Source organism: Sphingomonas sp. AC411, from assembly GCF_979253035.1.
In genome coordinates, this window is record NZ_CEEDAQ010000001.1 from 2456086 (window position 1) to 2882500 (window position 426415).

Here is a 426415-nt window from a genome sequence, read left to right on the forward strand (position 1 = left end):
TGATCCCGAGGTCTTCCGAGATCATCTCGCCCTTGGTCAGGATCGCGATGTCCTCGAGCATCGCCTTGCGACGATCGCCGAAGCCCGGCGCCTTGACCGCTGCGACCTTCAGGCCGCCGCGCAGCTTGTTGACGACGAGCGTGGCCAGAGCCTCACCCTCGATGTCCTCGGCGATGATCAGGAGCGGACGACCCGACTGGACGACGGCTTCCAGGATCGGGAGCATCGCCTGCAGGTTCGACAGCTTCTTCTCGTGGATCAGGATGTAGGGATCCTGAAGCTCGACGGTCATCTTCTCGGGGTTGGTGATAAAGTACGGCGACAGGTAGCCGCGGTCGAACTGCATGCCCTCGACGACGTCGAGCTCGAATTCGAGACCCTTCGCTTCCTCGACGGTGATCACGCCTTCCTTGCCGACCTTCTCCATGGCTTCGGCGATCTTCTCGCCGACTTCACGGTCGCCATTGGCCGAGATGATGCCGACCTGCGCCACTTCCTTCGAACCCGAAACCGGCTTCGAGCGCGCCTTGACGTCCTCGACGACCTTGACGACGGCGAGATCGATGCCGCGCTTCAGATCCATCGGGTTCATGCCCGCTGCGACCGACTTCATGCCCTCGCGGACGATGGCCTGCGCCAGAACCGTCGCGGTGGTGGTGCCGTCACCGGCGATGTCGTTGGTCTTCGAGGCCACTTCGCGCAGCATCTGCGCACCCATGTTCTCGAACTTGTCCTTGAGCTCGATCTCCTTGGCGACGGTGACGCCGTCCTTGGTGATGCGCGGTGCGCCGAAGCTCTTGTCGATGACGACGTTGCGGCCCTTGGGGCCCAAGGTCACCTTGACCGCGTCGGCGAGGATATCGACGCCGCGGAGGATGCGCTCACGCGCGTCACGACCGAATTTCACGTCCTTGGAAGCCATGTCAGCTGCCCTTTCAGATGAGATATAGAAAAAGAAGGTTAGGCCGGGTTAGGCCAAGATCAGGTTTGAAACCGATGATCCCTGAGGTCGGTCGGGGTTAGCCGACGATCCCGAGAATGTCAGATTCCTTCATGATCAGAAGGTCTTCGCCATCGACCTTGACCTCGGTGCCCGACCATTTGCCGAACAGGATCTTGTCGCCGGCCTTGACGTCGAGCGGCGTGATCGTGCCGTTCTCGGCGCGGGTCCCGGTGCCGACGGCGACGACTTCGCCTTCCTGCGGCTTTTCCTTGGCGGTGTCGGGGATGATGATGCCGCCAGCCGTCTTCTTCGGCTTCGAGGCGCTTCACCAGCACGCGATCATGCAACGGACGAAAGTTCATGGGGTCCATGTCCTTTTGGGATTGTGACAGATTTCTGGCACTCAGGGGACCCGAGTGCCAACGGACGGCATATGTGCCTCGTGGTGCGGCATGTCAAAGGTTCCGGGGGTGAAATTTTTCGGGCGGACGTGGGTTTCGGGCGTCGTGGCTGAGGGGGTGGTGGCGACGCTACGGACCACACTGCCGTTCTCCTGCGCACGCGGGAGTCCAGGGTGACCAAGGGGGCGCTTGTGATCCTGGGCTCCTGCGTGCGCAGGAGAACAAGCCCGGCGAACCTTGCTTCTGCTCCCTTCCGCCTGCGGGAGGGGTCGGGGGAGGGCTTTGCCGAGGCGGGGCGTTTGTGGGACGCCCTCTCCTAACCCCTCCCGCAGGCGGGAGGGGAACTGCGTGCCGCTCGGGGTGGGCTTAGGGACTAGAACCACCCCTGTGTTGGCACGGTAACACAGGCCATTTACGTCGGTCCGCGCATGCTCTAGCTCTCGTCCCATGACCGATACCGCAGCGCCGTCCTACGCCCCTCCCCGTCCTACACCGACCCGACGCGGCCTCGCCGCAAATGGCGGCTGGTGCGGGGCGTGTGGAAGTTCCTCGTGGCGATCAAGGATGCGCTCGTCCTGATCGCGATGCTGTTGTTCTTCGGGCTTATTTTCGCGGCGCTCAATGCGCGGCAGAGCACCACGGCGATCAAGGACGGCGCGCTGGTGCTCGACCTCAATGGCTCGATCGTCGAGCAGCCCGAGGAGCAGGCCGCGTTCGCCGCGCTCTCGGGGCAGAACACGACTCGCCAGTTCCGCCTGCGCGACGTGGTCCGCTCGATCGACACGGCGAGAACCGATGCGCGGGTGAAGGCCGTGGTACTCGATCTCGACAGCTTCGGTGGCGCGTATCCCGCGGCGCTGGGAGAAGTCGGCGATGCGTTGGCGCGGGTGCGCGCGAGCGGCAAGCCGGTGCTCGCCTATGCGACGGCGTACACCGATGGCGGCTACCGCCTCGCGGCCAACGCCAGCGAGGTCTGGGTCAATCCGCTGGGCGGCACGATCTTCATGGGTCCGGGTGGCAACCAGCTCTATTACAAGGCCTGATCGACAAGCTCGGCGTCAACGCGCACGTCTACCGCGTCGGCCGCTACAAGTCGTTCGTCGAGCCCTACACGCGCGCCGACCAGAGCGAGGACGCCAAGGCGGCGAGCACCGCGCTGTACGGCACGCTGTTCTCGCAGTGGCGCGAGGCCGTCGCCAAGGCCCGGCCCAAGGCGCAGATCGCGCAGTTCATGAGCGCGCCCGACAAGGTCATCATCGCCGCGAACGGCAACATCGCGCAGGCCAATCTGCGCGCCGGCATCGTCGACAAGCTGGGCGACCGGACCGCGTTCGGGCGACGCGTCGCGGAGATCGCCGGGTCCGACGACAAGAAGCCGGCGGGCAATTTCAACACGATCAAATACGATGCCTGGGTGAAGGCAAACCCGCTGCCGACCGCGGGCGACGCGATCGGCGTACTGACGATCGCCGGCGAGATCGTCGACGGCGAGAGCGGCCCCGGCAAGGCGGCGGGCAAGACGATCGAGAAGGCGGTGCTCGACGGGCTCGCCAAGAAGGATCTGAAGGCCCTGGTGGTCCGCGTCGATTCACCGGGCGGATCGGTGCTGGCGTCGGAGCAGATCCGGCTCGCGATCCTCGAGGCCAAGCGGCAGAAGCTGCCGATCGTCGTGTCGATGGGTGGGCTGGCGGCCAGCGGCGGATACTGGGTGTCGACGCCCGCCGACGTGATCTTCGCCGAACCCGGCACGATCACCGGATCGATCGGCATATTCGGCGTGATCCCGACCTTCGAGAACGCGCTCGCCAAGATCGGCGTGACCAGCGACGGCGTGAAGACGACTCCGCTATCGGGCCAGCCCGATATCGTCGGCGGCACCACGCCGATGTTCGACGCGATCGCGCAGGCGGGCATCGAGAACGGCTATCGCGAGTTCATCAGCCGCGTCGCCGCGTCGCGGAAGATGACTCCGGCGCGGGTCGACGCGATCGGCCAGGGCCGCGTCTGGGATGGCGGCACCGCCCGGCAGATCGGGCTGGTCGACCGGTTCGGGACGCTCAAGGACGCGATCGATGAGGCGGCCAAGCGCGCGAAGCTCGATCCGGCGAAGGTGCACGCCGAGTATCTGGAGAAGAAGCCGGGCTTCCTCGCGACGATCGCGCAGGATTTCGGCGACAACGGTTCGGACGACGACGCAGGGGCGGCGATGCGTTCGCGCATGTCGCGGCGGATCGTCGCCAGATGCTCGCGCAGGCGGTCGGCGACATGAAGCGGCTGGCGACGTCGGGCTCGATCCAGGCGCGCTGCCTGGAGTGTGGCGGGATGGGGCCGACGACGGCGGGCATCGGCGATGCGAAGCTGCTTGACCTGTTGCTGGCGCGGATCGGCTTCTGATGGTGGCCACTTCGGGCAATGGCGGCGGGATCGTGATCCGGGCCGCGCGGCCCGAGGATGCCGCGTCGATCGCCGCGATCTATGCGCCGCACGTGCTGGTCGGGACGGTGTCGTTCGAGACCGAGGCTCCGGATGCGCGGCAGATGCGGGCGCGGATGGCGGCGTCGGACGGGCTGTACCCATGGCTGGTCGCAACGGTCGGGCCCGAAGGCGGCGTGCTGGCGTACGCCTATGCCGCGCCGTTCCACAAGCGCGAGGCGTACCGGTTCGCGTGCGAGACCACGGTATATGTCGCGGACGCGGCGCAGCGGCAGGGCGCGGGGCGGCTATTGTACGAGGCGCTGATCGATACGCTGCGGGCGCAAGGGTTTACGCAGGCGATCGGGGCGATCGCGTTGCCGAACGACTCGTCGATCAAGCTGCATGAGGCAGTCGGGTTTCGCCGCGCGGGCGTGCACCGCGAGGTCGGGTACAAGAACGGGCAGTGGATCGATGTCGGGCATTGGCAGTGCGAACTGAACGAGCCTGCGGTGCCGCCGGTCGAGCCGAAGCGGTTTGCGGATGTTGGGGTTGTGCGGGGGTAGGCGCTGGGTTTGGTTTGGCGCGGGCGATCTGATTCTTGCTGATTCTTGTACCGGACTGGTTCCTGGCTCCTGATGGCGGGTTTCCTCTCTGGCATATAAGCTGAGTCATCTAGGGCTCAGTCATCCCCGCGGAGGCGGGGATCCAGATGCTCAAAAGGTCGCGGTCATGTCGCGAGGTTTGCCCGGATGGGTTCTCGCCTGCGCGGGAATGACAGCTGCATGTTTGACGGGGATACGTGACGAACCCGTCCGGGGTGACGGAACGGTTTTGGCACCGTCTCGTATCACAAAGGTTGGATGGGATCCGGGCTGGTGCTCTGCGGGGCTAGGCGCTCCGCGAGGGCTGGCGCTCTGCTGGGGGACTGGCGCTATACGGGACTGTCTAACGCGGGCGGCACCTATTCAAGCGGCCGATGCCTAAGAGCAGCGCGGCTTCTTCTTCGCCCCTCCCTGGAAGGGAGGGGTTGGGGGTGGGTTGGTTTCCTTGTGTCTCGGCTGTGGGGACATGAGCGGGCCTACCCACCTCAGCCCCTCCCTTTCAGGGAGGGGAGCGGTTTGCGCCTTGGCGCGATCACCTTTCCTCGTAAGGTCTCCGCATCCGATGCGCGCCTGACTACCAGCGTGAACACCTACACCACCCCGGCGGAGGCCGGGGCCCAGGTGGTGAGGTTGCAGTAACGAGGCGCGGTCCGTCGTTGGCTACGTTCCCCAATTGGGCCCGGCCTCCGCCGGGGTGGTGGTTGGGGAGCCGGATTGGTCCAAAAGAGCCGTCGGCTGGAGTTAGAGAGCCCCTCCTTGTTCTCCCACGAGGGCGGGAGTCCGGTCTGAGTCCCCGTCTCCGGGGAAACAGTCGCGCCTGCTTTACGCTAGCGGCGGCCACCGTAGGAGGGCAGCGCGAGGTGGTAGCGGATCGCGGCGGCGCGCAGGGTGAAGCCCGCGCTGGCGGCGATCACCGCGGACCAGGCGTTGGGAACCCCCAGCAGGACGAGGCCGACATAGCTCGCCGCCGCCAGTGCCGCCGCGGTGACGTACAGCTCGGGGCGCATCAGGATCGAGGGTTCGCCGGCCAGCACATCGCGGATGATGCCGCCGACGCAGGCGGTCATCACCCCCATCAGCGCGGCGGGGACCGGCGGCACGCCGTAGCCGAGCGCCTTGGCCGCGCCATAGACCGCATAGGCCGCCAGCCCGACTGCGTCGAACCAGCCGAGCGCCTCCTCGCGCCACCAGCGGCCCGGCGTCGTCCAGATCAGCAGCGCCATCACCAGGCATACGCTGGCGGCGCGTGCATCGCGGATCCAGAACACCGGCGCGCCGATCAGCAGGTCGCGCACCGTGCCGCCGCCGACGCCGGTGATCAGCGCGAAGAAGACGACCGTCACGAAGGTCTGGTCGCGTTTCGCGGCGGCCAGCGCGCCCGAGGCGGCGAACACCGCGAGCCCCGCGATATCGAACCACGGCCCGGTCGCGGGCAGGACGGGCGGGATCAGCGTGTGCGGAAGCATCCCCAGCGACTTAGCGAAACATCGATGATCGGTAACCCGGCTTTTTCCATAGAGCCCGCCATGTGGTCGTCATATGGCCGATCCGGGGCATTTCCGCGCCCACCGCCCGATCGCCGCGGAACCAAACGCATCGATGAACGCGACGTTGTTTTCGGTTCATGCAACTCGCCGTATAGTCACATCGTTACACCACCAGATCAATTCACTAGGGAGTTAAACATGCGTAAGTTCATCCTGGCACTCGGCTGCAGCGCGATGGTCCTGCCGACCGTCCTGATCCCGGTTTCGGCCGCAGACGCGCGCGATCGCCGCGAGTGGCGTGGTCGTGACGGCCGCGTCTACTGCAAGAAGTCGAACGGCACGACCGGCACGATCATCGGTGGCGTCGGCGGCGCGCTGCTCGGCCGCACGGTCGACACCCGCGGCGACCGCACCGTCGGCACGCTCGGTGGCGCAGTCCTCGGTGGCCTCGCCGGCCGTGCGATCGACAAGGGCACCAGCAACAACAATCGTCGTTGCCGCTAAAAACCGCGCCGCCATTTTGCGGGTGGTGCGTTGAAGACGGGCGTCGTGGGAACCACGGCGCCTTTTTTCATGTCCCGAAAGGACCCCATCATGACCACACGCAGCGGTTCGGCAAAGTATGAAGGCCTCGGCAAGAGCGGCAAGGGCCATGTCTCGACACAGTCGGGCGTGTTGTCCGACAGCCCTTACGGCTTCAATACGCGGTTCGAGAACGAACCCGGCACCAATCCCGAGGAACTGATCGCGGCGGCGCATGCGTCGTGCTTCACGATGGCGCTGAGCTTCGCGCTCGCGGGCAAGGGCTATGAGGCAGGGACGCTCGAGACGTCGGCGAAGGTGACGCTCGACAAGGACGGCGACGGGTTCAAGATCACCAAGTCGGCGCTGACGCTGAACGCCAAGGTCGACGGCATCTCGAAGGAAGAGTTCGAGGCGATCGCCGCGGATGCCAAGGCGAACTGCCCGGTGTCGAAGGTGCTCGACGCCGAAATCACGCTGGAGCACAACCTGGCGGCATAAAGCGCCTGATCACAGGGATCTGTCGGCCGGCTGAATGCGACGTAGTTTGCGGTTCACGCAACCCCGCATTGGCCGGCCGTTCAGTACGCACATCATTTGGGAGAGAGATAATGCGTATCGCCATATTGTCGGCAGCCCTTGCCGCTACCGCGTTCAGTGCGATGCCCGTCGCTGCGCAGTCGACGATCCGGGGCGCCAATCGCGAATATAACAACGAGGTCCGCGATGCGCAGCGCGACTATCGCCGCGACGTTCGCAACGCGGATTCACGCGGTGACGTCCGCGATGCGCGCCGCGAATATCGCGAAGAGGTGCGGATGCACGGCAGGATCGCCGCGGCGACGTTCGCGACATCCGGCAGGACCGCCGGAACGACGGGCGCAACTGGCAGCAGTATCGCGGCTATGACTATAATCGCTACGAGCGAGGGCAGCGCGGGCTATTTCGCCGACCGCTATTATCGCGACGGGCGCTATTACCAGGAACGTCGCCTGGGCCGCAACGACCGCATCTATCGCGGCGGCAACGGGCGCTATTACTGCCGTCGCAACGACGGGACGACAGGGCTGATCGTCGGGGGCCTGGCCGGCGGCGCGCTCGGCAACATCATCTCGAGCGGTGGTTCGCAGTTGCTCGGCACGCTGATCGGTGCCGGCGGTGGCGCGGTGCTGGGGTCGTCGATCGACCGGGGCAACGTGCGCTGCCGTTGAGGCATAATACAATCCTCCCCGCAAGGGGAGGTGGCTGGCACTTGCCAGACGGTGGGGGAGGAACGGGTAACCGCCGTTCCGTGTCCTCCCCTCCGTCACCTGCGGTGCCACCTCCCTGGCGGGGAGGATTTAGGGATCGGAAGGGCCTGGTGGGAACGCCGGGCCCTTTCGCGTCAGATGATGCCGCCGCCGAGGCTCAGGCGGAGCGCGAAGATGATGATCAGGACGATGTTGAGGTTGCGGCCGCCGCTGCTCGACGAGAGCGCGCCGACCGCCGCGCCGACGATGCCGATCGGAATGACGAGCCAGTTCATCCAGCCGAGCAGCGGAATGAAGGCGACGAGGCCGAGCACCAGGGTGACGAGGCCGATGAGGATCGAGACGATGTTCAGCATGCAGAGAACATGGCGAGTCGCGGTGGTTCGGGCAAGACTAGCCGGATCTTACGATCCTTCCCCGCCAGGGGAGGTGTCGCCGAAGGCGACGGAGGGGCGGACACGCAACAGAGGTTTCCTTACCTCCCTCCGTCTGGCAAGCGCCAGCCACCTCCCCTGGCAGGGGAGGATCGGAAGTGAGCGGAAAAACGCTTTCTTCACCGTCTTTCGCGCATAGGATGGGGGTGATGACTTTTCCCCTGCGCTCCGCCCTTCTCCTCCCGCTCGCGCTGGCCGCCTGCAACCGGTCCTCTACCGACCAGCAGGATCTCAACAGCCTCGATGCCGAACTGACTAACGGCACGGTGCGCGATCCGGCGCTGACGTCGGCGCTGGGCGGGCAGATCATGGTCGACCCCCGGTTGACCCAATCGTCCAATACCGATGCGGTACGGCCACCGACGCGACCCGAAGGCGGCGCGGTGCCGCCCGAGGGTCCGCTGAAGGCCGATCCGGTCGACCCGAAGACGTTGCAGCGCGCGCCGGCGCCGTCGAACGACTGCCCCGAGTGCAAGACGGCGAACGGCGCGCTGACGCTGGGGACGCTGGCGGAGCGGCAGAAGACGCCGGATGCGGGCGCGTGTGCGCAGAAGATCAGCTATTCGGCGGGGTGGGCGAACCGGTTGCCGGCGGACCTGCCGCTGTATCCGGCGGCGCGGCTGACCGAGGCTGCGGGGGCGGATCGCGACGGCTGTCGCTTACGCGTGGTGAGTTTTTCGAGTGCTGCGCCGATGCAGAAGATGCTCGACTGGTATTTCACGAAGGCGCGGGCGGCGGGGTATTCGGCCGGGCACAGCACGGACGGCAGGCAGCATGTGCTGGGCGGGGTTCGGGGGAACGACGCGTATGTGGTGTATGTGACGGCGCGGGCCGGCGGCGGGAGCGATGTCGATATGGTTTCCAACGCCGGGCGGTGAGGTGTTCCGCTAGGGGCACCACCGGCGGAGGCCGGGGCCCAACTGGGAAACGTCGCTAACTGAGCGCGGTCCTTCGTTACTGCGACCTTTCCAATTGGGCCCCGGCCTTCGCCGGGGTGGTGCCGATTGGGGTGACTCCCCTCCCTCTCCATGTTTCCCCGCGAAGGCGGGAGTCCAGGCTGGGTCCCCGCCTTCGCGGGAAACAACTAGCTCGCGCGAGGGTGCATAGCCCCTCCCAACCGCACCTTCCGTTTTCGCCGATTCACGCTAGGGCGCGGGGATGCTTCCCTTCTCTACGTCATGGTCGGTGGTGCGGTCGGTTCCGGCGCGCGCTATCTGGCGGGTAGCGCGACGACCGCGCTGCTCGGGCCGGACTATCCCTTCGGGACGCTGGCGGTGAACATCGTCGGCGGGTTGCTGATGGGCGTGCTGGTCGGCGTGCTGGCGCGGAACGCCGCGTCGGAGCACTGGCGCCTGCTGCTCGCGGTCGGCGTGCTTGGGGATTCACGACCTTTTCGGCGTTCTCGCTGGAGGTCGTCACGATGATCGAACGCGGCGCATTCGGCGTCGCGTTGGGGTATGTTTTGGTGTCGGTGATCGGTTCGGTCGCCGCGTTGTTCGCGGGTCTCTCCGCAGTAGGGGCCGTCGCATGACTGCGGGCAAAAGCGATAGCGATACGGGTTTCCGCGAGTTCAACGTCGGGTTCGACGATGACGGCATCCGGCTCGACCGGTGGTTCAAGCGGCATCTGCCCGATACGAGCTACACGACGGTGGCGATGTGGGCGCGCACCGGGCAGCTGCGCGTCGACGGCGCGCGCGCGACCCCGGGCGACCGGATCGCGGCGGGCCAGATGCTGCGTGTGCCCCCGCCCGAGGCCGACAAGGCCACCGCCGACCCGGACAAGCCCAGGCGCGTCCGCGAACGCGTGATCCTGTCCGACGAGGAGACCGAGCTCGCGCAGGGCATGGTTATCCACAAGGATTTCCAGGCGTTCGTGCTGAACAAGCCGCCGGGTCTCGCGACGCAGGGCGGCACCAAGACGACCCAGCATGTCGACGGGCTGCTCGATGCGCTTCAGTACGACAACGAGGGTCGGCCGAAGCTGGTCCACCGGCTCGACAAGGATACGTCCGGTGCGTTGCTGGTGGCGCGGACGTCGCGGGCGGCAGCGTTCTTTGCGAAGGCGTTTTCGGGGCGGACCGCGCGAAAAGTCTATTGGGCGCTGGTGGTCGACGTGCCGTCGATCGAGGACGGCATGATCGAACTGCCGATCGCGAAGCAGCCGGGCACCGGTGGCGAGAAGATGCACATCGACGAAGCCGAGGGCGCACCGGCGCGGACGCGCTACCGGGTGATCGAGCGGGCGGGCAACCGCGCGGCGTGGGTCGAGCTGCAGCCGTTTACGGGGCGGACCCACCAGTTGCGCGTGCATATGGCGGCGATCGGGCATCCGATCGTCGGTGATGGCAAGTACGGCGGCGCGGCGGCGTTCCTGACCGGCGGAATCTCGCGGAAGATGCATCTGCATGCGCGGCGCATCAAGGTGGATCATCCGGATGGCGGGTCGATCGACGTGACCGCCGAGCTGCCGACGCATTTCGCGGAGAGCCTGAAGCAATTGGGCTTCGAGGAGAAGCTGGGCGACGACCTGGTGCTCGACGAGAAGACCGCGCCGACGCGCGAGCAGATGAAGTCGCGGGCGAAGGCGCACGCGAAGTCTGTTCGGAAAGAGCGTGCGGGTGAGCGGCGTGGGCGTGGGGTTGTCGAGGAGAAGAAGCCGGGCGCCAAGCCGGGTGCGCCGAAGACGGGGGGCCTCGGACGGGAGCCGGGTCGAAATTCGGCGCGCCGCGGAGTGGACCTCGGGTCGAGGGGGCCAAGCCGGCCGGGCGGGGTCATCCGGGTGGGGCCGGGAAGCCTGGGCCGCGGAGTGGGCCTGGGACCCGGTGACGCTTATCGGCTGACGCGTGCCCTCACCCTTCCCACGGCCAAGTGGCCGCGGGCCCCTTCCCTCTCCCCCGAGGGGAGAGGAGAGCCTCCGGAGGCGTCTCGGGGTAGGGACAAGGCGGGTCTGTTGGGAGCACACCCCACCTCCCGCCCCACCCCGGCGGAGGCCGGGGCCCAGTTGGGGGACGTCGCTAACGAAGGGCGGCGCTCAATCATTGCCACCTCTCCAACTGGGCGCCGGCCTTCGCCGGGGTGGGGCCGCTGGTTGGAGGTGCCCCTCGCCCCACACCGTTCCCCCGCGAAGGCGGGGGTCCAGGAGCCTGGGGCGCTATCGGTATTTAGCTGGGCTCCGCGTCCGCGGGGAACATGGGTGGTGCGGTATTGCGCTAACGCTTTGCATCTAGCTCGTAGCCCCTAGCTCACCGCCCCCCGGTTTGACGTTCCCCTTCCGCACCCCGTGATCTACGACGCCCCCATGTCTTTCCGAGAAACCCCATGATCCGTCTTGCCGTATTCGATTGCGACGGAACGCTCGTCGACAGCCAGGCTAACATCTGCGTCGCGTGCGAACGCGCGTTCGAGAGCGCTGGCCTGATTCCGCCCCGCGCGCGGAAATTCGGCGGATCGTCGGGCTCAGCCTCGTCGAGGCGATGCAGGTGTTGTTGCCCGAGGCGGACGACGCGCAGCACCGATCGCTCGCCACCGCCTACAAGAACGCGTTCCATGCGATGCGGGCGAGTGGCGAACTTGCCGACGAACCGTTGTTCGAGGGGATCGCCGAGGTCCTCGGGACGCTGGCCGACGACGGCTGGAAGCTCGGCGTGGCGACGGGCAAGTCCGATCGCGGGCTTGCGCATATCCTCGCCGCACACGGGATCACCGAACGGTTCGTGACGTTGCAGACCGCGGACCGGCATCCTTCGAAGCCCGATCCGGCGATGCTGCTGGCGGCGATCGCGGAAGCTGGCGCGAGCGCGGAGACGACGGCGATGATCGGCGATACGAGCTTCGACATGGCGATGGCGCGCGCGGCGGGTGCGCGCGCGGTCGGGGTCGCTTGGGGGTATCACGACGTGCACGAGCTTTCCGACGCGGGTGCGGACGTCGTCGCGACCGCGGTACCGGACTTGCTGCACATGGTGGCGCGGCCATGACCGAAGCGGACAAGCTGGCGCAACGGCGCTGGATGGTGCTCGTCGGGATCCGGCTGGCAGGCGTGGCCGGGGCATTGCTCGGGCTGATTCTGGTGGCGCGCGCGCATGACTTTGCACCGAAAATCCTCGGCGTGGCGATCGTATTGTCGGCGCTGGTGATGATCGGACTCGTCCCGCGCAGCCTGGCACATCGCTGGCGGACGCCTGAATGAACGGAATGGGCGAATGAAACGCTTCTGGACAGACGTTGAGATAGATGCGGACCGGGTGGTGACGCTCGACGGCAAGCCGGTGCGGACGCCCGGCGGCGGCCGCTGGCGCTGCCGACCGATGCGCTCGCCGAGGCGGTCGCGGAGGAATGGCGCGCGGTCGGCGAGACGATCGATCCGCGGACGATGCCGCTGACGGGCTTGGCGAATGCGGCGACCGATCCGATCGCGAACGATCCGGCGCACCTCGCCGCGCGGCTGGCGGCGTATGGCGAGAGCGACCTGCTGTGCTACCGCGCCGATGGCCCGCCACCGCTGGTCGAGCGGCAGGCGGCGGCGTGGGATCCGCTGCTGGCGTGGGCGCGCGGGCGGTACGACGTGACGTTCGCGGTGACGGCGGGCGTGATGCACGTCGCGCAGCCGGCGGCGACGGTCGCGCGGCTGCACGAGGCGGTGGCGGCGTATGATGATTTTCGGTTGGCGGGCTTGTCGCCGGTGGTGACGCTGACCGGGTCGCTGGTGATCGGGCTGGCGCTGATCGAGGGCGAGATCGATGCCGACGCGGCGTGGGCCGCGGCGGAATCGACGAGGACTGGTCGGTCGAGATGTGGGGCGAGGACTGGCAGGCGACTCAGTTGCGCGAATTGAAGCGCAAGGAGTTCGGGGTCGGGGTGGAGTTTCTGGGGCTGCTCTGACTTGCCCCCCTCCCTGAAAGGAGGGTTGGGGGTGGGTCGGCCTGTTGGCTGACGCTTCGATCCCCAGCAGCCGACCCACTTCGGCCCCTCCCTTTCAGGGAGGGGGGAAGTTAGCGGGTCAGGCGGCGGATGAAACCGATCAGGCCGGTCTGGCGCGAGCGTTTCAGCCTCTCCGCCGCGAGGATCGTCTTCACGCCGCGGATGCAGCTGTCAACGTCGTCGTTGACCAGCACGTAATCATAGCCGTCCCAGTGGCTGACCTCGTTCGCCGCGCGCGACATGCGGGCTTCGATCACTTCGGTCGAATCGGTGCCGCGGCTGGTGAGCCTCCGGTGGAGCTCTTCCATCGACGGCGGGAAGATGAAGACGCGGACGACGTCGCCACCGGCGATCTGAAACAGCTGTTGCGCGCCCTGCCAGTCGATGTCGAACAACACGTCCTTGCCGGCTGCCAGCATCTCCTCGACCTGCGCGCGCGGGTGCCGTAGCGGTGGTTGAAGACGTGCGCCCATTCGAGGAACTCGTCCTTCGCGACCATGTCGCGAAAGCCCTCGAGGTCGGTGAAATGGTAATCCTTGCCGTCGACTTCGCCAGGTCGCATCGACCGGGTCGTTACCGAGACCGACATCTCCAGCTCGTGTTCGTCCGCGAGCAATCGGCGCGCGATGGTCGACTTGCCGGCACCGGACGGCGAGGACAGGACGAACAGGACTCCGCGGCGACGGAAACCATGTGGGTCGGACGGAAGTGTGGGGCATGCGCGCCCTTGCCGCGGACTGCGCATGGGCGTCAACCCACCCGCAGTCCGCGCGTGTCATTCTAAGGGCGGATCAGTAGCCCGTCTTGCGCGCCTTGTTGCGGTCATAGGCCTTCTTGGCCGCGTAGCCGCCGCCGAGGATCATGCCAAGCGGGCCCATGCGGCGCATCAGGCCCATCGCCACCACGCCCTTCACTGCGCCCGAGGCGCCGCCCGAACCGTTGCGACGGCCCATCTCGCGGCCGACCAATGCGCTGATAATACGTCCGATCATGATTTCACCTCTCCGAAAACCTGGTCCTTGAGTTCCGCTGCACCGCGCAGCACTGCCCAGCCGATCGCGTAGGTCACGGCCATGGGCACGACGATCTTGAGTACGTTGGCGGTGATCGCACCGATGATCGCGCCGTCCGCGTTGCCGTCGTCGCCGCTCAGCGAGTCGATGCCTGCGCCGATCAGCGCGCCTATGGTCGTTGCGCCCACGTAATTTCTCCTGTCCGTGTGGCGGGTTAGCGCGCGAAGAGCGTTTGGGTTCCCGCGCGCTCGCGTTCTCCTGCGCACGCAGGAGTCCAGGGTCGCGGGCGGCGCGCTTGGTACTTGGGCTCCTGCGTGCGCAGGAGAACGGGAGGTTAGCGGCCGAGCATCGATCTGGGTTTTACGACTCGGTCGAAGGTTTCGACGTCGACCAGGCCGAGCGCGAGGCCGGCTTCCTTGAGCGTCAGGCCTTCGGCGTGGGCGTATTTGGCGATCTTCGCGGCGGCGTCGTAGCCGATCTCGGGGGCGAGCGCGGTGACCAGCATCAGCGAACGGTCGAGCAACTCGGCGATGCGGCCGCGGTTGGGTTCGATGCCGTCGACGCAGCGTTCCGCGAATCCTTCCATCGCGGTCGCGAGCAGGTCGATCGAGCGCAGGACGTTGGCGCCGATCAGCGGCTTGAAGACGTTGAGCTCGAGATGGCCCTGCATCCCGCCGACGGTCACCGCGACGTGATTGCCCATCACCTGGCCGGCGACCATCGTGAGCATCTCACACTGCGTCGGGTTCACCTTGCCCGGCATGATCGAGCTGCCGGGCTCGTTCGCGGGGAGGTCGATCTCGCCGAAGCCGCAGCGCGGGCCCGAGCCGAGCAGGCGGATGTCGTTGGCGATCTTGGTGAGCGCGACCGCCAGCGTATTGAGCGTGCCCGAGAGGTGGACGAGAGGATCGTTAGACGCGAGCGCTTCGAAGCTGTTCTCGGCGGGCATGAACGGGTGGCCGGTGATCTCGGACAGCGTGCGGCAGAAGTCCTCGGCGAACCCCTTGGGCGCGTTCAGGCCGGTGCCGACCGCGGTGCCGCCTTGTGCCAGCCGGTTGGTGCCGTGACTGATGCCCGGCTCGATACGGCGACCGCAGCGATAGACCTGGTTCGCGTACGCCGAGAATTCCTGGCCAAGCGTCAGCGGCGTCGCATCCTGGAGGTGGGTGCGGCCGATCTTGACGATGCCGTCCCACGCGTCGGCCTTGGCTTGCAGCGAATCCTTGCCGGTCGAGTGCCGGGAACAGCCGGCGCGTAGCGGCGAGCGAGGCGGCGATGTGGAGCGCGGTGGGGAAGCTGTCGTTGGACGACTGGCTCATGTTGACGTGGTCGTTGGGGTGGACCGGGACTTGCCGCCGCGGGTGCCGGTGAGGACTTCGTTGGCGCGGCCGGCGATGACCTCGTTGACGTTCATGTTCGACTGCGTGCCGCTGCCGGTCTGCCAGATGACGAGCGGGAACTGGTCGTCGAGCTTGCCGTCGATGACTTCCTGTGCGGCGGAGTCGATGGCTTGAGCGATTTTTTCGTCGAGGCCGTGGGCGCGGTTTACGCGGGCGGCGGCTTGTTTGACGAGGGCTAGCGCGTGGACGATCTCGATCGGCATGCGTTCGCGGCTGGCGAAGGGGAAGTTCTCGATCGAGCGTTCGGTTTGCGCGCCCCAATAAGCGGCGGCGGGGACTTCGATCGGGCCGATCGTGTCGGTTTCTGTGCGGGTGGTCATGGGGAGAGAACCTTCCGGGGCGTGCGGATCCCTCGCCCCTTTGAGGAGAGGGAGGGAGGAGCCGCAGGCGACGGAAGGGTGAGGGGCTTGAGGCTCAGGACGCGTGTCCCAACGCCCTCTCCCTTCCCACCGCAAGCGCGGCGGGCTCCTTCCCTCCCCCGTAGGGGCGAGGGAGTTTGGGTTACTTCTTCCGCTTGAAATCCACGGCTACGACGTTCGAACCGTCTTCGATCGGGACTGCAGTGGGGCCGTCGTTTTCGGCTTCGTCGTGATCGCCAAGCGAATCGTCCGCACCTTCCTGCGCCTGGAAGCGGAGTTCGAAGCTGACCGCCGGGTCCTGGAACGCGGTGATCGCCGAATAGGGGATGACCAGCTTCGAGGGGACTTGGTTGAAGCTGAGCCCGATCGAGAAGCGCTCGTCGTCGACGATCAGGTCCCAATAGCGGTTCTGCATGACAATCGTCATCTCGTCCGGAAAACGCTCGATCAGGCGCTTGGGGATGTCGACGCCGGGCGCCTGCGTCTTGAAGGTGATGTAGAAATGATGCTCGCCGGGCAGCCCGCCGGCCTCCGCGACGGAACCAGGCACGCGGCCGACGACGGCACGCAGGGCTTCTTGCACGATCTCGTCGTACGGAATCAGGCTATCGGGCAGTCCATCGGTCATTCCCCTTGGGTAGCGTCATTCGATTGGCGGTCAAGATTGCATGCGTCGTGGCGCACGTTATGGGAGGTGGCATGCGCACCGCCACGATTACCCGCTCCACCGCCGAGACGGCGATCGACGTCACCGTGAACCTCGATGGGACCGGCGTGTACGACGTCGAGACCGGGGTCGGTTTCTTCGACCACATGCTCGAGCAACCTCGCGCCACTCGCTGATCGATCTGCGCGTGCGGACCAAGGGCGACCTGCACATCGACGAGCACCACACCGTCGAGGATACCGGCATCGCGATCGGGCAGGCGTTCGCGCAGGCGCTCGGCGACAAGAGAGGCATAGTGCGGTACGGCGATGCGTTGTCGCCGATGGACGAGACGCTCACGCGGGTGGCTCTGGATATTTCCGGGCGGCCCTGGCTGGTGTGGAAGGATTTGTTCTCGCAGAAGCGCTTGGGCGGCATGGACACCGAGATGTTCGAGCATTTCTTCCACAGCTTCGCGCAGGCGGCGGGGATCACGCTGCACGTCGAGACGCTATACGGGACGAACAATCACCACATTGCCGAGGCGGCGTTCAAGGGCGTCGCGCGCGCGTTGCGGACAGCGATCGAGATCGATCCGCGCAAGGCAGATGCGATCCCGTCGACCAAGGGGATCCTCTGATGCTCTCCTCCCGCTTGCGGGAGGGGTCGGGGAGGGCCTGGCCTCGATCGTTGGACTCGCGGCTATGTCACTCCCTCCTAACCCCTCCCGCAAGCGGGAGGGGATTTGACGCTAGCCCTCATCGATTACGGCGCGGGGAACCTCCACTCGGTCGAGAACGCGCTGCGGACGGCGGGCTGTGTCGATCTGGTCGTGACCGCGGACGCAGATGTGGTCGCGAAGGCCGACCGGATCGTGTTGCCGGGTGTTGGCGCGTATGGAGCCTGCGCGGCGGCTTTGCGCGCGGTGCCGGGGATGGTCGAGGCGCTGAACCGGCGCGTGCGCGACGAGGGCACGCCGTTTCTCGGGATCTGCGTCGGCATGCAGTTGATGGCCGATGCGGGTGAAGAGATGGGGACCCATGCCGGGCTTGGCTGGATTTCGGGGCGCGTGCGGCGGTTGGAGCCAGGGACGATGGAGGCGAAGGTGCCGCATATGGGCTGGAACGACGTCGTTCCATCCATCCCGCATCGGCTGATCGAACCGGGCGAGGCGTATTTCCTGCATAGTTTCGCGTTTGAGGGCTCGGACGTGCTCGCGACGACCGACCATGCCGGCGCGGTCACCGCGGCGATCGGTCGCGACACGATGATCGGCGTGCAGTTTCATCCTGAGAAGAGCCAGCGCTACGGCCTGGCGTTGCTCGAACGATTCCTGGAGTGGCGGCCGTGAGCCTGATTATTTTCCCCGCAATCGACCTCAAGGCGGGTCAGGTGGTGCGTCTCGCCGAGGGCGATATGGACCGGGCGACGGTGTACGGCGACGATCCGGCGGCGCAGGCGATGCTGTTCGCTAGCGCTGGCGCGGAGCATCTGCATGTGGTCGATCTCGACGGCGCGTTCGCGGGGGCTTCGGTCAATGGCGACGCGGTGCGGTCGATCGTCGCGCAATTTCCGGGGCATGTGCAGCTTGGCGGCGGGATCCGGACGCGGGCCAGCGTCGAGGGCTGGTTCGATCTGGGCGTGTCCCGCGTGGTGATCGGTACGGCGGCGCTGGAGGACCCCGAGTTCGTGCGCGGCGTGGCGAAGGATTTCCCCGGCGGGATCGTCGTCGCGGTCGATGCGAAGGACGGCATGGTCGCGACCAAGGGTTGGGCGGATGTTTCGACGACGACCGCGGTCGATCTCGCGCGGCGGTTCGAGGATGCGGGGGTTGCGTCTTTGCTGTTCACCGATGTCGGGCGCGACGGGATGCTGAAGGGGTGCAACGTCGACGCTACCGTCGACCTGGCGCGGGCGGTGGATATTCCGGTGATCGCCAGCGGTGGCGTGAAGGGATCGCCGAGATTCACGTGCTGGCTTTGCATGTGCGGGACGGGGTCGAGGGCGTGATTACCGGGCGAGCGTTGTACGACGGGCGCCTCGATCTTGCGGCGGCGTTGAGTGTGGCGAAGGCAGCAGGATGATTCACGCGGAGACGCGGAGACGCGGAGATAGTGTTTTCGCGCAGAGCCGCGGAGGACGCAGAATGTCGCTTGGCGCCGCAGGCAGAGATTTGTTCACGCGAAGGCGCAAAGGCGCGAAGAGTGAGAAGGTAAGTAGGCCCGCTCTTCTGCTCACTCTTCGCGCCTTTGCGCCTTCGCGTGAATCATTCTTAGCGGCTTTGCCGCGTCTCCGCGTCTCCGCGTCTCCGCGTGAACACATTCTTCGGCACAGCGCATGACGGTTCGTGCGCGCGTCATTCCGTGTCTCGACGTGGCCGATGGGCGCGTGGTGAAGGGCGTGAACTTCGTCGAACTGCGCGATGCCGGCGATCCGGTCGAGCAGGCGCGGGCGTATGATGCGGCCGGGGCGGACGAACTGTGTTTCCTCGATATCGGGGCGAGCCATGAAGGCCGCGGGACCATCCTCGACGTCGTGCGACGGACCGCGGCGGTGTGCTTCATGCCGTTGACGGTCGGCGGCGGCGTGCGGACGGCGGACGATGCGCGCGCGCTCTTGCTCGCCGGGGCGGACAAGGTGGCGGTCAATTCGGCGGCGGTCGAGCGGCCCGAACTGGTCGCGGATATCGCCGAGCGGTTCGGCAGCCAGTGCTGTGTCGCGAGCGTCGATGCGCGGCGATCGGGTGAAGGCTGGGAAGTGTTCACGCATGGCGGCCGGCGCGCGACCGGGATCGATGCGATCGCGCATGCCTTGAAGCTCGCCGAATTGGGGGCTGGCGAGTTGCTGGTCACGTCGATGGACCGCGACGGGACTCGCAGCGGTTACGACCTCGACCTGATCCGCGCGATTTCGACCGTGTCGGCGTGCCGGTGGTCGCCAGCGGCGGGGTTGGTGGACTCGACGATCTGGTTGCGGGGATCCGTGACGGGCATGCGAGCGCGGTGCTCGCCGCGTCGATCTTTCATTTCGGGCAGGCGTCGATCGGCGACGCGCATGCGGCGCTGGCGGCGGCGGGGATTCCGGTGCGGACGCCGGTTGGCGCGGCCTGACAGGCGTGTCGGTGCTCGCCATACTCGCGGTCGAATCAGGGCATAGCGGCGTCGCGCATCCGCCGACCGGGCTGGCGATGTCGGACGTCGCGCTGTTCGTGTTCGCCGCAATCGGCGTCTGGCTGGTGCGCCGGGCTTTGCGGAAGCGGTTCATCGAGGCCCGTCGACGCAACCTTGCCGAGCGTGAAGCAACGGGTCCACCCAAGAAGGATTGACCCGCCTGCCCGGCTGCGCCAGCACGCCGCGCATGGCAGATCCCGTATTCGACCGCCTCGAAGCGACCATCCGTGCGCGCCGCGATGCGCCCGCCGACACCAGTTACACCGCCAGCCTGTTCGCCAGGGGCGACCGAAGATCGCACAGAAACTGGGCGAGGAAGCCGTCGAGACGGTGATCGCCGCGTGCTCCGGGGACGAGGCGAGCATCGTGCCGGAAGCGGCGGATCTGATGTTTCATCTCGCCGTGCTGCTGGCGGATGCGGGGCTCAGCCTCGACGATGTGCGGGCTGAACTGGAACGGCGCGAGGGGGTCGGCGGGCTGGTCGAGAAGGCGGGTCGAGCGGGCTGACTAGACCCCCTTCCGCTTGCGGGAGGGGTCGGGGAGAGGCATGACGCACACGCTCCGCCGGGATCGGGAAGGCACGCCCCTCCCTAACCCATCCCGCAAGCGGAAGGGGGATTTATGCCGATCGACGCCACCCAGCCCTATGACGACCAGAACATCTTCGCGAAGATCCTGCGCGGCGAGATTCCGTCGAAGCGGGTCTACGAGGACGATTTCGCGATCGCGTTCCACGACATCAATCCGCAGGCGCCGACGCACCTGCTCGTGATCCCCAAGGGCGCGTACGTATCCTGGGACGATTTCTCCGCGCGGGCGCCCGATGCCGAGATCGCCGGGTTCATCCGCGCAGTCGGTACCGTCGCGCGGGCAGCGGTCTCGTCGAGCCGGGCTATCGCCTGCTCGCCAATATCGGCCGGGACGGGCACCAGGAGGTGCCGCACCTGCATGTTCATGTCTTCGGCGGGCGCCCGCTCGGGCCGATGCTCGCGCAATAGCGCAGCTTTCCGCCACTAAACGATTGCACGTAATAAAATTGCCATTAGGCTCGCCGGCTTGAGCAAGGGGGCCATGTTGACCGGCCCTCGTCATCCCCGGGGGTACCGAATTGATTTTTGGTCGCGTAAAATCGCTGGACGCCATTCTGGCGACGGCGGAGAAGAAATCGCTCCACCGATCGCTGGGTGCGTTCCAGCTTACCATGCTCGGCATCGGCTGCGTGATCGGGACGGGCATCTTCGTGCTGACGTCCGCCGCCGCGCAGAAGGCGGGGCCGGGCATGATCCTGAGCTTCATCGTCGCCGGCGCGGTCTGCGTCGTCGCGGCGCTCTGCTATGCCGAGATCGCGGCGATGGCACCGGTCGCCGGCTCCGCCTACACCTATACCTATTCGGTGATGGGCGAACTGCTCGCCTGGACCGTCGGCTGGGCTCTGATCCTCGAATATGCCGTCGCCGCGAGCGCCGTGTCGGTCGGGTGGTCCGGCTATTTCTCGGGCTCGATCCTGCGAGAAACGTTCGGGATAGACCTGCCGCTATGGCTGGCCGCGGGGCCGTACGTGCCGGGCGGTTTCATCAACCTGCCCGCGGTCGTCATCTCGCTGCTCGTCACGTGGCTGCTGATGATCGGCACGACCGAAAGCGCACGCGTCAACGCGGTGCTGGTGACGATCAAGGTCGTCGCGCTGACGGCGTTCGTCGCGCTGACGCTGCCCAAGACGCATGGCGGTAATTTCGAGCCGTTCCTGCCCACCGGTATCCTCGGTAGCAACGGCCTCGGCGTGGTCGGTGCGGCGGCGACGATCTTCTTCGCCTATGTCGGCTTCGACGCGGTCTCGACCGCCGCCGAGGAAACCAAGGATCCGCAACGCAACGTGCCGATCGGCCTGATCGCGTCGCTCGGAATCTGCACCGTGTTCTACATGCTGGTCGCGGCGGGCGCGATCGGGACGATCGGTGGCCAGCCGTTGTTCGGGCCTGATGGGGTGCTCCTTCACGACCGGTTCGCCCGAACTGGCGCGTGCCTGCCTGATCCCTGCCAATGCGCAGGCTCTGGTGTGTTCGAACGAAGCGCTGGCGCACGTGCTGCGCCAGATCGGCTATGCCAATGTCGGCAACTGGATGGGCTATGCGGCCGGCCTCGCGCTGCCGTCGGTGATCCTGATCCTGATGTTCGGCCAGACCCGCATCTTCTTCGTGATGAGCCGCGATGGCCTGTTGCCGGAAGTGCTGAGCCGCGTGCATCCGAAGTGGAAGACGCCCTATATCGTGACCGCGATCACCGGGCTGTTCGTGGCGTTCGCCGCGGCGTTCCTGCCGGTCGGCCAGCTCGCCGACATCGCCAATGCGGGTACGCTGTACGCGTTCATGATGGTCGCGATCGCACTGCTGATCCTGCGCAAGCGCGAGCCGAACCGGCATCGTCCGTTCCGCACGCCGGCCGCGTGGATCGTCGCGCCGCTGACGATCGTCGGCTGCATCGGGCTGTACTTCTCGCTGCCGTACGAGGCGATGGCGGTGCTGCCGATCTGGGGCGCGGTCGGGCTCGTGATCTACTTCCTGTACGGCTACCGGAAGAGCTATCTGGGTCGCGGGATGGCCGATGGCGGCGAGCCGATCGACATGGCGCCGCCCGGCGCGCACTGAGACCGGACATGAAAGCGGCCGCGGGAGGAAACTCCCGCGGCCCTTTTTGTGCTTCCGTCATGCCGGGCTCGTTCCGGCATCCACCGTTCCGCGTACCCACAGCCCGTGAATTTGCGGGACGGTGGCCCCCGGAACAAGTCCGGGGTGACGGAGGTACGCGTCAGCCGATGTGCTTGGCGGCGAGCGCCTTCATGTCGACCATCGGGCGAGCGCCGACATGGCTGATGATCTCGGCCGCGCAGACCGCGCCGAGCTTCAGCGACGCGTGCAGGTCGTAGCCCTGCGCCTGGCCGTGGAGGAAGCCGGCCGCGAACAGGTCGCCGGCGCCGGTGGTGTCGACGACCTTGGCGATCGGCTCGGCCTTCACCTCGGCGCGATTGCCGTTCTGGAGCGCGCAGGCGCCGTGCTCGCCGCGGGTGACGACCAGGGTCGGGACCTGGGCGGAGATCTTGGCGACGGCGGCGTCGAAGTCTTCGGTCTCGGCGAGCGCGGCGAGTTCGCTCTCGTTGGCGAACAGGATGTCGATCAGTCCGTCACTGAGCAGCTGGCGGAAATCGCCGCCGTGGCGCGAGATGCAGAACACGTCGCTGAGCGTGAAGGCGACCTTCCGGCCGGCGTCACGCGCGCAATCGATCGCGGCGCGCATCGCGGCACGCGGCTCCTCGGGATCCCAGAGATAGCCTTCGAGATACAGGATCGCGCTGTCGGCGATCATCGCGGTGTCGATCGCGGTGGCGGGGAGGAACTGGCCAGCGCCGAGAAAGGTGTTCATCGTGCGCTGGCCGTCGGGCGTCACGAAGATCAGGCAGCGGCCGGTGGTCGGGTCGCCGGGACGGACCGGGGTGGCGAACTCGATGCCGATGCTGCGGACGTCGTGCGCGAAGACCTGGCCGAGCTGGTCGTCGGCGACTTGGCCGATGAACCCGCATTTGCCGCCGAGCGCGGCGATGCCGGCGACGGTGTTGGCGGCGGAGCCCCCGAGATTTCCATGCCCGGGCCCATCTTGGCGTAGAGCGCGTCGGCTTCTTCCGACGAGAACATCAGCTGCATCGAGCCCTTCGCGACGCCGATCTCGTCGATGAACGCGTCGGTGGCGGTGCTGAGGATGTCGACAATGGCATTGCCGATCGCGACGACGTCGTAAGTTGGGTTGGACAAGGCGGAACTCCGGGGATGCGGGGAAAACGCTTGCCGTAAATGGCGGGGGGATTGGTGCAACTGGTGTGGGGTGCGTGTTGGCGGAGGGGGCGTGGCCAACGCCATCAGGACCGTCGGAGTTGGAACAGGCCACCACCCCGGCGGAGGCCGGGGCCCAGGTGGAAAGGTCGTCGTAACGGAACGCCGTCCGCCGTTATTGACGTGCCCCAACTGGGCTCCGGCCTCCGCCGGGGTGGTGGCCTTGCTTGCTGGTTTCCGCGATCTACTCGGTTTTTTGGTGACGCCGGTCATGGCGGTCATGGCAGTCAAGTCTGTACAGCAGGTGTTGGTCGATCCATGCGCCCGTAGCGGCCGCGCGCCTTCTGTTCTCTCGCGAACGCGGGGGTCCAGGGTCTCGGGCAGTGTGCTTGGTTCAGCTGGGCCCCGCGTCCGCGGGGAACGGGTCATGCGTTCTTTTAGAGATCGCGCTTTCAGAAAAGCGCGCTTTAGAAATTGCCCGCACCTCCAAATCTCGGAGCTTCGTTGACCTTGCGCCGCCCCCGCGTCATCCCGTCCACATGATCCGCGCTCTCCTCCTCTCGCTCCGGCAGCTCACCGATCCGCCGGTTCTCCGCGTGTTCGTGAAGTCGATGGCGGTGACGTTGCTCGTGTTCGCCGTAGCGGGCGTCGGTGTGTGGTGGGGGACGCAGGCGGCGTTGGCGGCGTGGCTCGGCTGGGATGCGGACGGGCTGGCGGCGGCGTTCGCGCTGTTCGTCACGATCCTGGCGCTGTGGCTGCTGTTTCGCGCGGTCGCGATCGCGGTCGTCGGCGTGTTTGCGGACGAGGTGGTCGCGGCGGTCGAAGCTCGGCATTATCCCGAGGCGCTGAAGACCGCCCGCCCCGTGCCCTTCGCGCGCAGCCTCACGATGGGGCTCCGGTCGGCAGGCCGCGTGGTGCTCGTCAACCTTGCTATGTTGCCCGTCTACATCGCGCTGCTCGTCACCGGAGTCGGCACCGCGGCCGCGTTCTTCGTCGTCAATGGCTGGCTGCTCGGGCGCGATCTCGGCGACATGGTGGCGGCGCGGCACATGGACGCGGCGGCGATGCGGGGCTGGCGTGCGACGACCAAGGGCGGGCGGTTCATGCTGGGGCTTGCGAACACCGGGCTGTTCGTGGTTCCGATCCTCAACATCGCCGCGCCCGTGCTGGGGGCAGCGATGGCGACGCATTATTTCCACAGCCAATATTTCCATAAGGGCCGAGCATGACGCGATTGACCACCATAGCCGTCGCGCTGGCGCTCGGCGGCGGGCTCGCGGGTTGCGCGGCACCGGTCGCCAAGCCCGCGGTCGGGCGCCCGGCGATCCCGTATACGAGCGTCGGCCTGGAGCGCGTGCTGGGGCAGGACGCCGCCGGCCTGACCAAGCTGTTCGGCCAGCCCGACGCCGATGTCCGAGAAGGCTCGGCACGCAAGCTCCAGTTCCAGAGCGGCATCTGCGTGCTCGACGCGTATCTGTATCCCAAGGGATCGGACGCCCCCCGCGTCACCTATCTCGACGCGCGCGAACCCGACGGCAGCACGATCGACCGCGCCAGCTGCGTGGCGGCGCTGACCCGGCGCGAGGGTGGACGGTAGCGGCGGATTTCGCCCAAACCCAGACATTCACCGGCCTGCACTGCGCTTACGAGTGCAGACGTTCGTTCATCACATTTCCCGAAAGTAGCAGCACCCTAGACGGCGCCTCACTGCCTACCCATGTGGCAATATGAAAGGGGACCAACATGGTCAGTACATCCAATGATGGCATAATGTCCGAGTATCTCGTAAAGTACGGCTTGGCGAAAACGAGCGAGCGTGAGCGGCCCACGGACTTGCTAGAGACGCTTTATATCTCGGAGCGCTTTCAAGCTGGTGATGATCTTAAGACGGTCCGTGAAAATTACGATCACGGTGTATGGAACGGTGTGCCAAGTTCCGAGGTAGATCGTCGTTTAGCCGCGTTGGACGTTTTTATGATCGAGCTTGCCCGCAACCGGGCGAGGATGTGGGGCATCAACTAGGTACGAATGCACGTCCGGTAACGGGTGACAGCTACCGTTACCGGACCGAATGCTCTCCTTCCCACTACGGACAACGAATTCTTACGAGCAGTTGTTCTCGCAGAAAGTCGCAACGACGTAGATGATGAAGAGAAACGGTACGAGCAGAACGGCTAGGCAACCCCAACCGAGAGCTTTGTAAACGGCGCTGGGTGGATCGCTCCAGCGCGGCGGGTCACTGTCTTGCTCGTCAATCATGTCGTTATCATAGCTGTGGCATCAACAGGCACAACGGCAGCTTTCCTCCCCAAATCGGACGTCGCTTGGTCGTCACGCGTCTACGCGGCGCAGGTCCATTCGGTGACGACGGAGTCGTCGGCTTCTCGGGGTAGAAGGCGGCGGCGCTCGGCCTGACAGCGTAGGTCGTCGAGCCGGGCAAGTGCCCATATCGCGGCGCCTCGGACTATCGGGGCTTCGTCGGCGAGCAGCTCGACAACCGGTTCGACTAGCGCTGGATCGCCGCTGTTGCCCGCTGCGATCAGCGCGTTGCGGATCATCCGGTCGCGGCCGATGCGCTTGATGGGGGAGCCGGCGAAGACCGTGCGGAAGGTGGCGTCGTCGAGCGCGAGGATGTCGGCCAACTCGGGCGCGACCAGTTCCGCGCGGGGGTGGAAGGCCAGGTTCGCGTTGGCCGAGGCGGCGAACTTGTTCCAGGGGCAGACGGCGAGGCAGTCGTCGCAGCCGTAGATGCGGTTGCCGATCGCCGCGCGGAACTCGTGCGGGATCGGGCCGGCATGCTCGATCGTGAGGTAGGAGATGCAGCGGCGGGCGTCGAGCTGGTATGGCCGCGGGAACGCATCGGTCGGGCAGGCGGTCTGGCACGCGTCGCAACTGCCGCAGGTGTCGACGCCGCCGCGGTCCGGTTCCAAGTCCAGCGTCGTGTAGATCGCGCCGAGGAACAGCCAGCTGCCATGCTCGCGGCTGACGAGATTGGTGTGCTTGCCCTGCCAGCCCAACCCGGCGGCTTCGGCGAGCGGCTTCTCCATCACCGGCGCGGTGTCGACGAACACCTTCAGGTCGAACGGCGGCAAGTCGCGTCCCGCTTCTGCCGCCAGCCAGCGACCGAGCGCCTTCAACTGGCGTTTCACGACATCGTGATAATCCGGGCCCTGCGCATAAACCGAGATGCGCCCTACCCCGCCTTCGTCCGCCAACCGCAGGGGATCGTCCTTCGGCGCATAGCTCATACCGAGCGCGACGACGCTGCGGACTTCGGGCCAGAGGCCGGCGGGGCTTTCGCGGTGGTGCTTGCGCTCCTCCATCCAGATCATGTCGCCGTGGCGGCCGTCCGCGAGCCACTGGTGGAGCCGTTCGCCCGCCAGTGGCGCGGCGTCGGCGTGCGCGATTCCGCAGGCGGCAAAACCCACTTCGGCCGCTTTGGCCTTAAGTCGGTGTTCCAGCTTGTCTTGCGCCACGTCCGACCGCTACCACGACGTCACCCTCGGGAGGAAGATTGCGCGTGAACGATGAATGGGCGGTCACCGCGAGCGGGATCGTGAAGCGGTTCGGCGACCGGCGCGTGGTCGACGGGGTGGATATCATGGTGCCGCGCGGCTCGGTGTACGGCGTGCTCGGGCCCAATGGCGCGGGCAAGACGACGACGCTGCGCATGCTGCTTGGGATCATCGAGCCCGACGAGGGTAGCCGCACGCTGCTCGGCTACGACAATCCGCGCGATGCGAGCGACCGGGTCGGCTATCTGCCCGAGGAACGCGGGCTGTATCCGGCGATGAAGGCGCGCGAGGCGATCGCGTTCCTGGGGGCTCTGCGCGGGCTCGACTGGAAGACCGGCCGCGAGCGCGCGGTGGTGCTGATGGAGGCCGCGGGCCTTGGCCATGCGGTCGACGAGAAGATCTGGAAACTGTCGAAGGGCATGGCGCAGCTGGTGCAGTTGCTAGGCTCGGTAGTGCACCAGCCCGACCTGCTCGTGCTCGACGAGCCGTTCTCGGGGCTCGATCCGGTCAATCAGGAGCGGCTCGAGAAGCTGATCCTCGCCGAGCGCGACCGCGGCGCGACGATCCTGTTCTCGACGCATATCATGAGCCACGCCGAGCGACTCTGCGACCGGTTGGCGATCATCGCCGGCGGTAAGCGACGGTTCGAGGGGACGGTGGCGGACGCGCGCGGGATCTTACCGCAGCGGGTGCATTATACCCCGCATCGGCCCGATCCGGCGATCCGGGGTGTGCTGCCTGCGGATGCGGTGGCGGACGGGGATAGCTGGCGGTTCGAGTTGCCGAACGAGGGGATCGAGAGTTTGCTCGTGAGGCTGATCGACGCGGGGTACGGGATTTCGGGGCTGTCGATCGAGCGGCCCGGGCTCCACGAGGCATTCGTCCGGATCGTCGGCCAGCATGGCGACGTCGCGCAGGAGCAGGCAGCATGACGCGCTTCCGTCGGACGCTCCGCCAGACCTTCACGATCGCACGCCGCGACTTCATCGCTACCGTCTTCACGCCGATCTTCCTGCTGTTCCTGTTCGCGCCGGTCATCATGGGATCGTTCGGCGCGATCGGTGGGCTGGGCGCGGCGAGCGTCAGCGGCGGTGCGCAGGACAAGACGCGGATCATCGCGATCGTCCCCGCCGCGACATCGCGACCGATCGCCGAAGCCGATACGCGATTGCGCGGGATGTTCCGCGAGGACGAGGCACCGCCCGCGCTGACCACCGTCGCGCCGTTGGCCGATCCGGCGGCGCAGGCGCGCGCGGCGTTCGAGACGAAGGATATCGACGCGTCGGCGGTGATCTATGGTTCGCTCGACGCGCCGCAGATCCTGTATGGTCCGCGCGGAAAGCGCTCGGCGGATTATCTCGGATTGCTGGCGCAGACGACGCTGGCCGCGCAGAAGCTCGGCGGCACGCTGCCCGCGATCGCCGCGACCAAGACGCAGATCACGCGCTCGACCACCTCGGTCGGGGGCCAGCATCAATCCGCCTTCTTCGCGGTGTTCGGGATCTTCTTCCTGACGCTGTTCCTGTCGGGTCAGGTCGTCGGCACGATGGCCGAAGAGCGCAACAACAAGGTGATCGAGGTGCTCGCCGCCGCGGTGCCGCTCGAATCGGTGTTCTTCGGCAAGCTGATCGGGATGTTCGGCGTCGCGGTGCTGTTCGTCGCGTTCTGGGGCACCGTCGTCACGCAGATCACGACACTGATGCCGGCGGGCGCGGCGGCGGCGCTGGGCGACCTGGCGCCGGCAGTCGGCGGTCCGATGTTCGCGCTGCTGTTCGCTGCGTATTTCAGCATGGCGTATCTGCTGCTCGGGTCCGTGTTCCTCGGCGTCGGCGCGCAGGCCTCGACGATGCGCGAGATCCAGATGCTGTCGTTGCCGATCACGATCCTGCAGGTCGCGATGTTCGGGCTGTCGTCGGCGGCGGTTTCGCGGCCGGGAAGCTGGATCGCGACGGTCGCCGAGCTGTTCCCGCTGTCGTCGCCGTTCGCGATGGCCGGGCGCGCGGCGAACTCGGCCGAGCTGTGGCCGCATGTCGCGGCGCTGGCGTGGCAGGCTCTATGGGTGACGATCTTCATCACGGTCGGGGCGCGGCTGTTCCGGCGGGGGTGCTGCAATCCGGGAGTGCCCGGCCGTTCTGGCGTCGCAAGGCGAAGGCGGCGGCTTAGGTTTTGCAATCCTCCCCGCCCGGGGAGGTGGCTGGCGCTTGCCAGACGGAGGGGAGGAAAGGGTAACCTCTGTTGCGTGTCCTCCTCCGTCGCCTTCGGCGCCACCTCCCCTTGCGGGGGAGGATCTCTCGGTTACGGCCCAACCCTGTTGACATAAGTGTCAGCAAAGCCTTTCCTGTGGCAAAATACGGGAGAGAGACGATGGCGACTCTGGTGAGAGACGTGGCGCAGCACGCGGTCGATCCGCTCGATGTGAGCCGTGCCGAACTGTACCGCGACGATATGTGGCAGGCGCCTTTCAAGACGCTGCGGGCCGAGTCGCCGGTCCATTATGTCGAGCATTCCGACTATGGGCCGTACTGGTCCGTCTCGAACTACAAGGGCATCGTCGAGGTCGAATCGCTCCCCGACCTCTATTCGTCCGAAGCCGGCGGCATAACGATCGCCGATTTCGTCGCCGAGCGCGATGTCCGCATGCCGATGTTCATCGCGCGCGACCGGCCCGTGCATACCGGCCAGCGCCGCACCGTCGCGCCCGCCTTCACGCCGAGCGAGATAACGCGGATGTCGGGCGATATCCGCCGGCGGACGGCGGACATGCTCGACAGTCTGCCGTGGAACACGCGCTTCGACTGGGTCGATACCGTCGCGATCGAACTGACCACGCAGATGCTCGCGATCCTGTTCGATTTTCCGTGGGCCGATCGCCGCAAGTTGACCCTCTGGTCGGACTGGGCGGGCGACATCGAGATCGTGAAGAACGAGGAACTGCGCGCGCAGCGGCTCGCCCATATGTTCGAATGCGGTTCGTATTTCAAAGGGTTATGGGACGCGAAGATCGATAAGCCGCCGACGCCCGACCTCATCTCGATGATGATCCATTCGGACGCGATGAGTCACATGGATCACAACGAATTTATCGGTAATCTCATCCTGCTGATCGTCGGCGGCAACGACACCACGCGCAATTCGATGTCGGCGCTGGCGTATGGGCTGGACAAGTTTCCGAATCGCGGGCCAAGCTGGAAGCGGATCCTTCGCTGATCCCGAACGCGGTGAGCGAGATCCTGCGCTGGCAGACGCCGCTTGCACATATGCGGCGGACCGCGACCGCCGATGCGGAGCTGATGGGGCAGCAGATCAAGGCGGGCGACAAGCTGATCCTCTGGTATCTGTCGGCGAACCGCGACGAGAGCGTGTTCGGCGACGATGCGGATGCGCTCGTGGTGGATCGGCCGAACGCGCGGCGGCATCTGGCGTTCGGGCACGGCATCCACCGCTGCGTCGGTGCGCGGCTGGCGGAAATGCAGATCGCGATTTTGCTGGAGGAGATGGCCAAGCGGCGGATGCGGATCACCGTGGTGGACGAGCCGACGCGGGTGAGCGCGTGCTTCGTCCACGGGTATCGCACGCTGCCGGTGGAAATCAGCAAATACTGAGGATTGGCATCACCTTATCCGGTGGTTCGGCCGTACCTATATCCGAACCATGGAGACGAACATGACCCAGGACCGCCGCGCTTTTCTCACGCTTGCCGGGGCGGGTGCCGCTGGCTTTGCCTTGTGGGGTGCTCGTCGCAGCCTGCGCAGGCTGCGGAGCGATCTCGAGGTGACGCTGACCGATGCGCAGTGGCGCAAGAAGCTGTCGCCGGATGCGTATAATACGCTGCGCAAGGAGGGTACCGAGCGGCCCTATTCCAGCCCGCTGAATGGCGAGCATCGCGCGGGGATATTCTCGTGCGGCGGGTGTGGCCTGCCGAACTTCTCATCGAAGACCAAGTTCGAGAGTGGGACCGGATGGCCTAGCTTCTGGCAACCGCTTCCGAACGCCGTTCGCACGCGGGTGGATCTGACGCTGGGGATGGCGCGGACCGAGGTGCATTGCCGGCGGTGTGGCGGGCATTTGGGCCACGTGTTCGACGATGGGCCCAAGCCGACCGGGAAGCGGTACTGCATGAATGGTGATGCGCTTACGTTCAAGGCTGCTTGAGGGCGAGCGCCTCCTAGATGCGCCACTACGTATACTGCTAGGCACGTAAAACTTGTTCTCCCGCGAAGGCGGGAGTCAGACTCAGGTCTCCCGCATTCGCGGGAGAACAACAAAGTAAGCTACCCGGCGCGCTGTTTTTGCCCCGCCCCGGCGGAGGCCGGGGTCTAGTTGGGGGACGTCGCTAACAAGGGTGGCGCGCTGTTACGGCCACCTTTCCAACTGGGCCCCGGCCTTTGCCGGGGTGGTTTCTTTGGGAAGATCGAGGCGCTGAACTTTCAGGCGGCGATCAGTAGCGAAACTTTTGGACTGCTAATGTCGGAGCCGGCGGGGAATGCCGAAGCGAGCCCCGCACCCCACCCCAAAGGCAAACCTCAGTTCGCCTCGTTCACCAGCGTGAAGATGCCGCGGGGGTCGGTCGGGCCGTGCTGAATCGTTGCGAGCTGTGCGGCGTTGGCGCGCTGCGTTGCGGTGATGGTGCGGGTGGCGCTGGCCATCTGGTACGAGGGCTGCGCGTCGAGCGTGTCGCCGGCGGGCGCGTGGCCCGAATAGATGAAGCCCTTAGTCGGGTAGACCGAGGTGCCGAGGTCGCCCTGCGGACCGTACCAGACCTTAACCTTGCTCCAGTCGCCGGCGTCCGAGACGTCGATCGCGCGGACGTTGGTCTCGACGGCGCCGGGGCGCGACCAGTTGGCGTGGGTGAGGAGAACTTCGCGGTCGCTGACGACCTTCGAGACCATCGCGACATGGCCGACGCGCATCCGCGAGGTCGGCGAGAAAGCGAGGACCGAACCGGCCTTAGGGCTGTGGCCGCGCTCGTAGCGGCCAGCGGCCTGATCCCACCAGGTGTTTGCGTTGCCGCGGATTTCGATCCCCGAAACCGAGCGGGCGAACGTGACACACTGCCAGAACTGGCTGCTGCCGGTGTGGCCGTCATCAGGCCGCACGATACCACCAGCGCAAAACGCGCTGCTAACGCCTTGAAATTCATCGAGACCCCCGGCCAAAACCCGTTCGTCACAGTCTGGCTACGGGAGGTTCGATTTAATTGAAATACGCGGCGGAACCATATCCGACGAAGCGTGTTACCGCGCCGACCAACGCCCGAAACAGGGCCCCGTCAGGCTCAGTTCATCAGTTTCCAGCCGGTTATGCGGTCCACGGTGACCTGCGTGACCGCATGATAGCCCGGCCGCGCCTTGCCGTAGATGTCCATCGCCAGCTTGTGACCCCAGTCGCCCGAGTCCATCATCTGCTGGAACAGCGGCGCGACGAATTTGCGCCTCCTGCGAAGTCAGGAACTGCTCGACCGAGGCGTTGGCAGGCGCATAGTGATTGGCAAGCGCGAGTTGCAGCCAGGCGAAGCGGATCTCCGAATTGCCCGTCGTGTTCCAGCCGAACGCGTCGTCGAGCGTCTTCAGCCGCTCGGTCGGGAGTTTGCGCGGCAACTGCGTGATGAAGCGCGTGATCTCCTGCGTGGTCGCCTTGCCCGGAACCGCCGACACCGCCCCCTGCCGCGTAGGCCTTCGCCGCCGCATCGACCGCAGGGAACGCGGCGGACGTGACATGCACCGCGTTCGCCGGGATACCGGGTTGGTAGACCCACGTGTCGACGCCGATCGTCTTCGCTTCGGCCGGGGTGAGCAGCTTCGACTTGAGGTCGGCAAGGAAGCCGGCGCTGGTCTGCGGCTGGAAGGCGTGGCGGTCGAAATAGCTGCGGAGGTATGCGTCCCACCGCGCGCGGCCGACCTGCTTCTCGATCGTACGGAGGAAGGCCGCGCCCTTGTCATAGGCGATCTGCGTCATGCCGTCGTCGGGATCGCGCGATGCGTCTAGCTCGAGGTGGAGTTGCGTGTCCTTCGCGGCGGGGCCGCCGGCCTCCTTCACCGCGGCGAGCATGTCGGTCCAGGCGAGGTCGGCCTCCATGTCGGCGCGGCGCTTACCGTACAGCGCCTCCATGATCCGGTTCTCGAAATAGCTGGTGAAGCCTTCGTTGAGCCAGAAATCGTCCCACGTCGCGTTCGTCACGAGGTTGCCGGACCAGCTGTGTGCGAGTTCGTGCGCGATCAACGAGACGAGGCTGCGGTCGCCGGCGATCGCGGTCGGCGTGGCGAAGGTGAGCGTCGGGTTCTCCATGCCGCCGAACGGGAACGACGGCGGCAGGACCAGCACGTCGTAGCGGCCCCAGCGATATGGGCCGTACAGCCCTTCCGCGGCGGCGACGAATTTCTCGAGCTCGCCGAATTCATAGGCGGCCTTGGGCAGCGTCGCGGGTTCGGCCCAGATCCCGGTGCGCGGGCCGGTCGACTTGAACGCGATGTCGCCGACCGCGAGCGCGATCAGATAGGGCGCAACGGGCTTGTCCATCTTGTATGCGAAGGTGCAGCGATCGGCGGTGCAGGTTTTACCCGCCGCATCTGCGACACGGTCCCCGCTCATCACCGCGGTCAGCTGCTTGGGGACGGCGATCTTGGCTTCCCAGGTCTGGCGGATGCCGGGGAGTCCTGCGTCGGAATCCAGCTGCGGTTGAGGATCGCCTCGCCCTGGCTGAACAGGAACGGCTGTTTCTTGCCCGCGGTCTGTGCAGGGGTAAGCCATTGCAGCGCCTTCGCGTCGGGCGAGGAGGCGTAGGCGATGCGGATCTTCTTCGCGCCGTTGAGCGTGACGGTCAGCGGTGCGCCGTGGATCTTGTCGACCGCGCCGACCGAGTAGGGAGCGGCTTGCCGGCCATGTCGGTGATGTTGACGATCTTCAGGCCGTTGTCGTCGAGCACGACCTGCTTGGCGCCGGGGGCCGCGAGGATGTCGAGGGTGGCGATGCCGCGGATGACGTGGGTGTCGAAGTCGGCCGCGAGATCCAGCGCGACGTGCGTGACGCGGGCCTCGGTAGGGCGGGCATAGCTGTGCGGGTCGCGCGCGTCGGGGGTGGAGAGGATCGGCGCGATCGTCTGTGCGACGGCGGGGGATGCGAGGACGAGACCGAGGGCGGTGGCTAGTGCGGGGATGCGCATGGGAATCTCCGATGGTGCCGTTGCCCGGCAATTGGGGCGGCCAAGCCTCGGTCCTACCGTGCGGGTCCGCTTGCTGGAAGGGTAACTGTCACCGTCATGCCTCCTCCCTTTCAGGGAGGGGGAAGATTAGGTTCTCGTGGGGCTGCATCGAGGCTGGGCGCGCCGGCCAGTCTCGCCAACCGAGCCTCATGCTCCACCCGCCCGAACGGGAAACGCGAGAAGAAGAACGCAGAGACGCAGGCCAGCGCGATGTAGAGCCCCGCGTAGATCAGCGTGAGGCGATCGATCGTCCCCACCGGGACCGTGCCCGGCGTAGCCTTGGCCGGGAAGCCCGCCACTGCGAGGATCATGCCGGCGAAGAATATCCCGATCCCGCTCGTGCATTTCTGGACGAAGAACGAGCCCGCGAAGAACACGCCCTCCGACCTTCGTCCCGTCTTCGCCTCCGAATCCTCGACCACGTCCGCCATCATCGACGCGCCGAGGATGAACCCGGTCACGTTCGACGCGGTGCCGAGGATGAAGAACCCGAACAGCATCGGCAGCAGCGTGGACTCGCCGACCTCCGGAAACACGCCGAGCATGCGCAGCCAATAGGGCGAGGTGTTGAGCGCCGCCCCGCATAGCACCGCGGTCATCGCCGCCTTGGGCTTGCTGGCCGACTTTCCGAGCCGGGGCGCCGCCAGGAACGCGAGAAAGACGCCCGAAAACAATGCGATGGTCAGATACACGAAGGTCGGGCCTTTGAAGCCCCATACGTAGATATAGAGGTAATTCGACATCGCGTAGCTGATGCCCTGGATCGTGTAGGCGCAGACACCCGCCGCCATCAGGATCGCGAAGGCGCGGTTCTTCACAGTTTCGCGCAGTTCGGCGAAGGAATCGCGCAAGGTCTGGCGGGCGATCGGGGCGTTAGGGAGATGCTTGATCTCGTGGTGCGTGCCGAGCGCCGACACGAGGATCGCAACGCCGATGAGCAGCGCGCCCGCGAGCGCGAAGCCGCTGTAACCGGCGCGGTTGAGCAGACCGTTGGGGAACGCGGCGGTGGGCGCGAGGAAATATTTGTACGCGGACAGCAGCATCAGCAGACCGCCGACCCAGCCGAACAGATAGCGATACGCCATGATCCGCGTCCGCTCGTCATAGCCGGAGGTGAGCTCGGGGGTCAGCGCAACCGACGGGACCTCGTAGCAACTCACCGCAGTGCGCACGAGCACCGCCATCGCGAACAGCCAGACCAGCGTCTGCGGCTCCGACATGATCGAGGGCGGGTTCCACAGCAGCAGCCAGCCGACCATGATCGGCAGCGCGGAGGCGTACATCCAGGGATGCCGCCTGCCCCATCTGGTTCGCGTGCGATCGGAGAAGAAGCCCACCGCCGGGTCGACGAACGCATCGATCAGCAGCGCCATCATGATGACGAGGCCGACGGTGGCGGAGGGCAGCCCGACGACCTGGTTGTAGAATAGCAGCAGGAACGTGCCGAACCCGGCGTCCTTCACCCCGTAGGCGACCGCGCCGAAGCCGTAGCTCGCCATCGTGCCGTTCGAGAGGCGGCGGCCCGCGGCGGTCATTTCAGTTTGTCGAGAATTGCGAACAGCGAGGGTTGCGCAGGGTCCCAGCTCGGCCGCGTGCCGATCGTCATGCCCCCGTCGACGAGAATGTGCGTGCCGGTGATGAAGCTCGCATCGTCGCTGGCGAGGAACGCGACCGCGGCGGCGATGTCTGCACCGGTACCGGGGCGGCGGATCGGCTGCGCGTCGGCGGCGATATGCGCGATCATCGCGTCGGCTTTGGTCGTCTTGTCCTCGTCGAGTTCGAGCGTGCGCGTGAAGATGTTGGTGACGATGAAGCCGGGAACGACGGCGTTCACGCGGATCCTGTGCTGCGCGAGATCCGCGGCGGCCTGTTTGGTGAGGTGGAGAACGCCGGCCTTGGCGGTGGAATAGGCGGTCGGTGCGTAGCCGGTGCCGAGCGCGGACACCGACGAGGTGTTGACGATCGCGCCGCCGCCGCGTTTCGCCATGAGCGGAGCTGCGTAGCGGATGCCGAGCGCGACCGAGCGGAGGAGGAGCGCCTGGGTGCGGTCCCAGTCCTCGGGCGAAATCTCGCCGATCGGATCACGCGAACCGCCGGCGCCGGCGTTGTTGAACAGGATGTCGAGCCCGCCCGCGTCGTCGGCGGTCTGCATCAACGCCTCGATATCGCCGGCCTGGAGCACGTCGGTACGCTGGAAGAGGATGCGGCCACCGGATGCGTCGGCGAGCGCTTGGCCACCGGCTTCGTCGATGTCGCCGATCAGGACGGTGGCGCCTTCGTCGGCGAGTTCGGAGTGCGGTCGCCCGGCCGATACCGGACGCGCCGCCGGTCACGACGGCCCGCTTGCCTGAAAACCTCACACGCACTCTCCTGCTCTTTGGCGAGCATAGTATGGCTTCTGCACTCGTCAATGATGGCGCGTTCGAAAACGGGTTTGCGGCGGGCGGCGCTCGGCGATACCAAGCAGCCAAACATTCGGAGGATGCGTGATGGATACGACCAACCTGTTCCGGCTCGACGGCCGCGTCGCGCTGATCACCGGCGGCAGCCGCGGGATCGGCAAAATGATCGCCGCCGGCTTCATCGCGCAGGGGGCGAAGGTGTATATCTCGTCGCGGAAAGCCGATGTGTGCGAGGCGGCGGCGGCGGAGCTCGGGCCGAACTGCATCGCATTGCCGCAGGACGTCTCCACGGTCGCGGGATGCAAGGCGCTGGCGGCGCAGTTCGCAGAGCATGAGACGCAGCTCGATATCCTGGTCAACAATGCGGGGGCGGCGTGGGCGTGCCGTTCGAGGAGTTTTCGGAGGTCGGCTGGGACAAGGTCATGGACCTGAACGTCAAGTCGCCGTTCTTTCTACGCAGGCGCTGCATGCGGCGTTGAAGGCGTCGGGATCGCGCGCAAAGCCGGCGAAGGTGATCAACATCACGTCGATCGACGGCCAGCGGCTCAATCCGTGGGAGACGTACAGCTATCATGCGTCGAAATCGGCGCTGATCTATCTGACGAAGCGGATGGCGGCGCGGCTGGTGACGGATCTCGATCAACGTGACCTCGATCGCGCCGGGGGCGTTTGCTAGCGACATGAACAAGGCGGCGCGGGATCATGGGGATACGGTGGCGCAGGGATTCCGGCGAAGCGCGTCGGGGTGGACGAGGATATGGCTGGGGCTGCGATCTATCTCGCGAGCCGCGCGGGGGATTATGTGATTGGGGAGACGATCACGGTGGATGGTGGGCTGGTGCATGCGTCGTTGGGGACAAGCATCGACGCGTGAGCTGATTCCCTCGCCCCTTCGGGGAGAGGGAGGGAGCAGCCGCTTGGCTGCGGAAGGGAGAGGGGTGGTTGGGACTAGCCGTCCCGAGCCTCACTCCCCTCTCCCTTCCCACGGCAAGCGCCGCGGGCCCCTTCCCTCTCCCCGTAGGGGCGAGGGAGAATTATCGCGCTATTCCGCCTGCTGCGAGGACGGCCAGCGTTACGAGTTCGCTGGCCGTGCTCGTCATGGGGGCGACCTGGACGGGCTTTTCCATGCCGATCAGCATTGGGCCGATGACTGAGTCTCCGCCCAGTTCGCGGAGCAGTTTCGCGGATATATGCGCGGACTGGAGGCCCGGCATGATGAGGACATTCGCCGGACCGGACAGCCGCGCGAAGGGGTAGTTCGCAAGCTGCTTCGGGTTGAGCGCGACGTCCGGCGCCATCTCGCCTTCGTACTCGAACCCGACCTGCCGGCCATCGAGCACGGTCACCGCATCACGGATGTTGTCGAGCCATTCGCCCTTCGGATTGCCGAAGTTCGAATAGCTGAGGAACGCCACGCGAGGTTCGTGGCCCATCCGGCGCGCGACCGCTGCGGTCTGTTCGGCGAAGTCGGCGAGCTGCTCGGCGGTCGGGCGTTCGTTGACGGTCGTGTCGGCGATGAACACCGTGTGGCTCTGGCCCACCAGCAGGTGGATGCCGAACGGCGTCTTCCCCGCGACCGGATCGATCACGCGCCGGATCTGGCGCATCGTCTCGCCGTACGTGCGCGTGATGCCGGTGATCATCGCATCGCCCTCGCCGAGCTGAAGCAGCAGCGCGCCGAAGATGTTGCGGTCCTGGTTGACCATCCGCTCGCAATCGCGGCGCAGATAGCCACGACGCTGGAGCCGCGAATACAGGAAGTCGACCATCCGCGGCACGAGCGGCGAGACGCGGCTGTTGTGGAGTTCGAAGCTTTCCGGGTCCGTGACGCCGAGCGCACGCAACCGCTCGGGTACGTCGTCGCGGCCGACGAGGACCGGCGTGCCGTAGCCGCCCTCCTTGAAGGTGATCGCGGCGCGGAGGACGACTTCCTCCTCGCCCTCCGCGAAGATCACGCGCTTGGGGTGCGCGCGGGCGCCTTCGTAAGCCATCGACAGGACCGAGGTGGTCGGATTGAGCCGGGCCCGCAAGGAATGGCGATACGCCTCGATGTCGAGGATCGGCTTGGTCGCGACGCCCGAGGCCATTGCCGCTTTCGCTACCGCGACGGGGACGACCTCCATCAGCCGCGGATCGAAGGGGGCCGGGATGATGTACGTCGGGCCGAAGCTGTGGCTGACGCCGTACGCCGCGGCGACTTCCTCCGGCACGCGTTCGCGCGCCAACTCTGCGATCGCGTTGGCGGCGGCGATCTTCATCGCGTCGTTGATGCCGGTCGCGCGGACGTCGAGCGCACCGCGGAAGATGAATGGGAAGCCGAGGACGTTGTTGACCTGGTTCGGATAATCCGAGCGGCCGGTGGCGACGATCGCATCGGGGCGCGCGGCCATCGCGAGTTCGGGGCGGATCTCCGGCTCGGGGTTGGCCATCGCGAAGATGATCGGCGCAGGGGCCATGTCCTTGACCATCTCCGGGGTCAGCGAACCCGCCGCGGAGAGGCCGAGGAACACGTCGGCGCCGACCAGCGCCTCGGTCAAGGTGCGCGTCTCGGTGACGGCGGCATGCGCCGACTTCCACTGGTCGACGCCGTCGCGGCCCTGGTAGATCACACCCTTGCGGTCGCACAGGATGACGTTGTCGCCGCGCACGCCCATCGCCTTCACGAGTTCGGTGCAGGCGATCGCCGCGGCACCCGCGCCGTTGACGACGATCTTGACCTCGGAGAGCTTGCGCCCGGTGAGCAGGCACGCGTTGATCAGGCCGGCGGCGGTGATGATCGCGGTGCCATGCTGGTCGTCATGGAAGACCGGGATGTTCATCCGCTCGCGCAGAGCCTGCTCGATGATGAAGCATTCGGGCGCCTTGATGTCCTCGAGGTTGATGCCGCCGAAGGTCGGTTCCATCAGTTCGACCGCGTCGATGAAGCGATTCACGTCCTCGGTCTTCAGCTCGATATCGATCGCGTCGACGTCGGCGAAGCGCTTGAAGAGGACCGCCTTGCCCTCCATCACCGGCTTGCTGGCGAGCGGCCCGAGATTGCCCATGCCGAGGATCGCGGTGCCGTTCGAGATGACCGCGACGAGGTTACCCTTCGCGGTATAGTCGTAGACGGTGGCGGGATCGTCGTAGATCGCCTGCACCGGCACCGCGACGCCGGGCGAATAGGCGAGCGCGAGGTCGCGCTGCGTCGCCATCGGCTTCGACGCGATGATCTCGATCTTCCCCGGACGGCCTTCCGAATGGAAGAGCAAGGCTTCGCGTTCGGAAAATTGCAGCGTTTCGTCGGACATGGGGCCTCGCGCGGTCGTTAGGTTTGGAGGACCTTCTAGGCAGGTGGCCGGCGTTCGTCACCCCGGACACTTCGCCCTAGTGGGTGGTGCCTCAACGTCCTTCTCCCCTCGGGGAGAAGGTGGCGCGCATGCGCCGGATGAGGGGCGGTTGGGGTCCGCGCCCGAGCCTCACTCCCTCACCCTCCCACGCTGCGCGCGGGTCCCGCCCTCTCCCCCGAGGGGAGAGGGGTTTTATGGGCGGCGGCTTTTCGCTACCCGCGCTTGATGTCGCACCCCGCCCCTACCCCCATGATGACGCAGTATCTCGGCCTGAAGGCGGAGGCGCAGGATTGCCTGTTGTTCTACCGGATGGGCGATTTCTTCGAACTGTTCATGGACGATGCGCGGATCGCGGCGGGGTGCTCGATATCGCGCTGACCGCGCGCGGCGAGCATGAGGGCAAGCCGATCCCGATGTGCGGCGTGCCGGTGCATGCGGCGACGGTGTACCTGCAACGACTGATCAAGGCCGGCCACCGCGTCGCGATCGCCGAGCAGGTCGAGAGCCCGGCGGAGGCGAAGGCGCGCGGGGGCTCGAAGGCACTTGTCGCGCGGGCGATCGTGCGAGTGGTGACGGCGGGGACGCTGACCGAGGAGGCGTTGCTCGACGCGCGGTCGGACAATTGGTGCGTGGCGATTGGTGAGGCTGGCGGATCGGTGGCGATCGCTGCGGCGGATGTGTCGACCGGACGGTTCGAGATCGTCGAGGTTGCGGGCGACGCGGTCGAGGCGGAACTCGCGCGGCTCGGCGCGGCCGAGGTTGTCGCGTCGGAGGCTAGGCGAATTTGCGGACGCCGCCACCACGCTGCGACCAAAGGGCGATTTCGACAGCGGCGCAGGCGAGGCGCGGCTGAAGCGGTTGTACGGCGTCGCGACGCTCGACGGGTTCGGGCAGTTCGGCCGCGCGGGGCTCGCCGCGGCGGGAGGGCTGGTCGCGTATCTGGAGCATAATGCCAAGGGCGCGATGCCCTTCCTCCGCCCCCGCGGATCGGGCGCGCGGCGGAGACGATGGCGATCGACGCCGCTACGCGGGAGAGCCTGGAACTCACCTGCACGACCGGCGGCGTGCGGAAAGGAGTTTGCTCGATGCGGTCGACCGGACCGTGACGGGGGCCGGCGCGCGGCTGCTCGGCGCGGATCTCGGCGCGCCGTTGATGGACAAGGCGGCGATCGACGCGCGGCTCGATCTGGTGCGGTTGTTCCATGACGACCAGGCCGCGCGCGAGCGGTTGCGGTCGACGTTGCGCGCTCTGCTCGATATCGGCCGCGCGCTCGGGCGACTGGCGGCGGGGCGTGGTGGTCCGCGCGATCTGGGGCAGTTGCGCGATGGGCTCGACGGCGCGTGGAGCCTTGGCGAGCGGATGGACGCGATCGTCGATCCGCCGGTGTTGTTGCGGGATATCGCGCCAAGATTGCGCGGTCATGGCGCGCTGATCGACCTGTTGAAGCGTGCGCTGGTGCCGTCGCCGCCGATCGAGGCCTCTGATGGCGGGTACATCGCAGCGGGCTATGACGCGGCGCTCGACGACCTGCGCGATGCAGGCGCTGGCGGGCGGCGGGCGATCGCGGCGCTGGAGGCGGAGTTTCGGGCCTCGACCGGCGTCACCGCGCTGAAGATCCGGCATAATGGCGTGCTCGGCTATCATGTCGAGGTGCCGGCGCGGGCGGCCGATCCGTTGATGAAGGCAGACAGCGGCTTCACGCATCGCCAGACGCTCGCGGGCGTCGTGCGGTTCAACACGCCCGCCCTGCACGAGGTCGCGGCGAAGGTGTCGCAGTCGGGCGCGCATGCGCTAGCGGCGGAGGCGGCGCATCTGGAGGAATTGACCGCGCAGGCTCTGGCGGGGCGCGAGGCGATTGCGGCGACGGCGGATGCGCTCGCGCGGCTCGACGTCGCGGCGGGTCTCGCGGAGCGCGCGGCGGAAGGCGCCTGGACGCGGCCTTCGCTGGTCGATCACGCATGTTTCGAGATCGAGGGCGGGCGGCATCCGGTGGTCGAGGCGGCGGTCGCAAAATCGGGCGATCGGTTCGTCGCCAACGATTGCAATTTGTCAGAGAGTTCGCGGCTGTGGCTCGTAACAGGTCCGAACATGGGTGGTAAATCGACCTTCCTCCGCCAGAACGCGCTGATCGCAGTCCTCGCGCAGGCCGGGTCGTACGTGCCCGCAACCAAGGCCACCCTCGGGCTGGTCGATCGCCTGTTCAGCCGCGTCGGCGCGTCGGACAATCTCGCGCGGGGCCGGTCGACGTTCATGGTCGAGATGGTCGAGACCGCCGCGATCCTCGCGCAGGCGACGCCGCGGTCATTCGTGATCCTCGACGAGGTCGGGCGCGGTACCTCGACCTATGACGGCCTTGCGATCGCCTGGGCGGTGGTCGAGGCGATCCACGAAGACAATCGCTGTCGGTGCCTGTTCGCGACGCATTACCACGAGCTGACGCGGTTGGCGGAGCGGTGCGAGGCGCTGTCGCTGCATCATGTCCGCGCGCGCGAGTGGAAGGGGAGCTGGTGCTGCTCCACGAACTCGCCGACGGGCCGGCGGATCGGAGCTACGGGCTGGCGGTCGCGCGGCTGGCGGGGATGTCGCCGGCGACGGTGGCGCGCGCGAAGGCGGTGCTGGCGAAGCTCGAGGCCGGGCGCGCTAAGACTGGCGGGTTGGCGGCGGGGCTGGACGACCTGCCGTTGTTTGCGGCGGCTGCGCAGGTCGAGGAGGTGGCGTGCGACGTGCTGCGCGAGGATCTGGCTAAGTTGGATATCGATGCAATGAGCCCGCGCGAGGCGCTGGACGCGCTGTACCGGTTGAAGGCGCTCGCCAACGAGGGGTGATTCCGACCCTTCCCCTGCAAGGGGAGGTGGCTGGCCCTCGCCAGACGGAGGGGTGACCCGCCCTCGATAGCGCGGACACCCTCCGTCAGCCCTTCGGTCTACCACCTCCCTTGCAGGGAGGAATAGGTCCCGCGTCCTAGTATCTCACGATACGCTAATGCTAGGCGGCGGCCGGATTAGCGGAGCGCGGGCTTTGGGCGGACATCATCACGGGCACGACCATGCCAACTCACATGGCCACGGCGGCAGCCATTCGCACGGGGCCACAGCCATGCCCCGGCCTCGTTCGACCGTGCGTTCGCGATCGGGATCGGACTCAACATCGTGTTCGTCGCGGTCGAGGCTGTGGTCGGGCTGCGGATCGACTCGGTCGCGTTGCTCGCCGACGCCGGCCACAATCTGTCCGACGTGCTGGGGCTCGTCGTCGCCTGGGGCGGCACGATGCTCGCGCGCACCGCGCCGACCAAGCGCTTCACCTATGGGCTGAAGGGCTCGACGATCCTTGCCGCGCTGACCAATGCGCTGTTGTTGCTGGTCGCACTCGGCGCGATCGTGCTGGAGGCGTCACAGCGGTTCTCCGATCCGGCCCCGACCGCCGGCCTTCACCGTGTCGATGGTCGCCGGCATTGGCATCGCCGTCAACGCGATCACCGCGTGGATGTTCGCACGCGGTCGCAAGGGCGACGTCAACATCCGCGGCGCGTATCTCCACATGGCCGCCGACGCGCTCGTCTCGGCGGGTGTGGTGATCGCCGGGCTGGTGATCTGGCGGACCGGCCTCACCTGGATCGATCCGGCCGTGAGCATCATCATCGCCGTCCTCATTTTCTGGCAGACATGGGGCCTGTTGCGCGAGACCGTCGAGATGTCGCTGTCCGCCGTCCCCCGCGGGATCGAGTTCGACCATGTCGACGAAGCGCTGTGCGGTTTGCCCGGCGTCACCGAGATCCACGACCTCCACATCTGGCCGATGAGCACCACCGAACCCGTCCTGACCGCACATCTGGTAATGCCCGGCGGCCATCCCGGTGACGATTTCTTGAGTGATGCCAGGACGATGCTGCACGAGAAGTTCGGGATCGGCCACGCGACCTTGCAGGTAGAAACGGGTCACGCCAACAACTGTTCGATGGCGGACACGGCGACAGTTTGAACTTTTAGGAGAAGGCGGGGTTAAGCTGGCATAGATCAGGAGCACTTACCCATGAAGAAGCATTTCATCGCCGCCTTAATGTCGGTCGCCGTCGTCGCCCCCGCCATGATTCCCGTCGAAGCCACCGCCCAGCGCCGTGACGACCGCCGTGACGACCGCCGGGACGACAACCGACGCGTCGATCGCAACTGGCGCGGCGACAACGATCGCAACTGGGATCCGTCGCGCAGCTATCAGAACGGTAACTATCGTGAGCGCCGCCTGGGTCGCAACGATCGCATCTATCGTGGCAAGGATGGCCGCGCATACTGCAAGCGCAACGACGGCACGACCGGTCTGGTGATCGGTGCGCTCGGCGGCGGTGTGCTGGCCAACCTGATCGGTGGCGGTACGCTCGGGACGCTAGCGGGTGCCGGTGGCGGCGCGTTGCTCGGCCGGTCGGTCGACCGCGGCAACGTGAAGTGCCGCTGAGCTTCGACCGAAGCTTGAGCGAATGACGAAGCGGCGGCCGAGCGATCGGCCGCCGTTTTCGTGTTCGCCGTTTGCGTATTCAGAGCATGCCGTAGAGCAGCGTGCCGTTCAGGCCGATGATCACCGCGGCGATCACCCAGGCGAGCGTCTTCAGCCAGACCGGGCTGACCAGATCGCCCATGATCGTGCGGTCGCCGGTGAACTTGACGAGCGGTACGACGGCGAACGGGAGTTGCAGGCTGAGCACGACCTGGCTCAGCACCAGCAGCTTCGTCGCGCCCGAGTCGCCGGTCGCGCCGACGACGATCACGGCGGGGACGATCGCCAGCAACCGCGTTACCAGCCGCCGCGCCCAGACCGGCATGCGCAGGTTGAGGAAGCCCTCCATCACGATCTGGCCGGCCAGCGTGCCGGTCACCGTCGAGTTCTGCCCCGACGCCAGCAGCGCGACCGCGAACAGCACGCTCGCCGCGCCCATGCCGAGCATCGGCGCGAGCAGTTCATAGGCCTGGTCGATCTCGGCGACGTCGGTGCGCCCCGCAACGTGGAAGGTCGCGGCGGCGAGGATCAGGATCGAGGCGTTGATGAAGAAGGCCAGGCCGAGCGCGACGGTGCCGTCGATCGTCGCCATCGTGATCGCGTCGCGCTTGCCTGCTGCGTCCTTGGCGAACGCGCGGGTCTGGACGATCGACGAGTGGAGGTAGAGGTTGTGCGGCATAACGGTCGCACCGAGAATGCCGATCGCAATGTAGAGCATCGCCGGGTTGGTCACGATCTCGGTGGTCGGCACCAGCCCGCCGAGCACGCCCGCCCATTCGGGCTGCGCGAGGAACAGCTCGAAGATGAAGCAGCCGGCGATGATCACCAGCAACGCGACGACGAACGCCTCCAGCTTGCGGAAGCCGAAACGTTGCAGCGCGAGGATCAGGAACACGTCGAGCGCGGTAAGGACGACGCCGTAGACGAGCGGCAGGCCGAACAGCAGCTTCAGCGCAATCGCGGTGCCGAGCACTTCGGCGAGGTCGCAAGCGATGATCGCGATTTCGCAGAGGAACCAGAGTATGAGCGAGACCGGCTTCGAATACTGCGCGCGGCAGGCCTGGGCGAGGTCGAGCCCGGCGACGATGCCGAGGCGGGCGGACAGCGCCTGCAGGACCATCGCCATGAGGTTCGACAGCAATACGACCGAGAGCAATGTGTAGCCGAAGGCGGAGCCGCCGGCGATGTCCGTCGCCCAGTTGCCGGGGTCCATATAGCCGACCGCGACGAGATAACCCGGGCCGACGAACGCGAACAGGCGGCGCCAGAAGGATGCGCCTTCCGGGATGACGACGGTGCGGTGACTCTCGGCGAGCGAATTGGCGAAGTCGGATGCGGGGAGATTGGGGGCTGACATCGGAGGGTGCTTTGCCGGAAGGGGCGGGGTGGGACAAGGCGTGGCTGGCACGTCAGGCGCCAAATGCACTCAACCCCTATCCCGTCACCTCAGCGAAACCTGGGTATCGCGGTTGGCAGGTGTAGCTACCCCATCATCGAGATCCCAGCTTTCGCTGAATGACGGGTGGGCAGGTGTGAGAGGAAGAGCAGCCAAACTACTCCCTCCCTGAAAGGGAGGGGCTGGGGGTGGGTCGGCCCGATCGAGCCACCCCCGTGCGTTCATAGCGGACGCCGACCCACCCCCGCCCCTCCCTTCCAGGGAGGGGAGAAGGAGGTCAGATCACCTTCATGTCCGCCTGATAATGATGCCATGCGAAGATCGCAGCGGCGCCGCGGTGCGGGCGCCAGGCTTCCGCGACCTCGCGGGTGAGTTTCTCGCTCGGACGGGTTTCGTGGCCGAGGATACGCCCGATCTCGATCTGGATCGCGAGGTCGCCTGCCGGCCAGATGTCGGTACGGCCTTCCGCGAACAGCAGGTAGATTTCCGCCGACCAGCGGCCGATGCCTTTCACTCGAACCAGTGCGGCAATCGCCTCCTCGTCGTCTTCGGGCAGGTTGGTCAGGTCGAGCCGCCCGCTCGTCACCTCGTCGGCGAGGCTGCGGGCATATCCAAGCTTCTGCCGCGAAAGGCCGGCGCTGCGTAGCACCTCGTCGCTGGCGGCGGCGATCTTCACCGGGTCGCCTGCGCCGCCGACGACCGTGTCCAGCTTAGTCCAGACCGCCTTTGCCGAGGCGACGCTCACCTGCTGGCCGACGATCGTCCGCAGCAACGTTGCGAAGCCGCGCTCGCTGATGCGCGGCGCGGGTGGCCGGCATTGCCGATCGCGACTGCGAACGCGGGCTCGATCGCGCACAACGCCGCCATCGCGGTTTCGAGTTGGTCTGCGCTCAGGCCCATGTCGGGCGCCAAGACGCTTGATCGCGCGCGGCGGTAACGCCATGGATCGGCGAAAGTTTTTCGGAGGACAGCATGCCCAGCTTATCGTCGTGACGCGCGAAGGGGAAGAACGCGAGATCATGAGCGAATCCGGCCTTTCGGTGATGGAAGTCATCCGCGACGCCGGGATCGACGAGATTCTGGCGCTATGCGGCGGGTGCTGCTCGTGCGCCACCTGCCACGTCCATGTCGACCCGGACTTTGCGGGCAAACTCAAGCCGATGGGGCCGGACGAGGATGATCTGCTCGACTCGACGAGTGATCGCGACGAGTTTTCGCGCTTGTCGTGCCAGATCGAGATGACCGACGGTTTGGATGGATTGAAGGTAAAGATCGCCGCGGAGGACTGACTTCCCTCGCCCCTCCGGGGAGAGGGAGGGAGGAGCCGTAGGCGACGGAAGGGAGAGGGGCTGTTGGGATCCAAGTCCCGAGTCTCACGCCCCTCTCCCTTCCCACCGCAAGCGCGGCGGGCCCTTCCCTCTCCCCGTAGGGGCGAGGGAGTTCGGGTCACCGCGTGGTGATGGCGTACAGCGCGATTGCCGCAGCGTTCGAGACGTTGAGGCTCTCGACCTTGTCCGAGATCGGCAGCTTCGCCAGCTCGTCGCAATGTTGCTCGGTATTCTGCCGCATGCCCTCGCCCTCGGCACCGAGCACGATCGCGACACGCTGCGTGCCCATGGCCTCGCCCAGCGTCTGCGTCGCGTGGCCCGTAAGCCCGATCCGCCAGAACCCCGCCGCCGCGATCTCTTCCAAGGCGCGCGCCAGGTTGACCACCCGGATCCAAGGCACAGACTCCAACGCCCCAGACGCAGCCCGCGCGATCGTCCCCGACTCCGGCGGCGCATTGCGATCCGGCGTCACGATCCCCAGCGCATCGAACGCCGCCGCCGAGCGCAGGATCGCGCCGACGTTATGCGGATCGGTCACGCCGTCGAGGATCACCAGCGGGCGGTTGTCGTCCTTGCCGTGCTCCAGCAGATCCGCCAGCCACATGTCCTCGAGCGGCTCGACCTCGATCACCACGCCCTGGTGCGGCGCATCGCCCGGCACCAGCCGCGCCAGATCCATCGCCTCGGCATAGGTCACGGGCACGTCGGCGGGCAGGTCGAACCCGGCCAGCGCCTCGCGCGTGCCGAGGATTTTCCGCACCGTGCGCTCCGGATTGGCGAGCGCGGCGCCCACCGCGTGCTTGCCCCAAAAGCGGGGGCGGCCTGCCGGTGCCTTGCTCGGCCTGTGTCCCTTGCGTGCCATATTCGCTCTCTATCGTGTCTGTGTATGCCGCGTCCTTGTCGGCATTCGGCCTCTGCGGCAACACCGAAGCGCGAAACTTCGCAAAAGCTGCGTTGACACACCGGGCGCGCTTCGCCATTGAGCCGCCTCGCTTCAACGAGCGACGTTCGCAAGAGCGGCCTGGACAGGTGGCCGAGTGGTTAAAGGCAGCAGACTGTAAATCTGCCGGAGTTTCTCCTACGTAGGTTCGAACCCTACCCTGTCCACCACCGCCCAGCGCGGTGATGCACAAAATTCAACAGCACGAGCCCAGCAGCACGAGCAGGGCAAGTTCTTCCGATCACGGAAGGAAGTCCGCGTGACAACCGCGCATGGACGGCTAGGATCACGGCGACCGTAACGATTTCGGAAGCCGCGTGACCTCAGATCCTGCTGTTCAGCCATCCGCTCAACCACTCGCCGACTCGATCCTAGACGCGCTCGTCCACCGCATCGGCAAGGATGCGCAGGCCGCCCGTCCCCACGACTGGCTGGCGGCGACGATCCTGACGGTGCGCAACGATATCGTCGAACGCTGGATGGCGTCGACCAAGGCGGCGCACGCGGCCGGCGCCAAGCGCGTCTATTATCTCAGCCTCGAATTCCTGATCGGCCGGCTCCTGCGCGACGCGGTGACCAACCTCCAGCGCAACGACGAGGTGACGCGCGCGCTCGCCTTGCACGGCGTCGACCTCGCCGAGCTGGAGGAAATCGAGCCTGACGCGGCGCTCGGCAATGGCGGTCTCGGCCGGCTCGCCGCGTGTTTCATGGAGAGCATGGCGAGCCTCGCGTTGCCCGCCTACGGCTACGGCATCCGCTACGTGAACGGCATGTTCCGCCAGCGCATCGACGATGGCTGGCAGGTCGAGATGCCCGAGAACTGGCTCGCGCACGGCAATCCCTGGGAGTTCGAACGCCGCGAGAGCGCGTATTTCGTCGGCTTCGGCGGCGAGGTCACCGCCGCCGACAACGGCCAGGTCCACTGGAGCCCGTCCGAGGCGGTCGAGGCGACCGCGGTCGATACCCTCGTCGTCGGCTGGCGCGGCAAGCACGTCAACACGCTCCGCCTGTGGACCGCCCGCGCGTTCGATCCGATCAAGCTCGATCGCTTCAACGCCGGCGATTTCTCGGGTGCGTTGGCAGATCAGACGCGTGCCGAGACGCTTACCCGCGTCCTCTACCCGAACGACTCCACCGCCGCCGGCCAGGAACTCCGGTTGCGCCAGGAGTATTTCTTCTCGTCCGCGTCGATCCAGGACATCGTCCGGCGCCACATCCAGTATTTCGGCGACATCCGTACGCTGCCCGACAAGGCCGCGATCCAGCTCAATGACACGCACCCCGCGGTGTCGGTCGCCGAATTGATGCGGCTGCTGATCGACCATCACGAATTCGACTTCGACGAGGCGTGGAAGATTACGCGTGCCACCTTCGGCTATACCAACCACACGCTGCTGCCCGAGGCGCTCGAAAGCTGGCCGCTGCCGTTGTTCGAACGCCTGCTCCCCCGCCACATGCAGATCGTCTACGCGATCAACGCCAAGCTGTTGCGCGAAGCCCGCGGCACGGACGGAATCGACGACCGCGCGATCGCCGCGATCAGCCTGATCGACGAGGGCGGCGAGCGGCGCGTGCGGATGGCAAACCTCGCCTTTGCCGGCTCGCACAGCGTCAACGGCGTCGCCGCGCTCCATACGCAGTTGATGAAGAAGACGGTCTTCGCCGATCTCCACAGGCTCTACCCGACCCGGATCAACAACAAGACCAACGGCATCACGCCGCGCCGCTGGCTCCAGCAGTGCAACCCCGGCCTCACCGCGCTGATCCGCGGTGCGATCGGCGACGGCTTCCTGGACGATGCCGAAAAGCTCGTCGATCTGGATGTTTTCGCTGAGGATTCCGGTTTCAGGGAGCGCTTTGCGGGGGTGAAGCGTTCGAACAAGGTGGCACTGGCAAATCACATCAAGGAGAGCATGGGGCTCCGCGTCGACCCGGACGCGATGTTCGACGTGCAGATCAAGCGCATCCACGAGTATAAGCGCCAGCTGCTCAACATCATCGAGACCGTCGCGCTCTACGACCAGATCCGCAGCCATCCGGAGCGTGACTGGACGCCCCGTGTGAAGCTGTTCGCGGGGAAGGCTGCGTCGAGCTATCACAACGCGAAACTCGTCATCAAACTGGCGAACGACGTCGCGCGCCGGATCAACGCGGACCCTTCCGTCGGTGGCCTGCTCAAAGTCGCGTTCCTGCCGAACTACAATGTGTCGCTGGCGGAGAAGATCATCCCCGCCGCAGATCTCAGCGAACAGATCTCGACCGCCGGCCTCGAAGCGTCGGGTACCGGCAACATGAAGTTCGCGATGAACGGCGCGCTGACGATCGGCACGCTCGACGGTGCGAACATCGAGATCAAGGATCGCGTCGGCGACGACAACATCTTCATCTTCGGCATGACCGCGGACGAGGTCGAGGCGAAGCGCGCCAACGGATACGATCCCCGCGCGGTAATCGACGGCTCGAACGAACTTCGCCAGGCAGTGTCGGCGATCGCGTCCGGCGTGTTCTCACCCGACGACAAGACGCGCTACGCCGGGCTGATGGGTGGGCTGTACGATGGCGACTGGTTCATGCTCGCCGCCGATTTCGACAGCTATGCCACCGCTCAACGCGCCGTCGACACGCGCTGGAACGACCGCGACGCCTGGGTCGCCTCGACCGTGCGCAACGTCGCGCGCGTCGGCTGGTTCTCGTCCGATCGCACGATCCGCGAATATGCGCGGGAAATCTGGACGGTAATGTGAAGCCACCCGAAGGCGCCATCGTTGCCCTCCTCGAAGGGCGTCACGACGATCCGTTCTCGCTGCTCGGCGTCCACAGCGGCCCGACCGGCGTGTTCGCGCGCGTCTGGTTGCCCGGCGCGGACAAGGCGGAGGCGCACGCGCTCGACGGCACCGCACTCGGCACCCTTCCCCGCATCGACGATCGCGGCCTGTTCGAAGGCCCGATCGACGGTGACCCGCAGCCGGTAAAATACCATGCGGAGGCGGGCGACACCTCGTGGTGGGTCACCGACCCCTACAGCTTCGGCCCCGTGCTCGGCCCGATCGACGACCTGCTGATGGCGGAGGGCACGCACCGCCGCCTCCACGACAAGATGGGCGCGCACCTGATCGAGCACGAAGGGCGCACGGCGTCCACTTCGCGCTCTGGGCCCCCAATGCACAGCGCGTGTCGGTGGTCGGCGACTTCAATGACTGGGACGGCCGCCGCCACGCGATGCGCAAGCGCGGCGACGTCGGCGTGTGGGAGATCTTCATCCCCGACATCGCCGAATACCGCGCGTACAAGTTCGAGATCGTCGGCCCCGATGGCCAGCTGCAACCACTCAAGGCCGACCCGTTCGCATTCGCGTCCGAACTCCGCCCCGCCAACGCCTCGATCACGCGCAAGCTCGCGCACGACTGGGCCGACACCGATCACCGGAAGCATTGGTCGTCGGTCGATCCGCGCCGTGTGCCGATCAGCATCTACGAAGTTCACGCAGGCTCCTGGGACCGCGACGCCGACGGCTGGTTCCTGACCTGGGACGCGCTCGCCGACCGCCTGATCCCCTACGTAGTCGAGATGGGCTTCACGCACATCGAATTCCTGCCGATCAGCGAACACCCGTACGACCCGAGCTGGGGCTACCAGACCACCGGCCTCTACGCGCCGTCCGCGCGCTTCGGCGACGTCGATGGGTTCGCGCGGTTCGTCGACGGCGCGCACCTAGCCGGGATCGGCGTGCTGCTCGACTGGGTCCCCGCGCATTTCCCGACCGATGCGTTCGGCCTCGCGCATTTCGACGGCACCGCGCTGTACGAACACGAGGACCCGCGGCTCGGCTTCCACCCCGACTGGAACACCGCGATCTACAATTTCGGGCGTCGCGAAGTCGCGTCGTTCCTCGTCAACAACGCGCTGTTCTGGGCCGAGCGCTATCACATCGACGGGCTGCGCGTGGATGCGGTCGCGTCGATGCTGTACCGCGATTATTCGCGCAAGGCCGGCGAATGGGTTCCCAACGCCGAGGGCGGCCGCGAGAACTGGAAGCCGTCGCGTTCCTCCGCGACATGAACCGCGAGATCTACGGCCAGCACCCCGGCGTCTTCACGATCGCCGAGGAATCGACCTCCTGGCCGGGCGTCTCCGCGCCGGTCGGCGACGACGGCAAGAGCGGCGGGCTCGGGTTCGGGTTCAAGTGGAACATGGGCTTCATGCACGACACGCTCCAGTACATGGCGCGCGATCCGCTGCACCGGAAGCACCACCACGGCGAGATCAATTTCGGCCTCGTCTACGCGTTCAGCGAGAATTTCGTCCTGCCGCTCAGCCATGACGAGGTCGTCCACGGCAAGGGTTCCCTGCTCACCAAGATGCCCGGCGACGACTGGCAGCAATTCGCAAACTTGCGCGCCTATTACGCGTTCATGTGGGGTTATCCGGGCAAGAAGCTGCTTTTCATGGGGCAGGAGTTCGCGCAACGCCGGGAGTGGTCCGAGGACCGTGCGCTCGACTGGGACCTGCGCAACGCGCGCAGCCATGAAGGCATCCGCAACCTCGTCCGCGATCTCAACACCGTCTACCGCGAGAAGCCGGCGCTCCACGCCCGCGACTGCGAGGCGGAGGGGTTCGAATGGCTGATCGCCGACGACGCCGCCAATTCGGTGTTTGCCTGGCTGCGCAAGGCCCCCGGCGCAAAACCGGTCGCGATCATCGCCAACATGACGCCGATTGCGCGCGCGCCATACCGCATCCTGCTGCCGATCGATGGCCGCTGGTGCGAGATCATCAACAGCGACGCGCATGAATATTGGGGCAGCGGCCTCGGCAATCTCGGCGGCGTCGTCGCGCAGGACGGTGCGGCCTGGGTCACCTTGCCCCCGCTCGCGACGATCATGCTGGAGTTCGAAGAGTAACGCGATCTGGCAGGCATCGGAACCAGATCGGGGTTGCCGGACGTTATTAATACGACCTGATAACAGTGACTGGAGAGCGAAAATGGTAGAACGGCGAGGACAGCCTCTCGCGCGCGACGCAATGGCGTACGTGCTGGCAGGCGGCCGTGGTAGCCGTTTGATGGAACTGACCGATACGCGCGCGAAACCCGCGGTGTATTTCGGCGGCAAGGCGCGCATCATCGATTTCGCGCTGTCCAACGCGATCAATTCCGGCATCCGACGGATCGGCGTCGCGACGCAGTACAAGGCGCATTCGCTGATCCGCCACCTCCAGAGCGGCTGGAATTTCCTGCGCTCGGAACGCAACGAAAGCTTCGACATCCTGCCCGCCTCGCAGCGCATCAGCGAGTTCCAATGGTACGAGGGCACCGCCGATGCCGTGTACCAGAACATCGACATCATCGAGAGCCACGCGCCCGAATACATGGTCATTCTGGCGGGCGATCACATCTACAAGATGGATTACGAGCTGATCCTGCAACAGCATTGCGAGACCGGCGCGGACGTGACCATCGCCTGCCTCGAAGTGCCGCGGATGGAAGCGGTCGCGTTCGGCGTGATGGCGGTCGACGAGCACGACAACGTGACCGATTTCGTCGAGAAGCCCGCCGATCCGCCCGCGGTGCCCGGCAATCCGGATATCGCGCTGGCATCGATGGGGATCTACGTCTTCCACACCAAATTACTGTTCGACGAACTGCGCCGCGATGCGGAAACGCCCGGCTCCGCGCGCGATTTCGGCAAGGATATCATCCCGTACCTCGTCAAGCACGGCAAGGCGGTCGCGCATCGCTTCTCCGACAGCTGCGTGCGGTCGGGGCTCGAGGTCGAGGCCTATTGGCGCGACGTCGGCACGGTCGACGCGTATTGGGAGGCGAACATCGACCTCACCGATGTGGTGCCGAAGCTGGACCTGTACGACCGGAGCTGGCCGCTGTGGACTTATTCGGAGGTCACGCCGCCCGCGAAGTTCGTCCACGCGGACGATGGTCGTCGGGGCGAGGCGGTGTCGTCGCTGGTCTCGGGCGACTGCATCATCTCGGGCTCCTCGATCCACCGCAGCCTGATCTTCACCGGCACGCGGGCGCACAGTTATTCGGTGCTCGATCAGGCGGTGATCCTGCCGCATTGCGTAATCGGCCGCGGCGCGCGCCTGTCGAAGGTGGTGGTGGATCGCGGCGTGGAAATTCCCGACGGTTTGATCGTCGGCGAAGATGCCGAGTCGGACGCACAGCGCTTCCGGAGGACGGACAGCGGCGTGGTGCTGGTGACCAAATCCATGATCGACCGGCTGACCGCGTGATAGGCTGGGCGATACCTACCCCTCCCTGGAAGGGAGGGGATGGGGTGGGTCGGCCAATTGGCTACCGGTTCACCTGCCCCATACCGACCCACCTCGGCCCCTCCTTCCAGGAGGGGAGCGGCCGTCCCATGCCAACCGGAGCGCCACGATAATGCGCGTCCTCTCCGTCGCCTCCGAAGCCTACCCCATCATCAAGACCGGCGGTCTCGCGGACGTCGTCGGCGCGTTGCCGGCCGCGCTCGCGCCGCATGGCGTGGCGGTGACCACATTCCTCCCCGGCTACCCCGCACTCGCCGCCGTCACCAAGCGCGCGAAAGTCGTCCACCGCTACACCGACCTGCTCGGCGCCGAAGCGCGCATCCTGAAAGCAAAGATCGGCGACCACCCGCTCCTCGTCCTCGACGCCCCCGCCCTCTTCGCTCGAGGCGGAGGCCCGTACGGCGACGCGACCGGCGCGGACTGGCCCGACAATTGGCGCCGGTTCGCCGCGTTCAGCCGCGCCGCCGCCGACCTCGCCTCGGGAGTCGTCCCCGGCTACGCGTTCGACATCCTCCACGCGCACGACTGGCAGGCGGCGATGGCCCCGCCTATCTGCGCTACGCCCCCGGCCCGGCCAAGCCCGCCAGGACCGTCGTGACGATCCACAACATCGCGTTCCAGGGCCGCTACGGCTACGACATCTTCGCCGACCTCGCGCTGCCCGACATCGCCTTCGCGCTCGACGGCGTCGAATATTATGGCGGCGTCGGCTATTTGAAGGCCGGCCTCGAAGCCGCCGACGCGATCACCACCGTCAGCCCGACCTACGCCGCCGAAATCCGCCGCGCCGAATTCGGCATGGGCCTCGAAGGGCTTATCAACGACCGCGCCAGCCGCGTCACCGGGATCGTCAACGGTATCGACCCCGCCGTCTGGAACCCCGCGACCGACGCAGCCCTCCCCGCCCGCTACACCGCTCGTACGCTCGCCCGCCGCCGCATCAACAAACGCGCGATCGAGACACTGTTCGGCCTCGACACCGACGACGGTCCGCTGTTCACCGTCGTCAGCCGTCTTACCGGGCAAAAGGGCATGGACGTGCTCGCTGGCGCGCTCGACGAACTCGTCGCGCTCGGCGGCCGGCTCGCATTGCTGGGCTCCGGCGACGCGGACCTCGAGCGCGCGTTCCTCGCCGCCGCCGAACGCCACCCCGGCCGGATCGGCGTCCGCATCGGCTATGACGAACCCGTCTCGCACCTGCTGCAAGGTGGCGCCGACGCGATCCTGATCCCGTCGCGGTTCGAACCCTGCGGCCTCGACGCAACTTTACGGGCTTGCCTACGGCTGCATCCCGGTCGTCGCGCGCACCGGCGGGCTCGCCGACACTGTGATCGACGCCAACGAAGCCGCGATCGCCGCCGGCGTCGCCACCGGCGTCCAGCACGACGGTGTCACGCCGGAAGCGCTCAGCCACGCGCTGCGCCGAACGATGGCCCTCTATGCACGCCCTGATCGCTGGGCCATGTTGCAGCGCAACGCGATGCGCGCGGACTTCTCGTGGGACGAGAGCGGCCGCCGCTACGCAAACCTGTATTCGAGCCTTCTGGAGCACGCATGATCCGCACCGTTTCGACCACGCCCTACACCGACCAGAAGCCCGGCACGTCGGGCCTGCGCAAGAAGGTGAAGGTCTTCCAGCAGCCGAACTACGCCGAGAATTTCGTCCAGAGCGTGTTCGATGTGGTGGAGGACAAGGCAGGCGCGACGCTGGTCATCGGCGGAGATGGCCGCTTCCTCAACCGCGAAGTCATCCAGGTCGCGATCCGCATGGCCGCGGCGAATGGCTTCGGGCGCGTGATCGTCGGTCGCGGCGGCATCCTGTCGACGCCTGCCGCCAGCCACATGATCCGCAAGCGCGGCGCGATCGGCGGGCTCGTGCTGTCGGCCAGCCACAATCCGGGCGGCCCCGACGAGGATTTCGGGATCAAGTACAACATCGCCAATGGCGGGCCCGCGCCCGAATCCGTCACCGACGCGATCAACGCGCGGACGCTTGAGATCGATCGCTGGCTGACCGTCGATGCCGACGACATCGACATCGACAGCGACGGTGAAGTCACGGTTGGCGACATGCCCGTCGAAGTCGTCGACCCCGTCGAGGATTACGCCGCCCTCATGGAAACGCTGTTCGACTTCGACGCGATCCGCGCCGCCAAACTGACGATGGCGTTCGACGCGATGAGCGCGGTTACCGGGCCCTACGCGACCGAGATCCTCGAACGCCGTCTCGGCTTCGCGCCAGGCACGGTCCGCAACGGTGAACCCTCCTCGATTTCGGCGGCCATCACCCCGACCCCAATCTCGTCCACGCGCACGAACTCTATGAGACGATGATGGCCCCCGACGCGCCCAATTTCGGCGCGGCATCAGATGGTGACGGCGACCGCAACCTGATCATCGGCAAGCACCGCTTCGTCACCCCCTCGGACAGCCTCGCGATGCTGGCCGCGAACGCGCACCTCGCGCCGGGCTACGCAGGCGGGCTCAAGGGCATCGCCCGCTCGATGCCGACCAGCGCCGCCGCCGACCGCGTCGCCGAAGCGCTCGGCATCCCCGCCTACGAGACGCCGACCGGGTGGAAGTTCTTCGGCAATTTGCTCGACGCCGGCATGGCGACGATCTGCGGAGAGGAAAGCGCGGGCACCGGCTCGGATCACGTCCGCGAGAAGGACGGCCTGTGGGCGGTCCTCCTGTGGCTCAACATCCTCGCCGTGCGCGGCGAAAGCGTCGACGCGATCGCCCGCGATCACTGGGCGAAGTTCGGGCGCAACTATTACGCGCGCCACGATTACGAAGGAGTCGAGACCTCACGAGCCGACGCGTTGATAGCGGCCTTGCGCGCGAGCCTCGCCACTCTCCCCGGCCAGCAGTTCGGCGACCTCACCGTAGAGACCGCGGACGAGTTCGCCTATACCGACCCGACCGACGGCTCGATCAGCCGCAACCAGGGCGTCCGTATCCTGTTCGCAGGCGGCAGCCGCGTGGTGTTCCGCCTGTCGGGCACCGGCACCACCGGCGCGACGCTGCGCGTGTACCTCGAACGCTACGAACCGGTCGGCGGCGATCTCGACCGCGACACCGGCGAGATGCTCGCCAGCATCGTCGCAGCGGCGGAGTCGATCGCGGGTATCGAGCAACACACCGGCCGTAACGCACCGGACGTCGTCACCTGATGCGCCGTTACGGCCTGCTCGCGCTCTCCGCGCTGCTGGTCGCGGCATCGCCCGTGCCGCAGTCGCCTGCGCAGATGTTCGGCCCGCTGTACAAGGCGGTGCAGATGCGCGGGCTGTTTCCGGACTCGAAGACCTTCGCCGACGCGACGCCCAAGCGGCCGGCGAAGGCGATCCTCGCTGACTATGCGAAATGCCGCTGCGATGCAGAGCCTGCGCTGCGCCGGTTCGTCGCAGCGAACTTCACGATCCCGACGACGCCCGCCGCGCGGCCATCGGCCGAGCGGCTGACGCTGAAGGCGCACATCGACGCGCTGTGGCCGCAACTGACGCGCACGCAGACGAGCGTCCCCGCAGGCTCCTCCGCGCTGACCCTGCCGAAGCGCTACGTCGTCCCCGGCGGCCGTTTTCGCGAGATGTATTACTGGGACAGCTATTTCACGCTGCTCGGCGTCCAGCGCTCCGGGCGGCAGGATCTGGTCGAGGACATGATCGTCGACTTTGGCAGCCTGATCGATCGCTACGGCCATATCCCCAACGGCACGCGCACCTATTATCTCAGCCGCTCGCAACCGCCGTTCTTCTACCTGATCGCCGGCCTGTCGCGCGATCCCAGGACGCTCGCCACCCGTAACCGCCAGCTCCGCGCCGAACACGCGTTCTGGATGGCCGGCGCCGAGACGCTCAAGCCCGGCCAGCAATCGCGCCGCGCCGTCCGCCTGCCCGACGGCGCGCTGCTCAACCGCTATTGGGACGATCGCGACGATCCCCGCGACGAGAGTTATCGCGAGGACGCGGAGCTCGCCGACCGCACGCCGTCGCGTAATCGCGGAGAACTCTTCCGCGATCTGAGGGCGGCGGCGGAAAGCGGCTGGGACTTCTCGTCGCGCTGGCTGGCCGACGGCCGCACGCTCGCGACGATCCGCACCACCCGGCTCGCGCCGGTCGACCTCAACAGCCTGATGGTCGGCATGGAGCAGGCGATCGCCGCGAACTGCCGGACGCTCGGCGACACCGCGTGCGCGACGTCGTACACCGCCCAAGCGACCGCGCGCACCGCCGCGATCCGCCAGCATCTGTGGAACGGCCGGTTCTTTGCCGATTACGATCTCGACACCAACCGCGCGAACGACTTCGCCAGCGCGGCGATGGCCTTCCCGCTATTCGCCAAGGTCGCCACCCCGATCAGGCACGCGCGACCGCCACCGCACTCCGCCCGTTCGTCGGCGAAGGCGGCCTGCGCACGACGCTGATCGGCAGCGGCCAGCAATGGGACGACCCGAACGGCTGGGCACCGCTGCAATGGATCGCGATCCAGGGCCTGCGCGGCTACGGCGAAATCGCGCTTGCGGACCGGATCACCAAGGCCTGGCTCGCCTCAGTCGATCGCGAATATCAGGCGAGCGGCAAGCTGCTGGAGAAATACGACGTGGTCGAGCGCAAGCCGGGCGGTGGCGGCGAATACCCCAATCAGGACGGCTTCGGCTGGACCAACGGGGTCACGCGCGCGCTGATGGTGAATCGCCCATGACGCGCCGCCGCCGCAGCGCGCTCTACATGCCCGCGTCGAATGCGCGGGCGATCGCCAAGGCGCGAACGCTGGATTGCGACGTCGTCATCCTGGATCTGGAGGATGCGGTCGCGCCGGACGAGAAGGCCGCCGCGCGCGACCGGGTCGTCGACGCGGTACGCGAAGGCGGGTTCGGCGCGCGCGAACTCGTGGTGCGGATCAACGGCGTCGGCACACCGTGGTACGCGGACGACATCGCTGCGGTACGCGGCATAGGCGTCGACGCCGTGCTCGTGCCCAAAGTGTCGTACCAGTCCGACCTGGAGGAGATCCGCAAATCACTGGGCGAAGATGGCCCACCGATCTGGGCGATGATCGAGACCTGTGCCGCGATCCTGTCGCTCCCTGCGCTGTCGCAAGCGGCGTGGGGGTCACGGCTGACGGCGCTGATCGCCGGCACCAACGATCTCGCCAAGGAAATGCGGTGCCGCCTCGGGGCGGATCGCACCCGCTGATCCCCGCGCTCACCGCAACCGTCATGGCCGCGCGTGCAGCAGGGATCGTGGCGCTGGACGGCGTGTGCAACGCGCTCGACGACCCTGCACGGTTTGGTGCGGAGTGCGCGCAGGGCGCGATGCTGGGATTCGACGGCAAGACGTTGATCCATCCGTCGCAGATCGACGCGGCGAATGCCGGTTTCGGTCCGAGCGAGGAGGAGTTGGCGTGGGCGCGGGCGATCGTCGCGGCCTTTGCCAAGCCGGAGAATGCGGGCAAGGGCGCGATCCGGCTGGATGGCCAGATGGTCGAGCGGCTGCATCTCGCCGAGGCGGAAGCCATGCTGGCGGGCTGAGAAAGACTTTATTCCTCCCCTGCAAGGGGAGGTGGCAGTCCGCAGGACTGACGGAGGGGTATCGCGCCATCGAGAGCGTGTCACCCCTCCGTCTGGCAAGCGCCAGCCACCTCCCCTCACAGGGGAGGATCGAAGACTTGGTTAGCCGTTTGCCTTTTTCGTCAGGTCTCCCAACCCTTCTTCGCCGCCGCAGACTTCGCCGCCTCGCTACGCCCCGCCGCCTGCTTCCCACCACTCCGCGCAGACGCCTGCGTATCGGGCTTGCCCCGACCCGACCCGGACTTGTTGCCTCCGCCCGAATCCTTGTTCACCGTAGCCCAGGCCCGCGCCTCGGCCTCAGGCTCGGGAACACCCTTCGCCTCATAGCCATCCGCGATATGCGCGGCCTTGCGCTTCTGCTTGTCGGTGTACGCGTCCTTGTCGCCCTGTGGCATCGCCGCTCTCCTCGTCAGAGAGCTTCAACGCTCAGAACAACAGGTCGTTCAGCGGCCGATCCAGTCCGCCACTTCGGTAGCGACCCGGTTCGCGGCCTGATTGATCCCGGCCGCAGCCGAGGTCGCATCGATTGCCGACACCGGCACGCGCGCCTCGAAGCGGCGCTTCTCGACCGACGTCTTGCCCGCGCGCATCAGCGACGCGTCGTACGTCACGACCGCCTCGCGAGTCGTCGCATCCAGCCCGAACGACCGCAACTCGCCGCCGAGCAAACCGCCCGGGTCGCCGATCGACTGCGCCGTCGACAGCACGACCAGCCCGGTCCGCGACGAGACCGTATCCGACACCAGCCGTGCGAACAGGCGCGCCGGCGGCTCCGCCCACTGCGCATCGGTGACGTACGCGATCGAGGTCGGCGTGGCCTGCACCGGCACGCGCGCGGTTGCGAGCGACTGCGGCACGACCGGCGTCTGGATCGTGATCGACTTGGCGGTCGCCGAGTCCTGGTTCTGGCCGACCGGCACCGACGAAACGCTCGTCAGCGTCAACAGCGTGGGGGCGGTTTCGCGCCGAAGCTGATGCACCCGGCGAGTGGCAGCATCGCGATCAGGATGAGCGGTGTCTTCATGGCGTGCCTCACTTACCCTTGTAATCCGGGAGCTTCTGCTGCCCGATCAGCGAACTCGCACCCTGCTGGTCGACCTTCTCGGCGACCGACGACAATGCCGCCGCGGTCGTCCGCAGGTCGTGGACCAGACGGTTGGCCTCGGGGATGGTCGTCTTCGAGAACGCCTGCAGACCCGGCCGCGCATCGCCGATCGCGGCGTTGAGCGTTTCGGCGCTCTGCTGCGCAGACGTGATCGCCTTGTTCAGGTTCGCCATCGCCGGCTTCACGTCCTCGGACAGGACGCCGTTGGTGGTCTTGGCGAGCACGCCGAACTGCTGCGCAGCATCGCCCGCCTGCTGGATCGCGACGCGGGTCTGCGCGAGCGTCGCAGCGATCTCCGGACCACGATCGGCGAGCGCATCGGTCAGCCGGTTGGTGTTCTCGAGGATACCGGCGATCGACGCCTGGTTGCGGTCGGTCAGCAAGCCCGTAAGGCGCTCGGTCAGCGTCGACAGGCGCTCGAGCAACTGCGGTGCCGAGTTCAGGATCGCGCCGAGGCCGCCCTGCTTGGTCGGGATGACCGGCACGCCGTACGGGCAAGGCTGGCCATTGACGTCGGGGCACGAGACGGCGGGCGCGCCTTTACGCGCACCATCGAGCGAGACCTGGCTAACGCCGGTGAAGCCAACGCCCGAGATCGACGCGGTCGTGCCCTGGAGCACCGGAGTCTCGTCGTTGACGCTGATCCGGACGCGGACGAACTGCGGATCGTTCTTCCACAGCGAAATCGTCTTGACCTGTCCCGACGGCACGCCCGAGAACACGACGGCAGAGCCGCGCGCGAGCCCGTCGACCGACTGGCGGAAGAAGATGTCGTATTCCTTCTCTTCCTTGCCGCCCAGCCGCGCGATCCACACTGTGAACAGGGCCAGCAGGGCCAGCAGGATCAGCACGACGGCGCCGACTAGGACGTGGTTCGAACGGGTTTCCATCAGCGCGTCCTTGCTTCTTTCTCGGCGTATGTCGCGTCGGCGTCGTCCGGCGCGGACTGCTTGGACTGGACTTCAGTTGGGTGTCGGGCAGCTTGCTCGTCGGCGCGCTCGTGCGCTTCCTGAGTCGCGACCGCGGCACGGCCGCGGGGCCCCTTGAAATATTCCTCGATCCACGGGTGATCGAGCGCGATCAGTTCGTCGATCGTGCCGACCGCGATGACCTTCTTGTCGGCCAGCACGGCGACCCGGTCGCAGATCGCATACAGCGTATCGAGATCGTGCGTGATCAGGAACACCGTCAGCCCCAGCGTCTTCTGCAACGACTGGGTGAGCCCATCGAACGCCGCCGCACCGATCGGATCAAGCCCTGCGGTCGGCTCGTCGAGGAACAGGAGTTCCGGATCGAGCGCCAGTGCGCGGGCGAGGCCAGCGCGCTTCTTCATGCCGCCCGATAGCTCGGCGGGAAACTTGTTCGCCGCGTCCGCCGGCAGGCCGGTCATCACCACCTTGTACGACGCGATTTCCGCGAGCAGCGCGGGTGACAGGTCCGGGTAGAATTCGCGCAACGGCACTTCGACGTTCTCGGCTACGGTCAGCGTCGAGAACAGCGCGCCGCCCTGGAACAGCACGCCCCAGCGCTTGCGGATCTCGGTCGCCTCGGTCTCCTCGCGGCCGATATTGGGCTCGCCGAACACCGTGACCTCGCCGGCGACCAGGGTCTGGAGGCCGATGATCGAGCGCATCAGCACCGACTTGCCGGTGCCCGAGCCGCCGACCACGCCGAGGATCTCGCCGCGGCGGACGTCGAGGTCGAGCCCCTCGTGCACGACCGAGATCGCCGAATGCGTTCTTCAATCCCCGGACGGAGATGATGTTGTCGCTGGTATCGTCGGTGTTGCGGGGCATCAGTCCCAACCCAGCCAGGTGAAGAAGACCGCGAAGAACGCGTCGAGGACGATCACCAGGAAGATGCCCTGTACGACCGCGGAGGTGGTGCGCAGGCCGACCTGTTCGGCGTCCGATTCGACCTGCATACCCTGGAAGCAGCCGGCGATCGCGATGATCGCGCCGAAGACGGGCGCCTTGATCAGCGAGATGTAGAGATCAGTGATCGGCACGACTTCGCGGATGCGCGCGATGAAGGTGACCGGCGGAATGCCGAGCTGGACCCAGCAGAGCAGACCACCGCCGATGATCGCGATCACCGACGCGTAGAAGCCGAGCAACGGCATCATCACGATCGCGGCCAGCACGCGGGGCAGCACCAGCGCCTCCATCGGCGACACGCCGATCGTGCGCATCGCGTCGATCTCTTCGGTCAGCTTCATCGTGCCGAGCTGGGCGGCGAAGGCCGAGCCCGAGCGACCGGCGACCATGATCGCGGTCATCAACAGGCCGAGCTCGCGGATCGTCAGGCGGCCGACGAGGTTGATCGTGAACACTTCGGCACCGAACTGCCGCAACTGGACCGCGCCCTGCTGAGCGATGACCATGCCGATCAGGAAGCTCATCAGCCCGACGATGCCGAGCGCGGCGACGCCGACCACCTCGAAGCGCTGGACGACCGCGTTGAAGCGGAAGCGCTGCGGGTGACGGATGACGCTGCCGAATGCGACCGTGGTCGCGCCGAGAAACCCGAGCAGCCCGAGCATGGTCTTGCCCGACAGCACGACCGCATCGCCGATCTCGCCGAGCACGCGGCTGACCGCGCTGACCTTGGCGGGTTTGGCCGCGAGCGGCTGGTCGGAGGCGACGACCTGGTCGAACAACGCCTGGTCGTTGGCGTCGAGCCCGTCGATCGTCGCATCGTTGCGCGCGGCAAAGCGGTGGACGATCCAGGCGCCGATCGTGTCGATCCGGTCGACCCCGCTCAGGTCGACACGCTTGACCGACGACGCATCGACCGCCTCGAGCCGATCGGGCAGATTGCCGATCTTTGCGAGCGACAGATCGCCGGTAAAGCGAAGCGTGCCGGTATCGGCACCGTCCTGCTGGAAATCGGCCATCGCGCTCATCGGGGGCACCTTTGCGGCAAAGTGACTGGATCGGCAAGATGAATGCGGCGTAAGTCGCGACGATGACTATTTCTTCCCCGCCTCCTCCACCACGAACGCCACTTCGTCCGTCCGCCTCGCGATCTACGACATGGACAAGACGATCACGCACATGCCGACCTGGACGCCGTTCCTGCTCCACACCGCGAAGAAAGGCGGCGCACCCTGGCGGCTGGCGCTCGTCCCGTTCGCCGGAGTCGCCGCGCTCGGCTATGTTGGCAAGCTGATCAGCCGCGGCCGGCTCAAATATTTGATGCAGCGGATGATGCTCGGCAAGCGCATGACCCCCGCCGAAGAACGCCGGGCGGCCGAAGCCTTCGCCGACCGCGTGATGCGCGATGGCGTCTTCGCGAGCGCCCGCGCGCAGATCGAGGCAGACCGCGCCGCCGGATACCGGCTGGTGATGGCAACCGCGTCGTACCGATTCTATGTCGAGGCGATCGCGCGGCGACTAGGCTTCGGCGCGGTGATCGGCACCGAGAGCCTGCGCGACCGCGACGGCATGCTGCTCGCCGGCATCGAAGGCGAGAATTGCTACGGCCCGGCAAAACTGCGGATGATCCAGGCCTGGATGGACCGCGAAGGCATCGCCCGAGACCACGCCCACATCCGCTTCTATTCCGACCATGTTTCGGACGCCCCGACCTTCGAGTGGGCCGACGAACCCTTCGCGGTGAATGCGCATGGGCCTTTGCGGTTGCTCGCAAAGGCGAAGGGCTGGCCGATGCCGGATTGGGAGCGGTAGCTCCGTCGTGCGGCGAGTGACAGCTGCCAGAACCTACTTGATAACTATCGCCCAGTTGTGGACATTGACGCGGTACGCGATGGTAGCTGTATGGTCTCGAAACCGACAACGAAGCGCCGCAGGTGGATTTGGGTTGCTATAGCGTTTGCTGTAGCAATATCCCTGTTCTCTGCGGGTGTAATCTATGGCCGCTGGCTGATCACGAGTGGAGCTTGTGATCCGAGCGGTTGCCGATGGCCTTAGTCCGCTCCCCACCAATCCCGGACATGCCCGCAACGCGATCATAATCAGGAATGCCGTTCGCTTCGCAACGTGGCTCAAGTCGGGCATAAGGCTACCGATATGAGGGGTCGGCGCGTTGGCGGAGGGAAGGCTTAGGCGAGGTTGGGGTTGGCTGCTTCTAGCCACGCTCACGCTCTCAACCATCGGCGATGAAATCTCGCTCATAACCCTGATGCTTCGTACGGCCGGTGATCGCACACCATTCGCTGTGCCGATGCTACTGGTCGCCGGGCTGCTGCCGGGCCTGTTGGCCACACCTCTTATCGGTAGGCTCGTCGACTCCGCGATGCGGGCAAGCTGCTAGTGGCAACGGCGCTGACCAATGCCGTCATCATCGCGTGGATGGCTTGGCATCCTGATCTAACCTCTACCATCGTCGGTGCTAGTATCCTCAGCGTGGCGTTCGCCATCGGCGGGACGGCCAGTTTCGCCCTCATCCCCGTCCTAGCCGCAGGGCTGGGCATGACGCTGCCACGCGCCAATGCGGTGTTGGAGTTCGTGCGCAGTGCGGGGATGCTTGCCGGGCCGGTCGTGGGCGGCACGCTGGTGGCGTGGGGCGGGACCGGGAACGCGCTGCTGATCGATGCTGCCAGCTTCGTGCTTCTAGCCGCCGTCGTGTTGGCGAGTGGCCTTCGCCGCCCCGTTGAAGCGGACGAAGACGGCCAGGCCCGAACCCTGCTGTCCGAATATTTGCCGGTCCTGCGTGATCGTAGGATTACGATCATGATCGGCGCGCTGACGCTTGAGGTCTATGCGACCGCCATTGCCGATGTAGCATTCGTGTTTCTCGTGACCGTCACATTGGCGGCCGGCCCGACCGTGTTTGGTTTGCTGACGGCCTGCTGGGCTGGAGGATTGATGGCGGGGGCTGCTGCATCGGGAACGATGGCGATGAAGCGGCCGGCACCGATCGCCTTCGTTTCCGGGACTGTGATGGGCGGGATCATGCTCGCGATCGGTATCGGCATATCCACAACGATTGGTAGCATCGCCTTCGTGGGGATTGCGTTCGTAATCGGGGGTGCAGCGAACAGCGCCCACAACATCGCGGTCCGAACGATGCTGCAACGTGAGGCTCCGGCTAACGCGCAAGGCAAAGTCGCGGCGATCTACAGCGCCAGCACAAGCAGCGCGGGCATCCTTGGATATATGACTGGAGGCTTGTTCGCGCCGAACGGGGCGGTCGATGCCTATATCCTCGGCGGTACGCTTGGGGCTGTAGCAGGTTTGGTGGGGTGGCTGCTGTTCAGCTCTATCAAAGCCCGCCCTTCATAATCGCTGGCGGAAAGATCCCGATCATCCCTACCGCATCGGCTTTTCCAATTTCCGATTCTTTTCGGGACAGGCAGCAGCGTCAGGCGACATCGCCTAACGCCACCCGCCTTCCCAACAGCGGAAGGGCCGCTTTCCTCCCCAATCCATACATTCGATGTCGGCAAGCGTCGTCTCAACTCGATTCGTTTTCAGAGCCAACCCGTCCGGGTCTTACTTAACCCAGACAACCCCAAAAGATCGGACGATACCTGTAAAGCTGCGATTCCGCGTGCGATCTACAAGATCTTAGTCGCTACCCGTCACAGCAGCACGTCCACACTGTGGATCACCAGTCCGACCAGCCCGCCGACGATCGTCCCGTTCACCCGGATATATTGCAGGTCGCGGCCGACCGCGTTTTCCAGGCGGCTGGTGATCGTGTCGGCGTCCCAGCTGCGCACGGTTTCGGACACCAGCTTGACGATGCCGTCGCCGTAGTCCGCCGCCGCACCGACTGCCGCACGACGTACGAAGCGGTTGATCGTGCGCGACATGCGCGGATCGTGCTGCAACGTCTCACCAAGCTGGCGGAGGATGTCGCCGAGCTTGCCGGCCATCGCGCGCTCGGGATCGCGGGCGATCGCGAGAAGGGCGCCGCGCGCCTGTTCCCACAGGCCGTCGAGCCAGCGTTGCATCGCCGGGTTGTCGAGCAGGTCGTTCTTCATCGTCTCGACCCGCTCGCGCATGCGGCGGTCGTATTGGAGATCCCAGGCGAGGCGATCGAGCCCCTCCTCCGCCTTCAGCCTGAGCGGATGCTCGGGGTCCTCGGCCATCTCGGCGAGCAGCTTGTCGAAGCCGCTGATCAGCTTGTCCGCGACGGTGGTGTCGAGCCCGGTCCAGCGCAGGATCGAGCCGGCCTTGTCATGGACCATCGCGCGGACGAGGTGATCGTTTGCCGCCAAGGTTTTCGCTGCCCACCGGATCGCGCTTTCGAGCAAAGGCGCGTGGCGGCGCTCGGCGATCGCGGCCTTCAGCAATTGGCCGAGGATCGGCGAGACTTCGGTCTCGCGCAGTCGTGCGCCGATCCCGGCCTTGACCATCCCGCCGAGCCGAGCCGGATCGAGGCCTTCGAGAACCTGCGCGACCAGCTTCGACGCGCCCTGCCGGAAGCGGCCCCTGCCCCCTCGGGCGGATCGGTGAGCCAGCGGGCGATCGCCCTCGCCACGTCGAGCCGCCGCGTGCGCCGCGCGATGACGACCAGAATCAGGAAGTTCGCCCGGAGGAACTGCGCGAGCGTATCGCCGATCCGATCCTTGTTGCGCGGCACGATCGCGGTGTGGGGGATCGGCAGGCCGAGCGGATGGCGGAACAGCGCGGTGACCGCGAACCAGTCCGCCAGACCGCCGACCATCGCCGCCTCGGCAAACGCGCGGACAAACCCGAACGCCGGGTGGACGGGGACGAGCGCGCGGCTGGCGAAGAACGTGGCGGCCATGAGCACGAGCAGGCCGGTGGCGACGATCCGCATGCGGACGAGCGCCGGTGGAGGTGCTTCGCCGGCCGGGCGCATACGGGGTAAAAGCGTCATGCCCGTAACAATCCCCGGGCGCCCCGAATGTTCACGCCGCTGCGGCGGTTCGGGTGCCCGGGTGCAGAAGGGCGTGTCGTAGGTCGATCACTCGGCGGGTTGCGTGCCGTCACCCCGTTCGCCGCCGTGCCCGAGCTTGCCGGTCGCCGGCCCGAGCAGCGGCCCCGGATTGGGTCCGGCGATCTCGATCACGTCGTCGCCATTGTCACCCGGACGATAGGTGAGCAGGCGACGGCTCAGCCGCGGCCCGACATAGCGCTCGATCCCGACCGCCAGGCTGAACGCCGCGGGGATGATCAGCAGGGTCAGCAGCGTCGACAGCGCAAGACCGCCGATCACGACCGTGCCCATCGGCGCGCGCGACGACGAATCGCCGCTGAGCGACATCGCGGTCGGCACCATGCCGGCGACCATCGCGACCGTGGTCATCACGATCGGCTGGGCGCGCTTGTGCCCGGCATCGATGATCGCGGTGAACGCGTCGACGCCCTTGCTCATCTCGTCGAGCGCGAAGTCGATCAGCAGGATCGAGTTCTTGGCGACGATGCCGAGCAACATCAGAAGGCCGATATACACCGGCAGCGACAGCGGCTGTCCGGTCGCCCACAACGCGAGCAACCCGCCGAGCGGCGCGAGCAGCAACGAGCCCATGTTGACGAACGGCGGCAGCACGCGGCGGTAGAGCAGCACCAGCACCGCGAACACGAGGAAGGTGCCCGCGATCACCGCGGTGATGAAGTTGGTGATCATCTCGGCCTGCCACTTGCTCTGGCCGAGCGTGAGTTCGCTGACGCCGACCGGCAGGGCCTTCATTGCGGGCAGCGCGTGGACCTGCTTCATCGCGTCGGAGATGACGACGCCGGGCGCGAGATCGGCGCCGAGCGTGATCTGGCGCTGCTGGTTGACGCGGTCGATCTTGGTCGGGCCCGAGCCGAGGCCGATATCCGCGACGAGGTTGAGCGGCACCGAGCCGCCCGATGCGGTCGACACGGGCAGGTTCTGGATCGTCGACAGGCTGGTCCGCGCCGACTGGTCGAGCGCGACCCGGATCGGGATCTGGCGGTCGGAGAGCGAGAAGCGCGCCGAGTTCTGGTCGATATCGCCGAGCGTGGCGATCCGGATCGCCGACGACAGCGCCTGCGTGGTCACGCCGAGATTGGCGGCGAGATCGAAGCGCGGGCGGATGACGATTTCCGGGCGCTGCATTCCGCCAGAGACGCGCGGTGCCGTCAGCGACTTGAGCGAGCCCATCTCGGCGACGATCCTGTCGGCCGCCTGTTGCAGCTTGGCTGGATCGCTGCCGCCGAGGACGATCGTCACGTCACGCCCACTGCCGCCCCAGCCGGACTGCGAGCGGAACGACACGCGTGCATCGGGGATCGCGGTCATCTGTGGCGCGAGCCGGCGTTCGAAATCGACCGACTTCTCCTTGCGATCGGGGCGAAGGTTCGCGGTCACGATTCCGCTGCCGACCCGGGTGCGCGCATAGACGGTGGCGACTTCGGGTTGCTGGCTGAGGATCTCCCCGACCCGCGCGACCACCGCATCGGTCTGCGCGAGGGTGGTACCGGGCACCATCTCGATCTGCGCGGTCGAATCATCCTCGTCGCGGGTCGGCTGGAACTGCGAGGGGATGACGGTGAACATGAATAGCGTCAGCGCGAAGGCGACCACGCCCGCGCCGATCGCCCACATCCGGTGATCCATCACGCGGTTGAACATCCTCCGGACGCCGCCGCGTGCGCGCCATGCCGCCGCCTTGCGGCTGTCGAGCGTCCAGTGGAGCGTGCGGACGTACCAGTCCATGATCTTGCCCTCGCCGTGGCTGGCATGGCCGAACGACTTGAGGAAATACGCCGCGATCATCGGCGTCACGAGCCGTGCGACCGCAAGGCTCATCAGCACGGCCGCGACCACCGTCAGGCCGAAATTCTTGAAGAACTGCCCCGCGATACCCGGCATCAGCGCGACCGGCATGAACACCGCGACGATCGCCATCGTCGTCGCCAGCACGGCGAGACCGATCTCGTCGGCGGCGTCGATCGATGCCTGATAGGCGGACTTGCCCATCCGCATGTGCCGGACGATGTTCTCGATCTCGACGATCGCGTCATCGACCAGCACACCCGCGACCAGGCTGAGGGCGAGCAAAGTCATGCCGTTCAGGTCGAAGCCGAGCAGGTCCATGAACCAGAAGGCGGGGATCGCCGACAGCGGGATCGCCAGCGCGGAGATCGCGGTCGCACGCCAGTCGCGCAGGAAGATGAAGACGACGATGACGGCGAGGATCGCGCCCTCGATCATCGCGTGGATCGCGCTTTCATACTGCGCTTCGGTATATTCGGTGGTGGTGTAGCGCTGGACGAACTTGACCGACGGATTGCGCTTTTCGAGCGCGCGCAGCTTCTCGACCGCGGCATGATAGACGGTGACGTCGGACGCGCCCTTGGCCCGCTGGAAATCGAAGGTGATCGCCTGGCGCCCGTCGACCGTCGCGCGGCTGCGCTGCTCGGCGTAGAGATCGCGGACCTGCGCGATGTCGGCCAAACGCACGGTGCGACCATTGCCGACGTTGATCTGCGTCTGGCCGAGGTCGCTCGCGTCGCGCGCGTTGCCGAGCACGCGGATCGACTGTTCGGACCCGGCGATCTCGGCACGCCCGCCCGCCGCGTTCAGATTGACCTGACGCAACTGCAGATTGACCTGGCTTGCGGTCAGGCCCTGGCTCTGGAGCTTCAGCGGATCGAGGATGACGCGGATCTCGCGGCTGACGCCGCCGTTGCGGCTGATCGTCGCCATGCCGGGGATCGACAGCAATTCCTTGGTGACGGTGTCGTCGATGTACCAGGAGAGCTGTTCGACGGTCATGTCGGTGGTGATCGCCGCGAAGCTCGCGACGTCGTTGCCGCTGGTGTTCGCGCGGTACACCTGCGGCTCGAGAATGCCGTCGGGCAGATCGCTGCGGATCTGTGCGATCGCGTCGCGCACGTCGTTCACCGCGCGGTCGATCGGGGTACCGATGGTGAGCTGGATCACCGTTTCCGAATTGCCTTCGGTGACGGTCGAGTTGATCTCGTCGATGCCCTGGAGCGAGCGCACCGCCGCCTCGACGCGCTGCGTGACCTGCGTCTCCATCTCGGTCGGCGCCGCGCCGGGCTGGTTGACGACGACGATCGCGATCGGGAAGTCGATGTCGGGATCGCGGTTGACGTCCATCCGCATGAAGCTGACGACGCCCGCAAGCATCAGGGCCAGGAACAGGACGATCGGCGGAACCGGGTTGCGGATCGACCAGGCCGAGATGTTGCGGAAGTTCATGGGCTCAGCTCGCCTTCTTGGTGATCGGCTTGACCGTCTGCCCAGGGGCGAGGAAGCCACCCGCGGACTGGACGACGCGCTCCGAGCCGTCGAGGCCGCCGATGATCGTCACGCCGGCATCGGAGACCTGACCGATCTTCACGTTGCGCCGGACGATCTTGTCGCCCGGCCCGACGATATAGACGTAATTGCCCTTCTCGTCGCTCTGCAACGCGGAATCGGGAAGCAGCGGCGCCTGCGTCACGCCGCCGACGATGGTCGCCGCGGCGAACCCGCCGGGGCGCAGCGCCGGATCGTATTTGACCGCGATGCGCGCGATGCCCTGGCGCGTCTGCGGATCGATCACGGGCGAAACCTGCCACACTTCGCCGGGATAGCCCTGCGTGGTGCCGACCGGCACGACCGTCGCGCGCGCCCCGACGTGCAGCCCGGTCAGGTCCGCTTCGCTCAACTGCGCGCGCATCTCCATCTGGCCGCCCATCGCCATGCGGAACAGGACGCCTGCCGATGGCCCGACGATCTGGCCGGCCTCGACGCCACGGGTCAGCACCAGACCGGCGGCAGGGGCGCGGATATCGAGCCGCCCGTTGCGCGCACGCGCCTCGCCGAGCGTCGCCTGCGCCACCTTCACCCGCGCCGCCGCGGCATCGCGGGTCGCTGCCTTGCGCTGCAGATCGGCCTTCGAGATGAAGCCACGATCGACGAGCTGCTTGGCCCGGTCGAGTTCGGCCTGCGCGATCGTCTCGTCCGAGCGCGCGACGCTGACCGAAGCGGCGAGCGACGCCGCGGTCTCGTTCTGGACCGAGCGATCGACCGTCGCGAGCACCTGGCCCGCCGAAACCCAGGTGCCGGGTTCGACCAGCACGCGCGTGATCATTCCGCCCTCGCCCGCGACGCCGACCGGCATCTCGCGTCGTGCCGCCAGCGTACCCGTCGCCGAGATCGTCCGGTCGACCGCCTGCCGGCCCGGCACGACCACCGACACGGTCGGCAATTGCGCGCCGGGCGTCGCGGCCGCGACGTCCTTCTTGCCGGCCTTGAAGGCATAGACCGCCACCGCGATCGCCAGGACGAGAATCACGGCGATGATGACGTTGCGGCGGCGATGCGATGGCGCGCTATAGTCCGGCAACGCCAGTGGCTCTTCGCTCTCGCCACCGATCATCTTCGTCTCGTAATTCATGCGCGTCACAATCCCAATTCCGACCGGTCTTGTCTCGACCCGCTTCGCCATTCGCACGCTGTGTTATCTGAATAAGTCACCGTGCTCAAGCCCCTCGACTAGCACGAACGCGAAGACATGCTTCGAATCCGATCTATCCGCAATGATGTTCAAAGAGTTTGGGATGTTCAAAGAGTTTGGGACGTTCGAAGAGTTTGGCGACGTTCAGCTTGCGTTGACGTGCGCGGCGCCACACGCCGACATATTGCTACACGGGAGACATAGTCATGAAGATCGCAACGTTCCTTACCACGCTGGCCGGCGTCGCCGTCGCGTTGCCGGGAACTGCCGCCATCGCGCAGACCGCGCCGACCACGGTCGAGCCGATGATCCCGGCGGCGGGCACCGTGCTCGACGTGACGGCGGAGGGTCGCACGACCCGCGTGCCCGATCTCGCGACGATCCGTGCCGGCGTCGTCTCGCAATCGACGACCGCCGCAGCCGCGCTCACCGACAATGCGCAGCGTATGGCGAAGGTGCTCGCGGCGCTGAAGCGGGCGGGCGTGGCGCCGCGCGACATCGCGACGTCGTCGGTCCAGCTCGCGCCGCAATATCGCTATGCCGACAACCAGCCGCCGGTGATCACCGGATATCAGGCGACCAACACCGTCTCGATCCGCTTCCGCGACGTGGCGAAGTCCGGCGCGATCCTCGATGCGCTGGTGGCGGAGGGTGCGAACCAGATCGACGGGCCGAACCTGTCGATCGACAAGCCCGAGACCGCGCTCGACGAAGCGCGGGCCGACGCGATCGCGCAGGCCAAGCGTCGCGCGGATCTCTACGCGAAGGCAGCCGGGCTGCGGGTGTCGCGGATCGTCTCGATCGCCGAATCGGGGCAGGATACCGGCGGCTCGCCGCAGCCGATGTTCATGGCACGCGCGTCGATGGCCAAGGACAGCACGCAGATCGCACCGGGCGAGAAGGACGTGACGGTCACGGTATCGGTGCGGTTCCTGCTGAACTGACATTCAACTGCTCCCCTCCCTCAAAGGGAAGGGCTGGGGTGGGTAGGCTCGCTTATGCCGCGACCGTTCGAACACATGGGACCCGACCCACCCCTACCCCTCCCTTCCAGGGAGGGAGAAGATTTAAAGATCGTGCCCAGTCTCCACACACGAAAAAGGGCCGCCCGGTTGCCCGGGCAGCCCTTCTTTTTCGCGTGACGATGCGAAGCTTAGCGGACGCTACCGCGACGCACGAGGTTCACGATCGCGAGCAGGATGATCGCACCCAGCAGCGACACGAGGAACGACGTCAGCGTGAGCGGCTGGTTGTTGATCGAACCACCCGACAGGATCAGGCCGCCGATGAACGCGCCGACGATGCCGACGATGATGTTCAGGAAAATGCCCTGCTGCGCATCGGTGCGCATGATCATGCTAGCGATCCAGCCAATGACACCGCCGACGATCAGCCAAAGAATGAGACCCATGATATTTTCCCTCCGTTGAACCCGTATCCGGGCGATGGCGGAAAGACGAGCGAGCGGGGATTTTTGTTCCGCCCGCGTTTTGAGTTTTAGATCTCAATACTTTTGCTGGCGCTCGTACAACGACTTGTAGTGCTGGATGCGCGTGACGCGGAGCCCGGGCATGCCCGACCGATCGATCGCGCGCTGCCAACTGGCGAACTCCTCGACGGTCAGGCCATAGCGGGCGCAGACATCGTCGACGCTGAGCAAACCGCCATTCACCGCAGCGACCACTTCGGCCTTGCGACGCACCACCCACCGCGTGGTGCTGGGTGGCGGCAGCGTATCCAGCGTCAGTTGCTCACCGAGTGGTCCGATGACCTTGCCGGGACGGATTTTCTGGTTCTCGATCATTTGAAACCTCTGATCGGGGCGGGGGCCCCTATCGATACGCACACACGACACATAGTCGCAGGATTTGAAGATCGGCTGAAACGCCGCCGTAAACCGCATCTTCATTCGTCCTTCCACCGGGTTAACGCCGTTGCCATCGGGCCGTTGAACGCACCGTGAAGCGGCGCGAACAGTTTGGGATCGATCGTCGTTCGCGCGAAGCCGGCCTGTACCACCGCGGTCGGGCTCGCTGCCTGGCGGGCGGCGATACCGACGATCAGGACAGCGAGATCACCCGGTAGAACGGTGACCTCGGCGTCGCGATCGAAACGGGGAAAACTCAGGTCCAACGGGATACTCGCGAAAACTCTTGGGAGGTCCGGTATAGCGCGAGGGGTGAAGGGACCGTAAAACTCGGCGAAAGAGTTCGTGAACTTGTCGCTTTATTCCAATCGCTGGTCGCGTTTTTCCCTCATTTCGTCTTGATATACGTTAACCGGTGCATCTTTTTGCAACCGCACGCCGTCGCGCCTATGTGGCGATCATGGATCAGACCGATTTTCAGCTCGGGCCGGACACGGCCGGAAAGCGCATCGTCGTGGCGATGTCCGGCGGCGTCGACAGCTCGGTCGTCGCCGCGCTCGCACACGCCACCGGCGCCGAGACGATCGGCGTGACGTTGCAGCTCTACGATCACGGCGAGGCGATCGGTCGCGCCGGCTCGTGCTGTGCCGGGCGCGATATCCGCGATGCCCGCGCGGTGTGCGATCGACTCGGGATCGCGCACTACGTGTTCGATCACGAGACGAGCTTCCGCGAACAGGTGGTCGACAAGTTCGCCGACGAATATCTCGCCGGCCGGACGCCGATCCCGTGCGTCCAGTGCAATATGGGGCCGAAGTTCACCGATCTGTTGAAGCTCGCGCGCGATCTCGGCGCGGATTGCCTCGCGACCGGGCATTACGTCCGCCGAGTCGAGGGCGCGCACGGTGCCGAACTCCATCGCGGTGCCGATCCGGCGCGCGACCAGAGCTATTTCCTGTTCGCGACCACGCAGAGCCAGCTCGACTATCTGCGCTTTCCATTGGGCGGCCTGCCCAAGGCGCGGGTGCGCGAGATCGCGGCGGAACTCGGGCTCGGGGTTGCGGCAAAGCCGGACAGTCAGGACATCTGCTTCGTGCCCGATGGCGATTATGCGGGGCTGGTGAAGAAACTGCGGCCCGAGGCGGCGGAGACCGCGGGCGATATCGTCGATCTCGGCGGCGTGAAGCTCGGCGAGCATCGCGGGCTGATCCACTTCACCGTCGGCCAGCGTCGCGGGCTGGAGATCGGCGGCAGTCCCGAGCCGCTCTATGTCGTGCGAGTCGAGCCGGAGACGAAGCGGGTCGTGGTCGGGCCTCGTCGCGCGCTCGCGGTCGAGGCGGCTCGGATGACCGACATCAACTGGCTGGGCGGCGACTTCACCGGGCCTTTGACCGCGAAAGTGCGGTCGATGGCCAAGCCCGTCCCGGCCCGCCTGGTCGGCGACCGGGTGGTATTCGATGCGCCCGAATATGGCGTCGCGCCAGGCCAGGCGGCGGTGCTGTATGCGGGCGAGCGCGTGCTCGGCGGCGGCTGGATCGCGGAGACCGAGGCGGCACTCGTAGCCGCCTGACGCGTTGAGGCGGCATGGATATCGAAACCTTGCGTCGCCAGATGGAAGCCGCCGCCGCGGCGATGGATTTCGAGACCGCGGGCCGGTTGCGCGATCAGATCAGCGTGTTGCGCGGTGGCGGCGAGGTCGCGGACACAGCCGGGCTGACGCGGCAACAGCCGGGCGCGATGGGGCTAGGCACGAGCCAACAACGCATGACGCCGCCGCCGGGCTGGGTGAAACCAAAGAAGCCGGATCCGATGACCAAGGGGCGGAAGCGGTAGCTCTTCTTGGCCCCCTCTCTGGAAGGGAGGGGTTGGGGTGGGTCGCTCGCCAGACCAGCGCCGCGTCCGCCAATCGGCCGACCCACTCCGGCCCCTCCCTGTCAGGGAGGGGGAAGATAGAGAGCGGAATCGGACGATCGGCGCCGCCGCTCAAGGCAGCAGGAACGTGCCCTCGATCGTCGTCACGCACGCACCGCCCAACACCACGCGGTCGCCCTCGAGCCGACACGTGAGCTTCCCGCCCCGCGCACTCGCCTGATACGCGGTGAGGCTGTTCCCCAAGCTCTGCGCCCAATACGGCACCATCACCGCATGCGCCGAGCCCGTCACCGGATCCTCGTCGATCGCGTAATACGGCGTGAACACCCGGCTGACGATATCGGTCGCCGCCCCGCGCGCCGCGACGATCGCGACGATCGGGAACTTGGCCAGCGCGGCGAAATCCGGCTTCAGGTTGCGCACCACCGCCTCGTCCTCGACGATCACGAGCGCATAGCCCTTCTCGTGCCACAACGTCTCGACCGGCGCGGCGACGTTCAGTGCCGCGACGATCTCCGGGATCGCTTTCGGGCTGGGAGCCCAGGCCGGCAACTCCAGCGTGTAGCCGCTGTCCGCCCGCGCGACCTCCAGCATCCCCGCCTGCCGCGTCCGGAACCGCACCCGGTTGAGCGCGGTGTCAGACGACAGCACGAAATGCCCGCTCGCCAACGTCGCGTGGCCGCACAGCGCGACCTCCGCCCCGGGTGTGAACCAGCGCAGGTCGAAATCCACGCCCTCGTCGTCGGAGGCGACGATGAACGCGGTCTCGCTCAGGTTGTTCTCTTGCGCGATGTCCAGCAGCACATCGTCGTCGAGCCACGCGGACAGCGGCATCACCGCCGCCTGGTTGCCGCCGAACGGCGTGTCGGAAAACGCATCGATCTGCGCGAACGGTATTCTCATGCCCTGGGCCCCTTAGACGCGCTTGCCGAACCCCAAGCGGGTCAGACGCGCTTGCCAAACCAATGCGGCGTCACGTCCGCTTCGACCAGCGGATTGTCGGTGTCGACATGCCCCTCGGGATCGAGGTGGATCAGCACCTCGACCTTGGGGAAGGCGGTGCGCAAATTGCGCTCGACCGCCTCGACGATGTCGTGCGCGTTGGCGACGGTCAGGTCGCGCGCGACCTCCATGTGGAACTGCGCGAAGTCGTGGCTGCCGGAACGGCGCGTGCGGAAATCGTGGATGCCGCGGATGCCGGGCTGGCGCGCCGCCACGTCGAGGAACTGCGTGCGCAGATCCTCGGGCCATTCCTTGTCCATCAGCTGGTCGATCGCGTTCGACGACGCCTGGAACGCGCCCCAGGCCAGCCACAAAGCGATGACGATGCCGAAGATCGGATCCGCACCGCTCCACCCGACATATTGATCGAGCACGAGGGCCACGATCACCGAACCGTTGAGCAGCACGTCGGACTGGTAATGGACGTTGTCCGCCAGGATCGCAACCGAGCCGGTCTGGCGGATGATGCGGCGCTGATAGGCGAGTAGGAACACCGTCGCGACGATCGCGATCACCGACACGCCGATGCCGAACTCGGCGCCGGTGGTCGGCTGCGGATCGGCGAAGGCGAGGATCGCGCGCCAGGCGATCCCGACCGCCGAGGCGGTGATCAGCATGACCTGGAACAGCGCGGCGAGCGCCTCCGCCTTGCCGTGGCCGAAGCGGTGGTCGTGATCCGCGGGCGTCGCGGCGAGGCGCACGCCGTACAGCGTGACGAGCGACGCGAGCAGATCGAGCGCGGTATCGGCGAGCGAGCCGAGCATCGCCACCGAGCCCGTCGACCATGCCGCAAAGCCCTTCAGCAGCAGCAGGAAACACGCCATCGCGACGCTGGCGAGCGCCGCGCGGGTTGCGAGGGGTATGACCCTGCGGCGTTCGTCCTGCGTCATGGGAAGAGCAGCCCTTCGCTCCAGCCGCCGTCTTTGCGTACGAACAGCCGGCGTTCATGGAGGCGGTGTTCGCGGTCCTGCCACAGCTCGATGCGGTCGGGGGCGATCCGGTAGCCGCCCCAATGCGGCGGGCGCGGCACGTCGCCGCCCGCGAACCGCGCCTGCATCTCGGCAAACCGCTGCTCGAACGTCTCGCGCGAATCGAGCGGGCGCGACTGCTCCGACGCCCAGGCGCCAAGCTGCGAATCGCGACCGCGCGAGGCGAAATAGGCGTCCGACTCGGCATCGCTCACCAGGCTCACGGGGCCTTCGATCCGGACCTGCCGGCGCAGCGACTTCCAGTGGAAGAGCAAGGCGGCATAGCGGTTGACGGCAAGGTTGCCCGCTTTGCGACTTTCGCGGTTGGTGTAGATCACGAAACCATCGGGGCCGTGGCCTTTCAACAGCACCATCCGCACCGACGGACGGCCCTCCGCATCCGCGGTGGCGAGCGCTACCGCGTTGGAGTCGTTGATTTCTGTTTCCCGCGCCTCGGCATACCAGGCGTCGAACAGGGCGATCGGATCTTCGGACATGGCTGCGCCATAGCGAAACTTCGGCCCGAGCGAAACCGCGCGAGGGAACGACTCCGCCTCGCCGATGATTGATTACGGACTCGAATCGTTTCCGCAACGAAGGAACACCCAAGGTGGCAGCGCGCGCGTATTGGCAGGGGCAGATCCGGCTGGCCCTCGTCTCGATCCCGGTCGAGATCTATTCCGCGACCAAGTCCGGCGCGGCGGTGTCGTTCAAGCAGATCCACGAGCCGTCCGGCCAGCCGATCCATTACGACAAGGTCGTCACCGGCGTGGGCCCGGTCGATGCCGACGAGATCATGAAGGGGTACGAGGTCTCGAAGGGCGAATACGTGCTGCTGGAGCAGGACGAGATCGACGCGGTGAAGCTCGAGATCGAAGAAGACGCTGGAGCTGACGCAGTTCGTCGACGCGAGCGAGATCGACGTGCTGTATTACGAGAAGCCGTATTTCGTGGTGCCGGCGGATGACCTCGCCGAGGAAGCGTTCATCGTTTTGCGCGAGGCGTTGAAGCGCACGAAGAAGGTCGGCTTGGGCCAGCTTGCGATGCGCGGCCGCGAATATGTCGTGAGCCTGAAGCCGTGCGGGCGCGGGATGGTGCTGGAGACGCTGCGCTACGCCGACGAGGTGCACAAGGCGCAGGGCTATTTCCGCGATATTCCCGACGACAAGCCGTCGGAGGAACTGCTGGAACTGGCCGAGGCGCTGATCGGGAAGCGCAGCGGCGATTTCCATCCGCAGGAGTTCCACGATCGCTATGTCGATGCGCTGAAGGACCTGATCGAACGCAAGCGCAAGGCGAACGGGAAGAAGATCATCGAGGACAAGGACACGGGCGGGAAGACCGGCTCGAACGTGGTCGATTTGATGGCGGCGTTGAAGAAGTCGATGGAGAAGAGCGGGGGTAGTGCGGAGAAGGCACCGGCGAAGAAGGCTCCCGCCAAGCGCGCGCCGGCTAAGACTGCGGCGAAAACCCCGGCGAAGAAGCGTGCCTGAGCTCCCCTCTCTGGAAGGGAGGGGTTGGGGTGGGTCGCCCACCGTACCAGCGCCCTGCCCGCCAAGCGGCCGACCCACCCTCGGCCCCTCCCTTCCAGGGAGGGGTGAAAGATGGTCGACGATCCCCTCGCGCTCTATAATTCGAAGCGGAATTTCACGAAAACCGCCGAGCCAGCCGGCACGCTGGCCCCCGGCAACGGCAACAGCTTCATGGTCCAGAAGCACGACGCCACGCGTCTCCACTGGGACTTTCGCCTCGAAATCGATGGCGTCCTCAAAAGCTGGGCGGTCACACGCGGCCCCAGCCTCGACCCCAACGAAAAACGCCTAGCCGTCCGCACCGAGGATCACCCGCTGAGCTACGCCACGTTCGAAGGCACGATCCCCGCCGGCGAATATGGCGGCGGCACGGTGATGCTGTGGGACCGCGGCACATGGTCGCCGATCAAGGGCAAGTCGGCGAAGGATCTCGACAAGGGCCACCTCCACTTCGTCCTCGATGGCGAGCGGATGAGGGGCGAATGGTTGCTGATCCGCTTGAAGCCACGAGCGAAGGAAAAGCGCGAGAACTGGCTGTTGCGTAAAATCGACGATGCGGCCGCGGGCGGAACGGACACGCTGGTCGAGGAAGCGCTGACGAGTGTCTCGACCGGCCGCACGATGGTCGAGATCGAGGAGGGTAAATCCTCCCCGGCACGGGGAGGGGGACCAGCGAAGCTGGTGGAGGGGGCGGCCCGCAAGAGCAGCGCCAGCCGTAAAGCTCTCGCCAGTGGCAGCCCCCTCCACCACCGCGAAAGGTCGCGGCGGTCCCCCTCCCCGTGCCGGGGAGGAATTCCAGGACCTCCAACTCTGCACCCTAGTCGACGCCGTCCCCACCGGCTCCGCCTGGCTCCACGAAGTCAAATACGACGGCTACCGCGCACTGGTCTCCATCGCCAACGGCGAGGCAAAAGTCTTCACCCGAACCGGGCTCGACTGGACCGAAAAGTTCGCCGCGATCGCCGAAGCCGCCGCCAAGCTCCCGGTAAAATCCGCGCTGATCGACGGCGAAATCGTCGCATTCAAGGACGGCCACCCCGACTTTTCGACACTGAAGGACGCCATCTCCGCCGGCGGCGAAATGACGTTGTTCGCCTTCGACCTGCTCGCCCTCGACGGCGAAGACCTCACCGGCCTCTCCAACCTAGACCGCAAGGCGCGGCTCCAACCGCTGATCCCCGAGGACGAAGACCGCCTCCGCTATTCCGACCACGTCATCGGCGCAGGCGAGCAATTGTTCGAGACGATGTGCCGCGAGGGTCTGGAAGGCATCGTCTCGAAACGTGCCGACGCACCCTATGCCGGCAAGCGGACCAAGGCATGGCTCAAGGTCAAATGCACGCACCGGCAGGAGTTCGTGATCGTCGGCTGGCTGCCCTCGGACAAAAAGCGCGGGTTCAAGTCGCTGCTGCTCGGCGTCCGCGAGGGCAAGGGCTTCAGGTACGCGGGGAAGGTCGGCACCGGGTTCGACCAGGCGCTGATGGACGAAATCCGCGACAAGCTTGATGCGCTCGACCGCAAGACGCCGACGGTCGAGGCGCCCAAAACGACGGTCCGCGGCGCGAAGTGGGTGACGCCGAAACTGGTCGCGGAGGTAGCGTTTGCCGAAGTCACCCCCGACGGCGTGCTCCGCCATTCGAGCTTCATCGGTCTGCGCGAGGACAAGGCGGCGCAGGACGTCGTCGCCGAAACCCCCGCCCCGCTGCCGGACGTAGCCGAGAGTGCCGCACCGGAAACCAGCATAAAGGTCAGCAGCCGCGACCGCGTGCTCTTCGACAAGTCGGACGTCACCAAGGGCGATCTGGCCGATTATTACGTCGCCGTCTCGAGCATCATGCTGCCGTTCGCCGCCAACCGCCCGATCAGCCTCGTCCGCTGCCCCCAAGGCCGGTCGCGCGCGTGCTTCTTCCAGAAACACGACGCCGGCAGCTTCGGCGACGCGGTCCACAAGGTGCCGATCCGCGAGAAAGACGGCTCGACCGAAGACTATCTCTATGTCGACGACGCGGACGGGTTGGTCGCGTGCGTGCAGATGGGGACGATCGAGTTCCACGGCTGGGGCTCGTCGAACGCGACGCTGGAAAAGCCCGACCGCCTCGTGTTCGATCTCGATCCCGACGAGGGCCTCGACTTCGGCGATACGAAAAGGCGGCCGAGCATCTGAAGAACCAGCTCGCCGAACTCGGGCTGGTCAGCTTCCCGATGCTGTCGGGGGGCAAGGGGTGCATGTCGTTGTGCCGCTGACCCCGGAGGCGGAATGGCCGGCGGTGAAGGACTTCGCGGATCGTTTCGCGCGGGCGATGGCGGGGGCCGAGCCCGAGCGCTTCGTCGCGACGATGGCGAAGGCCAAGCGCAAGGGGCGGATCTTTATCGACTGGCTGCGCAACCAGCGCGGGGCGACCGCGGTGATGCCGTATTCGGCACGGGCGAGAGCAGGCGCGCCGGTGGCGGCACCGGTATCTTGGACGGAGCTGCGCGATATCGAGACTGCCGCGCGGTGGGGTGTGCGGGACGGGGCCGAGCTGATCGCGCGGGCCGGGTCGCGGGCGTTGGCGGGCTGGGGGTAGCGGATCAGGTGCTGCCGGATTTGTGAGCGGCCGCCCCTCCTCTCAAACGCCACCCCGGCGAAGGCCGGGGCCAGTTGGGGGACGTTGCTGACGAAGAGCAGCGCTCCGTTACGACCACCTTTCCAACCGGGCCCCGGCCTCCGCCGGGGTGGCGTTGTGGTGAAGCGGCGGTCCAACACCCTCACTGTTCCCCGCGAACGCGGGGAGCCAGGGTAACTGCACGCAGCCTTCGTGATTCCTGGCCCCCGCGTCCGCGAGGGAACAGAAGTAAGCGCGCGCTCCAAACGACAATTTATGTTGCACCGCCGCGTCGAAAGGTGAAACACCGCCGCCTGTATTCGGGGGCTTGAGGCATTGAACACGGCGGACACGGCGACGCACACCGCGCCCCTTTTCGACGCGACGGTCCATGCCGAGCGCTGGATCACCGACTATTGCGCGCGCAGCACCCGCGCCGACGTGCTCTGCCCAGCCGATGACGGTAGCGCCGACCCCGCCTGGGCGGCGATGTTCGCCGAACTCGCGACGGTCGCCTCGGACGACCTCGGCCACATTCGCGAACGCGTGCAGCGGCATGCGGTCGACATCGGCACCGGCTTCCGCATCGCCGACGAACCCGATGAGCGCCCCTGGCCCGTCTCGCCCGTCCCGCTGCTGATCGAGGCCGGCGAATGGGCCGGCATCGAACGCGGCGTGATCCAGCGCGCGACGCTGATGGAGACGGTAGTCGCCGACCTGTACGGCGAGGGCAAACTGGTCGCGGACGGCCACATCCCCGCCGCGCTCGTCACCGGCAGCCCGTTCTTCCTGCGGCCGATGGTCGGGCTCGACCCACCCGGCGGCCGGCATCTCGATTTCATCGCGATCGATCTCGGGCGCGGACCGACCGGCGAATGGCGCGTGCTGGCCGATCACCTGCGCGCGCCCGCCGGCGCCGGGTATGCGCTGGAGAACCGGATCGCCGTCAGCCGTACGCTCGGCGGGTTGCAGGATCGGCTCAACGTCCAGCGCCACGCGCCGTTCTTTGCCGCCTTCCGCGCCGGGATCGCGGCGATGTGCAAGCGGACCGATCCGCGGATCGGCCTGCTGACGCCCGGCCGGTTCAACCCGAGCTATCCTGAGCAAGCACACCTCGCACGCTATCTGGGGCTGTTGCTGGTCGAAGGCGCCGATCTCGCCGCGCTCGAGGACAAGGTGTACGTCCGCACGATCGGCGGGCTCAAGCGGATCGATGCGCTGTGGCGGCGGCTCGACCCGCGGCTGCTCGATCCGCTGGCGTTCGACACGCATTCGCAGATCGGCGTGCCCGGACTGATCGACGCGTATGCGGCCGGCAACGTCGTGCTGTCGAACGCGCCGGGCTCGGCGGTGCTGGAGGCCCCGGCGTTCTCGGCGTTCCTGCCGCAGCTTGCAAAGTCGCTGCTCGGCGAGGACCTGCTGCTCCCCAATATCGCGACGTGGTGGTGCGGGCAGGACGGCGCGCGCGCGCAGGTCGAGGCGAATTTCGACCGCCTGCTGATCGGGCCGGCGTTCCATGCGCGGCCGCTCGGCATGACCGACGGCCCGGTGGCTGGCGCCGACATCACCGGCGAAGCGCGCGCCAACCTGCTCGCGGACATGGCGCGCAGGCCGCAGGATTATGTCGGGCAGGAACTCGTGCAGCTCTCGACGATGCCGGTCGTCGTCGGCGATGCGCTCGTCCCTCGCCCCTTCACCCTGCGCGTCTTCGCAGCCCGTAACGGCGACGGCGAATGGACCGTCCTCCCCGGCGGGTTCGCGCGGATCGGCGAGCATCCCGATCCGCGGGCGGCCGTCATGGGCGAAGGTATCTGGTCGGCCGACGTCTGCATCTACGGCGCCGAGCCGGTCGCGCCCGTGTCGCTGCTGACCGCGCCCGATTCGCTCCACGTCCGCCGCAATCCGGGGACGTTGCCGAGCCGGGTGGCGGACAATTTCTACTGGCTCGGGCGCTATCTGGAGCGCGGCGAAGCGCTGCTCGGGGCGATCCGCGTGATGCTCGGCAATTCGATCGACGTCGACGGGGGTGCAGTGTTGTCGCCCACCACGGTCGGCAAGCTGGTGGGGCTGATCGTCGGCGCAGGCAGCGCGCCGCACCCGCCGTCGCTGCGCCGCGCCGACCTCACCGCGCTCGCCCGCACCGCGATGGAGGACGAGCGCTGGCAGTCGATCCTGACGCTCAACCGCCATGCGAGAGATCGGCGAAGGCTCACGCGACCGGTTGTCGGCGGACATGGTGCGGCTGCTCGAGGCGCCCTTCCCCACGCATCGCGGGATGCTGGAGCGTGCCGGGTCGCTTCAACGGCGCTACGCGGCGATCGCGGGGCTGTCGGCCGAGCATATGGGGCGGACCGCGGCGTGGCGCTTCCACGATCTCGGGCGGCGGGTGGAGCGGGCGATGGCGATGGCGCGCGCGATCCGGTTGTTCGGGATGCCGGGGGCCTCGCCGGACGATCTGTCCGTGCTGCTCGACCTGGCCGACAGCCAGATCAGTTATCGCCAGCGCTATCCGACGGGGATCGCGCGCGTGCCGGTGATCGATCTGGTCGCACTCGATCCGGGCAATCCGCGCAGCCTAGCGTTTTCGGCGGAACGGATCGCGGCGCGGTTGGCGGAATTGCCGGTGCTCAGCGACGACGAGATGGCGGAGCCGCAGCAGGCTGAAGCGACCGGATTGCAGGCGATCGTGATGACCGCGACAGCGGCGGAACTGGATGCGGAGACGCTGGGGGATATCGAGCGGCGCTTGGGGGCGGTGTCGGATGCGCTGGCGCGGCGGTATTTTCTGCAGGGTGCCGAGCCGTTGCGGACCAGTGGGCTGACGTTGGCGTGAGGCGCGACGTGAGGGTAGACCTGCAAATCCTCCCCGGCACGGGGAGGGGGACCATGCAGCGCATGGTGGAGGGGCTCTCCACCAGCGTATCGTTCGTGGCGCCTCCTCCACCACCAGCAAGCGGCTGGTGGTCCCCTCCCCGTGCCGGGGAGGATTTTCATGATCTACGATATTCGCCACGTCACGACGTTCGATTACGGCGCCAGCGTCAAGTTCGCGCGCTGCAACTTGCGGTTGAAGCCGATCGACTGGCCGGGTCAGCACCTCGATTCCTACGCGCTGTCGGTCCACCCCGCCGGCCGCACCAGTGCCGCGCGCGCCGAGGCGGGGCTGGCCAACGTCACCCGCCTGGTGGTCGACAGCCCGGTCCGCCACCTGACGATCGAGAGCCGGTCGCGGATGACGGTCGACCGACTCGTGCCGGTGCCCGACGCGAGCGATCCGACGCTTGGCGAGATCGCGGCGATGGCGCGGGTGAGCACCGACCTGTCCGCGGCGAGCCCGGCGAACTACATCTATCCCTCGCCGCTGATCCCGCTCGACCAGGCGATCGCGGACTATTGCGCGATCGATCTCGATCCTTCGCGGGGAGCGCTGGAGGCCGGGATCGCGCTTGCGCGGCGGATCCAGGAGGAGTTCGAATTCGACGCGGACGCGACGCTGGTCGATACGACGCCGCACGAGGCGTTCCTGCAACGCAAGGGCGTCTGCCAGGATTTCGCGCAGATCATGATTACGGGGCTGCGCGCGGCGGGACTGCCGGCGGCGTATGCATCGGGCTATATCCGGACGATCCCGCCCGAGGGTCAGCCGCGGCTGGTCGGGGCGGATGCGACGCATGCCTGGGTGTTGCTGTGGTGCGGGCCTCTGCGCGGCTGGGTCGGGGTCGATCCGACCAACGGGATCTGGATGGCGAGCGACCATATCGTGATGGCGGTCGGGCGGGATTACGCCGAGATCGCGCCGGTCGACGGCGTGGTGCTCGGGTCGGGCGCGCAGAACATGGATGTCAGCGTTGATGTGGCGCCGTTGGACGAATTCGCGGCAGGTTAGGATGCGTCGGCGGCTGACGTGTTCCGCACGCGCGCAATTGCGTTGCGCTGCGCACCGCCCCACATAGACGCGCAAGTAAGAATGGGGACGTAAGTGGCCGATCCGTACAAGACTCTGGGTGTAGCGCGCGACGCGACCGAAGCCGACATCAAGAAGGCGTACCGAAAGCTCGCGAAAGAGCTTCATCCCGATCGCAACAAGGACAACCCCAAGGCGTCGGAGAAGTTCAGCCAGGTCACCAACGCGTACGACCTGCTGAACGACAAGGACAAGCGTGCGCGGTTCGATCGCGGCGAGATCGATGGCGACGGCAATCCGGCCGCGCCGTTCGGGTTCGGCGGCGGCGGCGGGCGTCCGCATCCCGGCGGCTTCCGCAGCGAAGGCTATGAGAGCGGCCCCGGTGGTCCCGATATGAGCGACATCTTCGAGGGGCTGTTCGGCGGCGCGCAGCGTGGCGGCGGCGGTGGGTTCTCGGGCGGGTTCGGCCGGCGTGCGCAGCCCAAGGGCGAGAACGTCGCCTATCGCCTGCAAGTGCCGTTCGTCGAGGCCGCGACTCTGGAGCCGCAGCGTGTGACGCTGTCCGATGGCAAGACGCTCGACCTGAAGCTGCCGGCGGGCGTCGAGACCGGGACCCAGATGAAGCTTGCAGGCAAGGGCGAGCAGGGTCCAGGCGGCGCTGGCGATGCGATTCTGACGATCGAGGTCCAGCCGCACAAGTTCTTCACGCGCGATGGCGACGACGTTCGACTGGAACTCCCGATCACGCTGGCCGAGGCCGTCCTGGGCGGCTCGATCAAGGCGCCGACGGTCGACAAGCCGGTGATGCTGACGATTCCCAAGGGCACGACGTCGGGCAAGACGCTCCGCCTAAAGGGCAAGGGTTTCCACAAGAAGGGCGGCACGCGGGGCGACCAGCTCGTCACGCTGATGATCGATATTCCGGCGAGCGATGCGGCGCTGACCGCGTTCGTCGAAAGCTGGGATGGACGCGAGGCGGGGAACCCGCGGGGGTCCATGGGCGTCTGAACACCTTGTGAACGACAGTCCTCTATCGCCCGAAGCGCGAGCCCATGATCATGGTGCGGCGCGCACCCGTCTCAACCGCGGCATGGCGAAGGTCAGGCCGGGCAGTTACGCGTTCGAGGTTTTCAAACGCGCAGCCGTCGGCGTGTTCAACGACGGGTTCATCCATGCGGGGAACCTCGCCTATCTCGCGTTGATGACTGTGTTTCCGTTCTTCATCGTCGCCGCCGCGATCCTGTCGATCTTCGGGCAGAGCGTCGAGACGGTGCGCGCGGTCGAGTCATTCCTTAACGTCCTGCCGCCCAACGTCGGCGACCTGTTGCGCAAGCCGATCGCCGACGTGCTCGCCGCGCGGACCGGGTCGCTGCTTTGGCTAGGCGCGCTGGTCGGTTTGTGGACGGTCGGCAGCTTCGTCGAGACGATCCGCGACATCTTCCACCGCGCGTACGGCAACAAGGCGACCGCGCCGTTCTGGAAATCGCGGCTCGGATCGTCCGCGGTCATCGTCGGATCGGTGATCATCGCGCTGCTGTCGTTCCTTGTGCAGGGAATCCTGACCGCGGCCGAGCAGTTCATCTACCGCCTCGTACCCTTCGCGCAGGATGCCGCGGGCTGGGTCGGGCTGTCGCGGCTGATCCCCGGCCTGCTGATGTTCGGCGCGCTGTACCTGCTGTTCTATTCGGTCACCCCGTCGCGCTATCGCTATTCGAAATGCCCCAAATGGCCGGGCGCCTTGTTCACCACCGCCTGGTGGGTCAGCGCGACTGCGTTGCTGCCGGTGATCCTGTCGCGGCTCGGCGGCTACGACCTGACCTATGGCAGCCTGGCGGGCGTTGTCATCATGCTGTTGTTTTTCTACGTCATCGGGCTCGGGCTGGTATTCGGCGCCCATCTGAACGCGGCACTGGCGGAACCACCCGAAACAACGCTAGAGCAACCCGCTACGGATATGCAGGTATAGGCGGGGATGGCGTGAACGGTTTGATGGCGGGCAAGCGTGGGCTGATCATGGGCCTGGCGAACGACAAGTCGCTGGCCTGGGGGATCGCCAAGAAGCTGTCCGAGGCGGGCGCGGAGCTCGCGTTCAGCTATCAGGGCGAGACGATGGAAAAGCGCGTGCGCCCGCTCGCCGAACAGCTGGGCGTCGCGCGGCTGTTCGATTGCGACGTGTCGGACATGGGCGCGCTCGACGCGACCTTCGACAAGTTGGCGCAGGAATGGCCGACGATCGACTTCGTGGTCCACGCGATCGGCTTTTCGGACAAGAACGAGCTGCGCGGGCGGTTCGTCGATACCAGCCTCGACAATTTCCTGATGACGATGAACATCTCGGTGTATTCGTTCGTCGCGGTGGCGCAGCGCGCCGCCAGGATGATGACCGAGGGCGGCGCGATGCTGACGCTCAGCTATTACGGCGCCGAGAAGGTCATTCCGCACTATAACGTGATGGGGGTCGCCAAGGCGGCGCTCGAGACCAGCGTGCAGTATCTCGCGGTGGATCTCGGCCGCGACAACATCCGCGTGAATGCGATCTCGGCGGGCCCGATCAAGACGCTGGCCGCCAGCGGCATCGGCGATTTCCGGCTGATCCTGAAGTGGAACGAGCTGAACTCGCCGCTGAAACGCAACGTGACGATCGACGACGTCGGTGGTGCGGGGCTGTACCTGCTGAGCGACCTGGCTTCGGGCGTGACCGGCGAGACGCATCACGTCGACGCCGGCTACAACGTGATCGGCATGAAGGCCGAAGACGCCCCCGATATCGCACTGGCTTAAACCGAGAGAGACCGCGTCGACCTACCCCTCTCCCTTCAGGGGAGAGGAGGGCCCATGCGAAGCATGGGAGGGTGAGGAATGAAACGGCCACCCGGCAACGCCCCACGCGACCGTCAACGCACTGCGCGCCAAACGCCCACCGAACCGGAACACCGGCTATGGCAGACCCTGCGAAACCGTCAGCTGGGCGGCCTGAAGTTTCGTCGCCAGGTCTGGCTCGGCCCCTACATCGTCGATTTCCTCTGTGCCGAAGTCCGGTTGGTCATCGAGATCGACGGCGACACGCACGCCTCACCTGACGCACAGGACTATGACAAACGGCGAACCGCGCTAATAGAGACCGAAGGCTACCGGGTATGCCGCTTCGGGAACGATGACGTGATGACCAATATCGATGGCGTGGCTGCGACGATTGTTGCGGTCGCCAACGAACCTCACCCTCCCACCGCGTTGCGGCGGGCTCCTCCCTCTCCCCCAAGGGGAGAGGGCTTTGAGCTTCAACACTTTCGGACGGCTGTTCCGCTTTACCACCTGGGGTGAGTCGCATGGGCCTGCGCTCGGCGCAGTCGTCGATGGGTGCCCGCCGGGGATTGTGCTGAGCGAGGCCGATATCCAGCCCTGGCTCGACAAGCGTCGCCCCGGCACCTCGCGCTTTACCACGCAGCGGCGGGAGCCGGATACGGTTCGTATTCTCTCGGGGGTGTTCGACGGCAAGACCACGGGGACGCCGATCAGCCTGATGATCGAGAATGTCGACCAGCGCTCGAAGGATTATTCCGACGTCGCCAAGGCCTATCGCCCCGGCCACGCTGATTACGCCTATGACGCGAAATACGGGTTTCGCGATTTCCGCGGTGGCGGGCGATCGTCAGCGCGCGAGACGGCGGCGCGGGTCGCGGCCGGCGCGGTCGCGCGGCTCGTCATACCGCAGGTCCGCGTTCGCGCGTGGGTCGAGGCGATCGGTGGCGATGCGATCGATCCGGCCAATTTCAATGACGCGCAGATCGACCAGAACCCGTTCTTCTGCCCGGATGCCGAGGCCGCAGCGCGCTGGGAGGCCCTGATCGACACCGCGCGCAAATCCGGCTCGTCGCTCGGCGCGGTGATCGCGTGCGAGGCGACCGGCGTGCCCGCAGGCTGGGGTGCGCCGCTCTACGCCAAGCTCGATTCCGAACTCGCCTCCGCCTGCATGAGCATCAATGCGGTCAAGGGTATCGAGATCGGCGACGGGTTCGCCGCCGCCGCGCTGTCGGGCGAAGCGAATGCGGATCCGATGCGTCCGGGCGTGGATGGTCCTGAATTCCTCGCCAACCATGCGGGCGGGATCGCCGGCGGGATCGCGACCGGCCAGCCGATCCGCCTGCGTGTGGCGTTCAAGCCGACCAGTTCGATCCTCACCCCGGTCGAGACGATCAGCCCTACCGGCGAAGCCGCGACGATCGCCACCAAGGGGCGTCACGATCCCTGTGTCGGCATCCGCGGAGTCCCCGTCGTCGAGGCGATGGTGGCGCTCGTGCTGGCCGACCAGGCGTTGCTGCATCGGGGCCAGTGCGGCTGAGGACGGAACATACGCGGCGCTGAAGCGCTTGCTCTTCAATAACTTAGGAGAGTGACAATGCGTATTCTAACTTCGATCGCAGCCGCAGCCCTGATCATCCCGGGCGTGGCGATGGCCCAGACCGGCACTACCGGCTCGATGGGCGGCACGATGGGCGGCACCACGGGCGGCACGATGAGCGGCGGCACGATGGGCGGTTCGACCATGGGCGGCACGACCGGCGGTATGTCGACCGGCACTATGGATCAGGCCAATCCTTCGACGACCACGCAGTCGACCACGACGACGCGCACGCAGCGTGGCACCAAGGAACGTAGCCGTACGCGCGGCACCACGTCGGGCACGATGAACGGCACGACCCGTGGTACCGGCACGACGGGCAGCACCATGTCCGGCACGACCGGCAGCACGATGGGCGCCGACACCATGGGCGGCACCACGGGCACCACGACCGGTACGATGGGTGGAACCACCGGCGGTACCATGGGTGGCACGACCACCGGTGGGACGATGGGTTCGACCACGGGTGGAACGACCGGCACGACCACGCCGCGCTGATCCAGTCCATCTCACGTAGACGAAGAGCCGGGCGAGCGATCGCCCGGCTTTTTGCGTATCAGTCCGAGAACGGATCGCGGACGAGGATCGTGTCGGCGCGCTGCGGGCTGGTCGAGACCAGCGTCACCGGACAGCGGATCAGCTCTTCGATGCGGCGGATGTACTTGATCGCCTGTGCCGGCAGGTCGGCCCAGCTGCGTGCGCCGGCAGTCGTTTCCTGCCAGCCTTCCATCGTCTCGTAGATCGGCTCGACCAGCGCCTGGTCGGCCGCATGCGCCGGAAAATAATCGAGCGTCTCGCCGCGGAGCTTGTAGCCGGTGCAGATCGACACGGTCTCGAACCCGTCGAGCACGTCGATCTTGGTCAGCGCGATCCCGGTGATGCCACCGACCGCTGCCGCCTGCCGCACCAGCACCGCGTCGAACCAGCCGCAACGACGTTTCCGCCCAGTAACCGTCCCGAACTCATGCCCGCGGACGCCGAGGCGCTCGCCGGTCTCGTTCTCGAGCTCGGTCGGGAACGGTCCCGAGCCGACGCGCGTCGTGTACGCCTTGGCGATGCCGAGTACGAAGCCGACTGCTGATGGCCCGAGGCCGGAGCCACCGGCCGCAGCACCCGCGATGGTGTTAGACGAGGTCACGAACGGATAGGTGCCGTGGTCGACGTCGAGCAGCACGCCCTGCGCGCCCTCGAACAGGATCCGCTTGCCGGCCGAACGCGCGGCGTTGAGATCGCGCCAGACGGGCTTGGCGAACGGGAAGACGAAGCCGGCGATCTCGCGCAGTTCGGCGATCAGGCGGGCGCGATCGATCGGCGGCTCGCCGAAGCCTGCGCGGAGTGCGTCGTGATGCGCGGTGAGGCGATCGAGCTGCGGCCCGAGGTCGTCGAGGTGCGCCAGATCGCAAACGCGGATCGCGCGGCGACCGACCTTGTCCTCGTAGGCAGGTCCGATGCCGCGGCGCGTCGTGCCGATCTTGCCGGCACCGCTCGCATCCTCGCGCAGACCGTCGAGATCGCGGTGGAACGGCAGAATCAGTGCGCAGGTGTCGGCGATCCGCAACGTCTCGGGGGTCGCGATGACGCCCTGTGCACCGAGCCGGGCGATCTCGTCCTTCAGCGCCCAGGGATCGAGCACCACGCCGTTGCCGATGAACGACGGCGTGCCGCGCACGATGCCCGACGGCAACAGCGACAGCTTGTAGACGTTGTCGCCCACGACGAGGGTATGGCCGGCATTGTGCCCGCCCTGGAACCGCACGACCATGTCGGCACGCTCGGCGAGCCAGTCGACGATCTTGCCCTTGCCTTCGTCGCCCCATTGCGCGCCGATGACTGCTACGTTGGCCAAACTCTATCTCCTGAGGATTACGCGCAGCGCCTACAGCGCGCGGGGCTCGCCCGCCACCCATAGATGCGTGCAGACTTGTGCTTCGGGGTGTCGCCGGCGTCTAGTGCGGCGACCGTGACCCAGCCTTGCGCGCGCATTTGAGCGCCTTCGCTGGCTGGGGTTCCGAACGGGAGGAAGAGGCGGCGACGGTCTACGGTGACGACGCGCTCGACGAGTGCATCGGCGTAGAGCGAGAAACCGGTGGCGGCTTCCTCTGCGCCGTTCTCGTGGACCACGGTGTAGGTGCCGCCGCGGCCGAGTTCGCGGGCGCTGCCGTCGGCGAAGAGGGAGAAGCCGAGCCAGGTCTGGTATTCGAACCCATGCCGCTCGGTCGGGTCGAGCGTGAGCGCGACGCGGCCGTCGAGCGCATCGGCGATGCGGGCGAGGCCGTCGAGGCGGGAGGCGAGCGCGCCGGTGGTGTCGAAGGCGCGGAGGCGGTCCATGGCCTGTTCGAACGGCCCGGCGGCTTCGATCAGGGGAGGTAGGCCGGTGCGAGTGCGGCGACGGCGCCTGCGTCCTTCGCATCGAGGCGATCGCGCAAGGTGGCGATCTGCTCAGACGCCACGGGAAGCGGCCCCGCGGCGAGCGTCGACACCAGATCGGGCAGCGTGAAGTCGATCGAGGCGCCGGTGACGTCCGCGGCGGCGATCATGTCGACCGCGACCGCGACGAGTTCCTGGGCTGCGGCAACCGAGTCGAGGCCGATCAGCTCGCATCCGATCTGCCGGGTCTCGCGCGCCGGAGCGAGCTGCGAGGCGCGCAGTTTCAGGACGGAACCGGCGTAGCTCAGCCGCACCGGCCGCGGATGGTGACCCATCCGCGTCGCCGCGATGCGCGCGACTTGCGCGGTGATGTCGGGGCGGATCGCGAGGTGCGCTGCGACACCGGATCGACGAAGCGCACCGCATCGTGAAGGCCGCCTGCCTTCAGCCGCATCTCCAGCCCGTCGGCGAATTCGGCGAGCGGCGGATCGACGCGCTCGTAGCCGTGGAGCCGGGCTGCTTCGAGCACACGAGCCTCCAGCGCCGCTGCCGAATCGGCGAACGGGGGAGGCGGTCTCGGAAACCTTCGGGGAGGAGTGCGGTCACTGCGCATGCTCCGCAGAGAGGGCTGCCGATATGACGCACCAAACCCCGTCCATCTCGGACATGATGTCGGCGTTGCTGAACCGTATCACGCGATATCCCTGTCGTTGCAGCCAATCCGTTCGGCTTCCGTCGCGCGCTTGGTCAACATGCGTATCGCCGTCAACCTCGATGATCAGCTTCGCGTCGCGGGATGCGAAGTCGGCGACGTAGGGGCCGACGACGAGCTGCCGGGTGAATTTGGTGTTGCTTATCTGTCGACCACGGAGGTGACGCCAGAGCTTGGCCTCGGCCGGCGTAGGCTCGCGACGCATCCGCTTCGCGCGATCCAAGAGTAGGTCGTCGACCTTCACTGCTCCTGCTCCTCTCCCTCCGGGGAGAGGGTCGGGGTGAGGGGCGCCGCAAGCGATGCCCTTCCCAATGCCCCTCACCCAACCCTCTCCCCGAAGGGGAGAGGGCTTTAGAAGGAGCGTAGCAGGCTTAGAAGTTGAGGCCCATTGCGGTCTTCACGCCTGGCAGCGCGCGGACCTTCGTCAACAGGTCGGGCGTCACGGCTTCATCGACCGAGAGGAGAAGCACAGCCTCGCCGCCTGCCGAACGCCGCCCGAGATGGAACGTCCCGATGTTCACCCCGGCCTCGCCCAGCGCCGTCCCGAGACGACCGATGAAGCCCGGCGCATCCTCGTTGACGACGTACAGCATCGGCCCCGCCAGATCGGCCTCGATCTTTATCCCGAGCAGTTCGACCAGACGCGGCGCCGAATCGCCGAACAGCGTCCCCGCAACCGACCGCTCGCCGTCCTCGGTCTTGACCGACACGCGCAGCAACGTGTGGTAATCCGCTTCGCGTTCGGTACGGACTTCGCGGACTTCCAAGCCACGCTCGCGCGCCAGCACCGGCGCGTTGACCATATTGACGGTCGCGGTCTGCGTCTGGAGATAGCCGGCGAGCACCGCGCTCACGATCGGCTTCGCATTGAGCTCAGCCGCTGCGCCTTCGGTATGCACCGAAATCCGCGACACCGCGCCGGTGGTCAGCTGGCCGACCAGCGAGCCGAGCTTCTCCGCCAGCGCCATGTACGGCTTGAGCTTCGGCGCTTCCTCGGCCGACAGCGACGGCATGTTGAGCGCGTTGGTGACGCCGCCCGACATCAGGAAATCGGCCATCTGCTCGGCGACCTGGATCGCGACGTTGACCTGCGCCTCGGTCGTCGACGCGCCGAGATGCGGCGTGCTGATGAAGTTCGGCGTGCTGAACAACGGCGACGCCTTGGCGGGTTCTTCCACGAACACGTCGAGCGCTGCGCCGCCGACCTGCCCCGAATCGAGCGCCGCCTTCAGCGCGACTTCGTCGATCAGGCCGCCGCGCGCGCAGTTGATGATCCGCACGCCCTTCTTGGTCTTGGCGAGCGCCTCGGCCGAGAGGATGTTGCGTGTCTGGTCGGTCAGCGGCGTGTGCAGCGTGATGAAGTCGGCGCGCGCGAGCAGTTCGTCGAGCGTGACCTTCTCGACGCCGATCTCGATCGCACGCTCGGGCGTCAGGAACGGATCGAACGCGACGACCTTCATCTTGAGGCCGCGCGCGCGGTCGGCGACGATCGAGCCAATATTGCCCGCACCGATCAGGCCGAGCGTCTTCGAGGTAAGCTCGACGCCCATGAAGCGGTTCTTTTCCCACTTGCCGGCCTGCGTGGAAGCGTCCGCTTCCGGGAGTTGCCGGGCGAGCGCGAACATCAGCGCGATCGCGTGCTCGGCGGTGGTGATCGAGTTGCCGAACGGCGTGTTCATGACGACCACGCCCTTGGCCGACGCGGCGGGGATGTCGACGTTATCGACGCCGATCCCGGCGCGGCCGACGACCTTGAGGTTGGTCGCGTGCTCGAGGATTTCCTTGGTCACCTTCGTGGAGCTGCGGATCGCGAGGCCGTCATACGCGCCGATGATCGCGATCAGTTCGGCGGGCGTCTTGCCGGTGATCTCGTCGACCTCGACCCCGCGCTCGCGGAAGATCTGCGCCGCACGGGGATCCATTTTGTCGGAAATGAGGACTTTTGGCATGGGATTGCTCCTGGGAATTCGGGGAATTGGGGTGCCGCCTTCCGTTCCGTTCCCATCCACTCCGTCATCCCGGCGGAAGCCGGGACCCACGGTTGCGGTTCGCTTCATGAGCGAGTGCTCCGTGTCCATGGGTCCCGGCGTGCGCCGGGATGACGGAATGAGGATGGTTGTTGGAAGGAGGACGGAAAAGGCGTGGTCGCTGGTCAGCCGGCCTTGGCGGTCGCGTAGGCCCAGTCGAGCCAGGGGCCGAGCGCTTCGATATCCGCGGTGTCGACGGTCGCGCCGCACCAGATCCGCAGGCCCGGAGGCGCGTCGCGGTAGCCGGCTACGTCGTAGGCCGCGCCCGCTTTCTCCAGCGCCGCCGCCATCGCCTTGATCAGCGCCTCGTCCGCACCCTCGACCGTGAGACACACGCTGGTCTTCGACCGCGTCGCCGGGTCGATCGCGAGATGGCCGAGCCAATCCCGCTCCGCCACGATATTGTCCAAAGCCGCTGCATTCGCGTCCGAGCGCTTGATCAGCCCGTCCTCGCCAAGCGACTTCGCCCATTCGAGGCTGAAGATCGCATCCTCGACGGCCAGCATCGACGGCGTATTGATCGTCTCGCCCTTGAACACGCCCTCGGTGAGCTTGCCCTTCGAGACGAGGCGGAACACCTTCGGCAGCGGCCACGCAGGCGTATAGCTCTCCAGCCGCTCGACCGCACGCGGCCCGAGGATCAGCACGCCGTGTGCGCCCTCCCCGCCGAGCACCTTCTGCCACGAGAAGGTGGCCACATCGATCTTGGCCCAGTCGATATCGTACGCAAACACACCCGAGGTCGCATCGGCGAACGAGAGACCCTCACGGTCGTCCGGGATCCAGTCCGCATTCGGCACGCGCACGCCGCTGGTGGTGCCGTTCCAGGTGAACAGCACGTCGTTCGACCAGTCGACCGCGCCCAGATCGGGCAGCTGGCCGTAATCGGCGCGCACGACGGTCGGATCGATCTTGAGCTGCTTCACGGCATCCGTGACCCAGCCCTCGCCGAAGCTTTCCCACGCGAGCGCGGTAACCGGCTTCGCGCCCAGCATCGTCCACATCGCCATCTCGTACGCGCCGGTGTCGGAGCCGGGGACGATGCCGATGCGGTGCGTGGTCGGAAGCTTCAGCAGGTCGCGCATCAGGTCGATGCTGTACTGGAGGCGGGTCTTGCCGATCTTCGAGCGATGCGAGCGACCGAGCGAATCGGTGGCGAGCTTGTCCGCGGACCAACCAGGCGGTTTCGCGCAGGGACCGGAGCTGAAAAAGGGGCGTGCGGGCTTCGTAGCAGGCAGCGCAGGCGCACCTGTAGCGGGTGCGTAGGTCGTATTCGTCAATGTATCTCTCCTCACAGAGAGCACGCGCGGCGTTGGGACCGCGTGGCCCGTCGCCGGCCCTAGCGGCGTTCGCGGGGGTGTCAACTCTTCTCCCTGCCGTCCGCCCTGAGCGAAGTCGAAGGGTCCCGTCCCTACGGCGACCCGTCCCTGCGGCGAGATGCTTCGACTTCGCTCAGCACGAACGGAGAAAGGGTGACAATCATGGCCAAGGCGAGGATTATACGCCCATGTATCGCGTATTTTGCTCCCTTATCGTTACCCTTCTACTTGCCGCCTGTGGGCGCGCCGATCGTCCCACTGCCCCGCAACAAACCCGCCCCAACCTTTCCGTCCCGAGCAATCGGGAAACAGCGCAGTGCCTTGCCGACCTGCGCCAGCTCCACGTGTCGTTCCAGCTCCTGCCCGACCGCGAGACCGGCCCCGGTTGCGGGCTCGCCGGCACCGTCAAGCTGGTCGATATCGGCGTGCCGGTCGCCAACCTCACCGCGGTCCGGTGCGGGGCGGCACGCGCGTTCATCGGCTGGACGCGCAACGCGGTGGCGCCCGCCGCGTACCAGATGCTCGGCAGCGAACTCGCGCGGATCGACAGCATGGGGAGCTATGCCTGCCGCAACGTCGTCGGCTCAGCGCGCAATGCGAGCCGGCGCTCCGGGCACGCGATCGCCAACGCGATCGACGTCGGCGGGTTCGTGCTGAAGGACGGGCGGCGAATCACCGTGCTGAACGACTGGAACTCGCCCGATCCGCAGGTTCGGCAGTTCCTCCAGACGGTCCGCGCGTCGGCGTGCAAACGGTTCGGGACCGTGCTCAGCCCGGACTACAACGCCGCGCACCGCAATCACCTCCACCTCGAAGACGATCGCGCGGGCTTCTGCCGCTGATGTTCTCCTGCGCACGCAGGAAAACGGCAGTCTAGCCCTGCCCCCTTTCCTCTAATCGCGCCTGAATGACCGATACACGTATACCGACACGCGTTTTCCCCAACGCTAGCCAGGACGCCGAGACCGCCAAGGACTCCGTCTCCACCCCGCAGACGCAGCATCCGCATTACCGGCTCGCCTTCCAGGACATGGATTTCCTGTTGCGCGAAGACCTGCGCCCGGTGCGGTTCCAGCTCGAACTGCTGAAGACCGAACTCGTGCTCGACGAGGCGAAGATCGGCTCGACGTTCGTGTTCTATGGTTCGGCACGTATTCCCGAGCCTTCGAAGGCTCAGGCGCTGCTGAAGCTCGCAACCGACGAGAAGTCGAAGAAGATCGCCGAGCGGCTGGTCGAGAAGTCGAAATATTACGACGTCGCGCGTGAACTCGCGGCGAAGGTCAGCGTGCTGCCGCGCGACGAGCGGGGCTGGCGGCAGTTCGTGGTATGCTCGGGTGGTGGTCCGTCGATCATGGAAGCGGCGAATCGCGGTGCGGACGACGTTGGCGCCGAGTCGATCGGGCTCAACATCGTCCTGCCGCACGAGCAGGCGCCGAACCCGTACGTCACCCCGTCGCTGTCGGTACAGTTCCACTATTTCGCGCTGCGGAAGATGCACTTCCTGCTGCATGCGCGGGCGCTGGCGGCGTTTCCGGGTGGGTTCGGGACGTTCGACGAGCTGTTCGAGCTGTTGACGCTGATCCAGACGGGGAAGATCCAGCCGATCCCGGTGCTGCTGTTCGGCCGCGAATTCTGGGAGCGGGTCGTGAACTTCGATGCGCTGGTCGAGGAAGGCGTCGTCAGCGAGAAGGATCTCGGGATCTTCCGCTATGTCGAGACGGCGGACGAGGCCTGGGACGCGGTGCAGTCGTTCTATCGTGAGCGGGCCGAGCGGGAAGCCGCCGAGGGCTGACCCTTCCCGAGAGCTTACCTTCTGCTCCCTCTCCCTCCGGGGAGAGGGTCGGGGCGAGGGGCTGCCAAGCAGTGTAGCGCCCGGTACTGCCCCTCACCCCAGCCCTCTCCCCGGAGGGGAGAGGGAGTAGACGTTACTTCTCCGAGCGGGCACCCTTGCGGGCTGCTTCGGGATCGACCGACGGTGCACCCGACGCCGGCGTGCCGGTGTTGGCGATGTCGGCGGTCGGCGCACCTTCGGTGGCTGCGGCCTCCGCCGCATTCGCGGTCGCAGGCTGATCCTCCGCCGCCGCATCCTTAGCCGCCGGCGCAGCGCCCGCGGCGGGTGCCGCCGGGAGCGGCAGGTTCGAGCCCTGCTGGTTGAGATACAGGATCACGTTCGCACGGTCCTGTGCGTTGCCGAGGCCGGCGAAGGTCATCTTCGTGCCGTTGGCGAACTTGCGCGGCGACGTCAGCCACGCGTTCATCTTGTCGAAGTCCCAGGTGCCGCCGACGCCGGCCAGCGCCGCGGAGAAGGCGAATCCGCCCTTGCCCTTGGCGATCGCTTCACCCAGCGTGCCGTACAGGTTCGGGCCGACGCCGTTGGCGCCGCCCTGGTTGATGGTGTGGCAGGCCGCGCACTTCTTGAACACTTCGGCGCCCTTGGCAGCGTCGGCGGTCGGCAGCAACGAGGCGATCGGCACGTCGGCGGCGGCACCGCCAGCACCTTCCTCGACCACACCCTCGATCGCGTAGCCCATCTTCTCGGGTCGCTCGCCGTGGAACAACATCCCACCGACGATCGACAGCCCGAGCGCCGCACCACATCCTGCGAGCACCCAGCCGGCGATCGTATTGGTCCGATTGTCCATCTTGCGCATCCGCCCTGTTCTGTTTGGGACAGCCATAGAAAAGGCGGGCGCGCACCGCAAGCCGCGCTTGTATGGCGCGCTGCGGCCCTTTACCCGGCCTGCCCATGGAAAACTTCGCCGTACCCGCCCGCCCGATCGTCGCGCGGATGACCGAGGCCGCCGCCGCAGACCCCGCGCGCGCCGTCGCGTTCCAGGGTGCGCCGGGCGCCAACAGCCATGTCGCCGCGGTCGAGGCGTTCCCGGACGGCCTGCCCCTGCCCTGCTTCGATTTCTCCGACGCGATCGATGCGGTGAAGGACGGACGGGCGGACTGCGCGATCATCCCGATCGAGAATTCGCTGCATGGCCGCGTCGCCGACATCCATTTCCTGCTGCCCGAATCGGGGCTGGTAATCACCGGCGAGCATTTCCTGCCGATCCGCCATGCGCTGATGGGACCGGGTCCACGCGACGGTATCCGCCAGGCAATGAGCCACCCGCAGGCGCTCGGGCAGTGCCGGCATTGGTTGAAGGCGCACGGGATCGAGCCGGTGAGCTATCCCGACACCGCCGGGGCTGCGGCGAAGGTGGCCGAGCTCGCCGATCCTGCGATTGCCGCGCTGGCGCCGCCTGCTGCGGCCGGGCTGTACGGTTTGGAGTTGCTCGCGACCGACATCGCCGATGCGGATCACAACACGACGCGGTTCGTGGTGCTGGCGCGCGGCGGCAAGCCGCCCGCGGCACAGGAGCCGGTCGGCGGCGAATGGATGACGACGCTGATCTTCGAGGTGAAGAACGTCCCCGCGGCGCTGTACAAGGCGGTCGGCGGGTTCGCGACCAACGGGGTGAACATCACCAAGCTGGAGAGCTATCAGCGCAACGGCAGCTTCTCGGCGACCGAATTCTATGCGGACGTGGTGGGGAAGCCGGGCGACGCGAACCTCGATCATGCGCTGGAGGAACTGGGGTTCCATTCGAAGTGGCTGCGGGTGTTGGGCACCTACCGCCAGGCGCGGTCGCGGGGTGACCTTGCTGCTCCCTCCCTGAAAGGGAGGGGTTGGGGTGGGTCGGGTTCCGCACATCCCACCGTTGGGGCTAAAGCTGGCCGACCCACTCCCGGCCCCTCCCTTGCAGGGAGGGAAGAAGGTCAGTTGGCTGCGGGGAGTCTCAACCGCACGAGCAGGCCGCCGAGGTCTTCGCTCTCTTCCAGCGCGACCGTTCCCTCGTAGATTTCCGCGACGTCCCGCACGATCGCGAGGCCGAGCCCAGTCCCCGGCTTCCCCGTATCCAACCGCACGCCACGATCGAAGATACGCACCCGCTCCTCTTCCGGAATCCCCACCCCGTCGTCCTCGACCAGGAACTCGACGAAGCCCGACTGTGCGCCGACCGTCACGAACACGCTGCCACCGCCGTATTTAGCGGCGTTCTCGATCAGGTTGCCGAGCATCTCGTCGAGATCCTGCCGCTCGACATGGACCTGAAGCCCACGCGGCCCGGTGACGTCGATCCGGACATGCCGGTACAGCCGCCCGACCGCGCGCTCGACCGATTCGAGGCTCGGCCATACATCCGCCCGGCTATGTGCGGAACCGCGACGCCCGACCGCCCGGGCTCGCGCGAGGTGGTGATCGACCTGCCGGCGCATCGTCCGGGCTTCCCGGATCACCGTATCGGCGAGGTCGTCGGACTGCGCGGTGGCGGCGTTCATGATGACCGTCAGCGGCGTCTTCAGCGCATGCGCGAGGTTGCCGGCGTGACGCCGTGCCTCCTCGGCCTGGCGTTCGTTATGCTCGATCAGCGCGTTCAGTTCCTCGACCATCGGCGCGACCTCGACCGGCATCGCGCTCGACACGCGGTTCGAGTGACCGGCGCGCATCCGGGCGATCTCCTCGCGCACCCGCCGCAGCGGCCAGAGCCCGTAGAAGGTCTGGAGCGCGGCCATGATGATCAGTCCGAGACCCAGCAGTGCGAAGCTGCGGACCAGCGTGCGGCGCAAGGTGGTGATCTGCGCATCGAGCCCGTCGCGGCTCTGCGCGACCTGGAACCGCCAATGCACCTGGGAGCCGGGAATGACCGCGTCGCGCTCGACGATTCGCAGCTTTTCGTCGGGAAACTGGTTGCTGTCGTAGAAATGCGCGTTGCGGTCGTCGTGCGGGCCGCCGAATGCGAGCTTGCGATCCCACAGCGACCGCGACGGGAAATCCTCGCGCCCTTTGCCCGACACCTGCCAGTAGAGACCCGAATAGGGTTCGACGAAGCGCTGGTCGGCCGCGGCATCGCGCGAGAAGATCACTTCGCCCTCGGGTCCGATCTCGGCCGAGTTCAGCAGCGAGCGCAGGACATATTCGAGCTGGTCGTCGAAATTGCGCGTCACCGCCTGGCTCAGCACGCGGTCGAGCGCGAACCCGCCGCCGCTGAGCAGCACGACGATCCATACCGCCGCGATCAGGATCATCCGCCGCGACAGCGATCCCTTCACGGCCGCCGGCACGCGGATCGGCGTCTCTGTCAGCGGCGGCGTTTCCATCGTGGGACGATCAGGCGTCCGGATCTTCGAGGCTGTAGCCGAGGCCGCGGATCGTCGTGATCACGTCCTGGCCGAGCTTCTTGCGGATGCGCGTCACGAACACCTCGATCGTGTTCGAATCACGGTCGAAATCTTGGTCGTAGATATGCTCGATCAGCTCGGTGCGGCTGACGACCTTGCCCTTGTGGTGAAGCAGGTAGCTGAGAAGCTTGTATTCCTGCGCGGTCAGCTTGACCGGCTCGCCGGCGCGCGTGACCTTGCCGCTGCGCGTGTCGAGGCGGATGTCGCCCGCGGTCAGCTCGGACGAGGCGTTGCCGGATGCACGACGGATCAGCGCCCGCAGGCGGGCGATCAGTTCCTCGCTCTGGAACGGCTTGGCGACGTAATCGTCGGCGCCCGCATCGAGGCCGGCGACCTTGTCCGACCAGCTGTCGCGTGCGGTCAGGACCAGCACGGGCATCGTCTTGCCCTCCTTGCGCCAGCGATCGAGCACGGTCAGCCCGTCGATCTCGGGGAGGCCGAGATCGAGCACGACCGCGTCGTAATTCTCGGTCGAGCCGAGGAAATGTCCTCTTCGCCATCGACCGCCAGATCGATCGCATAGCCGGCCCCCTCCAGGGTATTCTTCAACTGCTGGCCGAGATTCGGCTCGTCCTCGACGATCAGAACGCGCATGATTATCCTCTCGATTGGGGTTTTCAGCGACCCGTGCGGCCGACGATCTGGCCGTTGCGGCCATCGACGTCGACCCAGATGACGGTTCCATCGCGCAGGAATTTCAGCGTGTAAATGGCGCTGCCCGAATCATAGTCCGAGCCGAGATACTGCGCGCCCTTCATCGTCGGGATCACGCGCGATTCTATCTCACGCAGCGAGGGGGCACCGGTCCGGCGCGCCTGCAATGCCGACATCTGATCGCTGCGACGCTGTGGAGGGTCGCCCGCCAGCATCGGTGCGGCACCCGTCAGCAAAGGCGCCGCGGCCAGGGTCGCAAGAAATAGCAACATCTTCATGGCCGTGGCATAGGGCCCCGGCATTGAACAGCCTGTGAATGATCGTGACAGGCGCGCGACAGCACGAAGCCCTGCGAGGTGTAACTTGCCTGCATCACTTCGCCCCCTACGTGGCGCGGACATGGCAGCACCAATCTTAGCATTCGAAGGCCTCGGGCTCGTCCAGGGCTCCGGCTGGCTCTTTCGCAATCTCGACATCCATATCGGCCCGCGCGACCGGCTCGCGCTGATCGGCCGCAACGGCGCCGGCAAGACGACTCTGCTCAAACTGCTCGGCGGCAGCGTGATCGCCGACGAGGGCCGCAGGGTGATCGTCCCCGGCACCCGCGTCGTGATCCTCGAACAGGAGCCCGACCTGCGCGGCTTCGCGACCCTGCGCGACTATGTGATGGCGGGCGACGATGCGCCGGTGAATTACGAGGCGGATTCGATCGCGGATCAGCTCGGCATCGACCTGTCGCGCGAGGCGGCCTCGGCTTCGGGCGGCGAGCGGCGCCGCGCGGCGATCGTCCGCGCGCTGTCGCAGGACCCCGACGTGCTGCTGCTCGACGAGCCGACCAACCATCTCGATATCGGCGCGATCGAGTGGATCGAGGAGTGGCTCAAGCGCTTCCGTGGCGCGTTCGTCGTCATCAGCCATGACCGCACCTTCCTGACCCGGCTCACCAAGCAGACCTTGTGGCTCGATCGCGGCGCGATCCGCCGGGCGGAGGTCGGTTTCGGCGGGTTCGAGGCGTGGACCGAGCAAGTCTATGCCGAGGAACAGCGCCAGGCCGAGAAGCTCGATGCGCGGCTGAAGCTGGAGGAGCATTGGCTGCTCCGCGGCGTCACCGGCCGGCGCAAGCGCAACCAGGGCCGCCTGACCAAGCTGCACGAGATGCGCGCCGAACGTGCGTCGATGATCGGACCGCAGGGATCGGCGAACCTGACGACCAGCAGCGACGACTCCAAGACGAAGGTCGTGATCGACGCCAAGAACGTCACGAAATCATATGGCGACCGCACGATCATCGGCGACCTGACGCTCCGCGTGACGCGCGGCGACCGCATCGGCATCGTCGGCCGCAACGGTGCGGGCAAGTCGACGCTGCTGAAGCTGCTCACCGGCGAAATCCAGCCCGACAGCGGCTCGATCAAGCTGGCGCAGACGCTCGACGCCGTGGTGATCGACCAGCAGCGCAGCCTGATGGCGCCCGAGAAGACGGTCCGAGACGTCGTCGTCGATGGCGGCGAATGGATCGATGTGCTCGGCGTACGCAAGCATATCCACGGCTATCTGAAGGACTTCCTGTTCGACCCGAACATGGTCGACGCGAAGATCGGCTCGCTATCGGGTGGCGAGCGGTCACGCCTGCTGCTCGCGCGTGAGTTCGCCAAGCCGTCGAACCTGCTGGTGCTCGACGAGCCGACCAACGACCTCGACCTCGAGACGCTCGACCTGTTGCAGGAGGTGATCGGCGATTACGATGGCACCGTGCTGATCGTCAGCCACGATCGCGATTTCCTCGACCGGACCGTGACGATCACGCTCGGGCTCGATGGTTCGGGCACGGTCGACGTGGTCGCCGGCGGGTATGAGGATTGGGAAAAGCGTCGCGCGTCGACGACGACCGGCAAGCGCGCCTCGAAGAAGGTCTCCGCCACCGCCCCGGTCGCGACCGCCCCCGCGCCAAGCTGACCTACAAGGACCAGCGCGATTACGAACTGCTCCCCAAGCGGATCGAGGAACTCGACGCACAGATGGCGGCGGATGCGGTCAAGCTCGCCAAGCCCGATCTGTACATGCGCGACCATGCGACGTTCGCGAAACTGACGGCAGCGATCGAGGCCGCACGCGCGGAGAAGGACGCGGCTGAGTTGCGCTGGCTCGAACTTGCGGAAATGGTCGACGGAGCCTCTTGACCTAGATTTAGCTGGACTTTTGCATCGTTGCTGAATACGGGAACCAGTGTGTGATTGCTGCGTTGCGGCAGTTCGGTTCGTTTATTCTGGAGATGTTTATGAAGCTCAAGGCCCTTACCGGCAGCGCACTCGCTGTCGCAATGATGACCACCTCGGTTGCAGCGTCGGCTGCTCCTGCTTCGACTGCTTCGACCGTCCGCGCCGGTTCGGTGACGTCGAACAACAGCGAAGCAGCTAGCGGTGGCGTGATCGCTGCTCTGATCGCTGCCGGTGTGGTCGCAATCGGCGTCATTGCTATCGTCAAGGACGATAACAACGACGACGATTCGGACAGCAACTAAGCGTTTCGGGCCGACGCGTGATGCGTCGGCCCATTCGTTTCGCGGCTAGAGCGGCTTCCCAGCCCGGCCTGCGAGATCGACGATAAACTGCCACGCCACGCGCCCCGATCGGCTGCCACGGCGTGTTGCCCACCCGATCGCATCGCTAGGCTCGAACGACAGATCGTTCGCCTTCGCATAGGCCGCGACGATCGCGATATACCCTTCCTGATCCAGTGCATGGAATCCGAGGCTGAGACCGAACCGGTCTGCCAGGGCGAGATGGTCGTCGGCTGAATCGCGGGGATTGATCGCGCTTTCCTGTTCGGCGATGTCGCGCGGTGCCAAGTGACGACGGTTCGCGGTCACCACCAGCCGGATATTGGCCGGCCTTGGTTCGGCGCCACCTTCCAACATCGATCGCAACGTCCGCGCGTCGGCGGGAACGTCGAAACCCAGATCGTCGACGAACACCACGAACGCCCGGTCGACTTGCGCCAGCGTCGCGAACAGGGTCGGCAGGGCGCTCAGATCCGACACCTCGATCAGCGCAATATCGCCACCGCGCGACGCGGTGTCCCGGTTTTCCGCCTGGACCGCCGCGACCGCGCTTTTGACCAGCGCGGACTTGCCGGTCCCACGCGCGCCCCACAGCAGCACGTCTTGCGCGGCGTAGCCCGCCGCCAGATGACGCAGGTTGGCGATGAGCGCCGCCTTCTGTCGATCGACGCCGATCAGCATGGCGAGCGGGAGCGGCGCAAAGCTGCGGACCGGCGCCAATGCGCCGTTGCGCCAGGCATAGGCCGGATGCGCTAGCGGGTCGGCGGCAGGCGGCGGTGGCGGCGACAGGCGCTCGAGGGCAGCGGCGATGCGCTCCAGGGGATCGGTCATGTCGCCGCTATTGGCGGGCGTATCCCGTCGAGACAAGCGGTCAGCGCAGCGCGGTCAGATGGCCGGCGATCGTGACGTCGCCGGGCGCGAGGCGCGATGCCTTTACCAGCAGCTGTCGCGCACCTGCGGCATCGCCGTTCGCGGCCAGCGCAACGCCGTACGCATCGGCCGCAGCCGCGCTCATAGGTGACATCGCGTACGCCGCGCGGCCGTAGCGCACCGCGATCGCGCCATCGCCGTCACCACCGTCATCGCTGCCGCCGCCTGCATAGGCCAGCGCGAGATCGGTCAGCACGCCCCCATCGCGATTGCCGACACGGCGGCGCACGCCTTCGAGCGTCTCGATCGCCGCGTCCCACGCACCCGATTCGACCTGCCAATGGCCGAGCAGGCGCTGGCCCGCCAAACTCTGCGGGTTCTGCGAAAGATACAGCGCTAGCGCGGTCGCTGCGTCCTCGGTCTGCCCGCTCCGTCCCAGCGCATCGACGAGCCGGAGCATCGTCGGCTCGTCGAACGACAGGTCCGCGGCCCGGGCATAGGCGGTAGCCGCTTCCGGATAGCGCCCTGCCGCGACCAGCGTATCGCCCAGCGCGAGCTGAGCGGCGGGCGCACCGGGACCGGCCTGCACCAATGCGCGAGCACGGGCGATCGCCCCGGCGGTGTCGCCGCTTGCGACCTGTGCGCGGATCACCCCGAGCACATAGGTCGGGTCGCCGGCCGAAGCGTCCGCGCTGGCCATGAGTGCGCCGATCGCGTCGTCGGTCGTAAAGACGGACGCCGGTGCGATCGGCCCCGCCGCCGCGCGGTCGAGGAATCGTGCCGCCATCGCCCGGTCTCCGGCGGCCTCGAACGCGCGCGCGATCAGCGTCAGCGAGTAACTGTCGGCATCGGATCGCAACCCGATCGGCCGCAGGGTATCGAGCGCACCGCGCCGATCGCCAAGCCGTAGCAACGCCGCGCCGAGCAACCGCCGGGCGACGATGTTGAGCGGCTGAATCGCAACCAGCTGACGCCAGGCCGTCGCGGCCTGTTCGAACTTACCCTGGGTATAATCGAGGCTTCCGGACAGCAGCAGCGTACCCGGCAGGCCGCCGATCCCACCGCCCGTGCGACGCAACAAGGAGCGCGCGAGATCGATCCGTCCGGCTCGCGCGGCGAGCACGGCCTGCAGATACAACGCCTGCGGACTGCCCGGCCGCGCCAGCAGCGCGCTTCGCGTCGTCGCCAGCATCTCGGCGTTGCGCCCCGCATCGCCGAGCGTCGCGGCATATTCGATCAGCGCCGGATGATAATAGGCATCCTGCCGCAACGCCGCCTCGAACCAGGGAAGCGCCGCGATCAGGCCATAGCGGCTGCGGATCACCTCGCCTTGCAGCGTCAGCGCAGCAGGTTCACGCGGTGCCAGCGCGACCGCACGCGTCGCCGCGACCGACGCGCCGCCAACATCGCCCGCGGTCAGGCGGATACGCCCAAGATCGGTCCACGCCGCCGCATCGCCAGGATTGCGCCCCAGCACAGATTGGAGGATCGCGCGCGCACCGACGCCATCGCCCTGCGACGCAAGCGCACGCGCATGGATACGGTCGCCATAATCGGCATAGCGGGGTCGCGTCGCCGTGGCCTCGTCGATCGCGCCATCGGGATCGCGCTGCAAAAGACGAGCATGCGCCTGGAGCTGATGAAGACGAGCGGCGGGCAACCCCGCGTCGATCGCCCGCGCGATCTCGGCTTCCGCCGCCAGACCGTCGCCGAGTTCGAGATAGGCGCGCGCCAGCACGGCATGCGCGATCGCCCATTTCGGTGCCGCCTTGATCGCGGCCTGCGCATTGCTCCGCGCCGCGCTGTAATTGCCGTCTTCGAGCGTCGTCAGGCTCACGGCAAGAAGGCGCCGCGCATCGGGCTGCGGTGGGCGCATCGCCAGGGCCACGCCGATCCCGACGATGACCAGGCACAGCACGCAGATCGCCAGCAGCCGCGCGCGTTCGCCCGAGATCGCCGCGGGTAATGTTAGACCCCGGGACAGCGGCCGCCGTCGCTTGCGCCGTCGCAGCATGGGATAGCGCGCGTCAGGCATGGAGGTCGTAGCTCTTCAGCAGATCGTACAGCGTCGGCCGGCTGATCCCGAGCAAGCGCGATGCGCCGGAGATATTGCCGTCCGCCCGTGCCAGCGCCTGGCGGATCGCTTTCCGGTCGGCGAGTTCGCGGGCGGCACGCAGGTTGAGCGCGGAGGCTTCCTCCGCCCTGCCATCGAGATCGAGATCGGTCGCGGTGACCAGCTTGCCGTCGGCCATGATCACCGCGCGCTTGATCCGGTTCTCCAGCTCGCGGACATTGCCCGGCCAGCCCCAGCCATCGATCGCAGCGCGCGCGTCGGGAGCAAGGCCGGTGACGACGGGGTTCATCGACGCGGCGTAGCGCGTGACGAAGTGGCGCGCGAGCAATACCGCGTCGCCGGTCCGGTCGGCCAGCGCCGGGATCCGCACGACGATCTCGGCGAGGCGGTAATACAGGTCTTCGCGGAACCGACCGTCGGCGACCATACCGTCGACATTCTGGTGGGTGGCGCAGACGATCCGTGTGTTGACCGGGATCGCTTTCCGTCCGCCGACGCGTTCGATCACGCGCTCCTGGAGGAAGCGTAGCAGCTTCACCTGGAGCGCGAGCGGCACGTCGCCGATCTCGTCGAGGAACAGCGTGCCGCCGGCGGCCTGTTCGATCTTGCCCTCGGTGGTCTTCACGGCCCCCGTGAACGCGCCCTTTTCGTGGCCGAACAGCTCGCTTTCGAGCAGGGTCTCGGGGATCGCCGCGCAGTTGATCGCGACGAAATTGCCGCGCGACCGCGGCGACGCGCCATGCAGGCCGCGCGCGAGCAGTTCCTTGCCGGTGCCGCTCGCACCAAGCAGCATCACCGAGACGTTGGCCGGTGCGACCCGCTCCAGCGTGCGTGTGACCGTCGCCATTTCGGGTGAGGCGCTGATCAGCCCGCCGAAACCGCCCGCATCGATCCGCGCGGCGAGGCGGCGGTTCTCCGCCTCCAGCGCATGGACATGAAACGCGCGGCTGACGATCAGGCCGAGCGCGTCGATATCGATCGGCTTGGCGTAGAAATCCCAGGCGCCGTCGGCGATCGCCTGCAGTGCACTCTCGCGGGCACCGTGCCCCGAGGCGACGATCACCTTGGTATCGGGCTTCATCGCGAGGATATCGCGCAGGGTGGCGAACCCTTCGGTCACGCCGTCCGGGTCGGGCGGTAACCCCAGGTCAAGTGTGACGACCGCGGGCTCATGCGCGCGGATCGCATCCAGCGCCTGTGTCCGATCGCTGGCGACAACGATCTCATACCCTTCATACGCCCAGCGAAGCTGACGCTGAAGCCCAACATCGTCCTCGACGATCAACAGGACAGGGCGGCCCTTGTCGCTCATGCCGCCGCCTCCAGCGATGCGGCGGCAGCAGCGACGGCGGGAAGCAGGATGCGGAAGCGCGTGCCCTCGCCTTCGCGGCTGACGACTTCGAGCGAGCCACCCATCGCGTGCACCAATTGTCGCGCCTCGAACGCGCCGATGCCGAACCCCGCGGGCTTCGACGACACGAACGGGCGGAAGAGCTGGTCGCGAACGAAGCCCGGCGTCATGCCGCAGCCGTGATCGATGACGTCGATCGCCACCCGGTCGCCGATCGTTTCCACCGACAGCAGGATCGGATCGTCCGCGCCGCTGGCCTCGACCGCGTTCTGGACGAGCTGGCCGAGGACCTGTTCAAGCCGGGCGGCATGTCCCAGCGCGCTGGCCGAGCCGCCGCGCGTGAGGATCGGGTGCTGGGCCCGGCGGGCAGTCGCGACGCGCGCGACGATCGCGGTCACGTCGAGCGGCTGGAGGGGCTCACCGCGGACGGGGCCGTGCTGCGAAAGGCGGGCGAGCAGCGCGTTCATGCGATCGGACGAATCCTTGAGGGTCGCGACCATGTCGACGCGGAAATCGGGGTTGTCGGCATGGCGTTCGGCGTTGCGCGCCACGAGCGTCAGCTGGCTGACGAGGTTCTTGATGTCGTGCAGGATGAACGCGAAGCGGCGGTTGAACTCGTCGAACCGCGCCGCATCCGCCAGTGCCGCATGCGCGCGATCCTCCGCGAGATAGCTTGCCGCCTGCCGCCCGGCGACCCGGAGCAGGTCGAAATCCTCCCAGTCGAGGGCGCGGTCTACCGGCGGGCGAGCCAGCACGATCGCACCGACCAGCGCGCCGCCATGGACCAGGGGGACGATCGCCCAGGCTTCGGGGCATTCCCGGAGCCACGCGGGTACGCTCGCCAAGTCTTCGGCGGATGCGGTGCCCGCGCGGACCGGGTCGAGCTCGACGATCCGGGCGTCGCGCGCGAGGTAAGCGGCAAGTGCGTCGTCATGCGGTCCATCGGCCGTGCCGAGCCAGTTCCACGTAGTGCCAAGCCCTAGCGATCTGCCATCGGCCACTAGCAACAGGCCACCTGGTGAATCGGTCAGATCGGCGATCGACTTCACAACGCGGATATCGAGCGTCTCGGCACCGACGCCCGGCTTGCCGAGCGTATCGGTAAAGCGCTGCCACTCGGCGCGGTAGTCATAGCGGTGACGGAAGAGGTGCTTGGCGATCTTCACCTTGGTCCAGGCGCGCAACCACGGCGTCGACAGCAGCGCCAACATGCTCGCGGTCGCACCGAACACGATCGCGGCCTGCACGGCGCGCGCGTGCGAGCCTGCGTAGCCGGCAGCGATGTGGCTCGCGAGCGCGGTGATGCCGGCATATAGGATCAGCGCGATTGCCGACAGCGCGCGCACCGCGATCGGCCGCGACAGCGCGAGCGTCCAGTCGCCGCTGCGATGCACGCCGACCACCAGCAGCGCGGCCGCGCCAGTCATCACGGCGCCGTTCGCGACGATCGTCAGCGAGGTCCAGCGCGCGTCGAAATAGAGCGCCCCGAGACGATCAGGTCGGCGCCCCACATTGCGGCAAGCGCCAGCAGTACGAGGCGAATGCCGCCACGCGAAGCCGGTGCCGCCTGATAGAGGTGATGGACCAGCACGAGGCTGCTGACCGCCCCCATCATCCGCAACACGGCCCGCGCGGATGCCAGTGCGGCGAGCGCGTCGGCATCCAGCCCCATCCGCTCGACGATGGCCAGCAGTGCGGCGGTCCCGGCTAATGCCATGACGACGAAATAGACCGCCCCCAGCGCATAATTGCCCGCCCGATCGCGCCGGACCAGCGCGAGCATGAAACCGAGCCACGCGATGTCACGCACGCACGCGGCGATCCGCGCCGCGACGTCGCGCGAGTCGATCCCGGCGACCGCGAGCGCCCACAGGCTGGTCGTTACCAACGCGAATACGAACGCGGCGTGCGGCCAATGCCCGCCGGGCCGCCGCAATTGCGCCAGCGCGAGCGCGCCGAACAGCAGCGCCGCGAGCGCGTGGCTCCACAGGACCAGCGTCGTGATCATGTCATGACCATCGCGACGATCATCGCGCGCCCGCCGGCCACAGCACGACGCGCAAGGTCTGCAAAAGGATCAGCATGTCGAGGAACGGCGAGTAGTTCTTCGCGTAATACAGGTCGTATTCGAGCTTGTGCCGAGCATCCTCGATCGACGCGCCATAGGGGTAGTTGATCTGCGCCCAGCCGGTGATCCCCGGCTTCACCATGTGGCGTTCGGCGTAGAAGGGCAGCTGTTGCTCGAGCTGTTCGACGAATTGCGGGCGCTCGGGACGCGGGCCAACGAAGCTCATCTCGCCCTTCAGCACGGTCCAGGTCTGCGGCAGTTCATCGATCCGCACCTTGCGGATGAACCGCCCAATCCGGGTGATCCGCGGATCGTCCTCCGCCGCCCACACCGCCGTCCCCGCAACCTCGGCGTCCTGCCGCATCGAGCGCAGCTTCAGGATATCGAAACCCTCATGGTACAGCCCGACGCGACGCTGGCGATAGAAAGCGGGGCCCTTCGACTCGAGCTTGATCGCGATCGCGGTGAGCAGGATGATCGGCAGCGTGATTGCGAGCAGAAGCCCGCTTGCGACGATGTCGAACGCGCGTTTGAACACGCTCGACAGCATCCGGCTCGACGCGAACCCATCCGAGAAGATCAGCCAGGACGGGTTGACGCTCTTCAGGTCGATGCGGCCGGTCTCGCGTTCGAGAAAGCTCGATATCTCGCTGACCTGGACACCGGTCGTGCGGACACGCAGCAGATCCTTCATCGGCAGCGCGTTGCGCCGTTCGTCGAGCGCGAGGATGACCTCGCTCGCATTCTGGTCGACGATGTGCGCCGCAAGGTTCGGGATGTCCGCCCGCGGCATGGCGTCGGGCACGACCGGGTTCGCCTCGCCCATCCATACGAAGCCGGCCACGACGAAATTGATCCCAGGCTGTCGCGACAGATCGAGAATCTGCGCGGCACGCTTGCCCGCCCCGAGGACGATGATACGGCGCTTGAACGTCTCGCCGCCGAGCGTCTTGCCGAGCAGCGCGCGCACCGTGACCAGCAACACCGTCGCGATGACCGTCGAATAGAGCAGGTTCGAGCGCCAGAAGGTCAGCGCGGGCACCAGGAAGAAGATCAGCGACAGGAACATCACGCCGAGCGCCAGCGCCACCGCCAGCCGTGCAGCGGCAAAGCGCAGCGACAGGAACGAGGCAACGCCATACGCACCGACCGCGACCAGCGACACCTGCAACGCGATCGCAAACGTCAGCAGCTGCGCGGATCCGCGTGTCGATCGGCTCGACGATCATGCCGATCTGGTGCGCGCGCACGACCCAACCGATCTCCGCCGAGACAATCAGCAGAATCAGGTCGACCAGCCCCAACAGCAGGACGGTATGCGGCACATAGTGTTTGAAAAGGCGTATCATGATCCGCTATCCCGACACATCGGTGTAAATGCTACCGACACCCGAACGCCACGTCTCGCAGCAAAACCCCAAAAAAGGCTGAACATGACGCATCCAATTGGATCATTCGACGATTGGCACGCGTGACCGCTTCGCTATAGCTCGGCGCCACCTGGAGGATTCATGACCGCACGTAAGATCGTTCCCGTTATTCTGTCAGGCGGCTCCGGCACTCGCCTTTGGCCGATGTCCCGGCCCGAGATGCCCAAGCAGATGCTGGCGCTGACGGCGAACGAGACGATGCTCCAGTTGACCGCGGGTCGCGCGCAGGGCGAACGCTATGCTGCGCCGATCGTCGTCGCCAATGCGCGCCACGCCGATCTGGTCGAGCAGCAGCTCGCCGACGCGGGCGCGACGCCGCAGGCACTGATCCTCGAGCCGGCCGGTCGCAATACCGCGCCCGCCATCGCACTGGCCGCCATCGCCGCGGGCGGCGGCGGCGACGCCTTGCTTGTCATGCCGTCCGACCATGTCATCGGCGACGTCGCCGCGTTCCATGCGGCGATCGAGGCGGCGATGCCGCTGGTCGCACAAGGCTGGCTCGTCACTTTCGGGATTGCGCCGGACTCGCCCGAGACCGGCTATGGCTGGATTCAGATCGGTGACGAGCTGAAACCAGGCGTCAACCGGGTCGCGCGGTTTGTCGAGAAGCCACCGCTCGACAAGGCGCAGTCGATGCTGGCCAGCGGCGACCACGCCTGGAACGGCGGCATCTTCCTGTTCCTCGCCGACGCCTATCTCGAGGCGCTGGCTCAGTTCGATCCGGGCATCCTGACGGCCACGCAGGAGGCAATGGACAAGGCACGAACCGAGGGCGCGCGGATATATCCCGACGCGGTCGCCTTCGCCGCCTCGCCCGACGATTCGATCGACTATGCGGTCATGGAAAAGGCCGACCGGGTCGCGGTGGTGCCGGTCGACATGGGCTGGAACGACGTCGGCAGCTGGGATGCGCTCCACGCGATCAGCGACACCGACAGCGACGGCAACGCGCATCGCAGCCACGGCGACGGTGCCGTGCTCGCGATCGATACCAGGAACTGCTTCGTCCGCAGCGACGGCGTCCGCGTTTCGCTGGTCGGGGTCGAGGATCTGATCGTGGTTGCCAGCGGCAACGACGTGTTGATCATGCCGCGCGGCCGCAGCCAGGAGGTCAAGAAGCTGATCGAGGCGATGAAGGCCACGTCGGCCGGCTGACGGCCAAGCTTAATTCGTTCGGGCGTGTCCGAGATGCGACCCGAGCCAGCGGGCCCGAGCCAGCGACTAACGTTTCTTCCGGGTCTTGGGGACCTGCGACAGACGCGTGAGCAGCGTCGGAATGTCATCCGTGATCATCGTGTCTGTCGGCGTTTGCCACGACGATCGCAGCGCTTCGCCGACGATGTGCAATCGCGTGTCTGACGCACGCCTGGGTGTCTCGTCGTGCACGGGAAAGCCTTGGTTACGTATAAGAGCCCAGCGCGTTCGTCGGGGGGCGATGACGCCGCCGGGCTCTCCCATCAAACCTATGATCACCGAACCGGTTCCGCTGCGCGCGCGGTAAATTTGGTCGCGAAAAATCGTATCCGTTCGCCTCTGGTCGTATGGATGCGCCATGGCCTAGAAAGACCAACAGTTTACGGGAGAGTTCGTCATGGATCGTCGCCAGTTCCTCGCATCGGGGAGCGTCGCCGCGCTTGCCACTACCGTGTTGCCGTCCAGCGTGTTCGCGCAGTCGACCAGCGACACCGCGCTCAATGCGGAGTTCGAGCGGATCTTCCAGAAGAGCGTCGCGCGGTCGCCCGAGCTGGCGACCTCGCTCGGCCTCGACAAGGGCCCGCTCGCCGGCCTCAAGAGCCAGCTCTCGCCGCGGACGCCCGAAAAGCGCGCACGCGACGTTGCCGAGACCAAGGCGTCGATCGCGAGCCTTGCGCGCTATGACGGCGCTGGCCTGTCGCCAGCGGCCAAGCTGAACCTCGAAGTGGTGCGCTATTCGCTGAACACGCAGATCGCCGCGCCAGAGAAATTCGGCATGGACAGCCCGATCCGCCCCTACCGGATCTTCCAGCAGGGCGGCGCCTATTTCCAGGTGCCCGATTTCCTCAACACCGCACACACGATCAACGCTATGCCCGACGCGGAGGCGTATCTGGCGCGGCTCGACCAGTTCGGCACGGTGCTCGACCAGGAGAGCGCGATGCAGCAGGCGGAGGCCACGCGTGGCCTGCTCGCGCCCGGCTGGTCGCTCGACCTGACGCTGGGCCAGATGCGGAAGCTGCGCGGTCAGCCGGCGGCGACGTCGAGCATCGTCCAGTCGCTGGTCAAGCGGGCAGCCGCCAAAGGTCTTACCGGCGACTGGCAGGCGCGCGCGGCGAAGATCGTCGACGACAAGGTCTATCCCGCGCTCGACCGCCAGATCGCGCTGATCGAGCGGTTGAAGCCGACCACCAAGCCCGGCGACGGGATCTGGCGCGTGCCGAACGGCGACGCGATCTACGCGATGGCGCTCAACCAGGCGACGACGACGACGATGAGCCCCGACGAGGTCCACCGCATCGGCCTCGCGCAGGTCGCCGAGATCACCGCGCAGCTCGACACGATCCTCAAGTCGCAAGGATTCACCACAGGCACTGTCGGCGAGCGGCTGGCCAAGCTGAACGTCATGCCCGATCAGCTCTACGCGAACACTGCCGAGGGTCGCACAGAGCTGATCGCGGGGCTCAACGACAGCGTGAAAGCGATGTACGCCAAGCTGCCCCAGGCGTTCTCGGAGGTGCCGACGCAGCCGCTCGAAATTCGTGCCGTGCCGGTGGAGATTCAGGACGGCGCCTCGAACGGCTATTATAACCGCGCCTCGCTCGATGGCAGCCGCCCGGCGATCTACTTCGTCAATCTGAAGGACGTCGGCGACTGGCCGAAATACACGCTGCCCTCGCTCACCTATCACGAGGGCGTGCCGGGGCATCACCTTCAGATCAGCCTCGCGCAGGAATCGAAGGACATTCCGACGTTGCGGAAGATAGGCTTCTTCTCGGCCTATTCGGAAGGCTGGGCGCTGTACGCCGAGCAACTCGCCGACGAGCTCGGCGCCTATGCGTCGCCGCTGGAACGCGCGGGCTATCTCCAGTCCTTCCTGTTCCGCGCCACGCGCCTGGTGGTCGATACGGGTATCCACGCCAAGCAGTGGAGCCGCGAGAAGGCGACCGACTACATGGTCGCGACGACCGGCTTTGCCCGGCCGCGGACGCAGCGCGAGGTGGAGCGGTACTGCACGCAGGCCGGGCAGGCCTGCAGCTACAAGGTCGGGCACATGGCGTGGACGCGGGCTCGGGTGAAGGCGAAGGCGGCGCTCGGCGACAAGTTCGACCTGAAGCAGTTCCACGACATCCTCAAGGAGGGCGCGATGCCGCTGACGATCCTGGAACGCCGCGTCGACGAGCGGATCGCGGCCATTCGCGGGCGCGCATAAATCCTCATGAAGGTGGCGATCATCGGGCTGGCAATGATGCTGTCGGGGGCGGGCGCCCCCGGCAATGCCCCGCGGCCATCCTCGGCGGCTGCCATCCTGAAGGCCGAACTGATCGACGCGCACGGTCCCTATCCGCAGGCGCACGCGTCGACGATCGTGCAACTCGCCGACGGCACCTTGATGGCGGCCTGGTTCGCCGGATCGGGCGAAGGCAATGCCGACGTCCGCATCTGGACGTCGCGTAGCAGCAGCGGCGGGGACGGCGGATGGAGTGCGCCCGAACCGGTGGCGGTCGGCATTGGTGCCGACGGGCGCCGCCTTCCGACATGGAACCCGGTCCTGTTCCAGCCCGCTCCCGGTGACCTGCGCCTGTTCTACAAGGTCGGGCCGAACCCGCGCGACTGGTGGGGCATGATGATCCGCTCGACCGACAACGGCCGCAGCTGGGGCAAGCCGGAGCGCCTGCCCGACGGCGTGCTCGGCCCGATCAAGAACAAGCCCGTCGTCCTGCGCGACGGCAGCTGGCTATCGCCGTCGAGCCGCGAGGAGGGCACCGCGGAGGCCAATCGCTGGTCGCTCCGCATGGAACTGAGCACCGATCACGGCGCACATTGGACGGTCGGGCCGTCGATCCCCTCGCCAATGCATATCGAGGCGATCCAGCCCAGCGTGCTCTACTATCCCGATGGCCGGCTCGAACTCGTCGCGCGCACGCGGCAGGGTGCGCTGGCGATGAGTTGGTCGAAGGATACCGGTCGCACGTGGTCGCCGCTCGCCGCGATCGATCTTCCCAACCCCAATGCCGGGACCGATGCGGTGACACTGCGCGATGGGCGACAGTTGATCGTCTACAATCACAGCGGTCACGCGCCCGACCGTCCCGGCGACGGGCCGCGCTGGCCGCTGAATGTCGCGCTGTCCGACGATGGCGTGCGCTGGCATCCGGTGCTGACGCTGGAGAGCAAGCCGCTGCCCGACGGCTATGCCTATCCCGCGGTGATCCAGACGCGCGACGGGCTGGTCCGGATCACCTACACCTATGATCGCAAGCACATAAAATACGTCGTGGTCGACCCGCGCCGTCTGCGCTGATCCAGACTAAAAGCGATGGTTGAACGTCTTTAGGTTCAGCTTTGGGGCCGACAATCGTACGGGCACCCCGCCCTTGTTCTCCCGCGAAGGCGGGAGCCCAGTCTGGATCCCCGCCTTCGCGGGGAAACACGTCTTTCGTCCTGGGGGTTCGCGCTTAGCCGCACGAAGTCCCCATCTTTTAGCGTCCCTTCACGTCGAGCGTCTGCGCGGCCACGCGGACCGTTGCGGTCTGGACGATGTCCGCCGCGGAGGTGGCGAGCATCACCTTGTAGTCGCCGCCCGCGATCTTCCACCCGCCGCTGGCGACGTCGAACGTCGCGAGCAGGCGCGGGTCGATCGTGACCGATACCGTCTGGCTCTTGCCGGGGGCGAGATCGACCTTGCGGAACGCGCCGAGCCGCTTGGGCGCCTCCCAGCCGGCGCCCGACACATAGACCTGCGCGACCGCCTTGCCTTGCACTGCGCCGGTGTTCTGCACCGTGAAGTCCGCCTTGATACCCTTGCCCGCGGCTGCCGCGGTCAGGCCGGTCATCGCGAAGTTCGTGTAGGATAGCCCATAGCCGAACGGGAACAGCGGCTTGGCGCCGATCTTGTCGAACCATTTATAGCCGACCGCGGCCCCCTCGATGTCGTAATTCCCCATCGGATGCGCATCGCGATCAAGCTTCGGATCGCCCTCCAGCTTGGGGCGCGGGGCCTGTGCCAGCGACGCCGGGAAGGTCGCGGGGAGATGCCCCGACGGATTGACCTCGCCGGTCAGCACGCGCGCGGTCGCCTCGCCGCCCGCCGTGCCGGGGTACCAGGCCTCCAGTACCGCACCGACCTTGCCCAGCCACGGCATCACCACCGGGCCGCCGGTTTCGAGCACGACCACGGTCTTCTTGTTCGCCCCCGCGACCGCGTCGATCAGCGCGTTCTGGTTGTCGGGCAGGTTCAGGTCGGGCACGTCGAACGACTCACCCGTCCACTGCTCGCCGAACACTACGACGACGTCCGCCGTGCGCGCCGCCGCAGCAGCCGCCTTCACGTCCTTGCCGTCGAGATACGTCACCGTCGCCCCAGTCCGCGCCTGCAACGCCTTCATCGGCGAAGACGCGTGATAGGTCTTGGGCCCCGGAAAACCGCTCGGGAATTCGTCGGGTACGACCAGACCGTTCGTCGGCGCGTTATGCGAATACACCTGTGACGATCCGCCGCCCGACAGCACGCCGACATCGGCATGCGCGCCGATCAGCAGGATCGACCTCGCAGACTTCGCGATTGGCAACAGGCCGCCCGTGTTCTTGAGAAGGACGATGCCCTCCTCCGCATCGGCGCGCGTGACCGCGGCATGCGCAGCATAGTCGATCTTGGTCGCCTGATCGCCGTTCACGACGGTGTCGAACGCTCCGACCGACACCATTCCCCACAGCACGCGCCGCGCCATGTCCGTCGCACGCGCTTCGCTGACATGGCCGTTGTTGACCGCCTCGCGCAGCGCATCGGCGAAATACGCCGAGCGATCGAACGCCCAGCCCGACTGCTGGTCGAGCCCGGCATTGGCCGCCTCGCTGGTCGAATGCACCGCGCCCCAGTCGGACATGACATAGCCCTTGAAGCCCCAGTCGCGCTTCAGGACTTTGTTGAGCAACCAGTCGTTCTCGCACGCATAATGGCCGTTCACGCGGTTGTACGCGCACATCACGGAGCCGGGCTGGCCGACCTCGTTGGCGATCTCGAACGCGAGTAGGTCGGACTGGCGCGCGGCCTGTTCGCCGATCCTGTGGTCCATCGTGAAGCGGTTCGTCTCCTGCCCGTTGAACGCGTAATGCTTCATCGTCGAGACGACGTGCTGCGACTGGATGCCCTTGATTTCGTGGCCGGTGATGACGCCCGCCAACAACGGATCCTCGCCGCCATATTCGAAATTGCGACCGTTACGCGGCTCGCGGGTCAGGTTCATCCCGCCGGCAAGCTGCACGTTGAAGCCCGACAGGAACGCCTCCCTGCCGATCATCGCGCCGCCCGCCTGCGCGAGTTCGGGGTTCCAGGTTGCCGCGGTCGCGATCCCCGACGGCAGCGAGGTGCGCAGGCGAGGCGTCGGCCCGCGCTGGCTGGCGACGCCGACGCCGGCATCGGTCTGCCACTGGTTCGGAATGCCGAGCCGCGGGATGCCGGGGACGATCCCGGCGGACGCGGGCAGGCCGTCCTTGGGATAGACCCAGTTCTTGACAGGCGTCTTCAGCCAGTCGGCATTGGTCGCGAAATAGCCGAAGGTGAGTTGCAGCTTCTCGTCGAGCGTCATCTCCTTGAGCAGCAGGTCGACGCGGGCGTCGGCGCTCAGGCGCGTGTTCATCCAAGGCCGCGCCTTGGGAGCCTCGGTCCGCGCCGCCGCTGCGCCGGGCGCGTTGTTGGTCGTCTGCGCGATGGCGGGCGCGGCGATTGCCAGCACCGATCCCGCGAGCAGACGGACGAACAGGGCGCGGGATCGGGATGCGGTCATGGGGTCACTTTCAGGCTGATCGAATGCGCGCCGTGTGTGCCGCGTTCGTCGCGGTATCGCAACCGGCCGTCGCAACGTCCCCCTCCCTGAAAGGGTCTCCCCTCCCTGAAAGGGTCTCCCCTCCCTGAAAGGGAGGGGTTGGGGGTGGGTCGGTTTCCGGATCGTGGTACGCCGGCGACCCAAGCGGGCCTACCCACTCCTACCCCTCCCTTTCAGGGAGGGGAGCAGAAATAGACGCAGCACTTCACCGAACGCCAGCCAGCCCTTTCGCCATCAGCCGAAAGCGCCCGCGCCGCGCGGGTACAATCACGCCTTCCCGAAGCCACCCCCGCCGGGCGTCTCGATCACGAACACGTCGCCGGCTTGCATGTCGACCTTGGCGGTAGAGCCGAGGCGTTCGACACTCCCATCCGCACGCTCGACCGCCGCCGATCCCAGCCCGCCCGCCTCGCCGCCCGCCATGCCGAAAGGGGCGACGCGGCGGCGGTTGGCGAGGATGCAGGCGGTCATCTCTTCGAGGAACCGGACGCGCCGCGTCCCCCGTCGCCGCCGTGGTGCACGCCTACCCCGCCCGAGCCGCGACGGATCGAGAATTCCTCGAGCAACACCGGGAAGCGCGTTTCGAAAATTTCCGGGTCGGTCAGCCGGCTGTTGGTCATGTGCGTCTGGATCACCGACGCGCCGTCGAAGCCGGGCCCCGCACCTGCTCCCCCGCGATAGTCTCATAATATTGGTGCGTATCGTTGCCGAAGGTGAAGTTGTTCATCGTCCCCTGGCTCGCCGCCATCGCGCCGAGCGCGCCGAACAGCGCGTCGGTGACGACCTGGCTCGTCTCGACGTTGCCCGCGACGACCGCGGCCGGATAGCGCGGGTTGAGCATCGAGCCTTCGGGCACGCGGATCGTCACGCCGCGCAGACAGCCGTCGTTGAGCGGTACCGCCTCGTCGATCAGCGCGCGTACGACGTAGAGAACCGCCGCGCGTACGATCGACACAGGCGCGTTGAAGTTGGTCGGGCGCTGCTCGCTGGTGCCCGCGAAGTCGACCTCCATCGTCCCGGCCGCGCGATCGACGCGGACCGCCACGCGGACGACCGCCCCGTCGTCCATCTCATACGCGAACGCGCCGTCGTCGAGCGTTGCGATCAGGCGGCGTACGGCAGCGTCGGCATTGGCCTGGACGTGTTCCATATACGCCGCAACGACGTCCGTGCCGTATTCGTCCGCCAGCCGCGTAAGCCCGGTCGCGCCTCGCGTGCAGGCCGCCAACTGCGCGGCGAGATCGGCGATGTTCTGGTCGATGTTGCGCGCAGGATAGAGCCCGCTCGCGAACACGGCGCGCAGATCGGCTTCGAGGAACCGCCCTTCGTCGACCACCAGCACGTCGTCGAGCAGCACGCCCTCTTCATCGACCGAGCGGCTTTCGGGCGGCATCGATCCGGGAGTGACCCCGCCGACGTCTGCATGATGGCCGCGCGCGGCGACGAAGAACGCTGGCGCGTCGTCGTCGCCTGCGAAGACCGGCATGATGACGGTGATATCGGGCAGATGCGTGCCGCCACGATACGGCGCATTGAGCGCGTAGGCATCGCCGCGCCGGATACCGCGGCCGTCTGCGCCGCCGCCGCGCGCGTCGATGATCGTCCGGATGCTCTCGCCCATCGAGCCCAAATGGACCGGAATGTGCGGTGCGTTGGCGACGAGGTTGCCGCGCGCGTCGAACAGCGCGCAGCTGAAGTCGAGGCGCTCGCGGATGTTGACCGAGGCGGCCGAGCGTTGGAGCGCGGCCCCCATCTCCTCGGCAATGCTCATGAACAACCCGGCGAAAATCGCCAGCCGGACAGGGTCGGACTCGGTGCCGATACTCGCGCCGATACGAGGTGCGATGCGGTCGAGGATGAGGTTGCCGATAGGATCAACGCGCGCACGCCAGCCGGGCTCGACGATCGTGGTCGAGACGCTGTCGAGAATCAGCGCGGGACCGTCGACGCCGTGTCCGACAGGGAGCCCTTCACGCGCGAGGACAGGCGTGTCGTGCCACGCGCCGGCCATGTAGACGGGGGCGACCGACAGTGGCGCAGCAGGCTCGTCGGGGAAGGCGACCAGCGCGGCATCGATCGGCGGGCTCTCGGCGATCGCCTCCGCGACGATCCGGTCGGCAATCAGCGGCGCTTCGCTGGCGAAACCGAACTGCGCGATATGTGCGGCATCGAACGCGGCGATCATCGCTGCCGGGTCGTCGAGATCGAGTTCGATGGTGTGGTCGGTCTGGCCTCGGCGCAGATGCACGCGGCGTTCGATCCGGACGTCGTTGGCGGCGATGCCCTGCGCTACGAGGGCTTCGCGTGCAGCCTCCGCCAGATCGTCCAGCGCCTGCGTGATCTCCGCATATTCTGCAAAGGCCGCGCCTGACGTCGCCTCACGCAACACCCGGCGATCGGCCAGTCCCATGCCATACGCAGACAAGACCCCGGCCAGCGGGTGGATCATTACCCGGTCCATCGCCAGCGCATCCGCGACGAGGCACGCATGCTGCCCCCGGCCCCGCCGAAGCACGCGAGCGTATAGCGCGTCACGTCATGCCCACGCGCGACGGAAATCGTCCGGATCGCATTCGCCATGTTCGCCACCGCGACCGCGACGAACCCTTCCGCCGCGACCTGCGGATCGAGCGGCAGGTCCGCGAACCGGGCAGTCACCGCTTCGGCATCGAGCGGGGCATCGCCGGTCGGACCGAACAGCGCAGGGAAGAATTCGGGGCGCACCTTGCCCAGCATCACGTTGCAGTCGGTCACCGTCAGCGGCCCGCCGCGACGATAGCACGCAGGCCCCGGCACCGCGCCCGCGCTCTCCGGCCCGACGATCAACCGCTCGCCATCGAACCGACAGATCGAGCCCCCGCCCGCCGCGACGGTGTGAATCCGCAACATCGGCGCGCGGATGCGAGCGCCGGCGATCAGCGTCTCGGTGTCGCGTTCATACGTGCCGGCGTAATGCGATACGTCGGTCGAGGTGCCGCCCATGTCGAAGCCGATGACGTGCTCGAACCCGGCCTCGCGAGCAGTCGCCGCCATGCCGACGATGCCGCCAGCGGGACCCGACAGGATCGCGTCCTTGCCGCGAAAGCCCGCGCCGTCGACCAGCCCGCCCGACGACTGCATGAACAGCGCGCCCTGCCCCAGCGCCGCGCTGAGGCCCGCGACATAGCGATCGACGACCGGCGACAGATACGCGTCGACGACGGTCGTATCACCCCGCCCGATCAGCTTGACCAACGGCGCTACGCGGTGGCTGACCGATATCTGCGTGAAGCCGATCTCAACCGCGATCGCCGCCAGCGCTTCCTCGTGCGCGGTGAAACGATAGCCGTGCACGAGAACAATCGCGACCGCGCGCAGCCCGCTCTCGAACGCCGCCTGCAAGCCCGCGCGCGCCGCATCCACGTCAAGCGGCCGGAGCACCTCGCCCTCCGCCCCGACCCGCTCGTCGATCTCCACCACCTGCGCGAACAGCGGCGGCGGGCGGTTCACGTCGCGCGCGAAAATATCGGACCGTTCCTGGTGCCCGATCAACAGCGCATCGCCGAACCCGCGCGTGATCGCGAGGCATGTCGGCTCGCCCTTGCGTTCGAGCAGCGCGTTGGTCGCGACCGTCGTCCCGATCCGCAATTCCAGCGGCACGTCCGCACCGTCGGTCAGCCGCCGAATCGCCTCGACCGCCGCGTCACCGTATCGCTCAGGATCCTCCGACAGCAGCTTCGCGGTGACGATCCGCCCATCCGGTTGCCGCGCGACGACGTCGGTGAACGTGCCGCCGCGGTCGATCCAGAACTGCCATGCGGTCATCGGTCAATCAGCCCAGAAAAGCAGTCATCCGTGCGGCGGCATCGGTCCACGCCACCTGGCGTTCGTCGAGCCATGCATCGTCGTAATAAGTGCAGCCATAGCGGTCGCCGCCATCGCACAACAGCGTGACGATGCTCCCCGTCTCGCCCACCGCCGCCATTTCCTCGACGATCTGCGCACAGGCCGAGAGGTTGGTCCCGGTCGAGCCGCCGACGCGCCGCCCGAGCCGATCCGACAGTGCCCGCATCGCGCCGATGCTGTCGGCATCCTCTACCGCGATCATCCGGTCGATGACGCTCGGCACGAAGCTCGGCTCGACGCGCGGCCGCCCGATCCCCTCGATCCGCGACGCACACCCCTCTGGCAACGCGACCACCGAGCGATCCTCGAAATGACGATGGAACACCGAATGCACCGGGTCGGCGACGCACAGTTTCGTGTCGTGCCGGCAGTATCGGATGAAGCGCCCGATCGTCGCCGACGTGCCGCCGGTTCCTGCGCCGCAGACGATCCAGGATGGGCACGGATGCTCCTCCTCGGCCATCTGCGCGAAGATGCTCTCGGCGATGTTGTTGTTGCCGCGCCAGTCGGTCGCCCGCTCGGCATAAGTGAACTGGTCGAGATAATGCCCGCCGGTCTCGGCCGCGAGCCGGTGCGAGACCGCGTAGACGGTGCGCGGATCGTCGACCATGTGGATCTCTCCGCCGTGGAAGCGGATCGCGTCGAGCTTGGGCTTGGCGGTCGTCGCGGGCACTACGGCGATGAACCGCAAGCCCAGCATCCGGGCGAAATACGCCTCCGACACCGCGGTCGACCCCGACGAGGACTCGATCACCGTCGTCTCCGGGCCGATCCATTCGTTGCACAGCGCATACAGGAACAGCGACCGCGCGAGGCGGTGCTTGAGGCTGCCGGTCGGGTGCGAACTCTCGTCCTTCAGGTACAGCACGATGCCCGGATACCGCGGCAGATCGACGCGGATCAGGTGCGTGTCGGCGGACCGGTTATAGTCCGCCTCGATCCGCCGCACCGCCTCCGACAACCAGTGCCGGTGGACGTGCTTCGTCACCCTTGCAGCCCGTGACGGACCAGCATCGCGGTCGGCTCGGGATCACGCCCGCGGAACGCGCGGAAGCTCTCTGCCGCCGGCCGCGTCGCCCCCGCGCGAGCACTTCCTCGCGGAACCGGTCGCCGGTCTTGCGATCGACGAGACCCGCCTCCGCGAACGCCTCGAAGCCGTCAGCAGCCAGCAGTTCGGCGTAGAGATAGCTGTAATAGCCGGACGCATAGCCGCCGGCAAAGATGTGGCTGAACGCATGCGGGAAGCGGTGCCATTCCGGCGGGCGGATCACCGCCACCTCGTCGCGCACCGCCTCGATCACCTCGATCGGATCGCTGCCCATCGTGCCGAGATGGAGCAGCAGATCGAATAGCGCGAACTCGACCTGGCGCAGGATGAACATCCCCGCCTGGAAATGCCGCGCCTTCACCATCCGCTCGAACAGGTCGGCGGGGAGCTTCTCGCCGGTCTTGTAGTGGCCGGACATGCCGGTCAGCACGTCCTTGTCCCAGGCGAAATCCTCCATCAACTGGCTCGGCAGCTCGATCGCGTCCCATTCGAAGCCGTTGGTGCCGGCGATGCTCGGCCGGTTCACCTTGGTGAAGAGCAGGTGGATGCAGTGCCCGGTCTCGTGCAGCAGCGTGGTCACGTCGTTGTGGCTCAGCAGCGACGGCGTCTCGCCACCATCCGGCGCGAAGTTACAGACCAGATACGCGACCGGCACCGTCACGGTATTGCCGTCGTGCAGCCGCGGCCGCGCCTGCGCCATCCACGCACCGCCACGCTTGCCGGTGCGCGCGTGAAGGTCGAGATACAGCCCCGCGAACACCGTCCCGCTCTCGTCCACCACGTCGAAGAACCGCGCGTCATCGTGATACAGCGAGACATCGTCACGCTCGACCAGCTTGATCCCGAACAGCCGCTGCATCAGCGTCTGCCAGCCCTCCATCACGCGCTCGACCGGGAAATACGCCTTCACCACCTGCGCATCGACCGCATAGCGATCCTGCCGCAGCCGGTTCGAGACGAACCCCGCATCCCACGGCTCGAAATCCGCGATCCCGAGTTGCTCGGCCGCAAACGTCTTCAGTTCAGCCAGATCGCGCTCCGCCGCCGGCTTCGCGCGCCGCGCCAGATCGCGCAGGAACGCGATCACCTCGGCGCCGTTCGGCGCCATCTTGGTCTCCAGCGACCACGCGACCGGATCGGTGAACCCGAGCAGCTTCGCGCCCTCATGCCGCAACTCGAGAATACGTGCGATACGCGCGCTATTGTCGAACTCGCCCGCGTTCGGCCCCTGGTCCGACGCGCGCGTCGCGAACGCGCGGTACATACGCGCGCGCAACTCGCGGTTCTCGGCGAAGGTCAGCACCGCGTTGACGCTCGGCTGCTGCAAAGTGACGAGCCAGCCTTCCAGCCCCTTAGCCTTGGCGGCATCCGCGAACATTGCCTTGTCCGCGTCCGAGATCCCGGCGAGATCGGCCTCGTCTGTCACCAGTTCGGACCACGCATCGGTCGCATCGAGCACCGCGCTGCCGAACTCGTTCGACAATCCCGACAGCTCGACCGAAATCTCGCTGAACCGGTCCCGCGCCTCCGGCTCCAGCGCCACGCCCGACAGCGTGAAGTCGCGGATCGCCTGCTCGACCGCGACCCGGTCCTCGGTCGGCAGGCCGGCAAACTCAGGCGACACGCTCAGCGCGACGAACACCTCGTACAAATCGCGGTTCTGCCCGACCTTCATGTCGTTCTCGACGAGCCGCTTCTGCCCCTCCGAATACGCCGCACGCAGTTCGGGCGTGTCCGCGACGCCGTGCAGATGCGACACCGCCGACCAGATCGCGCCGATCTCGGTATTCGCGCGCTCGTACGGCAGCCACGCGCCCGCGAGATCGGTCGGCCGCGCGGTCGTCAGCGCCTCGACCATCGCCTCATGCCGCGCGATCGCCTCGTCGAGTGCCGGCGCGATCTGGTCGGGCGAGAGCTCCGCAAAACGGGGCAGCGACAGCGTATCGAGAAGCGGGTTCGTCGGGGCAGTCATGGGAAATCCTTCAGCATTCGACGACGTTGACGGCCAGGCCACCAAGCGACGTCTCCTTATATTGCGAGCGCATGTCCTCACCGGTCTGGCGCATCGTCTCGATCACCGCATCGAGGCTGACGATATGGCGACCGTCCCCCGCAGCGCCAGATAGGCGGCGTTGATCGCCTTGATCGCGCCCATCGTGTTGCGCTCGATGCAGGGGATCTGAACCAGCCCGCCGATCGGATCGCAGGTGAGTCCGAGGTTGTGCTCCATGCCGATCTCAGCCGCGTTCTCGATCTGCGCGTTGGTGCCGCCGAGCGCCGCGACCAGCGCACCCGCCGCCATCGAGCAGGCGACGCCGACCTCGCCCTGGCACCCCATCTCCGCCGCGGAGATCGACGCGCGCTTCTTATAGAGGAAGCCGATCGCCGCCGCGGTCAGCAGAAAATCGTGCGCGCCCTTCGCCGTAGGGTCCTTGGTGAACGTCTCGTAGAAGCGCAGCACCGCAGGCAGCACGCCCGCGGCGCCATTGGTCGGCGCGGTGACGACGCGGCCACCCGCCGCATTCTCCTCGTTCACCGCCAGCGCATACAGGCTGACCCACTCGAACACCGCGGACGGATCCGCCGCGGTATCGCGCGCCTGCAACCCTTCGAACAGCGCCTTCGCCCGACGCGGCACCTTCAGCCCGCCCGGCAGGATACCGCCCTGCCGACAGCCACGATCGATCGACGCGAACATTGCACCCCGGACCGCATCGAGAAACGCATCGGTCTCGCTGTCCGGCCGCCACGCAATCTCGTTCTCGCGGACGATATCGGCGATCGTCATCCCGGTCGCATCGCCGGTCGCGAGCAGTTCCGCGCCGGACGAGAACGGCCGCGGCAAGAGGATGTTGGCCTTGACCGGCCCCGACCCCGCCTCGACGATCGCGCCGCCACCGATCGAGAAATAGGTCCGCTCGACGGTGCGCCCGTCGCTGAACGTCGCTGTGAACGTCACTGCATTGGGATGCCCCGGCAGGAACGTCTGCGCATGGAACAGCAGATGCTGGCTCTCCTCGAACCCGATCTCGACCTGCTCGGCCAGCATCAGCCGCCCGCTCGACCGGATAGCCGCCAGCCGCACCGGGATCAGGTCGGGATCGATCGTCTCGGGCTGCGCACCACTCAGGCCCAGCATGACCGCGCTGTCGGTCGCATGCCCGCGCCCGGTCAGCGCCAGCGAACCATACAAGTCGACGCGCACCGCGACCGGCTGCTCGTCCGCGACCAGATCCGCGAACAACCACGCCGCGCGCATCGGCCCGACGGTATGCGAACTCGACGGTCCGATCCCGATCGTGAAGAGGTCGAGAATGCTGATCGCCTGGTGGCAATCGGGGCGAGCGCGCGTCTGCTCGTCGGGGCGGTCGAAGGTCAGGGTGTCATCGGAACTCAGCGTGCAGAGGACAGGGCGAGCACCAGACGTTTGGTGACGCGATCGCCGCCGTTCGTCATCGCGAGGTTTGCCGTAGCGTCCATCAACAAGGCATCCTTCAAGCCACCATCCCCGACCAGCGTATCGCCCCGCACTTTTACCGCAGGCGCGACGGGGGGCGACGACCGCTCGCTCGACCCCGTCGCCGCCATGCACGGAATTCGGATCGGCGTCACCGTGTGACGACGCACGCCGGGAACTGACAGTCGAATACGTCCACCGCAAAGTTCGCTGTCGATGACACCGATACCAGGCTCCAGTGCGATGAACTATTATTCATGATTCCATCCGTTGATCGCGCAACTGGGACATGATGTAAAGCAATCAGAATGAATGCATCTCGTCACATTGAGCCTATCAATATCGCATTATCCGAATTATCAGTCCGCAAGGCTATTTCTGCGGTTGAACTGAATGTCTCACGTCGTTACGGCGTCGGCAGATCATGGAGTGCAATATGGCCGAAGATACCACCGACCTGAATGCCGTCGAACTCGCAACCGAGCTGACGATTGCTTGGCTCGGCAACCCCAATACCCGTAGCTCCGCGGAAGACGTACCCGCGTTTCTCGGCAAGATGCACGAGACCGTGTCTGCGTTGCTCGGCAGTGCGACCGAAGCCCCGGTTGCCGAGGCACCGACCGAATATACGCCTGCGGTCACCGCGCGCAAATCGCTCGCGTCGAAGGATCACATCATCTCGATGATCGACGGCAAGTCGTACAAGACGTTGCGCCGTCATCTCGCGACGCACGGCATGACGCCCGCCGAATATCGCGAACGCTATGGCCTGAAGCCCGACTATCCGATGGTCGCCGAGAATTATTCCGAAAGCCGTCGTGCGATGGCGAAGAAGATCGGCCTGGGTCGCAAGCCTGGTCCGCGCAAGACCGACACGGCGTCCGCGCCCGCTACGGCTGCCACGACGCGCAAGCGCAAGACCGAAACCGCCGCCGCAGAGTAAATCTCGGCAGGTCGTCTACGCTAACGAGACCGGCGCCTCGCGGCGTCGGTCTTTTTCGTCGAAGTCGTCGCCCGGTCGGTCGCTTACCTGCCGAACGAGCCGCGGCGATACAGCAGCGTGATCGCAACGCGACGGTTACGTGGATCGTGCGGGTCCTTGACGATCAGCGGCTCGCGGTCGGCCACGCCTTCGATCCGTTCGAACCGTGCTTCCGGCGTGCCACCCGACAACAGGCGGCGACGCGTCGCCTCCGCACGGCCCGATGCCAGCATCCAGTTGTTCATCGCCCGCGGATCGCCATACGGCACGCTGTCGGTATGCCCGCGGATCATGATCGGGTTCTGCATGCCCGAAATCGAGCCCGCGATCATGCCGATCAGTTCGCTGGCCTGCGGATCGAGCGCGGTCGTGCCCAGCGCGAACATCGAATAATCGGCGTCGTCGACCAGGTCGATCCGCATGCCGTCCTGGGTCCGCACGAACCGCACATGACTGGCCAGCCGCGAGAGCTTGGCCGATCCTTGGATCTGGCTCAGCACGCGCTTGCGCATCGCCTCGAAATTCTTGCGATCCTCGCTGGCGAGCGCCTCGCGGTTCTTGATCGATCCCTGCTCGCCGGTCCCGGTCGACGGACCGCCCTGCCCCGCATCGGGAATCGCGATCTGCGGCATGCTCGTCTGGCCCGCCTTGGGTCCGATCTTGTTCTTGTCCAGAATCGACTCACCACCGAACAGCGCGCCGCCGCCGATCCCCAGCGAGCGCGTGTCGATCAACGTCGGCGCGAAATAATCGGCGATGCCCTTGCGTTGCTTTTCGGTGGTCGCACCGAGGATCCACAACAACAGGAAGAACGCCATCATCGCGGTCACGAAATCGGCATAGGCGACCTTCCAGGCGCCGCCGTGATGGCCGCCATGCCCCTCGATATAGATCTTCTTTACGATGATCTTCGGTGGCTGGATGTTGCCGTGGGGCGCGCGGGCCATGCTGTCTGCCGCCCCTACTTGCCGCGAAGACCGTCGAAGACTTCGGCGAAGCCTGGCTGGTTCTTGTGCGCGATGCCCGAGCGGGCAGCCTCGATCACCAGCGGCTGCGGATGACCGTGCAGCGAGGCGATGATGATCTGCTTGACCACGCCGTAGATCGCCGCATCGGCGTCGAGCACCTGGCGCAACCGGTTGGCGAGCGGCGCGACCATGCCGTACGCCAGCAAAACGCCCATGAACGTGCCGACCAGCGCCGAACCAATCATCGAGCCGAGGATCGACGGCGGCTTGTCGATCGAACCCATTGTCTTCACGACGCCCAGCACCGCCGCGACGATGCCCAGCGCCGGCAAGGCATCGGCGAGGCTGGTCAGCGTCCCGTGCGCGCTTTCCTCCTCGTGATGATGCGTCTTAATCGACTGATCCATCACTTCTTCGACCGCGTGCACGTCGAGCGTCCCCGACGACACCACGACAAGGCGCAGCGTATCGGCGATCAGGTCGATGAGGGCGTGGTCTTTCAGGAGCTTAGGGTATTCCGCGAAGATCGCCGAGGATTGCGGGTCCTCGACATGCGGCTCGAGCGCGATCGGTCCGTCCATCCGGAGCATCTTCATCAGCTTGCTGACCAGGAAGATGACGTCGAGATAGTCCTGCTTCTTGTATTTGGGGCCCTTGAAGACCTTGCCGAGGCCGGCGCCGAGCGCTTTGAGTTCCTTGCCTGAATTGCCGATGATCAGCGCGCCTGCAGCGGCGCCGCCGATGATCAGCATCTCGTGCGGGATCGCCTCCAGAACGGGGCCGAGCGCGCCACCCGTAAAGGCGAATCCTCCGAACACCATGACGAGGAGGACGACGATGCCGATGACCGGAAACATGGTGCTGGAAATTCCCCTGGGCCGACAATGGCAGGTACGTAGCCAGAGAATTAACCGGATTTAGTAGCCAACCGGTTACCAGACGCCGCGCCCTGCCTAAAAATATCGGTCGTCGAAACGTCAGCGAAGATAATCGAACAGCGACAGCGACGAGAGCTTCGAAAGCTCGCCTGCGTCGCCGACAGGATCGTCATCGTCTTCTGCAACTCGACCACCGCGGTCGGAATATCGGTATCTTCCAGCGCAGAGCGGGTCGCTTCGCGGTCGACGCCGGTATCCTTCAGGCGCGACGTCTCCAGATCGACCCGTGCCGCGCGCGCGCGAGCGAAGCCTGGACGGTCGACACCTGATCCGATGCCGCGCTGATGTCGGCCAGCGACGTATCGAGCGCATCCGGCGTGAAATCATCCGATTGCAACGCGGTCGCGATCGCGGCGAGCATCGCCAGCGTGTTGGTACCGCCCTCGATGCTGCCATCGGGGCGCGTCGTGCCACCGACCGTGAAGATCCGTGCCGCGGTCTCGTTCGCCTGCACGCTCTGGCCGTCGCCGATCGGGATACCCGACACCGGCTTGGAGGCGAGCGCATAGCTGCCGTCGGCGGCAACCGCCGCCGTGCCGTCGCCACCGCCGAACAGGGCCTGCCCGCGTGCGTCCTTGCCATTGGCGAGGCCGGTAAGCGTTGCGACGATCCCGGCGAGTTGTTCGCCGATGGCTTTGCGGTTTGTCGCGTTGAGCGTGCCGTTACGCGCCTGCGTCACCAGGGTGTTCGCGGTCTGGAGCTGGTCGCTGATCGCGCTGAGACTCGTATCGCCCTGCTTCAACACCGACGTAGCGGTGCCGAGATTGGCCGCATACGCCTTGTCGTCGGCGGTATCGCGCGCAAGCGTTGCGAGCCGCTGATAGGCGACGCTGTCCTGCGACGGCGCGGAAAAGCGCTTGGTCGTCGCGATCTGGGTCTGCAACGCATCCGCCCTGCCGGTGAGCGACGTCATCGTGCTCGCGGCACGATCGTAGAAGAGGCTGGTGGCGATCTGCATGGGCTTTACCGTAGATCGAGGATGGTCTGGAACGTGTCGCGCGCGGTCTGGATCACGCGGCTCGACGCCTGATAGGCCTGCTGGAAGCGCAGCAGGTCGACCGCTTCGCTATCGAGATCGACACCCGAGGCGGACGCAAGCGACGCGACCGCGCCATCGCGGATCGCGCCTTGCGCATCGGCGACCGTCTTGCGCTGTTCGAGCGCGGCGGCGTTGCCGGCAACGAGCAAGGTGGTCCGCGTCTCGAAGCCGCCGCTGGTGCGGACGGCCTGCAACGCCGACAGATTGGAGGCATCGCGCATACCGCCGGTCGCGCCGGCGGCGGCGATCCCGCGCGGATCGGTCAGCGAAACGGAGATGTCGGTCGGGCTGGTGCCAGTCGCGAACAACGCGGCACCCGGATTGCCGTCGAGGTCGCGTCCCTGCGCCTGAACCGCGTTGACCTGGGCGGTGAAGTCGCTGGCGATGCCGTTGAGCGATTCGCGCGCCGCGGCGATCCGCTGCGCGCCGTCCGCCATCCCGGCGAGCGCACCGCCCGTCGGCGACAGGTCGGACGTGACGCCGCCGCGTGTCACCGCGAACTGCACCGCGCCTTCGTCGTTGCGGGCGAACGACGCCTGCCCGCTTTCGTTACCCGCCACGAATACCGTGCCGGTCGCGCTGCCGAGCCGCACCGTCGCGCGCCCGAGATCGTCGAATGCCGTGCTGACATCGGTCAGCGTGCTCATCTGGTCGAGCAGTTGGTCGCGCTGATCGGCGAGCTGTGCCGCGCTCGACGAACCCGGCTGCGTGCGCGCGAGCCCGTCATTGACCTTGGCGAGCGCGGTGCCGAGCGCATTGAGCGACTGGACCGCCTGCGTTGCGGACGAATCGAGTTCGGTCGCGGCCGTATCGAGCGCCTTGCCGGTCGCGGCAAAGGCCTCAGCCGCGGTCTTCGCCGCCTCGAGCATCACCGCGCGCGCCGGGACCGAGGTCGGGTCGGCGGACAAGGTCTGCGCGGACCCGAAGAAACTGGTGAGCCGGTCGCCGAGCTTGTTGTCGCCGAGCGAGGATTCGATCCGGCTCATCCACGCGACACTGGTCTCGGTCTTGCCGAGGTCGGTGCCCGCGGAGCGCACCGCCTGCGATCGATACGCATCGGCGCTGCGGCCGACGCCGACGACGACCACGCCACTGCCGGTCGCCGAGTTGCGCGCGTTGATCCCGCCATTGACGGACGAAACCTCGGCGAGCGTCGTCGTCCGCCGGGTGTAGCCGACCGTCCCTGTGTTCGCGATGTTCTCCGACACCGTCGACAGCGCGGTCTGGTAGGCGCGAACGCCCGAGGCGCCGATCGAGAGGAGATCGCTCATGGCGGCGAACCTGCCGTGGGTTCGTTAAGATCGGATTGAGACTTTGCCAGGAAATCGGACATCGCCTTGCCGATGCCGAGCGGCGTGTGCTCGGCCATCGACTTCGCGACCAGCCCGTCCTGCATTTCGGTAAAGGTGTCGATCGCCTTCGAGATCGAACAGCGGATTGCTGAGCTTCGCCTGACGCATGCTCTTGAGCATCATGCCGGTAAAGACCGCCTCGAACTGCTGGCCCGCCTTGTCGAGATTGTCCTTCGACTTGAGCCGGCTCGTGTCGGTCGAGATGCCGGTGGTTGGCCCAGTCGTCGGCGTGGCCGTCGGCGTGGTCGTCAACGTGGCGGGTGCGTTGAGCGGGCTCACAGGACGATCAACTCGGCCTTGAGCGCGCCGGCTTCCTTCAGCGCCTCAAGGATCGCGACAAGGTCGGCCGGCGATGCGCCGATCGCGTTGACCGCCTTGACGATGTCGGCAAGCCGGGGGCCGGGGTTCAGCAGGAACATCGGGCGACGCTCCTCCTCGACCGCGACGGCGCTGTTCGGCGTGACGACGGTCTGGCCGCCGCTGAACGGGGCCGGCTGGCTGACCTGCGGCTTCTCGTCGATCCGCACCGTCATCTTGCCGTGCGTGATCGCCGCCGGGCCGACCCGGACCGCGGAGTTGATGACGACGGTGCCGGTGCGGGCGTTGACGATGACCTTGGCGGACGGCTCGGCGGAGACGACGTCGAGATTCTCGATCGTCGACATCAGCGTGGCGCGGATATCGGCACCGAACGGCGCGCGCACCGCGACGGAAACCGCGTCGATCGCCTGCGCGCTACCGAAGCCGAGCTTCGAATTGATCGCGCCCGCCACGTTCTGCGCGGTGGTGAAATCGGCACGGGCGAGGTTGAAGGTGAGCGTCGGCGCGCTGTCGAACCCGGTCGCGACCGCGCGTTCGACGGTGGCGCCCTCGGGGATGCGGCCGGTCGAGGGCACGTTGACGACGATCTTCGACCCGTCCGCACCTTCTGCGCCCAAACCGCCGACCGCGAGGTTGCCCTGCGCCATCGCGTAGATCTGGTTATCCGCGCCGAGCAGCGGCGTCATGATCAGGCTGCCGCCGCGCAGCGATGCTGGCCTTGCCCATCGACGCGACGGTGATGTCGAGCCGCTGGCCGGGCTTGGCGAACGGCGGCAGTTCGGCGGTGATCATCACGACCGCCGCGTTCTTCATGCCCGGGTTCGCGGACGGCGGCAGTTGCAGGCCGAAGCGCGATGCGACGGCTTTGAGCGACTGCACGGTGTATTCGAGATTGTCGTCGCCGGTGCCGGGCAGGCCGACGACGATGCCGTAGCCGGTCAGCTGGTTCGACCGGATACCCTGGAACCCGCCAAGATCCTTGATCCGGTCGGCCGAGGCCGGCGCGGCGATCAGGAGCGATGCGAGGAGAGTGGCGAGGAGACCTGCGAATAAACGAAACACGGCCTTTAGTCCTTTACCGTTCGTGCTGAGTAGCGACCGAGTAGGCGCGCAGCGGCGTATCGAGATGAGCTGGTCGGATCTTCCCCGGAAGATCCTGAACATGCCGGGGGCATGTTCACCAGCTCATCGTATCGAAGCATGGGTTCCGCGCGCCAACCTGTCCTTCGATACGAGCCCTCGATACGCGCCTTCGGCGCTACTCGGTCTCTACTCAGGACGAACGGGTTGGCGCTGACACGCGTGCCCTCACCCTTCGCCGCCTTCGGCGTCTCTCCCTCTCCCCTGAGGGGAGAGGGAGGGGCCCGGCCGGCACTTGCCGGGTGGGAAGGGTGAGGGCACGCCGCAGCATCAAAACGGGCTGACGACGGAGAAGAAGCGGCCGAGCCACCCCTGGCGGCCGGCGCGGGCGACGTCGCCCTTGCCGGTGTACGAGATTTGCGCGTCGGCCACGCGGGTCGACAGCACGCGGTTGTTGGCGTCGACGTCAGCGGTGCGGACCAGACCCTTGATCTTCAGGAACTCGTCGCCGCGGTTGAGCGTCACGCGCTTCTGACCCTGCACCAGCATCGTGCCGTTGGGATAGACCTGCGCGACCGTCACGCTGACCTCGCCCGAGAGCGAGTTCGCCTGGTCGGCGGCGCCGGTGCCGTTGAAATTGCGCCCGCCGCTGATCGAGGCATCGCTCTTGTTGAACAGGTTGAGCGCGCCGGTGGTCGGCGGCGTGATGCTCGCCCCGCCGTTGCTGTCGAGCTTCGAGCCCGACGACTTCGACGCGGCGGTCCGCTCGACCAGCACGATCGTCAGCGGATCGCCGACCTTCCGCGCGCGCCAGCCTTCGTACAGCGCGGCATAGCCGTCCTGCGCCTGGAAGATCGAGCCGGTTGCGACGACCGGGACCGGCTGGACCGGCAAGGGCCGCGCGACCGAGAAATCCTCGGGCGGTGCCTTCTTGCCGAAGATGCTGGCATCCGCCGACGACGGGCCGGCGATCGCCGCGATGGCGAGAAGCGAAATGAAAGTTGGGCGGATCATGCTGCGCTCCGCGATCAGATGTTCTGGTTGACGTATTTGAGCATGTCGTCGGTCGCCGAGATCATCTTCGAATTGACCTCGTACGCGCGCTGCGTCTCGATCATGTCGACGAGTTCCTCGACGACGTTGACGTTCGACGCTTCGAGCATGCCCTGCTTGATGTTGCCGCGGCCGTCCTGCCCGGCGATGCCGACATTGGCCGCGCCGCTGGCCGCGGTCTCGACGAGGTAGTTGTCGCCGGTCGCCTGGAGCCCTGCACCGTTCGGGAAACTGGCGACCTGGATCTGGCCGATCTGCGTCGCCTCGGTCTGGCCGGGCACGGTCGCCGACACGGTACCGTCCGAACCGATCGTGATCGCGGTCGTGCCCTCGGGCACGGTGATGCCGGGTTGCAGCTGATAGCCCTCGCTGGTGACCAGCAGGCCTTCCGCCGAGCGCGAGAAATTACCGGCGCGGGTATAGCCGAGCGTGCCGCCGGGCATCTGCACCTGAAAATAGCCGTCGCCGTCGAGCGCGAGATCGAGGCTGTTGCCGGTCGTCTGCATCGCGCCCTGCGTGTCGATCCGCGCCGTGCCCTGGAGCCGGACGCCGGTGCCGAGATTGAGCCCGGTCGCGTATTTCGTTTCCGCGGTGCTCTGCGTACCGGGCGTCGTGACGACCTGATAGGCGAGCGCCTCGAACGCCGCACGGTCCTTCTTGAAGCCCGTCGTGTTCACGTTGGCGAGGTTGTTCGAGATGACGCGCATGCGGGTATCCTGGGCGTCGAGCCCGGTACGCGCGATATGCATGGCTGCGGATGACATTCGTCGGTTCCTTCTAGCTCGGCAGGCGCATCAGCGATGCACCGCTTTCATCCATGTCCTTGGCGGACTTCAACATGTTGGCCTGGACTTCGTAACTGCGCTGGTTCTCGATCATGTCGACCAGCGCCTGCGTCATGTTGACGTTCGATCCCTCGATCGCGCCGCCCTGCACCTTCGCATCGAGATCCTCGGGCAGCGTGCCCCCGCCCTTCACGCGCAGCAAATTGTCGAGACCCTTGACCGTGTCCGACCCCTTGGTGTCGGCAAGCTTGAGCTTGTCGATCACCTGCGGGTTCTGCGCGTCGCCGCCCTGCGGGATGATCGAGATCGTCCCGTCGGCGGAGATCGACAGCGACTGGTAGGGCGGCAGGGTGATCGGCCCCCCGAGCCGATCACCGGATGCCCGTCGCCGGTCTGCAGCACGCCGGACGGCGCAACCTCCAGATCGCCACGGCGGGTATAGGCTTCCGAACCGTCCGACGCCTGCACCGCCAGCCACGCGGTGGTGCCGGTGATCGCGACGTCGAGCGGACGTCCGGTCAGCTGGATCGCACCCGGCGCACGATCGGCGTCGGTGACCTCTTCCGAGGTCGGCGCGCGCGCCTCGATCGTAGTGCCGTCGCCCTTCAGGTCGAGCCGGTCGAACACCACGCGGTCGGCGCGGAAACCCGTCGTCGACGCGTTCGCCATGTTGTTGGCGATCGCCGCCTGCGCCGCCATGTGCGCGCGCAGGCCCGTCGCCGCGGTGTAGACCAGCTTGTCCATTCAGGTTCCCCCGCCCCGCTATCGATCAGCTGCGGATGTTGAAGATGGTCTGCGAGATCTGGCTGGCGGTATCCAGGGCCTTCGAATTCGCCTGGAAATTGCGCTGTGCCGCGATCAGGCTGACCAGTTCCTCGGTGATGTCGACGTTCGACCGCTCGATCGTGCCCGACATCAGATTGCCGAACCCGTTCGAGCCCGCCTCGCCCAGCTTCGCCTCGCCCGACACGCCGGTCGACGACCAATAGCTGTTGCCGAGCTGGCGCAGGCCCTCCGGATTGGAGAAGTTGGCGAGCATCACCTGGCCGAGCGCCTGCGTATCGCCGTTCGAGAAGCTCGCCTTGACGATGCCCTTCTCGTCGATCGTCACGCCCTGGATCTGGCCGACCGCCTTGCCGTCCTGCGTCCGCGAGTTCACCGCAAACGCGCTTGCCTTCTGCGTGGTCGCGTCGCCCCCGAAGCTGAAGGAGATCTGCTGCGGGGTCGCCGAACCGGCGGTGGTGAACTCGTCATACGCGATCGGTGCGGTCGGGTCGGTCAGCTTGCCGGTTCCGTCGAACGTCATCGTCGACCCTGCGACGCCGCCGCTCAACAGTTCCTGGTCGCCGACGAAGCTGTGGACTTCCCACGTGCTCGGCGTGGTCGCGTCGGTCGATACCGAGGTGCGCTTGAAATAATTGGTCAGCGTCATCGCGTTGCCCGACGCGTCGTAAACGGTGGTCTGCGCCGACTGGTTGTAGCTCGACGGATCGAAGCGATCGAACGTGGCCGTGGTCGGCACCTTCGAGCTGGCGTTGAGGTTGACGCCCAGCGTGACCGCCTTGGTCGGTGCCGCCGTGCCGCTCGTCTCGGGCAACTGCAGGCTGATCGCCGACTGGAGCCCGGTGGCGACGACGCTGCCCGATCCGTCGACCGGATAGACCTGGAGATGGCTGCCGTTCGAATCGACGACGAAGCGGTCCGCATCGACCAGGAAGCCGCCGTTGCGCGTGAAGCTGACCTGCGACGAGCCGGTCTCGGGCTTCACCACGAAGAAGCCGTCGCCCGATACGGCGAGATCGAGCGCGTTCGCCGACTGGATCAGATTGCCTTGCGCGAACTGCTGGCGGTTGCCCTTGACCATAACGCCCGAGCCGACCTGCTGCGACGGCGCGACCGACACGCTGGAGGCGATCACGTCGGCGAAATCGGTGCGGCTCTTCTTGAAGCCGTTGGTCGAGACGTTCGCCAGATTGTGCGAGATCGTCGACATCTCGGTCTGCGATGCCTGGAGACCGGAAAGCGAAGTGTAGAAGGACATGCGTTTAACTCCTTGAAATCGAGGGTGCGATCAGCCGATCTGGCGGACTGCGCTGACCGGCACTTCGCCGATCCCGGAAGGGTGAGGATGGTGGTACCGGTGGTGGTCGAGACCGACTGGACGGGTGCCCAGACCAGCCCGGTCGCGGCGACCGCGGTGCCGTTGTTCTGGGCGTTGATGCTGACCGTGAACGGGCCGCTGCCGGCGTCCGCGCCGGTCGAATCCTTGCCGTCCCAGTCGTAGCCGACGGTGCCCTTGGCCTGCGCGCCGAGCGGCATCGTCTTCAGCGCGACGCCGTTCATATCGCTGATCGTGACGTTGACGCCGGTCGCGGCACCCGCCAGCTCGACCGAGCCCGCGATGCCGCCACCGGTACGCCCGTACGCGGTGCTGCCCTCGGTCAGGACGGTCTTGCCGACATACCCCATCGCATCGCTGGCGCTGGTCGCGCCGAGCTTGTCGGAGATCGCCTTCATCGTCGTGTTCATCTCGGAGATGCCGGCGAGCGAAGAGAACTGCGCCATCTGGGCGACCATCTGGGTGTTGTCGACCGGGTTGAACGGATCCTGGTTCTGCATCTGCGCGGTCATCAGCTTCAGGAAGTCGTTCTGGTTGAGCGTGCCCGACTCGGCGGCCGTCGTGGTCTTCGGCGCGGCCGCGGTCGAAGAGCGCGTGATGCCGATGTTGGACAGCGTGGTATCGAAGGAGGATGCCATGATCAGCGACCTAGCTTGAGGGTATCGATGATGAGCGACTTGGCCGTGTTCATCACTTCGATGTTGTTCTGGTAGCTGCGGGCGGTCTCCATCATGTCGACCATCTCGCGGGTTTCATCGACCGCCGCCTCGAAGATGTTGCCATCCTTGTCGGCCATCGGATTGTCGGGATCGTAGCGCTTGGTCGGCGCTTCACCGGCAGTGACGACGCGCTCGACGTCGACCGTCGACATGCCGCTGGCAGCGTCGAAGCTGGTGCGGAACACGGGCTTCATCGTCTTGTACGCGGCCTCTGCGCTCCCGGCGGTGCCGCCGGCATTGGCGAGGTTCGACGCGGTCGTGTTCATCCGGACGAGCTGCGCGGACATCGCGCGGCCGGCGACCTGGAAGATCGTCATGGGCTGGTTGGACATCTTATTCCCCTTCAGCGCGCGGGTGATCTGGCCGATCCGCCCGTTCAGGAACGACAGCGTCGTCTCGATACTGGACGGCGTTCTCGGCGAACGCGGTCTGCTCCTGGCTGAGCTCGACGGTGTTGCCGTCCATCGAGGTCTGCGTCGGGATGCGGTATTTGGTTGCCGCATCGGTGCCGCCATCGTGCTCGACCGCGGCGAGCGCCGCCTGGAAATCGATGTCGCGCGCCTTGAAGCCGGGCGTCGACGCGTTGGCGATGTTCGACGCCAGCACACCCATGCGCTGCGAGCGCACCTCGAGTGCCGCCCCATGAACTCCGAAAAGCGTGTCGCCTGACACAAGCCCGTCTCCTGGCGCACCGATTGCGCAACCGGACATAAGCAATGGCCGTGCCAGTTTTGGCGGTGAGGGTGGCGGATGGCGGTTTGCCGGGTCGCGGCAAGGGGGCGGCAAGGCGAACGGCAAGCGGTTGCCGGTGTTGCAGGGTTGGCCGGCAAGGCGGTTGCCGCTTGATGGTCGAGGGCGGCAAACCGAACTGCTCTACCGTGCGCCTGCTATGTTTCCCCGCGAAGGCAGGGATCCAGCCTGGGCTCCCGCCTTCGCGGGAGAACAAGGAAGTGAGGGCTGTCGCTGGCCTTCCACCACCCCGGCGAAGGTCGGGGCCCAGTTGGAGAGGTCGCAGTAACGACGCGCGCGCTCAGTGAGCGATGTTCCCCAACTGGGCCCCGGTCTTCGCCGGGGTAGTGCACCGGGGTGGGCCGCCGGGGTGGGGCTGAATGGCCTTCTTCCCCCTCCTCGTGAAGGGAGGGGCCGAGGGTGGGGGGGCCGCTTGGCAAGCGCATCGGATGCCAACAAACCCACCCACCCCTAGCCCCTCCCTTCACGAGGGAGGGGAACAGAAGATCAGGGCCCCGGCATGACGGAGGACTTGAGACTTCGGCAGCGCCCACACAATCCGGCACACCCCTTGCATCACCCCACGCACATGATCACGCTCGCCCAACTCCTCGACCCTGCAGCACTCGCCATCGTCGGTGGCGGCACGGTGCTGGCGGTCGTCCTCCGCACCCCCTTCCGCGATCTCGGTCGCGCGCTCGCCGCGGTCACGACGCTAGGCCGCGGCCGGTTCGATGCCGACCCGTTGCTCCAGCAGATCACCGCGCTCGCCCGCATCGCCAAGCGTCACGGCGTGATGGCACTCGATCGCTCGGTCATCACCGACAGGGACGTCGCCGCGGGCATCGCCGCGATCGTCGACGGCGCCTCGGCCACCGACGTCGCGACGCTCGTCCAGCACCGCCGGCGCGCCCGCATAGAGCGCCACGTCGCCGCCGCCGACGTCTGGGCCGGCGCCGCGGAGGTCGCCCCCGCGATGGGCATGGTCGGCACGCTGATCGGCCTCGCGCAGATGTTCGCGACGATGAGCGATCCCGGCGCGATCGGCGGCGCGATGGCGGTGGCGCTGCTCGCCACGCTGTACGGCGCGCTGTTCGCCAACCTCGTCTTCATGCCGATCGCCAACCGCCTGCGCGCACAGGGCCGCAACGAGGCGTTCGAACGCGCACGGATCGAAGCGCCGCTCGTGGCGCTCGCCGAACGCGAGACGCCGCGCGGGTATGTGGCACCCCATCCCGCTCCAAGCCTGGCGACCGTCGCGTGAACGCCAGCGAATACCCCGACGCGCCGACCGGCAAGCCGCTCTGGCTGATCACGCTCGCCGACCTCGCGCTGTTGCTGGTCGGCTTTCTCGTGCTCCTGCAGGCGGCCCAGCATATCGGCGGAAAAGACCTCGCCAAGGGCATCCGCGAAGGCTTCGGCGCGAACGATGCGGAGCCGGCGCCGATGCCCGTCGCCGCCGCCGGCATCCTCGATTTCGCACCCGGCTCGGCGATCCTGCCGACCACGCCCGGCGCGCTGGTCGCCTGGGCGCGCGAGGCCGCGCGTGATCCCCGCGTCATGCTCACCGTCACCGGCTCGACCGACGGCACGCCCGCCGATATCGACCGCGTCACCGGCAGCGCCGCGATCCTCGCCGCCGACCGCGCGCGCACCGTCGCCGCCGCGCTGGCCGCGGTCGCGCCGTCGCGTGTCGCGATCGTCACCGCCACCAAGCCCGGCCGCCGCGCCGCCATCGTCTCCGTCGCCTTCGTCGGCGAACCGCTTAGGACAAAGCCATGATCCTCCCGCTCCTGCTCGTCGCCGCCAGCTTTCAGGATACCAGCGCGCTCGATCGCTCGGTCGCCGCCTTTACCGGCCGCCCGACCGGCGCCGAGGGTGGCGCGCGCACGCCGGTCGACGCGCGATTGCGCCTCGCGACCTGTCCGACGGTGTCGCTGTCGTGGCGGACAGAGCAGCATGATGCGGTCGTCGTCTCCTGCGCCGGCCCGGCGTGGCGGATCTTCGTGCCGGTCATCCGGCCGGCGAACGCCCCGCCGCGATCGCCGCGTCGTTCGTTCCCGTCGCCAAGGCCGCACCGGTCATCAAGCGCGGCGATCCGATCGTGATCGAGGCCGGCACCGAGGGCTTCTCGATCAGCCGCGAGGGCGTCGCGATGGGCGACGCAGCCCCCGGCGGCCGCTTCATGGTCAAGGTCGACGCGACGCGCACGCCGGTCCAGGCGATCGCCGTCGAGGCGGGCCGTGCGACGCTGCCCGGTTGGTCGAACTAGGGTTGGTCGAACTAAATTTGGCAGACAGATTAATTTCGCTAAAGCTTTTCGCCATGCGGCCGTTCCTCCTGTTGTCATCGCAAACCAAAGGATGCGGACATGGTGGACTCGATCGGTGCGAAGCCGTCAGTAGCAGGAGATCGCTCCGTCGCGCGCGTCGCCGCCGCGACGCCGACGACGGCCGTGCAGACCCCGGTACAGCCCCAGCCCCAAGCGCAGGCCTCGGTGCGCTCGGATCTCGCTGGCGCTGGCCAAGTCGATGGCATCCGCCCCGCCGGTCAATGCGTCGCGCGTCGCCGAGATCAAGAAGGCGATCGCCAGCGGCAATTTCCCGATCCTCCCCGCGACCATCGCCGATCGGCTGATGGCGTTCCGTCTGGACTGGACTTCGAATGACAAGGCGTGATGCCCTGATCCGCGTGATCGACGCGCTGCACGCAGAGATCGCCGCGCTGAAATCGAACGACGTCGCCAGCCTGGAGCGCGCGACCGCGGACAAGCTCGCCGGGATCGAACAGATCGCAACGCTCGGCACCGGGCCGGCGGGCACCGAGATCCGCGAGTTGGCCGACGAGGCCAACCGGCTCAACGAGACCTGCCGGATCTACACCAACTTGATGGCGGCAAATGTCCGCCGCCGCCTGCAAACCCTGACCGGCGACGGCGCCGTTGCCGGGTATCGGCCGGGACTGAGGGCGGCGTACGCGTAGTCTTACGCCCCTCCCTGGAAGGGAGGGGTTGGGGGTGGGTCGGCTTCCCCAACTTCGAACCGTCGAGGCACAAGCCGGCCGACCCACCCCTGCCCCTCTCTTCCAGGGAGGAGGCCGTCGCAGATCGAACGATCGTAGCGGTCAAATACTAAAACTGGCACGCCCTTGCTAAGGACCCCCTGAACCAGGGGCACCGCACACGGGCATGACCGTCAATCCTATCACTACCGGCCGGATCCAGTCCGCGATCGCGCTTGCGAGCAGCAAGACGGGCGTGGATTTCGACTATTTGTTGGGCCAGGCGAAGCTTGAGAGCGGGCTCAACGCCAATGCCAAGGCCGGCACCTCGAGCGCATCCGGCCTCTACCAGTTCATCGAACAGAGCTGGCTCTCCGTCGTCAAGAAGCATGGTGCCGAGCACGGCATGGCCTGGGCTGCGAACAGCATCGGCCAGTCGTCGAGCGGCCGCCTTTCGGTCGGCGACGCGGGCACCAAGGCGGCTATCCTCGCGCTGCGAAACGATCCGAACGCCGCCTCGCTGATGGCCGCCGAATACGCCTCGGACAACAAGGCCTCGCTCGAAAACACGCTGAACCGCCCCGCGTCGGGCACCGACCTATACATGGCGCATTTCATGGGCCTCGGCGGCGCGACCAAGTTCCTGAAGACGATGCAGGCCAACCCGCAGGCGAGCGGCGCCGCGCTGTTCCCCGCCGCCGCCCGCGCGAACCACAACGTCTTCTACGATTCGAACAACCAGCCGCGCACGCTGTCGGCGATCTACGACCGCTTCGCCGACAAGCTCGGTGGTGCCGCCGCAGGGGCAAGCGCCACCGCAACGCCCACCAACTTCGCATCGCAAGCGCTCGAACTGGGGGGCGACATGGACGGCAGCACGGTCATCACCGGCAGCAACGAAAGCGCCGACGACGCGCTCGCCTGGGCCACGACTGCGATGGGCAAGTTCACGGGCCGGACGACGCAGGCCGCCGCCAGCATCCTGCGCCCGACGCCCGACACAGCGCGGCTCGCCTACATGATGCTCGCACGGCTCGGCGGCTAAGCGATGAACCGCATTCTCTCCAACGCCAGGGCGTCCGTCCTGCCGCTCGCGATCCTGTTGCTCGTGCTCGTCATGGTCGTGCCGATCCCGGCGTTCATGCTCGACATCTTCTTCGTGGCGAACATCGCGATCAGCCTGGCCGTGCTGATGGTCGCGCTCAACGCGCAGAAACCGCTCGATTTCTCCGCCTTCCCGACCGTCCTCCTGTTCGCCACGCTGTTCCGCCTCGGCCTCAACGTTGCCTCGACCCGCATCGTGCTGGTCCACGGCCATGAGGGCGAGGCCGCGGCGGGCCACGTCATCGAAGCGTTCGGCACGTTCCTGATCGGCGGCGATTACGTCGTCGGCATCTTCGTCTTCGCGATCCTGATGATCATCAACATGATCGTCGTTACCAAGGGCGCCGGCCGCGTGTCGGAAGTCAGCGCACGCTTCACGCTCGACGCGCTGCCCGGCAAGCAGATGGCGATCGACGCCGACCTCAACGCCGGCCTGATCACCCCCGACGAAGCCAAGGCACGCCGCGTCGAAGTCTCCACCGAAGCCGATTTCTATGGCTCGATGGACGGCTCGTCGAAGTTCGTGAAGGGCGACGCGGTCGCGGCCATGCTGATCCTCGCCGCCAACATCATCGGCGGGTTAATCCTCGGCCCCGTCAGCCACGGCATGACGATCGCGGATGCGGCGCACAACTACATCCTGCTCGCGATCGGCGACGCACTCGTCGCGCAGTTGCCGTCGCTGATGCTGTCGATCGCCGCCGCCTCGATCGTCACCCGCGTAACCTCGGACAAGGATCTCGCCGGCCAGATCGGCGGCCAGTTCGGGTCGCCTCGCACCTGGACGCCGGTCGCGGTCATCCTCGCGCTGCTCGGCATTTTGCCCGGCATGCCGCACATGGTGATCCTGCCGGCAGCCGCGATCGCCGGGTTCGCCGCGTGGAAGCTGCGCCAGATCGAACTGCGCCCTGCCCCCGTTATGGTCGTCCCCGTCGAGACGATCGACCAGTCGAGGATCGGCTGGGACGAGGTCACCGACGGCATGCAGGTCAATCTCGACATCGGCTACGGCCTGGTGCCGCTCGCCGACGAGCGTCGCGGGTCGCCACTGATGAGCCGGATCACCGGCGTCCGCCGCCAGCTGTCGAAGGAACTCGGCTTCGTCGTGCCGCAGGTCCGCGTTCGCGACGACATCAACCTCGCGCCGTACGTCTACCGCATCCTCGTGAACGGCGTCGTCGTCGGCGAGGACACCGTGTCGCCCGACGAGATGCTCGCGCTCGACACGGGGCAAGCGTTCGGCGACCTGTTCGGCAAGAAGGTCAAGGACCCCACCTTCGGGCTCGACGCGACCTGGGTCGATGCGAGCGACGCCGATGCCGCGACCGGTGCCGGCTATCTCGTGGTCGATCCCGGCACGGTGATGGCGACGCACCTCAACCACCTGCTCGGCCAGAACGCGTCCGAGCTGCTCGGCCAGGACGAAGTGCAGGCGCTGCTCGACGGTCTCAAGGAGCGCGCCGCGCAACTGGTCGCCGCACTCGCGCCGTTGCCGATCACGACGCTGACGCAGGTCCTGAAAGGGCTGCTCGCCGAGAACGTCCCGCTCAGGGAATTCCGTCGCATCGCCGGCGCGATCGCGGTCGCGGCGCAGCGCACGCAGGACGCCGAGGAGATCATCGAGACGATCCGTCCCGAGCTCGGCGCGCTCATCATCCAGAAACTGTGCGGCGTGCGCGAACCGCTGCGCGTCATGACGTTGGAGGGTCAATTGGAAGGTCTGCTCGGCCAGGCGATGCGCGCCGATCAATCGCGCCGCCACGTCATCGAACCCGATCTCGGCCGCCGCATCGTCGAGGCGCTGCAACGCGCCGCCGAACCGCTGATCGCCGAGGCGAAGCCGTTCGCGCTGGTCGTCCAGCCGGCCATCCGGATCGCCATCCGCAAGCTGGTGCGGACCTGCCTGCCCGATACGCCGGTGCTGTCGTTCTTCGAAGTGCCCGAGGAGAAGGCGGTGGAAGTCGTCGCGGTCATCGGCGCTTCCCAACAGGCGCTGGCGGCATGAGCGCGCTGCCGATGCGCGGCGCGTTCGCCGATGCCCAGCCTTTCACGGGCCAGCCTCTCACCTATCGCCCGCACCAACGCCCCGGCGGCGACACGGACCAGCTCGTGAAGCAGCACCTGCCGCTGGTCCGCCGGATCGCGTGGCACGTCCATGGCAGCATGAGCAGCAGCGTCGAGATCGAGGATCTGATCCAGGTCGGCCTGGTCGCGCTGGTCGAGGCCGCCGCGAATTTCGATGAACGCGGGCTTCCGTTCAAGACCTACCTTATCACGCGCTTGCGCGGCAGCATGATCGACGAACTCCGCCGCCAGGCCACGAGCACGCGCGGCGCAATGCGTCGCCGCCGCCAATACGCCGAGGCGATCTCGACGCTCACCGCCCGCACGGGGAAAGCCCCGGAGAAGACATGATCGCAGAGCATATCGGCGTGACGATCGAAAAACTCCGCACCGACTACGTCACCGCCGACGCACTCCGCTTCGACTCGATCGACGAGATGTATGCGGACGACCTGCCGTGGTTCGCCGACGACACGCCCGACGCGTTCGAGCAGCTCGCCGACAGCGACATGCGCGAGGCCCTGATCAAAGCGATCACCGCACTCCCCGAACGCGAGGCGCAAGTGATCCAGCTCTACTATGTCGAGGAACTCAACCTAGAAGAGATCGGCGAAGTCTTCGGCGTCGGCTCGGCACGGGTCTGCCAGATCAAGGCATCGGCGCACGCAAAGTTGAAGAAGGCCCTCGCCCGGCAAATCTGAATTCGCCTGAGCCGCGGAAGGAAGTGTTGACTCCGATACGGAGCCACCTCCTGTATACGCTCGCCTGTGCAGGTAACATCATGCTCACCGAACCATTCGGGGGGCATCCATGTCGTACAGGAACTATGCTTTAGCAGGCGCTGCGATACTGGCCGTCGCGCCGGCTATGGCGATGGCGCAATCCGGCGCGACCGATTCCCAAGACCGATCCCGCACATCCACGCGTGGCGATCCGGCAAGGTCGGAACCTGCTGATGAAAAGCCGGCCACCGGCGCGAAGGATGACGACGATGACCGAACTCCGGGAGCAACCAACGACTTCGCCGGCCTGAAATTCGGCGTCGGAATCTCGTTCACGCTCGCCAACGGCGATCGCGATCGGGTGAGCGACGCGTCGATCGTCAACGGGATCGTTCGCGTCAACGACGAGGATAACGGCCGAGCCCGGATCATGCTCGAATCTCATTACTTTTTCACGCCTGGTAACCCGCCCGAGCAGGAGACCTGGGGCGTCGGCCCGTTCATCGCGCTTCAGCCGGGAACGAAGGACATCATCGAATCGGTCGGCATCGGGGTGATGGTGGGCTTCCGTCGCGGCACGGGTGACGAGAGCTTCAATCTCGGCATCGGTGCGGTAGTGGATCCGAACACGCGCGTGCTCGGCGACGGTATCGTTGCTGACTTACCCCTGCCTCCAGGCGAGACCAACGTGCGCTATAAAGAGGAAATGAAGACCGGAATACTGATCATATCGTCGTTTTCGTTTTGATAGCGCGCTTGGTTGCCGAGCTTGGCGCAATGGACGTGCAGCCAAATACGCGAAAACCCCGGTAGCTTGCGCCACCGAGGTTTTCTCCGCCCCCAGCTTCTGGGAAGCAAGGCGGGTCCGATCGGCACCGACACCCTTTGGGGGCGGTGCCGGTGCCGGTCCGGATTACTGAAGCAGCTTCAGGACGCTCTGCTGGCTCTGGTTCGCCTGGCTCAGCATCGCGGTCGATGCCTGGCTCAGGATCTGGGCCTTGGCGAGCGCGGTCGTCTCGGACGAGAAATCGGTGTCCTCGATACGGCTCTTGGCGTCCGACAGGTTGGTCGAGTTCGAGGTCAGGTTGTTGACCGCCGACTGGAGCTGGTTCTGCGCCGCGCCGAGCGATGCACGACGGTTGGATACGAGCGAGATTGCATCATCATAATCGCTGAGGTCGCCACCCGCTGCGATCGTGGTCGTCGCGGGGGCCTGCAACAGTCGTTGCAATTACAACGCTGCCGACGCCGCCAGTAAGACTGGATCCTGTGCCCGTCGCAGCTTCGGCAAGGCTCGTTCCGAGATCCAACTCGATGACGTCGCTCGCATTCGCGCCAGCCTGGATATCGATTTTCTTCGCCGTCGTAGTAGTTGCTGGGGCGACCGGCGCAGTACCTGAAAACAGTTTCACGCCGTTAAATTCAGTGTTGGTGAGGACGTTCGTGATCTGCTTGGCCAACGAATCCTGCTCTAGCTTAATGTTGGCTTGGTCGCTGACAGAATACGTGCCGTTGCCCTTCTGAACTTCAAGTTCGCGCATGCGCTGAAGGTTGTTCGTCACTTCTTCGAGTGCGCCTTCTGCTGTCTGGGCCATCGAGATGCCGTCGTTGGCGTTGCGAATGCCCTGGTTCATGCCACGAATCTGCGAAGTCATCGACGATGCGATGGCAAGCCCTGCTGCGTTGTCCTTGGCCGAGTTGATGCTCTTACCGGTCGACAGGCGCTCCATCGAGGTCGCGAGAGCGTTGCTGGCTGCGTTTGAAGCGTTGGCCGCGCGCATGGCCGAGACGTTGGTACCAATGACAGTCATAGCGAAATCTCCGTAAATGTTCCGACGATCCGCGCCGCCCCCATGGCGAAAACCCCGTGCCGTCGAGATGAGTAACGGCCGCCTTCCCGACGACTTAAGAGAAAAATTGCCCCTCGCGTACGGGTTCGCACACGGGCTCGCACGCTGGCTCGCACAGGGGCGTACGCGCGGTCGTGCACGGGCAAGCGCACCGCGTGTGTCCGCGCGGACGCGCCCGGACAAAATTTGCCGGTGGACGGCAGCGTTTAACCACAAGTTTACCAACCTGGGTGCACTTCTCGAATCGTCCAGGGGGAACACCATGCGTTCGATTTTTCCGTCAGCCGCAGTCACTTCGCGGAAATATGCGCTCGTCTCGTCGCTTCGTGCGCAGGGGTTCGGCGTAGGCTCGTTCGAGACGGCACAGCCGGGAGCGAACGACCTGTTTCTGGTGGCGGACGGCGAGGGCATCACCGCCCCCGCCCGCACCGTCGTGATCGGCTGCGAAGGTCGTGAAGTGACCCCGTCGCGTGACGGTGCGCCGGCGCGGATCAGCTTCGCCGCCGAGGACACCGCGGTCGGCAACGGCTTCGCGCGCGCCCTGATCGGCGGCCCGGAAATGCCGACCGCCGCCGACCCTGAATCACTCGCGCTGCTCGCCCTCGCGGAGCGCGTCGCCGCCGCCGACATCACCGTGCTGATCAACGGCCCGACCGGCACCGGCAAGGAAGTCCTGGCGCGCGCCATCCACAACGGGTCGGCACGCAAGGACAAGCCGTTCATCGCGATCAACTGCGCGGCGCTCCCCGAATCGATGCTGGAGGCGCTGCTGTTCGGGCACCAGAAGGGCGCGTTCACCGGCGCGTCGTCGGGCGGCGACGGCTTCTTCCGCGCGGCAAACGGCGGCACGATTTTGCTGGACGAAATCGCCGAGATGCCACTGCAACTGCAGGCCAAGCTGCTCCGCGTTTTGCAGGAGCGCGAGGTCGTGCCGCTCGGCGCGTCGGTGCCGCAGCCGATCGACGTCCGCGTCATCGCCTGCGCCAACCGCGATCTCCACGCCGAAGTCGCCGCCGGCCGGTTCCGCGCCGATCTCTATTACCGCCTCGCGGTGTTCCCGCTCGCGACCAAGTCGCTGGCCGAGCGCCCGCAGGATATCCCCGCGCTCGCCGCGACGCTGATCCTGCGTCACGCCGGCAACCGCAACGTCATTCCCTGGCCGAGCCATGCGGCGATCGAACAGCTGATGCTGCACGATTGGCCCGGCAACGTCCGCGAGCTAGAAAACGTGATCCAGCGCGCGCTGTTGTTCTGCGGCGGCGACACGATCGAGGCGAGCCACATCGTGTTCGACCGCCCCGTGTCGATGACGTTCCAGCGGAGTGCACCAGTCACGTCGATCGCACCTGTGGCGCCGAACGAACCCGAAACTCTCGGAAACATCGTCCAGATGAGCGAGTTCGCCGCGATCCGCGAGACGCTCAAGGCCTGCAACGGCAGCCGGATCGAGACCGCGAAACGCCTCGGCATTTCCGAACGCACGCTGCGCTATCGCCTCGCCAAGGCGCGCGAGCAGGGTGACGATATCGGCAGCGTCCATAACTGGGCCGCCTCGGCATGAGCGGCGTGTCCGGAATCGGTGCCAGTGCAGGTGGGGGCGCGATGAGCGTCGACCGCGTCATGGCGCTGCGCTCGCAGATCCTCGAACGCAACCAGGCGCTCTCTCGCGCTGGTGCCACCGGGAACGTCGCGCCGACCGAGATGGTCAAGCCGACCAGCTTTGCCGACACGATGGAAACCGCGCTGAAGAGCGTGAACGATGGCCAGACCCAGGCTGCCAAGCTCAGCGAAAGCTATGAGCGCGGCGAGACGGTCGACATCGCGAAAGTGATGCTCGCCCGCCAGCAGGCGTCGGTCGGGTTCGAGGCCACGTTGCAGGTCCGCAACAAGCTGCTGTCCGCCTACAAGGATATCATGAGCATGCCGGTCTGACATGAGCACCGCACTCATCCCCGCTTCGTCTGGTGCAACCGAACGGTTCGCCAACCCCTCCAGCAGATCAAGGGCGTGTTCGCGCAGCCGGCCGTCCGCCGCTCGCTGCCGATGGCGCTGATGGTCGGCCTGATCGCCGCCGCCGCGCTTGCGTGGATGAGCCTGTCGACGCCGCCACAGAAGACGCTGTTCAGCGGCCTGCCGGATTCGGACAAGGCCGCGGTGACGTCCGCGCTGACCACAGCGAACATCAAGAGCCACATCGACGAAGGCACCGGCGCACTGACCGTCGGCGAGGACGATTACAGCCGCGCGAAGATGCTGCTGGCGGGCCAGGGCCTGCCGAAGGCGGCGCCGGGCGGCTATGCGATCCTCGACCAGTTGCCGATGGGCGTTTCGCGCGCGGTCGAAGGCGAACGCCTCCGCCAGGCCCGCGAGTCCGAGATGGCGAAGTCGATCGAGGAGATCGATGCGGTCGCCGAGGCGCGCGTGCATCTCGCCATGCCGGAAGCGTCGGTGTTTGTCCGCGACAACGCTGCGCCGTCGGCGTCGGTGATCCTCAAGCTTCAAGGCGGGCGTTCGCTCAGCGATGCGCAGGTCAGCTCGATCATCAATCTCGTCGCCTCGTCGGTGCCGGGCATGAAGCCCGAGGCCGTGACGATCGTCGACCAGATGGGCGCGCTGCTCACCAAGGCCGGCGGCAACGACGGCGCGGGCGCCGCGAGCGACGCGCGGATCGATATCCAACGCCGGATCGAGGACAAGTATCGCACCCAGTTGATCGCGCTGCTCACGCCGCTGGTCGGCGCAGGCAATTTCACCGCGGAAGTGCAGGCCGACGTCAATCTCGACGAGAGCCAGGCGACGCGCGAAAGCTATGAGAAGCAGGGCGTCCTGCGTGCCGAGACGGGTAACTGGACCGGCAATCAGAGGGACGGCGCGGGCGCTGCTCCAGGCGGTATTCCGGGTGCGCTGAGCAATACGCCGCCGGCCGCGAGCACGCTGTCGACGCCACAGCCGGCGACGGGCAATCCCGGCGCCGCCGCGCAGCCGGTCGCCGGTGGCGCTGCGCCCGATGCGATGAAGCAGTCCGACCAGTATCAGCGCGCCTACGACCTCGGCCGCGAAGTGTCGGTGACGCGCGCGACGCCGGGCGGGGTCAAGCGCCTCTCGGTCGCCGTGCTCCTGCGCGATCCCGAAAAGGGTCGCCGCACCGCGATGGAGATCAACCAGATCAGCGATCTCGTGAAGAGCGCGGTCGGCTTCGACCAAGCCCGCAACGACAACGTGACGGTCATCAGCCGCAAGTTCGCCGGCGCCACCGATGCCGCCGCCGGCCCGGCCTGGTACGACAATGCCTGGCTGCCGGTGCTCGCCCGCAACGGCACCGCGATCGTGATCGCGCTGCTGGTGCTGCTGCTCGGCGTCCGCCCGATCGCCAAGGCGCTGATGAAGAAGCGCGAGGACGCCACGACGCGTCCCGCCTTCGGGCAGCCGATCGGCGAGGTCGATGGCGACGGCGCGGCTGCGGGGATCGGCGTTGCCGCCCCCGTCAGCCTCGACCAGCTCGAGAACACGCGCGGCTATGACGACCGGATCGGTGCGGTCCGCGGCTTCACGCGCGACAATCCGACCCGCGCGGCGCTCGCCGTACGCGACATGATCAAGGCGGACGCCAAGTGAGCGAGGTCGTTCTCCGCACCTACACCGGCGTCGAGCGCGCCGCGGTGCTGATGATGCTGGTCGGCGAGGAGGAGGCCGCGGCCATCCTCCAGAAGCTGGAGCCGGAAGAAGTGCGTCAGCTCGGTGCGGCGATGTTCAAGGTCGCCGACGTGTCGGAGCAGGAAGTCGAGGACGTGCTGGACGATTTCGTCGACCGCGCCCGCGAGCGGACCGCGATCGGCTTCGACCCGCGGCCCAAGATCGAGGCGGTGATGAACCGCGCTTTGGGTCGTGAAAAGGCCGAGAGCGTACTCGCGCGGATCACGCCGGCCGAGGCGGCGTGCGAACTCGAACTGCTCGACTGGCTCGACGCGCCCGAGATCGCGGCGATGATCGAGAAGGAGCATCCGCAGATCGCCGCGGTGCTGATCGCCAATCTCGATGCGTCGGTCGGCGGCCAGGTCCTCGAACTGCTGCCCGACGCGGTCCAGCCCGACATCCTCCACCGCATCGCACGGCTCGGGCCGATCACGCCCGAAGCCGTCGATACGCTGCGCACGCTGCTCGCCAACCGCACCAGCACGGGGTCGACCGGCGCCGGCGTCACGCTGGGTGGCACACGTGAGGCGGCGAAGATCCTGTCCGGTGCGCGCAAAGCGACCGAACAGCGGGTCATGCCGAAGCTGTTCAAGATCGACCGCGACGTCGCAAAAGCGATCGAGGAAGCGATGTTCGTTTTCGACAACCTCCTGGAACTCGACGACAAGAATCTGGGCACGCTGATCCGCAACGTCGACAGCGAGATCCTGACCAAGTCCTTGAAGGGCGTCGACGAGACGATTCGCAACCGTTTCCTCGGCTGCATGTCGGCGCGTGCCGCCGACGGCATTCGCGACGAGATGGAAGCACGCGGGCCGATGAAGCTCGCCGAAGTGCTCGAAGCGCAAAAGGCGATGATCGCGATCGCGCGCGGGCTCGCCAAGGACGGCACGATCCAGATGGGCGGGGGCGAAGACGATTATGTCTAACGGCTTCACCGCGGGCTTCGCGTCGCGTCACACGACGACGGCGCACGTCCTGGCGAGCGCGTTCGCGCCGCCGTCCGGGTTCGCCGCGGCGGATATCCGCGAGCGTGCGGCACCACGTCCGACGAGCAATTTCTCGTCGCCGAGCTTCACCTCGCAACCCATCACGGAGACGAGTGCGCCGAAACATTTCAGCCCGGCGGACAAGGACGTGAACCCGACCGCGGGCTGGGATCCGCTCGATCCGGTCAGCGAATCCTCGTTCATCGATCCGCTCGCCGACGCGCATGCCGCCGGTTACGCCGAGGGTCTCGCCGCTGCGGCCGCTGCCGCGCGGGACGCTGGAGCGCGCGACACCGCGTTGCTCGGCGATCTCGCCAGCGCGCTGGGCGGCGACCGGATCGACCGCGAGCGCGTCGCCGCCCAACTCCGCCAGACCGTGCTGTTCCTGGTCTCGAAACTGGTCGGCGAAGTCGGCATCGCGCCCGACGTCCTTGCCGGCCGGATCGAGACCGCCGCCGAACTCCTGTCGGACTCCGCCGAATCGGCGCTGCTCCGCGTCCACCCGGACGATGTCGCATTGCTCGAAGGCCGCCTGCCGAAAACGATCTTCGCCGCGGGCGATCCGGGCGTCGCGCGCGGCAGCTTCGTACTCGAAAGCGCATCGACCATCGTCGAGGACGGCCCCGAACTCTGGCTCGATCAACTCGCACAGGCGATCGACCGCGTGCCGGTGCCCAAATGCTGAACCGCTTTACCGCCGACTATCTCGAAACCCTCTCCAACGCAGATTTCGTCGCCAAGCCAAGGTCTCGGGCCGTCTCGCCTCGTTCGACGGCCTCCTCATGGAAGCGGTCGGCCTGACGTTGCCGGTCGGCACCGTCTGCCAGGTCGGCGAAGGCGCGGCGAGCGTCGAGGCCGAGGTCATCGGCTTCCGCAACGGCCGCACGTTGATGATGAACCTGGGTGGCCCCGCCGCGCTACTGCCGCGCGCGCCGGTCAAGCCGATCGGCCCTCCGGGTGAGGCCGAAGTCGGTGTCGCGCTGCTCGGTCGCGTGGTCGACGGCGCCGGCAAGCCGATCGACGGGCTCGGCCCGATCCGTGGCGCCGGTCGCTGGCCACTGGCCGGCAAGCTCCAGTCGCCACTCGATCGGGGCCGCGTGCTCGAACCGCTCGACGTCGGCGTCCGCGCGATCAACGGGCTGCTGACGATCGGCCAGGGCCAGCGCGTCGGCATCATGGCGGGCTCGGGGGTCGGCAAGTCAGTCCTGCTCGGCATGATCGTCCGCGCGGCGCAGGCCGACGTGATCGTCATCGGCCTGATCGGCGAGCGCAGCCGCGAAGTCGCCGACTTCCTAGAAACCAAGGTCGCCGGCGAAGCGCGCAAGCGCTCGGTCGTCGTCGCCGTCCCCGCCAACCATTCCCCCGTCCTCCGCATCCGCGGCGCACTCCGGGCGCACGCGATCGCCGAATCCTTCCGCGACGAAGGCAAGAAGGTCCTCTTGATCATGGATTCGCTGACCCGCGTCGCCCATGCCGGTCGCGAGATCGGCTTGGCGCTCGGCGAACCCGCCTCCGCACGCGGCTATCCGCCGTCCGCCATCGCGATGCTGCCGAACCTGATCGAACGCGCGGGCGTCGACGTCCACACCGGTGGCTCGATCACGGCGATCTACACGGTGCTGGCGGACGGCGACGACGGCAACGACCCGGTGGTCGATTCGGCGCGCTCGATCCTCGACGGCCATATCGTCCTCAACCGCCACCTCGCCGAGCGCGGCGTCTATCCCGCGATCGACATCGGCCCGTCGGTCAGCCGCGTGATGACCGACATCGTCGACGCCCCCATGCCAAGGCGGCGCGGACGCTCCGCCGCCACCTCGCCACCTATGAGGAAAACCGCGACCTCGTGCTGATGGGCGCCTACCGCCACGGCGCCGACCCTGCGATCGACGCCGCCATCGCCTGCCACCCGGCAGTCATGGAATATATCCGCCAGGACGCCGACGAGACCGTCTCATTGAACGATGCGGTCGCCGAACTGACCGGCGTGTTCGGCGGCTGAGATGGCGGAGGCCCGTAGCAAGACGCTGGCGCGCATCCACCGCGTCCGCACGCTTCAGCTCGGGCTGACCCGCGCCGACGAAGCCCGCGCGCACGACAAGTTCGCCAGCGAACAGGCGCTTTCCCGCCGCATCGCACTGCTCGCCGAAGCCGTCGCGCCGATCCACGAAACGCGCGCCGCAGTCTCGCTGGGCGCGTCGGCACATTACCGCGACCGCCTGCAACAATCCGCCAATGCCGCGGTCGAACGCGTGCAGGCGGCCGAAAATCGCGTCGAGCGCGCCGCCGAAGCAACCCGCGCCGCCAAGCGCGATCAAAGCGCGGTCGAGAAGCTGCTCGCGCGCGCCGACGCCGACGCGGTGCTCAAGGCGATCCGCGCGATGGAGGAAGCGCCGGCGTTTCGGAAGGTTCGGCACGATCCTTGCTGAGGAGGGCTATGCGGCTGCGTGCCGATCGCCCGAACGAGTATTCTGCATGATCCAGACCGCCGTCCTTTCTCCCGTTCTCCCCGCGCAGACACGATCGCCGGCCGTGCAGAACGGGCGGACAGTGGTCGATTTCGCCGATTCCTTTGCACAGGCAAAAGATGCGTCCGACGAGGGTGCGTCCCCCGGCCTGCCGCCTGCACCGTCGGTGCCGACGCCGCTCGTCCCCCTTCCGGGCATCGCTCCGGATGCCGTCATCCTGCAGGACGCCGCCGTAACCGGCAACGTCTTGCCGACCGTGACGCCCGCCGGTGACCAAGCGGTGGAATGGCAGCCCATACTCATACCACACCCCGCGCAGACACTGGCGATTGCAAAGCCGTCACTGCTTCCGGCAAGCACCCTGACGCCCGAATTGGTCGAAACTGCGCCGCCCGCCGCCGGCAAAGCCGAGCCGGTCGCGATCCCCGCCCCGGTCGTACGTATCGCCCGACCGATGGCGTTCGCCGGGATACGCCGCGATCCCCGCCCCAAGGATGGGCCTGCCGCGGACGAAGCCACGGAGCAGCCGGCCGATGCCCCGACGCCGGCAAGCCCAACCGTGGCGATAGAGATGCCGCTCGCGCCGCAACTGGCGGTTCTCCCCTCGCCGGTCGTCGCGATCGCCGTCGATGTCGCCGATACGTCGCGTACGGATGACAGCACTGCGACGGCCCCGCTATCGCCAGGACTTCCATCGTCTGTCAGCAAGTTCGCCGACGCCACGCCCTCCCGCACGACGGGCAAGGCTGGCCAGCAAGCGCAGGCCGCAGCACCGCAGACGGAAGAGACGACCGCACCCGCGCCCACACCGCCTCCGCCAGCCGTTGCCGATACACGCCCTTCGTCCGCCGTCACGAGCAACGCGACGCTTGCTTCCAGTTCCGCGCAGAGCCTGCCGGTCGCCCTCGCGACCCTTCCACCGATCACCGCCCCGCCGACACAAGTGGCGGCACCCATCGTGCCGACATCCGTCTTGCCTTCCCTCACGGGTCCGGCATCCACGGGCAGAGGCGATACTCCGGCGTCGCCCGAGCTCACCGACGCAGCCCCGTATCGACCGGCATCGACCCGAACAACGCCATGACGCGCTGGGTCTCGACTGTAGCCACCGCGCCCGTCGCACTGGCCGCGGCCCGACCCGACGCGATCCAGCCGCTGCCGGGTATTGTCGCGTCGGCAAGCCAGGTGTTCGGCGCGGCGATCCAGGCCGCGACCAGGCCGCGCGACGATCGCGACAAGGCGGACCCGACCATATCCTCGCTGGTGACCGGCGCGCCCGTATCGTCATCGGCGATCAGGACGGCCGAGACGCAGCAGGCGCCGCTCGACATGCGCCAGGATCGCTGGCCGCACGCGATGATCGAACGGATCGAGATCCTCCGCGATGCCGCCGACGCCGGCGACACCCGGATTCGCCTCATCCCCGATGCGCTCGGTGCGATCGACGTATCGATGAGAAAGGACGGCGACACCGTCCGCGTCCATTTCCATGCCGAGCAGAGCGCAACGCGCACCCTGTTGCAGGACGCCCAGCCACGGCTCGTCGAACTCGCCGAAGCGCGCGGGCTGAAGCTTGTCCAGGGATCGCTTGGCCAAGGATCGCTTGCCCAGGGATCGCTTGGCCAGGGCACGCCAAACGACGGCGCCGCGAACAACGGCCAGCACCGCCCCCTGCGACGCCGCAAGCCCCGACTCGCACCGCGGCTTCGCCGGCGGTGGACGCCGCGCTCACCGAAGACACCCGAATCGCTTGAACCGAAGGACCCCGATATGGCCGACAAGAAAGATACTGCGGACGCAGCGCCCAAGAAAAAGGGCAAGATGAAGACGATCCTGATCGGCGGCGGTGCGCTGCTGGTCCTGGTCGGTGGCGGCGTCGGCGCGGGCGTCTATGCCAGCAACGCCGGGTTGCTCGGCGGCGGTCACGCGGCGGTCGACGACGGCAAGCCCAAGCTCGTCCCCAAGAGCGAGCAGAAGCATGCTGGCGAGGGCGGCGACGAGGGCGGCGGTCATGGCGGCGGCGATGAAGCCGCGCCCGAAAATCACGGCATGAAGCCCCCGCAGGAGAGGGCGGCGACAAATACGCGTCGACCTATTACCCGATGGAAAAGGAATTCACCTCGAATCTCCAGGACTCGCCGCACTTCGTCCAGGTCGGCATCGCGGTCGCCACGCCGTACGACGACACCGTCATCACCAACCTCAAGACCAACGATATCGCAGTGCGTTCGGCAATCCTGATGGCGCTCGGCGACACCACCGAAGAGCAGGTGATGAGCAGCGACGGCAAGCGTCAGTTGCAGGTCCGCCTCGCCAAAGCGATCAACGATACGCTCAAGCAGAAGGAAGGCTTCGGCGGCATCGGTAACGTTTACTTTACCAGTTTCGTTGTTCAGTGAGGCATGGTTAACGAGGGCTCAGCAAAGACGCGCGAACGGCGCGACCGGGATCGGTCCGGCGCGCCCAAAGACGGCGTGCTGCATCAGGGCGTGCTCGGCGGGGCCAAGCTCAATCCGTTCGGCGACCTGCATTCGCTGCAGCATCTCTCCGCACGGTTCGCGCGGGGTTGCGCGGCGTGTTCGAGCCGTTGCTCCGCCAGGAGGTCCGCTGCTGGGCCGAGCCCTTGGTGGTCCAGCGCTTCACCGATTACCGCGCCGAGCGGAGCGATACGCTGACCGCGTGGCTGCCGCTGATCATGACGCCGGGGATGGCGCAGGCGCTGTGCATCATGGACGGCAAGTTCGTGCTCGAGCTGCTCGACATGTTCTTCGGCGGCACCGGTGCCGCGCCGCACACGCTACCGACCGAATTCTCGCCCGCCGCCGAGGCGATGGTCGCGCGGATCGGCCAGATGATCGCCGCGCCGCTGAAGACCGCGTGGGAGCCGATGGCGCGGTTCGACTTCCTGCCGACGCGCGTCGAGGTGAACCCCGCGATGATCGCCGATCTCGACGGCGAGGATGCGATGATCGTCACGCGCTTCGGGATCGCCGCAGGGGCGGCAAAGCCAGTGTTCCTCGATCTCGTCTACCCCGTCTCCGCGCTAAAGCCGCATGCGCCGTCGCTCACCGCCAAGGTCGTCGGCAAGTCGGCCGAGCCCGATCCGGCGTGGCGCACCGAGCTGACGCGGGCCGCGATGAACGTGCGCTTCCCGATCCGCTCGGTGCTCGCCGAGCCGGTCGTCAAGCTGACCATGCTGATGGACCTGAAGCCCGGCGACGTGATCCCGATCACCATCTCGGGCGACGTGCCAGTGATGGTCGGCAACAACCGGCTCGGCTGCGGCACGGTCGGTACGTCCAACGGCTTCGCCGCCATCCAGCTCACCTCGATTACACGTTTCGACGAAGGATTTGCAGCATGAACGACATGACCGGAGGCTTCCCCGTAGATGCTGCCGTCGCCGCCAATTTCCGGCTGCTCCAGGATGTCGACGTCAAGCTGACCGTCGAGATCGGCTCGACCAGCCTGACGCTGCGCGAGCTGCTCGCGCTCGGCGAATCCAGCGTGATCGAGCTCGATCGCCAGGCCAACGAGTTGTTGGACGTGTTCGTCAACGGCACCCTGATCGGGCGCGGCGAAGTCGTCACGGTCGGCGAACGTTTCGGCGTGCGGATGACCGAGCTCGTGTCGCCCGACAAGCGCGGCTGAACCCGATGCTCTGGACCTATATCCTCAAGCTCGTGATCCTGCTGCCACTCGTGTGCGGCCTGATGTTCGGCTGCCTGTATCTGTGGCGCAAGTTCGAGAGCCGGATCCCGGGCAAGCCCTCGACGCGACTGATCGGCGTCAAGGAAACGATGATGATCTCGCCGGGCCTGCGCCTCGCGGTGATCGATTTCGAGGGCCGCCGGCTGCTCGTCTCGGTCGGACGTGGCGGCGTGCACCTGATCGACAAGGTCGACGCATGACCCCCGCGCGACAGTAACACGTCAAGGTTCCGGTCCGGCATTGTTTGCCGCGTCGAAGGCCAAACCGTTTTCCCGCGAACGCGGGAATCCAGGAGCCACGAACGGTGCGCTGCTTGGTCCTGGATCCCCGCATTCGCGGGGAAACGGGTGGGTTTGGGTCCTGCTGGCGGTAGTCCTCGCCCTCTTCCTCGCGATGCCGGCCTTCGCACAAGCCGTCCCCGCCCCGACCAACCCCGCCGTCGGCGACGCGGTCGATCGCGCGCTCGGACAGCTTGGCGGCCAGGCTGCGGGCAACACCGGCCAGAGCGGCTCGCTGTCGCTGTCGCTACAAGTCCTCATCATCATGGGGCTGCTGACGATCCTGCCGGGGATCCTGCTGATGATGACCAGCTTCACGCGGATCATCATCGTGCTCGCGATCCTGCGCCAGGCGCTCGGGCTTCAGCAGACGCCGCCGAACCAGGTGCTGCTCGGGCTGTCGCTGTTCCTGTCGTTCTTCATCATGGCGCCGACCATCAGCCAGATCAACACGACCGCGATCCAGCCCTATGCCGCCGGGCAGCTCGCCGGCACGCAGATGATCACCACCGCTGGCGTCCCGCTGCACGCGTTCATGGTGAAGCAGACGCGCGTGAAGGACGTCACGATGTTCGCGCAGATCGCGAAGTCGGGGCCCTATGCCTCGTCGCTCGACATCCCCTTCTCGGTGCTGCTCCCTGCGTTCGTCACGAGCGAACTGAAGACCGCGTTCCAGATCGGCTTCCTGATCTTCCTGCCGTTCATCGTCATCGACCTGGTCGTCGCGACCGTGCTGATGTCGCTCGGCATGGCGATGCTGTCGCCCACGATCATCTCGCTGCCGTTCAAGCTCCTCCTGTTCGTGCTGGTCGACGGCTGGGCGCTGACGATGGGCAGCCTCGCAAACTCGTTCGCGACCTGACGCCATGGACGCGCAATATTTCCTGACCGTCGCCAACCAGACGATGTGGGTACTGGCGCTCGCCAGCGCGCCGATCCTGATCCCGGCGCTGCTCGCCGGGCTGATCCTCGGGATGATCCAGGCGGCGACGTCGATCAACGAGCAGACGCTGTCGTTCGTACCGAAGCTGCTAGTGGTCGCGGTGTCGATCCTGATCTTCGGCAGCCTGATCCTGGGCTTGCTGAGCGATTTCACGATCGGAATCTTCGAGCGTATTCCGGATCTCGTAAAGTGAGGCGCAGCGCCAGCGCGGCGACGTCCGTGCTGCCAGCGCAAGCCCGGCCAGCCTCGGCGCAGTCGAGGTCCGACGACGCGGCTTTGCCGCGGCGGGGCCATGCAGACCACGCGGGCGCCTCTTCTACTCCCCTCCCGCTTGCGGGAGGGGTCGAGGAGGGCGTGCCTCATCAACCGGACGCCAGTACGTACGTCGCGCCCTCCCTGCCCTCTCCCGCAAGCGGGAGGAGATCTAAAATGCTCGGCTTCGGCCTCTCGATCGAGCCTCAGCTGTGGGCGCTCGTGTTCGTGATGATCCGGATCGGTGCGACGTTCATCGCCGCGCCGGTGTTCGGCAATGTCTCGGTCCCGGTCACCGTGCGCGTCACGCTGTCGGGCGCGATCGGGTTCCTCGTGCTCGCCGCGCATCCGATCGTCCCGCCGCAGAACATCTTCGCCGTATCCACCATCCTCTCCGCCGCCGCCGAAGCGCTGGTCGGCCTCGCGCTCGGCTTCGTGCTGCAGATTTCGTTCGCCGCGCCGATGATCGCGGCGGAAGTCATCGGCGGCGCGATGGGGCTCGGTTTCGCCTCCTCGATCGACCCGCAGAACGGCAAGTCGAGCCCCGCGCTCGGCCAGTTCTTCTCGATCATGCTCACGCTGCTGTTCCTGTCGGTCGACGGCCATCTGATCCTGATCGACCTGATCGTCCGGAGCTACGACGTGCTCTCCCCGGCGCAGCCTGGATCGGGATCGAGCGGCTGAAGGCGATCGCGTTCTTCGGCGGCTATGCGTTCCTTGCCGGGCTGCTGCTCGCGCTCCCGGTCGGCTTCCTGCTACTGTGCCTCAACATCGTCGTCGGCATGCTGAGCCGTGCCGCGCCCGCGCTCAACCTGTTCGCGGTCGGCTTGCCGGCCAGCCTCGCGGTCGGCGTCGTCACGCTGGCGATCGCGTTCCCGACGATGGGCGACTACATGCTCGTCATCGTCCGAGAAGGCCTCGCCGCCACCGAAAACCTGGTGCTCGGCTGATGTCTGAGGACAGCGGTGAAAAAACCGAATCCCCAACCGCCAAGCGCAAGAAGGATGCGGTCGATAAGGGTGACATCCTCCGATCGCGCGACTTCGCCACCGCGCTCAGCATGGTCGCGGGCGTCGGCTGGCTGATCTACGCTGGCCCGCACCTCATCACCGCCTGCAAGCAGGTGATGGCATCCAGCTTCCAGTTCACCCACGCCGATGTCGAGGATTTCTCGCCGTGGCGCCCGTTGATGGAAGCCGGCGGCAAGCTCGCGCCGTCGCTGATCAGCCTGTTCGTCGTCACCATCGCCGCCGCGATCCTGAGCCAGGCAGGGCTCGGCTCGCTCGGCTTCAACGGCAAGCTGATGGCGCCTAAATACAGCCGGGTCGATCCCGCCGCCGGCCTCAAGCGGATCTTCGGGTCGAACGGCTGGATCGAGCTCGGCAAGTCGCTGCTGAAGGTCATCCTGCTCGGCACGATCGGCGGCTGGATGCTGTGGAACGCCGCGCACACGACGATGGGCCTCGCCTCGTCCACGGATCTGAACCAGGCGCTGTCATCGCTCGGCGGCACGTTCAAGGCAATCCTGATCGCGATGGCGTTCGGGCTGTGCGCGATCGCCGGCATCGACCTGCCGATCCAGATCATCCGCCGCCTGGGCAAGATGCGGATGTCGAAACAGGAGGTGAAGGACGAGCACAAGTCGACCGAGGGCAATGGCGAGGCGAAGGGCCAGATGCGCGCGAAGATGCGTGCGATGGCAAGCGGCGGCCTGCGCAAGTCGGTCGCGGAGGCGCATGTCGTGCTGACCAACCCGACGCATTTCGCCGTGGCGCTGCGCTACGATCGCGGCAAGGACCAGGTGCCGGTGGTGGTCGCCAAGGGGCGCGGCGCGACCGCACTGGCGATCCGCGAACTCGCCGCTGAGGGTCGCGTGCCCGTGCTCGAATATCCGATGCTCGCGCGTGCAGTCTATTACACCAGCAAGGAGGGGCAGGAAGTGCGCGACGACCTCTACATGGCGATCGCGACGGTGCTCGCCTTCGTCTTCGGGCTGAACGTTGCCGCAGGTGGCGCGGCGGCCCCGATCCAGCCGTTCGTCACCGTGCCGAAGGACGCTCGATTCGACGAAAATGGCATCAAACAGGCCTAAACATCGCGGCCACCCGGCCGTTCTTACAGACGAGCGCGCACGTGCAGGGATTTCGCCATGGTAACATCGACGACGAGCACGACGGCCACGCCGACACCCGCGGCCACCCCGCAAAGTGCGGTCAACACCGCAACGCAAGCGCTACTCAACGGGTTGAACGCGGGCTCGGGCGTCGACACCGGCACCTTGGTCACGTCGCTGGTCGAAGCCCAGTTCGCGGCACGCACGGCCGCGCTCAAGGCGAAATCCGACACCCTCACCGCGCAGATCTCGGGCGTCGGTACGCTCAAGAGCACGATGACCGGCTTCTCCACCGCGCTCGCCAATCTGGTGAAGAGCGGCAGCCTGCAGTCGCAGCCCAGCAGTTCCAACAGCACCATCCTGTCCGCGACCGCGCTGTCGGGTGCAAAACTGTCGAACCTGTCGGCCAGCGTCACCGTCACCCGCCTTGCGACAGCCCAGGTCGCGCGTACCACGACAGCGGTCCCTGCCGCAGATCGTGCCGCCTCGCTCGACACCGGCGCGCTGACCCTGACGATCGGTGGCGGGACGGGCATTGCGATCGATATCGGCGACGGCAGCATCGACGCGATCGCCGCCGGCATCAACGCGTCGAAGAGCGGGGTCACGGCCTCCGTGGTTACCGACGCGAATGGTGGCGCCTATCTGTCGGTCAAGGGTGGCACCGGCACCGCACAGGCGTTCACCTTGAAGGGTGACGGTGCCAGCGGTGCGGTCGATATCGGCGGCAATGCGACGCAGACCAGCCTGGTGTCGACCGCGCAGAACGCGCTGCTCACCGTCGACGGCATCGAGGTCGAGCGACCGGGCAACACGGTCAGCGATCTCGTCGATGGCGTCAAACTGCAGCTCAACGCGGTGTCCACGGTCCCCGTCACGCTCGTCAGCAGCACGCCGACCGACGCGCTGACCCAGGCGGTCAACGATGTCGTCACGACCTTCAACGAGGTGCTGAAGACGATCACCGAACAGACCGATCCGATCACCGGCAACCTCCGTGCCGACCCGGCTGCGACGGCCTTGCTCCGCTCGCTGAAGGCACTGGTGTCGAAGCCGCTGGTCGGCGGCGCGACCGCGGGGATTCCGCGCAGCCTGTCCGAGATCGGCGTCGCGACCAACACCGATGGTACGCTGCGGGTCGATACCACGCTGCTCGCCCGGCAGCTCGCCGCCTATCCCGACACGATCGAATCGATGTTCGCGCCGTCCTCCACCAACGTCCTCGGCCTGTCCGGCACGCTCAGCGCGCTCACCAACAGCGCGACGAATACGTTGACCGGCCTCGGCGCGTCGACCGCGCGTTATACGGCCGCCGAAGCCGACCTCGCCAAGCAGCAGGACAAGGTCACCGACCAGTCCGCCCAGCTCACCACGCGCCTGACGCAGCAATATGCGAGCATGAACTCGCGCGTGTCCGCGTACAAATCGACCCAGGCGTTCCTCACCAACCAGATCGCAGCCTGGAACAAGAGCTCGTGACCTACGCCAGTACCCTCGCACGCGATCCGTTCGCGACCTATCGCCAGATCGACGCGGTCGGCCGTACCGCCACCGCGGATGGCCCTGCCCTCGTCCAGCTGCTCTACAAGGAACTCGTCGCTGCCCTGCGCGCCGCCGCCTGGGCCTGCGAGAACCGCAAATTTTCCGTAAAGAGCGACCGGATCACGCGCGCCACCGCGATCCTGTTCGCACTCGAAGCCGGTCTGGACTTCGAAAAAGGCGGCCAGGTCTCGGAGACGCTCGCCCGCCTGTACGGCGGCGCGCGGAAAACCGTCATCAACGCCTCGCTCGGCCATGATCCGAAGCCGTTCCGCGATTCCGCGGACATGCTCGACGAGATCGCGCAGGCTTGGCGGACCGCCAGCGCCGCCTGACCTTTACCGCCGGAACCAGTGGCGTCCGGCAAAGTACAGCACGACGCCCGCCGCGATCACCGCACAGGCGCCAGCGATCGCATCGAACGCCCAAGGCTCCTCGGCATAGGGCAGCCCCTTCACGTTCATGCCGTACAGCCCGGTGAGAAACGTCAGCGGCAGGAACACCAGCGCCGCCACCGAGATGATCAGCGAGCGGTTGTCGATCTGTTCGGCGCGCAGGTCGGTCAGCGTCTCGTGGATCAGCGCGGCGCGTTCGCGGATCGATTCGAGTTCCTCCGCCATCCGCGCGGCCCGGTCCGCCGCCGCGGCCAGATGCAGCCGGTCGTCATCCGCCAGCCAGTCGCCGGGTAACGCCGCCAGTTTCTCCAACGCCGCACGTTGCGGGCTGAGGAAGCGTTTGTAGCTGATCGCCGCCACCCGCACCTTGCTGACCGCGCGACGCAGTTCGAACACGCGGTTGGCGTCGAGCTGTTCCTCGCAATCGTCGAGCTGGTCGCCAAGCGACGCGACGTCGGGGTCGAGATCGGCGGTGATCGCGGTCGCGAACGCGGCGATCAGGTCCCCCGGATCGCGCACCTCGCCGCGCTCAACCATCTTTTCGACCTCGGCGACCGCGATCAACGGCTTCCGCGTGACCGAGAATACCCAGCCCTTCAGCGCCCAGATCCGCACCGAGGCGAGCATGTCGGAGGTGTCGAGTTCCTCGTGCGAACGCCCCCGCAGGTTGACGAACGCACCGTCGCCGACCGCTTCGCAGCGCGGCCGCGTCTCGGTCGCGGTCAGCGCGTCGACCACATAGTCGAGCAGCCTGGCCTCGTCGCGCAGCCACGTTTGCGCGTGCTCGGCGGTGGTCGACAGGTGGACCCAGACGAGATCGGCGGTGCAGTCGAGGGCTTGCTTCACGTCGATCCGCGCGGCCTTGCCGTCGGTGACGCGAAAGCCGAACCCGCTCACCAGACCATCTCGCTCACAGGGCCATCTCGACATCGACCGACAGGCCGGTGCCGGGATCGCTCGGCATCGCCTCGCACAGCCGCGCGGCATCGGCGCGCGCGCGGTCGAGGATCGCCGCAGGCACGTCGGGGCGGTGATAGACCCGGTCGGCGCTCGCCAGCGCCCGCGCCTGGCGCAGGGTGAGGTCGTCCGGATCGGTGGAGGTCAGGCGGATCACAGCCTGCTCCCCTCCCTGGAAGGGAGGGGTTGGGGGTGGGTCGGTCGGTTGGGAGTCGGCGGACACATCAGCGGCCGACCCACCCCTGCCCCCTCCCAGGGAGGGGAGCCTGGTGTGGGTTGGGCCAGCCACGCGTCGACGTCATGCGTCGGCGATAGAGGATCGAGCATGCCGCCCACCGCCATCGCCGTCGCCAGCGCGCGGCGTCGCTCGCCCATGTCGGGCCAGCGACGCCGCAACGCGCCACGTGCCGCCTGAAGAGCCAACGCCAGTTTGCCGAGGTCGGCCGGCACCAACGCCTCCAGCCGCTGCCGCAATGCCGCCGCGAGCCCGGCCGACACGCCGCTCGTGCCGATCGCGATCAGCACCGGCGCACGGTCGACGATCGCCGGCAGCGTGAAGTCGCACAGCGCCGACCGGTCGACCGCATTGACAAGGATCCCCCGTGCCTTCAGCCGCGCGACCGCCGCCAGCGCCTCGTCCTCGTCGTCGATCGCCACGATCGCGAGCGATGCCGCGGCATCCTCGCCGACCACGTCGGCGCCCGCACGATCGAGCAGCCGCCGCTTCGCATCCGCCGCCTCGCCCTCGCCCAGCAGGATCACCGGGCGCCCCGCCAGCCTGACGAACAGCGGCAGGCTTTGTAGCGGGGGGTAACGGGGTGGGCAGCGGCGCGGGCGATGTCACCGCTTGAGCCATTCCGGCACGCGCTCGGCCGCCAGGATCGTCTCCGGGTGAATCCGATCGGCGACCACTGCGAACCGGTCGCCATCGACCAGCACCTCGGGCACCAGCGCGCGGCTGTTATAGGTCGACGCCATCGTCGCGCCATAGGCGCCCGCGGTGCGGAACACGCCGAGATCGCCCGACTTCACCACGTCGATGTCGCGCCCCATCGCGAAGGTGTCGCCGGTCTCGCACACCGGCCCGGCGATGTTGGCGGTCATCCGCTCGCCGGTCGGCTCGACCGCGACGAAATCGTGATACGCATCGTACATCGCCACGCGCGCGAGGTCGTTCATCGCGGCGTCGACGATGACGTACGGGTTCACGACGCCGGGCTTCACCCAGATCACCTCGGTGAGCAGCACGCCGGCATTGCCCGCGATCACCCGGCCGGGCTCGAACATTAATTCGACGTCCCAGTCGGCGGTCGCGCGCGCGACCATCGCGCCATACTCGGCCGGGCTCGGCAGCACGTCACCGGGCTTGTACGGTACGCCGAGGCCACCGCCGAGATCGACGCGGCTGATCGTGTGACCCGCGGCCCGCAGTTCGGCGAGCAGCTCGCCGATCCGCGCATAGGCAGCCTCGAGCGGCGCGAGATCGGCGAGCTGGCTGCCGATGTGGATCGCGACGCCGCGCAGGTCGAGCCCGTCATGCTTCGACAGCCGGTCGAACATCGCGACCGCCTGGTCGATCGCGACGCCGAACTTGTTCTCCTTGCGCCCGGTCGAAATCTTGGCGTGCGTGCCGGCGTCGACGTCCGGGTTGACGCGGAGCACTGCCGGCGCGCGCTCGCCGCGGGCGTGGGCAAGCGCGGCAAGGACCTCGCCCTCCTCCTCGAGCTCGAGATTGAACTGGCCGATCCCGGCGTCGAGCGCCTGCGCCAGTTCGCGTCGCGTCTTGCCGACGCCCGAGAACACGATGTCCGACGCCGGGATCCCCGCCGCCAGCGCGCGCTGCATCTCGCCGGCCGAAACCACGTCGGCGCCGTAACCCTCGTCGGCGAGCACGCGCAGCACCGCGACGTTCGGGTTCGCCTTGATCGCATAGGCCAGATGCACGCGCCCCGCAGGCTTCAGCGCATCGCGAAACACCTGCGCATGGCGGCGGAAGGTGGCGGTCGAATAGACATAGACGGGCGTACCAACGGCCTCGGCGATCGCCGGCAGGGCGACGTCCTCGGCATGCATCACACCGTCACGATAGTCGAAATGGTTCATGGATCAGGTCTTCAATTTGGCGGCGGCAGGTCGAACTCGTCGCTGCGTCGCTCGTCGGATTTGGTCAGCAGCTCGTCGCTGCGCTGCGGGCGTTGCTGCGTGGTGGGCGTGAGCAGCTCCGCGGCGGTCGGCTGGGTCTTCGCACCATAGGGCGCGACCGGGAGCGTCTTGCCCTCCGCGGGCACCAAGCCATCCGCCGCACCGCAGCCCGACAGAGCCAGTGCCAATCCCGCCAATCCCAGAAGCCGTTTCATGCCGTCTCTCCCCGAGCCGCTCGAATTGCGGCGCGCACGTTGTCGGGCGCGGTGCCGCCGAAGCTGGTCCGGCTGGCGACCGACGCATCGACCGAGAGCACGCCGTACACGCGTTCGTCGATCCGCGCATCGATTGCCTTCAGGTCTTCGATCGGCAACGCGTCGAGCGCGACCTTACGCTCTTCCGCCAGCTTCACCGCACGCCCAGTGACGTGATGCGCCTCGCGGAATGGAAGGCCGGCCTCGCGCACCAGCCAGTCGGCCAGATCGGTCGCGGTCGCAAAGCCGCTCTCGGCCAGCCCGCGCATCCGATCGGTGCGGAACGTCGCGCTCTCGACCATCCCGGTCATCGCCGCGATCGACAGCGCGAGCAGGTCGTGCGCCTCGAACACCGGCGGCTTGTCGTCCTGCATGTCCTTCGAATAGGCGAGCGGCAGGCCCTTCATCGTCACCATCAGCGCGGTCATGCAGCCGAGGATGCGCCCGGCATGCCCGCGCACCAGTTCGGCGGCGTCGGGATTGCGCTTCTGCGGCATGATCGAGCTGCCGGTCGACCATTGATCGCTGAGCGCGACGAACCCGAACGGCTGCGACGCCCAGAGGACGAACTCCTCGGCGAGACGCGAGAGGTGCAGCGAGGTCTGCGTCGCGGCGGTCAGATACTCGATCGCGAAATCGCGGTCGCTGACGCCGTCGAGCGAGATTGGTCATCGGCCCGTCGAAGCCGAGCGCGGCGGCGGTCATTTCGCGGTCGATCGGGAAGCCCGTGCCCGCGAGCGCGGCCGAACCCAGCGGCGACCGGTTCATTCTTGCGCGGGCATCGGCGAAGCGCCCGACGTCGCGCGAGATCATCGCGTGATACGCCATCAGGTGGTGACCGAGCGTCACCGGCTGCGCGGACTGCAAGTGCGTGAAGCCGGGCATGACGCTATCCGCATGCTCTTCCGCCCGCGCGAGCAAAGCCGCCTGGAACCCGGCAAGCGCCGCCAGCGCCTGGTCGATCGCGTCGCGCACCCAGAGGCGGAAATCGGTCGCGACCTGGTCGTTGCGCGAGCGCGCGGTGTGCAGCCGCCCGGCGACCGGCCCGATCGCGTCGGCGAGCCGCGCCTCGGTCTGCATATGAATGTCTTCGAGGACCAGATCCTCCTCGACGCCGTTCGCCGCATAATGCGCCGCCACCGTATCGAGCCCGGCCGCGATCGTCGCGGCGTCCTCCGCCGACACGATACCCTGCTTGCCGAGCATCGCGACATGCGCCTTCGAGCCGGCAATATCCTGCTGCCAGAGGCGCTTGTCGAAGGGAACGGAGGCGTTTATCTCGCGCATGACCGCTGCCGGCCCCTCGGCGAACCGCCCACCCCACATCGAATTGGAACCGTCCATGTTCTCGCGTCCTGTGTTCAATTCGCGCCCAATCATCTGTTTCGTCGGGATGGGCCTGCTGGTCGCCGGCTGCGATAGGAAATCGCCCGCGCCGGAGCAAGCGAACGTCGTCGCGGCGAACACGGCATCCGCCGACGAGGTCGCGCCCGGCCCTGCTCGGACGAAGCGACCGGCCCTGCCGCCAGCACAGAAAGCTCGACCGCAGCCACAAGGGCGAGACCGGCCCGGCGGTCGTCTTCACCGCCCCCGATGGCAAGCCGGTCACGCTCGCGTCGTTCAAGGGCAAGCCGTTGCTGCTCAACCTGTGGGCGACCTGGTGCGCGCCGTGCGTCGCGGAAATGCCGACGCTCGATGCCGCCGCCAAGTCGCTCGCCGGCAAGGTGCAGGTGATCGCGGTCAGCCAGGACCTTCAGGGCGCGGAAAAGGTGACTCCGTTCTTCGCCGAGAAGAAGTTCACGACGCTCAAGCCGTATCTCGATCCGAAGCTCGGCCTCAGCCTCGCCTATCAGGCGAACCTGCCGACCACGATCCTGTATGATTCGGCGGGCAAGGAAGTCTGGCGGATGACCGGCGGCTATGAATGGAACACGCCCGCGGCCGCCAAGCTGATCGCCGAAGCGTCGTAACCCTAGAAGCGATGTGCCGACCCGCCTTGGTGACGAGCCAAAGGTTGATGGCGAGCCGGCACCGCATCCTAGGACAGATCGCCACCCGGTGCACCCGATCACGCGGTCGTATCTAACGCCCGATCCGATTGGCGAGCCACGTCGCCGCGGCTTCGGGGGTCTGCTTGTCCGTATCCCGGTCCACGCGGTAGTTCGCATCGCGCATCGCCTCGACCGGGATTCGCCCGACCAGAGGCTTCAGCGCGGCGACGAACTTCGCATCCCCGACCCGCTTCGGCGCCACCATCAGGATCGCGTCGTATCCCGGGATAGCCCGTCGCGGATCGGTCAGCACGGTCAGCCCATCCGCCGCGATCCGCCCGTCCGACGAGAAGGCCGAGATCACGTCGACGTTCCCGCTCTCCAGCGCGCGGTACATGAAGGTCGGGCTGTACGGCGTCGTCCTGGCGAACCGCAGCGGATAGGCGCGCTTCACCGCCGCCCATTCGGGCCGCTCGAGAAACTCCAGGTCGCTGCCGAGCGCCATCGCCGGCGCGGCCTTCACCAGATCGTCGAGGCTGGCGATTCCCTTGGCCCTGGCGGCGTCGCCCTTCATCGCGAACGCATAGGCATTCTCGAACCCGAGCGAACCGATCAGCCCGACTCCATGCTCGCGCTTCGCCCAGTCGCCGATCGCCGCGACCATCGCGCCGTGATCCGACACGTCGGTGCGCTTCATCTCGTTCGCCCAGATCGTCCCGGCATAATCGACATACACGTCGATATCCCCGCCTGAGAGCGCCCCGAACACCACAGCGGACCCGAGCCCGTCGCGATACTCGACGGTATAGCCCGCGCGCTCCAGCCGATCGCCGATCAAGCGCGCGAGGATATATTGCTCGGAAAAGTTCTTCGCGCCGACCACCACCGTCCGGTCGCCGCCGCTCTTGGGCCAGAGCGGCACGGTCGCCACCGCGGTTCCCGCCAGCAGCACGACGGCGCTGGCGATCCACAACCACCGCCGCCGCGCGCGGATGCCGTATTCGATCCCGCCGATCAGCGCATCGACCGCCAGCGCCAACGCCGCCGCCGACACGCAGCCGGCCAGCACCAGCGCCCAGTTCTGCGTCTGCAATCCCGCGAAGATCATGTCGCCGAGACTCGGCTGACCCACGGTGGTCGACAACGTCGCCGCCCCGATCGTCCACACCGCCGCGGTCCGGATGCCGGCGATCAACACCGGCGCAACCAGGGGCGCCTCGACCAGCCGCAGCTTCTGTGCAGGCGTCATGCCGACCGCGTCCGCCGCCTGGATCACCGCCGGATCGATGCCCTGCAGACCCGCCACCGCGTTCCGGATGATCGGCAGCAACGCATACAGCGTCAGCGCGATCAGCGACGGCAGGAAGCCGAGCGCCGGAATCCCCCGCCGACGAGCGCGGACAGGCTGAGCAACAGCGGATAGAACAAGGCGAGCAGCGCAAGGCTCGGGATCGTCTGCACCAGGCTGGCAAACCCGAGCGACACGCGCGCGACATTTGCGTTGCGCGCAGACCAGATTCCCAGCGGGAGGCTGATCGCGATCCCCAGCAACAGTGCCGAGGCCGACAGCAGGACATGCGCAGCGAGCAACGGCGGCACGCGGCCGAGGGCGTCGAGGAACGCGCTCATGCCACCAGCGCCTGCAAGCGCTCGGCCTGCGCGCGCGGGACCTGGACCAGCGCCTGCGCATCGTCGCCGCCCTTGCCCGCCACCAGTTCGGCCGGCGTCGCATCGGCGACGATCCGCCCGGCTTTCATCACCAGCACCCGGTCCGCGAGCAGCAACGCCTCCGCCATGTCGTGCGTTACCAGAATCGTCGTCAGCCCGAGCCGGTCGTGCAGGTCCCGGATCCGCGTCCCCAGCGCGTCGCGCGTCACCGGATCGAGCGCACCGAACGCCTCGTCGAGCAACAGCAACTTCGCCCTCGGCGCCAGCGCCCGCGCGATCCCGACGCGCTGCCGCTGGCCGCCCGACAACGCATCCGGCATCCGCCCGGCGATGTCGCGCGGCAGGTCGACCAGATCGAGCAGGTCGCCCACCTTCGCCTCCTCGCCGCGCCCCGCGATCCGCAGTCCGATCGCGATATTCTCGGCGATCGTCATGTGCGGGAACAGGCCGATATTCTGGAAGACGTAGCCGATCCGGCGGCGCAGTTCGGGCGCGGGCTCGGCGGCGACGTCGGCACCGTCGATCGTCACGCGGCCCTCGCTCGGTTCGATCAGCCGGTTGATCGTCTTGAGCAGCGTCGACTTGCCCGAACCGGACGTGCCGACGAGCGCAACGAACGCGCCGCGTGCGATCTCCAGCGAGACCGCGTCGACTGCGATCGTCGACCCGTAGGTCTTGGTGACGCGTTCGAAAGCCAACACGAGGTCGGGCGCTGGCAAATTGTCTGGCATCTGCGCGCAGGATGCGGGAAACATACCGGAAAATCAAATAAGAGAGGATGCCATGAGCGAGCAGAGCATTTTCATCACCGGCGGCGGATCGGGGATCGGCCGCGCGACGGCGCAACTGTTCGCGCGGAAAGGCTGGCGCGTCGGTCTCGCCGACGTCAACGTCGCCGGGCTGGCCGAAACAGCCGCGCTTCTCCCGGAAGGCGTGGCGACCACCTACCAGATGGACGTGCGCGACCGCGAGGCGTGGGTGGCCTGCCTCGACGCATTCGTCGCCACCACCGGCGGGCGGCTCGACGTGCTGTTCAACAATGCCGGGGTCGGATCGGGCGGCCCGCTTGCGGATACCGACTTCGCCGAGATCGACCGCGTAATCGCGATCAATCTGGTCGGCGCGCTGAACGGTGCGCGGATCGGCCATGCCTATCTCAAGCGTACGCCCGGATCCTGCCTGCTCAACACCGCATCGGCGTCGGCGATCTACGGCTCGTCCGGCCTCGCGCCCTATTCCGCGACCAAGTTCGGTATCCGTGCGATCACCGAGGCGCTCGACGGCGAATGGGCGGCGGACGGCATCAAGGTGCGCTCGATCGTGCCGAGCTTCATCGACACGCCGCTCCTCGATTCCGCCGCGGGAAAGACCAACCACTCGATCCGCGAGACGGTGACCGGCGCGGGGCTGGAACTGACCGGCGTCGACAAGGTCGCCGAGGCCGCCTGGGCCGCAGTGCACGGCGACAAGATCCACACCTATGTGGGGAAGACAGCCCACCGCATGGCCTTCGCGGCACGATGGATGCCGGGCGCGCTCCGCAAACGGATGCGCCGCAGCATGACGCGGGGGTGACCCTTGCTGATCCTCCCCCGCAAGGGGGAGGTGGCTGGCGCTTGCCAGACGGAGGGGAGGTTAGTGCAACCCCTGCTCCGTGTCCTCCCCTCCGTCACCTTCGGCGACACCTCCCCTGGCGGGGGAGGATCAGAAGTTCAAACGTCCCCCACGATCGCATCGATCGCCTCGGCCATCTCGATATCCCGCGGGCTCAGGCCCCGCGTCGTGCGTCGTCAGCAGGATCTCCACCCGGTTCCACACATTCTTCCACTCGGGATGGTGGTTCGCCCGCTCGGCGATCAGCGCGACCTGAGTCATGAATCCGAACGCTTCGACGAAATCCGCGAACACGATCGTCCGCGTGATCGCGTCGCGCGCATCGTCGTAATCCCACTCGTCCAGCCCATCGAGCGCCTCGGCCCGCTCGGTCTCGTTCAGCGCTTCGATCATCGGGCTCTCCTTGCCGCCACAGTTCGCCACCGACTATGGCTGGTGGCATGAGCGGGCAAGCAGCAATACACGGCCGAGACCTCGGGGAAGCCCCCGACGCCGACACGATCGAGGCGATTTGCCGCGCAACGATCGCCAGGCTCCCCGCCCAGTTCGCCGAGCATCTCGGCGACATCGTCTTCGCGGTCGAGGAGTATGCCGACGACGAGACGCTCGCCGCGCTCGGGCTGGAGCACCCGCTGGACCTGTCCGGCCTCTATCACGGTCGCCCGCTCGGCGAGAAATCGTCGATGGACTCCGGCGCGATGCCCGACCGCATCGTCCTGTACCGCCGCGCGATCCTGGAGGAATGGATCGAGACCGGGTCCGTCTCGACGATCTCGTCGCGCACGTCACGATCCACGAGATCGGGCATCATTTCGGCCTCAGCGACGACGACATGCACGCGCTCGAAGATGCCGGGGAAGACGCCGCGGAAGATCAGGCCACGTGAGCCTCGCATTTCGCGACGTCGCGTGCGTGCGGGGCGGGCGGATGCTGTTCTCGGGCGTATCGTTCGATCTCGCACCCGGCGACGCGGCAATCGTCACCGGCCCCAACGGCATCGGCAAGTCGAGCCTGATCCGCATCGCCGCCGGCCTGCTTCCGCCGTTTGAAGGCGCCGTGACATGCGACGCGGACAAGGCGCTGCTGACCGAAGCCAGCGCACTCGACACCGACCGCACGCTCGTCGCCGCACTCTGCTTCTGGGCCAGCCTCGACCGCGCGCCTGATCCGGACGCGCGCGTCGCCCACGCGTTGCAGGCGCTCGATCTCGAGGCACTCGCCGACATCCCCGTCCGCCTCCTTTCCACCGGCCAGCGCCGCCGCGCCGCGATCGCACGCATTGCCGCGAGCGAAGCCCCGGTGTGGCTGCTCGACGAACCCGCCAACGGGCTCGACACCCGTTCGGTCGCGCGCCTTGAGGCATTGATCGCCCGACACCGCGCCGGCGGCGGCATCGCGCTCGTCGCCACCCATCTCCCGCTGTCGATGCCGGGCGCGCAGGAGATCGGCCTCGTGATCGCGCTCGTCCGCCGTGATCTGCGCCGAAGCGTATCGAGTGGCGGCGCCACGCTGGTCGTCGCGTTCTTCCTGCTGGTCGCCACGTTGTTCCCGTTCGCGATCGGGCCGGATGCGGCGCTGCTCGCGCGAATCGGTGGTGGCGTGATCTGGACCGCGGCGCTGCTCGCAGCCTTGCTCCCGGTCGAACGCCTGATCGGCCCCGATCTGGAGGCCGGCGTCTTCGATCAGTTCGCGGTGCACGGCCTGTCGATGACGTCCGTCGCGATGGCCAAGACGATTGCGCACTGGCTCGGCTTCGGCCCGCCGCTGATGCTCGCCGCGGTGATCGCCGCCGGGCTACTCAACCTGTCGGCGGACACTTTGCTGCGAGTCGAGGTCGGCCTGCTCATCGGCACGCCCGGCCTGGCGGCGCTCGCGGTCGTCACCAGCGCCTTGGTCGCGGGCGTCCGCGGCGGAGGTGCGGTGACGGGTCTGGTGATGCTGCCCCTCGCCGTCCCCTTGCTGATCTTCGGCGCAGGCTCGCTGGATCCTGCGGGCGGTGCAGGCGCGATCAAACTCCTCGCCGCAGTCAGCCTGATATTGGTCGCCGGCGCGCCGTTCATAGCCGCCGCCGCCATCCGCGCGGCCCTCGATTAAGTCCGACGCCCGACGCGCCCGTCGGGAGCGCGTACGAATGAAAAGCTCGGGGTCGTCAGGCGGATAGAGGGGCGATACCCCCGATCACGCACCCGACGAGCCGACGTCAGCTCAGCGCGCGATGTCGCGCTTGGCCAGCTGCTTGTTCAGACCCAGCGCGATCAGCGTGAACACCGCGCCTGAGAACAGATACGCACCGCTCGCCGCCAGCCCCAGCTTGCTCGTCAGCAACAGCGCCGCCAGCGGAGCGAAGCCCGCACCGAACAACCAGGCGAGATCGGTCGTCAGCGCCGAGCCCGTATAGCGATGCTGCGGCGACAGGCTCGATGCGATCGCGCCCGAGGACTGGCCGAACGACAGACCGAACAGCAGGAAGCCGATTCCCATGAACAGGCGCTCGCCGATCTCGCCGCCATCGAGCAGCGACGGCGCGGCGATCGCGAACAGCGCGATCAGGACCGCGATCGTGCCGAGCATCGTGCGACGCCCGAATCGGTCCGCAAGCAGGCCCGACACCAGCATCGCGCCGATCCCGATGATGGCGCCGATGACTTCGACCACCAGGAAGCGACCGGCCGATTCACGTGTGAACAGTACGACCCACGACAGCGGGAAGACCGTGACCATGTGGAACAGCGCGAAGCTGGCGAGTGGCACGAACGAGCCGAGCCAGATCGCTTTCCACTGCGACTGCACGGTCTCGACGACCGGGGCGGGTTCCAGCTCGCGCTTGGCGTACATCTCTTCGAACTCGGGCGTCACCACCAAACGGAGGCGGGCGAACAGCGCGACGACGTTGATCGCGAATGCCACGAAGAACGGATAGCGCCAGCCCCAGGCGAAGAAATCCTCGGTCGGCAGCGCGGCGACGAAGAACGCGAACAGGCCGCTGGCTACCAGCAGGCCGATCGGCGCGCCGAGCTGCGGCAGCATCGCGTACCAGCCGCGATGCTTTTCCGGCGCATTCAGCGACAGCAGCGAGGCAAGGCCATCCCAGGCACCGCCGAGCGCGACGCCCTGGCCGATGCGGAGCAGCGCGAGGATCGCGACCGACCAGTTGCCGACCGAGTCGTAGCTGGGAATGAACCCCATCGCGACGGTCGACGTGCCGAGCAGGAACAGCGACATCGTCAGCTTCACACTGCGGCCGTACGCGCGATCGACCGCGATGAAGATGATCGAGCCGATCGGGCGGGCGATGAACGCCAGCGCGAACACCGCGAACGAATAGAGCGTGCCCTGCAACCGGTCGACATACGGGAACACCAGGGTCGGGAACACCAGCACCGAGGCGATCGCGTAGACGAAGAAGTCGAAGAATTCCGAGGTGCGGCCGATCACCACGCCGATCGCGATCACGCCAGGCGTGACGTGCTCGCCGTCGCTGTGGATACTGCGAGCATCGGCTTCGAAGCTCGTCTCGGGGATCGTGTCAGCACTCATTCTTCAACTCGCTCTTCGGGGCGCGGACCCATCATACGCTGTTCCGGCGGATGCGGGCAGGGGCAATCTATGCTACCCTTGGACATGATAAAGCCATGCCGATGTTGCAGTGCAGCGCCCATTGGACAAATTGTCCACTGTAGCGCAGCGCAACCGAGGCGTAGGGGACCGAATGACCGTCGTGACACAGCTTTCCCGCACCAAAATCTCGGCCCGAAAATGGTTGGTTGCCATGCCCTTGGCATTGCTCACCAGCGGTTGCGACTGGGTTGTGATGTCGCCCTCCGGCGATATCGCAGTGCAGCAGCGCGATCTGGTGCTGATCTCGACCGGGCTGATGCTGCTGATCATCGTTCCGGTGATCTTTTTGACCCTGTTTTTCGCGTTCCGCTATCGCCAGTCGAACAAGGCCGCCAAGTACGAGCCCAACTGGGATCACTCGGTCGGCCTCGAGCTGCTGATCTGGGGCATTCCGCTGCTGATCATCATCGCGCTGGGCGCGCTGACCTGGACCAGCACGCATCTGCTCGATCCGTATCGCCCGCTGGGCCGGATCAAGCCGGACACGCCGACGCTCGCGAACAACGTGCCGGTCGGCAATCTGGTCGACAAGCAGCAGGTCGGCAACGGTGCCAACGGCGCCGGCAAGCCGCTTGAGGTGCAGGTCGTCGCGCTCGATTGGAAGTGGCTGTTCATCTATCCGGAATACGGCATCGCCACGGTCAACGAACTCGCCGCGCCGGTTGATCGTCCGATCCGCTTTCAGATGACCTCGTCGTCGGTGATGAACGCGTTCTACATCCCTGCGCTCGCCGGCATGATCTACACGATGCCCGGCATGCAGACGACGCTGAACGCGGTCATCAACAAGCCCGGCAATTACGAGGGCTTCTCGTCCAACTATAGCGGCGCGGGCTTCTCGGGCATGCGCTTCCGCTTCCACGGCGTGAGCGACGCGGGCTTCGATGCCTGGATCAACCAGGTCAAGCAGCGTGGCGGTGGCCTGAACCGCGCGAGCTACCTTCAGCTGGAGAAGCCGAGCGAGAAGGTGCCGGTCCGCTATTACAATGCGGTCGAGCCGAACATGTTCAAGCTGGTCGTCGAGCAGTGCGTACAGCCCGGCAAGGTCTGCATGTCGCAGATGATGCACGGCGGCAAAGGCGGGGGACTCGCATGCCGGTATGGCGATGCCGGGCGTCAATGGCGGAAAGGGTCCGCAGGATCTCGTCCGAGCGGGTCGAAGGCGCCCTGATGAAGGATGCCGACGAAAAGGGTAGCGGCAACCACTGGACCGCGCCGGCCGACATAAAACAGGACGGCGCCAACAGCGCGCCCGGCTCGCAGTCCAACCGCAATCACACGATGTTGTCCCCTCAACCAAGCCGGGCACGCGCCCCGTCGCGAACGGCTAGAGAACCATCATGAACGACACTCTGTTGAAGACAATCTTCGGCCGCCTGACCCTGGAGTCGCTGCCGCTGCACGAACCGATCGTCGTCGCCACCTTCGCGATGGTGGCGATCGGTGGCGCAGGCCTCGTCGCGGCGCTGACCTATTTCAAGGTCTGGGGCTATCTGTGGAACCAGTGGTTCACCAGCGTCGATCACAAGAAGATCGGCATCATGTACATCATCCTGGCGATCGTCATGCTGCTGCGCGGGTTCTCCGACGCGATCATGATGCGCGCGCAGCAGGCGATGGCGTTCAACGGATCCGAAGGATACCTGACCGCGCACCACTACGATCAGGTCTTCACCGCGCACGGTGTGATCATGATCTTCTTCGTGGCGATGCCGCTGGTCACGGGCCTGATGAACTATGTCGTTCCGCTCCAGATCGGTGCGCGCGACGTGTCGTTCCCGTTCCTCAACAATTTCAGCTTCTGGATGACCGCGGCGGGTGCCGTGATCGTCATGATGTCGCTGTTCATCGGTGAGTTCGCGCGGACCGGCTGGCTCGCGATGCCGCCCCTCTCGGGACTGGCGTACTCGCCGGACGTCGGTGTCGACTACTATATCTGGGCGTTGCAGATCGCCGGCATCGGGACACTCTTGTCCGGCGTCAATCTGGTCGCGACCATCGTCAAGATGCGCGCGCCCGGCATGACCATGATGAAGATGCCGATCTTCACCTGGACGTCGCTGTGCACCAACATCCTGATCGTCGCCGCCTTCCCGGTGCTGACCGCGGTTCTCGCGATGCTGTCGCTCGACCGCTACATCGGCACCGCGTTCTTCACGAACGACTCGGGCGGCAACCCGATGATGTACGTCAACCTGATCTGGATCTGGGGTCACCCGGAGGTCTACATCCTGGTCCTGCCGGCGTTCGGCATCTTCTCGAGGTCACCTCGACCTTCTCGGGCAAGCGCCTCTTCGGCTACAGCTCGATGGTCTATGCGACGCTCGTCATCACGATCCTCGCCTATCTCGTCTGGCTGCACCACTTCTTCACGATGGGCTCCGGCGCGAGCGTGAACTCGTTCTTCGGCATCACCACGATGATCATCTCGATCCCGACCGGGGCCAAGATCTTCAACTGGCTGTTCACGATGTACAAGGGCCGGATCCGGTTCGAACTGCCGATGATGTGGACGATCGCCTTCATGGTGACCTTCACGATCGGCGGCATGACCGGCGTCCTCCTTGCCGTCCCGCCCGCCGACTTCGTGCTGCACAACTCGCTGTTCCTGGTCGCGCATTTCCATAACGTGATCATCGGCGGCACGCTGTTCGGTATGTTCGCCGGCATCAACTACTGGTTCCCGAAGGCGTTCGGCTTCAAGCTGAACGAGACGTGGGGCAAGATCTCGTTCTGGTGCTGGGTCGTGGGCTTCTACTTCGCCTTCATGCCGCTCTACGTGCTCGGCCTGATGGGCGTGACCCGCCGGATGCGCTATTTCGACGATCCGAACCTGCAGATCTGGTTCGTCATCGCCGCCTTTGGTGCAGCGCTGATCGCCGCCGGTATCGGTGCCTTCCTGATGCAGATCTTCGTCAGCATCCGGAACCGCGAGAAGCTTGCCGACCTCACGGGTGATCCGTGGAACGGTCGTACGCTGGAGTGGGCGACCTCGTCGCCGCCGCCGGACTATAACTTCGCGTTCACGCCGATCGTCCACGACCTGGACGCCTGGTACGACATGAAGGAGCGCAAGGCGGTTCGCCCGGTTTCCGGCTTCAAGGCGATCCACATGCCGAGCGGTACCGGTACGGGCGTCGTGCTCGCCGGCCTCAGCGTGGCGTTCGGGTTCGCGATGATCTGGTACATCTGGTGGCTCGCAGGGCTCACCCTGGTCGGCATCTTCGCGACGGCGATCTTCCACACCTTCAACTACAAGCGCGACTTCCACATCCCGGTCGAGGACGTGATCGCCAGCGAGGACGCGCGCACTCGCCAGCTCGCGACCCAGGGAGCCTGACGCGATGTCCGCAATACCGATGAAGGACGGTCTGAACGAGACCAAACCGGTCTCGTTCTACGACTTAGACGAGCACGAGCATCCCGATGGCGGCAGCACGATGCTGGGCTTCTGGATGTACCTGATGAGCGATTGCCTCATCTTCGCGGTGCTGTTCGCGGCGTACGCCGTGCTCGGCAACAGCTACGCCGGCGGCCCCAGCCCGAAGGAGATCTTCGAGCTGCCGCTGGTGGCGGTGAACACCGCGATGCTGCTGTTCTCGTCGATCACCTACGGCTTCGCGATGCTGTCGATGGAGGAAGGTCGCCAGCGCGTCATGCAGATGTGGCTGGTCTTCACCGGCCTGTTCGGCCTCGCGTTCCTGTCGATCGAAATGTACGAGTTCGCCACCCTCATCCACGAGGGCGCAGGGCCAACCCGCAGCGCATTCCTGTCGTCGTTCTTCACGCTCGTCGGCACGCACGGCCTTCACGTCACGATGGGCCTGATCTGGCTCGTCACGCTGATGGTGCAGGTCCAGAAGCACGGCCTGATCGCCGCCAACAAGCGTCGCCTGATGTGCCTCAGCATGTTCTGGCATTTCCTCGACGTCATCTGGATCGGCGTCTTCACCTTCGTCTATCTGATGGGCACCCTACGATGAGCGACACCCACGCGCACGACGCACACGCGGACCATGGCGATCACGGCCATGGCGATCACGCCTCGCACGGCACCCGCGGCAGCTATATCAAGGGGTTCTTCCTCTCGGTAATCCTGACGGCGATCCCGTTCTGGATCGTCATGACGGACGCGTTCAAGGATCCGTCGACCGCAGCCCTCGTCGTGATGGTCTTCGCGGTCGCGCAGATCGTCGTCCACATGATCTACTTCCTGCACATGAGCGGCAAGTCGGAGGGCGGCTGGACGATGATGGCGCTGATCTTCACGATCATCCTCGTCGTCATCACGCTCAGCGGATCGATCTGGGTGATGTACCACATGAACACGAACATGATGCCGATGCAGGCCGCGGCAGACATGTGATGAAGACGCGACCGGGCCCTGCCGTCTATGTCGCAGGCCTGGTCGCGCTGCTGCTGTTCGCCGGGTTCATGGCGCTCGGCATCTGGCAGGTCGAGCGCCGCGCCTGGAAGCTCAACCTGATCGAACAGGTCGCGGCCCGTGCGCATGCCGCGCCGGTCGCGCCACCTGGCCCTGCGTCCTGGGGCGCGATCACCGCCACCACCGACGCCTATCGCCGCATCCGGCTCGACGGCACCCTCGACAACACGCGTGAGACGCTGGTGCGCGCCGCTACCGCGCTCGGTAGCGGCTATTGGGTCGTCACGCCCTTGCGGACCGCCCAGGGCTTCACCGTCCTGGTCAACCGCGGCTACGTCTCGCCCGAGCAGCGCGTTGCGCATGCCAGGCCGACCGGCCCGGTCACGATCACCGGCTATCTCCGCATCACCGAGCCTAACGGCGGCTTCCTCCGCAGCAACGATCCGGCGACCGACAAATGGTATTCCCGCGATGTCGCCGCGATCGCCAGGGCCCGCGGTCTCTCGAACGTCGCCCCCTATTTCGTCGATGCGGACAAGTCCGGTACCGCAGCCCCAGTCGGCGGCCTGACGATCATCGCCTTTCCCAACAACCATTTCGTCTACATGCTGACCTGGTTCGCGCTCGCCGCGATGACGATCGTCGCGTTCGTCGTGTTCGTCCGCCAGGATGCACGCAAGCGGCGAGAGGAGGCATGACCTCGGCGTCCGCACGGCAGGGCTGGCAACGCTGGCTCGCCCTCGCCACCGCGCGCACCGACGCGACCGGCAACGCCAACATGCGGCAGCTCGTGACGCTGCGCTGGATCGCGGTCGCCGGCCAGTTCGTCACCATCTTGTTCGCGCGGTTCGGTCTCGGCTTCGACCTGCCACTCGTTCCGATGATGGCGGCGCTCGCCGCCGCGGTCGGCCTCAACCTCGCCAGCATGCCGCTCTATGGCTGGCGCAAGGGCGCGAACATCCAGCTCCTGCTCGCATTGCTGTTCGACGTCGGCCTGCTCACCACACAGCTCTACCTCGCAGGCGGCGCCACCAACCCGTTCATCTCGCTCTACCTGCTCCACGTCGTGCTCGGCGCGGTTCTGCTCGATCGCTGGTCGAGCTGGGCGATCGTCGTCGTCACCGCGGCCTGTTTCGGCCTGCTCACGCTCTATTACCGCCCGCTGATCCTGCCGCCCGATTACAGCGGCGAGTATTTCATCCTCTACACGATCGGCTCGCTGCTCTGCTTCATGCTGATCGCGACGCTGTTGATGCTCTTCATGGCGCGGATCACCGGCAATCTGCGCGCCCGCGACACGCGCCTGGCCGACCTGCGCCAGCAGGCCGCGGAGGAGGATCACATCGTCCGCATGGGGCTCCTGGCATCCGGCGCCGCGCACGAACTCGGCACGCCGCTCGCGTCGATAGCGGTCATCCTCGCCGACTGGCGCCGCATGCCGACGCTCGCACAGGACGCCGACCTCCAGGCCGAGATCGTCGAGATGCAATCCGAGGTTCAGCGCTGCAAGGCGATCGTCACCGGCATTCTGCTCTCGGCCGGCGAGGCACGGGGTGAGGCGCCCGAGATCATGCCGCTCCATCAGTTCCTCGACGCGATCGTCGACGAATGGCGCGCCGTTCACCCGTCGGTCGACTTCGACTACACCACCCGAGTCGGCGACGATCCGCAGGTCGTCTCCGACCCTGCACTCAAACAGGTGATCGCCAACGTGCTCGACAACGCCGCCGAAGCCTCGCCGCACTGGGTCGCGTTCCGTGGCGAACGCAGCGGCGGCGATCTCGCGCTGATCGTCCGCGACCGAGGCCCGGGCTTCAGCGAGGAGCGGTTGGCCAGCTTCGGCAAACCCTATCAGTCGAGCAAGCGCGAACCCGGCCACGGCCTCGGTCTGTTCCTCGCGGTCAACGTCATGCGCAAGCTCGGTGGCGGCGTGTCCGTCGTGAACTGCGACGACGGCGGCGCGGAAGTCACGATCAGCATGCCTCTCTCGGCGATCGCGCTCTCATGAGGACTACGGCATGAGCGAACCCGCCCTGCTCGCGATCGTCGAAGACGACGAGACGTTCGCCCGCACCCTTCGCCGCTCGTTCGAACGCCGCGGCTACGAAGTGATGCAGGCTGCCAGCCACGAGGAACTCGTCGAACAACTGGCGGAACGCACGCCGCGATATGCGGTGGTCGACCTGAAGCTCGGCGGCGCGTCCGGCCTCGTCTGCGTCCAGACGCTCCACGCGCATGATCCCGACATCATCGTCGTCGTCCTCACCGGCTTCGCGAGCATCGCCACCGCGGTCGAGGCGATCAAGCTCGGCGCGTCACACTATCTCGTCAAACCCTCCAACACCGACGACATCGAAGCTGCGTTTGATCGCACCGACGGAGTCGTCGACACCGAACTCTCCGAGCGTCCGACCTCGATCAAGACGCTCGAATGGGAGCGCATCCACACCACGCTCGCCGAAACCGACTTCAACATCTCCGAGACCGCGCGCCGTCTCGGCATGCACCGCCGCACACTCGCGCGGAAGCTCGAGAAGCGCCCCGTCAAATAGCGGCAACGCATCGGCGAGGGCCGGCGTTATCCCCGATGCGCTCCCAAAAACTCTGGCAACCCAGCCGCCTGCTGGCGACCCCATCCGCGCTGAGCTGGGAACATGGTGCCGAGATCGCCGCGCGGGCTACCGCACTCGGCGTACCGGTCACGGCGCTACCGAGCGACCGCCTCAAGCTCGACTTCCCCGCGGACTCCCGCCGCGCCTACGCGGAAGCCAAGGCGACGCTGGCGCTGGTCGTCGCGCCACCCTCGAAGCGCAAGCTCCAGCCGATCGCTCCCAGCGCCGACTGGCGGATCGACCTCGCCGAAGGCTGCCCCGCGCATTGCGGCTATTGCTACCTCGCCGGCTCGCTCAAAGGCCCGCCAATCACGCGCGTCTACGCGAACCTGCCTGAGATCCTCGCAGAACTTCCCGCGCATCTCGGCCAGGGCACCGTAACCTCGCGTTCCACCGCCCGCGCGCATGAAGGCACGACGTTCGAGGCCTCCTGCTACACCGACCCGCTTGGCATCGAGCACGTCACCGGATCGCTGTCCGCGCTGATCGCGCATTTCGGCGCCTGGGAAGCCGACGTGCAGTTGCGCTTCACCACAAAGTTCGATGCCGTCGAGCCACTTCTCCAACTCGACCACCGCGGCCGCACCCGCATGCGCGCCTCGATCAACCCCGCCGCCTATGCGCGCTTCGAAGGCGGCACCAGCCCCGTCGCCGCCCGTCTGCTCGCGCTGCGCAAGATGGCGAACGCCGGCTACAAGATAGGCCTGACCGTCGCCCCGATCATCGCAGCCGAAGGCTGGCGGGAGGCGTATGGCAACTTACTGGCGGAGGCGGGCAGGATGCTCGCCGACGTTCCCGACGTGACGATCGAGCTGATCACCCACCGCTACACCCCCGGCTCGAAGGCGGTGCTCGAAACCTGGTACCCCGGCTCGTCACTCGACCTCAGCATGGCCAACCGCACGGAGAAGCGCACAAAGTTCGGCTCGGTCAAATACGTCTACGACGCCGACACGATGCGCGCCCTCCGCACCTTCTTCCAGGACGAGATCGTTATTAAACTCCCCCAAGCCCGCATCCTCTACTGGACCTGATCGCCGAGCCAACCGGCAACGCAGCGTTGCCATTCGCGGCCTTCCGATCGTCCCCGTCGCCGCCTACCTCGAAACCATGACACAAACCCGCCAGCCAACGCTCTTCATCCCGCACGGTGGCGGGCCTTGCTTCTTCATGGACGACCCAGCCGGCAACTGGACCGGCATGGCCGCGTACCTCCGGTCGATCGCCGCCTCTCTGCCCGAAAAGCCCAAGGCGATCCTCGTCGTCTCCGGCCACTGGGAAACCCGCGGCTTCGCCTTCACCGGCGCCGCCACTCCGCCACTGATCTACGATTACGGTGGCTTCCTCCGCATACCTACGAACTACGCTACGACGCCCCCGGCGATCCCGTCTTGGCCGCCCGCGCCGCCGACCTGCTCCGCGGTGCTGGCCTGACCGCCACCATCGATCCCACGCGCGGCCTTGATCACGGCGTCTTCATCCCGATGAAGGTCGCATTCCCCGATGCCGACATCCCGGTCGTCGAGATGTCCGTCGATCGCGATCTCGACCCCGCGCTCCACGCCGCCGCCGGCCGCGCGCTCGCCCCCTTGCGCGACGAAGGCGTGCTGATAGTCGGCTCGGGCATGAGCTTCCACAACATGCGCGGCTACGGCGACCCGCGTTTCACCGCGCCGTCAGAAGCCTTCGATCAATGGCTCACCGCCGCGGTCGAGTCCGAACCAACCGCCCGATCGGCAGCACTAGCCGGTTGGGCCGAAGCCCCGCCGGGCGCCTCTCGCACCCCCGCGAGGAGCATCTCCTGCCGCTGATGGTCGCCGCCGGTGCCTCCGATCAACCCGGCACGCAGGTCTACAATGAACGCGTGTTGCAAACCGCGATCTCCGGCTACCGCTTCACCTAAAAGGAATGTCCATGCCTCTTCCCGTCCTGCTCGCGATCTCCGGCAGCCTGCGCCGCGGTTCGTACAACACCGCGATCCTGACCACGCTCGGCGAAGCGGTCGCCGACAAGGCCGCGCTCACGATCTTCGCGCTGAACGACGTGCCGCTCTACGATCAGGACGCCGACACCGACACGCCCCTGCCGCCGTCGCAGCGCTGCGCGCGGCGATCGGCGCGGCGGATGGCATCGTAATCGCCTCCCCGAATATAATCACGGCATCTCGGGTGTCCTGAAGAACGCGCTCGACTGGGCCTCGCGCCCGCACGGCAAGGCGACGCTGACGGGCAAGCCGGTCTTCACGCTGACCTCCTCGCCCGGCGCGGTCGGCGGCGCGCGCGCCCATGCGCAACTCAACGAGACGCTGGCCTCGATCGGTGCCCGCACCGTCCTGCGTCCCCAAGCCGTCGTCGGTGCGGTACATGAGAAGATCACCGACGGTCGCCTCACCGAACAGCGCACGCTCGACTTCCTCGTCGGCGGCATAGACGACCTGCTCGCCGACATCGCCCGCCCTACCGCCGCCGACCGCGAGGCATCCTGACATGCGGCAGGTCCTCAACCAGTATCCGGCGCACCGCGACGACATCGCCGATCTCGTCACCCGCCGTCCGCTACCGGGGCCGGGCCTGCAGCAGGTCGACCCGTTCCTGTTCCTCAACCATCACGGCCCGCAGACCTATCGCCCGGGCAACACCGGTCTGCCGTTCGGCCCGCATCCGCATCGCGGCTTCGAGACCGTCAGCTTCATCGTGAAGGGTGAGATGGCGCATCTCGACAGCGGCGGCCACGAAAGCGTCATCCGCGCCGGCGGCGTCCAGTGGATGACCGCCGGCTCGGGCCTGATCCACGCGGAAATCTCGCCCGCATCGTTCAAGCGCGACGGCGGCCCGCTGGAAATCCTGCAACTCTGGGTCAATCTCCCCGGCCGGCTCAAGATGACAAAGCCCGCCTATACCGGCCTCCAGCGCGAGGACATTCCCGCGGTCCCGGTCGACGGCGGCATAGTGAACCTGATCTCGGGCCGCTTCGGAGACCAGCACGGCCCGATCGAGTCGCTGACCGGGGTCGCGATGATGACCATCGAACTCGAAGCCGGCGCGAAGGTCGACCTGCCGGCACCTAGTGGGCGCGCGGTCTTCTTCTACGTCGTCGCCGGCGCCTCCTCGGCCAACGGCACGCAGATCAAGCCTCACCACCTCGCCACGTTCGCGCCGGACGGGGACACCATCACCGTCATGACCGAAGCCCCCGCCACGATCCTCTACGGCCACGCCGATCCGATCGGCGAACCGGTCGTCTCCCACGGCCCCTTCGTCATGAACACCCGCGAGGAAATCGTCCGCGCGATCGAGGACTATAATGCCGGCCTGTTCGGCAAGCCGCCGGTCATTCGTTAGGGCGCTTTCCGCACCGGCGGCAGCGCGGCACAGATGTCCGCGCCGCCCGCCGGCACCGTGAAGAACGGCCCCGCCCGGTTCTCGCGCGACGCGATCCAGGCGACGAACCGCGCATTGTCCGCCGCGCGATACTGGAAATGGGGTCGCTGGGCGGCAGGCAGCTCGCTCGCGAGGCGGGCGGACACGATCGGGCTACGCTCGCCTTCCGCCTTGTAGAAACCGAGATCGCCCGTCCCCGCGGGAGCGACGACAGCCACTCGATTCCGTCGATCACCCGGCCCACCACCGCGATGTTGCGGTCCAGCGCGCGCGGCGAATGGCCGATCACGGTATACAGCTCCGCGCCACTCCCCGTGCTCGGCGCCAGATCGCGCGCGACGCCGACCATGCCGTAGCAATGCGGCAGCCACTCGGTCGCGCCATTGCCCGCCAATGGCCAGCCGTCGCGGCTGTATCCCGCCCATTCGGCATAGGGATCGCGCTGCGATAGCCGTGCCACCGTCGTCGGCCCGGCATGCGAATATTCCGCCGGCGGGTTGGCGACGACGCCCGCAACCAGCGGTTTCTTCTCGGTCGCATCGCCCCATTGCGCGACGTAATTATCCTGCAACCGGTACACGCTGGTCCCGACATCCCACCAATGCGCCGCCGCAAGCTTGCGAATGTTTGCAACGTGCACGGGCGCATACCGAGGTGCCAGCCGCACGGTAAACCGGTGCCCATTGGCCAGTGTGAACACCAGCAGCTCGTCGTCCGGAACCGCGACCCAATCCGCCGGCAGCGGATCGGACGGCAGCGTGACAGCGACCGGAGCAGCTTGCGCGAGCGCGGCAGCGAGAAGGAGATTCAGCATCCCCGCAGACTGCCCGAGCGCCTCCCCGCACGCAATCGCTTGCACGTACGTGAAACGCGCACTAGCAGACGCCCTTCCAGAGCAATGCGGAGCGGTGGCCGAGTGGTCGAAGGCGCTCGCCTGGAAAGTGAGTATACGTCAAAAGCGTATCGAGGGTTCGAATCCCTCCCGCTCCGCCACCCCTGCCGCGCGCTGGATCGCTGGGAACGGACGACCGCGGCTAGATTCCTCATAATTCGAGCCCCCTGCCCGCCCGGTGGATCGCCCTGTATTCGTCCCCCTTCGCCCGGTAAATCCGCCAGCTCGAATTGCGCCCGTCCCCAGCTTGCCGGCACGATCGCGACCACCTAGCGTGCCCGCCAGAACGACAAGGGGGACACATGGTGCGCAACGGATACATACTGACGGTCGCGGCGCTGTTATCGACGACGGCGTTTGCCCAATCGCCTGCCCCGTCCCCTGCCCAATCGCCCGCAACGCGCATCGTTCCGGATGCGAAGGCACCCAAGGGGCGGCTTTCCGATGCCGCGGTGCCGAAGGCCTACCGGCTCGACCTGACCATCCTTCCCGAAAGCGACGGCTTTGCCGGCCACGACGAAATCGACGTCGTGCTCAAAGCCCGCACGACCAAACTCTATCTGCATGGACGCGATCTCGTCGTCACCAAGGTCTTTGCACGGATCGGCAGCACCATCGTCCCCGCGACCTTCACGCAGGTCGACGCGACGGGTACCGCACGGCTCGATTTCGCCGGCCCCGTTGCGGCCGGTGCCGCCACGCTGGTATTCGACTATCGCGGCAAATTCGGCGACGACGCGTCTGGCCTGTACCACGTCAAGGTCGCCGACCGCTGGTACAGCTGGACCCAGTTCGAGAGCATCGATGCACGTGCCGCGTTTCCGTCCTTCGACGAACCGGGGTTCAAGCAACCGTTCACGGTGAGCGTCACCACCCATCCGGGCATGACGGTCGTGAGCAACAGCCCCGAAACGGGTGTGACGAAAACCGGCGCGGGACTGGAAACGCATCGCTTCGCGCCCACCAAGCCATTGCCCACCTATCTGGTCGCGGTCGATACCGGGCCCTTCGTCAGGCAGTCGGGAATGATCGCGCCGACACCGGAGCGCGCGCATCCCATGGCGCTGGGCGCGGTCGCGACGCAGGCCCAGAAGGACAAGATGGACTATGTGATGGCGGAGACTCCGCGCATCGTGAGCCTGCTCGAGCGCTATTTCGGCGAGCCGTTCCCGTTCCCCAAGCTCGACCAGATCGGCTCGCCGATCATGCCCGGCGCGATGGAGAATGCCGGCGCGGATACCTATGGCGACGGGATCATCTTTCTGGATCGCAACGCCACCACCAGCGACAAGCAGTCGTTCGGCATGATCGTCAGTCACGAATTGGCGCACCAGTGGTTCGGCGATCTCGTGTCGCCCGCATGGTGGAGCGATATCTGGCTCAACGAGAGCTTCGCCAACTGGATGGGCTATCGCATCGGCAACGAGTGGCGGCCCGAGCTTGGCATCGGGGTCGGCGCGATCGCCGAGGGGTTCGGCGCGATGAACACCGACGCGCTGGAGGTCGGGCGCCCGATCCACCAGGCGATCACCGAGAACAACCAGATCGACGCCGCGTTCGACAACATCACGTACGGCAAGGGCGGTCACGTCGTCGCGATGATCGCCGCCTATCTTGGCGACGAGAAGTTCAAGGCCGGCGTACGGCTCCACCTGAAGCGCTATGCTTACGGCAACGCCTCGTCGGAGCAATTCTTCCAGTCGATCGCTGATGCAGGGCATGATCCCAAGTTGCTCGCGGCGCTGACCAGTTTCGTCGACCAGCAGGGCGTGCCGGTGATCGACATACGCCGCGACGGTGGCAAGCTGACCGCAGTGCAGGCGCGCTACACGTTCCTGGGCTCGAAGCCGGCGCCGCTCCAGTGGACGATCCCTTCTGCGTGCGCGTCGACGCCAGCAAGCACTGCACGTTGATGGATGCGAAGACCGCGACGCTGGCGGTCCCGGCCGGACGCGTGCTGATGCCGAACGTCGGCGGCACCGGCTATTACCGGTTCGACCTCGCGCCAGCCGATTGGCAGGCGCTGATCGCCTCGTCCGCCACGCTGTCGCCGGGCGAAGCCATCGCGACCACCGACAGCCTGTGGGCGTCGTTCCGGGCCGGCAAGGCGCCAGCGACGTGGCTGATCGCGCAGGCGCGCGCGATGGCCGACAATCCGGATGCTACCGCCAGCGTGGATCCCGGCGAACGGATTTCCGGCTGGCGCTCGCGCGGCCTGATCGCGCCGGCCTCGCTGCCGGCGTACCGTTCGCTGATGGCGTCGATCTATACGCCGCAATTGACCAAGCTTGGCTTCGATCCCGCGGTCGGCGCGCATGCGAGCGACGATCCCGGACGCCAGAACCTGCGCCATCGGCTGGTCGGACTCGTAGCGGACGACGCGCACGACCCGGCCGTTCGCGCAAAGCTGAAGGATGCGGCCAGCCGCTTCCTCGGCGGCGACGCGGCCGCACTCGATCCAGGCTTCCTGTTCGGCGGCTTGACGGCGTTGGCGCAGGACGGCGGCTTGCCGGTCGCCCGGATGCTCGTCGAGCGCGGGTTGTCCAGCGAGGATTCGACGCTACGATCGAGCGCCCTGGCAGCAGCTGCGTCGAGCGGTCGCGCGGATGTCGCCCAGTACCTGTTGTCGCTCGACGACAAACGCCTGCGTGGCTTCGATCGCCTGCAGTTGATCTTCGGTGTCGTAGGCACGGTCGAGACGCGCGATCTCGGTACCGACTGGGTGCTGGCAAATTATGACCGGCTCGTCGCGGGCGCCAACGGCATCTTCATCACCAGCCGGCTGCCGTCTGCATTCGCCTCGCAATGCGGCGCCGATCGGGCCGCCAGCATCGATGCGAAGATCGGCCCCGTGGTCCGGAAGGCCAATGTCGGTTTGCTGGCCTATCAGCGTGCGCTGGAATCGATCCGGCTCTGCGGGACGCTCAAGGCTGCGAAATCGGGAGAGATCGCGGCGGCCATCACCACCGGCGGCTAGCCGAGATCGCTTGGGAAACGGCTGCGACAAAAGCCGTTTCCCAAGCGCCGCGGACGATCGGGCTTCCGGATGGCACTCGAACCCGAAAACGGGTCAGAACGAAACCTGGAGGCGGCCGATAAGCCGGTCCGTCGCATTGCGCCGATCGGCAAATCGGCTGGCATCGCCCGTGCCGGCAATGTCAGTGCCGGAAATGTCGGTGCCGATGTAATCAACGCCAACCGTCAGTCGATCGCGACGATGTTCGAGCCCGAGCCGCCAGTTGCTGTAGCTTCCGCCCGGTCGGAGCCGCTCGGCGCGAAAGGTATCGCGAACGCTGCCGGACGAATGCCCGAGTTCGGCGAGAACGGTGAGCGGCGTGCCCGGGATACCGGCATTGGCATTCGCATAGAGATACACATTGCTGCCACCGATCGCACGCTGCGACGGTGCACCGATGACACCCAGGGTCGCATAGAGCGGGCCATAGCCGTAGCTTGCCGATACCCCAGCCTCGACATAGTCCGCCTTCGTGCGGGAACCTGCAAAGACATGCCCGATGGCGTCGGTTCGTAACTGAATGGCACCAAGGTCCCAGCCCGTTCCAACCACAAGGTCGACCACCGCATCGGCCCCGTCGTGTCGCACGCTGTCGCGGGTCGTCACCACGCGCGCCGAGGCGTCGAAGCGCCCGACCGGGACGCGGACGTCGGCGCCGAGGGCGGCGCGTCCTTCACTCCAGCTCAGCCCTCGCCGCTCCTCCTCGCTCATCACCTCCAGGGTTGCCGATCGACCACTCTGGGCGAATGCGGGCGCGGCAAGGCCACAGGTTACGGCGCCAATCGCACCCGCCAGTTGCAGGCGCCGGCTCATGATCCCGATCATCCCCCTATCATCCAGCGCGCTGCAGGCCATGAATCCGGTCCAGCTCGGCGCGCAGCATCGTCTCGTCCTCCTGCGCCAGGACTTCGAGGTGCGCTTGCATATCCGCCGTCCTGCTCGCGACTTCCTCCGTGATCGCCCGGTGGCTCGTAGCGCACCAGCCGGGTCGCGTGCCCGACACCACGGGTTCGCTGTCGATGCTACGGACGAGCCTGGTACCCGACGCCGCAACGGCATGGCGCGCCACCGTCATGGTCGCTGCCCAGTCGCAGCGTAGCGACGACGCCCTTCCCCCGGGGCAACCGCGCCCACCTGCTTGTGCGTGATGGCGACATCGCCACGATATTTGACGGCGACCGGACCACTATGGTGATCCACGCGGTTCTGGTGATCGACGGTCATGCCGAGTGCCGCGCCGGTGGCGGCAAGCACCAATCCGGCTGTTACGAGATAGGCCATATTCGCTCTCCTTTGGTCATCCCGATCCATCTTGACCGGTGATGCTGATCCTTGCGGACGATGTTTCTAGAACGACGCTACACGGTCATCGGTTCAGTTCACCTGCAACCGCAAGGCGCGTGCATGAAGCCGATCCTTCACGCTCAACCGCAGTCGCTTCAGCCGAAGAAGCCGCAGGGCATCCGGCATGCGTCGCTTCATCTCGACACGGATCTGATCGTCCAACTGCTTGTGCAACTGGGTTAGTTTGTATGAAAATATGCTCATAGCCGCTCTCCAACCAACGATTGAAAGATCGGATCAGCGCAGATGAGAGGAGGCGAAAGGCCAGGCCTGAACATCGAGCTAACCCGATGCGGTCCGACATCACGTTCGTCCAAAGACAAACGCCAGAGGGGCCCGGCCCGCATCATCAACCTAGTGTTTCCCGGGTCGGGGTCAAGACTGTTGAGCCCAACCGAGCCTGTGTTGACATTACGCGACCGGTCTACGATGTTACTCTCATGTACGCTCCCGCGACACATAAGCGTTTCCGCGACCACGCCGGCCAACTCGCCGCACGGGGTTAGCCCGAGCTCGCGGCTGTTCGCCGTTTGAGTTCGGGCTTTATTCGATCTGACCTTTGGGCGGCGCTCTGCGCGCCCCTGATCTCGAGTAAGCGGAAACGGCACAGTGACAGACAACATATCAAAATCCGAAGACCTCGGCCCGATCAATGCGCAAAACCAGGCCGAAGACCCGCCGCCTCGGATGTTCCTGAGAAAGAGCCCGGGTCACTTCTTTTCCAACAAATTCGATATCGAAATCGTCGAAGAACATTCGAGGTCCGATACCGAATTTCACCAACAAGATCTCCCGAATTGGCTGGACCGCCTCATGGGACTCAATCTCCTGCTCTTGATACTACTCGTCGGCATTCCGGTCCTTGCGTACTGCGTATTGGCGTCGACTACGTAAGGCAGGCCGAGTATCCAGATATCGGTGGATAGGTGGCACGACGCACATGGCGCCCTTCTCGCAACGCGAGGGCCGTGATCGGCAGGGCCGCTCGGTCACCACCTAGACACCGGAACGTGCGCCGTTATGGCCACCCTGGAACCCGGCACAGCGAGAATGCATCATGGTAGCGACAGTCATCACGCCCAGCGGCCCCGGAGCGATGGAAGCCGGACTGATCCTCGACGAGGACGGCCAGCGCTTCGTCGTGCTGACCTTCAAGGAGCCGCAGGGCGAGCCGACCCTGGTCACGTTCACGGTTCCGGTGTTCCAGAACTATGTCCAGCATCTCGTCCGCACCGCCGCCGCCGCCAACGAGGAAGCCAATTGGGGCATTCCCGGCTGACACGGATCCGATGGTCGCACGTCGGCTAGGCCCGCCATCGGCACAGGCTTCGCCGGCGATTCAGCGTCCCAGTGGCGAAGTGGCATAGTCGGCGAGCAACGCTGCCACGTCGTCGTAGATCGCGACCGCACCCGCCGATTGCAGTTGCGCGTCCTTGAACTTGCCCGATCGCACCGCGACTGCGGCGATCCCGCACTTGGCCGCCGCCTCGATATCATAGGGCGTATCGCCGACGACGATGACGCTGCCCGGGTCGATTCCCGGCAGCTTCTTGAGTGCGGTCGCGAAAATGTCGGGCGCGGGCTTGGTCTTCTCGACATCGTCGCTGCTGGTGGTCGCCGCGATCAGATCGCGGGCGTCGAGCAGATCGATATAATGCTCGAGTTCCGCTTCCGACGCCGACGATGCCAGCACGACCTGCTGCCCCGATCCGTGCGCGTGCGCCAACAGTGCGTGCGCCTCCGCGAACGGCTTGGCCGTATCGAGATACTTCGCCTTGAAGATCTGGCCGTGCGTTTCGCCTAGCGCCTCCTGCTGATCCTCGTCGGCGTCAGGCAGCAGGGTCGGGACGAGCATGTCAGTGCCCTTGCCGATCTGGTCATGGATGATCTGTCGATCGAACGTCGCCCCTACGCCTGCAAACGCCTCCTCCCAGGCAAGGACGTGCATGTCGTTGGTATCGACTAGCGTGCCGTCGATATCGAAGAGAATAGCGTTGATCTGCATCTGTGGGCTCCAAATTTTGCCTGAGCGGGTGGCGCTGCCCGTCCAGGCGGCCATGATCGGCGCCTGCTGGACCGCAGCGCTTACGACAAATTGAAACGGCCAAAGATCCGGTTCGGTCCCGTATAGTTTCCCTGCAACCGCAATCATCTAGCCCACCGCGTCTAAGCCTTTACAATCAAACAGCTTATTGAAACGCAAATCGTCATGATCAACATCAATATCTTATCAGCCCTTCATCGAACATTTGCGAGGGCCGAGATCGATATCATCGATCAATATAAAACCCTTGATCGTAATCAGTAAAAAACTCGGCGGTTAAATAGACCACCAAGGAACGATGTCGGGCCTTCGATCGCTATGGATTTCAACGATCCGAGCGAACGGGTTTTGTCACTCAGTATAATTCAACTCCGGCGGCTAATTACCAAGCCCATATCGAACTAAATAACCGGTGCGAAATCCAGAGCGATAATATTACGATAGACATTATTTTATACGCCTAGTTTTCAACTACCAGGCTTTGCGGATCATCGCTTACGGCACCCGTGCAGTCAGTCACATGGCGCCGTATCACCGATACTATTATCAGATCACTACTTAAGGAGACCCTCATGCGTGCACTCGTTTGGCATGGCAAAGGCGACGTCCGCGTCGACACTGTTGCCGATCCCGAAATCAAGCATCCGCGCGATGCGATCATCAAGGTCTCGGCGTGTGCGATCTGCGGATCCGATCTTCACCTGCTCGACGGCTATCAGCCAACGATGCAGGCGGGCGACATCCTCGGCCACGAGAATATGGGCGTCGTGGTCGCGCTAGGCTCCGAAGTCACCAATCTGAAGATCGGCGACCGCGTCGTGGTGCCGTTCACGATCAGTTGCGGCGACTGCTTCTTCTGTCGCAAGGGACTGTTCTCCGCATGCGAGCGGACCAATCCGAACTCCGAGATGGCGATCAAGGCGATGGGCCATTCGCCTGCCGGCCTGTTCGGGTTCAGCCACATGCTGGGCGGCTACTGCGGTGGCCAGGCCGAGTATCTGCGCGTGCCGATGGCCGATATCGGGCCGATCAAGGTTCCCGACAACGTCACGGACGACCAGGCGTTGTTCCTCTCGGACATCTTCCCGACGGGCTATATGGCCGCCGAGAATGCGAACATCGAAGAGGGCGATACGGTCGCGGTCTGGGGCTGCGGCCCGGTCGGGCAGTTCGCGATCCGCTCCGCGCTGATGCTTGGCGCCGGTCGCGTGATCGCGATCGACGAGGTTCCCGAGCGCCTCGCGATGGCCGAGGCCGGCGGCGCGGAGACGATCAACTTCGCCGAAGTCGACAGCGTCTATGACGAACTCCAGTTCCGCACCAAAGGCCGTGGCCCCGACAGCTGCATCGATGCGGTGGGTGCAGAGGCTTCGGCCACGGCGCCATCGACGCGGTGATCGACAAGGTGAAGGCCGCGACCTTCCTCGCGACCGACCGCGTGCATGTCCTGCGCGAGGCGATCATGAGCTGCCGGATGGGCGGCACGATCTCGATCCCCGGCGTCTATGTCGGGATGGGCGACAAGATCCCGATCGGCGCGATGATGAACAAGGGGCTGACGATCAAGACCGGCCAGACCCATGTCCAGGCCTATACCAAGCCGCTGCTCGCGCGGATCGAGGCGGGCGATATCGACCCGAGCTTCGTGGTCACGCATCCGGCCAGCCTCGAGGATGCGCCCGAGATGTACCAGAAGTTCCGCGACAAGCAGGACGGCGTCATCAAGGTCGTACTGCGCCCGTGATGAACCAGGGGACGAAGCGCGCGTGGCGGTTCGTCCCTTACCTGCCCCCTCGATACGGTGAGGAATACGCCATGAGCGACAAGGTCCCGATGCCGGTAAGCGGCAATCCCGATACCAAGGGCGCCCCCGATGGTGTCGGCGCGTCACCCGCAGGCAAGAGCGGCGAGGACGTGCACGGCAGGTCGGCCGGCGGAGAGAGCGGCGGCAGCGCCTATCCCAATCCGCATGCCGGCAAGGTCGCAACGAACACCGGGTTCATGGCACATGGCGGCCAGAGCGACATCGCCTATCACGGTGGCGGACAGGCCGGCGAAGACGGTGGCAGCGCACCCAATGGCGTCGCTGGATCGGACAGCGATACGGGATCAACGATCGCCGCCGACCCGGATGCTGATCGTACTTCACGCGGCCTCGCAGGGGATGGCGGCTCGATCGATGTCGTCGAAACCTCGGGCATCGCCGAAGCCGAGGCGGGTGGCAAGATTGGCACCGATGCCCGCTACGAGGACGAGCAGAAGCATCCCGGCTCCGGCTGACACTCCGTCCGTATCCAATCTCCAACATTAGACCGGGCATGCCGCCCGGCGCAGAAAGAGGATTCCATCATGTCGGCACCCGAAGATCTCAAGGACATCTATACCGACGAGCTGAAGGACCTTTGGTCGGCGAACGACCAGATGAAGAAGGTTCTGAAGAAGATCACCGCGAAGGCCAGCGACGAAGCGTTGAAGACGATGCTGACCAAGTCGCAAGCCGGGATCGAGAAGCACACCGACATCCTGAAGGACCTGATCGCATCGAACGACGAAAAGGTCTCGAAGGAGCATTGCAAGGGCATGGAAGGTCTGGCCGCCGAGGCGACCAAGCATGTCCTCGAGGAAGGACCGGACAAGGGTCTGCTGCTCGACGTGATGATCATCGCGCAATATCAGCGCATGACGCATTACGGCATCGCCGGGTTCGGCACGGCGGCGGCGTATGCCAAGGCGCTCGGTCTCAAGGACGACCACAAGAAGCTGAGCGCGGCCACCAAGGACATCTACGGTGGCGACGAATATATGACGAAGCTCGCCGAGACGAGCGTGAACCTTCAGGCCGAAGACGCCTGAGGCGATGCCCGCCGGCCGGATGGTCGGCGGGCACACCCCGGTTTGATTTTACGATCGGACGACTTTTCTACTTTCTCGCAGTCTTACGACGTCGACGCTGCACCGTATCCGCCACGTCCTACGCCACAGCACAGTAGCGGTTCAGGAAATCCTGGTGCACCGGCAGCTTGGCGACGCGGCCGGCGACGTCGGCGCGGATGTCCTTGAGCGCGCGGGTCAGGTTCGCGTCGGAAATCATGCGGCCCATGCGGTGGAATGCGCGGGGTTCGAGGTTCTGGCCCAGCATGACCTGCACCCAGCTGTCGACGCGAAACAGGTCCTCCGACGCCTGATACGCCTGCGCATCCTGGCGGAAGAGCGCGATCCGTTCGACGAGCGTGTCGGGGAGCCGCATCTCGCGGCACCGACGCCAGAGCGGCTCATCGCGCTGGTTCAGGTGATAATGGAGAATGATGAAGTCCCGAACGCCTTCGGATTCGCGGCGCGACATCGCATTGAAGCGGGCGACCAGCGCGTCGTCGATCCCGTCGAACGGGAAAAGCTGGATCAGCCGCGTGATTGCGATCTTCATCAGGTGGATACTGGTCGATTCCAGCGGCTCGACGAAGCCGCTGGAAAGACCGAGCGCGACGACGTTCTTGTACCACACCTTGCGCCGCGCGCCCGTCCGGTAACGGATCACGCGCGGTTCGGTCAGGACCTCGCCTTCGACATCGGCCAGTAGCTTTGCACGCGCCTCGTCGTCGGACAGACAGTCGCGGGGGTAGACGATGCCATTGCCGACGCGGTGCTGGAGCGGGATGCGCCAGCGCCACCCTGCCTCGTGCGCGATGGCGCGGGTGTACGGCACGGCCGGTCCGACCGAGGCGGTCTGCACCGCGATCGCGCTGTCCGTCGGCAGCCACTGCGTCCAGTCGTCATACCCGGTCTGCAGCGCCTGTTCGATGAGCAGGCCGCGAAAGCCGGTGCAGTCGAGGAACAGGTCGCCCTCGATCCGCACGCCCGAGTCCAGCACCAGCGCCTCGACGAAGCCGGTCTCGCCATTCTGCTCCACGCGCTCGATCCTGCCCTCGACGCGGCGAACGCCTGCGGGTTCGGACAGTTCGCGGAGGAAACGCGCATAGCGCCCCGCATCGAGATGATAGGCGTAGTTGATCCGGGCGTCTTTTCCGGTTGCGAAACGCTCGGAGTCGGCGGCCCTCAGTTCGAAGCAATAGTCGCCAAGGGGGTCGGCCAGGCCACGCTCGCGGGCGTGCAGCCATAGATGGTGGAAATCACCCATCCAGGTCGATGCCCGCCCGATCGTGCCGAAGGAGTGGATGTAGCGCTCGCCTGCACGCCCCCAGTTTTCGAACGAGATCCCCAGTTTGAAGCTCGCCTGCGTGGCGCGCATGAACGCCTGTTCGTCGATGCCGAGGAAATTGTGGAAGGTTCGCGAGGTCGGGATCGTCGACTCGCCGACGCCGACCGTTCCGATGTCCTCGGACTCGACGAGAGTGATATCGAGCAGCGGCCCGAGTTGCTTGACCAGCGCCGCCGCCGCGATCCAGCCGGCCGTGCCGCCGCCGGCGATCACCACTCTCCGCACGCCCCGATTGTCCACGCGCATCGTCTCCATCACCGGTTGAGCCGAGACAGCAGCATCGCCCGAAGTCGCCGCGCGCCGGTTTCGTCGAGGCGAGCGAGCGGCCCCTCGCCGCGTCCGGCAGGTGCGCGGACGGCCGATCCGCGGGCCCGAAAAGATAATAGTCGAAGAGCGCCGCCCAGGCCCGCTTCTCGGTATCAGGCCGGTCCCGCAGGCTGAGCATGCCGTGAAGCACCGTGGTCATCGGTGAATCCAGATAGGCCGGCGCATCGTTCCACCAGAAATTGACCATCACGTTGAAGTCGGCCAACGCCTCGACATGGTGCCACCACAGCGCGGGGTAGACGACCGCGTCGCCGGGCCCGAGTTCCGCCACCTGCGCCGCCTCGACCGCGTGCGCGAAGTTCGGGAAGCGTTCGAGGTCGGGATCGCGGAAATCGACCAGCGAGACCACTTGCCCGCCCGGCGTGGGCTCGAGTGGGCCGGGATAGAGATTTGCGACCTGCTCGGGCGGGAACAGCGTGAAGCGCCGGGCGCCGACCGCCACGCAGGCGATGTTGTTCGACATGTCGTAATGCGCGGCCGCCGTCGTGCGGTTTCCGATCCAGATGCTTTTCACCACGCGCGCAAAACAGGGATCGGTCAGCGCCAGATCGTTGCCCGCGTCCGTGAAGCCGGGGAAATAGCCGTCAAGATCGGTCGAGCCGACATAATAGGACGGGATGTCGGTTTGGCCGAGTCCGGCGAGCATTCGGCCGAGATACGCGTCGAGCTGAACGCGTTCGCGATCGAAGGCGAGCTTCGTCAGGGTGTCGTCGTAGAAATAGCGCCCGCCGGCTTCGGGGCGCGCGGTGTAGCCCGCGGCCGGACGGCCGTTGTAGAACGACAGGAGATACGCCGCGGCTGCCTGAGGCGTGCGGTGCTCTGCCTCGACCAGCGGCCAGTCCCGTGCCAGCCCGCGCACGACCACCGGCTCGTTGCCGGCGATCAGCGCCGCAAAATCAACGGCGCCGACCGCTCGCGCGTCGATCTCCCGCACGCTGCGGTCGGTGATCGGACGGTCGGAACCGAACGATGTCATGCCAGCAGCCGCTTGCGATTCTTGCGGTCGATCAAATACTGGATATTGCCCAGCGAGGATGCCGCCATCGTCGCGGCCCGGAGCAGGCCGCTCCGATGAAGCGCCTCCAGCGATTCCCCGGACAGGTCGGCCAGCGCGGATTGATCGATGGTGAGGAGATCGGGCAGTTCGTAACCATCCTCCTCGCTCAGGCTGATCTGAATATCGACGGGTTGCAGCAGCCCGGCGTCCTCGAACTCGGCATAGATCGCCGGTGCGCTGGTCACGCCTTCATGAAGGACGCGCAGCACGCTCGCGATGTGGTCGAGGAGCGGCGCGTTGCCGCCGTGTTCGAGAAACACCGGCAGGCCGTCGACTGCGCCGACCCGCGCATCCGCGAGGTCGATATAGACCAGCGGATCGCCCTGGCTCTCACCATCGGACCGGCTGGTGTCAATGCCGATGGAAAAGGGCCCGCGCCGCTGCACCGCCGGGACATAGTCGCTTGTCCAGCGGCCATCCTCGAGGAACAGGTTCTCGTCGCGATCGAGGCCGAGCAGGGCATAGGCCTGAATACCGCCCTCCTCCCGCCGAAAGACGATCGGGAACGAGCGCTGGGCCTCCTCGAATTCCGACGGGTAGATCGGGAGCTGGTTTACGCTATCGCCGTACTCCGCGCCGGGGCGGATCGCGACCCGCAGATCGGCGTGCTCGACATTGTTCAACAATACCGGGTTCGACGATGTTGAGTTGGACGATGTTGGGTTCGACATTACGGGGTCATCTATTCGCTATCGCTTGCTGGAGTAACGGCGCGATTACAGCCGCCTGGCACGGGATTACAGCACGGCATCGGCTGCGCTCCAAAGAAAAGGGTCGCTATCGACAGCGACCCCTTCCCTTTCATCCGCCGACGATCAGAAGCGATACCTCGCACCCAGCAGGTAACGCGGCTTGAGTTCCTGCGCGAAGACGAGGTTCTCCTTCGTTCGCCCATATTGCCGAACGCTCTCGCTCGTCAGGTTGATCGCCTCGAGCGACAAGGCGATGTTTTCGTTGATGTCGTAGCTGATGTTCGCATCGAGCGTCCCGAATGCCGCCGTGAACAGCGGGTTTCGCCCTTCGCCCTGGTTGGTCGCCTGCAGGTATTTGGCCCGCCAGTTGTACGCGATGCGTGCCGAAAGCCCGTTCTTGTCGTAGATCAGCGTGCCATTCGCGCTGTCGCCGAGGCCGGTCAGCGCGAAGATGTTGACCGTCGGATCCGCATAGGGATCCACGTTCACATTGCCGTCCACCTTCGTGTAGGACGCCGCGAAGCCGAAGCCGGTGTCGCCGAAGAAGTTCGTCCAGGCCACTTCGAAGCCGTGGATCTTGCCTTCGCGGTTGTTGAGTGGCTGCGACACCGCCAGGACGAGCAACGGATCGTTCGCACCCGCCGTGATGTCCACGGCGCCCGATATCGCATCGGCGAACTGCTGATTGACCGTCGTCCCCGTGGCGTTTGCCCGGAAGGTCGCGTCTGCCGCCGCCACGTTGCCGCCATTCTGCACGAGCAGCGCGGTGTAGGTGAACAGATTGACGTCGGACTGGTCGAAATTACCGTTTCTCAACTGCGAGAGCGCGGTTCCGGAAAGCGTGCCGGCCGCACCGGAGCTTGGATCGCGCAACCCGAACAGGTTCTGGTTGGTGATACCCGTGCCGATGAAGTTGCGAACGCGCTTGTCGAAGAAGCCGACCGAGACGAAGCTCGAAGGCTTGTAATACCATTCGATCGACGCATCGAAATTGTCCGATACCAGAGGCAGCAGCGCCGGATTCTGGGCAGTACCGCCGCCAGTGCCCCCGAGTGCCACCGGGCGCGGTGGCTGCTGGACGGTCGCCGTCGCGAACAGATTGCCGTAGGGCGCACGCGCCAGCGTCCGGCCGAACGATACGCGGGCCTTCACGTTGCGGACGACCTCGATGTTGAAGTCGACCGATGGCAGAAGATTGCTGTAGCCGCCGCGTCCGGGAACGAGATTGGTCTCGCTCGGCACCTGCACGAAGAAGTCGTTGTCCGCCGTCCAGATCACCGCGGTAGGCACCGCCTGGAGTGCGGTCGAGCGCGACTTCGTCCGTTCATAGCGTGCACCGATCAACAGATTGGCCCGGCGACCGGCGATCTCGCCTGCCCAAGTCAACTGGCCGAAGACCGCCCAGGTCTTTTCCCGGACCGTGTCGTTCACGTTGCCGCTGCCGCTGACCTGATGCACCCTGGGAGCGCCGGCCGGAAGCTGGGAATCGATGTCCAGATAATAGGGCTGGAAGATGTTCAGCAGGTCGACTGCATTCCCACGAAACGCCGTAAGCGACGAGCCCGAGGAGTTCGGGTTATACTTGTCGAACTTGCACGTCAGACAATAGGTCGTGAGAAGATCGCCCGCGATCCGTTCGGGAACGCCCGTGTCACCGATACCCCAGTCGCCAAGCGTCTGCTGCGTCTGCTGGCTGCTCGACTGCATCTTCGTGTCGATATAATTGCCGCCGAAGTCGAAGCGACTGCCCTCGCCGAGATCCCAACTGATCTGCGCCCGGCCTTCGTTGATGCGCTGGCTTTGACGCGACGTGATCGTGCGCGCCACCTGCGTACCGACATCGCCGACGTCGAGGACGCCGTTGCCGTTGCCCTTGACCACGTCGTTGATCGTAATCGCCTGTTGCGGGAACCCGGTCGTGAAATCGACCGAATGAGACGCGATGACCGGTGCGCCGAGCGACAGCAAGGTCGCGGACGTGCCGTTGCTGTTGTCCGGGGTCGACTTAGAGGTCGAGTGATGACCGTCGAGGGTCAGCGTAAGATTGTCGGCGAACCCCCATTTCGCGTTGCCGCCGAACGATTTCAGCTCGGTCTGCGTCGCGTATTGCTGCTGCTCGAACCCCCGTCCTTGACGGGATTCTCGTTCTCCTGGATGAAGACGGCGCTCGCCATCTGCGTGTTGTTGTCGAACGTCACCTGGTTGAACGGCCGGTTGAACCAGTTGGTCTGCTCGCTGCGCTGCTCGCGCAGCTTGTTGCGCGCATAGAGTCCGTCGAGCGTGAATTCGAGCGTTTCGGTCGGCTTGAACTGCAGCACCGCCTGGCCGTTGATGCGCTCGCGACGGTTCTCGGACAGGGCATAGCGGCTGTCGTTGGGGATCAGCACGTACGGCGTCGTCGGCCGATTGGTGACGACCGTCGTGGCGGTGACATAGGTCGTGCTGCCGAAGAAGGTCTCCGTCGGCACCACGTTCCAATAGTTCGGATTGGAGCTCACCGACGCGGATTCACGGAGCTGATAGCTGCCGAATACGGCCGCACCGAACGTACCGGCCTCGTTCTTCCAATTGAGAATACCCGAAGCCTCGGGCGTCACGCGGTGCTTCTTGCTTTCGGCGTCCTCGATCGAGCTGTCGTACAGCGCCTTGCCGCCGATCGAACCCGAGAAGCCGCTTTCGCGCGAGTCGAGCGGCTTGCGGGTGACGATGTTGATCGTTGCACCGATCCCGCCCGACGGGACGGTTGCGCGGCCCGTCTTGTAGACCTCGAGCGTGCTCACGCCTTCCGATGCGAGGTTCTGGAAGTCGAACGACCGGCCGGTGCCACGCGCGAACGCGTTGCCGCCGCTGGTGTCGACGTTGGATGCGGGCATCTGGCGCCCGTTGACGGTCACGAGGTTGAAGTCGCCCGAGAAGCCGCGGACGGCGACCTGCGATCCTTCGCCGTTCACGCGGTTGATCGACACGCCGGTGATGCGCTGCAGCGACTCGGCGAGGTTGGTGTCCGGGAACTTGCCGATATCCTCGGCCGAGATCGCGTCGACGACGCCCGCCGAGTTGCGCTTGATGTCGATCGCGCGGTTCAGCGAGGCGCGGACGCCGGTGACGATGATATCGGTGGACGTATCGACCGTCGATCCCGCGTCGTTCGGCGCGTTGACCTGCGCGACCGCGGGCGAATCCTCACTGCCCGGCTGCGCATTGGTGGCCGGTGCGTTCGTGTCGATGCCGGCCCCGGACTGCGCCATCGCAGGCACCGCCAGGCACAACGACATCGCGCCAACCGACGTCGTGCATCCGAGCGCGACTAAAAACGTGCGTCCCCTCATAAATCCTCTCCCCTTTTACGGCGGCCCTGGTCGCCAAGTCTCCGGCCGGTGTTTTCCCGGCTCGTGGTACCGCTATCACTTCGTCATAAGTTGTCAAATGATATTGCGCCACATCTGAACCGAAACCGATTAATCCTTGCAATTAAACAACACGGATCAACTGGCGCAGGCACGTTGATCATGATGCCACGCCCTACGATCGCAGGACTCCGCCTTCAGTGGAAAACTAACTCAGGTTTCAGTGGGCCTCGACACCTCCGATTTACTCCATCCAGTCCATCATTAAACAAACTAAGTTTCTTAATGTCTGGACCGATTGCTCAAGATATTCTTTGGAGCGATCGTATACAGTATCGTGGAGCGATGCCGGCTAGGTCCAAGCGTACTACACGCGAGCGTGGCACAGCATGTGGAGACCGTTATTGCCTCGGCGGGACTGGAGCCATGGCGAATACGCTTCCCCGCTTGCAGGCGATCGGCATCTCCGAAACCGAGAAAACCAAACACATCATGGAGATCCAGGCAGAAAGAACCGCGCTAGTCGTCCGCGGCGAACGTCACGAAGACGTTCGCGGTCAACCGGCCCGTGCGGGGATCCGGGCTCAACACGCATGATGCCGGCACATATCCCGAGTGAAGCACGCAGCTCCGATACGCCACGAGCCGGTTGAACCCGGCCGATACGCGCGCAGTCCGTTCGAACCAGGGAGCGCCGGTGTCGACATATCCCGACGCGGCGCCCTCGTTCGCCCTACTCGCGTTGTAGCGTGGCAACCGATGCTCGCTCAACGTCTCGAAACCCGTGGCACGGTGCCGAAAGAACGTGGTGCCGCCAAACGCCTCGCCGCAGAGATAGTGGAGAATGGCGAACTGATAGGGATTGGTTGAATCGACATGAGGCGCACGCTGCACGGCGGACAGCGCATCATCGGACAAGGTCACGATGGAGAACGCACCCTCCGCCTTGACAGGCCTGATCCGACCAAGCGAAAACGCCTCCGAAATCGGCCCGGCGAGCACTTCCACGATCGTCCTGATATAGTCGCGCGGCAAGCTCGCCCTTAACCCCGGATAGCCCCCGGTGGCACTATAGGCCGGCAGGAACGTACTTGAAGCCGCCAAGTCGACCAGCCCTCGCGGCTGTTGAAAAGCGGCGTCGGATTCGAGCAAGACCTCCCCTTCGACCCCGACTGCCCTGGCCGTCAGTTTAGACCGGGCCAGCGCAAAGGAGGTCACCGCGAATACCCCGAAATGCTGCTGCCAAAAGTCATAACCCGGAGAGCCTACTATCCTTTCCGGCGGCAGGACAACTCGACCTGTTCAACGCCGAACGAATACGCTTGGTTACCGTAGCAAGCTGACGTGCTAGAATGCAGCCCGTACGAAGCGCAACCCGCGATCGACGAGTCCCAGCACCGACCGGAACTACGCCCGCGTGAATTCATTCCGACCCGCGCCGACCCGATCAACCCGTTGCGCGATAGTTCAGCGAGCAGCCCGCGGCGCCGCTAGCACTGCCTAAGTGCTAATTTTGCCGTTTTGCCTTTACGCCGGGCTGCCCGCCGACGCTTAATCGGAAGCTGCCGAGTGCGGCGCGCTTTATGATTACTTTATCATTCGCCCGAGGCCGCCGCGCGATTATGTAGTCGTCGGTCTGCGTCCACCGTGCACCGTCTGCGAGCACGAAGCTCCATCGACCGGCGTCATCCACAGACGCGCTCGTCAGCGTCGTTTCGATCTGCGGAAGATCGTTGCCGCTACCGAAGAGGCCGGTGTTGGGAAGACTGACGCCGAACAAGCTGCGACGTGTTTCGCGCACTTGTTGCTGATCGATAACGACAACGACCTTGTTGGTCTCTGCTGCGTCCAGTGCGGCTACCGATTTATCGAAACACGCGAGGCGGGCAGCAGGGTCTGCTACCGCCCGGCACTGCGTTACCGCCGTCAGCAAAGGCGCCCGCTCTGTATTGCGCGGTTTGGCAGCGCTCGCCGTCGTTGCGATTGCCGCGACCCCGATCAAGCCGGTGATTGTCGACTTCAGCGCGACCCGCATATCGTCCCCTGGATTTACGTTGATGCCAAGCGATAGGCCGACGGGGTGAGGGCCGCAACCGCAGCTTATGGCCGCTCGATGCTGCGATGCACCCAAAATTGTTGCTATTGGGTAACAACGTTGCCGCAATGCGACGAGCTGCCGCCAAATTGTAACTTTGTTTTGGACAAGGCGCGTCCGCTTTGCAAAATCACGGCCAGCGGCGGTAATGCGACCGCACAATGGATCGTGTCGGGCGAAAATTCGCCGATACCGAAAAGGGACCAACAGAACATGCGAAACCATATGTTTCGGGATTGCCTGCTCGCATCGACGATGATCGCGGGCGCAGTCATCGCATTGCCGGCCTTTGCGCAGACCGCGCCGGCACCAGCTCCTCAGGGCACGACGAGCGACGATGGCGCCGCAGCGACGACGCCCGCAATCTCCAACACGCCCAGTCAGGATCCCGCCGCCGCGGGGACCGCAGAGGGCGGCGACATCGTCGTTACCGGTTCGCGCATCTCGAACCCGAACCTGACGTCGGCCAGCCCCGTCACCGTCGTGAACGCAGCAGATATCAAGCTGCGTGGCGCGACCCGTATCGAGGACGTGCTGAACAGCCTGCCGTCGTCGTTCGCGACGCAGACTTCGTCGGTGTCCAACGGTTCGACCGGGACCGCGACGATCAACCTTCGCAACCTGGGTGAATCGCGCACGCTGGTGCTGGTCAACGGCCGCCGCCTGATGCCGGGCAACCCGTCGTCGAGCCCCACGGCGAGCGCCGCAGCCGACGTCAACATGATTCCGGCTTCTCTGCTCAAGCGCGTCGACGTTCTCACCGGCGGCGCGGGCTCGGTGTACGGTTCGGATGCCATCGGCGGGGTCGTCAACTTCGTCCTCGATACCGATTACGAGGGCTTCAGCGTCGATGCGTCGGGTGGTATCTACAACCACAACAACCGCAGCGATCGCTTCAAGGCGCTAAACACCGCAGCCGGCTACCCGGCTCCGACCGGTCAGTCGTTTGACGGTACGCAGTTCGATATCAACTTCAAGGTCGGCGCAGCCACCAGCGACGGTCGCGGCCATGTCGTAGGCTATGGCGGCTATCGCAAGATCGGTGCGATCCTGCAGGGCTCGCGCGATTACAGCTCGTGCGGCCTGAATGCGCCGTCGGGCAATGTCGGCAACGATTATGTCTGCGGCGGTTCCACCACGGCATTCCCGGCCAACTTCTCGCTGAGCGATGCGGTCGTCAACGGCGCGGCTAGCGGCCTGCCACAGCAGTACACGCTCAACGGTGCGGGTGCCCTGGTCCCAGGCCGGACGCTCTACAACGCCAACCCGCTGAACTATTACCAGCGTCCGGACACGCGCTACACCGCCGGCTTCCTCGCGAACTATGAGGTCAGCACGGCGTTCAAGCCGTACGCCGAATTCATGTTCATGGACGATCGTTCGGTCGCGCAGATCGCGCCATCGGGCGATTTCGGCAACACCACGGTCCTGAACAGCAACAATCCGTTCCTGTCGGCGGCTCAGCGGGCGACGTTCTTCCGCGACACGAACCTCGTTCGCGACGCAAACGGGAACGTCATAAACCTCACCAACCCGGATGGCTCGCTATATCAGCAGGGAAGGTGACGATCGCTCGTCGTAACGTCGAGGGCGGCGGTCGTCAGGCCGATCTTCGCCATACGCAGTATCGCTTCGTCGCCGGCGCGCGCGGCGACATCGGCAAGGGTGTTTCGTACGAGGCTTACGGTCAGTTCGGCAGCACTGTCTTCAATCAGGTGTATCGCAACGAGTTCTCGATCGCGCGCACCACGCGCGCGCTCGATGCCATCGCCGATACGCGTCCCGGCTCGGCGACGCTCGGCCAGGAGGTCTGCCGCTCGGTCGTCGACGGCACCGACCCGAACTGCGTTCCCCTCAACATCTTCGGGTCTGCGGGTATCACGCCCGAGGCGCTGAACTACGTCCAGACCCCTGGCTTCCAGTCGGGCGAGAACAAGGAAACGGTCCTCAACGCGTCGTTCACATTCAAGGGCGCCGAATACGGCGTTCAGTCACCGTTCGCGAGCGAAGGCATCGCGCTGAACGTCGGTGGTGAGTACCGCAAGGAATCGCTGAACCTCGAGGTCGACAACGGCTTCCTGAGCGGCGATCTCGCCGGCCAGGGCGGTGCGACCTTGCCGATCCGCGGCAGCTACAACGTGAAGGAGGCGTTCGGCGAGCTCCAGGTCCCACTGGTCAGCGATCGCCCGTTCTTCAACGAGCTGACGGTCAATGGCGGCTACCGCTATTCGAGCTACAGCACGGCCGGTTCGGCGCACTCGTACAAGGGTGAGTTGGTCTGGGCGCCGATCTCGGACATCCGCTTCCGTGGCGGTTACAACCGTGCGGTTCGCGCACCGAACACGCAGGAATTGTTCGCACAGCAGTCGGTTCAGATCGACGGCGCGACCGATCCCTGCGCCGGCTTGGCCGTCAATGGTCTCGTCAACGGCAATACGCCTGCACAGTGCGCCCTCGCGGGCGTACCAGCCAGCCGCTTCGGTCTCGTGCAAGACAACCCCTCGGAGCAGTATAACGGTCTGGTCGGCGGCAACCCGAACCTGAAGCCCGAAAAGGCCGATACGATCACCGCTGGTGTGATTCTGCGCCCCTCGTTCCTGCCTGGCTTCAACCTCTCGGTCGATGGGTTCCGGATCAAGCTGAAGGATCGCATCGGCGTCATCGGTGCCGACACCATCATCGCGCAGTGCCTCCAGACCGGCCAGCAGCAGTTCTGTGGCGCTATCAACCGCGATGCCAACGGCACTCTCTGGCAGGGCACGAACGGCTTCATCGTCGACACGAACGTCAACGCCGGTTCGCTGACGACCCAGGGCATCGAGACGTCGGCTGGCTATACCTACCGTTCGGACAGCATCGGCACGATCGGGCTTTCGTTCAACGGCACGTATGTCGACAAGTTCACGTCCGACAAGGCTGGTGCGAAGTTCGATTGCGCAGGGCTGTATGGCGCGCAGTGCCTGTATCCGATGTCCAAGTGGCGTCACCAGGCTCGCCTCTCGCTGACCACGCCGAACGGCATCGGTCTGTCGGGTAACTGGCGGTACCTGTCCGCGACCAAGTTCGAGCGCACCAGCAGCGACAGCGATCTGTCGGGTGCATTCTACGCTCGCGATGCACGCGTGAAGGCGCAGAACTATTTCGATCTGGCCGCGACGGTGCGGGTCGCCGACAAGTTCACCTACCGCATGGGCGTGAACAACATCCTCGACAAGACGCCGCCGATCCTGAGCGCGACGGCATCGCCGATCGGTTCGTTCGGCAATGGCAACACCTATCCGGGCATCTACGAGGCCATCGGCCGCTACCTGTTCGTTGGTCTGACCATCGACATGTAATCGATCCTTCGGGACCGATATTTGGGGCGGCGGGTCATCGACCTGCCGCCCTTTTTTTGTCCTTTCAACGACGCCCCGAAGCAACTGTCCTTGCCATTGCGGAGAGTTCCAGCGTTCTCGCGCGGCTCTCGACAAATCGCTCGTGTGAGCGACGACAACCAACATCCGAGCGCGTAAATTTAACCCGAAACGCTGAATGACTAATTCTAGGCGAACGTGACTCCGCCCCATGGCTCCCGACCAAGCCCATCTGCGCTTCAAGTCCTTCCGCGGTCGTAGCGCACTCGCGCTGAGGTTGGCCTGGCGGGGACCGTGACAGACGATCGAGTTCCTCAAACGAAAGGAATTGCTTCATGGCAACGCGGCCCGACGAACACTCCGTTTAGCCGCTGCGTCAGCCTATGCTCGACAACATGCCGATGCGTTCAATGTGGTCGCGTACCCAGCACGACTATGCCCGCCAAGTTCGTGGCTTGCCTGGCCCGCTCGCCGGACAACGCGAACACCACGGAAGGTACGGCGCTTCCAGCTTTACCCGCGCGAGCATTGTGTGCGGAGTAAGTCATCCGTTCACAGCTTCGCAAAGGTAGGCGCCTTGGCAATGGGCATTTAGATCAGCTTGGACAAACATCCAATGATATCAATGCCAACTGGCGGAGACGGAGGGATTCGAACCCTCGGTACCAGTAAACCCGGTACGGCGGTTTAGCAAACCGCTGGTTTCAGCCACTCACCCACGTCTCCGGCTGCAGCAGATGCGGGGCTATAGCGAGGGTCGGTGCAGGGGCAACGCCTGTAATGGGTCCGGTTCGCGAATTCCGATATTCCCCGGGTCGGCTTCGGTCCCGACCACATTTCCGCACCCGCGCCCTGGCAGCCCCGACCCCCGTTAGCCCACCTCCCCACCTCCCGCATTCCCGCCGTTCACCCCGTATTCGCCCAAATTCGACACGGGCGCCCGGTTCGTTCATTGCGCGGCAAGGCCGACGTTGGTTAACTTAGGCAGCGACGGGTGTCCCGGTGGTCAATCCGCCGTCACGGGCCGCCGTCACGGGACGCCTTGGTATTTTGGGGATCGATCGACATGCGTAGCGTCTGGCTTGGCCTGGGTGCCCTAGCGGCAGCCGTTTGCGGGGGCACCGCGTCGGCGCAGGTCCGCACGATCGATCCCAACCAGGCGATCGACGGCGATCTTTCCGCCCAGGCCTATCAGGCGCCGTCGCGCCCGCAGGCGACCACGCAGCCGTCGCGCCCCGCGCCGGATCCAACCTATCCCGAGACGCCGCCTCAGGACGTGCCGCCCCCGCCGCCCGCTCAGACGACCACCGCCCCGACCCCGGAAACGCGCGCCGAGGCCACCATGCAGGCCGCCGACACCTATCAGCGCGACGACCTGCTCGCGGCGGGCGAAGGCGTGTTCGGCAAGGGCGCAGCCGGCCTGGGCGGCATCCTCGAGAACATCCTCAAGGACCAGGGCCAGCCCAACGCGTACATCGCCGGGCGCGAAGCCTCAGGCGCGTTCATCCTCGGCGTCCGCTATGGCTCGGGGATCATGAGCCACAAGGTCGAGGGCCAGCAACCGGTCTATTGGACCGGCCCCTCGGTCGGCTTCGACATAGGCGGCGACGCGAACAAGGTCTTCGTGCTGGTCTACAATCTCTACGACACCGAGGAACTCTACAAACGCTTCCCCGCCGTCGAAGGCCGCCTGTACCTGGTCGGCGGTTTCGCCGCGACGTATCTCCGCCGCGGCAACGTCGTCCTGATCCCGATCCGCCTGGGCGTCGGCTGGCGCGCGGGCGTGAACGTCGGGTACATGAACATCACGCACAAGAGCAGGTGGCTGCCGTTTTAGGCGCAGTCGGGCAGCCGGCCACGCCCGGCTGACTCCGACAAGCCCGGCCGGCGGGGCAAAGCCCCGTCCGACGACGTGGGCTTTGCCCACGGCGCGCCAGCCAACCGCAACTCCAGCTTGTGACACCGCGCCAAAGCCAGCCCCAAAAGTTGACGCCCCCACCAGGCGCGCTACCCCTGGCAGATGGCAAAACCCGACCGCCTCGCCCGTCTCGACGCCCAGCGCGAAGACCTGGAAACAGAATACCGCGAAACCCTCCTGGCAGCGCTCGAAAAGACCGCGTCCGGATCGCTAGGCCTGTTCGACCGCACCCTGACCGCCGCGTCCGCGCCGCGATCGCCCCGACCATCGACGCGCTTACCGAGATGGGCAACGACATCGACGCAATGCGCGACCGCCTGATGATGGACCCCTTCGCGCTCCACCGCGCGTTCTTCGCCGCCCGCGGCCCGGTTAAGGCCAGCGCCGTCGGCGAGCAGAAGGAAGCGCGCCTATGGCTCGATAGGCTGAACGCGCAGGATTCACCGCGGGAAGAGTGAGGGCGAAGCGCCGTTACCCCTCGAACCGCCACCCCACATTGGTCCCCGCGAGAAACGGCACGACCGCCGTCTCCCCGTACCGATCGACGCCGGGACCTCGGCATCGCCGCGCGCCAGCGTCACGGTGCCCTCGTTCAACGGCAGCCCATAGAACCGCGCACCATGCTCGGACGCGAACCCCTCGAACTTGTCGAGCGCGCCCTCCTCGTCGAACACCCGCGCGTACGCCTCCAGCGCGAACGGCGCGTTGAAGATCCCAGCGCACCCGCACCCGGATTCTTTCGCCCCGACGACGTGCGGCGCGCTGTCCGTCCCCAGGAAGAACCGCGGCGACCCCGACACCGCCGCCTGCCGCACCGCGAGCCGGTGCGTCTCGCGCTTCAGCACCGGCAGGCAATAGGCATGCGGCCTGAGCCCCCATCGAACAGCGCGTTGCGGTTGATCAGCAGGTGCTGCGGCGTGATCGTCGCGGCGATCGGATGATCCGCCTCGGCCACGAACGCCGCCGCCTCCGCAGTCGTGATATGCTCCAGCACGATCTTCAGCCCCGGATAATCGCGGACGAGCGGCGTCAGCACGCGCTCGACGAACACCGCCTCGCGGTCGAAGATATCGATCGACTTGTCCGTCACCTCGCCGTGGATGAGCAGCGGCATGCCGATCCGCTGCAACGTCTCGAGTACCCCGGTCAGCGCGCGGATATCGGTCACGCCGTGCGCCGAATTGGTGGTCGCATGCGCGGGGTACAGCTTGCACGCGGTGAACACGCCCTGCGCATAGCCGCGCTCGAGCTCGGCCGGGTCGGTGCCGTCGGTGAGATAACACGTCATCAGCGGTGTGAAGTTCGCGCCCCTCCTTCGCCACCATCCAGCGCGGCCATGATCCGCCCTCGATATGCCTTTGCAGCCTCGATCGAGGTCACCGGCGGCGTCAGGTTCGGCATGATGATCGCACGCGCGAACTGCCGTGCGGTATGCCCCGCCACCGCCTCCAGCATCGCGCCATCGCGCAGGTGTACATGCCAGTCGTCGGGGCGGCGGATCGTGAGGCGCTCGGTCATGCCGCCTTCCTATCGGCGCGGTGGCTGAGATGCCAGCCGCACGCCTGTTGGAAATTGCCCCGCGCTTGGAAATCGCACCACGCGCACTAGGTGGTAGCGATGGAACAGCCCGCTCCCGCAACGACGCCCCCGCCATGCTCCCAACCATGCTGATCGACCGCAGCGTGATCCGCGTCTCGGGCGAGGACGTGCGCGGCTTCCTGCAAGGGCTGGTCACCGCCGACACGGCATTGCTCACCCGCGACACCCCGGCCTGGGCCGCGTTGCTGTCGCCGCAGGGGAAAGTGCTGTTCGACTTCATCCTCTGGGCGGATGGGGACGACGTGCTGATCGACGTCGAGGCCGCGCAGGCCGAAGCGCTGACGAAGCGCCTGTCGCTTTACCGCCTGCGCCGCGCGATCACGCTCCGGCCCGACGCGGCCAAGGTCCACTGGTCGCTGACCGGAAACCAAGGCGTGCCGGACCCCGCCTCGCGGACCTCGGCCACCGCTGGCTCGGCCCCGCCGGCGACCCCGCGACCGGCTGGCACGCGCATCGCCTGTCGCTCGGCGTCACCGAAGGCGTCGGCGAGCTCGGCAGTGGCGAGACGCTCTGGCTCGAATGCAACGCGCGCGAGCTGAACGGCGTCAGCTTCACCAAGGGGTGCTACGTCGGCCAGGAGAACACCGCCCGGATGCACCACCGCTCGAAGGTCAACCGCCGCCTCGTCGTCGCCCCGTTCACCGAACCGAGCGCCCGGACCCGCGTCACCTATCCCGAACTCGGCCTGATGGTCGAACACCGCCGCGTCGAGGCGCTTGGCGACGCGCTCACCCCGCCATGGCTGGCCGCAGCACTGACAGAAACGCCCTAACGAGCCCCTCACGATCCTCCCCGCCAGGGGAGGTGGCACCGAAGGTGACGGAGGGGAGGACACGAAACGTAGGTCATCGTCGACCTCCCCTCCGTCTCGCTACGCGATCCACCTCCCCTGGCGGGGGAGGATCGAACGTTCCGACACTCAAGAATGCGCGCGTGCCCAAGCCCCCGCATCCGCCACCTGCGCCGCATCCGGCTGCACCCCGGTATACAGCACGAACTGCTGCACCGCCTGCAACGTCGCGACGTCCGCCCCGGTGATGCACCGCTTCCCCGCCGCGGCTGCCGCGCGCAGGAACGGCGTCTCGATCGGATACTGCACCACGTCGAACGCAACCTCGCAGCCTGCGATCATCGCCGCCGGAAACGCGAGCGCCTCGGCATCCGCCCCGGTCATCCCCAGCGGCGTGACGTTCACCAGCAAGGGCACCTCCCCTCGGCCACCGCCGCCCAGCGATAGCCATAGAGATCGGCGAGCGCCCGCCCCGCGCGTTCGTTCCGCGCGACGATCGTGCCGTCGCGAAACCCGCTGTCGCTCAGCGCTGCCGCGACCGCCTTCGCCATTCCGCCCGAGCCCTGCACGACGAACGGCATCGCCCGGTCGAGGCCCGCGACCAGATCGACCACCGCGCCATAATCGGTGTTGTGCCCGGTCAGCACGCCATCGTCGTTGACGATCGTATTGACGCTGTCGATCGCGCTCGCGGTCGGCGCCAGCCCGTCGAGCAACGGGATCACCGCCTCCTTGAACGGCATCGAGATCGCACACCCGCGAATCCCCAGTGCCCGTATCCCGCCGATCGCCGCGTCCAGGTCGGTGGTCGAAAACGACTTGTAGACGAAATCCAGCCCGGTCAGTTCGTACAGCCGGTTATGGAACCGCGTCCCGAAATTTCCCGGCCGCGCCGACAGCGACATGCACAGCTGCGTATCCCGGCCAATCAGCGGTTTCATCTGCATCTCCTCGGTAAGCCGCCATCCTATGCTGACGGGCTGCCGTGGTGAAGGGTCGATAGAGGTTTTCACGCGAAGGCGCGAAGGCGCAAAGATGTCGGATCCGGCCCGCGCTTCGCCTTCCCACCTATGCGGCAGCACTGAAAAATCCCACGAGCAGGTGATCGACGTTGTCGCCCGAGAACCTCTTCGCGCCTTTGCGCCTTCGCGTGAACACATCGGCGTTCCGCCAAACGCCGCCGTCGCGAAAGGTCCGAACGTTGATTTTGTTCGCGCGGAGGCGCGGAGCCGCGGAGAGTAAGAAGGTTTGGACAGCGCTTCCCGCCATGGCCCCGCTTTGGCGAAGCCGATCATCGAAAGCCGCATTCGCGGGTGCGCTCACCCGGAACGAGCCATCTCCACTCTTACTCTCCGCGTCTCCGCGTCTCCGCGTGAACAAAATCGACGCCAGCCCAAGCCGCCGTCTCCGCGACCGGTCCACGCCCCAAACGCAAAGCACAAAGAAAAGGAGGCCGGCTTGCGCCGACCTCCCCGATCTTCATTCCGTAACCGACCCGAGAGTCGGTTGGCGAAAGTCTTACTGGCCCGAACCCGGACCGTAGGTGACTTCCACGCGACGGTTCTGCACTTCGCGAACGCCATCGGCGGTCTCGACGCGCGGACGGCTCTCGCCGAATGCTTCCGTCGAGATGACGCTGTCCGGGATGGCATGCGAAGACAGGTATGCCTTCACGCCATCTGCGCGACGCTGCGACAGACCGACGTTGTACGAAGCCGAACCCGACTTGTCCGCGTGACCTGCGAGCATGACCTGTGCGTTGCCGCACGACTGGTACTGCGTGATCGCGTTGTCGAGGATCGACGCTGCCTCTGGCGTGATGTCCGACTTGTCCCATTCGAAGAACACGATGAACGGACCAGGCGAGCAGACCACTTCGACCGGCGCCGGCGGCGGCGGAGGAGGCGGGGAGGCGGCGGCGGCGGCGGCGGCGGCGGCGGCGGAGCAGCAGGCTCGCCGAAGTTGTACGTCACACCACCAAGGATGCTGTGCGAACGATAGCGACCGTCGAACACGCGGTTCGAGTTGTCGACCAGCTTGACGTTCTCGGCGTTGAAGAAACGATACTTCAGCGTCGCGTCGATGTGGTCGGTCAGCGGTGCGCGGATACCGGCCAGGCCCTGATACGCGAACACGGTGTCCGAGTCGTTCAGGAAGTCACCGTTGTTGTTGAGTGCGTACTGCGCCTTGACGCGAGCAACACCAACACCACCGCCGACGAAGCCCTGGATGCCGTCATCCGGACCGAAGTCCAGAAGGCCGTTCAGCATGAAGCTGAGAGCCGACGACGAGCCACCGGCGTAGTCGTAGTTACCAGCAGCTGCGTTACCGCGTGCACCGGTCGGGCCAAACACTGGCGTGGTCGTGGTCGACGAGTAGCCGTCCACGGTTGCCTTGCGGTAGCCGACTTCGGTTTCGAGGCGGAAACCGCCAAAGTCGTAGCCCATTACGGCGTCGACATCGTAACCATAGTCATGATCGACCGAACCGGCATTGTTCAATGCGCCGATATCATAGTCGATGTCTTCAACGATCATCGCACCGCCTTCGACGCCTACGTACCACGACTTGTCGCGGGCGAGGGCGGGAGTGGCGAGTGCGGTGGAGGCGAGTGCCAGAACGACGGCAAGCTTCCGCATACTAAATCCCTTTCATGAGTGTCACACGGACATCGCAAACTCCCTATCCTCGGCCTTGTTTCCACGCAAGCTAACAAAAGTTGATACTGTTGCTGGAACGACACAGTTTTCGGGGTTTCAGATCGAAATCAATCCGTGCCCCCGCAACGCGGCCAAAATGGCGCCAATAGCGGCCCGCGCCTCCACGTCGACGACGGGTCCGCCGGACGGTTCGACGATGGCCTCGCGCCGAGCGCCGACGACGTCGACTCCGCCGATCGACACACGCGATCCGGCCAGCACGCCCAGCGTCCACGCCCCGCTGGCAAACCGCGCGATCTGCCCGTCGGCCACGCTCCACACCGCCATCCCGTCGCGCGGAGCCACGAACCGCCACCCGCCGCTCGTCCATCCCGCGATCGCCCGCGCCTGCCCGGTCCAGCCGCCGGTCGGCGCGCCGCCGACGATCCACGCATTCCCCGCCACCGGATTCGCCGGCGGCGCATCGGTTCCCACCGCCAGCACGCTCGCCTGCACCGCCAGGTCGAGCAGCGCGAGCGCCTCGTTATGCGTCGTTTCCTTCTGCGCCTGTCCCGGCTGCAACAACGGCAATGCCAGTCGCGGTGTGATGTCGTCGCTCATCATTCGTTCCCCCGTTCGATTATCAGGCCGGTACGATCAGTTCCGCCGCCAGCGATTCGCCGAACACGCCCCGCTGCCGCACCGCGACGCCGACCGGCCCGCTCCGCTCCGCCGCACTGAGGACGATCCACGGCACCGCCACATCGATGTCGCGCACATCGGTTCCCGTCGTCCCCGTCGTCAGCCTCACGCGGTACGTTTCGCTTTCCTCGGCCAGCGGCGCGTCGACCCCGTCGATCCAGCGCCATCCCGCCCGGCTTCGCCGCGTCCACCGTACCACCGCGCCGCCATCAGCCTCGCCACGCCAGCCGAGATGCACCGGAGACGGCGGCACCACCGACGCCCCGCGCATCACGCACCGCGTCTCCACCGGGGTCGCGTCGCCCACGCCCGACGCCATCACCCGAACCTCGCGCCCCAGCACCGACACGGGCAGGTCGAACGCCCGCGCCGCCTCCGCCTCGATCGGCACGAACCGATCCCCGACGACCTGCATCCCAGCAGCCGCCTCGCTCCCCGCCGCCCGCGCAGCAACCCGCTCAACCGCCAGCGCGCGCCACCTAGGGTTCCGCCCGCGCGAACTGGACGAGTTCGTCGCCGATCAGCGCCAGATTGACCCCGCGATCAAGCGCCGCCGCATCGGCATCACCCAGTTCCATATCCGCATGCGCCAGGACGATCTCGAACACCCCCGACGGTCGACCAACGTCGCCGGCGCCCCGACGCAACGACCGCGATCGTTCCCAGCACCGCAGGCGCCGCCGTTGACCCCGCCGCTACCCAACTTACCCCATCGTCCACACTGTAGAGCAGAGCCGCCTGCCGCCACGCCGCACCCGAGCCGGCCGCAACCACGGTCATCCGCGGCGCGCGCAACGGCGTCTCCTCCAACCCCGGAACCTCGAACGCGCGCAGGATCGTCGTGCCGACGACCGCATCCACCGCCCCCGAAACCCGCCCGCTCGTCGCGGTCGCCGGCAGCGACGCCGCCACCAGCGGCACCAGCCCCAGGGTCGTCACCATCCCTCGATGCTGACGTCAGCCACCCGCCACACGCCGGTCTCCCCTGCGACCGTCACGCAAGCCCCGGGCGCGATCGCCATCGCCCCGAACCCCGCCGCTACGGTCCTACGCACCCGCCCAGCCTCGGCCCGCGCCAGCATCGCCTCCGCCACGGTCTTCGCCGCGCCCGCGTCCAGCACCGCCGGCACCTCGACCCGCTCATCGCGCACCCCCGCCCCCGGCCGCCGAGCCCGCTGCACCCCCGCCTGATAATCCCGCGCCGCGTCATAATAGCCGACCGTCACCGTCCGCGGCACGGTCTCGATCGCCGCTACCGCCCGAGCGCGCCGCACGCCCTTGCCCGAAACCGCAAACCCCTCATCGGCCACCGCGACGGTCGCCCCCGCCGCATCCCGCATCACCAGCCCCGCCCCGGAAGGCGCAAACCAGGCCCCGCCAGCCTGCCCCAGCATCTCCAGCACCGCCCGAACGCTCCCGCCCGACGCCGCAAACCCGCCCACCGCTAGTGAAGCGGCCCCGGAAACTTCCCCGCCAGCGCCTTCGCGATCGTCGACACCCGCACCACGCCGTCGTCCGCAATCACCTCGAACGTCAGCGACGGGATCCGATTCCCGAAATCCGCCAGCTGCAACATCTCGAACACGGCGTAGGCGCACCCGCGATACGCCGGCGACGCCCCTTCCGCGGACGCGATCAACGGATCCACCGCCTGATCCTCGCCCCCAGATGCAACCGGAACCCGGTGCTAGTCTTGAAGTCCCCGGCCGCCCCCCGCAGCAGTTTCCCTCCGCCCAGATCCGCCCCACGCCGAGCACGGCGCGCGCCGACAACAGCACCGCAAACGACGCCGCATAGGAATAGGTCGAGACGCTGGGCTGCCCCTTGCCCGACCGCGACGTCGAGCGACTCTCGATCAGGTCGGTCGCCCAGATCACCGTCCCCGCCACGCGCATCGTCCCGAACAGCTTCGGAATCTGCGATCCATAGGACGACGTCTGCACCGCCAGCTCGACCAGCCGCGGCCCCTCCCGCCGCGTGCCGAACAGCGCATGATCTACCGACTGCCCGATCAGCGCGCCGATCGCGCCGCCAATCGGCCCGCCCACCGCAGTCCCCACCGCGGTCAATACCAAGGTCGCCATGTCACACCCCCACCCGCCAAACACCGATCAAGGGCCAAGGCGGCATCCCCGGCCGCTCCACCACGCGCAGCAGCCCCGCGTCCGCATGCACGAACCCGCGCTCCGTCCTGATCCCCAGATGAAACTGCCCCGGCCCCACCGCCATCAGCAGCACGTCGCCCGGCTCGGCCTCGGCGACCCGCACCAGCACCCGATCGAGCAAACCCCAATCGCCACCCCGCAGCGAATACCCGCTCGGAACCTCGCCAAGATAACCCCCGGCCCGCAACGCCAGCGCGACCAGCCCGACACAATCGAGCCCGTCCGCCCCCCGCCCATGCAACCGAAACCGCGTCCCAACCGCGGCCAGGGCAGCCTCCGCAATCCGGCTCAAGCCCCGGGATACCGGGTAAGCAGATCGATCCCCGGCAGAAACGGCTCCCCCGAAAGTTCACCGCATTCCCGAACCGCCCCGCACAGGTGGCGAGACTCTTGTCGCACCCCTCGACGACCTCGACCAGCACCCCGCCTCGACCACGAACGCCGGTACCGCCCGCAACGTAACCGCCACCCCGAACCCCCGCGCGACCGCACTCTCCAACCCACAATTCGCGCCCCCGAACCAGCGCAACAGCCCGCCCCCAAGCCCCTCAGCGCTCGCATCCAGCGTCACCACCGCCCCCTCGCACGCCACGACCCGAGCAAACCGCCGCCGCCCCGCCATCGCCACCCGACACCGCCGATCCCCCAGTTCCGCGCGACATTCCGGCGACGTCTCCTCCACCACCGGCCGATCCAGCGCCGCACTCGCCCCCGCAGTTCCGCGGTGAACCCGTCATCACCCAGCTCGACCGCCCCAAAGATTCCTCACCCAGCTCGACCCGAGAAGCCGGATCGGTCCAGTCCACCGCAAACAGCACCACCCGAGCCCCATCCCAGCGCCCCGCCAACAAATCCCGCTCCCCAATCGCGGCGGACGTCAAAGCCCCCGCCACATCCATCGTATCCGCCTCCAGCCCGTCCGCCCTTTGAATCGCCGAAGGCGTCATCCCCGGCGCCGCCCGGTGCACCAGCCCGTCCACCACCAGGTCCCGGTCATGCGCGGTCAAGCCCACCGCCACCCCATCCCACCGCTCGACCCGCCAACACAGCGCGATCGTCGCCAGCTCAGCATCCAGAAACATGAGCGTCTCCTCTTCAAGAGAACCCTCTCCCCTCCGGGAGAGGGAGGGGCCCGCGCGCCCTTGCGCGTGGGAGGGTGAGGGAGTGAGGCTCAGGACGACAATCCCAACCACCCCTCACCCTCCCGTCGCCAAGAGGCTCCTCCTCCCTCTCCCCGACGGGGAGAGGGAAAATCACGCCTCCCGCACCTCGACCAGCGGCACACTCGCCGCCACCCCAGCCAGAACGTAGCCCGCGCCACGCTCAACCGATCCTCGGCAAACCGAACCGGCACATCGAACGCAAACCCCGCCGTCACCAAAGCCCCGGCAAGCGGCGCCACATCCAGCACCACCCACCCCCAGTCTCCACGGAAAACGCCGAAGTCCCAGTGCCCCCCACAGCCACCGAAACGCTCCCCCAACCGGCCGAGTAATCCGCCGCTCCATCGCCCCGTACGACTTCACCAAGGCAAACCGCCGAGCCACCCCGTCGCCAACCCCGACGACCTCCCCGACCGCCTCAAAATCGAAAGGATCCCGCAACCGAAACCCCCGAGCCGCCCCCATCCGCGCCCGAAAGAACGCCAGCAGCACCCCGATATCCGCCTCGCTCCGAAGCCCCAGCCCCACGTCATACGACGTCCGCGCCTCGGCCCAAGCCGCATTCCGAGCCTCCCGCCCCCCGAACTCGTCAGGATCGCGGTCGAGAACCCAGGCGCCACCTCAGCCTCACGCCCCAGCTCGAGCGGAAACAGCACGTCATCGAACGCATCCACGGCATCCTCCTCCCCGATTGAACCGGCAGTATCGAAATGCACGAACCCATCCCGCATCACCTGCGGCAGCGCCCACAGGAACGTCTCCGCCACCCCCGCCCTCGCGCGACCTCCGCGGCAGCCTCGATCAGCCCCCACTGCACCGCCTGATCAGGCCGCAGCACGAACCCCGATAAATAATGCTGCCGATCCACCGGATACCCCAGTCGCGAGAACGCCACCGCCACGCCTTCGGCAGACGACGCCGAATCCCCCGCCGTCACCCAGTCATAATCCTCCAGCTGCAGCACATCGAACGCAGGGCTGGCCCACCCCACCGGCATGTTCGCCCGCTTCGCCTCGGGCGCGGCAGCATCCAGCACGGTCGGCAGATACGTCAACAGATGCGTCACGCACCCCGGCGCCTCCGCCTTCGCCGCCGCCACCAGCGCAGCAGTAGACGCCGCCAGACACACCCCCGCCGCATCCAGCGTCGCGATACGCGCGGGCGTCTTCATCCCCAGGATGCTCCCGATCGCCACCGGCGCGAACGCCGCCACCGCGCTCGCATCATAGATGCACGGCCGCCCATCGGGCATGATCCACCACCACGGCTCGCCGACCTGGAACTTCGGCGCCAATCCCGCCGCCACCGCGATCCCGATAAAAGCGCGCGCGACCGCCTGAAGATACCCCATCGCCCCGCCATGCGCCGGCGACAGCAACGTCGACGGCGGCTCCCACCCGGTCAGCGCCGGCGACCCATCGGCGGCCCGCTGCTTCCAGTCGTTCCAGCAATGCGCATCGAACAGCTCGTAACTCAGCGACCAGATCACGTCATAGCCAAGCGCCTTCGCCCGCCCCGCAAAGTCCCGGTGCCAAGCCGCACAGGCAACGTTCAAGACGCCCCCGCCGCCGAAACGTAAAACCCGCCGCCTGCCCCCTCGAGCCGGAAATAATGGCTCATCCCGACATAATGCGTGATGCTCCCCGATACCCCAGATGCAGCGCATTGCGCAGCAACCGCGCCGGCGTCAGGTTATAACTATCGTCATACCCGCCCGCGATCCGAACTCCGTGTTCCGGCACCACGGCATCGCCGATCGCCAGCACCGCCCCCGGCCCGTCGCAGACGAGATCGGTCCACTCAACCCACCCCTCGCGCGGCGCGCTCAGCGGCACGTCCGCCCCCGAATAGTCCGGCGGCACTACCGACACGAACATCCGGTCGATATCCCCCGCCCAGACCGGATCGCTATCCTCGGGCAGTTCATACCCGCCGACCATCGCCGCGAAATCGAGCGAGACCACCGCATCCTCCGGCGCCCCGACAGCATAATTCCACAACCGCACATACCAGGCCCGAGCCACCCCCGCCGCATCCCGCCCCTCGATCGTGAGTGTCGGACCATTGATCGCATCCAGCGCCATCACCCCCGAAGACCGCCACCGAAACCGCAGCCGACAGTCCCGAAAATCCCGAGACGTCTCATATTTGAGCAACGGATGGTCGAACCGATCGACCGCCTCCCAGATCAATCCCGCGAGATCGTCGGCCTTATAGAAAACCGCATCCACCCGCAGCGAAGCGGGACCGGTGGTCACTACGGACGCCATCATCGGCCGAGGAAAATCCACCGTCCAAAACCGAGGATCGAACCGCGAGACCAGCCCCTCGACCTGCACAGTCCGCCCCGAGCAAAGCCAATGCGCCATAGATGTTCTCCTACTGTCCCTCGCCCCTACGGGGAGAGGGAGGGGCCCGCGCGCCCTTGCGCGTGGGAGGGAGAGGAGTGAGGCACGGAACACCAATCCCAACCGCCCCTCACCCTCCCGTCGCCTACGGCTCCTCCTTCCTCTCTCCCCAAAGGGGCGAGGGACACCACTCACTCCACCGCGAGCGCCGCCTTCACCGCCCGCGCCACCTGCCGCCCAGACTGCGCCAACACCCCCGCAGCACTCCCCCCGGCAGCATTCACCGTGATCGCCACCCGAACCTCACGCACGCCCCCGGCGCACCCGTCTCGACCCGCCCGCTGGAAGTAGGCACGAACACCTCCGCCCCCGCTCCCCAACGACATAAGCCCGCCCCGGAGAAACCGGCCCGCCAGTCGCCCGCCCAGGCAACCCACCAACCAACCCGGCCAGCGCCCCACTCAAACCCCCACCACTCAACACAGACTGCACCCCAGCCTTCAACGCCGCCGAAGCAATCGCATCCAGCGCCGACAGCGCGACCCCCTTCAACTCCTCGAACCCCAATTTCCCAGACCGAACCGCCCGCAAAAGCCCCGCCTCGACGCGCAGCGACGCTCGCTCGGCCCCGCTCCCCAGCACGCTTTCCAGTTCCTCCCGCATCGCCGCGACATCACGCACGAACCCGGTCGTCCCCACGCGCACGCTCAGCAGCGCCGGCTCCAGATCGTCATCCATCAGGAAAAGCCCCCTCAACCGAGCGATCGTCGAAGCATCGGGAGGCGCTGTCACGTCCCCCACCAAAGCCCCAACAACCCCGCCAACTCCGCCGGCGTAGCCCGCCAGAACACCTCCGGCGCCCACCCCAACACCGCCCCCGCGAACCCCGCCAACCGCCCGGCGCTCTCGGAAAAAGTCACTTCCCCGCCAGAATCTGCCGCAACAGCACCCGCAACACCGGCGTCACCGCGGCGAGCCCCGCCTCGACGACAGCTTCCCCCAACCGCTCCCGAGTAACCCCCTCAGGGCACTCGCGCAGGCAATGCCAGAACAGCCCCACCATCTCCCCAATCCCAAGCTTCCCCTCCGCCGCCCGCTCGACGAGCGCAAACAAAGGCCCCAACTCCCCCTCAGCCGCGACCAAAGCCGCAAAGCTAGGCCGAAGAACAAGAGTCTCCCCCGACCCGAAGAGCACCCTCCCCCCGAACCGAATTCGCCAAATCACCCATGAGATGTCTCCAAAAATTCCCTCGCCCCTACGGGGAGAGGGGGGCCCGCGCGCCCTTGCGCGTGGGAGGGAGAGGGAGTGAGGCTAGGAACCGAAATCCCAACCACCCCTCACCCTCCCGTCGCGAGAGCTCCTCCTTCCCTCTCCCCGATGGGGCGAGGGAAAGCCGCTACCCCACAACAACAGCCCCAGAACTCTCCAGGCTAAGCGTATAAGACCGCTCCCCATTGAAATCCCCGGCGTAATCCAACCGAGAAACCAGGAACTTCCCCGTCATCGTATCCCCGCCCTCGAACGCCAGCCGATAATCATCGAGCACCCCGGTCAGCGCGCTAGCCTTCACCCGCAACTCCGCCACCGACCCGGTAAAGACGCCAGCCCCCGAAACCGAAACGCTCCGAACCCCGGCCCCCGAAAGCAACTGCCGCCACCCCCGGAATCCTTCGTCGTGACAACGATAGCCTCCCCATTCACCGACATCTGCGTAGTCCGCAGCCCCGCCACCGTCGCGTAAACAACAGGCGCCGCCCCGTTCCCCACCTTCAGCAGGAACGCACTCCCTTTTCCACCGCCATGTCAGCTCCTTTTCAAAGCGTGTTCCCCCGCGAAGGCGGGGCCAGTCTGGACTCCCGCCTTCGGGCACCCATCAAAGTATTACTTTGATGGGGAGGCCCTTCGCGGGAGAACAATCTTGTTCAGTTCCCGAACCGCTCAACTCTCCCGGTACATCCGCACCAGAAACTCGGACGTCCCGCGCCACCGATCCCCGACCCGCAGCACGCGAGACCGAACCAGCGCCAGCCGAACCACCCGCCACCCCTCGCCAAGATCAGGCGGCAGCGCCTCCAGCCCCTCCTCGGCAGCAGCCAGCAAGGAACGCACCCGAACCGGCCGCTCCCTCCATCGAACAGCGTCAGCAGAACGCGCCCCTCCCGCCCAACCCAGGTCTTCGTGCTCCAGTCCGACAGCACCGGCTCGTCGACCACCGCATAAGGCAGCCCACCCCGGACCGGCGGCGCATCGAACACGCTGACATCCAGCACCGCGTTCAACCGCGCCACGACCGCGGCCTGCAAGACCATCCGCCCACTCACGCCAAAGCTCCGGGGTGCACCCCGCGGACAACCGCATCCGGCGATACGGCCGCCAAAGCGCCGCCACCGCCGCCGGCGGCGCCACATCGCTCTCCCGGTGATCAAAGAGATGTGCGACCAACATCGCCACCCCCTGCGCGATCGGCGCCGGAACCGCCTCGAAGCTCAGCGCGATCCCAGCCGAATAAGCCACCGCCACCCGCCCGGCAGAACCCGCAGCCAGGATACGAACCCAACCAACCCCATCCGCATCGATATCGACCGCATAGGCCCCGACCGCCAAGACGAACGGAGCCCCCTCCACAGGCAACCCCGTAACCCCCGCAATCACGGTCACCGGCGCAACCATCAACCGCCGCCACCCCGCCGCACTGGTCACCACATCCTCGAACGGCCGCACGATCACCGCCGCCCCCAGAAAAGCCTCCCCAGTAGCAGCGCCGTCTGCGCCAACCGCGAGAGCACCAAATCCTCCCCGCTCTCCACCCGCAACAAAGCCCTCGCCGCGACGACCACCTCAGCGATCACCCCGGCAGAAATCGCCGACCCCGTCATTACGATGTCTCCTATTTTTCCCTCGCCCCTCCGGGGAGAGGAGAGCCCGCGCGCCCTTGCGCGTGGGAGGGAGAGGGGAGTTGGGACGAGCAACCCCCGCCCCAAACCCCTCCTCCCCCGTCGATCACGCCACCGAGAACTTCATCAGCTTGATAGCCTCGGAGTTCGTCACGCACCCACCGACCCGCTTGGTCGCGTAGAAGTTCACGAACGGCTTGTTCGAATACGGATCGCGCAGGATGCCCGTCTCGGTCCGCTCGGCGATGATGTACCCCGCGCGAAAATTCCCGAACGCGATCGCCAGCGCATTGGCGGCGATATCCGGCATGTCCTCGGCCTCCACCACCGGATAGCCGAGCAGCGTAGCCGGCACCCCAGCCGCCAGGCTCGGCGCCCAGACGAAAGCCCCATCCGTCGTCTTGAACTTCCGGATCCGCGCCAAGGTCGCCGCATTCATCACGAAGCTCGCCCCCTGCCGATACGGCCCGCGCAACGACTGGACGAGGTCGATCAACCGCTCCTGCGGGTTCGCCGAAAAGTCGCCCGCCGTCCCGCTAGCGAGATACTGCAAGGTCCCGAAAGCCCGCACGCCGTCGGCAGTCGCCGCAGTAGCCGAGGTCAGAAACCCCTTAGGCCGCGAAACCCCCGAGCCGGACACGAAAGCCGCCCCTCGGCCTTCGCAAACTCCATAGCGATCTCGCCCGCCAGCCACTCCTCGACATCGAACGCCGCATCGTCGAGCATCGCCTGGCTGGCCGAAGGATTGGCATACAGCTCCCCCGTAGGCGGCGCGATCTCCACGAACACCGGCGAAGCCGTCTCCGGCCGAGCCGCATTCTCCGCAGCCCACCCGGACGGCGTACCCCCGGTCGTCACCAGCTTCCGATACCCAGCCGACCCCACCTTCACGACATTGGCGATCGCCCGGATCGGCGACACCGCCTTCAGCAAAGTGTCGATCTGAGCATCGATCTCCCGCGGCACCGCAAACCCGCCAGAATCGCCCGTCACCCCGGTAAACGCCTTCATCTCCAACGTAGCGCCAGTCCGAACGAACCCCGCAAACGCCGCATTCACCCCGAGAGGAGCCGCCCCCTCCAAAACCGGCCGGTCAACAACACCCATGTCCATCTCCTCACAAGAAACAAAAAAAGGCGCCCCGCAGGACGCCTCGTGAAACTCAAAAACCCCTCTCCCCCCGGGGAGAGGGAGGGGCCCGCGCGCGCTTGCGTGTGGGAGGAGGGAGAGGGGCGAGAGGCTCGGAACGCCCGCGCCAACCGCCCTCACCCTTCCGTCGCAAGAGCTCCTCCCTCCCTCTCCGCAACAGGGAGAGGGACGATCTCCAGCCGAGCCAAAGCCTGCATCGGCACCGCCACCAGACTAACCTCCACCAGCTCCACAGAAAGCAACTCCCGCCGCACCCCCTGCCGCACAGACAAAGCCCGATACCCAACCGACAGCCCAGCCACCGCCCCACCCCGCACCAACCGAGCCAGCGCCAGATCCGCCACCACCCCCTCGACCCGCAACCCCCGCGCATCCTCTCGAACCGACGCGAGCAAACCAACCGCCCCCCACGATGCTGCCACAACAAAGGCACCACGCCCGCGCCTTGGAACGACCCCCGCCGCACCACATCCCCGCCCGATCGACGACGTCGAACACCGCCGCATACCCCGCGAACGCGACACTCACTTCAACCACGCAGCAAACCCCAGCTTAACCGCCAGCCCAGCCAGCATCAGTGCCATTGCCAACCGAGCGATCCACCCCACCACCGCCTTCCAGACCGACCGCTTCGCATCCCGCCACGCCGCCAACAGCTCGCGCAACTCCGCCACATCCTCCCGAGCCCGCTCGTCACTCAAAGCCACCCGCGCCAAAGCCCGAGCCGCCCCCAGCTCCCCCGCCTCCTCCACGATCGCCCGCAACGTCACGAGGTCCACCCCCGCTCAGCCCCCTGCCGCATCAACTGCGCCAAAACCGCCCCATCCATCACGCCACCTCCTGAATCTCGAGCAACGCCCGCTTCTCCGCATCGCTAAGAAACGAAGCCGCAGACACCATCCCCCAAAGCCGCTCCCGATCCTCGACCAGCGCCGGCACCCGATCGAGATCGACCGAAATCGCCGCCCCCTCGAACCAGCCAGAAAGCCCCTGAGCGATCCCCGTCAAAACCGAAGACGCGAGCGGCAAAACCCCCAGCCGCCACAGCGCCCGATTAGCCTCCCGGTAATTCGCATAGGAATTATCCCCTGGCAGCCCGAGCAGCATCGGCGGCACCCCGAACGCCAGCGCGATCTCCCGCGCCGCCGCCGCCTTCGTCCCAACGAAATCCATGTCGGCGGGCGACAAGCTCAACGCCTGCCACCGCAAGCCACCTTCAAGAAGCATCGGCCGCCCGGCATTCCCCGCCCCCGAGAACGACGCCTCCAGCTCCCCCGCAACCGCTCGAACTGCTCGGTCGACAACACCGCGCCGTCCTTCGGATCGTACATCAGCGCCCCCGAAGGCCGCGCGGCGTTATCCAGCAGAGCCTTGTTCCACCGCGCCGCCGCATTGTGGATCGCCACCGCGCCCGAAGCCGCCCCCAAACACCCCAGCCCATAATGGTCATCCACCGGATTGAAGCTCTTCAGATGGATCACCTCCGGCCGCACAGCATCCGCGTGCAGCCGAGTAACCCGCTCCCCGACCTCGATACCGATACGCGGCCGGCCACCCGCTGGCATCCGCCTCCACCGCCACCCGCTCGGGCCGAAGCGCAAACAACTCCGCCGCGCCCCCATCCACGTCGCGCAGCACCTGCACATACGCATTCCCATGCAACAGCATCTGCGCCGCCACCGTCTCGACCAGCGCCTGCCCCCGGACCGCGCCGTCACCAGTGCAACGAGCGCCGGATCCGAAGCCATCAAAGGCGCCGACCCAACGCATTCCACCACCAGCTTCACCGCCCGCTGGACGATCGCATTCCCCAGATACCCCGCCCGCACCTGCGCCTCATACGAGTACGGCACATCGCCAAAAGCCCCCTGAAACCCCGGCGCGCTCAACGCACGCGACAACACCGGCCGCGACTCATCGCGCCCGGATTTCCACCCGAACAATTTCATGGACGATCTCCTGAAAAATTCCCTCGCCCCTACGGGGAGAGGGAGGGGCCCGCGCGCCCTTGCGCGTGGGAGGAGAGGGGAGTGAGGCTAGGAACGCCAGCCCCAGCCACCCCTCACTCCTCCCGTCGCCTACGGCTCCTCCTTCCTCTCCCCAACGGGGAGAGGGGAAAACCCGCTACTTCCCCCTCGCTGGAAGGGAGGGGTCGGGGGTGGGTCGGCTTCCGCATATCCAGACGCCTGCGGCAAGAACGAACCAACCCTTCCCCAGCCCCTCCCTGCCAGGGAGGGGAGAAAATAGCCCGCTGCCTCTCCCCACGAGGAAGGGGAACAACCCTACAAAACCCGAACCGAAACCCGCGCCCTCGGCCCCAGCATCACCTCGGTCATAGCCCAAACCAGCGCATCAGCCCGATCCGGCGACCGTCCCGGCCCCTCATACCCCCTGCCCGCGATCAGCCCGCAAAGCTCGTCCTCCAGATCCGGAAACGCCCCCACATGCCAGGCCCGCCCGGACTCATACAAAGCCGCCACCGGCTCCGCTCGCGCGACCTTCCCGAGCGACGCATGCACCAGCTTCACCGGCATCGCCCGGTCCGCACCGGAGAGGACGCTCCCCACCATCTTCCCCCTGGTTGGCCTCCGCGATCACCCGGTCCGCGCCATGCCGCTCGGCACACTCGGCAACTGCCCGAGCCCACCCCTCCGGACTGGCCCCCGACACGCTCGCGTCCTCCAACACATACGCAAACCCGTCGATCCCGAGCGCCACCACCACGATCCCGCAGGCATCCCCCGGCCCCCGGAAACACTTCCGGCCGGCGGATCCACCCCCACCACGACCCGCGTCACCGCCGGCGCAAAAGCCACCCGCCGAGACTCCACCAGTTCCCGCGTCCACAAAGCGCCAGCGACATCCTCGATCAGCTCGCCATCCAGCTCCTGCCGCCCCAGCCGCGTCCCCGCATAGGTCGCGGTCACCGCCTCCACGAAGCTCGCCGGCAGATGCACGTTATCGGCAGTCCGCCCCTGCGACCGCACCACCCCCGGCAACGCCAATATCCGCCGCAGCAGCGCCACCGGCCGCGGCGTCGTCGTCACCACGATCCGCGGCAGATCGCCCAGCCGCAGCCCCATCATCAGATTGTCCCATGTCGCATCCCCGTTGCGCCACTTGGCCACCTCGTCGCACCACGCCGCCAGATGCTCCGGCCCGCGCAAAGCCTCGGGCGCCTCCGCCGAATAGGCGAACGCCAACGCCCCGTTCGCAAACCGCAGCTCGCCCGAGCCAGCCCGCCACACCAGATCCTCGTCATCGCGCGCGACGGCGAGCAACCCGCTCTCCCCTCGATCATCACCCGCCGCACGTCCTCGATGGTCGCCCCGACCAGCGCGATCCGAGCGCCAGGATTGTCCCGCGCCACCTGACTGACCCACTCCGCCCCCGCGCGCGTCTTCCCGAACCCGCGCCCCGCCAGGATCACCCAGATCCGCCAGTCGTCCGCCGCCGCTCCCGAACCCGCCCCCGCTGCACCCGCACCCGCACCCGTCTTCAGATGCTGCCCAGGATGCGCCCACACCTCCCACCGATCATGCAGCTCATGCTGCTCGGCCGCGGTCAGCATCCCGACCAGCCGTGCCCGTCGTGCCGCGGGCAACGCCGCGAGCTCCGCGATCACATCCCGGCCATTCCCGGCCCGACCACTCCCCGCCCGACCACTCCCCGCCCGACCACTCCCCGCCCGACCACTCCCGGTAACGCCTTCACCCTCTGTCCCGCATACCGCTTCAGGCGCACGACCGTCTCGAATTGCTCCTCGAATCCTCCAGAGCCAAGCGGTCGGTTTCATCGGCCACGCTACGCACTCCTCGCCAGACCGGTCATCGCTCATGCTGCGCGCCATTCGTCAGGATCATCCCAGCGCCGGCTCCAGCCCCAGCACCAGCCCCGGCTCCGTTCCCGTCATCACCAACCACGCCGCCCAGGACGATCACCGCCGGCGCCGCCACCAGCCGCTTGGCCAAGGCATCCAGTTTCTTTGCGATCGAAGCATTGGTCTCCTCGACGGTCGCGCGCCGCCGATGCGATTTCGGTCGTTTCCCGCCCTTCGCCTGCGCGGTGCGAAACCGACCCAGCATCGCCAGCGCAACCTGCACCGCCTGCATGCTCGCCAGCCGCACGACACCCGTATCCGGCACCGAAATGCCCCCAAGATCGCTGCCGGAATCGATGGCGCCGTCGCTGGCAGCCTCGCAAGCCAAGTCCCCGGCGACACGCGTGTCACCGTCGGACGTCTCAGCCACGAAATCTCCGCTCAGCCCGGCGATCGCCGCGGCGAGCAACACCTCCTCGAGCCGATCATACCCGTCGGCCAGCGCCGCCGCCCACGCCGCTGCAAAGGCGGGATCGCGGAGCCTCAGCGCATACGCGGTCCCAAACCCCATGCCGACAGCCGCAGCGGCGGCCCTGACGTTGCAGCTCGTTCCCAGTACGCCCAGGAATTGCGCCCGCCGCGCCTTGGTCCACCTGTCGAAGCGCGGCGCGCGCACCTGAATACTCCGGTTCTTGCACGTGCCGATTATAGTCGCGCCACGCCCAACCGGCGGGACACAAGCATGTGTATCGGCAATCGCCCCCGTCTTCCGAAAGCTCACCATCCCGCGCCCCCGCCCCTTTGAACCAAACATGCGAACCAAACATGCGAACCAAACCGCCAGAACGCGAAAAGGCCGGCGACACCCGAGGCTCCCACCCCGACCGTCCCGGCCTCTCTCCCCCGAGCCAATAGCCCGACCCGCAATTCTTCAGCGTTCCTGTTATGTACCAAACGAGCGTGACGATGTCAAGCGGCTTAACCGATCTGGTTACACCGATATCGCGAAGCCGGACAGCAATCCCGTTTCCCCGCGAAGGCGGGGACCCAGTCTGGGCTCCCGCCTTCGCGGGAGAACAAGAGGATGCCAGCGATCATCGCACTCGCAGACCTAGCCGTCAGATCCTCGGGTGGTCACAACGCGCGAAATTGCTCGCCTCGCTGCTGGAGCTCGAACACCCCCGGCCGCACGTCGCGAGCCAAACCGACCATCCGATCCCACACACTCAAGATGCGCGCGGCCTTCTTGGGCAACGGCAACTCCATCACTGCCGCGCGCGGAAAGAAACCAACCAGGCGGGACCGGAAGAACAACTCCCGCTGGGGACGCCGTCGCGCGATATTGAGATCGCCGGACAGCACCACCCAATCTCCCTCGACACCGAGAGCGGGTATCCATTCTTCGTCGAGAAGGTGCGTATCGCCGTATTTATCCCGGTGGCAGACGACCTCGTGATCACCCTGAAACAACGCTGCCAATCCCCGCGCGAGCCGCGGTGGAAGATTGTTGTCGATGAAAAGTTTCAAGCCGCCTTACGCAGCTGGAGATCGCTTTCGAACCTGAGCGCATCGCGGATTGCACGGACGGGTAGATCGTACAGCTTGGCAACCCGTTCTACCGATCCTTCGGCCTTCAATTCCTGCACGACGCGAGCCGTCAGCAGTCCGGATGCCGCCACGATAGGCTGCCCGAACGAACGCTCGGGATCGGCGACGATCGTGCGCTTCCCCGGAACCAACCACCACCTCTCGGCAGCATCGGACCCGAAATCCAAGTCGGACAGCGACGGCATCACGACGTCGCGGAATACCCGTTGTCTCGCCTTCAGGTCGTACATCGCGGGATCTTGAACCCCGTCCGTAATGTCGAGAAACAGCCTGCGCCCGTCAGTTTTGAACGCACGCGTCGAAAAAGGCCGTTCGTCGCCGAGCAGATCGCGCGCCGCGGTGATGCAGGCGCGAATGGTCGGCAAACCAAAATGCGCTTTGGTCAGCGCGGCAACGATCCGCGCTTCAACCAGGTCGCGAAAACCCAGCAGTTGGCCATCCGCCTCGACGTCGTACTGCGGCTGCCAGAGTGGCGGCTGCATGCCGCCTCCGCCGTCATGGCCGCCATCATAGTCATAGCCGTACAGCCAGCGCCGGAGCCGCGACGCTGTCATTCCGATCAGGCGTGCAGCTTCAGGGATCGTGTACGCCCCGATTCCATAGTGAGCCGCTGTCATTTTAATTCGCCCGTCAATCGCCGCGCATTCGTCCCCGTGCCATGCAAATGCTCATACATCGCGGAGGTCCGCAATGGACTATCGCAAGACAGTCCCCAGCGCAGGGCGTTCCCTCCAGAAGACGAAAACACGCGACGATGACGGTGTGAGGAGCCCCCTCACCGAGTAGGCACAGGCTCCGCCCCCGAATAATCATAAAACCCGCGCCCGGTCTTCCGCCCGAACCACCCGGCCTCGACATACTTCACCAGCACCGGCGCCGGCCGAAACTTCGGATCGCCGGTCCCCTCGAACAGCACGCGCGTAATCTCCAGGCACGTATCGAGCCCGATGAAATCCGCCAGCGTCAGCGGCCCCATCGGATGGTTCAGCCCGAGCTGGCACGCGAGATCGATGTCGCGCACGCTCGCCACGCCTTCGCCGAGCGCGAAGCACGCCTCGTTGATCATCGGCATCAGCACGCGGTTGACGATGAAGCCCGGCGCGTCGTTCGCATGCACCACCTGCTTACCGAGCTTTTCCGCAAACGCCTCGACCGCCGCCACCGTCGCGTCCGAGGTCGCCAGACCGCGGATCAGCTCGATCGGCCGCATCACCGGCACCGGATTGAAGAAATGCACGCCCATGAACCGCGCCGGATCGGGCGCCGCCTGCGCCAGCCGCGTGATCGGGATCGACGACGTGTTCGACGCCAGGATCGCATCCGGCCCCAGCACCTTGCCGACCTCGGCGAAGATCGCGCGCTTGACGCCCTCGCGCTCGGTCGCCGCCTCGACGACGATCGCACAGTCGCCCATGTCCGCCACACTCGCGACCGGCTCGATCAGCGCCAGCGCCGCATCGCGCGCCTCACCCGCGATCTTCTCCTTCTCGACCAGCCGGCCGAGCGCCTTGACGATCCCCGCCTTGCCTTTCTCGGCCGTCTCCAGCGACACGTCGGCCAGCAGCACCCGGTACCCCGCCTGCGCCGAAACCTGCGCGATCCCCGCGCCCATCTGGCCTGCACCAATCACACCGATCGTCTGCACATCTCTCTCCTAAAATCGTTGCCCCTCCCTAGCCGCTTTTCCCCGCGCTGCCAGCGCGCTAGGCTGCAATCATGCTGTGCAAACCGATCTTTTCCGCCCTCGCGCCCCTCCTGGCGCCCCTCGTCATGCTGCCGCTCACGACGGCCTGTTCGCCAAGCCAGCCCGCGCCGCAGCCCAAGGCCGACTCCGCCCTCGAGGCCAAGACCGAGCCCGCCCTCGTCGCCCCGACCACACCGCAGCCGACCCCCACGACCGACACGCACGCGCCGCCCAAGCCAGGCGCCACGAAGACCTTCACCGACTGGACCGTAGGCTGCGACAACGGCTTACGCTGCACGCTCGGCTCGCTCCTCCCCGACGCGAGCATCGGCGAGGACACGATCACGCTCAACCTCACCCGAGAGCCCGGCCCGGTCGCGAACGGCGGCGGCAAGGTCTCGCTGGCAATCGAGACCCGCAACGACCAGGCCGCCACCAAGCGCCCGCCCGCCAGCTTCACCGTCGACGGCAAACCCATAGCCCTGCGCGACGCCGCCGCCCTCGCCGCCGCGATCGCCAACGCCCAGTCGCTGAAGATCCTCGACGCGAACGGCGCCACGCTCGCCACCGTCTCGCTGAAGGGCGCCGCCGCCGCCCTCCGCTACATCGACGCGCAACAGGGTCGCGCGGGCAGCACCGACGCGATCGTCGCCAAGGGCCCTGCCCGCGCGCGCGCCGACCCCAGCCCTCCCCGTCATCGCCGCAGTCGCGCCATCGGGCAGCGCCGCAAAACTCACCGCCGCGCAGGTCGCGACGATGCGCAAACGCGGCTCCTGCGATCTCGGTGGCTTCCCCGATGGCGCCGACCCGACGCAGTTCGCCCCCGAAGTCCACGCGCTGGGCGGCGGCAAGTCGCTCGCGATCCTCCCCTGCTCGACCGGCGCGTACAACCTGATCGGCGCGCTCTTCATCATCGACGGCGCCACGATCACGCCGGCCCAGACCGACGCCCCCTCCGGCTTCGAGGAAACCGGCGCCGACTCCGGCACGCGGGTGAAGAGCGTCGTGAACGGCGCGTTCAAGAACCGCATCCTGACCAGCTACGCCAAGGGCCGCGGCCTGGGCGACTGCGGCGTGATCCAGAGCTTCGTCTGGGACGGCACCCGCCTGCGCCTGTCCGAACAATCCGAAATGGGCGAATGCCGCGGCAACATCGACTACATCACCACGTGGCGAACGAAGGTAACCCGATAACCCCTCCCCTTCAGGGGAGGGTCGGGGTGGGGCATAGCCAAACAAGGCCCGCCCGCTCGCACGACGAGCCCGGCAACGGCCCCGCCCGATCAGAAACCCCACCGCGAGCGCGGTCTCTTGCCTCCAGCACGACGGCAACGGCTCGAATGGGAGGGGAAGCGATCGTTCCGGATCCGTCAGTAGACGGTCGACATGTCCTGCTCCGGCGGCTTCGGAGGCTTTGGCGGGCGGAGACCGGCGGCACGATAGTCGGCAGCTACCGGCTTGAGATTAAGGGCAGCTTGGTAGCAGCCCTCCAGCGGCTGATCGGCGAGCCCCGCCGCTTCCCAAAATTTTTGCCCGGCTGCGGTTGAGAGAGATTTTCGGATCTCGGCAATCTCAGCAGGCGACAGCCGGCGCGCTATCCCATCCATCGCACATGTCGCAACCGCAGCGTCCACCTGGCTCCGGTTCGCGGGCACACGGCGGGCGATCAGCGGCTTCAATCGGTCGTATGCAGCCAGATAGACCTTGGTCACCGACAGCCTCGGGCTCGGCTGCATGCCAATCTGATACAGTGCCTGCCGCGTTGCTTCCCCCACGGCGCTTTCGATCGCCAGCTGCTGCGAAGCTTCTGCCGGTGGATGGTCCGACCACAGCAGGACGGCCGCCGCAAGGCTATCGGCTGGCGGTGATGGCACGGGTGGGGCCGACGAGACCTGCATAAGAGCGGCGAGTAGCTGGAGCATTCGCCTTTCGTGCCATACCCGAGCGAATGTCTGCAACTGGCGATACCGACATTACGCCGATTGCCGGCAAGACTGAGCCCCCCAACTCAGGGCGCCGGCCGCTCCACCTGAGCCTCGGCCAGATACACCCCGAACAGCCCCTCGGGGTCGGTCCACGCCGCCACCGGCGTCCACCCCCGACCGCAACAGGATCCGCGCATCCCGCTCGCCATATTTATGCGAGTTTTCCGTATGAATAGAGTCACTTGCAGACATTTCGAATGTCCGCCCGTCCACGCTAAACGCAACGTCGCGAGTCGCCTCGAGATGCATCTCGACCCGCGCACGATCGTCGTTCCACACCGCCTTGTGCCGGAACGCCTCGACCGGGATATCGCCGCCCAGTTCCCGATTGATCCGCTCGAGCAGGTTCAGGTTGAACGCCGCCGTCACGCCCTGCGCATCGTCATACGCCGGCACCAGCACGTCCTCGCTTTTGATCCGGTCCATCCCGATCAACAGCATCGCGCCCACGCCGAGCGACGCCCGCATCGCGCGCAACAGGTCGACCGCCATCAACGGGATCATGTTGCCGATCGTCGATCCCGGAAAAACCCCAGCTTCGGCGTATCCGCGATCGTCTTCGGCAGACTCAGCGGCCGCATGAAATCGGCCTCGAACGGCAGCACCAGCAGATCAGGAAACTGCTCGCCCAGCACCTTCGACGATTCCCGCAGGAAATCGCCCGAGATGTCGATCGGCACATAGACCGACGGCGCAACCGCATCGAGCAAGATCGGCGTCTTGGTCGACGAGCCGGAGCCGAACTCGACCACCGCACGGCCCTCGCCGGCGATCCTGGCGACCTCCGGACACACGGTCTCCAGGATCGAGCGCTCGGTCCGCGTCGGGTAATATTCGGGCAGGTCGGTGATCTTCTCGAACAGTTCCGAGCCGCGCCGGTCATAGAACCACCGTGCCGGGATCGCCCGCGGCACCCGCGCGAGCCCGTCCAGCACGTCCGCACGGAATTGCGGGTCGGCGAGCGTCTGCTGGCCGTCCTCGATCTCAGGCTTCAACATCAGATATCTTTCGCGAGGCGCACGCCGGTGAACTGCCACCGTTGGTGCGGATAGAAGAAATTGCGGTAGCTCGCGCGCACGTGACCGCGCGGCGTCGCGCAGCTGCCGCCACGCAAGATGAACTGCGAACTCATGAACTTGCCGTTATACTCGCCGACCGCGCCGTCGACCTTCGCGAACTTCGGATAGGGCGATACGCGCTGCCGGTCCATTCCCAGACATCGCCGAAGAACGCCGGGCCGCCCGGCGAAGGCCGCGGTTCGACCGGACCCGCGACGTCCATCTGGTTGCCACCGGAGGCGTCGTGCGAAGCCGCGGCCGCCTCCCATTCGAATTCGGTCGGCAACCGCGCCCCGGCCCAACTCGCATAGGCATCCGCCTCGAAGAAGCTGACATGCGTCACCGGGGCGGCCGGATCGATCGCGCGGCGACCGTCGAGCCCGAACCGGGTCCAGCCGCTCCCAGACTCGCCATCGCGCTCTTCCCAATAGAGCGGCGCGACGACCCCTTCCGCCTTCACCCAGGCCCAGCCATCGGCCAGCCAATGCCGGGCATCGCGGTAACCGCCATCGGCGATGAATGCGGCCCATTCGCCATTGGTCACGGTCCGGTCGGCGATCGCGTGCGGCGACAGCAACGCAGCATGACGCGGTCCTCACAATCGAACGCAAAGCCGTCACCGTCATAACCGATCTCGACGATCTCGCTGCCGCGCTCGATCCAGCCGATCGGACCCGGCATCGCCACCGGAATTTTGCGCGCTGCCGGCCACATCGCCGGCTCGAGCGGATTCTCCGAAAACATGTGGAGGATATCGGTCACCAGCAATTCCTGGTGCTGTTCCTCGTGATGGCAACCGAGCGCCACCAGCGCCTGCGCATCCTCGGACAAGCTCGGCAGCGCGTCGATCAGCGCCGCATCGACATGCGCGCGATACGCCCGCACCTCGTCGAGCGACGGCCGCGTCACCATCCCGCGCCGATCGCGCGCATGGCGACGCCCTTCGGCCTCGTAATAGCTGTTGAACAGGAACGGGAACCGCTCGTCGTGCAGCGCATAGCCTGCGACATGATCGCGCAGGACGAACGTTTCGAAGAACCACGTCGTGTGCGCCATGTGCCATTTGGTCGGCGATGCGTCGGCCATCGACTGCACCGTCGCATCGGCATCCGATAGCGGCGCGGCGAGTGCGAGCGTCAAATCGCGAACCGCGGCAAACCGCTGGGCTAGAGGTGAGGTCTCCGGCGCCGTGGCGCGATCGGGACGGACGGACTCGGCATCGATCTCTCCTCAGTTCTACGTCGACCGATGCGACGTTGGAACGCGAGCGACGATACGCGCCTAGCCGCGCGTAGCCCCTGGTCGCCATAGAACGTCGCCGGCCCCGTTTTGGTTCACCGCCCGCGACGCCACGAACAGGAAATCCGATAACCGGTTAACATACGCTAATGCGGCCGGATTAAGCCGCTGCGTCTCGCTCGCGCCAACCGCGGATCGCTCCGCCCGCCGGCTGATCGCCCGCGCCAGGTGCAGCGCGGCGGCTTCGGCGGAACCGCCCGGCAGGATGAAACTCCGCAACGCGGCGAGGTGCGCATTCATCGCGTCGATCTCGCGCTCCAGCCGCTCGACCTGCGAGGGCACGATCCGCAACACCATCTCCGACGGCGTAAAATCGTCCGCGCCGGCTTCGTCCGCGCCGGCGGGTGTGGCCAGGTCCGCGCCGAGATCGAACAGGTCGTTCTGAATCCGCGTCAGCGCCGCCGCTATCGGCTGGTCGCCGAGCGCGATCACCGCGAGGCCGATCGCCGAGTTCGCCTCGTCGACATCGCCGATCGCCTGCATCAGCGCGCTCGACTTCGAGACGCGCGACCCGTCGACCAGCCCGGTCGTGCCGTCGTCACCCGTCCGCGTGTAAATCTTGTTCAGCTTGACCATGAGTATTCCAGATTGAAGCGCGTCAAAGCCCCGTCGTCCCCCGCCAACCCGTCACCCCAGCGAAAGCTGGGGTATCCTCGTGGCTCGCTACGACTGCTACAACCTCGATCCTCCCCGCCAGGGGAGGTGGCGCCGAAGGTGACGGAGGGAGAGGACACGGAACGCTGAGCTTCCTTACTCTCCCCTCCGTCTGGCAAGAGCCAGCCACCTCCCTGGCGGGGGAGGATCGAAGGTAACGTTCGCCCCCTAAGTCCGCCCCGCCGCGAACAGGATGACGACCACGATCAGGATCGCCAGCGCCTGGAAGAAGATACGCTGCTGCATCATCCGATTCGATTTCAGCGACGCGGCACTCGGCCCGTTCCCATCGCGGACCTGCGCGCTGCCCTCCTGCAGGAACGACACGACGCCCCGCACCAGAGCCACGACGGTCGCGATCATCGCCGCGATCAGGAGGATGACGAGGAATGTGTTCATGATCCGAATGTAAGCGCGCACCGGCAGGGTAGCAATGGCGTACCCGAAGCCGGAAAATGACCCATGTTGCCGATAAGCAATGTTGCGGACTGCCGCGCGGGTAGCGCACATGGCGCATGCTCTATCTCGCGCTCAAGGCCCTGATTTCCGGTATCCTGATTGCCGCCGCGTCGGAACTGGCGAAGCGCTATCCCGGTTTCGGTGCGCTCGTGGCGTCGCTGCCGTTGGTTTCGGTGCTCGGCATGATCTGGCTCTGGCACGACAAACCCGATCCGCGGACGATGGCCGCGCACGCCGGCGCGACCTTCTGGTACGTGCTGCCGTCGCTGCCGATGTTCCTGCTGATCCCCGCGCTGTTGCGACACAGTGTACCCTTCTGGATGTCGCTGGTGGCGGGGTGCATACTGACGATCGCATTGTACGCAGCAATGACCTGGGCCGCACCGAGACTGGGGATCGAGCTATAGCGGCGCGCACCTCCTCGAGCAGCGCCACCACCCAGCAGAAATACCACCCCGGCGAAGGCCGGGGCCCAGTTGGGAAACGTTGCTAACTGAGGGACGCGCCTCGTTACTACGACCTTCCAACTGGGCCCCGGCCTTCGCCGGGGTGGTGGCATTCTAAGGGCGTCACACCTCCTCGTTGTTCTCCCGCGAAGGCGGGGACCCAGACTGGGCTCCCGCCTTCGCGGGAGAACAAGTGCAGATCGCCAGCCGTTATAAGGCCACCGGGAACGGGGGATATTCGCACCACCTTAGCTCAGGTCCTCACCAAGAAGTCGCGAGCCGATCCCCACCCCGCACCCGAGCCGCCAGTGTCGCCCCATCCTCCCCACCCGCCCGCATCTCCGCCAGCGACAGCGCCCCGTCCCGCTTCGCCAACCGCCGCCCCGCCGCATCCACCACCAGCGGATGATGATGGTACGAAGGCACCGGCAACCCCAGCAAAGCCTGCAACACCCGGTGCACGTCCGTCGCTGCGAACAAATCCACCCCGCGCACCACATCGGTCACCCCTGCGCGGCATCGTCCAGTGTCACCGCCAGATGATAACTCGCCGGCGCATCCTTGCGGGCCAGCACCACATCCCCTGCGCCAGAGGATCGGCCACCACCGTCCCGGCAATCGCATCATGCCACGCCAGCGCGCCGGTAATCGCCACCGCCTTCGCCATATCGAGCCGCCAGCAGTGCGCCAGATGCGACCGCTCAGCCACCTCCTGCGCGGTCAGACCCCGGCAGATCCCCGGATAGACCGGCGCAGCATCCCCTGCGGTGCGGACGCACTCGCGGCGATCTCCGCCCGCGTACAGAAACACGGATAGACCAGCCCGCGCGCCTTCAACGTCTCCAGCGCAGCCTGATATTTCGCCAGCCGCTCCGACTGGAACACGAGCAGATCCCACCGCAACCCGAGCCACGCCAGATCCTCGAGGATCCCCGTGACGAACTCGGGCCGGCTCCGCGTCCCGTCGATATCCTCGATCCGCAGCACGAACCGCCCGCCGCGCTCTTGCGCAAAATCATGCGCGCGGATCGCCGATGCCGCGTGGCCGAGATGCAACCGTCCGGTCGGGCTCGGCGCGAACCGCGTAATAACCGTCTCGCCGCTCACCGCGCTTGACCTGACGATACGCGCCGTGCTGTCATGTCCTTGTCATCGCTGTCGTCCATAGGGCGTCTCGCGAAGCCTGAGTGGGAGGAGCCGTGTTTCACCCCGACCTGATACGCCACCCGGATGGTTGTCCGGCGCTCGTGCTGAATGCCGATTATACGCCGCTTTCTTACTATCCGCTCAGCGTCTGGCCGTGGCAAACCGCGGTCAAGGCTGTGTTCCTCGATCGTGTCGACATCGTCGCCACCTATGAACGCGAAGTCCGCAGCGCCAATTTCGCGCTGAAACTGCCCTCGGTGATCGCGCTGAAGCAGTTCGTCCGACCGTCGCAATTTCCCGCCTTCACCCGGTTCAACCTGTTCCTGCGCGACAAGTTCACTTGCCAATATTGCGGCAAGCTGCGCGATCTCACCTTCGACCATGTCGTGCCGCGCGCGCAAGGCGGTCGTACCACGTGGAGAACGTCGTCACCGCCTGCTCGCCCTGCAACCTCAAAAAGGGCGGGCGCACGCCGAAACAGGCGGCGATGCCGCTCCACCTCGAGCCGATCCGCCCGACCAACTGGCATCTGCAGGAACACGGCCGCAGCTTTCCGCCCAACTACCTGCACGACACATGGCACGACTGGCTGTATTGGGACGTTGAACTGGAAGCGTAACGGCTTTCGAGACGACGGGAGATTCTATGCAGGTGAAACTGGCGGCGGCGCTCGCCGCGACGGGACTTTTCATGTCCGCATGCGGCGACAAGGACGAGCAGCGCGCACAGGCCGACGCCAACGCGGTAGGCTTCGTGCCCCCTCGGTAACCTCGCGCCTGGACTTCGGCGCGAGCATGGAACGCCGTTTCCGCACGCTAGACCGCAACGCCGACGACCGCATAACCAAGGACGAACTCCCCGCGCCGAACGCCCGCATTAAGGCGTTCGACCGGAACAAGGACGGTATCATCACCGCGATCGAGTGGAGCGAAGGCACGCTCGCCTGGTTCGACAGGATGGACCTCAACCGAGACGGCACGGTGACGTCCGAAGAACGCGCGGAGTCGCGGAAGCGCTGAGCCCAAAAACCCGTCACCCCAGCGAAAGCTGGGGTATCCCTCGGGGTTCGCGACGTACGCCTATCCTCACCCGTCACCCCAGCGAACGCTGGGGTATCTCTCGGGGTTCGCGACACCTGCCACACGCGGGGATCCCAGCTTTCGCTGGGATGCCGGAGTGGGGCTGGAATGACGGAGTATCTGGGAGAAACTTCAGACCGACGCTCAGGGGCATTCAAAGACAATAATATTACGCCCTGCCCGCGCCACGCATTCGATTTCACGCCTCTCACCCGCCATTCCCGGTTGACCTAAACCCTGCCGCAGCGCAGCAAGGCTGCCATGGCTAGCCTCCCCGCAATCGCGAACAATTCCGACATCCGTTTCCTCGGCAAACTGCTCGGAGACGTCATCCGCGCCTACGGCGGAGAGCGTCTGTTCGAAGCCACCGAGACGATCCGCAAAGCCTCGGTCGAGCGCCACCGCGACGCCTCCGAAGGCAAGCCCGGCGACGACCGCGCGGTCGATCTCAGCCTCGAAAAGCTCAGCCTCGACGAGACGCTCGATTTCGTCCGCGGCTTCATGCTGTTCTCGATGCTGGCCAATCTCGCCGAGGACCGCCAGGGCATCGCCGCGGAAGACGGTGCCGACCTCGCGTCCGCCATCGCCCAGCTCGAATCCGAAGGCATCGACCGCACCCAGATCCGCAAGCTGCTCGACCACGCGCTGATCGCCCCCGTGCTCACCGCGCACCCGACCGAAGTCCGGCGGAAAAGCATGATTGACCACCGCAACCGGATCGCCGAGCTGATGGCGTTGCGCGATCTCGGCCGCGACACCACGCCCGACGGCGACGATGTCGACGATGCGATCCTCCGCCAGATCGCCTTGCTCTGGCAAACCCGCGTCCTCCGCCGCGACCGGCTCTACGTCACCGACGAGGTCAACACCGCGCTCAGCTACCTCCGCGACGTCTTCCTCCCAGCCCTCCCCGCGCTCTACCAGCGCTGGGACCGCGCCCTCGGCGAACGCACGCCAAGCTTCCTGCGCCCCGGCAGCTGGATCGGCGGCGACCGCGACGGCAACCCCTATGTCACCGCGGACTCGCTCAAGACCGCGCTGGCAAAGGCGAGCGAAGCCGTGCTCGGCTATTATTGCGACGCGGTGCACGCACTCGGCGCCGAGCTCTCGATCTCGACCGAACACGCCCCCGCCGACGCCGCGGTGCAGGCACTCGCCGACGTCAGCGGCGACGACGCCGCCAGCCGCAGCGACGAGCCCTATCGCCGCGCGCTCTCCGGCATCTACGCGCGCTTGTCCGCAACGCACGACGCGCTCACCGGCAAGCACGCCCCCGCCCCGGTCGCCTCACCGGCGAACCGTATGCGAGCCCCGCAGACTTCCGCGCCGACCTCGTCACGCTGGCGCATGGCCTCGGCATCGCGCTGAAGACGGGCGGCGCGCTCGGCCGATTGATCCGCGCGGTCGAGACGTTCGGCTTCCACCTCGCCACCTTGACCTGCGCCAGAACAGCGCCGTCCACGAACGCGTCGTAGCCGAACTGCTGAAGGTCGCCGGCGTCGAAGACGATTACCTAGCGCTCGACGAAGACGCGCGCGTCGCGCTGCTCCGCCGCGAACTCGCCAACGCCCGCCCTCTCACCTCGCGCTTCGCCGAATATTCGGAGGAAACCGCCAGCGAGCTCGCGATCGTCCAGGCCGCTGCCGACGCGCATGCCGCCTACGGCCCCGCGTGCATCACCAACTACATCGTCTCGATGGCGCAGTCCGTCAGCGACCTGCTCGAAGTGAACCTGCTCCTCAAGGAAGTCGGCCTCTACCGCCCCGGCGACACCCCGACCGCGGCGATCATGGCGGTGCCGCTGTTCGAGACGATCGGCGATCTCGAAGCCGCCCCCGGCGTGATGAGCGCCTGGTTCGCGCTCCCCGAAATCGCGACGATCGCCAAGACGCGAGGTCACCAGGAAGTGATGATCGGCTATTCGGACAGCAACAAGGACGGCGGATACCTCACCTCCACCTGGCAGCTGTCGAAAGCCTCGACCGCGCTGAAGCCCGTCTTCGCCGCGGCCGGCGTCGGCATGCAGCTGTTCCACGGTCGCGGCGGCGCGGTCGGACGCGGCGGCGGCTCCGCCTTCCGCGCGATCCGCGCGCAGCCCCCGGGCACCGTCCAAGGCCGCATCCGCATCACCGAGCAAGGCGAAGTCATCGCCGCCAAATACGGTACGAGAGATGCCGCGATGACCAACCTCGAGGCGATCGCCTCCGCCACGCTGCTGGCAAGCCTTGAGCCCGAACGCCTCTCCAACGCCGACAACGCCAGCTTCTCCGCGGCAATGGACACGCTCAGCGACACCGCGTTCCACAGCTACCGCGACCTCGTCTACGGCACCGAAGGCTTCCGCACCTTCTTCCGCCAGATGACGCCGATCGCCGAGATCGCCGGGCTGAAGATCGGCAGCCGCCCCGCCAGCCGCACCAAGTCCGACCGCATCGAAGACCTCCGCGCAATCCCCTGGGTGTTCAGCTGGGCGCAGGCGCGCGTCATGCTCCCCGGCTGGTACGGGGTAGGCCGCGCGATCGCCGATTTCGAGGACAAGGCGCTGCTGAAGGACATGGCGCAGGGCTGGCCGCTGTTCGCCTCCGCGCTCGCCAATCTCGAAATGGTGCTGGCGAAATCCGACATCGCCATCGCCGAACGCTATGCCGGGCTCGTGGAGGACGACAAACTCCGCGAGATCTTCACGACGATCCGCGACGGCTGGCACCAGACTCACGACGGGCTCCTCACGGTAACGGGCCAGTCCCGCCTCCTGGAAAAGCACCCCGCCCTAGACGCCTCGATCCGCCTCCGCCTGCCCTATATCGAGCCGCTGAACCTCCTCCAGATCGAACTGATAAAACGCCGCCGAGCAGGCGAGGACGACCCGAGGATCGGCGAAGGCATCCTCCTCTCGATCAACGCCATCGCCACCGCCCTGCGCAACAGCGGCTAAAAACTCCCTCGCCCCTCCGGGGAGAGGAAGGGGCCCACCGCGCTTGCGGTGGGAAGGGAGAGGGGCGTGAGGCTAAGGACGCCCATCCCAACACCCCTCACCCTTCCGCAACTACGTCGCTCCCTCCCTCTCCCCGAAGGGGCGAGGACCAAAAACGGTGCAGCGACATCCTCACGCACGCGCATCAACCGCCCGGTCGCCCGATCCAGCAAAGCCCAGGTCGTTACCGCCTCCAGCTTCACCTTCCCATCCTCGCCCAAAAACCGCACATGCCGATCGAACCGAGCCCCTTTGGCGCCCCCTCGACCCAAGTCTCCCCGACAACGGCTTCCCCCGAAACCACACTCCCGCGGTAATCGATCTCATGCCGCGTCACGACCCACATATACGCCAGCTTGTGCTCCGCCGGCGCGACGGCATCCCAATGCGCGGTGGCGATCCGCTGGATCCACTGCACCCACACCGCATTGTTGACGTGGCCCAGCTCATCGATGTCGCCGGCCTCGGCGGTGATCGACAGCGTGAACCGGCTCACCCCGCCACGCCCAATTGCCACAGCACGAACGCATGCTCCTCCGCGCCCTCCCGCAGCGACTCGAACCGCCCCGACTTGCCGCCATGCCCCGCGCCCATATTGGTCTTGAGCAACAGCACATTGTCGTCGGTCTTCATCAGCCGCAGCTTGGCCGCCCACTTCGCCGGCTCCCAATAGGTCACGCGCGGATCGTTCAGCCCGCCCGAGATGAACATCGGCGGATAGGCCTGCGCCTTGACGTTGTCGTACGGCGAATACGACCGGATCAACTCGAACGCCGCCTTGTCCTCAATCGGATTCCCCATTCCGGCCACTCGCCCGGCGTCAACGGCAGGCTCTCGTCGAGCATCGTGTTCAGCACGTCGACGAACGGCACGTCCGCGATCACCGCGCCCCACAATTCGGGATCGGAATTGACCACCGCTCCCATCAACTCTCCACCCGCAGAACGCCCCGCGATCGCGATCTTCCCCGCCGACGTCCACTGAGCGTCGACCAGCGCCTTCGCCACATCGACGAAATCGTTGAACGTGTTCGCGCGCTTCTCCAGCTTGCCGTCGAGATACCATTGCTGGCCGAGGTCATCGCCGCCGCGGATATGCGCGATCGCATACGCGAACCCGCGATCCAGCAAACTCATCCGCCCGGTCGAGAAGCCCGGCGGGATCGCATAGCCATACGCCCCATACGCGTAGAGGAACAACGGCGCCGACCCATCGCGGACGAACCCGGCCGGATACACGATCGACACCGGGATCTCGGTCCCGTCCCGCGCCGCGATCTTCAGCCGCTCGGTCGCGTATTTTGCCGCGTCATAGCCGCTCGGGATCTCCTGCACCTTGAGCATCGTCCGCTCGCCGGTATCGACGTCATAGTCGTACACCGTCCCCGGCGTAACCATCGACTCATACCCAAGCCGCAACACCGTCATGTCGTACTCGGATTGTCCCCCAACCCGGCGACATAGCTCGCCTCGGGGAACTCGATCCGCCTGCCCTCGGTCGGCGTTTCGTACCGGTGAATCGCAATCTGATCGAGACCGTCCTCGCGCCCATCGACCACGAAGAAGTCCTGATAGCACTCCACGCCGGTCATGTAGAAAGTCGGGCTCGCCGGAATCAGCTCGCTCCACGCATCCGGCTCCTCGACCAGCGCTGTGCACAACCGGAAATTCGGATCGACATCGTTGGTGTGGATGAACAGCGTCCCGTCATGCTCGTCCACGTCGTACTCGCGCCCGACTTTCCGCGCGGACACTAGGATCGGGACAGCCAAAGGCTCGTGCGCCGGCAGCAGATACAGCTCGCTCGTTACATGATCGCTGGTCGCGATCACGATCCACTTGCGCGAACTCGTCTCGCCGACGCCGACGCGAAAGCCCTCGTCTTCCTCGTGGAACAGCACGACGTCCTCGGAGATCGGCGTTCCCAACCGGTGGAACCGCGCATTGTCCGTGCGCCACTGCTCGTTCGCCAGACCATAGAGAAAGCCCGCATCGTCCGCAGTCCAGACGATCTCGCTGAGCATCCCCGGGATCACGTCGGGCAGATGCTCGCCGGTATCCAGGTCCTTGACCTGAACCTCGAACCGCTCGCTCCCATTGTCGTCGATCGCATAGGCCAGATAGCGCCCGTCGTTGCTGACCGAGAACGCGCCAAGCCGGAAATACTCATGCCCCTCCGCTAACGCCGGCTCGTCCAGCAACAGTTCGTCGTCACCGCCGGCAACCGGCTTCCGCCACCATTTCTTGTACTGCCCGCCGGTCTCGTACGCGGTCCAGTACAGCCAATCGCCATCCTTCTGCGGCACCGAGGACTCGTCCTCCTTGATGCGCGCCTTCATCTCTTCATAGATCGTGTCGACCAGCGCGGTGTGCGGCGCCATCTGCTCTTCGAAATACGCGTTCTCGGCCGCGAGATACGTCAGCACGTCGGCGTCATCGACCTCCGGATAGTGCGGATCCTTCAGCCACGCATAGGGATCCTCGATCGTCACGCCATGCGTGGTGAAGCTATGCGGGCGCTGTTCGGCAATGGGGGCGTGGTCATGCAGCGGTGTTAGCGGGGCCGCGGGTGGAAGCCAAACTCTGTGGCATTGGCGAGCGGCTGAGGAAGAGTGCGCCCCACCCGCAAGCCTCCACGCGCAAGCGACCACCCGCAATGCCACCACCCCGGCGTAGGCCGGGGCCCAATTGGAAAGGTCGAAGTAACGACGCGCTGCGCTCAGTTAGCAATGCCCCCCAACTGGGCTCCGGCCTTCACCGAAGAGGTGAGGAAAGTTCGCCGTAGACACAGCAACGGTGTCGAGCCCCGCTCCAGCCCGCTGTCCTACACATCCCCTTTCTGTCACAACGCCCGGCATGGCCCGTCCCCGCTCGATCCGCCCCCGCGCCTCTGCCGCAGCACCCGCAACGGGGAGCATGGCAAGCGTCGATCGAACCCTCGCCAGCGTGTGCACTTCCTATACTTCACTTTCGACGAGAGACTGAACCGATGCCCCCGACCGCCCGCCTAGCTGACCGCCTAGCCGCCCTCCGCGCCCAGCTAACCACCGATAATCTAGACGGTTTCGTCATTCCCTCACCGACGAACACATGAGCGAATATGTCGGCGGTTACGCGCAACGCCTCGGCTGGCTTACCGGCTTCGGCGGCTCGGCCGGCACCGCCGTGGTCCTCGCCGACCGCGCCGCGATCTTCACCGACGGCCGCTACATGATCCAGGTCCGCGAACAGGTCGACGGCACCCAATGGGCGTACGAACCCGTGCCACAGACCAGCCCCGCCGCGTGGCTCGCAAAGCACGCCCTCGAAGGCGGCCGGATCGGCTACGACGCATGGCTCCACACCGGAACCTGGGTCGCCGACGCCACCACCGCCCTCGCCGAACGCAACGCAACACTCATGGCGGTCGAAGCCAACCTGATCGACGCGATCTGGACCGACCGCCCCGCCCCTCACCCGCGAAGCTGACCGTCCAGCCCGACCAGTTCACCGGCGCCTCCTCCGCCGAAAAGCGCGCCAAGATCGCCGACTGGCTCTCCGAGCACGACGCCGACGCAGTCATCCTCACCGCACTCGACTCGATCGCCTGGGCACTCAACATCCGCGGCGGCGACGTCGACCACACCCCGTCGCGCTGTCCTACGCGATCGTCGGCGCCGACGGCACCACCGACCTGTTCGTCGCGCCCGGCAAGCTCGACTACACCGTCCGCCAGCATCTCGGCAACGCCGTCCGCCTCCACGACCGCACCGCCTTCGCCGCAGCCCTCGCAACCTACGCCGGCAAGCGCGTCGCCGCCGATCCCGAGCGCGCCGTCGCCGCGATCACGCAAGCCCTACAAGCCGGCGGTGCCAAGATCCTCCCCTCCGCGACCCCGTCGTCCTCGCCAAAGCCATCAAGAACCCGGTCGAGATCGCCGGCCACCGCGCCGCCTCCGCCCGTGACGGCGCCGCACTCGCGCGCTTCCTGCGCTGGGTGGAAACCGAATGCGTGAAGGGCGGCCAGACCGAACTCTCCGCCGCCGCCAAGCTGCTCGCCTTCCGCGAACAGACCGGCGCCCTCAAGGACACCTCGTTCGACACGATCTCCGCGACCGGCCCGCACGGCGCGATCCCGCACTACCACGTCACCGAAGAATCAAGCGCCCTGATCGAACCCGGCCAGCTCTACCTGATCGACTCCGGCGGCCAATATTCGGACGGTACCACCGACGTGACCCGCGTCATGCCGATCGACGAGCCCACGCCCGAGATGCGCGACCGCTTCACCCGCGTCCTGAAAGGCCACATCGCGATCGCTACAGCGGTCTTCCCCGACGGCACGATGGGCGGCCAGATCGACGCGTTCGCACGCCGCCCCTCTGGGAAGCCGGCCTCGATTTCGGTCACGGCACCGGCCACGGCATCGGCGCCTACCTCGCGGTCCACGAGGGCCCACAGCGCATCGCCGCCCCCAACTATCCCGGCGGCGCCGCGATGGAGCCGCTGCGCGCCGGCATGATGCTCTCCAACGAGCCCGGCTATTACAAGGCCGGTGAATACGGCATCCGCATCGAGAACCTAATTCTGATCGAACCGCGCAATATTTCCGGCGCCGACCGCGAGATGCTGGGCTTCGAGACGCTTACCTTCTGCCCGATCGAACGCACGCTGATCGAGCCGGCGCTACTGACGACCGAAGAGCGCCAATGGGTAGACGACTATCACGCCAAGGTATTGGCGATCCTCACCCCGGAAATGACCGACGCAGACGATCGCGCGTGGCTCGCGGCAAAGTGCGCGCCTCTCAGCTAGAAGGCTCGTCCCCCGGCGCAGGCGCAGCCCCGACGGCACGCGCCTGCGCCTTGCGCCGCCGCAGGTTCTCGCGCAGCGCGGCGGCCATGCGCTCGACCTTCTCCGCCGCCTTTCGATCCCGATCATCCATAAATACGCCCTACATCTTGGCGGGACCGCTTGACAATCGCCCCGCCCTCGTCTCTTAGCCCCACTCCGCCGGCAGCGATGCCAGCGAGTGCTGCCGTAGCTCAGTGGTAGAGCGCATCCTTGGTAAGGCTGAGGTCGTGAGTTCAATCCTCACCGGCAGCACCATTTTTTCATATGGTAATAGCGGTTAGCTCCGCCGCGTGGGGCCACCCCGCCCGGCGGGGTAGCGCCAACGGCAGCGCCTTCTATCCGCTCATGGGTGACGTAGCGAGGTTCTCCTTCCAGCCTCTTCGGGAATCGCGGAGATTGAGTTGGGCAGCGACAGAGATCGTCCCAAGCTCGAAGAATTACCGCAGCTCCGGGAGCACGGCCGCCTCAAGCATCTCTGCACCCGTATCGGTGAGCCAGACATACGGGTGGCTTCAAGATCGACGCAGAGTTAATCCTTTCCTAGACACGTACTTCGGGGAAGCGGGAAAACCCGGGATCGCCATTCAGCATCGAATCTTGCGACTAGAGCCGCCTGCGATAAACCGCTTTATAACGACCACTTTAGCAATGTCGCCACTTGGCCCGGCTCACCGCAGCAGCACCTTACGCCGTTGCATGGCACCAATCGAAAAGACGTGCCGGACGGGTTCGGGCTCGCGACACTGCGAGCACGACCGCATCACCGACCTCGGCCGGTTTGCGTGGTTAGCTTCTGCTCGCCAGAGCGCTGTGTGTGCGACAGTTCTGAGCATGTTAAACTGAACGATTTGAACAACTTGAGGCAGATGTGGGCGACACCATTGTGCGACGACCGGCTTGGGACCGCGGCTTAAACGATCAGTTTTCAAGGTTATTTTATATGGTGCCGCTTACAGGATGCGTATCGGGATCGGAGTCCGATCGCGGGTGCATAAATCGGGATTTTGCTTTGTTTTCGGTGCTGGTTATTTCGAGTCCGCTTACAGGACTATGCATCGTTGCACGATGACCGTGCTGGGGCGGTTCTGGTAGCCGCTGATAACGGTTGGCTATGTCCGGGGTATCTGCGAGCGGGGCGGGTTCCGGTCCGTCCTGATGCTCGACAGACGATGCCGGTGAGCCTGTGGTATGATCGGGTTGGGTCATGTGTGGAGGCTCTGGGATCGTGATTCAGCATGAAGGACGGTGCGACGACGGGACGGATGATCCGTGCCCGATCTGCCGGGGCGAAGAACTTGACCCGGATTTCCTCGCCATGATCGAGGCAGCAGCGGCGCAGCCGGGTCGAGTGATGACCGGTGAGGAAGCGATTGAGTGGGTGCGTTCGCTGTGATCAGGCGGCTTGTGCCATCTGCTGCTTGAGCCGGTGGACGGTCGCGACACCGACTCTGAGTTTCTTGGCCGTGGCGTTGATGCTGACGCCCTTGGTGAGGGAGCGTTTGATCCGCTCGACCTTCTCAGGGTCGAGAGGTGGTCGCCCAGACCGCTTGGTGGATCGGGCCAGCCCCGACATAATCCTCTGACGCAGGATGCTGCGTTCAAGCTCCGCGAACACGCCCAGCATCGAGAACATCGCGCGCCCTGCCGGGGTCGAGGTGTCGAGGCCCTGCGTATGCAGATACAGATCGACGCCGCGCGCGTTTATCTCGCCGAGAAAGGTGACGAGATGTTGGAGGGATCGCCCGAGGCGATCGACCGACCAGCAGGCGATGAGGTCGATCTCCTTCCTCGCCACCATCGTCATCAGCCGGTCATAACCGGGGCGCTTGTCGCGGCCCTTGGCACCGGAGATGCCCTCGTCGCTTAGGACTTCGACGATCTCCCATCCGAGGCGCTCACCGATGATGAGCAGTTCCCGGCGCTGGTTCTCGACGGTTTGAGAGTCCGTGCTCACACGGAGATACAGGGCTACACGCTTAGTCATTCCAGAATGACTCGCTCCAGTTCTGGAAAGCGTCAAGCAGTTCATTTAGTTCGATTATTTTGCGCATCCATGAAAGCGTCGAGCATCATCGACAGGAGGCATCATGGCACGCACGGCGGTTCGGGATCAGCGCGGTTTCATCATCGGCCATATCGAGGACATGACGCAGGGGCGGCAGCGGGCATTCGACTTCGGCGGTCGCATTCTCGGCACCTATGACCCGACCACCGGCAAGACCGTCGATGATGCCTTCCGCATTGTCGGCACCGGCAACCAGTTGATGGGGCTCATCGAACGGGCGCGGTGAAAACGGGGTGGTTGTCGGCGGTTGCCCAACTTTCCATTGAGCGGCGATTCGACGAGGCGCAAAGCAGTCGGGCTTCACCCGTCCAACGGTTGAGGAAGCGGATAAGCTGGCGGTCTCCAGCGCGGCCCCCTCCACAAGGGCAGCAACCTCACCAGCCTATCCGCGACCTTCCTATCAGATGATGCGGCGGCGCGTCACTTGCGCGGCTTGCCCGCGTCGTCCCGCTTCTCGCGCCAGCGGCCATCATCGTTCTTTGCACGCGTCAGCCCTGCATTTGGTCCGGTCTTGACCTTCGGGCCACCCTTGGTGCGGTCGTTGCCGTTGCTGTCGAACAGTCCCATCGACAATACCTCCTCGTTCTCCCAAGATATGCACGCAACGCGGCACCGCCAACTCCGCCCCCTTCCGAAACCAACTGGTTCTCGAACGGACAAAATCGACATGGCGGATCGACGGGAAATCAGGGCTTTCGGAAGGTCAGAATCGCGATAGCTTTTGGAATGCGATCTGGGCAGGCGCTCATCGATCCCTCTCGATGTATCGAAAGGCTCTAAGGCCGAGACGGTTGGGCGTCCCAAAATGCCGAACCTCACCCGCATGAGCCACGAATCGTGTCTCATGGGGTGTGCTGCATCTGTTGCCCTATTGAGGCGGGAACGGTCGGGTGATCCTCGGCCCCGATACTCGCTGGGCGGATGCGGCAGCGGTCAGGCCGACAGTCGGCACAGCATCTTGTTGGTCAGGCTGATGCACAGGTGTGGAATGATGTGAACGACGATCGGGGATCAGCGCGGCTTTATTATCGGCCATATCGAAAACATGACCCATGTGCGGCAGCGCGCGTTCGACTTCGGCGGTCGCTTCCTCGGCACCTATGACCCCACAACCGGCAAGACCGTCAATGATGCGTTCCACATCGTCGGCACCGACAACCAATTCATGGGCCTCATTGAACGGGCACGGTGACGGGCACACCGACAGCCTGCTCGAAGTAATCCTGCAACAACATGAGCCGGTCGTAATTGGTGGGGTATCTAAGCTGCAAGATCGAGCGAGAGCCCCGTCGCTGCAAGCCATGAAACCCATCGCCTGATGAAAGCGAGAAAGTCAGTCTCGCGGATGCAAAGCACCTTCAGGAACTCAGGGGTTTGAGCATCTTCCCCAAACTTGCCGCTTATGAAGGCCAATTTCTCGGTCTTCATTCCGTATTTCTGAAATCCGTCCGCATCCAAGTATGCGATCCCGCCGTGAGCCAGAGCGTTCCTGAGACAACTTGCCCACTCAGAAGCAGCCATGGTCGATGCTCGCGTTTCCGCTTCCGGCTTAGCCAGTTCAGCAGATAATTCGTGCGGGAAGTATCGTGCGAGATTTTGGCCGGGTTGGTGCGGCAATCGAGTGAAGCGCCATTCTGCCGGAGCGAAAAACGATGAGTGGCGCAGTGCCCTGCCACCTAGTTCTCCATCAATCATTGCTGTCAGTTGCGGATCGAGCGGCCTCTCATCGACATACCCTTCGAAGTGCTTTCCTCGGTGGCGTTCAACACGCTCGATAGGAAGCACGATCATGGGTGTCGCGAGCGCGAGCAAGAATGTCGTGGTCAGCGGTCCAACGCTCTCCTGACCCGGAAATGAGATCGACTCCACGCTCGGGAGAAGCGCGTCAATGAGGTGGAGACAGCGCTCAGGCAGTTCACGGCTATAATTCGCTGGAATGCCCATGATTCACCTCAATGATTCCATTCGTCGTGACCCAGCGGCTCCCGGTTCAGTTCAGCCCTGATTACACGCCAACGCGGCATGTGCCGATCCATCAGAGCAGTAAATCGCTCGCCATGAGATGGCTCAATCAGATGCGCGACTTCGTGGCATACGAGATAATCGATGCACGCGGGCGGCTTCTTCACCAGTTCGAGGTTGAGCCAGATGCGATTTGCAGCCGTGTTGCAGGAGCCCCACTTCGTCCGCATGCGCTTGATGCCGAACGCTGGCGGCGAAAGCGCCATGGCTTCCGCCCACGTTGTTACCAGCGCTTGAGCCCGCTCGTGTAACTCTGATCGCTGCCAGCGCTGCAAAACCCGTTCACGATAGTCTCGATTGCTGCCGGGAGGCACAATGAGTTCGAGACGATCCCCAGCCATGCTAACTCTCGGCGCACCATCACGGCGCAGCACGCGAAGCCGATATGCCACGCCCAGATGGAAGTGCGTCTCACCCGAAACATAGCTTCGGGCGCTCTGCCGCGCCTGAGCAGCGAACTTCGCCTGCTGTCGTTTGATCCAGCCGAGCCGCGTGATGACCGCCAATCTCACCGCGTCATCGCTGACGGTCAGCGGCGCTGCCACGCGGACCCTGCCGAGAGGTGGATAGACCCCCAGATGCAGGTTCTTGATCTGCTTGCGGACGACCTCAACATCGATCTCGCCGACTGAGATGCTATGGGTCTCAGTATTCATGCTGCTTGTGGACCAAATTGAAGATCGTATCGACAAGTGTCGAATCGCTGATGTGGCGACCGATCGCCCGCCGCACCTCTCTCCTTGAACATGTTGCCACGCCAATCCGCTTTCTTCGACCGGCGCACATCGTCATCAATCGCTGTCGCAAGCGCCTCGTCGCCGCTCAGATTATCAAAAAGGGCGCGTTTCGCTGGGGTGTTGATACCCGCAGGATAGCTGCCCCCAACTTCTGGGCTATGAACGCGCTTGGCTAATTCGACGATCTTGTCCAGATACTCCGCGTAGCTCAGCGCATCAGCCTTCCGCTGCCCCACCAACGCATCGAGCAGTTCAGACATTTGCTCATAATATTTGGGGTTAACCGGCGTCTCGTCGATAATGAGCTTGCGCACATTGTTCTCGATGGTCTCGGCGATATTTTTGGGGTTTCCTTTGATGCCTTCAGGCAGAGCATTCACCGCGTCCGGGCCACGCTCAACGATCAGTTCCACCAGCGACATGTCGTCGAACGCAGAGATGACTTCGCTGTCCTCGGCCCGGATGTAAGTGTCGATCAGGTGCCGCATCGCGGGCTCAAACATCTTGAGATCGATATAGTCGCCACTGGCGAGCTTCACCTCGCAGCGGACCTTCTCGAAATGCTCCACCTCCGCCTTCAGTGCTGCCGCACCTGCCTCGTCGTATCCCGCCTCACCGAGGTTGTTTGCGATGTCGGCGTATGCGCGAATCAGCGAAGCGGTCAGTTTGTAGAGTGTGAGGCGCTTGGGCTCGTTTTCCTTCAGCGCATCCTTGTCGCCGGTGTCAGCGGCACAGAAGTAGTGCAGGTAGTCATGCGTGCCCTTCGGCGGGGAGACAGGCTCGCATAGCGCCCGGAGGGCCTCCAGCACTTCGCTCAGGCGTTGCTGCGCCTTCTGGAGGCGGTTTTCCAGCAGGCCCTCGACATCAGCCTTGTCATATCCTTCAAACGCGCCCGAGGTATAATCAGTAATCGCCCCTTCAAGACTGCGAAATAGGTCTTTATAGTCGATGATCTGGCCGTATTCCTTGTCATCACCGTCGAGCCGGTTCACTCTGCAAATGGCTTGGAACAGGCCATGATCCTGCATGTTCTTATCGATGTAGAGGTAGGTAGCCGAGGGAGCGTCGAACCCAGTCAGCAGTTTATCGACCACGATCAGTAGCTTCATCTGTGCCGGGGACTCGATGAAACGCTTCTTCACTTCCTTCTCGAAAACCTCGGGCTCTTTCCCACCCAGCATGCGGTTGTAGATTTCGTATTTGCGCAGCCGTTCGGTTAGCCCCTCACCGTCACCCTCGCCCTTCACATCGTTTGGGGTGGGCTTGTAAGAAGTAATGATCGCGCACCTGTCCTTCAGTGGCGATTTTTCAAACAATTCGTAGAATTTGCACGCCTCATAGATGCTGCCGGAAACCAGCATCGCGTTGCCGCGACCGCTGGCAAGGCGATCCTTCAACTCCATGTCCATCAGGATGTCGGCCACGATCTTTTCGAGCCGTGATTGGCTGGAAAGCACCGCCTTCATGGTGCCCCACCGCTGCTTTAGCTGAGCCTTAGCGAGGTCGCTCAGCCCTTTGGTCTTGGCCTCAAACCACTGATCGATCTTGTGCGGGGAGGTGATGTCTTGATCAATGTCGCGGGCTTCATAGCGGAGATCGAGCACCACCCCGTCCTTTACCGCCTCGTCGAAGCGATAAGTGTGGATGTATGGGCCGAACACCTCAAGGCTGGTGGCCTTGTCGTCTTTCAGCAGCGGCGTCCCGGTGAAGCCGATAAACATAGCGTTCGGCAGGATCGACCTCATCGCCTGATGCAGATCGCCCGACTGGGTGCGATGGCACTCATCCACGAAGACATAGATGTCACCCTTCGGCGAAAAGCCGGGAGGGAGAGAGCGGCGCACTTCGTCGAGGAAGTTCCCTACATCGCCCTCCTCCTTGCCGCCGAACTTGTGGACCAGTGATCCCAGCAGCCATGGGCCGGTATCGTTGAGGCGAGCGATCAGGTCTGCGCCGCTCTTGGTTCGATGGATGTCCTCATCCACGCCCTTGAAAACCTTCTCGATCTGCTCGTCGAGTTCGGTGCGGTCGGTGATGATGAGCACGCGCGCCCCAACTACATTTTCGCGTATCCACTTTGCTAGCCACACCATGGTGAGGCTTTTACCGGAACCCTGCGTGTGCCAGATGATGCCGCCCTGTCGGGTGCGGATGTGCTCCTGCGCAGCGCGGACACCAAAATACTGGTTGTGGCGGCAGGTCTTTTTCGTGCCTGCGTCGAACACGATAAAATTGTGAACCAGTTCGAGTAGCCGGTCCTTGCGGCACACGTGGACCAAATCGCGATCGAGCGCGCTGTTGGGAGAGTTCTGGGCTTCGGACGCTTCCTTCCACTGGAGATAGTATTTTTCGCGCGTTTCGATGGTGCCGTAGCGCAGACCCTCGGTATCGTTGCCCGCCATCACCAGTTGCATGGTGGAGAAGAAGGGCCGGATGAACATCGACTTCTGGTTGTCGAGGTTCTGCCGGATACCCTCTGAAACCGAGACCGTGGAGCGCTTGAGTTCAAGCACAACGAGCGCGATGCCGTTCACATAGAGCACGATGTCCGGGCGCTTCGTGCTGCTCTTGGCCCCCGAGCCACTAACGGTCACTTCCTCGGCGATCGCGAAGTGGTTGGCCTCGGGGTTGGCCCAGTCGATCAGGCGGATCGTGTGGAAGTTCTCACCCGCCCCGGCAGAGACCTTCACCCCGTAGCGCAGGAGTTCATAAACTGATCGATTGACATCATAGGCAATGCGGGAACTGTCGCCCGCCACCCGCTGCAACTCGGCGATAGCGCGGGTGATTAGCTCCTCATCGTATCGGCCAGAAAGCCACGAGCGAAGATAGCTATCTTCGATGTTCCGGTTGTTGGGCCGTTTGTGCCAATCCCCCAGATAGGCATATCCGAGGGTTTGGCTGAACAGCTTCACTACCCGTTTCTGGGTAGCGCGCTCGATCTGGCCGATCGTGCTCATATGAGTCTGATTCGGCCTGTAAGAAGTTGCTGCATCATGCCCTCCCTCATCGACACGGTTTTGCTGCGTCTAACGCACAGGATCGCAAGCTCACATTCCATGTCTTCCAGAACCTTGCTAATCGCTTTTGCTCACCAAATGATGGCGCTGGGATTCTTGCTTGCGCCAACGCTCTCTTCGAGATGTTAAATCTCGTAGAACCTTGTGCTAATTCAAGGGTGATTCGCCGACCTAAAGGTCCCCGAAAAAAATGCGCCCAGAATGGACTGTGGAAGGCGCTTGAAGATTTCGGACGAAAGCCGAAACAAAAGCTGTTCAAATAGGTGGAAGGGATACTATTTTGCACAACGCATGCCAGTGCCACCTCCTCTGGCGTTTCTGATGATCCGTTAAAGAGCAGGTCACCGTTGATCACTTCGTTTTGGGCTTCGCCATCTTGGATATTCACGCGCTCCAGATTATCTGTATTCAAGATTGTATTTTGGATGACATTGACGAACGGCACATAGCGCGCTCTCCCATGCCCAAAGTCTCGCTTTGATTTTCCTGTTAGTCCGCCATAAAATCTACCAGAAGAACCCAAGGTTGCCGACTGCCAATCCTCATCAAACCCGGGTAAGCGCGTCACGCCCGTGAGAAGCTGCTGCATTGCCGCCTGCTTGAGGTCGCGCTTCTTGGCGATCAGCGCGTCAAGCGAGGCGATAAGGTCGTCGATGTTGCCAAGCGCATTGGCAATTGCCTTTTGCTCTTGGGGTGGAGGATAGGGGATGGCCAAAGCTAGAAATGGCATCTTCGGGATGTTTTTCATCGTCCCACTAGTGCCAGTGGCCTCAGCCTTAATTCGCGGTGCAAACGCTGGCGATGAAAGAAGAGCAGCTAACCAGCGCGCGCTGGTGACATCTCCTTGCCTGAACTCCGCAAGCCAAAGTCGGTCCGGGAGGTAGAGATTGGGGACTGCATGTGGTGCGTATCCACACTCACCCACTAATGCAGGTGTGTTCATCCTGCTGATGATGACGCTATCTGCTCTCAGCGGCGTTTTCGCACGGCTGAGATCACGATCTGCTATGGCCTTACATTCGGTAGAATTCACTTTGCCGCCCGTGACGGCGGATGTTTTCAAGACGCTCGGCACACTGAGGTCGCCGTCATATTCCGTTGATTTGGAGTTTACGCTTACGCCCGCAACGAGGCGCTTCACATGACTCCCAATCGTCGATTGGGTCCAGTCGTCAGGTATGACGCCAACATCACTTTGCTTAAATCCAGCGACAATGCTCATGCCGCCAGCCCCATCTTCGCAAAATGGTCCGCGATCCTCAATTCCAATTCATCTATGCGCTCACGAAGGACGGGTAATGGCACAGAATAGCGCTCGGTCAATGTCCTGATTCGGCCCGTCAGCACTTGCGAAACGCGATCGATCTCTCCCTCGATAGCGGAATAAACTGAGGCAATCCATTTGTCCTCAACCGTCAGCGTCTTGACATCATCTTCGGGCAGTTTGGCATAGCACGCGACCACCTTGGTGTTCAGCGCTATCCACGCTTCTTTCGCTTCGTTGGCGACACTAGCCTTGACGGTGGCCAACACTGACCATGCCTGCAATGCTTTACGCTCATCGGCGGCGTCGTGATCGCCCTTGATAGCCTTCAGCCGAGCCTTCACGCTGGCAGCGGTCAGCTTGTCGGCATCGGTCTTTGCATCGGCGAACATGCCATCCTCGCCGCCATATTCCTCTTCAAGTTCTTCGATCTGCCGATCCAGTTCCTCGGCCTTAGCTTCAAGCGCCTCGATCTCGGCTCGTTCCTTCGCAAAATAGCGCGCTATGATCAGGGCCGGTGGGATAATCTCAGCCTTGAGTCTCTTGGCGCTGCGCCCACTACCCAGCACAAGATCGGGCTCCTCGCTGAACCTGCCATCGGTATCCTTCACCAGTTCGCGCAGCACTTTCGCCACCGGCCAGCCATCGGTCGTGATTTGATAGGCGTCGTCCTGCATCACTTCTGCCCAATAGGTCATGATGTGCTGGTAAGCGTCATAACCATCAATCAGCGGCCCGGTGCGGAAGTGGGCTAACAGGTCTTCGGAAACTGTGACGATCAGATCGATGGGGTGACGCCCCCGATCGAAATCGCGCATGGTGTCGATATTGGCATTGCGCCACGCGCCAAAGATGCCGCGCGCAGCGGTGGCGAAAGCATCAAACTCGGGGTGGGCGTGGATAGTCGCCCGCACTTCGGCAGGCTCAACCTTGGAAGCGAGGTAGCCGAGGCGGTCCCCGGGGCCAAACAAATCTGCACGCAGTCCGGGCATGACATCCCAATATTGCTGCAAGGCATCGACATCGCGTTCCGGAATGCCGCCCTTCAGATGAGCATCAATGTCTTGTAGGTCTTCTGCTTCGGAGCCGTCGATATAACGCGGGATGTTGAGATTGCCTTCGTTCTTGTCGATCTCGGCGACCGGCACCATGCGCGAGTAACCGACAAGCTCGGTCTGGCGTTCGAACACATCGATGATCTTATGAACATCCTGCGACCGCAGGCGGTTCTTTGGCCCGTCCTTAGCGAAGCCCTTCGAAGCATCGATCATGAAGATGCCGGTGCGCGAGCCAGTATGGGCCTTGTCGAGGACGATCAGGCAGGCAGGGATGCCGGTGCCATAAAACAAGTTGGCGGGTAGACCGATGACACCCTTGATGTAGCCGCGCCTGAGCAGTTCCCGCCGAATGTCCCCCTCGGCGTTGCCGCGAAACAACACGCCATGCGGCATCACGACGACGGCTTTCCCTGTCGATCTCATCGACGCCAGCACATGCAGCAGATAGGCATAGTCGCCGTTTTTGCGGGGGCGCGCCGTATACGAAGCGCCCGAATTTGTCATCGGCATCCAGCCCGGTGGACCAAGCCTTGTCCGAAAACGGCGGGTTCGCAACGATGAAATCGAATTGCTTGAGCTTGCCTTCCACACCCTTGTGATATGGCTTCGTCAGGGTGTTCTCGCGCCAAAGCTCCGCGTCGGCGCAATTGTGGATTACCATGTTCATTCGCGCGAGCGCGTAGGTGGCTACATCCTTCTCCTGACCGTAGATCGACAGCCCGTCCGGTGCCGCGTCATTGGCCTTGAGCAGCAGAGAGCCCGAGCCGCAGGTCGGATCATATATGGTGTGCTGGCGGGTGGTTGCGCTGTTGATGCCAACCACCTTCGCCATGATCCGGGACACTTCTGCCGGGGTATAAAACTGGCCCTTCGATTTGCCGCTGTCGGCAGCGAAGTGGCGCATCAGATACTCGTAGGCGTCACCGAGGATGTCGTCGCCCTCAGCCCGATTCTTGCGGAAATCCAGTTCCGGGCGGCTGAAAATATCCATTAGCTTGGACAGGCGGTCCACCATGTCCTTGCCATCGCCGAGTTTGGCCGGGTCGTTGAACTTGGCGATGTCGATCACGCCGCCAAGACCGTTCGTTTCGGCCACTTTGGCGATGATTTTGTCGATCTCCTCGCCGATATCCTTGGTGCCTTTAAGCTTCACCATGTCGGCGAAGTGGCAGCCTTCGGGCACCTCGATCTGGGCATTCGGGTCGCTCAGAGAACGATCGGACACATATTTCAGGAACAGGAGGGTGAGGATGTAATCCTTATATTGCGAGGCATCCATGCCGCCACGCAAGGCGTCGCAACTCCTCCACAACGAACTGTAAATCTGAGATTTTTAACCGCCACCCGTAATCCCGCCCTTCACGCGCACTCAGCATCCCCCGGATGCCGTTTTAGATGCTTAGGTGGGGCGGCTTCAGAGGACAACGACGGAGAGCGGGTGCGGGCAAATTGTCCGCTGGATGTCAAGCTTTTGGGAGCTATTCCGTCTCGCCATCATGCCCAGTAGAAGGGGTTTTCGCGGCATCCGCTGCCCAGAGAACGAGCGCGCCTGTTCGGGCAGCGAAGTCGAGCACGCGATCCCGCCGAGCACCCCAGATGCAGACCATCAGCGCAAACGGGGCAGGGAGCATCTTGGTCCGATGCTCGTCGTAGAATGACAGGCGGCGGGGCATCAACAGGACATCGGCCACGCCGAAGACCCGCTGCCGGAAGGTCGTTGTTTCAGTCCTCGCCGGGAACAGGCCGACGATCATCTCGACTTCCTGACGATCCCAAGCGTCGCAGCAGCGACCGATCCAGCGCGTAAGATCGGAAAACGGCGGGTTCACGAATGCCAATCGCCCACTCCATCGCGTCGCGAGCCCATCATCCGCCTCGGTCAACACTTGCTGGGCGGAAACGAAGCTGCGGGAGTCACCCGCAGGATCGATGGAGATCGCACCGAATGACGCCAATACCCATTCCACAACCTCGGGAGGAGTGAACCGGACATCATCTCTTTCTGCCAGTGCGCCCGCACCAGCATGGCCTCCCGTGCCTTCGGCGCAAGGACCGCGAGCACAGAGGTCAGCGCTGCCATTGAGGCCGTGCCGCGCTCGACCGCACGCATGGTCGGCACCGATATTCCGGCGCGAAGGGCGACCGCCTGCTGGGTTTGATTGCGCTGGCGGCGGGCGGCTCGCACTTGCTCTGCTGCATTATCGCCGCTGGCAAGCCCGATGATCCTGAACCCGATTTGAGGGCCGACCTTGGCGAGCGTGCTCATCCGTCCGCCGCCCTGTTCGAGCAGGACGACTGCCTGTCGGCTCACCCCTGCGTGGACGGCAACCTGCCCCTGCGTGAGACCGACAGATTTTCGTGTCCGCCGAATGGCTGGTCCGATATCCATGGAAAACTATCCTGACATTTTTGTCGGGATAGCTTTCCATCGACTTGATGTCGAGCGCCTATCGTCAGCGGGGCGTCAGCCCGATCTCGCATGGCTGCGACGGTTTCCCTGATTTCCTCGCCGACTCCGGCGTTATCGCCTTCGAGTGTGGAAGGCACCGGGTCCATCATGTGGACCGAATTCGGGTAGAAAACAAAGTATCCGTAGCCGGTGTTTTCCGACAAGCCGCTTTCGCGCCAACGGGGATCAAGGCCCGAGCATTGGGGAGCCAACCTCACGGCAGACATGTTCGACGAGAGACGCAGCAGCGCAGAGACCAAGGAGTGCTCATCTTCTCCAAGGAACTCCGTCGCGCCCTGTAGCGTCAAGCGCACGAAGTAGCCTGCGAACACCCTTGTTTTGCCGGTGGCGACAAGGCCGTGCTCGTATTTGGCGGCGCTCTGCTTGCCCGTTTGGTTGATGAGCCCGACCTGACCCGTATGTTTAACCTCATAATGCCGCCAAGCCATGCCCATCTCCCTTGTGCTCTGTATTTAGGGAGGCGAACAGGCGTTCGCCTGCGGCGGCTGGCATTCGCTCAGCGGCGCTTCGCTCATTGGCCTTGCGAGATAGCCGGATATCAAGTCTTTGGAGTAAGGAACATTTCACTCATTCACTGGAAAGCATTAGCTTGATCCCCCCATCCACCTGCGCCCGGATGGCGCTTATGGCGGGGGAGATAATCTCATTCGCTGGTGAAGTAGCTTGATGCTGCGGCCCGCTATAAAGCTGTCCCTTGGTTCTTCTGATCGAACATAGGCCGTGGTATCCCAACCACTCCCCAGCAGCGTCATTCGGCGCACTTCGTGGCCGCACCCCGGTTCTTCGTGATTAAGAACGGTGCCCTCGCCGCATCAACATCAACCATTGCGGAGAGGGGTCCGGGGCTGCGCAAGTTCTCAGCGTCCCCGGTTCAAGTCGTTTAGTGTGTCTGAGCGCACCGTCCGGGGGTCAAAGCCATACTGATAGGCTCGCCTCGATCCGTTCTTGGGCAGCTTCTGTCCGCCCGCCCCTTGCGAGGGCACCATCCCGTCAGTCGTCCGGGGTAGGCTTCAATAACTCGGCCTCGTAAGCCGGAGAAGTATGGCTACCGTAGGTTGTTTCAGACTTGATTCTCGTCTGCCCACTCGCGGGTTGGTAGCACCCGATTCCCTATATTTAACATATCCGACAAACATCTTGCAATATAACTTTGTCGATAAAATTTAATGCGCACACCTCGGCAAGTGTAATAAAAAGGATGAAGCAACTCTATCAGAAAGCATTCCTCAATGTTATTACATTTTCGAAAGATGATCGATCGTGGGTAAGCGTCTCGACTGGTCCGCCCATAAGAACCGGAAACGCGGCAGCCCCTCCCTACTGCGGCAGAAAACCGCGATAACAGGCTCAAGGCTCAACAACTCGCCGAAAGGGTCAGGCGGGGTCGGAAGTCGCCGCAAGTTCGTCACCACGGCCCAGTGCGCCGGTGGTCGGCGGAAGAGGTCGCTGCTTGGGCGACGGCGCGTGGCTATCCCGTCGCGAGGAGATCGCGTGACCCGGATACCTCGCCGCCGTGGTGAGAAGCGCATAAGCAGGAAGCCAATCGGCGGGCGGTCTAAATACGGGCATGCCCCGCTGGACCGCCCTCTCAGATTGCAGTGGCTTGCTCGATCTCATGCTGGACGCTGAGCAGCGCGGGCAGCGCTTCACTCTCAATGGGGCACAATGCACCGTCAGCCAGATCGATGGTCGGCACGCGCTGCTGGAAGCGGTCGGCACTGACTTTGGCTTCGCGGCGTTCTTCCCCGGATGGTATGGCGACTATTCCACCACGCCAGTCTACATCGTGACAGTGGGCGAGCATCACGAGTGCATGCAGTGGCTCCCCATTGGGCGGGCCGACAAGCATCACATCATTCCACACCTGTGCATCAGCCTGACCAACAAGATGCTGTGCCGACTGTCGGCCTGACCGCTGCCGCATCCGCCCAGCGAGTATCGGGGCCGAGGATCACCCGACCGTTCCCGCCTCAATAGGGCAACAGATGCAGCACACCCCATGAGACACGATTCTGTGGCTCATGCGGGTGAGGTTCGGCATTTTGGGACGCCCAACCGTCTCGGCCTTAGAGCCTTTCGATACATCGAGAGGGATCGATGAGCGCCTGCCCAGATCGCATTCCAAAAGCTATCGCGATTCTGACCTTCCGAAAGCCCTGATTTCCCGTCGATCCGCCATGTCGATTTTGTCCGTTCGAGAACCAGTTGGTTTCGGAAGGGGGCGGAGTTGGCGGTGCCGCGTTGCGTGCATATCTTGGGAGAACGAGGAGGTATTGTCGATGGGACTGTTCGACAGCAACGGCAACGACCGCACCAAGGGTGGCCCGAAGGTCAAGACCGGACCAAATGCAGGGCTGACGCGTGCAAAGAACGATGATGGCCGCTGGCGCGAGAAGCGGGACGACGCGGGCAAGCCGCGCAAGTGACGCGCCGCCGCATCATCTGATAGGAAGGTCGCGGATAGGCTGGTGAGGTTGCTGCCCTTGTGGAGGGGGCCGCGCTGGAGACCGCCAGCTTATCCGCTTCCTCAACCGTTGGACGGGTGAAGCCCGACTGCTTTGCGCCTCGTCGAATCGCCGCTCAATGGAAAGTTGGGCAACCGCCGACAACCACCCCGTTTTCACCGCGCCCGTTCGATGAGCCCCATCAACTGGTTGCCGGTGCCGACAATGCGGAAGGCATCATCGACGGTCTTGCCGGTGGTCGGGTCATAGGTGCCGAGAATGCGACCGCCGAAGTCGAATGCCCGCTGCCGCCCCTGCGTCATGTCCTCGATATGGCCGATGATGAAACCGCGCTGATCCCGAACCGCCGTGCGTGCCATGATGCCTCCTGTCGATGATGCTCGACGCTTTCATGGATGCGCAAAATAATCGAACTAAATGAACTGCTTGACGCTTTCCAGAACTGGAGCGAGTCATTCTGGAATGACTAAGCGTGTAGCCCTGTATCTCCGTGTGAGCACGGACTCTCAAACCGTCGAGAACCAGCGCCGGGAACTGCTCATCATCGGTGAGCGCCTCGGATGGGAGATCGTCGAAGTCCTAAGCGACGAGGGCATCTCCGGTGCCAAGGGCCGCGACAAGCGCCCCGGTTATGACCGGCTGATGACGATGGTGGCGAGGAAGGAGATCGACCTCATCGCCTGCTGGTCGGTCGATCGCCTCGGGCGATCCCTCCAACATCTCGTCACCTTTCTCGGCGAGATAAACGCGCGCGGCGTCGATCTGTATCTGCATACGCAGGGCCTCGACACCTCGACCCCGGCAGGGCGCGCGATGTTCTCGATGCTGGGCGTGTTCGCGGAGCTTGAACGCAGCATCCTGCGTCAGAGGATTATGTCGGGGCTGGCCCGATCCACCAAGCGGTCTGGGCGACCGCCTCTCGACCCTGAGAAGGTCGAGCGGATCAAACGCTCCCTCACCAAGGGCGTCAGCATCAACGCCACGGCCAAGAAACTCAGAGTCGGTGTCGCGACCGTCCACCGGCTCAAGCAGCAGATGGCACAAGCCGCCTGATCACAGCGAACGCACCCACTCAATCGCTTCCTCACCGGTCATCACTCGACCCGGCTGCGCCGCTGCTGCCTCGATCATGGCGAGGAAATCCGGGTCAAGTTCTTCGCCCCGGCAGATCGGGCACGGATCATCCGTCCCGTCGTCGCACCGTCCTTCATGCTGAATCACGATCCCAGAGCCTCCACACATGACCCAACCCGATCATACCACAGGCTCACCGGCATCGTCTGTCGAGCATCAGGACGGACCGGAACCCGCCCCGCTCGCAGATACCCCGGACATAGCCAACCGTTATCAGCGGCTACCAGAACCGCCCCAGCACGGTCATCGTGCAACGATGCATAGTCCTGTAAGCGGACTCGAAATAACCAGCACCGAAAACAAAGCAAAATCCCGATTTATGCACCCGCGATCGGACTCCGATCCCGATACGCATCCTGTAAGCGGCACCACCCACCAAGAATCATCGCAAAATCAACAGTTTACGCCACAGTCTCATCCTGACTGTAGCCCACGACTGTCGCCCACTAGCACTCCCGATCATAGGGCAAGACCCTCAGATCATTCGACTATTGGTCAGGCGAACTGTAGCTGGCTGACCTGTCAGCCTGCGACGGACTTGGTGTGGAGATGAGATAGATCGAGCCCCGGATAGGCAATGGTCGATATTGCGGCGTAGAGAAGCCGTGGGCTGTAGCCTTGGCCGTAAGAATCCGCGACCGCGCCTGAGGAGGTGGTCCAACCACCGAGCGTTAGCGCAATATCACGGTCGATCTTTGCCTCTCGCAACCCATCTCGGAATGTGTGTCTAAAAGCGTGAAAGCAGGTGCGCTCCTTGCCTGCGTCACATGAGACCAAGAACCGCGCAAACCACTTTGAGAATTTCCCTGAATAAAGCCCCAGTGAATCCTGAGAGAGATCAGGAAACAGGCGGTTATCCTTCGCTCGGCGGCGATCGCCGACATATCGGGCAAAGCCGATCCTCAGAAGCTCCGGATGGACAGGCACCACGCGATAGCTCGCCGCCGTCTTCAACCGCTTGCCATCCCCTCCGTTGCGCACACCACGAAGCACAAAATGCCATCAAGTTCGCGCACGTCGTCGGTTAGAATTTGGCAAATCTCGCCCTGCCTAAGCCCTCCCCATAACGCGATCAAAGGTATCCAGAATCGCGCTCGGCGTGGCCGGTTCGCGCCGTGGAATGCGTAGCCGTTTTCGTCGTCTCTGCACCCTTGTAGAGAGGCGCTTCGAAGATGCGCCGTAGCTGCCAGATTTCAAATGGGTGCCGCTTGTCGCGCGCCATCCGCGTCTCCGCAATGCGCAGCCCTCGGGCGGGATTGCGATGGATGAGTTCCTCTTTAACACCCCAGTTTAACAAGCTCGACAACTTGTTCATGTATTCGTTGATGTTCGCGATGCTCATCGCTGCCTCGCCACGCCTCTCGGCCTCCGCTGCCACCTCTCTCGGAGATAACCCCGGCCAGCGTTTCCGCGCATTGGACGGCAGGTTTTGGAGCACGGTCATCACTTCCTGCAAGAATCCCGTGAGATCGAGGCGAACGACATATCGTGACCCAAAATGCTCGTAATAGTGGCAAATGTGGACTGGTAGACGATAGTGCTCTTTGCCGTTCGGCTTATCGTGGGATCGGTCAGATAGCGCTCGCAAGCATGAGCCAGCGTCAAAATTTCGGGCGCAGGTCGAATGGGCCAGACGGGGCTGGATGCCTCCTGAGGAGATGCGTTGACGGCCTGATCGTTGCTTCCGGCTACCATGCACGCCCCACGCGCACGCAGAGCCTCGAACTCCCTCTCGATCTCGTAAGCAGTCGCCCTAACCAGTCGTCTGGCGGCAGTCAGGGAGGCTGTTCGCAGCGAGCGATTTATCCGTGGCTTGCCCACGATCTCAATCAGATCAGCCGGAACCCGAGTTCTATATTGGTAGACCGCGCCTCGACGCCACAAGCCACACGGCAATCGCTTGGGCGACACCTGTGAGCTACAGTTCGCCTGACCAATAGTCGAATGATCTGAGGGTCTTGCCCTATGATCGGGAGTGCTAGTGGGCGACAGTCGTGGGCTACAGTCAGGATGAGACTGTGGCGTAAACTGTTGATTTTGCGATGATTCTTGGTGGGTGGTGCCGCTTACAGGACTCGAACCTGTGACCCCGCATTACGAATGCGATGCTCTACCAGCTGAGCTAAAGCGGCCCGACGACGGATGTCTCCGGTCGAGGGGGCGGCGCATAACAGGGGGTTTTCGCGCTGACAAGCGGTTTGCGTATTTACGGGTCTTTTACCATGGCCTCGTATATGCCTGACCGTGAATTTGGGGGCGTTTGGCATGAATACAGTACGCGGGCGAGATGACGGGCAGCCCGGCGCTACGGCCCCCGCGCACGACGTGGCGGACGCAGGCGTCAATGACGTGATGTTCGATCTCGGCGGCGACGAACGGCGGATGCACGTGCGCGCCTATAATCACTGGGTGTCGCTGCTCGACGGACGCCCCTATCCGTCGATCGCGAACCTCGAGCCCGAGACGATCACCGATTTCGGCCCGCACAGCGTGCTGCTCGATTTCAGCCATGGCATGGGCGACCCGAAGATCGCGTATCTCGGTCGGGCACTGCGCGAGGAATGCGGGCTGGAGGGGCCGATCGCGACCATCGCCGACGTGCCGAGCCGGTCGCTGCTGTCGCGCCTCACCGATCATTATCTCCAGATCATCGCCAATCGCGCGCCGATCGGGTTCGAGGCGGAATTCGTCAGCAGTCGGGGGCGCACGACGTTGTACCGCGGCATCCTCATGCCGTTCGCATCGGCCGGCGAGACGATCGACTTCATCTTCGGCGTGATCAACTGGAAGGAACTTGCGGACGCCGACATGCAGGCGACGCTGGCGGCCGAACTGGAGGCCTCCGTCCGCGCGATGCCGCAGGCCTCGGGCGAGGCCGCGCAGGTCTGGGCCGATGGCCCGAGCGGCGGCTTCGACGGTGCGGCTCCGGTCATGCAGGATCTCGTGCTCGACGAACCCCTGCCCTCGGATACGCTGCCCTCGGGGGTAGTGCCGACCGGACCGCTGGGCGAGCACCTGGCGATGGCGCGCGAGAGCGCCGCGCATTTCCGTGCCGCCGAAGCCCGCAGCCGCGCCGCGCTGCACCGGGCATTGGGTCGGGCGCATGATTTTGCCGTAGCGGCCGAGGATGAAGGCGACGATCTCGCCGCCCTGCTGTCCACCGCGTGCCTGCCGGGCGAGGCTGCGGCGATGGCGCAGATCGTCAAACTCGTCTTCGGCGCCAATTTCGATGCGGGCCGACTCGCGACGTTCACCGACGTGCTGCGGCATGCCCAGCGTCATCAGGTGCCGATCGGCGGGCTGCCTAGCTTTCTCGATGGCTATGATGGCGACCTGACCACGATCGGCACCGCGGAGCGCGCCGCGGCTTAGGTGCGGCGCAGCATATCTCTTCGCACCTGCCACAAGCCTTGAGATAGGCGAATAGCGGGCGCATAGGCCCGGACCTATGGCGAACCAATCGTTGAAAACGCTCACCGAAACCCTTGCGGGCCGGTTGACCGAACGGGCCCTTCCGGGCGAACTCAAGGACTTCGGGGCAGCGGAGGTCGCGCAGGCCGCGGCGTTCGTGGCCGCGACCGCCGCGCACCGCGACGACGGTGCGCCGGCGATCGCGATCGAGCCGATCAGTGCGGACGACACGCGGCGGCGGATGCGCCTCGCGATCGTCAACGACGACATGCCGTTCCTGGTCGATTCGATCGCCGCGGCGATCGGCGCGCAGGATATCGCGGTCGATCGGATCATCCACCCCGTCGTCCGGACGACGCGGACACCCGATGGCACGCTGCATGCGATCGACGCGGACGGCCAGGGCGCGGGCCGCCCCGAATCGATGATCTATCTGGAGATGGAGCGCGCCGACGCACGCGACCGTCGCGGACTGATCGAGGACCTGACCGCGGTGTTGGCCGATGTCCGCGCGGCGGTGACCGACTGGCGCGCGATGCAGGCCGCGCTCGACGACGATATCGCCAAGCTGCCCGAGGGCGAAGGCGCGGCATTGCTGCAGTGGTTCCTCGACGGGCATCTTACGCTGCTCGGCCATCAGGTCTGGCATCGCGACGGTAGCAGCGGCGCGGCGCTCGGTATTGCGCGCAACGAACACCGCGTGCCGATCCTCGCCGAAGCCTCGCGTGCGCTGGCGATCGAGTGGTTCGAGGCGGGCAACGATGCGCCGTTGCTGCTGAAGTCGAATTTGATCTCGACGGTGCACCGCGCCGTGCCGCTCGATCTCGTCGTCGTGCCGGTGATAGAGGGCGCGACGGTTGCTGGGCTGTCGATCTACAGCGGCCTGTGGACCAGCGCCGCGCTGGCCGCGATGCCGCGCGACGTTCCGGTGTTGCGCACGCGCCTCGCCGCGATGAAGGCCAAGTTCGGGTTCGATCCGCGCGGTCATGCGGGCAAGGCGCTGACGCATGCGTTCACCGCCCTGCCGCACGACCTGGTGATCGCGTTCGCGCCCGATGCGCTGGAGGACCTCGCGCTGACCGCGATGAGTCTCGCGGATCGGCCGCGGCCCGCGCTCGTCCTGGTCCAATCGGCACTGGGTCGTCATCTATTCGGGTTCGTCTGGCTGCCGCGCGATGACGTCACCACCAGCCGCCGCGTCGCGATCGGCGACATGCTGGCCGAGGCGGCGAATGCGAGCATCCTGAACTGGTCGATCGCGCTGGAGGACGGCGAGGTCGCGATGATCCGCTACACGCTCGATCTGCGCGGCGAGGGACGGATGCCCGACGCCGCTCCGCTCGCGCTCCGGTTGCAGCGGATGGTGCGCGGCTGGGTGTCCGACGTCGAGGCGGCCTTGATCGAGACGTTGCCGCCACCGCGTGCCGCACGGCTTGCGCTGAAATGGGCGGCCGCGTTCCCCAGAATTACCGCAACCTCAGCACGCCTGCCGAGGCCGCCGAGGATATCCAGCGGATCGCCGCGCTGGCCGATACGGATGCGCGTGGTGTGCGTCTCGTGCCCAGCGAAGCCGGCGCCGATCCGCAGCTTAAGATCTACAAGCTCGGCGGCGCGTTGCCGCTGTCCGACGCCGTCCCGGTGCTGGAGAATTTCGGCTTTCGCGTGATCGGCGAATTGCCGACGCGGTTGCGCGACGACAGCGTGCCGTTTGTGCATGACTTCGTGCTGGAGGCGAATGACGCGGCGCAGCAGAGCGACGCGAGCATCCTGGAAGGCGCGATCGCGGCGGTGCTGGAGGGCGCGGCCGAGAACGACGCGTTCAACCGGCTGATCGTCGAACTGGGGATGCGTCCCGAAGCCATCGTGCTGTTCCGCGCGTGGTTCCGGTATCTCCGCCAGGCCGGGCTCCCGTACGGGCTGACCACCGTCGTCGACGCGCTGCGACGTGCACCAAAGGTCGCCGCCGCCCTGATCGCGCGCTTCACCGCGGTGCATCATCCCGATCATCCGGGCAATGCGATCGAGGCAGACCAGGCGATCGAAGCCGGGCTCGACGCGGTCACGGCGATTGATGACGACCGTATCCTGCGCGCCTATCGCAATTTGATCGCGGCGACATTGCGCACGAACGCATTCACGCCGGCCGCGTCGGAAGCACTCGCGTTCAAGCTCGACAGCCATCTGATTCCCGGCCTACCCGCCCCCGTGCCATGGCGCGAAGTGTGGGTCTATTCGCCCCGCGTCGAAGGCATCCATCTGCGCGCCGGCCCGGTCGCACGCGGTGGCCTGCGCTGGTCCGACCGTCGCGACGATTTCCGTACCGAGATCCTCGGGCTGATGAAGGCGCAGCGCGTCAAGAACGCGGTCATCGTGCCGACCGGCGCGAAGGGCGGTTTCTATCCGAAACAGCTCCCTGCCCCGTCGAACCGCGACGCGTGGCTGGCCGAGGGCACGGAGAGCTACCGGATCTTCATCCGCACTTTGCTGTCGATCACCGACAACATCGTCGAGGGCAAGGTCGTCCATCCCGACGGTGTGACGATCCTCGACGGCGACGATCCGTATTTCGTGGTCGCCGCCGACAAGGGCACCGCGACGTTCAGCGACGTGGCGAACGCGCTGGCGCTGGAGCGCGACTATTGGCTGGGCGACGCGTTCGCCTCCGGTGGCTCGGTCGGGTACGACCACAAGGCGATGGGTATCACCGCCAAGGGCGCGTGGCTCAGCGTCCAGCGGCACTTCGCCGAACGCGGGCTCGACGTGCAGAGCGAGAGCATCACCGTGGTCGGCTGCGGCGACATGTCGGGCGACGTGTTCGGCAACGGCATGCTGTTGTCGAAGACGCTGAAGGTGATCGCGGCGTTCGATCACCGCCATATCTTCCTCGATCCCGATCCCGATCCGGCGGCGAGCTGGGAAGAGCGCAACCGGATGTTCGCACTGCCGCGGTCGAGCTGGGCGGACTACGACGCCAGCCTGATCTCGAAGGGCGGCGGCGTGTTCGCGCGCACCGACAAGATCGTGAAGCTGTCGCCTGAGGTGCAGGCCGCGCTCGGCATAACGGCGAGCGAAATGGAGCCGGGCGCGCTCATCTCGGCCATCCTAAAGGCACCGGCCGACCTGCTCTGGTTCGGCGGCATCGGCACCTATGTGAAGGCCGCGTCCGAGGCGAACGTCGCGGTCGGCGATCCGGCCAATGACCGGCTGCGCGTCAACGCGGAGGATCTGCGCGTGATCGCGATCGGCGAGGGCGCGAACCTGGGCGTGACGCAGGCGGCGCGCATCGCGTTCTCGGCGCGGGGCGGGCGGATCAACACCGACTTCATCGACAATTCGGCGGGCGTCGACTGCTCGGATAACGAGGTCAACATCAAGATCGCGCTCAACCGCGAGATGATCGAGGGGCGGCTCGCCTATGAGGACCGCAACACGCTGCTCGCGAGCATGACCGACGACGTCGCGCATCTGGTGCTGGAGGACAACCGCCTCCAGACGCTGGCGCTGTCGATCGCAGAGGCCGATGGCGCGGTCGCGGTGCCGAGCTATGTCCGCGTCATCGAGATATTCGAGGGCGCGGGCCGACTCGATCGGGCGGTCGAGGGGTTGGCGTCGAACGACATCCTGCTCCGTCGCGGACAGGACGGTCTGGGCCTTACGCGTCCCGAACTCGCCGTGCTGCTGGCAACCGCCAAGCTCGGGTTGCAGGACGCGATCGAGCATGGCGACATCGCCAAGGACGATGCGCTGAAGCCCGACCTGCACGCCGCCTTCCCCGCAGCGATGCGCGAGCGGTTTACGACGGCGATCGACGAGCATCGACTGCGGCCTGAGATCGTCGCGACCAAGCTTGCCAACCGGATCGTCAACCGGCTGGGCATCCTCTACCCGTTCGAGCTGGCGGAGGAGGAAGGCGCGGCGATGGGCGATATCGCGGCGATGTTCGTCGTCGCCGAGCGCCTGTTCGACCTGCCGACACTGTGGGCGGAGATCGAGACCGCGGTGATGCCCGAGGCGGCGCGGATCGCGCTGTTCGACGAGGTGGCGGTCGCGACACGCTCGCAGATCGCCGATCTGTTGCGCGTGTCAGCGCCGGGCACTGCGCCGGGCGACGTGCTCGCACGGCTGGCAAAGGGATCACGCAGCTCGACAGCCAGACCGCTGCATTGCTGCTCGAAGAGGCGAGCGCGCAGAGCAGCCGCATCGCGGGCCAGCTCGAAGCGGTTGGTGCTCCGGGTGACCTGGTGCGGAAGGTGGTGCGGTTATTCGAGATGGACGGCGCGGTCGGTCTGGCCGACCTCGGCGAGCGGATGGCGCTCGACGAGGCTGTCCTCACGCGCGCGTTCACGCATCTCGGGCAGGCGCTGGGGCTCGATTGGGCGCAGGCGAATGCCGCCCGGATCAGCCCTACAGATCCGTGGGAGCGCCTGCTGATCGCCGGTTTGGCGCGCGATTTCCAACAGTTGCGGCTGGAGTTCCTGGCGCGCCGCGGTGCGCAGGATCCGCAAGGTGCGGTGGAGGCCTGGCTGACGGCGAACGCGACCCGGGTGGCGCAGTTCAAGGCGGTCATCGACCGTGCGCGGCATGCGGCGGTCCCGAACGCGGCGATGCTGGCGCAGATCGCCGGCCAAGCGCGCGTGCTGCTGGGGCGGTAACGCTTAACCCTCTCCCTTCAGGGAGAGGGAGGGGCCCGCGCGCAGCGTGGGAGGGTGAGGGCACGATCACCAAAGAACGTGCCCTCACCCTTCCGTCGCAAGAGCTCCTCCTTCCCTCTCCCCGGAGGGGCGAGGGAAAGCCTACGCCCGCCGCGCCGCCAGCTCCGCCTTCCACCCCCGCGCGCGCCACCACATGATCACCCCGGTCACGGCCAGCACCGCCGGCAATATCCCACCGAGGAAAATCACGAACTGCCACAGCGCGCCCATGTCGGTGCCGTCGTGGATCCGTCGCATCCACCGCGCCACACCGCCCTGAGGCCGCGCGGGCGCCGCGGTCGCGCCACCGGTATCGTCGGCGATCTTCACTCCCACCGGCGTCCCTCCGCGCGCGAACGTCACGGTCCAGTCGGCGCTGAGGTCGGTCGGCCACGCGACACTCCGCAACGGTGCGCCACCCGCCAGCGCCCGAGCCTTGCCGATCGCCACATCGAGCGGCTGCGCGGGCTTGGCCAACGGTTTCGCACGCATCATCGCCCCGCGATCGGGCCCGCCTCTCGGCCGCGACGCCTCGCCGGTGATCTTGCCAAAAACTGCGGAAACGAGATCCACGCCCCGGTCAGCGACAGCACGAACAGCGGCAGCGCGATCCAGAAGCCGAACAAATGATGCAGGTTGGTATCGACATTACGATGCCGCCGATACCGCAGCCCCCGCGTCCATTTGCCGATCGTCGGCCACCACAGCCACAGCCCGGTAAAGCACGACACCATCATTGCCACGCCGATCCAGCCGACGATCGACCGCCCGACCCCAGGAAGTTGCAGGCTCCCGTGCAGCACGTGCAAGAACCGCACGAGCCCGCCGTTCGACGGCGACACCTCCAGAACGCGCGCGGTCGGCGGATCGAGATACACCATCGTCCGCTGCGGCGGCCCCGGCCGCTTGGGCGCGGTCCCGGCAGCAGCGGCCGCGATCACCACCGGGCCGCCATCCTCGGGCATCGTCAGCTGCGCGATCCGCTCGCCGTGCTTCAACGCGAGCGCCGCCGCCGCGACATAGGCGTCCGGGCTGAGCACCGTCGTTCCCGACACCGCATAGCGGCTCGGATCGACGATCCGGTCGAGCGCATCGTGCCACACCAGCGCAGCGCCGCTCAGCGACAGCGGAATGATCAGGATCGCCAGGATAAGCCCGATCCACTTATGGACCTGGAACCACGCCCGTCGCATCGCCAGCTTGCTCATCACTCGAATACTCCCTGTACGCCGAGCGTGGCACGACAGGCAGGCTCAAGTCCATTCACCCGCACGCCGGGGGCTCTGTGAGCGAATGTGCAGCAGTATGAACGCGCGTGCAAATAAGGGCATCTTGCCCGCAACGCTTCAACCTCTTGCCGCTCCCTGAAACCCAAGGAGCGGCAAGGTCGTCTTTAGAACCGGTCCGCTCGCTGCCCCAGCAGCGTCACCTCGACGCGACGGTTAAGGCGCATCCCAGCCGCCGTTGCGTTGGTCGCGACCGGATCGCGCTCGCCGTGGCCGACGACGCTGAACCGTGCACGCACCACGTCCATGTCGTCGAACGCTTGGCGAACGCTGGCGGCGCGGCGCTCGGACAGGTCCTGGTTATGCGCATCCATCCCGCGCGAATCGGTAAAACCGTCGATCGAAACGCGGACACCGGGGTTGGCGCGCAGATAGCGGGCGAGCGGGCGCAGCTTCTCAATCGCGCCGGGACGCAACACGGCGCTGTCGGTGCGGAACAGCACGTCCTCCTGCAGCGTCAGCGTCGCGCCGCGCGGGGTCTGGCGGAAGCCGTAGTTGCGCATCGCACCGCGATCCCAGGTGGCTACGGTCTCGACCACGGTGGTGCCGCCGCGGCCGCCGCGATAACCGCGCGGATCGCGACCGTACGCGTCCCAGTCGAACCGATCGCGACGCGGACCGGCAAGGCGGGCGAATTCGCGGTTGGCGTCGTCGGCTTCCTGGCGGCTGATCCGGCCGTCGCCGTTCGCGTCGAAGTTCGGCATCACGAACGCACGACCACGTGGCGTATTGCGAAGCTCGGGGAACAGGATCGGCACGCCAGCGCCGACCAGCCGATACCCAGGCCGGGTCCAGGGCGCCGTGCGCGGGTCGAAGCGTGCCTGGCCCTGCGCCAGCGCAGGCGCGACGGTCGCGGTGGCCATCAGGATGCCGAGGGCGGCGCGGGCAAGTTTATAGGACATCGTGAACTCTCCGTGATCTTCGATGGGACGGGCTCTGCCCGCGGCCGCTTGAACGCACAGTGACCTCGATCGACAGCCTGTGTTCAGCCGAAGATTATCTTTTTCTTTCAGTGATTAGCGTGGCCTACGGCGATGCGCGTCGCGCCGCCGCCAATCGCGTCGAACAGCGCATCTTCGGTGCCGGTCATCCACACCTGCCCGCGTCCCGACAGCCGCTCGAACAACGCCGCGCGTCGGGCCGGATCGAGATGCGCGGCAACCTCGTCGAGCAGCAGCACGGGCGACTGGCCGGTCCGTTCGGCGACCAGTTCGGCATGCGCGAGGACGATGCCGAGGAGGAGCGCCTTCTGTTCGCCGGTCGACGCGAGCGAGGCTGCGCGCGCCTTGTCGAGATGCGTTACCGCGAGGTCGACGCGGTGCGGGCCGACGAGCGTGCGGCCGGCGGCGGAATCTCGCGCGCGGCCCTGGGCGAGGTCGGCTTGGAGGCGAGTGGTGTCGCCGGCCCAGCCTTCGAGCGCGAGGCCGGCGCGGGGAAACGGGCCGTCATCCTGGTGCGCGAGCCTCGTGCCGAGCAGCGCGACGGTCTCGCGCCGGGCAGCATCGACCGCGGCGCCGTGCTCGGCCATCTGCGCTTCGAGCGCGGAGAGCCAGTCGCCATCGGGGCGGCCTTCGTCGGCGAGCAGGCGGTTTCGCGCGCGCATCGCTGCGTCGTAGCGGGCGGCGTGGTGCGCGTGGGCGGGGCGAGGGCCAGCGTGAGGCGGTCGAGGAAACCGCGGCGCTCGCCCGCCGGGGCGACGAAGAGGCGATCCATCGCCGGGGTGAGCCAGAGGATCGTGAGCCACTCGGCGAGCGCGTTGGCGGTGGTAGTGGCGCCTTGGATGCGGACGATGCGGCGTTCGGGGGCGGAAGCTAGGGTGCCGGTGGCGACGTCGACTTCGCCGGCTGCAGGAGCGTCCTGTTTCGCTTCTAGCTTCCCTTCCGCTTGCGGGAGGGGTTGGGGGAGGGACGCGTTTTCCTCGAGACCGGACGCCAGTACGTAGGTCGCGCCCTCCTAACCCCTCCCGCAAGCGGGAGGGAACGAGGTAACGACCTCTTGTTCGCGTTGTGGGGACAAGGTCGCCGCGACACCGAAGCCGCCTGCCCCGCCCTGCCGCGCCATCTCGCCCAGCGCGGCCCGGCGCAGTCCGCGACCCGGTGCGAGCAGCGACACCGCCTCTAGGATATTGGTCTTCCCCGCACCGTTCTCCCCGGTCAGCACGACGAACCCTGAGCTCGGCTGAAGCGTCAGGTCGGCGTGATTGCGGAAATCGGTTAGGACGAGGCGCGAGAGCATTGCACCGCCCTTAGCCGCAATTTTCGCCCCGTGTCAGCCTCACACAGGCCCGCGCCAACAGCACTCAGGCGGCGATCCGCTCCGGCGCGGTCGCGGGTGCCGCTGCGGTCGCCGCCTTCTGCGTGCTGAGATACGACGCGAGCGCCGGCCCGAGCTCGCGCTGTGCCCGCAGATAGGCGAACGGCGTGACGATCCCGAGCCGCGCGCGGGCGGCATCGAGCGGTTCGTGGAGGAGTTCCAAATAATCCTCGCCGGAAATCCACCTCGCTTTCCGCCCGTTGCGATAGCCTTCCCAGACTGCCTTCGCGAACAGCGTGCTGCCGGTGACGCGCATGCTCTTCAGCGCCGCCGCGGAACCGATCAGCGCCCAGCCGAGCCCGCCGACCTGCGCATAGCTGAACGCGACGAGCGCCGCTTCGCCCATGCTTTCGTCGGCCTTGTAGCCGGTCAGCACGTGCCAGATGTCGTGCGTGTCGCGAACCCGCCGGCCGAACCACGCATAGGGATGCGCCAGATCGTCCTCGGACGGCACGAGCCGCGAAACCTCGACCAGCCCGTCGGCGGAATAGCCGGTCGTCTCGAGGAACGTGCGATACGCGGCCCCGACCGTGCCCGGCGCGAAACCCGCGACGAACGCGGGATCGGAGAAGCGCTGCGCCAATTCGACCCGGTCATAGGCGATCCGCCCGCCCTGTTCGGTGGCGATCAGCCGCGCGTAGTTCATCGGCGCATTGCCGACGTTCAGCGCGCGCATGATGCGGAAAACCTGCGTCGTGTCGTCACCGTTCGCGAGCAGTTTCCTGATCGCATCGAATGCGGTGCGCCAATCGCGACGACCGGTCGTACCGGAAACGGAGGAAGCTTCGCCATCGAGTCGACTCCTTACTGACATTGCTGTTAGTATCAGATTCGGCGACGGGTTCAAGTACGGAACACTAGATACTCTCGACAGCAACGCCGTATTCGATCGCTGCCTGTCGGAGCCGCGTATCGAGCGTCGCCATCGCCAGTCCATGTGCGTAAGCGATTGCAAGATGGAGAGAATCGGCAGCGCGCAACCCGAGTTCGTAGCGCTCGACGAAGCGCGCGGCGGTCGCGAAATTCTCCGTCGATACGCCGACGCGTTCGTAGTTCGTGCCGATCGATGCGCGCCATGCTTCCAGAAGCTCGATTCGGTCCGTGGCAGAAATCTGTCCGGTACGAGCTTTCAGCGAGAGCGCGCTGGAAACCTCGGTATCGGTCCAGTCGCTCACATACAAACGTCGGTCTGACTGTGTGCGAAGCCATCGCCATACCGCCGGACTATGCGCCTCGTATGTCAACGAGGCGATGATCAGCGACGTGTCGCAATAGACGGTCAATACCGATCGCCGTCTCGCATCATGCGCACGAAGTCGCCTGCACCCTGTTCCTGGAAAGGCAGTCGCTTCGCCAGCGCTTCGAGCGCGCCGACGTCGATGGGCTTGCGGCGCGGCAGCGGCAGTGCCTCGGGGGTCACGCGGGCGAAGGGTTGGCCGTTGCGGGTGATTTGGACGGCCTCACCCGCCTCGAGCCGGTCGATGAGCGTGTCCAGCTCGTCTTTCAGATCAGCAATATTGATCGAGTCCATGATCCGGCTCCTGCCTGTCGCCCCGCCATACCACGCCGCGACAGACAGACCGAATCACACGCGCATCGGCATCAGCACGTACAGCGCGGGCGACTTGTCGTTCTCGCGGATCAGCGTCGGGGCGGCGGCGTCGGCCAGATGCACCTCGACCATGTCGCCGTCGATCTGGGCGAGGATGTCCATCAGGTAGCGGCTGTTGAAGCCGATCTCGAACGGGAGCGCGACGTAATCGCCGGGGACTTCCTCCGCCGCGGTGCCGTTTTCGGGCGAGGTCACCGACAGCGTGATCTTGTCGCGGTCGAGCGCCATCTTCACCGCCCGCGTCTTCTCCGTCGCGATCGTGGAGACGCGGTCGACGCCTTCCATGAAGCTCTTCGGGTCGATCTTCAAGATCTTGTCGTTGCCGGTCGGGATCACGCGGCTGTAATCGGGGAAGGTGCCGTCGATCAGCTTCGAGGTCAGGATCGCCTGGCCGAGGTCGAAGCGGATCTTGGTCGGCGACAGCGAGACGCCGACCGAACCGTCGACCTCGTCGAGCAGTTTCCGCAACTCGCCGATGCATTTGCGCGGCACGATCACGTCGGGCATCGACTCGGCACCCTCGGGACGCGGCAGCGTGACGCGCGCGAGGCGGTGGCCGTCGGTCGCGGCGGCCTTCAGCACCGGGTTCGAGCTGTCGCCGTCCGCCACATGCAGGAAGATGCCGTTGAGGTAATAGCGCGTCTCTTCGGTCGAGATCGCGAAGCGCGTCTTGTCGATGATCTGCTTGAGCGTCTCGGCGGGCAGTTCGAACTGGGTCGGCAGTTCGCCCTCGGCGATCACCGGGAAATCGTCGCGCGGTAGCGTGCCGAGCGAGAAGCGCGCGCGGCCTGCGACGATGCTCATCCGGCCTTCCGACGCGGCGAGCTGGACTTGAGACCCCTCAGGGAGCTTCCGCGCGATGTCGAACAGCGTGTGCGCGGACACGGTGGTCGCGCCGGGCTGGTCGACCGCCGCGGCGATCGATTCGTTGATCTGGAGATCAAGATCGGTCGCCATCAGCTTGAGCGTGCCCTCGGCAGTCGCCTCGATCAGCACGTTCGACAGGATGGGGATGGTGTTGCGCCGCTCCACCACGGACTGGACATGGCTCAGCCCCTTGAGGAGCGTTGCGCGTTCGATCGTCGCCTTCATCAAAATTCCCCCGCCACCGCAGCCGGACTCGGGGCTGGGGGCAATCCGCAAATGGCTTACCCAACAACAAAGGGTCGGAGCAAGCGCCCCGACTCTTCTTTGATCACGGTAAACGTCGCGTTAAAACGCGCGCACCGTTCGATCAGAAGCGGAAGCCGTAGCTGGCGACCACCTGGTGGCGATCCGTGTCGACGTCGAATCGGCCGCTGGTGCCGCCGGTCGCATAGTCGATGTTGCTGCGCTCGTACTTCGAATAGCGATATTCGAGCTTGGCATAGCTGTTCGGACCAACCGCGTGCTCAGCACCGGCACCGACGCGCCAGCCGTCGAGATTGAAATCGGTGTCGGTCGTCTGGTTGGTGTCGCCGGCAAGCACGTTCAGCTTCGCATTGGTGTAGCCGCCCTTGACGTACAGCATCGTCGTCGGTGCGACGACATAGCCTGCGCGCGCGCCGACATAGATATCGCGGCCCTGCTTGACGCGACCGAAGCCGAAGTCGCTGGTATAGTCGTTGCGGTCGCTCTTCGAGGTCGAGCCGGTCAGTTCGGCCTCGGCGCCGAGCACGATGTTGTCCGACGTCGCGATGTCGTAGCCGATGCCGCCGCCGTACAGCAGGCCATCGATCTTCTGGTCGTCGCGCCCATTGTTGTTGGACACGCTGCTGCCGGCGCCGGTGTGGTCGTAGCCGAGCGTGGCCTCGACGCGGGGGCCGGTGAAGGTCGGGTTGGTCTGCGCGAGGGCGGGTGCTGCTACTGCGGTGGTGGCGAGCAGCGAGACGGCGATAAGCGTACGCATTGGGGTTACTCCTTACTATCTGGTCACCCCAAAACGCGGGGTGGACCGCTCCAATGGACCAACCGCCGGAGCGTTGCATGAACCCCAGATAAACACGGAAATCCGTTGCTTTTGCGCCACAGGGGGTTGAAACGCGGGCTATGATTCCAAGCCAACGGCAGGGTGAAGCGGACGCCCGTTCAAGCGACATTCCGGCTGCGCGCACGGGTCGGGATTTCGTCGCGCGGCACGGCGAAACCGTGTTCAATGCCGCGCACCGGTTGCAGGGGATGCCGCGCACACGCCTTTGACACGGGCGGGGTTCGCGCAGGCGGACGAGCTTGGGCGGGCGTTGCGCGGATTGCTGGGGGCGAAACCGGCGCTGACTTTATGGGCATCACCGACAGGCCGCGCGTTGCAGACGCTGGCGGTGATCTGCGAGCATCTGGAGCTGGACTGGCATGGCGCGCGGACCGATCCGCGATTGGTCGAGATCGACATGGGGTCCTGGGGCGGGCGCTATTATGCCGACGTGATCGACGAGGTCGGGCCGGTGATGCTGCCGGGGGTACGCTGAAGCCTGCGCCCGATGGCGAGACCTACGCTCAAATAGCCTCCCGTGTGAGCGGATGGCTTGCCGAGACGGCGGAGGATACCGGCGACCGGCTGGTCATCATGCACGGGATTTCGAGTCGCGTGATGCTCGGCGTGATGACCGGGGCGGCGGTCGATCCGATACTGGGTGCGCCGGTCGCGAAGGGATTGCCGCAGGGGTCGGTGACGCTGGTCGAGAGCGGCCGGGCCACCGTGCCGCATCTGGGTACGGGATTCGCGCCGGCGTGAAATTTGGTTGGTTCCAAGGCCTCAAGCCGCGGCTGCGAACCTCTACACCCTCCCTGAATGGGAGGGTTTGGGGCTGGGGCGGCTTCCGCATGGTCGGACCGCTGGGGCTCAGATGCGCCGATCCACCTCTGCCGCCCCCTTCCAGGGAAAGGGGTTTGGGTACTCGCGGCGTTATCGCTCGTGCCCGCGGCGCCAGTTTCTGGACGCGACACGATCGGCATCTACAAGGGCTGGGGCAGTTTTCGCGACGCCAATCCCGACCGCTGTTACGCGATCGCGCGGCCGGTGATGGCCGGGGGCCGATCGAGCGGTTTCGCCAGCATCGCGACCTGGCCCAAACGCAACCTGCGCGCATCGCTCCATATCCGCCTCAGCCGCGAGCGTGATCGATCGGCAGGCGTGACGCTGACAATCGGCGAGCGACGGTTCCAATTGGTCGCGAACGGTCTCGACGCCTGGGCAACCGACGCACCGAGCGATCGCGCGATCGTCGCGGCGCTGCGCTCGGGCCGAAGCATGAGCGTCGAAGCGGTCGGTGTCGGCGGGCGGCCATTCGCAGACGTCTACGCGCTGTCGGGCGCGGCGACCGCAATCGACGCTGCGGTGCTGGCGTGCTCGGCGCGGTAAGGCGCAACTTTCCAGGACGTCCCTGAACGGCTCGCCGACGCCGTCGACCAGCCGCAAGGCCCGCTTACGGCTTGCGGAACTTGTAGACGAACTGGTCGGTCTGGCCGCGGATCGCCGGATCGAACACACCCTTGCTGTGATCGTCCGCCGGGTTGCGCAGCACGGTCGATTCGCCGACGAACTTGAACCCCGCCGCCTGGACCTGTGCCTTCACCGCCGCCGGATCGATCCGGTGCCGCGTCTCGGTACCGCTCATGCCGCTGCCGGGTGCGTCGGCGTGATCGATGACGATGTACGTGCCGCCACGCTTGAGCATCCGGAACACCGCGCCGTCGAACGCCCGCAACGCCGGCTCGCCCGCGCCCTTGTTGGGAATGTCGTGATAATTCTGCGCGGTCCAGAAGACGTCGACCGGCCGGGGCGAGGTCGGCATGTTGGTCGGCTGCACCTCGGCCGTCACGTTGGCGAGGCTGCGCGCCTGCAACGCCGGCAGCGACGTCTCGGCATATTTCGCACCGGCGGCGGGCCATACCGCATAGACGTGACCCTTTGGACCGACGATGCCGGTGAAGATCCGCGTCCAATACCCCGCACCCGGCAGGTAATCGACGACGACGTTGCCCGGCTTCACGCCCGAGAACGCCAGCACTTCGGCGGCCTTGCGGCGTGCATCGTCGCCCTGCTGATCGGCCCGCGTGGGCTCGGCCAGTGCTTTCGTGATCGCCGGGCTCGCTTTCTGGGCATCGGCAACACCGGTGCCGGCGGCAATCGTCATCGCCAATGCGGCGCCCGTCCAGATCGACTTCATCATCCGTCTCCCACCAGTCCCGACGACGCTGCCGGATCGATCAACAGGATCGGCCGGAAGACGCCGCTGGTCCAGATCGTTCTCGCTGATCACGACGATCTCCTGGTCGGGATCGCGGGCCAATGCGACGACGCCGAGTTGCGCGATCTCTTCGGCATGCTGCTTGAAGATCGTCACCGCCTCACCCTCGGGCGATACGGCGCTGAGCGCTTCGAGCACATCATACTGGACCGCGAACTGATAGCGTTCCTCGCTCACCTCGGCCTCGAACTCGACCTGGCGAAGGTCGCTATTGTCCTCGAGGGTCTTGGTGTCGATGTTCAAACGGTCTTCGGCCATGATATTCGCTCCTCGCTATGCGCCGACAACAGTCCGGGGCGGAAACGAGCCATACTCACCCCGAAAAGCCCCGCCCCCGAACTCAGCCGCCGCCTACAGTCCAATCTGCAGGCTCGCACGCAGCGACAGGGCGACGCGGCCCTGTTGCTGCTCGGCGTTGAACTCGCCACCCATCCGGAAGATGCCGTTGCCGCCGACGCCGCGCAGCTTGCCGACCCAGCCGCTGGTGCGCTTTTCCGGCGTCAGCGTGAACGACTGGCCGCCTTCGAACGCCGCGGTGGTCGCGCCGAGGCCGCCACCGACGATCTGTCGACGACCACCCTCCGCCTCGACGCGGAACCAGCCGTCCTGATAGTCGGGACCGCCGAAGTTCAGCCCCAGCGCGCCACTGCCGGTGACCGCGAGTTCGTCGCTGGTACGCGACTGGACGACGAGGTCGATCGCCTTGCCGCCGCCGGTCTCGCTATAGCCGTCCTCCTTGAGCTTGTAGTAATCGATCGCGAGGACGGGGCGGACGATCAGCTTGCCCTTGCCTGCCTCGTACGACAGCCCGCCGGATGCCGCGTAGAGCGTGCCGTTCCAATCGCCGTTCGTGCTCCGATCGACCGCTTCGCTACCGATCGTACCGCTAAATTCGCGCGAGCCGTCGAACTTGATCGTGGCGCCCGAGACGCGGGCGTTCGCCTGCAGACCACCCCAATGCCCGCGCCAATATCCAGCCAGCTCATACTGGTTCGAGCGGACTTCGTTATTGGTGCCGTCATCGGCATCCTGCCCGTTCAGATACGCCAGCGACGTCCCGAAATTGCCGACGCCGGTCTTGTATTCCGCGCCCGCCGAAACACCCCAGCCGCTGATGTCGTAGCCCGCGGTATCGGCGACGCTCTTCGACGTGCCCCACGCGACCTGCGTCACCCAATAGCCCCATTTGCCTTCGTCCTTGAACGGACCGTGCGGATCGGCGAGCACGCGGGCGGTCGCGCGCGAGCCCATCGTGACCGCCTCGAACGTGCCGCCGGCATGGTCGGGCAGCATCTGGCGGACCGAACCGCGGAATGCGTCGCCATCGGTGATGTTGAGGAACGCACCGCCGATCTTCGCGTCGTTGCCGAGCGCCTTGTAGATCGCGTCATAGGCCGACGCCTGCGAGCGGTTGAGCCCGAGTTCGATCGACGATTTACGCGCCACGTCGACCGCCAGGTCGTTGCCCGTGCCGGTCGCGATGCTGCCCTTGTACAGGAACGGGAGCAGGGTCGTGGTCGCGGTGAGGTTTGCAGCGCCCGTCAGCGTGCCGGCGCGCAGGACGGTGTAGCGGCCCTCGGCATCGACGACGCTGGTGAGCTTCAGCGCGAGCTTCGAATCCTTGTCGAAGGCTGCGGTGCCCGCGACCTGGATCGCCGTGCTGGTGCCGCCGGCCTTGTCGAGCGTCACGGCGAGCACGCCGCCCCCGGTGACCGAGAGCGAGGCGATCGACGCAGCCTGGGTGATGTCGAGCGTGCCGCCATTCACTGCGACCGCGAGCCCTTGCGCGTTGGCGAGGGTGCCCGAGAAGCGCGAGGTGCCGCCGAGCGTCAGCGTGTCGGTACCGCCGCCGAAGTTCGCCGCACCGACGAACACCGACGTACCGGCCAGCGTGAGCGCATCGTTGCCGGCGCCGAACACCGCCCCGCCGGTGAAGGTCGCGTCGCCCGACAGCGCGAGGCGGTTGTTGCCTGTCCCAAAGCGCGCCGTTCCGGTGACAGTACCATCCGCAACGTCGAACAGGTCGTTGCCGGTGCCGAAGCGCACGTCGCCGACGATCGCGGGCGCGGCGATGCCGGTCGCGACCGCGGTCTGGCGAACGATCGTGCCGGTCGTGTTCGCCGACAGATCGATCGCGACGTTGCGCTCGGAGGTGGCGAGCGCGCCCGACGCGCCGATCGCGCCGCTGTTCTCGACCAGTGTGACGGTGCCCGATCGGTCTAGGATGGCGATCGCGGTGCCGTCGGCGGCCTGTGCGGTGGCCTTGATCGTGCCGCTGTTGCGGACCGTCGCGACCGAGGCACCGGTGTCGATCAGCACCGCCGTCGAGCGCGATGCGGCCGTGCCGCCGCCGGCTGCGGAGATCGTGCCGGCATTACGGATTTCAGGGGTCGACGCACCGCTGCCGAGCTTCAACCCGGTTGCGCTTGCGCCGTTCGAGGCGGCGGCGACAGTGCCGTTGATGCCGATCCCGCCGGCGATCGTCACCGCGCCACCAAGCCCGCCGATCGCCAGGCCGTTGCCCTCGACGCCACCATAGACGCCGCTACCCGCGATGCCGCCGTCGACGATCAGGCCGAAGCCGGTTCCCGTCCCCGCGACCGCGCCGATCGCGACCGCACGCGTTGCCGAGCCGATCTGCACCGCGGGCGCCGCGCCATAGGAGGTAATCGCCGCCGAGCCTTCGGTGGCGTCGGGCAGGCCGTCCTTGTCTTCGTCGGTATCGGTGGTGCTCGCGTCCTTCGGCGGCACCGCGAAGATGATCCCGCCCGAGACGTCGCCGGCGACGACCAGCGCGGAACCGCCCTGCAACAGATCGTCGGCTTCGAGCTTCGAGGGGTCGGCGGGGGCCGTCACGTAGCGATAGCCGGTCGAGCCCAGCGCGCCCTGGACGACGAGCGCACCCGTGATGTTACCATCGACGCGTGCAGCCACCGCGCCCTGCCCGATCGCCGCTATGGTGCCCGCGAGCCGGACGTTGCCGGTCACGTCCGCGATCCGCACGCCGGTCGAGCGATCGCCGGTGACCGAGGTCTGCCCGTCATGCGTGAACGCGCCGGTCAGCGGCCCGCCGAGCCAGATGCCAGCGGAGTCGTTGCCCTTCACCGTGATCGCGCCGCTGTTAACGATCGAGCCCGTGTAGGCGCCCGCGGTGCGGATGCCGGTGCGTCCGGTGCCCGCCGCGAACGGGCCGTCGAGGTCGCCGTCCTTGTCGGTATCGGTCGCGACATAGCTTTCATCGACGATGATCTTGCCCGCCACCGCGTTGGTGATGCCGCCGCCAGTGCCTGCGTTGGCGAGGATGCCGGTCGATCCGTCGGCGTTAGTGACCTGGATCGTGCCTTCGTTGACGACCGAATTGACGCTGTCGACCGTGACCGCGGTGCCGCTGGTCGGCGTCACCGAACCCGCGGCGGCGATGCGGATGTTATCGGGTGCGCCCGCCTTGATCGTCGAGGTCCGCACCGCATCGGTCCGCTTGGTGTCGATCACGGTCTGCGCCTGCAGCGGCGACGAGATCGCGAACAGGCAGGTGGTGGTCAGCAGGAGACGACGCATACGGAACCCTTTTCGATGTGTTTTCAAAAAGAGGACGGAGGCGGGGCTCGCGAACCTTGAACCGCGCGCTATTATCCCGTGGCACCAGGACCCCGGCGGCGCGTTGTCGGCTCGATAATTTCAGGGAAACGCCAGCATGATCACTACCATCGCCGAACTCGACCGCATCCGCGACGATAGCAAGCGCCTCGTCACGACGCGCTCGATGATGTCGGCGGGGGCTGCGGTCGTGCCGATCCCCGGCGCGGATATCGTCGCGGACATCGGCCTGCTCACCAAGCTGCTGCCCGAGATCAGCAAGCGCTTCGGCCTCGATCACGACCAGGTGAAAAAGCTCGAGCCGCAGATCGCGCAACAGGCGCTGGTGATGGCGTCGAGCCTCGGCAACACGATGATCGGCCGGATGGTGACCAAGCGCATCGTCGTCGCCCTCCTCCGCCGCATCGGCGCGCGCATCGCGGTGGGATCGATGGCGAAGTTCATCCCCTTCGCGGGGTCGGCGGTGGCCGCGACGATCAGCTTCGGCGCGATGAAGCTGGTCGGCAACTCGCATGTCGAGGATTGCTACAAGACCGCCCTGGCGCTGCTCCCCGCGGACCAGCGCGCGCTGGCGAACGCGAAGGGCTGAACTGACACTATCTGGCTCCCCTCCCTGAAGGGAGGGCTGGGGTGGGTCGGCCCGCCTGAGCCACCCCCGTTCGAACATGCGGAAGCCGACCCACCCCTACCCCTCCCTTCCAGGGAGGGGGCTTAGAACGCGGCGTCGAGTCCGATCCTTACCGTCCGCGGCCGCTGCGGCGTAATCTGCCCGCTCCCGACCTGAAACGGTGTCCCCAGCGCGAACCGGTTGCCGACGCTGTCGGTCAGGTTCGTAACCCCAAGCGTCACCCCCAACGAAGCCCGCCCAACCCGCGCCGTCAGCGCCGTATCCAAATAATTCCCCTGCTCCTCGCCGAGCACCGGCCCGACCCCGAGCCGCGACCGTCCGACATAGCGCGCCCACCCATACACCCGCAGTTCCAGATCCCGCCCGACATCCCGCCGGTAATCCGCCCCAAGCCGCCCGGCATAGCGCGCGATGTTCGGCACCTGGCTCATCCGCGCGAGCGCCACGAACAGCGCCGGGCTGGGCTCGGTCACGCGGCTGTCGTTGTAGGTGAAGCCAGCGTCGAGCGTCAGCCCGCCGACCGGCTTCCATCCCCCGCCGCGCTGAACGTCCAGATCCGCCCGTCGCCGATATTGGCGGTGCTCGGCAGGCCGGTCGCGTCTATGAAGTCCGCCTGGATATCCTGCCAGATCGTGTGCGACACGCTCGCCGACAGATACGCGCTGTCGATTCCCGCAAGCCCATAGCGCACGCCGCTCTCCAGCGTTCGCACGCGGTCATTCTCGAACCGCCGCACGAAATCGCTCTCGATCGCCAGCCCGCCCGGGCGGAATCCCTGTTGATACCGCCCGTACAGCGAGACCTTCGGCAGGACCGCAGCGATCAGCGAGGCGGACGGCAGCACGCTCGTCTCGATCCGGTCCGCGGTCACGCGCGCACGGGCAAGCGCGACGGTCTCCAGCCGCGCCGGCGCTACGTCCTCGCCGGTGCCTGCCAGCGAGGCGCGCGTAACTCGAGCGCCAGCAGTCGCGATCAGGCCGCGCACCAGTTGCACGCTCCCCTCGCCGTACAGCGTCGCCTCGTCGATGCTGTTGGTCACACCCGTCACCGGCGCGGGCGCATCGACCGGCCCGAGCGACCGCGACAGCCGCGTCCGGTTGTGCGTAAAACTACCACCCACCACCCAGCCGAACCCGTTCCGCATCGGCCGCCAGACCCGCGTCTCGTTCGCGATCATCGACGTCGCATTGCGCTGTGCGAACACGCGGGCCTCGCCTTCAGGCAACGTCGCATCGTAGCGCTCGGTCAGCGTCTGGCCGACGATCCCGGTCGAGGACTTGATCTTCAGCCCGCCGATCGCGCCCGACACGACCACCTGCCCCATCGTGTAATCCGCCGAGAAGCCCTGCACGATCGCGCTCGACCGCGTCAGAGGTGCCGCGTCGCGATCGGCATATTGGCTGTCGTCGCCCTTGGTCCATTGCCCGATCCCGCCGAAATCGACGGTCCAGCCATTCCCCGCATCGAGCCGCAGCATCGCGCGACCACCACCGATCCGCGTCCGGTTCACGTCGCGCCGGTCGAGCACCGGATTGTCGATATACCCGCCCTCGCTGACGCCGTAGCCGACTACGCGCAGCGCCACCCGCTCGCCGAGCGGCACGTTCAGCGTCGCGCCCAAATCAGCCCCCGGATCGCCGTGCCACGTGGCCGACAGACCGCCCGCGATCGACGCCGACACCGCGCCCAGCTCCGGCGCATTCGGCACGGTGCGGATGATCCCGCCGAGCGACCCTGCGCCGTACAGCGTTCCCTGGGGCCCTTCGAGCACCTCGACCGACGCGATATCGTACAGCCGCAGATCGGGATCGGGCGCGTTGTAGCTCAGCCGCAGGTCCCCGAAATATTGCCCCACCGTGGTCTGGGTCGGCCCAGTGAAACTGGAATCGGCAATGCCCCGGATGAACAGCTTGTTTCGCCCCGCGCCGAGATGCGTCGACGATACGCTGGCCAGCCGCGCGAGGATCGCCTCGGTCCCGCCCGCGCCGCCGAGCGCGAGATCGACGCCGTCGAGCAACGCCACCTGCCCCGCGAAATCGCGCAACCGCACGTCGCGCTTGCTGCCGGTCACGACGATATCCGCGCCTTGGACCGCCGGTGCCGGCACGGGCACGATCTTCGGACGTTTCACCCGGACTATCGCGACGTGCGGCGCGCGCGCGACGAGCCGCCATCCCAACGGTCCTGCGGCTGCGACGTCGGCGTTTGCCGCGACTGCGAGCCGGTCTAGCGCCTCGCGTGCGCTCATCCGCCCACGCACAGCCGGCACGCGCCGCGCCCAAAGTCTTGGATCGCCGACGACGATGCTCGTCCCCGACTGACGCCCGAGCGCCAGCACCGTGTCGCCAAGACGCCCCGCCGGCAGGTCGACCGCCCCTGCCCCGCCTGCGCGGGAGCGGCGACGGCGAGCGCCGCGACGACCAGACATCCGCGCATCCTCACGAGCGCGTGGACATCACCCAGTGGCCGCCGCGCTTGCGGATCGCCACCCCGAGCAACGGGCCAGCGAGCCTGGGATCGCTCGCCAGCTTGGCGGTGGCGATGCTGCCGCTGAACGGCCGCTTCGCTACGGTCGGGTCGGCGCGCAGGTCGACGCCGAGCGCGCGCGACAGATCGTCCGCGACCTCCGCCAGCGTCGCGCCTTCATAGGCCAGCACGCTATCGCGCCACGATCCGACGCTGGCGACGTCGACCGCCGTCACGGTCGGCTTGCCGTCGCGCACGAGCAGCCCCTGCCCCTTCACGAGCCGGATGCCGCCCTGTCCCGGATTATAGTCGACCGCGCCTTCGGACACGGCGACGCGCGTATCGCCCAGCGCGTACTTCACGTCGAACGCGGTCCCGACATCGACCAGCCGCGCACCGCCGACGCTCACCTCGAACGGATCGCTGTCGTCGTGCCGGACCACGAACATCGCCTCGCCGCGCTCCAGCGTCGCAATCCGCGGGTCGTTGCGATCGAGCATCAGCCGTGTCGCACCGCCCATCGCGATGCTGCTCCCATCGGCGAGCTGCACCGTCCGCATGGCGCCCGCTGCCGTCTCGACCGCATAGGGGTGCGCGCGCGTGTCGAGCGCCTCATAGCCGACGAACAACGCCAGCGACGCCGCGATCGCGCCGCCGGTCCAGACGGGCCAGCGCCGCTTCGGCATCGGCACGACGACCGGTGCGGCGACCTCGGCCGGCACGGACGCCGCCATCTCCTCGATATCCGCCGACATCGCATGATATGCCGCCGCATGACGCGGGTCCGCCTCCAGCCAAGCGTGGAACGCCGGCCAGTCGTCGAACGCGTCGCTGCCGGTCCGGACCACCCAGTCCAGTGCGGCCCCGTCCGGCGCGCGTGCGTCGATATCGTCATGCTCCGCCATCATGGCCTCCTATACGCGAAGACGGAGGCGATCGCGTACGCCCTTGAAGATTCAAGGTTCGTCATAACGTCGCTTTGCATCGATCATCGCGCGATAGGCCTTTCGCAGGTCGCCCTCGACGGTGCTGAGACTCACGCCGAACTCCGCCGCGACCGTCCGCTGCTCGATCCCGTCGATCCGGTGGCGACGGAATATCCGCGCGGCGCGGTCGCCGACCGACTGCAACGCGGTCTCCGCCAGCGCGGCCTGCTCGCGGGCGATCACGGCGCGTTCGGCGGACGGCTCCTCGGATCGGTCGAGCGACGGTCCCCCGTCGCTTCGGTCCATTCCCGATCGCGCTTTTCCGCCTGCCGCACCGCGCGGTGGCGATCGAGCATCAGGTTGTTCGCCATCCGGTACAGATACGACAGCGGCGACGCGATCGGCCCGGTCGGCGCGGTCTGGATCCGCATCCAGAGCTCGTGCAGCAGATCCTCCGCCGCGTCGCCCGCACCGAGCGACCGGAGAAACCGCAGCAGCGTGTCGCGGTTCGCGAGAAAAACGGCCTCAAGGCCCGAGGAGTCCATGTTCCGCCCGTGTCGATAGGCCGCCGATCGGCGCTCGACGGCGCCGTGTTCCCGGCGGGACTACAGCGCTTGGCGGAGAGACACAATCGGCCCGCCCGGCACCGTGTTACCGATGCAGCAACGTCCAGCCCTGCGGCAGATAGTCGGTCGACATGTAATAATAGAACAGGCACGTGCCGTCGCGGCGATAGGTCCCACCCTTGACGAGGCCGAGCGCGGTGGTGCCCTCGAACACCGGCGCGCCGCTGTCGCCGGCCTTGCACGTCGGCCCCTCGACCGCGACCCAGGTCGGCAGGCACGCGCCGCCGCACAGATCGCCCGCGGGCGCGAAATCGACCATCGCCACCACCGCACAGCTATAGCCGGTCCGCTCGCCGCGATGACACACGAAGTCGCCCGCCCGCGTGCTGGTGCGGTAGCGCCACGTCGCGACGGGCCGCGCGAGCGTCTTGGCGGTGTCCGCATAGAACAGCGGCGCGTAGGCGACGCCCGGGGCGGTCGCGACGTTGACCTGCACGTCCTGATATCCCCAGCCCCATTGCCCGACGAACGCCAGCGGCCATTCCTCGCGGCTGCCGTCCGAAGGGCGCTTGCCGACATAGGAGAGCGTGTCCGGGCAATGCGCCGCGGTGACCACGCCGTTGCGCATCCCGTCGGACACGACGAAGCCGGTCGTGCAAGCATAGCGCTTGCCATCGACGGTACCGACCACGCGCGCCCCGCCCTCGATCGCGCCCCTGTCGATTGGTGCCGGGGCTACCTGGGTCACAACGGGAGCAGCCTCGACCTGCATGTCGACCGGCGGCCGATCGACGACATCGATGCGCACCGGCACGCCCGTCATCGCAGCGATCCGCGCGCGCAATTCGCCGTTCCGGTCGAGATCGGCGTCGGCGCTGGCGGTCATCACGACAAGCTCGCCGGTCCGCTGGTCCACGCCAAGTCCGGGCGGATGCGGCAGGGAGTCGCGGATCTTCGCCTGATAGGTGGTGATCGCGGCGAGTACCGCGTCGCGCGTCGCGGTGGCGCCGGTGCGGAAGACGATCGGGACGGTCATCCCGCCGGCGACGACCTGCTGGTCCGGCACGGGATCGGTGCCGGTCAGCAGTACGACGATCCGGTAGGTCGGCAGATGCTCGATCGCGATTCCGGCCCAGCGGTCCTTGAAGGTTTCGCGCAGCGCGTCGGTCGCCGGCACGCTGTCGCCCTGCGCACGCAGCCGCCGCAACGCCTCGTCGAACGGCACGCCGAACCGCCGCGCATATTCCGCCGCGTCCTGCATCAGCGCATCGACCGGCAATTGCACATGCGCCGCGCCACTCGCGGGCGGGAGAACGACCTGCGCGGCGGACGCGCTCCCCAAGGCAACCGCAAGCAGCGCGCTTGCCGTCCCGCGGATCAAAGACTTCAACATGCAAGGCGATCCTGGAGGCGTTGGGCGATCATGACCTGATACCGCCATGATCTGAACCGGTGCTTTCACGCAAGCGAAGCGGGGGTGTGCAAGCGAAGCTGAGCGGGCAAGCGATCGAGGTGATTGCGCGCGATCTCGCAAGCGTCCTATCAAGCACGCCATGAAGATCCTGCTCTCTGCCAGCCTCGCCGTGCTCGCCTTTGCGAGTGCCCCTGCCGCCGCCCGGCAACTCACCATCGACGACGTGACGATGCTCAGCCGCGTCGGTGCGCCGACCACGTCGCAGGACGGACGCTGGCTCGTCTGGGCGCAGCGCGAGACCGATCTCGCGGCGGACAAGGGGCGTTTCGACCTCTGGCGGCTCGACCTCGGCACGCCGGGCGCGACGCCGGTGAAGCTGCTCGCCGACCCACAGGTCAACGAGAACGACCCGCAGATCGTCGGCAGCACGGTGTATTTCACCTCGGACAAGGGCGGCGAGGATGCGGTCTGGTCGGTGCCCGTCACTGGCGGCACGCCGCGGCGCGTCACCAGCTTCAAGGGTGGGTTCAGCGGTTTCAAGGTCGCGCCGACCGGTGACAAGCTGCTCGTCTGGGCGGATCGCAAGCCGGGCGCGCCGAGCCTCGAGCCGGCGATGGTCAAGAAGGACCCGAACGCGGGGGCCGGGCGAACCTATGACCAATTGTTCGTGCGGCACTGGGATACATGGGCGGACGGCACGCGCTCGCAGCTGTTCGTGTTGCCGCTGACCGCCGCGGGTGCGACCGGTAACGGCGTTCCGCTGGTCGGCACGCTGGTCGGCGATGCGCCGTCCAAGCCGTTCGGCGGCGGCGAGGAAGTGTCGTGGAGCCCCGATGGCCGCACCGTCTATTTCGCGCTGCGCGAGGCCGGGCGGATCGAGGCGCTGTCGACCAATCTCGACATCTTCTCGGTCCCGGCGGACGGCTCGGCGGCCCCGGTCAACCTGACTGCGGCGAACAAGGCGACCGACAACCTCCCGACCGTCTCCCCAGACGGCCGCACGCTCGCGTTCTTTGCAATGCGGCGGCCCGGGTTCGAGGCGGATCGGCAGGTGCTGACACTGCGCGATATCGCCAGCGGCAAGACGGTGTCGCTGACCGAGCGCTGGGACCGGTCGGTCGGCTCGATCGCCTGGGCGCCCGATTCGAAGTCGCTCTACGTGACCGCGGACGACACGCAGGAGACGCCCTTGTTCCGCGTCGATGCGTCGAGCGGCGCGGTCACGCGGCTGACGCAGGAGGGCCATGTCGGCGCCGTCGCGATCACGCCGCGTGGGCCTGTGGTGGCGATCGACAGCCTCACCGCACCGGCCGATTTCTTTCGCCTGGGCACCGGCGCACCGCAGCGGCTGACGCAGGTCAACGCGACGAAGCTCGCCGGGATCGACATGCCGACCGTCACGCGGTTCAATTTCAAGGGCGCGAACGCCGACACCGTCTGGGGCTATGCGGTGAAGCCGTACGGTTCGACCGGCAAGGTCCCGATCGCCTACATGGTGCACGGCGGACCGCAGGGATCGAGCAACAACAGCTGGTCCTATCGCTGGAACCCCGCGGTGTTCGCAGGCGCGGGCTACGGGCTGGTCGCGGTCGATTTCCACGGGTCGACCGGCTACGGCCAGGGCTTCACCGATGCGATCAGCAACAATTGGGGCGGCTGGCCGCTCGAGGATCTGCAAAAGGGGCTGAAGGCCGCGACCGACAAGTTCGCGTGGCTCGATGCCGACAATGCCTGCGCGCTCGGCGCGTCCTATGGCGGCTACATGATGAACTGGTTCGAGGGGCAGTGGCCCGATCGCTTCAAGTGCATCGTCCAGCATGACGGCGTGTTCGACGCGCGCGCGATGGCGTACGAGACCGAGGAGCTCTGGTTCGACGAATGGGAACATGGCGGCAAGGCCTATTACGAGGACCCGCAGGCGTTCGAGAAATGGAACCCGGTCAATTACGTGGCGAAGTGGAAGACGCCGATGCTGGTGATCACCGGCGAGAAGGACTTCCGCATTCCGTACACGCAGGGGCTGGCGACGTTCACCGCGTTGCAGCGGCGCGGGATCCCGTCGCGGCTGCTGGTGAACCCGAACGAGAACCACTGGGTGCTCAAGCCGAAGAACTCGCGGCAATGGTATGGGGAAGTGTTGGGCTGGATGGACAGGTGGACGGGGAAGTAGGGAACTAATCTCTTCCCAAAGAGCCACCACCCCGGCGAATAACCACCACCCCGGCGAAGGCCGGGGCCCAATTGGGAAGGTCGCGGTAACTAAGGGCTGCTCGCCGTTACCTCCGTTCCCCGATTGGGCCCCGGCCTTCGCCGGGGTGGTTGGTGGTGGTAGTGTTTGTCCACGTAACCGACCTCGACGTGTTTCCCCGCGAAGGCGGGGACCCAGACTGGGCTCCCGCCTTCGCGGGAGAACAAGGAGGGCGCCCCCGGTCAGTGCGCCTTCTTGCCCTTCACCGCATGCAACCCCAGCGCGATCGCGCCGCCCAAGATCAACCCGACGATCCCCGAGAAGAACGCGTTCACCGCCCAGTTCACGACCCCTTCGCCACCGGCACCGCCGCCGCGGCGCTCTCGGCCGTGTGGTGGATCCAGTGCGGCACAGCGGTGAACCCGAAATCCTCGACCCCGTGGACGATGATCTGGCCGCCGACCCACACCATCGCCGCAGTCCCGATCACCGACAGCGCCGACATCACCAGCGGCATGCCCTTCACCAGCCCGCGCCCGAGCGCCTGCATCGCCGCGCCGTTGCGCTGCGCCAGATGCAGGCCGATGTCGTCCATCTTCACGATCAGCGCGACCACGCCGTACACCGCGATCGTGATGACGATGCCGACCAGCGCGAGCACGATCGCCTGTTCCCAGATCGGCTTGGTCGCGACGTCCGACAGCGCGATCACCATGATCTCCGCCGACAGGATGAAGTCGGTGCGGATCGCGCCCGAGACCTTCTGCGCCTCCAGCGCCTTCGGGTCGGTCGGCGCGTCGACCACCTCCTCGGCATGGCCGCCGCCGAACGCCTCGAGGATCTTCTCCGCGCCCTCGAAGCACAGATATGTGCCGCCAATCATCAGCAGCGGCGTCAGTAGCCACGGCGCAAACGCGCTCAACGCCAGCGCCGCCGGCAGGATGAAGAGCAGCTTGTTGCGGAACGAGCCGAGCGCGATCTTGCCGATCATCGGCAGTTCGCGCTTGGGCTCGAACCCGACCATGTAGCGCGGCGTCACCGCAGCATCGTCGACCACCACGCCGATCGCCTTGCTGCCCGCCTTGCTGGTCGCCGCGCCGATATCGTCGAGGCTGGCGGCGGCGAGCTTGGTGATCCCGGCAATGTCGTCGAGCAGTGCGACCAATCCTGTCGGCATCGATGTATCCTTTGCGTACGTTCACGCGCTCGGTAACGTGACAGGATTGTCATGCAACGGCTTTCGCACTTGCGGTAGTGCATGGCGCGCGGAATGGTTGCAGCCGACGCGACCCAAGCGACAGGACGAGCCATGACAGACGACTTCATCACGAACCTGCCCAAGGCGGAACTGCACCTGCACATCGAGGGCAGCCTGGAGCCCGAACTCATGTTCGCGCTGGCCGAGCGCAACAAGGTCGCGATCCCGTTCAAGAGCGTCGAGGACGTCCGCGCGGCCTACAGCTTCACCAATCTCCAGACCTTCCTCGACATCTATTATGCGGGCGCCGCGGTGCTCCAGACCGAGGAAGATTTCCGCGATCTCGCAGTCGCATATTTCGACCGGGTCGCGCAGGACGGCGTGGTCCACGCCGAGATCTTCTTCGATCCGCAGACGCACACGCATCGCGGCATTCCGTTCGACGTGGTCGCGCGCGGCCTGTTCGCGGGGATCGACGAAGCACAGGCCAAGCACGGCATGTCGGTCGGGCTGATCATGAGCTTCCTCCGCCACCTCGACGAGGAAGACGCGTTCAAGACGTTCGCGCAGGCGGAGCCGTGGCTCGATCAATTCATCGGCGTCGGGCTCGATTCGTCCGAGGTCGGCCATCCGCCGTCGAAGTTCGCGCGCGTCTTCGCGGCGTCGGCGGATGCCGGGCTGATGCTGTGCGCGCACGCCGGCGAGGAGGGCCCGCCCGCCTATATCCACGAGGCGCTCGATATCCTCCAGGTCGACCGGATCGACCACGGCAATCGCGCGCTGGAGGATCCGGCCTTGGTCGCACGGCTGGCGCGCGATGCGATGACGCTGACGGTGTGTCCGCTGTCGAACGTCGCGTTGCGCAACGTCGACCGGCTCGAGAACCACCCGATCGACCGGATGCTCGATCTCGGCCTGCGCGCGACGATCCATTCGGACGATCCGGCCTATTTCGGCGGCTATATCGGCGAGAATTTCCGCCAGACCGCGCGCGCGAAAATCTCTCGCGCGAGCAGGTGGTGACGCTCGCCCGCAACAGCTTCCTCGGCAGCTTCCTCGACGACGAGGCGCTCAGCGGCCATCTCGCGACGCTGGATGCATACGTTAAAGCGCATCCGTGATCGGCCGTTTCCTCGCGGTCTTCGAGCCGTTCATCCTGATGCTGCTCGGCACCGTCGTGCTGGCGAGCCTGTTGCCGGCGCGCGGCGAGATGGCGACGATCGTCGGCTACGCCGCGGATATCGGCATCGTCCTGCTGTTCTTTCTCCACGGCGCGAAGCTGTCGCGTGACGCGATTCTGTCGGGATTGCGCAACTGGAAGCTGCACCTCGCGGTGCTGGCCGTGACCTTCGTCGCCTTCCCGCTGTTCGGTCTAGGGCTCAGCGCACTGCCGTTCGTGAATGGGCCGCTCGCCGCCGGGCTGCTGTTCCTGACGCTGCTGCCCTCCACCGTGCAGTCGTCGATCGCCTTCACCGCGATCGCCCGCGGCAATGTCGCCGCCGCGGTGTGCAGCGCGTCGTTCTCCAACCTGCTCGGCATCCTGATCACGCCCGCGCTGGTAGCTCTGCTGATGAACGCATCGGGCAGCGCCGGGATTTCGATCGAGAGCATCGAGGCGATCGTCCTGCAACTGCTCGTGCCGTTCGTCGCGGGGCATCTGCTGCGTCCGTGGATCGGCGCGTGGGTCACCCGGCGGAAAGCGATGCTCACTATGGTCGATCGCGGCTCGATCCTGCTAGTCGTCTACAGCGCGTTCGGGGCGGCGGTGGTCGAAGGGCTGTGGACCAAATTGTCGATCGGCGACCTGATCCTGATCGGCCTGCTCTGCGCCGCGCTGCTCGCGTTCGTCCTGGCGCTCACCTTCGCGGTCGCGCGGCTGATGAAACTGCCGCGCGAGGACGCGATCGTGCTGCAATTCTGCGGGTCGAAGAAGAGCCTCGCATCGGGGGTGCCGATGGCCGGCGTGCTGTTCCCCCCGCGCAGGTCGGCGTGATCCTCCTACCACTGATGCTGTTCCACCAGCTGCAACTGATCGCCTGCGCGGTGATCGCGCGCCGCTATGCCGAGAGCGCCCCACGCGATACTGCCCTGGGTTAACACTCTAAACCCTTGCCGGTATTTGCTTTGTTCCACCGGTAGCGGCATGGTCGGGGTGCTATCACGAGAGTTTTCAGTTCATGAGCGTGCCGAGCGATACTGCCATCCCCGCCGCGGACGTGGGGCTGGACCTGACCGCGTGCGACCGCGAGCCGATCCACATCCCGGGCGCGATCCAGCCGCACGGCCTGTTGCTGGTCGCCGACGCCGCGACCCTCGCGATCGTCGCGGGGGCCGGCGATATCGAGGCGCGGCTGGCCGACGACTGGCTGGGGCGAGACCTGTCCGCGCTGTTGGCGCAGGATATCGCGGCGCTGTTCGCGACCAGCGAGACGGTCGCCGGAGTCGCGCTGGCCGGCGCGCCGGTGACCGGGGCTTCCGAACACTTCGACGTCACGCTCCACCGCAGCGCGGATCACGTGCTGGTCGAGCTCGAACCCGTCGCGGGCGTGCCGGTCACCGCCGCGGCGATGCTCGGCCGGCTCAACGCGATGGCGATGACGTTCGAACGCGCCGGCAATCTCCAGGCGCTGTGCGAGCGCGCGGCAATCGCGTTCCGGCAATTGACCGGGTTCGACCGCGTCATGGTCTACCGCTTCCTTGACGACGAGGCGGGACGCGTGATGGCGGAGGACAAGGTGTCGGGCCTCGGCACCTTCCTCAACCACCACTTCCCCGCCTCGGACATCCCCCGGCAAGCGCGCGCGCTGTATGTGCGCAACCGGACGCGGACAATCCCGGCGATCGACTATGCGCCTGCGGTGCTGCGACCGGCCGGCTTCGAGACGCTCGATCTCAGCGATGTCGCGCTGCGCAGCGTGTCGCCGATCCACCTGCGCTATCTCGCCAATATGGGGGTCGCGGCGTCGGCATCGATCTCAATCGTCAAGGACGGCCTGTTGTGGGGCATGATTGCCTGCCATCACGGATCGCCGCGCGTGCTGACCCCCGATATCCGCGCGGCCTCCTCGACCCTGGCGAGTGGCCTCGCCCGCCAGATCCGCGCGAAGGAGGAGGCCGAGACCTACCGCGAACGGCTCCGGCTGCGGGCGGCGGAAGACGCGGTCATTCCGAAGCTCGCGACCGACCCGCCCCGCGCAGCATCGTCACCGCACTGCGCGACGATCTGCGGCGGATGCTGGACGGCGACGGCTTCGCGTTCGTCGACGGCGCGGTGGTGGCGATGCACGGCCTGTGCCCCGCCGAGGAGGACGTGCTCGACCTGGCGGAATGGGCGGTCACGCAGAACGGGATCGAGCCGTTCGCGACGCACGAACTGCCCTCGCTCTATCCCCGCGCCGAAACCTACAGGGCGGCCGCCAGCGGCGTGCTCGCGCTCCCGCTCATCGATGAAGGCGCGATGCTGTTGTGGTTCCGCGCCGAGCAGATCGAGGAAGTCGAATGGGCGGGCAATCCGCACAAGGCGGTTTCGGTCGATCCGAACGCGGTGCTGACGCCCCGCACGTCGTTCGAGTCCTGGACGCAGGCGGTCAGCGGTCGATCGCGGCGCTGGACCCGCGAGGAGATCGAGGCGGCGCACCGTCTGCGCCGGGCGTTCCACGACGCGCACGTCAACCAGCGGCTTCGTCTTCTCAACGGCGACCTGCAACGCACGCTCGCCGACAAGGACATCCTGATCGCGCAGAAGGACGTCCTGATGAAGGAGGTCAATCACCGCGTCCAGAACAGCCTCCAGCTGGTCGCCGCGTTCCTGTCTCTCCAGGCGAAATCGTCGGACGACGCAAAGGTGAAGGAGCATCTCGCCGAGGCGCAGGCCCGGCTCGCGGCGGTCGCGCTGGTTCACCGTCGCCTGTACCGCGACGATCAGGTCGAGTCGGTCGACCTGTCGCGCTATCTCGAGGAGCTGACCGACGACATGAAGACCTCGCTCGGCGAGGATTGGGCAGCGCGGATGAGCCTGGATCTCGCGCCGATCCTGGTCGCGACCGATCGCGCGGTGAACATCGGGCTGGTGCTGACCGAACTGGTGATCAACGCGAGCAAATATGCTTATGAGGGTCGCGCTGGACCGATCGAGATCGTGCTGGAACAGCATCGCAACCGGCTACGCCTGATCGTCGCGGACCAGGGCGTCGGCAAATCGGGCACGCGCGAGGGCTTTGGCAGCCGAATGATGAAGGCGGTCGTCGCCGGACTGTCCGGCACGATCGAACAGGACGACAACATGCCCGGCCTGCGTGTCATCCTGACCGCGCCGATCGAGGATATGCGCTGACGTCCCGTCCGTTGCGAACGAAACGCCAGCGCAACCGCCTCACCAGTTGAAGCGGAGCGATCCGACGACGGTCCGCGAGGCACCGAAGTAACAGCTGTTGACGAAGAAACAGCTGGCGATGTGGCGCTTGTCGAACAGGTTCGCGACGTTCGCGGTCAGGCTCATGCCCTTGAGCGAGTCGTCGAACTTGCCGAGATCATAGCCGAGTACCGCGTCGACCAGCACATAGCCCGGCGACTGGAACCGGGTGGTGAGCGTCTGGCCTGCCGCCACGCGCGTGGCGGTGCCGTCCGACTTGCCGACATAGCGGACGCCGCCGCCGATGTTGACCCCCGACAGCGCGCCGCCGCCGCCGCCGCCGCGTGACAGGTCGTAATTGACGAAGCTCGATGCGCTCCATGTGGAGATACCGAGCGGCTTGGTGCCGGTGACGCCGCTGAGCTGATCGCCGGTGCCGACGACCGGCGTGCCCTGCGTGACCTCGGGATCGGTATAGGTGCCCGCGACCGTGACCGTCAGGCCCGGTGTGATCTCGCCGCGCCCGTCGAGTTCGATCCCGCGGACTGCGACTTCGCCGATCTGGATAGAGAAATTGGGGTTGGCGGGATCGGTCGTTGGTACGTTCTGGCGACGCAGATCGAAGGCCGAAAACGTGAACAGCGCGCTGGTGCCGCGCGGCTGGTATTTCAGGCCTGCTTCGTACTGGCGACCGGTGACGGGCACGAACGCTGCGCCGTCGAACGCGGTGCCGGTCTGCGGCTCGAAGCTTTCCGAATAGCTGACGAAGGGTGCCAGGCCGAACTTGGTCTCGTACAGCGCGCCGAGGCGTCCGGTGAACGCGGTTTGGTGAAGCCGGGTCACGCCGCTGGCCGCCCCTGCCGGCGCGTTGCGGTTCACGCTCGTCTGGTCGTACCAGTCGTAGCGCCCGCTCGCGATCAGTTGCAGCCCGCCGATCGCGATCTGGTCCTGCACATAGGCGCCGACCTGGTCGATCTTGCGGAAATTCCGCGTCTGCGTCAGCGGGAAAGTAGGCTGCACCCCGCCATAGACCGGCGCGAACAGGTTCAGATTCGGGATGCTGGTCGCCGGATCGGCAGTGACGCCGGTGTTGAACTGCTGGTCGTTATTGCCCTGGTTGTTCTGCCAGTCGACGCCGGCGAGCAGCGTGTGCTGCAAAGGCCCGGTCGCGAACTTGGCGGTCGCGTGATTGTCGATCGTGATCGTCCGGAACGACTCGTCGGACCCGCCCCCGCCGCGCACGATCGTCGAGAAATCGGTGTTGCGATTGGCGCCCGTGCCGGTCGTGGCGAACGCCGAGAGGTAAATCTGGCGATAGTGGAGATCGACGTCGAGGTAGCGCGCACTCGTCGCCCAGCTGAGGCTGTCGTTAAAGTCGTGACGGAACAGCAGCGTCGCCGACTTCTGCTTTCGATCGAACGCTTCGTACGCTGGCTCGCTCACGTTGAAGTCGGTCGCGAACTGCCCGGACGGGTTGGTGAGTGCCGACCCATAGACCGGCACGCCGCTATACGACGCCGATTCCGGATCGCGCTGGTAATTGAGGATCAGGGTCACGCTGGTCGCCTCGTTGGGCGCAAAGGTCAGCATCGGTCGTGCGTAATAGCGCCGGTTGCCGGTCATCGCGACGAACCCGTCCGACCGCTCCGCACCTGCGATCACGCGGAACAGCCATTTGTGATCCTTGTCGAGCGGCTGATTCACGTCGATCGCGCTGCGCAACAGGTTGAAATTGCCGCCCGCCAACTCGATCCGCCCGCCGAGTTCGCCATAGGGGACCTTGCCGGTCAGGTTGACCAGTCCGCCTGGCGTGGAGTTGCCATACAGGACCGAGGCCGGCCCCTTTAACACGTCGACGCGTTCGACGAGGTGGAAGTCGATCTGCGGCGTGGAATAGACCCCGCCTAGCAGACGCATGCCGTCCATATACTGGCCCGGCGCAAAGCCGCGGACGTAGAGCTGGTCGTAGCGGGTGGCGACGTTGCCACGCTGGTTCGGCGAGACGCCCGCAACATAGCCGAGCGCCTGGTTGATCGACAGCGCGTTGCGGAGCGTCAGTTCCTTTTCGTCGATGCTGGTGATGACCTGCGGCGTGCGAATCAGCGGCGTCTCGGTCTTGGTGCCGGTGCTGCCGGTCTTGCGAATGCGCTCGCCGCTGACGACGATCTCGTCGCTGCGAGTCTGCGTATCGTCGTCGGTCGGCGCCGCATCGCGAGCCGTGGTCGGCGCCGACGCCGCCGTAAGATCTGCCGCGAACACCGGCGTTCCGACGCTGCCTAGAGCCGTCCCCAGCAGCATCCCCCTATAAATCGTCCCCGCATTGCGCCGTCCACTTTTGATATTGATAATGACTCGCAAAGGCCGCTAAAGACGGTTTGCACGCACCGCAAGGAAAAATGACAGAATGTTCATGCACGGTCGGATCCTGAAACCCGGCCCATTCCCCAAGGGCCGGACAGTCCGTCCAGTGGTCTGGATCATGGCGTTGCGGAGCACGACCGCGCTGTTCGGCGGCTATGCCGCGGCGGCAGTGCTGGCGACGTTGCTCGCCCGCCTGCTCCCGATCGCGCGCGTCGAAGCAACGAGCTGGGGCATGATCCTGTCGTTCGCGATCTATGCAGGCATCGCCCTCTGGTGTTTCCATGAACACCGCGTTTTGCGGGTCGCAGCGCTCGTGTGGGGAATCGCACTGGTCGGCGGCGGCTTACTCTGGCTGCTCGGCGTTCGTCCGTGAGTTCGGCTGCGAGAACCACCTTGCGACAGAGCATGGCATGGATCCACGGCTGGCTGGGCCTGCTGGCGGGTTGGATCCTGTTCGCCATGTTCCTGACCGGGACGGCGAGTTATTTCCGGCCCGAGATCACGCAGTGGATGCAGCCGGAATTTCGCGCGAAGCCCGTCACCGGCGCCCACGCCGCCGAGACCGCGGTGGCGCACATGCAGCGTGTCGGCGCGGACGATCTGCAATGGTACATCTACCTCCCGGATGCCCGCACCGCGGTGACGCGGGTCTTCGAACAGCGCAAGCCGGACCCCAAGGCTCCCAGGCGGCGCGCACCCGAAATCGTGCTCGATCCCGCGACCGGCGATGTCGTGCGTGCGCGCGAGACCCGCGGCGGCGAGCATTTCTATCGCTTCCATTTCCAGCTGCAATTGCCGCATCCTTGGGGGCGCTGGCTCGCCGGGCTGTGCGCGATGTTCATGCTCGGCGCGATCGTGTCGGGCGTGATCACGCACAAGCGGATCTTCGCCGACTTCTTCACGCTGCGCTGGAACAAGGGGCAGCGCAGTTGGCTCGACGCGCATAACGTCTCGGCGGTGCTGGCGCTGCCGTACCACGCGATGATCACCTATACCGGGCTGATCACGCTGGTGGCGATGTACATGCCGTGGCCGGTCAACGCGAACTACGCCCAGCCCGCCGATTTCGCGCAGGCGGCGTTCGGCACGCCGACCGAGCGCGAGGCGCAGGGCGTGGCCAAGCCGCTGGTGGCAATCGGTCCTCTGGTCGCGGATGCCGAGCGACGCTTCGGTGCGCGGGTCGCGACCCTGGTGGTGCGCAACCCGAACGACGCCGCGAGCACGGTCACGCTGTACCGCCATGCGAACGCCTCGCTCAACGGACGTGGTCCGTCGGTCACGTATGCGGGCAGCGACGGGCGGTTCCTCGAGGGCACTGGCGGCGTCGGGCCTGCGCTCGCCACCGCCGGCGTGATGCTGGGGCTGCACGTCGCGCAGTTCGCGGGGCCGGCGTTGCGCTGGGCGTATTTCGTGCTCGGTCTCACCGGTGCGGCTATGGTCGGGACCGGGCTGCTGCTATGGACTGCCAAGCGTCGCAAGCCGGGCGCGACGCCGTTCTTCGGGCTGAAGCTGGTCGAGCGGCTGAACATCGGTGTCATCGCCGGCCTGCCGATCGGGATGGCCGCCTACCTCCTCGCCAACCGCCTGATCCCCGCCGACGCCGCGAACCGCGCCGACGCAGAGGTCGCCACGATGTTCTGGATATGGGGCGCCGTTGCGGTGTTGCAGGTGTTGCGACCAGCACGCCGCGCGTGGACCGAAGGGTTCGCGATCGGCGCCGCGGCGTTCGCCGCGATCCCGGTGGTCGATACGCTGACGACGTCGCGCGGATTGCCGGAATCGATACTGACCGGCGACACGCTCTTCGCGGCATTCGATTTCGCCATGCTCGCGATTGCCGCGATGCTTGCGCTCGGCGCGTGGCGCTCCGCGCGGAGCCGGCCCGTCGCGAAGATCCGCAAACCACAATCGGAGACCGTTCATGCTTGAAGCCACGATACTGTGCTTCTTCGGCTGGCTGCTGTTGGCGGCGACCTCCTTCCGGTATCGCCGCGACCTGGGGATCGCCGCGCCGTCAGCGATCCGCGCGCTACGCCTCGTCGCCGCGCTCGTGCTTACGGCCGCGCTGTTCCACTGCGGCGCACCGCTGACCGGCGAGCGTTTCGTGCGATTCCTCGGCGCGGCGTCGATTGCCGGCGTCGCGCTGGTGATGCTGCTGTCGTTCAAGCCGGCCGAGACGATGCAGCCGGTCCGGATCGCGTTGAAGGCAGTGCGTCCGCGGCGTTAGATACTGCGGCGGGACCGGGCGTGATCCGGTGGCGTTTCGGGGAGGCGGCGTCCAATCGACGCAAGCTCCAAGGAAGGACACTGCCTTGCGCCGAACCAGACCCCTCTTCACCGGGTTCTGTGCGACGGCGCTGGCTGCTTTGAACCGAGACCGGCGCGTAGAGCTCAACATCGTCGCCCAACTCGCGCAGTATCGCCGCGAAGGGTGCGACCACGCTGGCGATAGCGCGGCTAGAGGCTGCCTCTGCCGCCCCACCTACGCGGGAATAGGAATGAGCCGGGGCGGCCTAGCACGGCCCGACCCTGTACCGTTCGCGGTTACCGTTCGCGCGTCGCGGCGAAGCGGATCTTCGCATAGCGCTCGGCGATGTAGTTCACTTCCCAGGCGCTTTTGGCGAGGAACACCGGGTTGCCGTCGCGGTCCTTGGCCATCGCGCCGCGGTTGATCTCGGCGAAGGTCTTCAGCTCCAGCGGATCTTCCGCCGAGATCCAGCGCGCCGTCTCGTACGGTGCGGGCTCGAGCCCCGCCGCGACCTTGTACTCGGCGTCGAGGCGCGAGAGCAGCACTTCGAGCTGGAGCTGCCCGACCACGCCGATGATCCAGTTCGAGCCGATGTCGGGGTAGAACACCTGAGTCACCCCTCCTCGGCCATATCGTCCAAGGCCTTGCGCAACTGCTTGGTCTTGGTGAAATCCTTCAGCACGACGCGGCGCAGGATTTCGGGGGCGAAGTTGGGCAGGCCGGTGAAGCGGATCGCCGCCTTCTCGCTGAGCGTGTCGCCCACCCGCAACGTGCCGTGGTTGGGGATGCCGATGATATCGCCGGGGAACGCCTCGTCCGCGAGCTCGCGGTTCTGCGCGAAGAACAGGATCGGGGAATGCACCGCGATCGGCTTGCCGTGGCCGGTGGGCGTCAGCTTCATGCCGCGTTTGAACACACCCGAGCAGAGCCGCATGAACGCGATCCGGTCGCGGTGGTTGGGGTCCATGTTGGCCTGCACCTTGAACACGAAGCCGGTGACTTCGGGCTCGTCGGGCGAGATGGGGGCGGGCTCGGCGGGCTGCGCGCGTGGTGGCGGGGCGTAGTCGGCGAGGGCGGCGATCAGTTCGGCGACACCGAAGTCCTTGAGCGCCGAGCCGAAATACACCGGCGTCAGATTGCCCGCGCGATAGGCCTCCGGGTCGAAGCTCGAATAGCCGCCCTGTGCGAGTTCGGCTTCGTCGTTCAGGCGGATCATCGCTTCGGGGCTGAGGATCTTGGCGAGTTCGGGATCGTCGATGCCGGTGAACGGGATCGCCTTGCCCATGAACTCGCGGCTGTCGCCTTCGGGGCGGCTCAGCGTGTTGGCGTAGAGGTCGTAGACGCCCTCGAACTCGCCGCCCATGCCGACCGGCCAGCTCATCGGGCAAACGTCGAGCTGGAGCATCTCCGCCACCTCGTCGAGCAGCGAGAACGGATCGCGGCCCTCGCGGTCGACCTTGTTGACGAAGGTAATGATCGGCACGTTGCGCAGACGGCAGACCTCGAACAGCTTCCGCGTCTGCGGCTCGATGCCCTTGGCGGCATCGATCACCATGACCGCCGAGTCGACCGCGGTCAGCGTGCGATACGTGTCCTCGGAGAAGTCTTCATGGCCCGGCGTGTCGAGCAGGTTGAAGGTTATCCCCTGGCGCTCGAACGTCATCACCGACGAGGTGACCGAGATGCCGCGCTGCTGCTCGATCTTCATCCAGTCGGAGCGCGCGCGGCGGGTCTGGCCGCGCGCCTTCACCTCGCCGGCGAGATGGATCGCGCCGCCGAAATAGAGGAGCTTTTCGGTGAGCGTGGTCTTGCCGGCATCGGGATGCGAGATGATCGCGAAGGTGCGGCGGGGGAATTGGGTCATGGCGTGGTCCGGGGCGCGAGTTTGGGCTCGCTTGGAAAAAGAAGGTTAGGCCGGGTTAGGCCAAGATGCAGTCCGCGCGCGATGCGGTGGGATGCAGTTGGAAAACGCGGCGGGCTTGGCGCCGCTCTTGGCAGATGTGGGGCGTGTAGGACAGAGGGGCTTGGAGCGGGGGTGATGTTGCTTTGCTGAGGAACCCGCCCTTTCTATTCGGAGCGAACGCCGGCCTTGCCTGAAACGGAGCGCTCTCCCTCCCTGGAAGGGAGGGGTTGGGAGTGGGTCGGTCAGCTTGAGCCGCGACCGTGCCTTGATGCGGAAACCTACCCACTCCCTGCCCCTCCCTTTCAGGGAGGGGAGCCCGTCAGTGCTCGGCGGCCAACGTCACGCTCATGGTGATGCTCTTCGTGTCGCCCGCCGCGATCTCGAACACACCGGGCTTGGCGCGATAGTCGCCGGTATAACCTTCGGGGTCGGCGATGCCGTGCCAGGGCTCGACACAGACGTAGGCCGCGCCGGGCTTGGTCCAGATGCCGAGCTTTGGGGTGTCGGGGAAGGCGATCTTCAGCTGCGGGCCAGTCTTCGCGCCATAGGTGACGGCGTCGGAGTGGATCGGGTCCCAGACCAGCGCATCCTTCGCGAACAGGTCGTCGCGCAACACGATCACGCGGTCCTCTACCGGCGAGGGGCGTTCGTCGACGGCGATCTGGCCGTCGGGGCTGATCGCCTTGAGCTTGCCGGGTTCGTCGGCGTCGAACGTGATGCGGTGGTCTGCGCGCGCCTCGCCGTAAGGAAGCGGCCAGGCGAAGGCGGGGTGGAAGCCGAAGCTCGCCGGCATCGGCGCGTCGCTGCGGTTGTGGATGCGCGCCTCGATCGCGAGCGTCGCGCCGTCGAGCGTGAAGACGATGTCGACGGCGAAGGCGAAGGGGTAGGCGGCGCGCGTTTCTTCGCTGTCCGAGAGGCGGAAGGTGGCGGAGGTTTCGGTCTGCGCGATGACCTCGAACGTCGAGTGGCGGGCGAAGCCGTGCTTCTGCATCGGGTAGGCCTGACCGTCGAGGCGGATGACGCCTTCGTTGACGACGCCCACGACCGGGAAGAGGATCGGCGCGTGGCCGGTCCAATAGGCCGGGTCGGCATTGGTCATCAACTCGCGGCCATCGGCGTCGTGGAGGTGGGTGAGTTCGGCACCGTGCGGGTTTATCTTGGCGGTCAGGTGGGTGTTGGCGATGGTGATCAGGTCGGTCATGGGGTTCCTTCCGTGGGCCTCAAACGCGCGAGGCTTTAAAACGCTCACCAAACCACCCGCGCACCACCCCGGCGGAGGCCGGGGCCCAATGGGAGGTCTTGCCAACGACGTGCATCGCTCCGTTACGTTGGCCTTTCCACTTGGGCCCCGGCCTTCGCCGGGGTGGTGTGAGGCCGCCAGCGCGTGCCCTCACCCTCGCCGCCTTAGGCATCTCTCCCTCTCCCCTTGGGGGAGAGGGAAGGGGCCCGCGGCTGCTTGGCCGTGGGAAGGGTGAGGGCACGCTTATACGCGCAGGCTCGCGCCTTGCTTGGCGGCCGCCGCTACTACCTTGTCGGCCACGGCCTTGAGTTCCTCGTCGGTGAAGCTCTTGGCGGTCGGTTGCAGGACGATCTCGACGGCTACCGACTTGTGGCCGTCTTCCACCCCTGCCCCGGTGAACACGTCGAACACGCGGGCGGAGACGATCGCAGCCTTGTCGGCAGCCTTGACCGCGCGGACGAGCGTGTCGGTGGCGAGCGCCGCCGGTACGAGGAAGGCGAAGTCTCGGCGGACGGCTTGGAGCGCGGGGGCGTGTAGGCCTGGCGGGTGAAGCCGGTTGCCCGCTTGGGGGATCGCGTCGAGGTAGAGTTCTACCGCCGCGACCGCGCCATCGAGGTCGAACGCTTTCAGCACGGAAGGGTGGAGCATGCCGAAGCTTGCCAACACCGTCTTGGGGCCGAGGCGGAGCGTGCCCGACTGGCCGGGGTGCCATGCGTCGCCTGCCTCTCCCATCACTTGCAGGTTATCAACCGGCGCGCCCGAGGCTGCGAGCAGTGCAAGCGCTTCGGCTTTGGCGTCGTAGGCATCGAAGCTGGCGGCCTTGCCCTCGCGCCAACCGCGGGGGCGGCGGTCGCCGGCGAGGACTACGCCGAGTGTCGCACGTTCGGCATCCGCGAGGTAGCGGCGGCCGATCTCGAACAGGCGGACGCTCTGCTGACCTCGCTTCAGGTTGCGGCCGGTCGCGGCGAGCAGGCCGGGGAGCAGCGAAGGGCGCATGACCTTGAGGTCTTCGCTGATCGGGTTGGCGAGCGTCCAGGCGCCGCCGCCGAACGGCGCGGCTTCGGCTTCGGAGAGGAAGCTCCAGGTTACCGCTTCGTCGAGGCCACGGGCTGCGGCAGCCCTGCGCGCGCGCCGTTCGAGCTTCTGCTCGGGCGTGGCGGTCGGCTTGGCGACGCCGGGCATGCGCGGGAGCGGCGTCGAGGGAATAGTGTCGATACCCTCGATCCGGACGACTTCCTCGACGAGGTCGGCGGGGCCGTCGACGTCGCGGCGCCAGGTCGGGATGGTGACCGGCCATTTGCCTTCGATCGTCGAGAACAGCGCGTCGCTGAACGCATCGGCGGACTTGATCGCGCCGATCGTGAAGCCGAGCGACAAGAGGGTACGCGCCTGGCGTTCGGGGGCGACGTGGAGGCCACCTAGGTCTGCGCTGAGGCGTGGGTCGTAGTGGATCACGCGGGGCTCGAGCGGGGTTCGCCCGAGCGGGTGACGTCGCTGGCCGTGCCGCCGCAGATGTGGAGGACGAGCGCGGTGGCGATCGCGAGGCCGTCTTCGAGGAACGCGGGGTCGACGCCGCGTTCGAAGCGGCTGCGCGCGTCGGAGGTGAGCGTGAGCTTCTGGCCGGTGCGGGCGATGTGGTCGGGATCGAAATAGGCGCATTCGATCAGCACGTCGGTGGTGGCCGCGGAGACGCCCGAATGCTCGCCGCCCATGATGCCGCCGATGTCGTGCACGGCCGCGTCGTCGGCGATGACGGTCATGGTCGCGTCGAGCGTGTACGTCTTGCCGTTGAGGGCTACGACCTGTTCGCCGTCCTTGGCTTTCCGCGCGACGAGGCCGCCGGAGAGTTTGGCGCGGTCGTAGACGTGCAGCGGACGGCCGAGGTCGATCATCAGATAGTTGGTGATGTCGACGAGCGCGGAGATGGGCTTCTGGCCGATCGCGAGCAGGCTGCGGCGCATCCACTCGGGGAGTCGCCGTTGGTCACGCCGGTGACGGTCTGGGCGAAGAAGGCGGGGCAGCCTTCTGGGTCTAGGGTTGCGACATCGGGTCCGGATCCAGTCGTTGCTCCGTCATTGCCGCGACGGCGGGGATCGAGTTCGCCGTCTGCCCCTGCCGCACCTTGGGTCCCGGCCTCCGCCGGGATGACGGAGGGGTGGAGGCGGGAATGACCAGTGGCGTGAGCGTGCCGAGGCCGGCGGCGGCGAGGTCTCGGGCGATGCCGCGGACGCCCATGCAGTCCTGGCGGTTGGGGGTGATCGCCACGTCGATGACCGAGTCGGTGAGGCCGGCATAGTCGGGGTACGGCGTGCCGATCGGCGCGTCTTCGGGCAGTTCGATGATGCCGTCGTGATCCTCACCAAGTTCCAGTTCGCGCGTCGAGCACATCATGCCGTTGGACTCGACCCCGCGTATGCTGGCGAGCTTGAGCGTGACGTCGAGGCCGGGGACGTACGCACCGGGCGCCCCGAACACGCCGACCAGGCCGGCGCGGGCGTTGGGCGCGCCGCAGACGACTTGGAGCGGGCCGTTACCGGCGTCGACCGACAGGATCTGTAGCTTGTCGGCCTGCGGGTGGCGTTCGGCGGTGAGGATCTTGGCGATCTTGAACGCGGCGAGCTTCTCGCCGGGGTTCTCGACGCTTTCCACTTCGAGGCCGATGCGGGTGAGCGCCTCGACGATCTGGTCGAGCATGGCGGTCGTTTCGAGGTGCTGCTTGAGCCAGCTGAGGGTGAACTTCATGCGCCGACTCCGCCGGACAAGGTGGGGACGTCGAGGCTCGAAAAGCCGTAATGCTTGAGCCAGCGGATATCGCCGTCGAAGAACGGGCGGAGGTCGTCCATGCCGTATTTGAGCATCGCGAGGCGGTCGATCCCGCAGCCGAACGCGAACCCCTGCCATTCGTCGGGGTCGAGCCCGCAGGCTTCGATGACTTTCCGGTGGACCATGCCCGAGCCGAGGATCTCGAGCCAGCCATCGGGCTCGGCGCCGCCGACGACGCGCTTGCCCTTCACCAGCGTGTAGCCGACGTCGATCTCGACCGACGGCTCGGTGAACAGGAAGTAGCTGGGGCGCAGGCGGAGCACGATGTCGTCGCGCTCGAAGAACGCCTTCACGAAGGTCTCCAGCGTCCATTTCAGGTGACCGAGCGTGATGCCCTTGTCGATCACGAGGCCCTCGACCTGGTGGAACATCGGCGTGTGCGTCGCGTCGGAGTCGGAGCGGTAGGTGCGGCCGGGGGCGATGATGCGGATCGGGGGTTTTTGCGACAACATCGTGCGGATCTGGACGGGCGAGGTGTGGGTGCGGAGGAGCGTCCGCTTCGTGCGGGCCGCGTCGTCGGCAAAGCCGTCGCCGTCGGACGACGGGCTTTGCCCGTCGCCGGCCGTTCTCACCTGCGGCTCGAAATAAAGGTGTCGTGCATCGCGCGCGCGGGGTGCGTTTCGGGAATGTTGAGCGCGGTGAAATTATGCCAGTCGGTTTCGATCTCGGGGCCGGTGGCGACTGCGAAACCCAGGTCGGCGAAGATTTCGGCGAGTTCGTCCATGACCTGGCTGACCGGGTGGATCGTGCCGGCGGGCGTGGCGTCCGCGGGGAGCGTCATGTCGAGCGTTTCGCTGGCGAGGCGCGCGTCGAGCGCGGCGCGTTCGAGCGTGGCCTTGCGCTCGGCGATGCCGTTGGCGACGGCCTCGCGGAGACCCTGGATCTGCGGGCCTTGGACGAGGCGTTCTTCGGGCGTCATCTTGCCGAGCGTCTTGAGCAGCGCGGTGATCGTGCCCTGCTTGCCGAGCGCCTCGACCCGGCACGCATCGAGCGCGTCGAGCCCGGATGCGGCGGCGATCGCCGTCAGCATGTGATCGCGCATCTGGTTCAGGTCTTGCGTCACGTCATACTCCCAGGGCGGGTTCGGTCAGGCGGGGCAGCCCGAGGCCGATACCCAGATCATCCCAATTTTCGTTGCGCGCTTCGATCAGGTCGATCTTCCACGCCCTTCGCCAGTCCTTCAGCCGCTTCTCGCGAACGATCGCGGCCTCCATCGTGTCGAACATCTCGTAATAGGCGAGACGCTTGATGCCGTACCGGCGAGTGAAGCCGGGGATCAACCCCTCTCGGTGCTGAACGAGCCTTGCGAGCAGATTCGAGGTGACGCCGATGTAGAGCGTGCCGTGGCGGCGGGAGTGGAGGATGTAGACGCACGGCTGGAAGGTTTCGCGCATTTCGTGCTCCCCTTTTGCCCGCTCGATCGCTGTGGAGCGCAACAAAGCGTGACACTCCAAAACCCCGTCATCAAAGCCCCGTCATCCCGGCGGACGCCGGGACCCACGGTAGCGGGCCGGGTGATGGTAGCACGTTATCGCTGGGTCCACCGTAACCATGGGTCCCGGCGTTCGCCGGGATGACGGATGGGGTTTGGGCGGAACGGAGGTTTGGATCGAGGTTGGGGATCGGGATCGGGATCGAAGCCCGCTTGAGCTTGAGCTTGAGCTTGAGCTGCGAAACCACGCGTTCCTCTAGCGCTCCCCCAACCCCGAACGCAGAAAGGGCGCCGGTGGTCTCCCACCGACGCCCCCCGAACCTCACCTCAGTCGCGGATTACGCGGCCTGGGGAGAGCCGCCTTCACCTGGGCGACGATGGCGCTGAATGCAGCGCCCTCGTGCATGGCGATGTCGGCCAGGACCTTCCGGTCGAGTTCGATCCCCGCAAGCTTCACGCCGTGCATGAACTGCGAATACGTCAGACCCTCGGCGCGGACGCCGGCGTTGATGCGCTGGATCCAGAGGCCACGGAACGTGCGCTTCTTAACCTTGCGGTCGCGATATGCGTACTGCCCGGCCTTTTCGACGGCCTGACGGGCGATGCGGATGGTGTTCTTGCGACGGCCATAATAGCCCTTCGCCTGAACCAAAATACGCTTGTGCTTGGCGCGGGTGGTAACACCCCGTTTTACGCGTGCCATTGTCTAATTCCTTCTCAGCTCAACGCAGGCCGTAAGGCGCCCAGGCCTTGACCGCTGCGGTATCGGCCTTCGACAGCAGCTTGGTGCCGCGGTTCTGACGGATGTACTTGCCGTTGTGATGCGCCAGACGGTGACGCTTGCCGGCGACGCCGTGCTTGAGCAGGCCGGTGGCGGTGAGCTTGAAGCGTTTCTTGACGCCGCTCTTGGTCTTCAGCTTGGGCATTTTTATCCTTTCGGTTACGAAGGAGGACGCTGAAATCGCCGCGGCAGCCCACACTGGCCGGGCGATTCGTCGAACGCGTTCCCTTCGAGGAAGCGGGCGCACTATCCGCATTGGTCGCAAATATCAACCGTCGCGGAACCCGCATTGTGGAACTCGCGCGATTGCCATGCGATAGGGCTTGCATGGACGCCAGCCCGACGCCGCCGATCGACGCCCCTCCCCGGCCCCGCAACGGCGCCGATTGCGGTCGAGACCCGAAAACGGCGCAAGCGGCGGATCATCCGCAACATCCTGCTCGGGATCGTCGCGGTCATCGTCGCGATCTGGCTGGTGCTGTACATCACCAAGGGGCGCTTCCTGAAGCATCCGTTCGAGCGTGTCGTCGGATCGCTGACGCACCGGACGCTGACCGTGCGCGGCGATTTCCAGCTCTATTTCGCGCCGTTCAGGATCAAGCTGTACGCGGAGAACTTCACGCTCTCGAACCCCGACTGGGCGAGCCGGCCGAACCTGTTCCGCGCGGACAAGCTCGATACGCGGATCGCGCCGCTGTCCCTGATCTTCGGCAAGCGGCGGCTGTACTGGCTCGACTTGGTCAACGGTGACGTCGACCTGGAGTGGAACAAGGCGCACACCGCGAATACCTGGACGTTCTCCGAAAAGAAGGGCGGTAAGCCGCTCGAGTTTCCGCGGATCGACGTCGCGACTGTGACCGGCACGTCGGTGCGCTATCTCGACCCGCGGATGCGGATTGTCGCGGACCTCAACATCGCCGACATCCGATCGGTCGATGCGACGATCGGGCGTGCCGTGGGGGTGACAGGCAGAGGGCGGCTGCGCGAGACGCCGTTCACGCTGACCGCGCAACTGCTGTCGCCGGATGCGACCGCCAATCGGGGGCAGAACAAGCTGGTCGCGCGGGCGCGGGCGGCGGGCAACATCATCGACGTTGCGGGGACGCTGCCGAGCATCGCCGATGTCGAGAACGTGCCGCTGGCGGTCACCGCGCGCGGCGCCAACCTGTCGACGTTGCTCGGCATCATCGATGTCGCGATCCCGAACACACGGAAATACAAGCTGCGTGCGCAACTCATCAAACAGGGTGACGAGTACGCCTTTACGCGGCTGCAGGGTATCGCAGGGCGGACCGATCTCGCGGGGAAGCTGACGATCGTCAATGGCGAGCGCATCCATCTCGACTCTGTGCTGACGACGAAGAGCCTCGACATCATCGATGCGGCGCCGTTCATCGGCTTCAATCCCGACATCGTCGAAACGCGCGGCGCGGTGGCGGCGGCGGCGGCGACGGGCGCCGCACCGCAGCGCCTGTTGCCCGACGGGAATTTGCCGGTCGCGACGATGCAGATCTTCGATGCCGACCTGAAATGGACGATCGGCAAGGTAAAGTCGCGCAACCTGCCGATCTCCAACGTTGATCTGACGCTCGACCTGGAGCGCGGTCGTCTGGCGCTGTCGCCGCTGACCTTCTCGATGGCCCGCGGCAACGTGGCCTCGGACGTCATCTTCAATACGCGCGCGCGGCCCAGCGCCGTGTCCTACGACATTCGTCTCGCACCGACGCCACTGGGCCAGTTGCTCAAGGGCTATGGGCTGACCGAGGCTGGGACGACCGGGACCGTCAAGGGGCGGATCAAGCTCGACGGGCGCGGCGACTCGATCCATGATTCACTCGCATCGTCGCGGGGCCGGATCGCGTTCGTGCTGCCATCGGGGGCGTTGTCGGTCCGTAACGTACAGCTTGCCGAACTCGACATCGGCAACGTTCGCGCAGCGGATGTTCCAGGGGAAGCTCGACGAGCCGGTGCAGATGAACTGCGGGTTGGTCGGCTTTACCGTCCGCGGCGGCGTTGCGGCGGCGGATCCGATCCTGATCGACACGCGCAAGAACGTCATCGTCGGACGTGGTGGGTTCAGTTTCCGCAACGAGGCGGTCGACCTCGCATTTCGCGCGGATTCGAAAAGTTCAGCCTGTTCGCGGGGCAGTCGCCGGTGAGTGTCGGCGGGATGTTCGCCGCGCCGAAGCTGCAGGTAATCTCGAAGGACCTGCTGGCGCGCGTCGGCAGCGGGCTTGGTCTGGCACTGGTGGCGACGCCGGTGGCGGGTATCCTGGCGTTCGTCGATGTGGGTGATGCGAAGTCGACGGCGTGCGGACCGGTGCTGGCGGGCGCGACCGCGGCGGCGCAGCGGACGACCAAGGGCGAGGCGCGCGATGATGTCGGCCGTGGGACGACGGCCAAGGCCGAAGACGGGAAGTCGACCCGCTCCGAGGGCAAGGCACAGCGGAAGAAGTTTCTGGGGATCTTCTGAGGACGCGGGGGCTAACCGTGCGGTCCCTTCCCTCGCTAGCTCATCTTGGCGGCAGGCGGGCGCCGTTGCCGATCGTTGGGCGCGCGTAGATGGCTAGCGTTCCGTGTCCATGGGTCCCGGCGTCCGCCGGGATGACGGAGGAGGCGATGATGTGGAGCGCTACGCGTTGCGATGCTGCCCGCTTTGTAGGGCGCCGGGTGGGCGGCGCGGCGATTGATTGGAGGTCGTGCCTGGCAGACGCCCTCAGCACTTATGCAGGTACGGGAACATCCTTCCCTACCACACCCACCCCGTCACCCCGGCGGACGCCGGGGCCTATGGTTGCAGTTCGGATTGTTGGCGGGCGTTCCGTGTCCGTGGGTCCCGGCGTCCGCCGGGATGACGGATGAGGAATGATGGTTTGAAGTTGGGTATGAGGGGCTTCTGCTCCCTCCCGCTCGCGGGAGGGGTCGAGGAGGGGATCGCCTCGCGGGCCGGACGGCCGGTACGTACGTCGTGCCTCTCTAGCCCCTCCCGCAGGCGGGAGGGGAATCCTTATCCGTGGTCGTGGCCGTCGTGCGCATCGTGATCGTGACCGCCATCCTGCAACCGGTGCATCGCTTCCAGCACGTCGTCCATACGCGCGGGGTCGCCGATCGCCAGCACATGGCCTTCGCTGTCCGCGGTCAGTGGATCGCCGTTCCAGTCGCACATCATGCCGCCAGCGCCTTCGACCACCGGGACCAGCGCGGCGAAGTCGTACAATTTGAGGCCCGATTCGCAGACCACGTCGAGATGCCCGCTCGCGAGCAAACCGTAATTGTAGCAGTCGCCGCCATAGACCGGCCCCTGCCGCGGGTTGCCGCCGGAGATCGCCGCGACCAGGGCCAAATACGGCTGCACGTCGTCTTCGTCGAAGAGGTGCGGGCTGGTGGTGGCGATCGTCGAGCCCGCCAGTTCGCGGCAGGCGCGCGTTCGGACGGGCACGCCGTTGAGCGTCGTCGGCCGCCCGGCGACGCCGACCCAGCGTTCGCGCTGGACCGGCTGGTCGATGATCCCGAGCACCGGCCAGCCATCCTCGACCAGCGCGATCAAAGTCCCGAAGATCGCCCGGCCGACCGTGAAGCTGCGCGTGCCGTCGATCGGGTCGAGCACCCATTTGCGGTTGGTGACGCCGGCCTTCTCGCCGAACTCCTCGCCGACGATGCCGTCGCCCGAGCGCTCCGCATCGAGCAGGCGGCGCATCGCCGATTCGGCCTCGCGATCGGCGCGCGTGACGGGGGACTGATCGTCCTTGATCTCGACGCCGTGCTCATGGCGGAAATAGGGTCGGATGACGTGGCCCGCAGCATCCGCGAGGCGGTGCGCGAGATCGATATCGGCTTGGGTTACTGGCATGCCCCCTGCCTATCGGTCGCAGCCGCAGGGAGCAATGGACGGAACGCCTGCGTCGGCGTAGGTCGTTGCAATCCAACCGGAGTATCGTCCATGCGCCTCGTCCAGACTCTCGCCGCCGCTGCCCTCCTCGCCGCAACGCCTGCCTTCGCGGCGCTCGCGCCTGGTGCCAGGGCGCCCGACTTCACCACGCGGGGCGCAATCGCCGGCAAGGTATTCACGGTCCACCTCGCCGAGCAGCTCAAAAGGGCCCGGTCGTGCTGTATTTCTTCCCGGCGGCCTATACCGGCGGCTGCAACGCCGAAGCGCATGCGTTCGCAGAGGCGATCCCGGCGTTCACCAAGGCGGGTGGTACGGTGATCGGCATGTCGGCCGACAATGTCGAGACGCTCAGCAAATTCTCGGCCGAGAAGTGCGCGGGCAAGTTTGCGGTCGCTAGCGCCGGCCCGAAGGTCGTCGCGGGGTATGACGTCGCGCTCGGCAAGCAGATCGCGGGCCGCGACGTGACCAAGCGCACCAGCTACGTGATCGCCAAGGACGGTCGCATCGCGTTCGTGCATGACGACATGAACCCTGCCGAGCACGTCGCGACGACGCTCGCCGCGGTCCAGAAGCTGACGGGAAAATAATCGAGGAAATCATCGATCGTCACCAAACCGGCAAATACCTGCCGGTTTGGTGACTGTATGCTAACGTTTTCGGGTCTATCTTCGGTGTGGAGGACTCGGAGAATACCATGCGGGATGCGCGAGCACGAAGATCGGCCTCGAAGCCGGGGCGGGACACCACGCTGTTCGAGCGATCGGCCGGTTTCTCGACGCCCAGGGCTTGAGCCCCGATCCTGCACATTATGATTTCGCGTTCGCCATACTTTCGGCGCCGGACGAGCCGCTCGCCAGAGCGGTCGCAAGGCTGACCGAAGACGGCGTCCGCCTGACCCGACGCGACATCGAACGACTCGGCGGACAGGTCGTCGAAGGCTCTCCCCGGTTCGATCCCGCCAGTCCAGTTCCGAGTCGCATACCGAGGTCGACGCCGCCATCGCGCTGGTTGCCGAGACTCAGCAGCATGTCGACGGGTTCGCGCAGATCATGCGGACGATGCAGGCCGAAACGCGCGGCTTCGGGCGTGACCTGGAGCAGAGCGCAGCAGCGATCACGCAACTGGCCGAAATCGACGAGATCACGCGGATCACCAGCACCATGATCGCCCGCATCCGCGACAGCGAGGTCAGGCTGGCGGAAGCGACGGCCGAGACGGAGACGTTGCGCGCCAAGCTGGTCGAGGCGTTGGACAGCGCGCGGCGCGACGTACTCACCGGCCTGCCGAACCGACGCGCGTTCGAAGAGGCGTTTGCGGCACGCGATCTGGCGGCCGGGCCGCACTGCCTCGCGGTGTGCGACATCGACCGGTTCAAGCACGTCAACGACGTTCACGGCCACGGCGTCGGCGACCGGGTGTTGACCGCGATCGGGCAGGCGATGGCCACCGAATGCGCGCCGCATCTGGTCGTCCGCCATGGCGGCGAGGAGTTCGCGGTGCTGCTCGGCGGGCTGAACCTGAGCGAAGCGGCAAAACTGCTCGACTCGGTGCGCGCGATCGTGGCCGCCAAGCGCTTTCGCAACCGCGACACGGACATGCCGCTCGGGATCGTCACCTTCTCGGCCGGGATCACCGCGATCCACCCCGAGGAAACCGCCGAGACTGCGTTTTCCCGCGCCGATCGGCTGCTTTACACCGCCAAGGCCGCGGGTCGCGACAGGGTCTGCGCCGGCTGATCCCGCAAATTGGCGCGATTTACGACGGACGTGTGGTGCGGTTTCCCAACTCGGCGACCAGTAAAATGAAAAGTCTCGGTAAATCAGCCAGTTAAAAAACTGGCACGGGCCGTGCAAAGCATTCGATATCGGGGGCCGGATGGTCCGACACCCCGCCAATCGAAGGAAATCCCCATGTCGTTCCGTTTCGAAACCGCCCAGCGCATTGCTCTCTCGTTCGTCGGCGCAGTCTTCTTCGCAGCCATCGCCGTCAGCGCCGCTACGCCGATCATCCCGATCGCCTGATCCTGGCGCCTGATTACGACACCTAGCCTTTTTCGGAGAGCAATCATGGGTCGCAGCGTTCTTATCGGCCTCGCCGCCTTTTCCACCACCATCCTCCTGATCGTGACGCAAACCGGCGTGACACTCGCCTGAACCCCCAGGTTTGAACAACCGCAAGGTTCAGGCAGGTACGCTCAGTCCGACAGGTCCGATCGGTGCCTCCTCCTCCCGCGAATATGTTCCGATCAGCAGCCCTGCCGCCAACACATGGCCGGTAATGGCTTCGATCACCGCCGAGCGCCCGGGTGTCGCGCCGGCATCCCCTGCCCCCGCACCGATCGCGAACAGCTGGAACGCGTAACGGTGCTCGCCATGTCCGCTGGGCGGATCGGGTGGCAGCCAGCCCTCGCGAAGGTATGAATTGCGCCCCACGTCGCGCCCTGCGGCGTCGCCCGCGTCGTCGGCAACGATCGCGCCCTCGGCCAGCCGCCCCGCATCGGCTTCGAGGCCCCAGATTATCGCGTGCACCAGCGGCTGCGGCGTCGGCGCGTCGGCATCCTCGACGATCAGGACCATGCGCTCGGTCCCGACCGGCGGTTCGCTCCAGACGAGCGGCGGCGATACGCCCTCGCCATCCGCGGTGAACCGTGGCGGCAGGCGCGCCTCATGCGCGAACGCCGGGCTGGTCAGGTCGAGCGTTTCAAAATTCCCGCCGAGCTGGACGATCGCGAGCTTGTCGGCACCGGCGCGCAGGCCGCTCATCGCATGGCCGAGCCAAGCGGGGATGTGTTCGAGCATGACTTATCCTTCCGAGGGACAGGTTTCTGCGCGGCGCACGGGTGCGGCGCCGTCGTACCAATCGCTTTTCGCGCCCATGGTTTCCGCATCGTGATAACAGACCTGCGTCCTGCCGCGCTTGGGATCGACGATCACGGTCCAGTTGCGATCGCCGCAATTATGCTGCTCGCAGCCCCAGGCCGCGACGCGATCGCCGACCTTGAACACCGGCGTCTCGGGGCCGGACCGACCGCGGATCGTCTCGCGCAGTTTCGCATCGCCGACCGCGGTGACGAGCCCCGATGCGACATCGGTACGGTCGTAGAAATCGACGCCGCCGACCGCGTCGTGCGGGTATTTGCCGACATACGCGGTGATCGGCGTGGTCTGCGCCTGTCCGGGGATCGGCGTCGGCGCGCGCGTTTGCGGGGGCCTGTAATTGCTTGCGGCGAGCGTGTCGATCGGGTCTTCCTTCTTGCCGCACCCGCCCAGCAGGGGCAGCGCGAGCACCGCGATCGCCATCATCGTCTTCATGCGCCATCCTCTTCGTTGGTGGATCAACGTATCGGCGCATGTCGGGGTTGCGTCGAGCCGAGGTGCGACCATTTCGAGCGCATGGATCATGATCTCGACCGCTTCGTCGCCGCGCAGGACGGCGTGTATCCGCAGGCGCTCGCCGAGCTACGGCGTGGCGCGAAACACAGCCACTGGATGTGGTTCGTGTTTCCGCAGATCGCTGGGCTCGGCCAGAGCGCGATGGCGCGGACCTATGCGATTGCGGATGCGGACGAGGCGCGGGCGTATCTGGCGCATCCGGTGCTGGGGCGCGACTGGTCGAAGCGACCGGAGCAGTCACGGAGGCACGGGGCTCGGCAGACGCGATCCTGGGCGGGATCGATGCGGTGAAGCTGCGCTCGTCGATGACGCTGTTCGCGGCGGTCGCGGACGATCCGGCACCGTTCCGCGCGGCGCTGGAGCGGTTTTACGGCGGAGCGGAGGATCCGGCGACACTGGACCTACTGCGCCGGAAGCCGGATCGATAAGATGGGGGTATTGGCGGCAACGCGTGTAGTGTGACCGCGGGGCCTTCCGCCCCATGAGGTGCCGTGATGGCGAAGAGCCAGAAGAAATCCAGCAAGGAAGTGCGCAAGCCCAAGGCCGAAAAGGCACCCAAGGCGAACGCGTCCAACCCGACCACCAAGGGCAAGCCCGTCGAGATGACGACGCTGAACTGAGGCGCTGAACTGAGGGGGCGAGCCGGGGCCGGCCTAGGTGTGATCTTTCACCGGGTAACGACGGGGTGGCGCCCGTCGCTCGGGCCGATCGAGCGCGGCGCGGTTGGCGCGAGGTCGGGCGGACTGCAGTCCACCCAGTTACGGATAGGGCGGACCGGATCAGCCGGCTGAGGCGATCTGGCGTAGCGCCTGTTCGAAGACCTCGACCGGTTGGCCGCCCGAGATCAGATGTCGGTCGTTTATCACGATCGCCGGCACCGCATTGATCCCGCGGGCGCGCCAGAGCTCCTCCGCCGCGCGAACCTCGTCGGCATAGCGTCCAGACCGCAGCACGTCTTCGGCGGCGACCGGATCGAGCCCGGCCTTGGTCGCGGCGTCGACCAGCACGCGGGGATCGCCGAGGTCGGCATTGTCGGTGAAATTGACCGTGAACAGCGCGTGCTTGAGCGCCGCCTGCCCCCTTCGATCTGCGCCCAGTGCAACAGGCGGTGCGCGTCGAACGTGTTGTAGATCCGGCTTGCGTCGGTCATCGCCATCGTGAAGCCGAGGTCGCGTGCACGCTCGACGATCATCGCGCGATTGGCCGCCGACTGCTCGCGGGTGGACCCGTATTTCTCCGCGATATGCTCGCCGATGTTCTGGCCACCGGCCGGCATCGCCGGATTGAGCTCGAACGGCTGGAAGACGATCTCGACATCGAGCACATCCGCCGCGCGGGCCACGGCGTCCTCCAGCGCGCGCAGGCCGATGATGCACCACGGGCAGGCGATGTCCGACACGAAATCGATCTTGAGATGGGCGGTCATGGCAGTCTCCGAGATGCGCGCTTCGCCGTAGATGGCAGCGGCTGGGTCGGCAACCGCGGGGCTTTCGGATGGGTGCGTCGCGTTCCTACATGCCGTCGATGACAAACCCGACCGCGGATCTTTTCGGCACACCACTCCTCCCCGGACTCGCGTACCGCGACGCATTGATCGACCGGGACGAGGAGGCGATGCTGATCGCCCGGATCGACGAACAGGATCTGGCGCCGTTCCAGTTCCAAGGTTGGCTGGGCAAGCGGCTGACCAGGTCGTTCGGCTGGCATTATGATTTCGACACGAGCCAGTTCGGCGCCACCGATCCGTTGCCCGACTGGCTGCTGCCGATCCGCCAGCGCGCCGCCGCGTTTGCGCAACTGCCGGAGGAGGCGCTCGTCCAGGCTTTGCTGATCCGGTACGATCCGGGGGCGGGGATCGGCTGGCACCGCGACCGGCCGGTGTTCGAGCATGTCGTCGGCGTTTCGCTCGGCGTGCCGGCGACGATGCGATTCCGGCGGCGCAAGCCGGGCGGTTTCGACCGCGTTGCCGTGCCCTTGCCGCCGCGCTCCGTCTATCATCTCAGCGGCGAGGCGCGGCATGACTGGGAGCACAGCATCGCCGAGATGGAGGTGACTCGCTGGTCGATCACCTTCCGCAGCTTCACCGCCAGCGCACGGCCAGACCGGCGCTGACGGTCGAAACTCAGACGTCGAGATTGGCGACGTTGAGCGCGTTGTCCTGGATGAACTCGCGGCGCGGTTCGACGACTTCGCCCATTAGCTGGGTGAAGATCTCGTTCGCGCTCTCGGCGTTTACCGCGGTGACGCGGAGCATCGAGCGGACCGACGGGTCGAGCGTGGTTTCCCAGAGCTGCTCCGCGTTCATCTCGCCGAGACCCTTGTAACGCTGGATCGCGAGACCCTTGCGGCCGGCGGTCAGAATCGCGTCGAGCAGATGGCTTGGGCGCGAGACCTGGGTCGAGCCGCGTGCGGCGACGGCGGTGACGGAGCCGATCACGCCGGCACCAGCCTCCACACCCTCTTCGGCCTCGGGCTCTTCGGCCTGCGCGGCCTTGCTAGCGGGGACCAGGTTCGAGGTCTGCGCATAGCTTTCGGCATGCTCGCCCGACAGCGCGTGGAGCTTGCGCGCCTCGGCGGACACCAGGAAGCTGGCCTCGATGATGTGGTGATCGGTGACGCCGCGCCACGCACGCTGGAAGTGGATGCCGCCGTCTTCGGTCAGCACCGCGGTCCAGCGGGCGTCGCCGTCGTCGAGTTCGAGACGACGGGTGACGATCTCCAGACGCGAGGTCCGGTCCTCGACCGACGCCTCGGGATCGAACACGCCGCCGAGAGCCAATGCCTCGATCATCCCGGCGTCGTAGCGCTTGGGAACGTAGCGCATCAGCGTCCGCATCCGGCGCGCGTGATCGACCAGATCCTTGAGGTCGCGGCCCGAGCGACCGCCGCCGAGGCCGTCGAGCACCATCGTATTGACGCCCGCATCGACCAGATATTCGTCGAGCGCCGCATCGTCCTTGAGGTAGACCTCGGACCGGCCCTTGGTCGCTTTGTAGAGCGGCGGCTGGGCGATGTAGAGGTACCCGCCCTCGATGATCTTGGGCATGTGACGGTAGAACAACGTCAGCAGCAGCGTGCGGATGTGCGCGCCGTCGACGTCTGCGTCGGTCATGATGACGATCTTGTGGTAGCGCAGCTTGTCTGCGTTGAAGTCGTCGCGGATGCCGGTGCCCATCGCGGTGATGAGTGTGCCGATCTCGCGGCTCGACAGCATGCGGTCCTCGCGAGCGCGCTCGGTGTTGAGGATCTTGCCGCGCAACGGGAGGATCGCCTGGAAATGGCGGTCGCGGCCCTGCTTTGCCGAGCCGCCTGCCGAGTCGCCCTCGACCAGGAACAGTTCGGACTTGGCGGGATCGCGCTCCTGGCAGTCGGCGAGCTTGCCGGGGAGCGAGGCGATGTCCATCACGCCCTTGCGACGCGTCAGTTCGCGGGCGCGCTTGGCGGCTTCGCGGGCGGCGGCGGCGTCGATGATCTTGGCGACGATCGCCTTGCCGTGCGCCGGGTTTTCCTCGAGCCATTCGGCCATCTTGTCGGCCATCAGCGATTCGAGCGGCTGGCGGACTTCGGACGAGACGAGCTTGTCCTTGGTCTGGCTGCTGAATTTCGGATCGGGCAGCTTGACCGAGACGATCGCGGTGAGCCCCTCGCGCATGTCCTCGCCGGTGAGCTGGACCTTCTCCTTCTTCAACATGCCGGATTTTTCGGCGTAGTTGTTGAGCGTGCGGGTCAGCGCGGCGCGGAACGCGGCCATGTGCGTGCCGCCGTCGCGCTGCGGGATGTTGTTCGTGAAGGCGAGGACGTTCTCGTAATACGAGTCGTTCCACTGGAGCGCGACGTCCATCGTGACGTCGTCGCGGGTGCCGCTGATCGCGACCGGCTCGGGCATCAACGGCATTTTGGCGCGATCGAGATACTTCACGAACGCGGCGATCCCGCCCTCGTAATAGAGCTCGACCGTCTTCAGCTCCTCGTGCCGCGCGTCGGTGAGGAACAGGCGGACGCCCGAGTTCAGGAAGGCAAGCTCGCGGTAGCGGTGTTCGAGCTTGTCGAAGTCGAAATCGGTGATCTTGAAAGTGGCGGGCGACGGGAAGAAGGTGACGCGCGTGCCCTTCTGGCCGTCCGTTGCGGGGCCGACAACCTTCAATGGCGCGACCGCATCGCCGAACGCGAAGCGCATGTAATGCTCCTCGCCGTTGCGCCAGATCGTCAGGTCGAGCCATTCGCTGAGCGCGTTGACGACCGAGACGCCGACGCCGTGCAGGCCGCCCGAGACCTTGTACGCGTTCTCGTCCGAGGTGTTCTCGAACTTACCGCCGGCGTGGAGCTGGGTCATGATGACCTCGGCTGCCGACACGCCCTCTTCCGTATGAATCCCGGTCGGAATGCCGCGACCGTTGTCGGTGACGCTGACCGAGCCGTCGGCATTGAGGACGATGTCGATGCGGTCGCAATGCCCGGCAAGCGCCTCGTCGATCGCGTTGTCGCTGACCTCGAACACCATGTGGTGGAGGCCCGAACCGTCGTCGGTGTCGCCGATGTACATGCCGGGACGCTTGCGCACCGCGTCGAGGCCCTTGAGGACCTTGATCGAGTCGGCGCCGTAATCGCCCATGTTCGGGAGGTTGGGATTATTGGATTCAGGGTTGGATGCCATGCCCAGCATATAGGCATCCGGGGGCCGAAACGGAAGCGAAATGGCCTGCGGCGTGGTGGGGTACGGGCGGAACGAAGCGAACGTCAGGCGTCGGCCCAGCGGCGCAGCAGATTGTGGTACACGCCGGTCAGCCGCACGGTCGCCGGATCGCCCTGCCCTTGCGCGGCCGCGACCGCCTGCACGCCCTGGTCGAGATCGAACAGGATCCGCCGCGCACCGTCGTCGCGGACCATCGACTGCAACCAGAAGAACGACGCGACCCGCACGCCGCGCGTGACCGGCGCGACGCGGTGCAGGCTGGAGGCGGGATACACCACCATATGGCCGGCGGGCAGCTTGACCGATTGCGGGCCGAACTGATCCTCGATCACGAGCTCGCCGCCGTCGTAGGTTTCGGGATCGGCGAGGAAGAGCGTCGCCGACAGGTCGCTGCGGATGCGGAAGTCGGAGCCGCGCTTGATGCGGATGGCGGTGTCGACGTGCAGCCCGAAATCCTGACCACCGGCATAGCGGTTGAACAGCGGCGGGAAGACTTTGAGCGGCAACGCGGCGGCGACGAACAGCGCGGAGCGGCCGAGTGCGTCGAGGATGATGCCCCCGGCTTCGCGTGCGGCGGCGGAATCCTCGGGCAGTTGCTCGTTGCGCTTGGCGAGCGCGGATTGCTGGCCGGAGGTCGCGTTGCCGTCGATCCACTCGGCCGCATCGATGATGCTCCGCACCCGCACCACGTCCGCTGCCTCAAGCACGTCGGGGATGACGATCAGCATGCCGCCCCTCGCGCAATGCCGCCACGCCGGCGGTCCGGAACGCCGGAATATCGCTTGCCGCGAGCCATGCTTCGGCCTTGGCCAGGAACGCCACGTTGCCACGTGCGCCTGCCTGTTTCAGCCACGCCAACGCCATCTCGATCTCCCCCGCCGCGCCGAGCATCCGCGCGTGATTGAAGCAGCCGCGGAAATCGCCGCCCTCCGCCGCGGTCGCATAGCATGCCGCGGCGCGCGCGAGGTCGCGCTCGCAAGCCCAGCCGTCCTCCGCAAAACTGCCGACGAAGTTGATCGCCTTCGCACTGGCGAGCCCCGAGTCCATCGCCGCGACCTTCTCCAGCAACGCCAGCGCCGCCGGCTTGTCCTCGGCAACGCCCTCGCCCAGCGCGAGCAGCGTCGCGTAATTATACATCGCCCAGTCCAGCCCGCGCTCCGCCGCGATCCGGTAGCATTCGGCCGCGCGCGCCTTGTCGACCGCCGTGCCCCAGCCGAGATCATAGCAACGCCCGACCATGTTCAGCGCCATTACGTGATGCTGCGCCGCGGCCTTCACGAACCAGCCGAGCGCCGCTTGCCGCTCCGCCGCGACGCCGGTGCCGTCGAGCAGCATCTGCCCGTACACCGCCTGCGCCTCGGCGACGCCGGCGTCCGCGGCCTCGCGCACGAACGCCGCGCGCTCCTCCGGACGTCCGGAGAGGCGCGCGGCGATGGCGTCGGGCGTGAGGGTATCGATCGCCGTCATGCCGTCCTCAAAAACGCAGGTTCACCGTGCCGAACACCGTACGGCCGGCAGCGATCGACGCAAAGTGGCTGGTATAGGTCTGCGAGAAATAGGTCTTGTTCGTGACGTTCTGCGCGTTGACGCTGAGGTCGATGTTGTCGGTCAACTTGTAGCTCGCACGCGCATCGAAGCGCCAGTAATCGGGGATGCTGCGCGTCAGGGTTTTGGTCGCGGCGTTGACCGTGACCACACCCGCGGCGGTCTGCGTCGCGGTGCGGTTGTCCGCGTAACCACCGATCTGCTCGTCCATATACAGCGCCGTGCCACCGATCTGGAGCCGCTTGGTCACGGTGACGTTGGTCGTCGCGGTGAAGCTGTTCCTGGCGGTCTGCGGGACCTGCTTGCCGGTGTTGACCGACACGACGCCGATCGTCCGCGCTGGCTGGACGACCGTCGTGACACCGTTCGCGGTCGTGGTGATCGCGGCGGCGGTCAGCGTCGTGAAGCCGCCGTCGATGATCTTCGGATCGAGATGCGTGAACCCGCCGAACACGGTCCACCCAGGCAAGATCGTGCCGCTGACGTTGAACTCGAAACCGCGGATCCGCGTTTCGCCGATGAACGACGCGGTATTATTGTCGTCGAGCACGCGCGCGTTGGAGATTTCGGTCTGGAACGCTGCCGCGCCGAGCTGGAGCTTTTCGCCGAACAGGCTTGCCTTGGCGCCGACCTCGTACGACTTGGTCTTTTGCGGCTTCAGCAGATCGAGCGTGGCCGCGGTGATCGCATTGTCCTCTCGGCCCTCGCCGAGCAGGCTATTCGGCGGCGTCGCGGCGGTCGCATAGCTCGCATACAGGCTGGTTTCCGGCGTCGGGTTGAACACGAGGCCGGCCTGCCAGTTGAACAGATTGTCGACGCGGTTGACCTTGGTCTGCGTCGCGCCCGGCAGCGTGATGGTGGACTCGAACCGGTCGTACCGTGCACCCAGGTTCAGGATCAGCGAAGGCATCAGCGTGATCGAGATCGAACGCGTAGACCGCCTTGGTATTCGCGTCGTTCTGCGTTTCGGTCGAGGACGCGCCCTTCACGATCGGCGTCGGCGTGGTCGAGGTGTCGCTCGTGTAGTTGACCCAGGGTGCATACGGGTTCGGATCGAACAGGCTGGTGCAATAGGACCGCGCGATCGTCGCGGTGTTGCAACGCGGCGAGATCGTCGAGCCATTCGCCGACACGAACGTGCCGCGCCGCGTCTTCTCCCACGAGATTTCGGTGCCGAGTGAGAAGCTGTGCTCGATGCCGCCGGTGTTGAACTTGCCGTACAGGTCGGTCTGGTCGACGATGCTCTCGCTATAACCGTAGCGCGTGTTGCCGCGGGTCCAGACATAGCCGCCGGTAAGCACGTCGCCGCGCGCGCCAGCGACGCCGCTGGTTGGATTGACGGCCGCCGTACCATAGACATTGCCCTGGCTGTCGTCGGGCAACGTGAAGATGTAGCTCTGGTCGCTGTGCGTGTAGCGCGCGGTGTTGCGCAGCGTGATGCCCCCGAAATCATGCTCGACGCGCAACGTCGCCTGGTTGGTGGTCGCGTCGCGGAAATCGCGGTTGGCCAAACCGTAGAAGTTCTTGCGCGAGACGTATCCGGTCTGGCCGCCCGCCGTCGTAACGGTGCCGAGCGCGGGCTGGGTCGTGACGTTGCCGGTGCCAGGATGGTTGGCGATCGTGTAGAGATACGGGATGCCGCTGTCGGGCAGTTCCTCGCTCTCCATGTGATAGAAGCTCGCGGTCAACCGGGTCGGCGTGCCGAGCCCGACCGCGAACGACGGCGCGATGCCCCAGCGCTTCTGCCAGATCGCATCGCGGCCGGCGACGTCCTGGTCGTGCCACATCCCCTCGATCCGGAACGCGGCGGTGTCGGAGACCTTGAGGTTCACGTCGCCGGTGACGCGCTTGTAGTCCGCCTCGCCATAGCTGGCGCTCGCCAAGCCGAAATTCTCGAGCTGCGGCAGGCGCGACAGGATGTTGATCGTGCCGCCCGCCGAGCCACGCCCACCGAGCGTCGAATCAGAGCCGCGGACGATCTGCACCGAATCCACCGCGAACACTTCGCGTGTCTGCGAGGCGAGATCGCGGACGCCGTCGACGAAGATGCTGCCTTGGCTGTCGAAGCCGCGGATGAAGGGACGATCGCCGATCGGATTGCCGCCCTCGGCCGCGCCGAAGGTGATGCCGGGCACGGTGCGCAGCGCGTCGGCGAGGCTGTTCGATCCGGTCTGTTCGATCACTTCCTTCGGCAACACGATCACCGAGCGCGGCGTGTTCACCAGCGGCGCGACCTGCTTGGGCCCGGAATCGCGCTCGCGCTGACCGTTGACCAGGATTTCATCGCGTTGCTGCTCGTCGGTTACCGGGGCCGGGACCTTGTCGGCTTCGGCGGCATAGGCCGGCGCGGTGGCGAACGCACCGACGCACGACAAAGCGAGAAACGCGGGCACGGAGGACGAACGCGGCAATGATGCGCGCGGCGAAGATAGCGACATGGACAAACCCCTTTGCTCTGAGGAGCTCGCTATTGAGAGTCGTTCGCACTGTCAACGCTAATGCGAGTAGTTCTCAATGGAGATTATCGAATAGCCATGTTCTCAACGCACTAGCGAGGTTGGGTGGATCGTCCGCCACGATGCGGATCGCGTCGATCTCCGCGACGAGCGCGGACAAAGGCAATGCGAGACGCACCGCCGCGGCTTCGAGCGCGAGCCAGAAGACGGGTTCGAGGCTGATCGAGGTCTGGTGGCCGGCGATCGTGATCGAGCGTTTGACGGGTCCGTGAAATCCGCCGGCTGGCGCAGCGATCACGTCGCCCGCCTGCTGCTCACTCGGTGTCGAACAGCGACGCCAGCTGTTCGATGATCGTGCCGCCGAGCTGCTCGACGTCCATGATCGTCACGGCGCGCGCGTAATAGCGGGTGACGTCGTGGCCGATGCCGATCGCGACGAGTTCGACGGGCGACTTGCTCTCGATCCAGCCGATCACTTGGCGCAGGTGGCGCTCCAGATACGAGCCGGAGTTCACGCTGAGCGTCGAATCGTCGACCGGGGCGCCGTCGCTGATCACCATCAGGATCCGGCGTTCCTCTGGCCGAGCGACCAACCGCGCATGCGCCCACATCAGCGCCTCGCCGTCGATATTCTCCTTCAGCAGCCCCTCGCGCATCATCAGGCCGAGCGAGTTGCGCGCGCGGCGCCACGGTTCGTCGGCGCGCTTGTAGACGATGTGGCGGATGTCGTTGAGCCGCCCCGGCTGCGGCGGACGCCCGGCGGCCAGCCACGTCTCGCGGCTCTGTCCGCCCTTCCAGGCGCGGGTAGTGAAGCCGAGGATCTCGGTCTTCACGCCGCACCGTTCCAGCGTGCGCGCGAGGATGTCCGCGCTGATCGCCGCGATCGAGATCGGGCGACCACGCATCGAGCCGGAATTGTCGATCAGCAGCGTCACGACCGTGTCGCGGAAGTCGGTCTCGCGTTCGGCCTTGTAGCTTAGCGAAAGAGTCGGGTTGACGATCACGCGCGCGAGCCGCGCCGCGTCGAGGATTCCTCCTCTTGGTCGAAATCCCACGACCGCGACTGCTGCGCCATCAATCGCCGCTGAAGCCGGTTGGCGAGCTTCGACACGGTCGATTGCAGGTGCACGAGCTGCTGGTCGAGATACCCGCGCAGGCGTGCAAGTTCGTCGGCATCGCACAGCTCGGTGGCGGCGATTACCTCGTCGAACTGCGTCGTCCACGGCTTGTAGTCGAACGCGCCGCCCATGTCCGCGAAGGGGCGGTTCGGGCGGACTGGCTGCATGCCTTCCTCGCCGTCATCGCCGGGCTCGCCGTCGATGTCGTCCATCGACTCGTCGCTCTGCTCCTGGCCGTCGCTTTCCTCGTTCTGCTGCTCGGCCTGTTCGCCGCGCGCCTCGACTTCGCCTTGGCCGTCCTCGCCCTGGTCGTCGCCTTCGTCGCCCTCGTCCTGCTGCTGCTCGTCGGTGCCTTCGTCCTCGGAGCCGCCTTCGTCGCTCTCCTCGGGGACCTGATCGCCTTCGACCAGTTCCAGTTCCTGCAACATCTTCCGCGCGAGGCCCTGGAACGCCTTCTGGTCGTCGAGCGCATAGGCCAGCGCGTCGAGATCGGTCTTGCTCTCGATCCACTCACGAACGAGCGCGAGGCCGGGCGCAGCGATCGCGGGAGACTCCTGCCCGGTCAGCCGCTCGCGGACCATCAGGCCGAGCGCGGTCGACAACGGCACCTCGTCGCGATTGCGCGCGCGCGTGATTGGGTCAGCCCGGAGGCGCACATCTAGCGCGCTGTTCAGATTGTCGGAAATACCCAGATAGCCACGCCCGCCAAGCGCCTCGACACGCGCGTTCTCGACCGAATCGAACACCGCCCGAGCCACCGCTTCGATAGGCGCCGCGCGGTTGTGCAAGGCGATGTCGTGGTGCTTCAATCGCAGCGCAAAGCCGTCCGCAAACCCGCGCGCTTCCGCCACCTGCTCGGCCGGCAAGGCACGCGCCGGCATCGGCACCTTGATATGCTTCCCCGACTGCGCCGGAGCATCGGCGGTGAAGGCCAGCTCGACCTCCGGCTCTTCCGAGATCGCGCGCGCCGTGCCGGCGAGAACCGCCTTGAACCGATCGAGAGGCGTTTCGTTCGCCAAAGTCTCAGGCCTTCCCGACCACGCTCTCGGGGAGATCCTTGCCGAACACGCGCTGGTAATATTCGGCGACCAGCGGCCGCTCAGCCTCGTCGCACTTGTTGAGGAACGACAGGCGGAACGCGAAGCCGACGTCGCCAAAGATCAGCGCGTTCTGTGCCCAGGTGATCACCGTACGCGGGCTCATCACGGTCGAGATGTCGCCGTTTACGAAGCCCTTGCGCGTCATGTCGGCGACGCGGACCATGTTCTCGACGACCTTCTTGCCGTCTGGCTTGTCGTATTCACCCGACTTGGCGAGCACGATCTGCGCCTCGACCTTGGCGGGCAGATAATTGAGCGTGACGACGATGTTCCAGCGGTCCATCTGGCCCTGGTTGATCTGCTGCGTGCCATGATACAGCCCGCTCGTATCGCCGAGGCCGACCGTGTTGGCGGTCGCGAACAGGCGGAACCATGGGTTCGGGCGGATCACGCGGTTCTGGTCGAGCAGAGTCAGTTTGCCCTCGGTCTCCAGCACGCGCTGGATCACGAACATCACGTCCGGGCGACCGGCATCGTATTCGTCGAACACCAGCGCGGTCGGCGTCTGGAGCGCCCAAGGCAGCAGGCCTTCGCGGAACTCGGTGATCTGCTGGCCGTCCTTCAGCACGATCGCGTCGCGCCCGATCAGGTCGATACGGCTGATATGCGCGTCGAGATTGATGCGGATGCACGGCCATTTCAGGCGCGCGGCGACCTGTTCGATATGCGTCGACTTGCCGGTGCCGTGATAGCCCTGCACCATCACGCGGCGGTTATGCGCAAAGCCCGCCAGCACGGCGAGCGTCGTGTCCGCATCAAAGACGTACGCCGGATCGAGATCGGGCACACGCTCGTCGGCTTCGGAGAAGGCCGGGACTTCCATGTCGGAATCGATCCCGAACATCTCGCGCACTTTCACCATGCGGTCGGGGGCGTCGAGGATCGTGGTCTCGCGGCTGTCTGGCTGGGTATTCGGGATATCGGTCATGTTGGCCTCGTGTTCCCGGTAGCTCTAGGCCAAGCGCGGGCTGTTACTCAACCGCCGCTGTACGATTGGTCGGGCGATTGACCGGAAGAGTTAGACGAACCGCCGGGATAGCAGCGGGTTCCGGATCGGGCGCCGTGAAATATCGATCAGAGTAAGCATGCATCATAGCGTCCGACCGCCATCCTAGCGAACGCCCTAAGCCCACAACCGTCATCCCAGCGAACGCTGGGATCCAGAGCACGATCGATTCCCTGCTTGGCTCTGGATCCTGGGTCGAGCCCAGGATGACGGGGTAGTTACGCGAACGCGGCGGCGCCTTTCAGATGCTGGTAGGCCGCGATCACCTTCTGCAATTCCGATTCATGCGCCCGGTCGCCGCCGTTGCGATCGGGGTGATAGCGCCGGACGAGTTCGCTGTAGCGTTTGCGGAGTGCCGTCCGGTCGGTGTCCGTGCCGAGCCCGAGCACGCGCAACGATCGGCGTTCGCCGTCGGACAGCACGCGGCCGTCTTTCCGCGCCGCCGCCATTCGCTCGCCAAACCTTGCACCGATCGCATCGATCGGATCGGCGAAGTCGGCCCATTTGGGAGGTGTGTCGCCGCCGCCATGCGCGAACGCCCGCGTCTCGCGCTCCCAGCCAGCCATCGGCCGCTGCGCGTAATGGATCTCGTCCGCGGTCATGCCGTCGAAGAAATTATAGCCCGAGTTGAACGCGCGGACATGCTCGAGGCAGAACCAGCGGAACTGCGGCGGGCCGCCTTCGCTCGGGCCTTCCAGTGGTGGTGCGCGAAATTCACCGGGTTCCTCGCAGTCGCGCCACATGCAGACGCGCCCGGTCCCTTCCACGCGGCCGTGAAACCGTGGGCTGGGGCGTTCCTTACGCTCTTTTCGCCCATCATCTGTGTGTCCGTCGTCCGCCACCGGCTCCCCGCGCTTCCAAAACGGGCTATATAGGGACCATGACAGACCTCGCCACCGGCTCCGTTCAGGACCAGATCACCGCCCGCCTCACCGCGACGCTCGCCCCGACGCACCTGATCGTCGTCAACGAGAGCGGGCTCCATGCCGGCCATATGGGCGACGACGGCACTGGCGAGACGCATTTCCGCGTCGAAGTGGAAACGCCGCAGTTCGAAGGGCTTAATCGCGTCGCCCGACAGCGCCTCGTGAACCAGGCGCTTGCCGAGCTGTTGAGCACGAAGATCCACGCGCTCGCCATCAAGGCCCGCGCACCCGGGGAAATCTGATGGCGTACAAGCTCTGGTACTGGCCCTCCATCCAGGGGCGCGGCGAATTCGTCCGGCTCGCGCTCGAAGGCGCCGAGATCGCGTATGAGGATTGCGCACGAAAAGTCGGCGAGGATGGGTTGATGGCCGATCTCAACGACCGCACCGGTCGGACGCCGTTCGCGCCGCCCTATCTGGAGCTCGACGGCCTGGTCATCGCGCAGGTCGCGAACATCCTGATGTATCTCGGCGAGCGTCACGGCTTGGCGCCGTCGAACATGGCGGACCGGCTGTGGCTCAACCAGCTCCAGCTGACGATCGCCGATCTCGTCGCGGAGGTGCACAACGTCCACCACCCTGTCGCGATGATGGACTATTACGACGACCAGAAACCAGAAGCCGCGCGCGCCGCGAAACAGTTCCGCGAGGAGCGCCTGCCGAAATATCTCGGCCATTTCGAGGATGCGGCGCAGGCCAATCCGGGGGACTGGCTGATCGATCACAAGTGGAGCTATGCCGACACGTCGCTGTTCCAGCTGGTCGAGGGGCTGCGCTACATGTTCCCCAAGCGGATGAAGACGCTCGAGCCCGACTATCCGAACCTCGTCCGCCTCCACGATCAAGTCGCCGAATTGCCGGGGATCAAGGCGTATCTGAGAAGCGACCGGCGCTTGGCCTTCAACACCGACGGCATCTTCCGCGCCTATCCCGAGCTCGACGCAGAATGACGCACCTTCGATCCTCCCCCGCCAGGGGAGGTGGATCGCGGAGCGAGACGGAGGGGGCGGTAAGCGATGACCGGCGTTCCGTGCCCTCCCCCTCCGTCGCTTACGGCGCCACCTCCCCTGGCGGGGAGGATCGAATCGTGTCCCACGCCCGGCCGCGCGCATTCTGCTCGTCGACCGCGAGGGTCGCGTGCTGATGTTCCGCTTCACCCCCGCCGATCGCCCCCGCTCTGGTGCACCCCGGCGGCGCCGTCGATCCGGGCGAGAGCTACGCTGCCGCCGCACGCCGCGAGCTATGGGAGGAAGTCGGCCTCGACATCGACTGCGGACCCGAGGTCGCGCAACGCACCATCGATTTCCTGACCTTCGAAGGCGTCGAGGTCACCGCCGACGAACGCTATTTCCGGATCGACGTCGACACCTGCGACGTGAAGGCGGGCAATCTCACCGAACAGGAGAAGCAACTGCTCGTCGGTCACCGCTGGTTTTCCCGAAACGACATCGCGACCCACGACGAAACGCTCTATCCCGCAGACCTGGTCGAGCTCCTCGACGCCACGGAACCTGCCAAGGGATAACGCGCATGCTCGACGATTTCGTCCTCCAGACCATCCTGCCGTCGACGCACGATCTCGGCGGGTTCAAGGTCCACCGCACGCTGCCGAACAAGGAACGGACGATGGTCGGCCCGTTCCTGTTCTTCGACCAGATGGGCCCGGCGCATCTCGAGGTCGGCCAGGGCATCGACGTGCGCCCGCATCCGCATATAAACCTGTCGACCGTCACCTACTTGTTCGATGGCGCGATCGATCACCGCGATTCGCTAGGGACGCAGGCGCGGATCGAGCCGGGCGCGGTCAATCTGATGACCGCGGGCCACGGCATCGTCCATTCCGAACGTTCGCCCCGCGACGAGCGCGCCGAGGGTCCGAACCTGTCGGGGATCCAGACCTGGCTGGCGATGCCCGAGGCGGTCGAGGAGATCGACCCGGCGTTCGAACACGTCACCAAGACGCAACTGCCGACGATCGAGGCGCATGGCGCGCGCTCGCGGATCATCATGGGGAGCCTCTGGGGCCAGACCGCGCCGACGACGACCTATTCGGGGACGATCTACGCCGACATCGCGCTCGATCCGGGCGCGAGCGTGCCGATCGACGCGGCAGCGGAGGAGCGCGCGATCTATCTCGCGATGGGTGAGGCTACGCTGGAGGGTGTGAAGCTCGAGCCACAGGTTCTGTACGTCCTCCGCCCCGGTATCTCCGCGACGCTGCGATCCGCGCATGGCGGCCGCGCGATGCTCTGCGGTGGCGATGCGTTCACGACGCCGCGCCACGTCTGGTGGAACTTCGTCAGCTCGAACCGAGATCGCATCGAACAGGCGAAACGCGACTGGAATGCGGGCAATTTCCCGAAAGTGCCCGGCGACGAAAAGGAATGGATCGAAATCCCAGCGATCCCGAAGACGGTCAGCTATCCGTAAGATTGCCCAAACGGTGAGTTCGTGGGGGCCAGCCCCTCCTCGACCCCTCCCGTAAACGGGAGGGGAGATACGCCTTCTGCTCCCTCCCGCTTGCGGGAGGGGTCGGGGAGGGCATGACCAGCGGGCAGCGCGATGGGTAGGCCCTCCTAACCCCTCCCGCCAGCGGGAGGGGAATGATGTCGAACCTGCAACGCATCGCGTTATCCACTGGCGTCGAACTCGACGTGGCGATCTCGGGCGACCCGGCGAACCCGCCCGTCATCCTCCTTCACGGCTTCCCCGAATCGCACCGCACCTGGCGCGCCATCGCCCCGGACCTCGCCCGCGATCACTACGTCATCGCCCCCGACCAACGCGGCTTCGCGCGCTCCTCCAAACCCGAGGGCGTCGACAACTATAGCCCCGACAAGATCGTCGCAGACCTGATCGCGCTCGCCGATGACCTGAAGATCGACACCTTCACGCTGGTCGGTCACGACTGGGGCGGCGCGGTCGCGTGGATGGCCGCGCTGCGCCACCCCGAACGCGTCGCGAAGCTCGTCATCATCAACGCCCCCACCCGCTCGTCTTCCAGCGCACCATGTTCGACGACCTCGAACAGCGCGCTGCCAGCCAGTATATCCGCGCCTTCCGCAACCCCGATCTCGAAAAGCACATCGAGTCGATCGGCCTCGAAACCTTCTTCGACACGAGTTTCTCGAAGCACGCCGATCTCGCCGCGATGGCCGAGGACAAGGCCGCCTATCTCGACGAATGGGGCCAGCCCGGCGCGATCACCGCGATGCTCAACTGGTACCGCGCAAGCGCGATCGTCGTCCCCGCAATGGACGAAACGCCGCCCCGCCCCGCGTTTCTCGACGCGCCGTTCCCGCCGACCGCGATGCCGGTGCTGGTGATCTGGGGTATGCAGGACAGCGCGCTGCTCCCGAGCCAGCTCGACCTCGGCGCCTATGTCCCCGACCTGACGATCGAAAAAATCGATGCGGGCCATTTCGTACCGTGGCAGAAACCCGACGCGGTGATCGCCGCAATGCGCCGCTGGGGAATCTGACCGCCCTCTCGATCCTCCCCGCCAGGGGAGGTGGCTGGCGCTTGCCAGACGGAGGAGGAGGTAAGGAGTAACCTCCGTTCCGTGTCCTCCCCTCCGTCGCCTTCGGCGCCACCTCCCTGGCGGGGGAGGATCGGAAAACTTGCTGGATGACCCGTACGCTCCGATACGCGCCACCTGTCTGAATCCTGACCACCACATTCTGTGATCGTTCAGCGGCGCGGGAGCAAAACCTCATCCATGCCGTTGATTCGGCGCCGAACACAGGAGAGCAGTCATGCGTAAGATGATCCTCGCGGCCGTTGCCGCCGCCACCCTCGTCCCCACTTTCGCTACCGCGCAGAGCTACGGCGAAGTCCGCCGCGACCAGCGCGAGATCCGCGAAAGCCAGCGCGACCTGCAGCGCGCACGCCGCTACGGCGACCGCGGCGACATCCGCGAAGCCCGTCAGGAACTGCGCGAAGATCGTCGTGAAGCGCGCGAGGACTGGCGCGACTATCGGCGCACCCACGCTAACGTCTATCGCCGCCCCGCCTATGTCGGCCCGCGCGGCTATCGCTATCGTCCGGTGACCGTCGGCTACCGCTTCGCGCCGGCCTATTACGGCCGCAACTACTGGATCAACGACTACCAGACGTATCGTCTGCCCCGTCCGGGCTACGGCTATCAGCGCTGGGTCCGCTACGGCCGCGACGTCGTCCTGGTCGACACCCGCTCGGGCCGCGTCGTTCAGGTCAACAACGGCTTCTTCTACTGAGCAAGTCGGTCCGGCCCGGGAGCAATCCCGGGCCGTTTTCTATTCCGCGTCATACGCCCCGCGCCGCATGACATAATCGCGCGTCTCGTAGGGCGGCGCGAGGCCTTCGACCCAGGCGCCGTGCGCGTGTGTCAGCGCGACCAGTTCCATAGGCCGATCGCCCGGCCAACCCCGCACGCGGACCTCATGCCGGTGCAGGTCGCGGTTCGGCTCCATCATCACCCAGCCGAGCGGCCGCTCCGCCGTCGCCCGCGCGCCCGCCGCGTCCATCGCGACGCGGATCCGCTCGCGCGATGCCGCCGACAGATACTGCCACACCACCGAATGCATCAGCACGCGCGTGACGCCCTCGGGTTGCGGCAAGGCCAATTGCGCCTCGACCCAGTCCGCCGCATCGCCTTCGACCAGATCGACGCCACCCTCGCGGACCATAGCGATCGCCGTGGCGAGCCGCGCCTGTCGCTCGACCGCATCGACCCAGACATACACCTCGAGCCGTGCCGCCGCGGCCGGATCGGCGACGTCCACCGGCTGGATATCGACGCCGCGCGTCGACTCGATCTCGACCCGGGCGCTTGGCGGCGGCGGCCCCCGCCATTCGGGGCGGATCGTCACCGGCGATACCGATGGCCCGACCGTCACGCCGCCAAGATCGAACCGATAGCGATCGATCAGCAGATTCAGCCCCGCGCTCGATCCGATCTCCAGCAATTCGAACCGCGGTCCGTACCGCTCGGCGAGGTGCAATATACCGGTCATCATGCCCGCCGACCGCGCCGCCTCGTTGGTCTGCGGCGGCCCGTCGAGCCAGAGCAGCAGCGCCGCATCGTGCGCGACGAGCGTGGCTTTCAAAACGGCCGTGACGCGCGCCGGGTCGGTCTCCGCGCCGGAAAACACGGTTGAGAGCGCGGGATCGACGCCCGACCGATGCAGCGCATGCAATCCGCCGACGAGGCGCAGCGCCAGCGCATCGGCGACGGGCTCGCCCACCCCGTCGAGCACCCGCCGCCCCGTCTCGCTCTCCCGATCGAGCGCCTCCGCCAGCGCGGTGCAAACCCGCGCCGTGACTGGCGCATCCATCGCCGCGCAATACTCCGCCTGGATTTCGAACGCCGAGCAACTTGCCTTTACATTTGCCATGCGCAGGTTGTTGCACCCGCCATGCCCCACCCGTAAAGCCCGGCGCGTGCCAGATTCCCAGATCATCATCGCCGTTCCCAAGGGGCGTATCCTCGCCGAGGCCCTGCCGTTGCTCGCGCGCGCCGGGGTGCATCCCGAAGCGTCGTTCTCGGACGAAAATTCCCGGGCGTTGCGGTTCGCGACCAACGACCCGGCGATCTCGCTGATCCGGGTGCGCGCGTTCGACGTCGCCACCTTCGTCGCGCACGGTGCCGCGCAGCTCGGCATCGTCGGGTCGGACGTGATCGCCGAGTTCGGCTATTCGGAACTGTATGCGCCGGTCGACCTCGGCATCGGCCATTGCCGCCTGTCGGTCGCCGAGCCTGCCGAGATGGCGGCGCAGGACGATCCGCGCGGCTGGAGCCACGTCCGCGTCGCCACCAAATATCCGCATGTGACGGCCGCGCATTTTGCCAGCCGTGGCGTGCAGGCGGAGTGCGTGAAGCTCAACGGCGCGATGGAGTTGGCGCCGACCCTGGGGCTGGCGCCGCGGATCGTCGATCTCGTGTCGTCGGGCCGCACGCTGCTCGAAAACGGCTTGGTCGAGGTCGAGACGATCATGGAAGTCAACAGCCGCCTGGTCGTCAACCGCGCCGCGATGAAAACGCGCAGCCGGGTTGTCCCATTGGTCGAGGCATTTCGCCGCGCCGTCGAAGCGCAGGAGATCGCAGCATGAGCGCCAATCTTCTGCTCCCCTTCCGCTTGCGGGAGGGGTCGGGGAGGGCTTGCTGTCCTCCAGCGTAACGCCCGGGGCTATTACAGCCCCTCCCTAACCCCTCCCGCAAGCGGGAGGGAATGTGATTCGCCTCTCCACCACCGACGCGGACTTCGCGACGCGCTTCACCGCGCTCGTCGAGGATCGTCGCGAATCCGACGCAGGCGTCACACAGGACGTCGCCGCGATCATCGCCGCGGTCCGTCGCGACGGCGAAACCGCACTCCGCGACCTGACGCAGAAACACGATCGCCACGACCTCGAAACCACCGGCTGGCAGATCGACGCCGCCGACTGCAAGGCCGCGTTCGATGCACTCGACCCGGACCTGCGCACCGCGCTCGAACTCGCCGCGACCCGCATCCGCGCGTATCACGAAAAACAGCGGCCGCTCGACAGCGACTCGGTCGACTCCGAAGGCGTGAGACTCGGCGCACGCTGGCTCCCCGTAGACGCCGCCGGCATCTACGTTCCCGGTGGACGTGCCGCCTACCCCTCGTCGCTGCTAATGAACGCGATCCCCGCCAAGGTCGCGGGCGTCGGTCGCCTCGCGATGGTCACGCCGACCCCCGACGGCCAGATCAACCCGCTGGTCCTCGCCGCCGCGCACCTCGCCGGTGTCGACGAAGTGTGGCGCGTGGGTGGTGCACAGGCGGTCGCGGCGCTCGCGTACGGCGCAGGCCGGATCGAACCGGTCGACGTCATCACCGGCCCCGGCAACGCGTGGGTCGCCGAAGCCAAGCGCCAGGTCTACGGCGTCGTCGGCATCGACATGGTCGCGGGCCCCTCGGAAATCGTCGTCGTCGCGGACGCGCTCAACGACCCCGAATGGACTGCAGCCGACCTGCTCAGCCAGGCCGAGCACGACGTGACCACGCAGTCGATCCTGTTCACCGACGACGCAGCCTTCGCCGACAAGGTCGCGGACGCCGTCGACCGCCAGTTGCGCGACCTCGCCACCGAAGCGGTCGCGCGCGTCGCGTGGGACACCAACGGTGCGATCATCGTCGTCGACACGCTCGCCGATGCGATCCCGCTGGTCGACCGTCTCGCTGCCGAGCATCTCCAGTTGGCGATCCCCGACCCCCAGCGATTCTTCGACCGCATCCGCCACGCCGGGTCGGTGTTCCTCGGCCGCTACACCCCGAAGCGATCGGCGATTACGTCGCCGGCCCGAACCACGTCCTCCCCACTGGCCGTCGGGCGCGGTTTGCCAGCGGACTGTCGGTGCTCGACTTCATGAAGCGCACCAGCTTCCTCGCGCTCGACGAAGCGGCGTTGCGCGAACTCGGACCGGCCACTGTCGCGCTCGCCAACGCCGAGGGGCTCCCTGCGCACGCAAAATCGGTGGCTTTGCGGTTGCGGCTCAACAGTTAGATTGTTCGCGCAGAGGCGCAGAGAGCGCGGCGTAGCCGCTTCGATCTCCTCATTGAACGGTAATGGGAGGCCGCTCCGCGGCGAGCGATACAGCTCCGTGCTCTCTGCGCCTCTGCGCGAACCAATCTTCTCTGCCAAAGCGCCCAAAAACGCAAAGGGCTGACACACAGCCCCCGCGCCTACAGGCAACCGCTTATGACTCGAACCGCCCCCGCACCAAGGCGCGTGCCGCCGCTCGCCTCGCCGCCGTCCAGGCGACCTACCAGCACGAGATGGAGGGCACCGCGATGCCCGTCCTGCTCAACGAATTCCACCAGCACCGGCTCGGCGCGACGATCGAAGATGTCGAATATGCCGAGGCCGATGTCGATTTCTTCGACGACCTCGTGACCGGTGCGAACGCCCGCGCCGGCGAGATCGACGTGCTGATCGAGGGCAAGCTGGCCAAGGGCTGGACGCTGGCACGCCTCGACAAGCCGATGAAGGCGATCATCCGTGTCGGCACGTATGAACTGCTGGCGCGCAAGGACGTGCCGGTCGCCGCGGTGATCAGCGAATATGTCGACGTGGCGCATGCGTTCTACGACAAGCGGGAATCGGGCTTCGTGAACGGGTTGCTCGACGGGATCGCCAAGGAAGTGCGCGCCTGACGAACTCCTCTCCCCGCCGGGGAGAGGGTCGGGGTGAGGGCTGCCAAGCAGTGCGGCGCCTGAAACGGCCCCTCACCCCAGCCCTCTCCCCGGAGGGGAGAGGAGCAGTAGAGTGACTGAAGCCGAGTTCATTGCTGCCCTTCGCAAGCTCCCGCTTCATCCGGCCGCGCGGGGCCTCAACGACGACACCGCGCTGCTGGACTCTGGCCCGCTCGTCGTCACGACCGACACCCTCGTTGAGGGCGTCCATTTCCTCCAAACCGACCCCGCGCAGGACGTCGCGTGGAAACTGGTCGCGACCAACCTCTCCGATCTCGCCGCCAAGGGCGCGAAGCCCGAGGGTATCCTCCTCAACTACCCGCTCGGCGATGACGCATGGGACCGGGCGTTCCTCGAAGGTCTTGCCGACGTCCTGACCAGTTTCGACACGAGGATCATCGGCGGCGACACCGTCACGCTCCCGCCGAACGCACCGCGGATCCTCACCGTCACCGCATTCGGAAGCGACGCTGCCGCCCCTGCCCGCAACGGCGCGCGAGGAGGCGATGCGCTCTATGTCACCGGTACGATCGGCGACGCAGGCGCGGGACTCGCGATCGCGCTAGGCAAGGACGGTCCGCCGGCGTTGCTCGCCGCCTACCGCCGCCCGCAACCCCGCCTGGCGGACGGCCGCATCCTCGGCCCCCAGGTCCACGCGATGATGGACGTATCCGATGGCCTGCTTATCGACGCCGCCCGCATGGCGCGCGCCAGCGGCGTCGCGGTCACGATCGACCTTGCCCGCATTCCGCTCTCCGACGCCTACCGCGCCTTTGCCGGCGACCGGCTGGCCGCGGCGACGGCCGGCGACGACTATCAGCTCCTCTTCGCTGCACCGCAAGATTTCGTCACCGACGCCGCTCGGATCGGTACGTTCTCGACCGGCTCCGGGCTCACGCTCCACGACTCGGGCAAGCCCGTCCCGCTCCCGCCAAGTCTAGGGTATGAGCACGCGCCGCGCGGATAACTTGCGCAATGCCCCTGCACTGATAGGTTCCCTGCATCGGGACTCGGCAAAGTCGGGACCGGAGAGGACCTGAAAAGAGGGATAGCGCCGTATGACGATCGTCTATTTGGCCATGATCTGCGGCGTCATCGCCGTCTTGTACGGCTTTGTCACCAGTCGACAGGTGCTCGCCGCGTCCCCGGCAATGAGAAGATGCAGGACATCGCGGCCGCCATCCAGGAAGGCGCGAAGGCCTATCTCGGGCGGCAATATACCACCATCGCGATCGTCGGCGTCATCGTCGCGGCGATCCTCCTCTTCACGCTCGGCATGATCTCGACGATTGGCTTCGTCATCGGCGCGGTCCTGTCGGGCGTCGCGGGCTATGTCGGCATGAACATATCGGTCCGCGCCAACGTCCGCACTGCCGAGGCCGCGCGGACGTCGTTGCAGGCCGGGCTGACGATGGCGTTCCGCTCCGGCGCGGTCACCGGCATGCTCGTGGCGGGTCTGGGGCTGCTCGCGATCAGCGCGTTCTTCTGGTACCTCACGGGACCCGCAGGCCACGCCCCCAACGACCGGATCATCGTCGAGGCGCTCACAGCCCTCGCATTCGGCGCGTCGCTGATCTCGATCTTCGCGCGATTGGGCGGCGGCATCTTCACCAAGGCGGCGGACGTCGGCGCGGATCTGGTCGGCAAGGTCGAGGCCGGCATCCCCGAGGACGACCCCCGCAACCCGGCCGTGATCGCGGACAATGTCGGCGACAATGTCGGCGATTGCGCGGGCATGGCCGCCGATCTGTTCGAAACCTATGTCGTCACATTGGGCGTGACGATGATCTCGATTGCGCTGCTGATCCAGGCGAGCGGCGCCGAGCTCATGCGGCTGATGACCCTCCCGTTGCTCGTCGGCGGGGTGTGCATCGTCACCTCGATCATCGGCACGTACATGGTCCGGCTCGGCAAGGGCTCGATCATGGGCGCGCTCTATAAGGGCTTCTTCACCTCGACGGTCCTGTCGATCCCGGCGATCTACCTCGCCACGCAATATGTGCTCGGCGACCTCCACCGCGTGATCGGCGGTGCCGGCTTCCTTGATCCCGCCACCGACGACCTGACCACGCAGGCCGCACCGTCGCTGACGCAGAGCTTTACCGGCATGGACCTGTTCTGGTCGATGATGATCGGGCTGGTCGTCACCGGGCTGATCGTGTGGATCACCGAATATTACACCGGCACCAACCACCGCCCGGTCCAGTCGATCGCCAAGGCGTCGGAGACCGGCCACGGCACCAACGTCATCCAGGGCCTGGCGATCAGTCTCGAATCGACCGCGCTGCCGACGCTCGTGATCGTCGTCGCGGTGATCGTCGCGTACCAGCTCGCCGGGATCATCGGCATCGCCTTTGCCGCCACCGCGATGCTCGCGCAGGCCGGGATGGTCGTCGCGCTCGATGCGTATGGCCCGGTGACCGACAATGCTGGCGGGATCGCCGAGATGGCCGGCCTGCCCGACGACGTTCGCCAGCGCACCGATGCGCTCGATGCGGTCGGCAACACCACCAAGGCGGTCACCAAGGGCTATGCGATCGGCTCAGCGGGGTTGGCCGCGCTCGTGCTGTTCGGCGCGTACACCACCGATCTCGCGACCTATTTCCCCGACGTCACGGTCGATTTCAGCCTCTCCAATCCGTACGTCATCGTCGGCCTGCTGCTCGGCGCGCTGCTCCCGTATCTGTTCGGCGCGTTCGGCATGACCGCGGTCGGTCGCGCGGCCGGCGCGGTCGTCGAGGAGGTCCGCGAGCAGTTCCGCAACAATCCCGGCATCATGCTGGGCACCAGTCGCCCGAACTATGCGCGCACGGTCGACCTCGTGACCAAGGCGGCGATCCGCGAGATGATCGTGCCCTCGCTGCTGCCGGTGCTGTCGCCGCTCGCCGTGTATTTCATCATCACCGCGGTCGCCGGCCAGGCCGCCGGTTTCGCTGCACTCGGCGCGATGCTGCTCGGCGTGATCGTCTCCGGGCTGTTCGTCGCGATCTCGATGACGAGCGGCGGCGGCGCTTGGGACAATGCGAAGAAATACATCGAGGACGGCCATCACGGCGGCAAGGGATCCGAGGCGCACAAGGCTGCGATCACCGGCGACACGGTCGGCGATCCCTACAAGGACACCGCGGGCCCCGCGGTGAATCCGATGATCAAGATCACCAACATCGTCGCATTGCTGTTGCTCGCCGCGTTGGCAGGCAGCGGCGTAGGGTAACCGCAGGGAAACGATCCGTCGTCCCGAGCCCATAAGGGCATCGGGACGACGGTCGCGTCGCCGGCGGTGCCCGCGCGAAAGCTCCGGAACGGAGCTGATTTCCCGCCGTAGGATGCATCTGGCTTGGACGAGCGCGCCGCCGCCCCCGCATCGTCCACGGATGCGAAACCGTCCTGAAAACCACCTCTTCTACGGCGACAACCTCGCCGTCCTCCGCAAGGAGATCGCCGACGAGAGCGTCGACCTGATCTATCTCGATCCGCCGTTCAATTCGAACGCCAATTACGGCATCCTGTTCAAGGAACCCGACGGCAAATCCTCGAATGCGCAGATCGAGGCGTTCGAGGACACCTGGCACTGGAACGACACCGCCGAGGACGCCTTCGACCAGGTCGCGCGGAGCGGCAACACCAAGGCGTTCGACCTGCTCAACGCGATGCGCGGGTTTCTCGGCGACAACGACATGATGGCGTATCTGGCGATGATGGCGGTCCGCCTGCTCGAGCTGCACCGCGTGCTGAAGCCGACCGGCAGCCTGTATCTCCACTGCGATCCGACCGCGAGCCATTACCTGAAGCTGTTGCTCGACGCGATCTTCGGCAAACGCCAGATCGCGAACGAGATCATCTGGTGCTATCGGCGCTATACCGCGGCCAGCAACCGGTTTCAGCGGTTGCATGACACGCTGCTATTCTACGGCAAGACCGACCAGCGCCGCTTCAACGATATCCGCATCCCGTATGGCGAGACGTCGGGCAAGAAGGACTCGCACTACCGACAGGACGACGATGGACGCTGGTTTCGCTGGCAGAAGCGCAAGAATGCCGAACCCTATCGCATCTATCTCGCCGACGGGGTCAGGCTCGGCGACTGGTGGGATATCCCGATCATCAACGCGTCGTCCAAGGAGCGTCTAGGGTATCCGACGCAAAAGCCCTCGGCTTTGCTCGAACGGATCATCGCGGCGTCGTCCAACGAGGGCGACGTCGTGCTCGACCTGTTCTGCGGCTGCGGCACTGCGGTGCACGCGGCGGAAAAGCTCAAGCGGCAATGGATCGGGATCGACGTCACGCATCTCGCCATCTCGCTGATCGAGAAGCGCATGAAGGATGCGTTTCCCGCCGTCACCTTCACCGTCGAGGGCACGCCCAAGGATCTCGCCTCGGCGTGCGACCTCGCCCTGCGTGACAAATACCAGTTCCAATGGTGGGCGGTGTCGATGGTCGACGCGCTGCCGTTCGGTGGCAAGAAAAAGGGCGCGGATGGCGGGATCGACGGGCTGATCTATTTCAACGACCATGATCCCGTGTCGGGCAAGATGGTCACGCACCGCGCGATCGTGTCGGTGAAGGGCGGGCTCAACCCCGACAACGCGATGGTCGAGACGCTCGCGGCGACGATCGCGCGCGAAAAGGCGCCGATCGGCATCCTGATCATGAACGCCAAGCCCACCCGCGAGATGGAGCGCCGTGCCGCCGCAGTCGGCATCTATCGCGCCGGCGTCGACGAGACGTTTCCCAAGCTCCAGATCCTCACGCTCGCCGACCTGTTCCAGGGCAAGCGGCCGCGCATCCCCAACGTCGACCGCGCCGCCTTCCGGCGCGCCGCGCGCGAGGCGACGGCGCATCAGCCGAACTTGCTGTGAACGCGCGTGAATGCCGTGATCGAGCCAACGCCCGTCATCCTGACGAAAGTCAGGACCCAGGGCGGCAAAGGACAGCGTGTCGTGGCTCTGGGTCCTGACTTTCGTCAGGATGACGGAGCGCAGCATCGCGCCCTTGTTTCCATCATGTCGGACGACGATATCTACGTCTCGATCAACGGCCACGGGCATGACGCCTTTGACCGCGCTTCGGCCGTGCTTTCCTTTTCGCGAACCTGCGGTAAGGGCGCTCGTCCCGAAATTCCCCAATTCAGAGATTATATTTGGCCAAGGAAGAACTGCTCGAGATGCGCGGCCGCGTGGTGGAACTCCTCCCCAACGCGATGTTCCGGGTTCAGCTCGAAAACGACCACGAGATTCTCGGTCACACCGCCGGCAAGATGCGCAAGAACCGCATCCGCGTGCTGGTCGGCGACGAGGTGCTGTGCGAACTCACGCCGTACGATCTGACCAAGGGTCGCATCACCTACCGCTTCAAATAAGCCCGTGGGCGTCTAGGCGCTCACCGCTTCTATAACGAGGCACCAATGCTGGTCCTGGCCTCTTCCTCGCCCCGCCGCCGCGATCTGCTCGCGCGGCTCGGCGTCGTGCCGTCGCGCGTGGAATCTCCCGACATCGATGAGAGCCCGCGAAAGGCCGAACCGCCGCGCGCCTACGCGCTTCGCCTCGCCATCGAGAAGGCCAGTGCCGTCGCGCGCGCCGAGGGTGAGATCGTGCTCGCCGGCGATACGACGATCGCGCTCGGCAGCCGTATCCTGCCGCCCGCCGACACGCTGGAAATCCAGCGCGACCTGCTCGGCAAGCTGTCGGGCCGTCGCCACCATTGCCTGTCCGCGGTCTGCGTGATCGACGCGACCGGCAAGGTCCGCACCCGGATCGCCGACACGATCGTCGCGTTCAAGCCGCTCTCCCCCGCCGAGATCGACGACTATCTCGCGTGCGGCGAAGGCCTGGGCAAGGCCGGCGGCTACGCGATCCAGGGCCGCGCGGAGGCGTTCGTCCGCTTCCTGTCGGGCAGCCATTCGGGTGTCGTCGGCCTGCCGCTGTTCGAAACGCGCGCATTGCTGAAAACGGCTGGCGTCGCGCTTGCCTGATGCGGGGCCTGAATGGCTCTACGAAGCCGGTATCGGCGAAGCGCGCGCCGCGCTGGTGGACGACGATCGGATTATCGAAGCCGCGATCGAACTCGACAGTGACGCGCTCAGGGTCGGCATGATCGCCCGCGCGCGGCTGGTCGAGCTCTTGCCCGGCCGCCGTGGTCGCGTCGCGCTCGATGGCGGCGAGGCGTTGATCAACCATCTCCCCGGGCATCACGCAAGGTGCGAGCCTGACCGTCGAGATCGTCCGGGAGGCCCTCCCCGAAGCCGGCCGCGCGAAGCTCGCCAAGGCCGTTCCCAGCGATCTGCCGCCCCGCCCGGCGCCGACGCTGTACGAACGCCTCGTAGCGACCGGCCTGCACGTCCGCAGCCCCCGCACGCACGAACCCGACGCGCTGGAGGCGGCGGGCTGGTCCGAACTCCTCGACGAAGCGACCAGCGGCGAGATCGTCTTCCCGCTCGGCGCGCTCCGCCTGTCGCCGACGCCGGCGATGACGTTGTTCGATGTCGACGGCGCGCCTCCGCTCGACGCGCTCGCGATTGCCGCCGCGCATGCCGTCGCCCGCGCACTTCGTCGACATGGGATCGGTGGTTCGATCGGCATCGATTTCCCGACGTTGCAGGGCAAGGCTCAGCGCAACGCCGTCGCTGCCGCGATCGACGAATCATTGCCGCAGCCGTTCGAGCGCACCGCGATGAACGGCTTCGGCTTCCTACAGATCGTCCGCCCCGCCCCCGCGCGTCGATCCCCGAGATCCTCCGCAGCGATCCGGTCGGCGCCGCGACCCGCGCGACGCTCCGCACGCTCGAACGCACGCCGCCGACCGCCTCGCGCCGCCACACCTTGCCGGCCAGCGTCCATGCCTGCCTGATGGCGCGTCGGGCGTGGCTTGCGGAACTCGCGCGCCGTACAGGCGTCGTCCACGAACTGGAGAGCGCCCGATGACAACCGTCAAATGCCCGATCTGCGACCAGCCTGCCGTGCCTGAATACAAGCCGTTCTGCTCGAGCCGCCACCGCGACCGCGACCTGTTGCAGTGGCTCGGCGAAGGCTATCGCATTCCCGGGCGGCCAATCTCGCAAACGGGGCTGGACAGCGCCGAAGACCCCGACTAAACGCGCCCTTCCGATCGCAAGGTCGGACGCTTCTCCGGTCCCAGACCGGACGTGCCCGGATAGCTCAGTTGGTAGAGCATGCGACTGAAAATCGCAGTGTCGGCGGTTCGACCCCGTCTCCGGGCACCATTTTTCCCCACTGCCGTTCGTGCTGAGTAGAGACCGAGTAGCTGCGTCAGCAGCGTATCGAGGGCGCGTATCGAAGCATGGGTTCCGCGCGCCAACCTGTCCTTCGATACGCCGCCTACGGCGACTACTCGAGGGCTACTCAGGACGAACGGCGCGCTAGCACCCCGGCGCGGTCCGTTAGCGGCGGATGCGGGTGACGTGACCCATTTTCCGCCCCGGCCGCGCAGTGCCCTTGCCGTACAGGTGGAGGTGCGCGCCGGGCTCGCCGAGCAGCTCCGCCCAGCGGTCGGCATCGTCGCCGATCAGGTTCTCCATCGTCGCTTCACGACCGGTCAGCGTCGTCGCACCTAGTGGCAATCCGCAGATCGCGCGGATGTGGTTTTCGAATTGCGAGCACTCCGCGCCTTCGATCGTCCAATGCCCGGAATTGTGCACGCGGGGCGCCATCTCGTTGAAGACCGGGCCGTCGGCGCCGACGAAGAACTCGCAGGCCAGCACGCCGACATAGTCGAGTTCGGCCGCGATCCGTTCGGCGAGCGCTGCGGCTTCGTCGGCTTGGGCCAGGACTGCGGCGGGTGCGGGGACGGTGGAATGGCGGAGGATCGCGTCGCGGTGGGCGTTGAGCGGCGAATCATATCGTGCCGTGCGCCCGTCGTGGCCGCGCGCGATCAGGATCGAGAATTCATGTTCGAAGGGGACGAAGGCTTCGAGGACCGCGGGGCCGCCGATCGTGTCCCAGGCGGCTTGTGCGCCGTCCGGAGCGTCGATCTTGACCTGGCCTTTGCCGTCATAGCCGAACCGGGCGGTCTTGAGGATGGCGGGGGTGCCGATCGCCTTGAGGCCCGCCTGCAGGCTTTCGAGGCTGTCGACTGCGGCCCAGGGCGCCGGGCGGCCGCCGACGCTCTCCACGAAGCGTTTCTCGCCGATCCGCTCCTGAGCGACGCGGAGCGCGCGCGGGCTCGGATGGACGGGGACGCGGTCGGCGAGCCATTCGACCGGGTCGACGTCGATATTCTCGAACTCGTAGGTCACGACGTCGCAGGCATCGGCGAAGTCGGCGAGCACGATGCGGTTGTGATAGTCGGCGCGCGTCATCGTCGAGGCGGACTGCGCGGCGACGCTCTCTTGGTCGGGCGAGAGCACGTGGGTGTGATAGCCGAGCTGCGCCGCGGCGGTGGCGAGCATGCGGCCGAGCTGGCCTCCGCCGAGGATGCCGATGGTCGATCCGGGGGGAAGCGGCGTCATGCTATCGTCTTTCAGGCGGGGTCGGTGGCGACGGCGTCGGTTTGCGCGGCGCGCCAGGCTTTCAAGCGCTCGGCAAGAGCATCGTCGGACGTCGCGAGGATGGCCGCCGCAAGCAAGCCGGCGTTGATCGCGCCGGGCTTGCCGATCGCCAGCGTGCCGACCGGGATGCCGCCGGGCATCTGGACGATCGAGAGCAGGCTATCCATGCCCTTCAGCGCCTTCGATTCGACGGGGACGCCGAGCACCGGGAGATGCGTCATCGAGGCGGCCATGCCGGGGAGGTGCGCCGCGCCGCCCGCGCCTGCGATCACGACTTTCAGGCCGCGATCGGCCGCGCTGGTCGCATAGTCATAGAGGCGTTGCGGGGTGCGGTGGGCGGAGACGACCTTGGTCTCATACGCGACGTTGAGCGCGTCGAGCGTCTCGGCGGCGTGGCGCATCGTCTCCCAATCGGAAGTGCTGCCCATGATGATGCCGACTAGAGCCATTTCCGTCCCCGGATCAAAGGAGCGCCGTGCCTAGCGATGGGCGGGGGTTAGGGCAATGTTGTTGGTGAACTGCTCCCTCCCTGGAAGGGAGGGGTTGGGGTGGGTTGGCTGCTTGGTGACCACGACATCCGCCAACTGGCCTACCCACCCCCGGCCCCTCCTTCCAGGGGGGAGTAGGGCCGGTGGCGTCAGCGCTCGCTGAGGTAGTAGCGGTCGGTGGCGGTCAGGTCGGCGTCGAGTTCGTAGACGATCGGCTGACCGGTCGGGATCTCCAGGCTCGTGATCTCGTCGTCGGGGATGTTCGACAGGTGCTTGACCAGCGCGCGGAGCGAGTTGCCGTGGGCGGAGATCAGGATGCGCTGGCCGTCCTTCAGCGCGGGGGCGATGCGCTCGTCCCAGTATGGGAGTACGCGGGCGATCGTGTCCTTGAGGCTCTCGGTCTTGGGGATCGCGATGCCGTCGTAGCGGCGGTCCTTCGACAGGTCGAACGCGCTGCCGTCCTCCAGCACGGGGGCGGGACGTCGAAGCTGCGGCGCCAAGTGTGGACCTGCGCGTCGCCGTGCTTGGCCGCGGTCTCCGCCTTGTCGAGTCCGGTGAGGCCACCATAGTGCCGCTCGTTCAGGCGCCAGTCCTTCTCGACCGGGAGCCAGAGCCGGCCCATCGCCTCGAGCGCGATGTTGAGCGTCTTGATCGCCCGCGTCTGGAGGCTGACGAAGGTCTGGTCGAAATCGAGGCCCTTGGCGGCCATCAGCTCGCCCGCGGCCTTGGCCTCGGCCTCGCCCTTTGCGGTCATGTCGACGTCCCACCAGCCGGTGAAGCGGTTCTCGAGGTTCCAGGTGGACTGGCCGTGGCGGATCAGGACTAGGGTCGGCATTCGGGCTCCTGTAAAAAGAAGGTTAGGCAGGGTTAGGCCAACGCATGATCTTTTGTCTCATGGGCGGCCTCAGCAATCTTCAGCCAACCCATTGAGATTGTTCTAAATATCGTCGATCATGTCAGCGAGCGTCTCGAGCATCGCATGCGCGAGCTGCTTCGAGCGCTCGGGCGACCAGCCGAACTCGGGATCGGGATTCGCGTCGTGATCCTTGAACGGCATCTCCAGCGTCATCGACACCGCGCCGAAGCGCTCGGCGACCTGGTTGGTCGACATCGACAGGTTCGCCGAACCCGGCGCGGACTTGGGATAGCCCTTCTCGGTCTGGAAATCGGGCGTGTGCGCGGCGAGCCTGCGGCCGTATTCGTAGAATTTCTCGCCGTGCGCGTCGGTCCAGGAGGCGATGCCCTCGAACCCGGCGATGAAGTTCGCGGGGATCGCCTCGTCGCCGTGGATATCCATCGCGACGTCGACGCCGGTCTGGTCCATGGCGTTGCGGACGCAGAGGACTTCGGGGCTCTTCTCCGGCGTCGGCGTATGCCATTCGCGGTTGAGGTTCACGCCAATCGCGTTGGTGCGCAGATGACCGCGGCGCGTCCCGTCCGGGTTCATGTTCGGGACGACGTTGAAGGTCGCCTTCGCCAGCAGCGCGGCGGTGATCGGATCGGCCGAGATCGGTCAGCCGCTCCAGCGCGCCTTCCATCCACCATTCGGTCATCGATTCGCCGGGATGCTGGCGCCCGTAGATCCAGACCTGCTTGGGACCGCTGCCGATCGTGAAGCAGTCGATCGCCTGACCGTCGAGCGACTGGCCGAGCTCGCGGTGCGCGACGCCCGGCAACAGCGCGGTACGAGCCACCAGCGCGTCGTGCATCTCCATCGTGTAGGGCGCGAAATAGGCGAACCAGGCGAGATCGGTACCGGCGGTGAAATCGAATTCGAGCACGCCGTCGGCGTACCGCGTCTCGATCATCCGCCACGCCTGGCGATCGGTGCTGGCGCGGGTCTTGTAGCCCGGCCAGCCGAACGGATAGGCCGACTTACCCGCGTTGAGGATACGATAGGTCAGCGTCCGGCCTGCCGCGCCCGCCACCCGGAAATAGAACCACTGGAAGAAGTCGGACTGGTGATCCGTGACGATCTCCAGGTCGATTCGGTCCCCGTCGATGGCGACAACACGGATGTTGCCGCCATCGAAGGCTGCGTTGATGGCGATTGGGCTCAATGTTTCGGCGTTCATTTCACCTGAATAGTGCGACCGGACTCGCCGGGGAACCCCATGAACAAGGCGCGCGCCAGCTTCGTGGCCTGGATATCGGTGCGTGCGTCCTCCTTGCGGGCGTCGGCGAACGACTGTGCGCGACCTTCCCAGACGGGCGACTGGTCGGCGCTGCGCTTGATCGTCACCGACAGTTCGGAGACGAGGATCGCGGTGCTCCCGCCGCCGCCGATCGGGAAGCCGACCCCGCCGCCGAGACCGACGCCGCCACCGCCACGACCGCCGCTGAAGCCGCCGCCGCCCAGGCCGATGCTGATCGGCGAGCGCTTGGGTGGGCCAGCCTGCGTGGTGCGGGTGAAGGCAACGGTCGCGACGAGCAGCGGCTTCGCGCCGGGTGCGGGGACGCTGTACCCGGCCTGGAGCAACTGGCCCTGCACGGCGGCGGCATAGGTCTTGAACTCGATACTGGCCGGGCCGCCGGAGGTCAGCGGCTGGACCGCGATCGTCCCGCGGTCGATCGGTTCGCCGAGATGATAGCGCAGCACCTCGGTCGGCGGCAGCGACGGGCCGGTCGCGCACGCGGTGAGGGATGCGCCTGCCAGCGCCAGGACCAGGATCGAACGTACCGCCATCGGGACTTCCTTAGAATGTTGCGCTATAGTAACGCTCCGACCAGCCGAGTGGGTTCCCGGATGGGAGGCCCTCTTCTGGCAGGAGCGTGTCCGTTGCTTGACTTGGACACACCCCGCCATTAGGCGATCCCGTCTTTCCGCACACCTAGATTTGAAAAGAAGCGAATCGATCATGAAGATCCGCAATTCCCTGAAGTCGCTCAAGGATCGTCACCGCGATAACCGCGTGATCCGTCGTCGTGGCCGTACCTACGTCATCAACAAGACCAACCGTCGCTTCAAGGCACGCCAGGGCTAACCCCTATCTTGCTGAAGAGGGGAAGACCGCCGTCATTTTCGACGTCGGTCGCGTCCTTTACGACTGGGATCCGCGGATCCTGTACGAGCGCCTGATCGACGACGATCGGGCGCTCGACGCGTTCCTGCGCGACGTCGTGACGATCGACTGGCATTTCCAGCACGACGCTGGTCGCGACTTCGCCGACACCTCGGCGGAGCTGGCCGCGCTATATCCGCAGCATGCCGCGCTGATCGCCGCCTGGGGGCCGCGATTCAACGATAGCATCGGTGCGCGAATCGCAGGCATGCACGAGATCGTCGAGGAGCTCGATTCGGCCGGCGTGCCGCTGTTCGCGATCACGAACTTCAGCCACGAGTTCTGGCCACCCTTCCGCGCGCGTGAAGCAGCGCTGTTCGACCGGTTCCGCGACGTGGTCGTGTCGGGCGAGGAGAAGATGGTGAAGCCGGATCCGGCGATCTATCGGCTGGCGCTGAAGCGATTCGGGCTGGCGGCGGAGGACGCGGTGTTCGTCGACGACAATGCGGCGAACGTGGCGGCGGCGCAGGCGTTGGGGATCGAATCGGTGCTGTTCACGGACGCGGCGGATTTTCGTGCGCGGTTGGTCGAGTTCGGGCTCCCGATCGCGGCCTGAACCGTCACGCGGATCGGTTCGGCCGATATCCCAACCGTCATTCCCGCGCAGGCGGGAACCCATAGTGGCAGGCTTCGCGGCGTGACCACAACCGTTTGAGGATATGGGTCCCCGCCTCCGCGGGGATGACGACGGGTTTAGCCGACCAAGTTAATCGGTCGCCTTACGACGTCACTGGCTCAGCGAGACCGACTGGCGCAAATTGGCGATCGCGGTTTCCTGATCCGGGACCGGCGGCTCCGGCATAACGCCGCCCTCGAAATCGTCCGTCACCGTCACGGTCGTCCCCAGCGTCGTCACCCCGAACAGCTGCTTGGCAAAGCCGAGCGGCACGCGGATGCAGCCGTGCAGATCGGGGAAGCCCGGGTTCCGGCCGGCGTGGATCGCGATGCCGTCCCAAGTCAGCCGCTGCATGAACGGCATCGACGCATCGTTATACAGGTTCGACTTGTGGACCGCGTTCTTCTGCAGGATCGGATAGGTACCGAGCGGCGTGTCCTTGCCGTCCTTGCCGCTGGAGATGGTCGTCGCCGCGATCATCGTCGACCCGCGATAGACGAAGGCGCGCTGCTCCAGCAGGCTGATGACGATGCTGACGGGTTCGCCCGACCCATTGTCCTTCCAGACGAACTGGTTGGGCGAAAGTTCGGTCGCGGCCTGCTCGATCGGCAGCGCAGCGATCGCGGCGGCAGACGCGGCCAGAGCGGGACTTGCGCCCGCCAACAGCGCGAAGGCCAGCCCCATTGCCGCAACCGATCGTACCACCCTGCTCATCCTACCGTCTGCCACCTGAGTCTCGAGATCCGTTTCGATAATTCGCCCAACGCACGATTCTCTGGAATGTGCCGCCGCGAGAGTTGAGTCGACGAACCGACCCCAAGCCGGGGTAGTTCGAGGGAACGGACCCACAACCAGTGGAAATGGTTGCAGAATATTCACCGAAAATCGGCTATACCCGGTTCACGGGAACTGGGGCAATTTCGGGAAAATCGATGCACGACGAGCAAGGTCTTGTGCGCGAACGACGCGCGCTTCTGAAGAACGGTTTGGTACTGGCGGGGGCTCTGGCGGTACCGGGTACCGTCTCCGCGACGACACGGCTCGGCCGCCCGCTGACGGCGCGCGACCTGAAGCCGATGTCGCAGCCACCGCTGCCACGCACCACGGTCGCGGTGACGTCGCCGAAGGTGGTTCGTCCCGACCTGCTGCGGCAGGCGATGGCGTCGCTCAGCCGTCACGGCAGCCGCATCCAGCATCACGACCGGATCGCGATCGCCGATTTCGCGGCGCCTTCGGGCAAGCCGCGGTTCCACTTCGTCGATCTCGCCAGCGGGCGCGGCACGTCGTTGCTGGTCGCGCACGGCAGCGGTTCGGATCCGGCGCATACCGGGTATCTGGAGCGTTTCTCGAACCGCTTCGGCTCGAACGCCTCGTCGGAGGGCGCGTTCGTCACCGACGAATATTATGTCGGCAAGCATGGCCGCTCGCAGCGCCTGATCGGGCTCGATCCGACCAACGACAACGCGCTGGACCGTGCGATCGTCGTGCATTCGGCCTGGTATGCGAACAAAGACATGATCGAGACCCACGGCATGCTCGGCCGCAGCCAGGGCTGCTTCGCGGTCGGCGAGCGCGATCTCGACCAGGTGTTCGCCCGGCTCGGTGCCGGCCGGATGATCTACGCGGCGAAGGTCTGAGCTTTTAGCCGTCATCCCAGCGAGAGCTGGGATATCCCGGTTTGGCAGGTGTCGTCCGCCTCGTGAGATACCCAGCTTTCGCCGGGGCGACGATCTTGGAGCGGTTGCTATTCCGCAGTCTGCGCCATCCGGCTCTGCTCCATCCGCCGGCGCGCGCGGCGGACGCCGCCGATGAGGCCCGACCACAACAGCGCCTCCAGTCCGGCATAGCCCAGCCCGAGATGATCGGGCCGCACCGCCAGCACGTCCGACAGCCGCACCGTTCCCGCGCGCAGACCCGCCCGGCCGATATCACCCCAGCGTCGCGCGGTTTCCCAGCGGATCAGGCGGATGTCGTGTGCGGAACAGTCGTGCGTCGCGAGGAAGTCCGCCTGGATCACGCTCAGCGCACTCCCCAGCGTCGCCAGCGCGGCGCGATCGGGGACCGGACGCTTGGCCATGTTGTGCAGCATGATCAGCCGCGCGACCCGCTCCGCGCGATCGTCGAACAGCCGGGCATAGCGTTCGGTCAGGACGCGGACGGATGCCGCCTCCATCGTATCGACGAAGCGCTTCGAGACGCCACCGGGATGGACGCGGTACAGCACCAGCGCCTCGTCGAGCCGCGCGATCGCACCGAAATGCTGGATCCGCTGATACAGGTCGAAATCCTCGGCATACAGGAGCTCGGGTCGCGTCACCGGATCGAGCCGCCGCGCCACCTCGGTCCGCATCATCGTCGACGACCAGACCAGCGGATTCTCGATGCAGGTCAGCCACGCGACCAGCGCGGGCGTGGTGGTCGGCGCATAGCTGGACGGGCCGACCACGCCGGCGGTCAAAAGCTCGGCAGCGGTGCCCAGCAGCACGGTGTCGGGATGCGCGTCGAGATACGCCACCTGCCGCGCGAAGCGATCGGGGCGGCAGATATCGTCGTGATCGAGCGCGGCGATGTAGCGCCCGCGTGCCTCGGCGAAACCGCGGTTGCGCGCGAGCACCAGGCCGCCGTTTTTCGCCATCACGACCAGTCGCACGCGCGGATCGGGCCAGGCGCGCACCACCTCGCGGGTGTCGTCGGTCGAGCAGTCGTCGACCACGATCACCTCGAAATCGCCGAACGTCTGCGCCTGGAGGCTGGCGAGCGTTTCCTCGATCAGACCGGCGCCATTATACGCGGCCATGACCACGCTGACCGCGGGATCGGCGTTTCGATCGCTCGACGTCACGCTGCCGCCAAGGCTTTCGACGCCATCACCTGATCGATGATCATCAGCCCCACATCGTTCTGCCAAAGCCACAAGCCATTGGCCTGGCCCGAAAAACTGCTCTCGCCACCAAGCGGCCCCCATGGCACGAAACCCGCCGCCAGTCCCAGGCCGTACAGCCCGGGAATCGGCGCGCCGTCGGCATCGACGATCCGGCAATGGCGATCGACCATCGGCTGCCCTTCATGCGCCGCGAGCGGTATCTGGGTCCCGTCGCGATCGGCGATCGACATGCCGATCGGGCGATAGCCGAGCGCGGCAACGACCAGGTCCGCTTCCTCGATCGTCGCCCGTGCGCATGCGTCGTCGTCGCCCGAAATGCGGTGCAGCGCCACGCGGGGATCGGGTGCGCGACCGTCGATGCCGAGCATCCGCAGCACCAGATCGCGCGCCTCCAAGCGGAAGCCGGCGAGACGGTAGACGAACCCCGACACCGGGCAGATGTCGTCGGGGCCGAAATCGATGAACCCCTCGGCATGCGCCGCCTCGACCGAATGATAGAAGGGGCGCAGCGGCCGGCGGTGCAACAGCGTGACCGCCCCTGCCCCGAGCGGCAGCGCCGGCTGGCTTTTCAGCAGCAGCGCGATCGTCGTCAGCGCGCTGGTCGAGCCGCCGATCACCGCGATCTTCGGGTTGCGCTTGCCGGTCAGGATATCGGCGACCTTCTCGAACCCGCCGACGGTCAGCACGTCGTCCGACTGGAGCAGGCGCCCGCTCGCGAGATCGACCAGGCTGGCCCCTGCGACGCGCTGCGTCGCGAGCCGATCGAGCGGCTGGTGACCGCCGGTCGCGACGACGACGTTGCGCGCGAGCTGGTCGAACACATGGCCATCCGACAGCCGGCGGACCTGGACGCTCCACAAGCCGTCGCCGACACGTTTCGCACCCAGCGCTTCATGCCCGGTCAGCACGGTGCCGCCATTCTCGCGGACGATATCGGTCAGCCGGTCGCCGGTCGCGCGCAACAGCGGCCCGACCTCGGTCAGCGGCACGCCGAGCGCACCTTCATGCGCCGCGACCGCACGCCCGGCGGGGTGATCGACCAGCCGCGCGAGTTCGGGATGCACGTTGTTGCGCACCGCGGTCAGGAAGGTCTGCGCGGTCGAGATCGGAGGTGATCGCATACCGCCCGAGCCGCCCGCCCCCGATCGCGTTGCCGCGCTCGATCACCATCAGGCCCGATGCGGCGAGATCGGGCAGCAGGCCGCGCTTGGTCGCCGAGGTCAGCATCGCCGTCCCCGCGGGACCGCCGCCGATCACGACGACCGAGGCGATGGCGCCACCCGGGCCGCGTACCGACGCGCGCCGATCGCGCGGCCGGAGAATCGCCGCGCACGCCGAGGCAAGCGCGGTCGCCGCCCGCCGCGCATCCTCGACCGACATCGCGTCGGTGATCGGCAGCGACAGCATCCGCCCGGCGATCCTGTCCGCGACCGGGGTCGGCTCGATCATCGCGGTCGCCTGGAACCAGGGCTGTTCGCCGAGATGCGGGCTGAAATAGCGGCCACAGCCGACGCCGTCCGCCTCGATGCTCTCGACGATCGCGTCGCGGTGGTGCGCGATATGCTCGGGAAGCAGCACCGGCATGAACTGCATCGCGCGACGGCGGCCCGACACCGCCTGGAACTGGAAATCGGGCAGCGTCGCGCGGTAGGTCTCGTCCAGCACGGCGCGGTGATCGGCGATCGCATCGATCTCGGCGAGCTTGGCCTGCGCGATGATCGCGGTGATCTCCGGCAGCTTGGCGTTGATCCCCGGCAGCGTGGCGTTGCGGCTGCCCTCGAACCCGAAATTGCCCATCGAGCGCAGCGTCGCGATCAGGTCGACATCGCCGCTGTGGATCAGCCCGCCCTCGCCCACCGCGAACGTCTTGGTCGCGTGCATCGAATGCACCACGGCGAACGGCGCGCGTGCGCCGAAACCCAGCCCCGCATCGTCGAGCGTCCCCAGCGACGAGGCCGCATCGACCACCACGCCGACGCCGTAGCGCCGCTGGAAATGGACGTAGCGGTCGAGGTCGATCGCGTTGCCGAAGGTCGCATACGGCACGACCACGCCGATCCGCTCGCCATAGCGCTGGAGCAACCGCTCCTCCTCCAGCGCGCAGGCACCCCAGTCGTCCGGATCGATATCGCAGACCAGCGGCGTCAGCCCCGCCCACGCCGCCGCCTGCGCGGTCGCGGCGAAGGTGAGCGCGGGCATCAGCGCCAGCGTGCCCTGTTTCGGGTCGAGCCCGCCCGTCCGCATGCCCGATGCGTGGCGGATCGCGAGCATCAGCCCCAATGTGGCGTTGCCGACCGCGAGACACGCACCGTGGCCGCCGAACAGCGTGTCGGTCACCCCGGCCTCGAACGCGCGAACTTCGGGACCGTTGTTGCTGAACACCCCCGATGCCTCGACCCGGCGCAGTGCATCGAGATGCTCGCTGAGACGTGGCGGGTTTGGCGCGATCAGGGGAGGCGTATCATCGGCGATCCGGTCTGTTGTGCGACAGGTCCATGCCCCACCGCCTCCTAAGAACCAGTTACGCGAGCAAACGCCAATATATGCAGGATAGTCATTTCCTTACATCACCCCGGATCGCACCCGGGGTGATGCAGGATTTTCAGCGTACCAGCGGCAGGCTGATATAGCTTTCATCGGGGCCCGCGACGGTGATCTTCTGCGTCGCCTTCACGTAATCCTTGGGTTGCGCAAAGAAGATGTTCGGGACGAAGGTCTGCGGGTTGCGATCGTAGAGCGGGAACCAGCTCGACTGCACCTGTACCATGATCTTGTGCCCCGGCAGGAACACGTGATTGGTGGTCGGCAGCGCGAACTTGTACTTGAGCGGTACGTTGGCGGCGATTGGCTTGGCCACGGCCAGATCCTCGCGGTAGCGCCCGCGGAAGATGTCCATCGCGACCGACAGCTGATAGCCCGCCATCGCCTTTTCGCCGGGATAGACGTCCGGATACACGTCGATCAGCTTCACCACCCAGTCGCTGTCGGTACCGGTCGTCGAGGCCGTCAGGTTCACTTCCGGAACGCCGGCGATCGTCGTCGGCGTCGTCAGCGCGTCGGTGGTGAAGGTCAGCACGTCGGGGCGGCCGGACACCGCACGCTGATCGTCGACCAGCCACTGTTTCCACGTCGATCCGGACGCGTAGGTCGGCAGCGTCGGGCGCACGCGGTAGCTGACCGGGGCGGCAGGGTCGGAGATGTAGTCCGCGGTCGTCGCCGCGCCGCCGCTCGCGGTGAAGCCGAGGGCGCCGCCGGGCTTGAGGTAGAGCGGCGTGCCTGCGGCCGGTGCGGTCGGCCACGACTGGAGCTGCTGCCACTCGTTGCGGCCCGACTGGAACATCGTCACGGGCGCGACGTCCATCGCCGGCTGGTCGCTCTTCAGATAATGCGCGAGGAACGGTGCGAGGACGTGCCACCGCCACCATTTGGCGGTGTCGGCATCCCATTTGATCGCGCCCAGCGCGCTTCCGTCGCGCACTTCCTGCCCGTGATACCAGGGGCCCATCGACAGATAGACCATGTCGTTGGCAGTGTCCTTGGGCTCGAGCGCGCGATACACCGCGGGCGCGCCGTAAATATCCTCCTGATCCCACAGGCCGCCAACGATCAGCGTCGGCACCTTGAGCGGCTGGCCGGCAAGCACGGTGTCCATCGCCTGCGTCGACCAGAACGAGTCATAGGCGGGATGCTGCGTGATCTTGCGCCAGAAGCCGAGCTGTTCGAGGCCCTGCGCCTTGCCGATCGCGCCCGCCGAGCCGCCCTTGAGGTAATAGTCGTAGTCGTCGGCGGTGTCGGTGATCCACGGCGTGCCGGCGTCCTTGGTCGCCTCCTGGCCGAGGATGTACGGCATCATGCCCTCGCGGAAGGCGCCGTTGTGGAACCAGTCGTCGCCGCGCCAGCCATCGACCATCGGGTTCATCGGCACCGAGACCTTCAACGCCGGATGCGGGTTGATCAGCGCCATCAGCGGCAGGAAACCGTCATAGCTGATCCCGCTGATCCCGACGCGGCCGTTGGACTCGGGGATGTGCTTCACCAGCCAGTCGATCGTGTCGTAGGTGTCGGTCGAATCGTCGGTCTTGGTAGGGTTCTGGGCCGTGCCGGCGCGTGCCGGGTTCATCATGTAGATGCCCTCCGACCCGTGCATCCCGCGGACGTCCTGGATCACGCGGATATAGCCGGCCGCGGCGATCACGTCGCCGGCGCCATCGCCGTTCTGGAGGATCCCCGCATAGGTGCCGCTGTCGACCTTGGTCTGGCCGTCGGCGTCATAGGGCGTGCGCGTCATCAGGATGCCAGCGTCCTTCGCGCCCTTGGGCACGATGATGACGGTGTGCAGCTTCACCCCGTCGCGCATCGGAATTTCGACGACTTTGCGGACGTAATCGTAGCCGACGTCGCGCGGCGCCATCTTGGCGGGGCGTTCGTCGTAATTCTGTGCGGTCGCGGGCAGGGCTTGGGCAGCCAGCGCAGCGAACGCGCAGGCGGTGAGCAGACGGGGTATCGACATCATCTTTTCTTCTTCCTTCCCTCCCGGATTGAAAAGAAAAGGGCCCGCCTTCCCAGGTGGAAAGACGAGCCCCTCTCGTAGGAACCTTAGCCGATCAAGCCGTCCGCGTGCCGGTCAGCGGGAAGCTGCCGAAGGCGCCGGCCGCTACGCTGCCCTTGAGGACGTCGTCCTCGACGGTCGCCTTGCAGTCGAGCGTCATCGGCATCGGCACGGTCATGCTCTGCTTCCAGGTGATCGTGTCGCCATCGACCTCGCCGGTGACGTCCATGCCGCCCATCGCGCCCGATACCGCACCGGTGAAATTGCTGCCGGCGCTGTTGACGGTCAGCGTCATCTTCTGGTCGCCCAGCGGCGATTTGACCACGCAATCCCAGCTGCCATCGACGTTTGCCATTATTCTCTCTCCTGAAGCACCGCCCGGAACGCCCGGACTCTGCAATTATTTGGCGCCGGCAACCGACGCCGCGGGGATGACCTCGACCGGCAGGCCGATGCTGTCAAGTTGCGGCCGCACCGTCTTCGCATCGCCGACCACGACCCAGATCGTCTTCTTCGGATCGAGCGCCTGCTGGATCGCGGTGTTGAGTTGCGGCAGGTTAAGCCCTTGATAGCGCTGCGTGATCGTCGCGTAGTAATCGTCGGGCCGCTTGAGCAGATCGTTCTGCTGCATCGCGCCGAGCACCGCGTCGGACGTTTCGAAATTGCCCGACAGCGACCGGATCGCGCCGTTGATCGCGCGGTCGAACTCGACCTGCGTCATCGGCTCCTTGCCGAGGAACGCGCCGATGTCGTCGCGAAGCGCAGCGATCGACGGACCGGTCTGATCCGCCTGCACCGGCGCCGACAGGACATAGGGCGCGGCCTGCTCGTTCTGCTGGAAGCGCCCCGAGACGCCGTACGACCAATGCTTCGTCTCGCGCAGGTCCATGTTGACGCGGCCGAGGAAGCTGCCGCCGAGCGCATCGTTGGCGGTCGCGATCGGCAGCAGGTCCTGCGTGCCCTTGAGCCCGGTCGGCACGCCGGCGACGATCAGCGACTGCGGGCTGTCCGGCCGGTCGATCAGCACGATCTTCGGCGCGGACGGCGTCACGGTCGCGGGGAACGCCTTGGCACCGGGCGCGCCGGTCGGCCGCCATGTCCCGAACCGCGCATCGAGCGCCGCCTTCACCTCGGCCAGCGGACGATCGCTGACGACGAAGATCTTCGCCTTGTCGGGCCGCAGCCATGCCTGCTGGAAGGCGATCAGGTCGGCACGCGTCAGCGCCGCCACCGCCTTCGGATCGCCGCTGCCCTGCGCCTTGGCATAAGGCGAGATCGGCCCGAGCAGCTTGGGCAGGACGCGCGTCGCCAGCCCCTGCGGGCTGGTCAGTTCCTGCGCAATCTGCGCCAATTGCTGGTTCTTGACGCGCGCGACCTCGGCATCGGCGAACGCCGGGTTCTGCGCGATGTCCGCGAACAGGTCGACCGCGGGTACGAGATTGGCGCTCGGCACCTGGAGCGACAGGAAGGTCCGGTCGTTCGATGCGCCCGAGCCGATATCCGCACCGAGCCGCTCCTTGGCTTCTGCCAAGGCGACCGAATCGCGCGTCACGGTGCCCTCGTCCATCATCGACAGCGTCAGCTTCTGCGTGCCGAGCTTGGTGGGTACGTCGGCCGCGACGCCGGCATCGAAGCTCAGCACCGCCTGCGTCACCGGCACCGCGTCGCGCTGTGCGTAGACGACCTCGATACCGTTGCTCAGGCGCGTGCGCTCGACCTTCGGGAAGCTCAGCCCCGCGACCGTACCGACCGCCGGCAAGGCACCACGCGTGCCCTTCGGCGGCGCTTCGAGGGCGGGCACCACATCGGCCTTGGGCGGCACGACCGCATTGGCATAGGCATCGCGCGCGCCGGGCACGACGGTCAGCGAATAGGCCGGCCGCGACAGCCACTTCGCCGCCGCCGCGCGCACGCTGGCGGGCGTCTCCGCCGCGAGTTGCAGCAGCTGTTTCTTGTAGAAGCCCGGATCGTTCGAATACAGCGCGCCCTCGGCCAGCGCGACCGCCTTGCCGCCGAAGCCGCCGACCGATTCGAGCCCCTCCATCCTGCGCGCCGCCGTCGTCGTCGCGACGCGGCTGACTTCGTCGGCGGTCGGGCCGTTCTTGAGGAAGTCCGCGAGGATCTCGTCGATCCGCTTGTTTACCAGCGCGGGGTCGACGCCCTCGCGGACGATCGCCTGGATCTCGAACATGCCGAGCTGGCTGAAGCTGCTGTTCTCGGCGGAAATCCGCGTGACCAGTTTCTCCTTCTTGACCAGCGCGGTGTCGAACCGGCTGCTGGCGAGGCCGCCGAGCACGCCCGCCGCGACGTCCAGCGCGGTGCCGTCCTTGTCGTTCAGGCCGGGCACCACCCAGTTGCGGCTGATCATCACCGCGGCGACACGGTCCTTGATCGTCTCGCTCACCGGCGCAGGCAGGGTCGGGATCGGCGCGGGCGGCACGATGCTTTCGGGCCCCTTCGGGATGCCGCCGAAATACTTCTCCGCGAGACGCTTTGCGGTCGCCGTATCGACGTCGCCGGCAAGCACCAGCACCGCATTGTTCGGGCCGTAATGATCCTTGAACCAGTCCTTCACGGTCTGCAGCGACGCCGCATCGAGATCGGCCATCGAGCCGATCGTGGTGTGGCCGTAGGGTGATCCGCCGGGAACAGTCCTTCGGTGATCTTGTACTGCGTCAGGCCGTAGGGCTGGTTGTCGCCCTGGCGCTTTTCGTTCTGGACGACGCCGCGCTGCTCGTCGAGCACACCCTGCGTGATCGCGCCGGTGAGATAGCCCATCCGGTCGGATTCGAGGAACAGCGCGCGATCGAGCGCCGCGGTCGGCACCGTCTCGAAATAATTGGTGCGATCGAAATAGGTGGTGCCGTTGAAGTCGGTCGCGCCGACCTGTTTCAGTGGCTCGAAGAAATCGCCCGGTGCGTTCTCGGAGCCGTTGAACATCAGATGCTCGAACAGATGCGCGAAGCCGGTCTTGCCCTTGGGCTCGAACTTCGACCCGACATTATACCAGACCGACACCGCCACGACGGGCGCCTTGCGATCGGTATGGACGACGACGCGCAGGCCGTTCTTCAGCGTGAACTGCTGGTAGGGGATATCGACCGACTTGACGAGGTCGGCGACCGGGGCCGGCTTGGCGGCGGGCGTCGGCCGCTGCGCCTGGCCGGACGCGAGGGCGGGCGTGACGAGGCCGGGCGAGACGAGGGCGATTGCAGCGACGCCGGCAAGCGCGCTCAGTTTGCGTGTCATGGTCGAACGATACCCCGAATTCGAATGATGTCGTCGCAGCATAGGCGGGCTTCGTCGGCGGGCAACAGGATTGATGGGTCGATTTCCGAAGGATCGACGCCTTGCCCCGGCGCAGTCCGTGCCAGCCGCGGAACACCGCGCCGCCACCGCGCCGCCACCGCGCCGACGGGATCAGAAGAACAGCTTGCGGATGCTGAGCCTGACGGTGCGGCCCAGCGGATCGAGGTAATCGGGCTGGTAGTTGTTCGGCGTCGCGCCGGTCGCGTCGGTCACGCGCTGGCGGGTGTTGAGGACGTTCTCGACCGACAGGCTGATCCGCATGCCGCGCAGCCACGGGCGCGCCTTGACCCATTCGAGGCGTTGGCCGAGATCGGCGAACAGGCGGAGGTTGGCGGTCGCGAGGCCGCCGAAGTTGAGCGTTTCCGGCGCGGCGGCGGTGCCGCCGTTGACCCGCGTACCGGTCGCGTAGTTGGCGGAGATGCGCGCACCAAGGCCATTGTTGGTGTAGCCGGCCTGAGCCTCCAGTTCGTGACGCGACTGGCCGCCGCTGCTGCCGATCGCGTCGCCGTCGAGCAGGTTGAGGCTCGGGCCGCCGTTCGCGACGAGCACCCGGTCGGTGAAGTGCCAAGTGTGATAGACCGCGAACTGGACGCGGCCGCCCGCCTGCCCCCGCGACCGCCGAAGCCGCGCCCGCCGCCACGGCCGCCCCCGCCCCTTGGACCACCGGCGCCCGGACCGCCCTCTGGACCGGCACCGCGGCCAGCGCCTTCGGGACGACGGAAACCGCCGGGGGCTGCATCCCCTCGAACGGGTTGGGGCCGGTCCCTGCGCGATACGCCTCCAGTTCGCGCTGGATCTTCGACTTGAGCGGTGCGGAGAAATTGATGCCCCAGCGCAGTTCGGAGCGTTCGCTGCGGGCATAGTTGATCGGCCGGCGATCGACCTGCAGCAGATTGCCCGCGTCGTCGCGGATGAAGCGGTCGGGAAACGCCGCCTCGATCGCGGCGGTCGCCGACGGGAAGGCGGCGATCGGGTTTTCGACGCGACTCTCGACATAGTTCGCGGTGATCGACAGGTCCTTGGCGGTCCACGGCTTGAGCGTCAGGCCGACCTTCTTGACGTGGTTGTTGTCCGCGATGAGCCCGGGATTGCCGCCGCTGATCGTCGTGACGGTCGCGGTCGTGCCGCGTACGTAATCGAAGATCCGGACGTTGGGCGTGGTGATCGACGGGTTGCCGAGTTGCTGCGCGGTCGGCGCCTCGTCGGTGTCGGTCACCGAGGCGATCACGCGGACGCCGTCGATCGGCGACCAGTTCGCACCATAGCCGAGCGTGGTCAGCGTGCCGAAATCCGACAGGTGATCCTCGGCGAGGTTGAAGTTCGCCGATAGCGTGCCGAGGAACGGCAGCACGTCCTTCGACCGGCTGGAGATCGGCACATCGACGTTGATCTGGCCGTTGACGGTATCGCGCGACACCATGCCGCGCTGCGCCACCTGACCACCGAGCAGATCGTCGGTGCGGTACGAGCGGCTGCTGAAATCGGCGGTTTCCGCGCCGAGCTTGAGCGTCGTCGAGACCGAGCCCGCCGGCAGGTCGAACAGGTTGCCGTTCGCCACCGCATCGACCCCGCCGGTGCTCTGGCTCGCATAGGCACGGTTGCCGGGGGCGGCGCCGATATCGCTCGCGGTAAGGCGGTTGAACGGGCTGGCGGTCGGATCGCCGGCGGTCAGCCGCGCCTGGAATGCGGTCGCGTCGACGCCGGTATCGGTGAAGGTCTGCGTGTCGCTGCGGTCGTAATTGCCGGTGACGTTCCAGCGCCACGTGCCGATATCGCCGTTGAGCGTGGTGCCGAGATGCGCCGCGATCGACGACACGCGCTGCGCGAGCGGGAGGAAACCTTCGTCGTCGAAGGCGCGGTTGACGACGGTGCCATCCGCCAAAGTCAGCGCGGCGACGGGCAGGCCGTTGAGGCTGCGGCTATCGGTCGATTCGATGCGCCCGTTGATGGTCGCGCCGATGTTGCCGAAGATGTTGCGGGCATACACGCTGTTGGCGGTGAAGGTGCTGGTCGCGGCCTGGAGGCTGCGGAACGGCGTGGCATCGACGACCTCGCCGTTCGCGCCGACCGCGGTGCTGGCGGGCGGGGTGATGTCGCGCTCGGCCTCGGTCAGCGCCGAGGTCGAGGTGTATTCGACATGCAGGTTGACCCGGCGATCGCGGGCGATGTTGAGCAGGTCGAGTTCGCCCTGTGGCGTGTTGCTGCCGCCCTCGGTCGGCATCTTGTCGGTCGCCTCGGCGGTCACTGCGCGAAAGCGGCGGCGCAGGACGAAGTTCACGACCTTCTGGTCGGCGCGATAGCCGTATTTGAGCGCGACCTCCTCGGGCAGGATTTCGACGCGCTGGATGGCCTCGGTCGGAATGTCGCGGATCTCGCTGAAGCTGGAGATGCGACGGCCGTTGAGCAGCACCACCGGCGCGCCGCCGCTGCCGCGACCGCTGGTGGTCTGCGGGCTCAGTTCGTTCAGCAGGTCGGAGATCGAGCTGACGCCGTAGGAGCGGATTTCGGCCTGGCCCAGGCTCTGGTCCGGCGGGATGTCGCCGATCACCGAACCGGGCAGTTGCGCGATCCGGTGACGACGATCTCCTCGGCATCGGCGGCTTCGTCCTCTTCGGCAGCCTGCGCGGCAGGTGCAGGTGAGGCAGGCGCCGACGGGGCCTGTTGCGCCGCCGCCATCGCAGGCGCGCTTACCGCCAGAACCAGACCCAATGTACGCATAGTCGCTATTTCCCGATGATCACCCTCGATCAAGGGGCTCGACTAAAGGGCAATTGTCGCAGGATTATGCCCGTTCAACGTGCCAGATGTGCATCCATGTCTTCCAGCGGCACGCCCTTGGTCTCCGGGAAGTAGAAGAACACGGTCACGAACTGGACCGCCATCATCGCCGCGAAGAACAGGAACGGCACCCCCGCCGACCATGCCGCGGCGATCGGGAAGACCTGCGCGATCACCGCGTTCCAGCCCCAGTGGCTCGACGAACCGATGCTCGATCCGCGCGCGCGGACGTTCTGCGGGAACACCTCCGAGATATACACCCAGATCACCGCGCCCGAACCGGGGGCGAAGAACATGATGAAGACGATCAGCGAAGGCAGCAGCAGCCAGCTCGGCAGGACTCCCAATAGCGCCAAGCCGCCGACGGTGAGCGCCGCGGTCATGCCGGCCGAGCCCCAGAGCAGCAGCGTGCGCCGCCCGATCCGGTCGATCAGCAACATGCCGAGCAATGTGAAAACCATGTTGGCGACACCGATCATCACCGCCTGGAGATCGGGCGAGAGGCTGCCGCCCGACGCCTTGAAGATGTCGTTGAGGTAATAGAGGAACGCGTTGATGCCGCTGAACTGGTTGAACATCGCGACCAGGAAGGCGAGCGTGATCGGCTTGCGGTGGCGCGACCAGGAGAGTTTGGCGTCACCCTTCGGCGCATTGAGCTCGCGCCGCGCGATGTCGGGGCTCATCCCGACCATCGCCAGCACGTCCTTCGCCTCCGCATCGCGCCCCTTGGCGAGCAGCCAGCGCGGCGAATTGGGGATGCGGAACAGCAGCGCGAAGAACACCAGCGACGGCGCTGCGACGATCCCGAGCTTCCACCGCCACTCGACGTCGCCGAGCCCGAGCGAGCCGATGATCGCATTCGACACATAGGCGAGCAGGATGCCGAGAATGACCGCGAACTGGAATCCGCCGACCATCTTGCCGCGCTGTGCGGGCGGCGCCAGCTCGGCGATGTAAGCGGGCGCGAGCACCGACGAGCCGCCGATTGCGATGCCGTTGATGAAGCGAAAGCCGAGGAAACTGTGCCAGTTCCACGCCAATGCACAGCCGAGCGCGGTGACGACGTAGAGGAAGGCGAGCATCCGCAGCACGTTGCGACTGCCATAGCGATCGCCGGGCATGCCGACGAACAGCGCGCCGATCAGCGTACCCCATAATGCCGACGACACGGTGAAGCCGAGCCACGCCTCGCTGAGCGCGAACTTCGCCTTCAGCGCGCCGGTAACGCCGGCGATCACCGCGGTGTCGAAGCCGAACAACAGCCCTGCCAGCGCCGCGGTGGCGACGCTCGCGATCAGGACGCTGCTGGGGCGGGCTTTGGAGGGGCGATCGTCATGCCGGCTGTTTCGAGTGTTTCGGCGCGTCGGGCAAGGCATCGCAGACCATTTCGACCTGCGGAAAGACCCGAATCAGGTTCTTCAAAACGCATTAACGAATGCCGGCCAAGGTTCTTCGCATATCTTGTGCCTGGGGGCGACGCGTTGACGACCGGATTGCCGAAACTGTTCTTCGCCGTCCTTGCCTGCGCACCGTCATCGGCATGGGCGGCGTGCACGGTCACCAATACCGGCCCGACCGCGCTCGGTACCTATTCGCCACCGGCACTGGTCAATGGCGCGCCGCCGTACAGCGCGGTGCCGGGTGGATTCGATTGTCCGGGAACGGTCATATCGGTGCTGTCGGGCAATTTCCTGCGTGCCACGGTGACCAGCGCGGACGGGTTCAAGCTGACCTCGACCAACGCCGCCGATACCGTCACCGCCCGCTATGTCGTCGCTGCCGACAGCGCCGGGACATATCCGTTCACGCCCGGCACGCCGTTCGTCTACATGAACGGCGGCATCATCAACCTGCTCGGATTGCTGGGCGGAACGGCGCGCAACGTCCAGGTCCATGTCCGCCCCTCGTCGCTGACCGCGGTCAAGCCGGGGACCTACACGGGCAGCTTCACGATCGGCTGGGAATGGCGCTTCTGTTCGCTGCTCGGCTTGCTGGGGGCATGTGTCGGTACGCTCGACCAAAGCAGCGCCGTCACCGCGGCCAGGATCGACGTGACGATGATCGTCTCGGCCAGGCCGGTCGCGGTCGTCATCACCACGCGCACGACCTATGATCCGATCTCCGCCACCAATAATCCGCGCGCGATCCCCGGCAGCAAACAGCGCACGACGATCACGCTGACCAACCCCGATATCGTCGCCGTCGACGCCAACTCGGTCGCCGTCGTGCTGCCGACCCCCACTCGTGCCGCGGTCGCGCTGGACGGCGACGGGACCGCCTCACCCGCGTTCGTGACCACCGCGGAAGGATCGCCCGCATCGTCGCTGGCAGTGACCTATGCCACCCCCGCGAGCACGACCGACGACGTCGATTTCTCGGCGAACGGCGGGACGAGCTGGAGCTATGATCCGACCGTCGCACCCCAGGCCGTCACCACGATCCGCATCCGCCCGCGCGGGACGATGGCGGCGGGGTCGAGCTTCAGCGTGTCGTTGCCCTATGCCCTGTTCTGATCGGGGTTTTGGTCGGGCATGAACGGGGTCGGCGTGCTACCGACGATCTCCATCTTGGTCGCGGTCGAGCCGACTTCGATCCCCGCCTCGCGGAATTGGCGGAGCAGCGTGAACAGCAGTTCGCTGCGGATCGGATAGGCATCGCGGGGACTGGCCACATAGGCGAAGCAGTTGAACTTCGCGCGACCGGCATCGATCGAGTCGATGAACACCTTGGACTCGGGGTGATCGAGCACCTCGTGCTTTTCCGCGAACGCCGTGAACAGCATGGCCCGCACGGCGTCGAGATCCTCCTCCAGCGGCACCGAGAATTGCAGCTGGATCCGACCGATCGGCGCGGCCAGCGTCATGTTCTGGATCGTCTTGGTGATCAGTTCCGAGTTCGGCACGATCAGCGTCGAGCGGTCCGCCACCTCGATCTCGGTCGAGCGCACGTTGATGCGTTTGACGTCGCCCTCCATGTTGCCGATCCGGACGAGATCGCCGATCTTCACCGGGCGCTCGGCGAGCAGGATCAGCCCCGAGACGAAGTTCTGCGTGATCGCCTGGAGGCCGAAGCCGATGCCGACCGACAGCGCGCCGAGCACGACCGCCAGCTTCTCCATGCCGATGCCGAGCGCGCCGAGCGACCACAGCACCGCGGCGATGATCCCGGCGTAGCGCGCGACCATCGTCACCGAATTCTGCGCGCCGGCGTCCATCGCGGTGGTCGGGAGGTAGCTGTTCACCAGCCAATGCTGCAGCCCGCGCATGATCGCGAGCGCGACGAACAGCACCGCGATCGAGCGCAGCACCGCCCCCGGCGAGATCGTGACCTGGCCGATCGTGACGCCGTTCGCGACCGTGCCGAACAGCTCGAACGCCGAGCCCACGCCCGCCCCGAACGGCGCCATCACCGCGCCGACCGCGAGCATGATCAGCAACAGCCGCAGCACCGCCGACAGCAGCACGCCGATCTGGTCGACGGTCTTGTTGTCGACGCCGAAGCCGCTGTTCGCCGAACGGCCGAGCCGGTTGCCGCTCGACAGCAACGTCCGGCAGGCGTCGTCGGTGAAGGTCATCATCAGGTACAAGGTCGCGCCGACGATCGCGCCCCAGACCAGCCACGTCGCGACCTTCAGCGCCAAGTTCACATAGCCGATCAGCCCGGCGAAGAACGCTGCGACCAGCACCAGCCAGACCAGGGTCGCGACGATCGCGAGCAGCGTGTTGCGCGCGGGCTTGGCCGGATCGGGCAGCGCGGCGGCGCGCAGGCGGCCGAGCGTCACCAGGATCGCGCCGAGCAGGACGATGTGCAACAGCGCGACGAGCGCGTTGGCAGCGCTCGACGCAGGCGCGCTGACGCCGATCAGCAGGTTGGTCGCGATCAGCAACTGCCCGCCGAAGATCAGCGCCGCCGCCATCCAGCTATACGGCCGGAGCGCCTGCGCGGCGGCATCGCCGATCGGCAGCAACCGCCAGGTCGGCTGGGTCCGTAGCAACAGCGCGCCGCCGAGCGACGAGACGAAGGCGGCGAACCACGAGATCCCGACGAAGATCGCACCGAACCGGCTCCACGCGGGCGAGACGAGCCCACCCCAGCGCAGCGACGCGACGATCGCCCACGCCGCGAGCCCCGGCAGCGCGGTGCCGATCACCACCAGCCACAGCGCATAGGCCGAGCGCCGCAGCCGCCCGCCGGGGGCGTGGTTGGTCGCGTATCGCCGACCGACACCGTGCAGCCAGCGGCGCAGCGGCACGATCAGCACCAGCGCGGCGAGCATCCCGACGAGCAGGCCGGTGCCGGCGCGGGTATCGAACCGCGCGCCGAACTGACGCATTTCGGTGTTGGCGAACCGCGTCAGCCGCGCGGTGTCGCGGGGCAAGTGATCGACGATCGCGGCCCACAATGTCGGCGACAGCGGCGATCCGGTGTTTTCGGACAATTGCTGGCCGAGTTCCTCCGCCTCGGCCGCACCGATGTCGTCGATCTGCTGCTTGGCCTCGATCCCGATCAGCTTCGCGCGCTTGATCGCCGAGTCGATCGACGACTGGCTCTGCGCGAGGAGCCGGCGTTCGGTGCGGATCTCGGGCGCCTCGACCACGCCGGGGGTGGCGGCGCCGAGTTCCGCGACGCGCGCCTGGACCAGCGCCATCTCCGGCGTGAGCGTGCGGACCGCGTCGGCGGCGGTGGTCTGCACGACCTGCGCGCGATCCCGCAACGCCTGCCGCGCCTTGTCGTCGCGCGCGGCGGGGGTGGCGTCGTCGATCTCCTGGAGTTCCGTCGACGCCTTGGTGAGGCTGGCGGCGACGGTCGCGACCTTGGCTTCGTCCTGCGCGAGGGCGGGTAGCGCGGTGATCGCGAGCAGCAGCGCGGCGAGGTAACGGAGGAGGGTCATCGGTGGGCTTTACAGCGGCGGGCGGGGAAACGGGAGGGGTGGCGCTGGGCTCGGGTAGGAGCACTATGGTTGCTGTTATCTGCGCCGCTTTGGGATGTGCATTTGCCTAACACCCGCCCCACCCCGGCGGAGGCCGGGCCCAGTTGGAGAGGTCGCTGTAACGGAGTGCTGGCCTTCATCATCACCGGCTCCCAACTGGGCCCCGGCCTCCGCCGGGTGGTGCTAATGGGACGTGATCACGCACACACGGCCGTCACCTGCACCCCTTTGTTCTCCCGCGAAGGCGGGAGTCCAGACTGGGCCCCCGCCTTCGCGGGGGAACAAGGGTGCGCGGTCCGCTCGCCTCGCAGGTGCTAGGAAGAATGCACCGCCCATTTCCGTCACCCCGGCGGAGGCCGGGCCCACCGTTCCGCATACTCGGTTCTCTCGGATGTGCGGAACGGTGGATGCCGGAACGAGTCCGGCATGACGGGGCAGCACCGGGGTCAGGGCGAGCGGGGCGCGCTCAGTCCAGCTCGAGGATCACCTGATCCACCGCGAGGCTATCCCCGGTCTTTGCCGCGACCGACTTCACCGTCCCCGTCTTCTCGGCGCGGAGAATGTTCTCCATCTTCATCGCCTCGACCACCGCGAGCGGCTGCCCCGCTTCGACCTTGTCGCCCGCCGCGACGTCGAGCCGCACCAGCAATCCCGGCATCGGGCAGATCAGGAACTTCGACAGATCGGGCGCGATCTTCTCGATCAGGTGCGCAGTGTAGGGCGCGACGCGGGCCGGGAGCACGCGCGCGACGTGGCTTGCGCCGCGGGTCGTGAGCTTGAAGCCGGCGCGGGCCTTGGCGATGCGGATCGTCAGATGGTCTTCGCCATCTGCGCCGTGGCCGTCCGCGACCACCATGCGGTCGCCCGGCGTGTATTCGAGCGACAAATCGAGGTCGTCGCCGTCGACCGCGATTCCGTCGGTCGAGACCGTGACGGCGTGGTCGGTCTTGTCGATCGTCACCACCCAATCCGCCGGCGGACGCAGGCGCTTGCCGAGCTGGCCGTCGATGCGGCGCGCGCGGTCGGCCTCGGCGGTGGCAGCAAAGGCGGCGACCGCAGCGAGCGTCTTCAACAGTTCGGCGTCGGCGGGGGCGCCGTGGAAGCCCTCGGGATATTCCTCCGCGATAAAGCCGGTGGTGAGGGCGGCCGACTGGAAGCGCGGATGCTGCATGATCGCCGAGAGGAAATCGATATTGTTGCCGGGGCCTTCCAGCTCGAACGCGTCGAGCGCGGCGATCTGCGCGGCGATCGCGCCGTCTCGGGTCGGCGCCCAGGTGATGAGCTTGGCGATCATCGGGTCGTAGAACATGCTGACCTCGCCGCCCTCGCGCACGCCGTCGTCGACGCGGACGCGGGGTTCAGCGGCGTGCGCGCCCCTCCCCGTTCGTGCTGAGCGAAGTCGAAGCACCTTTGCTTGTGGCATGCCCTTCGACTTCGCTCAGGGCGAACGGGAGAGGCGGATTGTACCGCACCAGCCGCCCGATGCTCGGCAGGAACCCGCGATACGGGTCCTCCGCATACACCCGGTTCTCGATCGACCAGCCGTTCAGCTTAACCTCGTCCTGGGTAAACCCGAGCGGCTCCCCCGCCGCAACCCGGATCATCAGCTCGACCAAATCCAGCCCGGTAATCTCCTCCGTCACCGGATGCTCCACCTGGAGCCGGGTGTTCATCTCGAGGAAATAGAACCCCTCCCCCGTCGTGTCCGCGCCCGAGACGATCAGCTCGACCGTCCCCGCGGAATAATAGCCGACCGCCTGCGCGAGTGCGACCGCCTGCTCGCCCATCGCCTTGCGCATCTTGGGCGTCACGAACGGCGACGGCGCCTCCTCGACGACCTTCTGGTGGCGCCGCTGGATCGAGCATTCGCGTTCGTTGAGATAGACGATGTTGCCGTGCTGGTCGCCGATCAGCTGGATCTCGATATGACGCGGCGATTCGATGAACTTCTCGATGAACACGCGGTCGTCGCCGAAGCTGGCAAGGCCTTCGCGCTTGGTCGCCTCGAAGCCTTCGCGGACGTCCTGCTCGCTGTAGGCGAGCCGCATGCCCTTGCCGCCACCGCCGGCGCTTGCCTTCATCATCACCGGATAGCCGATGCCCGACGCGATCTCGACCGCGTGATCGGTGCTGTCGATCTCACCCAGATAACCCGGTACGACGTTGACGCCCGCGGCCTTGGCGAGCTTCTTCGATTCGATCTTGTCGCCCATCGCGGCGATCGCGTTGGCCGGCGGGCCGACGAACGCGATCCCGGCCTCGGCGCAGGCCAGCGCGAAACTCTCGCGTTCGGAGAGAAAGCCGTAGCCGGGGTGGATGCAGTCGGCGCCGGTTTCCTTGGCCGCGAGCAGGATCAGCTCGGCCTTGAGATAGCTGTCGGCGGCGGGTGCCGGCCCGAGCCGGACGCTCTCGTCGGCCATGAGCACATGCGGCGCGCGCGCGTCAGCGTCGGAATAGACCGCGACGGTCTTGATGCCCATCGCCTTGGCGGTCCGCATGACCCGACACGCGATCTCGCCACGATTGGCGACCAGGATTTTCTTGAACAAACTATCTACTCCCTCCCGCTGGCGGGAGGGGTCGAAGTGGGCGCCCGGCCTCCTGCTACGGTATCGTCTGCGGTGAGCGCGAGCCCACCTCAACCCCTCCCGTTCACGGGAGGGGAGCTAGTCTTTACTCCGCCGCAACCCGCATCGGTTCGGGGCCGGCCATCGGCTTCATGCCCAGCTTCGCCAGCAGCGTCGCATCGGCGCTGTCGCCGGCGTTGCCGGTGGTCAGCAGCTTGTCGCCGGTGAAGATCGAGTTCGCGCCCGCCATGAAGCACAGCGCCTGAGTGGCCTCGGACATGCTCTCGCGCCCCGCGGACAACCGCACCATGCTCAGCGGCATCGTGATCCGTGCGACCGCGACCGTCCGGACGAACTCGATGTCGTCGATTTGCGCCATCGGCGTGCCCGCGAGCATGTCGCCGAGCGGCGTGCCCTTGACCGGGACCAGCGCGTTGACGGGGACGCTCTCCGGGTGGCGCGGCAAGGTGGCGAGCGCGTGGACGAAGCCGACGCGGTCGCTGCGCGTCTCGCCCATCCCGACGATCCCGCCGCAGCAGACCGAGATGCCCGCGTCACGCACGTTCGCCAGCGTCTCCAGCCTGTCGCCGAAGGTGCGCGTGGTGATGACGTTGCCGTAATTCTCCGGCGAGGTGTCGATGTTGTGGTTGTAGTAATCGAGGCCTGCGTCGGCGAGCTGCTTCGCCTGGTCCGCGTCGAGCATGCCGAGCGTCATGCACGTCTCCAAGCCCATCGCGCGGACGCCCTCGACCATCGCGACGACCTTCGGCATGTCGCGCGGCTTCGGGTTGCGCCAGGCGGCGCCCATGCAGAAACGCTGCGATCCGGCGGCCTTGGCTTGGGCTGCGTCGGCGAGGACGGCGTCGACGTCCATCAGCTTTTCCGCCTTCAGGCCGGAGTCAGACGAGGCGGACTGCGAGCAATAGCCGCAATCCTCGGGACAGCCGCCGGTCTTGATCGACAAGAGCGTGCAGAGCTGCACTTCGCCGATCGCGTGGTGCGCGCGGTGGACGGTCTGTGCGCGGAACATGAGTTCGTCGAACGGGAGGTCGAAGAGGGCGGCGATTTCCGGACGCGTCCAGTCGGTCCGCACTTCGCTCCCTCCCTGGAAGGGAGGGGTTGGGGTGGGTCGGCGCATGAGGCGCGGTGTCGTCAGCCAACGGGCCAACCCACTTCGGCCCCTCCCTTCCAGGGAGGGAGTTCGATTGCATTCGTCATTCTGCGGCTTCCTCTTGCGGGGCCATGTTGTGGCCGAGGAGTTTCAACACGTCCTCGGCGGCCTGGATTAGGTTGGTGCCAGGTCCAAAGATCGCCTGGACCCCGGCATCGCGCAGCGCCTGATAGTCCTGTGCCGGGATAACGCCACCCGCGATCACCTTGATATCCGCGCGGCCCGCCTCGCGGAGGTAGCCGATCAGTTCGGGGATGAGCGTCTTGTGACCGGCGGCGAGGCTCGAGGCACCGACGATGTCGACGTCGTTCTCGAGCGCGAGCGCGGCGGCTTCGGCGGGGTTTGGAACAGCGGACCGGGGACGATCTCGAAGCCCAGGTCGCCGAACATCGACGAGACGAGGTTGGCGCCGCGATCATGCCCGTCCTGCCCCATCTTGGCGACGAGCATACGGGGTTTGCGGCCCATGCGGCGCTCGGTGGCTTCGACGCCGTCGGTGAGGCGGGTCCAGCGCGCGTCGTCCTCGTACGCGCCGCCGTAGATGCCGGATACGGGGGTGGGCTGCGTGCCGTAGCGGCCGAACACGTCCTCCATCGCGGAGGAGATTTCGCCGAGCGTGGCGCGGGCGCGGGCGCACTCGACGGCTAGGGCCAGGAGGTTCGTCTCAAATCCTCCCCGTTCCGGGGAGGTGGCGGCCGAAGGCTGACGGAGGGGGCTTCCTCAGGCGTATCCGTATGGGGAGCCCCCTCCACCAGCCGTTGGCTGGTCCCCTCCCCGTTCCGGGGAGGAATGCGCGCACCTTCGCGGAGGGCATCTAGCGCGGCTTGGCACGCGGCTTCGTCGCGGGTCGCCTTTACCCGGTTGATCCGTTCGATCTGGCCCGCTCTCACCGCGACGTTATCCACGTCGAGGATCTCGATCGCGTCCTGTTCGGCGAGCTTGTACTTGTTCACCCCGACGATGACGTCCTCGCCGCGATCGACGCGCGCCTGGCGCCCAGCCGCGGCTTCCTCGATCATCGCCTTGGGCCAGCCTGCGGCGACCGCCTTCGCCATGCCGCCTTCGGACTGGATCCGCTCGATCAGCGCCCACGCGCCGTCGACGAGCGACTGCGTCAGGCTCTCGATATAGTAACTGCCGCCGAGCGGATCGACGACCTTGGTCATCCCCGTCTCTTCCTGGATCACGATCTGCGTGTTGCGCGCGATCCGCGCGGAAAAGTCGGTCGGCAGCGCGATCGCCTCGTCGAGCGCGTTGGTGTGGAGCGACTGCGTGCCGCCCAGCATCGCCGCCATCGCCTCGATCGTCGTGCGCATGACGTTGTTGTACGGGTCCTGCTCGGTGAGCGAGACGCCGCTCGTCTGGCAATGCGTGCGCAGCATCTTCGAGCGCTCGTCCTGCGCGCCCAATTGCGTCATCGCGCGGTGCCAGAGGACGCGGGCGGCGCGGAGCTTGGCGATCTCCATGAAGAAGTTCATGCCGATCGCGAAGAAGAACGACAGGCGCCCCGCGAACTTGTCGATGTCGAGGCCGGACGCGACGCCGTATTTCACATATTCCATGCCGTCGGCGATCGTGAAGGCGAGCTCGTGGAGCTGCGTCGCTCCCGCTTCCTGCATGTGATAGCCGCTGATCGAGATGCTGTTGAACTTGGGCATCTCGCGCGACGTGTAGCCGAAGATGTCCGAGATGATCCGCATGCTCGGCTCGGGCGGGTAGATATAGGTGTTGCGGACCATGAACTCCTTGAGGATGTCGTTCTGGATGGTCCCGTCGAGCAATTTCCGGTCGACGCCCTGCTCCTCGCCGGCGACGATGAAGAAGGCGAGGATCGGAATCACCGCGCCGTTCATCGTCATCGACACCGACATCTTGTCGAGCGGAATGCCGTCGAAGAGGATCTTCATGTCCTCGACCGAGTCGATCGCGACGCCTGCCTTGCCGACGTCCCCGGTGACGCGCGGGTGGTCGGAATCGTAGCCGCGGTGGGTGGCGAGATCGAACGCTACCGACAGGCCCTTCTGCCCGGCCGCGAGGTTGCGGCGGTAGAACGCGTTGGAGGCTTCGGCGGTGGAGAAGCCGGCATATTGGCGGATCGTCCACGGGCGGCCGGCGTACATCGACGCGCGGACGCCGCGGGTGAAGGGCGCGAAACCGGGGAGGCCGGGGTCGGTGGTGACGTCGTCCGCGGTGTAGAGCGGCTTGACGTCGATGCCTTCGGGGGTCGGCCAGGTGAGGTCGGCGCCCTTTACTTCCTTGGCGGCGAGCGCCTGCCAGTCGGCGAGCGTGGGGTTCGGTTTGTCAGTCATTACCTAGCACCTAGTTCCTCGGCGAAGGCCGGGGCCCAGCCCCTCAAATAAGTCGCGCGCAGGAGCGCGTTCGATGCTGCGCATCGAGCCTGGGCCCGGCCTTCGCCGGGGAACGAGAAGAGCGGCGGGTCATCGCCCCGTGAACACCGGCTTGCGCTTTTCGAGGAAAGCACGACCGCCCTCCATCGAGTCCGCAGACCCGCGCGCGTCCCGCTGGTTCGCCGCCTCGGCCTGCATCGCGGTTGCGTAGTCCGTCTCGTACGCAGCAGTGATCGCCCGGCGCATCAACCCGAGCGCGACCGTCGGCATCGCCGCCAGCCGCTCGGCTAGCGCGAACGCCTCCGCATCTAGTGCGTCGTCCGCAACGACCTTGTGCACCATCCCCAGTCGAGCGCCTTCGCCGCTGGCACCCGCTCGCCGAGCATCATCATCTCCGACGCGCGCGCGCGGCCGATCAGGCGGGGCAGCATCCACGACGCGCCGCCGTCCGGCACCAGCCCGATATTCACGAACGCCTGGAGGAAATACGCGGTCTCGCTCGCGACGCAGAAATCGGCGGCGAGCGCGAGGCTGCAGCCGATCCCCGCCGCCGGTCCACGCACGGCGCTCACCACCGGCACCGACAGATCGGCGATCGCCGCCATCGTCGGATTATAGCTGTTCGTCAGCGCCGCGAACGTCGCCTCGCCCGGATTGTCCGAGCCGAGCGCCCCGCCGCCGACATCCGCCCCAGAGCAGAACGCACGCCCCGCGCCCGCAATCAGCACCGCCCGCGCCCCGTCCAGATCGCCTAGCGCCGCGCGCAATTCCTCGAACATTGCCGGCGGCGCGGCGTTCAGCCGGTCGGGCCGGTTGAGCGTCAGCACCAGCACGTCGCCGCGCCGTTCGCTCAGGATATGCTCGTACGCGGCCATCAGATCTCTCCTAGTGCGCGCCGGTATCGCCCGGCGTCTCCATCAACTCGACCAGCATGCCGCCAAAGTCCTTCGGGTGCACGAACACGATCGGCGTGCCATGCGCGCCGATCCGCGGCTCGCCCAGCACGGTCGCGCCCTTCGCCTTCAGGTCGGCGACCGCCGCGTGGATATCCGCCACCTCGAAGCAGACGTGATGCTGCCCGCCCGCCGGGTTCTTGCGCAGGAAGCCAGCGATCGGCGAAGTCTCGTCATACGGCTCAATCAGTTCGATCTGCGTGTTCGGCGCGTCGATGAAGCACACCTTCACGCCCTGCGCGGGCAGGTCGAACGGCTCGCCGATCGCAGTCGCGCCGAGCAGCAGGCGATACGTCTCGACCGACTTCGCGATCGATGGCGTCGCGACCCCGACATGGTTGAGGCGACCCAGGCTCATGGCGCGTCCTTCGGCGGCGGCGGCGGCGGCGTGGGAACGACACCGAGCGTGTACCCGCACACACCGAGCACCTGCCGGACCATCGCATCGCTGGTCGGCGCGACGAAGTTGGCCTGGACCGCGAAGTTAGCGCCATTGGTGGTTTCCACGCGCACCGTCTTCGACTTCACCAGGAAACTGGTCAGCTTGGTGATCGCCGCAGGATCGGCTGTGTACGTACCAGTCCCCGGAAACTGCCAGTTATAGGTGAACGCCGGCCCGCCATCGAAGCGCACCGCGACCGGCTTGTCCGCGCCAGATCCGAGCGGCTGCGGCTGAATGAACTGGATTGACACGATCGGCTCGGACGCGACGTCGCACTTCACGACGAACCGCGACAGCCCGTCATTGCCGGTGACCGAGGCGGAGATGCTGCGCACCCCCGCCGGGCTGGTGCGGTCGACAACCTTCCATGCAGGTGCGGCCGTGCCCGTCGCGGCCACGGCTTGGAGGAGCAGAAACGCGATCATTCCTCGATCCTCCGCTGCTGCCGGCCGGCCGCCATCGCAGCGCCTTCGATCATGCCTTCCAGTCGTGAAACCCGGTCCCGCACATTGGCCAGCGCATCGGTGAGCCCCTCCACGTCCGCGCCGATCGCGGTGATACGCATATCAAGTTGATCCATCCGTGATTGCATCAAGATGACTTGACGGATCGCGCCGACAGCATCGCCGAACACGCTCACCGACGGATTCCTGCTTCACGCAGAAAGGCATCAACCTTGCGATGCGTGCGATCCAGCGTGTCGATCATGTTGTCCAATGAAGCATGCATCTTGGGGATCGCCTCGTTGACCTGCTGCACGAGCACGGCGAGTTCTTCTTCCTCTTCCGGCGTTGGCTTGCCGATATACTGGCTCGACGCCTCGCGCAAAACATGCCCGACCGACTGGCCGTTGCTGCTCGCAAACGCGTCCAGCGCTGCCTTGTGGTCGGGGGTAGTCAGAAACGTCACGCGTTCGGTCTGCATGTCACGACTCCTTCGCATGACATGATAATGTGCTTATCATAACCGAACAAGCATGACTCACAACGGGATGTTGTCATGCTTCTTCCACGGATTCTCCAGCGCCTTGCCGCGGAGTTTCCGTAGGCCGAGCGCGATCCGGCGGCGGGTCGAGTGGGGCTGGATCACTTCGTCGATGAAGCCCTTCGACGCGGCGACGAACGGGTTGGCGAAGCGCGCCTCGTACTCCGCGGTGCGTTCCGCGATCTCCTCGGGCGTCTTGCCGCGGAAGATGATCTCGACGGCGCCCTTCGCGCCCATCACCGCGATCTCGGCGGTCGGCCATGCGTAGTTCAGGTCGCCGCGCAGGTGCTTCGAGGCCATCACGTCGTAGGCGCCGCCATACGCCTTCCGCGTGATGACGGTGATTTTCGGGACTGTCGCTTCGGCATAGGCGAACAGGAGTTTAGCGCCGTGCTTGATGATGCCGTTATGCTCCTGCACGGTGCCAGGCAGGAAGCCGGGGACGTCGACGAAGGTCACGATCGGGATCTCGAACGCATCACAGAAGCGCACGAACCGCGCCGCCTTCTTCGAGCTGTTGATGTCGAGCACGCCCGCGAGCACCATCGGCTGGTTCGCGACGAAGCCGACCGTGCGGCCCTCGATCCGGCCGAAGCCGGTGATGATGTTGGCCGCATGCGCCGGCTGCGTCTCGAAGAAATCGCCTTCGTCGACGGTCTTCCGGATCAGCTCGTGCATGTCGTAGGGCTGGTTCGCCGACGCCGGGATCAGCGTGTCGAGGCTCTCCTCGATCCGGTCCCATTCGTCCGCTGTCGGGCGCTCGGGCACGCCGTCACGGTTAGACGCGGGCAGGAAATCGAAGAAATCGCGCGCGGCCAACAAGGCCTCGATGTCGTTCTCGAAGGCGTTGTCGGCGACCGACGTCTTGGTCGTGTGAGTCACCGCGCCGCCGAGCGCCTCCTGCGTCACGACCTCGTTGGTCACCGTCTTGACCACGTCGGGGCCGGTGACGAACATGTAGCTCGAATCCTTCACCATGAAGATGAAGTCGGTCATCGCGGGGCTGTAGACCGCACCGCCGGCGCAGGGCCCCATGATCAGCGAAAGCTGCGGCACGACGCCGGACGCAAGCGCGTTGCGCTGGAACACCTCGGCATAGCCGCCGAGCGAGGCGACGCCCTCCTGGATGCGCGCGCCGCCGCTGTCGTTGAGGCCGATGATCGGCGCGCCGACCTTCATCGCGCTGTCCATCACCTTGCAGATCTTCTGCGCGTGACGCTCGCTCAAGGACCCGCCGAACACGGTGAAGTCCTGGCTGAAGACGAAGACGAGGCGGCCGTTGATCGTGCCCGATCCGGTGACCACGCCGTCGCCGGGGATAACCTGGTCCTGCATGCCGAAATCGACGCAGTTGTGCTCGACGTACATGTCGAGCTCCTCGAACGATCCCTCGTCCAGCAGCACGTCAAGGCGCTCCCTCGCGGTGAGCTTTCCCTTGGCGTGCTGCGCTCCGATCCGCTTGAGGCCTCCGCCGACTCTTGCGGCTTCGCGGCGGCGTTCAAGCTCTTCGATCGTCGATGACATCGTCTCTCCGTCCTGCTGATTGCCTTCACAGAGCGGGATGCGATGCGCAAATGCAATGTTGCAAAGTTGTACGGAGCATGTTTGCAAACTAGGTGGAGGCATGACCCTTCCTGCACGTCGCCTCTTCGTCGGACACCGCCTGCGCGACCTGCGCCGCGTTCTCGGGATCAGTCAGGCGGCGATGGCGGCGCGGATCGGGCTGTCGGTGAGCTACCTCTCGCAGATCGAGAATGGCGATCGGCCAGTGACCGAGGGCGTGCTGATCACGCTCGCGCGCGAGTTTCCGGCGGATTGGGGCAGCATCGACGCGGCGGATGACACCGCGCTGCTGATCGCGACGCTGGAGGCGGTGTCGGACACGAGTGTCGAGGCGCCCGCGCTCGACGAGACCGCGGTGCGGCGCGCGGTGAAGCACCAGCCGTTGTTGGCGCAGCGGCTGGTCGCGATGCACGATGCATACCGGCGTGCGCAGGAGCAGTTGCGCGCGCTCGACGACCGGCTGGTAGCCGGGTCGGGCGCGCCGGGCCTGCTGCCGTGGGAGGACGTGCGCGACTGGTTTCATGCGGCGGGCAATTATGTCGATGCGCTCGACCGGCGGGCGGAGGAGATTGGCGAGACGCTGGGGGCGGATCGGATCACGGCATTGGAGGCTCGGCTTGCGGCACGGGGCGTGTCCGTCGCAATCTCGGGAGCGCTTGCGGCCCCGCTACGCGATTATGACGGCGCGACCTTACGGCTCGATGGATCGCAGCCGGGAGAGACGACCTTGTTCTCGCTCGCGCACCAGGTCGCGCGGCACGAGTTCGGCGATGTCATTGGCGGCATCGTCGCGGCGTCAGAAATGGCATCGGAGACGGCGCGCGCGCTGCTGACGGCGGGGCTGACCAATTACGCGGCCGGGGCGATCGTCATGCCCTACACCCGCTTCCGCACCGAAGCGCGGAACGTGCGGCACGACATCGACCGGCTGCGGCGGATTTTCGGGACGAGTTTCGAGCAAACCTGTCACCGGCTCTCGACGTTGCAGCGCCCCGGCGCGCTCGGCATCCCGTTCCTCTTCTGCCGCGTCGACATGGCGGGGAATATCACCAAGCGCCACTCCGCCACGCGGTTGCAGTTCGCCCGGTTCGGCGGCGCGTGTCCGTTGTGGATCGTCCATGAGGCGGTGGCGATCCCCGACCGAATCCTGACGCAGCTGATCGAGACCACCGACGGCATCCGCTACGTCTCGATGGCGAAGGGGCTGGTGAAGCCGTCCGAGACGTACACGCGACCGGCGCGGCGCTATGCGGTGGCGCTCGGGTGCGAGGAGGCGAACGCGTCGGAGTTCATCTATGCGGATGCGCTGGGAACTGGAGGGATCGCGACGCCGATCGGGTCTTCGTGCCGCGTCTGTTTACGGACGGACTGGCGACCAACGGGCGTTTCCGCCGGCGGCAAGTGGGATACGAGTCGATCCGGACCGGCGCGGCGCTGTGCCGTACGAGGTGGTGGAATTTCCTCCCTGGAAGGGAGGGGTCGGGGTGGGTCGGTTTCCGCATTATCCAACCGGTGAGGCTCGAGCCGACCTACCCACCCCCAGCCCCTCCCTTCCAGGGAAGGGGGAAGGATCAGTCCTTCGGAAAGAAATGCTCGATCACGCTATTCGTCAGCCGCGAGGGCCGCAGCGTTTCCGCGTCCAGGCAGCACCAGCTCGACTTCACCTCGGCCAGCACGTCCTCGCCACGCTTGATGATCGTCTCGTAGAACGCACGCGCGCCCTGGACTTTCTCCAGCAACACCGTCGCGATCACGTCGTCGTTGAGGAACGCCGGTTTCCGGTACGTGATCTCGTGTTTCAACGCGACCCACAGGTGCCCGGCGACCGCCTCGGCCGGCGCGAGGCGCTGCCAATGGTCGATCACGGCGGCCTGCACCCACTTCAGATAGTTCGCATTGTTGACATGACCCATGAAGTCGATGTCGGCCGGCTCGATGCCGATGGCGTAGCTATGGGGAATGGCTGTTGTCACGCGTGACATATAGCATGCGAACCTGAACATAGCGATGACGGCGAGGCTTAGATACCGAGAATAAACGCTATTTCAGCCACGCGGCGCACGCCCTAGCATCCGATCAGCGCCGCCTCTTGTGTTGCTCAAATACAACACCATCTCTCGGCCAACACCGAATCAATCCCACAGGAATTCGTCATGAACATCGACAAATTCACCGACCGCGCGAAGGGCTTCCTGCAATCCGCGCAGACCGTCGCGATCCGCATGAACCATCAGCGGATCGCGCCCGAGCATCTTTGAAGGCGCTGCTGGAAGACGAGCAAGGCATGGCCGCCGGGCTGATCGCGGCCGCGGGTGGCGACGCCAAGCGCGCGACCTCTGAGACCGATCTCGCGCTCGCCAAGATCCCGGTCGTGTCGGGCTCGGGCGCGCAGACCACGCCGGGAATCGACAACGATGCCGTCCGGGTGCTCGACCAGGCCGAGCAGATCGCGACCAAAGCGGGCGACAGCTTCGTCACCGTCGAACGGCTGCTGGTCGCGCTCGCGCTGTCGCTCAACACAGCAGCGGGGAAGGCCTTGAAGGCCGGCGGCGTGACGCCGGAGGGGCTGAATACCGCGATCAACGGTCTACGCCAGGGCCGCACCGCCGACACCGCGGGCGCCGAGGATCGCTATGATGCGCTGAAAAAGTTCGCGCGCGATCTCACCCAGGCGGCACGCGACGGCAAGCTCGACCCCGTCATCGGCCGCGACGAGGAGATCCGCCGCACCATCCAGATCCTCGCACGCCGGACCAAGAACAACCCCGCGCTGATCGGCGAGCCCGGCGTCGGGAAAACGGCTATCGCGGAAGGGCTAGCCCTTCGCATCGCCAATGGCGACGTGCCCGATACGCTGAAGGACCGCCGGCTGATGTCGCTCGACCTCGGCTCGTTGATCGCCGGCGCGAAGTATCGCGGTGAGTTTGAGGAGCGACTGAAGGGCGTGCTCGACGAGGTGAAGGCCGCCGAGGGCGACATCATCCTGTTCATCGACGAGATGCACCAGCTGATCGGCGCGGGCAAATCCGAGGGCGCGATGGATGCGGGCAATCTGCTGAAACCCGCTTTGGCACGCGGCGAATTGCACTGCGTCGGCGCGACCACGCTCGATGAGTATCGCAAATATGTCGAGAAGGACCCCGCGTTGCAGCGGCGGTTCCAGCCGGTGATGGTCGGCGAACCGACTGTCGAGGACACGATCTCGATCCTGCGCGGATTGAAGGAGAAGTACGAGCTCCACCACGGCGTGCGGATCACCGACGGCGCGATCGTCGCCGCCTCGACGCTGTCGAACCGCTACATCACCGACCGCTTCCTCCCCGACAAGGCGATCGACCTGATGGACGAGGCTGCGTCGCGCATCCGTATGGAGGTGGAATCGAAGCCCGAGGCGATCGAGAATCTCGACCGTCGGATCATCCAGCTGAAGATCGAACGCGAGGCGCTGAAGCGCGAGACCGATGACGCGTCGGTCGACCGGCTCGACACGCTGGAGGGCGATCTCGTCAACCTGGAGGAGCAATCCGCCGAACTGACGACGCGCTGGAAGGGCGAGAAGGACAAGATCAACGCCGAGGCGCGGTTGAAGGAACAGCTCGACGCCGCGCGGCTCGAGCTGGAGCAGGCGCAGCGGTCGGGCGATCTCGCCAAGGCGGGCGAGCTTTCCTACGGCACGATCCTGGGGTTGCAGCGCCAGCTCGACGAGGCGGCGGGCGCGACCAAGGGTGCGATGCTGCGCGAGGAAGTGACCGCGGACGATATCGCCGGCGTGGTCAGCCGCTGGACCGGCATCCCGGTCGAGCGGATGCTGCAGGGCGAGCGTGACAAGCTGCTGGCCATGGAGGCGACGATCGGCAAGCGCGTGATCGGGCAGGCGCACGCGGTAAAGGCCGTGTCGACCGCAGTCCGCCGCGCGCGCGCGGGGTTGCAGGATCCGAACCGGCCTTTGGGCTCGTTCCTGTTCCTCGGGCCAACCGGCGTCGGCAAGACCGAGCTGACCAAGGCGTTGGCCGAATTCCTGTTCGACGACCCGAGCGCGATGGTCCGGATCGACATGAGCGAGTTCATGGAGAAGCACGCGGTCGCGCGGCTGATCGGCGCACCTCCGGGCTATGTCGGTTATGAGGAGGGCGGCGTGCTGACCGAGGCGGTGCGGAGGCGGCCGTACCAGGTGATCCTGTTCGACGAGGTCGAGAAGGCGCATGGCGACGTGTTCAACGTGCTGTTGCAGGTGCTCGACGACGGTCGGCTGACCGACGGCCAGGGGCGCACGGTGGATTTCAGCAACACGCTGATCATCCTGACGAGCAACCTCGGCAGCCAGTATCTGGCGAACATGGCGGAGGGCGACGACGTGTCGTCGGTCGAGCCGCAGGTGATGGAGATCGTCCGGTCGCATTTCCGGCCGGAGTTCCTCAACCGGCTCGACGAGGTAATCCTGTTCCACCGCCTCGGCCAGTCGCACATGGCGCCGATCGTCGATATCCAGGTGAGCCGCGTCGACAAGCTGCTGGCGGATCGCAAGATCGTGCTCGACCTGACGGATGCAGCGAGGGCGTGGCTGGGGCGCGTCGGCTATGATCCGGTGTACGGCGCGCGGCCGTTGAAGCGCGCGGTCCAGCGCTATCTGCAGGACCCGCTCGCCGACATGATCCTGCGCGGCGAGGTGAAGGACGGCTCGACGGTGCACATCGACGAGGGCGACGGGAAGCTGGTGCTTCAGGTCGCCTGAGCCAAGCTTCGCTAACCCGGCCAGGCAACAAGGGGCGGTTCCATACGGAACCGCCCCTTCTTGTTGCAGGTAACAAGGCTTAGAAGTTGAACTTCGCGCCTGCACGGAACTGACGACCGAAGATGCCGTCGCCGCCCTGGATCGCGTTGTACAGATACGCGCCGTAGGTGACGGTATCGACCGGCGGCAGCTTGTTGAACACGTTCAGCGCGTTGACGTAGAAGCTGAACTGGTCGGTGACCTTGAAGTTCACGTTTGCGTCGACCGTGATGTACTTCTTCACATGGCATTCGGTGTACACCTGTGCCTGGCCGCAATCCTTATATTCGTCGCCCTGATCGGTTGCCGAAAGATCGTAGCCCGACGTGTAGTTTACCGTGCTGCTGAGGGCGAAGTCGCCGAAGTCGAAGGTGTTGAGCCAGTTGCCCTTCCACTCGAACGTGCCCGAACCTGCCGTCAGGTTGAAGTTACCGAGCGTGCCCTCGTAGCGCTGCTTCACGCCATCGACCGTCGTGCTCAGCTCGAGGATGTAGCTGGCATTAAGGTTCGAGGTCCACTTGACCGGACCGAAGTCGTACGCGCCGTTGATGCCGAAATCGATGCCCGACGACTTGATCGTGTCCGCGTTGATCAGCTGCGAGCGGACGAAGGCGATCTTCGGACGTGCGTTCGGGTTGTTGACATCGACCGCATCGGCGATGATCTCGAATCCGGTCGGTATCGCCTGCCCGGCATAATAGGCGGCGATCGCCGGAGCGTTGTTGGCCGTCGTGATCGCACCGGTCTTCTTGATGTTGTAGTAATCGACCGTGAACGAAACATTGCGGACCGGATCGAACTTCAGACCGCCGGTGAAGCTGCGCGACTTTTCAGGCTTCAGGTTGGGCGATGCCAAGGTCGTCTGACCGATCGAGTAGCCCGTGATGTACGCTGGGCAGCCGTTCGGCGTCGCCTGCGAACAGCCCGCACCGTACTGGGCAAGGAACGAGTTCGGAATGGCGTTGACCGACTGGGTCACGTAACCGGTCGTCGGCAACGCGTTCGCCTCGCCAAAGCTCGGGATACGGAAGCCGCGCGAATAGGTACCACGCGCAGTGACCTGCTTGATCGGCGTAAAGATCGCACCGACCTTCGGCGAGAAGTTGCTCTGGCCGGTCGAGTAATGATCGTAGCGGCCCGAACCGTTGAGCGTCAGCACGCTCAGGATCGGTGCGTTGATTTCGGCGAACGCGGAGGTCACCGTGCGGTTACCCTTGGTACCGAACGCGTTCAGCTGAAAATAACGCTGGGTCGGACCATTGTAATCGTCGTTGGCACTGGGAGCGTCGACCGCTTCGTAGAAGATCGACCCGCCGACTGCGAGGCGCAGGTCACCGCCGGGCAGCGTGGCGAGCGACTTCTGCACCGTCAACTGTGCTTGGTAGAGATCCGAGGTCGTGTCGGTGATATTCTCCGGCGACAGATAGTCGCGCACCGCCTGGGTGTTGAGGCCCGGGTTGGCAAAATTGTAGCTACCGTCGGCAATGACGTCGAGCAGATGCTGGATGTACACATACCCGTTCGTCTTGAGACGAAGGTCGGTGTGCATCGCGGTCGCGTTGAAGTCATAGTCGACATCGTTGAGCACAGTGCCCTTCATGCCGAAGGCCGCACGATACACGCGGCTGCGCGTCGCGTTCGACGTGACCGTGTCGGGCAGCGCGCCGACGAGACGAGCAACCTGTCCTGTGCCGCGAACGGGTTGTTGACCGAGTTCAACGTGCCGTTCGTTGCATTGCAGTTCACACGGGCTGCGCAAACATAGACCGGCAGCGCAAGGATGGCGGACCCAGCAGCCAGTGCGGGCGTCTGGTTCTGCGCGGTCGAGAACTGCGGGAAGAGAATACCGGCCGGTGCGTTGTCGCGGATGCGCGCGGGGCGACCGGTATAGTTGCTCGACGACTGCTGGAAGTTGACCATCAGGTACGCTTCCGAATTGTCGCCGACCTTCGCCGTGAAGCGTGCCGAGCCGCCGAAGCGCTCGTTGTTCGGCGTCACCATGTCATACTTGTTGGTGTTGTCGACCTGGCAGACCGTGGTTGGCGCCGTCACGTTTGCAGCGGTGCCCAACTGAGCGGCCGTCGGGTTGTACGGCGTGCCGTTGAGACAGCCCGCAGCCGGGTTGAGCAACTGGTAGCGGCCGGTCGAGACGGTGTTCGCAGCGTTCGCGGGACGAACATAGAAGTTCCCCGTGCCGATGGCGAAGCCGTTCAGGGAGCCATCTGCCTGAAGACCGTTCGAGATGTTGTTCGGGCCGCACTGCTGCGTGCCGGTACGGTTGCTGCAGATACCGGTCAGGTTGTCCGAGTTGAACGGACCGGGCAGATCGCGCTGATACACGCCTTCGGTGCGGTAATAGAAACCGCTGATGTAGGCATTGTAGCCCTTCTCATCGAGATCGCCGGTGCCGGCAGTCAACGTCAGGCGCTGGTTGGCGTTGACGCCATCCTGCGAGATGCCGGCTTCGGCGCGGCCGGAGATGCCGGTGAACTTACGCTTGGTGATCACGTTGACCACGCCGGCAATCGCGTCGGCGCCGTAGCTCGACGAAGCGCCGTCGCGCAGCACGTCGATGCGCTCGACGATGTCGTCCGGGATGGTGTTCAGATCGACGAAGTTGCGCGAACCGTCATCCGACAGCGGGTAATAGGCGGCGCGCAGGCCGTCGAACAGCACGAGCGTCGAGTTGGTCGACAGGCCACGCAGCGACACCGACGATGCACCGGCCGCGAACGCGCCGTTCGCGGTGAACGAGTTGGTCAACGCCGGACCGTTGTTCGACGAAAGAGCCTGGATGCCCGCCTGGACCGTGTTGATGCCGCGTGCATCAAGGTTCTCGGTGGTAAGCGTGGTAACCGGCGAAATGCCCGTATCGGTACCGCGAATGATCGAACCGGTGACGACGATGTCCTGCCCGGTCTGATCGGTCTGGTCCGCAGGAGCGGCGGCCTGCGGGGCCGGTGCCTCGGCAACTGGGGTGGCGTCCTGCGCGAAGCCGGACGCAGTCGAGAGGACGAGTGCCAGCGGCGTCGCTGCGGCGAGCAGCAGCGCCCTGGACGTGAAACGAGACGTGGTAACCAATTGAAATCCCTTGCCCAGCGCAGCCATCGCCCTGACGATTGGCCGCGAAAACACCCCGGATACCGTTTGTTCGGCTTCCGCGGTTATGAATGGAGGATGAAGCTGCGCCTTGGACCTGTAAAGACACGTCCTGATGCAGAATGTCATTTGCGAATGCCTAGTGTCCAAAATGACACAAATGCTGCAGCACCGAATACGCGTTGCGACATTTTTGATCAGTTTGCCGGCCGCCTGTTACAAAACGAGGCAGCGCGCTTATCGCATGGGTCCGGTAACCAGCATCGGATCGAGCTTTGCGTCGTTCCAGCGTAGCGACCAATGGAGGTGCGGGCCCGTCGCGCGGCCGGTCATGCCGACGGCGCCGATCGGCTGGCCTTGGCGCACGTGGTCGCCGGGTTTCACGTCGATGCGGGACAAGTGCAGGAACGCGCTGTTGAGACCCATGCCGTGGTCGAGCATCAGGAGGTTGCCCTCCAGCGTGAAGGGGCGGTCGGCGGCGAGGATCACGACGCCGTCGGCGGGGGCGGCGACGATCGCGCCGGTCGGCTTGGCGATGTCGGTGCCCGAGTGATAGCTGCCGGGCTCGCCCTTGTAGACGCGTTGCGAACCGAACAGGCCGGATATGCGACCGGTGGCAGGCCAGGCGATGGACTGACGCCAGCCTTGCGCGTCGGTTCTGCGTGCGCGGGCGACGACGATCTGCGCGAGTTCGGGCGGGCGGAGTTTCGCGAACACCGGGTCGGGTGCGGGGAATTTCGGAAGCGTATTCAGGCGCTCGATCCGCCAGGCGCGCGGCGCGATCGTGAGACTTTGCGTAACACTGCGACCATCGGCGAGCGTCGCGGTCAGTGAGGCTTGCGGGCCGGCGTCGCGGTCGAAACCGGCGAGGAAGCGACCGTCCGGGGATAGCGCGATCGGCTTGCAGTCGAGCGCGACCGAGCGCGTACCGGCGGGAGCGGTGCCCAGGATCAGGCCACCCTGGCTGAGCGTGCCGGTCCAGCGGAAGGCGGATTGGCTTGCGGTAGTCGGCGGCGGCGGTTGCTGGGCGGTGGCGCTGGTCGCGGCCAGCAAAACGAGCACCGCCGCCCGCATCATCGCCACTTGGATCACCGGGGCGCCATCGCTTCGCTGGCGGCGGCAGCGGTGGAATACGCCTCCTGGCGGGCGACGCTCCAGTAACGCAGATCCTCCAGAGCGATGCGGTGGCCGGTGGCGGCGCAGGGGACGTGGTCGCCCGGGCTGAGCACGCGGAATCCGTTGGCCATATAATGCAGCCGCGCGGCGCGGTCGGAGTTGGACATCAGCATTGCGGGTCTTCTCTACAGCAGGGTGGGCTGGCGTGGCGCCGGATCGGGCGCGGCCTTCGCCTTGGGGGCAGCATAGGTTTTGGCGGCGGGGCGCTCAAGGCCGGTGTCCGCCACCGCGTCCACCACGCCGTCGCGGAAGTGAAGCGTTAGCGTCCCCGCGTCGCGCGCGGACTTGGCGGAGGCGAGCGTCTCGCCGCCGGGACGCGCGGTGACGCGGGCATAGCCGCGGTCGAGGATCGCGTCGGGGTTGAGCGACTGGACGAGGCGCCACGTCGCGTCGAGCTGCGCGCGCTTCGCTTCGAGTTTGCGTTCGAGGGTGGCGGGACGGAGCGCTGCGCCGGAACGATCGAGACTGCCGCGCGCGAGGGTCAGGCGACGCTCCAGCCCGCGATCGAGACGCTGGCCGAAGTCGTCGGCGCGCTGGCGCTGAGGCCCGAGCAGCTGGTCGCGCTTCGGCAGCAACCGCGCCAGTGCATCAAGCCGCTCGCGGCCACGCTCGACATGACGGCGGGCGCAGCGTTCGGTGCGGTTGCGGTGGCTGTCGATCGTCAGCCGCAGGTCGGCGAGCACGGGCACCGCGATCTCGGCCGCCGCGGTCGGCGTCGGCGCGCGCAGGTCGGCGGCGAAATCGCACAAAGTGGTGTCGGTCTCGTGGCCCACGGCGGAGATGATCGGGATCGTACACGCCGCCACAGCACGCACGACGACCTCCTCGTTGAACGACCACAGATCCTCGACCGAGCCCCCGCCGCGCGCGACGATGACGAGGTCGGGGCGCGGCACCGGCCCGCCAGGGACGAGCGCGTCGAATCCGCGCACCGCGGCGGCGATCTCGGCCGCCGAGCCCTCGCCCTGCACCTTCACCGGCCAAACGATGACGTGCGTCGGGCAGCGATCCTCCAGCCGGTGGAGGATGTCGCGGATGACAGCACCCGTGCCCGAGGTGACGACGCCGATCACCTTCGGCATGAACGGCAGGCGCTTTTTCCGCGTACCGTCGAACAGCCCCTCGCCCGCCAGCTTCGCCTTCAGCTTCTCGAGCAGCGCCATCAGCGCGCCCGCGCCCGCCAGTTCCATCCGCTCGATGACGATCTGGTATTTCGAGCGCCCGGGATAGGTGGTGAGCTTGCCGGTCGCGATCACCTCGATGCCGTCCTGCGGCACGAACGCGAGGCTCGACGCATTGCCCTTCCAGATGACGCCGTCGATCACCGCCTGGTCGTCCTTGAGCGACATATAGCAATGCCCGGAGGCGACGCGCTTCCACCCCGAGATCTCGCCGCGCAGGCGGACATGGCCGAACTCGCCCTCGACCATCCGCTTCAGCTTGAAGGCGAGTTCGCCGACCGACATCGCCAGTGCGTTGTCGCCGGGGACTTGCTCGGCTACCAGCCGCCCCATGTCGCTGGACAATTCATCGGAAAAGGGATCGGGCATGAACGTCCTGCTGCTGGGCTCGGGGGTCGCGAACATGCGCTCGCGTGGAAGCTGGTGCAATCGAGAGGCCTCGATACGCTGTATGCCGCGCCGGGCAACCCCGGGATCGCGCGCATTGCGACGCTCGTGCCGCTGGATGCGACGGATCATGCCGCCGTCGTCGCGTTCGTGCGCGAGCATGACGTCGGGCTGGTCGTGATCGGGCCCGAAGCGCCGCTGGTCGACGGGCTGGCGGACACGTGCCGCGCGGCGGACATTCCGGTGTTCGGGCCCTCGAAGGCGGCGGCGCAACTCGAGGGGTCGAAGGGCTTCACCAAGGATCTGTGCCTGCGCGCCGGCATCCCGACCGCGGGCTATGTCCGTGTGAAGACGCGCGAAGAGGCGGATGCCGCGCTCGCCCGCACCTTCTCGTTGCCGGTCGTCATCAAGGCAGACGGCCTCGCCGCCGGCAAGGGCGTGGTCATCGCGTTCAGCGCTGCCGAGGCCGATGCTGCGCTCGACGCGCTGTTCACCGACGGGGAAGCCGAGGCGGTGATCGAGGAATTCCTCGAGGGCGAGGAGGCGAGCCTCTTCGTGCTGACCGACGGCGTGACGTTGATGCCGTTCGGCTCCGCGCAGGATCACAAGCGCGTCGGCGAAGGCGATACCGGGCCGAACACCGGCGGGATGGGCGCGTACAGCCCTGCCCTCGTGCTGACGCCCGCGCTGGAAAAGCGCGCGATCGACGAGATCGTCGCGCCGACCGTCACGGCGATGGCGGCGGAGGGCGCTCCGTTCTCGGGCGTGCTGTATGCGGGGCTGATGCTGACGCCGCAGGGGCCGAAGCTGATCGAATATAATGCGCGGTTCGGGGATCCCGAGACGCAGGTGCTGATGATGCGCTTCCAGGGCGACCTGCTCGCGACGATGCTGGCGGTGGCGGAAGGACGGCTCGGCGAGATGCCCGCGGCGAAGTTCAGCGACGAGACTGCGCTGACGGTGGTGATGGCGGCTGAGGGCTATCCGGGTACGCCCAAGGCGGGCGGCGCGATCGTAGGGCTGTACTCGGCGCGGGCGGCCGGCGGCACGGTGTTCCATGCCGGCACGCGGATCGAGGATGGCGGGCTGGTCGCGTCGGGCGGGCGCGTGCTCGCGGTGACCGCGACCGGCGACGACGTCGCGACGGCGCAGGCGAACGCCTATCGCGCGGTCGAGGCGATCGATTTCGCGGAAGGCTTCTACCGCCGCGACATTGGCTGGCGCGAGATCGCGCGGGGGCGTAATCCAGTCCTGATCCTCGCCCGCCAGGGGGGTGGCTGGCGCTTGCCAGAAGGAGGGGGAAGGGGTACCTCTGTTCCGTGCCCTCCCCCTCCGTCACCTTCGGCGACACCTCCCCCTGGCGGGGGAGGATCAGACATGGGTACCTAACCCAATTACCTCTCGCCGCCTCCCTCGCGTGGCGCTACGAGTATGAGCATGAACGAAACTTCCGCGACCTCTGCCTCGGGCATGAGCCTGCTGCCCGACGGCATCGCCACGCTGACCGCGATCCACTTCACGATCATCGCCGTGGTGGCGGTGCTCGTCGTGATCGGCCTGATCTGGGGCATCAAGGCGAAACGCAGCCGGGTGAAGGCGTCGCGCGACGTGATCGCGAATGCCAAGGAAGCCGGCGTCGCCCCTGTGCCGGTCGAGTCGCCGCGCGCGCAGGCTGCCGAGCCGGCCCCGTCGCGCCGGCTCCAGCCGAGCCGCGCAGGGCCGAGCAGTCCCAGAGGCAAACGCGGACGGTCGCTCCCACCCCGGCACCATCGCCATCGCCATCGCCATCGCCCCCGATCGAGCGCACTGCCCCGCCCGCCGCGCCGCAGCCGCCGATCATCGACGAACCCGCCCCCACACCGTTGGCGCCCAGCCCGGCTCCCGAGCCAGCGGTGCCGGCCTCGGCCGAACCCGCCCCGATCGCCCCTCCCGTGTCCGCGCAATCCTACGCCGATGGTCCGGTGACGCAGTTGAAGGGACTCGGCCCCAAGGTCGCCACGCAGCTCGGCGCATTTGGAGTCACGACGGTCGGCCAGATGGCCGCGCTGTCGGAGAGCGAGGCGCAGTCGATCGACGCACAGCTCGGCAATTTCACCGGACGGATGGGGCGCGATCGCTGGATCGAACAGGCGCGGTTGCTGGCGGCCGGCGACAAGGCAGGCTTCGAGGCGGTGTTCGGCAAGCTGTAACCCGCGTCGGTCGATCGACCGGCAGCACGACACGCGCACGCGGCGGATGTCGATTGGCTCTATGCCGCGCGGTCGGCGACGGGCATGTCACGCGGTGTCGCACCTCGAAGTATGAGGGCGGTGTTAGACAGGGCGATGAGTGCACATGCTGGCAATGATGAGTGCGATGCTGCTGACCACCGTGCCGGTGCTGCCGACGACCGGACCGGTCGCGCTGCCCGGCGCGACGCCATCGCCGTTCGCCGGCGATTTCCCCGTATCGGCGTCGATCCCCGTAACACTTCCCGTATCGTTGCCGATATCGATGGCGACGTCCCCTCTGGCCCTGATCGGCTCGCTGCCAGCCGTCGAGTTTTCGCCGCAGGGGCTTCCCACGCAGGCGATTCCTCCGGTCGGCCCGCCACCGCTGCGCACGCCGGCGACCGAGCGTGGCACGCAGACCGACATCATCGTCACAGGCCGCAAGGAGAGCGCGGGCGATCCGCTGCGCGCGGCCAACGCCGAATCGTTCGCGGTGACGCAGAAGGTCGACGACGCGGTGATCGGCCCGGTCGCGCGGACCTACAAGAAGACCGTGCCGAGCCCGATCCGGCGCGGCATCCACAATTTCCTCTACAATCTGCGCGAGCCGATCGTCTTCCTGAACTTCCTGCTGCAGCTCAAGCCGGGCAAGGCGGCGGAGACGGTCGGGCGGTTCGCGATCAACTCGACGATCGGCGCGGTCGGCGTGATCGACATGGCCAAGCGCAAGCCGTTCCGCCTGCCGCGGCGTTCGAACGGGTTCGCCAACACGCTCGGCTATTACGGCGTGAAGAACGGCCCGTTCCTGTTCCTGCCGCTGGTCGGACCGACGACGGTGCGCGACCTTCTCGGCGGCGCGGTCGACCGCCTGATCCTGCCGGTCGGCATCGGCAAGCCCTTCACCAGCGCGACCTACACGATCCCCGCGGGTATCCTCGGCGCGCTCGATCACCGGTCGGAGTTCGACCAGACGCTGAAGGACCTGCACGACAATTCGCCCGATCCATACGCGGCGACGCGGGCCTTCTATCTCAACCGGCGCCAAGCGGAGATCGACCATCTCCACGGGCGCGTCGAGGGCGATCCGGCGGGCATGTCGGGACCACCGCCTAGCGTGGTGCCGTTCGTGCCGAAATATCTGGAGCCTGGCGCCGCGGCCGATTCGGGGACGGTCTCGGCGGTGCCGGGCGAGAGTTCCAGCGGTGCGCCGGCCGTCGATGTGCCGGCGGCGGCTCCCGCGGTTGCTGCTCCCGGCGTCGATGTACCTGCGGCGGCGCCCGCGGCGGCTCCTCCCGGTGGCGATGTGCCGGCGGCGGCGCCCGCGGCGGCTGCTCCCGGCGTCGGTGTACCTGCGGCGGCGCCCGCGACTGCTCCCGGTGGCGACGCGACCAGCGGATCCGAAGCTCGTCTCTGAACGAAGGAGGGGCCTTACCGCCTCCCTCCGTTCGTGCTGAGTAGAGACCGAGTAGCTCCGTCAGGAGCGTATCGAGGGCTCGTATCGAAGCATGGGTCCCGCGGCCAATGTCCTTCGATACGCCGCTTCGACAAGCTCAGCAGCTACTCAGGACGAACGGGTTGTGAAGATCAGCGTGCCGGCAGCTAACGAGCGACGGGAGCGACCAATTTACCCCTAAACCACTCTCATCCCCCGCCCCGACGCACGTCACCCCAGCGTACGCTGGGGTCTCCAGGTTGGGATAGATCGCGCATCAAACGGGGATATCCCAGCTTCCGCTGGGATGACGGGATTTGGAGGCGGCGGGCTCGCCCATGCACCGTGAGTTCTCCTGGCAACGCAGGAGAACCAGCCCTCAGACCTCGCTCACCAGGAGCTTGTCGATCCGCCGCCCGTCCAGATCGACGATCTCGAACTTCCAGCCCTGCTCGACGAAGCTCTCGCCCTCACCCGGCAAATGGCGGAACACCGACAGCGCGAGGCCAGCCACCGTGGCATAGTCGCGGTCCTCGGGCAGGTCGATGCCGAGGCGATCGGCGAGCGCATCCGCCGCCATCGTCCCCGCTACCAGCAGCGAGCCGTCGTCGCGGACCACCACCGAGGGCGCATCGTCCGGATCCGAGTCCGACTTGAACTCGCCGGCGATCGCCGCGAGCAGGTCGGCCGGCGTGACGATGCCTTCGAAATGGCCGTACTCGTCGTGGATCAGCGCCATTGGCACCTCGGCCTCGCGCAACGCCAGCAATGCGTCCATCGCGTCGATCTGGTCGATCACGACCGGCGCCTTGCGCATCAGCGCGCGCAGGTCGATCGGCTCGCCGCGGAACAGTGCCGCAGCGATGTCGCGCGCCTGGACCACGCCCTTGACCGCATCGATCGAGCCTTCGCCGACCGGCAGGCGGGTGTGCTGCGACGCGAGCAAAGTCTCGCGGATCTCGTCGGGGCCCCAGTCGCAGTCGAGCCAGTCGATCTCGGTGCGCGGCGTCATCACTTCGCGGACCGGACGATCCGCGAGGCGGACGACGCCCGAGATGATCGAGCGCTCATGCTCCTCGATGATCCCCGACTTCGACGCCTCGGCGACGATCATGTGGAGCTCTTCGGCGGTGACGTGCTCTTCCGATTCGCGGTTCAGACGAAGCAGCTTGAAGATCAGCGCGCTGGTCGAATCGAGCACCAGCACGATCGGCGCGGTGCCGATCGCGAGCCAGCGCATCACCGGCGCCATGAACGAGGCGATCGCCTCGGGCGCCCGCAGCGCGAACTGCTTGGGGACGAGCTCGCCGATGATCAGCGACGCGTAGGTGGTCAGGCCGATGACGATCGCGAACCCGACGGTCTCGGCGGTCGAGGCCGACAGCCCCCAGGCCTGCAACCGCGCGGCGGTCGGCATGCCGAGGCTGGAGCCCGAATAGGCACCGGCCAGGATGCCGATCAGTGTGATCCCGATCTGCACGGTCGAGAGGAACTTGCCGGGGTCGGCGGCGAGCACCAGCGCGGCGCGCGCGCCCTTCTTGCCGGAGCGCGCCATCGCCTCGAGCCGGGCTTTGCGCGCGGAGACGATCGCGAGTTCGCTCATGGCGAACACACCGTTCAACGCGACCAGCGCGAGGATGATCGCGACGTCGATCCAGGGAAGGGGAAGCGGTGCCATTGGCTCCGCGTCTCTTTGCAGGACAACGGCCCGTCGCACAACCGTCCTTGCGCATGCTCGACATTACGCCGCCAAGATGGTCAGGCTCGGTTCAGTGCGCAGGCGGAACAATCGTCGCTACACCGGGTTATCGGCCGTATCGGGCATAACGCCGTCATCGATCATGTCTCAGGGAGTTTATCTATGAAAACCAAGATGTTCGCAGGTGCCGCAATCGCCGCACTGATCGCCACCAGCGGCTGCACCACCGATCCGGAGACCGGTCGCCAGACGATTTCAAAGACTGCCCTGGGCGGCATCGGCGGCGCACTCGGCGGCTATCTGCTCGGCGACGTGGTCGGCGGTCGTCGCGACCGTACCGAGAAGCTGCTCGGCGCGGGCATCGGCGGCCTGGCGGGTGCGGGTATCGGCGCGTACATGGACAAGCAGGAGCGCGACCTGCGCGCACGCACCGCAGGGACCGACGTGCAGGTGATCCGCCAGGGCGACGACCTGGTGCTCAACATCCTGTCGGGCATCACCTTCGCCTATGATAGCGCGACGGTGCAGCCGCAGTTCCAGCGCACGCTCGATCAGGTCGCGGATACGCTGTCGCAGTACAACCAGACCTATATCGACGTGTACGGCCACACCGATTCGACCGGCAGCGACGCGTACAACCAGACGCTGTCGGAACGCCGGGCGCGCTCGGTCGCCGATTATCTGGCGGGCCACGGCGTCCAGACGGCCCGCATCGGCACGCGCGGTTACGGCGAGACGCAGCCGATCGCGTCGAACGATACCGATGCGGGCCGCGCTGCGAACCGTCGCGTCGAGGTGAAGATCGTCCCGATCACGCAGAGCGACATGCGCTAGTAAGCGCTGAGCCTGATCCTCTCCCGCAAAGGGGAGGTGTTGCCGAAGGCGACGGAGGGGGAGGGGAGGACACGGAACCGAGGTTTCCTTTCCTCCCCTCCGTCTGGCAAAGGCCAGCCACCTCCCCTGGCGGGGGAGGATCATTTTTCAGAACAGCCGCCCGCCGTTCGGGACTTGTCCGGTCGGCGAGATCAGCACCACCTTGCCGTCCGCGTCGGGGAAGCCGAGCGTCAGAACCTCCGACATCATCGGGCCGATCTGGCGCGGCGGGAAGTTGACCACCGCCGCAACCTGGCGGCCGACCAGAGTCTCCGGCGTATAATGCTCGGTGATCTGCGCGGAGGAGCGCTTCACGCCGATTGCCGCCCCAAAATCGATCCGGAGCTTGAACGCGGGTTTCCGTGCTTCGGGGAAGGGTTCGGCCTCGACGATCGTGCCGACGCGGATATCGACCTTCTCGAAGTCGGGGTAGGCGATCTGCTCAGAAATCGACATTGTCGTAGTGCGCAGGCGGTGAGATCAGCTCCATCCGTTCGGACAGCAGCGGGCGGAAGCTCGGACGACTCTTGAAGCCGCGATACCAGCGCGCGGTCTGGTCGTGGCCCTTCCAGTCGATCCCGCCGAGATAATCGGTGACCGAGATCTGCGCGGCGGCCGCCAGATCGGCGAGGCTCATCGTCGCGCCGCCGAGCCAGTTCCGGTGATCGAGCAGGTAGTCCATGTAATCGAGATGCCCGACCGCGGCCTTCATCGCCTCGCGCAGACCCTTGGCGTCGGGCGCGGCGCGGTGCGCGAGGCGCTTGACCATGCGCTCGTGGAGCAGTGGGCCGGTGACGTCGCGGTAGAAATGCGTGTCAAACCAGGTCACCAGACGGCGGATCTCGGCGCGGTTGGTCGCGGTGCCGTTGATCATCGCCGCCTTCTCGACGGTCTCCTCGAAGAATTCGCAGATCGCCATCGAATCGATGAGGGGGCGACGCCGCGCGACGCGTCGACCATCACCGGGGTCTGTCCGGCGGGGTTCATGTCCATGAACTCGTCGCGGCGATCCCAAGGCGATCTCGCGCACCAGCTCGTAGCCGACCCCTTCTCGCCCAGCAGCAGGCGCACCTTTCGCGAAAAGGGACACAGGGGAAATTGATAAAGCTGCCACATGCCCTTCGTTTAGGCGGTGGGGGGCGGCTGTGTCACTAGCTCGGGTTGGTCGTCGAGTAAGAAGATTTGGTTCACGCGGAGGCGCGGAGACGCGGAGGTGTTGCGTTCGGCGCGAGCGAAGCTCCTTCGTCACCAATCGCAATAAGAGAGATGCAGAGGGAATTTAGCTCCGCGTCTCCGCGTCTCCGCGTGAACCAATCTTACTGGTGCCCTCCCCGGCGGACACCGGGGAGGGAAGACGGCATCCTACTCCGCCGCGACTAACTCCGCGCTGTCATCGAGCGGATGGCTCAGGCGGGTGAGCATTTCCTTCGGGACGATCTGCCAGAAATGCGGCGCGACGCCGTCCCAGTCCTCGAGCAGGCCCTTGGACCATTTGCTGTCAGTGGTGTCGGCATGGTCGCGGACCAGGTCGAGCAGGACGTCGGCCCAGTGCAGCGATTTCACGCGGTCCCAGGTGATGTTCTCGGGGTTGGCGCGCTTTTCGAACGTGCCGTCGGGATCGTAGACGAACGCCATCCCCCGGTCATGCCCGCGCCGAAGTTCGCGCCGACCTTGCCCAGCACCACAGCGATACCGTTGGTCATGTATTCGCAGCCGTTCGCGCCACAGCCCTCCACGACCACGCTCGCGCCCGAATTGCGCACCGCGAAGCGCTCGCCCGCCTGCCCCGCCGCGAACAGCCGGCCCGACGTCGCGCCGTACAGCACGGTGTTGCCGATGATCGTGTTGTCCTGGCTCGCGAGCGGCGAACTCACCGCCGGCCGCACGATGATCGTGCCGCCCGAAAGCCCTTGCCGACATAGTCGTTCGAGATCGCCGAACACTTCGAGCGTGATCCCCTTGCACAGGAACGCGCCGAGCGACTGCCCCGCAGACCCCGCAACCGGATCGTGACGTGATCGTCCGCCAGCGTCGACATGCCGAACTTCCGCGTGATCTCGCTCGACAACCGCGTACCGACCGCGCGGTGCGTGTTGCGCACCGAATAGGTCAGCTGCATCTTCTCCCGCGCGAGAACACCGCCGCCGCGTCCTTGATGATCTGCGCGTCGAGGCTATCGGGCACCTCGTTGCGGAACGTCGACAGCGAGAACCGGCGCTGCAGATCGTCGGCATCGACCTTCGCCAGGATCGGATTCAGATCGAGATCGTCGAGATGCTCGGCTCCGCGGCTCACCTGTCGCAACAGCTCGGTCCGCCCGATCACGTCGTCGAGGCTCTTCACCCCCAGCCGCGCCAGGATGTCGCGCACCTCTTCGGCGATGAAGGTCATCAGGTTGATCACCTTCTCGGGCGTCCCCACGAACTTCTGCCGCAGCGCATCGTTCTGCGTGCAGATCCCGACCGGGCACGTGTTCGAGTGGCATTGCCGCACCATGATGCACCCCATCGCCACCAGCGACAGCGTGCCGATCCCATATTCCTCCGCACCCAGGATCGCCGCGATCACGATGTCGCGCCCGGTCTTCAGCCCGCCATCGGTGCGCAACCGCACGCGACCGCGCAGGCCGTTGAGCGTCAGCACCTGGTTGACCTCCGACAGGCCCATTTCCCACGGCGTGCCGGCATATTTGATCGAGGTCTGCGGCGACGCGCCCGTCCCGCCGACATGCCCGGCGATCAGGATCACGTCGGCATGCGCCTTCGCGACGCCCGCCGCGACCGTGCCGATCCCCGCCGAGCTGACGAGCTCACACACACCCGCGCCCGCGGGTTGATCTGCTTCAGGTCGTAGATCAGCTGCGCCAGATCCTCGATCGAGTAGATGTCGTGATGCGGCGGCGGCGAAATCAGCGTCACGCCCGGCGTCGCATGGCGCAGCTTGGCGATGAACTCGGTCACCTTGAAGCCGGGCAGCTGGCCGCCCTCGCCGGGTTTCGCCCCCTGCGCGACCTTGACCTCGATCTCCTCGCACGCGTTCAGATATTCGGCCGTGACGCCGAACCGCCCGCTCGCGATCTGCTTGATCGTCGAGTTCGCATTGTCGCCGTTCGCATAGGGCACGAAGCGCGACTTGTCCTCGCCGCCCTCGCCCGACACCGCCTTCGCGCCGATCCGGTTCATCGCAATCGCCAGCGTCTCGTGCGCCTCGGGGAGAGCGCGCCGAGCGACATGCCCGGCGTCACGAAGCGCTTGCGGATCTCGGTGATCGCCTCGACCTGGTCGACCGGCACGCCTTCAGCGGGGAAGTTGAACTGGAGCAGATCGCGCAAATACACCGGCGGCAGGTCCGACACGCCGCGCGAGAATTGCAGATAGCTCGTATAGCTGTCGGTCGCGACTGCGGTCTGGAGCAGGTGCATCAGTTGCGCGGAATAGGCGTGCGTCTCGCCGGTGTGGCGCTGGCGATAGAAGCCGCCGATCGGCAACGTCGCGACCGCCGGATCGAACGCCGCTTCGTGGCGGTCGGTCGCGTTGACGTGCAACGACGCATAGCCCTCGCCGCTGATCTTGGCGGGCATGCCGGGGAACAGGTCGTTGACCAGGCTGCGCGAGAGGCCAACCGCCTCGAAATTATAGCCGCCGCGGTAGGACGAGATGACCGCAATGCCCATCTTCGACATGATCTTGAGTAGCCCCTCCTCGACCGCGACGCGGTGACGGCGAAGGCATTCGGCCAGCTCCAGATCGCCGAACAGCCCGCGCGACTGGCGATCGACGATCGCGGCCTCGGCGAGGTAGGCGTTCACGGTGGTCGCACCGACGCCGATCAGCACCGCGTAATAATGCGTGTCGAGGCACTCGGCCGAGCGAACGTTTATCGACGCGTAGGACCGGAGCCCGCGGCGGACGAGGTGCGTGTGGACGGCCGCCACCGCGAGCACGCCGGCGATGCCGACGCGGTCTTCGCTGATCGCCTCGTCGGTGAGGAAGATCTCGCTCTTGCCCTGCCGCACCGCCTGTTCGGCCTCGTTGCGGATCCGCTGGATCGCCGCGCGCAGCTTCTCCGGTCCACCGCCGACCTCGAACGTGCAGTCGATCTCGGCAACCGCATTGCCGAAATGCGCCTTCAGTCGCGCCCAATGCTCGCCCGTCAGCACCGGCGAATCGAGCACCAGAACGCGCTCGCGCTGGTCGCGCACGTCGAGGATGTTGGCCAGATTGCCGAACCGCGTCTTCAGCGACATCACGTGCCGCTCACGTAGCGGATCGATCGGCGGGTTGGTGACCTGCGAGAAGTTCTGGCGGAAGAACTGGCTGATCAGCCGCGGCTTGTCCGAAATCACCGCGAGCGGCGTGTCGTCGCCCATCGAGCCGATCGCTTCCTTCGCGGATTCGACCATCGGCGACAGGATCAGTTCCATGTCCTCCATCGTCTGCCCCGCCGCGACCTGGCGGCGCGCGAGTTCGGCGCGATCGTAGCGCACCACCGCATCCTCCACCGACGGCAGATCGGCGAGCGTGTGGAATTCGCCGATCATTGCGGCGTAGTCCGCCTCGCCGGAGATGCGATCCTTCACTTCGCGATCCTGGAGCAGACGCCCTTCGTCGAGGTCGACCGCGATCATCTCACCTGGTCCCAGGCGGCCCTTAGCAACGATAGTCGATTCAGGAACGACGACCATCCCGCTCTCCGACCCGACGATCAGCAGGCCGTCGGAGGTCAGCGTATAGCGCAGCGGACGAAGCGCGTTGCGGTCCATGCCCGCGACCGCCCAGCGGCCATCGGTCATCGCGAGCGCGGCCGGGCCATCCCAAGGCTCCATCACGCTCGCGAGATACTGGTACATCGCGGTATGCTCGGGCGGCATGTCCGGGCTGGCGGCTTCGGGCACGAGCATCAGCTTGGCGGTCGGCGCATCGCGGCCCGACCGGCAGATCGCCTCGAACACCGCGTCCAATGCCGCGGTGTCGGAAGCGCCGGCGGGGATCACCGGCTTGATGTCCTCCGAATTGTCGCCGAACGCGAGGCTCGCCATCCGGATCTCGTGGCTGAGCATCCAGTTCTTGTTGCCGCGGATCGTGTTGATCTCGCCGTTATGCGCAAGGCAGCGGAACGGCTGCGCCAGCCACCATTGCGGGAAGGTGTTGGTCGAATAGCGCTGATGGAAGATCGCGACGCGGCTTTCGAAGCGCTGGTCGCACAAATCGGGGTAGAATACCGACAGCGATTCGGCGAGGAACAGCCCCTTGTAGATGATCGAGCGGCACGACAGCGAGCAGATGTAGAAGCCCTGGATCTGCGCCGCGATCACGCGCTTCTCAATGCGGCGACGGACGAGATACAGCGTCTTTTCGAACTCGGCGGCGTCCTGCTCTTCGGGCAGCGGTCCGGCGATCATGATCTGCTCGATCTCGGGGCGCGTCGCCTGCGCCTTCAGCCCGATCACCGACACGTCGACCGGCACCTGGCGCCAGCCATAGATGGTATAGCCCGCCTCGATGATCGCGCTCTCGACGATCGTCCGGCAATCCTCCTGCGCGCCCAGATCGGTGCGCGGCAGGAAGATCATGCCGACCGCAAGCCGGTTCGGCCGCACCTTGTGCCCCGACGCAGCGACAGCATCGTCGAAGAACCGCAGCGGCAGATCGATGTGCAGCCCCGCGCCGTCACCGGTCTTGCCGTCCGCATCGACCGCGCCGCGGTGCCACACCGCCTTCAACGCATCGACCGCCGACTGCACGACGCGGCGCGACGCGCGCCCGTCGGTGGCGGCGACGAGGCCCACGCCGCACGCATCGCCCTCGAACTCGGGACGGTACATGCCTTCAGCAGCGAGGCGGGCGCGTTGATCGATCATCGGAAAACCCTGTTCGTTGCTCATGCCGCCACCTTCGCGTTCGCCGCCTTGGTCTTCAGCCATTTATGCATCGTCGCAGCCACGTCGCGACCGTCGCGGATCGCCCAGACGACAAGGCTGGCCCCGCGGACGATGTCGCCCGCCGCGAACACGCCGTCGAGGCTCGTCATGAGCGTCTTGCCGTCGACCAGCACGGTACCCCAGCGGCTCACGCCGAGCTCCGGCGTCGCGAACAAGGTCGGCAGATCCTCGGCATCGAATCCGAGCGCCTTGATGACCAAATCGGCGTCGACCGTATAATCGCCCGCCGGATCCGGTTCGGGCGCGCGGCGGCCGCTAGCATCGGGTGCGCCGAGACGCATTTTCCGCACCTTGACGCTCGATACCGTGTCGCCACCGTCGAAGCTCTGCGGCCCGGAGAGCCAGACGAACTCGACGCCCTCCTCCTCGGCATTGGCGACTTCACGCTGCGATCCGGGCATGTTGGCGCGGTCGCGGCGATAGAGGCATTTCACCGACTTGGCGCCCTGGCGGATCGCGGTCCGGACGCAGTCCATAGCGGTGTCGCCGCCGCCGATCACGACGACGTCCTTGCCCTCGGCGTTGAGGCTGCCGTCGTCGAATGCGGGACGGCATCGCCGAAGCCCTTGCGGTTCGAGGCGACAAGGAAGTCGAGTGCCGCGACCACGCCGTTCGCGTTCCCGCCGGGCAGGTCCATCGCGCGCGCCTTGTAAACGCCGGTCGCGATCAGCACCGCATCGTGGCGCTGGCGCAGATCGTCGAGGCTCGCATCGTGACCGACCGCGAAGCCTTCGTGAAAGACGATGCCAGCCGCCTTGAGACGCTCGACGCGCCGCATCACGATCGGCTTTTCGAGCTTGAACCCAGGGATGCCGTAGGTGAGCAGCCCGCCCGCCCGGTCGTAACGGTCATAGACATGCACGTCATAGCCATGCCCGCGCAGATATTCCGCCGCGGTCAGCCCGGCGGGCTCCGCGCCGATCACGCCGACCGACTGGCCGCGCGATCTACCCGGCACCAGCGGCTCGACCCAGCCATTCTCCCACGCGGTGTCGGTGATGAACTTCTCGACCGATCCGATCGTGACCGCGCCGTGGCCCGTGAATTCGATGACGCAATTGCCTTCGCACAGCCGGTCCTGCGGACAGATGCGCCCGCAGATTTCGGGCATGGTCGAGGTCGCGTTGCTCAGCTCATACGCCTCGCGCAGCCGGCCTTCCGCGGTCAGCCGAAGCCAGTCGGGGATGTGATTGTGTAGCGGACAATGGACCGAGCAATAGGGCACGCCGCATTGCGAACAGCGCCCGGCCTGTTCCTCGGCGGGCTCGACCGCGTATCGCTGCGCGATCTCGCGGAAATCCTCTTGCCGCTCGTCCGCGGTGCGCTTCGCCGGATAGGATTGCTCCCGTCCAACAAACTTTAGCATCGAATCGTTCGCCATACATGCCTCCGACAGCCGCGTTATTGCGCTGCGGGAGGCTTGTCACGGCTAAAACAGCATTTAGGTAAGCTGTGCTGTCATATAAAAACAAAACGACAACTCGATTTTTCAAGAACCGATCGCAATTACGCTTATTTGTTCCGTATCGGACTTATTTGCTCAGGAGCCAGACCAGTGCGGCCGAACCGGCAACCACGCGGTACCAGGCGAACGGGACGAAGCCATGCTTGGTGACGATCCCCACGAACCACTTCACTACCAGCAACGCGACGATGAACGACACCGCGGCACCGATCGCGATCGCGCCCAGCCCGACACCGCCGCCGCTTGCAATCGCATCACGGTTCTTCAGCAGTTCGAGCGCGCTAGCACCCAGCATCGTCGGGATCGCGAGGAAGAAGCTGAACTCCGCCGCGGTGCGCCGCTCGACGCCCAGCGCCAGCGCACCGAGGATGGTCGCGCCCGACCGGCTGACGCCCGGGATCATCGCAAGACACTGGAGAAAGCCGATCCCGATCACGGTCTTCAGCGGGATGTCCGCGACGCCGCTGATGTCGCTGCGCGGCGCGAACCGCTCGACCGCGAGGATCGCGAAGCCGCCGACGATCAGCGCGATCGCGACGACCTCGGCATTGCCGAGCAACGCCTCGATATACTTATGCAACGCCAACCCGATCACCGCGGCCGGAATGAACGCGACGACCAGGTTGCGCAGGAACAGCCACGACTTGGGCTCGCGCTTGATCAGCCCCATGCCGACCGCCCAGAACGTCCGCCAATACAAAACGACGATCGCGAGAATCGCGCCGAGCTGGATGACGACGTTGAACACCTCCCAGCGCCCGGCGTCATAGCCGAGCAGCCGGGTGGCGAGGATGAGATGCCCGGTCGACGAGACGGGCAGGAATTCGGTGATCCCCTCGACGATGCCGAGGAGGATGACGGTAAGAAGTTCGGTCAAGCAGGCGCTCCGGCGTCGCAGGTTTCAGAAAGAGGCGCGGGTTTCAGAAAAGGCGCGGGTGTTGGAAGCAGCGTAGCACGAGAAGGCTCAGCTTGTGTGGACTTCCGCCCGCGTTTCGGCGCGCCGACCGAACCGTCCAGCCTTGCGAAAGCGCACCAGCCAGCCGGGCGCGACCGTCGACAACGGCGTCGCCTCGATTCCGAACGCCGCTAGGCCGTCGGTGCCGGTGACGATATTGTCGCTCTGCAACATCGTCCACTGATCCTTGGTGATCGGCATACCCGGCAGGAAACCGGCCTTGGCGATCATCGCGCCGGCAAAGTCCGGCAGCTCGACGATCGAAGGATTACGGCCGATCGTCTTGGCGATCCAGCGGATCAGATTGCCCATCGTGATGATGTCGGGCCCGCCGAGTTCCAGCGTCTGCCCGCCGAACGTCTCGGGCGCCGACGCCGCCGCGACGATCGCATCGGCGACATTGCCGACGAACACCGGCTGGAACTTCGCTCCGGCGCGCAGCACCGGCACCACCGGCGCCTTGGCGATCATGCCGGCAAAGCGATTCACGAACTGGTCTTCCTGGCCGAACACGATCGATGGACGCAGGATCGTTGCGGTCGGGAACGCCGCAAGCACGGCCGCCTCGCCCTGCCCCTTCGACTTGCCGTAGGCCGAGGCGGACTCCGGATCCGCCCCGATCGCCGAGACATGCACCAGCGCACCGACACCGGCCTCGGCCGCAGCCTTGCGACCGTCTGCGCGCCGAGCGCCTGGATCCGCTGGAAGTCGCCCGCGAGCACGCCGACCAGATTTACCACTACATCCGAGCCGTGGATCGCATGCGCGATCGTCTCGGGCTTGGTGACGTCGGCGCCGACGAACTGCGTCTGGCCGAGCCCGCCGAGCGGTTTCAGGAAGAAGGCCTGCCGCGGATCGCGCTGCGCGATGCGGACGCGGGCGCCCGTCGCCAGCAGCGCCTGTGCGACATAGCGGCCGACGAAACCGCCGCCCCCGATCAGCGTCACCAGTTTGTCGTTCATCGCCGTCCGTCCACTTTGTTTTGCCTGCCCATTCGCGAATAACCCCTTGCCCCAGCAAGAGGCGTGTTGACAAGCATCGCGACCCTCCACTAGAGGCGCCCTCCTACCCCGTGCCCGGATGGCGGAATTGGTAGACGCACCAGCTTCAGGTGCTGGCGATCGCAAGGTCGTGGAGGTTCGAGTCCTCTTCCGGGCACCAGGGTCCCCCGCTGTTGGGGGGCCCATGCGATACCTCATAGATCGACCAAGGCGCGGCATTTTCCTGCGGCGAACGGCTATGGAAAAAATACGGCACGTCAGCGCCTTAATTCATATTTCCAATCTCCAGCCCTTCGTCCTGGCTTTCCTGAGCCGGACCCACGGCCCTCTGCGTCGACGCCCATTTACGTTCCACGCTGGCGCGCGCCATTGGCGACTTTGCCGATCTCGACCGCATGTTCGCAATACAGACAGTAAATTCGGCTCTTTTGGCAGAGATATCGATAAATAGCGCTGCCTCAAGCTATTGAATCCAGCCGCTCTAGCAAAACCTTGGCAACCGCTAATTTTCTAATGTGAGAAATTTCCGGAGGCCTCTTGTTCAACGATTTCATTCCACCGAAGTATTGCAGCTTGTAATTCTGGATTTCTTTGCTCAAATGATCTTGCTTCAAGAGTGGGTGGGGAGATAGCCGGCGTAGGACGGAACCCGGGCCATCCGGGGTCACCCCAAAGCGACGCTGCATCGCGGCCCGGTAGCCCGCCGAACTCGGTTACCGAATTTGTCGGGGGCGTCGGTGAAGGGCTTTACGACGTCGGGAAGGAAACGGTGACGGGGGTTCACGGGGCACTGACGACAAATCGGGTGACGACCATTCGCAACGCTGGCGGCGGGATTGCAGGCATGATCGATACTGCTATCGCTGCCGAGGACACGCCTGCTCGTATCCAGGTTTCGCGAGCAGCGGAGGCAGTCGCCAACGCCTCGGCACGTGATATCGGTCGTGCCACGGGGACGGTCGCCGGAAACGTTGCATTGACGGTCGCGCCGGGAGCCGCGCTTTCCAAGGCCTCCGCATTGCGCACCCTTCGCCTAGTGAGACCGCGCATAACCTACGCGCCGCCACAGATCGGCTGGGTGAAAGAGGTGGTCCGGTCCGAAAAACCTTGGAAAGCCTATAACGACTCTGCGATCGGCTCGCGAGCCGGTCGGGCACCTACATTGATGCGAACGATGGCTGATGGCTCGAAGAGGCCCGTAAAGTTCGACGGCATCCAGGGCGATTATGTGATCGACCGTAAATGGTCGGTCAGGGATATGCCTCGCGCTCGAGCTCAGAGTTTGCGGCGATCCGAGGTGTTGGCGCAACATCGCCTGATCGGAATATGGGAGGTGCCCACTCCTGCCCAGAGAACCAAAGCTCTCACGCTTCTTAAGAAGATGAACGTGACTAACATCAAAGTGAAGGTGGCGAAGCCATGATAGCCATGCAGGTTGCGCGCATCATCGCAGAGTATGTCGTGTTTCTCGATCTGACCGACGAGGAAGAGTTGAACCTTGATACTGCCGTCGAGGCGTCGGAGGTACTCGGGGCCCAGCTCGAGGCGCTAGACAAGAGCTTCCTCCGGAATTGGTCGACGCCTTTGCTGTTATCGCCGCGGAATATAGTGGTGATGCGCACGAGGTAGTGCGCAATATCGCATATGGTTTCTATCTCGAAGAAACGCTCGCTGCCGACGATCCGGTGAGGCTGGCCGAGTTGGAAGCGTTGCGCGATGCGAGGATTGAACGCGAGGGCACCGGGGCGAGAACGATTTGAAGATCACGCGATCCCGGTGCCGCGAACTTTCGATGAGTGGCGTTCGATACGAATTGTCCAACAATCTGGGTGCCCGACTTTTGCTCCTGTGGTGCACCAGCTTCGCCGCCATCCGGGACGCGGGAGAGCGACGGCGGCAGGATCGCTCGATATTCCGACGATAGGCGCGGAAACCTTCGCCCGGACTTGCGGTACGCCGGTAGTGGCGACCTGCATCGCACTTGATGCGCGAGTCCACGCGCGACACGCCGTTCCGCCAACCAAGTGATTGCGTCGCCGCATATAATCCCGTCATGAATCGAAGCGACGCGACCGAAACTTGACGCTATCGGTTGGCGGACAGCGGATGCCAGCCCGGCATCGAAGGCATGGGGATCGATCGTGGGCGACATTCCAGCGTTTCTGGACTCCGGTGGAGACCTTGGACGCGCGATCGCCGCGCACGACTGGTCGAACTCGCCGCTCGGTACGCTGGAAACATGGCCGCCGCATCTTCGCACGGCGACCGCGATCATGCTGCGATCGCCCTTGCCGATGGCGCTGTTGTGGGGCGCCGACGGCATATTGCTGTATAACGACCTGTATGCCGAGATCGCCGGTCAGAGCCATCCTGCGATCCTCGGTCGTCGCGTACGCGATGCCTGGCCCGAGGCGGCCGCGTTCAACGACGCCGTCGTCCGCACCGTCCTCGCCGGCAGGACGCTGACCTATTCCCGCCAGGAAATGACGCTGTACCGCAACGGATCGCCCGAACAGCTCTTTTCGATCTCAATTATTCGCCGGTCCCGAGGGCAGACGGCACGCCCGACGGTGTGGTCGCGGTGGTCGTCGACGTGACGAAGACGGTCGGCATGGAACAGGAACTGCTCGCCGAAACGCACACGCTCGAAACGTTGAACCAGACCGGCGCCGCGCTGACCGCCGAACTGGAGCTCGAACCGCTCGTGCAGATGGTGACCGATGCGGCCGTCAAGCTGACTGGCGCGCAGTTCGGCGCGTATTTCCACAACCTGATGGACGAGACCGGCGAGCGGCTCCACCTTTTCACACTGTCCGGAGCGCGGCATGCGGACTTCGAGGCGCTCGGCCGGCCGCGCGCGACCGCCGTCTTCGGCCCGACATTTCGCAACGAGGGGTCATCCGGTCGGACGATATCCTCGCCGACCCCGCTATGGGCGCAACGCACCCTATTCGGGCATGCCACCAGGCCATTTGCCGGTCCGCAGCTACCTCGCCGTGCCGGTCGTCTCGCGATCAGGAGAGGTTCTCGGCGGGCTGTTGTTCGGTCATTCCGAAACGCATCGGTTCGGCGAACGCCACGAGCGGCTCATCACCGGCATCGCTGCACAGGCGGCGATCGCGATCGACAATGCGCGGCTGTTCTCCGCCGTCCAGGAGATCAACACGACGCTGGAACGGCGGGTCACGGAACGTACGGAAGACCTGACCCGCGCGCACGATGCGCTTCGCCAGGCGCAGAAAATGGAGACCCTCGGGCAACTGACCGGCGGCATCGCGCATGATTTCAACAATCTGTTGACCGTGATCCGCGGGTCGACCGACCTGCTCAAGAAGCCGGGCTGAGCGAGAGCCGCCGCGATCGATATATCGACGCGATCTCGCAGACCGCCGACCGGGCGACCCGGCTTACCAGCCAGCTTCTCGCCTTCGCCAGGAGATCGTCGCTGACCCCGCGCGTGTTCGACGTGGGCAGTACGATCCGAAGCCTAAACGAGATGATGGAAATGCTGTCCGGCGCATTGATCGAGGTGGATCTCCGCCTGCCCGACACCGTGTGCCTGGCGAATACCGATGTCAGCCAGTTCGAGACCGCGATCGTGAACATGGCGGTCAACGCTCGCGATGCGATGGGCCAGCAAGGGCGGCTGACGATCACGGTCGAGCCGCGGAGCGTCATCCCGCCGGTCCGGGGCCACGAGGCGCGTCACGGCGACTTCATCGGCATCTCGATCGCCGATACCGGCGCAGGCATCCCGCCCGAGCATATCGAGCACATCTTCGAACCCTTCTTCACCTCGAAGGACGTTGGCCATGGCACCGGTCTCGGCCTGTCGCAGGTCTTCGGGTTCGTGAAGCAGTCGGGCGGCGAGGTGACCGTCACCAGCGAACCCGGCCACGGCGCGACCTTCACGCTCTTCCTCCCCGCGAGCGGACCGAGCGGATCGCCGAAAGCGTCGAGGCCCCGAGCGACGAAAGCGGCGGCACGAGCATCAGGATCCTGGTGGTGGAGGACAATCCGGAAGTCGGTGCGTTCGCGACCGGCGCGCTCCACGATCTCGGCCACGACGTCGTCCTCGCGCGCAATGCGGCCGAGGCATTGGCCCAGCTGGACCGCGAGCACGACACCTTCGATTTCGTGTTTTCGGACGTGATGATGCCCGGCATGAACGGTATCGAGCTCGCCCGCGAGATACGCCGCCGCCGGCCTTCGCTACCGGTGGTCCTGACCAGCGGCTATAGCGAGATCCTGTCGCGGGAAGGGGCGGGCGAGTTCACGCTGCTGCGCAAACCCTATTCCATCGACAGCCTGAGCGCAGCGTTTCCGGCCCCGCGAAACGACACCGAATAGGCAGGCGCGAGATCGGCATCACACGACACCGCCGTGCAGCGTCAGTTCGTCGGGTACGACCTGCGCCCGGCAAAATCGCCGACCCGGCGACGCGGCCGAAGCGGGGCGGCACGCTGCGATCCCGGTGCAGCAGGGGCGTGTGACACGGGCGGAACTTGACCCCGATCACAGGCGGCCGGACCGCGACCGGAGCAACAATGTCACGCAGGCGGAGGCTCCGTCCGCCTTACTGTGAGGGGCTCGACAGTCCTGAGCCCGGATCGATCACGAGCAGCAACCGCGTAATGCCCGTGGCGGCGATCGGGGGCGAACGGTGGAGTATGACCGGCTCCTCCGCCCAGACCCGCCCCTTGAAGAGCCCGACATCGCCAATTCGCAGTTCGCCTTCGGGGACCTGCGGCTCGGCGTTCGCATGCACCCACTGCGTGCCGGGACCGACAAGCGGCATGAGCAACCGCACCGTGACCTGATCGGCGTGGAACTTGCGACAGGCATCGGTCTCGATCACGTCGAGCCGGATGCGCAGCGCGTCGCAAGCCATCAGAGCAGCGAAGTCCGAAGCGAGCGGCACGATCGCCTCGGCCAGCGCGCCGACATCGGGATAACCGGCCGACCTCAGCGCCTCGGGGATCGCCGATGCCAGCGCCACGACCGGCACGTCCTGGTCGACATCCGCAATCGCGTCCCACTCGAGCCCCTCGAGCCCCTCGAGCCCTCGAGCCCGCGTGCTGCCCGACGCTGCCAGACCGCAAGATGCACATCGGGGTCCAGGATACGCTGTAGCACCATCTGGTCATCGGCCATCACGACCGCGCCGTCCCGCGACATATCCTCGCGCAGCGCCCGTGCCGCGCTCACTCCGCCGCCTCCAGCACCCGCTCGCCCCAATCCGGGAACGGATCCCGCAAGCCCATCCACAGCTCTGGCGTGTAGACGCAGACCGGCATGAGGCAGGCATCGAGCCGCCTGCGGATCGTCGCTTCGTCCATGCCGATCCCGATGAACACGAGTTCCTGCCGTCGATCGCCCCAGATCTGGTCCCAATGCCCCGCCACGAACCGTTCGAACCGATCGTCGACCGGCCATTGCGACTTCGGCACGGTCGCCCACCAGCGACCCATTCGCGACGTCATGGTCTCGCTTCCGGCGACGGCCAGTTCGCCGACCCAGTCGGGCCGCGTCGCAAGCCAGAAATGGCCCTTCGCCCGAACCACGTGATCGAGCCCGCCATCGCCGAGGAAGTCGTGGAGGCGGACCGGATGGAACGGCGCGCGTGCGCGGTAGACGAAGCTCTCGATACCGTATTCCTCGGTCTCGGGCTGGTGATGCGCGTAACCGTAGAGCTCCTTGGCCCAGAGCGGGTTGCGCGCCGCCTTCTCCTCGTCGAACAGCCCGGTATCGAGGATCGCGGCGAGCGACACGCGGCCCTGGTCGCAGGTGACGATCCGCGCGTCGGCGTTGAGCGAGGCGACCAGCTTCTTGACTACCGCCAGTTGCTCGGCGGACACCGCGCTCGCCTTGTTGACGACCACGACATCGGCAAACTCGATCTGCTCGACCAGCAGGCCGACCAGACTGCGCGTATCCTCATCCCCGAGCGATTGCCCGCGATCGGCGAGGAAATCCCGGCTCGAATAGTCCTTCAACAGATTGAGCGCATCGACCACCGTGACCATCGTATCCAGCCGCGCGACATCGCCCAGCGACACGCCGTCCTCGTCGCGGAACGAGAAGGTCGTCGCGACCGGCAGGGCTCGGAGATGCCGGTGCTCTCGATCACCAACTGGTCGAACCGCCCCGCCTCCGCCAGCGCGCGGACCTCGGCGAGCAGGTCGTCCCGCAACGTGCAGCAAATGCAGCCGTTCGACATCTCCACCAGCGTCTCTTCGCTGCGCGCGAACGCGGCATCGCCTCCGCGGACGAGATCGGCGTCGATGTTCACTTCGGACATGTCGTTGACGATCACCGCCACACGCCGCCCTTCGCGGTTGGCGAGGATATGGTTGAGCAGTGTCGTCTTGCCGGCTCCGAGAAATCCCGACAGCACGGTGACGGGTAGCCGATGATCGCTCGTCTTGGCGTCGGCATCATCATCATCGGGAGAAGCGATCGTTTTCATCGTACCCACATTTCCACCTTGCGAATTATGATATGATGTATCATCGCCACATTGCTGTCATCGATCGCGGTTAAGGTCAAGCCGCGCGGCAGTGAGGAGATTTCGTGATGCGACACCCCGACGAACCGGCGATCCCGGTCCTGCGCCCCGCTCCTGGCCGAGATATGCTCGACGGCCTGGCGGTATGTGCGTCGATCGTCTGCATGGTGCATTGCCTGGCGCTTCCGTTGCTGCTCGCGGCGTTGCCGGCGATCGCAACATGGTTCGATCCGGGCGAGACGTTCCACGTCGCCGTCCTCGCCTTCGCGGTCCCGACCAGCGCGCTGGCGTTGATCGGCGGATGGCGCTTGCACCACGCCATCCCCCGATGATATTCGGGGCTAGCGGACTCGTGCTGATGACGCTCGGGATCGTCTTCGGCGGACGCGCGGCGATCGAGACCATGCTGTCCGTCAGCGGCAGCCTGATGCTCGCATTCGCGCATGTCGCCAACTGGCGCAGACGCTTCACGCATGCGGCGGCAACCGCGTGATGCGGCGCCCGAACCTCTCGAACACGGTCCTTGCAGCAGCACTAATGCTGCTAGGCGGCGCGGCGATAGCGCGGGTCGAAAGGACAGAGGCACGATCGGGGTATCTCACTCCCGGCGCGTTCGACGTGCTCGCAATCTTGCCGGCCGCACCCCGACCCGGCGATCCGCGCGCCATCGCCGACCGCGCGATCTTCCGGGCGACGCGGGCGCTTGTCGGCACTGCGCGCTGGGCGATGGCGACCAACGACGTGAAGCTCGCGCCCGCCGACATGATGCGCGATTTCAGCTGCGCGACGGGAATCCTGCTCACTCCGCAGATCGCACCGCGCACCGCCACGCTGATCGCTCGCGCGTCGTTCGACACCGCACGCGGCACGGGGATCGCCAAGAATTTCTACAAGCGCCAGCGCCCGTTCCTGATCGACCAAGGCACGATCTGCCAGCCCGCTGCAGACGTCGCGGACAGCTATGACTATCCCTCGGGGCACACCACCGCAGGCTGGACCTGGGCCACATTGCTCGCCGAACTCGCTCCGGATCGCGCCACCCCGATCCTGGCCCGCGGCCGTGCGTTCGGCGAGAGCCGCGTGGTCTGCGGCGTCCACAATGCGAGCGCGGTCGAGAGCGGACGCCTGTCCGCATCGGCGACCCTGACGGCGGCGCGCGACGTTCCGGCGTTCAAGGCCGATCTCGCTGCGGCGCGCGACGAAATGGATGCGCTCCGTCGTGATCCGAGGACGCCAAAACCGGCGCCTGCACAATGTTCGCGGGAAGCGGCGCTGATCGCTCAACGGATCGACTGAACAATATCCTGGCCCGATCCTCCGCCTGCGCCTCAGCCGTTCACCGGCGCGGGCCAGAAAAATTTCGCGCGAAAATCTTGACGCTCGCGGGCAGAAAATTATTTTTGCCCTCGCCGGACGCGTTGATCGGTCCGGTGACTGAGGGCACCGGCTCTCCCGGTGCTCCTCGTGCTCAGATTGCTCATGAGGAGGATTTGGATATGAGGACGAACTTCGATTTCACGCCCTATCGTCGGTCCACCGTCGGCTTCGACCGGTTGTTCGACCTGTTGGAGGCGACCGCGCGGACCGAGACGGTCGATGGCTATCCGCCGTTCGACATCGAACGCGAGAGCGAGGACAGCTATCAGATCACGCTCGCGGTGGCCGGGTTCCGACCCGACGACATCGAGATCGTCGCGCAGAACAACCAGCTGACGGTCAGCGGGCGCAAGCCGGACGACCGTGACGAAGGCCGCTTCGTCCACCGCGGGATCGCGACGCGCGCGTTCGAGCGGCGGTTCCAGCTGGCCGATTTCGTCCAGGTGCAGACCGCGAGCTTCGACAACGGGCTGTTGCGGATCGCCCTGAAGCGCGAGATACCCGAGGCGATGAAGCCACGCCGGATCGAGATCACGGGCGCCGCGGCCAATGATCTCGCGCGCGATGCCGAGGTCCGGATCGAGGATCATCAGGCGGACCGTAACGCCGCCTGATAGGTCTTGAGTGATTAAAGGGGCGGTTGCCGGCGAAGATGCTGGCAACCGCCCCTTTTTGTGTGCGCGATGCGGCCCGGTAGGTGAGCGATATCCAGGGTCAGCGCGGCGGTGGCGGCTTGACGTGGATATCGGCCGCGGACGGGACGATATGGCTCGGCCGCGACGACAGCCGCAACCAGCCGCCGCGTAGAACCACCAGTGCCGCGGCGGCCGCGACGACGACCAGCCCGAGTTCGATCTTGCGGAGCGTGTCGCGGTTGCGCTCCTCGGTATTCCACAGGCCCTCCCATTCCTCGTCGGAACCGGGCTCGTGATGAGCGTCGTCGAAGTCCGCATCGTAATCGCTGTGATCGCTGTGATCGATCATGCGCTGCCCCCTTCCATGCGGGCGCCCGCAGGGTGCGATCGTCCGCGACGAGCAGCTCGACCGGGGTATCGCCGATCGGGCCAGGCGACTGATCCTCGTCGGTGTGCGCGAACAGCCAGCGGCCGAGCAACCCGGCAACGGCGGCACCGGTCAGCGGTGCGAGCCAGAACAGCCAGAGCTGCGACAGCGCCCAGCCGCCGACGAACAGGGCGGGGCCGGTGCTGCGCGCGGGATTGACCGACGTATTGTCGATCGGGATCGAGATCAGGTGGATGAGCGTCAGCGCGAGGCCGATCGAGAGCGGCGCGAACGCTGCGGGCGAACGCTCGTCGGTGGCGCCGAGAATGACGGTCAGGAAGCCGGCAGTCAGGATCGCCTCGGCGAGAAACGCGGTAGCGGCGCTGTAGCCACCCGGGAATGCGCGCCATAACCATTGGCCGCGAACCCACTAGCGACCAGATCGAACCCGGCCGTACCCGATGCGAGCGCCGCAAGCGCTGCGCTGGCAAGAATCCCGCCGACGAGCTGCGCGAGGACATAGCCAGGCAGATCGCGCGCGGGAAACCGCCCGGCGATCGTCAGGCCAAGGCTGACTGCGGGGTTGAAATGCCCGCCGGAAATGAAGCCGACGGCAAACGCCATCGTGAAGACGGTCAGGCCGAAGGCGAGCGAGACGCCGACCAGCCCGATCGAACCGGGAACATCGGTGCCGGCTGCCAATACGGCGGCGCCGCAACCGCCAAGGACCAGCCAGAAAGTCCCGATCGTCTCGGCTGCCAGACGGCGCGCGGTGGCGATGGGACGCGGGCGCCGCGCTGCTGCTGCAGCGGCGCGAAACTGTGACGCTTCGGTCATCCTCTAATGCCTCGTACAGGACGCCTCGACGTGCGTCTCTGATCCTCGAAATTGGGGCGGCGGAGGCCTTGGCCGTCCGCCGCCCCTTTGGGCTAAGCCCGTACGGCTTACTTGCCGCGGAGCGTGTTGATCAGCGCGATGCCGAGGACGCCGGCAACCGCTGCTGCGGTGAAAGGGCGCTCCTTCGAGAACTGGCGCACATAGTCGACGAGCGGACGGATGTTGTCCTCGACGACGTCCTTGGCCTGACCGACGGTCTTCTGGACGGTGCCGCCCAACTGATCCGCAACGCCTTCGCCCTTGAGCGCCTTGTCGCCGGTCGCGGTGCCGAGAGCTTCCTTGGCCTTGCCGCCGAAATCGGTTGCTGCGCCTGCGAGGGTATCGGTGTTCATGGATAGTCTCCTTGGTTGATAATGGTTTGAAGAGAGGGACTCAGAAACGAGGCGTTTCGGTAACGTCGCGCGCGTCGTTACGATCCTCGAACGATGCGGATTGCGGACGGTTCATCGAATCTACCGTCGTTTCTTCGCCGAGCGAACGCTTGGTGGCGGCGTTGTCGTCGGCCTTGGCGCCATCAAGCATACGCTTAACCGCATTCCCCGCCGCATCGCGACCACCCAACCCGAACGCCAATGCAAAAGCCACCGCGATCGCACCGAGCAGCAACCCGAACGCCAGGTTGATGATGTCGTCGGCCAGGCCCATGAAGCGCAGGCCGATCGCCGTGCCGAGCACGATGATCGCGATCCGCACGACCGGTGCCGCAACGCGCGTGCCCTGGTCGCCGTTACGCTCGATCGCATGGGCCACGAAGCGCGCGATGACGACCGATGCGAAGATGATGATCGCACCAAACACGACCTGCCCGAACAGCGTCAGCACCTCGGCCATGATCTGCGAGCCATAGGCGAAGTTCAGCTGGCGGAAGGCTTCCATCAGGCCGAAGATCAGGATCGCGACGAATGCGCCTGTACCCACGGCCTTTGAAGGCACGAACGAGGGTCCAGTCGTGCCGAGCAGGCGGTTCTCTGCGCTGCCGAAGATGCCGATCGAGCCGATCGTCCGGTCGAAACCGGTCGTGGCGAGGAACTGCGTCAACAGGCGCGACGCGAACTTGGCGATGACATAGGCGACGGCGAGGATCATGCCGGCGGCGATGACGTGCGGGATCGCATCGAGGATGATGCGCAGCATGGCGGTTGCCGGCTGCGAGATCGCCGCGATGTTCAGCGTGTCGAGCGCCGCGATCGAGACCGGGATGATGATCAGAGCGAACACGATGCCACCGATCGTCCGGGGCAGCATGGTCGGATCGCTCGGCTTGGTCGCACCGACGTGCGTCGAGAAACGCTCGACATGGCTGGCTGTGATGACCGCCTCGACGGCCTTCTTGGCGACCTTGGCGAGCACATAGCCCAAGAAGAAGATCAGCGCGGCGCCGATGATCCGCGGTACCGCCTGACCGAAGCCCTGAAGCATGTCGCCAAGCGGGCCGGTCGCGCCGGCAAGGCCCAGCGGCTGCGTTGCGAGGAACAGCGCGATCAGCAGAACCACCCAATAGGCGGCATCGCCGACCTGCGCGCCGATCGTGGTCGGGTTGCGCGGGTTGGCGTTGGGCTCGTTGGCGTGGATCGCGAGCGGCGTCTTGTTGACGAGCTTGGCGACGCCCCACTTCACGGCGCGGGCGATCGCCCAGCCGATCACCAGGATGATCAGCGCCGCGATGATCCGCGGCGTCCAGATTTCCACGTAGCTCCAGGCTTGCGCCCCGAAGTCGCGGGTGTTCGATACGACCGTATCGCCCGCATAGGTTACGTCTTGCATGATAGTGTCCCTAAAAACCCTCTACGGAGCCTGATCCCGAAGGTACGCGGCATCCTGCGAATGGACGGCGATGCCGCGTCCGATTCTTTCATTTCAGAGCGGCGACGCCGGATCGCTCAGGATACCGCACGCAGCGGCAGCCTTGCCGACTTCGAGCGGCACCTTGGGATCCTTGACCTGCCCCGACACGCGGATGAAATCGCCCACGGTCAGGCGGCCCGGCGTCGTGTCGCCTTCGCGCGACGCCTTGGCGGCACGACCGAGCTGCTGGAGTTGCCCGAGCGACAGGTTCGCCTCGAGCCGGTCGCCGACGCACTGCGACTGCGCCGGCTGGAAGCCATAGCCTTCGAGCGAGGTCGCGATCTTTGCCGACGGGTTGACGCACGCGGACAGCGACAGTGCGCCGACCCCGACGATAAGAACCCCTGCGATGCGTGCGAAACTACGATGCTGAGTCATGATAAGCCCCTGTCTTCGGGCCCCATGCGGCCTCCGTCCGATCGGACGGAAAACCCATATTTCCCAAACGCATAACCCGCGTCGGACAGGATGTATCCCAGGTAGAGAATACGTAGATATGAGGTATTTTTGTACCAGGCGACCCATGGGCAATCGGACAAGCACCGGCAGGGTACGAGTGGAAAGCTGGCGAATGCGGTACATCGCGCGCAGGTTGTTGGAGCATTCATAGAGCGCAAGGGGGCCGTGCGGACTCGAACGCGGTGCTCGACCATCGGAATTGCTTCGGCGGGTGCAAACTTATCGCCATGGTTGGGGCGGTCGGATACGCTTGAGCAGGAACGTGAAAAGCCCCGGAGCTGGCGCTACGGGGTGTTGTGGTATGTAGGAAGTTGGTTGCGGGGACAGGATTTGAACCTGTGACCTTCAGGTTATGAGCCTGACGAGCTACCGGGCTGCTCCACCCCGCGACAGGGCACCCATCAAAGTAATACTTTGATGGGACCCGAGTGTTCCGCTGAGGGAACAATGGGTAGAAGACGTTTGTGAATGGGTTTGTGATATGGTGTGTTTGCATGTTGCACGGGCTTCAATGCCTGGCGACGACCTACTCTTCCATCGCTTGAGCGATAGTACCATTGGCGCAGTCGGGTTTCACGGCCGAGTTCGGAATGGGATCGGGTGGGACACCGACGCTATAGCCACCAGGCAATGGAGCCGGTGCGACATGCGTTGCGTCATATCTGGGTCCCTCAGCTTTGCTTTGCAGCGTGGCTGAGGGTTTAAAATCGATACCGTGCAAGGTTTGTAGTGGTATTCGACCAATCCCTCGACGGCGAGGGGATTGGCAATCTGGCGTCGTCTTAATCATCCGCACTATCGAATGGCTAGCTGGTTGCCCAGTGTTGTCATTGATGGTGTGAGACTCTCAAGCGCGAATAGAGCAATTAGTATCGGTTAGCTCCATGCGTTACCGCACTTCTACATCCGATCTATCAACGTCGTGGTCTCCGACGGCTCTATGAAATCTTATCTCGAGGGAGGCTTCCCGCTTAGATGCTTTCAGCGGTTATCCCGTCCATACATAGCTACCCAGCTGCGCTCCTGGCGGAACGACTGGTACACCAGAGGTATGTTCAACCCGGTCCTCTCGTACTAGGGTCAACTCCTCTCAAATTTCGACGCCCACGGCAGATAGGGACCAAACTGTCTCGCGACGTTCTGAACCCAGCTCACGTACCACTTTAATTGGCGAACAGCCAAACCCTTGGGACCTGCTCCAGCCCCAGGATGTGATGAGCCGACATCGAGGTGCCAAACAACCCCGTCGATATGAGCTCTTGGGGTTATCAGCCTGTTATCCCCGGCGTACCTTTTATCCGTTGAGCGATGGCCCTTCCACGAGGGACCACCGGATCACTATGACCGACTTTCGTCTCTGCTCGACTTGTCAGTCTCGCAGTCAGGCGGGCTTATGCCATTGCACTCTAACAGACGGTTTCCGACCGTCCTGAGCCCACCATTGCGCGCCTCCGTTACTCTTTAGGAGGCGACCGCCCCAGTCAAACTACCCGCCACAGAGGGTCCCTGTTCCGGCTTACGGAACGAGGTTAGACATCAGAAACAAACAGGGTGGTATTTCACCTATGGCTCCACATCAGCTGGCGCCGATGCTTCAAAGCCTCCCACCTATGCTACACAGTTTCTTCCTAATGCCACTCTGAAGCTGCAGTAAAGGTGCACGGGGTCTTTCCGTCTAACCGCGGGTACTCCGCATCTTCACGGAGAATTCAATTTCGCTGAGCATGTCCTGGAGACAGTGGGGAAGTCGTTACGCCATTCGTGCAGGTCGGAACTTACCCGACAAGGAATTTCGCTACCTTAGGACCGTTATAGTTACGGCCGCCGTTTACCTGGGCTTCATTTCAGAGCTTGCACCCCTCCACTTAACCTTCAGGCACCGGGCAGGCGTCAGGCCCTATACGTCGTCTTGAAGCCGACTTAGCAGAGCCCTGTGTTTTTGCTAAACAGTCGCTACCCCTGGCCTGTGCCCCCTCAAAGTGCTTGCGCATAGTGAGGGCCTCCTTCTTCCGAAGGTACGGAGGCAATTTGCCGAGTTCCTTCAGGACACTTCTCTCAAGCGCCTTGGTATACTCTACCTGACCACCTGTGTCGGTTTCGGGTACGGTCTATACGGTGGGGCTATTTCCTGGAACCATTTCGAAGCCATCCCAATCCGATAAGGGATGACAACACACATGATCCGTCACACACCACCAGGCCCACGAATATTAACGTGGTTCCCATCGACTACCCCTTCGGGCTCGTCTTAGGGGCCGGCTCACCCTGCGCGGATTAGCCTTGCGCAGGAACCCTTGGTCTTTCGGCGAGAGGGCATCTCACCCTCTTTATCGCTACTCATGTCTGCATTCGCACTTCCGATACCTCCACGACCCATTACCAGATCGCTTCACAGGCTTACGGAACGCTCCGCTACCGCGTACCACATAAGTGGCACACCCTAAGCTTCGGCACGTATCTTGAGCCCCGTTACATCTTCGCCGCAGGACCTCTTGTTTAGACCAGTGAGCTGTTACGCTTTCTTTAAAGGATGGCTGCTTCTAAGCCAACCTCCTGGTTGTTTTGGAAGTCCCACATGCTTTCCCACTTAGATACGATTTGGGGGCCTTAGCTGTAGGTCAGGGCTGTTTCCCTTTTGACGACGGACCTTAGCACCCGCCGTCTGTCTCCCGCATATCACTCTTAGGTATTCGGAGTTTGGTTAGGTTTGGTAGATCTCGCGACCCCTAGCCCATCCAGTGCTCTACCCCCTAAGGTGTTCGTGCGAGGCACTACCTCAATAGTTTTCGCGGAGAACCAGCTATTTCCCGGCTTGATTGGCCTTTCACCCCTAAACACAACTCATCCGGTAACTTTTCAACGTTAATCGGTTCGGACCTCCAGTGCATGTTACTGCACCTTCATCCTGGTCATGCCTAGATCGCCGGGTTTCGGGTCTAATACATCAAACTCTAGCGCCCTATTCAGACTCGCTTTCGCTGCGCCTACACCTATCGGCTTAAGCTTGCTTGATACATTAAGTCACAGACCCATTATGCAAGAGGTACGCTGTCAGGCCATAAAAGCCCTCCAACTGCTTGTAGGCAATCCGTTTCAGGTACTGTTTCACTCCCCTCATCGGGGTGCTTTTCACCTTTCCCTCACGGTACTAGTTCGCTATCGGTCACATACGAGTATTTAGGCTTGGAGGGTGGTCCCCCATGTTCAGACAGAATTTCACGTGTTCCGCCCTACTCGAGTCCTGATGTTTCATTTTCGCATACGGGGCTGTCACCCGCTATGGCGCTACTTTCCAGAAGCTTCTGCTAATTCACCATCAGGCACTGGCCTGGTCCGCGTTCGCTCGCCACTACTAACGGAATCTCGGTTGATGTCTTTTCCTCCAGCTACTGAGATGTTTCAGTTCGCCGGGTTCGCTTCACGAAGCCTATGTATTCAGCTAAGTGATACCTAACCTAATTAACTCCATCTAAGCGTTGCCGCTAAGATCGAATTAATCGGGATAGGTGGGTTTCCCCATTCGGAAATCGTCGGGTCAATGCTTGCTCACAGCTCACCGACGCTTATCGCAGCGTGCCACGTCCTTCATCGCCTGTATGTGCCAAGGCATCCACGAATTGCCCTTACCTCACGCT

The 426415-nt window shown here is 66.1% G+C and carries 304 protein-coding genes, 8 tRNA genes, 2 rRNA genes and 121 pseudogenes (2 of these 435 running past the window's edge); 198 read left to right on the forward strand and 237 right to left on the reverse strand.

The features are described 5' to 3' along the window. Nucleotides 1-922 carry the 5' portion of a chaperonin GroEL gene (gene groL, locus AC0IX7_RS12595; RefSeq protein ID WP_254685161.1) on the reverse strand. Its footprint begins 722 nt before the window's first position, so the window shows 922 of its 1644 coding nt (coding positions 1-922); it begins with the start codon at nucleotides 920-922; its stop codon lies beyond the left edge, outside the window. Nucleotides 923-1019: 97 nt separating this feature from the next. Beyond that, a pseudogene (gene groES, locus AC0IX7_RS12600) lies at nucleotides 1020-1305 on the reverse strand (co-chaperone GroES). Nucleotides 1306-1928: 623 nt separating this feature from the next. Here groES and sppA point away from each other — a divergent pair. Both sppA and AC0IX7_RS12610 read left to right on the forward strand, forming a co-directional pair. After that, nucleotides 1929-3738, forward strand: a pseudogene (gene sppA / locus AC0IX7_RS12605) (signal peptide peptidase SppA). Further along, nucleotides 3738-4322, forward strand: a complete 585-nt coding sequence (locus tag AC0IX7_RS12610) for a GNAT family N-acetyltransferase (RefSeq protein ID WP_471812194.1) — start codon at nucleotides 3738-3740, stop codon at nucleotides 4320-4322. The pseudogene sppA and the gene AC0IX7_RS12610 overlap by 1 nt, the downstream one beginning before the upstream one ends. Nucleotides 4323-5188: 866 nt before the next feature. Here AC0IX7_RS12610 and AC0IX7_RS12615 read toward each other — a convergent pair. Then, nucleotides 5189-5827, reverse strand: coding sequence for a trimeric intracellular cation channel family protein (locus AC0IX7_RS12615; RefSeq protein ID WP_187503526.1), 639 nt, complete (start codon nucleotides 5825-5827; stop codon nucleotides 5189-5191). Between the two features lie 219 nt (nucleotides 5828-6046). Here AC0IX7_RS12615 and AC0IX7_RS12620 point away from each other — a divergent pair, with 219 nt between their 5' ends. The 3 genes and pseudogenes from AC0IX7_RS12620 (at nucleotide 6047) to AC0IX7_RS12630 (ending at nucleotide 7581) form a co-directional block, all read left to right on the forward strand. Next, nucleotides 6047-6352 (forward strand): glycine zipper 2TM domain-containing protein, encoded by a 306-nt coding sequence (locus AC0IX7_RS12620; RefSeq protein ID WP_131583811.1) that lies wholly within the window; start codon nucleotides 6047-6049, stop codon nucleotides 6350-6352. A gap of 90 nt (nucleotides 6353-6442) precedes the next feature. Beyond that, entirely contained in the window at nucleotides 6443-6871 is a 429-nt protein-coding gene (locus AC0IX7_RS12625; RefSeq protein WP_471812196.1) for an OsmC family protein, read from the forward strand. A gap of 110 nt (nucleotides 6872-6981) precedes the next feature. Further along, nucleotides 6982-7581: pseudogene (locus tag AC0IX7_RS12630) on the forward strand (glycine zipper 2TM domain-containing protein). Between the two features lie 173 nt (nucleotides 7582-7754). Here AC0IX7_RS12630 and AC0IX7_RS12635 read toward each other — a convergent pair. Continuing rightward, a complete protein-coding gene (locus tag AC0IX7_RS12635) occupies nucleotides 7755-7976 on the reverse strand; it encodes a hypothetical protein (RefSeq protein ID WP_056052052.1) in 222 nt (73 codons plus the stop codon). Nucleotides 7977-8203: 227 nt separating this feature from the next. Here AC0IX7_RS12635 and AC0IX7_RS12640 point away from each other — a divergent pair, with 227 nt between their 5' ends. From AC0IX7_RS12640 to AC0IX7_RS12665, 6 genes and pseudogenes are all read left to right on the forward strand, one after another. After that, entirely contained in the window at nucleotides 8204-8932 is a 729-nt protein-coding gene (locus tag AC0IX7_RS12640) for a hypothetical protein (protein WP_471812197.1), read from the forward strand. Nucleotides 8933-9232: 300 nt separating this feature from the next. Next, nucleotides 9233-9585, forward strand: a pseudogene (crcB, locus tag AC0IX7_RS12645) (fluoride efflux transporter CrcB). Continuing rightward, nucleotides 9582-10694 (forward strand): annotated as a pseudogene (locus AC0IX7_RS12650) (RluA family pseudouridine synthase); the annotation flags it as partial. The pseudogenes crcB and AC0IX7_RS12650, both read left to right, overlap by 4 nt. 680 nt (nucleotides 10695-11374) lie before the next feature. Next, nucleotides 11375-12033 (forward strand): annotated as a pseudogene (locus tag AC0IX7_RS12655) (HAD-IA family hydrolase). Beyond that, the gene (locus AC0IX7_RS12660; protein ID WP_187503521.1) at nucleotides 12030-12245 is read left to right on the forward strand and encodes a hypothetical protein; all 216 of its coding nucleotides are present in this window, start codon (nucleotides 12030-12032) and stop codon (nucleotides 12243-12245) included. The pseudogene AC0IX7_RS12655 and the gene AC0IX7_RS12660 overlap by 4 nt, the downstream one beginning before the upstream one ends. Nucleotides 12246-12258: 13 nt before the next feature. After that, nucleotides 12259-12937, forward strand: a pseudogene (locus AC0IX7_RS12665) (ATP12 family chaperone protein). A 233-nt stretch (nucleotides 12938-13170) separates the two neighbouring features. Here the strand turns inward: AC0IX7_RS12665 and gmk are convergent. From gmk to AC0IX7_RS12690, 5 genes and pseudogenes are all read right to left on the reverse strand, one after another. Next, a pseudogene (gmk, locus tag AC0IX7_RS12670) lies at nucleotides 13171-13721 on the reverse strand (guanylate kinase); the annotation flags it as partial. Nucleotides 13722-13767: 46 nt separating this feature from the next. Beyond that, nucleotides 13768-13968 carry a hypothetical protein gene (locus AC0IX7_RS12675; protein ID WP_128453992.1) on the reverse strand — a complete coding sequence of 67 codons (201 nt, stop codon included), beginning with the start codon at nucleotides 13966-13968 and terminating at the stop codon, nucleotides 13768-13770. Continuing rightward, entirely contained in the window at nucleotides 13965-14177 is a 213-nt protein-coding gene (locus AC0IX7_RS12680) for a hypothetical protein (protein WP_248522625.1), read from the reverse strand. Before AC0IX7_RS12680 ends, AC0IX7_RS12675 begins: the two co-directional genes overlap by 4 nt. Before the next feature lie 146 nt (nucleotides 14178-14323). Beyond that, a pseudogene (gene fumC / locus AC0IX7_RS12685) lies at nucleotides 14324-15709 on the reverse strand (class II fumarate hydratase). Between the two features lie 181 nt (nucleotides 15710-15890). Further along, the gene (locus AC0IX7_RS12690) at nucleotides 15891-16376 is read right to left on the reverse strand and encodes an SspB family protein (RefSeq protein ID WP_471812199.1); all 486 of its coding nucleotides are present in this window, start codon (nucleotides 16374-16376) and stop codon (nucleotides 15891-15893) included. A 71-nt stretch (nucleotides 16377-16447) separates the two neighbouring features. Between AC0IX7_RS12690 and hisB the strand changes: the two are divergent. From hisB to AC0IX7_RS12730, 8 genes and pseudogenes are all read left to right on the forward strand, one after another. Then, nucleotides 16448-17034, forward strand: a pseudogene (gene hisB / locus AC0IX7_RS12695) (imidazoleglycerol-phosphate dehydratase HisB). A 105-nt stretch (nucleotides 17035-17139) separates the two neighbouring features. Beyond that, nucleotides 17140-17745 (forward strand): imidazole glycerol phosphate synthase subunit HisH, encoded by a 606-nt coding sequence (gene hisH, locus AC0IX7_RS12700; RefSeq protein ID WP_471812200.1) that lies wholly within the window; start codon nucleotides 17140-17142, stop codon nucleotides 17743-17745. After that, nucleotides 17742-18478 (forward strand): annotated as a pseudogene (hisA, locus tag AC0IX7_RS12705) (1-(5-phosphoribosyl)-5-[(5-phosphoribosylamino)methylideneamino]imidazole-4-carboxamide isomerase). Before hisH ends, hisA begins: the two are co-directional and overlap by 4 nt. A gap of 253 nt (nucleotides 18479-18731) precedes the next feature. Further along, a pseudogene (gene hisF, locus AC0IX7_RS12710) lies at nucleotides 18732-19504 on the forward strand (imidazole glycerol phosphate synthase subunit HisF). A gap of 5 nt (nucleotides 19505-19509) precedes the next feature. Then, complete coding sequence (locus tag AC0IX7_RS12715; RefSeq protein WP_471812201.1) at nucleotides 19510-19719, forward strand: hypothetical protein; 210 nt, start codon at nucleotides 19510-19512, stop codon at nucleotides 19717-19719. Nucleotides 19720-19751: 32 nt separating this feature from the next. Further along, nucleotides 19752-20071: pseudogene (locus tag AC0IX7_RS12720) on the forward strand (phosphoribosyl-ATP diphosphatase). A 114-nt stretch (nucleotides 20072-20185) separates the two neighbouring features. After that, nucleotides 20186-20562 (forward strand): annotated as a pseudogene (locus AC0IX7_RS12725) (histidine triad nucleotide-binding protein). A gap of 110 nt (nucleotides 20563-20672) precedes the next feature. Next, nucleotides 20673-22209: pseudogene (locus AC0IX7_RS12730) on the forward strand (amino acid permease). 160 nt (nucleotides 22210-22369) lie between these two features. Here AC0IX7_RS12730 and AC0IX7_RS12735 read toward each other — a convergent pair. Then, nucleotides 22370-23367, reverse strand: a pseudogene (locus AC0IX7_RS12735) (adenosine kinase). Between the two features lie 557 nt (nucleotides 23368-23924). Between AC0IX7_RS12735 and AC0IX7_RS12740 the strand changes: the two are divergent. The 3 genes from AC0IX7_RS12740 to AC0IX7_RS12750 all read left to right on the forward strand — a co-directional run bounded on the left by AC0IX7_RS12740 (nucleotide 23925) and on the right by AC0IX7_RS12750 (nucleotide 25407). Then, nucleotides 23925-24614 (forward strand): EI24 domain-containing protein, encoded by a 690-nt coding sequence (locus AC0IX7_RS12740; RefSeq protein WP_471812203.1) that lies wholly within the window; start codon nucleotides 23925-23927, stop codon nucleotides 24612-24614. After that, nucleotides 24611-24982, forward strand: a complete 372-nt coding sequence (locus AC0IX7_RS12745; protein WP_471812204.1) for a hypothetical protein — start codon at nucleotides 24611-24613, stop codon at nucleotides 24980-24982. The genes AC0IX7_RS12740 and AC0IX7_RS12745 overlap by 4 nt, the downstream gene beginning before the upstream one ends. Before the next feature lie 173 nt (nucleotides 24983-25155). Continuing rightward, on the forward strand, nucleotides 25156-25407 hold the full coding sequence (locus AC0IX7_RS12750) for a hypothetical protein (protein WP_471812205.1): 252 nt from the start codon (nucleotides 25156-25158) through the stop codon (nucleotides 25405-25407). 317 nt (nucleotides 25408-25724) lie between these two features. Here AC0IX7_RS12750 and queG read toward each other — a convergent pair whose 3' ends face one another. Next, entirely contained in the window at nucleotides 25725-26861 is a 1137-nt protein-coding gene (queG, locus tag AC0IX7_RS12755) for a tRNA epoxyqueuosine(34) reductase QueG (RefSeq protein ID WP_471812206.1), read from the reverse strand. A gap of 44 nt (nucleotides 26862-26905) precedes the next feature. Between queG and AC0IX7_RS12760 the strand changes: the two genes are divergently transcribed. The 4 genes and pseudogenes from AC0IX7_RS12760 (at nucleotide 26906) to msrB (ending at nucleotide 31052) form a co-directional block, all read left to right on the forward strand. Then, nucleotides 26906-27832 (forward strand): ABC transporter ATP-binding protein, encoded by a 927-nt coding sequence (locus AC0IX7_RS12760; protein WP_471812207.1) that lies wholly within the window; start codon nucleotides 26906-26908, stop codon nucleotides 27830-27832. Continuing rightward, nucleotides 27829-29220 carry an ABC transporter permease gene (locus tag AC0IX7_RS12765; protein WP_471812208.1) on the forward strand — a complete coding sequence of 464 codons (1392 nt, stop codon included), beginning with the start codon at nucleotides 27829-27831 and terminating at the stop codon, nucleotides 29218-29220. The genes AC0IX7_RS12760 and AC0IX7_RS12765 overlap by 4 nt, the downstream gene beginning before the upstream one ends. Nucleotides 29221-29264: 44 nt before the next feature. Further along, nucleotides 29265-30502 (forward strand): annotated as a pseudogene (locus AC0IX7_RS12770) (cytochrome P450). Between the two features lie 61 nt (nucleotides 30503-30563). Continuing rightward, nucleotides 30564-31052 (forward strand): peptide-methionine (R)-S-oxide reductase MsrB, encoded by a 489-nt coding sequence (msrB, locus tag AC0IX7_RS12775; protein ID WP_471812209.1) that lies wholly within the window; start codon nucleotides 30564-30566, stop codon nucleotides 31050-31052. A gap of 512 nt (nucleotides 31053-31564) precedes the next feature. On the opposite strand, the pseudogene AC0IX7_RS12780 reads toward msrB, so the two are convergent. The 7 genes and pseudogenes from AC0IX7_RS12780 to AC0IX7_RS12810 form a co-directional block, all read right to left on the reverse strand. Further along, nucleotides 31565-32040, reverse strand: a pseudogene (locus AC0IX7_RS12780) (CHAP domain-containing protein); the annotation flags it as partial. 135 nt (nucleotides 32041-32175) lie between these two features. Then, nucleotides 32176-32298 carry a hypothetical protein gene (locus AC0IX7_RS12785; protein WP_471812210.1) on the reverse strand — a complete coding sequence of 41 codons (123 nt, stop codon included), beginning with the start codon at nucleotides 32296-32298 and terminating at the stop codon, nucleotides 32176-32178. Between the two features lie 97 nt (nucleotides 32299-32395). Continuing rightward, nucleotides 32396-32839: pseudogene (locus AC0IX7_RS12790) on the reverse strand (hypothetical protein); the annotation flags it as partial. After that, nucleotides 32760-33647: pseudogene (locus AC0IX7_RS12795) on the reverse strand (M1 family aminopeptidase); the annotation flags it as partial. The pseudogenes AC0IX7_RS12795 and AC0IX7_RS12790, both read right to left, overlap by 80 nt. Nucleotides 33648-33717: 70 nt before the next feature. Beyond that, entirely contained in the window at nucleotides 33718-34059 is a 342-nt protein-coding gene (locus AC0IX7_RS12800; protein WP_471812211.1) for a hypothetical protein, read from the reverse strand. A gap of 110 nt (nucleotides 34060-34169) precedes the next feature. Continuing rightward, nucleotides 34170-35633 (reverse strand): MFS transporter, encoded by a 1464-nt coding sequence (locus AC0IX7_RS12805; protein ID WP_471812212.1) that lies wholly within the window; start codon nucleotides 35631-35633, stop codon nucleotides 34170-34172. Further along, nucleotides 35630-36458: pseudogene (locus AC0IX7_RS12810) on the reverse strand (SDR family NAD(P)-dependent oxidoreductase). The gene AC0IX7_RS12805 and the pseudogene AC0IX7_RS12810 overlap by 4 nt, the downstream one beginning before the upstream one ends. 129 nt (nucleotides 36459-36587) lie before the next feature. Here AC0IX7_RS12810 and AC0IX7_RS12815 point away from each other — a divergent pair. Continuing rightward, a pseudogene (locus tag AC0IX7_RS12815) lies at nucleotides 36588-37374 on the forward strand (SDR family NAD(P)-dependent oxidoreductase). Nucleotides 37375-37534: 160 nt separating this feature from the next. On the opposite strand, the gene AC0IX7_RS12820 reads toward AC0IX7_RS12815, so the two are convergent. Next, nucleotides 37535-39790, reverse strand: coding sequence for an NADP-dependent malic enzyme (locus AC0IX7_RS12820; protein WP_471812213.1), 2256 nt, complete (start codon nucleotides 39788-39790; stop codon nucleotides 37535-37537). A gap of 288 nt (nucleotides 39791-40078) precedes the next feature. Here AC0IX7_RS12820 and mutS point away from each other — a divergent pair. From mutS to AC0IX7_RS12835, 3 genes and pseudogenes are all read left to right on the forward strand, one after another. Beyond that, nucleotides 40079-42655 (forward strand): annotated as a pseudogene (gene mutS / locus AC0IX7_RS12825) (DNA mismatch repair protein MutS). A gap of 157 nt (nucleotides 42656-42812) precedes the next feature. Further along, nucleotides 42813-43808: pseudogene (locus AC0IX7_RS12830) on the forward strand (cation diffusion facilitator family transporter). Between the two features lie 51 nt (nucleotides 43809-43859). Then, nucleotides 43860-44279: a glycine zipper 2TM domain-containing protein gene (locus AC0IX7_RS12835; RefSeq protein WP_254685202.1), complete on the forward strand. Its 420-nt coding sequence runs from the start codon at nucleotides 43860-43862 to the stop codon at nucleotides 44277-44279. A 79-nt stretch (nucleotides 44280-44358) separates the two neighbouring features. On the opposite strand, the gene AC0IX7_RS12840 is transcribed toward AC0IX7_RS12835, so the two are convergent. Next, nucleotides 44359-45675 carry an Nramp family divalent metal transporter gene (locus tag AC0IX7_RS12840; protein ID WP_471812214.1) on the reverse strand — a complete coding sequence of 439 codons (1317 nt, stop codon included), beginning with the start codon at nucleotides 45673-45675 and terminating at the stop codon, nucleotides 44359-44361. A 316-nt stretch (nucleotides 45676-45991) separates the two neighbouring features. Further along, a pseudogene (locus tag AC0IX7_RS12845) lies at nucleotides 45992-46614 on the reverse strand (DNA-3-methyladenine glycosylase family protein). A gap of 41 nt (nucleotides 46615-46655) precedes the next feature. Here AC0IX7_RS12845 and AC0IX7_RS12850 point away from each other — a divergent pair. After that, on the forward strand, nucleotides 46656-47003 hold the full coding sequence (locus AC0IX7_RS12850) for a 2Fe-2S iron-sulfur cluster-binding protein (RefSeq protein WP_471813870.1): 348 nt from the start codon (nucleotides 46656-46658) through the stop codon (nucleotides 47001-47003). Between the two features lie 157 nt (nucleotides 47004-47160). On the opposite strand, the gene rlmB is transcribed toward AC0IX7_RS12850, so the two are convergent. Then, complete coding sequence (gene rlmB / locus AC0IX7_RS12855) at nucleotides 47161-47904, reverse strand: 23S rRNA (guanosine(2251)-2'-O)-methyltransferase RlmB (protein ID WP_254685206.1); 744 nt, start codon at nucleotides 47902-47904, stop codon at nucleotides 47161-47163. Between the two features lie 161 nt (nucleotides 47905-48065). On the opposite strand from rlmB, the gene AC0IX7_RS12860 reads away from it, so the two are divergent. The 9 genes and pseudogenes from AC0IX7_RS12860 (at nucleotide 48066) to AC0IX7_RS12900 (ending at nucleotide 59797) form a co-directional block, all read left to right on the forward strand. Further along, nucleotides 48066-48152 (forward strand) — tRNA-Tyr (locus AC0IX7_RS12860). A 147-nt stretch (nucleotides 48153-48299) separates the two neighbouring features. Beyond that, the gene (locus AC0IX7_RS12865) at nucleotides 48300-50726 is read left to right on the forward strand and encodes a glycogen/starch/alpha-glucan phosphorylase (RefSeq protein WP_471812215.1); all 2427 of its coding nucleotides are present in this window, start codon (nucleotides 48300-48302) and stop codon (nucleotides 50724-50726) included. Continuing rightward, nucleotides 50723-52883 (forward strand): annotated as a pseudogene (gene glgB, locus AC0IX7_RS12870) (1,4-alpha-glucan branching protein GlgB). Before AC0IX7_RS12865 ends, glgB begins: the two are co-directional and overlap by 4 nt. An 82-nt stretch (nucleotides 52884-52965) precedes the next feature. After that, a complete protein-coding gene (gene glgC / locus AC0IX7_RS12875) occupies nucleotides 52966-54228 on the forward strand; it encodes a glucose-1-phosphate adenylyltransferase (RefSeq protein ID WP_471812217.1) in 1263 nt (420 codons plus the stop codon). A 151-nt stretch (nucleotides 54229-54379) separates the two neighbouring features. Continuing rightward, nucleotides 54380-55825 (forward strand): annotated as a pseudogene (gene glgA, locus AC0IX7_RS12880) (glycogen synthase GlgA). Further along, nucleotides 55822-57440: pseudogene (locus tag AC0IX7_RS12885) on the forward strand (alpha-D-glucose phosphate-specific phosphoglucomutase). The pseudogenes glgA and AC0IX7_RS12885 overlap by 4 nt, the downstream one beginning before the upstream one ends. After that, nucleotides 57440-58690, forward strand: coding sequence for a trehalase family glycosidase (locus tag AC0IX7_RS12890; protein ID WP_471812218.1), 1251 nt, complete (start codon nucleotides 57440-57442; stop codon nucleotides 58688-58690). The pseudogene AC0IX7_RS12885 and the gene AC0IX7_RS12890 overlap by 1 nt, the downstream one beginning before the upstream one ends. Next, nucleotides 58690-58968, forward strand: coding sequence for a trehalase family glycosidase (locus tag AC0IX7_RS12895; protein ID WP_471813871.1), 279 nt, complete (start codon nucleotides 58690-58692; stop codon nucleotides 58966-58968). Before AC0IX7_RS12890 ends, AC0IX7_RS12895 begins: the two co-directional genes overlap by 1 nt. A 26-nt stretch (nucleotides 58969-58994) precedes the next feature. Then, nucleotides 58995-59797, forward strand: a pseudogene (locus AC0IX7_RS12900) (HpcH/HpaI aldolase/citrate lyase family protein). Between the two features lie 161 nt (nucleotides 59798-59958). Here AC0IX7_RS12900 and AC0IX7_RS12905 read toward each other — a convergent pair. The 5 genes and pseudogenes from AC0IX7_RS12905 to AC0IX7_RS12925 all read right to left on the reverse strand — a co-directional run bounded on the left by AC0IX7_RS12905 (nucleotide 59959) and on the right by AC0IX7_RS12925 (nucleotide 63846). Continuing rightward, nucleotides 59959-60231: a plasmid stabilization protein gene (locus tag AC0IX7_RS12905; protein ID WP_471812219.1), complete on the reverse strand. Its 273-nt coding sequence runs from the start codon at nucleotides 60229-60231 to the stop codon at nucleotides 59959-59961. Between the two features lie 48 nt (nucleotides 60232-60279). Beyond that, nucleotides 60280-60816, reverse strand: a complete 537-nt coding sequence (locus AC0IX7_RS12910) for an ABC-type transport auxiliary lipoprotein family protein (RefSeq protein WP_471812220.1) — start codon at nucleotides 60814-60816, stop codon at nucleotides 60280-60282. Between the two features lie 52 nt (nucleotides 60817-60868). Beyond that, on the reverse strand, nucleotides 60869-61831 hold the full coding sequence (locus AC0IX7_RS12915) for an MlaD family protein (RefSeq protein ID WP_132895582.1): 963 nt from the start codon (nucleotides 61829-61831) through the stop codon (nucleotides 60869-60871). Further along, nucleotides 61831-62737 (reverse strand): annotated as a pseudogene (locus AC0IX7_RS12920) (ABC transporter ATP-binding protein). Before AC0IX7_RS12920 ends, AC0IX7_RS12915 begins: the two are co-directional and overlap by 1 nt. Next, nucleotides 62737-63846: an MlaE family lipid ABC transporter permease subunit gene (locus AC0IX7_RS12925; RefSeq protein WP_471812221.1), complete on the reverse strand. Its 1110-nt coding sequence runs from the start codon at nucleotides 63844-63846 to the stop codon at nucleotides 62737-62739. The pseudogene AC0IX7_RS12920 and the gene AC0IX7_RS12925 overlap by 1 nt, the downstream one beginning before the upstream one ends. Before the next feature lie 121 nt (nucleotides 63847-63967). Between AC0IX7_RS12925 and AC0IX7_RS12930 the strand changes: the two genes are divergently transcribed. Both AC0IX7_RS12930 and AC0IX7_RS12935 read left to right on the forward strand, forming a co-directional pair. After that, nucleotides 63968-64630 (forward strand): HAD family hydrolase, encoded by a 663-nt coding sequence (locus AC0IX7_RS12930; RefSeq protein ID WP_471813872.1) that lies wholly within the window; start codon nucleotides 63968-63970, stop codon nucleotides 64628-64630. Between the two features lie 585 nt (nucleotides 64631-65215). Next, nucleotides 65216-66187, forward strand: a complete 972-nt coding sequence (locus AC0IX7_RS12935) for an MFS transporter (RefSeq protein ID WP_471812222.1) — start codon at nucleotides 65216-65218, stop codon at nucleotides 66185-66187. 299 nt (nucleotides 66188-66486) lie between these two features. Here AC0IX7_RS12935 and AC0IX7_RS12940 read toward each other — a convergent pair. The 3 genes and pseudogenes from AC0IX7_RS12940 to AC0IX7_RS12950 form a co-directional block, all read right to left on the reverse strand. Then, a pseudogene (locus AC0IX7_RS12940) lies at nucleotides 66487-67754 on the reverse strand (DUF445 domain-containing protein). 87 nt (nucleotides 67755-67841) lie between these two features. Further along, nucleotides 67842-71072 carry an efflux RND transporter permease subunit gene (locus AC0IX7_RS12945; protein WP_471812224.1) on the reverse strand — a complete coding sequence of 1077 codons (3231 nt, stop codon included), beginning with the start codon at nucleotides 71070-71072 and terminating at the stop codon, nucleotides 67842-67844. A 4-nt stretch (nucleotides 71073-71076) separates the two neighbouring features. Beyond that, nucleotides 71077-72255 carry an efflux RND transporter periplasmic adaptor subunit gene (locus tag AC0IX7_RS12950; protein WP_187504567.1) on the reverse strand — a complete coding sequence of 393 codons (1179 nt, stop codon included), beginning with the start codon at nucleotides 72253-72255 and terminating at the stop codon, nucleotides 71077-71079. A 266-nt stretch (nucleotides 72256-72521) separates the two neighbouring features. On the opposite strand from AC0IX7_RS12950, the gene AC0IX7_RS12955 reads away from it, so the two are divergent. Continuing rightward, on the forward strand, nucleotides 72522-73259 hold the full coding sequence (locus tag AC0IX7_RS12955) for an SIMPL domain-containing protein (protein WP_471812226.1): 738 nt from the start codon (nucleotides 72522-72524) through the stop codon (nucleotides 73257-73259). Nucleotides 73260-73468: 209 nt separating this feature from the next. On the opposite strand, the gene AC0IX7_RS12960 is transcribed toward AC0IX7_RS12955, so the two are convergent. From AC0IX7_RS12960 to AC0IX7_RS12970, 3 genes are all read right to left on the reverse strand, one after another. Beyond that, on the reverse strand, nucleotides 73469-73726 hold the full coding sequence (locus AC0IX7_RS12960) for a GlsB/YeaQ/YmgE family stress response membrane protein (RefSeq protein ID WP_187504903.1): 258 nt from the start codon (nucleotides 73724-73726) through the stop codon (nucleotides 73469-73471). 93 nt (nucleotides 73727-73819) lie between these two features. Further along, complete coding sequence (gene sciP, locus AC0IX7_RS12965; RefSeq protein ID WP_056412261.1) at nucleotides 73820-74119, reverse strand: CtrA inhibitor SciP; 300 nt, start codon at nucleotides 74117-74119, stop codon at nucleotides 73820-73822. 101 nt (nucleotides 74120-74220) lie between these two features. Beyond that, nucleotides 74221-74448, reverse strand: a complete 228-nt coding sequence (locus AC0IX7_RS12970; RefSeq protein ID WP_187504902.1) for a hypothetical protein — start codon at nucleotides 74446-74448, stop codon at nucleotides 74221-74223. A gap of 194 nt (nucleotides 74449-74642) precedes the next feature. On the opposite strand from AC0IX7_RS12970, the gene mnmA reads away from it, so the two are divergent. Then, nucleotides 74643-75752 (forward strand): tRNA 2-thiouridine(34) synthase MnmA, encoded by a 1110-nt coding sequence (gene mnmA / locus AC0IX7_RS12975; protein ID WP_471813873.1) that lies wholly within the window; start codon nucleotides 74643-74645, stop codon nucleotides 75750-75752. Between the two features lie 14 nt (nucleotides 75753-75766). After that, nucleotides 75767-76015: a UvrB/UvrC motif-containing protein gene (locus tag AC0IX7_RS12980; protein WP_254685223.1), complete on the forward strand. Its 249-nt coding sequence runs from the start codon at nucleotides 75767-75769 to the stop codon at nucleotides 76013-76015. A 150-nt stretch (nucleotides 76016-76165) separates the two neighbouring features. Here AC0IX7_RS12980 and AC0IX7_RS12985 read toward each other — a convergent pair whose 3' ends face one another. From AC0IX7_RS12985 to pdxH, 3 genes are read right to left on the reverse strand one after another with little or no spacing between them, the layout of a single operon-like run. After that, nucleotides 76166-76957 (reverse strand): PhzF family phenazine biosynthesis protein, encoded by a 792-nt coding sequence (locus AC0IX7_RS12985; RefSeq protein ID WP_471812228.1) that lies wholly within the window; start codon nucleotides 76955-76957, stop codon nucleotides 76166-76168. A gap of 41 nt (nucleotides 76958-76998) precedes the next feature. Further along, nucleotides 76999-77946 carry a cation diffusion facilitator family transporter gene (locus AC0IX7_RS12990; RefSeq protein ID WP_187505028.1) on the reverse strand — a complete coding sequence of 316 codons (948 nt, stop codon included), beginning with the start codon at nucleotides 77944-77946 and terminating at the stop codon, nucleotides 76999-77001. Beyond that, complete coding sequence (gene pdxH / locus AC0IX7_RS12995; protein WP_471812229.1) at nucleotides 77943-78521, reverse strand: pyridoxamine 5'-phosphate oxidase; 579 nt, start codon at nucleotides 78519-78521, stop codon at nucleotides 77943-77945. The genes AC0IX7_RS12990 and pdxH overlap by 4 nt, the downstream gene beginning before the upstream one ends. A 113-nt stretch (nucleotides 78522-78634) precedes the next feature. Here pdxH and ku point away from each other — a divergent pair. The 10 genes and pseudogenes from ku to AC0IX7_RS13045 all read left to right on the forward strand — a co-directional run bounded on the left by ku (nucleotide 78635) and on the right by AC0IX7_RS13045 (nucleotide 90942). Next, nucleotides 78635-79517, forward strand: a pseudogene (gene ku / locus AC0IX7_RS13000) (non-homologous end joining protein Ku). Nucleotides 79518-79628: 111 nt separating this feature from the next. Further along, nucleotides 79629-82149: pseudogene (gene ligD / locus AC0IX7_RS13005) on the forward strand (DNA ligase D). Nucleotides 82150-82477: 328 nt separating this feature from the next. Next, nucleotides 82478-84974: pseudogene (locus tag AC0IX7_RS13010) on the forward strand (circularly permuted type 2 ATP-grasp protein). 159 nt (nucleotides 84975-85133) lie between these two features. Continuing rightward, nucleotides 85134-86027, forward strand: a complete 894-nt coding sequence (locus tag AC0IX7_RS13015; RefSeq protein ID WP_471812231.1) for a transglutaminase family protein — start codon at nucleotides 85134-85136, stop codon at nucleotides 86025-86027. Nucleotides 86028-86120: 93 nt separating this feature from the next. Beyond that, the gene (locus tag AC0IX7_RS13020) at nucleotides 86121-87053 is read left to right on the forward strand and encodes a DnaJ C-terminal domain-containing protein (protein ID WP_471812233.1); all 933 of its coding nucleotides are present in this window, start codon (nucleotides 86121-86123) and stop codon (nucleotides 87051-87053) included. A gap of 82 nt (nucleotides 87054-87135) precedes the next feature. Next, the gene (locus tag AC0IX7_RS13025; RefSeq protein WP_471813874.1) at nucleotides 87136-88011 is read left to right on the forward strand and encodes a YihY/virulence factor BrkB family protein; all 876 of its coding nucleotides are present in this window, start codon (nucleotides 87136-87138) and stop codon (nucleotides 88009-88011) included. Nucleotides 88012-88022: 11 nt separating this feature from the next. Continuing rightward, nucleotides 88023-88826 (forward strand): enoyl-ACP reductase FabI, encoded by an 804-nt coding sequence (gene fabI, locus AC0IX7_RS13030; protein ID WP_471812235.1) that lies wholly within the window; start codon nucleotides 88023-88025, stop codon nucleotides 88824-88826. 78 nt (nucleotides 88827-88904) lie between these two features. After that, complete coding sequence (locus tag AC0IX7_RS13035; RefSeq protein ID WP_471812236.1) at nucleotides 88905-89366, forward strand: endonuclease domain-containing protein; 462 nt, start codon at nucleotides 88905-88907, stop codon at nucleotides 89364-89366. Beyond that, nucleotides 89317-90384 (forward strand): chorismate synthase, encoded by a 1068-nt coding sequence (gene aroC, locus AC0IX7_RS13040; RefSeq protein WP_471812238.1) that lies wholly within the window; start codon nucleotides 89317-89319, stop codon nucleotides 90382-90384. The genes AC0IX7_RS13035 and aroC overlap by 50 nt, the downstream gene beginning before the upstream one ends. A 57-nt stretch (nucleotides 90385-90441) precedes the next feature. After that, nucleotides 90442-90942, forward strand: coding sequence for a hypothetical protein (locus AC0IX7_RS13045; protein ID WP_471812239.1), 501 nt, complete (start codon nucleotides 90442-90444; stop codon nucleotides 90940-90942). 58 nt (nucleotides 90943-91000) lie between these two features. Here AC0IX7_RS13045 and AC0IX7_RS13050 read toward each other — a convergent pair whose 3' ends face one another. The 5 genes and pseudogenes from AC0IX7_RS13050 to AC0IX7_RS13070 form a co-directional block, all read right to left on the reverse strand. After that, complete coding sequence (locus tag AC0IX7_RS13050; RefSeq protein ID WP_471812241.1) at nucleotides 91001-92290, reverse strand: adenylosuccinate synthase; 1290 nt, start codon at nucleotides 92288-92290, stop codon at nucleotides 91001-91003. A 30-nt stretch (nucleotides 92291-92320) separates the two neighbouring features. Beyond that, nucleotides 92321-93417: pseudogene (locus AC0IX7_RS13055) on the reverse strand (ATP phosphoribosyltransferase regulatory subunit). Then, entirely contained in the window at nucleotides 93414-93767 is a 354-nt protein-coding gene (locus tag AC0IX7_RS13060; RefSeq protein ID WP_471812242.1) for an endonuclease domain-containing protein, read from the reverse strand. The pseudogene AC0IX7_RS13055 and the gene AC0IX7_RS13060 overlap by 4 nt, the downstream one beginning before the upstream one ends. Nucleotides 93768-93894: 127 nt before the next feature. Continuing rightward, nucleotides 93895-95472 (reverse strand): phosphoglycerate dehydrogenase, encoded by a 1578-nt coding sequence (gene serA, locus AC0IX7_RS13065; protein WP_471812244.1) that lies wholly within the window; start codon nucleotides 95470-95472, stop codon nucleotides 93895-93897. A 203-nt stretch (nucleotides 95473-95675) separates the two neighbouring features. Then, entirely contained in the window at nucleotides 95676-96830 is a 1155-nt protein-coding gene (locus AC0IX7_RS13070; protein WP_471812245.1) for a phosphoserine transaminase, read from the reverse strand. 227 nt (nucleotides 96831-97057) lie between these two features. On the opposite strand from AC0IX7_RS13070, the gene AC0IX7_RS13075 reads away from it, so the two are divergent. Next, on the forward strand, nucleotides 97058-97711 hold the full coding sequence (locus AC0IX7_RS13075; RefSeq protein ID WP_471812247.1) for an extensin family protein: 654 nt from the start codon (nucleotides 97058-97060) through the stop codon (nucleotides 97709-97711). 65 nt (nucleotides 97712-97776) lie between these two features. Further along, the gene (locus AC0IX7_RS13080; protein WP_471812249.1) at nucleotides 97777-98661 is read left to right on the forward strand and encodes an LOG family protein; all 885 of its coding nucleotides are present in this window, start codon (nucleotides 97777-97779) and stop codon (nucleotides 98659-98661) included. A 133-nt stretch (nucleotides 98662-98794) separates the two neighbouring features. On the opposite strand, the gene AC0IX7_RS13085 is transcribed toward AC0IX7_RS13080, so the two are convergent. Beyond that, the gene (locus tag AC0IX7_RS13085) at nucleotides 98795-99511 is read right to left on the reverse strand and encodes a c-type cytochrome (protein WP_471812250.1); all 717 of its coding nucleotides are present in this window, start codon (nucleotides 99509-99511) and stop codon (nucleotides 98795-98797) included. Between the two features lie 104 nt (nucleotides 99512-99615). Here AC0IX7_RS13085 and AC0IX7_RS13090 point away from each other — a divergent pair. Next, nucleotides 99616-100515: pseudogene (locus AC0IX7_RS13090) on the forward strand (prephenate dehydratase); the annotation flags it as partial. A gap of 122 nt (nucleotides 100516-100637) precedes the next feature. On the opposite strand, the gene AC0IX7_RS13095 reads toward AC0IX7_RS13090, so the two are convergent. The 3 genes and pseudogenes from AC0IX7_RS13095 to AC0IX7_RS13105 form a co-directional block, all read right to left on the reverse strand. Further along, a complete protein-coding gene (locus tag AC0IX7_RS13095; RefSeq protein WP_471812252.1) occupies nucleotides 100638-102020 on the reverse strand; it encodes a sensor histidine kinase in 1383 nt (460 codons plus the stop codon). A 10-nt stretch (nucleotides 102021-102030) separates the two neighbouring features. Continuing rightward, nucleotides 102031-102695 (reverse strand): annotated as a pseudogene (locus tag AC0IX7_RS13100) (response regulator transcription factor). Between the two features lie 23 nt (nucleotides 102696-102718). Then, on the reverse strand, nucleotides 102719-103033 hold the full coding sequence (locus AC0IX7_RS13105; protein ID WP_471812254.1) for a PepSY domain-containing protein: 315 nt from the start codon (nucleotides 103031-103033) through the stop codon (nucleotides 102719-102721). A gap of 121 nt (nucleotides 103034-103154) precedes the next feature. Between AC0IX7_RS13105 and AC0IX7_RS13110 the strand changes: the two genes are divergently transcribed. Genes AC0IX7_RS13110 through AC0IX7_RS13120 form a run of 3 tightly spaced genes read left to right on the forward strand, consistent with a single transcriptional unit; the run spans nucleotide 103155 to nucleotide 105276 of the window. Then, nucleotides 103155-104711, forward strand: coding sequence for an ABC-F family ATP-binding cassette domain-containing protein (locus AC0IX7_RS13110; protein WP_471812255.1), 1557 nt, complete (start codon nucleotides 103155-103157; stop codon nucleotides 104709-104711). Then, nucleotides 104615-104935, forward strand: a complete 321-nt coding sequence (locus tag AC0IX7_RS13115) for an ABC transporter C-terminal domain-containing protein (protein ID WP_471812256.1) — start codon at nucleotides 104615-104617, stop codon at nucleotides 104933-104935. Before AC0IX7_RS13110 ends, AC0IX7_RS13115 begins: the two co-directional genes overlap by 97 nt. Before the next feature lie 50 nt (nucleotides 104936-104985). Further along, a complete protein-coding gene (locus tag AC0IX7_RS13120; protein ID WP_471812257.1) occupies nucleotides 104986-105276 on the forward strand; it encodes a hypothetical protein in 291 nt (96 codons plus the stop codon). A gap of 45 nt (nucleotides 105277-105321) precedes the next feature. Here the strand turns inward: AC0IX7_RS13120 and AC0IX7_RS13125 are convergent, their stop codons facing one another. The 6 genes and pseudogenes from AC0IX7_RS13125 to AC0IX7_RS13150 all read right to left on the reverse strand — a co-directional run bounded on the left by AC0IX7_RS13125 (nucleotide 105322) and on the right by AC0IX7_RS13150 (nucleotide 113027). After that, nucleotides 105322-106146, reverse strand: coding sequence for a DUF815 domain-containing protein (locus tag AC0IX7_RS13125; RefSeq protein WP_471812259.1), 825 nt, complete (start codon nucleotides 106144-106146; stop codon nucleotides 105322-105324). 40 nt (nucleotides 106147-106186) lie between these two features. Then, nucleotides 106187-108199, reverse strand: coding sequence for a tetratricopeptide repeat protein (locus AC0IX7_RS13130; RefSeq protein ID WP_471812260.1), 2013 nt, complete (start codon nucleotides 108197-108199; stop codon nucleotides 106187-106189). A 13-nt stretch (nucleotides 108200-108212) separates the two neighbouring features. Beyond that, complete coding sequence (prsR, locus tag AC0IX7_RS13135) at nucleotides 108213-109571, reverse strand: PEP-CTERM-box response regulator transcription factor (protein WP_471812261.1); 1359 nt, start codon at nucleotides 109569-109571, stop codon at nucleotides 108213-108215. Beyond that, nucleotides 109568-111121 (reverse strand): XrtA/PEP-CTERM system histidine kinase PrsK, encoded by a 1554-nt coding sequence (gene prsK / locus AC0IX7_RS13140; RefSeq protein WP_471812262.1) that lies wholly within the window; start codon nucleotides 111119-111121, stop codon nucleotides 109568-109570. The genes prsR and prsK overlap by 4 nt, the downstream gene beginning before the upstream one ends. Next, a complete protein-coding gene (locus AC0IX7_RS13145; protein ID WP_471812264.1) occupies nucleotides 111061-111618 on the reverse strand; it encodes a hypothetical protein in 558 nt (185 codons plus the stop codon). Before AC0IX7_RS13145 ends, prsK begins: the two co-directional genes overlap by 61 nt. A gap of 19 nt (nucleotides 111619-111637) precedes the next feature. Beyond that, a pseudogene (locus AC0IX7_RS13150) lies at nucleotides 111638-113027 on the reverse strand (TIGR03013 family XrtA/PEP-CTERM system glycosyltransferase). A gap of 162 nt (nucleotides 113028-113189) precedes the next feature. On the opposite strand from AC0IX7_RS13150, the gene AC0IX7_RS13155 reads away from it, so the two are divergent. The 3 genes from AC0IX7_RS13155 (at nucleotide 113190) to AC0IX7_RS13165 (ending at nucleotide 117606) form a co-directional block, all read left to right on the forward strand. Next, nucleotides 113190-114263 carry a mannose-1-phosphate guanylyltransferase/mannose-6-phosphate isomerase gene (locus AC0IX7_RS13155; RefSeq protein ID WP_471812266.1) on the forward strand — a complete coding sequence of 358 codons (1074 nt, stop codon included), beginning with the start codon at nucleotides 113190-113192 and terminating at the stop codon, nucleotides 114261-114263. A 436-nt stretch (nucleotides 114264-114699) separates the two neighbouring features. Beyond that, complete coding sequence (locus tag AC0IX7_RS13160) at nucleotides 114700-116514, forward strand: DUF885 domain-containing protein (protein ID WP_471812267.1); 1815 nt, start codon at nucleotides 114700-114702, stop codon at nucleotides 116512-116514. A 6-nt stretch (nucleotides 116515-116520) separates the two neighbouring features. Beyond that, nucleotides 116521-117606 carry a sialidase family protein gene (locus AC0IX7_RS13165; RefSeq protein ID WP_471812268.1) on the forward strand — a complete coding sequence of 362 codons (1086 nt, stop codon included), beginning with the start codon at nucleotides 116521-116523 and terminating at the stop codon, nucleotides 117604-117606. 178 nt (nucleotides 117607-117784) lie between these two features. Here AC0IX7_RS13165 and AC0IX7_RS13170 read toward each other — a convergent pair whose 3' ends face one another. The 6 genes and pseudogenes from AC0IX7_RS13170 to AC0IX7_RS13195 all read right to left on the reverse strand — a co-directional run bounded on the left by AC0IX7_RS13170 (nucleotide 117785) and on the right by AC0IX7_RS13195 (nucleotide 128687). Beyond that, a complete protein-coding gene (locus tag AC0IX7_RS13170) occupies nucleotides 117785-120088 on the reverse strand; it encodes a glycoside hydrolase family 3 C-terminal domain-containing protein (RefSeq protein WP_471812269.1) in 2304 nt (767 codons plus the stop codon). Nucleotides 120089-120394: 306 nt separating this feature from the next. Beyond that, nucleotides 120395-123931: pseudogene (locus tag AC0IX7_RS13175) on the reverse strand (hydantoinase B/oxoprolinase family protein). Nucleotides 123932-123938: 7 nt separating this feature from the next. Then, complete coding sequence (locus AC0IX7_RS13180) at nucleotides 123939-125000, reverse strand: PLP-dependent cysteine synthase family protein (protein ID WP_471812271.1); 1062 nt, start codon at nucleotides 124998-125000, stop codon at nucleotides 123939-123941. Then, nucleotides 124936-127032 carry a M3 family metallopeptidase gene (locus AC0IX7_RS13185; RefSeq protein ID WP_471812272.1) on the reverse strand — a complete coding sequence of 699 codons (2097 nt, stop codon included), beginning with the start codon at nucleotides 127030-127032 and terminating at the stop codon, nucleotides 124936-124938. Before AC0IX7_RS13185 ends, AC0IX7_RS13180 begins: the two co-directional genes overlap by 65 nt. A gap of 10 nt (nucleotides 127033-127042) precedes the next feature. Then, nucleotides 127043-128376 (reverse strand): annotated as a pseudogene (locus tag AC0IX7_RS13190) (L-serine ammonia-lyase). A 77-nt stretch (nucleotides 128377-128453) separates the two neighbouring features. Next, nucleotides 128454-128687 (reverse strand): hypothetical protein, encoded by a 234-nt coding sequence (locus AC0IX7_RS13195; protein ID WP_471813993.1) that lies wholly within the window; start codon nucleotides 128685-128687, stop codon nucleotides 128454-128456. 266 nt (nucleotides 128688-128953) lie between these two features. Between AC0IX7_RS13195 and AC0IX7_RS13200 the strand changes: the two genes are divergently transcribed. Then, nucleotides 128954-129460, forward strand: coding sequence for a Ros/MucR family transcriptional regulator (locus tag AC0IX7_RS13200; protein ID WP_471812274.1), 507 nt, complete (start codon nucleotides 128954-128956; stop codon nucleotides 129458-129460). Nucleotides 129461-129543: 83 nt separating this feature from the next. On the opposite strand, the gene AC0IX7_RS13205 is transcribed toward AC0IX7_RS13200, so the two are convergent. From AC0IX7_RS13205 to AC0IX7_RS13265, 13 genes and pseudogenes are all read right to left on the reverse strand, one after another. Beyond that, entirely contained in the window at nucleotides 129544-130446 is a 903-nt protein-coding gene (locus AC0IX7_RS13205) for a flagellar motor protein MotB (RefSeq protein WP_471812275.1), read from the reverse strand. Between the two features lie 14 nt (nucleotides 130447-130460). Continuing rightward, nucleotides 130461-131324 carry a flagellar motor stator protein MotA gene (gene motA / locus AC0IX7_RS13210; protein ID WP_187504688.1) on the reverse strand — a complete coding sequence of 288 codons (864 nt, stop codon included), beginning with the start codon at nucleotides 131322-131324 and terminating at the stop codon, nucleotides 130461-130463. Nucleotides 131325-131604: 280 nt separating this feature from the next. Further along, complete coding sequence (locus AC0IX7_RS13215; RefSeq protein ID WP_471812277.1) at nucleotides 131605-132363, reverse strand: flagellin N-terminal helical domain-containing protein; 759 nt, start codon at nucleotides 132361-132363, stop codon at nucleotides 131605-131607. A gap of 5 nt (nucleotides 132364-132368) precedes the next feature. Continuing rightward, the gene (flgK, locus tag AC0IX7_RS13220) at nucleotides 132369-133715 is read right to left on the reverse strand and encodes a flagellar hook-associated protein FlgK (RefSeq protein ID WP_471812279.1); all 1347 of its coding nucleotides are present in this window, start codon (nucleotides 133713-133715) and stop codon (nucleotides 132369-132371) included. 24 nt (nucleotides 133716-133739) lie between these two features. After that, nucleotides 133740-134075, reverse strand: coding sequence for a hypothetical protein (locus tag AC0IX7_RS13225; protein ID WP_471812281.1), 336 nt, complete (start codon nucleotides 134073-134075; stop codon nucleotides 133740-133742). Further along, nucleotides 134072-135179 (reverse strand): annotated as a pseudogene (locus AC0IX7_RS13230) (flagellar basal body P-ring protein FlgI). The gene AC0IX7_RS13225 and the pseudogene AC0IX7_RS13230 overlap by 4 nt, the downstream one beginning before the upstream one ends. A gap of 348 nt (nucleotides 135180-135527) precedes the next feature. Next, nucleotides 135528-136211 carry a flagellar basal body L-ring protein FlgH gene (locus AC0IX7_RS13235; protein ID WP_471812282.1) on the reverse strand — a complete coding sequence of 228 codons (684 nt, stop codon included), beginning with the start codon at nucleotides 136209-136211 and terminating at the stop codon, nucleotides 135528-135530. 14 nt (nucleotides 136212-136225) lie between these two features. Then, the gene (flgG, locus tag AC0IX7_RS13240; protein ID WP_187504693.1) at nucleotides 136226-137014 is read right to left on the reverse strand and encodes a flagellar basal-body rod protein FlgG; all 789 of its coding nucleotides are present in this window, start codon (nucleotides 137012-137014) and stop codon (nucleotides 136226-136228) included. Nucleotides 137015-137027: 13 nt separating this feature from the next. Next, nucleotides 137028-137779 (reverse strand): annotated as a pseudogene (gene flgF / locus AC0IX7_RS13245) (flagellar basal-body rod protein FlgF). Between the two features lie 25 nt (nucleotides 137780-137804). Beyond that, nucleotides 137805-139028, reverse strand: coding sequence for a flagellar hook protein FlgE (locus AC0IX7_RS13250; RefSeq protein ID WP_471813875.1), 1224 nt, complete (start codon nucleotides 139026-139028; stop codon nucleotides 137805-137807). Then, a complete protein-coding gene (locus tag AC0IX7_RS13255; protein ID WP_471812284.1) occupies nucleotides 138950-139792 on the reverse strand; it encodes a flagellar hook assembly protein FlgD in 843 nt (280 codons plus the stop codon). The genes AC0IX7_RS13250 and AC0IX7_RS13255 overlap by 79 nt, the downstream gene beginning before the upstream one ends. Nucleotides 139793-139794: 2 nt before the next feature. Next, nucleotides 139795-140205, reverse strand: a complete 411-nt coding sequence (gene flgC, locus AC0IX7_RS13260; RefSeq protein WP_056485088.1) for a flagellar basal body rod protein FlgC — start codon at nucleotides 140203-140205, stop codon at nucleotides 139795-139797. A 3-nt stretch (nucleotides 140206-140208) separates the two neighbouring features. After that, nucleotides 140209-140545, reverse strand: a pseudogene (locus AC0IX7_RS13265) (flagellar basal body rod protein FlgB); the annotation flags it as partial. Between the two features lie 646 nt (nucleotides 140546-141191). Between AC0IX7_RS13265 and AC0IX7_RS13270 the strand changes: the two are divergent. The 11 genes from AC0IX7_RS13270 (at nucleotide 141192) to AC0IX7_RS13320 (ending at nucleotide 148240) form a co-directional block, all read left to right on the forward strand. Next, entirely contained in the window at nucleotides 141192-141866 is a 675-nt protein-coding gene (locus AC0IX7_RS13270) for a motility protein A (RefSeq protein ID WP_471812285.1), read from the forward strand. Beyond that, nucleotides 141863-142384 (forward strand): hypothetical protein, encoded by a 522-nt coding sequence (locus AC0IX7_RS13275; RefSeq protein WP_471812287.1) that lies wholly within the window; start codon nucleotides 141863-141865, stop codon nucleotides 142382-142384. Before AC0IX7_RS13270 ends, AC0IX7_RS13275 begins: the two co-directional genes overlap by 4 nt. Then, on the forward strand, nucleotides 142381-142710 hold the full coding sequence (locus AC0IX7_RS13280; protein WP_471812289.1) for a hypothetical protein: 330 nt from the start codon (nucleotides 142381-142383) through the stop codon (nucleotides 142708-142710). The genes AC0IX7_RS13275 and AC0IX7_RS13280 overlap by 4 nt, the downstream gene beginning before the upstream one ends. Beyond that, complete coding sequence (locus tag AC0IX7_RS13285) at nucleotides 142707-142874, forward strand: hypothetical protein (RefSeq protein ID WP_471812290.1); 168 nt, start codon at nucleotides 142707-142709, stop codon at nucleotides 142872-142874. The genes AC0IX7_RS13280 and AC0IX7_RS13285 overlap by 4 nt, the downstream gene beginning before the upstream one ends. 247 nt (nucleotides 142875-143121) lie before the next feature. Further along, on the forward strand, nucleotides 143122-143280 hold the full coding sequence (gene flgM / locus AC0IX7_RS13290; RefSeq protein WP_471813877.1) for a flagellar biosynthesis anti-sigma factor FlgM: 159 nt from the start codon (nucleotides 143122-143124) through the stop codon (nucleotides 143278-143280). Next, the gene (locus tag AC0IX7_RS13295; protein ID WP_187504363.1) at nucleotides 143267-143584 is read left to right on the forward strand and encodes a flagellar protein FlgN; all 318 of its coding nucleotides are present in this window, start codon (nucleotides 143267-143269) and stop codon (nucleotides 143582-143584) included. Before flgM ends, AC0IX7_RS13295 begins: the two co-directional genes overlap by 14 nt. Nucleotides 143585-143789: 205 nt before the next feature. Next, nucleotides 143790-144647, forward strand: coding sequence for a lytic transglycosylase domain-containing protein (locus AC0IX7_RS13300; protein ID WP_471812292.1), 858 nt, complete (start codon nucleotides 143790-143792; stop codon nucleotides 144645-144647). A 3-nt stretch (nucleotides 144648-144650) separates the two neighbouring features. Beyond that, on the forward strand, nucleotides 144651-146711 hold the full coding sequence (flhA, locus tag AC0IX7_RS13305; RefSeq protein WP_471812294.1) for a flagellar biosynthesis protein FlhA: 2061 nt from the start codon (nucleotides 144651-144653) through the stop codon (nucleotides 146709-146711). Further along, a complete protein-coding gene (locus AC0IX7_RS13310) occupies nucleotides 146708-147121 on the forward strand; it encodes a sigma-70 family RNA polymerase sigma factor (RefSeq protein ID WP_471812296.1) in 414 nt (137 codons plus the stop codon). Before flhA ends, AC0IX7_RS13310 begins: the two co-directional genes overlap by 4 nt. Then, nucleotides 147118-147471 (forward strand): sigma-70 family RNA polymerase sigma factor, encoded by a 354-nt coding sequence (locus AC0IX7_RS13315; RefSeq protein WP_471812298.1) that lies wholly within the window; start codon nucleotides 147118-147120, stop codon nucleotides 147469-147471. Before AC0IX7_RS13310 ends, AC0IX7_RS13315 begins: the two co-directional genes overlap by 4 nt. Before the next feature lie 166 nt (nucleotides 147472-147637). Beyond that, on the forward strand, nucleotides 147638-148240 hold the full coding sequence (locus tag AC0IX7_RS13320) for a hypothetical protein (protein WP_471812299.1): 603 nt from the start codon (nucleotides 147638-147640) through the stop codon (nucleotides 148238-148240). 165 nt (nucleotides 148241-148405) lie between these two features. Here AC0IX7_RS13320 and AC0IX7_RS13325 read toward each other — a convergent pair. Next, nucleotides 148406-149303: pseudogene (locus tag AC0IX7_RS13325) on the reverse strand (flagellin N-terminal helical domain-containing protein). 301 nt (nucleotides 149304-149604) lie between these two features. Between AC0IX7_RS13325 and AC0IX7_RS13330 the strand changes: the two are divergent. The 19 genes and pseudogenes from AC0IX7_RS13330 (at nucleotide 149605) to AC0IX7_RS13420 (ending at nucleotide 165663) form a co-directional block, all read left to right on the forward strand. Beyond that, nucleotides 149605-150903, forward strand: coding sequence for a sigma-54 interaction domain-containing protein (locus AC0IX7_RS13330; RefSeq protein WP_471812300.1), 1299 nt, complete (start codon nucleotides 149605-149607; stop codon nucleotides 150901-150903). Further along, nucleotides 150900-151274, forward strand: a complete 375-nt coding sequence (gene fliE, locus AC0IX7_RS13335) for a flagellar hook-basal body complex protein FliE (protein WP_471812301.1) — start codon at nucleotides 150900-150902, stop codon at nucleotides 151272-151274. The genes AC0IX7_RS13330 and fliE overlap by 4 nt, the downstream gene beginning before the upstream one ends. Nucleotide 151275: 1 nt before the next feature. After that, nucleotides 151276-152957: pseudogene (gene fliF / locus AC0IX7_RS13340) on the forward strand (flagellar basal-body MS-ring/collar protein FliF). Further along, nucleotides 152954-153964 carry a flagellar motor switch protein FliG gene (gene fliG / locus AC0IX7_RS13345; RefSeq protein WP_471812303.1) on the forward strand — a complete coding sequence of 337 codons (1011 nt, stop codon included), beginning with the start codon at nucleotides 152954-152956 and terminating at the stop codon, nucleotides 153962-153964. The pseudogene fliF and the gene fliG overlap by 4 nt, the downstream one beginning before the upstream one ends. Further along, a complete protein-coding gene (locus AC0IX7_RS13350) occupies nucleotides 153957-154709 on the forward strand; it encodes a FliH/SctL family protein (RefSeq protein WP_471812304.1) in 753 nt (250 codons plus the stop codon). The genes fliG and AC0IX7_RS13350 overlap by 8 nt, the downstream gene beginning before the upstream one ends. After that, nucleotides 154703-156026 (forward strand): annotated as a pseudogene (locus tag AC0IX7_RS13355) (FliI/YscN family ATPase). Before AC0IX7_RS13350 ends, AC0IX7_RS13355 begins: the two are co-directional and overlap by 7 nt. 1 nt (nucleotide 156027) lies before the next feature. After that, nucleotides 156028-156453: a hypothetical protein gene (locus tag AC0IX7_RS13360; protein WP_471812305.1), complete on the forward strand. Its 426-nt coding sequence runs from the start codon at nucleotides 156028-156030 to the stop codon at nucleotides 156451-156453. A 121-nt stretch (nucleotides 156454-156574) separates the two neighbouring features. Continuing rightward, nucleotides 156575-157576, forward strand: a complete 1002-nt coding sequence (locus tag AC0IX7_RS13365) for a hypothetical protein (protein ID WP_471812307.1) — start codon at nucleotides 156575-156577, stop codon at nucleotides 157574-157576. Between the two features lie 272 nt (nucleotides 157577-157848). Further along, nucleotides 157849-158082 (forward strand): annotated as a pseudogene (gene fliK, locus AC0IX7_RS13370) (flagellar hook-length control protein FliK); the annotation flags it as partial. Between the two features lie 512 nt (nucleotides 158083-158594). Next, nucleotides 158595-158891 (forward strand): flagellar basal body-associated FliL family protein, encoded by a 297-nt coding sequence (locus AC0IX7_RS13375; protein WP_471812308.1) that lies wholly within the window; start codon nucleotides 158595-158597, stop codon nucleotides 158889-158891. A gap of 176 nt (nucleotides 158892-159067) precedes the next feature. Then, on the forward strand, nucleotides 159068-159856 hold the full coding sequence (locus tag AC0IX7_RS13380; protein WP_471812310.1) for a FliM/FliN family flagellar motor switch protein: 789 nt from the start codon (nucleotides 159068-159070) through the stop codon (nucleotides 159854-159856). Continuing rightward, nucleotides 159853-160143 (forward strand): flagellar motor switch protein FliN, encoded by a 291-nt coding sequence (gene fliN / locus AC0IX7_RS13385; RefSeq protein WP_056054132.1) that lies wholly within the window; start codon nucleotides 159853-159855, stop codon nucleotides 160141-160143. Before AC0IX7_RS13380 ends, fliN begins: the two co-directional genes overlap by 4 nt. Before the next feature lie 5 nt (nucleotides 160144-160148). Then, the gene (locus AC0IX7_RS13390) at nucleotides 160149-160403 is read left to right on the forward strand and encodes a flagellar biosynthetic protein FliO (protein ID WP_056054129.1); all 255 of its coding nucleotides are present in this window, start codon (nucleotides 160149-160151) and stop codon (nucleotides 160401-160403) included. A 160-nt stretch (nucleotides 160404-160563) separates the two neighbouring features. Beyond that, on the forward strand, nucleotides 160564-161343 hold the full coding sequence (fliP, locus tag AC0IX7_RS13395; protein ID WP_471813879.1) for a flagellar type III secretion system pore protein FliP: 780 nt from the start codon (nucleotides 160564-160566) through the stop codon (nucleotides 161341-161343). Nucleotides 161344-161347: 4 nt separating this feature from the next. Then, nucleotides 161348-161617 (forward strand): flagellar biosynthesis protein FliQ, encoded by a 270-nt coding sequence (fliQ, locus tag AC0IX7_RS13400; RefSeq protein ID WP_471812312.1) that lies wholly within the window; start codon nucleotides 161348-161350, stop codon nucleotides 161615-161617. Nucleotides 161618-161853: 236 nt separating this feature from the next. Beyond that, nucleotides 161854-162626: pseudogene (gene fliR, locus AC0IX7_RS13405) on the forward strand (flagellar biosynthetic protein FliR). After that, nucleotides 162626-163768 (forward strand): flagellar type III secretion system protein FlhB, encoded by a 1143-nt coding sequence (gene flhB / locus AC0IX7_RS13410; RefSeq protein WP_471812313.1) that lies wholly within the window; start codon nucleotides 162626-162628, stop codon nucleotides 163766-163768. Before fliR ends, flhB begins: the two are co-directional and overlap by 1 nt. Nucleotides 163769-163825: 57 nt before the next feature. Then, complete coding sequence (gene fliD, locus AC0IX7_RS13415) at nucleotides 163826-165268, forward strand: flagellar filament capping protein FliD (protein WP_471812314.1); 1443 nt, start codon at nucleotides 163826-163828, stop codon at nucleotides 165266-165268. Next, nucleotides 165265-165663: a flagellar export chaperone FliS gene (locus AC0IX7_RS13420; protein WP_248523828.1), complete on the forward strand. Its 399-nt coding sequence runs from the start codon at nucleotides 165265-165267 to the stop codon at nucleotides 165661-165663. The genes fliD and AC0IX7_RS13420 overlap by 4 nt, the downstream gene beginning before the upstream one ends. A 3-nt stretch (nucleotides 165664-165666) precedes the next feature. Here AC0IX7_RS13420 and AC0IX7_RS13425 read toward each other — a convergent pair whose 3' ends face one another. The 5 genes and pseudogenes from AC0IX7_RS13425 to argH all read right to left on the reverse strand — a co-directional run bounded on the left by AC0IX7_RS13425 (nucleotide 165667) and on the right by argH (nucleotide 170402). Further along, nucleotides 165667-166620 (reverse strand): CorA family divalent cation transporter, encoded by a 954-nt coding sequence (locus AC0IX7_RS13425; RefSeq protein WP_471812315.1) that lies wholly within the window; start codon nucleotides 166618-166620, stop codon nucleotides 165667-165669. A 13-nt stretch (nucleotides 166621-166633) separates the two neighbouring features. Then, nucleotides 166634-167442, reverse strand: a pseudogene (locus AC0IX7_RS13430) (precorrin-2 dehydrogenase/sirohydrochlorin ferrochelatase family protein). A gap of 78 nt (nucleotides 167443-167520) precedes the next feature. Then, a complete protein-coding gene (gene lysA / locus AC0IX7_RS13435) occupies nucleotides 167521-168783 on the reverse strand; it encodes a diaminopimelate decarboxylase (RefSeq protein WP_471812317.1) in 1263 nt (420 codons plus the stop codon). Nucleotides 168784-168794: 11 nt separating this feature from the next. After that, complete coding sequence (locus AC0IX7_RS13440) at nucleotides 168795-169037, reverse strand: hypothetical protein (protein WP_471812319.1); 243 nt, start codon at nucleotides 169035-169037, stop codon at nucleotides 168795-168797. Beyond that, a pseudogene (gene argH / locus AC0IX7_RS13445) lies at nucleotides 169034-170402 on the reverse strand (argininosuccinate lyase). Before argH ends, AC0IX7_RS13440 begins: the two are co-directional and overlap by 4 nt. A 170-nt stretch (nucleotides 170403-170572) precedes the next feature. On the opposite strand from argH, the gene AC0IX7_RS13450 reads away from it, so the two are divergent. After that, complete coding sequence (locus tag AC0IX7_RS13450) at nucleotides 170573-171046, forward strand: TlpA family protein disulfide reductase (RefSeq protein ID WP_471813880.1); 474 nt, start codon at nucleotides 170573-170575, stop codon at nucleotides 171044-171046. A 112-nt stretch (nucleotides 171047-171158) separates the two neighbouring features. Here the strand turns inward: AC0IX7_RS13450 and AC0IX7_RS13455 are convergent. Further along, nucleotides 171159-172696: pseudogene (locus tag AC0IX7_RS13455) on the reverse strand (ABC transporter permease/substrate-binding protein). Beyond that, complete coding sequence (locus tag AC0IX7_RS13460; protein ID WP_471812321.1) at nucleotides 172693-173466, reverse strand: ATP-binding cassette domain-containing protein; 774 nt, start codon at nucleotides 173464-173466, stop codon at nucleotides 172693-172695. Before AC0IX7_RS13460 ends, AC0IX7_RS13455 begins: the two are co-directional and overlap by 4 nt. A gap of 52 nt (nucleotides 173467-173518) precedes the next feature. Here AC0IX7_RS13460 and AC0IX7_RS13465 point away from each other — a divergent pair, with 52 nt between their 5' ends. Beyond that, on the forward strand, nucleotides 173519-174310 hold the full coding sequence (locus AC0IX7_RS13465; protein WP_471812322.1) for an SDR family oxidoreductase: 792 nt from the start codon (nucleotides 173519-173521) through the stop codon (nucleotides 174308-174310). A gap of 137 nt (nucleotides 174311-174447) precedes the next feature. On the opposite strand, the pseudogene AC0IX7_RS13470 reads toward AC0IX7_RS13465, so the two are convergent. Further along, a pseudogene (locus AC0IX7_RS13470) lies at nucleotides 174448-174742 on the reverse strand (4a-hydroxytetrahydrobiopterin dehydratase). Nucleotides 174743-174777: 35 nt separating this feature from the next. Here AC0IX7_RS13470 and AC0IX7_RS13475 point away from each other — a divergent pair. The 3 genes and pseudogenes from AC0IX7_RS13475 to AC0IX7_RS13485 all read left to right on the forward strand — a co-directional run bounded on the left by AC0IX7_RS13475 (nucleotide 174778) and on the right by AC0IX7_RS13485 (nucleotide 176443). Then, nucleotides 174778-175235, forward strand: a pseudogene (locus AC0IX7_RS13475) (metallopeptidase family protein). Between the two features lie 41 nt (nucleotides 175236-175276). After that, a pseudogene (locus AC0IX7_RS13480) lies at nucleotides 175277-175738 on the forward strand (ABC transporter ATP-binding protein); the annotation flags it as partial. 36 nt (nucleotides 175739-175774) lie between these two features. Continuing rightward, on the forward strand, nucleotides 175775-176443 hold the full coding sequence (locus tag AC0IX7_RS13485) for a heme exporter protein CcmB (protein WP_471813882.1): 669 nt from the start codon (nucleotides 175775-175777) through the stop codon (nucleotides 176441-176443). Nucleotides 176444-176554: 111 nt separating this feature from the next. On the opposite strand, the gene AC0IX7_RS13490 is transcribed toward AC0IX7_RS13485, so the two are convergent. Then, nucleotides 176555-177886: an MFS transporter gene (locus AC0IX7_RS13490; protein WP_471812324.1), complete on the reverse strand. Its 1332-nt coding sequence runs from the start codon at nucleotides 177884-177886 to the stop codon at nucleotides 176555-176557. Nucleotides 177887-178118: 232 nt separating this feature from the next. On the opposite strand from AC0IX7_RS13490, the gene AC0IX7_RS13495 reads away from it, so the two are divergent. The 12 genes and pseudogenes from AC0IX7_RS13495 to AC0IX7_RS13550 all read left to right on the forward strand — a co-directional run bounded on the left by AC0IX7_RS13495 (nucleotide 178119) and on the right by AC0IX7_RS13550 (nucleotide 188304). Next, on the forward strand, nucleotides 178119-179138 hold the full coding sequence (locus tag AC0IX7_RS13495; RefSeq protein WP_471812325.1) for a COX aromatic rich motif-containing protein: 1020 nt from the start codon (nucleotides 178119-178121) through the stop codon (nucleotides 179136-179138). Nucleotides 179139-179307: 169 nt separating this feature from the next. Continuing rightward, nucleotides 179308-181307: pseudogene (gene cyoB / locus AC0IX7_RS13500) on the forward strand (cytochrome o ubiquinol oxidase subunit I). A gap of 4 nt (nucleotides 181308-181311) precedes the next feature. Further along, on the forward strand, nucleotides 181312-181950 hold the full coding sequence (gene cyoC / locus AC0IX7_RS13505) for a cytochrome o ubiquinol oxidase subunit III (RefSeq protein ID WP_248524002.1): 639 nt from the start codon (nucleotides 181312-181314) through the stop codon (nucleotides 181948-181950). Further along, on the forward strand, nucleotides 181947-182333 hold the full coding sequence (gene cyoD / locus AC0IX7_RS13510) for a cytochrome o ubiquinol oxidase subunit IV (RefSeq protein ID WP_187503676.1): 387 nt from the start codon (nucleotides 181947-181949) through the stop codon (nucleotides 182331-182333). Before cyoC ends, cyoD begins: the two co-directional genes overlap by 4 nt. Further along, nucleotides 182333-183049, forward strand: a complete 717-nt coding sequence (locus tag AC0IX7_RS13515; protein ID WP_471812327.1) for an SURF1 family protein — start codon at nucleotides 182333-182335, stop codon at nucleotides 183047-183049. Before cyoD ends, AC0IX7_RS13515 begins: the two co-directional genes overlap by 1 nt. After that, on the forward strand, nucleotides 183046-184359 hold the full coding sequence (locus tag AC0IX7_RS13520; RefSeq protein WP_471812328.1) for an ATP-binding protein: 1314 nt from the start codon (nucleotides 183046-183048) through the stop codon (nucleotides 184357-184359). The genes AC0IX7_RS13515 and AC0IX7_RS13520 overlap by 4 nt, the downstream gene beginning before the upstream one ends. Nucleotides 184360-184369: 10 nt before the next feature. Then, on the forward strand, nucleotides 184370-184903 hold the full coding sequence (locus AC0IX7_RS13525) for a response regulator transcription factor (protein ID WP_187503679.1): 534 nt from the start codon (nucleotides 184370-184372) through the stop codon (nucleotides 184901-184903). A 35-nt stretch (nucleotides 184904-184938) separates the two neighbouring features. Continuing rightward, on the forward strand, nucleotides 184939-185997 hold the full coding sequence (locus AC0IX7_RS13530) for a spore photoproduct lyase family protein (RefSeq protein WP_471812330.1): 1059 nt from the start codon (nucleotides 184939-184941) through the stop codon (nucleotides 185995-185997). A gap of 76 nt (nucleotides 185998-186073) precedes the next feature. Beyond that, nucleotides 186074-186866 (forward strand): annotated as a pseudogene (locus AC0IX7_RS13535) (DODA-type extradiol aromatic ring-opening family dioxygenase). Between the two features lie 11 nt (nucleotides 186867-186877). Then, complete coding sequence (locus AC0IX7_RS13540; protein ID WP_471812332.1) at nucleotides 186878-187099, forward strand: NADPH-dependent FMN reductase; 222 nt, start codon at nucleotides 186878-186880, stop codon at nucleotides 187097-187099. Between the two features lie 37 nt (nucleotides 187100-187136). After that, nucleotides 187137-187448 (forward strand): NADPH-dependent FMN reductase, encoded by a 312-nt coding sequence (locus AC0IX7_RS13545; RefSeq protein WP_471813883.1) that lies wholly within the window; start codon nucleotides 187137-187139, stop codon nucleotides 187446-187448. Nucleotide 187449: 1 nt separating this feature from the next. Beyond that, complete coding sequence (locus AC0IX7_RS13550; RefSeq protein WP_471812333.1) at nucleotides 187450-188304, forward strand: pirin family protein; 855 nt, start codon at nucleotides 187450-187452, stop codon at nucleotides 188302-188304. On the opposite strand, the gene AC0IX7_RS13555 is transcribed toward AC0IX7_RS13550, so the two are convergent. Beyond that, nucleotides 188294-189157: a peptidylprolyl isomerase gene (locus AC0IX7_RS13555; RefSeq protein ID WP_471812335.1), complete on the reverse strand. Its 864-nt coding sequence runs from the start codon at nucleotides 189155-189157 to the stop codon at nucleotides 188294-188296. The genes AC0IX7_RS13550 and AC0IX7_RS13555 overlap by 11 nt on opposite strands. Before the next feature lie 88 nt (nucleotides 189158-189245). Here AC0IX7_RS13555 and AC0IX7_RS13560 point away from each other — a divergent pair. The 3 genes from AC0IX7_RS13560 to AC0IX7_RS13570 all read left to right on the forward strand — a co-directional run bounded on the left by AC0IX7_RS13560 (nucleotide 189246) and on the right by AC0IX7_RS13570 (nucleotide 192212). Further along, nucleotides 189246-189336, forward strand: a tRNA-Ser gene (locus AC0IX7_RS13560). 204 nt (nucleotides 189337-189540) lie between these two features. Beyond that, complete coding sequence (locus AC0IX7_RS13565) at nucleotides 189541-191148, forward strand: M1 family metallopeptidase (RefSeq protein ID WP_471812336.1); 1608 nt, start codon at nucleotides 189541-189543, stop codon at nucleotides 191146-191148. Further along, complete coding sequence (locus AC0IX7_RS13570) at nucleotides 191115-192212, forward strand: ERAP1-like C-terminal domain-containing protein (protein ID WP_471812338.1); 1098 nt, start codon at nucleotides 191115-191117, stop codon at nucleotides 192210-192212. The genes AC0IX7_RS13565 and AC0IX7_RS13570 overlap by 34 nt, the downstream gene beginning before the upstream one ends. A gap of 93 nt (nucleotides 192213-192305) precedes the next feature. On the opposite strand, the gene AC0IX7_RS13575 is transcribed toward AC0IX7_RS13570, so the two are convergent. The 5 genes from AC0IX7_RS13575 to AC0IX7_RS13595 all read right to left on the reverse strand — a co-directional run bounded on the left by AC0IX7_RS13575 (nucleotide 192306) and on the right by AC0IX7_RS13595 (nucleotide 194375). After that, nucleotides 192306-193076, reverse strand: a complete 771-nt coding sequence (locus AC0IX7_RS13575) for a TorF family putative porin (RefSeq protein ID WP_471812340.1) — start codon at nucleotides 193074-193076, stop codon at nucleotides 192306-192308. Between the two features lie 7 nt (nucleotides 193077-193083). Then, the gene (locus AC0IX7_RS13580) at nucleotides 193084-193326 is read right to left on the reverse strand and encodes a hypothetical protein (protein ID WP_471812342.1); all 243 of its coding nucleotides are present in this window, start codon (nucleotides 193324-193326) and stop codon (nucleotides 193084-193086) included. After that, nucleotides 193323-193532, reverse strand: a complete 210-nt coding sequence (locus AC0IX7_RS13585) for a hypothetical protein (RefSeq protein WP_471812344.1) — start codon at nucleotides 193530-193532, stop codon at nucleotides 193323-193325. Before AC0IX7_RS13585 ends, AC0IX7_RS13580 begins: the two co-directional genes overlap by 4 nt. 93 nt (nucleotides 193533-193625) lie before the next feature. Then, nucleotides 193626-193799 carry a DUF465 domain-containing protein gene (locus tag AC0IX7_RS13590; protein WP_187503703.1) on the reverse strand — a complete coding sequence of 58 codons (174 nt, stop codon included), beginning with the start codon at nucleotides 193797-193799 and terminating at the stop codon, nucleotides 193626-193628. Nucleotides 193800-194219: 420 nt separating this feature from the next. Then, nucleotides 194220-194375 carry a hypothetical protein gene (locus AC0IX7_RS13595; RefSeq protein WP_471812345.1) on the reverse strand — a complete coding sequence of 52 codons (156 nt, stop codon included), beginning with the start codon at nucleotides 194373-194375 and terminating at the stop codon, nucleotides 194220-194222. Between the two features lie 277 nt (nucleotides 194376-194652). Between AC0IX7_RS13595 and AC0IX7_RS13600 the strand changes: the two genes are divergently transcribed. Beyond that, nucleotides 194653-194874, forward strand: coding sequence for a hypothetical protein (locus AC0IX7_RS13600; RefSeq protein WP_187503705.1), 222 nt, complete (start codon nucleotides 194653-194655; stop codon nucleotides 194872-194874). A 60-nt stretch (nucleotides 194875-194934) separates the two neighbouring features. Here the strand turns inward: AC0IX7_RS13600 and AC0IX7_RS13605 are convergent, their stop codons facing one another. After that, a complete protein-coding gene (locus AC0IX7_RS13605; protein WP_471812347.1) occupies nucleotides 194935-195600 on the reverse strand; it encodes an HAD family hydrolase in 666 nt (221 codons plus the stop codon). Between the two features lie 611 nt (nucleotides 195601-196211). Between AC0IX7_RS13605 and AC0IX7_RS13610 the strand changes: the two are divergent. The 3 genes and pseudogenes from AC0IX7_RS13610 (at nucleotide 196212) to AC0IX7_RS13620 (ending at nucleotide 198492) form a co-directional block, all read left to right on the forward strand. After that, a pseudogene (locus AC0IX7_RS13610) lies at nucleotides 196212-197383 on the forward strand (zinc-dependent alcohol dehydrogenase). A 71-nt stretch (nucleotides 197384-197454) separates the two neighbouring features. Next, a complete protein-coding gene (locus tag AC0IX7_RS13615; protein ID WP_471812349.1) occupies nucleotides 197455-197919 on the forward strand; it encodes a hypothetical protein in 465 nt (154 codons plus the stop codon). A 69-nt stretch (nucleotides 197920-197988) separates the two neighbouring features. Then, nucleotides 197989-198492, forward strand: coding sequence for a YciE/YciF ferroxidase family protein (locus AC0IX7_RS13620; protein ID WP_471812351.1), 504 nt, complete (start codon nucleotides 197989-197991; stop codon nucleotides 198490-198492). A gap of 118 nt (nucleotides 198493-198610) precedes the next feature. On the opposite strand, the gene AC0IX7_RS13625 is transcribed toward AC0IX7_RS13620, so the two are convergent. From AC0IX7_RS13625 to AC0IX7_RS13660, 8 genes and pseudogenes are all read right to left on the reverse strand, one after another. Next, nucleotides 198611-200101 (reverse strand): tryptophan halogenase family protein, encoded by a 1491-nt coding sequence (locus AC0IX7_RS13625; protein WP_471812353.1) that lies wholly within the window; start codon nucleotides 200099-200101, stop codon nucleotides 198611-198613. A gap of 298 nt (nucleotides 200102-200399) precedes the next feature. Further along, nucleotides 200400-201158 (reverse strand): annotated as a pseudogene (locus AC0IX7_RS13630) (cupin-like domain-containing protein); the annotation flags it as partial. After that, nucleotides 201155-201862, reverse strand: coding sequence for a SapC family protein (locus AC0IX7_RS13635; RefSeq protein WP_471812354.1), 708 nt, complete (start codon nucleotides 201860-201862; stop codon nucleotides 201155-201157). The pseudogene AC0IX7_RS13630 and the gene AC0IX7_RS13635, both read right to left, overlap by 4 nt. A gap of 192 nt (nucleotides 201863-202054) precedes the next feature. Continuing rightward, entirely contained in the window at nucleotides 202055-204409 is a 2355-nt protein-coding gene (locus AC0IX7_RS13640) for a TonB-dependent receptor (RefSeq protein WP_471812356.1), read from the reverse strand. A 302-nt stretch (nucleotides 204410-204711) separates the two neighbouring features. Further along, nucleotides 204712-205260, reverse strand: a pseudogene (locus tag AC0IX7_RS13645) (TonB-dependent receptor plug domain-containing protein); the annotation flags it as partial. A 537-nt stretch (nucleotides 205261-205797) separates the two neighbouring features. Then, on the reverse strand, nucleotides 205798-206496 hold the full coding sequence (locus tag AC0IX7_RS13650) for a DUF6445 family protein (protein WP_471812358.1): 699 nt from the start codon (nucleotides 206494-206496) through the stop codon (nucleotides 205798-205800). Between the two features lie 289 nt (nucleotides 206497-206785). Next, nucleotides 206786-207313, reverse strand: a complete 528-nt coding sequence (locus tag AC0IX7_RS13655) for a hypothetical protein (RefSeq protein WP_471812360.1) — start codon at nucleotides 207311-207313, stop codon at nucleotides 206786-206788. Between the two features lie 104 nt (nucleotides 207314-207417). Next, nucleotides 207418-207648 carry a hypothetical protein gene (locus AC0IX7_RS13660; protein ID WP_471812361.1) on the reverse strand — a complete coding sequence of 77 codons (231 nt, stop codon included), beginning with the start codon at nucleotides 207646-207648 and terminating at the stop codon, nucleotides 207418-207420. Between AC0IX7_RS13660 and AC0IX7_RS13665 the strand changes: the two genes are divergently transcribed. Together AC0IX7_RS13665 and AC0IX7_RS13670 are read left to right on the forward strand one after the other, a co-directional pair. Then, nucleotides 207629-208939 (forward strand): TonB-dependent receptor plug domain-containing protein, encoded by a 1311-nt coding sequence (locus AC0IX7_RS13665; protein WP_471812363.1) that lies wholly within the window; start codon nucleotides 207629-207631, stop codon nucleotides 208937-208939. The two genes, AC0IX7_RS13660 and AC0IX7_RS13665, sit on opposite strands and share 20 nt — an antisense overlap. Beyond that, nucleotides 208936-210711: a TonB-dependent receptor domain-containing protein gene (locus AC0IX7_RS13670; protein WP_471812365.1), complete on the forward strand. Its 1776-nt coding sequence runs from the start codon at nucleotides 208936-208938 to the stop codon at nucleotides 210709-210711. The genes AC0IX7_RS13665 and AC0IX7_RS13670 overlap by 4 nt, the downstream gene beginning before the upstream one ends. A 651-nt stretch (nucleotides 210712-211362) precedes the next feature. On the opposite strand, the gene AC0IX7_RS13675 is transcribed toward AC0IX7_RS13670, so the two are convergent. Then, a tRNA-Ser gene (locus AC0IX7_RS13675) sits at nucleotides 211363-211455 on the reverse strand. 340 nt (nucleotides 211456-211795) lie between these two features. On the opposite strand from AC0IX7_RS13675, the gene AC0IX7_RS13680 reads away from it, so the two are divergent. Together AC0IX7_RS13680 and AC0IX7_RS13685 are read left to right on the forward strand one after the other, a co-directional pair. Next, the gene (locus AC0IX7_RS13680; protein WP_254687592.1) at nucleotides 211796-212566 is read left to right on the forward strand and encodes a DUF1134 domain-containing protein; all 771 of its coding nucleotides are present in this window, start codon (nucleotides 211796-211798) and stop codon (nucleotides 212564-212566) included. Nucleotides 212567-212931: 365 nt separating this feature from the next. Then, nucleotides 212932-213105, forward strand: coding sequence for a hypothetical protein (locus AC0IX7_RS13685; protein WP_471812367.1), 174 nt, complete (start codon nucleotides 212932-212934; stop codon nucleotides 213103-213105). A 13-nt stretch (nucleotides 213106-213118) separates the two neighbouring features. On the opposite strand, the pseudogene pyrC reads toward AC0IX7_RS13685, so the two are convergent. Next, nucleotides 213119-214165, reverse strand: a pseudogene (gene pyrC / locus AC0IX7_RS13690) (dihydroorotase). Between the two features lie 134 nt (nucleotides 214166-214299). Between pyrC and ygfZ the strand changes: the two are divergent. Continuing rightward, a pseudogene (gene ygfZ / locus AC0IX7_RS13695) lies at nucleotides 214300-215018 on the forward strand (CAF17-like 4Fe-4S cluster assembly/insertion protein YgfZ). Nucleotides 215019-215165: 147 nt separating this feature from the next. Here the strand turns inward: ygfZ and AC0IX7_RS13700 are convergent. The 19 genes and pseudogenes from AC0IX7_RS13700 to AC0IX7_RS13790 form a co-directional block, all read right to left on the reverse strand. Beyond that, nucleotides 215166-215983: pseudogene (locus AC0IX7_RS13700) on the reverse strand (shikimate 5-dehydrogenase). Nucleotides 215984-216554: 571 nt separating this feature from the next. Further along, nucleotides 216555-217675: pseudogene (locus AC0IX7_RS13705) on the reverse strand (OmpA family protein). A 117-nt stretch (nucleotides 217676-217792) separates the two neighbouring features. After that, entirely contained in the window at nucleotides 217793-218296 is a 504-nt protein-coding gene (locus AC0IX7_RS13710) for a DUF2793 domain-containing protein (RefSeq protein ID WP_471812369.1), read from the reverse strand. Between the two features lie 22 nt (nucleotides 218297-218318). Continuing rightward, nucleotides 218319-218792, reverse strand: a complete 474-nt coding sequence (locus AC0IX7_RS13715) for a hypothetical protein (RefSeq protein WP_471812371.1) — start codon at nucleotides 218790-218792, stop codon at nucleotides 218319-218321. A 64-nt stretch (nucleotides 218793-218856) separates the two neighbouring features. After that, on the reverse strand, nucleotides 218857-218955 hold the full coding sequence (locus AC0IX7_RS13720) for a GTA baseplate fiber-binding domain-containing protein (protein WP_471812373.1): 99 nt from the start codon (nucleotides 218953-218955) through the stop codon (nucleotides 218857-218859). Beyond that, the gene (locus tag AC0IX7_RS13725; RefSeq protein WP_471812375.1) at nucleotides 218942-219319 is read right to left on the reverse strand and encodes a hypothetical protein; all 378 of its coding nucleotides are present in this window, start codon (nucleotides 219317-219319) and stop codon (nucleotides 218942-218944) included. Before AC0IX7_RS13725 ends, AC0IX7_RS13720 begins: the two co-directional genes overlap by 14 nt. After that, nucleotides 219313-220461, reverse strand: coding sequence for a phage tail protein (locus AC0IX7_RS13730; protein ID WP_471812377.1), 1149 nt, complete (start codon nucleotides 220459-220461; stop codon nucleotides 219313-219315). The genes AC0IX7_RS13725 and AC0IX7_RS13730 overlap by 7 nt, the downstream gene beginning before the upstream one ends. Before the next feature lies 1 nt (nucleotide 220462). Next, nucleotides 220463-220834 (reverse strand): NlpC/P60 family protein, encoded by a 372-nt coding sequence (locus tag AC0IX7_RS13735; RefSeq protein WP_471812379.1) that lies wholly within the window; start codon nucleotides 220832-220834, stop codon nucleotides 220463-220465. Continuing rightward, a pseudogene (locus tag AC0IX7_RS13740) lies at nucleotides 220831-221624 on the reverse strand (DUF2163 domain-containing protein). The gene AC0IX7_RS13735 and the pseudogene AC0IX7_RS13740 overlap by 4 nt, the downstream one beginning before the upstream one ends. Nucleotides 221625-221795: 171 nt before the next feature. Further along, nucleotides 221796-224074: pseudogene (locus AC0IX7_RS13745) on the reverse strand (DUF2460 domain-containing protein). Nucleotides 224075-224244: 170 nt separating this feature from the next. Continuing rightward, nucleotides 224245-224791: pseudogene (locus AC0IX7_RS13750) on the reverse strand (tail tape measure protein). Between the two features lie 50 nt (nucleotides 224792-224841). Then, nucleotides 224842-224973: a phage tail assembly chaperone gene (locus AC0IX7_RS13755; protein WP_471812380.1), complete on the reverse strand. Its 132-nt coding sequence runs from the start codon at nucleotides 224971-224973 to the stop codon at nucleotides 224842-224844. Continuing rightward, nucleotides 224970-225282 (reverse strand): annotated as a pseudogene (locus AC0IX7_RS13760) (gene transfer agent family protein). Before AC0IX7_RS13760 ends, AC0IX7_RS13755 begins: the two are co-directional and overlap by 4 nt. A gap of 168 nt (nucleotides 225283-225450) precedes the next feature. Further along, a pseudogene (locus tag AC0IX7_RS13765) lies at nucleotides 225451-225833 on the reverse strand (phage tail tube protein); the annotation flags it as partial. A 143-nt stretch (nucleotides 225834-225976) separates the two neighbouring features. Beyond that, nucleotides 225977-226375 (reverse strand): gp17 family tail completion protein, encoded by a 399-nt coding sequence (locus tag AC0IX7_RS13770; protein ID WP_471812382.1) that lies wholly within the window; start codon nucleotides 226373-226375, stop codon nucleotides 225977-225979. 679 nt (nucleotides 226376-227054) lie between these two features. Continuing rightward, nucleotides 227055-228055 (reverse strand): annotated as a pseudogene (locus AC0IX7_RS13775) (phage major capsid protein). A 158-nt stretch (nucleotides 228056-228213) separates the two neighbouring features. Beyond that, nucleotides 228214-228625, reverse strand: a pseudogene (locus AC0IX7_RS13780) (HK97 family phage prohead protease). Next, nucleotides 228622-228926, reverse strand: a pseudogene (locus AC0IX7_RS13785) (DUF6127 family protein). Before AC0IX7_RS13785 ends, AC0IX7_RS13780 begins: the two co-directional pseudogenes overlap by 4 nt. Beyond that, nucleotides 228926-229845: pseudogene (locus tag AC0IX7_RS13790) on the reverse strand (phage portal protein). The pseudogenes AC0IX7_RS13785 and AC0IX7_RS13790 overlap by 1 nt, the downstream one beginning before the upstream one ends. Between AC0IX7_RS13790 and AC0IX7_RS13795 the strand changes: the two are divergent. After that, the gene (locus AC0IX7_RS13795; RefSeq protein WP_471813994.1) at nucleotides 229754-229969 is read left to right on the forward strand and encodes a hypothetical protein; all 216 of its coding nucleotides are present in this window, start codon (nucleotides 229754-229756) and stop codon (nucleotides 229967-229969) included. The pseudogene AC0IX7_RS13790 and the gene AC0IX7_RS13795 overlap by 92 nt on opposite strands. A 410-nt stretch (nucleotides 229970-230379) precedes the next feature. Here the strand turns inward: AC0IX7_RS13795 and AC0IX7_RS13800 are convergent. From AC0IX7_RS13800 to AC0IX7_RS13825, 6 genes and pseudogenes are all read right to left on the reverse strand, one after another. Next, a pseudogene (locus tag AC0IX7_RS13800) lies at nucleotides 230380-230785 on the reverse strand (phage terminase large subunit family protein). Then, nucleotides 230692-231378: a terminase large subunit domain-containing protein gene (locus AC0IX7_RS13805; protein ID WP_471812383.1), complete on the reverse strand. Its 687-nt coding sequence runs from the start codon at nucleotides 231376-231378 to the stop codon at nucleotides 230692-230694. Before AC0IX7_RS13805 ends, AC0IX7_RS13800 begins: the two are co-directional and overlap by 94 nt. Nucleotides 231379-231924: 546 nt before the next feature. Further along, complete coding sequence (locus AC0IX7_RS13810) at nucleotides 231925-232593, reverse strand: hypothetical protein (protein WP_471812384.1); 669 nt, start codon at nucleotides 232591-232593, stop codon at nucleotides 231925-231927. Nucleotides 232594-233051: 458 nt separating this feature from the next. Beyond that, nucleotides 233052-233444: a PIN-like domain-containing protein gene (locus AC0IX7_RS13815; protein ID WP_471812385.1), complete on the reverse strand. Its 393-nt coding sequence runs from the start codon at nucleotides 233442-233444 to the stop codon at nucleotides 233052-233054. Further along, nucleotides 233441-234079 carry a DUF433 domain-containing protein gene (locus AC0IX7_RS13820; RefSeq protein WP_471812387.1) on the reverse strand — a complete coding sequence of 213 codons (639 nt, stop codon included), beginning with the start codon at nucleotides 234077-234079 and terminating at the stop codon, nucleotides 233441-233443. The genes AC0IX7_RS13815 and AC0IX7_RS13820 overlap by 4 nt, the downstream gene beginning before the upstream one ends. 221 nt (nucleotides 234080-234300) lie before the next feature. Next, nucleotides 234301-235170, reverse strand: a complete 870-nt coding sequence (locus AC0IX7_RS13825) for a 3-hydroxyacyl-CoA dehydrogenase NAD-binding domain-containing protein (RefSeq protein ID WP_471812389.1) — start codon at nucleotides 235168-235170, stop codon at nucleotides 234301-234303. 125 nt (nucleotides 235171-235295) lie between these two features. Here AC0IX7_RS13825 and AC0IX7_RS13830 point away from each other — a divergent pair. Further along, nucleotides 235296-236403: pseudogene (locus AC0IX7_RS13830) on the forward strand (DUF1176 domain-containing protein). 176 nt (nucleotides 236404-236579) lie between these two features. Here the strand turns inward: AC0IX7_RS13830 and AC0IX7_RS13835 are convergent. The 5 genes and pseudogenes from AC0IX7_RS13835 to AC0IX7_RS13855 form a co-directional block, all read right to left on the reverse strand. Further along, entirely contained in the window at nucleotides 236580-237131 is a 552-nt protein-coding gene (locus AC0IX7_RS13835; RefSeq protein ID WP_471812390.1) for a hypothetical protein, read from the reverse strand. 86 nt (nucleotides 237132-237217) lie between these two features. Then, a pseudogene (gene egtD, locus AC0IX7_RS13840) lies at nucleotides 237218-238192 on the reverse strand (L-histidine N(alpha)-methyltransferase). After that, nucleotides 238192-239392, reverse strand: a pseudogene (egtB, locus tag AC0IX7_RS13845) (ergothioneine biosynthesis protein EgtB). The pseudogenes egtD and egtB overlap by 1 nt, the downstream one beginning before the upstream one ends. A 141-nt stretch (nucleotides 239393-239533) precedes the next feature. Continuing rightward, nucleotides 239534-240127, reverse strand: coding sequence for a cob(I)yrinic acid a,c-diamide adenosyltransferase (locus AC0IX7_RS13850; protein WP_471812392.1), 594 nt, complete (start codon nucleotides 240125-240127; stop codon nucleotides 239534-239536). Between the two features lie 246 nt (nucleotides 240128-240373). Continuing rightward, a complete protein-coding gene (locus AC0IX7_RS13855; protein WP_056418893.1) occupies nucleotides 240374-240604 on the reverse strand; it encodes a twin transmembrane helix small protein in 231 nt (76 codons plus the stop codon). A gap of 116 nt (nucleotides 240605-240720) precedes the next feature. On the opposite strand from AC0IX7_RS13855, the gene AC0IX7_RS13860 reads away from it, so the two are divergent. Further along, nucleotides 240721-241071, forward strand: coding sequence for a DUF3147 family protein (locus tag AC0IX7_RS13860; RefSeq protein WP_471812393.1), 351 nt, complete (start codon nucleotides 240721-240723; stop codon nucleotides 241069-241071). Between the two features lie 300 nt (nucleotides 241072-241371). On the opposite strand, the pseudogene gluQRS reads toward AC0IX7_RS13860, so the two are convergent. After that, nucleotides 241372-242217: pseudogene (gene gluQRS / locus AC0IX7_RS13865) on the reverse strand (tRNA glutamyl-Q(34) synthetase GluQRS). 92 nt (nucleotides 242218-242309) lie between these two features. Between gluQRS and AC0IX7_RS13870 the strand changes: the two are divergent. The 4 genes and pseudogenes from AC0IX7_RS13870 to ppc all read left to right on the forward strand — a co-directional run bounded on the left by AC0IX7_RS13870 (nucleotide 242310) and on the right by ppc (nucleotide 246270). Further along, nucleotides 242310-242875: pseudogene (locus AC0IX7_RS13870) on the forward strand (HNH endonuclease). 26 nt (nucleotides 242876-242901) lie between these two features. Then, nucleotides 242902-243024 (forward strand): hypothetical protein, encoded by a 123-nt coding sequence (locus tag AC0IX7_RS13875; RefSeq protein ID WP_471812394.1) that lies wholly within the window; start codon nucleotides 242902-242904, stop codon nucleotides 243022-243024. A gap of 26 nt (nucleotides 243025-243050) precedes the next feature. After that, nucleotides 243051-243275, forward strand: a complete 225-nt coding sequence (locus tag AC0IX7_RS13880; RefSeq protein WP_471812395.1) for an EF-hand domain-containing protein — start codon at nucleotides 243051-243053, stop codon at nucleotides 243273-243275. 321 nt (nucleotides 243276-243596) lie between these two features. Further along, nucleotides 243597-246270: pseudogene (ppc, locus tag AC0IX7_RS13885) on the forward strand (phosphoenolpyruvate carboxylase). Between the two features lie 149 nt (nucleotides 246271-246419). Here the strand turns inward: ppc and AC0IX7_RS13890 are convergent. Both AC0IX7_RS13890 and AC0IX7_RS13895 read right to left on the reverse strand, forming a co-directional pair. Next, a pseudogene (locus tag AC0IX7_RS13890) lies at nucleotides 246420-246805 on the reverse strand (acyl-CoA thioesterase); the annotation flags it as partial. Beyond that, nucleotides 246802-248857, reverse strand: a pseudogene (locus AC0IX7_RS13895) (S9 family peptidase). The pseudogenes AC0IX7_RS13890 and AC0IX7_RS13895, both read right to left, overlap by 4 nt. 440 nt (nucleotides 248858-249297) lie before the next feature. Here AC0IX7_RS13895 and AC0IX7_RS13900 point away from each other — a divergent pair. Further along, nucleotides 249298-251101: pseudogene (locus AC0IX7_RS13900) on the forward strand (aminopeptidase P family protein). On the opposite strand, the gene AC0IX7_RS13905 reads toward AC0IX7_RS13900, so the two are convergent. Then, nucleotides 251094-251231 (reverse strand): hypothetical protein, encoded by a 138-nt coding sequence (locus AC0IX7_RS13905; protein WP_471812397.1) that lies wholly within the window; start codon nucleotides 251229-251231, stop codon nucleotides 251094-251096. The pseudogene AC0IX7_RS13900 and the gene AC0IX7_RS13905 overlap by 8 nt on opposite strands. Nucleotides 251232-251320: 89 nt before the next feature. On the opposite strand from AC0IX7_RS13905, the gene AC0IX7_RS13910 reads away from it, so the two are divergent. Then, nucleotides 251321-251395 (forward strand) — tRNA-Thr (locus AC0IX7_RS13910). 970 nt (nucleotides 251396-252365) lie between these two features. Next, nucleotides 252366-252533 carry a hypothetical protein gene (locus AC0IX7_RS13915; protein WP_471812399.1) on the forward strand — a complete coding sequence of 56 codons (168 nt, stop codon included), beginning with the start codon at nucleotides 252366-252368 and terminating at the stop codon, nucleotides 252531-252533. Here AC0IX7_RS13915 and AC0IX7_RS13920 read toward each other — a convergent pair whose 3' ends face one another. Beyond that, complete coding sequence (locus AC0IX7_RS13920) at nucleotides 252534-253124, reverse strand: recombinase family protein (RefSeq protein WP_471812401.1); 591 nt, start codon at nucleotides 253122-253124, stop codon at nucleotides 252534-252536. A 103-nt stretch (nucleotides 253125-253227) separates the two neighbouring features. On the opposite strand from AC0IX7_RS13920, the gene AC0IX7_RS13925 reads away from it, so the two are divergent. Next, the gene (locus AC0IX7_RS13925) at nucleotides 253228-253431 is read left to right on the forward strand and encodes a hypothetical protein (RefSeq protein ID WP_471812403.1); all 204 of its coding nucleotides are present in this window, start codon (nucleotides 253228-253230) and stop codon (nucleotides 253429-253431) included. Nucleotides 253432-253625: 194 nt separating this feature from the next. Here the strand turns inward: AC0IX7_RS13925 and AC0IX7_RS13930 are convergent, their stop codons facing one another. Further along, nucleotides 253626-253772 carry a hypothetical protein gene (locus tag AC0IX7_RS13930; protein WP_471812404.1) on the reverse strand — a complete coding sequence of 49 codons (147 nt, stop codon included), beginning with the start codon at nucleotides 253770-253772 and terminating at the stop codon, nucleotides 253626-253628. 478 nt (nucleotides 253773-254250) lie between these two features. Here AC0IX7_RS13930 and AC0IX7_RS13935 point away from each other — a divergent pair, with 478 nt between their 5' ends. Further along, the gene (locus AC0IX7_RS13935; RefSeq protein WP_471812406.1) at nucleotides 254251-254397 is read left to right on the forward strand and encodes a hypothetical protein; all 147 of its coding nucleotides are present in this window, start codon (nucleotides 254251-254253) and stop codon (nucleotides 254395-254397) included. A 68-nt stretch (nucleotides 254398-254465) separates the two neighbouring features. Here the strand turns inward: AC0IX7_RS13935 and AC0IX7_RS13940 are convergent, their stop codons facing one another. The 8 genes and pseudogenes from AC0IX7_RS13940 to AC0IX7_RS13975 all read right to left on the reverse strand — a co-directional run bounded on the left by AC0IX7_RS13940 (nucleotide 254466) and on the right by AC0IX7_RS13975 (nucleotide 264204). After that, the gene (locus AC0IX7_RS13940) at nucleotides 254466-255017 is read right to left on the reverse strand and encodes a hypothetical protein (RefSeq protein ID WP_471812408.1); all 552 of its coding nucleotides are present in this window, start codon (nucleotides 255015-255017) and stop codon (nucleotides 254466-254468) included. Nucleotides 255018-255157: 140 nt separating this feature from the next. Next, the gene (locus AC0IX7_RS13945) at nucleotides 255158-255883 is read right to left on the reverse strand and encodes a M48 family metallopeptidase (protein ID WP_471812409.1); all 726 of its coding nucleotides are present in this window, start codon (nucleotides 255881-255883) and stop codon (nucleotides 255158-255160) included. Then, nucleotides 255880-258924 carry a type I restriction endonuclease subunit R gene (locus AC0IX7_RS13950; RefSeq protein ID WP_471812411.1) on the reverse strand — a complete coding sequence of 1015 codons (3045 nt, stop codon included), beginning with the start codon at nucleotides 258922-258924 and terminating at the stop codon, nucleotides 255880-255882. Before AC0IX7_RS13950 ends, AC0IX7_RS13945 begins: the two co-directional genes overlap by 4 nt. Before the next feature lie 46 nt (nucleotides 258925-258970). After that, nucleotides 258971-260206: a restriction endonuclease subunit S domain-containing protein gene (locus AC0IX7_RS13955; protein WP_471812413.1), complete on the reverse strand. Its 1236-nt coding sequence runs from the start codon at nucleotides 260204-260206 to the stop codon at nucleotides 258971-258973. Continuing rightward, nucleotides 260203-262585 (reverse strand): annotated as a pseudogene (locus tag AC0IX7_RS13960) (N-6 DNA methylase). Before AC0IX7_RS13960 ends, AC0IX7_RS13955 begins: the two are co-directional and overlap by 4 nt. Nucleotides 262586-262784: 199 nt before the next feature. Continuing rightward, nucleotides 262785-263273: a DNA N-6-adenine-methyltransferase gene (locus AC0IX7_RS13965; RefSeq protein ID WP_471812415.1), complete on the reverse strand. Its 489-nt coding sequence runs from the start codon at nucleotides 263271-263273 to the stop codon at nucleotides 262785-262787. Next, nucleotides 263186-263572, reverse strand: coding sequence for a helix-turn-helix domain-containing protein (locus AC0IX7_RS13970; protein ID WP_471812417.1), 387 nt, complete (start codon nucleotides 263570-263572; stop codon nucleotides 263186-263188). The genes AC0IX7_RS13965 and AC0IX7_RS13970 overlap by 88 nt, the downstream gene beginning before the upstream one ends. A gap of 41 nt (nucleotides 263573-263613) precedes the next feature. Beyond that, a complete protein-coding gene (locus AC0IX7_RS13975) occupies nucleotides 263614-264204 on the reverse strand; it encodes a hypothetical protein (RefSeq protein ID WP_471812419.1) in 591 nt (196 codons plus the stop codon). A 1175-nt stretch (nucleotides 264205-265379) separates the two neighbouring features. Between AC0IX7_RS13975 and AC0IX7_RS13980 the strand changes: the two genes are divergently transcribed. Together AC0IX7_RS13980 and AC0IX7_RS13985 are read left to right on the forward strand one after the other, a co-directional pair. Further along, nucleotides 265380-265688, forward strand: a complete 309-nt coding sequence (locus AC0IX7_RS13980) for a hypothetical protein (protein WP_471812421.1) — start codon at nucleotides 265380-265382, stop codon at nucleotides 265686-265688. Between the two features lie 367 nt (nucleotides 265689-266055). Next, nucleotides 266056-266202: a hypothetical protein gene (locus AC0IX7_RS13985; RefSeq protein ID WP_471812404.1), complete on the forward strand. Its 147-nt coding sequence runs from the start codon at nucleotides 266056-266058 to the stop codon at nucleotides 266200-266202. 194 nt (nucleotides 266203-266396) lie between these two features. Here the strand turns inward: AC0IX7_RS13985 and AC0IX7_RS13990 are convergent, their stop codons facing one another. Next, entirely contained in the window at nucleotides 266397-266600 is a 204-nt protein-coding gene (locus tag AC0IX7_RS13990; RefSeq protein WP_471812403.1) for a hypothetical protein, read from the reverse strand. A 103-nt stretch (nucleotides 266601-266703) separates the two neighbouring features. Between AC0IX7_RS13990 and AC0IX7_RS13995 the strand changes: the two genes are divergently transcribed. Beyond that, nucleotides 266704-267294 carry a recombinase family protein gene (locus tag AC0IX7_RS13995; RefSeq protein WP_471812401.1) on the forward strand — a complete coding sequence of 197 codons (591 nt, stop codon included), beginning with the start codon at nucleotides 266704-266706 and terminating at the stop codon, nucleotides 267292-267294. On the opposite strand, the gene AC0IX7_RS14000 is transcribed toward AC0IX7_RS13995, so the two are convergent. The 5 genes from AC0IX7_RS14000 to AC0IX7_RS14020 all read right to left on the reverse strand — a co-directional run bounded on the left by AC0IX7_RS14000 (nucleotide 267295) and on the right by AC0IX7_RS14020 (nucleotide 269507). Continuing rightward, on the reverse strand, nucleotides 267295-267462 hold the full coding sequence (locus tag AC0IX7_RS14000; RefSeq protein ID WP_471812399.1) for a hypothetical protein: 168 nt from the start codon (nucleotides 267460-267462) through the stop codon (nucleotides 267295-267297). Nucleotides 267463-267897: 435 nt separating this feature from the next. Then, complete coding sequence (locus AC0IX7_RS14005; protein ID WP_471812422.1) at nucleotides 267898-268329, reverse strand: site-specific integrase; 432 nt, start codon at nucleotides 268327-268329, stop codon at nucleotides 267898-267900. A gap of 118 nt (nucleotides 268330-268447) precedes the next feature. After that, nucleotides 268448-268831 (reverse strand): hypothetical protein, encoded by a 384-nt coding sequence (locus AC0IX7_RS14010; RefSeq protein ID WP_471812424.1) that lies wholly within the window; start codon nucleotides 268829-268831, stop codon nucleotides 268448-268450. Next, nucleotides 268819-269286, reverse strand: a complete 468-nt coding sequence (locus AC0IX7_RS14015; RefSeq protein ID WP_471812426.1) for a DUF6538 domain-containing protein — start codon at nucleotides 269284-269286, stop codon at nucleotides 268819-268821. The genes AC0IX7_RS14010 and AC0IX7_RS14015 overlap by 13 nt, the downstream gene beginning before the upstream one ends. 146 nt (nucleotides 269287-269432) lie before the next feature. Continuing rightward, nucleotides 269433-269507 (reverse strand) — tRNA-Thr (locus AC0IX7_RS14020). A gap of 133 nt (nucleotides 269508-269640) precedes the next feature. Here AC0IX7_RS14020 and AC0IX7_RS14025 point away from each other — a divergent pair. Together AC0IX7_RS14025 and AC0IX7_RS14030 are read left to right on the forward strand one after the other, a co-directional pair. After that, entirely contained in the window at nucleotides 269641-270747 is a 1107-nt protein-coding gene (locus AC0IX7_RS14025; RefSeq protein WP_471812428.1) for a PAS domain-containing protein, read from the forward strand. 76 nt (nucleotides 270748-270823) lie between these two features. Beyond that, nucleotides 270824-275438: pseudogene (locus AC0IX7_RS14030) on the forward strand (NAD-glutamate dehydrogenase). Nucleotides 275439-275579: 141 nt separating this feature from the next. Here the strand turns inward: AC0IX7_RS14030 and AC0IX7_RS14035 are convergent. The 10 genes and pseudogenes from AC0IX7_RS14035 to AC0IX7_RS14080 all read right to left on the reverse strand — a co-directional run bounded on the left by AC0IX7_RS14035 (nucleotide 275580) and on the right by AC0IX7_RS14080 (nucleotide 282576). Then, a complete protein-coding gene (locus tag AC0IX7_RS14035; protein WP_471812430.1) occupies nucleotides 275580-275972 on the reverse strand; it encodes a PepSY domain-containing protein in 393 nt (130 codons plus the stop codon). After that, a complete protein-coding gene (locus tag AC0IX7_RS14040) occupies nucleotides 275969-276685 on the reverse strand; it encodes a PepSY-associated TM helix domain-containing protein (RefSeq protein WP_471813885.1) in 717 nt (238 codons plus the stop codon). Before AC0IX7_RS14040 ends, AC0IX7_RS14035 begins: the two co-directional genes overlap by 4 nt. A 185-nt stretch (nucleotides 276686-276870) precedes the next feature. Next, nucleotides 276871-277665 (reverse strand): OmpA family protein, encoded by a 795-nt coding sequence (locus AC0IX7_RS14045; protein ID WP_471812432.1) that lies wholly within the window; start codon nucleotides 277663-277665, stop codon nucleotides 276871-276873. A gap of 107 nt (nucleotides 277666-277772) precedes the next feature. Continuing rightward, nucleotides 277773-278608, reverse strand: a pseudogene (locus AC0IX7_RS14050) (DNA replication/repair protein RecF); the annotation flags it as partial. Nucleotides 278609-278776: 168 nt separating this feature from the next. Continuing rightward, nucleotides 278777-278998, reverse strand: a pseudogene (locus AC0IX7_RS14055) (AAA family ATPase); the annotation flags it as partial. A gap of 64 nt (nucleotides 278999-279062) precedes the next feature. Beyond that, nucleotides 279063-279752, reverse strand: a complete 690-nt coding sequence (locus tag AC0IX7_RS14060) for a Coq4 family protein (protein WP_471812434.1) — start codon at nucleotides 279750-279752, stop codon at nucleotides 279063-279065. Between the two features lie 181 nt (nucleotides 279753-279933). After that, the gene (locus AC0IX7_RS14065; protein ID WP_471812436.1) at nucleotides 279934-280359 is read right to left on the reverse strand and encodes a type II toxin-antitoxin system VapC family toxin; all 426 of its coding nucleotides are present in this window, start codon (nucleotides 280357-280359) and stop codon (nucleotides 279934-279936) included. Further along, nucleotides 280356-280607, reverse strand: a complete 252-nt coding sequence (locus AC0IX7_RS14070; protein ID WP_471812438.1) for a type II toxin-antitoxin system Phd/YefM family antitoxin — start codon at nucleotides 280605-280607, stop codon at nucleotides 280356-280358. The genes AC0IX7_RS14065 and AC0IX7_RS14070 overlap by 4 nt, the downstream gene beginning before the upstream one ends. A 54-nt stretch (nucleotides 280608-280661) precedes the next feature. Next, the gene (gene dnaN, locus AC0IX7_RS14075; RefSeq protein ID WP_056017955.1) at nucleotides 280662-281780 is read right to left on the reverse strand and encodes a DNA polymerase III subunit beta; all 1119 of its coding nucleotides are present in this window, start codon (nucleotides 281778-281780) and stop codon (nucleotides 280662-280664) included. 142 nt (nucleotides 281781-281922) lie between these two features. Beyond that, nucleotides 281923-282576 carry an outer membrane protein gene (locus tag AC0IX7_RS14080; RefSeq protein WP_254687854.1) on the reverse strand — a complete coding sequence of 218 codons (654 nt, stop codon included), beginning with the start codon at nucleotides 282574-282576 and terminating at the stop codon, nucleotides 281923-281925. 286 nt (nucleotides 282577-282862) lie between these two features. Between AC0IX7_RS14080 and AC0IX7_RS14085 the strand changes: the two genes are divergently transcribed. The 3 genes from AC0IX7_RS14085 (at nucleotide 282863) to AC0IX7_RS14095 (ending at nucleotide 284025) form a co-directional block, all read left to right on the forward strand. Then, complete coding sequence (locus tag AC0IX7_RS14085) at nucleotides 282863-283132, forward strand: histidine phosphatase family protein (RefSeq protein WP_471812441.1); 270 nt, start codon at nucleotides 282863-282865, stop codon at nucleotides 283130-283132. A gap of 44 nt (nucleotides 283133-283176) precedes the next feature. Beyond that, on the forward strand, nucleotides 283177-283398 hold the full coding sequence (locus AC0IX7_RS14090; protein WP_471812443.1) for a hypothetical protein: 222 nt from the start codon (nucleotides 283177-283179) through the stop codon (nucleotides 283396-283398). 180 nt (nucleotides 283399-283578) lie between these two features. Then, the gene (locus AC0IX7_RS14095; RefSeq protein WP_471812445.1) at nucleotides 283579-284025 is read left to right on the forward strand and encodes an invasion associated locus B family protein; all 447 of its coding nucleotides are present in this window, start codon (nucleotides 283579-283581) and stop codon (nucleotides 284023-284025) included. A 64-nt stretch (nucleotides 284026-284089) separates the two neighbouring features. On the opposite strand, the gene AC0IX7_RS14100 is transcribed toward AC0IX7_RS14095, so the two are convergent. Both AC0IX7_RS14100 and AC0IX7_RS14105 read right to left on the reverse strand, forming a co-directional pair. Next, the gene (locus tag AC0IX7_RS14100) at nucleotides 284090-285172 is read right to left on the reverse strand and encodes a class I SAM-dependent methyltransferase (protein WP_471812447.1); all 1083 of its coding nucleotides are present in this window, start codon (nucleotides 285170-285172) and stop codon (nucleotides 284090-284092) included. A 93-nt stretch (nucleotides 285173-285265) separates the two neighbouring features. Further along, nucleotides 285266-288472 (reverse strand): autotransporter outer membrane beta-barrel domain-containing protein, encoded by a 3207-nt coding sequence (locus tag AC0IX7_RS14105; protein WP_471812449.1) that lies wholly within the window; start codon nucleotides 288470-288472, stop codon nucleotides 285266-285268. Between the two features lie 136 nt (nucleotides 288473-288608). Here AC0IX7_RS14105 and AC0IX7_RS14110 point away from each other — a divergent pair, with 136 nt between their 5' ends. Then, nucleotides 288609-289100 carry a hypothetical protein gene (locus tag AC0IX7_RS14110; protein ID WP_471812451.1) on the forward strand — a complete coding sequence of 164 codons (492 nt, stop codon included), beginning with the start codon at nucleotides 288609-288611 and terminating at the stop codon, nucleotides 289098-289100. 122 nt (nucleotides 289101-289222) lie between these two features. Here the strand turns inward: AC0IX7_RS14110 and AC0IX7_RS14115 are convergent, their stop codons facing one another. The 6 genes from AC0IX7_RS14115 to AC0IX7_RS14140 form a co-directional block, all read right to left on the reverse strand. Further along, nucleotides 289223-289612 carry a hypothetical protein gene (locus AC0IX7_RS14115; protein ID WP_471812453.1) on the reverse strand — a complete coding sequence of 130 codons (390 nt, stop codon included), beginning with the start codon at nucleotides 289610-289612 and terminating at the stop codon, nucleotides 289223-289225. A gap of 35 nt (nucleotides 289613-289647) precedes the next feature. Continuing rightward, nucleotides 289648-291567 carry a TonB-dependent receptor gene (locus AC0IX7_RS14120; protein WP_471812455.1) on the reverse strand — a complete coding sequence of 640 codons (1920 nt, stop codon included), beginning with the start codon at nucleotides 291565-291567 and terminating at the stop codon, nucleotides 289648-289650. Between the two features lie 10 nt (nucleotides 291568-291577). Then, a complete protein-coding gene (locus AC0IX7_RS14125) occupies nucleotides 291578-292510 on the reverse strand; it encodes a FecR family protein (RefSeq protein WP_471812457.1) in 933 nt (310 codons plus the stop codon). A gap of 51 nt (nucleotides 292511-292561) precedes the next feature. Continuing rightward, nucleotides 292562-292774 (reverse strand): sigma-70 family RNA polymerase sigma factor, encoded by a 213-nt coding sequence (locus AC0IX7_RS14130; protein ID WP_471812459.1) that lies wholly within the window; start codon nucleotides 292772-292774, stop codon nucleotides 292562-292564. Then, a complete protein-coding gene (locus AC0IX7_RS14135; protein WP_471812461.1) occupies nucleotides 292771-293076 on the reverse strand; it encodes a sigma factor in 306 nt (101 codons plus the stop codon). The genes AC0IX7_RS14130 and AC0IX7_RS14135 overlap by 4 nt, the downstream gene beginning before the upstream one ends. 106 nt (nucleotides 293077-293182) lie before the next feature. Further along, nucleotides 293183-294490 (reverse strand): chymotrypsin family serine protease, encoded by a 1308-nt coding sequence (locus tag AC0IX7_RS14140; protein ID WP_471812463.1) that lies wholly within the window; start codon nucleotides 294488-294490, stop codon nucleotides 293183-293185. 160 nt (nucleotides 294491-294650) lie between these two features. Here AC0IX7_RS14140 and AC0IX7_RS14145 point away from each other — a divergent pair, with 160 nt between their 5' ends. After that, a complete protein-coding gene (locus AC0IX7_RS14145) occupies nucleotides 294651-296681 on the forward strand; it encodes a S9 family peptidase (protein ID WP_471812465.1) in 2031 nt (676 codons plus the stop codon). A 260-nt stretch (nucleotides 296682-296941) separates the two neighbouring features. Here the strand turns inward: AC0IX7_RS14145 and AC0IX7_RS14150 are convergent. Further along, a pseudogene (locus tag AC0IX7_RS14150) lies at nucleotides 296942-297876 on the reverse strand (DUF808 domain-containing protein). 132 nt (nucleotides 297877-298008) lie between these two features. Between AC0IX7_RS14150 and AC0IX7_RS14155 the strand changes: the two are divergent. From AC0IX7_RS14155 to AC0IX7_RS14170, 4 genes and pseudogenes are all read left to right on the forward strand, one after another. Continuing rightward, nucleotides 298009-299018, forward strand: a pseudogene (locus tag AC0IX7_RS14155) (adenosine deaminase). Beyond that, nucleotides 299018-299994: pseudogene (locus AC0IX7_RS14160) on the forward strand (bile acid:sodium symporter family protein). Before AC0IX7_RS14155 ends, AC0IX7_RS14160 begins: the two co-directional pseudogenes overlap by 1 nt. Before the next feature lie 80 nt (nucleotides 299995-300074). Next, nucleotides 300075-300926 (forward strand): annotated as a pseudogene (locus tag AC0IX7_RS14165) (GAF domain-containing protein); the annotation flags it as partial. Nucleotides 300927-301129: 203 nt separating this feature from the next. Further along, a complete protein-coding gene (locus AC0IX7_RS14170; RefSeq protein ID WP_471812467.1) occupies nucleotides 301130-302230 on the forward strand; it encodes a sensor histidine kinase in 1101 nt (366 codons plus the stop codon). A 39-nt stretch (nucleotides 302231-302269) separates the two neighbouring features. On the opposite strand, the gene AC0IX7_RS14175 is transcribed toward AC0IX7_RS14170, so the two are convergent. Beyond that, complete coding sequence (locus tag AC0IX7_RS14175) at nucleotides 302270-304507, reverse strand: TonB-dependent siderophore receptor (protein WP_471812469.1); 2238 nt, start codon at nucleotides 304505-304507, stop codon at nucleotides 302270-302272. Between the two features lie 151 nt (nucleotides 304508-304658). Between AC0IX7_RS14175 and AC0IX7_RS14180 the strand changes: the two genes are divergently transcribed. From AC0IX7_RS14180 to AC0IX7_RS14190, 3 genes are read left to right on the forward strand one after another with little or no spacing between them, the layout of a single operon-like run. Next, nucleotides 304659-304982, forward strand: coding sequence for a hypothetical protein (locus tag AC0IX7_RS14180; RefSeq protein WP_471812471.1), 324 nt, complete (start codon nucleotides 304659-304661; stop codon nucleotides 304980-304982). A 32-nt stretch (nucleotides 304983-305014) separates the two neighbouring features. Further along, nucleotides 305015-306538, forward strand: coding sequence for a PepSY-associated TM helix domain-containing protein (locus AC0IX7_RS14185; protein ID WP_471812473.1), 1524 nt, complete (start codon nucleotides 305015-305017; stop codon nucleotides 306536-306538). Continuing rightward, entirely contained in the window at nucleotides 306531-306836 is a 306-nt protein-coding gene (locus AC0IX7_RS14190; RefSeq protein WP_254685278.1) for a DUF3325 family protein, read from the forward strand. The genes AC0IX7_RS14185 and AC0IX7_RS14190 overlap by 8 nt, the downstream gene beginning before the upstream one ends. Before the next feature lie 317 nt (nucleotides 306837-307153). Here the strand turns inward: AC0IX7_RS14190 and AC0IX7_RS14195 are convergent. The 7 genes and pseudogenes from AC0IX7_RS14195 to rpmI all read right to left on the reverse strand — a co-directional run bounded on the left by AC0IX7_RS14195 (nucleotide 307154) and on the right by rpmI (nucleotide 315181). After that, a pseudogene (locus tag AC0IX7_RS14195) lies at nucleotides 307154-308721 on the reverse strand (peptide chain release factor 3). Between the two features lie 358 nt (nucleotides 308722-309079). Continuing rightward, a complete protein-coding gene (locus AC0IX7_RS14200; protein ID WP_471812475.1) occupies nucleotides 309080-309961 on the reverse strand; it encodes an aldose 1-epimerase family protein in 882 nt (293 codons plus the stop codon). A gap of 282 nt (nucleotides 309962-310243) precedes the next feature. Next, nucleotides 310244-312742 (reverse strand): annotated as a pseudogene (gene pheT / locus AC0IX7_RS14205) (phenylalanine--tRNA ligase subunit beta). Next, a pseudogene (gene pheS, locus AC0IX7_RS14210) lies at nucleotides 312739-313865 on the reverse strand (phenylalanine--tRNA ligase subunit alpha). The pseudogenes pheT and pheS overlap by 4 nt, the downstream one beginning before the upstream one ends. A 22-nt stretch (nucleotides 313866-313887) precedes the next feature. Further along, nucleotides 313888-314217, reverse strand: a complete 330-nt coding sequence (locus AC0IX7_RS14215) for a GIY-YIG nuclease family protein (protein WP_353465994.1) — start codon at nucleotides 314215-314217, stop codon at nucleotides 313888-313890. A gap of 360 nt (nucleotides 314218-314577) precedes the next feature. Further along, entirely contained in the window at nucleotides 314578-314958 is a 381-nt protein-coding gene (gene rplT, locus AC0IX7_RS14220) for a 50S ribosomal protein L20 (RefSeq protein WP_471812477.1), read from the reverse strand. A gap of 19 nt (nucleotides 314959-314977) precedes the next feature. Continuing rightward, nucleotides 314978-315181, reverse strand: coding sequence for a 50S ribosomal protein L35 (rpmI, locus tag AC0IX7_RS14225; protein ID WP_031395289.1), 204 nt, complete (start codon nucleotides 315179-315181; stop codon nucleotides 314978-314980). 182 nt (nucleotides 315182-315363) lie between these two features. On the opposite strand from rpmI, the pseudogene AC0IX7_RS14230 reads away from it, so the two are divergent. Continuing rightward, nucleotides 315364-317509 (forward strand): annotated as a pseudogene (locus AC0IX7_RS14230) (AsmA family protein). Nucleotides 317510-318043: 534 nt separating this feature from the next. On the opposite strand, the gene AC0IX7_RS14235 reads toward AC0IX7_RS14230, so the two are convergent. Further along, entirely contained in the window at nucleotides 318044-318886 is an 843-nt protein-coding gene (locus tag AC0IX7_RS14235; RefSeq protein WP_471812478.1) for an inositol monophosphatase family protein, read from the reverse strand. 90 nt (nucleotides 318887-318976) lie between these two features. Here AC0IX7_RS14235 and AC0IX7_RS14240 point away from each other — a divergent pair. After that, nucleotides 318977-319512: pseudogene (locus tag AC0IX7_RS14240) on the forward strand (peroxiredoxin). A 462-nt stretch (nucleotides 319513-319974) separates the two neighbouring features. Next, complete coding sequence (locus AC0IX7_RS14245) at nucleotides 319975-320661, forward strand: GGDEF domain-containing protein (protein WP_471812479.1); 687 nt, start codon at nucleotides 319975-319977, stop codon at nucleotides 320659-320661. 444 nt (nucleotides 320662-321105) lie between these two features. On the opposite strand, the gene AC0IX7_RS14250 is transcribed toward AC0IX7_RS14245, so the two are convergent. Together AC0IX7_RS14250 and AC0IX7_RS14255 are read right to left on the reverse strand one after the other, a co-directional pair. Further along, nucleotides 321106-321723: a YbhB/YbcL family Raf kinase inhibitor-like protein gene (locus AC0IX7_RS14250; RefSeq protein ID WP_471812480.1), complete on the reverse strand. Its 618-nt coding sequence runs from the start codon at nucleotides 321721-321723 to the stop codon at nucleotides 321106-321108. 3 nt (nucleotides 321724-321726) lie between these two features. Next, complete coding sequence (locus tag AC0IX7_RS14255; protein ID WP_471812482.1) at nucleotides 321727-322326, reverse strand: hypothetical protein; 600 nt, start codon at nucleotides 322324-322326, stop codon at nucleotides 321727-321729. Here AC0IX7_RS14255 and AC0IX7_RS14260 point away from each other — a divergent pair. Together AC0IX7_RS14260 and AC0IX7_RS14265 are read left to right on the forward strand one after the other, a co-directional pair. After that, a pseudogene (locus AC0IX7_RS14260) lies at nucleotides 322318-322745 on the forward strand (DUF1810 domain-containing protein). The gene AC0IX7_RS14255 and the pseudogene AC0IX7_RS14260 overlap by 9 nt on opposite strands. Before the next feature lie 66 nt (nucleotides 322746-322811). Continuing rightward, on the forward strand, nucleotides 322812-322937 hold the full coding sequence (locus AC0IX7_RS14265; protein ID WP_259457500.1) for a hypothetical protein: 126 nt from the start codon (nucleotides 322812-322814) through the stop codon (nucleotides 322935-322937). Nucleotides 322938-323096: 159 nt separating this feature from the next. Here AC0IX7_RS14265 and AC0IX7_RS14270 read toward each other — a convergent pair. After that, nucleotides 323097-323743: pseudogene (locus AC0IX7_RS14270) on the reverse strand (DsbA family oxidoreductase). Between the two features lie 98 nt (nucleotides 323744-323841). Here AC0IX7_RS14270 and AC0IX7_RS14275 point away from each other — a divergent pair. Beyond that, entirely contained in the window at nucleotides 323842-324429 is a 588-nt protein-coding gene (locus AC0IX7_RS14275) for an alpha-ketoglutarate-dependent dioxygenase AlkB (protein ID WP_471812483.1), read from the forward strand. Between the two features lie 10 nt (nucleotides 324430-324439). On the opposite strand, the gene gyrB is transcribed toward AC0IX7_RS14275, so the two are convergent. The 9 genes and pseudogenes from gyrB to AC0IX7_RS14320 all read right to left on the reverse strand — a co-directional run bounded on the left by gyrB (nucleotide 324440) and on the right by AC0IX7_RS14320 (nucleotide 334978). Continuing rightward, nucleotides 324440-326971 (reverse strand): DNA topoisomerase (ATP-hydrolyzing) subunit B, encoded by a 2532-nt coding sequence (gyrB, locus tag AC0IX7_RS14280; RefSeq protein WP_471812484.1) that lies wholly within the window; start codon nucleotides 326969-326971, stop codon nucleotides 324440-324442. Nucleotides 326972-327054: 83 nt separating this feature from the next. Continuing rightward, entirely contained in the window at nucleotides 327055-327738 is a 684-nt protein-coding gene (locus AC0IX7_RS14285) for a Fe2+-dependent dioxygenase (RefSeq protein ID WP_471812486.1), read from the reverse strand. Beyond that, nucleotides 327710-328477: a tetratricopeptide repeat protein gene (locus AC0IX7_RS14290; protein ID WP_471812488.1), complete on the reverse strand. Its 768-nt coding sequence runs from the start codon at nucleotides 328475-328477 to the stop codon at nucleotides 327710-327712. The genes AC0IX7_RS14285 and AC0IX7_RS14290 overlap by 29 nt, the downstream gene beginning before the upstream one ends. A gap of 7 nt (nucleotides 328478-328484) precedes the next feature. After that, nucleotides 328485-329465 carry a TonB-dependent receptor gene (locus AC0IX7_RS14295; protein ID WP_471812490.1) on the reverse strand — a complete coding sequence of 327 codons (981 nt, stop codon included), beginning with the start codon at nucleotides 329463-329465 and terminating at the stop codon, nucleotides 328485-328487. 1075 nt (nucleotides 329466-330540) lie between these two features. Beyond that, nucleotides 330541-330993, reverse strand: a pseudogene (locus tag AC0IX7_RS14300) (TonB-dependent receptor plug domain-containing protein); the annotation flags it as partial. Nucleotides 330994-331066: 73 nt separating this feature from the next. Beyond that, on the reverse strand, nucleotides 331067-331309 hold the full coding sequence (locus tag AC0IX7_RS14305) for a ribbon-helix-helix domain-containing protein (protein ID WP_471812492.1): 243 nt from the start codon (nucleotides 331307-331309) through the stop codon (nucleotides 331067-331069). Nucleotides 331310-331325: 16 nt separating this feature from the next. Continuing rightward, nucleotides 331326-333148, reverse strand: a pseudogene (gene cobT, locus AC0IX7_RS14310) (cobaltochelatase subunit CobT). 4 nt (nucleotides 333149-333152) lie between these two features. Further along, complete coding sequence (cobS, locus tag AC0IX7_RS14315; protein ID WP_055874633.1) at nucleotides 333153-334157, reverse strand: cobaltochelatase subunit CobS; 1005 nt, start codon at nucleotides 334155-334157, stop codon at nucleotides 333153-333155. Nucleotides 334158-334453: 296 nt separating this feature from the next. Next, nucleotides 334454-334978, reverse strand: a complete 525-nt coding sequence (locus tag AC0IX7_RS14320) for a J domain-containing protein (RefSeq protein ID WP_471812494.1) — start codon at nucleotides 334976-334978, stop codon at nucleotides 334454-334456. Nucleotides 334979-335115: 137 nt separating this feature from the next. Here AC0IX7_RS14320 and AC0IX7_RS14325 point away from each other — a divergent pair, with 137 nt between their 5' ends. The 7 genes from AC0IX7_RS14325 to AC0IX7_RS14355 all read left to right on the forward strand — a co-directional run bounded on the left by AC0IX7_RS14325 (nucleotide 335116) and on the right by AC0IX7_RS14355 (nucleotide 339395). Further along, nucleotides 335116-335403, forward strand: a complete 288-nt coding sequence (locus tag AC0IX7_RS14325) for a BolA family protein (RefSeq protein WP_471812496.1) — start codon at nucleotides 335116-335118, stop codon at nucleotides 335401-335403. Continuing rightward, entirely contained in the window at nucleotides 335403-336110 is a 708-nt protein-coding gene (locus AC0IX7_RS14330; protein ID WP_471812498.1) for a glutathione S-transferase, read from the forward strand. Before AC0IX7_RS14325 ends, AC0IX7_RS14330 begins: the two co-directional genes overlap by 1 nt. Nucleotides 336111-336340: 230 nt before the next feature. Further along, nucleotides 336341-336685 (forward strand): NUDIX hydrolase, encoded by a 345-nt coding sequence (locus tag AC0IX7_RS14335; RefSeq protein ID WP_471812500.1) that lies wholly within the window; start codon nucleotides 336341-336343, stop codon nucleotides 336683-336685. Nucleotides 336686-336690: 5 nt separating this feature from the next. Beyond that, nucleotides 336691-337590 (forward strand): pirin family protein, encoded by a 900-nt coding sequence (locus AC0IX7_RS14340; RefSeq protein ID WP_471812502.1) that lies wholly within the window; start codon nucleotides 336691-336693, stop codon nucleotides 337588-337590. Nucleotides 337591-337766: 176 nt separating this feature from the next. Then, nucleotides 337767-338486 carry an alpha/beta fold hydrolase gene (locus AC0IX7_RS14345; protein WP_471812503.1) on the forward strand — a complete coding sequence of 240 codons (720 nt, stop codon included), beginning with the start codon at nucleotides 337767-337769 and terminating at the stop codon, nucleotides 338484-338486. Further along, nucleotides 338477-338641 carry an alpha/beta fold hydrolase gene (locus AC0IX7_RS14350; RefSeq protein WP_471812504.1) on the forward strand — a complete coding sequence of 55 codons (165 nt, stop codon included), beginning with the start codon at nucleotides 338477-338479 and terminating at the stop codon, nucleotides 338639-338641. The genes AC0IX7_RS14345 and AC0IX7_RS14350 overlap by 10 nt, the downstream gene beginning before the upstream one ends. A gap of 274 nt (nucleotides 338642-338915) precedes the next feature. Then, nucleotides 338916-339395 carry an RcnB family protein gene (locus AC0IX7_RS14355; RefSeq protein WP_471812506.1) on the forward strand — a complete coding sequence of 160 codons (480 nt, stop codon included), beginning with the start codon at nucleotides 338916-338918 and terminating at the stop codon, nucleotides 339393-339395. 39 nt (nucleotides 339396-339434) lie between these two features. Here AC0IX7_RS14355 and AC0IX7_RS14360 read toward each other — a convergent pair whose 3' ends face one another. Continuing rightward, complete coding sequence (locus tag AC0IX7_RS14360; RefSeq protein WP_471812508.1) at nucleotides 339435-340535, reverse strand: DUF2332 domain-containing protein; 1101 nt, start codon at nucleotides 340533-340535, stop codon at nucleotides 339435-339437. 46 nt (nucleotides 340536-340581) lie between these two features. Here AC0IX7_RS14360 and hisG point away from each other — a divergent pair, with 46 nt between their 5' ends. The 11 genes and pseudogenes from hisG to AC0IX7_RS14415 all read left to right on the forward strand — a co-directional run bounded on the left by hisG (nucleotide 340582) and on the right by AC0IX7_RS14415 (nucleotide 350574). Continuing rightward, nucleotides 340582-341250, forward strand: a complete 669-nt coding sequence (gene hisG, locus AC0IX7_RS14365) for an ATP phosphoribosyltransferase (RefSeq protein WP_471812510.1) — start codon at nucleotides 340582-340584, stop codon at nucleotides 341248-341250. Nucleotides 341251-341371: 121 nt separating this feature from the next. Further along, nucleotides 341372-342666, forward strand: a pseudogene (gene hisD, locus AC0IX7_RS14370) (histidinol dehydrogenase). Nucleotides 342667-342878: 212 nt separating this feature from the next. Further along, nucleotides 342879-343316, forward strand: a pseudogene (nusB, locus tag AC0IX7_RS14375) (transcription antitermination factor NusB); the annotation flags it as partial. A gap of 112 nt (nucleotides 343317-343428) precedes the next feature. After that, a complete protein-coding gene (gene thiL / locus AC0IX7_RS14380; RefSeq protein ID WP_471812512.1) occupies nucleotides 343429-344322 on the forward strand; it encodes a thiamine-phosphate kinase in 894 nt (297 codons plus the stop codon). A gap of 192 nt (nucleotides 344323-344514) precedes the next feature. Then, nucleotides 344515-346569: a sodium-translocating pyrophosphatase gene (locus AC0IX7_RS14385; protein WP_471812514.1), complete on the forward strand. Its 2055-nt coding sequence runs from the start codon at nucleotides 344515-344517 to the stop codon at nucleotides 346567-346569. Nucleotides 346570-346729: 160 nt separating this feature from the next. Next, the gene (locus AC0IX7_RS14390; protein ID WP_471812516.1) at nucleotides 346730-348214 is read left to right on the forward strand and encodes a DNA-methyltransferase; all 1485 of its coding nucleotides are present in this window, start codon (nucleotides 346730-346732) and stop codon (nucleotides 348212-348214) included. A 281-nt stretch (nucleotides 348215-348495) separates the two neighbouring features. Continuing rightward, nucleotides 348496-348714 (forward strand): translation initiation factor IF-1, encoded by a 219-nt coding sequence (gene infA / locus AC0IX7_RS14395; RefSeq protein ID WP_031441079.1) that lies wholly within the window; start codon nucleotides 348496-348498, stop codon nucleotides 348712-348714. 45 nt (nucleotides 348715-348759) lie between these two features. After that, nucleotides 348760-349326: a Maf family protein gene (locus AC0IX7_RS14400; protein ID WP_056063873.1), complete on the forward strand. Its 567-nt coding sequence runs from the start codon at nucleotides 348760-348762 to the stop codon at nucleotides 349324-349326. Further along, nucleotides 349319-350275 (forward strand): annotated as a pseudogene (locus tag AC0IX7_RS14405) (ribonuclease). The gene AC0IX7_RS14400 and the pseudogene AC0IX7_RS14405 overlap by 8 nt, the downstream one beginning before the upstream one ends. Beyond that, entirely contained in the window at nucleotides 350272-350445 is a 174-nt protein-coding gene (locus tag AC0IX7_RS14410) for a DNA gyrase inhibitor YacG (protein ID WP_254687465.1), read from the forward strand. The pseudogene AC0IX7_RS14405 and the gene AC0IX7_RS14410 overlap by 4 nt, the downstream one beginning before the upstream one ends. Before the next feature lie 53 nt (nucleotides 350446-350498). Beyond that, nucleotides 350499-350574 (forward strand) — tRNA-Phe (locus AC0IX7_RS14415). A gap of 177 nt (nucleotides 350575-350751) precedes the next feature. Here the strand turns inward: AC0IX7_RS14415 and AC0IX7_RS14420 are convergent. The 5 genes and pseudogenes from AC0IX7_RS14420 to AC0IX7_RS14440 all read right to left on the reverse strand — a co-directional run bounded on the left by AC0IX7_RS14420 (nucleotide 350752) and on the right by AC0IX7_RS14440 (nucleotide 355032). Continuing rightward, on the reverse strand, nucleotides 350752-351819 hold the full coding sequence (locus AC0IX7_RS14420) for a 5-(carboxyamino)imidazole ribonucleotide synthase (protein ID WP_471812519.1): 1068 nt from the start codon (nucleotides 351817-351819) through the stop codon (nucleotides 350752-350754). Between the two features lie 11 nt (nucleotides 351820-351830). Further along, a complete protein-coding gene (gene purE / locus AC0IX7_RS14425; protein WP_471812521.1) occupies nucleotides 351831-352307 on the reverse strand; it encodes a 5-(carboxyamino)imidazole ribonucleotide mutase in 477 nt (158 codons plus the stop codon). A 188-nt stretch (nucleotides 352308-352495) separates the two neighbouring features. Next, nucleotides 352496-353181 (reverse strand): annotated as a pseudogene (gene gpmA / locus AC0IX7_RS14430) (2,3-diphosphoglycerate-dependent phosphoglycerate mutase). A gap of 102 nt (nucleotides 353182-353283) precedes the next feature. Beyond that, a pseudogene (locus tag AC0IX7_RS14435) lies at nucleotides 353284-354421 on the reverse strand (M14 family metallopeptidase). Next, the gene (locus AC0IX7_RS14440) at nucleotides 354418-355032 is read right to left on the reverse strand and encodes a DUF4136 domain-containing protein (RefSeq protein ID WP_471812523.1); all 615 of its coding nucleotides are present in this window, start codon (nucleotides 355030-355032) and stop codon (nucleotides 354418-354420) included. Before AC0IX7_RS14440 ends, AC0IX7_RS14435 begins: the two are co-directional and overlap by 4 nt. A gap of 172 nt (nucleotides 355033-355204) precedes the next feature. Between AC0IX7_RS14440 and ykgO the strand changes: the two genes are divergently transcribed. Beyond that, nucleotides 355205-355330 (forward strand): type B 50S ribosomal protein L36, encoded by a 126-nt coding sequence (ykgO, locus tag AC0IX7_RS14445; protein ID WP_003046794.1) that lies wholly within the window; start codon nucleotides 355205-355207, stop codon nucleotides 355328-355330. Between the two features lie 34 nt (nucleotides 355331-355364). After that, the gene (locus tag AC0IX7_RS14450) at nucleotides 355365-355964 is read left to right on the forward strand and encodes an HAD-IA family hydrolase (RefSeq protein ID WP_471813887.1); all 600 of its coding nucleotides are present in this window, start codon (nucleotides 355365-355367) and stop codon (nucleotides 355962-355964) included. 171 nt (nucleotides 355965-356135) lie between these two features. Here AC0IX7_RS14450 and AC0IX7_RS14455 read toward each other — a convergent pair whose 3' ends face one another. Further along, entirely contained in the window at nucleotides 356136-356753 is a 618-nt protein-coding gene (locus tag AC0IX7_RS14455; protein ID WP_471812525.1) for a L,D-transpeptidase family protein, read from the reverse strand. A gap of 203 nt (nucleotides 356754-356956) precedes the next feature. On the opposite strand from AC0IX7_RS14455, the gene AC0IX7_RS14460 reads away from it, so the two are divergent. Next, nucleotides 356957-357661 carry a murein L,D-transpeptidase catalytic domain family protein gene (locus AC0IX7_RS14460; protein WP_471812527.1) on the forward strand — a complete coding sequence of 235 codons (705 nt, stop codon included), beginning with the start codon at nucleotides 356957-356959 and terminating at the stop codon, nucleotides 357659-357661. Between the two features lie 107 nt (nucleotides 357662-357768). Here the strand turns inward: AC0IX7_RS14460 and AC0IX7_RS14465 are convergent, their stop codons facing one another. The 7 genes and pseudogenes from AC0IX7_RS14465 to AC0IX7_RS14495 all read right to left on the reverse strand — a co-directional run bounded on the left by AC0IX7_RS14465 (nucleotide 357769) and on the right by AC0IX7_RS14495 (nucleotide 370920). Next, nucleotides 357769-358866, reverse strand: a complete 1098-nt coding sequence (locus AC0IX7_RS14465) for a glycosyltransferase family 2 protein (RefSeq protein ID WP_471812529.1) — start codon at nucleotides 358864-358866, stop codon at nucleotides 357769-357771. Continuing rightward, nucleotides 358863-361380 (reverse strand): annotated as a pseudogene (locus AC0IX7_RS14470) (DegT/DnrJ/EryC1/StrS family aminotransferase). The gene AC0IX7_RS14465 and the pseudogene AC0IX7_RS14470 overlap by 4 nt, the downstream one beginning before the upstream one ends. A gap of 130 nt (nucleotides 361381-361510) precedes the next feature. Continuing rightward, nucleotides 361511-363421 (reverse strand): CocE/NonD family hydrolase, encoded by a 1911-nt coding sequence (locus tag AC0IX7_RS14475; protein ID WP_471812531.1) that lies wholly within the window; start codon nucleotides 363419-363421, stop codon nucleotides 361511-361513. Between the two features lie 91 nt (nucleotides 363422-363512). Beyond that, complete coding sequence (locus AC0IX7_RS14480; protein WP_254687455.1) at nucleotides 363513-363812, reverse strand: hypothetical protein; 300 nt, start codon at nucleotides 363810-363812, stop codon at nucleotides 363513-363515. A 45-nt stretch (nucleotides 363813-363857) separates the two neighbouring features. Next, nucleotides 363858-366706, reverse strand: a pseudogene (locus AC0IX7_RS14485) (M16 family metallopeptidase). Nucleotides 366707-369310: 2604 nt separating this feature from the next. Then, nucleotides 369311-369484 carry a hypothetical protein gene (locus tag AC0IX7_RS14490; RefSeq protein ID WP_471812533.1) on the reverse strand — a complete coding sequence of 58 codons (174 nt, stop codon included), beginning with the start codon at nucleotides 369482-369484 and terminating at the stop codon, nucleotides 369311-369313. Between the two features lie 74 nt (nucleotides 369485-369558). After that, entirely contained in the window at nucleotides 369559-370920 is a 1362-nt protein-coding gene (locus AC0IX7_RS14495) for a sugar porter family MFS transporter (RefSeq protein WP_471812534.1), read from the reverse strand. Between the two features lie 105 nt (nucleotides 370921-371025). Between AC0IX7_RS14495 and AC0IX7_RS14500 the strand changes: the two genes are divergently transcribed. Beyond that, on the forward strand, nucleotides 371026-372057 hold the full coding sequence (locus tag AC0IX7_RS14500) for a spore coat protein U domain-containing protein (RefSeq protein ID WP_471812535.1): 1032 nt from the start codon (nucleotides 371026-371028) through the stop codon (nucleotides 372055-372057). On the opposite strand, the gene AC0IX7_RS14505 is transcribed toward AC0IX7_RS14500, so the two are convergent. From AC0IX7_RS14505 to AC0IX7_RS14550, 10 genes and pseudogenes are all read right to left on the reverse strand, one after another. Beyond that, a complete protein-coding gene (locus AC0IX7_RS14505; protein ID WP_471812537.1) occupies nucleotides 372042-374435 on the reverse strand; it encodes a DUF3772 domain-containing protein in 2394 nt (797 codons plus the stop codon). The two genes, AC0IX7_RS14500 and AC0IX7_RS14505, sit on opposite strands and share 16 nt — an antisense overlap. Nucleotides 374436-374940: 505 nt before the next feature. Next, nucleotides 374941-377023, reverse strand: a pseudogene (locus tag AC0IX7_RS14510) (ATP-binding protein). Between the two features lie 124 nt (nucleotides 377024-377147). Further along, on the reverse strand, nucleotides 377148-378179 hold the full coding sequence (gene bioB, locus AC0IX7_RS14515) for a biotin synthase BioB (RefSeq protein WP_471812539.1): 1032 nt from the start codon (nucleotides 378177-378179) through the stop codon (nucleotides 377148-377150). Between the two features lie 76 nt (nucleotides 378180-378255). Further along, nucleotides 378256-380521: pseudogene (gene scpA, locus AC0IX7_RS14520) on the reverse strand (methylmalonyl-CoA mutase). A 129-nt stretch (nucleotides 380522-380650) separates the two neighbouring features. Then, nucleotides 380651-381435, reverse strand: a pseudogene (locus AC0IX7_RS14525) (enoyl-CoA hydratase-related protein). A gap of 10 nt (nucleotides 381436-381445) precedes the next feature. Next, nucleotides 381446-381871, reverse strand: coding sequence for a methylmalonyl-CoA epimerase (gene mce / locus AC0IX7_RS14530; protein ID WP_332741837.1), 426 nt, complete (start codon nucleotides 381869-381871; stop codon nucleotides 381446-381448). Beyond that, nucleotides 381868-382380: a hypothetical protein gene (locus tag AC0IX7_RS14535; protein ID WP_471812541.1), complete on the reverse strand. Its 513-nt coding sequence runs from the start codon at nucleotides 382378-382380 to the stop codon at nucleotides 381868-381870. Before AC0IX7_RS14535 ends, mce begins: the two co-directional genes overlap by 4 nt. Then, the gene (locus AC0IX7_RS14540; RefSeq protein ID WP_471812542.1) at nucleotides 382377-382595 is read right to left on the reverse strand and encodes a hypothetical protein; all 219 of its coding nucleotides are present in this window, start codon (nucleotides 382593-382595) and stop codon (nucleotides 382377-382379) included. The genes AC0IX7_RS14535 and AC0IX7_RS14540 overlap by 4 nt, the downstream gene beginning before the upstream one ends. Beyond that, nucleotides 382592-382879 (reverse strand): hypothetical protein, encoded by a 288-nt coding sequence (locus AC0IX7_RS14545; RefSeq protein ID WP_471812544.1) that lies wholly within the window; start codon nucleotides 382877-382879, stop codon nucleotides 382592-382594. The genes AC0IX7_RS14540 and AC0IX7_RS14545 overlap by 4 nt, the downstream gene beginning before the upstream one ends. Nucleotides 382880-382936: 57 nt before the next feature. After that, nucleotides 382937-384463, reverse strand: a complete 1527-nt coding sequence (locus tag AC0IX7_RS14550; RefSeq protein ID WP_471812546.1) for an acyl-CoA carboxylase subunit beta — start codon at nucleotides 384461-384463, stop codon at nucleotides 382937-382939. Between the two features lie 100 nt (nucleotides 384464-384563). Here AC0IX7_RS14550 and AC0IX7_RS14555 point away from each other — a divergent pair. Then, a pseudogene (locus tag AC0IX7_RS14555) lies at nucleotides 384564-385947 on the forward strand (helix-turn-helix domain-containing protein); the annotation flags it as partial. A gap of 126 nt (nucleotides 385948-386073) precedes the next feature. Here the strand turns inward: AC0IX7_RS14555 and AC0IX7_RS14560 are convergent. Then, nucleotides 386074-386475 (reverse strand): acyl-CoA thioesterase, encoded by a 402-nt coding sequence (locus AC0IX7_RS14560; RefSeq protein ID WP_471813888.1) that lies wholly within the window; start codon nucleotides 386473-386475, stop codon nucleotides 386074-386076. 180 nt (nucleotides 386476-386655) lie between these two features. Between AC0IX7_RS14560 and clpB the strand changes: the two are divergent. Further along, a pseudogene (clpB, locus tag AC0IX7_RS14565) lies at nucleotides 386656-389234 on the forward strand (ATP-dependent chaperone ClpB). A 79-nt stretch (nucleotides 389235-389313) separates the two neighbouring features. Here clpB and AC0IX7_RS14570 read toward each other — a convergent pair. The 4 genes and pseudogenes from AC0IX7_RS14570 to xseA all read right to left on the reverse strand — a co-directional run bounded on the left by AC0IX7_RS14570 (nucleotide 389314) and on the right by xseA (nucleotide 395098). Next, nucleotides 389314-392381 (reverse strand): annotated as a pseudogene (locus AC0IX7_RS14570) (TonB-dependent receptor domain-containing protein). A gap of 228 nt (nucleotides 392382-392609) precedes the next feature. Beyond that, on the reverse strand, nucleotides 392610-393446 hold the full coding sequence (locus tag AC0IX7_RS14575; RefSeq protein WP_471813889.1) for a M23 family metallopeptidase: 837 nt from the start codon (nucleotides 393444-393446) through the stop codon (nucleotides 392610-392612). Nucleotides 393447-393460: 14 nt separating this feature from the next. After that, entirely contained in the window at nucleotides 393461-393661 is a 201-nt protein-coding gene (locus tag AC0IX7_RS14580) for a DUF2093 domain-containing protein (RefSeq protein ID WP_132897415.1), read from the reverse strand. 12 nt (nucleotides 393662-393673) lie between these two features. Further along, entirely contained in the window at nucleotides 393674-395098 is a 1425-nt protein-coding gene (xseA, locus tag AC0IX7_RS14585) for an exodeoxyribonuclease VII large subunit (RefSeq protein WP_471812548.1), read from the reverse strand. On the opposite strand from xseA, the pseudogene purD reads away from it, so the two are divergent. Continuing rightward, nucleotides 395097-396352: pseudogene (gene purD, locus AC0IX7_RS14590) on the forward strand (phosphoribosylamine--glycine ligase); the annotation flags it as partial. The gene xseA and the pseudogene purD overlap by 2 nt on opposite strands. Nucleotides 396353-396510: 158 nt before the next feature. Here purD and AC0IX7_RS14595 read toward each other — a convergent pair. Further along, nucleotides 396511-396855 carry a hypothetical protein gene (locus AC0IX7_RS14595; protein WP_471812549.1) on the reverse strand — a complete coding sequence of 115 codons (345 nt, stop codon included), beginning with the start codon at nucleotides 396853-396855 and terminating at the stop codon, nucleotides 396511-396513. A gap of 153 nt (nucleotides 396856-397008) precedes the next feature. Between AC0IX7_RS14595 and AC0IX7_RS14600 the strand changes: the two genes are divergently transcribed. Then, complete coding sequence (locus tag AC0IX7_RS14600) at nucleotides 397009-397305, forward strand: hypothetical protein (RefSeq protein WP_471812551.1); 297 nt, start codon at nucleotides 397009-397011, stop codon at nucleotides 397303-397305. A 145-nt stretch (nucleotides 397306-397450) separates the two neighbouring features. Then, nucleotides 397451-398740, forward strand: a complete 1290-nt coding sequence (locus AC0IX7_RS14605; protein ID WP_471812552.1) for an MlaA family lipoprotein — start codon at nucleotides 397451-397453, stop codon at nucleotides 398738-398740. 397 nt (nucleotides 398741-399137) lie between these two features. Here AC0IX7_RS14605 and AC0IX7_RS14610 read toward each other — a convergent pair whose 3' ends face one another. Further along, nucleotides 399138-400436, reverse strand: a complete 1299-nt coding sequence (locus tag AC0IX7_RS14610) for a hemolysin family protein (protein WP_471812553.1) — start codon at nucleotides 400434-400436, stop codon at nucleotides 399138-399140. A gap of 183 nt (nucleotides 400437-400619) precedes the next feature. Here AC0IX7_RS14610 and AC0IX7_RS14615 point away from each other — a divergent pair, with 183 nt between their 5' ends. Continuing rightward, the gene (locus AC0IX7_RS14615; protein WP_471812555.1) at nucleotides 400620-401291 is read left to right on the forward strand and encodes a YiaD family glycine zipper/OmpA-like lipoprotein; all 672 of its coding nucleotides are present in this window, start codon (nucleotides 400620-400622) and stop codon (nucleotides 401289-401291) included. Between the two features lie 147 nt (nucleotides 401292-401438). Here the strand turns inward: AC0IX7_RS14615 and AC0IX7_RS14620 are convergent, their stop codons facing one another. The 8 genes and pseudogenes from AC0IX7_RS14620 to AC0IX7_RS14655 all read right to left on the reverse strand — a co-directional run bounded on the left by AC0IX7_RS14620 (nucleotide 401439) and on the right by AC0IX7_RS14655 (nucleotide 410653). Continuing rightward, on the reverse strand, nucleotides 401439-401786 hold the full coding sequence (locus tag AC0IX7_RS14620) for a tRNA-binding protein (RefSeq protein ID WP_471812557.1): 348 nt from the start codon (nucleotides 401784-401786) through the stop codon (nucleotides 401439-401441). Beyond that, nucleotides 401773-402446: pseudogene (locus AC0IX7_RS14625) on the reverse strand (glutathione S-transferase family protein). Before AC0IX7_RS14625 ends, AC0IX7_RS14620 begins: the two are co-directional and overlap by 14 nt. 246 nt (nucleotides 402447-402692) lie before the next feature. Further along, a complete protein-coding gene (locus tag AC0IX7_RS14630) occupies nucleotides 402693-402893 on the reverse strand; it encodes a hypothetical protein (RefSeq protein WP_471812558.1) in 201 nt (66 codons plus the stop codon). Then, nucleotides 402890-403449: pseudogene (locus AC0IX7_RS14635) on the reverse strand (GltB/FmdC/FwdC-like GXGXG domain-containing protein). Before AC0IX7_RS14635 ends, AC0IX7_RS14630 begins: the two are co-directional and overlap by 4 nt. After that, nucleotides 403440-407253, reverse strand: a pseudogene (gene gltB / locus AC0IX7_RS14640) (glutamate synthase large subunit). The pseudogenes AC0IX7_RS14635 and gltB overlap by 10 nt, the downstream one beginning before the upstream one ends. Beyond that, nucleotides 407211-408652, reverse strand: a pseudogene (locus AC0IX7_RS14645) (NAD(P)-dependent oxidoreductase). The pseudogenes gltB and AC0IX7_RS14645 overlap by 43 nt, the downstream one beginning before the upstream one ends. A 151-nt stretch (nucleotides 408653-408803) precedes the next feature. Next, nucleotides 408804-409613, reverse strand: a complete 810-nt coding sequence (locus AC0IX7_RS14650) for an undecaprenyl-diphosphate phosphatase (RefSeq protein WP_471812559.1) — start codon at nucleotides 409611-409613, stop codon at nucleotides 408804-408806. 87 nt (nucleotides 409614-409700) lie between these two features. Continuing rightward, nucleotides 409701-410653, reverse strand: a pseudogene (locus AC0IX7_RS14655) (complex I NDUFA9 subunit family protein). A gap of 112 nt (nucleotides 410654-410765) precedes the next feature. Here AC0IX7_RS14655 and AC0IX7_RS14660 point away from each other — a divergent pair. The 7 genes and pseudogenes from AC0IX7_RS14660 to AC0IX7_RS14690 all read left to right on the forward strand — a co-directional run bounded on the left by AC0IX7_RS14660 (nucleotide 410766) and on the right by AC0IX7_RS14690 (nucleotide 415042). Then, nucleotides 410766-410852: transfer RNA gene (locus tag AC0IX7_RS14660), tRNA-Leu, on the forward strand. A 684-nt stretch (nucleotides 410853-411536) separates the two neighbouring features. Beyond that, a complete protein-coding gene (locus AC0IX7_RS14665) occupies nucleotides 411537-412115 on the forward strand; it encodes a hypothetical protein (protein ID WP_471812561.1) in 579 nt (192 codons plus the stop codon). 148 nt (nucleotides 412116-412263) lie between these two features. Next, entirely contained in the window at nucleotides 412264-412452 is a 189-nt protein-coding gene (locus tag AC0IX7_RS14670; protein WP_471812563.1) for a hypothetical protein, read from the forward strand. A 381-nt stretch (nucleotides 412453-412833) separates the two neighbouring features. Further along, complete coding sequence (locus AC0IX7_RS14675; RefSeq protein WP_471812565.1) at nucleotides 412834-413289, forward strand: hypothetical protein; 456 nt, start codon at nucleotides 412834-412836, stop codon at nucleotides 413287-413289. Between the two features lie 360 nt (nucleotides 413290-413649). Continuing rightward, entirely contained in the window at nucleotides 413650-414036 is a 387-nt protein-coding gene (locus AC0IX7_RS14680; protein ID WP_471812567.1) for a GAF domain-containing protein, read from the forward strand. A 284-nt stretch (nucleotides 414037-414320) separates the two neighbouring features. Beyond that, a pseudogene (locus tag AC0IX7_RS14685) lies at nucleotides 414321-414560 on the forward strand (ATP-binding protein); the annotation flags it as partial. 137 nt (nucleotides 414561-414697) lie between these two features. Further along, nucleotides 414698-415042 carry a response regulator gene (locus AC0IX7_RS14690; RefSeq protein ID WP_471812569.1) on the forward strand — a complete coding sequence of 115 codons (345 nt, stop codon included), beginning with the start codon at nucleotides 414698-414700 and terminating at the stop codon, nucleotides 415040-415042. A gap of 226 nt (nucleotides 415043-415268) precedes the next feature. On the opposite strand, the gene AC0IX7_RS14695 is transcribed toward AC0IX7_RS14690, so the two are convergent. The 3 genes and pseudogenes from AC0IX7_RS14695 to AC0IX7_RS14705 all read right to left on the reverse strand — a co-directional run. Continuing rightward, a complete protein-coding gene (locus AC0IX7_RS14695; protein WP_471812571.1) occupies nucleotides 415269-415691 on the reverse strand; it encodes a DUF1826 domain-containing protein in 423 nt (140 codons plus the stop codon). Nucleotides 415692-415896: 205 nt separating this feature from the next. After that, on the reverse strand, nucleotides 415897-416550 hold the full coding sequence (locus AC0IX7_RS14700) for a GTP-binding protein (protein WP_471813890.1): 654 nt from the start codon (nucleotides 416548-416550) through the stop codon (nucleotides 415897-415899). Further along, a pseudogene (locus AC0IX7_RS14705) lies at nucleotides 416542-417161 on the reverse strand (GTP-binding protein); the annotation flags it as partial. The gene AC0IX7_RS14700 and the pseudogene AC0IX7_RS14705, both read right to left, overlap by 9 nt. Nucleotides 417162-417268: 107 nt before the next feature. Here AC0IX7_RS14705 and AC0IX7_RS14710 point away from each other — a divergent pair. The 4 genes from AC0IX7_RS14710 to AC0IX7_RS14725 all read left to right on the forward strand — a co-directional run bounded on the left by AC0IX7_RS14710 (nucleotide 417269) and on the right by AC0IX7_RS14725 (nucleotide 419191). Next, nucleotides 417269-417532: a MerC domain-containing protein gene (locus AC0IX7_RS14710; RefSeq protein ID WP_471812573.1), complete on the forward strand. Its 264-nt coding sequence runs from the start codon at nucleotides 417269-417271 to the stop codon at nucleotides 417530-417532. A gap of 26 nt (nucleotides 417533-417558) precedes the next feature. Beyond that, the gene (locus tag AC0IX7_RS14715) at nucleotides 417559-417693 is read left to right on the forward strand and encodes a hypothetical protein (protein ID WP_471812575.1); all 135 of its coding nucleotides are present in this window, start codon (nucleotides 417559-417561) and stop codon (nucleotides 417691-417693) included. Continuing rightward, the gene (locus AC0IX7_RS14720; RefSeq protein ID WP_471812577.1) at nucleotides 417693-418496 is read left to right on the forward strand and encodes an acid phosphatase; all 804 of its coding nucleotides are present in this window, start codon (nucleotides 417693-417695) and stop codon (nucleotides 418494-418496) included. The genes AC0IX7_RS14715 and AC0IX7_RS14720 overlap by 1 nt, the downstream gene beginning before the upstream one ends. A 200-nt stretch (nucleotides 418497-418696) precedes the next feature. After that, nucleotides 418697-419191: an Hsp20 family protein gene (locus AC0IX7_RS14725; protein ID WP_471812579.1), complete on the forward strand. Its 495-nt coding sequence runs from the start codon at nucleotides 418697-418699 to the stop codon at nucleotides 419189-419191. 100 nt (nucleotides 419192-419291) lie between these two features. On the opposite strand, the gene AC0IX7_RS14730 is transcribed toward AC0IX7_RS14725, so the two are convergent. From AC0IX7_RS14730 to AC0IX7_RS14765, 8 genes and pseudogenes are all read right to left on the reverse strand, one after another. Beyond that, nucleotides 419292-419561, reverse strand: coding sequence for a hypothetical protein (locus AC0IX7_RS14730; protein ID WP_471813996.1), 270 nt, complete (start codon nucleotides 419559-419561; stop codon nucleotides 419292-419294). Nucleotides 419562-419655: 94 nt separating this feature from the next. Further along, nucleotides 419656-420416: pseudogene (gene aqpZ / locus AC0IX7_RS14735) on the reverse strand (aquaporin Z); the annotation flags it as partial. A 107-nt stretch (nucleotides 420417-420523) separates the two neighbouring features. Continuing rightward, nucleotides 420524-420808 (reverse strand): CsbD family protein, encoded by a 285-nt coding sequence (locus AC0IX7_RS14740; protein WP_471812581.1) that lies wholly within the window; start codon nucleotides 420806-420808, stop codon nucleotides 420524-420526. A 40-nt stretch (nucleotides 420809-420848) separates the two neighbouring features. Then, nucleotides 420849-422240 carry a mechanosensitive ion channel gene (locus AC0IX7_RS14745; RefSeq protein ID WP_471812583.1) on the reverse strand — a complete coding sequence of 464 codons (1392 nt, stop codon included), beginning with the start codon at nucleotides 422238-422240 and terminating at the stop codon, nucleotides 420849-420851. 93 nt (nucleotides 422241-422333) lie between these two features. Next, nucleotides 422334-422699: a hypothetical protein gene (locus AC0IX7_RS14750; RefSeq protein ID WP_471812585.1), complete on the reverse strand. Its 366-nt coding sequence runs from the start codon at nucleotides 422697-422699 to the stop codon at nucleotides 422334-422336. A 393-nt stretch (nucleotides 422700-423092) separates the two neighbouring features. Next, a tRNA-Met gene (locus AC0IX7_RS14755) sits at nucleotides 423093-423169 on the reverse strand. A 124-nt stretch (nucleotides 423170-423293) separates the two neighbouring features. Continuing rightward, nucleotides 423294-423408, reverse strand: a 5S ribosomal RNA gene (rrf, locus tag AC0IX7_RS14760). A gap of 218 nt (nucleotides 423409-423626) precedes the next feature. Further along, nucleotides 423627-426415, reverse strand: a 23S ribosomal RNA gene (locus AC0IX7_RS14765); it runs 2 nt beyond the window's last position.

Excerpts from the sequence above, each read along its gene's own strand:
- AC0IX7_RS12610 (WP_471812194.1), top strand. The coding sequence starts at position 3,738 with ATGGTGGCCACTTCGGGCAATGGCGGCGGGATCGTGATCCGGGCCGCG.
- AC0IX7_RS12615 (WP_187503526.1), bottom strand. The coding sequence starts at position 5,827 with ATGCTTCCGCACACGCTGATCCCGCCCGTCCTGCCCGCGACCGGGCCG.
- AC0IX7_RS12620 (WP_131583811.1), top strand. The coding sequence starts at position 6,047 with ATGCGTAAGTTCATCCTGGCACTCGGCTGCAGCGCGATGGTCCTGCCG.
- AC0IX7_RS12625 (WP_471812196.1), top strand. The coding sequence starts at position 6,443 with ATGACCACACGCAGCGGTTCGGCAAAGTATGAAGGCCTCGGCAAGAGC.
- AC0IX7_RS12635 (WP_056052052.1), bottom strand. The coding sequence starts at position 7,976 with ATGCTGAACATCGTCTCGATCCTCATCGGCCTCGTCACCCTGGTGCTC.
- AC0IX7_RS12640 (WP_471812197.1), top strand. The coding sequence starts at position 8,204 with ATGACTTTTCCCCTGCGCTCCGCCCTTCTCCTCCCGCTCGCGCTGGCC.
- AC0IX7_RS12660 (WP_187503521.1), top strand. The coding sequence starts at position 12,030 with ATGACCGAAGCGGACAAGCTGGCGCAACGGCGCTGGATGGTGCTCGTC.
- AC0IX7_RS12675 (WP_128453992.1), bottom strand. The coding sequence starts at position 13,968 with ATGATCGGACGTATTATCAGCGCATTGGTCGGCCGCGAGATGGGCCGT.
- AC0IX7_RS12690 (WP_471812199.1), bottom strand. The coding sequence starts at position 16,376 with ATGACCGATGGACTGCCCGATAGCCTGATTCCGTACGACGAGATCGTG.
- AC0IX7_RS12740 (WP_471812203.1), top strand. The coding sequence starts at position 23,925 with ATGATCCGCGCTCTCCTCCTCTCGCTCCGGCAGCTCACCGATCCGCCG.
- AC0IX7_RS12745 (WP_471812204.1), top strand. The coding sequence starts at position 24,611 with ATGACGCGATTGACCACCATAGCCGTCGCGCTGGCGCTCGGCGGCGGG.
- AC0IX7_RS12750 (WP_471812205.1), top strand. The coding sequence starts at position 25,156 with ATGTCCGAGTATCTCGTAAAGTACGGCTTGGCGAAAACGAGCGAGCGT.
- AC0IX7_RS12765 (WP_471812208.1), top strand. The coding sequence starts at position 27,829 with ATGACGCGCTTCCGTCGGACGCTCCGCCAGACCTTCACGATCGCACGC.
- msrB (WP_471812209.1), top strand. The coding sequence starts at position 30,564 with ATGACCCAGGACCGCCGCGCTTTTCTCACGCTTGCCGGGGCGGGTGCC.
- AC0IX7_RS12785 (WP_471812210.1), bottom strand. The coding sequence starts at position 32,298 with ATGGACTCGGGCGACTGGGGTCACAAGCTGGCGATGGACATCTACGGC.
- AC0IX7_RS12800 (WP_471812211.1), bottom strand. The coding sequence starts at position 34,059 with ATGCGCATCCCCGCACTAGCCACCGCCCTCGGTCTCGTCCTCGCATCC.
- AC0IX7_RS12805 (WP_471812212.1), bottom strand. The coding sequence starts at position 35,633 with ATGACCGCCGCGGGCCGCCGCCTCTCGAACGGCACGATGGCGAGCTAC.
- AC0IX7_RS12820 (WP_471812213.1), bottom strand. The coding sequence starts at position 39,790 with ATGTCCGACGAAACGCTGCAATTTTCCGAACGCGAAGCCTTGCTCTTC.
- AC0IX7_RS12835 (WP_254685202.1), top strand. The coding sequence starts at position 43,860 with ATGAAGAAGCATTTCATCGCCGCCTTAATGTCGGTCGCCGTCGTCGCC.
- AC0IX7_RS12840 (WP_471812214.1), bottom strand. The coding sequence starts at position 45,675 with ATGTCAGCCCCCAATCTCCCCGCATCCGACTTCGCCAATTCGCTCGCC.
- AC0IX7_RS12850 (WP_471813870.1), top strand. The coding sequence starts at position 46,656 with ATGGATCGGCGAAAGTTTTTCGGAGGACAGCATGCCCAGCTTATCGTC.
- rlmB (WP_254685206.1), bottom strand. The coding sequence starts at position 47,904 with ATGGCACGCAAGGGACACAGGCCGAGCAAGGCACCGGCAGGCCGCCCC.
- glgC (WP_471812217.1), top strand. The coding sequence starts at position 52,966 with ATGGTAGAACGGCGAGGACAGCCTCTCGCGCGCGACGCAATGGCGTAC.
- AC0IX7_RS12890 (WP_471812218.1), top strand. The coding sequence starts at position 57,440 with ATGCGCCGTTACGGCCTGCTCGCGCTCTCCGCGCTGCTGGTCGCGGCA.
- AC0IX7_RS12905 (WP_471812219.1), bottom strand. The coding sequence starts at position 60,231 with ATGCCACAGGGCGACAAGGACGCGTACACCGACAAGCAGAAGCGCAAG.
- AC0IX7_RS12915 (WP_132895582.1), bottom strand. The coding sequence starts at position 61,831 with ATGGAAACCCGTTCGAACCACGTCCTAGTCGGCGCCGTCGTGCTGATC.
- AC0IX7_RS12925 (WP_471812221.1), bottom strand. The coding sequence starts at position 63,846 with ATGAGCGCGATGGCCGATTTCCAGCAGGACGGTGCCGATACCGGCACG.
- AC0IX7_RS12945 (WP_471812224.1), bottom strand. The coding sequence starts at position 71,072 with ATGAACTTCCGCAACATCTCGGCCTGGTCGATCCGCAACCCGGTTCCG.
- AC0IX7_RS12950 (WP_187504567.1), bottom strand. The coding sequence starts at position 72,255 with ATGAATTACGAGACGAAGATGATCGGTGGCGAGAGCGAAGAGCCACTG.
- AC0IX7_RS12955 (WP_471812226.1), top strand. The coding sequence starts at position 72,522 with ATGAAGATCGCAACGTTCCTTACCACGCTGGCCGGCGTCGCCGTCGCG.
- AC0IX7_RS12960 (WP_187504903.1), bottom strand. The coding sequence starts at position 73,726 with ATGGGTCTCATTCTTTGGCTGATCGTCGGCGGTGTCATTGGCTGGATC.
- sciP (WP_056412261.1), bottom strand. The coding sequence starts at position 74,119 with ATGATCGAGAACCAGAAAATCCGTCCCGGCAAGGTCATCGGACCACTC.
- mnmA (WP_471813873.1), top strand. The coding sequence starts at position 74,643 with ATGGATCAGACCGATTTTCAGCTCGGGCCGGACACGGCCGGAAAGCGC.
- AC0IX7_RS12980 (WP_254685223.1), top strand. The coding sequence starts at position 75,767 with ATGGATATCGAAACCTTGCGTCGCCAGATGGAAGCCGCCGCCGCGGCG.
- AC0IX7_RS12985 (WP_471812228.1), bottom strand. The coding sequence starts at position 76,957 with ATGAGAATACCGTTCGCGCAGATCGATGCGTTTTCCGACACGCCGTTC.
- AC0IX7_RS12990 (WP_187505028.1), bottom strand. The coding sequence starts at position 77,946 with ATGACGCAGGACGAACGCCGCAGGGTCATACCCCTCGCAACCCGCGCG.
- pdxH (WP_471812229.1), bottom strand. The coding sequence starts at position 78,521 with ATGTCCGAAGATCCGATCGCCCTGTTCGACGCCTGGTATGCCGAGGCG.
- AC0IX7_RS13015 (WP_471812231.1), top strand. The coding sequence starts at position 85,134 with ATGATCTACGATATTCGCCACGTCACGACGTTCGATTACGGCGCCAGC.
- AC0IX7_RS13025 (WP_471813874.1), top strand. The coding sequence starts at position 87,136 with ATGGCGAAGGTCAGGCCGGGCAGTTACGCGTTCGAGGTTTTCAAACGC.
- AC0IX7_RS13035 (WP_471812236.1), top strand. The coding sequence starts at position 88,905 with ATGAAACGGCCACCCGGCAACGCCCCACGCGACCGTCAACGCACTGCG.
- AC0IX7_RS13045 (WP_471812239.1), top strand. The coding sequence starts at position 90,442 with ATGCGTATTCTAACTTCGATCGCAGCCGCAGCCCTGATCATCCCGGGC.
- serA (WP_471812244.1), bottom strand. The coding sequence starts at position 95,472 with ATGCCAAAAGTCCTCATTTCCGACAAAATGGATCCCCGTGCGGCGCAG.
- AC0IX7_RS13075 (WP_471812247.1), top strand. The coding sequence starts at position 97,058 with ATGTATCGCGTATTTTGCTCCCTTATCGTTACCCTTCTACTTGCCGCC.
- AC0IX7_RS13080 (WP_471812249.1), top strand. The coding sequence starts at position 97,777 with ATGACCGATACACGTATACCGACACGCGTTTTCCCCAACGCTAGCCAG.
- AC0IX7_RS13085 (WP_471812250.1), bottom strand. The coding sequence starts at position 99,511 with ATGGACAATCGGACCAATACGATCGCCGGCTGGGTGCTCGCAGGATGT.
- AC0IX7_RS13095 (WP_471812252.1), bottom strand. The coding sequence starts at position 102,020 with ATGGAAACGCCGCCGCTGACAGAGACGCCGATCCGCGTGCCGGCGGCC.
- AC0IX7_RS13105 (WP_471812254.1), bottom strand. The coding sequence starts at position 103,033 with ATGAAGATGTTGCTATTTCTTGCGACCCTGGCCGCGGCGCCTTTGCTG.
- AC0IX7_RS13110 (WP_471812255.1), top strand. The coding sequence starts at position 103,155 with ATGGCAGCACCAATCTTAGCATTCGAAGGCCTCGGGCTCGTCCAGGGC.
- AC0IX7_RS13125 (WP_471812259.1), bottom strand. The coding sequence starts at position 106,146 with ATGACCGATCCCCTGGAGCGCATCGCCGCTGCCCTCGAGCGCCTGTCG.
- AC0IX7_RS13130 (WP_471812260.1), bottom strand. The coding sequence starts at position 108,199 with ATGCTGCGACGGCGCAAGCGACGGCGGCCGCTGTCCCGGGGTCTAACA.
- prsR (WP_471812261.1), bottom strand. The coding sequence starts at position 109,571 with ATGAGCGACAAGGGCCGCCCTGTCCTGTTGATCGTCGAGGACGATGTT.
- AC0IX7_RS13145 (WP_471812264.1), bottom strand. The coding sequence starts at position 111,618 with ATGATCACGACGCTGGTCCTGTGGAGCCACGCGCTCGCGGCGCTGCTG.
- AC0IX7_RS13155 (WP_471812266.1), top strand. The coding sequence starts at position 113,190 with ATGACCGCACGTAAGATCGTTCCCGTTATTCTGTCAGGCGGCTCCGGC.
- AC0IX7_RS13160 (WP_471812267.1), top strand. The coding sequence starts at position 114,700 with ATGGATCGTCGCCAGTTCCTCGCATCGGGGAGCGTCGCCGCGCTTGCC.
- AC0IX7_RS13165 (WP_471812268.1), top strand. The coding sequence starts at position 116,521 with ATGAAGGTGGCGATCATCGGGCTGGCAATGATGCTGTCGGGGGCGGGC.
- AC0IX7_RS13170 (WP_471812269.1), bottom strand. The coding sequence starts at position 120,088 with ATGACCGCATCCCGATCCCGCGCCCTGTTCGTCCGTCTGCTCGCGGGA.
- AC0IX7_RS13185 (WP_471812272.1), bottom strand. The coding sequence starts at position 127,032 with ATGACTGCCCCGACGAACCCGCTTCTCGATACGCTGTCGCTGCCCCGT.
- AC0IX7_RS13200 (WP_471812274.1), top strand. The coding sequence starts at position 128,954 with ATGGCCGAAGATACCACCGACCTGAATGCCGTCGAACTCGCAACCGAG.
- AC0IX7_RS13205 (WP_471812275.1), bottom strand. The coding sequence starts at position 130,446 with ATGGCCCGCGCGCCCCACGGCAACATCCAGCCACCGAAGATCATCGTA.
- motA (WP_187504688.1), bottom strand. The coding sequence starts at position 131,324 with ATGTTTCCGGTCATCGGCATCGTCGTCCTCCTCGTCATGGTGTTCGGA.
- AC0IX7_RS13215 (WP_471812277.1), bottom strand. The coding sequence starts at position 132,363 with ATGCAGATCGCCACCAGCCTCTTCTACGATCGTGCCGCGAGCACGATG.
- flgK (WP_471812279.1), bottom strand. The coding sequence starts at position 133,715 with ATGAGCGATCTCCTCTCGATCGGCGCCTCGGGCGTTCGCGCCTACCAG.
- AC0IX7_RS13235 (WP_471812282.1), bottom strand. The coding sequence starts at position 136,211 with ATGATCCGCCCAACTTTCATTTCGCTTCTCGCCATCGCGGCGATCGCC.
- flgG (WP_187504693.1), bottom strand. The coding sequence starts at position 137,014 with ATGTCATCCGCAGCCATGCATATCGCGCGTACCGGGCTCGACGCCCAG.
- AC0IX7_RS13250 (WP_471813875.1), bottom strand. The coding sequence starts at position 139,028 with ATGTCGACGATCTCGCACAATCTGGCGAACGTCTCGACCAACGGCTTC.
- AC0IX7_RS13255 (WP_471812284.1), bottom strand. The coding sequence starts at position 139,792 with ATGGCATCCTCCTTCGATACCACGCTGTCCAACATCGGCATCACGCGC.
- flgC (WP_056485088.1), bottom strand. The coding sequence starts at position 140,205 with ATGTCCAACCAGCCCATGACGATCTTCCAGGTCGCCGGCCGCGCGATG.
- AC0IX7_RS13270 (WP_471812285.1), top strand. The coding sequence starts at position 141,192 with ATGATCACGCTCGCCCAACTCCTCGACCCTGCAGCACTCGCCATCGTC.
- AC0IX7_RS13280 (WP_471812289.1), top strand. The coding sequence starts at position 142,381 with ATGATCCTCCCGCTCCTGCTCGTCGCCGCCAGCTTTCAGGATACCAGC.
- AC0IX7_RS13295 (WP_187504363.1), top strand. The coding sequence starts at position 143,267 with ATGACAAGGCGTGATGCCCTGATCCGCGTGATCGACGCGCTGCACGCA.
- AC0IX7_RS13300 (WP_471812292.1), top strand. The coding sequence starts at position 143,790 with ATGACCGTCAATCCTATCACTACCGGCCGGATCCAGTCCGCGATCGCG.
- flhA (WP_471812294.1), top strand. The coding sequence starts at position 144,651 with ATGAACCGCATTCTCTCCAACGCCAGGGCGTCCGTCCTGCCGCTCGCG.
- AC0IX7_RS13310 (WP_471812296.1), top strand. The coding sequence starts at position 146,708 with ATGAGCGCGCTGCCGATGCGCGGCGCGTTCGCCGATGCCCAGCCTTTC.
- AC0IX7_RS13315 (WP_471812298.1), top strand. The coding sequence starts at position 147,118 with ATGATCGCAGAGCATATCGGCGTGACGATCGAAAAACTCCGCACCGAC.
- AC0IX7_RS13320 (WP_471812299.1), top strand. The coding sequence starts at position 147,638 with ATGGCGATGGCGCAATCCGGCGCGACCGATTCCCAAGACCGATCCCGC.
- AC0IX7_RS13330 (WP_471812300.1), top strand. The coding sequence starts at position 149,605 with ATGCGTTCGATTTTTCCGTCAGCCGCAGTCACTTCGCGGAAATATGCG.
- fliE (WP_471812301.1), top strand. The coding sequence starts at position 150,900 with ATGAGCGGCGTGTCCGGAATCGGTGCCAGTGCAGGTGGGGGCGCGATG.
- AC0IX7_RS13350 (WP_471812304.1), top strand. The coding sequence starts at position 153,957 with ATGTCTAACGGCTTCACCGCGGGCTTCGCGTCGCGTCACACGACGACG.
- AC0IX7_RS13360 (WP_471812305.1), top strand. The coding sequence starts at position 156,028 with ATGGCGGAGGCCCGTAGCAAGACGCTGGCGCGCATCCACCGCGTCCGC.
- AC0IX7_RS13375 (WP_471812308.1), top strand. The coding sequence starts at position 158,595 with ATGGAAAAGGAATTCACCTCGAATCTCCAGGACTCGCCGCACTTCGTC.
- fliN (WP_056054132.1), top strand. The coding sequence starts at position 159,853 with ATGAACGACATGACCGGAGGCTTCCCCGTAGATGCTGCCGTCGCCGCC.
- AC0IX7_RS13390 (WP_056054129.1), top strand. The coding sequence starts at position 160,149 with ATGCTCTGGACCTATATCCTCAAGCTCGTGATCCTGCTGCCACTCGTG.
- fliQ (WP_471812312.1), top strand. The coding sequence starts at position 161,348 with ATGGACGCGCAATATTTCCTGACCGTCGCCAACCAGACGATGTGGGTA.
- flhB (WP_471812313.1), top strand. The coding sequence starts at position 162,626 with ATGTCTGAGGACAGCGGTGAAAAAACCGAATCCCCAACCGCCAAGCGC.
- fliD (WP_471812314.1), top strand. The coding sequence starts at position 163,826 with ATGGTAACATCGACGACGAGCACGACGGCCACGCCGACACCCGCGGCC.
- lysA (WP_471812317.1), bottom strand. The coding sequence starts at position 168,783 with ATGAACCATTTCGACTATCGTGACGGTGTGATGCATGCCGAGGACGTC.
- AC0IX7_RS13440 (WP_471812319.1), bottom strand. The coding sequence starts at position 169,037 with ATGAAACGGCTTCTGGGATTGGCGGGATTGGCACTGGCTCTGTCGGGC.
- AC0IX7_RS13460 (WP_471812321.1), bottom strand. The coding sequence starts at position 173,466 with ATGCCAGACAATTTGCCAGCGCCCGACCTCGTGTTGGCTTTCGAACGC.
- AC0IX7_RS13465 (WP_471812322.1), top strand. The coding sequence starts at position 173,519 with ATGAGCGAGCAGAGCATTTTCATCACCGGCGGCGGATCGGGGATCGGC.
- AC0IX7_RS13485 (WP_471813882.1), top strand. The coding sequence starts at position 175,775 with ATGCCGGGCGCGCAGGAGATCGGCCTCGTGATCGCGCTCGTCCGCCGT.
- AC0IX7_RS13490 (WP_471812324.1), bottom strand. The coding sequence starts at position 177,886 with ATGAGTGCTGACACGATCCCCGAGACGAGCTTCGAAGCCGATGCTCGC.
- AC0IX7_RS13495 (WP_471812325.1), top strand. The coding sequence starts at position 178,119 with ATGCCCTTGGCATTGCTCACCAGCGGTTGCGACTGGGTTGTGATGTCG.
- cyoC (WP_248524002.1), top strand. The coding sequence starts at position 181,312 with ATGTCCGCAATACCGATGAAGGACGGTCTGAACGAGACCAAACCGGTC.
- cyoD (WP_187503676.1), top strand. The coding sequence starts at position 181,947 with ATGAGCGACACCCACGCGCACGACGCACACGCGGACCATGGCGATCAC.
- AC0IX7_RS13515 (WP_471812327.1), top strand. The coding sequence starts at position 182,333 with ATGAAGACGCGACCGGGCCCTGCCGTCTATGTCGCAGGCCTGGTCGCG.
- AC0IX7_RS13520 (WP_471812328.1), top strand. The coding sequence starts at position 183,046 with ATGACCTCGGCGTCCGCACGGCAGGGCTGGCAACGCTGGCTCGCCCTC.
- AC0IX7_RS13525 (WP_187503679.1), top strand. The coding sequence starts at position 184,370 with ATGAGCGAACCCGCCCTGCTCGCGATCGTCGAAGACGACGAGACGTTC.
- AC0IX7_RS13530 (WP_471812330.1), top strand. The coding sequence starts at position 184,939 with ATGCGCTCCCAAAAACTCTGGCAACCCAGCCGCCTGCTGGCGACCCCA.
- AC0IX7_RS13540 (WP_471812332.1), top strand. The coding sequence starts at position 186,878 with ATGCCTCTTCCCGTCCTGCTCGCGATCTCCGGCAGCCTGCGCCGCGGT.
- AC0IX7_RS13550 (WP_471812333.1), top strand. The coding sequence starts at position 187,450 with ATGCGGCAGGTCCTCAACCAGTATCCGGCGCACCGCGACGACATCGCC.
- AC0IX7_RS13555 (WP_471812335.1), bottom strand. The coding sequence starts at position 189,157 with ATGCTGAATCTCCTTCTCGCTGCCGCGCTCGCGCAAGCTGCTCCGGTC.
- AC0IX7_RS13575 (WP_471812340.1), bottom strand. The coding sequence starts at position 193,076 with ATGATCGGGATCATGAGCCGGCGCCTGCAACTGGCGGGTGCGATTGGC.
- AC0IX7_RS13580 (WP_471812342.1), bottom strand. The coding sequence starts at position 193,326 with ATGACGGTGGCGCGCCATGCCGTTGCGGCGTCGGGTACCAGGCTCGTC.
- AC0IX7_RS13585 (WP_471812344.1), bottom strand. The coding sequence starts at position 193,532 with ATGGCCTATCTCGTAACAGCCGGATTGGTGCTTGCCGCCACCGGCGCG.
- AC0IX7_RS13590 (WP_187503703.1), bottom strand. The coding sequence starts at position 193,799 with ATGAGCATATTTTCATACAAACTAACCCAGTTGCACAAGCAGTTGGAC.
- AC0IX7_RS13600 (WP_187503705.1), top strand. The coding sequence starts at position 194,653 with ATGGTAGCGACAGTCATCACGCCCAGCGGCCCCGGAGCGATGGAAGCC.
- AC0IX7_RS13605 (WP_471812347.1), bottom strand. The coding sequence starts at position 195,600 with ATGCAGATCAACGCTATTCTCTTCGATATCGACGGCACGCTAGTCGAT.
- AC0IX7_RS13615 (WP_471812349.1), top strand. The coding sequence starts at position 197,455 with ATGAGCGACAAGGTCCCGATGCCGGTAAGCGGCAATCCCGATACCAAG.
- AC0IX7_RS13620 (WP_471812351.1), top strand. The coding sequence starts at position 197,989 with ATGTCGGCACCCGAAGATCTCAAGGACATCTATACCGACGAGCTGAAG.
- AC0IX7_RS13625 (WP_471812353.1), bottom strand. The coding sequence starts at position 200,101 with ATGCGCGTGGACAATCGGGGCGTGCGGAGAGTGGTGATCGCCGGCGGC.
- AC0IX7_RS13655 (WP_471812360.1), bottom strand. The coding sequence starts at position 207,313 with ATGCGGGTCGCGCTGAAGTCGACAATCACCGGCTTGATCGGGGTCGCG.
- AC0IX7_RS13665 (WP_471812363.1), top strand. The coding sequence starts at position 207,629 with ATGATCGCGGGCGCAGTCATCGCATTGCCGGCCTTTGCGCAGACCGCG.
- AC0IX7_RS13660 (WP_471812361.1), bottom strand. The coding sequence starts at position 207,648 with ATGACTGCGCCCGCGATCATCGTCGATGCGAGCAGGCAATCCCGAAAC.
- AC0IX7_RS13680 (WP_254687592.1), top strand. The coding sequence starts at position 211,796 with ATGCGTAGCGTCTGGCTTGGCCTGGGTGCCCTAGCGGCAGCCGTTTGC.
- AC0IX7_RS13685 (WP_471812367.1), top strand. The coding sequence starts at position 212,932 with ATGGGCAACGACATCGACGCAATGCGCGACCGCCTGATGATGGACCCC.
- AC0IX7_RS13710 (WP_471812369.1), bottom strand. The coding sequence starts at position 218,296 with ATGAGCGACGACATCACACCGCGACTGGCATTGCCGTTGTTGCAGCCG.
- AC0IX7_RS13715 (WP_471812371.1), bottom strand. The coding sequence starts at position 218,792 with ATGCAGGTCGTCGGGGATCGGTTCGTGCCGATCGAGGCGGAGGCGGCG.
- AC0IX7_RS13720 (WP_471812373.1), bottom strand. The coding sequence starts at position 218,955 with ATGGAACTGGGTGATGCCGATGCGGCGGCGCTTGATCGCGGGGTCAAT.
- AC0IX7_RS13725 (WP_471812375.1), bottom strand. The coding sequence starts at position 219,319 with ATGGTGACGACCCTGGGGCTGGTGCCGCTGGTGGCGGCGTCGCTGCCG.
- AC0IX7_RS13730 (WP_471812377.1), bottom strand. The coding sequence starts at position 220,461 with ATGGCGACCTTGGTATTGACCGCGGTGGGGACTGCGGTGGGCGGGCCG.
- AC0IX7_RS13795 (WP_471813994.1), top strand. The coding sequence starts at position 229,754 with ATGCAACAGCATCTGCGCCGCCACCGTCTCGACCAGCGCCTGCCCCCG.
- AC0IX7_RS13820 (WP_471812387.1), bottom strand. The coding sequence starts at position 234,079 with ATGACAGCGTCGCGGCTCCGGCGCTGGCTGTACGGCTATGACTATGAT.
- AC0IX7_RS13835 (WP_471812390.1), bottom strand. The coding sequence starts at position 237,131 with ATGCTCCAGCTACTCGCCGCTCTTATGCAGGTCTCGTCGGCCCCACCC.
- AC0IX7_RS13850 (WP_471812392.1), bottom strand. The coding sequence starts at position 240,127 with ATGGTCAAGCTGAACAAGATTTACACGCGGACGGGTGACGACGGCACG.
- AC0IX7_RS13855 (WP_056418893.1), bottom strand. The coding sequence starts at position 240,604 with ATGAACACATTCCTCGTCATCCTCCTGATCGCGGCGATGATCGCGACC.
- AC0IX7_RS13860 (WP_471812393.1), top strand. The coding sequence starts at position 240,721 with ATGCTCTATCTCGCGCTCAAGGCCCTGATTTCCGGTATCCTGATTGCC.
- AC0IX7_RS13875 (WP_471812394.1), top strand. The coding sequence starts at position 242,902 with ATGCAGGTGAAACTGGCGGCGGCGCTCGCCGCGACGGGACTTTTCATG.
- AC0IX7_RS13880 (WP_471812395.1), top strand. The coding sequence starts at position 243,051 with ATGGAACGCCGTTTCCGCACGCTAGACCGCAACGCCGACGACCGCATA.
- AC0IX7_RS13905 (WP_471812397.1), bottom strand. The coding sequence starts at position 251,231 with ATGGATGATCGGGATCGAAAGGCGGCGGAGAAGGTCGAGCGCATGGCC.
- AC0IX7_RS13920 (WP_471812401.1), bottom strand. The coding sequence starts at position 253,124 with ATGACTAAGCGTGTAGCCCTGTATCTCCGTGTGAGCACGGACTCTCAA.
- AC0IX7_RS13925 (WP_471812403.1), top strand. The coding sequence starts at position 253,228 with ATGGCACGCACGGCGGTTCGGGATCAGCGCGGTTTCATCATCGGCCAT.
- AC0IX7_RS13930 (WP_471812404.1), bottom strand. The coding sequence starts at position 253,772 with ATGGGACTGTTCGACAGCAACGGCAACGACCGCACCAAGGGTGGCCCG.
- AC0IX7_RS13935 (WP_471812406.1), top strand. The coding sequence starts at position 254,251 with ATGACCCATGTGCGGCAGCGCGCGTTCGACTTCGGCGGTCGCTTCCTC.
- AC0IX7_RS13945 (WP_471812409.1), bottom strand. The coding sequence starts at position 255,883 with ATGAATACTGAGACCCATAGCATCTCAGTCGGCGAGATCGATGTTGAG.
- AC0IX7_RS13950 (WP_471812411.1), bottom strand. The coding sequence starts at position 258,924 with ATGAGCACGATCGGCCAGATCGAGCGCGCTACCCAGAAACGGGTAGTG.
- AC0IX7_RS13955 (WP_471812413.1), bottom strand. The coding sequence starts at position 260,206 with ATGAGCATTGTCGCTGGATTTAAGCAAAGTGATGTTGGCGTCATACCT.
- AC0IX7_RS13970 (WP_471812417.1), bottom strand. The coding sequence starts at position 263,572 with ATGAGCACGCTCGCCAAGGTCGGCCCTCAAATCGGGTTCAGGATCATC.
- AC0IX7_RS13975 (WP_471812419.1), bottom strand. The coding sequence starts at position 264,204 with ATGGCTTGGCGGCATTATGAGGTTAAACATACGGGTCAGGTCGGGCTC.
- AC0IX7_RS13985 (WP_471812404.1), top strand. The coding sequence starts at position 266,056 with ATGGGACTGTTCGACAGCAACGGCAACGACCGCACCAAGGGTGGCCCG.
- AC0IX7_RS13990 (WP_471812403.1), bottom strand. The coding sequence starts at position 266,600 with ATGGCACGCACGGCGGTTCGGGATCAGCGCGGTTTCATCATCGGCCAT.
- AC0IX7_RS13995 (WP_471812401.1), top strand. The coding sequence starts at position 266,704 with ATGACTAAGCGTGTAGCCCTGTATCTCCGTGTGAGCACGGACTCTCAA.
- AC0IX7_RS14025 (WP_471812428.1), top strand. The coding sequence starts at position 269,641 with ATGAATACAGTACGCGGGCGAGATGACGGGCAGCCCGGCGCTACGGCC.
- AC0IX7_RS14035 (WP_471812430.1), bottom strand. The coding sequence starts at position 275,972 with ATGATGCGTGCGAAACCGTTGGCCAAGCCCGCGCAGCCGCTCGATGTG.
- AC0IX7_RS14040 (WP_471813885.1), bottom strand. The coding sequence starts at position 276,685 with ATGAGCAAGCTGGCGATGCGACGGGCGTGGTTCCAGGTCCATAAGTGG.
- AC0IX7_RS14045 (WP_471812432.1), bottom strand. The coding sequence starts at position 277,665 with ATGTCCTATAAACTTGCCCGCGCCGCCCTCGGCATCCTGATGGCCACC.
- AC0IX7_RS14060 (WP_471812434.1), bottom strand. The coding sequence starts at position 279,752 with ATGCGCGCGCTGAACGTCGGCAATGCGCCGATGAACTACGCGCGGCTG.
- AC0IX7_RS14070 (WP_471812438.1), bottom strand. The coding sequence starts at position 280,607 with ATGGACTCGATCAATATTGCTGATCTGAAAGACGAGCTGGACACGCTC.
- dnaN (WP_056017955.1), bottom strand. The coding sequence starts at position 281,780 with ATGAAGGCGACGATCGAACGCGCAACGCTCCTCAAGGGGCTGAGCCAT.
- AC0IX7_RS14080 (WP_254687854.1), bottom strand. The coding sequence starts at position 282,576 with ATGCGTACGCTTATCGCCGTCTCGCTGCTCGCCACCACCGCAGTAGCA.
- AC0IX7_RS14100 (WP_471812447.1), bottom strand. The coding sequence starts at position 285,172 with ATGGCCGAAGACCGTTTGAACATCGACACCAAGACCCTCGAGGACAAT.
- AC0IX7_RS14105 (WP_471812449.1), bottom strand. The coding sequence starts at position 288,472 with ATGCGTCGTCTCCTGCTGACCACCACCTGCCTGTTCGCGATCTCGTCG.
- AC0IX7_RS14110 (WP_471812451.1), top strand. The coding sequence starts at position 288,609 with ATGATCACTACCATCGCCGAACTCGACCGCATCCGCGACGATAGCAAG.
- AC0IX7_RS14120 (WP_471812455.1), bottom strand. The coding sequence starts at position 291,567 with ATGTCTGGTCGTCGCGGCGCTCGCCGTCGCCGCTCCCGCGCAGGCGGG.
- AC0IX7_RS14125 (WP_471812457.1), bottom strand. The coding sequence starts at position 292,510 with ATGGCGGAGCATGACGATATCGACGCACGCGCGCCGGACGGGGCCGCA.
- AC0IX7_RS14135 (WP_471812461.1), bottom strand. The coding sequence starts at position 293,076 with ATGGACTCCTCGGGCCTTGAGGCCGTTTTTCTCGCGAACCGCGACACG.
- AC0IX7_RS14140 (WP_471812463.1), bottom strand. The coding sequence starts at position 294,490 with ATGTTGAAGTCTTTGATCCGCGGGACGGCAAGCGCGCTGCTTGCGGTT.
- AC0IX7_RS14145 (WP_471812465.1), top strand. The coding sequence starts at position 294,651 with ATGAAGATCCTGCTCTCTGCCAGCCTCGCCGTGCTCGCCTTTGCGAGT.
- AC0IX7_RS14170 (WP_471812467.1), top strand. The coding sequence starts at position 301,130 with ATGCTGGACGGCGACGGCTTCGCGTTCGTCGACGGCGCGGTGGTGGCG.
- AC0IX7_RS14180 (WP_471812471.1), top strand. The coding sequence starts at position 304,659 with ATGCACGGTCGGATCCTGAAACCCGGCCCATTCCCCAAGGGCCGGACA.
- AC0IX7_RS14185 (WP_471812473.1), top strand. The coding sequence starts at position 305,015 with ATGGCATGGATCCACGGCTGGCTGGGCCTGCTGGCGGGTTGGATCCTG.
- AC0IX7_RS14190 (WP_254685278.1), top strand. The coding sequence starts at position 306,531 with ATGCTTGAAGCCACGATACTGTGCTTCTTCGGCTGGCTGCTGTTGGCG.
- AC0IX7_RS14200 (WP_471812475.1), bottom strand. The coding sequence starts at position 309,961 with ATGACCGACCTGATCACCATCGCCAACACCCACCTGACCGCCAAGATA.
- AC0IX7_RS14215 (WP_353465994.1), bottom strand. The coding sequence starts at position 314,217 with ATGCGCGAAACCTTCCAGCCGTGCGTCTACATCCTCCACTCCCGCCGC.
- rplT (WP_471812477.1), bottom strand. The coding sequence starts at position 314,958 with ATGGCACGCGTAAAACGGGGTGTTACCACCCGCGCCAAGCACAAGCGT.
- rpmI (WP_031395289.1), bottom strand. The coding sequence starts at position 315,181 with ATGCCCAAGCTGAAGACCAAGAGCGGCGTCAAGAAACGCTTCAAGCTC.
- AC0IX7_RS14235 (WP_471812478.1), bottom strand. The coding sequence starts at position 318,886 with ATGCCAGTAACCCAAGCCGATATCGATCTCGCGCACCGCCTCGCGGAT.
- AC0IX7_RS14245 (WP_471812479.1), top strand. The coding sequence starts at position 319,975 with ATGCGGACGATGCAGGCCGAAACGCGCGGCTTCGGGCGTGACCTGGAG.
- AC0IX7_RS14250 (WP_471812480.1), bottom strand. The coding sequence starts at position 321,723 with ATGCTCGAACACATCCCCGCTTGGCTCGGCCATGCGATGAGCGGCCTG.
- AC0IX7_RS14255 (WP_471812482.1), bottom strand. The coding sequence starts at position 322,326 with ATGATCCATGCGCTCGAAATGGTCGCACCTCGGCTCGACGCAACCCCG.
- AC0IX7_RS14265 (WP_259457500.1), top strand. The coding sequence starts at position 322,812 with ATGGCGAAGAGCCAGAAGAAATCCAGCAAGGAAGTGCGCAAGCCCAAG.
- AC0IX7_RS14275 (WP_471812483.1), top strand. The coding sequence starts at position 323,842 with ATGACAAACCCGACCGCGGATCTTTTCGGCACACCACTCCTCCCCGGA.
- gyrB (WP_471812484.1), bottom strand. The coding sequence starts at position 326,971 with ATGGCATCCAACCCTGAATCCAATAATCCCAACCTCCCGAACATGGGC.
- AC0IX7_RS14285 (WP_471812486.1), bottom strand. The coding sequence starts at position 327,738 with ATGCTGATCGTCATCCCCGACGTGCTTGAGGCAGCGGACGTGGTGCGG.
- AC0IX7_RS14290 (WP_471812488.1), bottom strand. The coding sequence starts at position 328,477 with ATGACGGCGATCGATACCCTCACGCCCGACGCCATCGCCGCGCGCCTC.
- AC0IX7_RS14295 (WP_471812490.1), bottom strand. The coding sequence starts at position 329,465 with ATGCCTTCGCTGATCCTGAACCTGGGTGCACGGTACGACCGGTTCGAG.
- cobS (WP_055874633.1), bottom strand. The coding sequence starts at position 334,157 with ATGACCGATATCCCGAATACCCAGCCAGACAGCCGCGAGACCACGATC.
- AC0IX7_RS14320 (WP_471812494.1), bottom strand. The coding sequence starts at position 334,978 with ATGTGGCGCGACTGCGAGGAACCCGGTGAATTTCGCGCACCACCACTG.
- AC0IX7_RS14325 (WP_471812496.1), top strand. The coding sequence starts at position 335,116 with ATGACAGACCTCGCCACCGGCTCCGTTCAGGACCAGATCACCGCCCGC.
- AC0IX7_RS14330 (WP_471812498.1), top strand. The coding sequence starts at position 335,403 with ATGGCGTACAAGCTCTGGTACTGGCCCTCCATCCAGGGGCGCGGCGAA.
- AC0IX7_RS14340 (WP_471812502.1), top strand. The coding sequence starts at position 336,691 with ATGCTCGACGATTTCGTCCTCCAGACCATCCTGCCGTCGACGCACGAT.
- AC0IX7_RS14345 (WP_471812503.1), top strand. The coding sequence starts at position 337,767 with ATGTCGAACCTGCAACGCATCGCGTTATCCACTGGCGTCGAACTCGAC.
- AC0IX7_RS14355 (WP_471812506.1), top strand. The coding sequence starts at position 338,916 with ATGCGTAAGATGATCCTCGCGGCCGTTGCCGCCGCCACCCTCGTCCCC.
- AC0IX7_RS14360 (WP_471812508.1), bottom strand. The coding sequence starts at position 340,535 with ATGGCAAATGTAAAGGCAAGTTGCTCGGCGTTCGAAATCCAGGCGGAG.
- AC0IX7_RS14385 (WP_471812514.1), top strand. The coding sequence starts at position 344,515 with ATGCAGGACATCGCGGCCGCCATCCAGGAAGGCGCGAAGGCCTATCTC.
- AC0IX7_RS14390 (WP_471812516.1), top strand. The coding sequence starts at position 346,730 with ATGCGAAACCGTCCTGAAAACCACCTCTTCTACGGCGACAACCTCGCC.
- AC0IX7_RS14400 (WP_056063873.1), top strand. The coding sequence starts at position 348,760 with ATGCTGGTCCTGGCCTCTTCCTCGCCCCGCCGCCGCGATCTGCTCGCG.
- AC0IX7_RS14410 (WP_254687465.1), top strand. The coding sequence starts at position 350,272 with ATGACAACCGTCAAATGCCCGATCTGCGACCAGCCTGCCGTGCCTGAA.
- AC0IX7_RS14420 (WP_471812519.1), bottom strand. The coding sequence starts at position 351,819 with ATGACGCCGCTTCCCCCCGGATCGACCATCGGCATCCTCGGCGGAGGC.
- purE (WP_471812521.1), bottom strand. The coding sequence starts at position 352,307 with ATGGCTCTAGTCGGCATCATCATGGGCAGCACTTCCGATTGGGAGACG.
- AC0IX7_RS14440 (WP_471812523.1), bottom strand. The coding sequence starts at position 355,032 with ATGGCGGTACGTTCGATCCTGGTCCTGGCGCTGGCAGGCGCATCCCTC.
- ykgO (WP_003046794.1), top strand. The coding sequence starts at position 355,205 with ATGAAGATCCGCAATTCCCTGAAGTCGCTCAAGGATCGTCACCGCGAT.
- AC0IX7_RS14460 (WP_471812527.1), top strand. The coding sequence starts at position 356,957 with ATGCACGACGAGCAAGGTCTTGTGCGCGAACGACGCGCGCTTCTGAAG.
- AC0IX7_RS14475 (WP_471812531.1), bottom strand. The coding sequence starts at position 363,421 with ATGATGTCGATACCCCGTCTGCTCACCGCCTGCGCGTTCGCTGCGCTG.
- AC0IX7_RS14480 (WP_254687455.1), bottom strand. The coding sequence starts at position 363,812 with ATGGCAAACGTCGATGGCAGCTGGGATTGCGTGGTCAAATCGCCGCTG.
- AC0IX7_RS14490 (WP_471812533.1), bottom strand. The coding sequence starts at position 369,484 with ATGCGTACATTGGGTCTGGTTCTGGCGGTAAGCGCGCCTGCGATGGCG.
- AC0IX7_RS14495 (WP_471812534.1), bottom strand. The coding sequence starts at position 370,920 with ATGCCTTGCCCGACGCGCCGAAACACTCGAAACAGCCGGCATGACGAT.
- AC0IX7_RS14505 (WP_471812537.1), bottom strand. The coding sequence starts at position 374,435 with ATGACCCTCCTCCGTTACCTCGCCGCGCTGCTGCTCGCGATCACCGCG.
- bioB (WP_471812539.1), bottom strand. The coding sequence starts at position 378,179 with ATGCGCCGACCCACCCCAACCCCTCCCTTCCAGGGAGGGAGCGAAGTG.
- mce (WP_332741837.1), bottom strand. The coding sequence starts at position 381,871 with ATGAGCCTGGGTCGCCTCAACCATGTCGGGGTCGCGACGCCATCGATC.
- AC0IX7_RS14535 (WP_471812541.1), bottom strand. The coding sequence starts at position 382,380 with ATGATCGCGTTTCTGCTCCTCCAAGCCGTGGCCGCGACGGGCACGGCC.
- AC0IX7_RS14545 (WP_471812544.1), bottom strand. The coding sequence starts at position 382,879 with ATGCAGACCGAACGCGTGACGTTTCTGACTACCCCCGACCACAAGGCA.
- AC0IX7_RS14550 (WP_471812546.1), bottom strand. The coding sequence starts at position 384,463 with ATGTCATCGACGATCGAAGAGCTTGAACGCCGCCGCGAAGCCGCAAGA.
- AC0IX7_RS14575 (WP_471813889.1), bottom strand. The coding sequence starts at position 393,446 with ATGCGGGCGGCGGTGCTCGTTTTGCTGGCCGCGACCAGCGCCACCGCC.
- AC0IX7_RS14580 (WP_132897415.1), bottom strand. The coding sequence starts at position 393,661 with ATGCTGATGTCCAACTCCGACCGCGCCGCGCGGCTGCATTATATGGCC.
- xseA (WP_471812548.1), bottom strand. The coding sequence starts at position 395,098 with ATGCCCGATCCCTTTTCCGATGAATTGTCCAGCGACATGGGGCGGCTG.
- AC0IX7_RS14605 (WP_471812552.1), top strand. The coding sequence starts at position 397,451 with ATGCTGGCAATGATGAGTGCGATGCTGCTGACCACCGTGCCGGTGCTG.
- AC0IX7_RS14610 (WP_471812553.1), bottom strand. The coding sequence starts at position 400,436 with ATGGCACCGCTTCCCCTTCCCTGGATCGACGTCGCGATCATCCTCGCG.
- AC0IX7_RS14615 (WP_471812555.1), top strand. The coding sequence starts at position 400,620 with ATGAAAACCAAGATGTTCGCAGGTGCCGCAATCGCCGCACTGATCGCC.
- AC0IX7_RS14620 (WP_471812557.1), bottom strand. The coding sequence starts at position 401,786 with ATGTCGATTTCTGAGCAGATCGCCTACCCCGACTTCGAGAAGGTCGAT.
- AC0IX7_RS14665 (WP_471812561.1), top strand. The coding sequence starts at position 411,537 with ATGATCGATACTGCTATCGCTGCCGAGGACACGCCTGCTCGTATCCAG.
- AC0IX7_RS14680 (WP_471812567.1), top strand. The coding sequence starts at position 413,650 with ATGCCACCAGGCCATTTGCCGGTCCGCAGCTACCTCGCCGTGCCGGTC.
- AC0IX7_RS14710 (WP_471812573.1), top strand. The coding sequence starts at position 417,269 with ATGCGACACCCCGACGAACCGGCGATCCCGGTCCTGCGCCCCGCTCCT.
- AC0IX7_RS14715 (WP_471812575.1), top strand. The coding sequence starts at position 417,559 with ATGACGCTCGGGATCGTCTTCGGCGGACGCGCGGCGATCGAGACCATG.
- AC0IX7_RS14720 (WP_471812577.1), top strand. The coding sequence starts at position 417,693 with ATGCGGCGCCCGAACCTCTCGAACACGGTCCTTGCAGCAGCACTAATG.
- AC0IX7_RS14725 (WP_471812579.1), top strand. The coding sequence starts at position 418,697 with ATGAGGACGAACTTCGATTTCACGCCCTATCGTCGGTCCACCGTCGGC.
- AC0IX7_RS14730 (WP_471813996.1), bottom strand. The coding sequence starts at position 419,561 with ATGATCGATCACAGCGATCACAGCGATTACGATGCGGACTTCGACGAC.
- AC0IX7_RS14740 (WP_471812581.1), bottom strand. The coding sequence starts at position 420,808 with ATGAACACCGATACCCTCGCAGGCGCAGCAACCGATTTCGGCGGCAAG.
- AC0IX7_RS14745 (WP_471812583.1), bottom strand. The coding sequence starts at position 422,240 with ATGCAAGACGTAACCTATGCGGGCGATACGGTCGTATCGAACACCCGC.
- AC0IX7_RS14750 (WP_471812585.1), bottom strand. The coding sequence starts at position 422,699 with ATGACTCAGCATCGTAGTTTCGCACGCATCGCAGGGGTTCTTATCGTC.